Raw genomic sequence first — 359,707 nt, forward strand, 5'->3', positions numbered from 1 at the left:
TTACCAACTACACGAATTTGTATGCTGGCTCCTACCGCCAGATCTGATGTAAACGCAATATGATTACCTGTGCCTGTGGCGCCATTGGTTGCGCTGTAGCTCACGCCACTGATTGATGATGGCACATCATCTGTTATTGCCACATTCCTGGCTTCTGATGGGCCAGCATTCGTTACTATGATCAGGTAATGAATGCTATCGCCGGCTACCACTTGTTTATCGCCAACCTTAGTAATGCTGATTTGTGAAGATGATGTTACTGTTGTTACTGCAGCAGCGCTAGTTACAGGACTTGATCCTGGTAATTGTGCGCTGGCAGTATTAGACAATGCACCAGTAGCTTCGCTCGATACCTTACCAGTTACTCTTATTTGCAGACTTGCTCCTACAGCCAGATCTGTTGTAAACGCAATATGATTACCTGTGCCGGTAGCGCCATTGGATGCGCTGTAGCTTACTCCACTGATTGATGATGGCACATCATCTGTTATTGCCACATTCCTGGCTTCTGATGGGCCGGCATTCGTTACTGTGATCAGGTAATGAATACTATCGCCAGCTACCACTTGTTTATCGCCAACCTTAGTAATGCTGATTTGTGATGATGATGTTACTGTTGTAACTGCAGCAACACTTGTTACTGGTCTTTCGCCTGGTAATTGTGCGCTGGCAGTATTAGACAATTCTCCGGTAGCTTCGCTCGATACTTTACCAACTACACGAATTTGTATGCTAGCTCCTGCAGCCAGATCAGTTGTAAACGCAATGTGATTACCTGTGCCTGTGGCGCCATTAGATGCGTTGTAACTTACTCCACTGATTGCCGATGGCACATCATCTGTTATTGCCACGTTCCTGGCTTCTGACGGACCAGCATTCGTTACTGTGATCAGGTAATGAATACTATCCCCTGCTACCACTTGTTTATCGCCAACCTTAGTAATGCTGATTTGAGACGATGATGTTACTGTTGTAACAGCTGCCACGCTAGTTACAGGACTTGATCCTGGTAATTGTGCGCTGGCAGTATTAGTCAATTCACCTGAAGCTTCACTCGATACTTTACCAACTACACGAATTTGTATGCTGGCTCCTACCGCCAGATCTGATGTAAACGCAATATGATTACCTGTGTCAGTAGCCCCATTAGAAGCGCTATAGCTTACACCGCTGATTGATGATGGCACATCATCTGTTATTGCCACATTCTTAGCGTCCGACGGACCAGCATTCGTTACTGTGATCAGGTAATGAATACTATCGCCTGCTACCACTTGTTTATCGCCAACCTTAGTAATGTTGATTTGTGATGATGATGTTACTGTTGTAACTGCAGCAACACTTGTTACTGGTCTTTCACCTGGTAACTGTGCACTGGCAGTATTAGACAATTCACCGGTAGCGTCACTCGATACTTTACCAGATACACGAATTTGCAGACTAGCCCCCGCAGCCAGGTCTGTTGTAAATGCAATATGATTACCTGTACCTGTAGCACCATTGGATGCGTTATAGCTTACGCCACTGATTGCCGATGGCACATCATCTGTTATTGCCACATTCCTGGCTTCAGACGGACCAGCATTCGTTACCGTGATCAGGTAATGAATACTATCTCCCGCAACTACCGATTTATCACCAACCTTAGTAATAGTTATTTGAGATGTTGCAGCAATTGTTGTTACTGCTGCCACACTTGTTACAGGTCTTTCGCCTGGTAATTGTGCACTGGCAGTATTAGACAATTCACCGGTAGCGTCACTCGATACTTTACCAGCTACTCGAATTTGCAGACTAGCCCCCGCAGCCAGGTCTGTTGTAAATGCAATATGATTACCTGTACCTATAGCACCATTGGATGCGCTGTAACTTACTCCACTGATTGATGACGGCACGTCATCCGTTATTGCCACATTCCTGGCTTCAGACGGACCAGCATTTGTTACTGTGATCAGGTAATGAATACTATCCCCTGCTACTACTTCTTTATCGCCAACCTTAGTAATACTTAATCCAGCTTCATTTACAACATTCGTACTTACAACATTAGACTGTACAACAGTATTGTTGAAAGCAGCACTTGCCCGATTGTCTATTGACCCTGTAAGATTTGAAGATGTCAATCCATTTATTATAACAATTACAGAATCATCAATAGAAATCAACAAATCAGCAATAAATAAAACATTACCCTGCCCCGAAGATTTCCCTACTATATGCGATTTACCATATGCAATAGTATTCCAGTTAACTCCGGTAACAGATGCCACCACGCTATCTGCAATCACCACACCCTTAGCAGCTGAAAGACCTGTATTTGTGATTTTTAATCTATAGGTAATACTATCTCCTGCAACTACAGTAGCTGGACCGGATTTCACAATCTTAATATCCGGTGTAATCTTAACTCCGGTTACCACACTTGAAGTTCCCGTTATCTCTTCACCAGACTGTTTAATGGAAGCCGTATTTGTAATAGTAGTTACTGTACTAGTATCAGCAACCTTTCCTTTTATCAATATCTGAATCTTATTACCAGGCCCTGCATCTATAGACCCACTAATCGTAATATTATTGCCGGTACCATTTGATGCGCCAACTATACCTGCACTTCCAATTGCTGTTGCATTCCAAACCACATCAGATACTGCTACCGGAACAACATCTGTTATTACAATATTTGATGCAGAAGAAGGTCCTTCATTTGTAGCAGTGATCAGGTAACTAATTGTATCACCAGCCGTAACCTGACTCGCTCCAGTTTTCTTAATTACAAGTCTGGATTTCGTATCAACAACAGTATTTGTCTTATTGGAAGAAACAACTACGTCATTCACCTTAGCGGTAGCCTGATTTATAATTGAATCTTTGGCAGATGATAATACCTTACCTGTTATAATCAATCTAACAACATTGCTTTCACCTGCCGGAATATTTGCTATAAGATTTACATGATTTCCGGTTCCTGCATTTGGTCCAACAATGGATGCTGTGCCCGTTGTAGTTGCATTCCAGTTTATTCCTGTTATTGATGCCGCTATTTCATCCGTAATATTTACAGCAGTTGCATCAGAGCTACCTATATTTCGGGCTACAATAGTATAAGTTATACTATCGCCAGCATTAACCTGTACCGGAGCCAATTTGCTTAGTGTTATTGCTGGTTTATTTTGTATAACTGTTACGATAGTATCTGAACTTTGTTTTGCTTCAGCTTCCTGTTGCGCAAAGCCTACATTTTTAATACTACCATTTGCATTGGCAGGTATCTTACCACTAATCAGAATTTGAATTCCATTTTCTGCTCCTGCATCTATACTACCTGATACCTGAAGATTATAGTTACTACCGCTTGAATTTCCAATAACCTTAGCATTTCCTATAGCTGTAGCTGTCCAGGATACATCTGCGAGTATTGCAGGTATCTGATCAGTAATAGATATATTATTGGCGGTAGATGGACCAACATTGGTCACATTCAACTGGTAAGAAATCACTTCTCCTGCAGCTGCAGTTGCCGGACCAGATTTACTTATTCCGATTGCTGCCTCTCTACTTACTATTGTAGTAGCAACAGATTGATATACCGAATCATCTGCACTGGTAACTATTCCGGTATTAGTTATTATTCCCGTAAAGCCTGGATCTATAGTTCCGTTAATTTGAATATGTATTACATTACCTGGTCCAGCAGGCACATTACCATTAAAGGCGATAAGATTTCCTGTTCCGTTTAAGTTAGTTCCTGACTGCACCGATGCCAATCCCATTGTACTTATTTTCCAGCTGGTTTGCTGTATCGACGCAGGAATCTGATCTGTGATTCTGGCATTAATCAAAGCAGAAGGACCGCTATTAACAAGATCCATTGTATAGCTTATCTGATCTCCTGATTTGGCCTTCTGAGCACCCGACTTTGTGAATACTACGCCTGTTCTGTTTACAATTACAGTTGTAACAGAATCGCTTAACTGATTTCCTTTAACACCTATGGTTGCCTTGTTTTGCACAATAGTATCTGCACTTCCTGGTATTTCGCCGGTTACTGTAACTAATATATCACCGGTCTTAGCTGGTATGCTACCTGTAAGTTTAACGATACTTCCACTTCCATTGGAAGGTCCTATAATTGAAGCGCCGCCGGTAGTTGCTGCATTCCAAACCACATTTTGGAGTAATGATGGTACAGTGTCTGTAAACTCTACTTCATGGGCATCCGATAATCCCTTATTTAACGCATGAAGGGTATAGGTAATAGTAGTGCCAGCCGCTATAGTATCTGGTCCGGTTTTATAGAACCTAATAACTGGTTCCGCGCTAACCTCAGTTCTAACAGGTGTTGACTGTACATTTGTCTTCCCTTGTTCTTTATATCCCGCTATATTCGTTATTGTACCTGTAAAATCAGGATTAATAGTTCCTGTAACTGTAACAACGATCCGATTCTCAGTTCCGCCCGGCACATCTGCAAAGAAATTGATATTACCACTTTGATTTTGTTTGTTTCCTCCATCAATAGTCGCGGTTCCTTCTGCGGTGGCAGACCAACTTGTATTAATTAATTGAACTGGTAATGTATCTGTTACTTCAAGATGTTGTGCAAGCGAAGGTCCATTATTGGTCAATACAATATTATAACTGATCGGCCCTCCGGCAACCGCCCTTCCAGGACCAGTCTTAACCAGATTTATTATAGGTTTATTAACTACTTCTGTAATAACCGTATTTGAGGTAATAAAATTATTGACATCATATGTTGGGAATGCAAATGCTGTATTCTCTATCTGACCGGTATAGGAAGAATCTACCTGTCCACTCATTACAATATGAATACTGTTGTTTGGATTACCAGCCGGTAAATTAATGCCTATAAACATTGTTCCTGTCTGATTACTTACATCTCCTCCGCAAACTTCCCCGGCTCCAATTCCGGTAGCCGACCAGGTTCCGTTTAGCAGAGGGTTTGCATCTATGACAGGTATACAAACAGCATCTGATGGTCCATCATTATAGATGTCTATTGTATAACTCATGGTACCTCCTGCCGCAATAGTATCAGGACCTGATTTCACCATTCTTAAACCGGTTACATTATTCACAGTCGTAACAATAGAATCCTCGTTCCTGGTACCATCTGGTAACACAACTTCTGCCTTATTTACCATTTTACAAGGCAATGCAGCTTGTGATACCCGTCCATTCACTACAACCTGAATATAATTTGCTTCACCGGCAGGTATAGTTGCCTGCATTATCACATTTCCTGATCTATTTACAATATTACCCCCGTTAATAGTAGCGCTTCCCACTGCAGTAGCCGACCATACAACATTTTCAATATCAACAGGTATGATATCTGAAATATTAGCTCCGGTAGCAGTAGAAGGTCCACTATTACTTATTTTGAGCTGGTAGCTTATTAATCCTCCTGCTGCAATGCTAGCAGGACCCGATTTTTGAATCGCTATAGAAGGTTTATTAACAATCTGTGTATTCAAGACATTACTAACTAAATCTTCGCCATTATTGCTGCCTGTTGCCACGTTTGAAATAGTAGTATTGGCTGCCGGATCAGTTGTTCCTTTAATATCTATCACAACTGTTCCTCCAACTGGTAAACCAACTGCTGTTGCCGGATTACCGGAACCTGATTGCAGACCTATGATTGATGCTCCATCAGCGGCTGTAGCCGTCCAGGTGCTATTAAGTATTTCAACTGGTAACTGGTCTTCAACCTTAACACTTGTTGCTGCCGATGGTCCATTATTTGTTAAAATCAGTTTATAATTAATCTCAGATCCTGCCTTCACAATTGACGGTCCTACTTTCTGAATATTGATTCCTGCTTTGGACACTACATTGGTCACAACAGTTACTCCGGCATCTCCTGTATTCACAATGTTGGTATCAGCCTTTACTTTAACTATATTAGTAAGTGCCCCACTAAATGTGGGGTCAACAGTTCCATGAACTACTAATGTTATAGTATCTGTAGACACTGGAATATCAGCGAGTAATAAGATATTCGGATCAGTTCCATTTGCAGGAGAAACAGAAGCGCCACTGGTAGCAGTAGCCGTCCAGGAAGGATTCAAAATTGGCGGTAGGATATCTGTAATTTTAGCTTTTAAAGCCGCAGCCGGACCAGCATTTGTGACTTTCACCACATATGTGATTTGTTGACCTGCATTAATAGTAGCCGGAGCTGTTTTATTTACCTGCAGATGCACCGACCTATCCACCGTTGTTACTACAATACTTTTCTTCACACCTCCATAAGTAGCACTTGCCGTGTTAGTAATTGTACCTCCAACAGATGAGGAAACGAGGCCTCTTATTTTTATTGTTATAGTACCGGAATTAGAAGCTCCAATGTTGGCTTCCAGGTGGATGTTATTAGTATTTCCAACCGAATCGGCTGAAGTAATTTGCAGATCTCCATTAGTGGATGCTACCCAATTCACTCCTGTAATGCCAGCTGGCACTATATCATCGATCATTACTCCGGTAGCAGCACTAAATCCTGAATTCGAAACTGTAATTTCATAATTGATCGAATCTCCGACGTTTACCGTAGCCGGACCAGATTTAGAGATCTGAATTCCTACATCAGTATTAAGTTTGGTTGTAATTGAACTGGTATTATTAGCCGGAGAGGTTTCCCTTGTATCAGCTGCCGGGCTCACTATTGCCGTATTGGTAAGACTATTGGCCGGCACTTCAGTAGATACTCTTCCCTGAATAGTAACTAGTATTGCATTTCCTGCACCTGCATTAATATCGCCAGTTATCTGGATGTCATTACCATTGATTACAGGACTTTGTGCACTGGCAACTCCCTGCACTGTAGCTACGACAGAACTGATTTTAACAAAATTCGGAATTGTGTCTTCTATCAAAATATTATTTGCATCTGAAAGTCCTCTGTTTGTAACTACCAATTGCCATGAAATATCCTGACCTTTCTTTAAATCTGCTGGTCCTGATTTCACGATTACAAGATCTGCTGCCTTTTCAATAGTAGTAGTTACAGATGCAGAAGCCGGGGTATTATCAACTACATCAGAAGGAGGTGTTGCTGTTGCTGTATTCACCATATCAAATGGTGAAGTATTAGCAGGTATTTTTGCTGTTACCGTGAAATCTATAGAAGCATTACCGGCTGGTAAATCTGCCGTTACCTGAATGTTTCCGGTACCCGAATTAGACGATACGGTTGCACCCTGACCTTTTGCAGTTGCAGACCATTGTACATTCGTTAATTCTGCCGGCATTATATCTGTAATGGATATACCATTGGCTACAGATGGTCCGGCATTGGTAACTGAAATACTGTAAGTAATAGTTTCACCAGCTATTGCCTTAGCAGGACCGCTTTTCACAATCTGTAAATCTGCTGCTTTGCTCACTGTACTAGTCACTTCGGAAGATAAACCAGGTAATCCTACCGGTGTTACACTTGCTATATTTACAAGACTATTTTCTGCATAGGTAGGATCAACGATGCCCGTTACCGTTATCAGGATTTTATTACTATCTGCCGCTCCTACATTTCCTGTAATATTAATAGCAGACGAATCTTCAGTTTTACTTACACTTGCATTGCCGGATACTGTGGCAATCCAGTGAGGATGCAGGATAGCCGGATTTAAAGAATCTACAATTGTGGCATTAACCACATCTGAAGGGCCATGATTGGTGATGACAATGGTATACGATATCATATCTCCTGCTCTTATGGCAGAAGGGCCCGATTTTACTATTTCCAATCCAGGCTTCACTTTAACCGTAGTAACCGCCGTATCACTTACGGTAGGTTGATTTACAGCCGATGCAAATGCAGTATTGATTATGGTACCTGGCAAGGCAGATGCAGCCAATTTGCCTGTTACAGTTACCTGTATATTATTTGTAGCTCCAACAGGAATATTTCCTCCCACTGAAATAATGTTACCAGTGCCAGAATTACCAGAAGTAATTTGAGCTGTACCATTGTTGATGGCTGTCCAGCTACTGTTAGTTATTAAAGCAGGAATTGTATCCTGAATCAAAACTCCATTGGCTGTTGATGGGCCATTATTTGAGGCGGTAATGATCCATGAAATATTTCCTCCTGCCGGCTGAATAGCAGGACCTGTTTTGCTGATCAACAATGCAGATTTGCTTACCAGATATGTTTGTGTTGTATTTGATACTGCTGCAGTATCTCCGTTAATGGTTGCTACTGCGGTATTAAGCAAAGTTCCCGTAGCCGCCGGATCTGTGGCTCCCTGAATATTTACGGTAATACTATTACCCGTACCTGCCTTAATACTGCCACTGATATTCACATTATTTCCGGTTCCACTACTGTTATTTACAGATGCATTTCCCTGACTTGAAGCTGTCCAGCTACTATTTGTAACTAATGCAGGAACAATATCTGAAAGAGTAAACGCACTCGCATCAGAAGGTCCGTTATTCGTAATTACGATGGTATAATTAATTTTACTACCAGCAGCTAAAGTATCAGGTGCACTTTTCACTAATTGCAAGGATGGTCGGCTATTTACAGTTGTTATAACAGCTTCGCTTTTCACTGTATCTCCGGCCTGGGTATAGGTAATTGCCTGATTATTTAAAGTACCGGTATATCCGGGTGCCACTGTTCCGGTAACAGTAATGAATATATGGTTATCCGTACCTGCAGGTATAGTGCCTGTGACTAATACATTAGTACCCTGACCGCTGCTACCACTTAATACTTTAGCATTTGAAGATCCTGTTGCTGTCCAGCTTACATTAGTTAGTTGGGATGGCACAGTATCCTGAATTGTAATTCCTTCGGCATCAGACTGACCAAAATCGGATACAACCAACTGATATGTAATTTTCTCTCCGGCATTAATAGTAGCAGGTCCTGACTTCGATATATTCAGCTTTGGTGTAACCAGGATATTTGTTTTGAAAGTGGTACTAACTGTAGATCCCTGAGTTTGGGCGGTAGCCGTATTTAAAATTGATCCTGTAGCTGAAGAAGGAATCTTCCCGTTAATGGTAACCCTGACAACTCCTCCTGTCGGTATATTTGCAATTACCAGTACATTACTACCAGCACCACTACCCCCACTTGTAATGGCCGCTCCTCCACTTGTAACAGCTGTCCACGTTCCGGCGGTAATCACTGCAGGAATGATATCTGTAATATTCACGTTAGAGGCGGTAGACGGACCATTATTAGATACTTCCAGAGTATATAAAAGATCTCCACCTGCACTTACAGATTGCGAGCCTCCTTTAATGATTTGCAGACTTGATTTGTTAATCACATTTGATACTACTGTATCAGATGTAATTAAATGTTTGCCCGTAATACTTCCTGTAGCTACGTTGCTTAATTTACCTGTATAAGTTGGAGATACAGTACCAGTTACTGTAATAGTAATTGTATTATTTGCACCAGCAGGAATATTGCCAGTTACAGATACCGCATTGCCGCTACCTGTAACACCAGATACTATGCCGGCATTGCCTGTAGATGTGGCTGTCCAACTACTGTTAATAAGTGAATTACTTAGTTGATCATTTATCAACAACTGTTTCGCGTCTGATAATCCTAAGTTTGAAACTTTTAACTGATAAGTTATTTGCTGACCGGCAATTACTGTATCCGGGGCACTCTTTACAATCTGAATCTTTGAATCACTATTAATAATTGTTGAAACAAGAGGCGACGGAATCACTATACTATCTGCCGTACTTACAAATGCCTGATTAAGTACCTGACCAGTATATGCAGGATCTATCAGGCCACCAAGTAAAATAGTTATTACATTACTATCCCCCGCCGGGATGTTTGCTACTAATTTGAAAATTCCGTTTGTAATACCAGAAGAAATTACTGAAGCGTTGCCTTTTGCAGCAGCTGTACTTGTGGATTTGATAAACTGGGCAGGAATTGTATCAGTAACTATAATTCCAGATGCGTCTGATGGCCCGTGGTTGGTTACCTGTATAGTATAACGTAATCTGCCACCAGCCAGGGATATAGCTGGTGCTATTTTTGAAATGGTAATACCAGGTTGATTCGTAATCGTTGTACTTACCTCATTTGAAGTAACAGGTGTTTGATTGGTTAATTGTACCGTTGCACTATTCTTAATTGTTCCATTAGCAGCCGAAGCAATGGTAGCATGAATTTGTATAACAATCTTACTGTTTTCACCTGCCGGTATATCTCCTGTAATATTCAGGGTATTACCTGTACCATTCATACCATTTGAAATAGTTGCCCCTCCACTTGCAGCAGCCGACCAACTTACGTTTGACAGGCTAACGGATAGTATATCACTAATCTGCACATTATGGGCATTGGAAGGACCCGAATTGGTGACCAGAATCGTATAGTCAATTCCGCTGCCGGCAATTGCCTGAGTAGGGCCTGTTTTACTGATCTGAAGATTAGGAGCATTCAGAATATTGATAATATTACTGCCATTGGCTGTAACCACACCAGGAATCGTAGCAATAGCTGTATTCTTAAGATTTCCACTTCCATCTGCATCTACAGTACCATTTACAGTAATAGTAACAATATTTCCATCTCCGGCCGGAATATCAGCAACAGAACCGATAATTCTGCCACTTCCTGTATTTACGCCGGTAATATTTGCACCTCCGGATGCAGCAACAGTCCAGGTAACATTATTAATTATTGACGCAATAGTATCAAGGAGTTGTACTCCGGTCGCATCTGAAGGGCCGTTATTAAGTATCGTGATGGTATATTGAATTGGATTACCCGCCTTAACAATTCCTTCAGGTATGGATTGCTTAATAACAGTAAGACCTGTTTTATTTATAACAACAGTATTTACCTGGTTAGATGTGATTATTGGTTGTCCGGTGATCTGTACAGATGCAGTATTGGTAAACTGACCTATGGCCGAAGAACTACAGGTGCCAGTAATGGTAATATCCAATTTGTTATTACTACCTGCCGGTAAACCAGCAGTAATCACTACTGGTCCACTACCACTGTTAACATTTGAGGTAGCAGATCCTGATGCCTGTACCTGCCATGTTATATTTTCAATGGCAGTAGGAATAATATCCTGAATAAGGGCTTGTTTTACATCCGATGGTCCATTATTGCTCACAGTTACATGATATGAAATAGAAGTACCTGCAATTATGCTGGCAGGACCGGTCTTATTTATTTGCACATCATATTTTGGTAAAGCGGTATCAATATCTGTTGCTGTATTATTTGCCGGATTAATATTTTGGTAGGTTGATGGAACTACCACTGCTGCCTTATTTACCAATGAGGCATTGTAGCCCGATGGTATGATTATCGTGCTGGTAATTATAATACTGCTATTGGCTGGAAGATTTACCGGTTGATTAATACTTCCTACTCCTGAATTAGCCCCGATCTGAGCGCCGTTTGTTGTAGTTGCGCTCCAATTACCACTGGTTATTCCTACCGGCAAACTATCAATAAATGAAGCTCCTGTAAGATCTGATGGTCCGGCATTATTAATAGTAATAGTATATGTATTATTTGTTCCTGGTACATAGGATGCCGAATTATCTGTTTTCTGCACGGTTACCTGAACCGCTCTGTTTACCGGAGTGGTTATGCTATTGCTTGCAGGTGTAGGGTCTGTAGTTCCCGGTGGTGGCGTGGCACTAACACTATTAAATACATTGCTACCTGTATAGCCAGCGATAATAGTACCGGGAATAGTTAAAGTAGCAGACTGGCCTGGAGCCAATGTTACGCCCGTCCAATTTCCATTGGAACCAAAATAAGTACCTGAAGAAGCTATATAATCCTGTGGTATAAATCCATTGGCTATAGTATCTGATACATTAAAGGTTTCGGCCTGCTGAATAGTAGACGGTCCGTTATTGGTTACTGTTATAGTATAGGTGAGTGTTTGACCTGCAACTGCGGTAGCCGGACTGGCAGTCTTAACTACAGTTAAATCAATAATAGCAGGAGTAATAAATATAGTGGTGGTAGTTTGAGCACACGCCCCCTGATTATCACATACCTGGTAAATGAAGTTATCGGTACCGGTATATCCTGGTCCTGGTGTATAACTAAATGTTCCATTAGCATTAAGTATTACAGTACCATGCGTAGGCCCAGCCACTGGCGTTGTAGTAACTGTTAGCGTTCCATTTTCAGGATCGTGGTCATTTAGAATTACATTACCTGTTACAGTAACATCCCTTGGAGTTGTAAATGTATCTGGTACAGCAACAGGTGGATTGTTAGGCACAATTCCACTCACTGAAGAAACATTATTTGAGGTATTAGGATCAGGTATAGCAGTGGAATTTACTAAGGTGGCAGTATTATTCACACTATCCCCTCCTATTGCTGTAGAAGCAACCATTCCCTGAACCGTTATCACAATCTTATTTCCAGCAGCAAAAGGAATATTCGCCTGTGCGTTAACAGATTGGCCATTACCATTTGCAGGTGTGATTGTAACACCATTTCCTGTTGTTGTAGAAACCCAGGTAGGATTAGTAATATTAGCCGGAATATTATCCTGGATAGTAAAGCCTAAAGCGGCCGAAGGACCTCCATTTTCAACTGTAATAGTATAAGATACCAGACTACCTGTTTTATATGTATTTCCTGGTGCAGCAACCTTAGTCACTTGAATATCTGCCTGTTGCTTGAATATTAGGATAACTGTATCAGTAGAAGGTGGACAATTTCCGTTAGTGATAGTCCATACTAAAGTAGCAGTGGTGTTTGGATTTAAAGTAACAACGGAAGTTGGGCTATTGGGATTTGAAATAGATGCATTTCCACTGGCCACGCTCCATACTCCGGTACCACTTGCAGGAGTATTGGCATTCATGGTAAATACTCCGCTGTTATACTGTGTCTGGTCTGGCCCTGCATTAGCTACCGTTGGCAGCATGTTTACAGTCAATACCATTGTATCAGTGGAAGCCGGGCAATAGCCTGTACTTATACCCCATACGAATGTATAAACACCAGGTACCAGTCCTTGCACTGTTGCTGCAGGTTGTGTAAAATCAACAAATGTAGCAGTATTAGGGCCCGACACCTGTTTCCAGCTCCCTAATCCGGATGCCGGGGTATTTGCTGCCAGCGTTGCTGTAGTTGCATTACACAATACCTGATCGGGTCCTGCATTAGCAACGGATGGTAATGGAGCAATAACAATTAACACTGTATCTGTGGAAGCTGCACAGATTCCGTTCTGAATACTCCATACAAAAGTATAAGTACCACTAGCCAGGTTGGATATTGTTGAATTGTATTGGTTTACAGCCGCTATTAGCGCGGTATTGGGGCCGGTAATCTGAGACCAGCTACCAGTACCAACAACAGGCTGATTTCCTGCCAGAGTTGTAGTAGTAACATTACATAAAAACTGATCTGGTCCTGCATTTGAAGTAGTAGGAGCTGCATCAATCCTAACCATAAGGGTATCGCTGATAGCATCAGTACATCCCGATCCGGTACTACTTACAATACGCCTGTACCAGGTCGACTGCGTTACTACAGGAGCATCATAACTTGTAGCTGTAGCACCTGCGATAGTAGTAAAGATTACATTATCGGTTGATGATTGCCATTTGTAACTATAGGTATTGTTTCCACCACTTGCAGCAGTTATTTCCGTGAAGATTTGTGGATCTCCGGATGTACAAAAACTCTGATTTGCTGCAATCGCACCTGGTAACAAAGGTGGGTTTATTAATACCCTGACAGCTGCTGAAGTATCGGAACATGCACCTGCTACTACTACTCTTCTGAACCAGGTGGTCTGAGAAGTTAAAGGCGGCGTATAATCTTTTCCGTTATTAGCTCCTCCGGCTGTGGTAAATCCGGCTGTGGCGCTTACAATACTGCTTTGCCACAAATATGTTGGACTGCCTGAAACCTGCAGCCCTGTTAAGGTAGCTGGCGTTCCGGCACTACAAAGTATTTGAGGAGTGGAAACAGTGTTGTTTACAATGATTGGTGAAACAGTAACAGTAGATGTTTTGATATTATTACATCCAGCGCCTGATGGCAATCCGTTACACTCGGCATTAACATCTGTAGGACCAGTAGGTGAAATGTTGCTACCATTCGTAGCATCAGGATCTGTAACATCAGCAGGGCGTAGGATACCAGAAGAAGTAATCAGATTACTGCCTGAAGGTAATGCAGTTATAGTACCTGTAATGGTAAAAGTAATAGTGGCATTATTAGCCAGGCTTAAAGTAGCAAAATATGCACTGCTGCCAATGCTGTCTTTCAATACAACCGCACCTGCAGCTGGCGAATTGCTTACGTTTACCAGTGTGAATTGTTGTGGAAAAGAAAATGAGAATACAGCGCCCCTGGCAGAATCCGGCCCATTATTTCTTACTGTGGTAGTATACGTGATAGTATTTCCGACGCAGGCAGTAGTAATGGAAGGTTGATTATTAACAACTTCAAGATCTGCCTGTCTTTCAATTATATTGAGTGTTTGTACAATAGGTGCGCTATAAATATATGCCCAGGTATCAAGGAAGCTATTATCCCCAAAGTTATTCGTATATATATGACCGTTAGTTATACTATTGATACCAGGATCGGCCGATGCATTAATTGGGGAAGAGGCGCCGGCAGGAGTACCTCCGGAGCCCACTAATAGTTGATCGTTCCAATACACAGTAGGATCCGGGGAGTTGGCGCCATTGATCCTGTTTATAATAATTCCATTTGCATTATTTTCAATATCGAGGTATGGAAAATGTACTTCACCGGAAAAAAGTTTTACTGTGAGTTTTACCTGTGTATTATTGATAACATCATTTCCAAATCCATCTTTTCCATCCCAAAACACAGCATTGTCACCCGCCGAAGCAGACCCAATAAGAGTTCTGTCTATCGGGTCGGTAGTACTTCCGTTGTTATTTATATCTATTTCTACTTTATAGCTTGCATTTTTATTGGCAGTAAAATGTATATATCCACCTGCTAAAGGAGGAGTACCTGAGTAACCTAAAGTTCCTTCCGGTCCGGTAAAATATACATTGGAAACAACAGGATTTACAGGAGTAGTCAGCAGCCAGGTGCTGGCAGTTGCTCCATTACTATAAATTGACGCATTAGCTGGTAATGTGAGTGAAGGAGTATTATAGAATAATTTGTGAGTAACGTTGGTTGCATCATCCGGGAGAGTTGGATTTTGATAAGAGTATGTACCATTGTTGGTAACAACAGCATTCAGATCAACGCTTTTATAAATAGGTGCGCCGGTTGATTTATTTCTTACCCCTTTATTGTTTGCAAAAAATGCGAATAGAAATGGTTGTATTCCGTTGCTGGCAACAGTATACTGATACCCATCATTTGTAAGCACATTAAACTTACCATAAAAAGTAGCGGCAGCAGTACCTGCATTTCCAGTGAATACATTGATATAAGCTCTACCTGGTACCGAAACTCCGGCACTCCTAACTGTAATATCCCATGCAACGATTAAAGGTAGACTTTGTACAGCAGTTTGATTAGAGGTAGTCCAGTTGGCAGTTGCAGCTGGCGGGCTAAAACCATTACCCAGGGCGGTTGCACTGGTATTACATGAAACAAATTCGATTGTCCATACTCCCGTTTCTGCAGCACCTACTAATCTGGAGTATGCATTATATCCACCAACTGCTAAAGCAGAAGGTCCTGCCAGTTCTTCTGTTCTGTTGTTTATACGCCCTACAGTTGTGGAGTTGCCAGTTGTATATGTATTACCATTAGGGGCGGTAATCAGCACAGTACCTGTTCCAATTCCCTGGGCGCTGGAACCCAGGTAGATTGTTTCACCGGCGACAGCATAAACAAACATTTTCCCGCGGTTATAGACGTTCCCAATGAGCGTACTGGTAGCTGTACTGGAACTTGTAAGATAGGATCTATTGCCTGATGCCCCAACGGGATAAAGATCTTTACTTCCTTCAGCCAGACAATAATTAAACGACATCAACAGGCTAAACAATAGCATGTTTGCTAAACGGGGGCAACTTAATTTCATAAACTTGCAGGTAGATTGGGGATAATCTGCAGAACAGTCACAACTACAACGAAACACAGTTTCAAGTGCTACAAACTAAACTTTGGTTTCCGAATTAGTAAATAGAAAAATTCAGCTCTTAAATATTTCCAGACGGTACTCGTTGTGATGGAGAGAGGTTACGAACGAAGAATAGTCATTGGGGATAGTTACAAATCTTATAGGTTCAAAAGTATAGCAAGAGCCTGATTCAACAAAATAAAAGATAATAGATTTATTATTGACAAGTGATAAATCTATAATATTAGGATTCCTAAAAATATAAAAGCCACTGCCAGAAGACAGCGGCTTTTATATTATATTAAGCGATGTAATTACAGTGCTTATGCGAAGCGAGGCTTCAGTTCATTTGCCAAAGTAACCATTTTCTTGATACCATCTTCTGGTAAGTTACCCTTTTTGAATTCAGCAAGAACTTCTGGCAGGCGAACAGACATTTCATTTAAGAAAGCTTCTTCGAATGCGCGTACTTGTTTAACAGGAACATCACGTAACAGACCATTAGTACCCAGGTAGATGATAGCAACTTGCTTTTCTACAGGGAACGGAGAGAACTGAGGTTGTTTCAGGATTTCCACGTTACGCTGACCTTTGTCGATAACGGCTTTAGTAGCAGCATCGAGATCACCACCGAATTTAGAGAATGCCTCCATTTCGCGGTATTGGGCCTGATCGAGTTTCAGGGTACCAGATACTTTTTTCATGGATTTGATCTGCGCGTTACCACCCACACGGCTTACAGAGATACCTACGTTGATCGCAGGGCGTACACCGGCGTTGAACAGGTTACCTTCCAGGAAGATCTGACCATCGGTGATGGAGATTACGTTCGTAGGAATGTAAGCAGATACGTCACTCGCCTGAGTTTCGATGATAGGTAAAGCGGTCAGGGAACCACCACCTTTCACCAGGTGCTTGATAGATTCCGGCAGGTCGTTCATCTGACGTGCGATTTCATCTTTGTTGATGATTTTCGCAGCACGCTCGAGTAAACGGCTATGCAGGTAGAATACGTCACCAGGGTAAGCCTCACGTCCAGGAGGGCGTTTCAGCAACAGGGAAACCTCACGGTAAGCAACTGCTTGTTTAGACAGATCATCATAAACGATCAAAGCAGGGCGACCGCTATCGCGGAAGAACTCACCGATTGCAGCACCGGCAAATGGAGCGTAGAACTGCAAAGGAGCTGGATCAGAAGCGTTAGCAGCAACAATAGTAGTATAAGCCATAGCACCTGCTTCCTGTAATGTTTTCATTACACCGGCAACAGTAGAAGCTTTTTGACCAACTGCTACATATATACAATAAACAGGTTTACCTGCATCGTAGAATTCTTTCTGGTTGATGATGGTATCGATACAGATAGCTGTTTTACCAGTCTGACGGTCACCGATTACCAACTCACGCTGACCACGGCCAATAGGAATCATAGCGTCGATCGCTTTAACACCTGTTTGCAGTGGTTCTTTTACTGGTTCGCGGTACAATACCCCAGGAGCTTTACGCTCTAATGGCATTTCGTACAACTCACCTTTAATTGGGCCTTTACCATCGATAGCTTCACCCAAAGTATTTACAACACGTCCTACCAGTCCTTCGCCCACTTTAATGGAAGCGATTTGTTTGGTACGACGTACTTTATCACCTTCTTTAATACCTGTTGATTCACCCATCAATACCACACCTACGTTGTCTTCTTCCAGGTTCAATGCAATTGCTTTAACGCCATTGCTGAATTCAACTAGTTCACCGTAGGCAACATTTCCTAAACCGTAGATACGGGCAATACCATCACCCACCTGCAATACGGTACCTACCTCTTCGAGGTCGGCAGAAGCATTGAAGTTGCTTAACTGCTGGCGTAATATCGCCGAAATTTCATCTGGTTTAATATCAACCATATAATTATGATTTTAAAAAAAAGTCGTTAAAAAATTTAGAATAACGACAACAGCTTTGCGTGTACGCAGCGGCTGCTGTATTTAATTAACGTAAATCAGATACGTAAATATTCTTAGAGAATTGTTGTTTGATGTCTTTCAGATCACGAAGAACAGAAGCATCAATTAGCTGACCATTGGTTTCAAGAACAAAACCACCAATCAATTCAGGATCTACAGCTGATTCCAGTACAATTTCCTGGGTGCTCTGACTAGCCACTTTCTGACGAATAGCTTCCAGTGTAGCAGCATCCAGTGGAACTGCAGTAGTAACCTTAACTTTACTGATATTCTTCAACACCATATATTGGCGGGTGAACTCAGCAGTCATTTCATACAATGCACTTTCACGGCTTTTGCTAACCAGCAAATTAATGAAAGCGAATGTTGTATTGCTTAAGCGGCCTTCAAATACGGCAGCCAGTATTTTCTGCTTTTTATCAGCCTTGATGATAGGGCTTTTCAGCAAATTCACCAAGTCAGTACTGCTTTTCAATACCTGATGTAAGTACAGCATGTCGGTATTCACCGCTTCTAACTGGTTCAATTCCTGAGCCAGATCAATCAATGCTTTTGCATACCTTGATGCTAAACGGGGATTCTGCATATAAAAAAGCTTTTAGCTATCGCTGATTCTTAGTTCAATTTGATTTCTTCTGCCAGTTGTTTTACGTAACCTTCCTGTGCTGATTTATCAGACAATTCTTTTCTCAGTACCTTTTCTGCTACTTCGATTACGAGAGAACCAACCTGGTTTTTAACGTCTGTTAATGCAGCCATCTTTTGGTTTTCGATAGCAGCATACGCCTCACTGATGATTTTCTTAGCTTCAGCTTGTGCCTGAGTTTTAGCTTCGCCGATAATCATATCTTTCGCCTCTTTTGCCTCTTTCAGGATCTTGCTTCTTTCAGCCTTTGCTTCTGCAAGAACATGCTCATGTTCTGCTTTCATTTGTGCCATTTCCTCTTTTACTCTTTCTGCTGTAGCAATAGAGTCGGCAATTGAACCCTCTCTTTCTTTCAATGTGGAAAGAATTGGAGTCCATGCAAATTTTTTCAGGATCAGAAATACGATAATGAAAATGATCAATGAAATAAGAAACAAGCCTAAAGCGGGTTGTAACAGATCCATATTATTTGAATTTTGATATTTATTTAGATTGCTTGATTTTTTGATTGTGAAGACTCCCGAAATTTTTGATCTCGATTTATCATCTCAGCATCAAAAATCATCAAATCTCTTCATCTGAAGTATTACTGCATCCTTTGCCCTGTGCGCAGGATGCAGTAAAAAGTTTTGGCTTACATAACTACCGCCAACAGACCAGCGATTACACCGAAAAGGGCAACACCCTCAACCAGCGCAGCAGCCAGGATCATGTTTGCACGGATGTCGTTAGCAGCTTCTGGTTGACGAGCGATAGACTCCAGAGCGCTCTTACCGATGTTACCTACACCGATACCAGCAGCGATAGCTGCGATACCAGCACCAACAGCACCACCAGCTTTAGCTAAACCAGATGCAGCAGCAGCCTGCAATAAAATAGACAAAAGTGCCATAATGAATATATGTTTGTGTTTAAATAATTACTCTATTAGTGATGGTGTGCCTCATCGTGGTGAGCACCTTCCATTGATTGGCCAATAAATACTGCAGTCAGGTTGGCAAAGATGAACGCCTGAATAAATGCTACCAGCAATTCCAACATCATCATCACAATGTTAAAACCAATAGTTACAGGCAGAAACAGGTAACCAATTACCGCGCTTATTGCTCCAAATATAAATACCAGAGATATAATACTCAGAATAATAATGTGACCCGCCATCATGTTGGCAAATAACCTGATCATCAATGATACTGGCTTGGTAAATACTCCGATCAACTCTACCGGCGCCAGGATGAACTTCATCAGGAAAGGTACAGGAGGATTCAGAATATGTGCCCAGAAATGACGATTAGTAGATAACATGGTCACCACAAAACTAATCAACGCCAAAGCAAATGTTACTGCCAGATTACCCGTTACGTTAGCTGATCCGGGAACCAGTCCTAACAGGTTGTTGATCAGAATAAAGAAGAATATAGTCAGGATAAATGGAGTGAATTTATCCGCTTTTTTACCAGGAATGTTCGGACGAACTACTTCATCACGAATAAATAAAATCACCGGCTCCAGCAAACTTTGTAACCCTTTAGGCGCTTTCTTAGCCCCACGGGTTTTGTATGCCTTAGCTACGCTGGTCATAATCAGAATCAGCAAGATAGCAGCGATAATCATTGAAGTTATATTCTTAGTCATAGAGAAATCGTAAAATTTCTCCTCTATCGGATTATCATTGCCATCTACAGCGATGATAGTACCGGTAGGATATTTCGCAGGGTCTAAACCCTTCTCATGTACATAATGCTTATCTACCAAACGATACCCATCATAAGCTTCATGACCATGATGGAATTTGGAAGAAGAAAATACAGAAAGCCCGCGGGTAGGATTATAGATAATAATCGGTAACGGCATCGTTACATGATTCTCTCCCACGCTGAACAAATGCCAGTCGTGAGCATCCTTAACGTGGCCCAGAATAACTTCTTTTGCATCAAACTTAGGTTTCTCTTCTCCCTCTGCAGGAGTAGATTTCTCAACATTTGTTGCATGCGCCTCCTCTGCAAAGGAAAAATTACTAATACCGTGAAGGCCTATAACCATCACAAGTGCTACCATTCTATGTTTTAACCAATTGAAAGAAATCACCGTTTTCTGAAATTTTGCGCAAAGATACTCGTTTTTAGCTTTAAAAATAGGCGACTACGAAAAAAAAGGAAGATATATTATAAGGTTATTGATAATCAGTCTATTATATCAAGAAAAAAGTTGACTTTTTTTTAAAGAAATTGACCAGTTTTTTTAGGCTCACCTAAAGTTTGTCATATATATTTTTTCACCATTTATTTTGCGTGCAACTACACTTTCTCCGACTTAAACTGCATACTATGCAACTTATAATAAAATCCTTCCAATTTCAACAACTCATCATGCGTTCCCATCTCCTTTACCTCTCCCTTATCCAATACGATGATCTTATCTGCCTTACTGATAGTAGATAACCTATGCGCTATTATAATGGAGGTTCTATCCGCAATCAGCTTATCAATTGCCCGCTGGATCATCATCTCCGACTCTGTATCTACAGACGATGTAGCCTCGTCCAACACCAGAATGGCCGGATTATACAACAACGCCCTCACAAATGAAATCAACTGCCGCTGCCCCAACGATAGTGTACTCCCCCGCTCCATCACATTATAATCATAACCGCCCGGCAACTGCATTATAAAATCATGAATACCAATCAATTTTGAGGCATCTTCTACTTCCTGTCTACTTATGTTACTATTATGCAACGTAATATTGTCATAAATAGATCCCGCAAACAAAAATACATCCTGCAACACCACCCCTATCTTACTCCTCAAGGCCTCCAGCGAATAATCCGGTAAACTAACCCCATCTATCTTAATACTTCCTTTCTGAATTTCATAAAGCCTGTTCAGGATACTAATAATGGTTGTTTTCCCAGATCCCGTATGCCCTACAATAGCCACTGTATCTCCCGGCTTCGCATGAAAACTGATATCTTTTAACACATAATGCTCATTTACATAAGCAAAATATACATGATCGAACAAAATATCGCCTTTCATCTGCTCCGCAGACTGGGTACCATTATCCGGAATGTAATCTTCATTGTCTAATACCTTAAATACCCTTTCACTTGCTACCATTCCCATTTGCAGGGTATTAAACTTATCTGCCAGCATCCGCAGCGGCCTGAATAACATATTCAGGTACATGATAAACGCAATCATTACTCCCTGCGTTACTTCATAGTTTAAGACCTTGTTGGCCCCCCACCATACCATCAAACCCAGTGAAATTGCCAGAATAATTTCCACTACCGGGAAGAATACCGAATACGCAAAAATGGCATCAATATTAGCCTTTCTATGCTCCTTGTTGATATTCTTAAAACGGGCGAATTCCCTCTTCTCCGATGTAAATGCCTGCACAACCACCATACCGGTTAAATGCTCCTGTACAAAAGCATTTAGTGCTGATACTGCATTTCTAACCTTATAGAACGATTTGTTTACGCTCTCCTTAAAGATATAAGTAGCAAAAATCAATATCGGGAACGGAGATAAGCTGACTAACGTCAACCTCCAATCTTCTATAAACATCACAACAAGAATGGCTATGATCATCAGAATATCTGCCACTATAGAAATAATCCCTTCGGAAAACACATCATTGATTGCTTCTATATCGTTGATGGTACGTGTAGTCAGTGTTCCTATCGGGGTTTTATCGAAGAACCCCAGATTCAGATGTACTACCTTCTTATACACTGTTACCCTGAGATCTTTAATAACCGACTGTCCAAGCCAGTTGGTGAGATAAGAGAAAAAGAAACGAACGATCGTTTCAAGAATCAGCAGGCCTATTTGTATGATGGTAACCAGAATCAACATATTCATCACCTGGTTGGCAATGTATTTATCAACTGTTACCTGAATTAAATACGGACGTAAAGGAGATATTGCTGCCAATACTACCGTTAATATCATTGAGATGTAAAAGGAGCCTTTATATGGAGCCGCAAATGAGAATATACGGCGTAATAAACTAAAGTCGAATACTTTCTTTCCCGCGAGTTTTTCCAATGGTGCCAGGTTTAAACTATATAACAAACCTACAAAATTTCTCGCAGAGGCGCAGAGACTAAATATTAAGGGGCATAAGATATATTAATACGTAATAAGGATCGAAGCGAATGTTTTTAAGTTTTACGATCAGTTTCTATCTGAAATAAAAACCAAACAATAACACTTAAAAACATTCGCTTCGATCCTTATGTTCCTTTAATTAATCTTTGCCCCCTTTGCGAGAAACAAGCGAGCCAGCGAGCTATTTCATGATCTGCTTATATGCCTTAATGAATATGGCTCCAAGATTTTTATGCGGAGGGATATAATCGCTAAATAACTCCCGGTTACGGGCATCACCGGCAAATTTCTTAGCCAGTTGCGACCACATTAATACCCAATCTACATTCTTTCCTGCACGAATCTGATCTTCCAGATTGTGAATAATCGGTTCGTTTACAAAACGGGTACCCACCTGTTTGGAAGAAATGATATGTGCATCCGGTGCTTTTTCCAATACAGTTGCCAGGTTGTGATAACCACCACAGGAACCTAATACCACAATTTTAGCACTGCTTTGCAGATTTTCTAAAGTTGTGTTGATATGATAACTGTGACCTCGATGTATAAATACTGATGGATGAATATCGTTTTCATCCAGGTAATCAGACAACTTTCCTATTGCCTCCTTATCACCAGGCTCATCAATTGGGAGATTGGCGAATATGGTAGTACCTCCTTTCAGAGAAGAAATTGTTACCCAATATTTGTTCTTATTTATTTTCCATTCTGAAGATGGGAAGTTAGACATGAAGCTGGCAAAAGATTCAGTACCATCCTTATCTCCATAAAAGAATACCTGCTGATAAACCTTTCCACTATCTGATTGCAGCTCACTAAAGGCAACGTGATTGATCGGAGGCAACGACAGGCGTGCCGACATATCAGACGCTTTGGATGCATCATTTTCATTGGCAGACTCTGTTTCGAACAGGCTGCTCAACAACTGATAGATTACGGTACCTCTTTTATCGTTCTGTTTCTTTACGTAGCTAAGGTTTTTACGAACTTCCTGACGAAGGAAATCCAGCAACTTAGGGTCGCGGATACTACCAAAAGAATTAGCTACATCCACTGCATCTTCCAGATCCTCAGTTTTCTCCAGATTCTGTACGTATTTCTGCATCAGATAATTGGAGTTCTCCTGTGCCATCGACTTCAAAAAGTTATCGAGTGTATTGAAGCCGGCAGCCATAGCGATGAACTTCTTGAATCTGTCGAAATTCACGACCATTAACAAACTATCGCCACGTGGAGGCTTCATACGCAACATCATCTGGTCGTAGAGGCCTGCATTGTTGTGGTTGGTATAGCTTGATGTATATAATTCTTCCTGACCGTTGATAATCAGATAGTAAAGCTCTTCGGGAGTAAAGTTTTTCACAATTGCAAACCTAACCGGAGCAGATTCTTCGTGCAGGTCGTTAACTGTGCGGATATAATGCAGTGATTTGGCCTGCATGTTTTCATTCATTGTTTTTATTCCAAAGGGCTGTTGACCTTCGCTTTTCATTTTTTGAAGAGCGATGGTAGATTTCACCATTTGTTTATAATACAGATAGTCGTTATCGGCGATCGACTCAAGTTTGTCTACTGTTATAGTTCCTGCAATTATCTCATCGATAAATGGAAGAATTTTAGTGCTTTGAGGTGATTGGCCAATTCGTACAATCGTTTGTACAATCGGGTCAGGGTTTCTTTTAATGGTATTAGCCATCGGAGTATAGGAGGTAGCATAGGTAAGTACCTGATTAGGATATTTACGCGCTACCGCTGCAATGATGGAATCTGTACCCGGATAATTGATATACTCGCTCAACCTCGGCATGATGTTTTCCAGGTTATTGAACGCAAACTTAGAAAACACTGTTCCCTTAGCATCTTTATATCCAGGATTGTCCTTAAAAATTTCAACTATTTTTTCAGCTGCTTCGTATGAAAGACTTTTTACATAAGGGGCAATAGTCTGGCCTTTAATATCGGCATGCATCATTTTATCGTAGGCCTGAATCATTACAACAGCTTCTTCAGGCTCAATATTATGATGAGCTCGCTTGTAATTGTAATCTTTCAGTACTACATAAATCCCTGAAAGGTATTTCACCTTTAACCTGTGATCGAGGGAATCATTCGCCTCGATTTCCTTCTGCATATCATCTACCTCCTTAATCAGGGCATTAGTAACCTGAAGGTTGATAGTCTGATCATCAGATACCTTTACAAGATCGTCGGCCTTGCCATCGAATCGCAGGGCAGCAGATTGTTCTTTATCGATATTATCGTGAAAGCCTTGTCGCGTGATTGGAATGGAGTGAGAACTCTGAGCTTGCGCTTGTGCCACACTAATCGACATTACTGCCAACAGCCATAATGTTATAAATCTTCTCATACTAGTATACTTGTCCGGTGGACGAAATAGCAAATTTACAACCAAAATACAGAGTTTGCCAATCCTGTATTTCTATCTGTTAATCTATAGCTAGTTAAATATTAATTTTTTCTCTCAACAATATTCCTTTTCAAGTGGATGACTATAAAAGGATACAATTTGATGTAAGAAACAAAAAAAACCTTTAACATCATAGTTGTCACTCTGCTATAAATAGCCGAAATATGCGATATCGAATGCTTTCGAATAATGGTGTAAATTTGCAGAAACACGCCGAAAGCCTGTCTGACATTGAATTTAACAATTTAATAATGTTATCATTCCATTAATCACGGTTTAGGCGTTTTAATTTTGTTGCGTCTTTTTAAAAGCAATATTTATGGTAGACCAAGCGGTAGCAGGAAAAATACTGGTAGTAGATGACGAGTTGGATATTCTGGAAATTATCAGCTACAATCTTAAGACAGCGGGGTACGACACGGTAACTGCTAAAGACGGTATAGAGGCTATACAAAAAGCCAAAATATTCCGCCCGGATCTTATTATGTTAGACATCATGATGCCTAACAAAAATGGTATCGATACTTGTCGGGAAATCAGAAGAATTCCTGAGTTTAAAGATACTATGGTATTATTTCTGACAGCATTGAACGATGAAAAATCAGAAGTAGATGGCCTCAACATGGGTGCTGACGATTATATTGCCAAGCCCATTAAGCCGAAATTATTAGTAAGTAGAATCAATGCCCTCTTCCGTCGTATTCACAAACCAGAAGAAACAAGCATTACTCTAGGTGATCTGATCATCGATCGTGAGAAGTTTACAGTTACTTACAAAGGCCAGGAAATCATTCTTGCTAAGAAAGAATTCGAGCTGTTACAATTACTGGCATCCAAACCAGGCAGAGTATTCCTCAGAAATGAAATACTGAATCAGGTATGGGGTACAGAAGTAATTGTAGGTGACCGTACGATAGATGTACACATCCGAAAAATCCGTCAGAAAATAGGTATTGATCTGATAACAACAGTAAAGGGAGTGGGTTACAAATTCGAAATGTAAACCCAGGCATACCCGAACTCCTGTCTATTCCACCAAAACAAAAAATTCAACATTGGTAGCCCCACCGGCGTGCGGGTTCTACTCCTTTTTATGGCAAGTAAGAAATTTAAAGTAATTTCCCATTATTATAATAATTACTCACTTTGGAGTATGTTTAAAGCTAAAAACCTATCCCCGCAGAAACTGGCGGGATTTACTGCATTAATAATTTCAATTGTCATTGCTTTGGGCAGTTGGGTGGTAGACGGTTCCTGGCAGGTAGTTCTGGGCGCATTTGTGCTTACTTTCCTTGTATCCTATTACTTATACCTCTATACCCTTCAGAACTTTATCTACAGAAAAATAAAGCTGATCTACAAATTCATTTATCAAACTAAAGCTTCTAAACGGGAAGAATTTTTTCAAAAAAACATTCTCCCTTCAAAAACAATAGAAGAGGTAAGTGAAGACGTTGAAAAATGGGCAAGTCAGAAAAAAGAAGAATTGGAAAACCTTCGCAGAAATGAAGAATTCAGAAAAGAATTCCTGCTAAATCTTTCCCATGAACTTAAGACTCCCATCTTCGCTGTTCAGGGCTATATTCACACCCTGCTGGATGGCGCACTGGAAGATCCAAACGTCAATAAACTGTTCCTGAAAAATGCTACCAAAAATATTGATCGCCTCTGCCGGCTGATCGATGATCTCGACGAGATCTCCAAACTGGAAAGCGGTGAAATGATGGTAAATGCAGAAGTATTTATTATCCAGGACCTTATTAAAGATGTTTTTGATACACTTTCCCTGAAAGCCAACAGCAAAGGAATCAAGTTTAGCTTTAAAAAAGGTTGCGAAGCCCCGCAGCCGGTTTATGCCGATAAAGAGAAAATCAGACAGGTATTAATAAACCTGGTTGATAACTCCATCAAATACGGAAAACAAGACGGACACACCATTGCCAGCATCTATAGCATGGATGGCAAACGTGTACTTGTTGAAATCTCCGATGATGGAATTGGTATGGCTGAAGAACATCTCCCAAGAGTGTTTGAACGTTTCTACAGAACCGATAGAGCCAGAAGCCGCGATATTGGCGGAACAGGATTAGGCCTTGCTATCGTTAAACATATTGTGGAAGCTCACGACCAGTCAATTACTGTAAGAAGTAAGCCCGAGATAGGTAGTACCTTCGGATTTACTCTCGAGTCTGGTAGAGAATAACTCGCGTTGCTCGTTTTTTCTCGCAGAGAAGCATAAGAAGCAAAGAGGCATAAGGATCGAAGCGAATGTTTTTAAGGACTTCCGATAGGTTTCAACACAAATAGAAACCAGTCAGCAGTTCTTAATAACATTCGCTTCGATCCATATGCCTCTTTGCTTCTTATGCCTCTTTGCGAGAAACCATCGAGCAACGCGAGCCTAAAACCTGAACTGCATTCGCGCAGTAAAAATATTATCCTTCAGATCCTCTGTATACCCGGGGAGCAAAGTATGTTCGTTCTTTACCCAATCGTAATAGAAGGTGAATTTAAGATGTTCGTTTGCGTAGTATAAGTATCCAAATCCCAATGTATTATACCGGATATCTGCAGGCGTAAGTCCTGCCCCTGGCCGTCCTATCTCAGTTCCTTTTACTTTCTTATTAGGATCATACCAATCGTAGCGTACAACCACCTGATGTTGGTCACTTCCCAGGTTTTGAATAAAATACAAGTAAGCACCATCGAATGACCGGATGTAAAGTGGCGCCAATTTCCCATCAGGCAAAACAGGTATTACACCCGGAGTTTCTGTGGTAAATGCAGTAGCTGTCTGCTGTCCGCGTATATATTCCGCTCTGAACTGAGTACTCCCTTTTCCCTTTCCGTTAGGGATTTTAAGTTGAAAATCTGCACCGTAATAATGCCTCGGAGCAATTTTACCAACGTTGTTTTTTGAAGAATCCACCACCATACCCGGACCTCCGTTTACGGTTCCCATCCTGTAAATGTTATTGGTGAATTGCTCCATTCCTCCGTATAATACAGATACCCCTCCCGATAACAATATTCCTGAATGTCCTATTTTCCTGGGTTTGATACCTATTCGGCTGATGATATCCTTATGGCTGTCGAAATCTGTTGGCCCGGTTAATCCCTGGCCATTAAAAGCACCGACATCAATCTTTAAGAAAGCAAGTGGGTGATTTTTTACTCTTGGCTCAAATGATAGCATAGCCCCCAGGTCTCTTTCTGTTTTCATAAGAATCTGAGACATTCGGCCTCTTTCCGGAGTTTCCCTATCGGCAGAAGAAAGGTTTACTTCATAGCCGAAGGGGCGGGCAAACATTCCTCCAGCCAGGGAGAACAAATTGAATTTTGTTTCAAAAAAACGACCGTAAAAGTCTCTGATAAATACCCCTCTTTCAGTACCATCGAACTGAAAGGCAAATTGCACAACGGGCATTCCCACTTTGTTATACCTCTCATAATCGACCCGGATACGGCCGCGCCTCAACGTAAACCGGTTATTTACTGCCGGCCCGAAATCTCCTCCTGCATAACTTGCTGCTCCTTTACTCTGGGCATACTGGAACTGGGGCTGAATATAACCGCTAAACCTAAGTGCATCATACTTCTGGTACATAGACATCATACCCTTACCCAAATCGGTAGTGGTATCTATCATATCCATCAGAAATTGTGCATTAGCCGAAACGGAAGAAAAAACGAAAAAACCGATGACAATCAAGATTTTGGCTGCACGCATCGAAACAAGCAAATTTTGCGCAAATTTATCAAAAATCTATAGATATGATCTCTATTTCTATTTTTACCAGACAGTTGTTAATATAATTAGATTAAGGTTTCTATTTTCAATTTGATCGATGAATTTTTAGTATATTAGTCAACCGAAGCTCCTATGATATGAAGCCATCCACTCTAATTCATTGGAAAAGTCAAATCGAGCATGCTATCGCAATTTCGCATGATGACCCTTTTGGATCACTTGATCTAAAAGAGGTCGCAGATCGACTCAATGAATCCCCAGATAATTTTTCTCATAAATTTGCTGCATTATATGGAGAACCATTTGCAGCTTTTAACAAACGAAGGCGACTGGAAGCCGGAGCCGGGGAATTGCGGCATAGCAGCTATAATATTGCTGAAATAGCCGAAAGGTGTGGCTACACTTTAGCCAGTTTTTCCAGAGGTTTTCGTGAGTTATACAATGAATCTCCTACCGCTTTCAGAAACAGAAGATTCCTTTCGAACGAAGAGAATACGCTAACCAGGGCAAAGATCATCACTTCGCCGCATGACGACCCTAATAGCTTAATTTTCAATCCAGATAAAACAATTGATCTCAAACTACCTGAGAGTACCCTCTATTACAATATTCTACCGGGCCAAAACGATCCCATTCAGGAACTGATGTATTTCCATTCTTTGTATCATCAGCAACATATGGGAATTAAAGACTCTCTGATCATCAATGAATCGATGGTGGTACTAGGCACTCTAGATGTAGTTCCGGTAACTCCCTACCACAGAATGAAAATGTATTTAGGAATTCTGGTTCCTAAGCTGCCTATCTACAATGCAGCTCATTTACAAATCCAACGTCACTTTCAGCCGCATTTCAGGCTATATACTAAAAGTATAGCTGGCGGTAATTATAAAAAGCTGATCATGCCAATGAGCTATGCAAAAGCAGGCTTGCCAATGTATCAGTTCATTAATAATTCATGCAGAGAAGGATATTTTAAAATGAGCAATAATCACTTCTTTATCTCACTCCTTAGTGATAATTGCTGTGAAGTTTATATTCCCTGGTTAAAAATTTAGAATCTATATACTATAACATGAAGGGCTAACCAATGGTTAGCCCTTCATGTTATATGTTTAGTTATTTTTCTAGAATTGGAAATAGATAGGCATCATCGGAACAGTAGTCTTCACCTGAACCAATACCCACACAAAAATCACCAACACCGCAATGTTTCCTGCTACCGGCATGCGTCCCAAGACCGTTTCCATAGAGATTTCTGCTTTGGAAGGAAGGAAATGTAGTACAAATCCCATAAGCATTACCCAGAATACTGCGGTATATCCGTCATAAAGACTCAACGCAATTTCTGGTTGGAAATCGTAGACTATCTGATGAATTAATGCCCAGGCATCTCCAAAAGTACTGGCTTTAAAGAAGATCCAGCAGAAACATACAAAATGGAAGGTGACCAGGATACCTATTATTTTAAATAAATTAGCTTTCCATCCCTGGAATACAACCTTCTTCTTTTTCAGGAAGTCTATTCTCACTTTATCCAGGGCGAGTGCGCCTCCGTGTAATGCTCCCCAGAAGATGAAGTTCCAGCTGGCACCATGCCAGAAACCACCTATCAGCATGGTTAAGGCCAGGTTAATATACTGTCTTACTTTTCCTTTTCTGTTACCACCCAATGGGATATAAAGGTAGTCTCTCAACCAGCTCGACAATGAAATATGCCAGCGTCTCCAGAATTCGGTAATAGAGGAACTTTGGTAAGGAGAATCGAAGTTAGGTGGAATTTTGAAACCTGTCCACCTGGCGATTCCCAATGCCATATCAGAATATCCTGAGAAGTCGCAATAAATTACGAGTGCATAACCATATACACCCAGGAGGCATTCGATACCTGTATGCTTACTAGGGTCGTCGAAGATATATTGAACGAAGTTTTGATAGATAAAGTCTGAAATGATCATTTTCTTGAATAATCCTGCCATGATCAGATACATTCCTTTACCGATGTCTTCGGACGTAAGTTTGTAGGGTTTGGAGATCTGGGGGATGAAGTCGGCTGCTCTGACAATAGGTCCCATCATCAGTTTAGGGAAGAAGGAAAGGAAGAACAGATAATCCATGAAATCATTTACCGGTTCTATTTCATCTCTGTAAACATCTATTGTGTAGCTAAGATTTTCGAAAGTATAGAAGGAAATCCCGATTGGCAGAATAAGGTTTAAAAGCGGGATATGACCTGCTGTAAAATCGTTTACTATACCTATAAAGAAGTTGGTATACTTAAAATAGAACAGCAGGCCTATGTTCAGAATAATACTCGTGACTAGCAGGGTTTTCTTGGTCGACTTGTTAGGAGTTTTATGTATCCAGTGCGATAGGTTATAATCAACTATTGCAGAAAGGATTACAAGCCCAACATAGTAATCACAGGCTTTGTAAAAGAAGTACAGTGAGAATACTGTGTAAATAACAACTCTTGCTCTTTTGTTATTACTGGCTAACAGATAGCACATAATAAAAAGTGCGAAGAAGTAAAAAAAGAAACCGCTGTTAAACAGCACCGGGTTTGCCGGGTCGTACAGAAGCTCTTTTAAGAGCTTATCAACGTTGAACATTCGAAGTCAGTGAATTTTTCTTTACTTGCTGTATATAATGCGTATAGGATTGGTTCAGGGCTTCAAACAGCAGTTGACCCTGCATTTGATATCCTCTCACATTAAAATGAATATGATCGGGAGCCCATCCTCCTGCAAATCTATCCTTTTGCTCTTTATTAACCGCATTAAAATTCCAGCTTGCAATTCCGTGTTCCCTGGCGTATCCCATTATTTGCTGAGTTACCATCGAAATATATGGGTTAGGGTAATACTTTGTGGTGTACGTTGTTCTGTACTTCTTACCAACCTTTTTTCTGTGAGCAGTTTTCACGGCCTTCATACAGTCGGGAGGAGTGGTTAGTAAGATATTGACATTGGGATTGTGTTCCCTGATTAAAGTAACAGCTTTATCTATTTCATTTCTGAAAGCTAAAGGATCTAATTTTCCATAAGCTTCATTGGTACCTAAAGAAATGATCACCAGCTGGGGTTGAAGTACCGCCATCTGAGTGAGCAGGGTATTGCTGATTTCATTGTACTGCTGGTACATGGCACCATTGATTCCGATACTATTGTACAGGATACCATTGTTACCGTTTTCCATTACGGCACCATAGAAACGGAACTGTCCATTGCCGGTACCTTCCCAGCGAGCCTGAAATGTTTGAGCTGTTTGCGGAAAGTCGAGCGTTGCCAGATTTAAAGTAGGCGAGCCTGCATCGGCAACCGAAGCGATAGAAACATTAGCATCGGGAGCAACCAGTGAGTTATTGGTATTACCGGCATCATACAATAGCTTTACTCTACGGAAGTTATTATCCATAGTTGCGTCTTGTTTTCCGGTAAAAGATAAGGTGGGAGCATCATTTTGGGAAATAAGCACAATACCGCCAGGGCCGAGCATTGGGGATTTATTTCTATCCACTACTCTTTCAGATTGCCATCTGACAGTGCTATTCCATCTGAAGTCTTCCGGGCCGTTGGTTCCGGCGAGGTTATATGGGAAAACGTAGCCCCTTCCGGCGGAGCCAAATTCCTGTTGTAAAAGGGATGCAGTAGCTAAAGGGAAATAGCCTGCCTGCACATGGGAGTCGCCCAGGTGAACTATGGAAATGACCTTAGTATTTGCAACAGAAAAGGAATCGAAAACATTGTAAAGAGCGGAGTCCTGAGCAATGCTGTTAATATTCTTTTGTTGTGCATAGGTTGCAGTTCCAGCAAGTAACAGTAACGAGAGTACTGCTACCAATTTCCTTTTAAGGTTGTTGTGCCAGCCTGTATTCATTCATTAAAGCTTTGTAAAGCAGCGCACCTACTTTGGCTGCTCCGGTTCTGTTAAAGTGTGTATAATCCTTGTTGGCCATCACCGTATCACCTTCTACCCACTTTACCATGGAGCCTTCGCCACCCATTGCGGCGTAAAGATTCCAGTAAGCAGTACCATGTATTGCAGCCAGGTCGTGTTGCACTTTTAAGAGTGCGGGTACTCCTGGTGCGGTAACATACTTGTCCGCTTTTCTATAAGATTTATCTGCTGTTCCTATAATTAAGAATGAAGTTCCTGGCAAATCCTGTCGTAAAGAGTCTACTACTTTCGTCATTGGTTTTTCGTACCAGCTGTAATCTGTCAGTTCTGGCTTCCATAATACATTGGCGCCATAGTGCATTACAATCAGATCGTAGTGTCTTTCTTCCTGCATTTGCCGGATCATTGCTGCTGATAGATGTCCGAGCTCTATTCCACTGATTCCTCTGAATGAATAATTATCCACGTACACTCCATTTCCGCTTTCGAAACAAACGCCATAAAGAGGCATTGTATTGCCCGAGTAAGACATGAGCAAAGATGGAGATGCAGTATCTTGTTTTAAGTCCAGTCTATTAACGGTTTGATTACCGTTTAATGTATATGGTCTGTCATTAATTGTGATAGTACCATTATTTCCCTGGCCGAATAAAACAGAGATTTCATCAAACTTGTCCAGTAGTGGTTTTTTAACCGGAGAATATTTGACCCAGCTATTGCTACCTGGGAGAAAAGTATGTCCGGATAATCCTAGTTGGACGTTTGAGGGTGGAGAATTTTTATAATGATAATCCTTCCAATCTCTAGAAAAGGTATGGGTGATTGTAGTTCTAAAAGAAGCTACAATGGAGGTAACTGGCACGAAGCCAACACCTGCACCACCGAAAAAATGTTGTAAACTATCGCGTAAATCGCTGGTAATCAGATCACCTTCAATCATTGAATCTCCAAAATAGGCGATTCTCACTTTATTTCTTTTTCCGGCTTTTAAATCTTTGAGTGCCTCCAGGAATCTTTTCAGTCCTGGGTTATCGGCAGCTTCGGGAGAGGAATACTCTAAAATTCCGGCATAGGAAAGGAAATCGTGAGTATGATCTGGATTGGCAGCGTTAGTGCCGGTAGTTGTTGTGGTGGTAGTGCTGTCGTCTTTCGAAAAATGCTTACTGCCGCCATTATTGGCAGCAGTAAGTATTTCTTCTTGGTCCGGGTTATTTTTGTCTGGTGATCTTAACTCAGAGAGGAGGTCCAGTTTTCTAAATTGAAACCCTTTATAAGTAAGATTGACATTGAGCTGTGAGAGCCCCACCAAACATGCCAGAGTTCCGATAACAATAATGAACGGATAGGCAGATTTATTTTTGCCGGACATAATAAATTTCAGTTAGCAGCACCCTGTTCGCTCGCTCCAGGCATTCCTACGGTTAACCATTTAGCGGATTCCGCAGAAACACTATCCATGCTGGCGTCCAGTTTATAGAGTTTATATTTATTAATAATGTTAGTAACTCTTCTGATCCATTCGTGACCAGCAGAGGAATAACCGCTAGTATTCATTTTTTTCAACCAGGTAGAGAATTCAGGGTTACCCTTCATTTCTCCGAACCATTTTTTCTTGGCCAGAACTGCCACAAAGTGCTCGTAAGAGGCCACATCATTGGCATATTGTTTATAGACAGAACGTTGACCAGGTTTGATTTCGTGTAAGTTGTTCTTACCTACAATTCCAAAGTGGTTGTGCAACAGTTTGGCATTTCGGCTTGTGCCTGTACCTGACTCCAGCATTGCTACTCCAAGGATTACGCTAGCCGGGATACCGGTTTCCTGCATCAGGTTTACAGATACCGGACTAAATTTTGAAAGGTAATTGTTTGTTGATTGTTGCGCAAACCCAACATTGCCGAGCATTAGCATAATTAACACCGCAAATGACCATACTGTCCGCTTGAAGAATGTAGAAATTCCCATGGTAGTACTACTTTTTGTAGGTGATAGTTTGTTTGTTTTCAGCATCATTTTCTTACTTCACATATCAACGATGATCACATCAGATCACACCGCAATATTAACTTTAAAAAATTAAATAATAAGTTTACTCTTCTTCTCTCTTCTCGATACTCGTTCGTTAATCGTTCGTTAAAAAAATTGTTACAATATTTTATACCAATCCCCTTTGACGCGGCGGTTTGCCAACTCAAAGGGGATTTTTCGCTACGAAAGCTCTATACTTGCAAAGACTATGCCGGCAAGTGCCAAACCAGTTTTTAGGCTGTTATTGATACGTTAATGACCAGCATTTATTCTTTTACAAGACTGATTCTCAATTCATTAAGTTGTGCTTGATCGATCTCACTAGGAGCATCCAACATAACGTCGCGGCCGGAATTGTTCTTCGGGAAGGCGATAAAATCCCGGATACTTTCACTTCCACCTAACAGCGAACACAGGCGATCAAATCCGAAGGCTATCCCTCCATGTGGTGGTGCACCATATTCAAAAGCACCTAATAAGAATCCAAATTTGCGTTCCGCTTCCTCTTTACTCATACCTAACGCTGCAAACATCTTTTGTTGCAGATCTCGTTGGAAAATACGGATCGAGCCTCCTCCAACTTCCGTACCATTTAACACGATATCGTAGGCGTTGGCCAAAATATTACCATATTGTGAAGGATCGTCCATTAAGGAAATATGCTCAGGCTTTGGCGACGTAAACGGATGATGACGGGCCACCCAACGGTTCTCTTCTTCAGCATATTCAAACAAAGGAAAGTCTACCACCCACAACGGTTTAAACTCGTTTTTGTTGCGTAATCCCAGGCGTTCTCCCATCTCAAGGCGGAGCTCGCTGGCCGCTTTTCTAGTGCGCTCTTCCTTGCCAGCCAGTACCAGAATTAAATCTCCCGGTTCTGCCTTGCATTGCTGAGCCCATAATTTCAGTTGCTCTTCGTCAAAAAACTTATCCACAGAGCTCTTTAGCGAACCATCAGTATTATACTTCACATATACCAGACCGCTCATGCCAATCTGCGGACGCTTCACCCATTCTGTCAGCTCATCTAACTGCTTACGGGTATATTCCGAACAGCCTTTAGCATTTACTGCCACAACAAGCTCAGCATCATCAAATACCTTAAAGCCTTTTGCTTTTACGGTATCATTCAAATTTACCAATTTCATCTCAAACCGGATATCTGGCTTGTCGTTACCATAGAACTCCATGGCTTCTGCCCAGGTCATCCGTGGAAATGCCTCGGTAAATTCAATACCCTTTATTTCCATGAATATATGCTTCAGCATATGTTCAAATGTACTCAGAATATCTTCCTGCTCTACAAAACTCATCTCACAGTCGATCTGTGTAAACTCAGGCTGACGATCAGCTCTTAAGTCCTCATCTCTGAAGCACTTTACAATCTGGTAGTAACGGTCGTAACCGCTTACCATCAGCAACTGCTTGAAAGTTTGTGGCGACTGCGGAAGTCCGTAAAACTGGTTCGGGTTCATCCGGCTTGGTACCACGAAATCTCGGGCTCCTTCCGGTGTAGAATTGATCAGAAACGGAGTTTCAACATCAATAAACCCGGCAGAATGAAGATAGTTACGGGCAGCACGACCCACCTGATAACGTAACTCCAGATTCTGTCTTACTATATTACGGCGCAAATCAAGGAAACGGTATTTCATCCTTAATTCATCTCCCCCATCCGTATCGTCCTGAATAGTGAATGGCGGAGTCTTCGCTGCATTCAATACTTTAAAATCAGTAACCGTGATCTCAATATCACCGGTTGGTATATTTTTATTCTTGCTAGAACGCTCTGTTACAACTCCTGTTACCTGAACCACAAACTCACGTCCTAAAGGCTGAGCATCCAATTTCGGATTCAGGTTCTCTCCAAATAATAATTGAGTAATTCCGTATCGGTCTCTTAAATCAAAGAAATTGATACTTCCAAATTTCCTCACTGTCTGAATCCATCCGGCCAGGGTTACTTCCTGACCTACCTGTTCCATTCTTAACTCTCCGCAAGTGTGCGTCCTATACATGCGTAAATAATTGATTTTATTTAATTTATGGTTGACCTACGGGATGAATTGTCTGAATTGGCGACCACTACCCAGTTGTTCAATTTAGCCCATAAAGGTGGCAAAGATAAGGTTTGAATCGGGCATTTCCTGTCCGAACTATGTTAAAAATATCGCTTTACATCAATCTCCGGCATCAGTACAGCGTTTTTAACAAGCACATCCTTGAAATGTGAAGCCATATAAGGAGCTAAGGAACAGCCCTTTGTACCAAGCCCATTGAATACACCAATAGCCGGGTGCTCCGGGTGAAACCCCACTATCGGCCTGCGGTCATTTCCACTTGGCCTTACTGCCGCCAACTGTCCTTTTATTATATATGGTACTTTTAAAAGCTGATTCAGGCTTTTTTCTAATATCAACCGCTGCGCTTCTGTAGGGTGGTCATCCGTGTAATCCCACACAAAGGATGAACCCGCCCAGAACAGTCCGTTATCCTGCGGCACCAATGTTATACTTTTCTTGATAATATCATTCGTCACCAACCCCGGCACTTCTATTTGCAAAACCTCCCCTTTATTTGGCAGAAACTTGATCTTCTCAAAATATGGATTGGCTGAGGTAGCTACTCCATCACAAAAAATAATCTTCTCTGCCAGTAAGTCACCATACCTCACCCCTTTTTCCAACAATTCAAGCTTGGCCAACTCGAAATGTTCAGCTTTCAGGCTTTCCCTATCATGCAAATATTTTCTGTAGGCTGGCAGAAATGAAGATAAGTTGATAGTAGCACCTTCCACAATAGCAGCCCCATGAGGCTGATCCAGAAATTCTTCATACCGTAGGGCTGATGGCACTTCGGTATAAGCACTGTCAGAAGTTTTTTGAAGAAAAGCAGATTGCATTTGGGCCGATGGGAATACGGACCATATCTGACGCGCTGTAAAAACCGACACCTGCAGCAAAGCCGAAAGCTGCAGATAAATAGCTTTTGCATACGGATAAATAGTATCATACATCCAGGCGGGCTCAAACCGGCGGCCAGAAACCGGATTAATAATACCGGCAGCCACCCGGGATGCACTGTTAGGCTTCGCGTCATCAATCACGATCACCCTTTTCCCTTCCTCGAGTAAGAACCAGCTCAGCATGGTACCCGCAATTCCCTGCCCTATAATAAGGTAATCTACTTCCTTCATGTTCACGCGAAGATAAAAGAGTATGTCGAAAATCCTAATCTAATTTCAACATACTCTTTTATTATACTATTCTACAACCTTCACATTAATACCTTCACTATGAGAAGAGAACTCCGGTGCATACATACATTCTGCAATGCTGATACCATTGGAATATTTACCCGTATGTGTTACAAACATCGTGTATTCAAATACGTGAGTACCCTTATTTAAATAGTTGAAGAAGAAATCAGTTGAGGCATCTTTGGTGCTCTGATAATAACCTAATCCATCCTGCCATCTTACTGTACTCAATACATCAGTTGGTTCAAAACATGCCGCACGCATGTCACGAAGATGAATGTACTCCATTGGTCTGTCGGCCCTCAGCACTATTCTTACTTTAACTTTATCGCCTACACGCAGTTCATTATTCTCTGTAATCCTGGTAAGTAAAGGACCATTATTCGTATTTACTTCCTTATACAATTCTTTTTCAATGGCCAGCGGAGTTTTAGCAAAAGTTATTTTATCCAACTCTTCAAAATACTGCCAGTAAACTGCTCCCCAGGAAGGTTGACCCTTACTTTGAGAAACTGTAAGCTCAATATTCCCCATTTCAGGCTTCACTGCCTTGGCTTCTATTTGTTGTTTAATATAACCGGTACCTGCTTCCTGTTTATCTGGTTGTATCGTTGTATTACCCAATTGTATTGTAACAACCGGAGAGGTAGATAACCAGTTATCGCCCTTTAGCAGTATTGCATATACGGCATCTGCAGTGGCTTTTGTTGTGCGCCAGTTACTTGTTTGTTTATTCTTTAATAACCAGGTTTTAAGATCGGTTACCTCTTTCGCATTATTGCCTGTCTCACTGAATGCTTCTATCATTAATGCCTGGGTTTCTATCGGTGCCTGATACCAGCTATATCCTACTTCAACACTCTTCCAGTACATGCCTCTCTCCGGATTATTGATAGCCTTTTCCTTTAAGGATTTGATTATATCACCAGCAGTTTTAGCATCATTGGTCCGGGAGAATAATATTGCCAGCATTCCTTCAGCATAGATATCTTCTTTAGTCCAATACTTCTTAGCCTGAGCTTTATAATATTCAAAAGCTTTAGCCATCTTTGGTTTTACCGGAATATTGAAGAAGCTTCTGGCATACAGATAATGAATCTGATAATAACCTATTTGCTTCTGATCCACCTTTACTTTGGAAGTAATCAGTCTTCGGTAGTCTTGATTCAATTGTTGATCAAGATATTCTATAGCCCTGCTGGCTATTACATCCGTTTTACTATCTGTCTTTCCTGTTATTTTCTTCAGATGACCTATACCGGCAACGATATACTGGGTAATAAAACGATCGGCATACATACCTGCAAACCAAGGGAAAGAACCATCAGGTAATTGTTTTTCTGCCAGTTGATCAATCGCTTTTTGAAGCTCCGATTCCATTTTCTTCAGATCAAATAACAGTGCTATATTCCTTTTCTGTTCTTCTTCTGATTTAGCTTCCAGTACCCAAGGTGTTTGCTCCAGCAATATAGATTTCAGTTCTTCATTTTTTTGGAGATTGCTCAGCAATGCAGCAGTATCAGTAGTTTTCCATCTTTCCAACACTTCCTTAATACCTGGAGCATGATTCACAATATGACTGGCAAGGTAATTTGCATAATAGCGATTGAAAACCTGCTCTGCACATTGGTAAGGATATTCCATCAGGTAAGGAAGAGACTGAACTGCATACCATGCAGGATTGCTGGTATACTCAACAGTAATCCCTTTCTGCTGTAGGCTTACAGAAGAATCGCTATGGAGTAGTTTTTCGAATTTGAACGATTGCTTTCCATCGCCTCTCATCTGTAATGGCAGAGATTCTGTTACCAGCATGGAATTAGAGAGAACAGGAATAGTATTTTCTTCTCCATCGCTGAATTGTGCGGCCTGTGCTATAACACGATAAACTAATGCACTCTTGAATCCGTGTGGCACCTGAACAGGAAAACTAACAACAGTACTTTGTCCGGCTTGTGCTGTAAAATGTTGCAGCGGGAAGATGTTCTGGAACCAGCCATCTACAGGCTGCATGGTTGCAGCATCAAGTAATTCCAATCTCGCCTGCCCGATTAGTAAGGTATCAGAAAGGTTAGATACCTTGGCTGTAAAGTTGATTTTATCTCCTTCTCTTACAAAACGCGGAGCATTTGGCGCCACCATTAAGGTTTTCTGAGTAACGATACTCGTATTCACCATTCCAAATGCCAGGTCTTTAGTATGAGCTGCTGCCATGAAATTCCACTTGGTAAGGGATTCCGGCATGGTAAACTCAAATGTAATATTCCCCGCGTCATCAGTTCTCAGCTCAGGAAGGAAAAAGGCAGTTTCCTGGAAGTTTTTACGTGGAGCAACGGAAGGTTCACTTTCAGGTTGCTCTGCCACAGCAGAATCAGCAACTGCATAAGTTTCGTTTTTAGCTTTCATATCTCCTGCGTATGAAATTTCTGCTTTTGCGGCTACCGGTACACTAAAATTACGCTTTGCCAATGCAGCAGGTGGAGGAGCAGGAAAAGACATGGCCCTCGATCCGTAGATGGCAGAGGACTGTAGTAAGGTATTGATAGAATTTACGGACATTAACTGATCGTATGTAATATTATCATACGATTCTGCCGGCATATTATAATGCAACTGAGATTGCTCAATATAAAAGCTATTATACCCCCTGAAAATTGATGGTTCCCCGGTAATTAACTGCCAGTTAGGTCTTTCCCAGTTATTAGGTGCAAAAGCATCAAGCGATGCATCATCCATATTTGCCACCATTTCTGCAGCAACCTTGCTTCCTTTATTTCCGGTAATAGTTACCGTCCATTTTTCCTTTTCTCCTGGTAACAACTTATCTCTGTGTGTTCCGATTTTTAAGTCCAGCTCTTTGTTATCCCATGGCACTTCCACTACTTTCTGAACAGTAAATAATCTGCTATCTCTTACTGCAACATAGTTTAGCACAATATTACCACGATCAGATTCTTTAACCGGAATACTGAATTGTTTTAAACCAGAAATAGTCAGGTTATTCAATTCATTTTTATACTCAGGTTGGGATTTTACTTCTATCAGATATAAATCATTTACTGAAGTACCAAGAGAATAAGTAGCTGTACTACCAGGCTGCACTGCATCACCGGCAGATAACAATTTCAGGTAAGACGGTACTATCAACGATTTTGCCGCAGGGTCTACTAATTCGATTGTAGATTTTTGAGTGATTTTTTCGTTATGCTGATCGGTAGTGGTGACTTCAATTTCGTAATACCCCTCGCTTATCTGAAGCTTACTCCAATCAACCTTTCCGTCTTTCTGTGCAACAAACGACTGATTATATACAACCTCTTTTCTTGGCCAGACAGTAGGCTTATTTTCATCTTTGTAAATATCATTCGGGAAGTAATTGACGTATGTTGATTCATCCATTACAAACTGGTCTGGCGTTCCCCAATAGCGCTCTCTTAACAAACGTTTTTCAGGTTGCAAAGGTCTGATTGTTACAGCAACCGTATTAGGCAGGTAATTCCCATTCAATCCTTCCGAGAAAACTTTTATATCCTTTAATTGTGATTTATTCACAACTGCTGGAGCTTCAATTTTTAATTCAACTGCCTGGTAGCCTACGTTCAACTGTTGAGTTGCACTTCTGGTTTCTCCGTTGAGGTCTGTAACATCTGCCTGTATAACATAAGTAAATATAGGTTTGGTGGATGCGTCAACAGTTTCATCAGGGATTGCCGGGAAGTCTACAGTAAAGGAACCATCGGCATTTGTGGTTGTTTCACCATTGATGATTTCTGTTCTGCCGTGCATTGGAGCGATGATCTTCCAGAACATCCATGGATAAGGGAAACGCACCTGGCGTGATACTGTATATTTTACTTTTGCGCCATCTATATTATTACCTGCATAAGCAAGTGCTTTACCTTTCGCTGTAACGTTATCACCTAAACGAATTTGATTAGACAATGTATCGAAAGCTACATAAAACTTAGGCCGTTTATATTCTTCAACTCTGAAGCCTTTATTCGCATTTCCTTTACTATCATCCAATCTGAAATATCCATTCAGTTTACCGGTTGGAAGAATAAATTTCCCGGAGTAAGATCCAAACTCATTTGTAGTGATTTTTATAGAATCGACCTTCTGTTGATTAACATCAAATAATGTTAAAGTAGTATGGAAGTTTGGTTGAATAGTGCTTTTACCTTGCTTATCTCTTTCTACAACTATTCCTTTAAAATACACTAGCTGACCAGGTCTGTAAATTTCCCGATCAGTAAATAGAATTGTAGAGATTTGTTTTTTAGGTTGATCTTCAAACTTAGACGGGAGCCTGTCGTTTATTACCAATCTATCGTTACCATAACTCCAGACCAATTTTCTACTGGTATAATAATCATTGTATCTTCCAAGTCTGATGCTTCCGTCTTTCGCTGCAATAACAGTAGTATCGAGCTTAGACTGGTCTCTGTAACTCGGTTTATATACCACCAGTTTTGCGCCAGGCAACGGTTTACCAGTAGTTCTGTCTAATACGAAAATCAGTTCATCATTACTGATATAGCTGATGTTGGAAACATTGACTTCCTGCGTAGTAATAGCAGCCGACTCCAGATCATACTTAGCAGAATTGCTTGAAATCAGCATATATCTGCCCAGTGGTAGCCCATCCACTTTCACCTCCACTCTATGAGTCAGATAATCTTTAGGATCAGGGATCTTCTGCTCCCATGATTTAAAGGCAGATTGAGCCAGCAGGAGTTTATAACGTTTATCTGAGTAATCATTTTCAACACTCTGAAGTTTTGCAACCAGTGCATCATCCAGTTTAATGAGCCTGAAATATAGTTTATCTATGTTTTTATAGGTCACAAAAGCTCTGAATGGCTTATCAGGTATATTCACCGTTTCCGTACTGATATTCAGGGATTTTTGCTCAATACTGTGAATAAGGCTTTTCCCTTTCCCTTCCAGTTGTTTTAGTTTCAGAGCCGACTCACAAAGAGCCATAGCTTTTACCAGCAGGGTAGAATCCTGAGTATTTGAATATGATTGATTGATATAAAATTCGGCTAATGCATAATAAGCATTTACTGCACCAGGTTGATTTCCTTTATTTTTTATAATTTCCTGCAGTACCGATACGTAGAGTTTCTCTTTATTTGGTAAAACCGCTACGTCGTTCATATATGCAATTCTTTCAAGATCTACGTCCATCAACGCTGCGGGATTGTTTGCATGAAATCTTAGCAGGTTTTGCAGGATCAATACTGCCTGGTATTGCAGAGAGCTGGAATCGGTAGTAGCAAAGTGATGATGTGCAAATTCGGAAGCAGGGGCAAAAGCAATGGGGTCCTTTATGGTAAATTGATTGGCTGGTTGGGTAAAGTCGCTAACTCCTGATTTAAAGAAATCGAGCGCTCTGTGAGCCAGCAGGTCATACAATGTAGGACGCAATTCTCTTGCATTTCCTTTGATCAGGATGGTATCATAATCAGCAATATTGGTTTGCTTTAAGAGTATTTCCTGAGATAAGGAAGAAAGGTAAGCCCCTTCTATTTCCCGTAGTAATTTAGTCAGCGTCCAGGTGGTGAAATCAGTGTTTTGGTCGTCCTGTATTTCAGTACGCTGATAGAATTTGTATCTGTTTCGCTGGTAATAGTTGTATAGTACCTCCGCTTTTATGCTTTGCAGGATAGCTTTTGGAGCTCCTGAAGCAGCCGAGATATCCTTATTGATAGTAGCAATATTTTTAGCTTCACTACTATCATCAAAACTCTCGGTATAATTAATCCTGGAAATCTGGGCTTTTAACTGCTCAGGATAATTTTTCTCTTTTGTGGCGTTTTTAGAGATTTCGTCGATTTTGATGAGAGCCGATTTAGGCAATCCTTTTTCATTAAATACATCTACCTGTTTCCAGGCTGCTTTAAAGTTGTACTGGGCCATTAATGAATTGGTAAAAAAGAGTGAAACAATGAATATTCTGATGAATAACCTCATACGATAAATATTTACAGATATATAGCCTTTTATTTTAAGGATGCGGGGAAAAACGGGATTCCATATTCATGATAAAAAAAAGGTGAAAAGCGAAGATTTAGCCCTCACTTTTCACCTTAAATATGATTAGATCGTAGATTATGCTTTTGCTTTAGATAATACTTCAGCCATTGTTCTACCAATGTTTGCAGGGCTTTCCACTACGTGAACGCCGCATTCAGCCATGATCTTCATTTTAGCAGCAGCAGTATCATCAGCACCACCGATGATAGCACCAGCATGACCCATACGACGGCCTGGAGGCGCAGTTTGGCCAGCGATAAATCCTACAACTGGTTTAGTACCGTTTTCCTTGATCCATTTTGCAGCTTCAGCTTCCATGCTACCACCAATTTCACCGATCATGATGATACCTTCAGTTTCAGGATCATTCATCAACAGTTCAACAGCATCTTTAGTAGGGGTACCGATGATTGGGTCGCCACCAATTCCGATAGCGGTAGAAACACCCAAACCAGCTTTTACAACCTGGTCGGCAGCTTCGTAAGTTAAAGTACCGGATTTAGAAACGATACCGATTTTACCTTTTTTGAAGATGAAGCCTGGCATGATACCAACTTTAGCTTCTTCTGCAGTAATAACACCTGGGCAGTTAGGACCGATCAGGCGAGTATTTGATCCTTGCAGGAAGTTTTTAGCCTTGATCATATCCTGAACAGGAATACCTTCTGTAATACATACCACCAGAGCAATACCAGCTTCGGTAGCTTCCATGATTGCGTCTGCAGCAAAAGCCGGAGGTACAAAGATGATAGAAACATTTGCACCGGTTGCTTTTACAGCATCAGCTACTGTATTGAATACAGGGCGCTCCAAATGGGAAGTACCACCTTTACCTGGGGTAACACCACCTACAACCTGGGTACCATATTCAATCATCTGCGTAGCATGGAATGTACCTTCAGTACCGGTAAATCCCTGAACAATCACCTTGCTATCCTTATTAACTAGAACACTCATCGCGCTTGTTTTATTGGTTTAATATTATATATCGGATTCTGGACGGCAAAAATAAGCCGAAATCACTAATTCTGCAATTTAGTGCCTTTAAGCTATTGCTACCAATTGCTTTTTGTAAAAAATCGCCTATTTATCCCCCTGCTCTTTCTTCAGCTGATCCCGCCATTTTCCGTCTTTGAACATCTCCAGCTGGCGTATTTCCTTCGCTTCCCTTAAGAACTCCGACGCAAAAATAAAGTCGTTTAACTTCTGGTCTTTACTGAACACAATATCTTTATTGCTTCCTTCCCACTGCTTTACCCCCTGATACATATATACAATCTTATCACCGCTTTCCATTACAGTGTTCATATCGTGGGTATTGATAACTGTGGTGATATTATATTCCTTTGTCAGGGATGTAATTAATTTATCAATCAAGAGGGAAGTTTGAGGATCGAGCCCCGAGTTGGGCTCATCGCAAAACAGGTACTTAGGGTTCAACACAATAGCACGGGCAATACCTACCCTTTTTTTCATCCCGCCACTAATTTCGGCAGGAAACTTTTTAGCGGCATCTTTCAGCTGCACTCTTTCCAGACATTCAGCAACCCTGTGTTTCTTTTCCCTTAGCGTTCCGGTACCAAACATATCCAGCGGGAACATCACATTTTGTTCCACTGTCATACTATCAAATAATGCCGATCCCTGGAACAACATCCCAATCTCCTGGCGAATTGTCTTTTTGGCTTTATCGTCCATCGCTGTAAAATCCTGGTTATCGTACAGAATCCTACCGCTGTTTACTTTCATCAGGCCAACAATGCATTTCATCATCACTGTTTTACCGCTACCACTGGACCCAATGATCAGGTTTACCTTTCCGGATTCCATTACAGCCGATACGCCTTTCAGTATTTCCTTGTCGCCAAAGCTCTTTCTTATGTCTTGCAGTTCGATCATGATTACAGTAAAATAGCAGTTAACGCGTAGTCCATGAATAATATCAATATACAACTTACCACTACCGCAGTAGTACTTGCCTTACCGATTTCCAGGGCGCCCCCGCTAACATTATAGCCATAGTAAGCCGATACACTGGCTATGATAAAACCAAAGGAAAAAGACTTGGCCATAGCAAAGAATACGTTGTATGCCTTGAATTCCTGTCGTAAACCTTGCATGAATTGCTCACTGGATATTACTCCTGAAAGCTCTCCGGCTTCTTTACCACCCCAGATACCCAGGAATCCCGCAATGCATATCAATACCGGTATCATTAATATACCAGCCAGAATTTTTGGTGCTATGAGATAGCCCTTAGTATTGATTCCCATGATTTCCAGGGCATCAATCTGTTCTGAAATTCTCATATTACCTAACTCTGAGGCTATTTTAGATCCTACAACCCCGGCCAGTACAATACTGGTTAAGGTAGGAGCAAATTCAAGAATAATAGTATCCCGTACTATCTGAGCAATAGTACTTCTGGGAATGATAGGACTTACCAGCTGGTAAGCTGTTTGTAAGGTGGTAACCCCTCCCATAAACAGGGAAATGATAAATACTATCCCAAACGAACCAACGCCAATATCCACACATTGCTGCATAAATTGCTTCCAATACATCTTCATGTTTTCCGGGCGGGAAAACATGCCTTTAAGCATGATCAGGAAGTTTCCGAAATGATAGAAGAATCTGAACTCCATAACTGTTCAAAGATAGGAAGGTTTTTTTCAATCGTATCTGAAATTACGATTTTATATTACGCTTTAACGGAAACTACTGACCAGTAAACGTTTCAGGCTACGCTCAATGATTTCTCCCATTGTTTTACAACGGGCAAAAATAGGATCATGATAATATTCCGCCAACTCATTCCCCAATTGCTGAATTTTCTCCGGAAAGGATACTCTATCCGTCATAATTACATCCCTCAGATCTTTAATTCTATGGCGCTGGGTTTTGATACGCCGGGCAATCACCGCCCGCTCTTCCTGCTGGTATTGCTTTACTACCTCTGCATTGAGGTGCTTGATTGCCAGATCAACAAATATCTTGTTCTCCTTAAAAAACTGGGGCATGTATAATGTGCGCCTGCCTTCATAGAACTGCTGATCAAAATCTATTGCACGAATCCTGAATTGTACATCGTCGAAATCGGGGGTAATATCAAATACAAAGTTATAGGAGCGCATATCTCCCAATAATCGTACAAAACAACGTTCATTAAACTTTACAAACTCTTTGGCAATACGTTTCGGGTTAAACTCAGGCCGGTTGAGGTAATGCAGGATGAACTGATCACCAGGCACACCCGCAATATGCTCTTCCACCAGGGTAGTACCATCTACCAGAAAATTTATCCAAAAAGGAGAAAGAATATGCTCTAATTCCAACCCATAAATACGGGATGCATCTGCTTTCTTGATGTAGAAATAATCGTATACCTCGTTATATGTATTTACAATCTTTATCCTGAATGGGTGCGAATTTCCAAATACACAATAATCTACCCGCTCTATAAACAAATGCTCCTCCGCTGTCTGATCACCACCAGCCTTTAATATGGAATATATACGCTTAAGCCCGGCATGAATATTAGCAGACATACTTTGCGGATAAAAAACCGTTTCCCATAATGTATCGTTTCCTTCCTTATCGTATACCGCAATAGATTGATCGTAATATCGCAGTTCTTCATACGACAATGGTAATTTCACTTCCCGCTCGTATAACTTCAGATATTTGCGGAAAGCGGTATTGATTGGGAAAAAGATCTTTTTTCGGGAGATAGTTTGCATAGTATAAAGATAAAAAAAGATCAGCGGGAAAACTTATGTTCCCCGCTGATCTTTACTTATAGTATTGTTAAAGCGAATTCGCTTATTTCTTTTTCTTCTTATCCTTTCCTTTTGCCTTTTCCTCTTCCTTTGCGTCTCTGCAACATTTCTCCTGTGCATCTACCACGGCAATGTTCACCATGTTCACAATTGATCTTACAGTACTGCCTAATTGAAGGATATGCACGGGCTTTTTCATTCCCAGCAAAATTGGTCCGATAGCATCAAAACCAGCTACTTCCTGTAACAGGTTATAGGCAATATTACCTGCGGCCAGGTTAGGGAAGATAAGTGTATTTACCTCTTCACCCAGCAATTCAGTAAATGGATAGTTGTCTTTCAGGATTTCCTTATTGAAAGCTAATCCAGCCTGAATTTCACCATCTACAATCAGAGATGGATCGCGTTGTTTCACGATTTCTCTTGCCTTGCTCATCATTTGAGCTTCAGGGGTTTGACTGCTACCAAAATTGGAATAAGAAAGCATTGCAATACGTGGAGTGATATTGAAGTGCTTCACTTCTTTAGCCACCATTAGAGTGATATCTGCAATTTCTTCCGCTGTAGGGTTGAAGTTTACAGTAGTATCGGCCAGGAATAACGGTCCGCGTTTGGTTTGAATAATATACATACCCGCCACTCTCTTCGCTCCTTCTTCCATACCAATTACCTGAAGGGCAGGGCGAATAGTATCAGGATATTTGCGTGTCAGGCCGGAAATCAGCGCATCTGCTTCGCCAGTTTCCACCATCATGCAACCGAAGTAGTTACGCTCTCTCATGATCTTACGTGCTTCGTAGAGGTTTAAACCTTTACGCTTGCGTTTTTCGAAGAACAGATCACCAAAACGATGACGCATTTCTTTGTTCTGCTCACTCTTAGGATCAATAATTACAACATCTTCAATTTCTATAGAATGCTCTAACATTAACTCGCGGATACGAGCTTCATTTCCCAACAGGATTGGGTATGCAATACCTTCGTCGTTCACTACCTGCGCAGCTTTCAGTACTTTCAGGTTATCAGCTTCCGCAAATACAACTTTCCTTGGATCGCGGCGTGCTTTTGTTCCGATAGCTCTGAATAATTGGTTATCCAATCCCAGACGATGGTTTAATTCATTTTTATATGCTTCCCAGTCAACAATCGGGCGTTTGGCTACCCCGCTGTCCATAGCTGCTTTTGCAACAGCCGGAGCCACGGTACTAAGCAAACGTGGGTCCAATGGTTTTGGAATAATGTACTTAGGGCCGAAGAAGAGATTCTTCTCATTGTAGGCCAGGTTTACAATATCCGGAACCGGAGACTTGGTCATTTCGGCCAAAGCACGTACTGCTGCCAGTTTCATCTCTTCATTGATGACAGAAGCGCGTACGTCTAATGCTCCACGGAAGATGTATGGGAAACCTAATACGTTGTTTACCTGGTTAGGATAATCGGAACGGCCGGTAGCCATGATAATATCCGGACGGGCAGCAATTGCTGTATCGTAGGCGATTTCAGGATCCGGGTTGGCCATAGCAAAAACTATTGGGTTTTTAGCCATGGTTTTAATCATTTCAGCACTAACGATATTACCAACAGAAAGCCCTAAGAGCACATCGGCTCCTTTCAGTGCTTCCGCCAATGTGGTTACTTTGGAAGAAGTAACAAATTGTTTATGCCTGTCGGATAAATCCTTGCGGGATTTATTCAGTACACCGTCTTTATCGAAAAGTATAAAGTTTTCAGGTTTTGCACCCAGTGCAACATACAACTTAGCACAAGCCATAGCTGCAGCACCAGCACCACTTACAACAATTTTTATCTTATCTATTTTCTTTTTTACTAATTCCAACGCGTTCAATAATGCAGCTGAAGAAATGATAGCAGTTCCATGCTGGTCATCGTGCATTATCGGGATATTCAGTTCATTGCGTAACCTGTCTTCAATTTCAAAGCACTCAGGGCTTTTAATATCTTCCAGGTTGATACCGCCGAAAGTAGGAGCAATTGCCTTAACAGCTGCTACAAATGTATCGGGGTCCTTAGCATCTATTTCAATATCAAAGACATCAATATCTGCGAAGATCTTGAATAATACAGCTTTACCTTCCATTACCGGCTTTCCGGCTTCAGGACCTATATCACCTAATCCCAATACGGCGGTACCATTACTGATAACCCCTACCAGGTTTCCTTTTGCTGTATATTTATAAACATTTTCGGGATCGTTGTAGATTTCTTTACAAGGCTCTGCTACTCCGGGTGAATAGGCCAGTGAAAGGTCCCATTGTGATTTTGTGTCTTTCGTAGGTATAACTTCAATTTTACCCGGCCTGCCCATAGCATGATAGTCTAATGCATCCTGCTTATTCAGTTTCTTTGCCATATCAAATTATAAGATTGTTATTGGGCCTGCAATATACGAAGTATTGCATTACCCGATTTACCCCAATCGTGTAAGCAACCCGATTGAATAGGTATTTAAAACATTAAAAAATACTTACTTTTACAACGTTAAACATTCACAAATATCATGATACAACGCATTCAGAGCCTCTACCTCCTCCTAGCTGCTGCTGCGGGCACTGCCGCACTGTCTTTCAACTTATGGAAAGCTACTTTGTCGAGCAATCCTAATCCGGTGACAGTTAATGCTTCCAGCAATTATTTACTGTTTGTATTATATATCATAATTATACTGTTGAGTATAGGAACCATTTTTCTTTATAAGAAAAGAAAGGTGCAGTTCAGGCTCTCTATTTTTAACATTCTTTTTGCGTTTGCAGCGTTGGCTTATCAATATGTTGTAGTTCAAAAAACTGCTAATAAATTGACGGAAGGAGGTACAACTATCGTGTCAGCGTCTTATTTACCAGCCTCATTTTTACCAATTGTTATAATTATTTTGTTGTTTCTCGCAGCAAGGGGGATGTACAAAGATGAAAAATTGATCAAATCACTTGATCGGCTTAGATAATTGTTGTTGTAATTACGTTTGCAACTTAGTGAAATAATTTGAAAGGGCTTCCCGGAAATATTCCTGGAAGCCCTTTTCTATTTACTTTAAGAATTTACCGGTAAAGCTATCTTTCACATTCTTAAGCCCTTCCGGTACTCCGGCGTATAATAATTTACCGCCGCCAGCACCTCCTTCAGGCCCTAAATCAATCACCCAATCAGCACTCTTAATAACATCCAGGTTATGTTCTATTACTAAAACAGTATGACCCTGCTCTATTAATGCATTGAAAGAAGCCAGCAATTTACTGATATCATGAAAATGAAGACCAGTTGTAGGCTCATCGAAGATAAACAAAATATGACCCTGAGCCTTACCCTTACCAAGGAAGGAAGCCAGCTTAACACGCTGTGCCTCACCACCGGAAAGCGTATCACTGCTTTGCCCCAATTTCACATATCCCAAACCAACACTACTTAACGGGCGGATTTTGTTGCATACATCCTTTTCATCTTTAAAGAATTCCAATGCTTCATCTACACCCATTTCCAGAACATCATAGATGTTCTTGCCCTTGTAGGTTACTTCAAGTACTTCATCCTTAAATCTTTTGCCATTGCAGCTTTCACAAAGCAGATGCACATCTGCCAGGAATTGCATCTCTACAATTACCTCTCCTTCTCCTTTACAAGCATCACATCTTCCTCCATCTACGTTGAAAGAAAAATGTTTAGGCTGAAATCCTCTCATTTTACTGAGGGGCTGACGAGCATACAAATCTCTTATCTCATCATATGCTTTAATGTAAGTAACCGGATTAGAGCGCGATGATTTACCAATAGGATTCTGATCAATCATTTCTATTGAAGTGATATCATCTACAGCTCCGGATAAGGCTTTATAATTACCTACTCTTTCTGCAAACTCACCCTTCAACTTCATCAGTGCCGGATATAAAATTTGCTTTACTAAGGTAGTTTTACCCGATCCACTTACTCCACTTATCACGGTGAGTACTCCTAATGGAAAATCTACCGTTATATTTTTCAGGTTATTCTGCCGACAACCTTCCAATGTTATAGCTTTCTTCCATTTCCGCACTTTAGCCGGTGGATCAATACTCAGATTTCCACTCAGATATTTACCAGTAAGACTTTTAGGGTCTTTCAGGATTTGCGGATAGGTTCCGGCAAATATTACTTCACCACCTAAATGACTTGCAAGAGGCCCCATATCAATGATATAATCGGCTTCCTCCATCATCAGTTCATCGTGTTCTACCACTACAACTGTATTGCCCAGATCACGTAATTCTTTCAGTACTCCGATCAGGCGGTGGGTATCTCTGGCATGCAAACCAATACTAGGTTCATCGAGGATGTACATAGAGTTGGTCAGATTACTGCCCAGTGTTCTGGTAAGCTGAATTCTCTGGCTTTCACCACCACTCAATGTATTGGCTACACGGTTGAGCGTCAGATAGCCCAAACCTACGTCGAGCAATGTTTTGATACGATGATTTATTTCCAGCAGGATACGTTTTCCTATTTGCTCATCAAATTCATTCAGAGAGAGTTGATCGAACCAGGTTTTCAAATCTGAAACCGGCATATCCACCAGTTCAGCAATATTCCGTTCTGCAACGCGGATGTATAATGCTTCTTTTCTTAATCTGCCACCGTTGCAGGTTGGGCAAATTGTTCTTCCTCTGTATCTGGCCTGTAATACGCGGTATTGTACTTTATACAGGTTTTGTTCCACCATTTTGAAGAACTCATTTAACCCGTAGAAGTGTTCATTTCCTGTCCACAATAGTTCTATCTGTTCGTCTGTTAATTCAGCGATAGGCTTATGTACAGGGAATCCGAATTTACGGGCAGATTTGATCAGGGCTTCCTTATATTCACCCATTTTTTCGCCTCTCCATGGTGCAATAGCACCTTCAAATACACTCAGTCGCTTGTCTGGTATAACCAGGTCTTTATCTAGGCCCAGTACCTGACCAAATCCTTCACAGGTAGGACATGCACCGTATGGATTATTAAAGGAGAAGAGATTAGGAATTGGTTCTTCAAACTGAATTCCATCCAGTTCAAAACGGTTGGAGAAATGTGTTGGAGTTTTTCCATCTACCTCAATAAAACAATCGCCTTCACTTTCATAAAAAGCAGTTTGCACACTGTCGGCAATCCTATGTTTATCATCTTCATCGAAATCCTTTGCCACCAAACGGTCTATGAGTATCCATGCATTTTCCGGAACGGTTATTTTCTTTTGTTCCAGGAGCTCTTCTATTCTCAGTAAACTATTCTCACTACCGGGAACGTATAAACGAGAAAATCCTTTCTGTAAAAGAATATTCAGTTCTTCTTTTACATCCCTTTTGGCATGGCGGCGAAAAGGTATTATCAGCAGTATTTTACTACCACTTTTGAGCTTCATGATAAAATCAACAACATCACTCACCTCATGTTTTTTCACTAACTGACCTGAAATTGGAGAGAAGGTTTTTCCAATTCTGCCAAACAGCAGTCGCAGGTAGTCATAAATCTCGGTCATAGAGCCAACGGTCGACCTTGGAGTACGGGTAATCACCTTTTGTTCTATGGCGATAGCCGGGCAAATACCTTTGATATAATCCACATCCGGCTTATTCATCCGCATGAGGAATTGACGGGCATATGAGCTCAGGCTTTCGGCATACCTACGTTGACCTTCTGCGTATAAAGTATCCATCGTCAGGGAAGATTTTCCCGAACCAGACACACCAGTAACTACGACTAATTTATTTCTGGGAATAGCTACACTAACATTCTTCAAATTGTGTACCCTGGCCCCTTTTATGAAAATACTGTCCTGCGGGTTAACCTCCTGAGGATCAATTGTACTCGTTTGTTTCTTAACTTTTGTTGCCATGACAGAACAAATTTACGAGAAAAGATGTTAGTTGAGGAGTTAGCTTTTTACGAACAGATCCCAAAAACGAGGAAAGCTAACATCTTAGGGCGAAAAGCTATTTTTAATATTTGTTTTATTGAACAATTCTGTTATATTTGCATAAGACCGGATCTATCTCGCTGAGGTTGCTACCGAAATTCTTTTCTTAACCAAAAACTGCTACTTATCGCTTAAACTCTACTTAATCAAACAACCGAACTGGCTGTTAAAAATTATTTACTAACCTGCCTAGTTGTAGAAGTTTATGCAAGTAATGTACAAATTGTGCGATGAGCAGTTAATTACTCTCTTTAAAAAGGGTCATTCTTCCGCATTAGAAGAGTTGGTACACCGTCATAAAGACAAGGTGTTCACTTCTATCCTGTTATTGGTTAAAGATCCTTATCTTGCCGAAGACATCTTCCAGGATACCTTCATTAAAATTATCGACACTATCAGAGCTGACCGCTATACCGAAAAAGGTAAATTTTTACCTTGGGCTATGCGTATAGCACATAATCTGTGCGTTGATCATTTCCGAAAGATCAAACGTACTCCTATGATCAGAACTGGTGATGATAAAGATATTTTTGATGTTCTTGGATTCAGTGACAGCTGCGCCGAAGATAAATTGATAACCCGTCAAAGTCATGATCGGGTAAGAAGAATGCTCGACATGCTGCCAGATGAACAGCGGGAAGTCATAATTTTACGTCATTACGCCGAGCTGAGTTTCAAAGAAATTGCCGATCTTACACAAGTAAGTATCAATACTGCATTAGGCCGTATGAGATATGGCCTGATCAATCTCCGTAAAATGATGACGGAGAAACAAATCTGTCTATGATGAACCCTTTTTTTTGCTTGCCAGCAACGAGCGGCCGGATGTAATGTCCGACCGCTCGCTATTTATATGGCTATTCTATACTTTCTCAAAAATCATTGCTGCTCCCTGCCCTACTCCCACACACATCGTAGCCAACCCATAACGCGCTCCCTGTCTGCGCTTCATTTCATGCAATAAAGTAGCTGTAATACGCGTACCACTACATCCCAGCGGATGCCCGATAGCAATGGAACCTCCATTTACATTTACAATATCCGGGTTTATTGCAAGATCCCGCATACATGCCAAAGCCTGTGCAGCAAATGCTTCATTCAATTCAGCAAGATCCAGATCTCCTACCGTAATACCAGCTCTGAGCAAAGCTTTTTGCGTTGCAGGTACCGGACCAATGCCCATAATGGAAGGATCAACTCCCGCTACTGCCATGCTTTTAACTTTGGCCAATGGTTTTAATCCAAATTCCAATACCGCTTTTTCCGATGCTATCAGAACGGCCGCCGCTCCATCGTTAATTCCTGAAGAATTTCCAGCAGTTACACTTCCGTTTTTCGCAAAAGCAGGACGCAAGCCTGATAGTTTTTCAAGCGTTGTTTCGCGCGGATGCTCATCTTTGGAAAAAATAACCTGGTCTTCCTTGTTAGGCGTAATTTCCACCGGAATTATCTCATCTCTCCACTTTCCCGCATCTAATGCCTGTTTATACAGCGTTTGACTGCGCAAGGCAAAAGCATCCTGATCTTCTCTGCTTATATTCCATTGATTTGCAACATTTTCAGCAGTTTCTCCCATTGAATAGGGATAATACATTTCTGCAAGACGTTTATTTGTAAAACGCCAGCCAATTGTTGAATCATGAATTTCGTTTTTACGACTGAATGGACCATCTGCTTTAGCCATTACAAATGGAGCCCTGGTCATGCTTTCTACTCCACCGGCAATGTAAATATCTCCTTCTCCGCACATAACTGCTCTGGAAGCATCCATGATGGCCTGCATACCTGAAGCACACAAACGGTTGACAGTATTTCCGGCAACGGTTACCGGGAGTCCGGCCAATAATGCCGCCATGCGGGCAACATTTCGATTGTCTTCCCCTGCCTGGTTGGCTGCTCCTGCAATTATATCTTCAATCCTGGAAGTATCTAAACCGGGATTCCGGCTAATTAACGACTTAATAAGGTTGGCTAATAAATCATCGGGGCGTATTGTACTTAATGCCCCGCCATAACGGCCAATAGGTGTTCGCACCGCATCAACAATGTAAGCAACTTGCATGTGGTTGTTTTGGTTTATCTGCAAATAAAGTACATCCGGGCTATTCGGCCAATTTATCCTTATTCCTTCTGCGCTCATTCGCTTTCGACCTCATCTTTGCGGCTTTGCCGGAAACAACGTATCTTTGCCGCTGCTTTCCGACTGCCGTAAGGCAGCCATTTGCTCATTTAACAGTCAATAATGAAATCTGACAATCAAAATATCCGACATCTTACTTTACCTGCATTACAAGAATATTTTAGCTCCATTGGTGAAAAACCATTCAGAGCCAAACAGGTGTACGAATGGATATGGTTGCGTCATGCTCAGAGTTTTGAAGCCATGACCAATTTATCTAAAGACCTGAGAACCAAGCTCTCGGAACATTTCGTATTACCAGCAGTAAAGGTTGATGCCGTTCAGCAAAGCAACGACGGCACTATAAAAAGCCGTTTTCGCCTGCATGATAATCATTTGGTAGAAGGGGTACTTATCCCTACAGATTCCAGACAAACCGCCTGCGTATCCAGCCAGGTTGGTTGCAGCCTCAGCTGTAAATTTTGTGCTACAGGGTATATGGACCGTAAAAGAAATCTTGATTACGATGAGATTTTTGATGAAGTAGCTTTAATTAATCAGCAAGCCATGGAATCATATGGCAAAAAATTAACAAACATTGTATTTATGGGAATGGGCGAGCCTTTGCTTAACTATAAAAACGTGTTAAAAGCCATAGAAAGAATTACAGCCCCTGACGGATTAGCGATGTCGCCAAAACGCATCACTGTATCTACTGCCGGTGTGGCCAAAATGATCCGACAACTGGGCGACGACAAAGTACGTTTCAACCTTGCCCTTTCCCTCCACGCGGCTAACGATAAGAAACGCAGTGAAATTATGCCAATCAATGACTCTAACAATCTGAAAGAATTGATAGATGCATTGAATTACTTCTATAAAGAAACAGGCAACGAAATTTCTTTTGAATATATCCTCTTCAAAGATTTTAACGATAGTAAACAGGATGCAGACGAACTGATTAGAATCTTCCGTCAGGTACCTGCCGATCTGGTAAATATTATCGAATACAACCCAATAGATATGGCACTCTTCAGAAAACCTGACGCAAAAACTGCCGAAGAGTTTATGGAGTACCTGAGTAAAAACAAGGTGAACGCCAGATTAAGACGCAGCAGAGGAAAAGATATCGACGCAGCATGCGGACAATTAGCCAATAAAGGTTAATCTAACTTATACTAATCCAATAAGGTCATGAGATCCATGATCACTAACTAATAATATATTATGAAGAAGAAATTACCTGCTAAAAAGGGAAGTGGTCCAGCCAGGGAAAATAAATTTGGTAACGGCAGCAAACCGGCAGGCACCCGCAAACGTCCTTTCTCCGATAACGAGAAATCTGAAAGGGCTTCTGCAAAAGATGATAAATTCACTCCACGCTTCAAACGAGATGATAATTTCGATAAAAAAGCCGGAGGATTTGATAAAAAGAAAGACGACAAATTCGGAAAATTCGAGGAAAAATCTTCCTTCAAAAACCGTTTTGACAATAAAAAATCAGACGAGAAGCCTGGTTTCAAAAAGCGTTTCGATAAAAATTCGGAAGAAAAACCGACATTCAAAAGCCGGTTCGATAAATCTGAAGAAAAATCTTCTTTCAGAAGTAAGTTTGGTAACAAAAATTCAGACGAAAAACCTGGTTTCAAAAAGCGTTTCGACAAATCTGAAGAAAAACCTGGTTTCAGAAGCAAGTTTGGTAGCAAAAATGCAGATGAAAAACCGGCATTCAAAAACCGTTTCGACAAATCTGAAGAAAAACCTCCCTTCAAAAGCAAATTTGATGGGAATAAGTCTGAAGAGAAATCTTCCTTCAAAAGCCCATCCGGAGATCGTCCGTTGCGCAAACGCACTTACAAGAAAACCGGAGACGATAGTGCTTTCCATTTTCATGGCGACAACAAAAAAGGTGGTAAAAATTTCAAAGACACCCCAAGTGGTTTCAACCGCCAAAAGTTCTTTGATAAAACCAATGAACGCTTTGGAGATAAACAGGAAAGAAAAATTCAACGGAAAAACGATAACCAGGCAACTAAGGTTACTAAAGAACCTAAAGAAAGCATCTTTGGCCCAGGTGAAATGCCTTTAAATAAGTTTGTTGCACATTGTGGCCTATGCTCCCGCAGAAAAGCTGTTGATTATATCAAAGAAGGTAAGGTCACTGTTAATGGTGAAGTCGTTACTGAACCTGCTACCAAAGTTACGGCTGATGACGTGGTAACTATGCAGCAGAAACGTATTACTCCCACTAAAAACCTGATCTACATCCTGCTAAATAAACCCAAAGGATACATCACCACAACTGATGATCCGGAAGGTAGAAAAACAGTGATGGACCTGATCGAAGAAGCAGCAGAAAACGAAAGAGTTTATCCTGTTGGACGCCTCGATCGTAACACCTCCGGGCTTTTGCTGTTGACCAATGACGGAGAATTGGCTCAGCGCCTGGCGCATCCAAAACATAATATCAGAAAAATTTATCAGGTAGAACTGGATAAAACCCTTACCAAACCAGATTTCGAGAAAATCATAAACGGTGTAACCCTCGAAGATGGCGTTGCAGTTGTTGATGCTTTAGGATATGTTGATCCTAAAGACAAAAAACAAGTTGGTATCGAAATTCACAGTGGTAAGAACAGAATTGTAAGACGCATATTCGAACATCTCGAATATTCCGTAGAGAAACTCGACAGAGTAATGTATGCCGGCCTTACTAAAAAGAACCTGAATCGTGGTCAGTGGCGCTTTTTAACTGAAAAAGAAGTGATCCTGCTGAAACATTTTAAAACCAACTTATAATACCGGATGCGGTTAGCTGAACATATAATTTTAGAAACACCAGATTTTGTAGTGGTCAACAAACCTTCCGGGGTACTTACATTGCCAGACAGGCATGACAATGAACTAACTTCGTTGATTGCCATGATGAAAAAGGCGTATGGTGAGATCTATACAGTACACAGATTGGATAGAGATACCAGCGGAATAATTTTGTTTGCAAGAACAGAAGCTGCTCACAAATATTATTCACAGTTGTTCGAAAGCAGGGATGTAAAGAAATTCTATCTGGGGTTGGTTAATGGCGAATTAGCTACCAAACAGGGGAATATCAGCGAAGGAATTATGGAGCATCCTGTTCAAAAAGGTAAGATGGTAACCAATAAAAAAGGTAAGCCATCTTCTACTGATTATGAAGTTCTGGAAGAATTCGGGCTATTTAGTCTTGTTAAGCTTCAAATTCATACGGGGCGTACACACCAGATCAGGGTGCATATGAAATTCCTGGGTCATCCTATTGCGGTTGATGAGTTTTATGGAAGTGCCGAACCTATCAGGTTATCTACCATTAAAAAGAAATTCAAGTTAGGCAAGTATACAGAAGAAGAGCGCCCGATATTGAGCAGGCTGGCCTTACATGCAGCTATCCTGATGTTTAAGGGGTTAGATGGAAAAGAGTACAGGATAGAGGCCCCGTTACCGAAAGATATGAGTGCCTTGCTTACGCAATTGCGTAAGCACAGAGGCAAAGAATAATGTTTCTCGCAAAGAAGCAGAGCAGCAAAGAGGCATAAGGATCGAAGCGAATGTTTTTAAGGACTTCCGTTAGGTTTCAATTATAATAGAAACCAGTCAGTAGTTCTTAATAACATTCGCTTCGATCCTTATGCCTCTTTGCTGCTCTGCTTCTTTGCGAGAAACAAAAAAAACGGGGAGAAATCCCCGTTTCGTAAAAATCAAAAACCAACCATTAAAAAAAATGTATATAATAGCCGACAATCGGCTTTCTAATCTATTTGTTAGGCTGCGGTGTTGTTCTCAGATAAGGCTTAATAATTTTATGGCCTTTAGGAAAACGAGCAGGAATATCTGCTGTTGGTATTGCAGCTGTAACGATAACATCTTCCCCATCTTTCCAATCAGCAGGGGTAGCCACACTGTATTGGGCGGTCAATTGCAGGGAATCGAGCACTCTTAATACTTCAAAGAAGTTTCTGCCAGTAGAAGCCGGGTAAGTGATGATCAGTTTGATCTTTTTATCCGGTCCGATAATAAACAGAGAGCGAACGGTGAAAGTTTCAGAGGCATTTGGATGAATCATATCATACAGATTTGCCACTGTTTTGTTTTCATCTGCAATAATAGGAAAAGTTACGTCACAATTCTGTGTTTCGTTAATATCGTTTATCCAACTTAAGTGTTTATCGAGCGGATCTACGCTGACAGCCAACACTTTAGTATTACGTTTTGCAAACTCGTCTTTTAATAAAGCCGTTTTTCCAAGTTCGGTGGTACAAACAGGGGTGAAATCGGCAGGATGAGAAAAAAGGATACCCCAACCATTTCCGAGGAAATCGTAAAAGTCTATTTCCCCTTGTGTGGTATTCGCTTTGAAGTTAGGAGCAATGTCGCCCAGTCTTAAACTCATAGTTTTACGATTTTAGAGTCTCAAAAATAGTATTTTCCTACAAGATTTATAGACTTTTGGAGTTTTTTTTTAGATTTTCATCTTTTAATAACACAAACCATTAGAAAATCATTAAAACTGGCTCTGACAAAGGATTTTACACCAGCTATACTTACCTAGCTACGGCACTTGCAATTTTCCTGCAATTATACTTTCCGGGTAAACAGCATTTTACAAAGAATAAAGGTTCCTGCGGCTTTTCAGGAACCTTTAGACTGCGTAATCGGGGGTTAACAAACAATAGTTATAGGGTTACTTCAATGGATAATGAGGGCTAACAACAAGGATGGTAGAAAAATGGATACAAGGGGCTTAACCTTTTGAGGTATGAAGCTGCCAGGCGTAATAAGCCATACTAAAACGATTATCGTCTTCCAGTCCGGCTTTTTTCCTGGCTGCCTCATCTCCAAGCTCCACCTCCATGTATCCCAGGTATAGGTTATAGGTATCTGAGAGCAGCTGCACACAACATTCCAATGCAGCCGCCACATCATTTGGGGTTATTGTATCAGACGCTTTATTAGTACAGGTCTGGGACACACTTTCTATAAAATAACATTCGTTTTCTGTGTAAACTTCCAGTTCCAGTGATGGTCGCTTCAACTGAAACATCAATTCATCAAAAATCACAACTCCTCCCAATTCAGCCTCCAGATCAATCATATCAGGCACTCTGCACATCGTTTCCAACTTATTCACAATCATCATCTGAACAGAATCATGCCTCTCAAGACTATATCGTAACATAGTATTCATTACCTCGTAAGTAGTAACAAAATCACAGGATTTCCAGGTGCCATTATCCAGAAGAATATGACCCCAAAGCGTTAGGAAATTGGAATCATCCAGTATGATCTGACCAATAGATATGGCCGATACCTGCTCGTTTAAAGTAGTTGTAGGAAGCTTATTCATAACCGTCACGTTTAAAGAACAATACAAAGATATCGGGGCTGCACGCATAGAATTTGCGTAGTGATTATTTGATTTAAATTTTTTAATTCAGCCTTTCAAAATCGGGAAATATGTATTTTTATAACTAAAATTTTAACTTTTGCCAAAGAATAAAGACGCAGTCTCCCGCTACCGCTGGATCGATGAACGCCTGCGTAGTAAGCAGAAACCTAAACCCACCCTTGAGAACCTGATCGAATACGTTTCCGAAAAAATGGGTGTTGATGTATCTGTACGCACAATCCAGAAAGATATTCAGGATATGAGACATGATCCTGAACTAAACTTTATGGCCCCCATCGTATATGACCGTAGCAGCGGCACTTACAAATATTCAGATGATAGCTTCTCTATCAGCAACTCCCCTATTGAAGAAGCTGATCTGCAAGGACTTGAAATCGCTATCGGCATACTCGAACAATTCCGTAGCCTCCCGGTAATCAGACAATTTGAAGACGCAATCCTAAAAATTGCTGCCAGCCTCAAAATGAACAGGGAAGCGCAACAACATAAAGGCCTGATAAAATTCACCCGTAGCTCCCAATACAAAGGAGCCGAATTCATTCCGGAAATCGTTGACGCCATCAAAAACCTGGAAATCATCAGAATAGCCTATCAAAGCTTCGATAGAGACCAACCCAAAGAACACTGGGTAGAACCCTATCACCTGCGGGAATATCAACACCGCTTCTACCTGATCGGTAAAAGTCAAACCCGTAACGCCGTAGTAACTTTCGCCCTCGATAGGGTAGTAAAACTATGGCCAACCATGAAACATTTCGATGAACAGAACTTCGACGATGCCAGCTATTTCAAACATGCCATCGGAATCACCGTGCATGATGCCGATCCCGAAAATGTAATGCTCAGCTTTGCACCACGACAAGGGAAATACATCAAATCACAACCGATTCACTCTTCTCAGGAAATTATTGCCGACAACGCTGATGAATGCCAGATATCCCTCAACGTAGTTATCAACCCTGAACTCATAATGACACTGCTCAGCTATGGCGCCCAGGTTAAAATTCTGGCTCCGCAACACCTGGCAGATAAAGTAGCCGAGGAAGCCAAAGCCATGACTATGCTGTACCAATAGGCCAGATATTCAGGATTCAGTAGCTTTACAGCATGAAGACTTTTAACATTTCAGGCAACCTGGTAGATATTCTTGCCAAAACTATTTACCCTGCTACTATTCAGGTAACAGATGGTAAGATCTCCCAGATAACCCGTGATGCTCAGCAATACAATCACTACATCCTCCCGGGCTTTACTGATGCTCATGTGCATGTAGAAAGCTCTATGCTTATTCCTTCCGAATTCGCCAGGCTGGCAGTAGTTCATGGTACAATTGCTACAGTTAGCGACCCTCATGAAATTGCTAATGTAATGGGCGTGAAAGGGGTTGACTTTATGTTGAAGAATGGGAAACAGGTTCCTTTCCGCTTCTGCTTCGGTGCTCCTTCCTGCGTTCCGGCCACCACCTTTGAAACTGCTGGTGCAACTATCAATGCTGCAGAAGTTGCACAACTATTGCAACGCCCTGAAATCGGCTACCTGTCAGAAATGATGAATTTTCCGGGTGTATTAAATCACGATCCCGAAGTCATAGCGAAAATTGAGGCCGCCAAAGCTGCCGGCAAACCAGTTGATGGCCACGCTCCCGGCCTCAGAGGCCCTGCCGCCAAAGCTTATGCTGATGCGGGTATTAGCACCGATCACGAATGTTTCACACTCGATGAAGCTCTTGAAAAAATAAACTACAATATGCATATCCTCATCAGAGAAGGTAGCGCCGCCAGAAATTTCGAGGCACTATACCCGCTCCTGAACGACTATGCAGATAAAGTAATGTTTTGCAGTGACGACAAACATCCCGACAGCCTGGTGGAAGGCCATATAAATGTGCTTGTAAGACGTGCGGTTGCTAAAGGTATCGATGTATTTCATGCACTAAAAGCTGCATGCATCAACCCCGTTCTGCACTATAAACTGTCGAATGGCTTGCTGAACATCAATGATGCTGCTGATTTTATTGTTGTGGATGATCTCAGGCAATTCAATGTACTGGCTACCTACATCGATGGTGTTAAAGTAGCCGAAAATGGGAACTCTCTCATTCAATCTGTTGATGTGGCTCCTGTCAATAACTTCACTGCCGAAGAGGTAGTAGCTGAAGATTTTGTAGTACATGCCGAAAAAAGTAAGGATACCTTAGCTACAATTAAGGTGATTGAAGCAATTGACGGAGAATTAATCACTAATGCTATTAGTGCCACTGTACCGGTAACTGATGGGATTATTCAGAACGACCCGGATAATGATATTTTGAAACTGGTAGTGGTAAACCGATACAATCCAGCTCCTGTAGCCGTTGCATTCATTAAAGGATTTGGGCTGAAAGAAGGCGCTATCGCATCTTCCGTGGCACACGACAGTCATAATATTATTGCTGTAGGCACCACTGACGAGAATATTGCCGCCGCAGTAAATGCAGTAATAAAAGAGCAAGGTGGAGTAAGTGTTGTTACTCCCCTCACTACTCAGGTATTACCATTACCGGTAGCTGGACTGATGAGTAACCTGGATGGTTATACAGTAGCACAACAATACAGCAATCTTGATCATGCGGCTAAAGCGCTGGGGTCTAAACTGGGGGCGCCATTCATGACCTTATCGTTTATGGCTTTACTGGTAATTCCTCACCTGAAACTTAGTGATCTCGGGTTGTTCGATGGAGATAAATTTCAGTTACTGTGATCGAATTGATCACAGTAACTTCAGTTATTTAACGGCTTATCCACAACGCTCCGTTAACAGAATTCTCACTTGCTCCTGTAACTGAGCTCATAACATTTTCTTCCTGTCTCCAACGTAATGTTCCAATAAAAGCCATAATCAATGCTTCTTTGAATTTCACTATCTGGGCATCAGGCACTTCTACCTCTACGTTTAAAGGTGCGAGTAAGTCGCCAAGCCGCTGAATCAGAAATGTATTGAAAGCTCCTCCGCCAGTTACCAACATCTTTGTGGCATCGGCAGACTCCGCCTTTAACTTAGTAACTGCATTAAAAATTTGTTGTGCAATATGCTCTGTATAAGTCCTCAGCTTCCCCTGAACGGAAACTTTGCGACTATTGATCAACGGGAGTATAGTATCAGTTCCAAAATCGTTGGCCAATGATTTTGGCCAGTTTTGGGCATAATAAGGAAGGGCATTTAATTCTGCCAGCAACTCATTATCTATTGTTCCACCAGCGGCCAAGGCTCCGCCATCATCGAAAGACCGGTTTAATGCGCTGGCCAGATTATCAAGCACCCGGTTTGCAGGACATACATCAAATGCAACATACTCGTCTGCTGCTGCAGAAATATTAGCGATACCACCCAAATTCAGATAGTATTGATAACCAGGTAATAAGAATTTTTCTCCGATAGGAACCAATGGAGCTCCTTGTCCACCTAATGCCACATCTACAGCACGCAGGTCTGTAATAACCGGTAGGCCGGTTACTGCGGTAATTGCAGCTCCATCTCCTAACTGTGCAGTCATTTTTTGGGAAGGAATATGGAAGGAGGTATGCCCATGAGAAGCAATAAAATGAACTTTATGATCTAGTTGATGCCGCTCAATAAAGCTCATAATTTGTTGGCCGGTATAATGTCCGTATGCGGTATGCAGGAGTAAATATTCTCTGGCCGGAAGGTTTACGGCATCTGCAAGGCGGTCGGACCACGACTGTTCATAAGGAATGCTTTCGGCTTCTTTTATTTCAAAAGTCCATTGTCCTCTTATTTCGGTAAGCGTTGCAAAAACTATATCCAAGCCATCAAGCGAACTACCCGACATAGTGCCAATCACATTATATACCATCTGCTAAAAATTTGGGCAAAGGTAAATTATTAAGTCCTAAGCTACTACCCTATTATTCCTACCTATTTCCTCAATTTTTTCGGTATTTTGCGGCCTCAAAGCAAATGGCCCATGATTATTAATCTTAGTGAAACCAATTCATTGGTTGGAGAATGGTTAAGTGAAATTAGAAGTCGGGATGTGCAGCAGGATCGCATGCGCTTTCGTCGGAATATGGAGCGCCTTGGAGAGGTGGCTGCATATGAGATCAGCAAAACACTTGAGTATGAGGAAAAAGAGGTAACTACTCCTATGGGGATAGCTACTTGCAGAGTATTGAAATCACAGCCAGTTCTGGCAACTATTCTGCGTGCCGGATTGGCGTTGCACCAAGGTGTTCTGCATTATTTTGATAAGTCTGATCATGCATTTATTTCTGCCTATCGAAAACATAATCATGATGGCTCTTTCGATATTAGCCTGGAATATGTTAGCACCCCTTCTATTGAAGGTCAGGTACTTATCGTTTCAGACCCAATGCTGGCAACCGGTGCTTCCCTGGTAAAAACCATCGAGCATCTGGCGGAAATAGGCAAACCAAGTCATATTCACCTGGTGGTAGCAATAGCTTGTACTGTTGGAATTGAATATGTTTTAAGAAATATTACTGCCCCTATCACTATCTGGGCAGGAGATATCGACGATGAATTAACTGCTAAAGGGTATATAGTTCCCGGCCTGGGCGATGCCGGTGATTTAGCTTTTGGAAATAAATTACAACAATAATCTAAAATTGACGTTTTTCGAATAGCAGTTTCGTATCTTTTGATATGGAATTGCTATTATTTTTTCATGTATACCCGTATTAATACATGAATTTAATTTGAGATATGACTTTAAAAGCGTACCTTCACAAGTATTGCATATCCTATGCTATTTAAGCCTTTATTACGTATGAAAAGAGCTTTACTATTCCTGACCATATTACTTTATTTTAATCCGTTGCGGGCACAGGACCCGCATTTCTCACAATTTTTTGCCTCTCCGCTTACCCTTAACCCGGCATTTACAGGCCTATTTTCCGGAGATTATCGTTTATCTGGTAACTATAGATCTCAATGGCGTAGCATTTCCTCTCCTTTCGTTACCGGAACTGCAGCTGTAGATTTTGGAATTCTTAAGGATGTTATTTCTTACACCGATATCTGGGGGGTAGGATTAATGGCGATGTACGACAGATCAGGTGGTGGCGCCCTTACATCTACTTATCTCTCGATGAGTACTGCTTATCACAAGGGGCTTGATCCCGAAGGTAATCATACCCTGGCTATTGGATTACAAGGAACATTGGTACAAAAAAGGGTCGATAATACTAAACTTCAATTTGAAAATCAGATAGATAACAACGGATATAATCCGTCTATCCCCAGTAATGAAATACTGGTAAATCCTAAAATCACCTATTTCGATCCTAATGTGGGTATCCTCTATAATGGCTTAATTGGTGAATCTTCCAATATTTACCTGGGTGCCTCCTATTATCATATCACTCAACCTACCGAATCTTTCATGAACCTTACCCAGAATCGTTTAAGCTATCGCTGGACTATACATGGTGGGGGTTCTGTTCCGGTTAACGACCGCGGCGATCGCTTCCATGGTAGTGTTTTATACATGAAACAAAGTACTGCCAGTGAGTTTACTTTCGGTGGGGCGTATGGATTTATGTTGAATGACATGGATGATAAACCTACCACTTTTTACCTGGGTAGCTGGTACAGATTGAAAGATGCTGTAATCCCATACGTAGGAATGGAAATTAAAGGATTTCAGATTGGGTTGACATACGACACCAACGTATCTACTTTAAAACCAGCTTCTAATTATCGTGGGGGTGTTGAATTATCGATAATCTATATTCACTCGAGAAACGAAAATAATAAGTATAAAACCTTGTGCCCAAGATTTTAATCCTGTAGATTATGGATTTTATTGGAAAAAATGCCGATAAATCCATAATCTGTATTCTTATTTAATAATACTTTCCTTAGTTTGCATTCTCTTAACCGTGAACATTAACTAATTCCGTTACTATAAAATTTTAGAGGCGTTGTTTTCATTCAGAGAAGTTCTGTCGGCAGTCCAGGCATATGGGAAAGCACACCGTTTTATTACGCAGAACAAATTATGGAAGTGGATACTGATTCCAGGTATCATTTACTGTATTCTATTCGTACTAGGTGTATATTTCGTATGGGGATATTCAGGTGATTTTGTCAATTACGTTACAAAATTGCTGCACATCACTGATTGGGTGCAGGATCTTGAAAGTAGCTGGGTAAGCTTCCTATTCATACTTGTAGGGTTTTCCGTTCAGGTAATCTTCGTTTACTGGTACTTCTCTTATTTTAAATATCTCTTTCTTATTGTTGCTTCCCCGGTATTTTCTTATCTCTCAGAAAAAACCGAAGCAATTCTGGATCATAAAGATTTTCCCTTTAGCTGGACTCAATTAGGCCAGGATATTCTAAGAGGCATCAAAATGTCGTGCCGTAATATTGTATATCAGACCGGTGCTATCCTGATTCTTCTCTTAGTTTCTTTTATTCCTGTAGTAGGCTGGCTTACTCCTATGATCGGATTTTTCATTGAAGCCTATTTCTTTGGCTTCTCAATGATGGATTATAGTTGTGAACGGCATCGTCTTAATATGTCTCAAAGTATTAACTTTATCAGGCAACACCGTGGCATGGCCCTGGGCAATGGCATGGTATTTTATGTTTTCATGTTGATTCCTGTAATCGGATGGATGTTGGCTCCTTCTTACGCAGTAATTGCAGCCACTATCGACTTACAACATAAAAGACTGAAATAATGAGCAATACTATTGGGAGAGTTTATCTCATTCCTACTGTACTGAGTCCTGACACTCTTTTCACCATTCCTGCCTATGTAACTGCGCTGGTACAGCAGTTAAGTGTTTTTTATGTTGAAAATGAACGTACAGCACGCCGCTACCTGAAAGCGTTGGATCGAAATATCAATATAGATAATCTGACCCTTGTGCCTATGAATGAAAATCAGGCACCGGATCTGGCACTGGCTAAAAAACTATTGCTCGAAGGAAAAGATATTGGTATCATCAGTGAAGCCGGGGTTCCTGCAATTGCCGATCCTGGCCACCTGGTTGTAAGAGCTGCACATAGCATTAATGCACCCGTGATTCCAATGGTTGGCCCAAGTTCTATTTTACTTGCCCTGATGGCTTCCGGCATGAACGGACAAAACTTTCAGTTTGTTGGTTATCTGCCAATTAAACCTCCGGAAAGAACTAAGATGCTTAAAGAGCTGGAACTCGAATCAGAAAGAAAAAGCCAGACCCAACTCTTTATAGAAACACCGTACAGAAATAATCAGCTGTTAAAAGATCTACTGGATACCTGTAAGGAACATACTCAGCTTTGCATAGCTGTGGATATAACCGCTCCTACTGAATTCATTAAAACAATGTCGGTCCGTGATTGGAAAAAACAATCGCCGGACCTTCATAAAAGACCGGCGATTTTTCTGTTATATGCAGGAAGAATATAAGACTAAGGTTTCTGCCTACCTTCCATATACTGGAAGAACATGAGACTAAGGTATTTGTCCACCTCCCATATTACTATCTCTGATTGAAATTATACTATCTACAATAAATGAGCTATATCCTCTCCAGGGTAAGGAACCGAGATATTCTTTATAATGCAGCTCAACGGTTTTACCACTTGCTGTCATTAGCTGCTGGGCTATTCTCTCGCTGGTTACTGAAAACTGAAATTCGTTCGACTGTATAGTTCCGGCTACTTTACCCCGGTATCCCGACTGTATCAATCGTCCTTCATAAGTTTTAAAAACATAACCTTTCTGAACGAAGTAATTTAACTCCCCAGCCTTCACTCCCCGGCCAAACACGAAGTAGAATTTGTAAAAGAAAACTCCTCCCAGGATCAATACAACTAAAGCAATTACAATAAATAGAAATCGGCCCATAGAGATAATAATTAGCTATAAGATTAGAAATATTTATCTACAAGATAAATGAATCCTGCCATTCCAACAGCTCCTAATTCCAATTCGCGTTTATTCACCCCTTCAAATACATCATTTGCAGCATGGTGAACGTCAAAATAACGCTGAGAGTCGGGAATTAGTTCAGCCATTGGTACTCCAAGGGCTCTATGAATTGGGCCAACGTCGGTGCCCCCTCCGTCTTCTGTTAAATCATAAATTCCATACGGTTCCAGTAATGAGCGCCATGTTAGTATTTTTGCTCTCTTATCTGCATCCATTGTTGAAGCAATACCACGCGGAGTATAGCCGCCAGCATCACTTTCAAGTGCCATGATATGCTTCTCATTGCGTTCCTTCGCCAGTTCTGCATATTTGCTTCCGCCGCGGGCACCGTTTTCTTCGTTAGCAAAAAGAACTATCCTGATAGTTCTTGATGGTTTTATACCTACTGCTTTATAAGCTCTTAATACCTCTATAGATTGTACACAACCCGCACCATCGTCTTGAGCCCCTTCACAAATATCCCAGGAGTCGAGGTGGCCTCCAACTGTAATGAACTCATTGGCACGATCACTTCCCCTAAGTTCAGCCACCACATTATGCCCGATAGTATCCTGAAGCATCTGGCAATTAGTCTTTAAAAAGATGTTGGCTGTAGCATCATCCTTCAAACGCTGGCTTAGCATATCAGCATCTTCAAGTCCGATAGCAACTGCCGGAATCTGCGGTAAAGCGCTGTCGTAATGCAGTGATCCGGTGTGTGGAAAATTATTCTGGCCATGCGACATTGAACGAACAATTACGGCAACAGCACCATATTTGGCAGCACGGCTGGCTCCTTGTCCACGATACTTCACAGCATCGCCATAGGCATGGAAAGTTTTAACGAATGTTGGATTGAAGTGATAGTTATAGAAAACTATTTTCCCTTTGATCTGGTCTTTCTTCGCTTCTAAGTCGTCGAATGATGCAACTTCGATGACAGGAGCAGTAACGCCATCGGCCCCGGTTCCTACAGAATTGCCTAATGCAAGAATGTTGAGCGGTGGGATAAAATCGCGGCGTTTAGAAATAATACGGGCTTCTTCCCTTTCACCTCTTACCCAATGAGGTACCATGCACTCCTGCAGATATACGGTATCTGCACCAGCCGCTTTCAGGGCTGCAACGCCCCATTGTTCGGCTTTCACCATCTGTGGTGAACCCGCTAATCTGCCGCCGATTTGCTTGGTTAGTACTCGTAAATTTTCGTAAGCCGTACTGTGGGTTAAAACTTCGTCGGCTATTTTTTTAATGGTTAGTGAGTCGTTATGCTGAGCTGATGCCACCAATGGCAAGGCCCAGGAGCATAAAACTGCTAAGTATTTCTTCATATGGAAAGCTGACACAGGTTAATTAATCATTAAAACTAATTAAAAAAAGCCTATCACTGTTTGAAAAAAAGCAATCTTCTCTTTAAAATCTCTTGTTTTTCAATAATTAAGATCATCAATATGATATAAAATTAACATATCGATGACGAATCATGCCCGGCGGATTGATACTATGCCATTTGCTTTTTAGTACCTTTGCAGAATGCAAAAAAAATAAACATGCGCATAGGAATAGTATGTTACCCTACTTATGGTGGAAGTGGGGTATTGGCCACAGAGCTTGGTAAAGCGTTGGCAGACAAAGGCCATATGGTCCACTTTATTACTTATCAACAGCCTGTAAGGCTAAACGCGTTTCACGCTAATATATATTATCACGAAGTTCAGGTTCCAACATATCCATTATTCGATTTCCCGCCTTATGAATCGGCTTTAAGTAGTACGATGGTGGATGTTATCATTAATCAAAAGCTGGATCTGCTACACGTACATTATGCCATTCCACATGCCTCTACCGCATACATGGCAAAGCAAATTGTAAAGAAGCACGGAAGAACTGTGCCTTTCATTACTACATTGCACGGTACTGATATTACCTTAGTTGGAAAAGATAAAACGTATGAACCAGTAGTTACTTTTTCGATAAATGAATCGGATGCAATTACTGCTGTATCAGAGAACCTGCGTGATGAAACTTATAAGTCTTTCCCTATTGAGAAAGATATTTCTGTGATCTACAACTTCGTGGATACTCAACGTTTCTCTCGTCGTGATCTTCCGCATTTCAGACAGGCTATAGCTCCTAATGGAGAAAAAATTCTGTTGCACGTTTCCAACTTCCGTAAAGTAAAAAGAGTACCTGATGTAGTTAAAGTATTTGCATTGGTACGTAAGGAAATTCCTGCTAAACTCTTGCTGGTGGGTGACGGACCCGACAGGCCTTCTATCGAGTGCCTATGCAGAGAATTAGGAATTTGTGAAGATGTAAGATTTGTAGGTAAACAAGAACAACTGGAAGATGTTATGTCGATCAGTGATCTGTTTATTCTGCCTTCAGATTATGAGAGCTTTGGTTTGGCAGCATTGGAAGCAATGGCAGCAAGAGTGCCGGTTATTTCCTCCAATGCAGGTGGATTACCGGAAATTAATATTCCTGGTCAGACGGGCTACATGAGCAATGTTGGTGATGTTGAAAACATGGCAGCTAATGCTCTTAAATTGCTTAAAGATGAAGCCTTACTGGAAAAAGTAAGACAAGGAGCCTGGGAACAAGCGCAACGCTTCCATATCGACAATATCATTCCTAAGTATGAAGCATTATACGAAGAAGTATTGCAAAACCAGGTACAGTTGCTCTAACGGCTACGCAACCATCTTTCAGGATTTTGCTTAGCCATGTTTTTGTAAACCTGTAGTTCTATTTCTCCGTTTGCACTTGCGGAAGAAGGAGCCGCAGAACCAAGTACATGCCCGCGTTTCACAACATTACCCTTGTTTACGCGCACATTTACCAGTCTTACATAGTTTGTAAAATATTTACCATGGCGTAGGGTAACCATATATCCTGCGCCTGGTACCTGAAATACCATAATTACCTCTCCATCAAAAATAGCTTTCACCGGAGCCCCTTTTGCAGTAGTAATAATAATTCCGTTATTATCTACATCTACCTTTCCGATTTTACCGGCACCAAAATGCCCGGTAATACGGCCGGCATCTACAGGCCATGGTAACCTTCCTTTATTAGCTTCAAAATCACGAGCCAGGGATAAGGCTTCCGGAGTGGCCACCAGTGCTTCTTCACTTGATACTTTTACTGGAGCAGTAGTATTATCTTCTTCTTCGTCTTTTTCCTCCTTAGGCTCGGGAACAGGTTTTACAGGTTTATGATTCTTCTTTGCAGCTGCTATTTCAGCTTTCCGTTTTGCTTCTGCAGCTTTACGCTTTTTTTCCGCCTCCGCTTTTCTCTTAGCTAAAGCAGCAGCAGCGGCCTTTCTCTGCGCTTCTGCTATCTCTCTTCTGATAGCTTCCTGAATTGCTTTATCTACCTGTCTGGCAGCCGCCCTACTGGTTTCTATTTGTTGTTGCAGATCTTTTTCCTGGTCTTTCAGCTGTGCGATCGTCTGATCAGTTTCTTTCTTATCTGCGATCAATACATTTCTCTGTTGCTGTTCTGTTTTCAGAGCCCCGGATTTTTCGGCTTTTTGCACCTGAAGATCTGCGAGCTTCTGGCTTAATAATGTACGGGTAGAGAGAAGGCTTTCTGCCTGTCTTTTCCTATTTTCCCTGTATTGACGCAAGTATTCATACCTACGAAGTGCATCATTGAAACTATTTGCTGAAAACAGGAAATTCAGCACATCGTAACTATCTCTTGATTTATAGGCGTATACCAATAATTCGGCATACCTGGCGCGAAGGGAGTCGACCTCCAGTTCCAGCGTACGTACGTTATTGTTAGTAGAGGAAATATCGCCTTCAATGGCTTTGAGCTCCAGATTAATACCGGCGATCTGGTTATTACGGGTAGAGATCTTTTGTTCTAATCCACGTTGTAAAACCAGATTCTGTTTAGCAGACTTTCTGTTTAACTGTAGTGCTTTATTGGCTTCAGCTATCTCCTTAAGTAATTGTTCTTTTTGTTTCTCTAGTGCGGTGCGCGACTGTTTGTTGCCCCGCTGGGCAAATAACAGCGTAGGCAATAGCCATAGAGCCATCAAAAGAGGGATCAACTTTCTCAAAAAAAATGCATTTGGTTAGTAAGTACTCTGGAAAGCTATAACTTATCTTCTACGAATCCATTGTTCAGGATCCTGTTTGTTAACACCTTTCCATATTTGCAATTCAACTTCTCCGGTATTTTCAATATCATTGGTGCTGGCAGTACCAATTACCTGACCTGTTTTCACCATATCACCTTTCTTCACCCGGGTAGTTTGCAAACGTACATAGGTAGTAAAGTATTGTCCGTGACGAATAATAATTACATATCCCGAACCTGGCATTACCACAACAGATTTTACTTCACCATCGAAAATGGATTTAACATTACCACCTTTATTGGTAGCGATAACGATACCGTCGGAAGGTACAGTAATATGCTCCATTACGGCGTGTTGGTGAATACCAAAATGTTCGATAATATTTCCGGCATCAACTGGCCATGGTAGTTTGCCTCTGTTGGCCTCAAAGCTTTCAGAAAGCGCCAGGGCTTCCGGCGTAGCTTCCAATACGTTTTCAGTTCTGGTAACCGTTTTCTCTGGCTCAGGGGCCGGAGCTGGTTTAGGAGGAGCCGGAGTTGGTGTTGGTGTAACCGGCGCTGGAGTAGCATTAGAATTATTATTGGCAGCGGCTGCAGCTTTTTCTTTTTCTGCTGCGGCTAAAGCGGCTTTCCGGGCTTCTTCGTCTCTTCTCTTTTTCTCTTCAGCGGCTTTTTTACGGGCAGCATCCTCTTCGGCAGCCTTGCGGCGGGCTTCCTCAATTTCTTTACGGATTACAGCCCTGATTGCAGCCTGCACTTTTTGTGCATCTTTATTACGTTGATTAATATCTGCGACTAATTCTTTTTCTCTTCCCTTTAGCTTATCCAGTACTTCGTCTTTCTCCTTCTTATCCTGTTCCAGTGTGGAGCGCTGTTCCTGTTCGGTTTTTAAGGCATCTGCACGTTTTACTTTCTGCGATTCGAGGCTCTGAACTTTCTTATTGAGTTGTTCCTGAGTAGTTACAATATTATCTGCCTGTCTGCGGCGGTATTCCCTGTATTGTTTTAAATATTGAAACCTTTTAACGGCATCATTAAAGCTTTCGGCAGAGAATACGAAGTTTAGCATATCGTAGGAAGAACGATATTTATAAGCATAAACTACGAGTTGGGCATATTGTGATTTAAGGGTATCCAGGTCTTTCTGTAGTGTTTTAATATCTTTCGTTGCAGTATTAATGTCGCCATTAATAAAGTTGATTTCACCGTTGATATTATTGATCAAGCGGGTACGGAGAGTGATTTTATCTCTCAGGGCCCGTAACTGGCCCAGGCTTTCTTTTGTAGATTTCTTAGTTTCTTTCAGTTGCTCGTTCGCTTCATCTATCTCGCGTTGCAATTCTCTCTTCATTCGTTCGAGGTCTTCGCGCGACTGTTGGGGTTGGCCAGTAGACTGAGCAACCAATACGGTCGGCATCAACCATATGATTAACATGAATGGGAAAAGCTTCTTCAAATACAACATGACTGAATTTAATAACTACTAATTAAATAAAGATACAATCTTTCTAAGTTAATGCATTACATCCTTTTGTAGCTAGATGGCATACTGAAAGGGAAAGTCAGAGGAATATCAAAGTCGTAGCGGGTAAAGTCTAATGATACCTTCGTAACATTTTTCTCTTCTATATAAATTCTCCTGGTAGTAGAGAATTTACGACCGGCAACTTTGGCGTAATCGCCATAGGTCAGTTCGCAGGAGCGTCTGATTGGAGCGGTACTATCCTTGTCAAGCACTTTACTTTGTTGCAAAACATAATCATCAGCATAAACATTGAAAAGGCTGGTGAATTTGCTATGATCGCAACTAAATGAAATAACTGAAGGTGTTTTTATTACCTGATAGATAGAATCTGTCAGGTAAACAGGATTGCCAATTAACATATCCTGGAGTGTACTAAAATCGAATGGAATATTTAACAATTCTTCAGCATCAGACATTTTTCTGAGGTAGAGTTGTTTATCCAATCTGTTATACATTTTAAGGCTATCGGGAGTGATAACAGCTCTGATTACTTCGTCAACGATCGGCGCTGAAACTGAAATCCAGATGATGCTATCTTTTTTGATACGGAGGGTAGCGTTCAGATTATTATGGCTTTTCTTATCTGTTTCAAAAGCCAGTTTCATTCTTCCGGAGAAGGTATTGAAATCGATATGATTGGTATGAATACCTTTCAACATTTCCGAAGTAAATAGCTGTAATGCTTTAATAGCAGCGCTATCTTCTGTTTTGACGGGAGCAACCTTTCCGGTATCAGCTGCAGGAAAAGTATTTCGGGCAAGCTTTCGCGGATGGCGGCAGGCCATCATGACAGTTAAATTAATTAATATTAAAAATGTGGTAGTTATTTTTCCCTTCATCGAGCAATGTTCTTATAGCTAAAAGCCTATTGAATATATCTTTTTTCAGCGATCTTACGGGCCAGGTCATTAGAAGAAGCTCCTTTATCTTTTGCCTTTTGCCAATATTCCACTGCTTTTGTCACTTCTTTAAGATTATATAGGATATCTCCATAATGTTCTAAAACATTAGGATTTTTCTGTGCGTCCGGATATTCTAATGCTTTTTCGATCCATTCTTTTGCTTCCTTGAATTTTTCCTGTCGGAATAATATCCATGCATAAGTATCCATGTAAGTTGGGCTATCAGGTTCCAGCTGTAACGACTCTCTTGACATTTCTTCAGCTCTGTCGAGGTTTTCGCCTCTGAGAGATAGATAGTAGCTGTAATTGTTCATAATCAGGGCATCTTTCGGGCGAAGGCGAAGGGCCGACTCGTAGCTGCTATCTGATTGATGATGTTGCCCGGTTGCGTGATAAGCATCTCCTAAAAGAGAATAAATATCACCCATAAATCTCTTCTCACCATTTCCAATATCCAATGCAGTATTCAATGACCCTATGGCACTTGGATATTGTTGTAATAAGAAGTTGGCTACCCCTTTGAAGTAGTAGCCCATAAATTCTTTTGGGAATCTGTTAGTAACAGTATTACTAAGTGTGAGCAAGGCAGCAGGATCATTCTTTCGGGAATAGATCCACATGAGCTGATACCAGACAGAAAATCTGGAATCATCTAACTGCAAAGCTTTTTTATAGCTTTCTTCTGCGCTATCGAGTTGATCTGCCTGTGAAAACATATCCCCGCGTAATGCATAAGCTTTAGCATCTTTTGGGTGCGCCTTTATAATCAGCGCAGTGAGTTTTAATCCTTCATCGATCTTTCCTGAATCGACGGTCATCATTTGTAAATAAGGATAAACAAATGCCACCTTTTCATCTATGCTATAATAAGGATTTGCGAAAGCTTTTGAGAGGTTTGCCCAATAGCTTTTAGAATCATTATGTTTTTTGGCGAAAGAAGAAAGTGCGATTAAGGCTCTGGGGTTATCAGGATCTTTGGTTAAAGCCTGCTGATATACTTTAGTAGCCTCAGCTTCCATATCGTTGGCGTCATAAATTTCGGCCAGCAATATGTAATATTTAACTTCATCCGGATTCTTATCTATCAATTTCTTTACTTCTGCGGCGGCATCCTCTACGAGGCTAAGACGCAGTAAAAGTCTTTGTTTTTGATAAACTATTTCTTCTACTACCCCAACCTTCTCTTCCAACTGATTTAAGACTGCTAATGCCGATGCAGGTTTATTTGCCTTAGCTAATAAAATAGCTTTGTTATAGATATAGTCTTCGTTGTCTGGATATTGTTGAATTAATTTATTAAAGACAATTGCAGCACTATCATATTTTTCATTAACAGCATAGGCATCTGCTAAAGTCACCAGCATCCAATGGTTCTGAGAATCGAGGGCTACGGCCTGGCGGGCAAAATTCAGGGAACTGGCAGGATTCTGCAGTTCCATCTGTAATCTGGCCATTTCGTAGTATGGAGTAGCATTTTGTTTGTTTAACCGCAGATAGTCGCTGTACTGAGTAACAGCAGTATGATAGTCACCCAACATTTTAGAACGTTGAGCGGCAAAGAAAAGGCTGTCTGCCCGTTGAGAAAGTACGGCAGCGTTTCTGGCAGAAGTAATGCGGGAGGCATGTTTTCCTCCACTGCAAGCAGCTACCAACAATACTCCAGTTAGCCCTATTACGGTTAAAGTTATCCGCATTAATCAGGATTTGCCCGTATGACCAAAGCCTCCCGTACCTCTTACGGTATCCGTGAGTACTGTAACCGGTTCTATTACTGCCTGAACAAATGGGGCAATAACCATTTGGGCAATACGGTCGCCAGGCTGGATGGTCTGCGGTTCGTTAGATAAATTAATCAATATTATCTTGATTTCCCCTCTATAATCGGCATCGATAGTACCAGGCGTATTCAACAATGTTAATCCTTGTTTGATGGCGAGGCCACTGCGCGGCCTAACTTGTGCTTCATACCCGGCAGGTAGTTCCATAAATAATCCTGTAGGTATTAGCATACGTTCTAATGACTGCAATGTAACTGCAGTTTCCAAATGAGCACGTAAATCCATTCCTGCTGCATCTGCAGTTGCATAAGCCGGCAATTCGTTTCCAGACTTGTTAATGATTTTCACAATTATTTCTGCCATTCGACAAAGATATTTTAAATAATTACGAATTACGAATGGATCGTTGATTTACCCCGGAAGATGCTCCAATAAAACTACAGCATGAGCCGTTACCCCTTCTTCCCGGCCTATGAAGCCCAGTTTTTCGGTGGTAGTGGCTTTCACAGAAACATCATCAATTCCAATATGTAATATTTTTGCAATTACTTCCTGCATAGTCGCCACATAAGGCTTGATTTTAGGAGCCTGCAGAAGCAGGGTGCTATCAACATTTACGACCTGATAACCTCTTTCACCGATCAATTGTGCACATCTGGCCAACAAAATTTTGCTGTCTATATTCTTATAAGTATCGTCGGTATCCGGAAAATGCATTCCAATATCTCCTAACGAAAGCGCGCCTAACATTGCATCACAAATTGCATGTAGAAGTACGTCTGCATCACTATGGCCCAAAGCTCCCTTATGGTGAGGTACCAACACTCCTCCTAACCAGAATTCGCGTCCTTCAACCAATTGGTGAAAATCTATGCCCATGCCAATACGAATCTTACTCATAATTTAAGTTTTATTAGTCCTGCCACCTTGCAAGATAAAGCAATAAAAACAAAAATCCCTCCGGGTAGCGGAGGGATTCTATCATAAAATTTTGTTATTTAATGAATTAAATGACCTCCTTACCACCCCGTCCTGCTTTCTTCATCTCTGGGCCCCAGGTCGAAAGTCAGTGTAAAACGTAAGGTATTTGAGAGCGGGTTACGTTGAATACCCGTTCCTGAAGGTACCAGGTAGGAGAAGTTTAATCCGAAAATATCGTATTTCACACCAATACCAGCTGTAAAGTATTTCCTATTCCCTTTAAATTTATTTTCATTAAAGTAACCTGCTCTTACAGCAAATGCCTTATTATACCAATATTCCATACCCACAGAATACATTAGCTCCTGTAATTCTTCCTTCATGCCTCCCGGAGCATCTCCAAAAGAACTGAAGATTCCTTCCAAAGTACCTTTTGACTTATAATTACCGGAAGAATCGGGTGTAGGAACTAGTAATTTATTGATATCCAATGCAAAGGTGATATCATTTTTCTCGTCAATCGATACAGTATAGGCAGTACCGATAGCCAGGTTGGTTGGTAAAAAATCCTTGTACTGTGCAGAACTGGTATAGGAAATTTTAGCACCAAGGTTAGAAATTGACATCCCAATATTCAGGCGGTTTACTAAACCATCATCTTTCTCAAAATCTTTGGTATAAAACCCTGATACATCAACTGCAAAGGTTTTAGCTGGTTTAATCTGAATATTATCTCTGGTCTGACCACCAGCCAGATTTGAGTAGATATAATGACCAGTAAGGCCTACAGAAAAATGATCGCTTAACTTACGGGCGTAACCTGCATCAAATGCAAATTCCCTAGGTCGGAAATCACCTGTTTCTCTTCCTGTTACATCTGTAAAATTGATGGTACCAAGGGAAAAATAACGTAGAGATCCTGAAATAGCCTGCATTTCATCCAGCTTTGTATAGCCAGTGAGAGATGCGAGAAAAACGTCATTTACCAGTTCTTTTAACCATGGGGTATAGGTAACTGCAAGACCTGCATTTTTCTCTGCAAAAGGTAGTTTAGAAAGATTGTTGTAAATAGAATAAGCGTCTGGAGATATGGCCACACCTGCATCGCCCATTGCACCACTACGTGCATCAGGAGTGATTCTCAAAAATGGCACAGCAGTATTCACCACATTAGTACGACCATCTATCTGCCCCGTTTGTATTTGCGCTGAGGTATTTAAACTTAGGAAAGTACCATAAACGAGCGCAAAGCCCATTATTACCTTTCGGATCATGCAGATTTTAGTATTTGATAAAAATGTAAAAATAATCTAATTTATTAAAATTTAATAGAAAGGGGTTTATTGGGATAATGGCAAAAATTATTTCCCTGCATAGGCTATAACAACACCAGTTTTCCTCCCTTAACTTTCGTTCCTTTACTCGTTTTGATTGCTAACCTGTAAACATACAAACCAGAAGATAACTTTGCTCCCGAATCACTACGACCATCCCAGGGCATTCCATCATAACGACCATTGGTAGAAATTATTGTATCATGCATCGTTTTTACCAATCTTCCTTCTATTGTAAAAATTTGCAACGTTAAATCCAGCTCCTCATCCTGCTGATTATGAATAAAAGTAAATCTTGTAGCTCCCTGAACCGGGTTTGGATAATTCCTTACTTGCTCTACAGCCAGTATTCCCTCCTCTGATACAGTAAACGCAATAGTTGTGGTAGATTTATTATTATAATTGTCCCATGCCTGAATAGTAATATTATGTGTTCCTGTCTCTAATCTGCTTAAAGGATAATAAATACTGTTCTTTCTAAAATTATCCAAATATGCTTCAAAATAATCATTTAACACAATATATTCAGTTCCATCTAAAAGCGCCGTAACTAAATGCGCCGGATCATTCCCACTTATATTTATACCACTGGAATCTGCAAGATCTATTATCAGCAATGGAGACCGACCTACTATATCATTATTTTTGAACCTTCGGCTATCTAACCAGGCATTTATAACGGGGCCGGTTATATCCGCAGGAATGTTAGTAGCTACTCCCCCAGTTGTAAAGTTATTAGTATATCCAGCTCCATCTATTTGCTCATTCGTAGCATAGTAACTAAACTTACCCTTACCGGTTCCTGCCCGTATATCGATGGGCGCCACAAAGGTAAAAGAAAAATCACCGTTTGCGACAGTTTGAGTTCCCTGAAACAAGATATTTTTTTGCTGCTGCCAGGGTACTGAAATACTTCCTGCATCATTCCCCCTTGTTTGCTCCCGGGATGGCTGATCATAAACGGTCGTGTACAGCTTTCCGTTAAAATCTTTATACCTGCTTCCATCAATTTTCTCAAGATGCCCTTTTATTATATAAGTACCCAACCCTTTAATGGTATCAATACCTGGCAATCCATTAACCGAATCAGTTACTATCCTGAACGTTGGATATCCTAATCTAAGCGCCGGATCTCCCAGTAATTGAAACTTACGATTATTGATAAAATCGTTCGACTGCCTGTAAGTAAGATTCTTCGCCAGCATGGCCGCCGTTCCCAGTGTTGGCATACCTTGCTCTTCCCTGATCAAAGCAGCTTTAAAGTAGTTTTCATTGATAATCCTGTTAGAGGCAGCCACTACAGCCCTTGTAGTGGTCATTAGAGCAATACTTCCCCCCTCCGGCATAAACAGAATTTTATGCCCCAGAGATGTGATTCCCGGATCGTCGAAGGGTGCAAAATCGCAGGTCGCTGTAATGAATAGGGGAAGTTTATTCTTATTCTGCCAGGAACTAAGACTATTCGCATCAATGATACTTTCAGCAGCAAGCCTCATACTACTCCCATGCCCGGTATAATTAAGAATTAATGCTCCCTGATTAATTCCTTTATTAATTGCACTATTCACTTCAGGAGCTGTTGATATTCCGGATTTAATCACCTGTGGGTATGCATCAACATAAATCTTATTCAAATTAAAAACCGGTGCCGCTTCCGCTATAACCTCTGCCAGCCTCTCTGCATCATTAAAATGCAAATTATTATCCTCATCATCTGCAATAATCATAACATCGTTCCGCCACTTTCCCAGCGCTGCCGGCTCATAATAACGGATAATCTTATTTACAGCAATCGTAGCTTCATTTGCGTTAGTAGCCGGGATACGGCCAATTCCCGTCTCCAGTGTATCGGCTTTATCTGTTCTGTTTATATCCCCACCTGGCGCAAGAATCCCGAAAAAGTCGTCTGACACATAAGATCGTAAGCCATCTAAACTGGCGAAGCTTTGCCAGGATGGCACCAGGTTGGTATTATTCTTAACCCTATTTTTGTAGTCATAGGATGCAGCTCCAAACAGCAATAGATACTTAGGAGCCTTGCCCCGGTCAGCAAACATTTTTACATAATTACGTATAGCCACCAAATCAGGAGTTCCACTTCCAAACTCGTTATATACCTCCTGAGTTGTAACAACATTTACGGCTAATTGATCCTTTTCCCTGTGAAATGCTGCCAGTCGCTCGGCCTGTGCTTTAAACAGACCATAAGTAATAATCAGCATATCAACCGTATGCTGCCCATGGAGATTTTGATTGGGCACAATACCATTATAAGCAGGTTGCCTTACGTCTGATATCCTGAAAGCCAGGTATTCCCTTGTAGTATCGCCGGGTGAGGTAAAAAATACTGAATCCACTTTCCTTGAAAGCAGCATTTCTTCTGGCGCCATCGGGTTTGTTACATCCCAGATCTGCAATTGATCCGGCGCCTTATTCAGCCCAAACCTTACCAAAGTCTTGTTTACTACAGCCCTGCTTCTGAAGTCCAGTATTCCATCAGGCATAGTAAGCGGACAACGGACCTGTACTTCTAAATAATCCAGCCACCCTTTATCATTAATATTGTCGGGTTGCAGGCTAACCTGAACGTTGATCTGTGAGCTATTAACCTTTGCACTGCCTTCACCGGTGGAAGCAGAAGCTACTCCTTCAAACACATTATCTGTAACCGGCAACAGATAAAGATTATTAATTGCTGAAGCCTGATTAACAGCCGCATTGAAGTTACACCCACCAATACTTTTGCCTGCTACCCTCATTTTCAGCCTCACCGGTTCAACAGGCGTACCTGGTAATGAGAAATTATAATTTCTTGAAAGCCCAACTACATTACTAAACTCCTGCCCCCACCATTGCTTACCGGTACTAAGAAAATTGATGCTATCACGCTCATACCAGGCATGAAAATCGAATGATGTTTCAGTGATGACCGGAAGACCGGGCGAAACCTGCGAGCGGATTCTTAATCCATTTGCCCCTCCAATGTTGAGATAATAATAGGAAGAATCGGAATAGAGATGTTGTTCATGATAAAAATTACCGGTGTTATCAACTTTCCACCGATGTGGCCCGGGGGCATAAAACAACAGATAGTCGTTTCCGTTTAGGATGCCATCTCCATCATCAACTGCCCAAAGAGCTACCTCAGGGAGGTCATCTGTATAGGAAGCACTCGTTTCTTCTCCCATCATAGCCCCTCCGGAACCATGTAAATGAATCTGATTTATAGGAATAGGAGTTCCTCCAACGCCCATACGTTGAAGAAGAGACAGATCAAGTTTATAAATACCCGGCTGTCCGATAGCCAGTTGAAACCAGGAACCGGAAGACAAAACCGACCTTTCTTTATATTCACGTTTACCCTGTGCAAATAAATTTGCTGAATATTTAGAAAATAGTAAAAGGCAAATAAAAATGTGCTTGAGTTTCATTATTTTAATCGCCGTTTTCTGCCTAAAGATATAGTTGGATATAGGTATAGCCTATACGAATGGCAGCAAATTACAAATTAATTTTTTTCGCCATAAAATAAAAAAGAGTACATTTGCGTTTACTGTAAATATACTAGACTAAAGCTGTATCGCATGCGTAGATTAACCTCTTTATCATTGCTCGTAGGTACCAGCGTAATGCTATCCATGAGTGCCTGTCATAAAGACGGCGGGGGACTTTTCGGTAAGAAGAAGGAAGCTTCTTCGGCTACTGGCTGGACTTATAACGACCAGAAAATGGGTGGTTTCAGCGTAGCAAAGAACAAAGACCAACAAACAGGTCCGGGCCTTGTTTTCGTTCAGGGTGGTACTTTTGCCATGGGAGCAACAGAACAGGATGTAATGGGTGACTGGAATAATATTCCGCGCCGCATCACTGTTTCTTCCTTCTACATAGATGAATCTGAAGTTGCCAACGTCCATTACCGTGAATATCTCTACTGGCTTAACCGTGTTTATGGTGAGTCATTCCCTGATGTATACCGTAATGCTTTGCCAGATACTCTGGTATGGCGTAGCGAATTGGCTTATAATGAGCCTCTTGTAGAATACTATTTCCGTCACCCGGCCTATAACGACTATCCTGTAGTAGGTGTTACCTGGAAACAGGCAACCGACTACTGTAAATGGCGCTCCAACCGTGTAAACGAAAAAATGCTGATGGATAAAGGTCTGCTCTCCAAAGCAGATGTTAACAATCAGTCTGATGATAACACCTTCGATACCAAGTCATATACTGCAGGATTATACGAAGGTACTCCCGGTAAAATGTCTAAAAGCGCAAAAGCTCAATTCAAAAATGCTGATGGTACTCCTCGTAACGCAGCTTTTGAAGATGGGGTAATGCTTCCAAACTACCGCCTCCCAACAGAAGCTGAGTGGGAATATGCGGCACTGGGATATATCGGCCAAAACCCTGGCCCTTCTAAAAAAGAAGGTAAACACGGGGAAGAACTCATCATGAACAAACAGGTGTATTCCTGGGGTACAAATACCAGCGGATTACGCGATATCCGTCGTGGAAGTATGCAAGGACAATTCCTTGCCAACTTCAAACGCGGATCGGGTGATAACATGGGTGTTGCCGGCGGCCTGAACGACCGTGCTTCTATCCCTGGTCCTACCCGCTCATTCTATCCTAATACTTTCGGTATCTATAATATGTCCGGTAACGTATCAGAATGGGTACTTGACGTTTACAGACCATTGAACCCAATCGATGGTGAAGACTTCAACTACTTCCGTGGTAACAAATTCCAAACTGTTTATCAAAACGAAAACAAAGAATTTGAAAAAGATAGCCTCGGACATCTGAAAATGAGAGACGTTACTGACGAAGAAAGTGCTAACCGTCTGAACTATCAGAAAGGTGATGTAATCAACTACCTCGATGGTGACTCATTATCACAGGTTGAATACGGATATGGTATCACTTCCCTGATCAACGATAAATCTCACGTAGTGAAAGGTGGTAGCTGGAACGACCGTGCTTACTGGCTCTCTCCTGGTACCCGCCGTTACATGCAGGAAGATATGGCAACCAATACTGTAGGTTTCCGTTGCGCAATGGACCGCGTAGGTAGCCCGGAAGGTAACAAGTTTAAAACTGGTAACCTGTTTAAGAAACAACGTCAAAAAAGATAAGCTCGCGTAGCTCGCGGTTTCTCGCAGAGAAGCAGAGTTTAATATTAAGAAGCATAAGGATCGAAGCGAATGTTATTAAGAACTACTGACTGGTTTCTGTTATAATTGAAACCTAACGGAAGTCCTTAAAACATTCGCTTCGATCCTTATGCTTCTTAATATTAAACTCTGCTTCTCTGCGAGAAACAAAAGCGAGCTCGCGAGCTACACCCAAAGCTCTAATATCTGCTCCGTTTGATTTTTAGTATCAGGCTTCTTGATGATATGAGCTATCTCTCCATTTTCATCAATCAGAAAAGTAGTTCTGTGAATTCCATCATAAGTTTTACCCATCATTTGCTTCTCTCCATAAACTCCATACTGATGAACAATCTTCTTGTCTTCATCTGCCAGCAAAGTAAATGGTAATTCATATTTGGCAATGAACTTTTGATGACTTTCTTCGCTATCTGTACTCACTCCTACTACCACATACCCTTTCTTCAAGAGCTGATCATAATTATCTCTCAGATTGCAAGCCTGAGCTGTACAACCAGGAGTCATATCTTTTGGATAAAAGTAAAGCACTACACGTTTACCTTTAAAATCTGTAAGAGAAACGTTTTTACCATTTTGGTCTTTCCCTTTGAAAACAGGCGCTTTATCTCCTTCTTGTAAGTTTCCCATATTGAAATTTTTATCTGATTAAAATATAATACAACTATCGCTTAAAGGATAGGGTATAAGATCCTACATTTCCTGCTATGTCTGTAACTTTCAACACCAGTGTATGATTTCCCGGCCCACAATGCTCATCGAACGTATAAGTAAGCACGTTGCCCTTGCGGGAAAACATCAGCCACTTCCCGTCCAACTCCGCACGATAATCCTTAATTCCGCTGGCATCATTCATAGCAAAGGAGATTTTTGCAGCCTTCGATAAATTAGCCCCTGGCTTGATGCCTAATGGAGTAACCTTTGGTGCTACGGTATCAATTTCCAGATGGAAATTTCCAAAATCTCTAAAGTTTCCTTTATACCAGCCATTCTCTATACTTGTTGCAGAAGCATTACTTCCCATTCCTTCCCGCACCATTACTACTTTAGAACGTAAAGACTCAGGCACATCACGTGTAGGCTTTATCAGCACGTTAAAGAAATCATGAACAGGGATCAATGGAGTATGTAACTGATATACGTTGGAAACGTATTTTGCGTTTTCTGCAGGCAGTTCTTTATATCTGAAGCAGATTTCATCATAAAGGGCAGCTTCATCCAGATAAAATTCTACCTGATTATTCTCAAAAATATTCCTGGAATCAGGATACATAGTATTGGCACAAGTCGGAGCCGGCTCTTCAGGGCCACCCTGTTGTAATGCCAATTTTACGTTAGAAGTATTACCATAAGCGTCCTTCACCTGTAATGTAACATTATGTACTGCCCCATCGCTCAGATCAACCGTTCCGTCTCCATTCAGATCGTGGTAAATATCCAGCCGGTTCCCTGGTAAAGAAAATAACAGCTGATAATATGGTCCACCACCTTTTTTAATTTTATAGTCGATATGCGCATTGAGATAACGGGTTTCATCGTACCCGATATTATCCAGCTGAAAATCTATATTCGGTGTTCCATTGTCAGACATCACTACCTCATAAATACCGTAGATATTACCAGAATTCATTCTGTCGATGGCATTAATCCCCAGCCCTACTTTCGCAGCATTCACTTTGATCACGGGAGTGGTGGTAACATATTCTCCATTCACCTTTTTTACGGCCAGCGTAACTGGCTGCTGCTCATAAATACTTCTGTCGCGGTCATAAACTGCGATGCGGTAAACTTCAGGAGCATGAGTGTCTGCTATATTAAAACCAAACAACAGCGGATTTAGAGGCTTCTCTGTTTGAGTATTACGAATTTCGAAATGCAGGTGAGGCCCGGCAGAGCCACCAGTATTGCCACTATAAGCAACAAAGTCGCCCTTCTTAACCGGAAAAGTACCGGGAGGAATAGTTATATCACTGGCCCAGCTTTCTGCCTGGTATTGTTGCTTTTTAACATATTGCTGCAAAGCAGGGAAAAAGCTATTGAGATGTGCATAAACTGTAGTATATCCATTGGGGTGAGTTATATACAGCACGTTTCCGAAACCGGTATGCGAAACACCGATTCGACTTACATAACCATCCGCTGCCGCAAAAACAGGCAGGTTTTCCCGTTGCTGGGTTTTAATATCGAGCCCCGAATGGAAGTGATTGGGCCGCAACTCGCCGAAGTTGCCGGCCAACTCAATTGGAACATTCAACGGCACTCTGAAATAGCCTTGCGGATAGTCCTTTACCGGAATGGATTGCGCATGTAATAATTGCGGTAATAAACAAAGTAAACCGATGACTCTCTTCATAATGCAGCAAAGGTAGATAATTACCTATAAACGAGTTACGGATTTGTAATGGGTGATAAATTTATCACTCATTACAAATCCGTAACCTATGTCTAAATTGAAATGTGGTTTAAAGCAGCGACTTGATATTAGCTATCAGATCCTGAAATCCCGGCTCCTTGCGAACTTCAGGCTGCCATGCATAACCCATGGCACATAAATCATACTCATGTTTTATGGTAGCTCCTTCTTTCCCATCTTCACAACCTAAAACCCATACAGTGTCAGAGATTGCCGCAGCATTTTCGATATCGTGACTCACAATGATCAGTGTATTTTGCTCCTGAAGGGTAGAAACCTTTACTAACAATTGAATTACTCTGTCTATCATCAAGACATCAAGACCAGAAAATGGTTCATCAAGCAAAATGAACTTATTACCAGTTAAAACCTGTTGAATGATACTAACACGCTGCCTTTGCCCGCCACTCAACTGAGCAGGATACTTTTGCAGGTGTTCTGTTAGCTGGAAGGTTTCAGCATAATCGGTAATAATACTTTTCTTTTCGGCATCGGTCAGCTTCACCGCTGCATTATCTAACCCAATTTTCAGATTGTGATAGATAGTACGGTGATTGAACAGAATGTAGTTCTGAGGTACAATTCCAACTTCACCGGCTCTTACCGGATGCTGATCAGTATCTATCTTTACCACACCCTGAGTAGGTTGGATAAGGCCCGAAAGAACTTTGAAAAGCTGTGTTTTACCGATCCCGCTTCTTCCAATCAACGACACCACTTGTCCTTGCTCCATATTAGGCCGGTGAATATCATGTATGCAAAAATTTATATCCCTTAATATGGTTTTAGTACCATATTGCAGCGATACGTTTTCAGCGCATACCAGGGGTCCTGTTTTCGTATATACGTTTGCGTTCATTAGTTTCTAGTTGAGAGTTTGGTATACGGGAATAACCATTCACGGAACTTACCGAGAATAAAATCGAAGAAGATACCCAGTAAGAAAATAACCACCAGAGTACTGAATACTACATCCAGTTGTACATACTTATTAGCACGGATCAACATCACTCCCAAACCACCTTCACTCATACTCAATCCCTCAACGGTAGTGATCATTAACCAGGCAATTGCAAAGTTCTGGCGCATTACTTCAAATACCTGATCCAACCTACCGATTACCACTACTTCCCAAAGGGTTTTCCAGCTGTTCATTCTCAGGGTAGTGCATAGCTCAAACTCCTGTTTATTGATTTCATCTATCACCGAAAGTAAAGAGGTAACGAAGAAAGGAACAATACCGAAAATCAATAGGCTCAATTTCAATTCATGGCCATTCTGGGTCAGTAAGGTAAACAGGAAAATCAAACCCGTTAATGTGAGGTAACGGCACTTAATGACGAAGCGGGCAATAGGATTGAAAAATGGGATAATTGAAAGGTAGCTGATTACAAGTGCAATAATGATAGAAATAAACATCCCTTTAATCGTGAGTACAACACTGCTAAACAGGTTATCGATAAAGGAAGGCTCCTGTACCATTTTCCCAAGGGTTTGCAATACTTTCAGAGGAGTAGGAATCAGCCCACCACCGCTTAATTGCCAGGCAGCCAATGCTATTACTACTTCTACGATAATCAGCGCCAGCATAGCCTTACGATTAATGATACGTAAAGGCTCAAAAAAAGATTTAATCACGAGGCATAGATTTAAAAAAACGGTTGCTGAAAGTTATTCAGCAACCGATATTAAATTGAAAATGCAATTACTGACCAAGTACAATCTGTACGCGGCGGTTCTTTGCTTTACCTTCAGCAGTATTGTTATCTGCAATAGGTTTAGCATCACCATAACCTTTAGATTCGATACGGTCTTCAGCCAGGCCTCTACCTACCAGGTAGTTCTTAACTGCAGCAGCACGTTCGTTGGAAAGACGCTGGTTAGATGCTTCATTACCTACATTATCGGTATGCCCGTAAACTCCCACTTTCAAACCTTCCGCAACTACGGCACTTTTCAGGATTTCATCGAGCACTGCATGTGAGCCGGATTTAATAACCGAACTACCGGTTTCGAACTGAATCTGGTATGATTTAGAAGAAACTTCGGAAGTGATATTATCTGCATACTTTTCCTTAATAGCAGTACCTGTCAGCAGTTCAGGGTGATTAGACACAACTGAAGCCAGGAAAGATTTATCTACTACCTGAGTATATACCGGATAGTTAGGCATCACTTCAGGATACATACGGGTCAGGATATCACCAAACGTGGTATACACGATTTTGTAACGGTCGATATTATCTTTACCCATACCAAACATATTGGCAGCATCGTTCAGGTTAAATGCCATAGATCCACCCAGCTGTACATTCAGGCCTTGTGCATCTTTTTCTTCCACACCGTTGTAATATTTCAACCAGTATGCACCATCCTGCTCGTTGTATACCTTCGCAGAAACACCGGCTGCATAAGCTTTTGCATCGTTAAAAGAACGTACCTGGTCACCTGCCTGGGCCAAAGCCATAATCAGGTTTTCGATATCGGTACGGTGATCGTATGCAAATTTTTTAATAGTAATACTGATGTTAGGCATTTGAGCTGAATACTCTTTGGTAGAAGCGATGTTTACCAATCCACCTTTTTTCTGCGCCACATTTACGTCGCCTGGTGTCCAGGTGGCAACACCATCTACAGAGATAACAGTATCCTGGCTGGTTTTCTTACCGTCGATGATCAGTTTACGTTTTTCCTTATAGCCTGCGATATATTTTGCACCGGCATCGAGGAAGTCGTTGGCTGAAATAATATTGATGGCATTACGGTCGTAAGAAGTTTCATCCGGGTTTACACGCAGGTTGTTATCACCAGCCCATTTCAGGAGGATGTTGATATCGCCGTCGCGAAGTACACCGGCAACAGATTTACCTATTGCAGTTTTCGGATCTCTTTTCCATTCGATAGGCCCCATCAGTTTATCTTCTCCATAGCTTTTACCCATTGTGTAGAAAGCGATAGGCTGATAATCCGGACCTAGGGGTTCCAATTCTTTTACCAATGCGGCAAAGAAAGCTGGCATACCGTCGCCCATGAATGAGGCGAATACACCGGTTGCATTAGGATTGTTTTTATAATCCTGTGCAAACTTCACCATATCAGCAAGCGATTTGTTACAATCGTCCTGGCGTACCAGTTCTACCTGTAATTTCGCTTTGTCGATCAGGGAGTTTTTCACGGTTTTAGGGCCACCGTTTGCATACATGAGGGCAAACTGTGAGTTCCAGGCCATTACGCGCCAGGATATTTTAGTACCTCCATTCAGTACTTCTTCTCCTTCGGGGAGTGCCAGTTTGGAAGCATTACCCGCGAGGGAAGCTTCAGGAGCATCCGGTAATGCTACCCTTCCGATTTCGGTTGCTTCTTTTGCAATTTGCGGGCGTTTATCCCACCAAAGTACCTTTCCTGCATAAATGGCACCTAACAACAATACGATGCCTAAAACCTTTCCACCGGGTTTTACTTTCACGGCCATAGTGATAATTATTTAGATTGATTGAATGATGTTTAATTAGATTGATTAGCTTAAGAGATCATTGTAGTTATCTGTTGGTACAGAGCCCGGGAGGCGTGGTTGTTTCGACGGTTCCCATCTTTGTATATCCAATTTGTAAGTCTGATCAGGATCATAAGCTTCAAGCATTTTCAGTCCCTGAACTTCATACGTAGCATTATCCAGATCAATGGAACGCATGAAATCAGTTGAGTAGTTAATTGCTTTCTTCATGCTGGATAGCTTGGTAGCAATATCTTCTTTCAGGAATTCCATCGACTGTTCTACCATGAGTTTTTTCTCAGGGTCGCCGTTGAAGATTTTCAGGGCAGACGACAATGCTTTGTTACCGGAAGTAACGGACTTGTAAAGGTCTTTTTTCAGTTCCAGTTCATTGCGTGCATCCTCGATCATGTAACCACTATTCTTATGTACTTTGGTCAGGTAATCGCCAATTTTTGCGAGGTTATCTCTGATTGGAGTTAGCTGAGCTACATATTCTTTTATACGGGCAATCTGACGGGTGGCATTACCCAGTTCCGGCAGCATGTTGTTATCTTTTGCCGCTTTGGCACGGGATAATAACTGGCCCATTTCCTTTTCCTTTTCGTTAATCTTCAGATCAATTTTTTCTTTCTGAGCATCAACGTCTATGGATTGTTTATAGAGTTTTTCGCGTTGTTCTTCCATATCGCTGATATAGTCTTCAGCGATGAGGAAAGGATCAAGTTCAATTACGAGTCCTACTAACTTTTTCATCAGCCATTCATAGAAATAGAAGAGGCTAAGTCTGAGTTTGCGGTGGGTAATGCAATAGAGGAAAACTCCAAGACATACCAGGGCAATACCGAAGTTGAGGGTATTCCATACAACTTGGGTTAAAATAGGAACTACATAATAGCCTATAGCTACTAGTAATCCTAAGCCGATCAGGATTCCGAATTTCCCTCCAGGTCTGTTCCAATAGGATTTCAATTTCTGCCCGGAATCTGTGGCAGGAAAGTACTGTGTTTCCATGGGTGTGTTAATCGTTAAAGCGAAGTATTGATTTTTTGAATATCTGTGTTTATCTTTCTCAACATAGCTTCACAGGCTACCTGATAGCCTTGTGTATTTGCATGAATTTTTGCTTCCTGTTCAGCAATTTGTCCTTTCAATTGTTCTGTTAGCGTTTGTGCCTCGGCGATTTCTTTAGTCAGTTGTTGAATCAGAGCGGCATTATCGGCCATTTTCTTAGACAGATCTTCCAGTTGCTGGTTGCGGCCATCGACTTCGGTAGCGGCTTTGCTGCTGGCTGCTTTTTCGAATTCTGCTTTATCCTGCTCAATAATTTGTTTGTATTGTGCAGCGCTTTCAATCAGCCTGTTTTTTGTCAGCCCTTGAATGCTCAGTGTTGCGTACACGGCAGCCATACGTGCATTTTCATCTTTCACGTGAGCTTCCAGTGTTTCCATCATTTTCCAGAATTCATAATAATCCGGCCCTGGCAAATTGCTTTTTTCAAAAAGGGCGCTGAAGTGCTGTTCGAACTTATCTAGCTCCGCTTCTGAAAGATTTGGTGGTCCGGATTGTACTGGTTGATACGAATTACCGGAAGGATTGCTAAGGGGGAATTTTTGCGAAAGAGCATGATGTTGTTCTGCTGCTCTTGCATTGTTGTTGTCATCGGGTTCAAATTCCACAAAAAGGCCCATGGCTTTTTTCAGAAAGTTTGACATCAATAGTTGGATTGAGACATTTATGAAGATTTTATATCGTTGGAAGTTTTGTATAGGTTATATATAACGTATAGGTGCCACCCTAAATGCAAGTTATATGCCAATTTAAAAGCAGGTTATTATTTTCATATATGGTACAGGTATTATTTATCATTAAATATATACAATATTTCCTTAACAATCCTTTTCCAGTCTCAGAAAGGGAAAAACAAGAGATTTATAGTACTTTAGTTCCCGCAAAAACGATGCAGTTTCATGTCTATCCAGGTTTCAGAATTAAGTAAAGTTTATGGGGAGCAAAGGGCAGTAGACGCCATTTCCTTTGAATTGAAAAAAGGGGAAATTACCGGATTCCTTGGGCCAAATGGTGCCGGGAAATCCACTACCATGAAAATGATCACCGGATTTCTGCCTCCTACCAGCGGAACTGCTACTGTATGCGGGTTCGACGTGGTTTCCCAATCACTGGAAGTACGTAAAAGGGTCGGATATCTTCCCGAATCCAATCCCTTGTACTACGATATGTATCTGACCGAATTTTTAGGCTTTGTAGCCGGAATTCACAGAATCGGAAAACAAGCTACCAAACGAATAGATGAAGTTATCGGGCTAACAGGCCTGCAACCCGAAAGAAATAAGAAAATAGGCGCACTTTCCAACGGATATAAGCAAAGAGTGGGAATTGCCCAGGCTCTGCTTCACGATCCGGAAGTATTGATTCTGGACGAACCCACTACGGGATTAGATCCTAATCAACTGGCTGATATCCGCCAACTTATCAAAACTTTAGGAGCCAGTAAAACCGTCATCCTGTCTACCCATATTATGCAGGAAGTAGAAGCGATCTGCGACAGGGCAATAATTATCAATCAGGGAAAAATAATTGCAGATGACCAACTTGCGGCTTTACAACAGAATAGTGGCAGTAACGGCTATATTCTTGTAAGTTTTGGCGAAGAGGTTAGTCAGGAAGAATTGTCAAAAATCCCTGGTGTTGCGGCTGTTAGTAAGAAAGACGAACAACATTGGCAGTTGTTTTCATCCCAGGTAGATGAGGTTAGAAAAAACCTGTTACAATTTGCTTTGATTAATAACAGGAACATACTTTCTTTGCAGAGCAATTCGCAAAGCCTCGAATCTATTTTCCGGGAATTGACGAAAAGAGTGTAAGGTTTCTCCTCATATGGATCATGAAGGGAAAATTGCATCCATCCATAACAAAATAATTTTTTTCGATTATGAGTACTATTTCAGAAATCCATGCCAGGCAAATACTCGACAGCCGTGGTAATCCTACAATTGAAGTTGACGTAACCACAGAAGACGGGCATTTTGGCCGTGCTGCGGTTCCATCTGGTGCATCTACTGGTAAACACGAAGCAGTTGAACTTCGCGATAATGATAAAAGCGTTTACATGGGTAAAGGCGTATTGCAAGCCGTTAAAAATGTAAATGAAATCATTGCAGAAGAATTAGTTGGCTGGGAAGTTACCGACCAGGCAGGTATCGATAAAATGCTGATCCAATTAGATGGTACTCCAAATAAAGCTAAACTGGGTGCTAATGCTACTTTAGCTGTAAGTATGGCTGTTGCCAAAGCTGCTGCTGAAGAATGCAACCAACCACTCTACCGTTACCTGGGTGGCGTTAACGCATTTACTTTACCTATTCCTTTGATGAACATCATCAACGGTGGTGCACATGCTGATAATAAAATCGACTTCCAGGAATTTATGATCGTTCCTGTTGGCGCTCCTTCTTTCTCTGAAGCTCTCCGTTGGGGCGTGGAAATCTTCCACCACCTGAAATCTGTTCTGAAAAAGAAAGGTTACAGCACTAACGTAGGTGACGAAGGCGGTTTCGCTCCTGAAATCCAAAGCAACGAAGAAGCTATCGAAACCGTTCTCGAGGCTATCAAAGTTGCTGGTTACGAACCAGGAACTCAGGTGGCTATTGCTTTAGATGCTGCCAGCAGCGAAATGTACGACGAGGCTACCAAATCTTACAAATTCTATAAAAGCTCACAAAAAGTTATCAGCAGCGACGAAATGGTTGCTTACTGGACTGAGTGGGTTAATAAATATCCTATCGTTTCAATCGAAGACGGTATGGCTGAAGACGATTGGGCTGGTTGGAAAAAACTTACTGAAGCAATCGGCGACCGTACCCAGTTAGTAGGTGACGATTTGTTCGTAACTAACGTTATTCGTCTGAAAGAAGGTATCGATAAAGGTATCGGTAACAGTATCCTGATTAAAGTAAACCAAATCGGTACTGTAACTGAAACTATCGATGCTGTAAACATGGCTCACAAAGCTGGTTACACTTCAATCATGAGCCACCGCTCCGGCGAAACTGAAGATACTACCATCGCTGACCTGGCGGTAGCATTGAACTGCGGTCAGATTAAGACCGGTTCTGCTTCCCGTACAGATCGTATGGCTAAATACAACCAATTGCTCCGTATCGAAGAAGCTTTGGGTGAAGTAGCAGTTTATCCTACCAACTCAATTGGTGTTAAATAAACTAATTAATGCACATTTAACGGGTTTGAAGAGAATCTAATTCTTTTCAAACCCGCATTTTTTTGTAATTTGCTGTATGTCTAAATTTCAATCCATAAAATTGCCAAAATTTGTAAAGAATAAATTCTTTATAGCTGCTGCCGCATTTGTAATATGGATTTGCTTTTTAGACAAAATAAACCTCATGTATCAATACCAGTTCAGATCTGAGGAACTAAAACTGGAGGCTCAGAAAGCATTCTTTATCAAAGAAATCCAGCAAACTAAAGAAGAACAACAAGAACTCCTTTCCAGCCCCGAAAAACAGGAAAAATTTGCCAGAGAGAAATACTTAATGAAAAAGGATGAGGAAGATCTTTTTATCATTGTTCCTTCTACCACTGCGAAACCATAACGCCCGACCTTGCCTGTATTAAAAAATTATCCTAATTTAACAATAGATTCAACCCTTATATCGTTATAAAACAGAACCTATTTTTTGGTATTAAAACAAATCTGCATGAGTAATTTTACACTTTCTGTACTTTCAACCCTGTGTCTTGTTACCAAAGGTGATATCAAACAACAGGAGGAACTTTCCTTATCCAGGGAAGAGCAAGCTAACTTTGAAGACACCAAAACAGCATTAAACACCCTTTATTCTGCACCAAGAGCTACTACCCTGCAACAAATCTTCGATTACGCCGCTAACAAACAGAACGGGGAAGAAAAATAGTATCTTTACGGCATGACTCAGAAAGAGCGTTACGCATTTGTACTCAATTACTTTGAGACGCATTCTCCTAATGCCGAAACCGAATTAATATACGATAACCCTTACCAACTTTTGGTAGCGGTAATCCTTTCTGCCCAATGCACCGATAAAAGGGTAAACATGACCACCCCGGCTATATTTGAACAATATCCGGACGTCTACGCGCTAAGCAATGCTACATTCGATGACCTTTTTCCGCTAATCCGCAGCATCAGCTATCCTAACAACAAAACAAAACACCTCATAGGAATGGCTCAAATGGTTGTGGAAGACTTTAACGGAGAAATCCCTTCCACCGTAGCTGAACTGGTAAAACTACCCGGTGTAGGCCGTAAAACAGCCAATGTAATTACGTCCGTTGTTCACCACCAACCTAATATGGCTGTAGATACCCATGTTTTTCGCGTTGCAGCTCGTATCGGGTTGACAACCAACGCCAAAACACCTTTACAAACCGAACTTCAGCTTATCAAAAATATTCCGAAAGACAAAATTCACATCGCTCACCATTGGCTTATTCTGCATGGCAGGTATATCTGTATTGCCAGAAGCCCTAAATGCGGCGAATGTGGACTACGTCCGGCTTGTAAATACTATGCTAAGCTGGTAAAAGCTCAGTAAACCGTTTGATATGCAACCTTTTTTAACTGCCAACTGGAAAAATTTGCTCCTTTTCAATTTCGAAGCAGATCCTGCCCTCCTGCGCCCTTATCTTCCAGCCTATACAGAATTAGATTTCTTCGGCGGTAAAACCTACCTAAGCCTGGTTGGATTTCTCTTTGAAAAAACTAAGCTCAAAGGGATCAGCGTTCCCGCTCATCAGACTTTTGAGGAAGTAAACCTTCGGTTTTATGTCAGATATAAGGAAGCCGGAAAATGGAAAAGAGGAGTTGCTTTCATTAAGGAGCTGGTTCCTAAACCCATGATTACTTTTGTTGCCAACACACTCTACAACGAAAAATATGCAACGCTCCCCATGAAACATAAATGGGAGTTTTCCGATCAGGCAATTGAAATAAGCTATCAATGGAAATTAAAAGATACCTGGAATTTCCTTACTGCAACTGCCAATAAAGAAAGTATTGCAATTGAAGACAACAGTGAAAATGAATTTATTCTCGAGCATTATTGGGGATATACTCAGATCAATAATAAATTAAGTGGTGAATATGAAGTTAAACATCCTAAATGGATGGTACATCCGGTAAGGAACTTTAACTATTATTGTGATACACTTAACTTATACGGAGAAGCTTTTGTACCGGCTCTGCAACAGCCCGGCAGCGTTATCTTAGCTACCGGTTCAGAAATTGAAGTAATGCCGGGAAGAAAAATCAGAAGTATACCTTTATAAACCTTGCAGGTTTCCTTTATCCATCATTAATTTCATTTGTAGATTCCAAAATTTATTATCTTAAGCGGTTCATAAAGTTTCAAAAATACATATCGTCGTATGAAATCAACTGTTAGGGTACAGCTCTCGTTTATGATGTTCCTCGAATTCTTTATTTGGGGAGCATGGTTTGTGACACTGGGTACCTTTGTTCTGAAAAACCTCCATGCTTCCGATACAGAAGTTGGGGTAGCTTTTCTTACTCAGTCTATCGGTGCTGTGATTGCACCATTTATTGTAGGAATTATTGCCGATAGATTTTTCTCGGCCCAAAACATTCTCGGTATTATTCACCTCATTGGTGCTGCATTATTATGGTTGATGTCCGGGCTCACTGAGTTTGCGACTTTCTACCCGGCAGTACTTTGGTACATGGTATTGTACATGCCAACACTTGCGCTGGTAAACTCAATTTCCTTCAGGCAGATGAATGATCCGAGTAAGGAGTTTTCATTTATCCGCGTATTTGGTACCATTGGTTGGATCCTTGCAGGTTTACTTATCGGATGGTTAAAGTGGGAGAAAACCAATTCTCTGGATCTTACCTTCAAAATGGCCGCTATGGCATCTTTGCTGTTAGGATTATTTAGTTTTTCACTACCTAAAACTCCTCCTGCAAAGAAAGGAACCAAGATTTCTGTAAGAGAAATTCTGGGTCTCGATGCCATCCGCATGCTGAAAAACAGATCATATTTACTGTTCTTCCTCGCATCTGTTGCGATCTGTATCCCTCTGGCCTTCTACTATAATTTCACCAATCCTTTCCTCAACGAAATTGGTATGGAAGCAGCAGCCGGTAAGCAATCTATGGGTCAGATGTCTGAATTCCTGTTTATGCTCGTAATGCCTTTATTCTTTGCCCGTTTAGGTGTGAAGAAAATGCTGGCACTCGGAATGGCTGCATGGGTAATCAGGTATTTCCTGTTTGCAAATGGAAACGTAGATGGAAATTACTGGATGCTGATAGTTGGTATTCTGTTACATGGTATATGCTATGACTTCTTCTTTGTAACCGGACAAATTTATACTGATAAGGTTGCCGGCGAAGAATTTAAAAGTTCTGCGCAAGGTTTTGTAACGCTTGCCACTTATGGAGTAGGTATGTTGATTGGTTTCCTCATTTCAGGACCAATCGTAAATGCGTATAAAACCAGTGCAACATCTCACGACTGGCACAGCATCTGGTTGATACCTGCCGGTATTGCAGCTGTAGTATTAGTACTGTTTATGATTTTCTTCAAAGACAATAACAAATAATCTCTTCATTTCGAGCCCTGCAACGCACCTATCGTTGCAGGGTGCTAAATCAAAGTTTTATGGCAAACATAGCAATGCTTGGTTCTGGCTTTATTGCTCGCTTCTATGCCGATTCCATCATCGGCCAAAGAAGCCGCGATACGATAGTTAGTGTATATTCCCGACGTGATGAAAGCGCAAAAAAATTTGCTGACGACTACAAAGTAGCATTCCAGACTACCGATATGGAAGCCGCAATTGCTCGTCAGGACGTTGATGTAGTATGTATTTCATTGCCTAACAATTTACATGAAGCTGCAGTAAACCTTTGCTGTAAACATAAAAAAGCGGTGATCTGTACCAAGCCTTTAGGTCGTAATGCCGAAGAAGCTAAACGTATGCTGGAAGCCGTAGAGAAAGCCGGAATCTTTCACGGATACCTGGAAGACCTGGTATATACTCCTAAATTCATCAAAGCATTACAAAGTGTGAAGGATGGCGCTTTAGGCCGTATTCTGTGGGCTAAATCAAGAGAAACTCACCCTGGCCCGCATAGCGAATGGTTTTGGGATAAGGAACAGGCAGGTGGTGGCTGTATCCTCGACTTAGGTTGCCACTGTGTTGAAATCGGCCGCAGCTTCATTGGTAAGGATATCAAACCAATTGAAGTAATGTGCTGGGCTGATACCCAGGTAAAACCAATTGATGCAGAAGACCATGCTATTGGTCTGGTAAAATATGAAAACGGTGCTATCGGTCAGTTTGAGGTGAGCTGGACGTTCAGAGGCGGACTGGATCTCAGAGATGAAGTAATGGGAAGTGAAGGTACTATCTGGCTGAATAGCTTCCTCCGTACAGGTTTCGATATGTTTACCACTGGTAAGGGTGCCGATTATGTAGCTGAAAAAGCAGAAAGTAACTCCGGCTGGTTATTCCCTGTAGGTGATGAACTCAATGAGCTGGGATATAATCATATGTTCACAGATATGTTCAACGCCATGGAAAAAGGAACTGAGGCTCGTGAAACTTTCTATGATGGATATGTTGTTAACGCAATTCTTGATGCTGCCTATAAAAGCGCAGCCAGTAAACAATGGGAACCAGTAAAGCTAGACATCTGGCGCGGTCAGGAAGGCTTGTCTAAACACAAGACCCTTACCGAATATAATGATCAATACTATCTGGTGAAAGAAGAAATGACACATTTCGGAGCCAGGAAACTGATCCTTAAAGACAAAACTACTGGTCAAATTATTGAACAAACTGTATAAAGAATTATACAATTTTGAAACAGGACTGACATAATTGTCGGTCCTGTTTTGTTATAAGGATAGCTAACTTGTTTTCACAAAAACAGCTTTCCCAAAAGAATGATTTACTTCTACCTGAACCAGAACTCCGTTTTCATACTTATAAACATTCTTTTTCCCTTCAGGTAAAGAAAGTTCATATAGTCCATCCCCTAACGGCTTCACAGGTAGAAAACGCCCCAGTGTTTCAGAAAACACACGGGTAACCTGCTTGGGTTCAGCAAAGTACAGATCGGCTACGCAGGATACGATCTCCGCTTCTGCCAGTAACGATTTCTCTCCATTCATGACAACCGTATAGTCTTTAGTGTTACGGCTGGTTGTGGTTCTTTTGTCTTCCCCACTTTTTCCGGAGATACGTGATGATTTGGCAACAGTAAGAATGTTGTTGCTGTATTCATTGATGATATCGCTGTAGATCTTCGATAGCATAACCTGAATACGTGTTTTGATAATAATACTTTTAGATGGCCCATTTTGCTTTCTGTTAGCCTCTATAGTGCCTACAGCACGATTAGCTACCCGTACTTCAAAGGTATTTGTCTGGGCTAACGCGATCTGTAAACTTCCTACAGCTATTGCAACAATGGTAAGGAATACTCGAAAATAACTGTTCATACCTATATGCTTAAACAACCAAAAAATTGGGGAGAGTAGCTGTAATATCTTCCCATATAGGAAAATACAAAAAATCCTGCCACGATTGACAGGATTTTTTATTGTGCAAAAATTAGATATGTTGAGCTGGTTATAAGCTAGGCCAGCATTTCCTTTATTTTTGTTACCAGTTCACCTTTGGTAATAGGTACACCCATAATCTTATTATATCCTTTAGCATCTATCAGATATTGATCACGGATAATTTTGATAAGCTGGCCATTATTAATTTCTGGAATAAGCACCTGGTCATAGCTATGGAGGATTTCACCCAGGTTTTTAGGGAATGGGCGCAGATGTCTCAGATGTGCATGTGCCACTTCATGGCCTTCAGCAATCAGTTCCAGAACCGCACTTTTAATCGCACCATAAGTAGAACCCCAGCCTAATACGAGGATTTTTCCTTTTTCAGGACCTAATTCGATCTTCTGCAAAGGAATATGATCAGCAATCTTATCTACCTTCTCCTGACGGATTTTCACCATTAACTGATGATTTTCAGGATCATAGCTAACATTACCGGTAATATTTTGCTTTTCCAGACCACCAATTCTGTGTTCTAAGCCCGGAGTACCAGGTACAGCCCATGGTCGAACAAGGTTTTCGTCGCGGTGGTATGGCAGGAATTGCTCCTCACCTTCTGCCAGCTCTTTCTTAAACTTCACTTTAATTTCAGGCAGATCTGCAGATTGTGGGAATCTCCAAGGTTCTGCACCATTGGCAATATAACCATCGCTTAAGAAAATAACCGGTGTCATATGCTGAACCGAAATTTTGAAGGCTTCAAAAATAGCGTCAAAACAGTCGGCTGGCGTAGATGCAGAAATCACAGGCATCGGACATTCACCATTTCTACCATAATATGCCTGTAATAAGTCTGACTGCTCAGTTTTGGTAGGCAAACCGGTTGATGGTCCACCACGTTGAATATCAATTATTAACAAAGGAATTTCCAGCATTACAGCCAGTCCCATTGCTTCACCTTTCAGTGCCACACCAGGGCCGGAGGTAGTTGTAATCCCCATATGTCCGCCATATGAAGCGCCAATTGCGGAAGTAATACCAGCAATTTCGTCTTCCGCCTGGAAGGTGCGTATACCGAAGTTCTTCAGTTTACTTAATTCATGGAGTATATCAGAAGCCGGAGTAATAGGATAAGTTCCCAGGAATAATGGGAGGTTAGCTTTCTGGGAAGCAGCTACCAGACCGTAAGACAAAGCCGTATTTCCGGTAATGCTACGGTAGGTTCCTGGTTCCATACGAGCTTTTTCAACTCTGAAACGGGTTGAAAATGCTTCAACGGTTTCAGCGAAGTTGTAGCCTGCATGCAAAACTTTCAGGTTACTATCGAGGATTTCAGGTTTTTTGCTAAACTTATCACGCAGGAAGTTTTCTGTACTTTCCATATTACGGTCGTACAGCCAGTATAGGAATCCGAGAACAAACATATTCTTGGCCCTATCTTTTTCCTTCATCCCTAAAGTGGTATCCTTTAAGGCTTCTCTGGTCATTTTGGTAACATCCATGGTATGTACCTGGTAAGAGGCCAGGGAACCATCTTCCAGTGGGTTGATACCATCCGGGTAATTGGCCAGTCTCAGGTTTTTAGCATCAAAACCATCTGTATTTGCGAGGATTATTCCACCTTTTTTTAATCCTTTCAGGTTGGCCTTCAGGGCAGCGGCATTCATTGCTACCAACACATCGCAGGCATCACCGGGAGTAAAAATTCTATTGGAAGAAAAGTGTAACTGGAAACCACTCACGCCTGGCAAAGTACCTATCGGGGCGCGTATTTCGGCAGGGAAATCAGGGAAGGTGCTCAAGTCATTGCCCACTAAAGCCGTATTATTAGAAAACTGGGTACCTGTCAACTGCATTCCGTCTCCACTGTCGCCTGCAAATTTGATCACTACATCCTCCAGTTGTTGAATCGAAGTATTAGGCATCTATTATTCTTTTAATTAATCGTTTGAAAGTGTAAATTTAGGTAATCGGCAGGTAGTAATCCAATTCCATTTGAATTAGGCCTGTCGACCTCTACAAAAGTACACAACTTTGGTAGACTATTATAAATAGAAACCGGCTTTCTCATTACTTCTTGTTATGGGTTATAACTCAAAGTTATTAATTAGAAAACCGTATTTTTACAGCAAACACAAGAGGAGTTTTACTCTTGTATTAAATCTAAATGTATTTTTAACCATAAAATTTTAATTATTCTTATGGCACTATTTCAATCGAACAACCCTGTACTGAAACCTAGTATTTTCGACAAAGCGCCGCATATTGTGGGCGAAACAATGACTGTCAAAGGTACTATTGGAAAAATGGCTTTTTTATTAGCGATGGTAATAGCTTCAGCTGTATTTTCCTGGGGCAGATTTCTGGTAGATGAAACCAGCGTATTACCATTGGCAATTGGTGGAGCAATCGGTGGATTTGTACTGGCACTGGTTATTATCTTTAAAAAAGAATGGTCAGGATTTCTGGCACCTGCATATGCTTTAGCAGAAGGTTTATTCCTGGGAGCTATATCAGCTATTTTCGAAGCTAAATTTCATGGCATCGTACTTCAGGCGGTAGGCTTAACCTTTGGAACCTTTATAGCTATGCTGGTATTGTACCGTACAGGTGTTATCCGTGCAACTGAGCGTTTTAAATCAATCGTAATAACTGCCACCATGGGTATCGCAGTATTTTACCTGATTGCATTCATACTCAGATTTTTCAACTTCCAGATGCCAATGATTTATGACAGTGGATTAATTGGAATTGGATTTTCTCTGGTAGTTGTAGCTATTGCAGCATTAAACCTGATTTTAGACTTTGATATGATCGAACAGGGTGCTGCTCAGGGAGCCCCTAAATACTTCGAGTGGTATTCAGCATTCGGATTGTTGGTAACGCTGGTTTGGCTGTATCTCGAAATTCTTCGTTTATTAAGTAAATTAAACAGAAGATAAGAATATTAAGAGCCTAAAGCTCCCGAACGGGCCTGTATCGCTTGATACAGGCCCGTTTTAGTTTTATACCTACCCGGTTTCGTAGGTCGTATTTCGTTATAAAACGAACGACTAAACGTGCCAAAACCTCAAAAATATGTTAAATGGTTCCGCTATCATTTATTGTGGCACCGTAATTGCAAAACCTATAGCAACAAGTTCTTATTACGAATTGAATTTTTAATATGCATAAGCGTTATAGTATAAGTAACGTTTAAGCATATCGGTTTGAAAACGATTAACAGAAGTTGACCTGAACCTACAGCTGTTATTGAAATTTGAACAATGTGTGATTAGATTCAAACTAAAAGATCAATTCATTTTTAATTAAGCGCAATAGTTTGTTTTCATAGGGGTTAATCAGAAAGCCGGTGCCGTACGTCTGTACGGCCGGCTTATTTTTTTTGGGGCATAGGGGTAAGTCATAACAGAACCGTCATCTAACCATAACTCCCAAAAAAATATGTTATATGAAACAAGTACTGGTAAGCTCCAATTTTAGATGCATATGGTTATGTGCAGTAGCCCTCTTCCTATTCTCTAGCTGTCATAAAGACTATATACGAGGCAATGGAAATGTTGTTGTAGAACAACGTTCAGTAGGTAATTTTACAGATGTAGAAATTATGGGGCCATTTGAGGTAGAATTAATCCCCAATAGCAGCCCGAAAATTGAGATTAAAGCAGAAGATAATGTTATTGGTGCAATAGAAACAGGAATCAGTGGCAATAGCTTATATATACGTATAAGGCGCAATGTTCAACTTCGTAATCATAAACCATTGAAGGTTTATCTTTCCAATCCATTCTTCCAGGAGGTGATTTTTAAAGGGTCAGGACAACTTACAACCAGAGATACACTTCAGGCAACTCTTTTCAAATACCAGCTTGACGGTAGTGCCACGGCAGATTTAACCTTAAAGGTTGATAATCTGTTTGTTACAATTAATGGAAGTGGGAGTACAACACTTGCTGGAAGTGCCAATACATTCAACAGCACTATTAATGGAAGCGGAGGAGTAGATGCCTGGGATTTGCCTTGCAAGTTTGCAGATTTAACCATCAATGGATCAGGAGCTTTCAGAGTGGTGGTAAATGAACAGCTGACAGCTAAGATTCATGGAAGTGGAGATATTCATTTTAAAGGGCCTGCAACCCTTATTTCGGATATCAAGGGTTCCGGAAGAATTATCAGGTAAATCAGGGAGGTTTTGAATAGTTGTTTTAGGTTGAATTGTTTGATTTTATGTTAAGAACTGAAGAATAATTGTTTAGGTTGATTAGTGAAAATTCGTTCGAAGAGTTTAGGAAGAAATCTAATTGGTTTAATGATCTATGCTTACACAAAAGAGGCTGCCTCATCTCTGAGACAGCCTCTTGGTATTTTAGGGAGTGGCTATAATCAAGCGCCTCCTAACTTACATTTTTGAAGTACTTCCCAGGATTTACCATTATGGCGTAAGAAATAGAGGTTATTTACCTTAAAGGTAGCCTCATAGTCTTTGTTCTCATATTCTGGCCAAGCTTTGTTGAATTGGTCATCAGTGAGGTCTTTGAAGGCCACGGTAACGTGAGGAGTGAATCCGGTGCGGGCCAGCATTGTACTGAAGCCAAATTCCTTACGCAGGAAGTTGATCAGTTGACGGTGCATAGCAGCCATGGTTTCGCTCTTTTCCACGTTGATGAATAGAACTCTGTTTTGCTTGTTAGGGAATGTACCGAAACCTTTCAGAGATACTTCAAAAGGAGCCTGAGTTTTAGCAAATTCGGTGAGTTCGTCACAGAATGCTTTTTCCAGGGCAGGATCAGCAGTGAAAGGTACTTGTAAGGTAATATGTGGCAATACTTTCAATGCGTACATTGGGCCGTATTGCTCAGCAAATTCCTGTTTAATTTTTATGATTTCTTTACCTACCTCAGCTGTAGGGAGCAGGGCGATAAAGTAAATTTTATTATCTGGTTTTGGTTCAAAGCGTTGCATTCTGCCACCCGGACGACCACCTGGTCTTTGTCCGCCGCCGCGATTAAATCCACCACCGCCGCCGCCACGGTTGTAACCACCGCCGCCACCGCCGCGATCGTAACCACCGCCGCCACCGCCGCGATTGTAACCACCACCGCCGCCGCCGCGATTGTAACCACCGCCGCCACCGCCGCGATCGTAACCACCGCCACCGCCGCCGCGATCATAACCACCGCCGCCACCGCCGCGATTGTAACCACCGCCGCCACCGCCGCGATCGTAACCACCACCGCCGCCACTGCCGCGATCGTAACCACCACCACCGCTGCCGCCGCGATCATAACCGCCGCCACCGCTACGGTCTCCACGATCATAACCGCCGCCACCGCTACGGTCGCCACGATCATAGCCGCCACCACCGCCGCCGCGATTGTAACCGCCACCACCGCTACGGTCATAACCACCACCGCGCTCACCGCGATCATAGTTGTTACCACCACCATAGTTGCTGCCACCGTTATCGTAGCCACCGCCACGGTCGTACCCACCGCCGCCACGGTTATAGCCGCCGCCGCCACCGCGTTCTCCGCGATCATAGCCTCCGCCGCTATTATAGCTGTCACGATAATTGCTACCACCTTCACGGTTATAGCCTCCCTCGCGATAGCCACCACCGCCATCACGATTGTAGTCACGTGGACGATATCCGCCTTCACGATTGTAACCAGTGCGTCCTTCTTCGGAACCACCACTGTTGTAGTCGGGTTTGCCGCCTTCCCGCTCGTTATTTAAGTTGGGTTTGTCATCGCCTTTCTCCTTATTGGGATCATTCTCTTTGTTGGTATCAGAAGAGTAAGGCCTGCGGGGGCGTTCGTTTCTCTCAAAATTCATCTTACTTGATTAAGCGTTTGAAGCAATATTTGCTATGATTTCATAAAAATGAAATACGTCCTGATAGGAGTTATACATGGGTACCGGTGAAACCCTAATAACCCCGGGCTCTCGCCAGTCAACGATTATACCGGCATCGGTCATTCGTTGTTGTATTTCTTTACCTCTGTCTGGAAAGAACAAAGATAATTGAGCGCCTCTTTCATTACAATTTTCTGGTGTAATAATCTGGAAATTTATGCCACTCAACTGTTGCAATAGGAACAGAAGATAATTCGTCATTCCAATGCTTTTGCTACGTAAAGCGCCGATACCGGCTGCCTCAAATAATTCCAGGGATGCTTTCAGACTAACCATATTAAACACCTGAGCGGTGCTTTGTTGCCATCCTTCAGCTTCTTTTTTTGGCACAAACCCTTTCTCCATTTTAAAACGTGCACTCTCGTCATTTCCCCACCAGCCACCTAAACGTATAAAATCACGGTTGCTGGCATGCTTTTCATGAACAAAGGCACCTCCTACTGCACCAGGGCCACCGTTTAGATACTTATAAGAGCACCAAACTGCAAAATCTACGCCCCAGTCATGTAAGGATGTTGGAATATTTCCTACTACGTGCGCAAGGTCAAAACCTGCATATGCGCCTGCCCGATGCGCCGCATCTGTAATAGCGGCTATATCAAATAACTGTCCGGTATAGTAATTTATACCTCCAAATAAAACTAGCGCTAAACTATCACTTTCTCGGTTAATAATCTCCAAAATATCTTCTAATCTTATCAAATGCTCTCCAGGTCGGGGAGAAACTTCGATGATTGCTTGCGCCGGATCAAAACCATGAAGTTTAACCTGTGTCTCTACTGCATATTGGTCACTCGGAAAAGCTCCTGCCTCCATTAACACTTTAAACCGCTGTTTGTTTGGACGGTAAAAACTTATCATCATTAAATGAAGATTTACCGTTAAAGTGTTCATTACTGAAAGCTCTTGCTGACTTGCTCCTAATATATTTGTTAAAGGCTTACTACAATATTGTTGATAATATAACCATGGGTTCTTCGCTTCCCAATACCCCTCAACAGCAAATTGCTGCCAATCCATTAACTCTTGTTCTATTGCTGATTTTACGTTCTTTGGCTGTAATCCCAGGGAGTTGCCACATAAATAAATAGCAGCCTTTCCGTTACGCTGTGGAAAATAAAATTGTTCTTTGAATTTATGTAATGGATCCTCCTGGTCCTTCTCTTTAGCATATGCTAACGATGCTACGTACTCCATGGTCTTCCAATCTTGCGCCTATCTTTTCAATATTATTTTAATAATTAATGGCGGTTATCCCTCTAATATCAGTTCTATAATTATTGTTCTATTTCTTTTTTCTTTCTACTTACTGCTATAATAATCACAGGCGAAATGGCCTAAACTGTTTTCTATCAGACTGTTTTTCGGAAATTTTTTACCTCATTTTTATCATATGGCATATAAGACTAAGGCTGTATATGGCTAGTAACGTGTCAACTGTCTGTAGCATCAAAAGTAATAAAGGGTATTCAATTAGCCTCTATTGCAAATGTTAAAATTTGTTAATAAAGATAAAAAAAGGTTTTCATATGCAAGATACAAAAAAAATCCGTCCTGAAGATTCAGGACGGAGACTGTTAACCTACAACTGTTACACTGTATTGAAAAAAATTTAATTCGCTGATATGCCCTCCACTGTTTTACGCATAATCGTATGCTCCTCAGTTCCTTCCGGCTCCGGGAAGAATTTGTAAGGCAGATTCGACACATACTTCGGATCATGCATCTTACGTACTTCTTCCTTCTTCAAAAACAGCTTCAGGATCAATGCCACAAATGGTATGTATTTCAACCCTCTAGGCAAATTATATCTGTCTAATACATCTATAGACCGCTTGTTCATCGCATACATCACAGGTACCAATATCAGGGTCAGGAATGTTGCAAACACCAATCCATACACCATCGTCCACGCCAACGGCCCCCAGAATGCTACGTTATCTCCTCCAAAGAAAAGATGTGGATTAAACTCGCTGAACAATGTCGCAAAATCTATATTCAACCCTACTGCCAATGGTATCAAACCTAATATTGCCGCAATCGCCGTCAGAATTACTGGAGTCATACGTGTCTTTCCAGCTTCCACAACTGCTTCATACACCGGCATTTTCTGCTGTATCAACAAATCTGTGAATTCCACCAACACAATTCCATTCCTAACTACTATCCCTGCCAATGCCATTATACCTACTCCAGTCATTACGATCGAGATATCCATCTTAAAGATGGAGAAACCAAGGAATACCCCTATGATACTAAACACAATCTCCATAAAGATGACTAACGGACGACCAACAGAGTTGAATTGCGTCACCATAATCATCAAAATCAATCCAAATGCTCCCAACATCGCCATTAATAGGAAGTTCATTGTTTCCATCTGATCTTCCTGCTCTCCTGTCATTTTAATTGTTACTGATGGTGGATGGGTAAAGTTCTTCAATGCACCTTCAATATGCTGAACTACTTCATTGGCATTATAATCTGTTAACACATTGGAATACAAAGTAATTACACGTTTCTGATCTATACGCTTAATCCCCGCATAGGTATTGGAGTAATGAATATCTGCTACAGCCGATAAAGGAACCTGCCTGATCACTCCTCCCATATTCATATCTCTATATACGAGATTTAAGTTCATTAAGTTGTCGATATTATTCCTCTGATCTTCCTTCAATCTCACCATTATCTTATACTCATCATTCGCATCCCTTATCTTTGAAGCTTCCGCCCCAAATAAGGCAGTACGTAATGTTCCGCCAATCTGCCTGGTTGAAATACCCTGAGCATTTGCTCTCTCTCTATCTATGTTTACAACTATTTCGGGCTTGTTGGCTTCAAAGTCACTCTTCAACTCTTCAACTCCAGCAATATGTAATGAATCCAGGTAACGCTTAAGATTAAACGAAGCGGCCGTCAGTTCATCAAAATTATCTCCACTGATTTCGATATTGATAGGTTTTCCGGTTGGTGGTCCACCCTGCTCCTGCTCCACAGTAATATTAGTTCCCGGAATTCCTTTAACTGCCTGCCTGATCTTATCAAGATACTGTACTGTTGATTCTCCATGTCTTGCTCCAAATTCAACAAATGCTACAGTTACCTTACTTTTCTGAGGTTGTACACTCATATCCATCTGCGAAGGATCACCGGCTCCTTTGGCAACGTTGGAAATGATAGACTCTACAATTGGGTTATGAGCACCTACTACATTGGTAATACGCTTCTCAATAATTTTAGTGATTGAATCAGTATACTTCTGGTCTGTTCCATTTGGCAATTCTATATAAGTATAAATGAAATTCGGATCTGCCTGTGGAAAGAACACCACCTTCGGACTACGTATAGCCGTTAGCATTATACTGAAGAACAGCAATCCGAATGTCGCTATCACAATCCATACCGGACGCCATCCCACCAGGCACCATTTAAGTATCTGTTTATAACTCTCCTGTACTCTCGGCCATAAGGTATTCTGGAATTTTCGTGCCACTCCTCCTAACCAGAAACGTTCCAGTAAAATCAGCAGATAAATAAATATAACCAGATTACCTACACCTATACTTCCATTGGCATAACCAATCAATGCAATCAATGCAAAAACCGCTGTAAGTATTTTAAACTTCTTGTCGAACTTCGGTTTCGGACGATCTTCTCCTTCATGTTGATCCATAAAATCTACTGCAAATACCGGGTTAATGATATAAGCAACGATCAATGAAGCACCTAAAGTTGTAATTAATGTTACCGGCAAATAGAACATGAATTTACCAATCACTCCAGGCCAGAACAATAATGGGAAGAAAGGTGCCAATACTGTTAATGTACCGGAAAATACAGGTAAGAACACTTCTCCTGCCGCCACCTTGGCTGCTTTTACTATACCTAATTCTTTCCGCTCATTGTAAATACGATGCACATTTTCAATCACCACAATCGCATCATCCACTACAATTCCCAATGCCAGCAGGAAGGAGAAAAGCACCATCATGTTCAATGTGAAACCAAACATCGGCATCAGCAAAAAGGCAATGAACATGGAAATAGGTACAGACAATGCAACAAATATTGCATTTACTGCTCCCATGAAAAACATCAGAATGATTGTTACCAACACAAATCCAATGATAATAGTATTAATCAGATCGTGCAGGGTAACTCTGGTCGACTTAGACTGGTCTCCGGTAATTGATATTTCCAGGCTCTTTGGAAAATAATGCTCCTGCATATCTTTCTTAATTGCCTGTATTTTATCGGAAGCATCAATCAGGTTTTTACCACTTTGTTTAATTACATTCAGTGTAATTACATTTTTTCCTCCCAAACGTGCATAGCTCTCCTGCTCCAGGAATCCGTCTACTACATTGGCAACATCTTTAAGATAAACAACTGCACCCGACTGACCACGAACAATGATGTTACCAATCTTTCCCGGGTCTTTATATTCACCTTTTACACTAAGCGTTCTTTTTTGTCCGTCCATCGCCACCAAACCACCTGAGATAGTAATGTTCTCTCCCTGAATAGCCATGATTATATCCTCAAAGCTAATTTTGGCAGCATCCATTTTATACTTATCCACATTGATTTGTATTTCCCTTTCCAGCGCTCCTACCAGGTCTACACGGGTAATTTCATTCAATCCTTCAATCCTGTCTTTCATATCATCTGCATACTTTTTCAGGGTTTGCAGATCAAAATCGCCCGACAGGTTTACGTTCATAATCGGAATTTCCGAAACATCTATTCTAATAATAGAAGGTTCCTGTGTGAGATTCTGAGGTAAGTCCTTTTTGGCATCATCTACTTTTTCACGCACCTTTTGTCTTGCTGCTTCAATATCTTCATTGGCATTAAACTCAATGATAATTGAAGAGAAGTCCTGCATGGAGGTGCTTTTCAATTTTTTTACACCAGAGATACCATTCAGTTGTTTCTCAATCGGTTTGGTAATGGTAGTTTCCATATCTTCCGGAGAAGTACCTGCGTTTACGGTATTGATGATAAACTGAGGGAATACTACTTCAGGAAATTGTTCTTTAGGCAATCTGATATAGGAAAATATACCCGCGATGGCGAGAATAATAGTAGCTACATAGATGCTAATCTTATTATCGATGGCCCAACTGGTGGGTTTAAATTCTTTCTTTAGGTTGTCTTGCATACACTAGAGTTTTGCTGTGTAAAACACAGCGTTGCTTTACAATTTAATCAGGTCATTGTCGTTCAATCCCTGGAATCCGGCAGTGATGATCTGATCGCCGGCTTGCAAGCCACCGCGGATTTCTGCTTTATCGTTGTATGTACGTCCCATTTCGATGGTTTTACGTTGTGCCACCATCTTGCCTTTATCTTGCTGTGCCACTAATACATATGGTTTTCCGGAAGTATACTGAATTACACTAACAGGAATTACGATTGCATTTTTAGCAGTATAATCAACGATTCTGATATGAGCTATCATATTAGGGCGTAACATATTATCGGAACGCAGTGGCACTTCTACTTTAATAGTGCGACTAACGGGATCGATAGTACGTGAAGCAAATCCTACATTGCTGCGAATTTCGCGGTTGATATCCGGGAAGGCAATAGCTACTTCATCGCCTGCTTTAATAAGGCCGGCATATGTTTCAGCAATATTTGCGGTTACTTTTAAGTTATTCGCATTTACTACTCTGAAAGTTGGATTACCAGGAGAAGCGATATCGCCGACTTTAGCGATTACTGCATCTACAGTACCGCTGATAGGTGCAACTATACGGGATTGAGATTGTTGATCCTGTAAAGTAGCTAAACGTTTTTCAAGGCTTTCCTTCTGATTTTTGGCATTGAGATACTGAATCTCGGAACCAATTTTTTGAGCCCAAAGGTTCTTTTGCTTATCATAAAGTGTATTAGCCAATTCCAGTTGAGTACGTACTTCGGCCATACTTGCACGCAGTAACTGATCATCAACCTGGGCAAGCGTTTGACCCTGGCTCACCTGCTGGCCTTCTTTTACATAAATAGCAGTAATTACACCAGCTGCGCGGGATGAAACGTTTACGTTTTCACGGGCATCAACGCTCCCCTGAACATCAATAAAATGTTGGAAGGTAGTATCTCTTACAGCTGCAACAGTTACATCTTTCAGTCGTACTTCTTCTTTTATATCAAGCTCTTTTTCAAGCGTTGCTATTTTTTGGTCGATGTCGGAATTATATTTTACTTTTTCCTGTTTTAACTTTTGTAATTCTGCCATTTTCTTCTCTTTGTTGTTACCTCCACCGCAGGCAGCGAAAATTAACGTAGTAGCAGAAATCAGTAAAGCATATCTATTAGTCATATAATGAGTATGAATGATGATTAAAATGGTTAGAGTTTGCCGTATGCCTTCAGTAAATCAACTTTTGCTACGATGGCATTAAACAAAGCAGTGAAGTAATTATTCTGTGCAAGTAGAAGATCATTTTCAGCAGTGGTCATTTCCAGGCTGGATCCCACTCCTTCTCTATATTTAATCTGTGTAGTATGATATACATCCTGCGCCAGTTGCATATTTTTTTCCTGTGCTTCCAGGGTAAGCACGTTGTTACGGAAGGTAGAAGCAGATTGTTCTCTTTCAACGTCTATACCTTGTTTCAGATCTTCGATAGCTACTTCACTTTTCTTTACCGCCAGGAAAGCCTGATCTACCTGATGTTTACGCTGAAATCCTGTAAATATTGGCACAGAAAGATTTAAACCGGTGTTTACATACCCGTACCACATTTGAGATTGCAGGTAGTCGAATTTATCGCTGGCCCTTAATGCACCGGTACTTGCGAATAATTGTAAGGATGGTAATCCTTTCAGTTTGTATCTTTTCAGATCGTATTCGTTGGCTTGTTTTTGGGTTTGAAGCAATTGATATTCGATTCTTTGTGAATAATCGAATTTATCCATATCCAGTACATCGGCAACAATACGAGCTGTTGAAAGTGTATCCTTAAGCGTTAGTTGTTGTTTCAAAGGCATACCCATCTGATATTTCAGGGCAGCCACACCTAATTCTATCAGGTTTCTGAGTTTGGTTTGCTCGGTTTGCAGATTGGTATATTGAACGATGAGTCGATCTACGTCCAATTTTTCTGCGAGCCCATTTTTATAGATCTCTTTTGTTTCAGTTAAAATTCTTTCGAGCGAAGTAATATTCTCAGAAAGGATGGTGAGTGCTTTATTGGCCGACAATACATTATAATAGGCTTTGTATACATTGGCTTTTACATCAATTTCAGTTCTGGTAACATTTTTAGCAACCAGGTCTTCCAATGTTTTACGGGCCTGAAGGGCTACCAGCACGCTTGGGTCGAACAGGGTCTGAGTAAGTCTGACTTCTCCGACCAGGTTATGAGGTAGCTGGAATGATACAACGGTAAAAGAATCTTTGGGCATACCAAAGTTTCTCATGTTGAACATTTGTTTTTGTGTGATTGGATTATACTGATAAGAGCCGGAGCCATTGATTCCTGGAAGTGCCAGGCCACTTATTTCTTTATTTTTGGCTAGTTGAATCAGTTCATCCAGTTTCGCAGTTTTCACAGCGCTTTGATTGGCGAGAGCATATTCTACTGCTTCCTGGGCTGTTAAACTAATGGGCCCCGGAGTTGGCTGCTGTTGGGCACTGGTATTAACCGCCAGTACTAGCAGTGCTCCCACCAGCAGGAAACTGGTGAGCCGTTTGATTGATAATTTCATGTCCTTACTTGTTTTGCGATAGTTGTTTATATGCTTCTATAAGCTGGTACCCTTTCAGTGAGGCCACTCCATAAAGGAAGTTTTCCAACAAAACTTTCTGCACTTTATTCATGTCGTAGGAACCGGAGAAAACTTCGGGTTGAAAAGTGATCATACAGGCGTGTATGCGGTATTGTGTTAGTACTTTAATATCCAGGTCAGGTCTGTACACTCCTTCACTGATACCGCGTTCCAGGTTTTCGCGGATCATTGTTGCAAGCAAATTATTTTGATAGTCAAGAAATACCTGCCAGGCTTTGGCATGGAATTTTTGCAGATCTAGAAGAATAACCGGGTTGATGTTCAATAATCTTCTGTCCAGCATTTCCATTACGAGAAAGAGTTCCTCAATTGCATCTTTTGATTTTTCTTTATCGGCCCAGCATTCTTCTGTTATGATACTGATAAATCTGGAGATGGTTTGGGTGACCATATCGTCTTTATCGGTAAAGTGTGCATATAGAGTTTTCTTTGAAATACCCATCTTTTCGGCAATATCGTCCATGGTGATGGAACGTGTACCAAATTGACGAAATAGGCCAAAAGCCTTATCCATTATGCGTTCTTGTACTTCCATATGCTATACCGCAATAACCCTATCGTTATGCACAACAAAACTATGGAAACTTTCCAAACTTCCAAAGTTTCCAGTAATATTTTTTTATATGTAGCAACATTTAATTATTTTAATGATAAACCATTAAAAATCCGGGGATCACTTCCTTATTATTATCTAATTTTGCTGGTCTAATTATGAACCATGTCGCCGAAACTTAGATTTAAAGTATTCGCATCAAGATTGCTGCGATACTTCTTTCAGGGATTGCTTATACTGGCACCCATCGGTATAACAGCGCTGACTTTGTACTGGGCATTTGTTACGATAGATAATCTTATTCCAAAAGAGCTTATTCCAACAGATGCCGGCTATGGATTTCTCAGATACAAAGGGGTGGGCTTTGTAATTGTGCTGGTATTAATCATATTGGTAGGCTATCTCAGTTCTTCCTTTATTATCGGAAGGATATTTGATTTGTTTGATCATCTGCTGGAAAGAACTCCGTTTATTAAGTATATCTATACTTCAATTAAGGATGTATTTGATGCATTTGTTGGTGAGAAGAAGAAATTCGATCATCCTGTGTTGGTGCAAATCTATGGAGTAGATGTTTATGAGTTGGGATTTATAACCCAGACGGATGTCAGCAATTTTGGGCTGGAAGGATATATGGCTGTATATGTGCCACATGCCTATGCTATTACAGGTAAGGTATTTATGGTACCTAAAGATAAGGTGAAACCACTTACAGATATTTCAGCCGGAGAAGCAATGAAATTTGCTGTTAGCGGTGGCGTTACCAATATTTAATTCAGGGTAATCTGTGTAGTAAAAATACTACGCAGATTACTTTATGTTTTTGTTTGTTACCCAAAAAATGATGAGATGTTTGTTCAACTCCGATATTACTGCATTGCAGTAATTGTTCTGTTAATCATTCCTGCAATCACTTATCCATGGGGCTTTTTCGCTCATGAAAGAATCAATCGCCTGGCTGTTTATTGTTTGCCACCTGAAATGATGGTGTTATACAAACCCAGTATTGAGTATATCAGTAAACATGCTACCGATCCCGATAAACGCAGATATGCCGTAGCCGCCGAAGGAGCCAGGCATTTTATAGATATAGATCTGCTGGATGCTCCCCCATATAAAAATATTCCACGATTATGGAAAGATGCTGTAGAAAAATATAGCATGGATTCTTTGAACCAAATGGGTATTCTGCCCTGGCACCTGGGGAAAATGCTGGCACTTCTGACCAATGCATTTAAAGAAAAAGATAAGGAAAAGATACTCAGGCTTTCCGCGGAACTGGGGCATTACCTGGCCGATGCTCATGTACCACTTCATGCCTGTTCTAATCATAACGGGCAACTTACCAATCAACATGGCATTCATGGATTGTGGGAATCCAGCATTCCGGAACAACTGGCGGATCAGCAATTCGATTACTGGGCAGGGAAGGCATCATATATAGCCAGAACTGATAACTTTATCTGGGAGATTATTTCATTAAGTGGCAGAGAGGCAGATACAGTCCTTTCACTTGAAAAGCAGCTGAGCCAAGAGTTTCCACCCGCCACTCGATTTGCCTATGAAAACAGGAATGGTAAATTAATAAGAACCTACGCTAATGCATACACGAATTCATATTCCAAATTATTAAATGGAATGGTGGAGAGAAAAATGAAAAATGCTATTGCTGCAGTAGCGGCTGCCTGGTATACCTGCTGGGTAAATGCTGGTCAACCTTCCTTGAGTTTATTAGGGTCAGCGACTGCAGAAACCGAACCTGTTCAACAATTGGATTTATTGCAGCAACGATGGATGGAAGACCGTTGCAGGTAACAAGGGGCTGGTTGTACAAGTATCGTAATATTGGCTACAATCTGATTGTTGTAAGGACTAAACTCTGACGGCACTGGAACTCTGTTGGATAGACAATTATTGAAGGCCTTAAAGCTCGATGGCAAAACTAATTTGCGAAACTGTGCTAATAGAGGATTGTTGAAGATACCAAAGCGCTATGCCAATACTGAATTTGTGAAACTGTGCTAATGGAGGATTGTTGAAGATACCAAAGCGCTATGCCAATACTGAATTTGTGAAACTGTGCTAATAGAGGATTATTGAAGATACCAAAGCGCTATGCCAATACTGAATTTGTGAAACTGTGCTAATGGAGGATTGTTGAAGATCATAAGGCTCGATGGGTAATACTGATTGGTGAAACTGTGCTAATAGAGGATTATTGAAGATCATTAGGCTTTGATGGTAATATCGAATTGTGCGCCTGTGTTGGATAGACAATTATTGAAGCCACTAAAGCTTCGTTGACAAAATTAAATTTGTGTAACTGCGTTGGATATAGGATTATTGAAGACAATAAAGCATCGATGATAAAACGATTTGTATAACTGTGTTGGATATAGGATTATTGAAGATACTAAAGCCCTGATGGTAAAAATGAATGGCACACAACAATGATGCATATTGGATTGTTGCAGGTGAATAAAGCGTGGAAGCTAAAATATTTATGGTAATCCTTAATAATTTGAAAAGATATTTTATCTTTGCCCATACCATCTTTTAACCTGTCCTACACTACACGCCTCACTGGTTTTATGCCCGTGCCGTTTTTTTTCCGTTTCCTTAGAAAAACCAAAAAAAGTGGAAAGATCAAAAAATGAATTTAATCTGAATCGCAACATGAAGGTGCACAATTTTAACGCAGGTCCTTCTATCTTACCTAACGAGGTATTGTACAAGGCCAGTAAAGCGCTGATAGACTTTGAAGGGTCTGGAATGTCTATACTGGAAATTGGTCACAGAACCGCACCGTTTATGGCGGTAATGGAAGAGGCGCGTAGCCTTGTGAAGGAACTGATGCAACTGGAAGATGACTTTGAAGTGCTCTTTTTGCAAGGTGGTGCAACTATGCAATTCATGCAAATTCCTATGAATTTGCTGGAAAATGGTGAAACCGCTGCGTATATCGACACAGGAGTATGGTCTAGCAAAGCCATCAAAGAAGCAAAATTGTTTGGCTATACAGATGTGATAGCAAGCTCCAAAGAAAGCAACTACAACCACATCCCAAAACAATTCACTATTCCTCAACAGGCTAGTTACTTACACATTACCACCAATAATACTATATATGGTACTCAGTGGCAATCAACTCCAGAGAGCAGTATTCCATTAGTAGCAGATATGAGTAGTGATATTTTAAGTCGCAGTATGGATTTCAACAAATACTCGTTGATCTATGCCGGCGTACAAAAAAATATGGGAGCTGCCGGTGCTACTATGGTAGCAGTACGTAAAAGTATGCTTGGTAAAGTAACTCGTAAAATACCATCTATTCTTGATTATAGAAACCATATCGAAAACGGTTCTATGCTGAATACACCTCCTGTTTTTGCAGTATATATTACCATGCTCACATTACGTTGGTTAAAAGAACAAGGAGGTATTCCGGCTATCGAGAAAATAAATGATAAAAAAGCTGCTTTGCTTTACGACGAAATAGACCACAACCCACTATTCAGAGGTACAGTGGTAAAAGAAGATCGTAGTAAAATGAATGCCTGCTTTATCATGGATAAGCCAGAAATGGAAGAAGAGTTTATCAAGTTCTGTAAAAAAGAAGATATTGTAGGTATAAAAGGTCACCGTTTATCCGGAGGATTCCGCGTTTCCATGTACAATGCACTTCCTTATGAAAGTGTAGAAGTAATGGTTGAAGCCATGAAATACTTCTCCCTGAAAAAGGCCTAATATCCTTCTAAGTATATTAAATTACGAATTATGAAAGTCGCCCTTTCATAATTCGTAATTTTTTTTTATACTTTTACTACTCACCCATCTTAGTTCATTATGGCTATCATTAAACCCTTCAAAGGATTAAGACCCAATCCTGCACTTGCTTCCCAAGTCGCTTCCCGCCCATACGACGTGCTCAGCTCTGATGAAGCCCGCGAAGCAGCAGCTAACAACCCCCACTCTTTTTATCATATCTCCAAATCAGAAATAGATCTTCCTGCCGATACAGATGTTCACAGTCAACAGGTTTATGACCGTGCAGCGGCCAATCTACGGACCTTTATTAAAGACCGTACCCTGATCCAGGACTCTCAACCTGTATATTATATCTATAAACTGGTAATGGATGGAAGAGCACAAACCGGTCTGGTAGCTGTTTCTTCGGTTGCCGACTATAATAACGGGAGAATCAAAAAACATGAATTTACCCGTCCTGATAAAGAGCTCGACAGAATCAATCATATTAAAACTACCGAGGCTCAAACCGGCAATGTATTCCTTGCTTACAACGATGTTCCCGAAATCAGTGCACTTATTGATCACTGGCAGGAGCACAATAGTCCGGTCTATGACTTTATAGCAGATGATAATATCCAGCATACGGTTTGGGTAGTAGATGCCCCTTCCGTCATAGAAGATATTAGTATTTTGTTTGATGAAAAAGTGCCTCATACCTATATTGCAGATGGCCATCATCGTGCAGCTTCCGCCAGCCTTGTACAAAAAGAATTACAGGCTACCCGAAAAATTATAGGCGCCGAAGATCCGGCAAACTACTTTCTTACAACCATATTTCCAGCCAGTCAACTCGCCATCCTCGACTATAACAGGGTGGTTAAAGACCTAAATGGCTTAAGTATTCCTGCTTTTCTTTCGCAACTCGACTACGACTTTACTGTTGAAGAAATCGGGCATCTTCCGCAATCCCCTTCCATGCTACATGAATTTAGTATGTATCTCGATGGCAAGTGGTACAGATTGGTAGCGAAGGAAGGTACTTATACAACAGACCCGATTGGGATCCTTGATGTAACCATTCTATCTAACAATATTCTTGATAAAATACTCGGCATTAAAGACCAACGCACCGATAAAAGAATCGATTTCGTTGGAGGTATAAGAGGATTAAAAGAGTTAGTAAAGCGGGTAGACAGTGGGGAGATGAAAGTGGCTTTTGCATTGTATCCGGTCACGATTCAACAACTTTTTGATATAGCAGATAGTGGTAATGTGATGCCTCCCAAAAGCACCTGGTTCGAGCCCAAACTGAGAGATGGCCTAATCACACACCTCATTTAAATACAGGCTTTTAATCTCATTCTAATATCTGTCTTATTTAACCCAATACTATAGCTAAAACTATGGCACATTACCCCATTTTCCTTACTTTTACAGCAAACTGACAGAAGGGAATGAATATACGGACTTCTTTATTGAAAGCATTTTTGATTGTGGGTGTTCTATCTGCCCATCCTGCCATTGCACAAGATTCTAAAGAATTATATAATACCGCTACTAAATTTATGAGAAGTGGTGATTATTCAAATGCAATCCTGGTATTCAATCAGGCTTTACAGTTAGAACCGGAGAATTTTGAGTTCAGAAAGCAATTAGGATTTACCTATTACCTGAAAGGTGATTTAATAAAAGCCAAAAGCGTAATAGAACCATTACTTAGTAATAAAGAAGCGGATATACAGGTTTTCCAGATTGCAGGTAATATATATATTGGCCGCGAAGAGTATAAGGTAGCCCAGCGGATGTATGAAAGAGGTCTGAGAAAATTCCCTAATAGTGGTGAATTATATAATGACAATGGATCATTATTGATGAATATTAAGCTCTACGACGGAGCATTAAAAAGCTGGATAAAAGGAATAGAGCAAGACCCTACCTTCCCTGGTAACTACTATAATGCAACTAAAACCTATAACTACAGTAATAATCCGCTGTGGTGCATTCTGTACGGAGAAATTTTCATGAATATGGAAAGTTTTACAACCCGTACTGCTGAAATCAGAACTATTGTACTGGAGTCATATAAAAAACTATTCAACGATCCTTCGTTATTTGAAAGCGCAGTAGCAGAGGCTAAAAAAAGCAAAAGAGGTAATAGTGAGTTTGTTGAGGCATACAGAAATTGTATGAGCAAACAAATTAGTGTAATTACCGGTGGTATTGATCCGGATGCCCTTATTATGGCCCGTACACGCTTTTTGCTCGACTGGTACAACCAGGCTGCAGAACAATTTCCATTCGCACTATTCGACTTCCAGAGAGAGTTGTTAAGAGCCGGTATGTATGAAGCTTATAATCAATGGTTGTTCGGCCCTGCTGCCAATCAGGCTAATTATAAAGCCTGGACTACCCTCCACAAACAGGAATATGATGCTTTCCAGCAGTATCAGCGTCGTAACCCTCTGAAACCCAGAGCAGATGAATACTATAACGATGGTAAGTTTACGCTGATCAATTCGGGATACTAAGCAGGAGCGGGAACAACAATCCAGGCTGTAATAAATCGTTTAGTTGCTGTAGCAACTAAACGACTAAATCCGTAAATTGTAGTTCTCAAATTCTGAATATGCTCGCTACTAAACACCAAAACATCATCGACAATGCCGTGAAGGCAAATCATGAACGTGCATTTTATGCCCAATACCCCGAACATCCCAAAGCATACGGAGAAGAGGCTCATGCCAAAGGAGTTCAAAGTTATCAGCAACTACTAGGTAAACCTTTCAAAAGCTTACTTCAAACTAACGAAACAGGTTGGAGCGGTGAAGAAGTTTCTCCCTATACCCGGGAAGTCTTAGGCATTACCTATCCTGAATTTGCGGTTAATGATCTGGTAAAAAAAGCCACTGCGGCTGGCAAATCCTGGGAAAAGCTTCCTGTGGCCGAAAGAGCTGGTGTGCTAACAGAAACGCTGGAGAAAATTAAAGACTACTTTTTTGATATTGCCAATGCTACCATGCATACTACCGGCCAAAGCTTTATGATGAGCTTTCAGGCTTCTGGTCCTCATGCCAATGATAGAGCATTGGAAGCAATAGCTACCGGATATCAGGAAATGCTACGTTATCCGCCTACCGTTTCCTGGGAAAAGCCTATGGGTAAGGCCAGCATTAAACTCTACAAAACATTCAGGGCAATCCCTAAAGGTGTAGGAGTAGTAGTAGGCTGTTCTACCTTTCCTGTCTGGAACACACTTCCAGGTGTATATGCGAACCTGATTACAGGTAATCCCGTAATTGTAAAACCACATCCAAGAGCTATATTACCTATCGCAATAGTAGTAAGTGTTATTCAGCAAACCTTGCAGGATAATGGATTTGATCCGAATATCTGTCAACTTGCCCCGGATAGTTCCAAAAATCTTATTACTAAGGAGTTATGTGAAAATCCGGCTGTTAAACTTATCGACTATACAGGAGGCAGCTCCTTTGGTGGATATATTGAATCGTTACCAGGAAAAACAGTTTTTACTGAAAAAGCCGGAGTTAACTCAGTAATTTTAGATAGTGTCAAAGATCTTGATCCTGTTATTCAAAACCTGGCATTTTCTGTAAGCCTGTATTCGGGGCAGATGTGCACAGCTCCTCAAAATTTCTTTGTACCCGAACATGGGATTAAAACCGAAAAGGGGGAAATCTCTTTCAACGAAGTGGTACAGCATTTCCGGGATGCAGTGGCAGGATTAACCAAACATCCTAAAATGGGGGCAGGCACTTTAGGTGCTATTCAAAATGATGAAACCCTGGAGAGAGCAAGAGAAGCCCGGCAGCTGGGAGGTAAAGTGATTTTGGAAGGAACTCCGGTTGAAAATGAAGAGTTTAGCAACGCCAGGGTATTTGCTCCTACTATCATTGAAGTTACAAGTGCCGATAACAATGTATATGAGAAGGAGTTATTTGGCCCTATTGTTTTGATCATTAAAACAAAAGACACAGATCATAGTATTCAGCTGGCCAAGCAAATGGCGGTCAATCTTGGAGCTATTACCTGTGGGGCATACACAACCGATAAATCAATAAAAGAGAAAATAATTGATGAGATGAACAGTGTGTTTACTCCGGTATCTCTGAATCTTACAGGATTAATCTGGGTAAATCAGCATGCTGCTTTTTCTGATTTCCATGTAACCGGAGGAAATCCGGCAGGCAATGCCAGCTTTACTAATCAGGAGTTTATTGTAAAGCGTTTTGTATGGGTAGGTAACAGAGAGCTGGCAGAATAAAGAGCATTTCCGGGCAGGCAAACAAATGCCTGCCCTCTAAAGTCAGATATATGAAACAGTTGCTAATTACGCTTTCCCTATTTGTTTTCGTAGCCTGCGAACAGGCTCCTAAAGCCGACAAAGCCAATATTACCGCTGCTAAAACCGTTCAGGCAGGAACCGGACAAGCCTATATTCCAGACACTGCAACCAGCAGAGTTGAATGGATAGGCACTAAGCCAACCGGTAAACATCATGGGTTCATTAAACTGGCTGGAGGAGCTATTTATTTAAAAGATAGCTTAATTACCGGTGGCGAACTGATCATGAATATGAAATCCATGCAAGACCTTGATCTGGTAGCTGATACTGCCATGAAGAATAAATTGGAGGCGGAGCTTAAAGGATCACAGTTTTTTGATGTTCAAAATTTCCCTACTGCCACTTTCGAAATAACTGAAGTTGCGCCTTATCAACCTGCCAAAGACGGAGCTGTTACCTTATTGCATGCCACACATATAATTAAAGGCAATCTGACCTTAAAGGGAGTTACTAAAAATATTTCTTTTCCAGCTTCTATAACAATTGAAAATCAAGAAATTATCACAACTGCTAATTTCAATATAGACAGAACTCAATGGGGTATTACCTATAGAGCCGACAAATCACTGCAAGACAAACTGATCAATTCCCAGGTGAATATCACCTTCCATGTTAAAGCTTCCCGCTAGTACGCATTTTTAGGGATTTTTTTGCTAAAAAAACCAATAAAAAACATTAAATTAGAACAACACCATTTAAGTGAAAATCTGACTTCGATGGAAACGAAATTAGAAAGAGATGACCAGCATTGGCGAACCGCCAAATTAAAGGCTGGCTTCAAATCTCATCTTATTATATACCTGATAGTTAATATAGGGATGTGGGCATTGTGGTTTCTGACAGACAGTGGACAAACTAACGGAATTCCCTGGCCATTCTGGCCATCCTTAGGCTGGGCCGGTGCATTGACTTATCAATATTTTAATGCCTGGCACCGTAACGATCTGAATAAAGCACTTTAGTTCATATTTACCTGTAATTCCAGGCCAAAACAAAAAACAAACAGCAGCATGAAGGACCAACCGCAAAGACTATTTGATGTGATTGCTTACCAACTCGCCAATTTTCCAAAAGAGGATATGCTGGCAGGTAAGGAAAATGGCGCGTATAGAAAATATAGTACGAAAGAAGTGGGTGACATGACGCTTCGCCTTAGTTCAGGCTTACTTAAACTAGGCATTCGTCCAGGTATCAAATCCAATGAAGAGAAAGATAAAATTGCCATCATTTCTCCCAACAGGCCTGAATGGATTATTACCGATTTGGCGGTTCAACAACTTGGTGCAGTGCTTACACCTATTTATCCAACTATCAGTGAACATGAATTAGCATATGTTTTAAACGATGCGGAAGCAAGGATTTTATTTGTTAGCGATAAAGACCTCCTGGATAAGGTTACCGCCATGCGCGATAAATTCCCTACCATAAGGGAAATCTTCACCTTTAATAAAGTAGAAGGAGCCAGACACTGGACGGAAGTCTTAGACCTCGCCGATCCTGCCGATTACGCAACCATCGATGGAATAAAAAAGAATGTAAGTCCGGAAGAATTAGTCACCATCATCTATACTTCCGGTACAACCGGCACTCCTAAAGGCGTAATGTTGAGTCACCATAACATTGTAAGCAACGTTGTGGCCTGTCAGCCTTATCTGCCTTTGAATAGAGATGCAAAAGCACTTAGCTTCCTCCCTCTCAACCATATTTTCGAAAGAATGGTTACCTATCTGTATCTCTACTCAGGTGTACCTATTTACTATGCCGAATCTATGGATACTATTGGTGAAAATCTGAAGGAGGTTAAACCAACTATCTTTACTACAGTACCACGTTTACTCGAAAAAACATACGAAAAAATTATGGCTACCGGCCTTGAATTAAAAGGCATCAAAAGAGCATTATTCTTCTGGGCGGTAGAATTAGGAAAAGAATACGAGATCAATAAAAACCAGGGATTCTGGTATAATCTGCAATTAAAGATTGCCAATAAACTCGTATTCAGTAAATGGAGAGCAGCCCTTGGCGGTAACATACAAGCCATTGTAAACGGAGCTGCAGCCTGCCAGGTTCGACTGCTCAAAATATTTACTGCCGGCGGTATTCCTATCATGGAAGGATATGGTCTTACCGAAACCTCTCCAGTTATAAGTGTAAACAGATATGACGTGAAAGAAAGGATGTTTGGCACTGTGGGCCCGATTATCAGTGACGTGGAAGTAAAGATTGCAGAAGACGGTGAGATCCTTTGTAAAGGCCCCAATGTTACTATCGGCTACTACAAACGTCCAGACCTCACTGCGGATGCAATCACAGACGGTTGGTTCCATACTGGCGACATTGGAGTTATAATCGATAATAAATTCCTGAAAATAACTGATCGTAAAAAAGAACTCTTTAAAACTTCAGGTGGCAAATTCGTAGCACCACAACCTATTGAAAACAAGTTTAAAGAATCGCCTTATATAGAACAGATCATGGTAGTGGGTGAAGACAGAAAATTCACCGGAGCCCTGATTGTACCTTCTTTTAATAACCTTCGTAATTGGGCACAGAAACATGGAATTAATGTTAAATCCAACGAGGAATTAGTTAAAAATGAACAGGTAATCGATCTCTATAAACAGGCAATGGACAAATATAACCAGTTCTTTAGCCACATTGAACAGATCAAGAAATTTGTACTTATCCCTACAGAATGGACGGTAGATGGAGGAGAACTCACTCCAACACTGAAGGCTAAACGTAAGGTGATAATGCAAAAATACCACGATCAGATTGAGAGCCTTTATGCCGGACCTGCGGTAAAAAGTGTTTAAATTTTAATTTAAATCCCTTACTTTTGCCACCCAATCCAGGATTGGGGATAAAAGATGGATGGCCTCATAGTTCAATGGATAGAATAGAAGTTTCCTAAACTTTAGATACAGGTTCGATCCCTGTTGAGGCTACAACCTTATGGCCGTAAATGCAGTACAGTATTGCGTTTACGGTTTTTTATTTTTAGCAAACTACCCCATTTTCACCCTAAAACACTATCCCAAATTCCCCAAAACCGTACCCCCGGTTCACATTTGAATTCCAGGATATAATAATTGGTCTAGCTATTCAGCGAGAGAGAAAATCAACCCAAAAATGGCCATTCATTTTAACAAGTGACCAAACGAAAAATCCCCATTTTTCTTCACCAATGTAAAAAATTCATAATAAATTCCTAATATTATCACGCATTAGAATGTACCTTCATTCATCATTTAGCCGGACAATAATTGAAATAACCTGAATACTATTCCTCTTTTCCGATTTGTCCATTTTCGCTATCCCAATTTGACCAAAAGCCACAATTCAAAGCAAGAGTTTTTTTTTAACTAAAACCGTTTATTATGAACACATTTGATCCTAACGCGCTGCGTTATCCATTCCCTTATGCAACCAATCCTCACGCTGAAACAATGGAAAAAAAAAATCAGTGAATGGTTAGAGAATGAGTACTCATTTCTTCCTGAAAAAGTAAAAAAAAAGTATCTCACCACCGGTGTTGGTCATGCAGGAGGATGTATGTTTCCAAACGCCAGTGAAGCACAATTGACGGCCGTTTGCCGCTTCTTTCTTTGGGCTTTTACTATTGATGATTCATTTGAATTTTCGACAGTTGACGAACTCCAGATTATTTGCCGTAAAGCCCTGGCATATTTACAGGGTACAGTGGCCAATACCGACGAGCCCTTGTACCAACATCTCCCTACATTAAGAGAAGAACTACTACAGCTAGGATCTGAAGAATGGTTGAATCGATTCAACACGAGTTTAGCTATTTATTTCGATGGAATCCAACAGGAAATTCCATTCAGAAAGAACCTGGTATTTCCTTCCTGGGATCAGTTTATTTCGATACGGGAAAAAGCTGTAAACGTTTATCCACTGGTGAATTTCGCCGAATTAATTACTGGTACGGTATTGCCGGACGAAGTTGTTGCGCATCCTGTATTGCAGGAACTTGCAAGATTAACCTGTCGGATTTTATCATGGAGCAATGATTACTTTTCTGCGCATATGGAGAAAGGTAATGATGTTTTAAACATCGTTCTGATGATGGAGCATTTAGAACAATGTAGCATGGAAGAGGCTTACAAAAAGGCCGTCGCATTTCATGATCAGGATTTGGCGCGGTATTGCTATTTAACTGAGCATCTGCCGGATTTTGGTACTTATGCTGCTGGTGTAAATGCTTATGTGCAAAATTTGTCTTTAATGATACATGGTTATTTGTATTGGACATTAACACTTACTAAGCGTTACAGTGTTGGCACCACAGGGCATCCGTCCGGAGAATTAAAGGATGGTAAGTTATCAGTTAACGTATAATCTGACTGATAGCTCTGTGAAGTTCTATAAACTTAAGAGGCTTAGTGAGAAAGTCATTCGCTCCGGCGTTTAACAGCTCCTCCTTTGATTCTTTATAGACATCGCCAGATGCTAAAATAACCGGAATATTTAATAACGATTGATCATGACGAATCTGCAATAGTGTTTCCTTACCAGACATGCCCGGCATGTGTGAGTCGAGGATAATAATATCCGGTTTTTCTTCACGGGCCTTTTCTATTCCCTCAAATCCATTTTCGGCCTGGATAAAATGACTGCCCGCACCTATTAGGTATTTACTAACAAGTGTGCGGGCCATTTTATCATCGTCTATCATGAGTATTTTTTTCTCTTTAAGGCTGCATAACGGAATGTTACTTTCTTCTTTTACATCACCATAAACGGCAGGATCAGCAAATACTTCCGAGAAACATACTTCGAATGTTGTTCCTTTTCCAGGTTGTGATTTCAGAATAATCGAACCATTTAACAACTCTACCAGATATTTGGTGATATATAGACCTAAGCCTGTTCCTTCCACAAATCCATTTTTACCTGTTACAAAAGGTTCGAATATAGATTGTTGTTTATCTATGCTGATGCCTTCACCATTATCTTTCACTTTCATGTAAAGACTTGCTCCGCCAGTGAATAGCTGAACACTAACTTTTCCAAGCTCAGGCGAAAATTTGATGGCATTGGACAGCAGATTGGTAACTATCTGAGTTAGCTTTACTTTGTCGGTAATGAGAATTGCTGATTTGGTTGATTCATCGATATTGAGGGTAAGTGTAATCCCTTTATTCTGAGCAATGTACCGGTGCATTTGCACAATACTTTCGATCCAGGGGGCAAGATGGAATACTACTTTTTGCAGTGAATCCATTTTCCCGGCTTCGATGGTAGAGAGTTCCAATACATTATTAACAATGTTTCTGGTATGATAGCTGGCGGCATTCAGACTAACAACCAGATCCATCATTTCATTTAATTCCCTGTGATTAGTAATTTCGTTATTGTCGGCAAGCTTCTTCATTGTTATTTCCAACAATTGAGAGATACCGAAAACAGCATTTAAAGGAGTACGGATTTCGTGGCTGGTTTCTCTCAGATAAATTCTTTTTGAGAGATTGGCAAATTCTAATTGCTTAACGGTTGCCTCAAGTTTTCTTGAATATCTTTTTGTTGAAAATAATAACGAGTTATTCTCATTTACATAAAAAGTAATTACCAGCACATCAAAACCAAGAAATGCTCCTAAAGCTATCCATCTTAACAGAAATTGATTTTCTCTTGATAGCGAAATGGGCTCTATAATATGATTATAGAAATTTATTTCCAGTAAGATCAATGTCAGACCGGTTGCGGAGATGGCAATTGTTCTCAGCATCCTGGATTTGAAAACCATAAACGATAATCCAAAAAGGAATACGCCTATCAGGGAAATATTGATTATGGGTCCTAATATCACGCCGAAGTAGAGTGCTGAAATGGTGTGTGATAGGAGAAAAACCAGGCTTGCGATATTGTGCTGCTGTTTCCAGTTAAAGAAAATAACCAGCGAAAAGAGCAGGCCTTCGCACATTGCAGGAATCTCTATTTTAAGATCGAGGGTAAATGCATATAATAGGTTTCCAATAGCAAAAGCTGCCAACGCAGTTATCAGGCACAGACAATTAATTATTCTAATTCTCTTTGCATCTTCTTTCCGTTCACAGTGTTGAGTACCTGCATTTAGTATGGCCTTAATTATTTGAGCTATACTCATAACGGTTATATTAGAGGTTTCAATTGTAGGGATTACTGCTAAATATATAAAATTATCCTGGCAGAACTGTTTATTTCATGTTAAAGCATTATTGCTATACCCAACAGAATTATTCTATAATAGCAATATAATTACAATAAACCTAATATGACAAATGAACGGTAAAGAAGATGAATTTAAACTCCGGATTTAGAAGATAGCTTAAAACAATTACAACTTAAATACCCGATCTGCCGACCAATAATTATACTGTATAAATATCAACAGTACCACCATCAACCCCAGATGAATAAGTTGTGAAGGCAGGGCATCCCAGTTTTCTATTAATGTAGTTCCAAAAATCAGGGTGATCATTACAACACTTCCGGCAATAAGGCTGTACCGGGTAAAGAGGCCAAGAAGTAAGAACAATCCTACTATAAATTCAGCAATTGGTAAAGTATAACTGAATGGTTGTACCAACGCCGGCGGCAACATAGCGTTTTCAAAACTTTTCATCATCCAGCCGCTGAAACCATGCAATTTCGGGAGTCTAACAAGACCATGTCCAAACATGCTCATCGCAACACCCAGACGCATCAAAAAATAGGCAATTCCGTAGTTTTCCATTTATGTAACAATTTTATTAATACAAATATCCATCTTCTCCCACCAAACTGCTTGTACATTTACAGGATCATTCTGTATTTTTGCAGGTATGATTGCAGAAAACTTATACCAACCTTTTGAGATAGAATACAGGGAATGTAGCGAATGCCCTATAGATCCTCATAAACACAACTTCTTCGAAATTGTATATATTGTAGAAGGCAATGGTATTCAATGTGTTAACAAGAATCAATTACCATATGCCCCAGGTAAATTGTTTCTTGTAATGCCTCAGGACTGTCATTCATTTGAGGTAAGGGAGAGCACTAAGTTCTTCTTTATCCGTTTCAATAATATTTACCTGAAAAATCAGTCAAAAGATTGGGTACAACAGCTTGAATTCATCTTTCAAAATACAAATCATCAACCAGGTTGTATACTTAAAAATAAAAATGACAAACCGCTTGTTAAAGCCTTGGTAGAAGCATTGATCCGGGAATTGGTGAACCAGCAGCCTTACCACCAGGCCATTGCACAGCAGATTGTAAATACAATTCTCATGATTATTGCCAGGAATACGCTGATGGATTTGCCAGCCACCCACCCATTGCATGGCAAACAGGATACCTCCATGGACATTCTCCATTATATTCATGAAAACATTTATTCACCTGATAAATTAAGGGCAGAACAGATTTCAGCACATTTCAATATTTCGCCCAGTTATCTGAGCGAGTATTTTAAGCGTAAAAATGGGGATAGTTTGCAGCAATACATCACTCAATATAAGCTAAAACTTGTGGAAACCCGCCTGCAGTATAGCACTATGAGAGTTGGGGAGATTGCAGATGAACTGGGATTTACCGACGAAAGTCATCTAAACAGGATCTTTAAAAAGTACAAGGGAATCAATCCTTCTGCCTACAGAAAGGGAACGATATCAGCATAAAAAAGGGCGGATATACCGCCCTTTTAATAAGTTATTCATCGTCCTCATCTTCTTCTCCATCGTCTTCCAGCCATTCCATATAGGAATAGTACCAGTCTTCCAATTGTTCGAGAAGCTCTAATTTCTTTTCAGGAGCATCTTTATAGAATTCTTCCACATTATCGAGTTCGAAAACGATATCGATATATGCAGTTTCCTCGTCTTCTTCTACTCTTTTTGCGAAGAAACGAGGCTTTTCTGTATGGAAGATATACTCATTTTCAGGGTCGGTAACCGGGTCGTCGGCTATCAGAAACTTTGGTAATTGTGCCATAATGGATTGATTTATTTTGAATGATATTGTATGCAATTAGAGAGACAAAAATATTGATAATTAAACTTATAAAAAACAAGGTCTGATAAGGAATAAATTTATTGATAAATTTTCACAATCTTTATGCTCGCAAAAATTCGAACCTCATGCAAGAATACTGGATCAGATGGGAGAGCTGGATGAAACAGTATGCCCCAGGGCTACTTACAATACTTCAGCCTGGAGCTTCCTTTGAAGCGGTAGCATCTTTAGAAAAACTGATAAATGCCACTTTACCAGCATCGTTTAAAGCCTTTTATGCTGTACACAATGGCCAGGTAAAGGCCAGAACCGGACTCGTAGATGCGGATCAATTACTTAGTGTTGCCGACATTATTACGCAATGGCATCATTGGAAAGACTTATTAGATAGCGAAACTTTTACCTATAACGAAGAGCCGATCTTTTCTGCTCCCGATACCGGCATTAAAAATGACTGGTGGAATCCCCTTTGGATCCCGATTACCAGCGATGGCTTTGGTAATCACCTGTGTATCGACCTGGACCCTACACCAGAAGGCCAACCCGGACAAATTATTACCCTCTGGCACGACGATGCTCATCGCGCTATCGTAGCCCCGTCATTTGAAGACTGGGTTAAAGATTACTTAAATGCTTTAGAGAAAGGAGATTATATTTTCGTGAAGAAATGGGGTATAGTACATAAAGATACCTTCCTGAATTATAACGATTAACGCCGCTTTCTCTTATTCAATTTCCTACCCGAAAAATACATTGGATCATAGTCAATTTTCTTTAGTGTACATCCTTCAATAACGCATACCACACCCGTAGTAAAGGTTCTGGGGGTTACAGGAGTAAATCCTGTCACAACAACCTCGGGTAACTGGCGCTGCTGTACTGAATCTTTAGCTGTGGGAATTGCCATTATTGTGTGTTCGCGCTCTCTCAACTGCGCCTTGGATTCAGTAACTGTCATAATTGTGATTAATGTAGCCATAGTAACCGGTAAAAGACTCCTTTGTCGTTTAGCAGGCTCAGCCATTATTCTATTCAATTGATCATCACCAAACCGACCACAAACATCCATACCCCGACTTTTAATCGCAGCAATTACATCGCTATCAGACATCAAGGAGAAATCAATAATATTTTTGCTACAGCGGGTACAAAATTTACTATCCCCGTTACTGTTCATGTTATCCCAATTCTCCGTACAAGGTGTAGGAATAGATAGAAACAGACCTTTATTCGCGGATTTCATGGCATAGGAATATCGTAAATGAATATACGAAAAAAACGGTGTATTCATCCGGGAAATTTCCCGGGTAATTCTCCCACAATTAATACAATTAAATTATTCGTAGTAATGTGTAATTCAATTAACAATTGTTATGGCATTATTGTTGATTTTTTAATTGGTGTAGGCCAACAATTTTTTATCAAAAAAACAATTTAAGCCATGAAAGCTCGTAAAAAATTAATTGCAATGCTGGTAGCTGTTTCATTAGGCCTGACTTTTACGATAGGAAGCCAGTCTGCTTACGCCCAGGGCGTAGATAGCGCCATAAAAAAAGTTGGTAATAAAACTGCCTCTATCGCAGTAAAAGGAACCTCTACCCTTACAGATAAAATTTATAAAGGTAAAGAAGGGCCAAACGGTCAGGTTGTTTATATAGATAAACGGGATAGAAAGTTTATCGTCAATGACCGTGGTAAAAAAGTTTATCTGAAACCAAGCCAGATTCACGATAAGAAAAAAGATTAATTAATATCCGGGGCATCAAACGATGCCCCAAATTTTTTACTTCAACATAAAATCGTATATACATAAACGTTATTATCAATCTAAACAGTAATCGCTAAATTCATATCACACCAAAACACAAACCTCTATGCAATTACAGCCTGGCACCTGCTATAAGATAGCTTCCCGCTTTCTTCCATCTCTTAATCAGTTTGGCGAATTTGAATTTGTTGTTTCTATCCTGCATGCCAACGACACTTCAAACAGCATCGTATTTGAGTTCAGAAAGATAATAGGAGCATCCTCAATAGAACAGGAAATAGCTACCCGCCTGGCCGTAGAAACTCATGCCGATGGAATTGTAATTCAGGATATAAGCGGCAAAAACCTTAATATAAAACCCTTTGACGACGAAAAAGCTTTCGAACAATGGATCAAGGCCGGAGCCGCAACCCCCTACCCTTGCTATTCATAACGCAACGCCTCAATCGGGTCTAACCTGGAAGCAGCCTGTGCAGGATAATATCCGAAAAATACACCCGTTAAGGCACATACTAAAAATGACAGGATAATTGAAGACTGCGAAACCAGCGTTGGCCACCCAAGGAGTAAAGTAATCAACTTAGCAGATGTAACTCCTAAAATCACTCCTATAATTCCTCCTGTTACACTGATAATAATTGCCTCCACAAGAAACTGAAGTAAAATATCAATCCCCCTGGCACCTATCGACATACGTAATCCAATCTCTTTTGTTCTTTCCTTTACCGATACATACATAATGTTCATAATTCCTATCCCTCCAATAATCAGTGAAATCCCTGCTATCGCGGTTAATAGAATAGTCAGTAAACTACTTGTTGAACTCAAAGTTTTTATGAGCTCTTCCATTGTGCGAACCTGGAAGTTATTCTCATCACTCGGTCTTAATCTGTGAGTGGTTCTAAGTATATCTGTAATCTCGTCTGTAGCTGCATCAGAGGCCCCTTCACTAACTGCCGATGCATAAATGCTTTGGAAATAAATAGTAGCTAAAATCCTTTTCTGAACAGTAGTATAAGGGCATAATATGATATCGTCCTGATCCTGCCCAAATGAGCTTTGCCCTTTTGGAACAAGTGTACCAATTACCTGCAGGGGGATCGAGTTAAATCTAATCACCTTACCCACAGGACTTTCTCCACTGGGAAATAAATTATCAATTACTGTTTTACCCAGTACACAAACTTTAGCAGCCGTTGCCACATCGGCATCGGAAAAACTAACACCATCCTGTATGGTAAGCTTTCTGATATCGAAATATGAGGGAGCCACTCCCTGCAACGTTGTAGGCCAGTTTAAGGCTCCAAAAATAGCCTGGCCTTTAGTGGAAGATACTGGTGATACTTCACTTACATATTGTGCTTGCCTCTGTATAGCTTTTACATCATCCAACGTTAATACCTGATAGGTATCTCCTCCTATCCTCACACCACCCGATACATTACTGGCTGGCAACACAGTAATCATATTGGAACCCATACTGCTCAGTTGGGTTTGTATACTTTCCTTAGATCCCTGCCCAATAGCCACCATGGCAATAACAGCAGCCACACCAATAATAATACCCAGCATGGTGAGAAAAGCACGTAGCTTATTTCGCTGTAGTGCCCGCAATGCCAATAATATAAACCGAAATATACTCATGGTGCCTTAGTTAATAGTCATCAGCTGGCGGTAAAGCAGCCAGTGCATCTTTAGCAGAACGAACATTTTCATTTTGAGTGTCTTTTACAACCCTTCCATCTTTCAGCATAATTGTTCTGTTACTGAATGAAGCTATATCTGGTTCATGCGTTACAAATACAATAGTTTTTCCTTCCTCCCGATTCAAATCCTGCATCAATGCCATAATTTCGTAGGAGGTACGTGAATCGAGGTTTCCGGTTGCTTCATCCGCAAGAATCATAACAGGATGATTTACCAATGCTCTGGCAATTGCTACCCTCTGCTGCTGTCCTCCCGATAATTGATTAGGCATATGCATTTCTCTACCCTGCAACTTCACTTCTGATAACGCTCCCATTGCTCTTACCTTTCTTTCATCTGAAGATAATCCTGGATTATAGAACAACGGAAGTTCTACATTTTCCAAGGCAGAGGTACGGGGAAGCAGATTATAGGACTGAAATACAAATCCTATTTTTCTGTTTCTTAACCTCGCCAGTTCATTTCGGGAAAGCTTACTTACATTCACTCCATCGAGCAGGTATTCGCCAGAAGTAGGTTTATCGAGGCAACCCAGAATATTGAGCAAGGTTGTTTTACCGGAACCACTACTTCCCATAATAGTTACGAATTCACCTTCCTTCACTTCAAACGTCACCCCTCTCAAGGCTTTCACCACTTCAGATCCCATTACAAATTCACGTTTGATCTGATCCAGCTGTAATATTTTTTTGTCGCTCATCGTCTTCGCCCTCCTCCCATTCTAGGCATAAACGGACTACTTCCACTACTACCGGTAGCAACCGGAGTACCCGGAGCATTCACGCCTAAAACAACTATATCATCAGTTGTTAATCCTTTTAATACTTCAATGTGTGTGTTATCATTCAACCCGGTTCTTATGTGTCGTTGTACCAGGGTATCTCCTTTCAAAACCCATACATAATTGGAGGTTCCGATTTTAGGTTCACTCTGAAATGTTTTACCAGTCGTATCTTTCTGCGGTCGCTGCCCTCGTCCTACTGCACTTTTAATGTAGTAATCACTCAACATCGATGAATCTGGTCTGAACTTTAATGCTTTTACCGGGAGAAGTAATGCATTGTCATTTTCGGCAGTAAAAATGGTTACATTGGCAGTCATACCCGGCATAAGTTTAAGATCATCGTTCGGCGCATTTATAATGGTATTGTAGGTCACCACGTTTGAAGAGACAGCAGGTTGCAAACGAATTTCCTGCACTTTACCATTAAATACATCTTCGAGATAAGCATCTACGGTAAAGGTTACACGTTGTGAATCTCTTACATTACCAATATCAGCTTCATCTACACTGGCTTCTACCTGCATCTTCTTTATATCTTTTGCAATTACAAATAAAGTTGGAGTACTAAAACTCGCTGCAACAGTTTGCCCTACGCTTACATTCCTATTAAGTACCACTCCATCTGTTGGCGAATAAATTTCTGTGAAGGAGAAATTTTTCAATGCAGATTTCAATTGGGCGTTTACACTGGATACAGTGGCTTTAGCTTGTCCAAGTTGATTTGTGGCTATGTCATAATCGGCTTTACTGATAGCACCGGTTTTATATAAAGCAGCCTGACGTTGATAGTTATTTTCGTTATAGCTAAGATTTGTCTGAGCAACAAGGAGGTTCGACCTAAACTGATCTACCTGTGCCTGAAAGAGATCTTTATCCAATTCAGCCAATAGTTGTCCTTTCTTCACTTTACTATTGAAATCAACATAGATATATTTAATAGTACCAGAAACCTGAGTACCTACAGCAACGGTATCAACAGGTTGAATTGTACCTGTAGCAGTAACGGAAGTAGAAATTTTTCCGTATTCCGGTTTTGCTGTTTCAAATGAAACCGGCTCTTTCTTTTTTCTGATAAAAAAGAACCATAGAAGTACCAGAAGAAGCAGAATAGCCAGTGTTATTATAACGCCTTTATACTTTCTCATACCATCATGCATTTATAGTTTTACAGGTATTCCCATGTAAAAATCATATATTCTAACATTGAGTGCAGCACTGTATTTAGCTTGTATATATGCCTGTAATGCTTGTATATACAGGTTTTTTTGTTGAAGAAATACAACAATGGTTGCAGCTCCGATTTTTAATTGCTCACTTGCCACCCTATAACCTTCCTGTGAATATTTAAGTTGTTCTACTGCTGCGTCGTATTGTGCCTGAGCATTTAGCACATTTATATATGCCTGTTCTATAGTTTGATTAAGATTTGTTTTGGTGTCCTGTAAGATTAATTTAGATTGATCGATACTGATCTTTGCCTTTTCCACATTTGTTTTAACAATCCTGTTTGTGAAGATGGGGATAGAAAGTGTTAGCCCGATTTGTTGATAGAAATTATTGTCAAGCTGTTTAAAATAGCTATACCCATTATTCCCGCCTGCATAACTTGAACCTATAGATGCACCTCCCGTGAGGGTAGGAAGATATCCGGTTTTGGCTTTCGCTAAATCCAGTTGTGAAATCTTTATTCCCAATTCACTGCTTTTAACCTCAGGTCTGTTGGCCTGGGCAGAATCCTGAACTTCCTGTAGGGCTTTTAAATGTGTATTGGTAATCAGTGTATCCGGTTCAACGATATTAAAATCATAGCTGCTCGGCAATTGAAGTATTTGCTTAAGCACCAGTTTATATTGACGATACAGTGTTTGTCCGGTTGTTAACAGATAGCGATCGCTGGCTAATTGTGCCTGTAGTTGGATCAGAGATACAAGTGCAATAGATCCGACATCGTATTGATCCTGCGCCTGTTTCACCTGCGCTTCAGATGTAGTTACCACATCTTTCAGGTACACAATATTTTCTTCAGCCAGTAAAATATTCAGGTAAGATTGAGTAATCAGCACTGTTAAATCATTTACCTGGGCGGCGATATTTAACCCGGCCACCTGGTAAGCCAGGTTTTTTTGGCGAATATCATAATTGATGTACCCTCCTTCAAATATGATTACGTTGGAATTGGCGGAGTAATTACCGGAAGTATTTACCTGGTATGATCCTGTGGTTGTTGTACCAAAACCCGAGATGGATTTACTACCGGTTAGCGATTGAGCTAAACTGGCATTTAAATTAGGTTGCCTGGCAGCTTTTGATAGTAGCAGGTCCTGCTCGCTACTAAGACGCGTTAGTCGTAAGCTGTTCAATTGAATGTTGGTATGCATCGCATAGTCGAAACACTGCTGCAAGCTCCAAAGTGCCGGCAGGTTGGCATACAAACTGTCCTGCGCCTGCGTGGCAGGAGGGAACATAAATAGGAAAATAGTTAAAATCAGAATGGCCTGTCGACGTACTAAAATCATCGTATAATCATTGATGTTAGCAAGCTGTGGGTGTAGGGAGTTAAATAGTCTGATTATTTTGCTGCTATTCGTCTTCGAATAAAAGAGGGGTATTTTTCTTTCCTTTACGTTTATCGAAGCTATAGTAGAAAAACAATCTAAGGGTATGGTTTCTGTCGTATTGGTACCCTGAAGTTTTTTGCTGATACAATAGCATATATCCGAAATCGAGAGCAAAACCATTGCCAAGACTTTGCCTGATCCCACCAAACAAACGAATTTGATCGAAAGTATTATAAACAACCGGGCGTCCAAACTGTACTGCCACCTCATTGGCTATACTGATTTGTGGTACCCACTGATTGGAGGAAACGGGGATACCTACACTTAACAGGTATCGTAACCTGTTGGTAAAGTTGTAGTTACCGGTAGCTTTATCATTAGTAATAATTTCTCTCCACCGATGTTCATCTCTGAGCCTTGTAAGAATATTTACTTTTCCCACTTTTGTGGCATAAGCAATTTGTTCGTATAGCCGGTTCTCATCTGACCATGCTGTTGCCCCAGGTGAGGAAGGAGCTAACCACATATGAGCATATCCTACCACAAATGACAAATTATCGTTTACCCAGTAACTCCCTCCACCTCTTAAAAAATAGAAGCTGGGATCGGCCACAAAATTGGTTCTGCGAATATGTAAATCAGCAATAAAACCCCAATGCTCACTAAACCGAAAACTACTATTCATCGAAGTCCATGATTGCCATTGATCCTTAATTTCTTTTTTAGGGGTAGAAGTTTGCGCAGTTAACAGACCAGGCAACAGGCATCCTCCCAATAGCAGAACGACCCACGTTCTCATAAATGCTGTGGTTTACATAGAGAATACAGCCGTGGAGGGGAAATTGTTCGTTTTTTGCTCGCAAAGAGGCATAAGCAGCAAAGAAGCAAAGAAATTTATTAAGGAGTATTAAGATCGAAGCGGATATTTTTAAGAAAAATTGATTGGTTTAATCTCCATCAACTTTTCTTAAAAATATCCGCTTCGATCTTAAAATTTCTTTGCTTCTTTGCTTCTTTGCTGCTTATGCTGCTTTGCGTGCCAATGCCCAATCTTCGTCGTAATACACAAAAAACGCCATCCAGATAGTTCTCGCCCATCGCATGATCAGAGGCTGCATTCCTAATAACAGTACGGCATTTGTTGCTATCCAGTAGTAAATACGGTTATCATACAACGAAAATCCAAAAAATACCCACCAGGCAATAAAACTAGCCACACAAACCGCTATTGATAAAGCATAACTAACATAGCCGGTACCGTAATAGAACCCAACTTCCACCTCAACCTTCTGGCCGCAAACCGGGCAATGTTCAGGCATTTTCATACAGTCTTTAAGGTTGTATGGATTTTTAGTAGTATAAATAGACCCTCTTCTGCAACGCGCACATTTGTTACCCAGAATACTTTTAAGAATACTGGGTTTTTCGTGATTTTTATCTGCACACATATATCAAAAATTTATCAGGCTAAATGCTTCCGAAATTCTTCGGGGGTTTGACCTGTGTATTTTTTAAAAAACTTGGTAAAGTAGGAGTTGTCGGCAAAGTTGAGCTGCCAGGCAATTGAAGCAATGCTCATATCAGCATTGGTCAATAATCTTTTAGCTTCCAGCAAAACGCGATCGCGAATAATTTCGCCGGCTGATTTGCCCAGCATATGCCTGCAAAATGAATTCAGATAATTAGGAGTAACATACAGCAAAGCGGCATAGTCTTTCGGTAATCTCAACTGCATATAATGTTGCTCTACCAACTTCCTGAAATTCCGCAACAGCAGGTAGTTATGTGGTAACTCCTGTTTGCCGCTGGCCGGATTTGTGGCCCTGCTTACTTTAATAAACAATTCCAGTGTTAATAACCTTAGCATATCGAGGCCGTAACCCTGAGGATTCTGAATTTCCGTCAGCATACTTTCGAACAATTCAGAAATTGCCGGGATATTTTCCCTGGGCAATTGCACCACTCCTTCTGCGCTTACTCCGCTGAAGAAAGGAAATCTTTCAACATAATTATCATCCTGTAAAAAAGCATTGAAGAAAGATGCGGAAACATTCATTACATATCCTTCTATTTTACCAGTAAAAAACCAGCTATGTACCTGCCCGGGCACCATAAAATATAATTGTCCGGGAGCCACCTGAAATCTTTCAAAATCTATGGTGTGGGCACCACTGCCAGCTGTAAAAAATGCCAGATGATAAAAAGAGTGGCGGTGTGGAAACCGAATATCTTTATGTGCCTCCAGATAGTCTGAAAACCGGGCTACCAGTAAATCTTCCGATGCTGGTTTTCCCATGGCCAGAGAGCAAATATCATATGTAGGAATCAGCGCCTTTGACATGATGTAGCAAAGGTACAAAGGGAGGGGCAACCGTGGTTGTGGAATTAGGGGCTTTAATGGTACTTTTTACTTATTTCTGATTTTGGCCGGCTTAGTGCAAATAGCTGGCACATCCGGCCAAAATCAGTATTTATGGTGTTATTTAACGTATTTCATCAACCACTCATCCATTTCCCAAAGCATATGGAGTATGCTTTCCTTAGCAGCATAACCATGGCTTTCCTGAGGCAGGAACACTAATCTGGCAGTACCCCCATTACCTTTAATGGCGTTGTACAATCTCTCGCTCTGGATCGGGAAAGTACCTGAGTTGTTATCTGCTTCTCCATGAATCATCAGAATAGGAGATTTCAGTTTATCGGCATATGAAAACGGTGACATTTTGTAGTACACATCAGGTATCTGCCAGTAGGTACGTTGCTCATTCTGGAAACCAAATGGAGTAAGCGTACGGTTATAGGCACCGCTACGTGAAATCCCGGCTTTAAACAAATTGGTATGAGCAAGCAGGTTAGCCGTCATGAAAGCTCCGTAAGAATGGCCTCCTACGGCAATGCGATTTTTATCACCAACTCCCATTTCAGTAATTTTATTAACGGCTGCTTCAGCATTCATTACCAACTGCTCAATAAAAGTATCGTTAGGTTCTTTATCTCCCTCTCCTACAATCGGCATTTCAGTGGCATCCATTACCGCAAAACCACGGGTAACCCAGAAGATAGGCGAGCCAGAGGTTACGCGGGTAAACTTATAGGCAGAACCACGCACCTGTGCCGCATCTGTGGCAGATTTGTACTCACGGGGATATGCCCACATTAATACGGGTAAACGGCCATCTTTAGCCGGATCATAGCCTTCCGGCAGATACAGCATTGCAGTAAGATCTACACCATCCTTACGTTTGTATTTCAACAATTGTTTCTGCACTCCCTTAATCAAAGGTTGAGGATGTGGGAAAGCTGTTAAAGCAACAGATGATTTCTTTCTGATGTCCTGCAAATAATAATTTACAGGCGTATTCACTGATTCCTTTGCTGTAACCACCACCAGTTTCGCGGGGTCAATCACATTCACAACCTGTTCGAAATACGGAGCCTGTGAGCGCCATACAATCTGTTGTTTACTATTATCTGTATTGAAAGTAGAAAGGAATGGTCTGTCTCCTTCTGCAGAAGCACCAGGCGCGATCATCAGCAGCTCATGTTTCGGAGAAAGATACAATACAGATCTGTTGTATTGGTTCTTAACAGTAACAGGAGTTCCCGGGTCATTGTATCTGTCGTTTTCCGATCTGTCGATAATGGTAACAGGGGTTTTAGAAGGATCTGAAGGATCGATTTTACTCACCCGAACTTTTTGTTTGGAACTGTTTGCATCAGTAACTAAAGCAAAATGTTCATTACCCCAGGAGATCTCAGAAAGTCTGTCGACCGTTTTAACCAGGATGGAAGGGTTGCCATTAAATGGTGCAGGCAGGAGATTTACTGCATCACGGAATGGAACTTCCTTTTTGGGATCGCCACCATCCAGCGCCTGAACCCAGCTAATGGTTGCAGGAGCATCGTTGCGCCAGGAGAAGCGGCGTGGGTTGTTGCTGGTAGCATCAAAACCTTTAGGTCGTACTTCATCTAAAGGATTGCTGGCCAGTTTCTTTACCACCTCGCCATTCATTTTCCAGATTTCTACTTCCGTTGGGAAACGGCCGGCAGGCACCAGGTAAGAGTATGGCCGGTGAATACTGGAAACCAGTAAATATTGCTGGTCGGGCGATGGGCTAATACCCACATAAATAGCAGGTTTACCTATTGCCAGCTCCTGGCTGTTACCTATAATGATTGGTTCGGATTGGAAGTAATAATCTACCAGTTGCTCATCGAACGGATTTTTGAGCATATCCTGATACGTAGCGGCAGGAGCAGCTTTACCGGAAGTTTGCTGAACGGTAGGGCCATCAGCGGCCAATGGTTTTTCAGGTGTTTTACCGATAGAGGCAGGAACCGCCAGTACGAGAATGCGGTTATCGTCGATCCAGGTATAGGAAGGTCCGATGATATCGTTCAGTTTACGGGTGCTCATTTGAATTGCGGCACCGGTTGCAATATCTGCCTTCCATAAGGTGATAGAGCTGTTATTGGTAACGGTGAAAGCAATTTCCTTCTGGGAAGGGGACCAACTGATATTTCCGATTCGGGCATTGGCAGGTAAGCCTGTTACAGTGTATTCCTTACCGGTTTTTACTACTTTAATACGGATACCGGTAAAATAATTGGCTCTGCTGGGCCCGAAGTTAGCAGGATTGATGCGCAATCCGGCCAGGCGATATTCGGGTTGTGATAATTCTTCAATTGATGGGTAACTGGCACGTTCCATGACCAGCATTACATCGCCTTTTCCACTAAAGTCGGTTGATGGTGTTGGAGCCGCCATCGCGAGTTCTAAGATGCTCTGGGGAGGTGTTTGATATTTCAAAGCATCCTGCGCATAGGCTCGGATCGAGACCAAAACGGTCAACGATAAAATCAATTTTCTCATAAAGCAGTTGATGTTGATAAGCAATCAGGCAAAATATAATTATTGCAACAGAGCGCAAAGCAAAAAATGATGAACGTGGGGGAACTGCGACATTAGGTAAGCTCAGTAAAAAAATAATATTACAGCTATTCCTTTGCTAATTAAAGGATTCAGAAGAAATCATCTCTCAAAATCAAGAAAAAAAATAAATTCCCAATAATAATTTTCTATGTTTGCAAACATCAGATGATAAGATGAATACAGCACATTCTCCATTAAAACGTTTAAGTCTTGCCGAAGAAGTGGCAGGGCGTATGCAGGAGCTGATTACCAGCGGTAAGTATAAAGTTGGTCAGCAACTTCCTACTGAACCTGAGCTCATGCAACAATTTGCAGTGGGGAGAAGTAGCATCCGTGAGGCAGTTAAAATATTATCACACCGTGGATTAGTCAGGGTACAGCAAGGCCTTGGCACATTTGTATTGTCGCAGACTCCAAGTGGAGAAGCATTATCACAACGTTTACAGCGGGCCGATTTCAGAGACCTGAATGAAGTAAGATATTTACTGGAAGTTAAGATTGCGGAGAAAGCAGCCATACACAGAAGCAGCAAAGATATTGAGCGGATGAAAGGCTTTTTGAAAAAGCGATTCGAATATGCCAGCAGTAATCAGCTCGAAGCTTGTATACAGGCCGATATAAACTTTCATATTGCCATCGCGGAAGCCGGGAAAAATGAAATCATGCGGGATTTGTATAAAACCGTAGCCGGCCATCTCAAAAATTCATTCCTAATCAGGTATACCGACACCAGTACATTTGTAGAAAGCCAGCATTTCCATGATGCCCTACTGCAAAGTATTATAGATAAAGATCCGAAGAAAGCACTCGTTTGGGCAACCAAAATAAGTGAGTTCTCGAAATAATTTTTTTACCCTTAAACATCAGATGATCTGATCTTAAAATCACAACAATGGCAACTATGTTAACAGACGAACCCAAAGTAGTAGCAGAACAAGCCGCCAGACAAACAATCTTGTCTATCCTCCTGGCTCTGAGCTTTACGCATTTCCTGAATGACATGCTGCAATCGCTTATCCCTGCCATGTATCCGGTGCTCAAAGATTCGTTGAAGTTGAATTTTACACAGGTAGGTCTTATCACCTTTACATTTCAGATGTCGGCTTCTGTACTACAGCCCCTGGTTGGCCTTTATACAGATAAAAAACCTAAAGCATTTTCATTGGCAGTAGGAATGAGTTTTACATTGATTGGATTGGTAAGTCTTTCCATGTCTCATAATTTCTATATGGTGCTGGTGTCGGTAGCCCTAGTAGGAATAGGATCGGCTGTATTTCATCCGGAAGCATCCCGACTAGCCTATATGGCATCGGGAGGTAAGCATGGTATGGCTCAATCACTATTCCAGGTTGGAGGTAATGCCGGGAGCTCACTGGGCCCGTTACTGGCCGCCATGATTATTGTGCCATTCGGACAGTTCAATGTAATCTGGTTTACACTGGCTGCTCTTGTAGCAATTATTGTAATGATCAATATCGGGAAATGGTATCAAAATAATACACATCTCATCAAACCTAAGCAGGTAAAGCTTATTGCCGAGAATAACCTCTCCAATAGTCAGGTACTGTTCTCATTGGGAATATTGCTGGTACTGATATTTTCCAAATACTTCTATATGGCCAGTATGACCAGCTATTATACGTTTTACCTGATCGACAGATTCCATATCTCCGTACAAAGTGCGCAGGTTTACCTGTTTATCTTCCTCTTTGCAGTAGCAGCCGGTACTTTTATCGGAGGGCCGGTAGGTGACAAAATCGGACGTAAATATGTAATCTGGATTTCCATTTTGGGAGTTGCACCATTTTCTCTGCTGCTGCCGCATGTAAACCTCTTCTGGACAGCGGTTATGAGCGTATTCATTGGTGTTATATTATCATCTGCCTTCTCAGCTATTCTGGTATATGCGCAGGAACTGGTTCCGGGAAAAGTAGGTATGATAGCAGGATTATTTTTCGGACTGGCATTCGGAATGGCCGGAGTAGGTTCTGCATTATTGGGTAAACTGGCCGATAATACAAGTATAGCTTATGTATACGATGTTTGTGCCTATTTACCACTTATAGGAATCCTAACTGGATTATTGCCAAATCTGGAGAAACATAAAAAATAACTACATTTTCCGGTAAAGCCTGCAAAGTTTTTTTGAAGAAGCATAAGAAGGGTTATCAAACAAATCCTTATGCCTCTTCAAAAAAACTTTGTTGCTTTGCGTGAAAACATATCAATTTAAAGTCATGTGGAAAGGAATTGTGCTGGTACTCGTAGGAGCCTGCAGTTTTGGAATATTATCAACAATTGTAAAATCGGGGTACCATCTGGGCTATACATTAGGAGAATTATGCAGTGTACAGGCGGGATTTGGAATGATAACACTATGGGCCATTCAGTTATTTTCGGGGCGCCCGACCTATGGGCTTAAAAATAGTGCCGTTCGCACCTGTTTTTTGCTGGGAAGTTCTACCGGCATGGTAAGTATTACTTATTACTACAGCGTTCAATATATTCCTGCAAGTATTGGGATTGTATTACTCATGCAATTTACGTGGTTAAGTATGCTGGCAGAGTGGGTAATTTACAAGAAGAAGCCCACAGGCCGTCAGTGGCTGGCAGTAGTTTTTATTTTAACCGGTACCTTGCTGGCAGGAGGAATATTCAATGAAACACCGGCTGCACTTAACTGGAAAGGCCTGGTTTTCGGGATGATAGCCGCCATCTGTTATACCATTTTCATTGTGGTAAGTGGCAGGGCTGCCACTTCACTTAGCCCTGTTCTTAAAAGTGCCTGGATTGTAACCGGAGCTTTTTTGCTTATAACAATCATCTTCCCCCCTGTTTACCTGCTTAATGGGAGGTTTATAGAAGGAGGATTATGGGTTTGGGGTATTCCATTGGCTTTATTTGGAACAGTGCTCCCGCCCTTCCTGTTTTCTAAGGGGATGCCCCAAACAGGCGTGGCATTAGGAGCGATTTTAAGTGCGGCAGAGTTACCTGTGGCCATTCTGGCGGCTACTATTTTCCTGCACGAGCAGGTTTCTGCACTTCAGATTACCGGTGTTATTATCATTTTAAGCGCTATAGTATTGGCCAACCTAAAACAAAGGAAATGAAAACCCATAAGGTGTTTTTTTTATTTATCTTTGCTCCCTCTATTAGTGATTTACGAATTGTTTTTACATGAAAGCATTTAACTTTTTTATTCTATATCGCCTGCCAATCGGAATTCTGTTATTAATAGGCGGTATAGCGCTCGGAGCAACAATTGGCTGGTGGGAAGCTACGATTGTATTGGTGTTGGCAGCCATATGCCTGGTTACACATTTCATGTTTGGACCAATGCGTTTAGTGCAGGAAGCAGTGGAGGCTGGTAATATTGAGAAAGCATCAGCCCTGATGAATATGGTAAAATTCCCTAAACTGTTATACAAACCTATTCGCTCTGTATATTATTTTATGCAAAGTAATATGGCTATGTATTCCAATGATCTGGATAAAGCCGAAACCACTATCCGTCAGAGTATTAATTCCGGCAGCCCAATGAAAGAGTATGAGGGTATGCAATATTTTCAATTGGGAACAATTGCCTATCAGAAAAATGACCTGAAAGGTGCCGACCAAAACCTGAAAGTAGCCCTGCGTAAAGGATTACCTGATAAAGAAAATACAGCTGCCGCGCTCCTGACTTTAGCTTCAATTGCCATGAGCCGCCGCGACTTCAAATCTGCCAAAGAATACTTCAGAAGGGCTAAGGAACAAAAGCCAACAACTGCGCAGATTGTAAGCCAGATCAAAGAAATGGATAAGTATATCTCCAGAATGCCAGGTTGATAATTAGCACTTGCTATATATTGGCGCGATGTGATTTCCAGGGTTTAGCCAAACTTAGAATCACATCGCGCCTTTTCTTTATTTAAAATCTCGTGAATGCACACCAAAATTTACCTGCTACTTCTTAGTTTCACTTGTTTACAAATCAATCTCAGAGCTCAGGACAGCAGCCGGATCAATCAATTAAACGAAATTACAGTAACAGCTACCAAGGCTCCTCAAAAAGCAGGAGAAACCGGTAAAGTTGTTACTATTCTAACCAAACAATACCTCCAGCAAAATAGCGGTAAGTCTATTGCTGAAATACTCAATCAGCAAACTGGTCTGATCATCAACGGTGCCAATAATACAAGAGGAACCGTACCTAACATATACACCCGTGGGGCAAGTAATGGCAATACGCTTATACTGATCGACGGAATGCCGGTTAGCGATGCTTCATTATCCAGCAATTCATTTGATCTGAATTTCATCATACCCGAACAGGTAGAAAGAATTGAAATACTACGTGGTAGTCAATCTACCTTGTATGGGTCCAATGCAGTTGCCGGGGTTATCAACATCATTACAAAAAACGCCGGAGATAAGAAATTCGGAGTAGGGTTAAACACCTCTTATGGTAGTTATAACGACTGGCAGGGCAATGTAAGTGTTCAGGGAAACCTTCAACGCTTCTCTTACCTGGCTGGCTATAAATACGAAAAAACAAGAGGGTTCTCCGATGCCTATGATACTACACACATCAGCAACTTCGATAATGATGGTTTCAGGCAACATTCCGCATTCGCGAAACTAGGATATAAAGTTTCTTCCCGCTGGCAATTGAATTCGTTGTTCCTATACAACAATTACCACAACGACCTGGATGAAGGTGCATATACCGATGAACGCGACTATACAGGCAAATCGGGTTACCTGCAGGCCGGAATTAAAAGTGATTACCAATTCAAACATGGTTCCTGGCACTTTTTATATACTTATCAACGTACCAGAAGAACCATTAGGAACGACAGTACCTACAATGGACCTGATATCTTTGCGAAATTCGACAGCACAGTTTACACTTCCAACCTTCACCAGTTCGAAACATATGTAAACCTGGATCTGACAAGCAATTTGAGACTAATCGGTGGCGGAACCTTCGGTATAGCTAATATGGAGAGGTATGATAAGTTGATCAGTAATTGGGATCCCAATTTATACATTACCGGTTTATCGCCTGATAGTGCCCATATTAACCAGACAAGCCTATACGCTTCCTTGTTGTTGCACAACCTGAATGGATTTAATATGGAACTGGGAGGAAGATATAATTACCATAATATTTATGGTAATAATCAAACATTTTCTTTCAACCCTTCTTACCTGTTGAATGAGCAACATAAATTCTTCATCAATATATCATCGGCTTACCGTATCCCGTCGTTATACCAACTATATGATACTTATGGCAACAGAAACCTGAAGCCTGAAACTACGATGAGTTATGAAGCCGGATACCAGGCATCTCTGATCAAAAACCGGGTAAATGTAAGGGCAACAGGATTCCAGAGAACAACTGATAACCTGATTTTATTTGCCTTTGATCCGGTAACCTTTACCAGTCAATTTCATAACGCCAATAAACAAAAGGCAAAAGGTTTTGAGCTGGAAGCCGATTGGACTATCATCAAAGGTCTGGTATTAACAGCCAATTATACGTATGTTGATGGAAATATTGTTGAAACTCAAAACGGGAAAGATACTACCTATAACAATCTGTACAGAATCCCCAAGAGTGCAGTAAATGCGACTTTGGGCTACCAGGCTACCAAATCGCTGTATGTTTCAACTACGTTTAAGTATATGGGTGAGCGGATGGATTATGTGGGTTGGGCTGATAAGCCAATAGCCCCGATGGGAGATTATTATACCATAGATCTTTATGGTGAGTATAAATTTGGTAACTTGCTGAAAGTTTACGCAGGGTTAAGAAATATTACAGATTATAAATATTTTGATATTTTGGGATATAACACCAAGCGATTTAACTTTACCACAGGTCTAATTGTTAATTTGTAAACTTTAAAATCGATATAATGTCTTTAAAGAATCTCAATCCGCAATTTGGTGTATTGTTGCTCTTTATCATAGCAGCGGGAATCATCCGTGTAGTGTTGGGAGCAGATGCAAATATGTCGCCCATCGCAATGTTTACTCCGGTAGGTGCAATGGCCTTATTTGGAGGAGCTTCATTTTCTCAGAAATGGAAATCTTATGCTTTTCCACTTTTAACCTTATTTATCAGTGATATTATTTTGATGCAGTTCTTCCATAAGGAATATGCATCTGGATTACTTTATAAAGGTTGGATCTGGAACTATGCAAGCTTTATACTGATTGTGTTATTAGGTCAGGTTATGATTAAAAAAGCGAGTGTAGGCAATATTGTTATGGCTTCAGTTGGAGCAGCGATGATTCACTTCCTGGTTTCCAACTTTGGTGTATGGGCCAGCGGGTCTACAGATATAACAACCGGCCTTCCGTTTACCCGTGATTTAGCAGGTTTAACCAACTGCTACGTACTGGGTATTCCTTTTATGAAATATACTCTGATAGGCAATCTTATCTACAGCACTATCTTCTTTGGCAGCTTTGCCCTGGTAAAACAGCGTATGCGTTTTGCTCAGTAATATTGTTTTTATATCTTTTTAGAGATTTAGTAGCGGGCAGAATATATGTCTGCTCTAAATCTCTAAATTATTTTGGGGGATATCGTCGCCCCTTGCATTCAGCAACTATCTTCAGCGCTAATTGAACAGTTAATAGTTATACGTACATAAATTACAAACTACATGCGCAGCATTACACGCAAATTTCAACTTTTATTTATTGTAGCAGCATTGGCAGTAGCAGGATTAGCTTCCTGTTCTAAAGATAACCAGGCCGAAGTAATCGTTCCTCAGATTCTAGCGCCGGGATTGCAAAACGGATACGACACCATTAAGGTTGGCGATACAAGAGTAATTAGCCCGGAGCTTGCCAATGTTAAGAATCCCACTTTTCAATGGTTAGTAAACGGTGTACAGGTCAGCACAGATTCAATTTATACTTTTACTCCTACTGAACAAGGAAATTATACTATCTCCTATAAAATTATTTCAGGAAATAGCATGGCTGTTTTCTACTACAGAATAAAAGTAGAAGGAAAGTTCGAAAATGGCTTCTTCCTTATCAATGAAGGCCAGTATGGTGTAAGCCCGGGAGATGTAAACTTTTACCGCAATGGTGAAGACTCCGTTTATCAATATGTTTTCGCACGCAACAATCCAGGTAAAACGCTGGGTACTACAACTGAATACGGTGCATTTTATAACAACAGATTATACCTCATTTCAAAACAAGGACCTTTTGTAGTGGCTGATGCCAGTACCATGAAAGAAGTTGGGCGTATTAACCAATTGCCAAAAGATGGTAATGCATTCTGTGCAATAAACAGCAATACCGGATTAATAAGTACCATCGATGGAATTTATCCTTTAAATCTGCAAAGCCTTACTTTAGGTAGCAAAATTGCCGGAATCAATGGTGAGGTAGGCGGGATGGTAAATACCAGTACCTATATTTTTGTATTGTCTGAAACAAGTGGTTTGCTTGCTTTAAACCCTTCCAACTATAGCATTGTTAAGAACTTCGGTAAAGCTGATATAGGTTTTGCCGTAACTCCGGATGGCACTATCTGGGCTGCCAGAGATACTTACTTGTTTAATATCAACCCGGAGAATCTGAAGATTGATACAGTAAATATTCCATTCCCTGTTTACGCCTCATGGGGCTTCTGGAATCCAGGCATGTTAAGTGCATCTACTTCGGAAAATGCGGTATTTATAGGAAAAACAAACAGCTGGCTGGAAGAAGGAAGAGAGATTTATAAGTATAGTGTTGGTGTACCTTCTTCATTACAGACTCCATTTATAACGATAGCTGCCGGTACACAACTTTATGGCGCCGGATTCAGAAATAATCCGGTTAATAATACACTTGTTGTTACCAGTCTGAAAACTCCGTATGCCAACAATAATCAAAACACCCTTGGTATTTACGATGCTACTACAGGTGCCTTGAAGAAGAATGTTTCCTATGTAGGTTTCTTCTTCCCTGCAATGCCAGCATTCAACAGGTAATATTTATGATATATCTCATCACAGGAGGAGCAAGATCCGGGAAAAGCGGTTATGCACAAAATCTGGCTATTTCATTGAGTGAACAGCCGGTGTATGTTGCTACTGCCAGAATATGGGATGATGATTTTGCTGAAAGAATAAAGAAGCATCAGGAAGACAGAGGCCCTCAGTGGCAATTGTATGAAGAAGAGCAACAATTGAGTTTACTACCATTGGAAGGTAAAACAGTAGTTGTGGACTGCATTACATTATGGCTTACCAACTTCTTTGTTTCAAATAATTATAATCAGGCAGGCACCTTGCAGGCTATTCAAACAGAAATTGATTCCCTTTTAAAACAAAAAGCGGATTTCATTTTTGTAACAAATGAAATAGGAATGGGGGTGCATGCCGAAACCGGTGTTGGCAGAAAGTTTACCGACCTCCAGGGATGGGTAAACCAATACATTGCACGTATAGCCAACACCGTTGTATTAATGGTATCTGGTATTCCAGTTGTAATAAAAGAAGAAAAATAACCATGATGAGTCAGCGTCCGATTACACCAGTAGCACAAACATTAAGAGCAGCCTTACAGGATAAAATAGATCAAAAGACTAAACCTCCCGGTTCATTAGGTATGCTGGAAACGATTGCGCTACAAACAGGGTTAATACAGGATACGCTGACTCCCACAATCAACCAGCCTGCTATTATTGTATTTGCCGGCGATCATGGCATTGCAGCCGAAGGACTGGTAAACCCATTTCCTCAGGCAGTAACAGCTCAAATGGTTTATAACTTTCTGCAAGGTGGCGCAGCCATCAATGTGTTTAGCAAACTACATCAGCTAAACCTGGTAGTAGTTGATGCAGGAGTAAATCATCTTTTTCCGGAGCATGAACAGCTAAAAAACAGAAAGATTGCCATGGGCACTCAGAACTTTCTGCATATGCCGGCTATGTCGCTCGACCAATGCAGACTTGCCCTACAGGCAGGAGCTGAAGAAGTACAGCGACTGCATGAGCAGGGATGTAATACTATTGGATTCGGAGAAATGGGGATTGGTAATACATCAGCTGCTGCATTGCTAATGAGTCACTTCACTAAAATACCGGTTGCCGATTGCACTGGTACCGGAACAGGGAGTAACATACAGCAGTTAACTCAAAAGAAAGCTGTTTTGCAGCAGGTAATGAATAATCATGCAACTCCACCCAGTGCAGAACAGGCGTTAGCAACCTTTGGTGGCTTTGAGATTGCGATGATTTGCGGTGCTATACTTGAAGCCGCCTCACTTAAGATGGTAGTGGTGATTGATGGATTTATTGTTACCTCAGCATTACTGGCGGCAATGGCTATGGAACCGGCTGTGAGAGACTATTGTGTATTTGCACATTGTTCGGAAGAACAAGGTCATAAAGCTATGTTGGAATTCCTGAATGCCAAACCTCTTCTGCAACTTGATATGCGGTTGGGCGAAGGTACAGGAGCTGCATTAGCAATTCCGTTGTTAAAAAGTGCTACTGCTTTTCTAAATGAAATGGCAAGTTTCAGTAGCGCACAAATCTCAAACCGGACAATATGAGAGAACAATGGCAACTATTCCTGACAGCCGTAATGTTTTATACTCGTTTGCCTGTTCCTACTATTCCTTATTCCAACGAAATGTTGAACAAAGCAACCCGTTATCTTCCGCTGATCGGATGGATTACAGGAGCTATCATGATTGCATTAGTACTGATCTTCAGACATATTGCCCCCCCGATGATAACCATTTTACTTTCATTAATTATGGGAATCTGGGTTACAGGTGCATTTCATGAAGATGGATTTGCAGATATGTGTGATGGATTTGGTGGAGGATGGACAAAGGAAAAGATCCTTGAAATCATGAAAGACAGCAGGATTGGTACTTATGGCATGCTTGGATTATTATTAATAATGACATTAAAGTTTTTGTCGTTACGTGAAATGTCTTTATTTCTGGTAATGTTAACTATTGCCAGTGCGCAACCATTAAGCCGGTTTGTGGCTGTAACAGTGATTTATACACATAAATATGTGCTGGAGAATGAAGACAGCAAGGCCAAACCTCTGGCTAAGGGAATTACGAAAACAGATCTTTTAATTGCAGCGGTGGGAGGACTTACTCCGTATGTCGGCGTAATGATCTATCTTCATAATTATACTTTGCTCTTAATTATTCCAGCATTGTTATTGGGTCGCTGGTATTTAGTACGCCTGATGAATCAATGGCTGGGAGGTTATACAGGCGATTGCCTGGGAGCCGTTCAACAAGTATCAGAAACAATTATTTACTTATCCTTTTGTATTCTTACATGGAAATATATTTAATAAGACATACTACCCCTTCAGTTGATGCCGGGTTTTGCTATGGAACTTCAGACGTAGATGTAGCTGGAAGCTTCGAAGAAGATGCTGCAAGAGTAAAGGGGATGTTAACTCCAGGCCAGTATAAGGTAATTAGCAGCCCATTACAACGCTGTGCTAAACTAGCCAGATATCTATATGGCGATCAGTTTGAAGTAGACGATCGGCTTATGGAAATGGATTTTGGCGACTGGGAAATGAAGCCCTGGGATGATATTAGCAGAAATGCTTTAGACAGATGGGCATTAAATATTGTGTTTGAACGGATTCCGGGTGGGGAAACCTATGAGGAATTGTTTAACAGAAGTAAGGAAATATTTGAAGAATGCCTTGCCAGTGGGGAAGATACCGTTTTGGTTACCCATAACGGAGTGATCCGTTGTATTCTTGCTATGGTTACAGATACTCCTTTAGTGGATGCCTTCGGTTTAAATATGGATTTTGGTAAGATTTCTATTATTAAATATGAAGACAAACAACTCGAATTAATTGTTTCTAATTTATAATATGTTGTTTTGCAAACAATTATATTTATATTTCTAAATATTACATCAAAAAACGAAAAAACTGGTATTTCGTGCTAACTTTATGACTGTATAATATAGTACACCATAAAATTTGTTTTAAATGACAACATCTTTTCTGAATATCCCGCTGTTGTTTTTGCAGGAAGTTGGTATTAAAGAACTATTGCTGATTGCTTTAGTTATTTTGTTATTGTTTGGTGGTAAGAAAATACCAGAGTTGATGCGCGGTCTGGGTAGCGGCATTCGCGAATTTAAAGATGCAAAAGATACTCCTGCCAAGAAAGGTAAGAGTGCTGAAGCTTCTGATAACGAATAATTAATTAGATTCCTGTTATAAAGACAAACAGAAAGATCGTGCATAAGGTAATGCACGATCTTTTTTATATTGTTAACATTGAAGCTGCAGGTAAAACAACCGCTTTATTGGAAGCCTGGTATTTCTTCCTGAAGTACCAGATTGAAATTACCATCATCGCTATCCCACTTAACGATACTCCCATTACCACCTCAATAAAAAAGTGGCTCCACGATAATGATGTTCCACCAAAATTTTTATACAACATCACTCCCACACTTCCAACATATCCAAATGAATCTGCTACATAAATAATAAACCCAACATTGCTTACATACTTAAATACTGCAATCAGTCTTTCAAAGAAGATACAATTAAACGGAATATAGCCCATATAAAGCCCTAATCCGGAAATTGTCATCCAACTAACCGGCCCCATTCTATGATGCTGAAATAACCAGGTGCTGATCAACGCAATCATAAACCCTGTGATTACAATAAGATGATTTAGTATGAAAGCATGGAAATTATTCTTCACAAAAATCAATAAACCCATTACAATAATAATGGCAACAGATACCGGAATTTCTGTTTGTAAAAAAATACCTGAATTATTCCCATACCCAAAATCCTTCCAGATATCAGCCGCAAAATTATCTCTCATATCTCTCAGAATGGTTAACAGAACATAACTGGCTATCAATAAAACCAATCCAGGTAAAAACAGCTTAATCATCTTTCTTCGCTGTTCTTTATTCATTGGCTCCCGCTTAGTTCTTAATTTCTCATCGGCTTCAGTAGGCGGGGGTATTTGTTCAAGCAAAACCACAAAAATCAAGATGGGTACTACGAAAATACCACCCGTAACAAAGGGCATCCAATATTCGGAAATCCCCCAGTCTACTACTGTCAGCTTCCCAACAGATTTAACAAACCCTGATGAAAAAATAAAACTGATAGATAATAATGCTCCCATAAATTCGGTACTACGCCTACCCTCCAGATAACTGAAAACCAATCCCCATATCATTCCAAGCGGAAACCCATTCAATAACAGGAAAACAATATTGTAAGGACGAGGCACCAAACCAAAGCCCAACAAAGCAATCCAGGATATTGCTATTAGAGTAACAATACTCCGGGCTCTTTTCGATCCCTTCATTTCGGCAATGAATCGTATCCCATAAAACTTGCTTAGCGCATAACCTATTGTTTGGGTAATGACCAACCAAATTTTATAATCAATCCCTAAAAATGTTTGTCCTTCAAAAATTCCTGCTGTAAATGGTTTCCTGAAAGCATACATGCATGAATAAGTTCCAAATGCCACCAGGCCTGCATACAACGAGAAAGTAAGATAATGGGTTTGCTGTAACCAGCGTCTGATAAAGGGTATGTTCATGTTCATGTAAATGGTTTCCTGCTAAGACGAAGAGAGGCAAAGAATTCTTATTCCAACAACACTATCAATAATTCTCTGCGTCTTTGCTTCTCTGCGTCTTTGCGACAAAGGTTATTTCAATAGCCACATATCGGCATTAATATCATCTGTAGTTCCACCAAACTGGCTTTGTAGTGCATTGGTCCAGTTGGTTGTATTCGCTGATCTCTCTGAATCCGGATATTTGAATCTTTTCGGAATCATGGTATTATTACCTGTTCCGGTTCCTGTACTAAAAGTTGGTACACCGGTTCTTCTCCAGTTAATGAATGCTTCCCAACCAGAATTCTCAAAAAATGCCAGATATTTTTGCGTAAGAATTTGTTTAAGCCCTTGCGCATTATCTCCACTATACTTTACTGCAGCCTGTTTGTAATAGGTATTTTCAAAGTCGAACGGTACATCATAACGCAAACCGGCATAGGATTTTGTGATAATACCAGCAGCAACGGTAGGAACACCGTAAAAACCCAGAGAACTCTTAATACCTTTCTTATACCACTCTTCAGCATCCCCACTGATCCAGCCGCGATTAATTGCTTCGGCCATATTGAAACACAACTCAGGGTATCCAACGATAATACCCGGTTCCGCTGTGTAATTGCTATAATATCGACTACGGCTACGTACAGAATAAACAGCAGTATCAACATTCGACATCTTCGACGACATATTATCCAGACTTTCACCAGATGGTGCACCAACATAGGCTGTGATATCCGCCGGCGTTTTATATAATTTGTTAAGTTGTTCGGTTGCCGGTTCTGCTGTGATATAAGCTCTGGGATCATTTAGGTTTACCAGGGTATTCAGGTAAGTTGCCGACATATTATAACGGGTGGCATCAAAACCCAGATTATCCGGATTGGATGGATACTTATTTATATTGTTATATAAATATTGAAAGCTTTGCCCCATTGCTTCAAACAATGGATATTTAGCAGGATTGCTTACAATATTTTTAAATTGATCTACCACTTTCAGATCAGCATCTGCAGTTTTTCCACTTAGTGTAATTAAAACTCTTAGACGAAAAGCATTTACAGTTCTCTGCCAGCTTGCAAGATCGTTACCAAAATAAAAATCGCCTTTTAGAATCTGACCTTCTGCCGTAGCACTTTTATCAGGATTATTAACTTGTTGTCCAAGTTCTGTATTCGCATCTTCCAGCCATTTCAGAATCTGAAGAAATACTTCTTTTTGCGAGCTATACTTAGGGGTCAGGTCGGCCTTTCCCTGTAAGGCTTCTTTCATAGGCAAATCTCCCACCAGGCATGTCATACGGTAGTATAGGAGCGCTCTGAAGAATTTACCCAGTGAAGTATAGGGATTGATAGTTTGTCCACCAAGCCTGGCAGCTTCAGCTTCCATCTGTTGTACGTTATTCATGGTATAATAGCTACTGAAATCTACTCCTCCCCAATCGTAACGTTGATCACCATAATAGTTGTAATTACAGCAGTCGAACTGGTTCCAGCGCATTACCTGGCTCCATGGCTGATCTACATTTATGTTGGCCAATACACCGCCCAGCACTAAGCTGGGAGGCACTTTAGTAGGTTTATTATTATTGATAGCATAATCATCGTACTTACGGTTACAGCTTGTAAAAGCGATACCGGCCAATGCGGCAAATGCTAATATTTTAAAGGATTTCATACAAATGATTTAGAAGGTGAGGTTTAGATTTACACCATAGCGTTTAGTCGTAGGCGTTTGTAAAGTAGAAGAACCTTGATTGGCGTCAGGGTACTGATCCAAATCAACATCTGTACGTTTGGCGAAGTATAACAGATTTCTTCCGATGAAAGAGATGTTGGCCGTATGAATGAAAGTGCCTCGTAATAAGGAAGAAGGCAATGAATATCCAATGGTCACTTCTCTTAGCTTAGCGAATGTTTTGCTGATAACATTAGCTTCATTGGTACGATAGTAAACGCTGATATAATCCTGTAGGAAGGTTTTAGTAACATTTGTTGAATATTGCAACTTATCATAGTTGGTTACATTACCATTATTGTCGTATTGGATGGGTACAGCATTACTTACAACAACACCTTCTCCTAAATATGATTTAACTCCTTTATAGTCCTGGTATCTGGCCTCACCCATTGCACCCTGTACAGTTTGGATATTACGTCCGCCACGGAATGTTTGTTGCTGGATATAATCTATCATACTACCGCCAACACGACCATCGAACTGAAAGCTCAGATTAATACCTTTGTAGCTAAAGCTGTTATTAACTCCCCAAACCCAATCAGGACTTGCATATCCCAGGAATTGCGAAGTAGGGTTATTGATAGGGCGACCATCATTACCATTTATAATCTTTCCATCAGGGGTTCTTACGAAGGCAGTACCATAGATTTTATCTACTCTGTCGCCTACGCCTACAAAAGCATTGAGCTTAGTATCAGAATCTGATATTTTCACGTACTTCTCCTTGAAAGTAGACCAGTTGGCAGTAACGTTCCAGGTAAGCCCATTTGCACTCCTGATAGGTGTACCATTCAAAGTCAGCTCCAGACCTGTTTTACGGGTATTTACCCCATTGATTCTATTCTTGGAAAATCCGGAAGCACTGGAAGGAGTTACATCATAAATCTGAGGACCATTAGCACTGGTAAACCAGGTAGCATCTAACCCAATTCGATTTTGGATAAAGCGTATATCCATTCCTGTTTCAAACATTTTGCTGGCGAATGGCTTAAGATCCGGATTTGCTATGGTTTGAGCGATAATAGCGCCAGCCTGGTTTTGATAAACAGGAGCTACTCCATAATCGAGGGTATTAAAGATAGGTCCGTCATAGGACGACAAATACTGGGTTCCATAGCCCAATGGGTAGATAGCCAGCGGAGTGGCTCCAATGGTAGCCTGAGTAAAACCACCTTTAACATTCGCGTATGAACCTCTTAGTTTCAGGAAGCTTACAACATCCGGTAGTTTTACATAATCAGAAACTACCGTACTCAGAGCGATTGAAGGATAGGTATAGGTGTTGTTCATTACCGGCAGGTTAGAAGCCTTATCTACCCTATCTGTTAATGAAATGGTAGCATATTTACCTAAATCGATATCCACATATCCATAAGCACTAAGTACCAGCATTGGTGCCGTGTAATTGGTTGCAAACAATGGATCACGGCTATTAGCGAATCCATACCATCCCGGTGCATTTAAGTAATTAGTTGTTACATAACTGGAGTTATATTTATAATTACGGGCATTTGCACCTACAGACGCATGTATTCCGATTTTGTGACTGAAAGTATTAGTGTAGGATAAAAGGAGGTCGGTATTATTTTCGAATAAAGATCTGCGATCTTCTCTATAATCACCTTTTCCTTCTTCGCGACCATATGGGTGCGCAGAGTATGGAACTTTTTCAGTTCTCAACAGATCATAAGTAGTGATTTGGCTACGGGCAAGCAGTTCCAGTTTATCATTGAATTTATAGGTGATTTTAGCATAGCCATTTACGTCTGTTTTATAATGCCCTCTCAACCATTCGTAGGTCATAAACCAGGGGTTATGATAACGTTGGTATTCTGCATAAATAGATTGTATACCTTCTTTACCAGGTTGCCAGTAGTTGCGCATATCGTCCATGCTCCAATCGGCACCAGCCCAGATCAGGGTATTATAAATTAAGCTGTTAGGGCCATAGTTAACATCCGGGAAGTTTTTGGAGGATTGGCGGTTATAATTAAGATATCCTTCAACTCTTAGTTTTGGAGAGAAGTTATAACCCAGGGATAAGCTACCGTTGAAGATATTCAGTCCTGTGTTTGGAACGATACCTTTCTGGTAAGAGTTATTGATAGAAAAGCGTACATCTGCTTTATCGTTATGAGCAGAAATAGCAATGTTATTGGTACTTAACATTCCGGTTTGCAGGAAGCGTTGTAGATTATTTTTTCCACGGGCAATCCAGGGAGTACCGATACGTTTTCCGGTTACCGGATCAATAGGGCTATCATACTGGGGAATAAGCTGACCTTCAAATTTAGGGCCCCAGACATCATAGTCGCCATCATTGGTTCCACCTCCTTTACCATCTACGAATGCATATTTTCCGTGGTCGCCAGGTCCGTATTCATCCTGTACTTTAGGGATCGCATTAAATCCTTTTTCGAACATTGTACTGGAGTTGAATTCAATGGATACACCACGTTTGTCTTTAGACCCTTTTTTGGTGGTGATCATTACGGCTCCGTTTAGTCCACGTGAACCATATAAAGCGGAAGCTGTAGGGCCTTTGAGGACAGTATAGCTTTCGATGTCATCTGGTGAGATGTTCCAGGTATCGGAGTTGATAGGCACCCCATCCACCACGTATAAAGTGATCTGGCTTCCGCGTAGTAGTACTAAAGGAGAAGCCAGCATTTCGGCGGAAGCGCCAACGGTAAGTCCGGCTACTTTACCCACTAATCCGTTGATTGGATTGGGTTCGCGGGCTTTTACCATATCGGCACCTTTTACTTCCTGAACGGCATATCCTACTTTTTTCACTTCTTTTCGTATACCCAATGCAGTAACAACCACTTCATCCAGTGCTTTTTTATCTGGCTGTAGAGTGATAGTTACATTAGATCCTTCCTTAACCAAATAGGTAGCGGAAAGAAAGCCGATTGAAGTGATTTCAAGAATATCAGCACCGGAAGCAGTAATAGAAAATCTGCCGTTTGGATCGGTAGTGGTGCCCCTGTTAGCTCCTTTTACCTTAACAGTGGCACCGATAACCGGTTGCTGATCAGCCTCGCCTATTACCTTTCCGGTAACCGACTGTGAATAGGCGGAAGTAGTAATAATTAGCAGCAGGAATAATGCGCATATCTGCCATTTAAAAGCGCGATGTAGATTTGATTGCATGTAAATGTAGGTTTGGGTACAACTCTAATTTACTAGCAAAGATTGCGGTCGAATATGACCTAATTGTTAAGCAGGACTAAATTTATTGTTAAGCATTTGTAAACTCATTTGTCATTTTCCAGGAAGAAATAAATGACAAGAATCTGGGCGGTATCTTCTCCAATATTACGGGGTTTATGGCCTAAACGCCCATCAAAGAACAGGGAATCACCTTCTTCCAGGATATGCTTTTCATTATCAATTAAATACTCAACAGTACCTTTAATAATATATTTGTATTCATAGGCATCTGTTCTTACCACCTGAGATCGGGAGGCTCCTTTTTTGAGTTCCAGGATCACAATATCAATAGGCAGGTTTTTGATATTACGGGTAAGTACTCTCTTATAGGCAAAGCCTTTTGCTGGTTCTTTTTCGAATGGTTGATAGGTAGATTTTTGTTTTATAATGACTTTTGAATTAGGTGATTGTTGATCAATTTCATTAAAAAACTCGTTCATATCCAGCTGTAAAGCTTTGATAATATTGATCAATACCAATAACGAAGGAACGGTACGATTGTTCTCTATCTGAGAAATCAGTCCTTTACTCACATCTGCCTTATCAGCCAATTCCTGAATGGTAATGCCTTTAGCTTTTCTTTTCTCTTTAATCTTGTTGCTGATTTGCATGATAATATCCTCTGTCATAAGCCGTTTCGTGGTTTGTTTTCAAAGATTGATAGATGAAGGTTAAGCATTCTCCCTATCTTTACATCAAATTTTACACAAATTAAGCATCCATGTTCAGTATCGACCAAATCCTTGCTGTTACCTTTACATTATTTGCAGTTATTGATATTGTGGGATCTATTCCTGTATTAGTTTCTTTAAAGGAGAAATTAGGACACATAGATGCCGGAAAAGCTACTATTGCCTCGGGTGTATTAATGATTCTATTCCTGCTGGTAGGAGAGCCTTTTCTTAAGTTACTGAGCGTAGATGTAAATTCTTTCGCTGTTGCCGGTTCTATAGTGATTTTTGTAATTGGGCTGGAAATGATCCTGGGTATTGAGTTCTTTAAGAGCGAACAGGATGCCAAAGCTGGTAGCGTTGTTCCTATTGCCTTTCCACTGGTAGCAGGATCTGGTACCTTAACTACAATTATGTCGCTAAAAGCCAATTTTGGCGAATATAACATCCTTGCAGGAATTATACTTAACCTGGTTATCGTATATATTGTGTTAAGAAGCCTTAATTACATAGAACGGATGCTTGGTAAAGCCGGGCTGATGGTACTTCGTAAGTTTTTTGGCGTTATTCTGCTGGCAATAGCCGTTAAAATCTTTAAAAGCAATATCAATCTGTAAGGCGATTTGGGATTCTGTAACAGAAAATGTAGATTTGCGCAACTTTTTGGCCTCGTAGTACAATGGATAGTATAAGAGTTTCCGAAGCTCCAGATCCAAGTTCGATTCTTGGCGAGGCTACCACCTGATGACCGCAAACGCAATATAATAAAGTGTTTGCGGTTTTTTATTTTTTTAGCCCGTTGTCACTTTTGTTGTCAAAATATACCAAGCGGGAAATATGGCGGGTAAGGTTATTTTTTGAAACTAATTCTCAATTCCAATTTTTCAAATTATCTAGCTTCTGTTAATATAAATTTATCTCACGCTCGATTTCCAATTTTTTATTTTCTAAACTCACTAAATCCAAGACAGCTGAAGAAGCATTTTTTTTCTTGCGATCCTTCAATCTTCCAGGAAACACCAATTCACGTTGTCTATCAACAATGGCATTCAATGTTCCCAATTTGTGAATGCGTTGTATCTGATTGGCGAAATTTTCATAACCTTTCCTCTTTATAATATCAACCTCATTAGACATCTTCTCAATCAGCCTTTCTGGCATTTTTAAACCGTTACAAGTTGTTAAGACACCAGTTACAACTATATCACCTGCTTTATAGATTGTCTTACGGTGGCTATATAAGAAATTCTTATTGTTGATTATTTGAAGAATGTCCGGGATAAAATCTTTTATATCTACATCTGACGAAAATGTAAGATCATCAATATACCTAGTATAAATGATAGATCTGCTTTTACAGAACTCCAGTATTTCCCCATCCAATATTCTTAATCCAACTACATTACATAGAAACGGACTTGTTGGAACCCCTTGAGGAACATGCCCCTTATAAGTTGTAATTTTAGTTATGTATGATGCAACATCTGCGGAGAAACCAAAACTAACCAGTGTCGAGTAAACTAAGCGATTACTAACAAATTGAAAATAGCCGACAAGATCTGTTTGAAAATGATACTTCTTGCCAGAGTGATATTTTGCATTTAATACTGCGCTCCTATATTTGACTGATCCTGTTACATGATAGGGTAAAGATATTTGAGAAAAAATACGATCATTTATTCTGTTGTGCAGATCTCTTAGTATATTTTCACTTGAATCAATATCTCTTTTTTTTCCAGACTTTTTAGTTCTCGAAAATGAATTATAGTATTTATGTAAATTGTCTAATACCGCATCAATATCCTTCAATTTGTAGCCAATAACAGCCTCTAAATGGCGTAATGATTTGATCATAATTATGCAATAAAAATATCCTTAATTACACTGTTCACGAGTGGTGATAAAAGCTTATAAGACTCCTGCTTTTCAACAGGTATATCATCTGGAGTAATAGAAAGAAAAAATATTATTGGAAGTGGCACCTCCAAACCGTCTGCAATTGCTTTTAGGGTTTTTAAATTCGGTTCCTTTTTATTGCTTTCAATAAGGGAAAGATACGATTGGGTTATTTCTGCTTTTTCAGCTAATACATTTTGCTTAATATTCTTCTTTTTTCGTAACCCTTCAATAGCTCCACCAATATTCATACGAAAATTTTTTAGATAACTTTAGTAAAGTGTACGACCGACGAATTATTTATCAAACCAATCTCTTATCATATTCATTAGACTATCTCCATCTGACACAAATAATCTCATCAGATTTATGATTATCCCCACAATTTGAATGCCTTGCTTTTCCCTGCTAAGTCCCTGAAGTCGCTTCAGCTCGTCAACTATTTGTTGCAAGAGGCTAATTTCATCGGTCGTAAAACGGCCGCTGCTCTTTGAGAGCAGATTGTTGATTCCTTGAATCAACTCATTAATTGAGTTTTGTTGTTTCATATAGCTTTTGATTAAAAATTTAAAAAAAAGCTGCCGGAAACGGTGCCGTTTACGGCAGCCATTTATGTGAGCACTTTATTGAAACCATCATCAAAACTGTTAACATTTAGACAATAATGAAAAGGGGGGAAATATCAGCTTTCGCTGATTGCATATTTCTATGCTTCAAGACTCAGCACCATTTCCAGCTATGCAAAACTCAATTGCTCAAAGAACTGATGCAAATATACATCAGTTTTCCACAATACCAAAAAATATGCAATATTTTTATCTCAGGGTAATATTATTGATGGAAATATAACTAACCCTAAACCCAATTTGTCGGATTAAGAAGTTCACGGTTGTTAACTTTTAGATATTTCCCAATCTCATAAAGCTTTTCTATAGGTGGCTGCCTTTTGTTCTGGCACCAACGGAATATTGTTTGCTCAGTTAATCCCATAGCCTCAGCCAATTCCTTATTGGATTTACCATTTCTCCGCAAGCACGGCTTTAATTCTATTGTACTGTACTTCCTTCATTTGGTAGTATGTAACCAAATATATTAATACCTAATTAATCAATCTTAAGCAATAATGAATATAAAAAGATTATTTATAATCCATTTATGTTCATGCTTAAACTTTATGGTTAATTTAGAGAATCAGAAAATCAAAAAAAATATAGCCATGATAGATAGTACATAGTAAATACTATTTTTGTAGGCACAATTTTAGCCATAGACATGGGTTTGGGTTTTGAGCAATAAGAAAACCGTACCCCAATTCACTCATTCCCTATATCTTCTAAACTCCGGATACAACTCCTGCACAATATCGCTTTGAATTACTTCCTTTGAATCAATATCCATTGCTGACAGGCAACCTGTATGCCCGGCACCTGTATCTATATTCCAGACATTGCAGGCAGACATTGGAATAGTTTCATTATAAATTAAAGTAGGAGTATGGCCTATATAGATTTCTTTAAATAGTTTCAATCGTTTAGGATAAAGGGCCGGATGACTGATTACACGTTTATTCATAGTTAAAGCTAATTCCCATAATGATCTGTCTAGTGTCAGGTTTTCAACAGGTGATTCAGCTGCTGGTCCATTATCATTCTTAAAGCCAGCATGTAAAAATAAACGGTCGTTAGCATCTATATGAAAAAATTGCAGGCGCGAAAAAAACTCCAGGTGTTTTAGTCTGTTTTCATTATTCAACGGTTCATAACTCTGAATGGTGGGTAATCCCTTATTCTGTGCCCATGTACTATTATTCCTGTTATTCTGAAGCCATAGTTCACAATGCACATCATGATTGCCTTTTATGAAAATGCAGCGGTATCTGCACTGCAGTTCAATCAGCAACTCAATTACCTGAGCAGATTGTGGCCAGCCATCAACATAATCGCCAAGGAAAATTAATTGATCTTCAGGCTGTAATTGCATTCTTACTAACAATTGCTGTAAAGCCTTAAAAGCTCCGTGTATATCTCCAATCACAAAAGTTTTCATATCAAAATTAGACCTTTCAACAATTCAAATTAAAAATAAATAACTAGTAATCAATGTATTTCTATAACTGATTAAAAGACCTGCAATTTTATTAACTTAGATAAATGAATTTCCAGGAATACACTCCCTCTCCTGCTCTGGCTTCTTTTATTAAATCATACAGGTTTATTAAAAGTGCAGATGAAATGGTAAACAGAGTATTACCGGGAACAACATTCACTGCAGTATTTCAGCTTAAAGGGAAGGTTTCCTTAATTGAGAAAACGGATAAAATCATACTTCCTGCTGCCACACTATCAGGTTTGAGAAAAGGAGCCAGATTAATTAATTATGCTCCCGACTCATTGACGATTATTATACACTTCAGAGAAACAGGCATTGCTGCATTTTTTAAACAACCGGCCTACGAGTTTTTTGAAGAAAGCTTAGCTCTCGACGACTTATTTGCCACCTCTGAGATTTCAATAATTGAAGAACAATTAGCAGAAGCCTCCGATTATCAGGCTATTATAAAAGTGATAGAAAGCTTTTTAGTTACTAAACTTTTACACAAAAAAGAAGATCTGCTTATTAATGAAGCAGTTTCACGGATTACCAGCCAAAAAGGATCAATAAGAATTGAGGAACTCTCTAAATCTTTATTTATAAGTCAGGATGCTTTTGAGAAAAGATTCAGGAAACTGGTCGGAGTTACACCCAAACAATTTTCATCAATTGTAAAAATAAACACCCTGATTCGTCAACGCCCCCCAGCCCTTTCGCTTACCCATCTTGCGCTGGAAAGCGGGTATTACGATCAGGCACATTTCAATAAAGACTTTAAGCTCTTTACAGGTCAAACCCCTACAGATTTTTTCAAAGCCCCCTTCTTCTGGTAAAATCAATGATTTTTTACAAGTTGCTGAACTAAGCAACTACGAATTTTGTGTTAACAAGTTTGAACAACATCATGATTCAAACTAATGTAATCAAAACATCTGTAAAAAATCAAAGTATGGAAACTATCACAAATTCCAACAGAACAGTAGTACAATCTCTGTACAGATTTCTAAATAACAAGACCTTTGATCAGATTCAATCCATTGTATCTGAGGATTATGTAAATGATAATGGAGAAAAGGGTATCAACGGATTCACAAAAGGATTTATCGGTTTTATAAATGCATTTCCGGATGCCAAATGGACCATTTCTGAAGTAATTACCGAAGGTGATAAAGTAGTTGTTATGCAAACTGTAGAAGGAACTCAAAAAAATCAATTTCAAAACATCCCTCCCACTAATAAGAAAATACAGATTTCAGGAGTTGTAATTTATGAGTTGGAAGATGGACTAATTATTAATCATATTGTGCATACAGACAGGCTTGGTGTTCTTCAACAACTCGGAGTATTACCTACTGATTTATCAGCATTAAAGCCTGAAGAGGGTATTTATCTTGTTGATAAGTTTAATATACCGCAGGAAGCTTTAAATGAATTTACCGACAGAATGGAATATAACAGAAAACTGATCAGACAACTCCCAGGATTTATAAAAGACGAGGTGTTGATTGAAAATAACACTAACGGATATACTGGAATAATGACAGTTGCCGTTTGGCAAAATCAGAAGTCTCTGGATCATGCAAAAGAGGTCGTGCAGGCGGATTATAAGAAGATAGATTTCAATCCTGCTACCTTTACCCAGCGACTAAATATTACCATGGTAAGGGAAATTTATCATCAGCCTTAGGAGTATCGGAGTCGCCCATTAAAACCCAAAATGGGCGATTATTTGTTATAAGTCTTATATTAGCAGCTCACAATAATTGTTTGTACTCATCTTATTCCTTTATTTATGAAAATTAAATACCTGTACTTTGCATGGCTACTATGTAGCATATCATTACCTGTTTTTTCTCAGGATAGCGCCTATATTTTTAACCAGGGTAATGCTGCACAAAATGCCCAGGCCTGGATAAATGGGAAATTCACTTCCAGTTATTTACAAACATTCAGAGGTACAAGTGCCGCCGGCACCCGACATCACGATTTTTTCGGTGGCACCGCAACATCTGCCGGTGGTAATCTTCGATGGAGTTTCAATTTAACAGGAACTGAAAGCGGTAGTAACAAAGGTTCTGACTTTAAGTTGGTAAATTATGCAGACAATGGAACAGTACTAAGTACCCCCCTGAGCATCGACAGAGCATCAGGAGTAGTATCGATTAATAACAACTTGTTATTAAATCATCAAACTGCAAATATAATATCCTTCAATGCAGTAGGATTAGGTGCTCCTACATTCAATACTCATAGTCCTGGTAGCAAAATCAACCTGTTTGATAGTAATCTAAGTGCTACAAGTGCAGGTTATGATATTGGAATCCAAACACTGCATATGTGGTTTGGTATTCCTTCCGCGGAAAGTGCCAGAGGTTTTATTTACTATGCAGGAGAAACGCAGGTGGGCAGAATTGATGGACTTGGGTCTTCCGAATGGAAAGGACAAGGGCGTTTCAAAGGCTGGTATACATCAGGTACTGGTCCGGCTACTGAAATTGGTTACTATAATGATAGAGCTACCATTATCGGTTACGACAGAACTCCGGCCACTGCGTCGTATGTACCATTATACCTGGCCGGAGGTACATCTGCCAGTGCATTCAAAACAGTGTTTATAACCAATACTGGCGTAGGTATAAATAGTGGTGCTGCCATCCCTCAATCCGAATTATCAGTAAATGGTACCATTACAGCCAAGCGTATACGCGTAACTCAAACCGGCTGGCCTGATTATGTTTTTGCGAAAGATTACGTACTCCCTGGTCTGGATAAGGTAGAAGAATTTATCAAAAAAAATCAGCACCTGGAAGGCATACCCGCAGCGGCTATTGTAGAAAAAGAAGGGATGGATGTTGGAGAGATGAATAAAAAGTTATTGGAGAAGGTAGAAGAGCTTACATTATATCTGATAGAACAGAATAAGAAAATTAAAGAGCTGGAAGCCTGGAAAAAACAACAGGAACAAAGTCAGAAATAAGAAATTTGGAACTAGTGCATTCAGTTACTGAATGCACTAGTTATACTAATATTTTCTTTCGGTAATATATACCACCAACTCTTCTAAGGCAGTACGAACCGGGGTTTCAGCAAAGCTGTATAATATATTCATTGCATTGTTCCGGTATTCAAGCATTTTGCTTTCCGCATAAGTGAATCCATCTAATTCCTTTACTTGCTCCTTTAGGTATTGAAGTTGTTTTTCGTTTGTGCTTTGGTGTTTAATAATATATAAAAGTTTTCGTCTGGTAATGTTATCACACTTATTTAGAACATGAATTAAAGGCAAGGTTATTTTTCGTTCCTGAATATCATTCCCAATTGGTTTTCCAATATTATCGGTTCCATAATCCAGCAGGTCGTCTTTAATCTGAAAAGCCATCCCCACATTTTCACCGAATGTTGCCAGTTGCTGAACAATGTTATTATCTTCAGATGTGGTTGCAGCACCAGCTTCACAGGCAGCACGCAATAAAGTAGCGGTTTTCTGACGAATGATATTGTAATATACATTTTCGTCGAGATTGAGCTTTTGAGTTTTGGATAATTGAACAAGCTCTCCTTCAATTGTTTCTTCAATCGCTTTTGCGAAGATTTTTAGTGTATTATAATCACCATTTTCAAGAGGTAGTAATACTCCTTTAGTAAACAAGACATCTCCTAAAAAAACGGCGCTTCTGCTCTTCCATAAAGCATTTGCAGAGTAAGCGCCTCTGCGTTTCATAGAGTGATCAACAATATCGTCATGAACCAGAGATGCTATGTGCAACATTTCAATCAATGCAGCAGCTCTATATGTACGGTCATTAGTTGCGCCGCAGAGACGGGCACATAAAAGAAGAAAAATAGGTCGTAATTGCTTCCCTTTAGCTTGTGAGAGATACATCATCATTCTGTGGACAGAAGTGACTTCGCTTTGAAATTCTTTCGTTAATACATTATTAAATGAGTGTAGTTCCTGCTTAAGAATTTCTCTCGCCTGCATGGATGGGTTTAATTATTCCTGTAAATATAGGTTACTTCTTGTCAGATTTCTTTTTTGTTTTTTGCTGCACCAGGTCTGCCTCTTGCTTAGCCAGATCGTGGATTTTTATATAATCTACGTCTATGATTGTCGCCAACATTTTCAATTCATTAATGGTAAACAAGCCAGGGTCTTTCAGTTTATTCAGAAGAGTGATATAACCAACTCCTAATTTCTTATAGATATTGGTTTTAGGAATAATATCGAAAATATCTTTCATGCGACTAACCGTTCCGGTTTCGAACATCGATTTCACAGCTATATTTTTCGTTTCCTGCGACATTATTGAAAAGTAATAACATATTCATTCCACACTATTAAAAATTATAAATCAAGAATTTAAATTTCTTAATAACAATAAATATTCCTAAATGAGAATTTTTGAATCAATTTTTTAGTAACTTAGATATTCAGACACTAATTTGCAGGCCTTTACAAATATTGAGGCAATTGCGCATACAGATGGTCCGGGGTGTGGAAACTATATGGATACCAGATGTTGGGCAGTGCTCACGCTACGGCGTGGGTGCTCGCTTCCGTCTTTCCAGGTATCCACACCCCGGGGCGGTAAGTAGAGGCCCACGTTTTTTTATTCCTAAAACTTTCTGCTCTATCTCCTAATAAGGCTATGGATAAAAAGGAAAAGATTAATATGGAGGTTTTTGATCTGGCTGTTAAGCAAGCTGTAGAACATGCAGAAATACGCGTAAGATTGGAACTTTCAGAAAAAGTTGAATTCTACAAACGATTATGCAAATTTTTAATACTTCTTATTAGTTTGGTTACGGTTTGTTCCATTGTATTAAATATTCGTATGTTAATCGACTGCTGTTAATAAAAAAGCAGGCAGAGTGCCTGCTTTTAAAATCTATTTATCCTTCTATCTCACTTAACTCTAACCACCTCATTCCTTTATCATCCAACAATTGTATAATCTCTCCAATGCGTCGGGTCATTGGTTCCATCTTGTCAAATTGTAATTCTCCGGATGATAATGCCGATTCTATTTCATTCTTTTCCTTCTCCAAATTTTCCATTTCTTTTTCAAGTAACTCCAACTCTCTTTTCTCTTTGAAAGACAGCTTCCTTGCTTTAGGCTCTGGTTCAGCATTTACTGGTGTCTCGGCTATTGTCTTCTTTGGTTCAATACTTTTCTTCTTTTCTTCTTCCTTTTCCCATTCACGGTACTGAGTATAGTTGCCCGGAAAGTCTCTGATTACACCATCTCCCTCAAATACAAATAAGTGGTCCACCAACTTATCCATAAAGTATCGGTCGTGGCTTACGATAATAACACAGCCCTGAAACTCCTGAAGAAAATTTTCCAGAATACTTAGTGTTGGAAGATCCAAATCATTAGTTGGTTCATCCAGCACCAAAAAGTTTGGATTCCTAAATAATATAGATAATAAATGTAGACGTCTTTTTTCTCCGCCGCTTAATTTAGATATAAAAGTATACTGCTTTTCAGCGGAGAAAAGGAAAAGTTCCAAAAACTGGGCAGCACTCACCTTAGTACCATCAGCAAGTGGAAAATTTTCTGCAATATTTTTTACAAACTCAATCACTCTCATATCTTCCTTGACTTCCAATCCGGATTGAGAATAATTTCCAAACACTATGGTTTCTCCTACATTTATTTTACCGGAGTCTGGTTGTTCGGAACCCAGGAGCATGTTTAGGAAAGTAGATTTCCCTACTCCGTTTTTACCCACTATCCCTACTCTTTCTCCTTTCTTAAATGTATAATCAAATCCTTTTAAGATATTAAGATCACCATACGATTTGTAAACCTTCTTGAGCTCAAGTATTTTACCTCCCAGTCTGGTCATTTTAACATTTAGCTCCAGCTGTTGTTCCTGGGTTTTTTGAGTTGCTTTTTCTTTAACATCATAAAAGGCATCCTGCCGGGATTTCGACTTTGTAGTTCTGGCTTTAGGTTGTTTGCGCATCCATTCCAGTTCTTTCCTGTAAAGATTTCTTGCCTTATCGATGCTGGCTTTATCATTTTCTTCCCGGGTGGCTTTCTTCTCCAGATAATTTTCATAATCACCTTTATAAATGAAAAGCTGTTCCCGGTCGAGTTCCATAATCTCATTACAAACGCTATCAAGGAAATAACGGTCGTGGGTTACTAGTAATAGGGTAACTTTTTCCTGATCAAGGAAATTCTCCAACCATTCAATCATGCTAATATCAAGGTGGTTGGTTGGCTCGTCCATAATTAAAAGTACATGCTTATGCTCGAACCCTATTTCAATCAATACTTTAGCGAGCGCCACCCTTTTTTGTTGACCTCCCGAGAGGGAACCAACAGCCTGATCGAGGTTATGAATATTCAATTTACCCAGGATCTGTTTTACCTTACTATCGAAATGCCAGGCATTTAGTTCGTCCATTTTGGCAATTGCAGTAGTCAGCTGTTCCAAATCTGGCTCCAGGCCATCTTCGGTCAATAGCTCATAGTTTTTGATGGCATTTAAAACCGGATGATCCTGATCAAAGATATTTTCTATAATAGATTTGTTGGAGTCGAAGCCTGTTTGTTGTTCCAGCATCACTACAGTAACGTCTTTATGGATCCAGACTTTTCCTTCATCCGGCATTTCTTTTCCCAGAATAATGCGAAGCAAGGTAGATTTTCCGGTTCCATTCAGGGCTACCAGGGCAATTTTATCTCCTTCTTCAATATGAAATGAGATGTCTTTAAATAATGGTTTAGTTCCAAATGATTTGGTTAATCCTTCTACTGTAACGTAATGCATTGTGCGAAGGTATAAATTATAGGGAAGACTAGATATATAAGTATTTTTTTTGTATATTCATAATAGGATAAACTGGGAGCTTTTCCCTTGTAAATTTTGTTACAGAACTATCGGCCCTTTGTCCATTAATTCTCATCCCCCTCTTTTAAGTCGGAAAAAGAAGAAAGCCCTTCCGCTTTTCGCGCAAGGGCTTGTGCGTTTAAATATGTTCCCGATTAGAAATCGTAGTAAAATTTGCGGAAGCTGCTACGAAGACCTATGCTGAATATAACATCATTGGTTTTTACCTGGTCATTACTCAGTTTTCTGTAAGCCAGGGATGTTTCCAATCTTAAATTATACTTTGGATTGAAAATATACGCAATGGTTCCCTGGGCATAGATGAGATCTGTTTTAAGACCCTGACCAATGTAATTTCCATATTCATTAACATGGGTAGTGTATGGCTTAGAGATATCATGACCGTAATTTGTATTGGCATCCGGGTCATCTCCGTATTTAGAGTACATCAATTCTCCGCGACCATACCAGCGTTTTAGTCTGTATGTTGCGATTCCCACTATTTCCTGGAAATTAGCACCCAGCGGGTGGGCTAAGGATTGGTTATAGTGTTCGTAGTTGATGAGTGTACTTTTATAGGAATATGTATATGGTCTTACCGCATTATATTCAGCCAATACATCAAGTTTATTTACTTTGAACAGGTCATAAGCTTTTACACCAAGTTGCCAGGCTTGTTTATTGGCCCACCATCCCTTACCTTTCAGCACTTCATTTAATTTAAATTCATCAAGTACAAATTGTCCGTAAATCGTGGTTTTAGGGAATAATTTGAATTTGGCATTCAATCCCATTAGTGCATTATCTGACGACCCTTCTGAAAATTCTGCGGAGCGCAGGAAAATAATTGGGTTCATATAACTCCAATCGAAGCCTCTCTTACGACCAGAAGAATCGGCATCAGGCCAGATAACAGCATCAAAGAATCCGATAGATATTTTTTTGCTGACATTCCAGTCTAAGAAATGAAATACACCCCATTTTTTATAGTACCCAAGATCATCATATGCAGCTGCAAAGTTCTTACTGTGTTTATCCATAAACTGAGCCCACATAGAAGTATATTGAACTTTACCCAGATGACCGGTTAGTTTTAAATATGGATAACTAAACTGTATATCAGAAAGGATTAAAGAACGATAACCATCTCCAATAAAGTTTTGTCCGTAGCCCATATCAATAGTCAGGTATTTAATTGGAGTATAGGATAGTAATGCACTTGCATTATTATAATCGAAAGCTTTACCGTTACTATAGTCTTTAATAGCGCCCTGCCCAGGAACTATATCCTGTTTACGTATATACTGATCAAGGTAGGTTGGGAACTTTGCCTGATTTTCGTAAAAGTAGGATTCAAAATAAAATTTTGTTCCTATGTTGGCCTGTATACTGGCACCACGTGTATTCACCCAGGTAGTTCTGCTTCCGTCTTTAGTTTTACCAACCTGGAAGTCTGGTAGAAAGTCGATAAATACATTGAAGTCTTCGTTTCTGAATTCAAGGAGATGTTCATCAAATAATTTACGATGTACCCAACTACGTTTGACCGTTGGAGTGGCCGTATACATTGCGCTTGTGTCTATATGTAATATAGGCCTTAATGAAGTATGGTGATTAAGAGAATCGATATACAGTTCTCTGATATCCAAATAATTATAAGGCACTATTACAGGTACTTTTTCTTGGGCATTCGCATTCGAGAACAGCAACAGAGTTCCGATTATCCAGAGGAAATGTTTCATTAAAATAGTTTTGATTACAGCAAAATTTGCACGGTTTCAGGCTTCCACAAACATTAAATAAGGCATTCACATTGTGATATGTCAATTCACTTCATAAAACAAAGATAAACTTTTACTGATATTGAAACCAGCAGGAAGTTATTATATAGAAGTTCGTTTTTTAAATGAGTTGTTGTTGCTGAGCAGTTAAGTATACGTTTTCTATACCTTCTTTCAACGCTATCTTAGCATGCCAGCCATAACTATGTAGCTTGGATACATCCATTAATTTTCTTGGAGTACCATCCGGCTTGGAAGTATCAAATACAAGACTACCCTTAAATCCTACTATTTCCTTTACAAGATTTGCCAGATCCAGGATACTTATATCTTCCCCGACTCCAATATTTATCAACCCACTTTCGTTATAATTTTGCATCAGAAAGAAACAGGCGTCAGCCATATCATCTGCATGGAGGAATTCACGTTTTGGTGTACCTGTTCCCCAGATTACCACTTCACTCTTTCCTTCTATTTTTGCTTCATGCATTTTTCTGATCATTGCAGGCAATACATGAGAATTTTGTGGATTATAGTTATCGTTAGGACCATAAAGGTTGGTGGGCATTACTGAAATAAAATTGCATCCATATTGTGCTCTATAGGCATCACACATTTCAATTCCTGCAATTTTAGCGATAGCATAAGGCTGATTGGTAGGTTCAAGGGAACCGGTAAGAAGATATTCTTCCTTTAAGGGCTGTGGCGCCATTTTAGGATAGATACAGGAAGAACCTAAGAACATCAGTTTTTTTACATTTTGTACGTAAGCCTGATGAATAACGTTATTCTGAATCATCAGGTTTTCGTAAATAAACTGTCCTCTATAGGTATTATTAGCTAGAATACCACCTACTTTGGCGGCAGCCAGGAAAACGTAGTCGGGTTTTGTTTCTTCAAAAAACGCCTTGGTTTGCTGCTGATCTGTTAAATCCAGTTCTGCTGAAGTTCGGAATATGAGATTGTTAAATCCTGCCTTCTGTAATCGTCTGACAATAGCAGAGCCAACCATTCCACGGTGGCCAGCTACATAAATTTTATCTTGAAGCTCCATGTTATTCAAATTGGTTCAATACTTTAAAGCCATTATTTTTCAATAGCTTTTCTTTCCTGAACAGTTCTATATCTGCTAACACCATTTCCTTGATAAGAGCAGGTAAATCATATTTAGGTACCCAGCCTAATTTAGCTTTAGCCTTCGAAGGATCACCAATCAAAAGTTCAACTTCTGTAGGTCTGAAGTAACGAGCATCTATTGCCACCACTTCCTGTCCTGCTTTTAATGGGCATTCTTCATTTGAAACAGCAATTACGATTCCTTTTTCCTCTAATCCTTCCCCTTTAAACTCTATATCTATACCAGCTTCTTTAAAAGCCAGTCTGATAAACTCTCTAACAGTAGTGGTTACACCAGTGGCAACCACAAAATCTTCTGGCTTCTCCTGTTGTAACATTAACCACATTGCTTCAACGTAGTCCTTTGCGTGGCCCCAATCGCGTTGGGCACTCAGATTTCCCATATAAAGCATGTCTTGTAAGCCAACAGACATTTTAGCTACAGCTCTTGTAATTTTTCTTGTTACAAATGTTTCCCCTCTTAAAGGACTTTCATGATTAAATAAAATTCCATTGCAGGCAAACATACCATATGCTTCACGGTAGTTCACAGTGATCCAGTAGGCATATTGTTTAGCAACTGCATAAGGAGAACGCGGATAGAACGGGGTAGTCTCAGATTGAGGAACTTCCTGTACTAATCCATATAATTCTGATGTCGAAGCCTGATATACTTTGGTTTTCTTCGCCAATCCCAGTATTCTGACAGCTTCCAGAATTCTTAATGTACCAATTGCATCAACATCTGCTGTATATTCGGGTGACTCAAAGCTTACCTGCACGTGGCTCATAGCACCCAGGTTATAAATCTCATCAGGCTGAACTTCCTGAATAATTCGAATCAGATTGGTGCTATCTGATAAATCGCCATAATGAAGCTTCATCCTAACGTTCTGCTCATGAGGATCTTGATATAAATAATCGATCCTGTCTGTGTTAAACAAAGAAGCTCGCCTTTTAATACCATGTACGAAATATCCTTTCTTTAACAACAGATCTGCGAGATATGCGCCATCTTGTCCTGTAATACCTGTAATAAGGGCTATTTTTCCCATGAATTATGAATGCAAATATGTATGAATCTTATTTAGATAAATGTCTACAATCTTATCCTGACTAAATTCTGCAAGCATTTTTTTCCTTGCATTTCTGCCGAATTCGCTCCTTTTTTCACCAGGTAGAAGCAGCATTTGTTTCATTTTTTCTGCTAAATCTACAGGGTTCTTAACTTTACATAAAAATCCCGTTTCTCCATCATCCACAACATCTTTACAACCTACATTATCTGTTGTAATAACAGGTATTTCCAGGCTGGCGGCTTCCATAATTGCTCTTGGAATACCTTCTCTGTAATAAGATGGCAAAATGAAGCAATCGCTGGTAGAAAGATGAGAAATAACATTATCTGTAACCCCCAAATAGCGAATAATATTAGCCTTTTCCCACTCCATAATTTGTTCTCTGGATATTGCTCCAGGATTTGCAACATCTACAAAACCTAATAAACAGGACTCAAAATCATAGCCTTCGGTCTTTAATATTTTCGAAGCCTCAACAAAATCAGCTACCCCTTTTTCATATAACATGCGGCCAGACATAATGAATCTGAATTTCCTTGATGTTACAGGTACTTCATTTGTTGCAGCTTTAAAACGCTGTGTATCTATCCCTTCCCCGGGTAAAACAAATGTTTTCTCTTTTTCAATAATATTATGATCAATAAAGCTTTCTTTATCTTCTTTATTTAAAAACCAAACTTCTTTAGCATTTTTCAGACTAAAACGATAGAGTTTTTTAGCTATAAGAGAAATCAGATTTCTAGTTCCAAAAATATAGCCCAGCCCTGTTGTTACAGCAATACTTGGTATACCAAGTTTTTTTGCGACAAGAGAACCATAAATATTAGGCTTTACAGTATAGTGAAAAATAAGACCAGGTGCGGCTTTTTTATAAATTTCGGCAAGTTCGTTATATAATCGAATTTCTTCAAGTGGATTCTTACCCTTAGCTTTTAAGTGAGAAATCTGAAAGTAGCTAATGTCATAATTTTTAAATCGATCGGCATAATTATCCATAGGAGCTGCTACCATTACTTCGTATCCTTTCTCTTTTAGATATAACATTAAGCTCAACCTAAAATTGAACATACTCCAAGCCGTATTTCCAACTAAAAGAATCCTTCCTTTCATACTATTAAATAATTATTACCTCATTCATAACCTAACCCATATAATAATATGGCGTATTGAATTATTATAAGTTAGAAATGCAAAAATAGTTTATCGTATTCGTATTAAACGTAAAATCATCCTTTTACTCGATTTATAATTGCTTCTTAGCCTAAAATGAATATTCATTATTCATATATATAATTACTAATACATATATCTATATGTTAGTAATTAAAACTCAATATTTTATTGGTATTGACATAGGGAATTAGGTATATACAAGTTTTAAATAAATTAATTTACCGCTGATTTCCCAGTTTATAACATTTATATGTTATTTTTAATAGATTTGCACCTGTTTTCACCGAAGAAATGCCTAAGGGGAACCATCTATTCCAAAAAAGTTGTTTGAGAAGTTTATCTTAGAATACATGTTGAAAAATTTTTTATTGATCCATTTTTTCCTGTTTATTGGCTTTGCTGCTGCTTCACAGGTTCCATCATTACCTAATTCACAGACTATTAGTCAGGTTAAAGTTGATAATCTTACAGATAGCCAGATAAATCAGATAGTAGATGAAATGAAGAAGAATGGATTAAAACTATCAGATATTGACGCATACGCTGAACAGAAGGGTATTCCAACAACTGAAGTATCTAAACTTAAAGATCGTATCAGAGCTTTAGGGTTAGATGTTGTACTAGATGCCCCTAAAAATGTCAAAAGTAATAACCAGCAAGGAAATGACATGGCCCGTGCTTTTGATACAACCAACATTTATAAGATTAACCCTCAAGATAAAAAGAGCTCAAAAATATTTGGCGTTGAGCTATTTAGCAATAAAAACCTCACTTTCGAGCCTAATCTCAGGATGCCCACTCCGGCCAATTACAGACTTTCAGCTGAAGATGAACTAATAATTGACGTATATGGCTATTCTGAATTGACCAGTAAACTGAAAGTGAGTCCTGATGGTTATATTCGTTTCCCAAATCTAGGGCCGATTTATGTTAATGGATTAACAATAGAAGAGGCTCGTAACAGGATTACCAAGCAATTATCGACCATCTATAGTGGAATTAAGAACGGAAATACCTCAGTTCAAATTACACTTGGTAATATTCGTAGTATACGAGTTCTGCTAATCGGTGAAATTGAACGCCCTGGTTCTTATACCCTCCCTTCACTGGCTTCAGTTGCAAATGCATTGTATGTTTCAGGTGGGCCCAATGAAAATGGATCTCTGAGAACTATTCAGGTGATTAGAAACGGACAGGTTATCAGCACCTTCGATCTATATGATTTCCTGATGAAAGGAGACCTTAGCGGCAATATAGTACTGCAAGACCAGGATATTGTTAAAGTAAATCCTTATGACACCAGAGTTGAAATCCTGGGAGCTGTTAAGCGACCGGCGATTTTTGAAGCCAAATCCAGTGAATCACTTTCCGACATTATGAAATATGCCGGTGGTTACACAACAAACGCATATACCGAAATCATAAAGGCATACCGGAACAATAACAGACAAAAGGAAGTTGTTAATGTTTCTAATCAGGAAATAAATTCATTTAAATTAAAATCAGGCGACCAATTTTTTGTCGACTCCATTCTGGAACGCTTTACCAATCGTATAAGCATTTCTGGTGCAGTATTTCACCCTGGAGATTATGCTTTGGTTGAAGGCATGAATGTAACGGATTTAATCAAAAAGGCTGATGGACTAACCGAAAATGCAGCACTTTCCCGTGGCTTAATTCAACGTTTACAAGATGACTATACACCTGTCACCATTAATTTTAATGTGTTAGATGCCGTTAACGACAAGAATGCTCCACTTCTTAAAAGAGAAGACAAGGTTATCATCTTTAGCAAAAATGAATTAAGAGAAGATTATACAGTCAACATTACAGGTGAAGTAAATGCACCAGGTAAATATCCATATTCCGATAATATGCACCTGGAGGATTTGATATTGTTGGCAAATGGATTTAATGATGCTGCCTCTACTAAACGGATTGAAGTTGCCAGACGTATACGAAATAACACCTTGGGTTCAAGTAGCGACACAATTGCAATAATCCAACAATTCGATCTGAATATGGATTTAAGCGGAACTAGCAACAGCTCTCAATTTGTCCTAAGCCCGTTTGATGAAATTACAGTAAGAAAAGCTCCATCTTATTTCAAACAGGAAAATATCAGAATCGATGGTGAAGTAATTTATCCTGGCTCCTACGCTATTTCCAATAAGCAAGAAAGGATTTCAGATGTAATTGGACGTGCAGGAGGATTCAAGGCAGAAGCATATCCAGAAGGAGCTGTACTCCTACGCCGAACTTTTGTTAATGCCAGTGATAGCGCTATTTTAGCTAATAAACTCGAACTGCTATATAATAAATTACAAGACTCCACTGATATTACCAGGGTTAAAAACGCAGTTGAAAGACGCGAACAACTTTTAGGTATAAATCTTGATAAAATAATGAGCCACCCTGGTTCTAAATATGATTTATTACTGATCGAAGGCGACATTATCAAGGTTCCTAAAAAGCTTCAAACAGTGCAACTATTTGGTGAAATATATTTTCCCAAAAAAGTACGCTATGAATCAGATTACAAGTTTAGAGACTATATAAGGGGAGCCGGTGGCTTTACAGAGCAATCTTTAAAACGTAGAAGCTATATCGTGTATTCTAATGGAGAAATAAAAAATACCAAAAAGATATTTTTCTTTAATCGCTATCCTAAAGTCAAGCCAGGCGCAGAAATTTATGTACCAAACAAAAAAGCTAAGAAAGGTTTGAGCACTCAGGAAGCTGTAGGACTTTTAGGTGGATTAGCATCAATTGCCCTAATTGTTGTTACCATATTAAATACTACAAAATAATCTCGGTATAGGACAGCAAAATTCTTAAAGATTAAAAAGAATGACAGATTCTAAAAAACCTTCGAATGAAATAAACAACAATGAGCTATCCCTTAAAGACCTGATTTTTAAGTTCCAGAACTGGATGCAGTATTTATGGAGTAAAAAAATATTAATTATATTTTTCTCCCTGCTTTCTGCTGGTTGCTTTCTTACCTACTCACTGTTCCAAAAACCTTCCTATCAGGCTGAACTAACCTTTATTCTCGAAGATACAAAGTCAAGTCCGCTCGGAAACTACGCAAACATCGCAAGTCAATTCGGGTTTAATTTGGGAGGAGGTTCCGGAAGTGGGGTATTCAGTGGTGATAATATTCTTGCCTTCTTAAAATCAAGATATATTATCAATAAAACATTACTGTCACCAATCAGCGCTAATAAAGATAAAAGTATGGCTGATCTCTATTTGGAAATCAGTCAGCTTAGAAAAAGTTGGGAAAGTCATCCAGAACTTAATAATATAAGCTTCCCTCCTACTTATAAGCCAGGTACTTCCATTTTAAAGGACAGTGTTTTATCAATTCTATATAATAACCTGCTTAAATTAAATTTAGATGTAGATAAACTGGATAAAAAATTAAGCTTTATTACTGTTAGTTGTAAATCACCAGATCAGACTTTCTCTAAAATATTTATTGAGGCATTGGTTAAGGAAGCCACCCAGTTTTATATTAATACAAAGGTTCAAAAATATACTACCAGTATAGAGAGCTTACAATCCAGAGCCGATTCACTTGAATTGTTACTTAATCGTAAAACATCTGCTGTCGCCGCTTCTGAAGATCTTAACCTCAATCCGGCTAAAAAGGTTGCATTAGTTGGAGTAGAATTAGCAAACCGCGATAAGATGGTAGCTCAAACCATGTATAGCGAAGTAGTTAAAAACCTGGAAATAACTAAATTTTCCATGACACAGGAAACTCCAATTATTCAAATTATCGATACACCAATTCTTCCACTAAAGAAAACTAATCTTGGAAAAGCTAAAGCCTTGATTATAGGAGGATTCGTAGGAGGACTACTAAGCATTATTTGTTTAATGGCTGTCAGAATATACAAAGAAATAATTAACTAAGCATCTTAATATTACTTTAAAACAGACTAGGTTCTATGTCAGGTAAATCACATAAAATTGCGATTATTGGTTTAGGTTATGTTGGCCTTCCTCTAGCAGTAGAGTTTGGAAAAAAATATAATACCGTTGGATTCGATATCAATAAAACAAGAATATCAGAACTCGAATCAGGTATTGACAGAACCCTAGAAGTAAGCCCGGAAGAGCTGAAAAAGTCGACAATGCTTACGTATGCCGACAATATTGATAAAATAAAAGATTGTAATATATTTATTGTTACAGTTCCTACTCCCGTTGATAAACATAATCGCCCAGACCTGACCCCTCTCTATAAAGCCAGTGAAACAGTAGGAAAGGCCTTAAAGAAAAACGATATTGTTATATATGAATCTACCGTTTATCCAGGTGTTACCGAAGATGAATGTGTACCTGTTCTGGAAAAAGTGTCAGGACTTAAGTTCAATACTGATTTCTTTTGCGGATACTCTCCTGAAAGAATAAACCCTGGTGATAAGGAACATACTGTAGTAAAGATATTAAAAGTAACCAGCGGCTCTACTCCAGAAACAGCAAAAACTGTTGATGAGTTATATAAAAGTGTAATTCTTGCCGGCACACACTCAGCTCCTTCTATCAAGGTTGCAGAAGCCGCAAAAGTTATTGAAAATGCACAGCGCGACATCAATATTGCATTCGTAAATGAGTTGGCAAAAATTTTTAATCGCCTTGGAATCGATACTTCCGATGTACTTAAGGCAGCCGGAACCAAATGGAACTTCTTACAATTCAAACCAGGGTTAGTTGGAGGCCATTGTATAGGAGTAGATCCATACTACCTGGCCCAAAAAGCACAGGAAGAAGGATATCATCCTGAAATTCTGCTGGCTGGTCGCCGCCTTAATGATGGCATGGGCAGTTATATTGCTCACGAATTTGTTAAACATGCCATTAAAAAAAGTATCCCGGTTAAGGATTGTAATGTTCTGGTACTCGGTATCACCTTTAAGGAAAATTGTCCGGATATCAGAAATAGTAGGGTAATTGATATAATTAAAGAATTAGAGAACTATGATATCAATGTAACTGTTTATGATCCTTGGGCAGATACAGCTGAAGTAACCCACGAATATGGATTGTGCCTTGAAGATAAAACCAACCTTCAAAACAAATCATATGAAGGCGTTATCCTTGCAGTGGCACATAAGGAATTCCTGGATATGGATATTCCAAACCTCTGTAAGGAGAAATCTGTTGTTTATGACGTTAAAGGGATATTACCTCAACATATTGTGGACGCTAGATTATAAACTTTTTAAAAATGTACAATATTAAATATCATAATCAGGATCTTTCATCATTCAGTTTTTTGATAACTGGAGGTGCCGGGTTTATTGGTTCAAATATCGTTGAATATCTGCTGAAATATAACGCAGGTAAAGTAAGAGTATTAGATAATCTTAGTACCGGTAAAATGGAAAACATTGAACCATTTTTATCTAATCCTGCCTTTGAATTTGTGGAAGCCGACATTCGTGACTTCTCAGCTTGCGAACAAGCCTTAGAAAATATAGACTTCGTTAGTCATCAGGCTGCTTTGGGCTCAGTTCCCAGATCAGTTAAGGATCCTATTACTACCAATGAAGTAAATGTATCAGGATTTTTAAATATGCTTGTGGCTGCCAGAAACGCAAATGTCAAGCAATTCGTTTATGCAGCTTCGTCATCTACTTACGGTGATAGTAAAAAACTTCCTAAAGTAGAAGAACAAATAGGCAAACCATTGTCGCCATATGCAGTTACTAAGTATGTGAATGAGCTATATGCGGATGTATTTGCTAAAGTTTACAATTTTAACAGTATTGGATTAAGATACTTTAATGTATTTGGACCCAAGCAGGATCCCTATGGTGCATATGCTGCAGTTATTCCTCTTTTCTTTAAGGCTGCCTTAAATAATACGCCTCCAACTATAAATGGAGATGGAAACCAAACCAGGGATTTTACATTCATTGAAAACGCAGTACAGGCTAATATTAAAGCATTGTTACACCCTCACCAGCAAAACAAAGCGGAAGTAATCAATATTGCTGTTGGTGAAAACACCACACTGAATAATCTGTGGAATGAAATATGCAAAATAGTTGGCACCGAATTGAATGCGAATCATGGACCAGACAGAGCTGGAGATATCAGAGATTCACTTGCAGATATCTCTAAAGCCCAACAATTGATAGGATATGATCCTGCATTCAATCTCTCAACTGCACTGGTTCCAACGTTTAACTGGTATAAAACGCAGAATTTTTCAAATCTAAATGTTTAGTGGGAAATGATTAATGTTACTAAACCTTTCTTACCTCCTATTGAAGAATACCAACACTACCTCCAGGGAATCTGGAGTAGAAATTGGCTTACTAATAGTGGCCCTCTGGTAAATGAACTGGAGCTGAAACTGAAAGAATATCTTCAACTAAATCATATCCTCTTTTTGAATAATGGAACAGTTGCACTCCAGATAGCAATAAAAGCATTAGAGTTAAAAGAGGAGATTATTACTACCCCATTCTCCTACGTAGCTACCACTTCTTCTATCGTATGGGAAAACTGTACTCCTGTATTTGTAGATATCAATGCAGATACCCTCAATATTGATCCCGATAAAATAGAAGCGGCCATCACAGATAAAACCACCGGAATTTTAGCAACTCACGTTTATGGAAATCCATGCGATGTTGAAAAAATTCAGGCGATTGCTAAAAAGCATAATCTCAAAGTAATTTATGATGCTGCTCATTGCTTCGGTACTCTGTATAAAAATGAAAGCATTTTCAATTACGGTGATATCAGTACTGTGAGCTTTCATGCCACTAAACTATTTCACACTGTTGAAGGTGGTGCCGTTTTTACTCAAAATCCTGAACTGCTGAAGAAAATGGCTTTGCTTAGGAATTTTGGCCACGTAGACGCTATTAATATCGATGGTCCTGGAATTAATGGAAAAAATTCAGAGTTTCATGCTGCCATGGGTTTATGTAACCTGAAATACATAGATAAAATTATCGCAAAAAGAAGAAGCGATTACGAGTATTATAAGGAAAAACTTAAGACACTCAGAGTTGCATTCCCAACCATAATTAAAGATGCTGCCCCTAACTACTCTTATTTGCCAATTATTTTTGAAAGCAATGAAGCATTAAATAAGAGTATTAAAATACTGAATGACAATCTTATATATCCTAGAAGATATTTTTATCCGTCTCTCAACCTTCTAAATTATGTAAGTCCGTCTTCCACTCCTATTTCTGAAAACATTTCCAACAGGGTATTATGCTTACCATTGTTTTATGATCTAACAAGAGAAGAAATAGATTTAATAGCCAGGCTCTTATTACGTGTACAGAATAGCTAAATTGTGCTGCTTTTGGTGTAAATTATTCTTCTTATGAAACATAAAGTTCTTGTATTTCCCTGTGGTTCCGAGATTGGGCTGGAAATACATAAAGCATTAAAATTTTGTAAAGACATTGAACTCTTCGGAGCTTCAAGCGTCTCTTCCAATAACGGGAAATACCAATATAAAAATTACATAGAAGGATTGCCTTGGGTAGAAGCTCCAGGGTTTATCGATCAATTGAACGAGTTAATATTAAAGCATAATATCGACTTTATTTATCCGGCGCATGACAGCGTTTTACTTTTTCTTTCCCAGAACCAGTCACTGGTAAAGGCCACTGTTATTGCCTCAGAGGCCAAAACCTGTGAAATCTGCCGTTCAAAGGCACTAACATACCAGATATTCAACAATATAATTCCCGTTCCAAAAGTTTATAATAGCAGTGCCGATATCAACGAATACCCGGTATTTCTAAAACCTGATGTTGGTCAGGGTGCAAAAGGTGTATATCTGGCTAAAAATAAAGAAGAAGTCGATTTCTATCGGGCAAAGGATAATACCCTGCTTATGCTCGAATATCTTCCTTATAAAGAATACACTGTCGACTGTTTCACAGACAGTAAAGGCAACCTTTTATTTGCAAAGGGAAGGCTCCGTAGCAGGATCCAAAACGGGATAAGCGTAGATACATTTCCTGTTGACAACCCTGAATTCCTTGAGTTTGCAGAAAAAATAAATAAGGAATTAAAGTTTAAAGGTGCATGGTTCTTTCAATTGAAGGAAAACAAAAATAAAGAACTAATGTTACTCGAAATTGCACCAAGAATTGCCGGAACTATGGCTTTATTTAGAAATCTTGGTGTAAATTTCCCACTGCTTAGCATTTATACATTTGTAGATATGCCAGTAGAGATCATGACAAATGAATATCATTTGCAGCTTGATAGGGCATTAAGCAATTCATATAAAATAGATATTGAATACGATCATGTGTATGTGGATTTAGATGATACAATCATCAATAATGATAAAATAGTTGTATCTGTAGTTTCCTTCCTGTTTCAATGTCTCAACAACGGCAAAAAAATATATTTAATCACCAGGCATAAGGAAATAGTCGAAAATACCTTGAATAAATTCAGGATTCAAAATATGTTCGACGAAATTATTCATATTACAAATGGTGATTGTAAATCACTTTTTATAGATAAAGGAAGAAAGGCCATATTTATAGACGACTCATTTGCTGAAAGAAAAAAGGTTAAAACTAATTGCAGCATTCCGGTTTTTGATATCTCTCAACTGGAATCACTCATAGAAAACCACCTTTAATGAAAAAAGATGTCATTGAAGTTAAGTATCGCAGTAACATCATTCAATTATAGAGATTTTCTGGAAGAATGTTTATCCTCAATTCTATCACAGGAAATAAATGTTGAATACGAAATTGTTGTAGGTGACGATTGTTCAAATGATAGCACAGCTGATTATTTGAGACAGTTGGCACAACAGTTTCCAAATGTGAAACCAATTATAAGGTCTCAGAATATTGGAGCACTTGCTAATGCAATTGATGTAATTATGAATTGCCAGGGCGAGTATATCGCATTCATTGATGGAGACGACCATATGCTTCCTTATAAATTGCAAAAGCAGGTCAATTATCTTGATAGCCATCCAGACTGTGCATTCGTAGTGCATGATCTTAGAGTTTTCGATAGCGAAACCAAGAAAACTCTATACTACATGAAAAATCCAAACCCGCACCAGGAATTGTTTGATATTCAGGACTTGGTCCTAAAAGGAACATTTTTTGGACACTGCTCGAAAATGTTTAGAAAAACGAGCATTCCTGCGGAAGGATTTGATCCAACTACCAAAAACGTTGGCGACTACAGTTTCCATATTGCAAATGCAAAATTTGGGAAAATAGGTTATATAAACGAAGTCCTGGGTCAATATAGAAAACATAGCCAAGGTGTAAGTCTTCAGAACTCCACCAATAAGGACAAAATCCTTAATGCGATGAATGACCAGCTGAAAGCTATAAAACATGCCGAAGGGCATGTTCATGAAGCCTTTATCCATAAAGGGAAAAGCAGAATATTTATAAATACAGCTATTCTTTTTATGGAAATAGGAGATTTCAGCGCCGCTAAAAAATTATTGAACCAGTCCAACCATGAAACTAATCGTACCTACTTTAATATACAACATAGAATACTTAGCTTATCACCAAATAAAGTTACTTATTCAGCAATGCGTAGAGTAAAGAGGGTTGCTAAGAAATTAATTAAAATGCTTACTAATACAAACTCTTAACTAGGATAGCTTGATGCCTGTTTTTTTTGATCAAAATGTTTAAAAAGATATCATATTCAACTGGAATCAATATTTATCAAAATTTTGTTTCCTTAATAGTATTTCTGATTACAGCTCATCTTTATGGAAGTGAAGGGCGTGGGATAATTGCAGCCAGTACGCAAATACTAACATTAATCTGTGCCATTGTGGGATTGAGCTTAGGAAGGGTATTACCGTACCTGCTTGTAGATTCGAAGTTATCTAAAGAAGATTTTTTTCAGAAAAACTTCTACACTTATTTTATTACTTGTTGCGGCTCTATGCTGCTAGCCTTTCTGGGTGTTTTTGTATTAAATAATATTAATTCGGTTTTTGGAGAATTGGATTTTAAATACCTGCTCATTAGCATGGTGGCTCTCCCCTATTTTTTATGGAGTAATACTAGCATTTTTGTTTTCTCAACTGCCAATTTATTGGTTAAACAATCTAGTGTTATCCTCATTAACCGGTCTGTTTATCTGTTTGCAGTTATTATTTTAGTATATGTAGTTAAACTCCCAATAACTTCCTTCCTGGTTATAATGTCTATCATTAATCTGTTACAATTTTTTAGCGAAATCAGAATTATACAGACGACTTTCAACCCAATATTAAAATTCAATAGTGCTTTCTTTAAAAAATTACTTTCAAATGCACTGAAGATTCATCCTGATACTGTAGCCAGTCTCTCCTACTCTTCATTCATCACAGTAGTTGTTAACAAAATGATGACCTTGAAAGATGTAGGTAATTTTAGTTTCGCTCTACAAATAGTTGTATTGATCAATATCATTCCTACAATCATCAATCAATACAATATTTCATTGATAACAGAAAAAGGAGTTGAAGCTTCCTGGTCAACCCAAAAGAAATACATTTTCAGGGCACTGGGAATAATGGTAGTAGCTGTAATATTTGCGCTGATAGGTTATAGCCTTATGATTTCTCTATTTAAGCTGGAATCATTTGAGGAATCAATTCCGGTATTCAGAATATTGTGCCTGGCTGTCCTTCCAAATGCTTTTGCGACTTTAATGAATTCCAGGTGGCTTACTGAAGGTAAATTCAAACAGCTATCTATTATCAGTATTATTACCGGCTGTATATCCTTTATTATGTCGTACCAACTGGTTAAACATTATAGCTTAACGGGGGCAGCGATCTCATGTGTTATATCATATGTAATTGCTGCGTTGGTTAATATTGTATTTTTTATTTACACAAATAGAAAATACAGTAAACGAATTGCCGTTGTAGGATTAAACAATTAATAATGAAAACACCATTGCCTATTAATTTTAGAAGTAGCACTAATTACTATCCATTATTCAATGGATGTAATTTTGTTAACTCCCTAATAAGGTTTACTGATAATTTTTACTAGGTAAAATAAAGGTGAACTGATATAACTAAAACATATATTCAATTTTTATCCATTTCAATTATTTACAACACTATTTACCATGTGCGGAATAGCAGGCTTCATAGATTTTAAATGCCAAACGAATCTGACTACCCTTAGAAATATGACCGATGCTATGACGCATCGGGGTCCGGACGACAGTGGATATGAGCTATTTGAAAAGGAGCAATATGTTTTAGGTTTTGGTCATAGAAGATTATCTATTATTGACCTTTCTCCATTAGGCCATCAGCCATTTCATGATGATGATAATAAATGGACTATCCTGTTTAACGGAGAAGTTTACAATTACAATGAATTAAGAAATGAATTAATAGCCCAGGGGCATTCATTCCGCTCCCATTCGGATACCGAAGTTATCCTTAAGGCTTTTCGCCATTGGGGAAAAAAGGCGATTGATCGCTTCATAGGAATGTTCGTTTTCTTTATATATGATAATGAAAACCACAAAGTATACGCATATCGGGATCGATCAGGTGTTAAACCCTTATATTATTACTACAAAGACGATTTATTCCTGTTTGGCTCCGAATTAAAAGCCTTTCATCAACATAACCGTTTCAATAAAACAATCAATAAGGAAGCCTTTGCTTTGTTTTTACAATATGGTTATATACCAGCTCCTCATTGCATTTTTAATGATACTTTCAAATTAAAGCCCGGTCATTACCTGGAAATAGACTTGCTTAGCAAGAAAATTGTTAATGACGTTTATTGGGATGTATTGGACGCATACAATAAACCAAAATTAAAAATTTCAGAGACTGAGGCTTTGGAGGAAACTGAAAAACTCCTGAAATCGGCATTTGAATATAGAATGGTTGCAGATGTTCCGGTAGGTATTTTTCTAAGTGGAGGATATGATAGCTCTATTGTAGCTGCGATGCTGCAAAAGGAAAGGAGCCAGAAACTTAAAACATTTACCATTGGATTTAATGAAAAGGATTTCAATGAGGCTCCACATGCAAAAAATGTTGCAGATTACCTGGGTACCGATCACACTGAATATATCTGTTCTCCCAAAGATGCATTGGAAATTATTCCTAAGCTTCCTTTTATTTTTGATGAACCATTTGGCGATAGCTCTGCCATCCCAACTATACTTGTAAGTCAACTAGCCAGACAGCAGGTTACCGTTTCTCTTTCTGCCGATGCCGGAGATGAAGTATTTGGAGGTTATAACAAGTATGCCGAAGCAATTCGCTTACACAAAATGTTTACGAAGTTCCCTGATCTTGTAAACAAAACAATTGGTAAAATGATGGATTTGATTCCAGCAAAGACTATACCTTTTCATGGCCGCTTTTATAATTTTGAAACCAGGTATGAAAAAATGAAGTCTCTGCTGAAAGCTGAGAATACCGTTAAAACGATGCAATGCATCAGCCAACATCTAACTAATAAAGAATTAGAATTATTCATTGGACAGTTTAATCAGTCATTACCCCTGCATTTCGACGATTACAATCAACTTAATAAATATAATGATGATATTAACCAAATGTTAGCCATAGATTATAAAACGTATATGGACAATGACATCCTGGTAAAAGTTGATAGGGCAACAATGTCTGTAAGTCTTGAAGGGCGTGAGCCGCTATTAGACCATAGAATCATTGAGTTTGTAGCTCAACTTCCATCTGAATTCAAAATTAAGGATGGGAATAAAAAATATTTGCTAAAACAGATTACTCATAAGTACCTGCCTAAACAACTAATGGATAGGCCTAAAATGGGTTTTGGTGTACCTTTAATTCATTGGTTTAAGAAAGAACTAAAAGGCTATTTTAATACTTATCTTACAAAGGAAAGAGCAGACAGACATCAGTTATATGACCCGGCAATTACTCAGGAATGGATTAAATCATATGAAAACAATAATAATAGCGTTACCCGGCTTTGGTTTCTGCTGATGTTTGAAATGTGGTACGACGAGTGGATGAAATAAAAGTTAGAATATGTGGAATGAATACTCCTTTTCAGAATTATTTTTACCAACAACTATATTAATAGCTGTAATCTTTCTGTATGCGTTAAAAACTCTTCGACGACCAGATTTAGCTTTTCTGATAGCTGTACTAAAGGGCTGTTTATTCTATACTTATTTTCAGTTCTTTTCTGTTAATGGGTATTATTTGCTAGACGATATAGTATACTTTAATGACAGCTTAAATTACTGGAAAGAGGGTAATTCTTTTATTTCCATTATTCTTGACAGCAAAAAATTTGCCTACTTATTTTCAATTGCAGGCGGACAGAATATTCTTTATTTCTTATATAATATTTTAAGTTTCGATTTTTTTGGTGGGTTTTATTTTGCACCAGTATGTCTTAATATCATACTAACCGTTACCTCTGCCAGAATAATGTATAAATTTTTACAAAATATAGGTTTCAATAATATGATTTGCAAGCTATATTTTGTGTTTTTTATTTTGCATTGGGAGATTATCGCATGGAGTAATTTCCTTAATCTAAAAGATACACTGGTACATACGTTAACCATCACCTCTTTTTATTATCTTCAAAAACTACAACTTAAACAGACTAAGAAAGTAAGAACATTTCTAGCAGTAGCTTTTGTAATGATTGTCTTAAGCTTTTTGAGGTTTTACATTCCTCTGTTTATGATATTTACTTTTATTACCTACAGGTTTCTGCAATTTGTTAATGCCATCAAAGATAAAAAGCTTAGAATCCTGATTCTGGTTTCTGTTCTGTTTATTGGGCCACTATTATGCCTTCAATTCTTATTATCCCGCTATCAATTTGAAATTAATTTATTCTTAGGATCATTTACAAATCCACTCTTTGGAGCTATCAGGTATTTATTCACTCCGATTCCCTGGCAGATTGAACCCGACTATACTTTTTTGTTCTGGCCTTCAGTCTTTAACTGGATTTCTCTACCCTTTATGATTTATGGAATATTTATGTTATTCAAAATGGATAACCCGGGGATTAAACTTTTAATGCTTTATTTTATCTTAATCTCTATATTTTATGGATGCTTCGGAGAGTTACAAGGTCCGCGCCATCGATTGCAAATAGATTTTATTATTATATTAGCACAATTAATTGGTGTACTTAGTTTGTGGGCAGGGAAAGGGAAAGTAATTGATTTGGATACAAAACCATCAGCTTTTCTCATTCCACAAACGTAAATAAACCTTAATGGTCAGAAAAAAAAACATATTATTAGTTGTACCTTCTTTACAAGCTGGAGGTAGTGAAAGAGTAATTTCAATTTTATTTAAAGAATTAAAAAACCTAGATTCTTTAAATGTTTACCTAGCCGTTTTAGATGGGAGTGAAATACATAAAGGATTTGACATAGCAGCTGAAGACATTATAGATTTACAGTGTAAAAAAGTTCGTTATAGCATATCATTATTAAAAAACGTAATTAAGGAGAAAAAAATTGATTTGGTTCTCTCTACTTTAGGCTATTTAAATCTTTATATTGCCCTTTTCAGATTTATATTTCCATCAAAGGTGACATTTATTGGTAGGGAATCCAGTATAGTAAGTGAAAATATTAAAGATGATAAGTGGCCCAAGCTTTTCAAATTTCTATATAAAAGATTCTATAAAAAATTAGATGGTATAATTTGCCAATCTAATTATATGTGCGATGACCTTATCCACAATTTTAAAATTCCTTCCAAAAAAATAACCATTATCAACAATCCCATTGATACGGAACTTGTTATGACTAAAGGTCAGGAACCCCCTATTCATAATTTTGATCCCAATAATTCTAATATCCTGGCAGTGGGCAGACTAAACAAAGTAAAAGGCTTTGAAAGACTAATTCCTATTATGGCGAAACTGCAGCATAAGAATGTAAAGCTATATATTGCCGGTAGCGGAGCCGAAAAAGAAAATTTATTGTCATTAATAAACTTTCACTCACTTAATGATTCTATTATATTATTAGGACATGCAGACAATCCATATCCTTTAATGGCACAGTCTGATATTCTTATAATGACTTCTTATTACGAAGGTTTTCCTAATGTTGCAATTGAGATGTTATCTTTAGGTAAGCCTGTCATTGCATACGATGCTCCTGGAGGTATAAAGGAAATTGTACAGCATGGCAGAAACGGATATATTGTTGAGAGCGACAACCCCAAAGATTTTAGTGATTATGTCATTAAAGTATTGGAATCTGAGCCTTTTAAAGAAGTAGAGCTGAAAAAATCTGTTAAACATTTTAATAAAGAAATCATTATTAATAAGTATGTCGATTATTTCAATCAACTAATTAATCAGAAATTGAAAGCTAATTAAATCTTAAGTTATGTATAACCTCTTAACCTCTTTATGTCTGATCTTTTGCTTATCATCCTTGAATAATGTTAAAGCAGAGTTCAAAGAATCTGACATTAATGTAAAAAATTATGGAGCAAAGGGTGATGGCAAAACAGATGATACTCAGAGCATTCAAAATGCTAATAATGCAGCCCAGCAAAAAGGGGTTAGTTTACTTTTCCCCGCAGGAACATATATAGCAACAGAATTGCAACCTTCAACATCCTGGAAAGGAAATAATTCAACTATTAAAAGAAAAACAGGTTTTAATGGTAATGTTTATGACTTTTGCGCAGTTAAAAACAAGTCTAATCTAAGTTTTGAGAACCTTAATTTCGATGGTAGTGCAAGTAGCGATCCTAAACAATTCAACAAAAGCAATTATAACTCGTTCACTGGCAGTATCGGTTTATTCATTTATGGTTCCAATAATATTACAATAACCAACTGTAACTTTACCAATTGTTTTACAGGGGGTCTCAGAATTGAAGACTGTAATAATATAAAAGTTCAACAATGCAATGCTAAAAGATCCAGAGGTAATTTTGGAGATGGCTTCTATGTAGAACAATCCAAGAATATACAATTTACCAATTGTTCTGCTAACGACTATACAAGGATCGGATTTGTAGTTGAAAGGGGCTCCTCTAATATCTCATTTGATAAGTGTTCTGCACAAAATGGGCATGATTGTTCGGTATCGTATGGAGGAACTGAATATAATTCCGGTTTCTGGGCAGAGGGTTCACTTAACATTTCATTCTCTAATTGTACAAGCTCCCAAAATACCAATTATGGATTTGTTGCTTCAGCTCTTGGCTCTAAAAATAATGATGCGTCTCTTAATAGCCAATCTGCCACCTATTCATTCAAAAGCTGTACCTCTACCAATGCAAATCAAATAGGCTTTAATGTCAATTCAAATCCGGGAATCGCTGTCCGAGTAACCTTTAACGATTGTAAAGCAATTAACTCATCACAACCTTACCTGGCATCTCTAAAAAATGAGTCTGATAATTTTGTATACAATAACTGTACAGCAGTAGTTGCATTTAACCCTAAAAGCTCAAATGATATTGCTTTTATGTGGGAAAGCAGCACCAAGTTCCAAAAACTCCCCTCTATAACATATAATAACTGTAGTATTTCATACTCTAATCCTATTCTTGAGAATTTAACTTCAAAGAATAGTAATTCTGGTGATGTTGGCACCTATTCTGGAGGCAATGTTCAGATAACAATCAACAACATGAAAAAAGATAATGGGAATTCTCCTATCATACTAAAATGCCTGTATGGTTCTCCTTCATTCATTATTTCAAATACCCTTGTTGATACTACTCTTATTCAACGTAGAGGAAATATCTCATTAATCAATAATTCAAAGATGCGTACTTTTAAAAGTACTATGTAATTCTAATTTAAATATTTACCTATATTGAAAAATGTTCTTTTCTTCTGCTCTATTACTTCAATCGGTGGAGCAGAAACAAATATTATTAAGTTAATTAAAGAGCTAACTACCAAAGGATACAAAGTGCATCTTGCATCATTGCAGAATACAGGTCCAATGCTTGATCACTGCGCATCAGACTTAATTTCATTCACTGAAATTGGTTTATACTATAAAACACCTAAAAAGTCTTACAATTTATACAAACAACTACTGCTTAAAAATAAAATAGATATTGTTTTCAATTTCGGCCTACGGGTAGAACTATTTAGTCGTACTGTTAGCAAATCTATTAATCCAAATATTAAAGTAATATCCAATATCCGATCTACAGATGATTGGAGAAAGTTTTATCATATATGGCTCGACAGAATTACTTCCAAAAATGTAGATAAATGGGTGAGTAACTCCGAGGCTGGGCGCCAGATTACAATAACAAGGGAGAAATATCCTGCAAGCAAAATAGAAGTTATATATAACTATATTGAGGTAAGTAGAAGGCAATCTAATTCTCCAATGCGCAGCGATAGAATTAGTATTGGCATCCTAGCCAATATTAAAGCGCTGAAAGGATATTTCGATTTAATTAAAGTTAGTAAAAGGCTGGTTGAGCAGGGAGTACCACATAAATTTATTTGTGCAGGGGTAGATTATACTAATGGCGATTTTGAGAAAGCAATTAGTGACATGGGGGTAGCTAATAACTTTGAACTGAAAGGATATATTAAAGATAAGGATACGTTTTTTGAAGAGATAGACATTTTTATATTACCCAGCTATCTGGAAGGCCTACCAACATGCCTGCTTGAAGCCATGGCATTTAGTAAGCCTGTAATCTGTACAAATGTTGGAGGTAACCAGGAATTAGTGCATGACAAAGTAAACGGTTTTGTGCATGCTCCTGGAGATATAAAAGGTTTTACCAATTCTATCACCCAACTTATCGATGATCCCCTATTAAGGGATAAATTTATCGATAATGGCCATAAATTTATTCACGAAAGATTCGAAAAAAGTAAATGTCTTGCCCAGTGGATTGCTGTCATTGAAGAGTAATGTTGGCTATAATATCATTAGGCGTTTGACTTCTTTATGTACTTCGTTGCTATAAATATTATTAAATCTAAATTCAAGAAAATACACTCCTGTTGGCAATTTTTCAGAAGGGCTCCAATTAAAATAATGTCCCCCTTTATCCTGTACCTTGTCTAAAACAATACCAATCAATTTACCTTGTACATCATAAAGTGAAATCGTAATATGAGATTGGCTTTTTAATTTATACTCTACAATTGCCTTATTATAAATTGGATTTGGAAAAACAGTGACATCATAATTATTTACTGCTTTATTGAAAGTTGTGTCTGTAACAAGCAACGTAAAAGATTGTAAACTATTTAGGCCAAACTGGTTCTCTACGGATAAAATAACTGTAGATTTTCCTACATCTGATTTTCTTGGCGTTCCTCTAAGCAGCAAAGTAACAGAATCATACGTTAGCCAATCTGGCTTTTCTATTATATTAAACGTTAAATCTGGTGGTAAAGATTCATAATCATAAACCCCGTCATTGACCGAAATATCATAGACATATTCTTTATTAATCACTTGCTTGCCTTTGGGCGATGAACTGATAACCGGTACGTTAGCTACTAATAAATTAAAACTATCCTGGGCAACATGACCTTGTAAATCCGTAACTGTATATACTATATTGTGATATCCAATATCATCCGGCCCTGGTTCTAAAACTATATTCCCCAATAATTCATCTACTGATGCCCATTGGGGAGAATTTATCAGATTATATTTCAATATATCAGTACAATAAATAGAATCCTTGTCTGTTGCTTGAATCTGAAAATTTGTAGCTGAATGTGTATCAATTGTTGTATCCCCTAATGTTGATACAATTTCCGGAGCAAAATTAGGTCGGATATATACCCGTAACGTTCCTCCAATATCATTAAATAAATAGTTTTCTGATTGCAAGTTGTCAATTGTAAAAACAGCAGACGAATCTAATGTAATTGATAATGTGTACCCAGGAGAATTAGATTGAATATCGTATTGGTTATTATACCCACTGATTCTGCCAGACCAAGGTTTCTTAAATCTGGTATTAAGTGATATTTGAACATCGTTCCCCCGGCATAGCGTATCATAACTCACAGCAAAACTAGCAACCGGCGAAAGATAGATGTTAATTGGAATTACAACTCTTTGTCTTGAATAGGTATCAAATACATCAATCACTACACTATCCAACATATCTTTAGTAATAGTTGGAACGCCACTTATTCTAAATACACTATCTGCAAAATCGGCCTTCTGAATCCATGATGGTTTAGATATCACATTCACATAAACACTATCACCATATGGAAGATCAATATCTATTATTTCAAGAGAATCATTAAAAGAATGATTATTAAAAGCAATAAGTGTATCTACATTAACTATAGGTTTATGATTAATATATTTTCCATTAACTCTGAACTGTAATGTTTGCTGCTCGTTAAAATTCTTATCGCTTGCCAATAGAGTTACTTTAGAGAGTCTTTCATTGTAAAGTAATCTATGAGCAGTAGATGAATCCAAATAACCTTTCAGGCAATTACAGGCAGGGTCATAAGATAACCAGGATGGCAATTTGACGGGAGTAACAACAACATTACTTTTAATAGTATCAATAGCATCAGTTCTCATGTTATAATTGATCCTATACTTGCTAAGCTGGTAAAGAGGAATTGAAACCTGTCGTTCTGATTCAACCGACTCTATCGGTGCAAATACATCAGGGTATGATAACTTCAGTAATGAGGTTGGCGTGCTTTTCTGATTATTCTCACCAGTGAGAGCAGAAACACGATAAAAGGCGTAAGCAGGTTTGGTATCATCAACTTTATAGGAATATGAAGTTGTATCTACCGTTGCGATGAGATTGGATGTAGAAGGAGTAAATCCATCAGCCTCATTACTGGCATAAACAAGATACTTTATAGCTGCTAATCCTTCCGGATTCTTATCCCATGTTATTTTCACAGAATCAGGGCTTCGCAACAACTGTGGATTAAGTACCGGCATTGGAGAATGTGGAATGAATTGAAAGGTATTACTCCAATCGCCCCAGGCTCCCTTACTATCTTTTGCTCTTACATGCCAATAATAAGTTGTATTATTATTCAATAACCCAGGCCATGGTATGTAATAGGCTGCAGGAATAATCGGAGGTGGATTGTAAGTATACACGCCGGTCATCATCCTCTTGAAGTTTGGGGATAGAGGATATTTCATATCGGGTCGTTCACTCACTTCTATTTCATAGTCTGTAATGGTATCTCCATCCGGATCGCTTGGTACCGACCATGCAAACTGGAACTGACCATAATTGATCGTACTTTTATCCGCTGGGAAAATGGGATTTATAAGATTTGATGGAGGTCTGTTATTAGTAGTTTGCTGATAAGCGATTGTTACCTGAACCTGCTGCTGTCCGGTATTATCATCCTCATAATGTACCAGGTTATTACCGAGTTTTAAGTCAGGTATAAATAGTTTGCTATTTTGAAAAACGCTGGTAACAATTAAGGAATCAATTTTAAAATTTGTAGTATTAGAGGTATGGCATTCGAATTTCAGGAAATATCCATAAGTCGCAGGTGTAGTTAGTGTTGCTATAGTATTGGTCAGGTTATCTGTTTTAGTTCCAGCTGTACTATTATTTGAGATCAATTTCCAGTTCAATAAATCTGTTGAATACGATACCTTAAAATAATCACTCGATGTAAATCCACCCAATCCATACTTTACATTTCCATCTACCAATACAAATGGACTAGCAACCTTTACTATAAAACCACCATCATTCTTCGTTAATTTCAAGCTGCCATTCTGAGCTACACAATTCCAAACACTATCAAATATAATTGGGAATAATTCATTCTTAAAAGGTATATTATATTCAAATCGGCCATTTGATACTAACTCACTTTTTAAAACGCTACCACTCTGGTAGGAATGATAGAGAGGATTACTAATTGTTTCATCAAAAATTATAGATTCCTGAGGTCTTAAATTATAATCTAAAGTATGATAAGTGGAAAATGGAGGAATACTTTTTAGAGAACTAAAGTCATCTGATCCATAAAATGTTGATACAACTTTATCCATCCAATCAGGATTATCACTACTTGAACCATAATGATGTGTTCTTGAAATCAGATAGCGATCAGCTATTAGTGAATTATAGCCTACTAATTTTTTATTATCAAGACCCAAATAAAAAGCCCCCGTATCTCCATCTATTATACACGTATCACTATCTATATACAAGTCTGGTACAACATGGACGTTCAAATCGTATAACGTAAAATTAGAAGCCCTTTTACTAGAAGTTCCAAGCACTCTTGTAATATCATCGCAAATACCATATCCATAAATTGCAAAGAGTTTAATTGGATCATGTTGTTCATCTCCAGTTTCAGCAGGAGAAAAGTGAAAATGGTTTTTTATGGCAAAATTCCATACTGCCATATATTTATCCTTTGTAGAACTTTCATCGACACCCGCATTAATTTCATCAATCAACCGGTTAATATTATACCAGTTTTTTGAATTATTAATTATTAAACGAGGAGAAATAATCGTACTAACACCTTGGTTAGTAATACGAATCGACTTAAGGGGCTGAAATACTCTTTTAAATCCGTTAAATGTGGGGGTAAGGGTATTTACTGCATCAAGTGTTCCTCCTAAAATCAAAGTAGAATCAGACTTTGATTTTGTAGGATTAAAGTTAAAAGTGTAATTCTGCCCTAAACACCAATTAGATAAAAGAATAAAAAAAGCAGTTTGTAAAAATCTACTCATAATTATTATCTGGAATAGTTTTTCATAATAGAAATATCTTGTATTTATCGGAATACGAAGCACTGCGCACTTCGCCTTATAGGTGGTTAATACAATTGTTTACATTTCTATTTATAAGAAAATACAGGTTATTGTTTTAAAAAAAACAAGCACTCCCTATCAATGCCTTTCGATTTCTTATATAAAATTCATAAGCTTTTTACTTCTAAAACAACATATTGTTGATTTTCAAGTAAAAAGGTTTCATTCATAAGATATATACGCAAATATAATAGAAAAGAGCATTATCAGTAATTCCAATGTTATAATTCAGGGTTTCTACCTAAACAAATACCTATACAAACAACAAATGCTCATTAGTTAGGTTTACAAAGTTGTTCCTACTATAAATTAAAATATTGATGAGCACGCTTAAAAGAGTAAGATTTTTCTTTGGCAACTTTAAACAAATCAACAAACTACTGATCAAATAATCAGATTTTCCACTGTAGATGATTTAATTGATAATTATCTTTTATATACTATTTTGTTTAACTTAGTAACAGCAAAACTTAAACAATATGTCATCTGTTGAATTCAATACCTTGCTAATAGGGAATGCAGATTTCCTCAAACCTTTTGCTCTCAACCTCACCAACGACACAGAACAGGCAAAAGATCTTTACCAGGAAACCATGTTTAAGGCTTTAAATAATCAGGAAAAATATCAGGAAGGAACTAATATCCGGGCATGGCTGTTCACAATTATGAGAAATACCTTTATCAATACCTATAGGAAGAAAGCAAAATATGGATTTACAGCAACAGATCTCCTCAATAGTCATAATACCAGTACATCATATACCGTTACATCAGAACTATTTGTAAAGGATATCCGTTTGGCAGTATACCAGTTGCCCCAGGCTTTCAGAACCCCACTCTTGTTACATTACGAAGGATATAAGTACAACGAAATTGCAGGCTTGCTTGACGAGCCAATCGGAACAATTAAAAGCAGAATCTTCTTTGCCAGAAAATTATTAAAATCTCAGCTTCCTAAGTAAATCAGGGCTCTAATTCTCCGTATACCAACTTCAGGTATTGTTGTTTCAATCCAGCCTGGAAATAAACGGCTGTTAATAATAGTATTAGTTCACAACTAAAAAGTAGTGGACTTGGCCATGTATATAATAAAATCAATCCCAAAACGCCATAACGTGCAAATTCTAAATAAAACACCCACTGTTTTTGCTCCATTATTGCCCCACAGTTAATTAATGTGAGCAATATTAGTAAGGCAATACCCACTTGAATAGCTGCTGGTACATAATTTTCAAATAAAAGGAAAGTAAATAACAGCATCAGTGTAACCGCTATTTGCCAGAGTACATAATTATAAAGCTTAGACATCTCCGTTTTTTCGTGATTTTGAATCAGGAAACGCGACTCCAACTCCTCCCTGGCCCCAGGATCAACATAATCAGGCTTTCCAAAAACCACTTTGAATTTATTCTTCCAGCCATCTGTACGCCTTACGGTATAGATCATCTCCAAAATGAAATGGAAATGCTGCCAAAGGAAACTATTACTCTGCAAGGGTTTCGTCAATCCATAAACCGGCTCCTCCTCCTCTTTCTGAAAAGTGCCAAACAGCTTATCCCAAATGATAAACATATCCCCGTAATTCTTATCCAGGTATTTTGGATTACTGGCATGATGCACCCTGTGGTGAGAAGGTGTTACCAATATATACTCCAATATCCCCAACTTTCCAATCGTACGGGTATGAATAAAAAACGGGTATAAACCATGTACCAATAACATAGTAGTAATCATGCCCGGAGGAAAGCCTATTATCGGTAATATTGCCCAGAAACCCGTACGGATAAACGCCTGAAAAACAGTGATCCTTGCAGATACCGTATAGTTAAACTCTTCACTCTGATGATGCACCACATGCGCACACCAAAACAAACTCACTTCATGCCCCAACCTATGATACCAATACCAGATAAAATCCGTACAAATCAATAACGCAACCCACAATAACACCCCCGGCCTAATATCAAAGATTCCAAATCTGGTATGCAGATAGGCATATACATAGTAAAACATCCCCACTGTAAAGACATCCAGCAACCGCTCAAAAATTCCAATACTCAGATTCGTCACCGAATCATTGAACTTAAAATACCTCTTCCCCTGTTTCTGTGAAATCAAATACTCCAATCCAATAAATACAAGAAAAAAAGGAACCGCCAGAGCCAAATAATTTAAATGCACTGATAATTAATTTTGAGTTCGGAAAAGCAAGACATAGGCCAGTACGTGATTCATAATCACATATTAGTCAGTACTGCATTAAAGGTGGTGGTGGTAAATCTTCACAATAATAGAAAATAAAAATCATTTATCCTACAAAAACAGTAGACTAATAAGTTAAAAAAATGCGAATGGTTACCCATCCGCATTTTTTAATCTTCTGCCGGACCACCATCAGCCATCCGTACATATTTTGGTTTGAATTCACCTAAAACCTCTACCAATTCGGTCTGCGCTTTCATAACCGTATTAATATCCTTATAAGCACCAGGCGCTTCATCTAAACCTCCACCAATCAACGTTACTCCATGATCTGCCAGGATCTGTTTCATTTCCTCCGGTTTAATTTTTGCCTTCGCTGCAGATCTCGATAATACCCTACCGGCACCATGCGAAGCTGATTGCAAACCTGCAGTAACCCCTGTTCCTCTTACCACAAAACCAGGTGCCGTCATAGAACCAGGGATTATCCCCAACACGCCTTTACCTGCCGGAGTAGCACCTTTTCTATGCACAATCAGTTCCTGCCCATTATGTACCTCTTTCCAGGCAAAATTATGATGGTTTTCCACCCGCCGTAATAGCGTTGCCCCCATAGTTTTAATCAATTTCTCATGAATCACATGATGACAGGCAGCCGCATAATCTCCAGCCAAAGTCATAGCAGTCCAATACTCCTGGCCTTCCTGGGTATTAAGGTCTAACCATGCTAAATGCTGAAACCCTTCTGGAAGATGACATAACTCTTTTGCCAGTTTAGTATAGTGACCAGCAATCTGTGCCCCCAATCCTCTTGAACCGGAATGCGACAATAGTGCTACATATTCACCTGGGGCCAAACCCCATTCCGGTTCCTGGTCGGTGACTGTAATGATCCCCCACTCAACAAAGTGGTTTCCGGACCCGGATGTTCCTAACTGGCCTACCGCTTTATCATACAGCTGTTTTAATAAATTCAGCTCTTTAAACTCTTTCCGTTCTATAATTGCGTGATCAGCTTTTTTGCTCAGGGTAGCTCCTGCTCCAAACACAGTATCCTTCTGTAATGCTTTCAAATAGCTCTCCTTATTTTCCAGAGAAGAAACCGGCAGGTCAAGTACACTTAAACACATTCTACATCCAATATCCACACCCACACCATAAGGGATTACCGCATTATCAGTAGCTAAAACGCCACCTATAGGCAATCCATATCCTGGATGGGCATCTGCCATCAATGCTCCGGCAACGGTAACAGGCAAACGCACAGCATTATTCATCTGCCGGATGGCATTAACATCAATATTACTTTCTCCAAAAATAGAAAAAGGAACTGGCGATTGTAATTCGATTACATCTGATTTTTTTGGGGCTAACAACGCTTTTGCAGGAGCTGATAAGTATGAATCTTCTGTAAAAGCTGCAGGATCAATCAACAACTGCTTTAAAAGCATAGATACATCTTCCAAACTTCTATTATGGAAGTTGGTATTTACAATGTTCAGCAACATTTTAAAAACAGGCCCCTTAGGATATCCTAGATCCAGGAGGGTTTTACCATTGATTTGAGTGATTGACATATGGGTTAAATTTTAGAATACCATTCGTCGTTTAATAACTGAATTAAACTTCGGTTGTATTTTTCTATTTTCTTATTTGATTCAAATTTATATCTGTACCTGTATCGCTTCACATACAATTCATTTTTTGTAATGTAATTCTCAAGCTGATCGATCTTCGAACATAATTCCGCCGCTACATCTCTTTTAAACCCAACATAGTTAGGTTTCACAATCAATCTAAAGTAAATCTGTGGATCTTTAAAACCAAGAAAACTGTTGCCATTATTATCAAATCTTTCTTCGAAATACGCAATTTCAGATTCTGTGAGTTTAATCTTTAGAATTTTATAAACCGGCTGCAGTTTCTGGGGTTTTACAACATAAATCCTCTTTCTGAATTTTTTTCTCTTTACCTTAAAATCTCTACGGTCGGAATATTGACACGTATTAATTTTCGCCAACAATGCTGTAAAGAATTCGACCTTTCGTCCACTTGCTATTTCATCTTTCAATACAAAAAAGCGTTTATACCCTTTCTGCACTGGTGGGCGCAAGGGGATAGTCGGTCTGGCTGCATATTGGGTATATAGACTTTTACGTAGTCTATTTAACCGCAATGCTGTTTTTTCTTTCTGCTCACATATCATTCTTCTACGGCGTCTGGGAGTTTTATCGTGGAAAAATTCTGATAAATAATTGTTCATTCAACTAATAAGATGTGTGAAAATTGTTGTTCTTTTAAAGGGTGATGGACAATTGACCTATTTTCATTTTTGTGGATTTTTAAGGGTTAATAAATAGAGATTAACAAACTGAATGAATTTAGTTTTAACAAACAACAGATAATCTGAGGTAACAAACAATGAATAAAAGCGGTTAACAACAATGTTAATTTTTGGGGTTACAAACAATCATAGGTATAAGGGATAATAGAACATACTTACAACACCACTTCACCTGATGTTCTCCTGAAACCAATAACCTGTTTTTGCACTTCATAAGAAGGCTCGTGCTGATTGGATATTTCAGCTATTGTCATTGGCTTACTAATTATATTACTATACCCAAGCTGATTAGAAATCTTCTGAGCTTTAACTACCGGTAGTTTCTTAAATTCATATTTAGCTATTAATCTACCTTTCCTTAGCAATGCACTATCTATTGATGAAACATCGCTGTTGAAGGAGCAGATCAACTGAATATTCAGGCAATCTGCCAACAATCCATCTGATAGATTTAATAGATTTGATACAGATGAATTTCCATACTTTCTGTCCATTATTACTTTTTCTGCATCTTCAATTATTACTACACTATTAGGATTATCGATTAACAACTCCATGAATTCAGGATTCATTATTTCTTCGGCCAGATCAGGCGATACAAACAATATTCGTTTTTTAATCTTGCCAATTAAATAACGGAGATAAGTTGTTTTGCCGGTACCTGGTAGCCCGTGTAACAGTACTATACCTTTGTCTTTGTCTTTATTCAAACGTTTTCGTATAGTCTTATCAACTTCCACAAAATCGTCGTCATATGATAGCTCAATATCTAATTTAGTAGGTTTGATTTCCAGACTTTTCAACTGAAGCCCTTTTCTTCCGCTGGTAATTAGATTTATTTCCAGTGGTTCCCTACGGCTTTTTGCTTTATGTTTGGCAATCAGATCTGTTACTGATTTTACGAAGTCGGCTGTTTTACCATCGTGCAAAATTTCACACCATGTGATCCAAAAAACAACAACGCTATTGTTATTCATCACATATGCAGTTTGCGCGTGTTTATACTTTTTCTTCTTGTTATCATAATCAGTATACTGATTAGTAGCTACAATGTCTTTTCCATATGTTTTCAGGAAAGTGTCTGCAGCCTTTTCTCCATCTACTTCATAGATGGCATTGGTATCAGGTAAATTATTGAAGTAAAAAGTATAAATACCTCTGGAAGAAATGTAATCTCCCTCAGTAATATCTAAAGTCTTATTTATTTTCTGCTCCATATATTCTTTTCAAATGGCCTGTTGATAAGGATTTACGAGGGCCTTATAGCCCTTCGTAAACCATATCTGTACAGGGGTCAAAAATGCAGGACTAACATATGTCCTGAGTGTTAGGGTTAAATTCAAACAGAGACGAAACAAATATTTTTTAGGAGTTAAAAGCGGAGCAGGATTACTCCGCTTGCCAGTTTTTCTGTGTACCTCCTCAAAATTTCTTTTATGATTTTACCAATAAAAAAACCCGATCTGTTTTCACGGACCGGGCTACTAACGTTAATGCATATACTACATTAAGGTATACCTTGTCCGTTTAGTATCTATTAAATAGAGACTATTCATAAACCATTTACTGAGGCCTATTTGCGGCGAAATAATTACTGGTAACTTCATTGCTGTATGGCAAAACAAAAAGCCCGATTCTACGAACCGGGCTTTTTATTTCTTCTACAATATATTTTACTACTTGTAGCTTAAAACGCCCGGAACCCTCATGTCGCCTTGCTCTGTGCAAGGAACTGAGAAGCTAATATTTAGTGCGAAGCGTTTCATGATACTTTAGTTGTTTATTTTTAAATTTTAACGATGCAAAGATAATATCTAATATTTCCGGATGCAAATTTTTAACAATATTTTTTCAAATTATTTTCTATGCTTTCTTTAGCAATAGTTTTTGATTCCCGAAATCCACTGCAGCATCAAGTACTTGTAACAGGCTCTCCCACTTGGCTACAGGCTCAAAATTATGTTTGTAAACCTTACGAACTTTAAGCTGTAGTTTACCATCCGCAACTGTTGAGGTCACTGTAAAACTAGCACATTCATTATCTACGGATTTATTCAACTTATCTACTCCCTCTAATGTATATCCCTTAGGAATGGTCAGTTCTATCTGGTATTCAAAAGTTCTGGCAAACGGTTGATATACATCTACCTTTCTGTTTCTTTGTTCAGGCTTTATCTGTAATTGTTCTCCAATTAGCTTTCCTGCATTAAGAATGTAGTTATTACCAGCCTTTTTAACCAAACCATCCAGTGTAAAAGTGGTATGGTAAACTAAATCCGGATCTGTATGCCTGAGCCCCATTTTCTCTATTTTATACTCTATCAAATCCTTGGGCTTAATATCAAACTGTTCCTGAATTTCATCCATGAAATCGTCTTTCTGTTCTGTACGGGCTTTCTCAAATGCACTTGTGTATTCTTCTGCCAGAGAGCGATTCCGTTTGCTATCTGCAAACTCTTCCATAAATGATTTTTCTATTCCCAATGCCAGTCTTTCTGCTTCATAATAATCTTCGAATCTTAACAACCTCTTTTGCTCATCGGAACGCAGGTATCCTTTGATACTTGTTTTACGCTTCATCTTCAGCAATTGCATATTATCATCAAATGCAATAGCTATCTGTTCGGTTTTAGCATTCTGTTCAGGTTTACTAACCCCAATTTCTATATCTTTAAATGCCCCCACTTCATTATACTGACGCTTACTTTTCTTTAATTCTATTGCTGGTGCTTTCTGGCCTTCGTACTCTGAACTTAGGTCTGAGCAATTGGAAAATACTCCATCTGCCGTGATATAAACAGGTTTAGCTGTTTTAGTTCGCAACATAATTTCATAATCCGAACCTGTTAGGAAGTCGTTTTGTCCAGGCCCGTATCTCGATACTACAAACACATATTCTACAGGAATATTGAGGTTTTGCATTACCTGATATAAATACCCCAGGAAGCGTCGGTTATTGGGAGTAGAATAGTTTCTTGATTTACCCACTACTATTTTGTCGGATGCATTAACACTATAAAAAGCTAGATACCTGAATGCATAGTAAGCGTAAAAGCTTAAACTGTCTTCCGGAATCTCGTCATGCATATTCGTCTCATACTTATCAAGTAGGTTCTTTACCTGAAATTTCAGTTCAGCTAATGAAGGTAGTGTTGCAAAATATTTATCTGTGAGTTGTGCTTCTTTTAATAGTACATTTTTGGCTTCCATCGCATTAGGATTCTTGCGAATTTCCCCAGCTACCTGCCCTTCTTCGGTTCTGGTACCGAAAGCAATACTCATCCTGATCATAGGAATCTGACGGTATGGCGACATCCACAACCCTACCGGTAAATTAGGAATATTGCGGATCAGCAGGTCAAACACCGCACCATCATCATCCTTCTTCACGATAAAATCTGGCGCACCATTCGATGTTCTATATCTTACAAAGTATTTATCACTAATTTCGGCATGTACAGAGTATTGTAAGATTGGCTTGTCATCTCCCAAAACAAACATCTGATCATCTACCGGACTGTTAACATCTTTCTGCTCCTCTACTCTCACAAAATAGTCGATCAAATCCCCTACCTGCAGATCCGGGATGGCCAGCTTACTTTTTTCCCGGCCATTCTCCTGTTCATTTACCACCTCTTCATCTACATTCACTTCCCTGATGCTTCCATTGGGTTTAATAATTCGTACCCCCATTATTGTGGTAGCTAAGCCTCTGTGAAAATAGGAATTCAGGTTTTTGAACTTACGGAAACTGAATTGTGAATATTCTTCCAGGGCAGCTTTATCATTGATCTTCACCATCTCTCTGAAAGTATTGCTGTAAAAAAGATCTTTCCCCCTTTCGACTCTGATACTATTTCCTAAATTCTTCATTTTTCTGGAGCTGGAAGCTTTAACATCCACATGGCGGGCAACTACAATGGCAGACGATGTGGTATCTATTTTTGCTTTAACTCCATATAAAAAGGCGGGTATATCCCATTCCCAAACTTCATTTCGTACTTGGGTGGCTCTTTCTTTATATGCCCGGATATCTCTTGCTTTTTGTGCATATAGAGGCAATTGCAATAAGAGCAATATTGCAAGGTGAAGGGATCTTATTTTCATAATATAGGTATAACTACTTTTTAGTTAAGGTAATTTGTTGCAGATAGGCATTATCCAGGGCTTTAATATCATTATTCCATTGGGCAAACTGCGTTTTCGGCAATCTTGTATTTCTGATAGTTAATTCTTTGAAATAGCTAATTTTTCCGTTATTGATTTTGTAGGTTATTTCGAAGGTATACCCTTCTCTGTCGATTTTCAGGTTATCTGGTAATGCATTCACTTTATAGCCTGTCGGAACATCCAATGAAGTTTCACTGATAACGTGGTGCTTATACATAAACAGCATGTCGTGCTTTCGCTTTGAGGTATCAATAGAATAACCCGACAGCTCTTTTCTGAAATCCATTTCTGTATACAGGTCATCACCAAAATCAGTAACTGATTCCTGGTGTTGCAGATTATACTGAATATCCAATAATTTACCCCAATTGCTGATATCAGAAGTTTTTAAATCAGAGATTTTGTACTTGGCATTACTCTCGGTGAGATATGCTAGCAGTGCATCCTGTAATTTTTCTTTTTTAGTTCCATGCACCTGTGTTAGCAGAAACTCCTTACTTTCTCCATCCCACTGCTGATGTACGGTTCCTTTTAATGCAGCGCCTTCAATTCGCAGATTTCTTTTCTCTGTATAAGAGTTCTGATTCCAGTTACGGGTTGGAACTTTATCAAGAATAAAATTCTCGCCATCCTCAATCATAACCTGGCGACCCTGAATTCTTTGAGCATACTGGTCAAAACCAATATATGTTTCGGTAGCATCCAGGAAATATCGTTTGCCCTTATAATTTAGAGCGCAGATCATGTGATTATCAACAGCCAGGCTGGGAATAGAATAATCATAGGCTATATGATCTGTACCTATCCAGCAAAGGCGGGCATCGAAGCCCAGGGTCTTTAAGAGGAGCCGGGTAAGATTAGCCATCCCTTTACAATCGCCATATTTATGCTGTAATACTAATTGGGCTTTTTCCGGCTTAAAGCCTGCTATTCCATCTTCAAATGCGATATATCTGATATTATCCTGCACCCAATGATAGATAGTATTGATTTTAGCGGTATCGGAATTCAATCCCTTGGTGATTTCTAATGCTTTAGCTTTAATAATGGATTCATCATCATTTATTTCTTTCACCAATGATCTGTACCAGGCATATAGATCTGAGGTTTTATTGAAATAATTTATCCTGCCACTTTTAAGATCAGCGTATTTGCTGAGGATCAGGAGATGAGGATAAATATAGGAGGGTCCGGGTGCATTTTTTTCGTATACCTTTCCCGGAATTTCTTCAGCGGTGTAGGTATAAATGTCTTCGTCTCTTTTGCTGTTATATTCCTGTGTTTTTTTGATGTTATAGTTTCCGAAATTCATTTCCCTGATCTCCACCTTCATCCAGCGCGGCACTACAATTTGAATTTCGTGGTTATCGATATCATAATTATCCGGGAAGTAAATAGACGAGAAATATCGGGGATCCGTTATTGTCTTATCTAGTTCCACTGTACTTTCGGCACCTTTCTTCTCGAGAGGTAGTTCCAGTGTACATACTTTAGCATCAGAATAAAAGATTCCATCAACAGAGTAATCCTGATAACTTGGTTTAATGCCTTTATTTCTGGAACCATTCAGGTACACCCTAACTTCATCAATTGTGCTTTTATCGTCATAAAATTCGATAAAGGGAATAGTAGTTCTGAATTGATTGCAGGTATAGGTCGTTACAGAATTCTGGCGGATTCTGACCGGGTTATCTTTATCTCCTGTTTCAAATTGGAAACGTTCTTTCTGAGAAGTAATAGTGATATTCTTATCGTTATTGTTTTGTGCGAAGGTATTTGTGATAATACACAACAATACAGCGCATAATAGGCACAGGTGGCGGGGAAATGCAGACATAATTGGCTACTGATATATAGTAAATATAATAATTTATATATAAGTAACAAAAAAGCCGGATGCAAAGTACACCCGGCTGTATAAACCAATAACAGGATTAACAAAACATGAATGTGTATGGTCGACCTGTTTTTTTAGATCATAATAGCGCTTTCTTCATATTCTTTTTCCAGCCTTTGCATTTGGCGGATATGCCTTTCTATGTGCTTGGTCAGGAAATAGATATACTGGTAGATGTCTAATTTGCCAAGGTGATTCACAGACATATTGGTGTATACCAATACTCCTTCTCCATTTTTCAGAAGTGACAAATTATACATGCATTGAGCGTATTGCTGTTTTAGCAGTGCTTTTATTTCAGACATATCTTTCATTCCGGTAGGTTCCATGTGTTCTGGTCTAACCCAGCCGAAAGATTTACTACCAATAACATCAATCTGGTTGAATTTATCCTGGTAGTCACCTGAAATAATAACGGTATGTCCGTTACGTTTGCGATCCAGCGCTCTGCGGGTCGCCTTGTTAACGATCAGCAGCAGGAAATAGTTGGTCATGGTGATGTGTTCCAATACTTCTCTGATACTCCACTGATCCTGATCCGGTTTAAAGTCCAGTACTTCTGGTTCTTTAGCAAACCACTGATCCAACTCACCGAAATTCGTGAGTAAAGCCTCTCTTACTACTTGGATAACGTTTCTCATCATCTAACGTTTTTGGGATTATGCACTTTACGATTGCGAATTCAATGGGTAGCGCATAAAATCATTAATAAAAATTGTTTGCCATTATTATGCCGGATTTTATTAAATAAAAAAACCCGGTCTGTTATACGGACCGGGTCATAATGATTTATAATAAAAACATTATAGCATAAGAGGTCCGTATGGCTTCATTAAGGTAAAGCCATCCTGTTTGCACCAATAGGTGCAATAATCAAATATTACAGTTATCCTTTGAAACTCTTTCAATGTCGTCTTATCTCGTTACTGTTTCAAAAACAAAAAGTCCCACACCTTTTCTAGTGCGGGACTCTTGTTTATATCGTTTGATAACTATCGTTGTTAACAATCGGTGCAACATGCCCGCAACTCCCACTTGACTTGCTGTTTGCAAGCCATCGCCGAAATCTTGTATGTTGAAATAAGTTGCACGGTTATTTTTTATTCTTGAAGCAAAGGTAATTTTTATTTCTTTTATTACACAAAAAAATACCCTACTTTTTTCATCGACTTAACAATAATTTCAAATTACGCGGGTCTTTCTCGCAAAGCAGCAAAGAAGCATAAGCAGCAAAGATTTTTTAGAATATGTTTTGCTGATTTTTGAATCTAATATTAATGTATCTCACATTTAATTAATCTCACAGTGGAGACAAAGGTTCTCGATTTTAAAAAAGTTTAAAAACACAAAACATATTCTAAAAAATCTTTGCTGCTTATGCGTCTTTGCGAGAAAAATCAAATTTAAAAACACAAAACATATTCTAGAAATCTTTGCTGCTTATGCTTCTTTGCGTCTTTGCGAGAAAAATCAAATTTAAAAACACAAAACATATTCTAGAAAATCTTTGCTCCTTAGCCTCCTTTATACCTTTGCGAGAAACATTAAAACAGACTCAATTGTGAATTTGGTCTGCGGAATGCAGATGTATTGAATTCAAATTTTTCCTGATTTAATCCGTTTCTCTTAACGTGCAATTTGAATTGCTGTTTGATAATATCTGCAATATTTCCACCACCAGTCATTCTTCTGCCGAATACACTATCACTTACCTGTCCTCCATGTAGTTCCTCAATCAGATGCCAGACCTTTTCTGCCCTGTCGGGGAAGTTTTTAAACAACCAATCATTAAAGATTGTTTTTACTGCATCATTTAATCTCACCACTGTATATCCTGCGAATTTTGCCCCATTGGCAGCAGCAGCCTCCAGTAACCTGGGAATCTCATGGTCATTAAGCCCCGGAACAATTGGTGCTGTCATCACCCCAACGGGGATTCCTAATGAACTCAATTCTTTCACTACTTTAAGACGCTGGGCAGCAGTAGTTGTACGAGGTTCCATCTTTAGCCTGAGATCTTCCTGTAGAGAGGTAATAGATACGTATACACTAACCAGATTCTCCTGAGCTAATTGTTGTAACAAATACCTATCCCTTAATATCAGTGAATTCTTGGTGATAATACCTACCGGTTGCTTATATTCAATAGCTACTTCCAATAATTGCCTGGTAAGCCACATTTTCCTTTCGGCCGGCTGATAACAATCAGTATTGCCAGATAAGGCTATAGGTTTAGGAACCCAGTTTTTATTATTAAGGAATTTTCTCAGCAGCTCCGGCGCGTTATGCTTGACAATTATCTTCCGCTCAAAGTCCAACCCAGCACTCAACCCCCAGTATTGGTGCGAGTTGCGCGCATAACAATAAATACAGCCATGCTCACAGCCCTGATAAGGATTCATGGAATACCACATCCCAACATCCGGGCTATCTACCTTATTTACCAGATTGCGCGCATTTTCTTCAAAAAACTGCGTGGGAACATCCGACTGCCACCACTCATCAATCCCTTCTATATGTTCCTGAGCATACTCATCTGCCAGGTACTTATTCTTAGGATTAATTTGCGCTCCTCTTCCCTTGTGATAAAGTTGCTCGGGGTTTTCCTGGAATGGCAAAGTCATACAACTAAATATTTTAGCAATAATACTAAAATATTTAGAATTATTCTATTATTCCCATTTGTTTCATCAGGAACGTAGCATTCTTATTGGTTGCGATCCCTTTGCGTATTCTATAATCGAAAAACAGATTATTCTCCTGGATCGTGCTTTCAAAACAGTAATTCCTGATCCTGTTTGGATTCTCCTCCTCCAATAACCCCAATTCCAAATCGTGGGTGGCTATCATACCAAGACAGGAATATTGCAGGAAATGCTCTATCAGACTGCGGGAACCAGACAGTTTATCCTCCGAATTAGTACCCTTTAGGATTTCATCCAACAGAATAAATACCTGGGCTCCTGATTTGAGTCGCTGTATTATATGTTGCAATCGCAATAGTTCTGCCTGGAAATAGGAAGTATGACTGGCTATAGAATCCTTAATCCGCATACTGGTCATTATCTGCATTGGGCTAAATGTGAATTTATCAGCACATACCGGCGCTCCGCACATTGCCATTAACAAGTTGGCCCCTACACTGCGCAAAAAGGTACTCTTACCCGACATATTGGAACCGGTAATGATCAGGAACTTATCATTTGAACCTACACTACCATCGTTTTTCACACATTGATTTGCCGGAATTAATGGATGTCCTAATTTTTCGGCCTCTACTAGCGGTTTATCTTCCACAACTTCCGGCCAGGAGTAATCAGAATGGTTATAGGCATAAGTAGCCAAACTATTCCAGACTTCCAGCCTGGAAATAACCCCAAACCATTTCATAATATGATCTTTATGCTTAGCCTTCCACTTTTCCAGGCTCATAATACAATGCAGATCATATAGCATCAATGCATTAAGTCCAAAACCTATCAGTAGATTTAAACGTTGATCAAACGCATTGCTGATACGCGCTAGTTTCTTCAATGCTGTATCTGCCTCAAAAGCTTGCTGTTGCTGGGCTACCAATAGCTTCGATGCATGAAAATCTCCATCTCTCACCAAACGCAATAAGATGGAAAACTTATCCATAATCCTTTCTTTATGGGAAATCAGGATATATTGCTTCATTACTTCTTTAAAGTAATTTCTCAATATCAGTCCGTTGACCGATATCACTGCCAGAAGAGGCATGATACTTCCTTCAACGGCATAGTATATAATAGCTGCTACCGAGAGTATTGGCGCGGCCCACATAGCTGCTTTTACAAACTTATTATGCAGAAACTGAAATGGCATTTCCAGCCAGGCTTTGATCTGGCCGATATCCCCAGGTGCTTCATTGGAGAGTGCTGCCTCTGCCAAAAACTCCTGGCGGAAGTCCAATGCTGGCGTCAATACCTTCAATGCTTCCTGCACTGACCTGATCTCGTTAGCATCCTGCAATGGGGCTCTAAGCTGATCTGCCAATCGCCTCCAGCCCGAATAGCTTCCGGTGCGGTTGACATGCTGGAACAGGGAAGAAGGCCCAAATACATCGAGGTCACCCGAAAAATCGTGCTTCTCATCAATAAACTCCCTTCCATCATCAAATAACGATTCCCAGGTTTGAGCCTGATGTAGTTCCCATTCATTTATTTTCAATAGAGTAGCTGCTAAAGAGATCTGAGACTGGGCTTTCTGATGCTTTAGTAAAACAAATATAAAGCTAGCTATACCTGCTACTGATATCAGCAGGTATATGGGTTCCATTTCATTCTTAAAAAACAGTACTACCCCAACTACTATTAACAGAAAACAGAGTAGTCGCACCCAGCTCAGTAATGCTGCTCTATCTTTCTTAGTTGCTAAAACTTGTTTATAATGCCCAATCCGTTGTTCATATGTCTTGGCGGTATTCATATAGGCTTTAGATTTTATTTACACAAAATAAAAGGGATTTTGTGAAGATGCTCACAAAATCCCTTTATCTCTTTAATCTATGATGATTTACATAGCGTATTGGCGTTGTAATAAATCAGGATGTTCCTGACTTACTTTCAGAATCAGCTCTCCAAACAACGTGTTTACCCATGCAAACCATGGACGGGTATACTTGGTTGGATCATCTTTTTGATAGGATTCGTGAATAAAGCCGGTATTACCATCTGTATTTCTTAAAGTTTTCAGGCAAACAGCTATTTCCTCCTTATCATGACTGGTCAGTGCCCTCATGATTATACTCATAGGCCAGATATAATTTTCACCGGTATGCGGGCTACCTACTCCATCTCCATATTTACCTCTGTAGAACCAAGGCTGGAAATTACTCCAAACGAAGTGGCGGCTGGCCTGGTACAATGGATCATCTACACCGGTATAACCCAGGTAAGGGATAGAAAGTAAGCTAGGTACGTTGGTATCATCCAGGAATAAACGGTTTCCGAAACCATCTACTTCAAAGCCATACATCATACCCAATTTCGGATGCTCAACAATTGCATATGCTTTAATTGCCCTGTCTACCTCGTCGGCCAGGAGCGTACATTCATGTGCAAATGCAGCATCCTTATAAACGGTTTCACTGATCTCCGCCAACTGGCGCAGAGAAACTACCGCAAACATATTTGACGGAATCAGGAATGGGAAAACTGTAGCATCATCCGATGGTCTGAAAATAGAAACGATCAGTCCAACCGGCAGCATTGGTGCTCCCCATCCGCCGTTAGGCGCAGTATCTGATTGTATAGGGGTTTTACGCTGGAATTTGTAAGGCCCTTTACCATCTTTACGCTGCTGCTCTTTGAAAGTCTTAACAATCAGCTGAGCGGCACGTTTGTAATTTTCATCAAATGGAGTTGCATCTCCACTTATTTTCCAATAGTTGTAAGCCAGACGTACAGGGTAGCATAAGGAATCGATCTCCCACTTACGCTCATGCAGTTCAGGCTTCATATCTGTAAGATCTTCATCCCATTCACTACCGGTAGGGCCTTCATTAAAAGCATTGGCATAAGGATCAATCAGGATACAGTTAGTCTGACGATTAATCACCCCTACAACCATATCTTTCAGCTTATTATCATCTTTTACCAGCGGAAGATAAGGCCATACCTGAGCAGAGGAATCACGCAACCACATTGCGTTAATATCTCCTGTGATTACGAAAGTATCAGGCTTTCCCTTAATTGTTTTATAATTAACAGTGGTATCCAGCGTATTGGGAAAGCAGTTTTCAAACAGCCAACCTAGTTTGGTATCAGCAATCTGAGATTTTACTTTAACAATAGTCTTTTCCACCGCTTCACTCGTAAATTTCCTTTTTGCGAGTGGTGGGCGTTGGGAGGTATAACCATTCCAGCCAAATACTGTTTTAGGCAATCCTAGCCCTACAGCTCCCGCTACAAGGGCGCTGTTCTTTAAAAAATCACGTCTTGCAACCATAACGTTTTGAGAATTTAATGCCCTAAAATAGAAAAGTTTATGGTAATTGCTGAATCGATTTACTTATTTGTTGCTCGCGGGCGAGCTTTTGTTTCTCGCAAAGTGATAAAGTAAGCAAAGAGGCATAAGAATCGAAGCGAATTTTTAAGAACTGCTGATAAGTTTCTATTTAATACAGAACCCTATCTGAAACCCTTAAAAATTCGCTTCGATCCTTACGCCTCTTAATATTAATCTCTGCTTCTCAGCGAGAAATGCGAGCCTGCGAGCCTACATATTACGTCTGTATTGTCCGCCTACTTCATATAATGCATTCGTAATCTGACCTAATGAACAGTATCTTACCGTATCCATTAATTCAGCAAACAGATTACCATTATTAATAGCTACCTGTTGTAATTTCTTCAGTGCAGCAGCACTTTGAGCAGAATGTCGCTCCTGGAATGCATGTAATGTTGATATCTGGAATTCCTTTTCTTCAGTAGTAGATCTAATTACTTCAGCCGGAATAATAGTTGGCGAACCATTCTTGTTCAGGAAAGTATTCACACCAATAATCGGATATTCACCAGTATGCTTCAACGATTCATAGTACAGGCTTTCTTCCTGGATTTTGTTACGCTGATACATTCTTTCCATTGCGCCTAATACGCCTCCACGTTCTGTAATTCTGTTAAATTCAGCTAATACAGCTTCTTCTACCAGATCAGTTAATTCTTCAATGAAGAATGAACCCTGTATTGGATTTTCGTTCTTAGCTGTTCCTAACTCCCTGTTGATGATCAGCTGAATTGCCATGGCTCTTCTTACGCTTTCTTCTGTAGGGGTGGTAATCGCTTCATCGTATGCATTTGTATGCAACGAGTTACAGTTATCATAAATCGCATACAACGCCTGTAAAGTGGTGCGGATATCATTAAAGTCGATCTCCTGAGCATGCAGGCTTCGACCGGAAGTTTGAATATGATATTTCAGTTTCTGTGACCTGTCGTTCCCTTTGTATTTATACTTAATCGCCTTAGCCCAGATACGGCGGGCAACACGGCCAATCACAGAATACTCTGGGTCCATTCCATTGCTAAAGAAGAACGAAAGGTTTGGTGCAAAATCATCGATATGCATTCCACGGCTCAGATAATATTCGACATACGTAAAGCCGTTTGATAATGTAAAGGCCAGCTGGGTAATAGGATTAGCTCCTGCTTCTGCAATATGGTATCCTGAAATACTTACTGAATAGAAGTTTCTGACTTTTTGATTGATGAAATATTCCTGCACATCTCCCATCAGTTTTAATGCAAACTCTGTGGAGAAAATACAGGTGTTCTGAGCCTGATCTTCTTTTAGAATATCCGCCTGCACGGTACCTCTGACAGTACTTAAGGCGTGTGCGCGGATTTTGTCGTAAACAGGTTTATCCAGTACTTCTTCTCCTGAAATACCCAGTAATGAAAGACCTAAACCATCATTTCCTTTTGGCAGGTCGCCATTGTAATGAGGTAATGGATAATCTTTGAATTTTTGTCTGATACGCTCATTTACGATTTCGGTCAACCCATTATCCTTAATATATTTCTCACACTGCTGATCAATGGCGGCATTCATAAAGAACGCCAGCAATATAGGAGCAGGACCATTGATGGTCATAGATACAGAGGTTTTCGGATCACACAGGTCGAAACCGCTGTAGAGTTTTTTCGCATCATCTACAGTAGCGATACTTACACCGGCATTTCCAATTTTACCATAAATATCCGGGCGCACTGCAGGATCTTCACCGTAAAGCGTAACGCTATCAAAAGCCGTAGATAAACGTTTTGCCGGTTGTTCGAGCGAAACGTAGTGAAAACGTTTGTTAGTTCTTTCTGGTCCACCTTCGCCGGCAAACATACGGGTAGGGTCTTCTCCTTCCCTCTTCAGCGGGAATACACCAGCTGCATAAGGGAATTCACCCGGGAGATTTTCAGTAAGCTGCCAGCGCAGAATATCACCCCACTCCTGATACTTAGGTAAACTAACTTTCGGAATTCTTGAGTGGCTCAGACTTTCTGTATATAATGGCAGTTTAATTACTTTATCACGTACCTGGAATTCGTAGAAATCTGCTTTATATTTTTCTACCAATGCAGGCCATCCGTTTATGAGTTGCATGCATTCCGGATGCAGGGATTTTTGGAGATGTTCCTTAATATCGGCCAGTGCTGCTGCTTGTGCCGGAACCAATGCCTCTACTCCATTGATCTGGTATAACTGCGTAGCAATTTTGCATTGTTCATCTACCCATTTTGCATAATCACCAATTGCTTCAGATATCTCTGCCAGATAACGTACACGGGCCGGAGGAATGATCTGAGATTTTGTAGATGTTGCCTTTATTGATTCATGTGGAAGATCTCCGAACTTAACACCGGTTCTTTCTTCAACCTTAATAATAACCTGTTCGAATAATTGGTTAATTCCCGGATCATTGAACTGTGAAGCAATTGAGCCAACTACAGGAATTGTATCTTCTTTCGCATCCCACAGATTATGGTTACGTTTATACTGCTTTCTCACATCATGTAAAGCATCCAGAGCGCCAGCCTTATCAAATTTATTGATGGCAATTACATCTGCATAATCAAGCATATTAATCTTCTCCAGCTGCGAAGCGGCGCCATACTCCGGTGTCATCACATACAACGAAACATCACAGTAATCTGTAATGGCGGTATCACTTTGCCCGATACCTGAAGTTTCAAGAATAATAAAATCAAAAGCTGCAAGCTTACAGATATCAATAGCTTCCTGGATATGTTCACTGATTGCCTTATCGCTTTCTCTGGTAGCGAGGGAGCGCATATAGGCACGAGGATGGTGAATAGAATTCATGCGAATACGATCACCTAACAAAGCACCTCCCGTTTTTTTCTTGGAAGGGTCTACAGAAATAACAGCAACTGTTTTATCGGTAAACTGGTTAAGATATCTTCTCACTAATTCATCTGTGACGCTACTTTTACCGGCACCACCTGTACCGGTGATTCCGAGAACCGGATATTTTTTATCGCTTTCGGTTGTTGAAATCTGAATATCGTTATCGGCCTCCACTGTAACAGCAGTCTTGGATTTCTGGCCATCAAACAGTGCTACCGGTATATCATTTTCTGCCAGGCTTATAGCGCGGGCAATGATTTTTGGATTTTTATGTTTCTGTAATCCCGGGATGGAGGCAGGAGAAATTTCAGGGATAGACTGAACGGCAACATCACATTTTTTAATGAGGTCTTCAATCATTCCTTCCAACCCCATTTGGCGGCCATCGTCGGGAGAGTATAATCTGGCAATGCCATATGCATGCAATTCTTCAATTTCAGAAGGCAGAATAGTTCCTCCTCCTCCTCCGAAAATTTTAATATGACCGCAGCCCTTTTCCTGCAGGAGATCATACATATATTTGAAGAACTCGACATGCCCACCCTGATAGGAAGTAACGGCAATTCCCTGTGCATCTTCCTCAATGGCACAGTCTACTATTTCGGCAGCTGAACGATTATGGCCCAAATGGATTACTTCCGCTCCTTTTGCCTGCATAATCCGACGCATAATATTAATTGCAGCGTCGTGACCATCGAACAGCGCTGCTGCTGTTACAATGCGAACTTTATGTTGTGGTGTATACGACATATAAATACCCTTTTTTTTCACACTGGCATACAGGATTGTATGTCAGGTCCGTGACATTGCAATTTACGTAAAAAGCCGCGGAAATACTGACCGGAAGCGGGGTTGATCAGAATTAGAATTACTTAAACATACTGTTAAAGTTGTTGCAAAATTTTTAACTGATCCTAAATACAGTTGATATTTCCCTAAAACAACTTTCCCCTGTACAAATACTGCACAAGGGAAAGCGTAAAGTAAGACACAAGGCAATAATGCTTAGCAGTCTTATATTTCATAACGTGGAACTATAAAATCACATTAGTATTAATGATTTTCTAGTTATTCAAACTTATTAAATGGAATTTTCTACATACAATTAAAAACAAAGCAAATATTCTTACTGTGAATCGTCTTTAAATTTTGGTTTATGGCGGATATACTAAAGTTGATCTAAGGATGTGTATATCTTACACAATCTTACTTAAATTTTTGTTAAAAACAAACTATTTTTTTGTTTTTATGATAAAAATTAATGTTTACATTTTTCTGTTTTCGTCGTTCTTCAAAAACCTTACAGAACGGCCATTTTCATAGAAAGTATATTAACAGAAATCTGTACAAAAAACCATCATCAAGCTAAAAAAACATCAACTAAAATATTACTAGAAAGTAATGCCGAGGTTACGCTTCCTCTGTTGGTCATATTTAATAAAATTGAATTTGTAGAGCCTTGCAGGTCTGTGTCGCACATCCGCTTCTTCTTCATTCAAATCTTCCAGCAAATCCATCGACAAAAACTTCTTCCTGAAATTTCTTCTGTCTAATTCCCGACCAAAAACCGATTCATATAAGCTTTGTAATTCCCTTAATGAGAATTTCAGTGGTAATAAATTAAATCCTACCGGCTGCGCCATCATCTGCTGCTGCAATCGCAATACACATGCATTTAAAATTTGCTGATGATCAAATGCCATATCCCCCAATTCATCAACAGAGAGCCAATATAAATCGGCATTGGTAGTCTTTCCCTTGATTTGCTCCAGATCAACCAACGCATAATAAGCCACTGTGATTACCCTCCCGGCCGGGTGCCGCTCAATTGCGCCAAATGTCTGCACCTGCTCCAGATATACATTATCCAGGCCCGTGCGATTATGTAAAACCCGGTAAGCAGCCGCATCCAGCTCCTCATCAGGGGGCACAATATCTCCCAGCAAAGACCATTTGCCTTTATATTCATTGAGGTCCGATTTGATCAGCAACACCTTGAGCTTATCTTCAGCGAAACCGAAAACTACACAATCAACCGATATCGCCACCTTGAAATAGTCCTTTATCTCAATAAGGTGGGTGTTGATGTTTTTGGTGTACATTGACATCATACAGACGTGGAATTACAGTAAAAAAACAGTTATAACACAAGCGTGGAACTATTTTCAAATGAAAGAAAAAAAAGGCATATAATAAACAATTTGCACACTAATTTTTTTAGCTAAAGCAACAATAAGTTTAAATTTACGGCCTATTCATAACCTGATATGTACACAAAGGAAATCGAAATATCACTGGCCCAGCTGGCCAAAGAATTACTCAGCCATCTCCAACAGCAAAAACTGCTGAATAACATCGATGAAACACTCGATGCGCTTCGCCGCGTAATTGCCTATAACGACTGGCGCTACTACGTACAAAGCGATCCTGTAGTCAGCGATTTCGAATACGACCAGCTCTTCGCCTGGTTAAAAAAACTGGAACAGGAAAACCCTCACCTGATCAGTGCCGATTCCCCAACCCAAAGAGTTGCCAAAGGACTCACTAAAGAGTTTGTAACCGTTCAGCACCTGGTTCCAATGCTTAGCCTCGAAAATTCGTACAATGCCGACGACCTGCTCGACTGGGATAGAAAAGCCCGCGAAAGCTCCGGCCTTAGCGAAATTGAATACTGCATTGAACCCAAATTTGATGGTGCCAGCATCTCCCTCATTTACGAAGATGATAAACTGGTACGCGGTGCTACCCGCGGCGACGGTGTTGCAGGCGAAGATATAACCACCAATATCAAACAAATCCGTACAATCCCCCTATCTGCCAGCTTCTCGAAATATGGCATTCATCAGATAGAAATTCGGGGTGAAGTACTTATCAACAAAAATACCTTTAAGGCCTTCAACGATAAAAGAATTGCTGAAAACCTTCCCCCTCTGGCTAATCCACGCAATGCTGCTTCTGGCTCATTGAGAATGGTAGACCCTAATGAAGTTGCCAAACGCGGACTGGAAGCATTCCTATATCATATGAGCTTCCATTCCATGAATGAGGGAGCCCGGGAACCTGAAGCACTTAAAACACATAGCGGAACACTGGAGCTATTATCTACTCTTGGATTCCGCAGTCCGGCTAAAGAGAAAAAAGTAGTGAAAGGCATTCAGGCCGTAATCGACTACTGCCTCCAATTTGAACAAACAAGAGATGATCTTCCCTATGAAATTGATGGCATGGTAATCAAAGTGAATGATTACGAATTGCAAGACAAACTAGGAATGACCACTCACCATCCCCGCTGGGCGATTGCCTATAAATTCAAGGCACGCCAGGCAACCAGTAAATTGAGAAGCGTTGAGTTCCAGGTAGGAAGAACCGGCTCTATTACTCCGGTTGCCAAAATTGACCCAGTACATATCGGAGGCGTAACCGTTTCTTCAATTTCATTATTCAATGAAGATGTTATTAAAGAAAAGGATCTTAAACTCGGAGACACCGTACTGGTTGAAAGAGCTGGAGACGTAATTCCATACATCGTAAAATCTGTAGCCGATTTAAGAACAGGCGATGAAAAAGATATCATCTTCCCTACTCATTGCCCTGTATGCAACGACGAACTGGTAAAGCCTGAAGGCGAAAGCGTTTGGAGATGTACCAATATCAATTGTGAAGCACAGGTGGTTGAAAGAATGATCCACTTCGTGAGCAAAGATGCTATGGACATCAAAAGCTTTGGTGAAAGCAACGTTCGCAAATTCTATTCGTTAGGATTACTAAAAGATATTCCAGGAATCTATGAACTGGACTTTGAGAAAATAGGTACTCTTGAAGGCTTTGGAAAGAAGTCTCTTTCCAACCTGGAAACAGCTATAGAACAGTCTAAATCACAGCCACTGCACCGACTGATCTTTGGATTAGGCATTCGCTATGTTGGTGAAACTACTGCCAAAACCTTAGCTAATGCGGTAACAAATATCATGGATCTTCAAAACTATACTGAAGAACAGATCTTAGCACTGGAAGATATAGGCCCTAAAGTTGCCGGCTCCATTCGATTATTCTTTGAGAACAACGATAATATAGCCATGCTGCAAAAACTTGCAGCCCTGGGCATCAACATGGAGAACACCAAGAAGGCTGCTAATACAGAAGGCAGTCTTAGTGGCCAGACATTTTTATTTACCGGTACACTTCACAAACTAAAACGTAGTGATGCAGAAGAAATGGTAGAAAAGCTGGGCGGTAAAATCATGAGTGGAGTAAGCAGTAAACTCAACTACCTCGTAGTTGGTGATGATGCCGGCAGTAAACTGGAAAAAGCTAAAAAGATTAATACCATTAAGATTTTAACGGAAGATGAGTTCCTGGAATTGATTCAGGAGTAGATTGATTATTTCAATAAAGGGTAAATCTTATTAAGTTAACAGATGATATTTTTTATTGAGATTGGCTTCATTTATCGCAGGCAGGGCGGGGGCAAGCCCCGCCCCTACAAAGTTTCATCAAATTATGATTCCCCTGAGTTTGAAATAATTCAATTTCTGTAAATCAAAATATGCAGAAGCCTTGTAGGGGCGGGGCTTGCCCCCGCCCTGCCTACAGCCACAAGAAACAATATAACACTAAAACATCTTCTTTAACAAAGAAACGCTCTACAAACAAACATATGAACGACGAACATTTTATGAAACAGGCGTTGCAGGAAGCACGCAAAGCCTTTGAGGAAGGGGAAGTACCTATTGGAGCTGTTGTGGTTCAAAACAACAGAATCATCGGCAGAGGATATAATAATGTAGAGCGACTAAACGACTGTACTGCGCATGCGGAGATGATTGCACTGACTTCAGCGTTTAATACACTAGGCAGCAAGTACCTGATGGAGGCAACTTTGTATGTAACTGTTGAGCCTTGCCTGATGTGTGCCGGGGCGCTTTACTGGAGCAAGATTGGTAGAATTGTATATGCAGCACCGGATGATAAGAATAGTTACCGCAGGGCTACGGCTGGTCATTCACCTTTTCATCCTAAAACAAAATTAGAAGAAGGGCCCTGTAAAGAAGAAAGCCTTCAGTTAATGAAGGCTTTCTTTGAACAAAGAAGATAAATGTCTTATTTGGCACCATTAGGGTCCATAAGTTTATTCATAGCCATGAGCTGTTTCATGGTATGTTCCATTCCATCGGAAGAGCCATCCAGGAACAGCACATTTCCTTTTGAGTTTTCAGAGAAATGTTTGATGGCTTCTGTCCACATAGAGAACAGAATTACGGAAGTATCCAGATTAGCCTGTTGCATTTCTTTGGCAGCCATAGTCATACCTTTAGCTACTTCTTCACGGAACAGGGCAACGCCCATACCGCGTAGTTGAGCAGCCTGGCGCTCTGCTTCCGCGGCAATCTTAATTGCATTACCATCTGCTTCTGCAGCTTTGGTTTTGGTAATAAGCAATGCCTGACCTTCGTTTTCTGCAGCGGCTTTCAGGTTATTGGAAGATACTACCTGTGCCATCGACTTCATGATTACTTCATCAAATGTGATATCATTCATTTGCAGATCAAGCAAATGAAAACCCCATTCTTCCAGGGTTTTATCTATCTGCTCTTTTACGTGCTCGGTGATATCTCTTCTCAGGCCCAGTACTTCGGCCTGGCGTTTTGTAGCAACGAAACCTCTGATAGATCCTTCGATGGTACGAACCAGGGCTTGCATAAAGCTCCTTTCATCCATGAACTTAAATGCAACATTTTTAATTGTTTCTTCCTCCTGGTTCCAAACGGCATAAAGCAACATAGCTTTAAAATAAACGTTTGCCTGATCTATGGTAATTGCCTGAAACTCTAATTCCACCGATCTGTTCTGAATAGAGATACGTTTGTAAACTCTTTCAATCACGGGAATTTTAAAGTTCAGACCAGGATGGAAAATACGGTTATACTTACCAAAAATAGTGGTAACTGCCAGTGTTCCCTGTTGTACAGTAATAAAGGAAGACAGGATGATCAACACTGCCAAAACAGCTAGAAAAATCAAGAAAAAATTCATAACAATTTGTTTAGGTAGGGTTTATATGCCTAAAGTTAACAAAATTTACTGCAAACTAGGGATAAGTATAAGGATTGTCGGAATAATTACAATCTGGGAGTAAAAAGAGAATATAGTAAGTAGATCAAATCATTTGTCTTCTTCTGAAATAAATAAACACATCATCTAATTCAATTTGCTTCAGTTGATATGCTAATCTTGTACGCAAATCTTCTGTTTCATCTTTAATTTTTCTGTATTGGTCTTTTAACACTTCATATCGAGCCACAATTTCTTCAGCAGTTGCTGTGTCTTCCAGTTGTAAAATATGAAAAGCTCTTTCCTCGGTAATCATAGTCATAGGGGTGTTTCAGCTAAATTCACGCTATTGTTTTTCAAAAACGATTGTAATATTTATTTCACTAAATTAGGTCAGTTTGAAAAACATGCCAATACCCAATCTTGGGTATTTTTAATTTTTTATCTTAAAAAAAATAGAAATTATATTGATGTTGTATGTGATTATCAATCTTGTACATCGATTGCTAACAAAGCAATTCAGGCGGGTTACAAACATTTTTGTCAACATACTAGTGATACTTTATTCACTCATTTTATTCTATACCAATCTTGCGGGCAATAGCAACTAATTCTGATGTATTACGCACTTTTAATTTTAATCTAATGTTCTTTCTATGTGTTTCAACAGTATAACGGCTAAGATTCAACGAAGTTGCAATCTCCTTATTATTCAGGCCTTTCACCGCCATTCCAAGAATATCTCTTTCTCTTGATGTTAATTTATTAAATAAGTTTTCATGTTGGCGGCGCAAGATAGTATTCAAGGCTTCTGACAGCTGAATATTTGTATCCATTGCATTAGTAAGATCCAGGAATGCGCATAGAATTTCCTCTACTTCATTTTTAGCGTCATATGAAAAGGGTACTTCCAGCCCTAATAGCCAGCGATAATCTGTTTCACCTTTTTTGCGAATTCTGGCCAGGCCACCAAACTGTTCCTTCTTATCACGAAATGATTGTTGTGCAACTGAAGCCAGTTTAAAGTCCTCCGGATGCATAATATCTTTGAAGAACTCCATTCCCAGGCCCTGCATTTCTTTAGGAGAATAGCCTAGTGTGTTGGCCATACGATCGTTACACCATGTTACGGCCTTTGTATTGTTATTGTAGGCATACACCATAGCTGGCACCTGATGCAGTATACTTTCCAACCAATTTACACGCTCCTGTAATTGTTCGTTTTCCTTTTGTAACGCATTGAGGGAAACTTCCGAGTCTGTAGTCATACTTTAAGTTTTAAACAAACAATAGGTACGTTAGCGAATATCTGTATTCGCTGATGTTACGTCCTGTTAAACCCTGCACCTGTAAATATAAAATATTTTTTTATATGAGCAAGCCCGTAATCTACGTGCTAGTCCGTCTTTTACAGTACAACTTGTAATTATGTAAATAAGGTAATAATTAAATGTCTAAATTTTAAAGGATTGGCAGTAAATTTGGCGACTATCTCGAAATCATTTTTTAAAACCCATAAAAAACTGAGTTATGGCATTTACACTTCCGAGCTTACCATACGCATTCGATGCGCTAGAGCCGAATTTCGATAAAATGACAATGGAAATTCACTACAGTAAGCACCACCAGGCATATGTAGACAATCTGAACAAAGCTATCGCTGGCACAGAGAACGAGAATAAATCACTGGAAGAATTAGTAGCAAATGCAGGCAAAATCAGCCCTGCAGTTAGAAACAACGGTGGCGGACACTGGAATCACAGCTTCTTCTGGACTATCCTCGCACCTAATGCAGGTGGTGCTCCAAAAGGCAAATTAGCTGATGATATCAACAGTGCTTTTGGTTCATTTGAAGCTTTCCAGGAAAAATTCAATACTGCTGGTGCTACCCGCTTTGGTTCTGGCTGGGCATGGTTACTGGTGAAAGACGGTAAACTGGAAATCTCCTCTACTCCTAACCAGGATAACCCTTTAATGGATGTTGCTGAAGTAAAAGGTACTCCAATTCTGGGTGTAGACGTTTGGGAACACGCTTACTACCTGAAATATCAAAACCGTCGCCCAGAATACCTGAAAGCATTCTGGAACGTGGTTAACTGGGATGCAGTTAGCAAACGCTACGAAGCTGCTATCTAACTAATGTTTCTCGCAAAGAAGCAAAGAAGCATAAGAAATTTGATTTTAATAATGGAAATCCATAATTTTTATCAAACTCCTTATGCTTCTTTGCTTCTTTGCGAGAAACTACGCGAGAAACTACAATTCTTTAATCTTTACATTTTTGAACCAGATCTCACTACCATGATCCTGGAACGCGATATGTCCTTTTCTAGACATACCATATCCCTTAGCATCTTTCCACTTACCTTCCGCTTTATGCTTTTTCCATTCTGGTGATCCCAGCTCATATTCAGCGGTTTTCTGTCCATTCAGCCAATGCTCTACATGACCCTTGTTTACAATGATCTTAGTAGTATTCCATTCACCAATTGGATTAGAAGCAGCAACCAGCGGCGGATTCATTGCATAGTTTGCACCAGTTTTCTGCCAGTCTTCCAATTTTTCAGGAAAGTTTTTATCATCAATGATCTGGTATTCCGGACCGCTCAGATAAGGCGCATCAAATTCTTCTGTAACCATGTAAAGAATCCCGCTATTACCTTGAGCAGCGAGCTTCCAATCGGCCTGTAATTCGAAGTTTTCAAACTCCTTGTCAGTAATCAGATCTCCTCTTTTATCAGATTTATCTGTTTTACTGCCCAGACAATGAAGAATTGCTCCTTCAGCAACCCAGGTATCAGCAGGCTTGTTTTTGAAAATACGCCAGCCAGTCAGATCTTTTCCATTGTACAGCAATTGCCAGCCTTCAGCTTTCTCAGTATCTGTTAACGCAGCAGCAGCGTTGCTGGTATCTCCGGCAACAGACTGTTTAGAGCTGTCGACGATCTGTACAGAATCTTTGCTTTCTTGTGTTCCACCATTGCCACAAGATGACACTGTAATCGTGAGCACCGACAAAGCAGGTACGAGTAGTTTTTTCATATGTGCACGTGTTTTTACTTGTTAACAAGTTTCAAAGCCTGTGGATCCCAATGAACAATCTTGTTATCGAAATAACTTTGATTGCAAAGCAGAGCAGGAGCAGCAGCACGGAAACCAAATGTAGGATCTTCAGCTACTTTACCACCTGTACGCATAGCATTGAACAGGTTATAGAAGTGATCGAAATGCGCTCCTTTATATCCTTTTTCTGCTTCATAAATTACAGTATCTGGAGGAAGCATTTCAGCACGGTGATAAGCATATGTTTTACCATTGTTGGAAGATGCAGCATTTGCAGCAGCTAACGGATCATTTTCATCAACAACATTACGGTTACGATACAAAGTAACTTTATCCCACTCTACAGTCATAGAGCCTTCGCTACCCACCATACGTAAGTAGTTGGTTCCACCTGTTCCATCCACAAAGTTTACACGTAACGACAAGTTAAATGCAGGATGTTGTGCAGTTTCAGGATAATCGAACATTCCCAGCATAATATCCGGAACTTCTCTTCCATCTTTCCAATAACGCAGACCACCGGTAGCCATGATTTTATTTGGCCCCATAGATCCGGTTACCAGGTGGAGACTGGAGAATAAATGCACGAATAAATCGCCTGATACACCTGTTCCGTAGTCTTTATAATTTCTCCAACGGAAGAAACGTAAAGGATCCCAGTCGCGCTTCGGAGCATTTTTTAAGTATGCATCCCAATCAACTGTCTTCAATGAAGCATCGGCAGGAATAGGATATTGCCATGCACCGGTAGGCGACATACGAGCCCAGAAACCTTCTGCATAGTTCAATTTACCAATAGCTCCGTCTTTCAGTAACTGACGGGCTTTTTCATTACCTAAAGAGCTCATACCCTGGCTACCAACCTGGTATACAACCTTACCATTGCGTTGTTGAGCCTCTACTACCGCAGGTGCCTCTGTAATATCATGCACCATTGGCTTTTCGCAGTATACCGACTTCCCCTTGTTCATGGCAGCAACAGAAATCTCTTTGTGCCAGAAGTCAGGAGTCGCAATAATTACGGCATCAATATCTTTACGATCCAGAATTTCCTGGTAGTTACGTGTAGTAAAAATATCGTTACCCCATTTCTTTTTAGCATCCGCTAATCTTCCATCATATAAATCGCAAGCTGCAATTAATTTAACGCCTGGAACGGTGATCGCTGTGTTGGCATCAGCAGTTCCCATACCACCAGCACCAATTAAGGCAATCTGAATCTGGTCGTTGGCACTATACTTTTCTTTCAGACGGGAAAGAGATTGGATGTTTCTTTTTCTATCAGCAGCTGTAAGGATACTAGGTACTAAGGAAGCACCTACTACTCCTTTGGCAATTTTGCTGATAAAACTCCTGCGAGAATCTTCGTTGGAATGGATTGGCATGATTACCCTTTTAGGTTGAAAAAATGTTATTTATTATTCACTGAGACTTCAAAATAGTAACAATAAACGTGAAATCAAAAATGCCCGGAAGCAACGTAAACAAAAATAAGAGATTTCTGTTTACATTTCATCCGGGCATCAATTAATTTTTGATGGATTTAATATTTTATTTTTTTGAGAGCAACTGCTTGTATAGCGTAGGATTATGAAGCGTATTCACAGCAGCAATTACTTCATTATCCCAATCGAGTGATTTGGCTATACGTCCTTTCTGTAAATAGTAACGATTCACGATTTCCTCTTCCAGCAAGCGTTTGATCTCTGTTTTATTTTTAAGGAGATCCTGTTTTTTATCGTGTCTCATTTTTTCTTCCAATTCGCTCAATTCTTTGGTAATACCTTCATAGTATTTTTCCTTTTTAGCGGTATTTCTGAAAGAATCCAATGCTTCCTCACTTCGGGTTTTGTAGCTGTAATCTTTGTTTTCGAGATAGCGTTCAAAATCACCGAAGTCGGTATCAGTCAGGGCAAAAGTAGGAGCGGCTGCAATTGTCGGATGCTTATAATAGTATTCAGTGGCAAAGTCGAAAATAAATTGCTTACGTAATAAAGTAATAGCCACCTGGCTGATATAGGTAGGATCTACCTTGGTATCAGGCTCAATTCCACCACCATCTTTTACTGCTCTTCCATTTAATGTAGCAAAGGTTTTACGCAGCGAATCCGGCACGTAATCAGCACTTCCATCATCATTTCTGTGAGAGTAATCGATAGCCTGAATACATCTGCCGCTTGGAGTATAATACTTTGCAGTAGTTACTTTCAGTTTGGAATTATAAGGGAGCGGGCGGGTTGTTTGTACAAGCCCCTTACCGTAAGAGCGCTGTCCGATAATTACACCTCTGTCCATATCCTGGATACTACCTGCAACGATTTCTGAGGCAGAAGCAGAAGAATGATTAGTAAGTACTGCTAATGGAAGTTTGGTATCGACTGGTTGATCGGCAGTTTCATAGCCGCGATCCCAGTTTTTTACTTTTCCTTTTGTACTTACAATCAGTTTGTTTTTATCGATAAACACGTTGGCAACGATTACGGCTTCATCGAGCAAACCGCCGGGGTTTCCGCGTAAATCGAGGATCACCCCTTTTAAGTTAGGGTTGCTTTGCTTTAATTTAGCAACAGCTTCCCTTACCATAGCCCCGCTGTTTTCAGTGAATTGGGTCATTTTAATATAACCAATGTCACCTTTTACTACACCTGAATAACTAACCGATTTTACGTTAATTTCTTCGCGCATAATATTTCTGGTAGTTTCCTTACCGGTAACCGGGTTACGAAGTACCATCACAAGCGGAGTTCCGGCAGCACCTTTAAGCTGGCGGCTAACGTCTTCCTGGGCAAGATTTTTACAGGATTTACCGTCCATGCTTACAATAATATCACCGGCTTTTACTCCGGCTTTATCCATTGGGCTACCTTCATAAACATCGGTGATGGTAGTCCATTCTCCATTTGTATAAATGGAAGCACCTACACCGCCGTATTTTCCGGTGGCCATAAATTTGAGATCATCCAGATTTTCTTCAGCAACAAAGTCGGTGAAGGGATCGGTTTCTTCCAACATAGCATCGATGCCTTTACGCATTAGCTTTTCGGGAGGAAGATCATCTACATAATAAGTATTCAGCTCTCTATAAAAAGCAGCAAATATGTCCAGGTTCTTTGCGATCTGGAAATATTTATCATTTTCACTGAAAGAATAAATGCCACCAATGGTGATTAATAGCAACAAGGTAGCAATGAGTTTCTTTTTTCTGTTAAAAACCACACGCATGCAATAGAATGTAAAAGATTAACTAATAAACGTTGGCGTACCGGCTTAAGGCACAGGATCATAACCGTGTCCTCCCCAGGGATGACACGACAAGATACGCTTTATGGTGAGATAGCCACCTTTGAGGGGGCCATATTTTTTAAATGCTTCTAACCCATATTGGGAGCAGGATGGAGTGTAGCGGCATTTACTACCTAATAAGGGAGAAATAAACCACTGATAAAGCTTTATCAGAAAGATAAAAGGATAACTAAGCCAGCGCACAACACTTTTCATAAACTTCAATTAGTGGCCTTTTATCAACAGTGGGGATGACGGAACTTTCATGACACATTATTCACCTACTGTAGCCAACTTCTTTAAAATTACCGAAATTTTGCCTTGCAGAACAGAAAAATCAGCAATTTTTTTGTCAGTATAAATGAGGAAAACGGCGAATTGACGGGATTGTGACTGAAGTTGGTCGTAAAGCTCCTGTTTTTGCATGCGCCAGGCTTCACGGCTGAGTCTCTTAATTCGGTTTCTGTCTACCGCCTTTGGGAATCGGCGCGTAGAAGCACTAAAACCTACCTGCACGGGATATTTTCCCGGAGAAGGCAACGGGAGATATACTACGCGGTATGGAAAAACAGAAAACGCTTTTCCTTCACGAAAAAGCGCTTCAATTAGTTTTCTGCTTTTTAACCTTTCTTCCTTTTTAAAAGAATAAGTTTTTATGGCAAAAGTATTTAGCTACTAAATTATTTCAGCTTGCGTTCGTCAGAAACAGTCAGCTTCTTACGACCTTTTGCTCTACGAGAAGCCAATACCTTACGGCCATTAGCAGTTTCCATTCTCTTTCTGAAGCCGTGAACGCTCTTTCTGCGTCTGTTATGCGGTTGAAAAGTACGTTTCATTTCTTTTTTTTGTTTTTACCTGTACTACTAAAACTCCGTGTTAAGGATTCTTTTTTAAAACGGAAGGCAAAGGTAGCAGAATTTTATTTAAAATTAAAATTAAAATCCAAAATCTTAAAAGTAAAGGTGGAATGCAGTATTCACTACATTCCACCTTCATGTATTAAAAAAAATATATTATTTAATACCCATTTTGCCTTTAACGGCAGCCAGAATATCATCTGCAGCTGGAGAAACCAGTAAAATACCAGCAGAGCTGTCGATTACATAACCGTAACCTTTTTCTTTAGCCACATCTTCGATAGCTTTACGTGCTTTATCGTAGATAGGTTTCAGCAGCTCCTGTTGTTTATTTTGAACTTTTTGTTCAGCAGCATCGCGGTAATCCTGGATTCTTTTTTGAGCATCCTGAATTTCACGGGTTTTGATTTCTTTTACGTTATCGGTCATGGTAGCTGCCTTCTCATCAAATTCTTTCATTTTTTTAGTGTACTCATCTACCAGTGCTTTTCCATCACCTTCCAGGCTTTGTGCATAAGTTTGCAGATCTGTTTCAGCCTTCTTAGCTTCCGGCATAGCAGCAATAAGCGCTTGTGCATTGATATGCGCTACTTTTGATTGAGCCATCGCATTCACGCTGAATAAACCGGTAACCGCCACAAAAGCAATAATTACGAACTTCTTCATGATGTTGTCTGTGTTTAAAAAAATTTAAATACTTATAGTTAAAAAAATAGGTACAAGTTTGAGATTACTTCTTCACTCCCAGTGCTTTGAGTATCTCTTCGCTTTTGTCGAGTTTTGGATCAAAAAATATTAATGTTGCTCCTCCTGCTTTGTCTAATACAAAATCATACATACGGCTTGCAGACAATTTTTGTACCGCATTGTAAATTCTGTCCTGAATGGGCTTTACTAATTCTTCTCTCTTCTTAAACAGATCGCCTTCGTAACCAAATCTTTTCCTTTGCAGGTCTTTTGCGTCTTTCTCTTTTGCTACTATTTCGTCTTCCCTTTTATGTTTCAATTCTTCTGTAAGCATCACTTGTTCGGCCTGATAAGACTTATACATCTTATCCACCTCCTGAAACTTTGCATCAATCTCTTTCTGCCATTGTTCTGCAATAGCATCCAGCTTAGATTGTGACTCTTTATATTCCGGAATACTTTCCAGGATATATTTTGTATCTATCACACAATAGCGCTGTGCACTGGCAACAGCTCCCATGGATAGTATTATTGCGGCTGTAATAAAAAGCTTCTTCATGCTACGTATTAAGTTTTGCAAAACCTATAACAGTTAAACTTGCAATATATAATTTATTTCCACATTATTCTGGTTCGAAACCTAGCATAAATGTAAACTTAGCAGCATCTTTCAATCCACCTCCCGGCTTAATACGATCGAAACCAATACCATAGTCAAATCCAAGCAATCCAAACATTGGCAGGTAGAAACGCATACCGATACCGGCAGAACGACGCAACCTGAATGGGTTATATTCCTGAATATCCTTATACCCGTTGGCTGCTTCCAGGAAGGCCAGACCAAAGATAGTTGAACTTGGGTTCAGACTGAAAGGATAGCGCAGTTCCATTACATACTTATTAAATACTGTAAAGCCTGAATAGTTGGCTGGCTGTCCATTGTCTGGGTTCACACTCGGATCGGAAGTATAGTACACCGGATAACCTCTCTGTGAAATGATGTCACGGTCGTAGATTGCAAAGTTACTCAAACCATCACCTCCCAATTCAAATCTGCCGAATGGAGATAATGTTGTACGATCATTATATCTGGTAATATATCCAAACTTAGCTGCCACCTTCAATACAAATGCTTTAGCATCTGATCCCATTGGCTTGCTCAATGGAACATACCATTCTGCATTGAAACGGTATTTCTGGTACTCGATAAATTTAAACTGCTGTGCAATTGGCTCCTTCGTATAATCTTTATCCGGGTTGAACAAAGAATAAGGAGGAGTATACTGAGCAGAAAGCATAAAGCTGGAACCTGAACGCGGGAAGATTGGCTGGTCTACAGACGATCTTGCCAGGGTAATCTTGAAGTTAACGTTATTTGAAATACCGTTCTCAAATCCGTTAATCATGAAGTAGTTATAGTTCTTCAGTTTATACTGTTGATAGTTCAGTGAGTAGATCAGTGAGAAATAGTCGTCTGGCCATTTCAATTGTTTTCCCAACGAAACAGAAGCACCTAACACCTTGAAGTGACCATTGGTAGAAGTAGAGGTATCTCCATATAAACCTTTATAATAGTCGTTATACGCGTATGGATTCTGATAGCTGCTGTAGAAGCTTACAGAGAACTGGTTTCTTTTCTTTCCACCTAACCATGGTTCTGTGAAAGAGAAGTTATAGGAACGATAAGCCTTACCATTGGAAGAAACTCTTACAGAAAGTTTCTGACCATCTCCACTCGGTAATGGATCCCAGGTTTCTTTTCTGAAGATATTACGTAAGGAGAAGTTATTAAAGGTAACACCCAAAGTACCTGTCAGACCGATGTAACCGCCCCAACCTGCAGAAAGTTCCAACTGGTCATTTGCTTTTTCTTCTACAGTGTAATCGATATCCACAGTTCCGTCGCTTACGTTAGGAACAGGGTTGATACCAATATGTTCAGGGTTGAAGAAGCCCAGGTTAGAGATCTCACGTTGAGAACGGATCAGATCTGTACGGCTGAATTTTTCACCGGGGATAGTACGAAGCTCACGGCGGATTACGTGTTCATTGGTTTTTTCGTTACCAGCGATACGTACTTCCTTAATAGTTGCCTGTGGTCCTTCACGCATACGGATTTCGTAATCGATAGTATCTCCGCGGATTCCGATTTCAACAGGATCGATCTGGAAGAAGAGGTAACCATTATCCATATACGCACTGGTGATATCACCACCTTCCTGCGACATTTGTTTACCCAATCTTTTCTCCAGGAGTTCCAGGTTATAGATATCTCCCTTTTTAATTCCTAAAATGCGGGTCAGGGAAGAATCATTATATCTGGTATTTCCTTTCCAGGTAATATCACCGAAGTAATACTTTTTACCTTCAGACATCTGGAGTTCGATATTCAGATTCTGAGATAGTGCTTTATAAATAGTATCCTTTACGATAAGCGCATCACGGAAACCCTTAGAGTTATAGAGTGAAATAATTTTCCCTTTATCCTCGAGGTATTTATTCTCATTATATTTAGATGAGGTGAAGAGCTTAAAGCGGAAGTAAGGATCTAATTTTTCAAATGCTCTTGAAGGTTGAAGATAACCGTAAGTCTTCCAGAAGTCGTCCGGCACTGCTACTGAATCCTTGAAATAATGTTCAGTATCAGGATGCAGCGTAAAGCGGGAGCGCTCTCTGGTACCCTTCATCCTCTTTTTGATTTTAGAATCAGGGATATTATAGTTATCTACTATGTAGATATTTTCTGTTCTTACTTTATTTCCTTTGGTAACGTTAAAGGTTAGGTGAGCAGAATTCACCTGGCCGGAATCTACACGCTCGTCGATTCTCACGGCGGCATTTCCAAACCCTTTATCAGCGTAGTACTTATGTACAGTAGCCTTAACCGTTTGTTTCAAGGCGTCGGTGATTACACTTCCTTTACGGAGACCAGCTTTGGTGGTCAGGTCATCACTTTCAGACTTTTTAATTCCTCTCCAGTTGAAGGAAGACATACGAGGCATTTCGGTAAGTCCGATCTCCAACCAGATTTTATCGTCTTCGATTTTGGTTACATAAATAGTTACATCCGCGAAGAGGCGTTGAGACCATAAGCTTTGGATAGCTTTGGTGAACTGGTCACCACCCGGATAGGTAACTTTATCGCCTACATTGAGGCCGGATAAAGACAACAGCAGGGATTTATCCAGGTACTGTGTTCCCACCACCTGAATATCGGCGATTTCGTATTGTCTTGGTTCTCCGATATTTAATGGATAAACAGACTGGTTAGCAGGTTGTGGCGGCAGGGTATCGGTTTGCTGTGCGGATACACGTAAGCCTGCAGTACAACATAATGCTATAGCCAGAAGGCCCTTAGGAAATAATTTCTTCATTCTGCTGAATTTGTTCGCTTGTTTTGCCAAAGCGCCGTTCTCTGTTTTGGAAATTTAAAATGGCTTGATAAAGATTTTCGCTACGGAAATCTGGCCAGCGAGTATCTGTAAAATAGAGTTCTGCGTAAGCCAGTTGATAAAGTAAGAAGTTACTGATCCTACATTCCCCACTTGTACGAATCATTAATTCGGGGTCTGGTATACCGGCAGTGCAGAGATAATTTTCCCATACAGCAGGTGTAACAGCAAGAGGGTCGAGGGTTCCATTCTTAACATCCAGGGCAATCTTCCTGGCTGCATCCACAATTTCCCACCTTGCACTATAACTGAGGGCCATAATGAGATTCAGGCCTGTATTTTGGCTGGTAAGCGCAATAGCTTCCTCCATTTCCCGTTGACATTGTGGTGGCAGCATTCCCATGTCGCCAATCACACTTAAACGGATATTATTTTTTGATAATGTAGCCACTTCCATACGGATAGTGTTTACAAGCAATTCCATGATGCCATTAACTTCATAGACCGGGCGATCCCAGTTCTCCGTGGAGAAGGCATATAAGGTCAGATAGCCGACTCCCAGTTCTGCACAGACTTCCACAATGTTCCGCACACTTTCAACTCCCTCGTGGTGCCCATACAGCCTGTCTTGCCCCCTCTCCTTTGCCCAACGGCCATTCCCGTCCATAATAATGGCTATATGACGAGGCATCCGTTGCAAGTCCAATTTATCCTTCAAGCTCATTTGTGTCAGGCGTATTATAACAGATTATAACAGATTCTAAAAGGGTGCAAAGATACAAAAATAGAGTAATGACTTTTTTGGCAAAGCCTGAGTAGGTCTTTTAACGTAGTTTTAACAGCGAATTCAATACCAGTGGGGTTTTTAGCTAATTCAGAGAACTTACCAAGGGGTTGGCAGGTATACTTTGCCCACCCGTAGAAAGTTGCTTTTCTATCAACTAAAATTTACAGTTGTAAGAAGTGAAAAGGATACTTATTGTTAACTCGAGTGTTACAAACTGGTCTTTATCACGACTATTACCCCTTTGCCGGCCTACTACTCCTATAGGCGTGCCCTTTACTCCAGATCTATCTTGTAATTGTGCTGCCACCGAAGGTAACCCGTTTACAGTTGGAAATACAGCTTCTCCCACATAAGTGGTACTAACATCATCCAAATAATCTGTTTGCGTAAACCGGTATAGAGCCTCCAGGCCCACATTCACACTTTTCGAAATATTATATTTAAACCCTCCCCCAATCAGCCACGCATAAGATACAAGGCTGTATGGCTTTCGGTTTGGATACAGCGCGGAACCCTGTCCTTCGGTTCTCATCGGCTGTAAATAATATTTCACCCCACCAAGATAGGTATAAGGATTAAAATAAAAAATACTGGTGCCTCCGGTAAGATATGGGGAAAAACGTTCGTATAGGCTGCCAGGCTCGAAACGGAAGAAATTAAAATCGCCCTGCAACGCTAATTCCCAGAGGTTAGTATTGAAACTTAAATTACGCCTGTTCTGGAATTCATTCTTATTATATGTATCGGAATATCCAAGCTGCATGAACCTTCCATGTGCCCGAAGCCCTACATAATCATTCAAATACTTACGGTAATATATACCTACTGCAGGTTTAGGCCTGTTTATGGCCCCTCTGGTATTTAAATCTCCAAAATAATGGGCTGCTCCCACAGAAATACCTAACTCCCCAACATACTGCAACTCATTCTGAGCCGCCAGATTACTCGAAAACAAGCATCCAGCTGTCATTACCAGCCAAAAAATAAGATATCCAGGATATAAAAAATGTCTGTGCATAAATTTCCAGTGCTCTTAAAACGCTAAAATGCCGGATTTATTTAATGTTTTGGCTGACTTTATGCTTTCCAGTTAGTCTCACAAGGCTTTCAAGGGGCAAATTCAACATTATAATCAGCAGGCAATATATTTGTAAATGTAACAATATTTAATAAAAACTAAAGCTTAATAGCGTTACGGGCATCTATACCCCATAACAGCTTATTTCTTAAGGTATGAAGGAAATTACTGTCATCTAACCTCAACAGGCTAATCGAAAACTGTTCTTTCTTAACCGCTATCTGCACAGTACTATCAATAGTTTCCATCCGGCTATCCAGTGTGCAGAGAAATTGCTCACTACGCCCTTCTACTTCAAACGAAATTATATTATCGTCCGGCACAATTATAGGCCTGACATTCAGATTATGAGGGGCTACTGGTGTTATTATAAAGTTTCCGGCCTCAGGAAAAACTATTGGGCCACCGCAACTTAATGAATAACCCGTAGATCCGGTTGGTGTTGCTACTATTAGCCCATCCGCCCAATATGTATTCAGAAATTCTCCGTTCAAATACGTATGGATCTTCACCATTGATGAAGAGTCTTTCTTATGGATAGTGAATTCATTCAATGCATACGGTATCTCACCAAACAAAGGGATGTTAGCATCCAAATGAAGCAAAGACCGCTGATCTACTATATAGGTACGGTTTTGTAATGCCTGAACTAAAGCATGGATTTCTTCCTTTCCTATACTGGCCAAAAAACCCAGTCGCCCGAAATTGATGCCGATAACCGGAATATTTGTGTTTCTTACATAGCAAACGGTATCCAGTAAAGTTCCGTCTCCTCCCAGGCTCATTAAAAAGTCGATCTTCTCGGAAAGGTCTTCTGCTGTAGAAAATAAGACCGGCGGGTGTTCAAAAAAAACGTGTTCCTGCAAGGTGCGGAAAAAAGGCTCATAGATGATTGCTTCTATCTCTGCCTTTCTCAACTCTTCCAACAATAAACGGATATTGGCTATATCTTCAGTAATAAACCCTCTGCTATAAAGTGCTACCTGCATTTCTACAACTTTAATTGATAATCTTTAACGCTTACATATCTATGCTCGTGTGTAAAAATAGTCCTTTTTGACCTAACTGATTAAAGCTGTATTCAATTCTGAGGTTGGTGTCATAAAACGATACAATATCAAATCCTACTCCTCCGGTATATAACATGCGGTTGTTCAGGAAACTGTTACCGGGATATTTATTATAGGCATAACCTGCATCTGCAAAGCCTTTGGCAAAAATTCGAATCGGTACTAAACTAAATTTCTTCGGTACTATCGGAAGTCTGAATTTAAACGATACTAGTTCCTGCCGCAAGGTCGATTTCAGGATGGCGAAACTGGTTCCGTCTACCACATAATATTCCAACCCCCTCAAATAATCATCGCTATAGCCAAGGGCCTGTTGATTAAAGTAAGGCTGATCGTTTGAAAATTTAGCCTGACTCCTTATTCCTAATGCGCCGAAAGTTTTCCGGCCAAGCTCCCAATACCTGGCCATATTCAGGCGAAAACGAATATCATGAATATCATCCCATGGCCCTAAACCCTTTTTTGATACTTCTGCCTGCACACTGAATCCCTTTAAGGGAAAAACCCAGCTATCGGCCTTGATATAATGCATACGGTAGGTGAGCTCCATAAAGGAAATCTGAGTACGGCCTTTACCAAGATAGTTCGGGTTAAGGATAGCTACTGAATCCACTACTTTTTCGTAGTTATAGGTCAGGGATACCTGGTGTCGGGTATTGATGGCTCTCCGGTAGCTATAATTTAAGCCAACCATATACACTTGCCTCAGAAATTCATCTTTTCTGAAAAAGGCCTGCTTATTGTCGTTGGTACTATCATTCACTTCCCGATTCCGTTTATAGGAAGCAATAATTCCAAGTCCGTGTCGAAAATGTTTATCGATATATGGTAAGGTGTATTGTAAAGCAAATCGTTGGGTATAACCGAATTGGATGGCAGCACTTAATTCGTCATTTCGTCCGCTCATATTTCCCTGAGTACCACTAACTCCAATATTAATACGGCTTAAGCTGTGTTTTTTTTCTACCCACCATTGGTTAAAGTTCCTGTCGGCCAATTTGAAAATAGGGAAAGCGAACGTATACCATCGCTCCCAAACATCAAAAACGAGATCGGCTTCATTGCCGTTCCAGTTCTTAACATTGGCGGTAACATTGAGGAACAGGGAAGTATTCAGTAATTGTTTTCGGCAGGCTTCCAGCGTTGCTGAAAGGTCTTTCAGATAAACAGTGTCTCCGGGCACTACATATACCTCTCTGATAATCACAGAAGTTCTGGTTTTTTTATTTCCGGAAACCAGGATATTTTTTACGATAAAATAGTTGCCGTCTTTGGTTGGCGTAGTCTGTCCATAGACCGAATCAGGCAGCACAAATTCCAACAGGCAAACTGTGGCCAGCAGATAAAAACAGCATCTCAGCATGTAGGTTTGATCCGATTTAATAAAAGTGTTGACAATATCCAAATATAATAAAAAGGCTAAAAGATAATTGAGAATTTGGGGGTAATAAAAAAAGCCGGTATCTACTGAGTAGATACCGGCTTTACAAAGTTGAAAACTCTTACATGCTGATGTAATTCATAAGCAGGTCGTAGTTCTTTTTGAGTAATTCTTCTTCAGGTTCTTCTGAGAAGACATACTTTATATTGTAGTTAAATCTTTCGAATGTGGCAATGAGACTTTGCAATTCCTGCCTGTTGGTTTTCAGAATTACTTCCAGTTTACCGGTCGATGGAATTGTTATGGTATTGACACTTAACAAAGTAACATCGTTAGATTCTGCAATCCTTGCAATTTCACTTAGTGCATAATCTCTTGGGTCCACTTCAAAAGCCAGAACGCCGCCTGGTTCCTTCACCGCATTGAATCCTGCCAGCGCATCGAGCAGGCTGTCTTTGGTGATGATGCCAAGGTAGGTTCCTTCGCGGGAAACTATTGGCAATACGAACAATTTGAAGTCATGAAATAATTTCAAGGCTTCGTAGAAGTGAGCGTATTCCATGATAGCTGGACGGGTACCCGTATTTTCCATTGATTCCAATGTAGCCTCCGGGTTATCCATGTCCAGTATATCATCTTCTGCTACCAGGGCCAGATATTTATTATCGGCCACCATTGGTAGTTGCGTCAGATGATATTCACTCATCAGGCGCAGCGCTTTAGTGCCTGTATCGGAAGGATGCAGGGCAGGTACTGAAGATATGAGTTCTCTGGCAATCATGTTAGCGTATTCTTATACAATAATAGGAAAGAATATGCCAACAGAAAAAGAAATTACATGTACGTAGGTTGGCTGCACTTTTAACGTGCAACATGCGGATATGCAATCTTGTTCACTGGCTGACTATTGCTTCAATTTTTCAAGGAAAGCATGCAGAATTTTGTTGAATTCATCAGGTACTTCCATCATAGGTGCATGGCCACATTTATCGATGAATTCCAATTCAGAATTAGGTATAAGCTTTTGAAATTCTTCCGCTACCATAGGAGGTGTAACGGTGTCATTTTTACCCCAAATAAGCAAAGTTGGCTGCTGAATCTCTTTAAGTTCGTCTCCCAGGTTATGGCGAATTGCTGATTTTGCCAGGGTGATAATCTTAATAACTTTTAAGCGGTTATTAACGATCTCAAACATTTCGTCTACCAGCTCTTTAGTAGCGATTTTTGGATCATAGAAGGTTAATTCTGCTTTTTTGCGAATGTACTCATAATCACCTCTTTTAGGATATGTTTCGCCCATTCCATTCTCAAATAAGCCAGAACTTCCGGTAAGTATTAATGATTTTACAGGAGCATCAGGATGTTTTAACAGGTAAACCAATGCCACGTGCCCGCCCAATGAGTTTCCCAGAAGATGAACATTTTTGTAACCTCTGGCTTCAATAAACTTGTGCACATGTTTGGCTAATCCTCCCACCGACGTTTCGAGGATATTTAAATCGTACAGGGGCAATAAAGGAATAACAACCTTATTGTATTGCCTGAAATACTCTACCACGCCGGAAAAATTGCTTAAAGCGCCAAAAAGCCCATGCAATAAAACTAGTGGTTCTCCTTCTCCTTCCTCTAAATAACTAAACTTACCCTGAGTTTTGATTTCGTAATCCATTGCCAAATCTTGAAAGTCAATTTTACGCTAAAATAATTCTTTTTATTAATCTAAATAATCTTTGGAATGAGTTAACCAGGTTGGATATGCTGTGCTGCCCGCTCAAAAAATGCCTGCAATTGGGTAAACATATTCTTAAAAACCGGTATAACATTTCCAGTATGATCTAAAGTCCAAGGGCCAATATGTTCGATATAAGGATACACCACTGACTGATGTTTTGTTTCAGGGCTGAGCCAGTATACCTGATTGGCCATCCATAGGATCACACTATAAATTATTATAAAAATAATACTGTACAACAGGATTCCACCCAGCTTATTCAACCATCCCAACATCCCGAACTCCACTAACTTTTCCAGCATCATAGCTCCAAGCCGGATAAGTACAATGACTCCGATAAATAATGAAATAAAGCAGAAAATAGGTATCCATCGGGAATGTAAATCCCAATGCTGTTGTACATATAATGAGGTAACTGCCGTAAGCTTCAATGCTACTGCTAACCCTATCGTTGCAGCAATGAAAGAAAATATGGCAACAATTAACCCACGAGTATAGCCCCTATACAGGGCAAAAACCATTATAGCGGCAAATATAATGTCTATAGACATGTTGGAAAGTGTATTTCCGGATCATTAAAACCCGGAAATACATATAAATTATTTAAGCAACTCCTTAACTAATGCGGAAATAGCCTTACCATCTGCTTTACCAGCTAATTGCTTGGTAGCCACACCCATTACTTTACCCATATCGGCAGGTGAACTGGCACCTGTAGAAGCAATAATAGCTGCTATCTCATTCTTCAATTCTTCCTCTGTCAATTGCTTAGGCAGAAACCTTTCTATTACAGCCAATTCCTCTTCTTCTTTCACAGCCAGATCTTCACGATTCTGGGTACGGAAGATTTCCAAAGAATCTTTTCTTTGCTTCGCTAATTTTTGTAATAATTTCTGCTCATCAGCTTCTGTTAACTCTCCTGTTGCCCCTTCTGCGGTTTTAGCTACCAGAATTGCCGCTTTAATAGCTCTTAAAGCACGCAAATCAGCTTCTTTTTTACCCAGCATTGCAGTTTTGATCTCTGCATTGATGTTTGTTTCTAATGACATATGGTTAGGTTTAATGGATTATTGTCCTTCTGCTTTTTGCTTTTCCTGGAATTTTTTGTAGAAATCTTTTGCAAAATCCCTCAACTCCTGGGCCTGATCCTTATATTGAGTAGCTCTCGCATAAGTATCTGCCATCGTCATCATAGTCTGAAAGAAGAAATCTGCCATCTCATCTACCATCATATCTTTTGTCCACAAATCGATACGCAGAGCAGCTCTTTCAGCCGGATCCCAAAAAGATACGATCATTCCTTTAGCTTTGATCATTCTTTCTTCCTTATTATCTGTGGCACTCCACTGAATAGACTCAGGAACTTTCTGATCATCTAATCCCACCTGGATTTTTATAGTTGATGTGTTACTCATTTTTCAAAAATTAAAGCGCAAAAATAGCCATACTCCGGCATTTAATTACCAATAGCTGTCAATTAGCCTTTTAATAACTCAAAAAGTACCGTTGCCGCTTTCTCCCAACTAGTATATGGCTGAATAGTTCCTTCTTTATCTAACAACCTGGATCTCAACATTTCATCTTTATACAGCAAGCTCATCTTTTCTGATAAATCTTCCTGGCTGGAAGGGTCAACATATAAAACAGCTTCTCCTCCTGCCTCCCTCGCTGCAGGGCTATCCAATGCAATAACCGGTACTTTACAACGCTGTGCTGCCAATATTGGCCATGCAAACCCTTCAAAACGAGGAGGATAAATCAGTGTATAAGCGGCTCCAATCAAACTTGCCAGTTCAGTCTGGTTGCTCACCGAATCCAGTATCACTACATCGTGTCTGAACCTGTAGGTTTGTAAGGCCTCAAGTATATCCATCCCTGCAGCCGTTTTACTTCCCGCCAATACTAGCTTGATATTACTACGCTGACGTTTCTTAAGGGCTGAAAATGCCTTTAACAGAGGAATAATATTATTTCTTGGATGAAGTGCTCCCAGAACCAGAAAATACTCAGCTCCATCTGTGTATTTCTTTTTTACAGCCTCCCTGTCATCCCATTCCAATGGCTTATAATCGGGGCTCAGCCCAGGAACCAGCTGAGTGATTTTATTGCTGCTTTCCGGCGAATATCTAACCAGTTCAGTTGCCAGGGTAGAAGATAATACCGCCATATTGCTGGCACTTGTAAAATACTTCTGGCTATTTTTAGTCACCCATTTCTGATAGGAAGGAGAATCAACACTTGCTCCATTCATATAGGCCAGATCCTTAATCAATAAGGTTGCAGGCATATTGCTTCTCAGGGGCAAGGTGTCAAATCCCAAATATCTGTCGGGCTTAAAGGGCTTCATTGCTTTTACCAGCTGCCACTCGAGCCACCAGTAATAATGCCACGACTTGTTGCCTTTTCGGGGAATTACTACCGGAGTAACGTTTGTAGGAAATTCCAGTCCGACCGGGATTTCTCCGTCGAAGAAGCAGGTAAATTGATGTTCTGGTTGCTGCCAGAACATCGCAAGTAATATTTCTGTTGCTATAAGGCCTGTATCGGCAGGTTTGTCTTGTCGTAAACAAGCGGCATTAACTGCAATTTGCATAACTTTTCATTGTCTGCGAAGCAGCAAACCTACACAATTTTGCGGGATGGTAATTCTTCCTATTGATCAGATTTATTTGTAAGAAAGAATACTTTAGGTGTTGCCACATTAGCCGAATTATCGAGTGAAGCCAGGCCAATAGTGATCTGGTAAGTCTTCAATGGCTTAAGATGCTTTAAATTAATGGTAAACGGATTGGCTGTAATATTCGGTATATCATCCTGTACTAAAGGTATTAATCCGGTTTCGGTAGCTACATTTAAGGTAACTTTTACTCCCTTTCCGGGAAACTTGGAGGTAACATTTACTTTGAGTGCAAATGAACTATCCTGAGCAATGTTGTATTTCTGCAATTGTACTTCCGGTAATTCAAATGCTAATGCTTCTTCCTGATTATTATTATCTGGCTGAGTTTCATTATGTTTCTTTTTGCAAGAAACAATCGTAATTAAAAGAAGTACTAAGAAGGCAGGTATCCAGGTTTTCAATAACATATTGTAAGATATCAGGAAGGTGAAATTAATTTTTTTTGATATATCAATCAAATTTTACTTTTCACATCTAAAGCATCTCTCAATCCATTTCCTAAAAGATTGAATGCCAGCACCAATAACATAATCGCCACTCCCGGTGCTAAAGCTAATAAAGGATTATGGGTGATAATGAAGTTGTAGTTCTCTTTAATCATAAGGCCCCAGGAAGGCTGAGGAGGTTGTACTCCTACTCCCAGAAAGCTCAATCCGGCTTCCACAACAATAGCAGTTGCGAAGTTTCCGGCGGCCACAACCATCACCGGCCCCAGAATATTAGGTAATATATGCCTGGTAATAATCCTGAAATGATTATATCCCAAGGCTTTTGCTGCTTCAACATATTCGAGCTCCCTGATTGCAAGTACCTGTCCACGGATAATACGGGCTACTCCTACCCACATCGTTAAACCTACCGCAATAAATACCTGCCAAAATCCTTTTCCAAGGGCCAGTGTCAGTGCAAATACCAGTAGTAAGGTAGGCATAGCCCATACTACATTCACCAACCACATTATTATATCATCTACTCTACCCTTAAAATAACCGGCCAATGACCCCAGGATCACTCCAATAGTCAGGGAAATGACTACGGCAATAAAACCCACACTTAAACTCACTCTGGTTCCGATAATCAGGCGGGAAAGGATATCGCGGCCAAACTTATCTGTTCCCAGCCAATATGTTTTCTGCCTGATTCTGTTCTTTTCAATTAAGGACTGCAACTCCTGATCTGGCAATGGATCGGCAACTGAATGGCCATACCAGACCTGGCTCAGTGAATAAACTTCTTTTTTGCTGGTAGATTCATCAACATACCTATCTATTTCCAACAAACTATCCTTAAATCTCCATGATCTGACAGGAATATAATTGAGGTCTGATGGTTTGCCATACAATACGCGGCTGAAAAAAGAGGTTGGCCGAATCGCTTGCTCCTTCTTTATTTCAAGCATGGTTGTTTTAAATCCCGGATGCTGTCCTTCTATTTCCAGGATCATACGATTGGCATATGGAGTGCTATCGGGGGCAAACAAATAAGCCCCGATACTCAGTATAATCGAAAAACAAATGACTATTAATCCGGCAACCGCGCCTTTATTTTTATATAAGCGTTTCCAGGAAGATGATTGCATATGCTTAGTTTACCTTGCGGCCTTTCCACTGATAACTACCAAACTTCCCAAGCCAACCGGCAATGACAATATACGGAATATGAAATAACTGTCCGGGTATAAACCAGACAAGTAACTCTGTTTTATTGAAGAACCGGGCAACCGGCAGAAGGAAATACAGCTCTAATGTAATTTTGAATAACAGCAGAATAAAAAACCATGGGCGCCAAACCGGCATAAAAATAACCATGCACCCCATCACCAGTAATCCCAGATTAAAAAGATATACTAATGCCAGCATCCAGGTAAGACGCTTATCTTCATACTTATCGGCTTTAGACGACCACCTGATACGTTGATTCATAAAATCAGAAAGTGTATCCACAGCCAGTGTTTGCACAACTGCATCTTCGCATTTCAGATATTTTACCTTATCCGGATATGCACTGTATATTTTATACATCAGCAGCATATCATCGCCCGAAGCGATATTATCTATTCCTTTAAAACCACCTACTTCAAGAAAAGCCTGCTTCTCATAAGCCAGATTAGCACCATTACACATGGTACCGGAGGTAAGCTGTGCTACCGCTCCTGTAATACCTTGCATAGTCATGAAATCGAGCGATTGCAGACGTTTAAAAAGATTATGTTCCTTATAGAAACTTACAGGTGCTGCAATAAACTTTGGATTATGATGCTCATAATAATTCACTAAAGTTTCAATCCATTTAGGCCCCATTACACAATCTGCATCAGTAGTAACAATGAGCTCTCCTGTGGCTTCTGAAATTGCGATTTCAATAGCTTTCTTCTTAAAGGAATTGAGTCGTTCCTGTTTATTCAGATACTCGCTAAGCTGCAGCAATCGCACGTTTGGCATTTTTGTGTTGCGAATTACATCGGCAGTATTATCTGTAGAAAAGTCGTCGATGATTATAATCTGGAGTAAGCTTGCATCATAGGTTTGCTGTTCCAGCGCTTCCAATAAAGGAGGAATATTATCGGCCTCATTTCTGGCAGGAATTATAACGGTAACGGTTGTATGACCAGGAGCTTTACTCTCTGGTGCGTAACTGCGTAGCTTATTCCATCCAAGGCTATACCACAGCATTAATGCTCCATAACCCAAAGCCAGCGCCACTAATATTATTAAGAAAAAAAACATCCGTTATTAAAGATTATTTTTAATGATAAGTCCGAGCTCCGCAGAAATCAACTGATGTCCTTTATCCATTACAACTATTTTTGCCGGGAAAGTGCCGTCTATGAATCTGGTGCCTAAAATGGGTGGAATTACTCTGTCGTACTTTCCAAAAACCAAAAGTGTAAAAACGTTGTATTTAGCTAATAATTGTTTGCAGTTCTCTTTATCTGGCATCATTCTTCGTAAATTGGTCCATACGTTATAAACCAACTGCCTTTTTACTGGTTCATTCATTCTGTGCAATGCAAACTTGTACACGCTCTGATTAAGTAATCCTAATCGTTTCCAGGTATTCAATAAAGTAAAGAAAAAGAATGGGTGATCGGTATTATACCTGAATAACCAGTTGCCTACAGCCGTTTGAGTAACAAACATATGCCAGGGATTGTTTTTCAACCCATCAGGTGCAGCCATTATAAGTTCATCTATCCGCTCCGGCATTAATTCAACTAAACATAAAGCCAATCTGCCTCCCATGCTATACCCAAGCAGCGAAAATTTATCTTTCCCGAACTTCTCCAGAAGTAAATCTACAATCGCCCCAAGATCACTTTTCTCGAATACTCTGTTTTCCTTCCAGATTGTTTTATCATGCAGTGGCATATCTATAGCCACCAGCGTAAAAGTATCTCCTAACGTAGATTCAAGAGGTGCAAAATGCTTTGCCGATTCTCCGAAACCATGTAAACAGATCAATAGTTTTTGTCCGCTACCCATTACGATACCGTGAAAGGCGCTATTCAGATATGGAAGGAAAAAATCGGACATTGGAACAATGATACACAAAAAACCAGAAAAGTATGAACCCCAGGACTTAAGGATTAACGTATCTATAACATTCTAATGAATTCTTAATGTGACCCATGCGATTTAACAGCTCTTTTACACTCCGCTATGCTTTTTTCCTTAAATTACATAACTACCAAAAAATCAGAAAAACATGGACACAACAGTTGAAAATAAGACTGCACTCAAAGGTGCAGAGTTCCTGGTAAAAGAAAGTGCTCCTGAAGACGTGTTTACACCCGAAGACTTTTCGGAAGAACAACTGATGATCAAAGACATGGCAGACCAGTTCATCAGCAAGGAGATAACACCGATAGTAGACAGGATTGATAAGCTGGAAGAAGGATTAATGCCCTCGTTACTCGAAAAAGCCGGAGAACAAGGCCTTTTAGGCGCTTCATTCCCTGAAGAGTATGGCGGTTTAGGTAAAGATTTCGTTACTGCAACCATTATCAATGAAGGACTTGGCGCAGGCCACTCTTTCTCGGTAGCAATGGCCGCTCATACAGGTATCGGATCACTGCCTATTCTCTATTTTGGTACTAAAGAACAAAAAGACAAATACATACCTAAACTGGCTACCGGTGAAATGAAAGGCGCTTATGCCCTCACCGAACCAGACAGCGGTTCCGACGCTCTTGGAGCTAAAACAACCGCCAAACTTACTGAAGACGGTAAGTTCTATATCCTCAACGGTCAGAAAAGCTGGATTACCAACTCCGGATTTGCCGATGTATTCACCGTTTTCGCAAAAATCGATGGCGATAAATTCACCGCTTTCATTGTAGATAAAGGAACTCCCGGATTTACACTAGGCGCTGAAGAACATAAAATGGGGATCAAGGGATCTTCTACCCGCCAGATCTACTTCCAGGACGCTAAAGTGCCTGCCGAAAACGTACTTGGCGAAATCGGTAAAGGTCACCTTATCGCATTCAACATCCTGAATATCGGTCGTTTAAAACTTTGTGCTGCCGCCCTGGGCGCTGCTAAAAAATGTATTAATACTTCCGTACAATACGCTAATACACGTATCCAATTCAAACAACCAATTGCAAATTTCGGAGCCATCAAGCATAAACTAGCAGAAATGGCTATACGCACCTGGACTTCCGAAGCTGCGCTATTCCGCACTGCTCAGTTGATTGATGATAAAGAGAAAGAGTTATTCGCTGCCGGAAAACCATTCAACGAAGCATTACTCGGCGCCGCTGAAGAATATGCTGTAGAATGTGCTATCCTCAAAGTAAATGGTTCAGAGGTTCTCGATTACGTGGTGGATGAAGGAGTGCAAATTCATGGTGGTAACGGATTCAGCGATGAATATATTATCTCTAAAGCATACCGCGATTCCCGCATCAACAGAATCTTCGAAGGCACCAACGAAATCAATCGCCTCCTGACGCTCGATATGACGCTTAAACGCGCCATGAAAGGCAAGATAGATCTGATGAATCCTGCCATGAACGTTCTCAAGGAACTAATGGATATTCCAGATTTCGGAAGCGATGATGAAACTCCTTTCGCTAAGGAAAAGAAACTCCTCGCCAATTTCAAGAAAGCCATTCTTATGACCGCAGGTGCTGCTGCTCAAAAGCTGATGGCTAAACTGGAAAATGAACAGGAAATATTGATGGATATCGCCGATATGGCCATCGAAACATTTGTAGCCGAAAGCGCATTACTGAGATTAATTAAACTTACTGACAGTAAAGGCGAAGATGCTGCTGCTCTACAGGCAGATATGGTAAGAACCTATCTGTATGATGCCGCCGATAAAATCAATAAATCAGGTAAAGATGCCATCAACGCTTTCGCCGAAGGTGACGAACAACGTATGATGCTGCTGGGATTAAAACGCTTCACCAAAGCAGAACCTTTCAATACAAAAGAAGCCCGCAGACGCATTGCCGATAAACTGATCTCTGATAATAAATATCCTTGGTAATTCAAGGCTTTTAATGATAAAGAATTAGGAACGAGGTAGTTACTTCGTTCCTTTTTTCTTGCATAACCGCTATTTTTCCCTGCACGTAACTATCTTTACGATCTATATTGATATTGATGACAGGGTTTATGCTATCTCCAAAATTGTTGTATTCTTTTACTGCACTGTTAATACTGCTTTCATTCACGGCAAACAGCCAGGTGGCTATCCGGTTAAGTCAGCCATCCAAGGATCAAAGCAATGTAAATACCTCAAGACAGTATATTGCAGGACGTACTTGTGTTGGTTGTAAACTGACCATCAACAATGATACTGTGCATGTTTACAGCACCGGCACCTTTGCCGCGAAATACGACCTGAATACAGGCAGAAATAACTTTACTATCACTGCTACCAGCCCCGACAATCAAACTACTACCAGAAATGTAACCTTCTATTATAACCCCGTGCCGGCTCCTGTAGCTACCCAGGCCTTCCGAATCGACTTTATGGAGATAACTCCTTCAGGCAATCTCCAACTCATGCCAGGCGATACGCTCAATATCAGGCTTAAGGCACAACCTGGTCAAACTGCCACATGGATCAATAATCAGCCCCTGAAAGAACTCCCCGCTTCTCAATCGGGCGGCGTTCCCGGCTATTACAGCGGAACCTATATCCTGCAACCAGGCGACTCTTTGCTCAATGGTAAAATTCTGGCTAAACTGCGTAATGCAGGCGGTAGCATTACTACGCTCGCAAGTACCTACAGGTACAGCATGTTAAGAAATGAACTTCCGTTTACCGGTCGAACTATCGATAACATGACTTACCTGGTTGCAAGCCCATTTGGCGACCGGTTAGGACCCGATAAAATCGGGTATCTCGATAAAGATGTGCTGTTACATATCGTTGGCAAACAAAATGATTACTATAAGATAAGGCTATCGGCAAACCACTATGCCTATATCCCGGAACCGCTGGTAGATACAGAAATACCACAGGAAGAACTATCTGTCAGCGTTGCAGAAGATGCTAAAACCTGGAGTGATGAGAAGTTTGATTATGTATCTGTAGGCCTCTCAGACAGGCTTCCCTATCTTTCTACCCAACGGGTTGAAGACAGAAAGATCATTGTAGATATTCATGGTGCCTATGCCGATAAAGCGCTTAGTACTGCCTTAGAAAGAACCAGGGAAATAAAATCCATTGCCTGGGGCCAACCGTTTCCTGATGTATGCAGACTTGTAATTTCTTTGAAGCACGATCCATGGGGATATCTGGTGTACTACGATAATAACAGATTAGTTGTAAGAGTTAAACGCCAACCTGAAAAACTTGCTTTAAATAATCTGGTCATAGGATTGGATGCCGGACATGGAGGTAGCAATCCTGGGGCTACTGGCCTTACAGGTGCAGTAGAAAAACAATGGACACTATTACTGGCACTTCAACTTAAATCATTACTGGAGCGGGAAGGAGCCACTGTTTTAATGTCCAGGACTACAGAAAAATTTGTTCCGAATGAAGATCGACTATCCTTTTTCAGAAGAGCCGATCCCGATATCCTATTAAGTATTCACTTTAATTCATCAGTAAACCCTGTAGATGTTTCTGGTACTGCCAATTATTACAAACAACCTTTCTGCGAACCGCTGAATGCCGCTATACATGCAAGATTGCTGGAAACCGGCCTTAAGGATTTTGGTAATAATGGCAACTTCAATTTCATTCTTAATAATCCAACAGAGTTCCCGGATGCACTGATAGAAACTTTATTTCTCAGTAACCCGGGTGATGAAGAGAAACTATTACAACCAGCCTTCCAGCAACTAATTGTTGAAAAAATAGTGCAGGGATTAAAAGATTATCTGCAAAAGTTAAAGGCGCAACGTTAATGCGCCTTTAGCTTTTGTAAATAGTTTGATAGCTTATTGATAGAAGCCGATACAATCGCAATCTGCTCCTGAGCTTCCGCCCATCTGCGTTGCTCTATTGCCTCTCTGACACCGGGAATTGTTTTAACCCCATAACCGGTATAAAAACCCGGAGCATATAAAGTATGCTGATACCACGACCTGCCAGGTAATCCTTTTTCATTCAGCAACTGTTGCTCGGCCTGATAAACAGACTGGTTTACATCTTTTTGCAATGAAAGAGTGGCTGTTACCGTATCAAATACTGTCAATGCATTTTGCAGAGCAGAGAAATCGAGGTACGGTACTGCCAATTTTTGTTTTGGCGGCAGCAGATGTTTGGCAGTATCTGTAGCCAGTTGGTAGATCCGATCGTTGATCAGCTGATTCTCCAAAATTGTAGATTCTCTCATAGTGGAAGCCAGGTCTATAAGTTCAGTGGTATAACCATTAACGGTTTCGTATAAACGACGAAAGTCGAATGGTACAACTTCTGAATTTGCAACCCTTAATACAGTATGTCCGGCAGCCTGAGCTAAAGACACTCCATAATAAAATCCGGGATCTTTAAATCTCGAATAATCGTCGTACGAATCGTAGATACTATGATATTCGCCTCCACTATCTTCTCCCCCAAAACCTAAGTCTAAAGACGGAATTCCTAAATGTTGAAGAAAGGATGAATAGTCAGACCCTGAGCCCATTGCCCCAATATTCATGTTCAGTCGGGCTGCTCTGTCTTTCTTTTGTTTTACTGTACTGGCTTTTAAGATATCTGATGCCTGTTTTCTGGCCAGGAGGTTAACTTTAGTTTGAGGATCAATAATTTCTTTAGCTACTTCATTTACCAGAGTTTCCAGGGCATGCGAGCCACTGGCGTTAAAAAAGCCCCGGCCATTATTGTCTGAATTGATATAAACAACGGCCTTTTCACGTAATTCGGCAGCATGATCTTCTGCCCATTCCGTAGAACCTAATAGTCCGGGTTCTTCACCATCCCAGGCACAGTAAACCAGGGTGCGGCGAGGTTTGAAACCTTGTTTGTATAAAGCGCCAATAGCTTTTGCTTCTTCAAGTAATGCAGCTAGTCCGCTGATCGGATCGGCAGCACCATTTACCCATGCATCGTGGTGATTGCCACGGATAACCCATTGATCGGGAGCTTCACTACCTTTAAGCGTTGCAATAACGTTATGGCAAGGTTTAATATCCCAGTTGAAGGAGAGTTTCAGATGCACTTTGGCTTTACCCCCACCGATATGATAGGTAAACGGTAATGCTCCCTTCCATTCATCAGGAGCAACAGGCCCATCTAATGCTTTTAGTAAAGGAGCTGCATCATGATAGCTTATTGGTAAAACAGGAATCTTGAGGAGATTTATTGCCTGTGAGCGTTCGAGTCTTTGTGCCTGGGCAGTGGCACCGATATTGGGTGTTAACGGGTCACCTGGATGAATAACAATATCCATAACTGAGCCTCGTTGCACCCCAAATTCGTTTTTAAATGCACCAGTAGGGTAAACATCTCCGGCATAGTATCCGTCTTCTTTCGGATCAGAATAAATAATACAACCTATGGCTCCGTGTTCCTGGGCTACTTTAGGTTTGCTACCACGCCAGGAGCGACCGTATTTGGCAATTACGATCTTCCCTTTTACATCCACTCCTGTGCGGGCCAGGTATTCGTAATCCTCTGGTAATCCGAAATTTACATATACCAGAGCGCCTTCTACATCGCCATCGGCACTCCAGGCATTGTAGGTAGGTAATTGCCCCGATTGACCGGAAGTAGCATCTTCTTTAAGGGCAGGCTCTTTTAAAAGGGCTTTATAGGTAGTAGGGCCAGTAAGTTCCAATACCCGTTCCTTAGGAGTAGGAAAAAGCACCTGATAGGTTTCGATTTTTGCATCCCAGCCATAGCTTTGAAAGCGTTTCAGGATTTCTTGAGCCACTGCCGCCCCGTTAGCTGAACCAATATGGTGTGGATTGGCAGACAGGGCCTTAATTGTTTCTCCAATATGCACCCGGTCTAACTGTTTATCGAACAAATTTTCCAGGTTTTGCTGGTGAACAGAGGAAGAATCATTGAATCCCAGGATTTTCTTTTGCTGCGCTTGTGCGAGGGCCGAAATGCATAGTAATGGTACTAATAAGCGGGTAAAGTTGGTTGAAAACATATGTTTGGATTAAAAATGTCTGGTGGTGGGTTCACACAATATAAGGAAAATACCGGGCTGTTCTGACGCATAACTTTTAGTTATGTTCCATAAATACAGATTATGGGGCGAATAGTCTACTTGCTGAGTAGATTAATCTATATTTGTAAATCCTTTCATAGCTTTAATGCCCGAAATTATAACATTAATATTATAAACATTATTTATATGGGTGATACGATTCAGGAGTTTAATGATTATCGCGCGAAGATGAATGAGGTAATACTGGGGAAGCAGAATAAGGTGATTAACCGCTTATTTAACCTGGATACGAATACCTATGCAGAAGGCGCATTAAGTACTAAAACCAAGGAGATGTTGGGTTTGGTGGCCTCTATGGTGTTGAGATGTGACGATTGTATTAAATATCATCTTGGGAAAGCTTTTGAGCAGGGGGTGACTACTGAGGAGATGTATGAAATATTTGCTGTGGCCAATATTGTGGGAGGAACAATTGTGATTCCTCACACCCGTAGGGCTGCCGAATATTGGGAAGAATTACAGGCACAATGATCTGATAAATAGTCTTATCTGTTGTAACTTTACAGACCTTTAATATAAATATATCTTTAATTCATACAAATGTCAACAGCAACTATAGCTCCGCAGGCAGCACTAACAGCCAAAGACTTTGCAACGGACCAGGAAGTACGCTGGTGCCCTGGCTGCGGCGACTACTCTATACTAAAACAGGTTCAGACTGTGATGCCTACTTTAGGCATTCCTCGTGAAAATATCGTGATTGTTTCCGGTATCGGTTGTTCCTCTCGTTTTCCGTATTACATGAATACTTATGGCATGCACTCGATCCATGGTCGTGCTACTGCTATTGCTTCCGGACTGAAAGCAACCCGTCCTGAGCTGAGTATCTGGATTGTGACCGGGGATGGTGATGGTTTATCTATCGGTGGTAACCACACTATTCACTTACTCCGCAGAAACTTTGATGTAAATGTGATGCTGTTCAATAACCAGATTTACGGTCTGACTAAAGGACAATATTCACCTACTTCTGAAGAAAATAAGGTTACTAAGTCAACCCCTATGGGTAGTATCGATCATCCATTCAATCCGCTGGCTCTGGCTTTAGGTGCAGATGCAACCTTTATTGCCAGAAGTATGGATCGTGATCCAAAGCACCTGCAGGAAATGTTGAAACGTAGCCATGCACATAAAGGAGCTTCTTTCCTGGAAATTTATCAGAACTGTAACATCTTCAATGATGGAGCATTTGAAGTATTTACAGAGAAGAGCAGCAAAGCTGATGAAACCATCTTCGTAGAACAGGGTAAACCATTGGTTTTTGGAGCACAAAAAAATAAAGGTATACGCCTCGATGGCTTAAAGCCGGTAGTGGTAGAGCTAGGTAGCGAATACTCAGAAAGTGATTTATGGATTCATGACGAGCACGATTTCTATAAAGCTCAATTGCTTACCAGAATATTCGATGATTCAAGAATTGAAGGCCATCTGCCACGTCCTTTTGGCGTGTTCTATCAGGCTTTCAGACCTACTTATGAGGAAGTGATGCAGGCACAGTTAACAGATGCTTTTGATAGAAAAGGCGCTGGTAATCTGGATAAATTGCTCGCTGGTAACGAAACCTGGACGATTAAATAACTCGCTGGAGAAATATTTCTCGCAAAGGCGCAAAGATTAATATTAAGAAGCAAAGGACTTTTTCTAAGATTTTAAGGAATAAAGAGCATTATAAAGATTTCCAATTAGTTTCAATAATAATAGTAACTAGTCAGTAGTCTTAATAATATTCGCTTCGATCCTTAAAAATCTTAAAAAAAGTCCTTTGCTTCTTAATATTAATCTTTGCGCCTTTGCGAGAAAGAAAATGAGCACTAATGCCCTGCGGTAATGGCTACATCAAACAACATCTTATAAAGTAACACTACTCCAAAGACAATCATACAAATACCCGCAATTCTGTTAAGCCATTCAACATTAGTAAGAGTAAGTTTATGTCTGATTTTATCTGCAACAAATACCTTCAGAATATCGAAAGATAAGACTAAAGACAGCCCAACACCATAGGTAATAATACGATGACTAACCGGGGTAGCGCCATTTGAAACGCATATCCCTAACCAAAGTAGTATAACTGCAGGATTCAGTGTATTCATCAGGAAGCCGGCCAGCCAGATTTTGAGATAGTCGTGTGTTCTGAACATCTCTGGCTTTTCGTCGCCGGTACTAATTCTTACTTTTTTGAATAACAGGCCATAGAGCCCCATTCCTATCAGTAAGAATCCGCCTACTATACCTATTGTTTTCTGGTGTTCACCCAGATTGGTAATAAAAGCGGTAGCCAGATTGCCTACGAGCACAAACATTATATCGCTAAAAGACACTCCCAGTGCGAAGCTGATCCCTGCCTTAAAGCCATTGTTTATACTATACTTTATAATCGCGAAGATTACGGGGCCAACGGATAACGAAAGAAATAACCCCAGCCCTAAACCCGCTACAATTGCTGCTACCATGCTAAAAAATTCCGTGTCCTGGTGCTACTTAATGTTTTACAGTTTTACCTGCCAGAAATTTTTCCCAATCTTTCAGCTTATCACCTTTCATCACGCGAGGGAATTTGTTCATGGCTCCTTCTTTGCCCTTACAACGCAGGTAGTCAATAAACACATCATTAGGGAGTATTTCAACAAATACTTCTTTCAATGCTGCTGACCTTTCTACTGCATAATCGTCATTCACTTCACATAGTGTCTGATCTATTATTTCCCTTACGCTCTCTACATCCACACCTGGCGAATCTGTTCCAATATACCAACGATGTGCAAATAAATTTTGATATGGGAACCCAGCTACTGTAAATTCCCTGACTGTTATTCCCAGCTTCTTCTGCACATTATCAATTGCCTTGTTCATGTTATCGATGCTCATATGCTCACCACACAAACTGAGGAATTGCTTGGTTCTACCCACAATAACAATCTCATGCTCTTTTACCGAAGTGAATTTAACAACATCTCCGATTAAATAACGCCAGGCGCCCGCACATGTTGACAACATCACCGCATATTCCACATCTTCTACAACCTCATTGATCATATAAGATTTAGGATTAGGCTTTACTTCACCTTCTGAATCGAAATTCTCCTCATTAAATGGTATAAATTCAAAGAAAATACCAGCATTAAGCACCAGTTTGATACCCTTAGTACCAGGACGAGCCTGGAAACCGAAGGAACCTTCCGACGCCATATAGGTTTCAATGAATGCAATTGGCTTTCCAAGCAGTTTCTGGAAGCTATCTCTGTATGGTTCAAAAGATACCCCTCCATGAATATAAACTGCCAGATTTGGCCATATTTCATGGATATTCTTTACTCCATGATATTTGATGATCTCTTCCAGTACAATTTGAACCCAGGCCGGAACTCCACACACTGTACCAACATCCCAATCCTTAGCCTTACGTACTATCAGACGAATACGTTGTTCCCAGTTCGGCCGGCGGGAAATTTTACCGCCTGGTTTATAGAAACGACGAAACCACTTAGGAATATTTTTGGCCTGAATACCACTCATATCCCCTTCATAATAATCGCCTTTCTCATATAGTGAAGTAGTTCCGCCAAGCATCAGGATCCCTTTTTCAAACGAACGGGGCGGAATGTTGAAGTTCGCCATAGAATAGAGCTGCTTCACACCCACTTTCTTCACCGTTTTCAACATTGCTTTGGTAACCGGTATATGCTTGCTGGCAGACTCAGAAGTGCCAGAACTTAATGCGAAATATTTAATTTTCTCGGGCCAGCTAACATTAGCTTCCCCTTCCAGGCAGCGATACCACCACTCCTTATGCATCTTTGAATAATTATGCACAGGCACCTTCTCACGATATTGCCCAATAAAGTTGGAGCTATCTAAAATTTCCTGAAATTCATAATGACGCCCAAACTCCGTCTCTTTGGCTTTTTCCAGCAACCGGTGTAGCACCTGCAGCTGGTATTGGCGAGGTGTTCCTAATTTAAATGTGAACTTCTTCCTGATACGCAGTGACCTGGAAATAAGATTACCTATAATGGCCATTAACTTTCCCTCTCTTTAAATTGAATTACAAAAATAAGTGGAATATTGAATATAAGTTGACAGATAATTTGGAATTACAGTTCTATAGCTATCAATAAATCTTATATATATTCAAGAAATCTAAAATGTTGGCTATAATTACCAATCTATTATTCGTAATTCGTGCCTAACTTTACGGCATGTTAAAAGCAACTTTACTCAAAGCTACTGAAGCCAGCGGAAAAATACTGCAAGAATATTTCAATGGTCCTTTTGAAGTTACCAGTAAAAGCAGTGTAAATGATCTGGTAACAGAAGTTGACAAAAAATCAGAAGCCGCTATCATAAGCGTAATTAAAGAAACTTATCCAGATCATTTCATCCTAAGCGAAGAAGTTGGTGAAATCAAAACCTCAAGTACCATAAAATGGATAATAGATCCCATAGATGGTACCGTTAATTTCGCCAATGGCATTCCTATCTGCTGTATCTCAATTGGTGTGGAAAAAGATGGCGAAATCATTCTGGGCGCCGTTTATAACCCATTTATGAATGAACTTTTCGTAGCCGAAAAGGGCCAGGGAGCTACTCTAAACAATAAACCAATACACGTTTCTTCCAAAACCGATATAGCGAAATCCTGCCTGGTTACCGGATTTCCGTATCAATGGGAGGAAACACCCAATAATCCACTGATTGCATTCGAAAGCATCGTTAAAAGAGGCATTCCGGTACGCAGATTGGGTTCTGCAGCTATTGACCTCTGCTGGGTTGCCTGTGGCAGATTTGATGGCTTTTATGAACATCATCTCCAACCCTGGGATTCCGCAGCCGGCTCTCTGATCGTAACAGAAAGTGGTGGAAAGATTACGGATTTCTCCGGAAACCCCTACTCTCCATACACCAAACAGGTACTGGCCACAAATGGCCTTATTCATCAAGCATTGCAAGATCTTGTTAACGGTAAATAAGTTTACGGAAACATGGAAGAAAGAACAGAAATTCAGGACCTGGGAGAATTCGGACTTATCGATTTTCTCACCAGAAACATAGAAATACAAAACGCCAGCACCATACTCGGGGTAGGCGACGACGCAGCAATAATCGATCACTTCGGAAAACAAACCGTTGTTAGCACCGATTTGCTGGTAGAAGGAGTACATTTCGACCTGATGTACACTCCCCTCAAACATCTTGGTTATAAATCGGTGGCCGTAAACCTCTCCGATATCTACGCAATGAATGCAACACCCACTCAAATCACAATGAGTCTTGCATTCTCCAACCGCTTTTCATTGGAAGCTCTCAACGAATTCTATGAAGGCGTATACGCTGCCTGCGAGAAATACGGTGTAGACCTGGTTGGCGGAGATACCAGCAACTCCCTGAAAGGATTTATCATCAGCGTTACTGCCATCGGGGAAGTAACTCCGGATACCTTCGTAAAACGCTCTACTGCCCAAAAAGGCGACCTGATTTGCGTTAGTGGTGACCTCGGCGGTGCTTTTCTTGGCCTTACCCTCCTCGAAAGAGAGAAAAAGATCTTCCTCGAAAGCCCGGATGTCAAACCAGATCTGGAAAATGAAACCTATATCATCGGCCGTCAGTTAAAACCTGAAGCCCGAAAAGATATCGTTGAGTTTCTTGAGCAGGAAAACATCACCCCTACTGCAATGATGGATATCAGCGACGGCCTTAGCTCCGATATTCTTCATATTGCCAAACAAAGTAACCTTGGCGTTATACTATATGAAGAAAAAATTCCTATCGCCCAGGAAAGCCGCGAAGCTGCCTTAAAATTTGGCCTCGATCCCACTGCCGCCGCTTTGAGCGGAGGTGAAGATTATGAGCTCCTTTTCACAATGAAACAGGAAGACTACGACAAAATTGTGCTGAATGAACAGATAAGCGTTGTTGGCTACATGACCGATATTTCAGAAGGAGCACATATTATCACTAAAGGAGGTAATAAATTTAAACTCGTAGCTCAGGGCTGGAACGCATTTAAACAAGAGTAGTTTCTCGCAAAGGCGCAAAGATTAATATTAAGGCGCAAGGGATTTTTTTTAAGATTTTTAAGGATCGAAGCGGATCTTATTAAGAACAGCTGGAAAGTTTTTATTATGAATAGAAACTAGTCAGACATCCTTAATAGTATCCGCTTCAATCCTTATTTTTCTTACAAAATCCCTTGCGCCTTAATATTAATCTTTGCGCCTTTGCGAGAAACTACTTCGATACTTCTACCGGTATGACCGGGCTATTATGTGTTGGAGGTAAATCATTCGCAAATACAGAGAATTTCAATTGATATTTCCCGGGCTGCTCAGGCATTACTACTTCCAGGCTCACTAATCTCCTTAACATTGCTGTTTCCAGGGTTGTAGACAATTTCACCACAGGTAATGTTGTGTCTTTATTCTTGAAACCATAACCCAATACAGGCTCATTTGCTCTGTCTAGTAAAATAGGTTGATGATAATCATTAAATGGCTGTAAAACTATATTCAGATGCTCACCCGGACGAGCCTTTATTTCTTTAAGTGCCGGCCTGAATTGTATGAGAGAGTATGAATAATAAGCAGAATCTAAATAATAATCCCAGACTCCATGCACTGTTTTCAAACTATCGGTTACCGGAATTCCCGCTCCCGGATCAAACACTACCATCGCCGGCTTGCCCCATAACTGAGTTTCTGTTTCCCAATAATTATACTGGTTCCTGCGAGAGTATAGGCTATTAAGACTATACGACAGATTCCCTGTATAAAACATATATTTCGAAGGCAATTGATAGCTGCTAATAAACACTACTGGCCTGCCCTGCGCACGTTCTGCAACAGCTGCCGTCCATTTTTTATTATCATGCACTTCAGGACGGATTTCCACTCCCGGTAAAAAGTTCCAAACCAGATAAACCCTCACCACAAGCACCAGTAACAAGGTAACCGGCAAAGTATAAATCAATACTTTTTTAGACCAGTTTTTTCGGATTATTGCATTATGCGCCAGAATAATAACCGGGGTGAATAACATCACCGTCCAGTTGGCCTCTACCCTGCCTTTAAAAGTACTGATGAGGAAAAAGCCCAGTACTCCAATTACACAAAATTTTAAAGCCCGCTCAAACGCATTCTGAATCGGACTCCTGAAACCATAGTACAGAATCAACCAACCTACTAAAGGCCCGAATAATAATAGTTGCCCGGCCAGATAATCCAGTGAGAAACTAATATCGTAGGAAGATGCATTTCTCTCAATCAAATGATATTGCAATGAAGGAAAGTTATGCGTGTATTGCCAATAGATATGTGGGAAGAATAATATGGTAGTGAGAATGCAGGCAATCCAAAACTTAAATACTTTAAGTAAGTTGATATTCGAGAGTAAGGTAAAAAACACCAATAACACACCATGATATTTACTATAAAACATCAGGGCCATTGATACTCCAAGCAATATTGTATTCTTCCAGCTTTGCTCCTTCAGGAAGTTGTTATAGACCAGGAAATACACTGCTGCAAAAAAGATCAAAGGCGCATCCGGTACCGCGAGTATGCCACCTACCTGCATGGCCCCCATTCCTCCTACCAGCAAATAAAAAACCTTCATGTCACGAAATGCCAGTAGTCGGGCAGTCACCCATAACGTCAGCGTATTCAAAACCACTACTAATAACCTGACACCCAATTCGTTATGAAAAATACCATACCCCATTTTTATCAAAAGGGCTATCATTGGCGGATGATCGAAATATCCCCAGTCCAGATGCTGAGAATACACCCAATAGTAAGCCTCGTCGTCCCATAACTCCGAGAAACAGGCCTGCAAAAGCCCTAATACCAACCAACCCAGGAGAAATAAATTGAAATAATTATTCTTCCTGAAAAAACCCGTTGATGCATCCATGCCCTTTTCCATATTGATATCGTGCGAAGATATAATTATTAACTATATACCACCGTATTCCAGTTGCTGTCTATTGCTACCATAGCGGCCTGATAACCGGGTTGTATCTTCCCCAGCTGATTTGAGCGCCCAACCACCTGAGCTGGATATAAAGAACCCATTCTCAGTGCCTCTTCCAGGGGAATCCCAACTTTTTCCACACAGTTTCTTACAGCCTTGGCCATCGTAAGCCGCGAGCCAGACAGTACACCTGTATTGCTCACATAACGATCAGCTTGCTTCAAATAGATGTATCCGTTTTCCTTATTCTCCTCAACTGCATCAGTAATAAGGAACAACCGCTCTTTCATAATCTTCTTGCTGATGCGAATAGATGCAAAATCTACATGCACTCCATCTGCTACAATGCTGGCGTTGACCTGTGGATGATCATAGATAGCACCAACAATACCAGGTGCTCTGCTTTCGAGTGGCGACATTGCATTAAACAAATGGGTAGCATGATGAATTCCCCCATCAAACGCCGTATATGCTTCAGCGTAAGTAGCATTACTATGCCCCGCAAACACAATTATTCCGGCCTCCTGTAACTGACGAACAAGCGCACTGTCGCAGCATTCCGGTGCCAGCGTGATCATCTTCACAACATCTCTTCCGTTTTCTAAAATCCAGTCTATATCGGATTGAGTTGGTTTATGAATATATTGCTCGAGATGTGCTCCTTTTTTTGCCGGGTTAATAAATGGGCCTTCCAAATGTAAGCCCAATACTCCTTTCCCGTTGTTTTCCCAATAATCTCGTATCGCCTTCATTGCTCCCAACATAATTTCAGGACCAATGGTTGCAACTGTTGGCATAATATAGGATGCCCCTCCTTCTACACTATAATTTACTGTAGCAGTCAGAGATTCGATTGATGGATAAAGTGAAAATACCTTTCCGTTACCACCATAGATCTGCAGATCAATAAATGCAGGAGCAAGCAGCTTCCCATTCAAATCGATTTGTTGGTCTGCATTGGCAATGTCAGACATAGGAAGTACCTGGGAGATTACACCATTATTTGTGGTAACTGCATAATTATCCAATATCATTTCTCCCGTAAATACGCGGGCGTTGACGTAGGTAACAGACATAACAAGAGTTTTAGGTAGTAAGACTATGGTATTTCGTATAACTCTAAAGGTAATCCATCAGGGTCAGAGAAGAAAGTAAATTTCTGTCCGGTATGCGGATCAATTCTTACAGGTTCGGTTACTATTTCTTTTTTTGTAAGTTGAAGAATTGCAGCATCGATATCCTTCACCGAAAATGCCAGGTGGCGTAAGCCGCAGGCTTCTGGCCGGCTTGCTCTGGGAGGTGGATCAGGAAAGGAAAACAATTCTATTATGTAGAGATCATTCAGTGCCAGATCCAGTTTCCAGGAATCCCTTTCTGCTCTGTAAACTTCTCTTACAATTGTAAAACCCAGAACTTCAGTATAAAATCTTTTACTACGCTCATAATCTGAGCAGATTATGGCTATATGATGTACTGCATGCAATAACATAAGTTGCTGAATTAAGGTCGAGGTAGTATTGTGAACGCATCTGCATCTTTGAGAAATGGCAGATGAGATCTTACCTCATTCAATTTATCACGTTGAAGTGTATACGAAAATATATCTTCATCATCAGATTTACGATAAACGATTTCCCCCATTGGATCTATCAGGCTCGACTCGCCGCTATGATAAATTTTATTACCATCATTCCCTACCCTGTTCACTCCTACTACAAAACATTGATTTTCTATAGCTCTGGCCTGAAGTAAGGTAGTCCAGGCAGTTTTACGTCTTTCTGGCCAATTGGCTACATAAATAAGTGCATCGTAAGCAGGTTCCTGGGTAGAAGGTTGAATAGTGTTTCTGGCCCAAACCGGGAATCTGAGATCATAGCAAATATTCAGATTTATTTTCCAGCCTTTAACCTGCGCAATTAATCTTTTATCGCCGGCATGATAATGATCTTCTTCACCGGCATAACCGAAAAGATGACGTTTATCGTAAGTACCGAATTGTCCGTTTGGCAACATCCAGATAAGGCGGTTGAAGAAATATCCGCGGTCTTCGATTATGAGGCTACCGGTTATCACGATCTTTTTTTCTGCGGCTTTTTTACGCATCCAGTTCACAGCACTACCCTCCATGGTTTGGGCTAGTTTTTCTGGTTGCATGCTAAAGCCGGTGCTAAACATTTCTGGCAGCACTACAATCTCTGTTCTTTCCTGGATGCTATTTATTTTTTCATCGAACATCCGGAGATTAGCATCAATATTCTCCCAATGCAGGTTCGATTGTATTAATGTTATTTTCAGGTCAGACATTGCTTAAGATTATGTGATGTTAGAAAGAATCTGAGTTATCATTATTCACTTTTTCCAGTGCGTCCTGAATTAAATCCTGTTCATATCCACGGCTCAGCAAATACTGTATCGTTTTGTATTTGCGTTTGATAGGCGGTTCACTATTCAGGGATAAATATTTCTTTGCGGTTATTTTTTCCAGAACAGCAATGTAATCATCCATGTCAATTTCTTCCATTGCTTTTTTGATACAGTAGGCAGAAACCTGGCGTTGTTTAAGTTCCAGCAGGATTTTTTTTCTGCCCCATTGTTTAATTCTGAATTTTCCTCCTGCAAAAGCTTTTGCAAAACGTTCTTCATTCAGAAAGTTATCGGCAATGAGAGCTGCGATGGCCTGATCCACTTCTTCACCTCTAAGGCCCAGTTCAAGGCATTTGTACCGGGTTTCGTGGTGACTTCTTTCCTGGTAGGCACAGAACTGGCGCAGCTTATTCAACTCGGTTAACATACCCGATGCTTTTTATCTTACAATCTTCAGTTTAGCATAGTTCAGCATGATCTTCTTTTCACCGCCGCCTTTAGGGAAAACAATAAGGGCAATTCTGTTATTGGCAGCCCCCTCGAGGCTGGCGATTGTTCCGAAGCCAAATTTCTGGTGTTCTACCTGCATACCAACAACCATTTCAGCCGGATCATCTGCCGCGAAATCAGCAGAGGGTACATGATTGGTTGCAGGAGAGAAGGTAGGTTTAGCCGCCTGAGTAGGTTGTTGGGCAGGAGGAGTTTTTTTCTGCATCCTGTCGAACATATTATTTCCGCCCCAGTTGGAAGTAGATCCGCCACCAAAGGCATTTCTTACACTACCACCACCGGCGTAGCTACGATCTATATATTTTTCAGGCATCTCTTCCAGGAACCTGCTAGGTTCATTCTGTACAAGATTTCCGAATCTGTATCTGCTATTGGCATGTGTTAACCACAATCTTGATTTAGCACGGGTAATGGCCACATAGAACAAACGACGCTCTTCTTCCAGTTCTTCGCGGGTATTGATAGACATTCCGCTAGGGAATAGAGTTTCTTCCAGCCCTACTGTGAATACAACAGGAAATTCGAGGCCTTTAGCCGCGTGTATGGTCATGAGTTTTACCACATTGCTATCTTTATCATCTCCCTGATCGGCATCCGTTAATAAAGTGATTTGTTGCAGGTAAGAGCCCATGCTCTTATCCAGCAGCTCCCCTTCTTCGTCTGGCGTTTCAGTAAATTCTTTGATAGAGTTCAGCAATTCCTGAACGTTCTCGTAACGTGCGAGGCCTTCAGTGGTTTTATCATTAAACAGTTCCTTAACGATATTGGTAGATTTACCCACGGCCACAGATACATCGTAGGCGTTATGGGTTGACAATAAAGCCTGGAAGCTTTTGATCATGATTACAAAAGCCTCGATAGCTTCCACAGTACCACCTTTGAATCCGAACTCACGTGCTCTTTCCAATACCTCCCACATGGTGATATTGTGTTCGTTGCTAAGAACCAAAGTTTTCTCTATAGTGGTTTTACCGATACCACGAACCGGATAGTTGATGATTCTTTTAAGGCTTTCTTCATCGCGGGTATTCATCACCACTCTCAGGTATGCGACGAAGTCTTTGATTTCCTTACGTTGGTAGAACGATACTCCGCCATAGATGCGGTAAGGAATAGCTTTACGGCGAAGGCTTTCCTCAAATGAGCGGCTTTGAGCGTTGGTACGGTATAAAATGACGAAGTCGCGGTTATCGTAATGATTCCGCAGTTTTTGTTCAGAGATGGTATCCGCAACAAACTTACCTTCCTCGTTGTCGGTCATGGTACGAACGAGTTTAATGGTATCGCCTTCGGTGTTATCGGTCCAGAGGTTTTTTTCGATCTGGCCTTTGTTATGAGCGATTACTTCGTTGGCTACATTCAGGATAGACTTGGTGCTTCGATAGTTTTGTTCGAGTTTCACTACTCTTACATCGTCATAATCTTTTTCGAATTGGAGGATATTCTGAATGGTAGCACCGCGGAAGGAGTAGATACTTTGGGCATCGTCGCCTACCACGCAAATATTTTCATTTACGGCACCTAGTAATTTGATGATTTCGTACTGGGCGGGGTTGGTATCCTGGTACTCATCAATCATAATGTACCGGAATTTATGTTGGTATTTATGAAGTACTTCAGGGAATGATTTAAGGAGGATATACATTTTAAAGAGCAGGTCATCGAAGTCCATTGCTCCGTTTTTGAAGGTACGTTTGGCGTACATATCATAAATTTTGCCGATAAGAGGTCTGTTAGCTCTCATATCTTCCTGTTGGACGAGGTGATCGAGCTGATACTCGTCCGGGCCCATAAGGCTGTTTTTAGCGGCAGAAATACGATTGTAGACGAAAGTAGGCTTATAGTGTTTATCGTCGAGATTTAGCTCATTTATGATGGTTTTCAGGACACTTTTAGCGTCGTCGGTATCATAGATGGTAAAATCGTTAGGATATCCGAGGCGATGGGCTTCGGCTCTGAGGAGCCGGGCAAATACGGAGTGGAAAGTACCGATGTAGAGGTTACGGGCTTCGCTGCTGCCCAGGATTTTCTCTACACGTTCTTTCATTTCGCGTGCGGCCTTATTGGTAAAGGTGAGGGAGAGGATATTAAAAGCGTCTACGCCATTTCGCATGAGGTGTGCGATACGGGTAGTAAGAACTTTAGTTTTTCCGGAGCCGGCACCTGCAACAATCATCAAGGGGCCATTGATATGAATTACTGCTTCCCGTTGCTGTTCGTTAAGCTCATCTAAGTAGTTTGCCTTCATCACGACTGCTAATTTAAAAAAGAATTTTCCTGAAGGGTGTAAAAGTACGAAGAGAAATTATGAATTACGAATAGTAAATAAGGTTTGACCGGTAGGTATTACCAGTAGGGGGGAATACTTTATGTATCTGTCGGGCGACAGATTTAATGTTGTTGGGTGTATAGGCCAAAAATTCCAGGAATGCAGAGCGGAAGTCTGCAAACTTACACACAGCGGATACACTGCTTATTCATTAAGACAGCAACAGGGTATCAACATCAATTTAAAGCATACTACCGGGCGTTCATAGTAATAGTAGCTAACAATGGGTTTTGCCGAGGGTTTGCAGACTTCTGCCGTGTTTCATATCAGATGTCAAATTTCATCATTCAACAGCAGCATTAGTGCCTGGTGATACGTGTTTTAAGCATTTTGCGGGCAAAATGTATACGGCTTTTTACTGTTCCTAAAGGCTCATTCAGGATGGCAGCAATTTCGTAATATTTATATCCTTCAAAATACAATAAAAACGGCTGTTTAAAGATAACCGGCAAGTTATATACTGCCATTTGAACATCTTTAACACGCAGATCAGATTCTGCAAAGTTACCTATGGCAGAAGGCTGATGACTTAACAAATAATCACCTACTGCATTGTCGAGCAATCTGTACTGACGGTTGCCGCGGCGATAGTTGTTGATAAAGATATTTCTCATGATAGTATAGAGCCAGGCACGAATGTTTGTACCTGCCAGATACTTATCACGGTTAGACAATGCTCTGAACAGTGTTTCCTGATAGAGATCTTTGGCTGATTCTGAGTCTTTAGTTAAAGTAACTGCATAAGGGCGCAGAAAATCAGCGTTTCCAAGTAACAAATTATTGAATTCGGTGGATGACATAACGGTTAACTTTAAATTATTCACAATTAGCAATAAGTCGACCTGTGAAACAGGCAAGGAGAAAGAGAAAAGTGACAGTTTAAGTAACCGATTCTCCAGTTCGGTTAGGAACTGTCTGCACCTGAAATGGATTAGGGAAGCGGTATCAACACCTACCTAATAGCATAGCAGGTGCTTTAATAGAGTGTTGCGGTAATCATAAGGAGTAGTTTTTAGTTAAAGAATAAGCTTGCATATGGGGCAATTAAATAGTAATGCATAAAAACAGGGTGATCAATCATTCTCTTGCAAGTCAAGCTGTTGTTTTCTTATTAACCTTTCGTAACCTTATAGAAAGATAAATAAGCATGATTCCGATAAATATTGAATAAATGCCGAACATCCAGGTAAGTGTAACCGCTGCTGCTACCGGGTTCATCGCTAATAATATTCCGAAAAGGATAGTTACTAACCCGGCAAAAATATACCAGCCTTCGCCTGTTATTACTTTTCTTAATCTGATAGCAATAATCATCTCAAATAACCCGGCCATAATGGCTCCAAACGCTATTAAATATATTAGTGCTGCTCCTGTAGCAAATGGATTGTAAAATGTGAGGATACCTAATATAACTCCCAACAAACCAGAAAACAGGAAAACACCCCAGTTTTCACTTGTTTTACGAGCTGCAATACCACCAACGATACCGAATAAACCGCCGATAAACAGATATGCGCCCAAAAAAACAATTAAAGTTGTAAAAGTAGCTCCTGGCCAACCTAGCGCTAGTACTCCCAACACTAAAGCAAAAATTCCTCTGAGTAAGAATATCCACCAATACGCATTATAAAAATCAAGCATGCATTCTCAATTTAAAGTTTACAATGAGCAGGCTGTACAGGACGGGTTTCCATTGCGTGCATTAAGCATATCCGTTTTATTGATTACTTCTGAACAATCAGGACAACTATTAACAAAAACTAAGAAATAGAGATTTTACATATTAACTAGCCAACATCGTCCAAGGCAACTCAAAGGAACTTCCCTTATTGAGATACGATAAAAATGATTAGAAAAGATGGCAGGTGCTTTCATATCGGTAATTTTATATGGTTATAGATAGCGGAACCAAGGTATTCGTCAATACCACAAAAACAACCGCATGATCCTATAAATACCGACTGAACAACAACAGCTTAATTAAAAATGTTTAATGGGGAACCCCGACAATTAAAAAAAATTTTGACTAGCTAACATTCCCATAACCAGATCAAACATTCACCGTAATCATCAAATACAAAAAAGAATAATGTATTGATTATCTAGAACAAGACTCTATACACAATTTAAAAATTTTTGTCAAAAAAACAAAAACCTTTTTCTAATCAGGATTGCCTACCTTTTGAAAACGCTAAAAGGTGGACCTGGCTTACTATTACATCCCATCAACTGCTAATCTTTCATCCCTATTAGCAATTTTCCAGGCAGTATAAAACACTAATTGAGCCCTTCTCGACAATAACTGATAATTGATCTTATCCGGCGTATCTGATGGCTGGTGATAATCGGCATGCGTGCCGTTGAAATAAAAAATGATAGGAATCCCATGTTGTGCAAACATATAGTGATCCGATCTGTAATAGAATGCTTCGGGGTCTTCAGGGTCATTATACTTATAATCCAATTGCAGATGAGTATATTCATTGTTCGCAGCTTCATTAATGGTGCGCAATTCACTGCTTAAACGATTGTCGCCGATGATATATACATAATTTGAATCCTTCTCATGAGCAGGGTCTATTCGGCCAATCATATCAATATTAAGGTCTGTAACAGTTTGCGATAGTGGATAAATTGGGTTGGAAGTATAATAACTCGATCCTAACAGCCCTTTCTCCTCTCCTGATACCGTCATAAATACAATGCTTCTGCGAGGGCCCTTTCCTTCCTTCTTCGCCTGTGCAAAAGCCGCTGCAATCTCAATTACCGCACTGGTACCGGAAGCATCATCATCTGCTCCAAAATAAATGGTACGGCCGTTTTTTCCGAGATGATCATAATGAGCCGTCACGAATACGTATTCATCTTTCTTATCTGTACCTTCCAATAACCCCAATACATTGCTGGGATGTAATTCTGTTGTGCGTTTTTCGAATGTAAGGTGAATGGGGATAGTTACTTCTTTTGCCTGTTTCTGATCAGATAAATTATCCTTTTTTCCCAATTGCAGAATTTGGATAGCAATAGTTGGAGTTATATAATAAATGTTCAATTCTTTTGAGGAGGCATTTTTCTGGTAAATGCCCGAAGTTCTGAGTTTGGCCTCTCCAAGGCTACTATATCTGCTGGCCTGAGGAGAAATTATCAGCAATGCGGAGGCACCTCTGGCAGCAGCAAAGGTTATCCTGCTATTAAGGTCGCTTCCTTCCCTGTTACGCAACGATGCTTCCTTCATCATTACAACCTTTCCTTTAACCTCCTGATCGAGGTAGTCCATTTCGGTTCCATCACTTACATAAACCACTGAATTAGCGGTCAATTGCTGATTTTTCCCGGCTCTGATATCTACCCAGAAATCACGGCCCCATTTATAACTTTGCTGATTTACGGTAATACTTGCGTGAAGAAGGCTGTCGGAGTATAAAGGATAATGCTGTAACCATTTTCCATTGGCGCCTGGTGCCAACCCCATTTGAGCGAATTGGCTGGCTATATATGCGGCTGCTTTCTCCTGCCCGGGGGTAGCTGTTTCTCTTCCTTCCATTTCACTGCTGGCCAGAGTATATAGTTGTTTTTTTAAATTTCCGGGGGTAATCAATCTTCCATATTCACCTGCCAGGGTATCCTTATCCTGGGCTGATACAATATTTTGCCGGGCAAAAGAGATCTGAAAAAAGAAAAAACAAATAGCAACCAATACTCTCATGTCACACTGTTTTATGAAAAAGAGAAAAAATAAAAAGCCGGCCATATAAGCCGGCTTTTAGGTATACTTTACAATTTCGTATGTACGTTATCGTGAACTACTGACATGCCATTTTACCAACTCTGGTTTGATGGCGACCACCTTCAAATGGAGTGTCTATAAACGTCTCTACCATTTGATTGGCTACTTGCAAATCTACGAATCTTGCTGGAATACAAAGGATATTTGCATTATTATGAGAACGAGCCAACTGAGCAAGCTCAGTTCCCCAACAAATTGCAGCCCTGATACCCTGATGTTTGTTAGCTGTAATAGCAACACCATTTGCACTTCCACAGATCAGTATGCCAAAAGCTACTTCACCGCTTTCTACTGCGTTGGCAACCGGATGAGCAAAATCAGGATAATCTACTGAATCCTTAGAGTGAGTACCAAGGTCATTTACCTGCCAGCCTTTACCTTTCAGGAAGGCGATTACTTCCTGCTTATATTCAAACCCTGCATGATCTGAGCCAATGGCTACCGGTAAAGCTGTATTAAATGTATGTTCCATTTATTTATTATAATTTAAGATCAAGCTTATTAAGACCATTCTTCAACTTCTACCTTTTCCTGTTTTGCTTCGCGATCTCTTAATGCTTTCTTGGAAATCAGAATACTGATTTCATACAAACAATATAAAGGTACGAATACAATCAGCTGATCCACAAGATCCGGAGGAGTAATGATAGCCGCCAAAATCAGAATTACAACAATTGCATGGCGTCTGTATGCTTTCAGGAAATTTGGTGTGAGGATTCCGATCTTAGTCAGGAAGAACACCAGAATTGGTAACTGAAACAGTAATCCCATACCCAATACAATCTGTGTCATCAAATCGAAATAGTCATCGATGAAGAATTGATTGATTGCTTTATCAGTTACAGTATAAGAAGCCAGGAAGTTAATGGTAAATGGCGCCATCAGGAAATAGGCAAACCCGATACCCAGGAAGAATTGCAATGACACCCAGAATATAATGTTTTGTGCGCCCCTCAGTTCTTTTTCTTTCAGTGCCGGTTTAATAAAGCGCCAGAATTCCCAGAAAATATATGGGAAGGCACACACGAAACCGATGATGAAAGCAAGTTTGAACTGCAACATGATTTGCCCCACCATTTTATAGTTCAGAAACTGAACTTTCACTGGGGTAATACATAGTTGATCATTCAATCCGACTAAATGACCCAACTTGCACAGCGCTATATAGGAAGGAAATGATGCGTTAGTAGGTCCGAAGATTACGTTATCAAGAATTTCCTTTGTATAAACGAAGCCAAAGATGCTAAAAGCAACGAGTGCTAAGGCCGATCTCACGAGGTGCCACCTAAGATCCTCCAGGTGGTCGAAAAAGGACATCTCTGCCTTATCCTCATTGTTGGAAAAAAATTTCTTTAACATACTTATACAGGTCGAGCGATGATTTAAGGATCACAAATATAGCAGTTGACAACTACAAATAACAGAAATTACCCTATAAACTAAGGTTATTTTAATATCCTTAAAAGAAGTGGAGAGATGAGTTAGGGCAAAAAAAAGAGCCAGCCCGAGAAGAATCAAGAGCCGGCCTTTCATCCATTGTTTGTTAACCCCAAAAAAGTTGAATTCGAGAATGTCTTTTGCTTCCGTTGATAAGTACTTATCTAATTGATGGCAAGCGTTCAGAATAAGTATATATCGCTAGTTGCTTTTTATTTTGTAATACAAAAATAACAAGAATTTATTTATTATCAATGTTGAAACACTTTTTTTACAACCTTTTAACAAAAATCAAATCATTGTGTTACATCATCTACAGCAAATGTATACAATCCGTGTTAAATTCCTACTACTTTTTTAAAAAAACGTTTCTTTTAGATTGTTATTATCTCGTTAATACAAATATTATAGAAAAAATCATATCATATTATAATCTGATAAATACGATAATTTTTTCCAGAACTACGACAACATTTTCACCTTCACCATTTCAATACGAGTATCCGTAACGTTAAGAATATCAAACTCATAGTCATCAATAATGATTCTTTCCTTAATCTTGGGAATCATTTCATGATGATTAATAATATATCCTGATAACGTCTCGCTTTCATCTTCCGGAAAATCCAACCCATATTTTTCGTTCAAGTAATCTAGTTCCAATCTTCCTGAAAAAATATATTCTTTCTCCGCTATCTGCTTCTCCACAAATTCTTCTTCATCATGTTCATCTTTGATTTCTCCAAAGATTTCTTCAAGCACGTCTTCTATAGTCACTATACCCGCAGTTCCGCCAAATTCGTCGACTACCCAGGCTATACTTTTACGTTCTTTATTGAATTTACTCAGCAGATCTATAGCGCTCATCGTCTCCGGCACCGCCAGAATCGGATGAATAATAGTATTTATATCTCCTGGTGCCCTAAACATATCCAATTGATGGATATAGCCCAGAATATTATCTATTGAGCCTTCATAAATAATAATCTTGGAAAGCTTGGTTTCCATAAACTTCTTCCTGGCATCGGAAATAGGTCGTCCAATTTCTAATGCCTCGATTTCCTTTCTTGGAATCAGGCAACCACGAATTTTAACATGAGCCAGCGATAATGCATTTTCGAAAAGCTCAGTGTTCAGTTCCTGGTTATTTTCACCCAAATGCTGCTGTGACTGACGGATAAAATGCTCAACATCAACTCTGATAAAGGATTCTCCGCTTTCCAACAGTCTTACATTAAAAAGATATTTAAGCATCCACTGAGAAATGGCTGCCAAAACATTTCCTATAACATACAGCGGTTTTGCTACCAATGAAATTGGCAGGGCAAAAAAACTAAGCAGGGTCTCTGGCCTGGATCTGAAGATAGCTCTGGGAATAAAAAAGCCCAGGAACATCAATACCAGGGAAGCCAGCAAAACCTCAAGGAAAATAACAACAGGCTGAATACCTGCGGCTTCTGACTGGCCCATATATTTATCCCAGACAGGTTGAAACACTCCTGCAACCATTATCCCGTAAATAACCACGGTAATAGTGAAGCCCACAACGCTGGTGGCAATAAACCTACTAGGGTGTTCCATAAGGCCGGCCAATATTTTGCCGGTGGTTCTTCCTTGTTTCTTCTTTAACTCAATGCTCAGTTTATTCACATTGGAGAATGCAGCTTCAATACCAACAAAGAAGCCAGCTAATAAAACCAGGAAAACCAGAATAATAAAAGTATATCCGTCCATCCTAACAAAAATAACGAATTAGGAAAACCAACAATCAGCCTGTTAACTGATCTTCAAAAAATCTGAAACCAGTTTTTTCACTTCTTCGTAGGCCTTTTCCAGTTGGTCGTTTACTACAATTTTATCGAACTCATGCGCAAAAGACAGCTCGTATCGTGCTTTTGCCAGTCGTTCGTCTAACGATGCCTGTGTTTCTGTTCCTCTTTCACTGAGTCTGTCTCTCAGTGCATCTAACGATGGTGGCTGTATGAAAATAGTAAGTGCTTTATCGTGATATTTCTCTTTAATAGATAAAGCTCCTTTTACATCAATATCTACCATCGGAATTTGTTCATTATCCCAAATCCTTGCCAATTCACTTTTGAGAGTACCATAATATTTTCCGGCATACACCATTTCATACTCCGCAAAGGCATCCTGGTCGATCTGTGCATGAAATTCGTCGGCCGACATAAAATAATAATCTTTTCCATGTACTTCATTAGCTCTTGGAACCCTGGTACTTGCAGAAATTGAAAATGCCAGTACCGGCATAGTTGCCAACAACTTCTTTACGATGGTGGTCTTTCCAGCTCCCGATGGCGCTGTAATAATGATGATTTTCTTTTCCATTATGATTATTCTCGAATAGCCAATCTCTTCAAATGCAAAACCCAAAATCCGGTAAAAAGTTCTGCCGGAATTTGGGCTCTGTTGACTTATTATAAAGTTAAACCTATATTCTCTTTATATCTGCTCCCAGTTTTCTCAATCTCTCATCAATATACTGGTAGCCTCTATCTATCTGATCAATATTTTGAATGGTGCTTTTGCCTTCTGCGCTGAGTGCAGCAATCAACAAGGATACACCGGCTCTGATATCAGGAGAAGACATGGTAATACCACGTAGCGGATGTTGACGGCCCAGGCCTATCACAACTGCACGATGCGGGTCGCACAATACGATCTGTGCTCCCATATCTATCAGCTTATCCACAAAGAACAAGCGGCTTTCAAACATCTTCTGATGTATCATTACACTTCCTCTTGCCTGAGTAGCCACCACCAGTACAATGCTCAGCAGGTCGGGCGTAAAGCCAGGCCATGGATTGTCGTAGATGGTAAGGATAGAGCCATCGAGAAATGTTTGAATCTCGTAGATATCCTGAGAAGGAATGTAAATATCGTTACCTCTGATTTCGAGCTGAATACCCAGCTGGCGGAACTTTTCAGGGATGATACCCAGATGTTCGATACCGGCGTTTTTAATGGTAATCTCACTTTGCGTCATAGCAGCAAGACCAATAAAAGAGCCTATTTCGATCATATCGGGCAACATACTATGCTCGCATCCTCCCAGGTATTTAACTCCTTCTATCGTGAGGAGGTTAGAACCTATTCCGGAAATTTTAGCGCCCATTCTGTTCAGCATTTTACATAATTGCTGTAAGTATGGTTCGCAGGCTGCATTATATATGGTGGTAGTACCTTGTGCCATTACAGCTGCCATTACAATGTTGGCAGTACCGGTAACGCTAGGTTCATCCAGCAGCATATAAGTACCTTTCAGTCCTTCAGTGGCTTCCAGTCTGAAATAGTTATCATCTGCATCATATACGAAGCGAGCGCCTAATTTTTCGAATCCGATTATATGAGTATCCAGGCGTCGGCGGCCAATTTTATCGCCACCGGGTTTAGGAACAAACGCTTTTCCGAATCTGGCCAGTAAAGGACCAGCTATCATAACAGCACCTCTTAAACGGCCGGATTTCTTTTTAAACTCCGGGCTTTCCAGGTATTTCAGGTCAATAGCATCTGACTGAAATTCACAGGTATCTCTACTGATACGGTTAATTTTTACTCCTGCATCGCCTAACAGCTCTATTAATAGATTTACATCTACTATGTCGGGAATATTGGTGATGGTAACCTTTTCAGGTGTTAGCATCACGGCACTGATGATTTGTAAAGCCTCGTTTTTGGCACCTTGGGGTATAATTTCTCCCTTTAAGCGGTTGCCGCCTCTAACTTCAAAAGCGCTACTCACTTGTTCCTGTTTTTGTATTTATTATTGTGCTTATTGTTATTATTCTTGTTGCTGTTACTACCGCCTTTGAATTTATTTTGCTGGAAGTTTTTGCGTTTGTTGGAGCGGAACTGGTCACCACCTGCGTTGGTATTGCTGCCAAAATTACTTGCAGAGGAAACAGAGGAAGAACTGCCCGGTTGATAATCTAACTGATTTTCAGAAATAGCTAATAATTCTGCTCTGATAGCATCATCATGAACACTCTCTTTATGCCAGTTGGTATATGCCAATTTCATGTAATTAGCAACGGTTTGAACGAATCCTTCTTTTTTATCCGGATTTTCTTCCTGAGTGGCTTTATTAATTATCAATTCCAGATTTTTACCAAAGTGCCTGTTTTTTGGGTATTTTTTAGGGTAAGGTAATCTATCTGGTTTTGCTCTTAATTTTTCTAGTGTTGGCTTTGGATATGGGGATTCTACATCCAGTTCAAAATTGGAAATATTAAAGATATGGTCCCATAATTTGTGTCTGAAGTCCTCTACGTTACGTAAGTGAGGATTCAGTGTACCCATGAGCTCTATCACAGCCATTGCATTACGCTGGCGTTCATCTGCATCTTCTATGGTTACCAGGTATTCCACCATTTTCTGGATATTCCTGCCATACTCCTTCATTATCAAGTGGTTACGGGTGGTATTATATTCCATTACTATTAATTAAAAAATGATTTGATGATGGGACATCTTAAAAGTGAAGAAAATGTATCGGCAACATCTATGCAAACATAGTAAAAAAATGCCTTTTGCACAACGACACTACATTACCCCAATATAAAGTATTCTTAAATTTATAGAAAGTTGAAATCAATCAAAAATGAAATCATTTTTACAGCTCCTATAAAAATCCTAGATTTAGAAAATGCAAACGAATAAACTTCCCCTACTCTTTCTGCATGGCGCTCTGGGTGCTGCTTCACAATTCCAACATTTAACCGGCCCTTTATCGGAACATTATGATATTCATCTGATCACTTTCAGCGGGCATGGTGAGGTTCCTGCATCAGAGCAAGGATTTAGCATTCAAACTTTCGCTGGCGAGGTTTTATCTTATCTGGAAACCCATCAGATCGACTATATACATATTTTTGGCTATAGCATGGGTGGTTATGTGGCAATGTATCTGGCCCGTCATTATCCCGAAAAAATAGGCAAGGTAATAACCTTAGCTACGAAATATAACTGGAATGAAGCCACTGCCGGCAAAGAGGTTAAGCAACTGAATCCCGACATTATCCAGGAAAAAGTACCAGTATTTGCAAAGGCTCTGAAGGAAAGGCATTCCGCCCATGACTGGAAGGAAGTGGTGACCAAAACAGCGGGGCTTATAGAAGAATTAGGTCATAAAAATATATTAAACCAATCCGACTATACTCAGATCGTTTCTCCATGTTTATTGATGATGGGAGACAGAGACGGAATGGTATCCTTTCAGGAAACAATAGAAGTCTACAAATCTCTACCCTTGGCACAATTCACTGTATTGCCGGATACAGCACATCCATTGGAGAAAGTGAATGTGCCGTTACTGACTTATTTTATTAAGAGATTTACTACTCAAACTATTTAGGTTATTCGCCCATAGCGGTTCTTCCCCAGTTATTAAGTTCTTCGTTAGTCCATAATTCAGGGAAAAATACAATCCGTTTATTTTTAGGAGGCAGATATTGTTGCCAGTTGGTTCCCCCGGTAGCAGCAATATCTTCCGGCTTTTTATGCAGGTATCGGACAGCCGATTTATAGTGCATAAGGGGCCAACGAACATTTATGTTCTGATCATACTCCTTCAACAAAGGGATAACCGACTGTTGCTCTCCTGGCGGAAGTACCTTATAACGGGCTTGTATGTTACAGTTTTCGTAACGGGTAGCCAGTTGAAGGAAGGTATCCATATACTTTTTCTCAAATTGTCGTAAAGTGAGCGTTTTCTTGCCAGTAGCCAATTCGGTTGCTCCACTTCTCCAGTAAATGTTGTCAAGGACTTCATTCAATGGGGCATTTATCATTTTGGGGCGAATAGATTCATATACCAGATTGCTCAATTTTGTTGAGCAGATCTCTATCATTCTGAATTGCCCGCTTTGAAACCCACTAGCAGGCAATAGGGCCATCCGGAATTGAAGGAATTGTTCCTTATCCATTCCATCGACCATAATCTCAAATGAATGAATCAGGTTACGGAAATAGCTATTGATACGTTTAAGCTGCGTTGTGAATAATTCTGCTGTCAGTACAGGAGCCTGGCATATCTGTTCGATAGCCTGCAAGGATAGCTTAAAGTACAGTTCCGTAATCTGGTGATAGATTATGAAAATATTTTCATCCGGAATCGGCGTGCGGGGGTGTTGCAGATTAAGCAACACATCTAGTTGTATATAGTCCCAATACGTCAGGTAGTCCGCATAGAGTAAACCATCCAGATAGGACGACAAATCCTGCCCCATGGCGGCATACTTTTCTTCCAGCCGTTTGATTTTTTCGGCAATTTCTGCTGTAACCATAGTAGAAATTAATAATTAAGAATGGAACAGCGACAGCGCTGAATCATTCTTTTATTAATTACTCTACTACGTTAATTGTTCGATAAAAGCTTTCTTCCAGTGAAATCAGGGTTTCAGTTCTTTCAATTCCTTTTATTTTTTGAAGCTCATCGTGGAGAATGCGTCGAAGTTGGGTAATATCTTTACAAATGATCTCCGCAAACATGCTGTAACTGCCGGTTGTATAATTCAGTCGCACCATTTCCGGAATCTTCCTCAGCTCTTTGGCCACAGTATCATACATCGAACTTTTTTCCAGGTAAATACCAATAAATGCGATTACATCATAACCAATCATTTTTAAATCTACATGTAATTTAGTACCTTTAACTACACCCAGTTCTTGTAATTTCTTCATTCTTACGTGGATAGTACCGCCGGATACGAATAACTTCTTCCCCAAATCAGCGTAAGAGATTTCAGCATTAGACATCATCTCACTGATAATCTGTAGGTCGAGTTTGTCAATATTCAAATTGTGGCTCATTTTTACAATTTGTTTTTGAATGTTTTAAACTTACATGCAAATATTTAAAAAATATCGAAAATTCCAAAATTCTTCTTAAAAAATTTGCAAAAAAGAGTGGCTCTCTTTAGATTTGCATCATAATCATTACAAAAAAGCTAGTGAAAAGCAGTAGCAAAAAGATAATGATAAATATTGTGGGATGATGAAATTGGCAGACATGCCCTCTTGTCTCGGGGGTGGGGATCACAGGATAAACATAGTATAATTGGGTTGACCACTAATCTTACTTGTGCTATAGCTAACTGCCCCGTGGAGGTTCGACTCCTCCTCCTACAGCAAATTGGTTTAAAGCGCTCATAGGCTTTCATGCCCTTGGGCTCTTTTTATTTTAGCCCCTTCCCAACCTTGCTCTACAATCGTAGGGCATAGCATTCAAAAAATCAAACTACTTTTGCCCCAATGGGACAAAAAAAATTACAACGCTTCGCAGAAATTGAAACCTTCCCTAATGTATTAATATACCCGGAAGGCATGCCTGGCAAATGGCATGAATTCTTTAAAAATAATCACCCTATTACCTTAGAACTGGCATGTGGTAAAGGAGATTATACGCTCGGATTAGCCAGAACAAATCCTGACCAGAATTTTATCGGGGTAGACTTAAAGGGTAATCGGATTTGGAGAGGCGCAAAAACCGCCATTGCAGAACCTCTTCCAAATGTTGGCTTTCTGCGTACGCAAATAGACAAGTTAGATAACTATTTCGCTAAAGGAGAAATCAAAGATATCTGGATCACCTTTCCCGATCCATTCTTACGTCAGTCTAAATCGAAAAAAAGGCTGACACATCCTAAATTTCTACAGCTATACCAGCCCCTGCTTGCACCAGGCGCTACAATTAACCTGAAAACAGATAGCCCGGAGCTTTATGCTTTTACCAAAGCTGTAATTGCCGCAACAGGAAGCACTTTAATTACTGATATAGATAATATATATGCATTATCAGAAATTCCCCCTGTCTTAAAGATTCAGACCTATTATGAAGGTATGCACCTGGAAGATGGCAGAATTATTCGTTACCTTAAATTTCAATTACCATCAACGCCTCTCGATTGGAGAAGCATCAAATTGCCGTCTGATGAGGAAGCCATTAGTGGAGAATATTGATTTTTACTATAACGAGCAAGGCTATATGGTTTTTACAGAAAAATTTCATCTGGAACGGGGTCATTGCTGCGGCAATGGCTGTAAACACTGTCCATTTAATTATGAAAAAGTACCCGAACCAAAAAGGTCTGCCCTCCTTAAACAAAGAAATCAGGGAGGAGAAAACCGATAAACCAGCTTCTTTCTTTTTAACAGTATACCAGATTGCCCGCAAAATTCCTAAAGGTCGTGTTACTTCCTATGGAGCAATTGCCGAGGCATCCGGATTAAAAATAACCGGTCGTATGGTGGGTTGGGCAATGGCTGCTGCAGGCAATGCCCAACCTCCCGTTCCGGCTCACAGGGTAGTAAATAGTAAAGGTGAATTAAGCGGTAGCAGCCACTTTGCTACACCTACGCTAATGCAGGAATTATTGGAACAGGAAGGAGTAGAAGTCTCAAATAATAAAATAGTCGATTTCAAAAATCACTTCTGGAACCCTGCCTCCCCTACCCCCAAAAAGAAAACCAGGAAGCTTTAAATCCAAACTCCAGTAATCATGAGTGTACTAAAACTAAAACTGGATAATGATCAACTGGTGGAAGACTTCTTCGACAATACCCATCTGCTCGGAATAGCCTCCACTTCCAACGATTACCAGGTATGCTGGCACATCAACCGACAACTTCATACCGCCTTTCGAATCAATAATTCGATAGAAATTACCCTTGCCAAAAAAAACAGATCATATCATTTTCCGATATACGAATTTCATGAACCTACAAACTCTGTAGCTCACTATTTCTTCAATAATCATTGCCAGGCCGAATACCTCCTGCCAGAGCTAAAACAAGTTCAGTTTCTCTGGATGATCAAAGGAGATTACTATCAACAATCCGATGTAAAAAAATTATTAGACGAATTAAGACTCGTTCCGCTGGTACAATTAGTATCTTTACTAGATATAAAGGAGATTAAGAATAAGATGAACCTTATTTTCTGAGATTAATATAGGACAGTAGTTTTGACCAAATTGATGAAAAACCCCCGATTCACTAACATTCCTGATATTTCAGCTTATGTGGAAAGAAACAAATCAACAGCTCTACAGAGCATTTGAATTTAAAAACTTTGCTGAAGCATTCGCCTTTATGACTAAAGTAGCGCTCCTGGCAGAAAAACTGGACCATCACCCAGACTGGAGAAATGTTTATAACAAAGTTGAAATTTCATTAAGTACACACGATGCAGGAAATGTTATTACAAATAAAGACAGGGAAATGGCCAAAGCCATCGACCAATTGTTATAACTAAACATATTAAACCCTTTGTGAAGCGCATTGTTATAATGCTGCTGTTGTTTTTTTATACTGCAGGAGCCTTTGCCAACGTTAATCTTACCCCGATTGACACCCTTACTACTGATTCCACTTTTGCCGTAGCAAAAATGGACATGCGCCCCTATGTGACTGTATCAGTCTCTGAATCCAATAATGATTTACCTCCGGAAGTCTTTCAATACCAACCTGAGATTTTTCATGACTCTCCTCAAAACAATGGACAGGTGAATGATTGCTGGCTAAGACTTATTGTGAAAAATACCAGTAAACAGGATGTTTCCTACCGATTCTTTGCAGGGTGGCACGACTATATGTACTGGTTCTTTCAACTGCCTGGTCAACCTGTTCAGCAACTCTCCGCTACCGGACTGATGCTGGATAACGGAGGTGTTGAGAGATGGAATCATTATGCTTTTCATATCCAGGTTCCAGCCAGTCAAACTATCACATACTACCTTCATATCATCAACAAATCATACAACGAAAACCCCTTAGTACCAATACTTTATAATGAAGAAACCTATGGCAGCTTCCATGATGTGCAGTTAGACAGCTTCCGCAAGGAAGCCGTGATAATTCATGTGCTGTTAGGTATGTTGCTGGTTTTCTTCAGCATTTCCATCATCAACTATATTCAACTTCCGGATAAATCATACGTTTACTTCGCAGCTTATATTCTGGGCCTTATATTATTTTTCGCATTGCGGCTGGAAAGCAAGCCATTCCAGCTTTCATTTTTCCATAAATGGCCAATGTTAAAGTATTACTGGGATGTACCGGGATTACTGTTTTGCTTCTATCTCATGTATCTGTTGTTTGGAAATACCTTCCTGAACCTGAAAGAAAGGTATCCATTCATGGAAAAAGTATTTACCTGGGTAGCAGCAGTGGTCGGTGGATTGATAGTATTGTGCATGGTATGTATTTCGGCCGAAAAATTTCACATGCCTACAATAATATATGGCTACGTATACTTCTTAACGTTAGCACCATTATTGGCGGTTTTTATAGCATTGGCAAGGCGATCCAGACATCACCCGCTTGTCAGGTTTTTCCTTTACGGATCGGCATGTCTGTATTTAGCCTGCCTGGGATCTTTTCTGCTTCAGGTAAAGCCCATGGGATTGTTGGGAGCGTTGGGAGAGCTAACGGCGCCAACTATGCTTTTGATGGGCGGAGTATTATTACAGGCAATGTTTTTTCTTGCAGGATTAAGCTACAGGAATAAACTGGTGCATCTCGAAAGAACCAGAACACAGGAATTACTGATCAAACAACTTAATAAGAATAAGGAATTACAACGTAAGCTAAACGAGCAGCTGGAAGAACTGGTGAAAGAGCAGACAACAGAAATTCTTCGCAAAAAACAGGAACTGGAAGAACAACGAAAAATTCAGTTGGAAACAGAATATGATAAGAAGCTAACCGAAATAGAGTTAAAAGCTATCAGGGCGCAGATTAATCCCCATTTTATCTTTAACTGCCTGAATTCTATTCAATTGTTTGTAATGCAGCGCGACTATGAATATGCCCAGAAATATTTGTCGGACTTCTCCTATCTGATTAGGAAAACACTTGATTTTTCGAGGCGGAATTTTATTTCACTATCTGATGAAATCACGTATCTAAATACTTATCTTGGTCTTGAAAAGATGAGATTTGAAAACCGGATGGAATATGAAATAGTAGTAGATCCGGAGATTGCAACTGCTGAACTGGAAATCCCTGCAATGCTGTTGCAGCCATATGTTGAAAATGCTGTAAAACATGGCATGACGAACCCTAAACAGCCAACCGGGCAACTCAAAATTTTCTTTAATCAGATAGCGCCTGATATGCTGGAATGTGTAATAGCAGACAATGGGATTGGGATAGCCCGCTCAAAAGCGTTACGCACATTGCCCAAACATCATCAGTCGTCGGGTATGGAGATCAGCCAAAATCGTGCAGAGTTATTAAACAAAATGTACCGGACCGATATTCAGATCGAAATTATAGACAAATCACTTGAAGACGAATCAAACAGCGGTACAATAGTAAAAATTTTCATTCCACAGTTATAAGATCGATTAGTCATAAATATTATGATAAAGGCAATTATTATAGACGATGAGAGAAACAGCAGGGATATAATAGCGCTGATGCTGGAGAGATATTGTCCGGATATTAAAATCGTTGCCATGGCTGGCGACTGTGCGGATGGTATAAGCAAAATAATGGAGCATCATCCATCATTGGTGTTCTTAGATCTTGAAATGCCTGATGGAACAGGGTTTGATGTATTAGCAGGTACCCTTCCCCATCTGCATTTTGAGGCTGTATTTGTAACTGCTTTTGAAAAGAAATTTATTCACATTATTAGGTTTAGCGATGTAGAATTAATTTTGAAACCTATAGATAAAGAGGGTTTATTACAGGCAGTAAACTTAATAACTGAAAGGATTACATCTAATAATATTGCTCCCAGATACGAGATACTACTAGAAAATTATAATAACCAATCGTCCTCCGATTGGAAAATGTTGTTGATGGATATTAATGGACAATTCAGTACAATTAATATTGATGATATATCCTGGCTGGAATCTGTAAATGAACATACATTATTTGGATTAAAAAATAAGCCGACAATCACTTCTGTTCAACCTTTCAGATATTACGCAGAATTATTTATCCCGTTACATTTCTACCAGATCAACAATACTCAGATGATTCAGTTGAGCAGTATTCAGCAGATCGATAGTAATAATAGTAAGATATTGATGAACAGTGGACATTTATTGGATATTACAGAAAGAAGGCAAAAAGATTTGTTGCAAAAGTTAGGACAACGATAAGAGCAATTTCACAATTTCGATATTTATACTCCGAATATTTTGATTCATTTAAATTGAATGAGTAGTTTTTTTATCAATCGATAAGAATTCCCTTTTTTATTTCTTCGCGCTAAGGATAGGTAACAATTTCTTAACAAAAAAATTTTGTTAAATGACTTTTGGTCGTACATTTGACTCGCAAAACAAAAAAGTCAAATCGTCAGATTTGGTTTGCCAACTATCTCTATGGCTGAATTGGACCAGAAACGTACATTAATACTGGAAGCGGCACTGAAGCGCTTCAAGCGGTACGGCCTATCCAAAACTACCATGGAGGAAATAGCCAGAGATCTGGAGATCTCAAAAGGTTCTTTGTATTATTATTTTTCGGACAAGGAGAGTATATACGTTGCGGTGGTAGAGCGAATGATTGCAGATTGCTTTATAGATATGTCGGCATATGTTGAGCAAGCATGTGAGATTTCGCAGATAATTGACCGCTATCTCGACCTGAAAGAAACTATGCTACTGGAGTATCACTTCTTATTTGGAGTAAATGAATGGATAAAAGATGTTCCATCCAGTTTGATGCGCCAGACCATTGAATTATTACAGCAAGTAGAGACTGCATTTCTTAGTGCCACTATTACAAAAGGCATTAGGACGGGAGAGTTGAATCCGGCTACGGATACGGCTTTAACAGCACAATTGTTAGTGAATGTATTATTTGGCTTGTGGGTAATTTGGTGTAAATGGCAGGCAGCAGGTTTTGATCCTCACGACCGTAAGGCATTGAAATGCTTTATGGATAGGGAGCGGCACGTATTAACCATCTTCTTTAACGGATTAAGATATCGACCATAAATCAACGAATCGGACCAATAGCATGTATGTAGAAGAATCAAGGACACAGGAATTGTTTAACGAATAAATTAAAATTAACGACAGATGAAAAAGTTGATTGTAATGGCCGCAGTAGCACTGTTCGGCACACAAGTAGCAAAGGCACAGTTTTCGAAAGGAGATGTTATTCTGGGTGGAAATCTGAATGTTTCAACTGATTCCAAAAAAGTGAAAGATGCTGACAGCAAAAACACCAGCACTACTTTCGGAATTAGCCCTAAAGTAGGAGTTGCACTGAATCCAAACTGGGTTATTGGTGTTTTCGCAAGAACTGAATTTAATTCTAACAAGAATGAAGCAGGTCTGAAAAGCAAGTCTTCTTACATTACTCCAGGTATTTTTGCACGTAATTACCATATGTTAGGTCAAAGTAAATTTGCATTCTTCGCTGAAGCAAATGCAGGTTACAACTTCGGTAATAAGAAAGTTGATGGTACTAAAACCACTACATACAATGGTGCTAGCGTTAGAGTATTACCTGGTATCACTTATTTCGTAAGCAAACACTTCATGTTAGAAGGTGCTTTCGGTGGTCTGAACTACACTTACCTGCAAGAGAAAGCAGAAGCAACTGGTGTTAAAACCAATAACAACCACTTCTCTTTCGATTTCCCGAAAGAATTCCAACTGGGTGTTAACTGGATATTCTAGTTCGTTTGATTCTCGCAAAGGCGCAAAGACTGGTATTAAGACGAAAAGGATTGTATCTGAAATTTGATGATTAACGCGAGTATTATAAGCGAAAATTTTAAGATCGAGACGAGAGTATTGAGATTGAATAGAAAGTTATAAGATCGAATCGAATGTATAAAAGAGCGAAGATAATTTCTTCGCTCTTTTTTTGTTTATAGATGTAAAAAAGAAGAGCGGGGAAATGATCCTCGCTCTTCTTGTAATAATAAATCTTATTGAATATATCTTAGGTTTCCCTGCAAGGTTTAGCAGTGAAACAACTTTTTAACCATTCATTGAGATCAGGAACTCTTCGTTGTTTTTAGTTCCGCGCATATGTTGCAGCATAAAATGCATTGCTTCATCTGTATTCATATCGCTTAAGTGGTTACGCAGGATATGGATACGTTTCAGAGAATCCTTATCCAACAACAGATCATCTCTACGGGTAGATGAAGAAGAAACATCGATAGCCGGGAAGATGCGTTTGTTAGCCAGTTTACGATCGAGCAGCAGCTCCATGTTACCGGTACCTTTAAATTCTTCGAAGATCACCTCGTCCATTTTTGAACCGGTATCGATCAGTGCAGTAGCCAGGATGGTTAAAGATCCACCATGTTCTATTTTACGGGCAGCACCAAAGAATTGTTTTGGTTTTTGCATTGCGTTAGCTTCCACACCACCGCTCAATACTTTACCGGATGCAGGAGCAACGGTATTGTGAGCTCTTGCCAGACGGGTGATGGAATCGAGAAGGATTACAACATCGTGGCCGCATTCTACCAGGCGTTTAGCTTTTTGTAAAGCGATGGCAGAAACTTTTACGTGTTTTTCAGCTGGTTCGTCGAAAGTTGAAGCGATCACTTCAGCTTTAACGCTACGTTCCATATCGGTTACCTCTTCCGGACGCTCATCGATCAGCACTACCATCAGATAAATTTCAGGATGGTTTAATGCGATAGCGTTGGCCACTTCTTTCAGCAACATGGTTTTACCTACTTTAGGTTGGGCAACGATAAGACCACGTTGTCCTTTACCGATAGGAGTAAACATATCCATGATACGAGTAGAATAGTTGTTTGCAGTAGTAGTCAAACGTAATTTCTCGAATGGAAAGAGCGGAGTCAGATAATCGAAAGGCACGCGGTCGCGAACTTCTTCCGGCGATTTATTATTTATAGTTTCAACCTTCAGTAAGGCGAAATATTTTTCACCTTCTTTCGGAGGTCTTACAGATCCTTTAACGGTATCACCGGTTTTCAAACCAAATAATTTGATTTGAGAAGGAGATACATAAATATCATCAGGAGAGCTCAGATAGTTATAATCAGAGGAGCGCAGGAAACCATAACCATCAGGCATCATTTCCAGAACGCCTTCACTTACGATAATTCCATCAAACTCTATATTGAAAGCAGGTTCTTTTTTATTGCTGGCAGGGAAGCGATTTTTTTGTGCAGCAGGAGCAACAGGAACGTCGTCTGGCATTACAAAATCATCATCACCTTCTTCTTCTACCGGAGGAATCACTACCACTTCTTCTTCTTCCTCTTCTTCTTCTTCTGCATCTTCAGTAAATGAAGGGATGATGATATCATCATCGTCATCGAATGTAAGAGAAGGAATGCTATCCAGATCTATTTCAAAATCCTTGATTTTAGGTTTTGCTGAAGATGCTGGAGCAGAGATGGTTTCGTCCTGATCTTTAGATTTGCCGGTTACTTTTTTCGCAGCTTTTTTTGCAGCAGGTTTCTCTTCGTGAGCTTCTTCGGCTCCGTGATTTGCTTCGTCTTTCTTAACAGGTTTGCGTTTGCGTGATTTCTTTTCGTCTCCGTTGGCTTGATTATCTTCTGAGGCTAATACCGCTTGTTTATCAAGAATTTTGTAGATAAGGTCCTGTTTATTGAGTTTTTTTGCGTTGGGAACGTCAAGTTTCTCTGCAATATCAAGCAGCTCAGGAACGAGCATGTCGTTCAGTTGTAAGATGTCGTACATCATCTGTATTGTCAAATTTTAGAAGTGTTGTGAGGCGGGTACCACTGCATACCAACATACACCAATTACAAATAATTGTTTTGAGTAAATAAATTTAATTTGATTATTAAATTTGATAGGGAATGATTGAGTTTAGGAACTGCTGATGAAGATTGGAAAATGAACTTAATCAGGCAGAATATACCGCAAGATTAAAACAACTTTTACTATTATCCAAAAAATTTTACTTGCCAACCCTCTTTCAGCCCCGCTTTCCGGTTTAAATTCCGGTGAAAAGGCCACTACATGAGGTTTTGACAGATTTATCCAGCTATTTTTAACATTTTATTCGCATTAATAAATTGCAAAAGCGTTATTAAAAGGCTAAATACTATCCAATTTTCGACTTATTTTTGCAGTCCTAAAAATTTATATATTATGAGCCAAAGAGTGAAAGTCAAGCAAATCCTGGCAGATGACAGGACGCATTACGAAGTAACGGTTAAAGGTTGGGTGCGGTCGTTCCGTAACAATCAGTTTATAGCGGTGAATGATGGCTCTACTAATAATAATCTGCAAGTTGTAATAGATACTGAAAATACAGATCCTGCACTGCTGAAACGCATCACTACTGGTGCTGCCATTAGTGCTGTCGGAGAAGTAATTCCATCTCTTGGTAAAGGCCAGAAAGTGGAGCTTAAAGCTACAACCCTGGAAATCCTGGGCGATTGCGATCCTGAAAAGTATCCTTTACAATTAAAGAATAAACCAAGTCTCGAATACCTGAGAGAAATAGCGCACCTGCGCTTCCGTACCAATACCTTTGGTGCCATCTTCCGTGTTCGGCATGCTCTCGCTTTTGCAGTACATAAGTTCTTTAATGAACAAGGGTTTGTATACCTGCACACCCCAATTATCACTGCTTCTGATGCTGAAGGCGCCGGCGAAATGTTCAGAGTTACTACTATGGATCTGAACAATCTGCCACGTACCGAAAACGGTGAAATCAACTTTAAAGAAGATTTCTTCGGCAAGTCGACCAACCTAACTGTATCAGGTCAATTGGAAGGCGAATTAGGTGCAATGGCATTTGGTGAAATCTATACTTTCGGACCAACTTTCCGTGCCGAAAACTCAAATACAGCACGTCACCTGGCCGAATTCTGGATGATAGAACCAGAAATGGCTTTCTATGAGCTGAAAGACAATATGGACCTGGCAGAGGCTTTCATTAAATCTGTGATTGGGTATGTTTTGGAAAACAACCGCGAAGACCTTGAGTTTCTCGCAACCCGTCTGTTGGAAGAGGAAAAACAAAAGCCACAACAGGAACGTAGTGAAATGGGCTTGATAGAAAAACTCGAATTCGTTCTGAACAACGAGTTTGTTCGCATGACTTACACTGAGGCTATCGATATTCTGAAAGACAGCAAACCAAATAAAAACAAGAAGTTCCAATACCTGATCGAAGGATGGGGTGCAGATCTGCAAAGTGAGCATGAACGCTACCTGGTAGAAAAGCACTTTAAAAAACCAGTTATCCTGACCGATTACCCTAAAGAAATCAAATCATTCTACATGAAGTTGAATGAAGATGGAAAAACGGTAAGAGCTATGGACATTCTGTTCCCTGGTATTGGTGAAATGGTAGGCGGCTCCCAAAGAGAAGAAGACTATGATAAACTGGTAGCAAGAATGAAAGAAATGCATGTACCTGTAGATGAGCTTAGCTGGTATCTGGATACCCGCCGCTTTGGTACTGCTCCTCATGCTGGCTTCGGTGTTGGTTTTGAGCGTCTGATGCTGTTTGTAACCGGCATGACAAACATCCGTGATGTGATTGCCTTCCCTCGTACTCCAAAGAGTGCCGAGTTTTAAAATCAATCTATTACCTTCAAATAAAAGCGGAGAAAATTTCTCCGCTTTTTTTATTTCCGCTTATGGAATTCTTTTAGCCTGGCATCTGATTATAAACAACTTTCGTTTAACCTAAACTGTTAGCCATGGCAGAAATGAACAACCAACAAGAACATAGACAAGGTCGGCGGAGTATCAAAAAATCGACCCGCGTAGATATGACCCCTATGGTGGATTTAGGCTTTCTTTTAATCACATTTTTCATGCTGGCTACTACCATGTCGAAACCCCGATCCATGAGCCTTATCATGCCAAGGGAAGATGGAGATTCCATGTCTCTTCCTGCCAAGCAGGCTCTAACAGTCATATTGGGGCAACACAACAATATAGCCTGGTATGAAGGAATGGAAAATGCACCGGCCGATGTACATTATACCACCTTTGCCAATAACAACGGCATACGCGATGTGATTGTCAGGCAGAAAGAAGCTGTGATGAAATTTTACGGAAAAAATGATCTGATGATCCTTATTAAGGCCAACCCTGAAGCGAATTACAAAAATGTGGTCGACATCCTGGATGAAATGGCTATCAATAAGATCGATAGATATGCACTGGTAGATCTTACCAGGGAAGAGGCCACCTATTTTGAGAAATAATGTTTTTGGAGGCTTAAAAGTCAATAAACTAGTAGAATTGTAGGCTGTTCCGTCTATAAATCACTACCTTTAGGCCTCCAAAACAATTTTATCAAGATATGGCAACTACTCACTCGATCCCGTCAGTGGATTTGGCGGATTTCTTATCAGGAGATCCTGCACGTAAAGCGGCCTTTGTGCAACAGCTAGGTAAGGCTTATGAAGAAGTTGGTTTTGTAGCAGTAAAGAATCATGGGATTCCTGATGAGCTGATTGCAAACCTATACAACAACGTTCAAGAATTCTTCAAATTACCGTATGATATAAAACACCAATATGAAATTCCTGAATTAGCAGGTCAAAGAGGCTATACCTCCTTTGGTAAAGAACATGCTAAGGGCTATGATGCCCCGGATTTGAAAGAATTCTTTCAGGTTGGCCAAACGGTGGAAGATGATGATCCAACCGCTGAATCCTATCCGGCAAACGTATTTGTGGGTGAAGTAGCTGCATTTACACCTACTTTCCTGAAAGCTTACAGGGGTTTCGAAAATTCAGGTAAGGCACTATTACAGGCGATTGCGCTATATCTGGGACTGGATGAGCATTATTTTGATAATAAAATCCACAATGGTAACTCTATCTTAAGAGCCATCCACTATCCTCCGATTTCTACAGAACCTAAATCTTCCATCCGTGCTGAGCAACATGAAGATATTAATCTGATAACCTTACTGGTAGGTGCTTCTGCAGATGGATTACAAATATTGGATAAGCAGAATAACTGGGTTCCGGTGACTTCTCTGCCGGAACAAATAGTTGTAAACGTTGGAGATATGTTGCAACGTTTAACAAACAACCGCTTAAAATCTACCACACACAGAGTAGTAAATCCTCCGCGTGAAATGTGGAGTACTTCACGCTATTCAATTCCTTTCTTCCTTCACCCTAAATCAGGAATGAAGTTAGATGCTTTGGAAAGCTGCATCACCGCAGAAAACCCATTGGCCTATGAGCCAATAACAGCCGGAGAATATCTGGATGAACGTTTGCGGGAAATTGGACTAAAGAAATAATCCACCGATTAAAAGTCCCGGAGTTTCTAACATTCCGGGACTTACTATATCCTGCATTAAGGCAAGTCTAACTTTAATGGTTTCTCAATAGATGGTTATTTTTCTTAACAGGCACTTTCGCGCATGATTGGGAAATTAACCAACAGTAACTAGACTGATCACAACGGACAAAAGGCCACTTTTTCGTAATATGGTTACAATTATTACAAGTATTATGCCTTTATTGTTCTCATTTATTAGCAATATTAGCAACGTGGTTGTATTTTGCCGGTAAATTCGTCACCCTTTTAGTAACGTCCTATTCATTATCACTAAATTATACAGTGCTTTTACGTCACATTCCATTTTTGAAAGCAGTGCTATTACATAGCATCACCGCCTATGGAGGCCCACAGGGCCATCTGGCTATGATGATGAAAACATTTGTACAGCAACGAAAAGATGTGACCGAACAGGAACTAATGGAATATAATGCATTCTGCCAGTTGTTGCCAGGTGCATCATCTTCCCAAACGCTAACCCTTATAGGCTATAAAAGAGGTGGTGCATTATTGGCCATAATCACCCTGCTGATCTGGATCACCCCGGCCTGCCTGATAATGGGGTCTTTAAGTTTCCTACTGCAGTATTTCGACAAAAACACACTCCATACAGATATCTTCAAGTACGTACAGCCAATGGCTGTAGGGTTTCTGGCATATGGCAGTATCAAAGCATTCAGAATCAGTGTAACTAATCTGGCCACCATTGCCATCATGATAGTTTCACTGCTTGCCGCATACTATTTGAAATCGCCCTGGACCTTTCCCTGCCTGATTATTCTGGGGGGTATTGTATCCAATTTCAGTAATAAAAGGATTCCTGATATTGCTGAAAAACCACGAAAGATTCAGTGGGGCAATATCTGGTTATTTGCGCTCATCTTCGTACTGGCGGGTTTTTTATCCGAAATAGCCAGAACTCATGAGTGGATTACCAGGCGGCCATTCAACCTGTTTGAAAACTTCTATCGTTTCGGAAGCCTTGTTTTCGGAGGAGGAGATATACTTATAGCAATGATGCTTGAGCAGTATGTAACCCGCTCCAAATCTCAGTTTATGAGTGCTGAAGAATTGCTTACCGGTGCAGGTATCATGCGGGCAATTCCCGGTCCCACTTTTTCTATCTCAGCTTATGTAGGTGGAATGGTCATGAAAAACCTGGGAATGGGGTATCAGTTTCTCGGCTGTATTATAGCACCCATCGCGATATTTTTACCCAGTTTGCTGCTAGTGTTGTTTTTTTTCCCTATCTGGAATAACCTTAAAAAGTACGTTGTTATTTATCGCGCACTGGAAGGAATCAATGCAGTTGTTGTAGGTATTATGTGGGCTGCCACCTTCATTCTCTTCTTCGCTATTCCTCTCAATTGGTATAACTTATTGCTGATGATCAGTACGCTTGGTATTCTTTGCTTTACCAAGATACCATCTCCGGTTATAGTACTTACCTGTTTGTTATTAGGTTGGTTATTATGATGATTGAAGCTGATATTCCTTCAGTTTATTATAAAGCGTAGTTAATCCAATTCCCAATACTTCAGCGGCTTTGGTTTTATTTCCCTTTACAAGTGTCAGCACTTTTACGATATGTTGCTTCTCTATATCTGCGAGGCTTAAAGAAGAAGATGCCTGCTCGCTTCCCTGTTGAAAATCCAGTGGCAAAGCACCAATATCCAGTACATCCGCATCCGTTAGAATGGCCGCACGTTCAATCACATTTCTCAATTCCCTGATATTCCCCTTCCAGTTATGTTGTTGTAATGCCTGTATAAATGCAGGAGTCATATCATTTATACGTTTATTGATTTTAGGAGTGATTTGCTTTAAGAACCAGGTTGCAAGTAATGGGATATCTTTCCGGCGCTCGTTTAAGGATGGTATATTGATTTGAAATGCAGCCAGTCGGTAAAACAGGTCGGCCCTGAAATGCCCATTTGCGATTTCCGTTTCCAGGTTACGATTTGTAGCTGCAATAATTCTTACATTGGTTTTTGTTGGCCTTGCTTCCCCAACTTTATAAAATTCCTGGGTTTCAAGCACCCGAAGTAACTTGGCTTGAAGCTCAAGCGCCATCTCCCCTATCTCATCAAGAAAAATTGTTCCTCCCTTAGCCTCTTCAAAAAAACCTTTCTTCTCTTTTACTGCGCCTGTAAATGCCCCGGGAACATGGCCAAATAACTCACTCTCCAATATCTCCTTTCCGAAGGCGCTACAGTTTACTGCCACAAAAGGAAATTGCTTTCTCTGACTGCCTTGATGAATTGATTGGGCAAATACCTCTTTTCCGGCTCCGGTTTCCCCTAAAAGCAGTACACTCAGGTCTGAGGGCGCCACCTTTTCTGCCAGCGAAATAGCGGCCTTAATTTCCGGAGTTTCCCCAAGGATAGTTTTAAAGCTGTATTTTCCACTAATCTGCTGTTCCAGCTCCTTAATTCGGAAGCGCAGACCAGCCTGCTCCATAGCCTTGCTCACCAATGGAAGAATGCGATTATTATCATCTCCCTTGGTTATATAATCGAAGGCTCCGTTTTTGATTGCCTGAACTCCGTCTGTAATATTACCATATGCAGTAAGTACGATTATCTCGGTAGCCGGATATTTACTCCTGATTTGCTCTACCAATGCCACACCATTGCCATCCGGAAGTTTTACATCCGAAAGCACCACGTGTATATCTTCTTTTTCAAGGATTTTTAATGCAGACCTGATATTACCAGCCTCAAAAATGCTGTAGCCTTCCAACGCCAATAAACGACCCAGCAGCTTTCTAAGCTGTTCTTCGTCATCAATAATGAGTAATTGACCTTTTGACATAACCCTGCAAATATACAAGGTCTACCTCTCATTAACCTCATCGGAATTTTGATAGGTATTAAAGACAAAAGCTCCAATTAATGAAGCACACAAGCCCACAATTATATTTATAAAGAATGCATCACCAAAGAAAAAAAGCCAGAAAGTGCTTATTCCGTCATTGTCATACTGCAATGCAGTATTCTTCTTTTCCCCAAACATCATGTAGAAGATTAGTAAAAATGCAGCATAGATGATAGTGGCTAAAATAGTGGTGCGTACACCCACTGTAAAAGAAGCCTTGGAAGATTCTTTATTTTGATGATGCCGATTGTAGAGCAGTATTGAAAATAATACTCCAATAAACATAATGCAATTGCCTACATAACCTAACCATAGATTGCCAACGGCTCTGGTGGTTTCAAAAATTATTGCACAGCCAATACTAATAACTCCTATTATACCACCAATTATCCGAATTGATCTTGTCGCTGAAACCTTTTCCATAATTCATATATTAGTTCGTTACCGCCTGCTTATCGATACTCCGAATGACGTTACGTAAGTCATTTTTCTGGTTTTTAATATCCTGCCACAAATCACCTTTTTCGTTTAATCGTTGTAGTGAATTATTAATAGTGAAATCGCTCATTTTTAAGCGCTCGTTTACCTCCTTCCATAAAAGAGGCATTGATACAGTGGCTCCGGGCTTAGGTCTTACAGAATAAGCGGAAGCAATTGTTTGTCCACGACTGTTTTGAAGAAAATCTATGTATACTTTTTTCTGCCGGGAAGCCTTAGCTCTGATTACGCTGGTTGTTTTGGGGAGCAATCCGTTAACCTGCTTTGCAACCCATTCTGCAAACAATCGGGTAGTCTGATATTCATATTTTCCTCCTGTTGGAATATAAATATGTAACCCCGTAGAGCCAGATGTTTTACAAAAAGATGTAACATCATATCCATCCAAAAACTCCTTCACCTGCAATGCTGTTTCAACTACATATTTAAAATCTATCTTTTCGGGGTCCAGGTCTAACACTACAAAGTCGGGATTATCCAGGCGGGTTAACCTCGATAGCCAGGGGTTTACTTCAATACAACCCAAATTAATCATATAGGCAAGACTGGCTTCATTATTACAAACCATATAATCAACCTCTTTGCCGGTAGATTCAGCAACCATTGTATAACTCTTAATCCAATCTGGAGCATGTTCCAAATCGAGGTCTTTCTGATAAAAAGAAGGTCCGTTAATTCCATTGGGGAAACGATGCAATGAAAGCGGCCGGTCTTTTAAATGAGGGAGTAAAAATTTGGCAACTGACAGATAATAATCGATCAATTGTCCTTTGGTAATTTTTTCATCAGGCCAATAAAGTTTGGTTTGATTACTCAATACTACTTTCTTTCCATTGAGCGTAAGGGTACGATCATTTTCTGTAGTTGCCATATCGGGTTGTTTAGGTTTTTCCGGATGTACATCTTTTGCTGGTTTATCTTCTCTAAGCCCTAAATAAATAGGTTGTCGAAGATGCCCGTCACTGGTCCATTCCTGGAACTTCACTTCACACACTAATACTGGTTTAACCCAGGTGACAGGTGTATTTGTATTGATTTTCTCATCAAACGGAGAGGTTTTGATAATCAATGATTGCAGGCGTTTATATAGCTCATCGATGGTTTCACCATTAAGTCCGCCTCCGCAATGGCCAATATATTCGAGGTGTTTATTGTTATACATTCCCAGAACCAGCGAACCAATTTTATTTCGGCTGCCTCTGGGAGCAGTATAGCCACATATTAGCGCTTCCTGTTCATTTACAATCTTGATTTTCAGCCATGATTTACCACGTTTTCCTTCTTCATAAATTCCATCAGTTCTTTTGGCAATAATGCCTTCCCATTGTTCTCCTTTAGCCTTCTCATAAAACTTAATTCCATTTTTCAGGATATGATTGGAGTATTGAAGATGCTTGTCTTTTATGCCTGCCAATAAATCTTTTAACAGCGACTTCCGTTCGAGGAGTGTAAGATGTTGTAATTCGTTTCCATCCAGATGTAGCAGATCAAAAATTACATAAACCAGCAGGCCTTTTCCTGTGGTTTTATATTGCTGGAGTTGTTGAAAGTCGGAGCGTTTATCCTTCCCTAATATAATTATTTCTCCATCCAACACTGCATCGTGTTCTAATTTTGCAAGAGCGGAAACGACATCAGGATAGGCGTCTGTAAAGGATTTCTGATTTCGTGAATAAAGGTCGACCTGTTGTTCTTTGATAGCAGCAATTGCTCTGTATCCATCCCATTTGGTTTCAAAAAGCCAGCTATCTCCATCAAATGGCTCAGCCACGAGGGTTGCCAACATAGGTTTATAGACCTTTTTCATCTTTTGTTTGGAGGGTATTGGCTCACTTAGATGAACTACTCGTTTTTTTTTTGCTGCACTAGTGGCAGCTTTCTCCTTTAAACCCTGGGCTTTAACTCTTTCAGGAGTATAATCTTCGCTATCGTATTGATCCTGGGCGTATTTATCTTTATGCTTGATAAGCAGCCACGAATTATCGCCTCTTCCTTTCATTCTTACCAATGCAAATTCGCCTTTCAACTTTTTCCCCTTCATCACAATCTTCAGATCACCATCCTTAATTTCTTTTAAAGCTTCTTTATCGAAGCTGCTACCATCAGGACGCAGTAGTTCGTAGGTTCCTTTATCCCATATATACACAGTACCTGCACCGTAGTTACCGGCAGGTATTGTTCCTTCAAAGTCTTTGTAATCGTAAGGGTGATCCTCTACTTCCATTGCCAGGCGCTTATCTGCCGGATTTAGGGAAGGGCCTTTAGGTACTGCCCAGCTTTTCAGAACACCATCTACTTCCAGCCTGAAGTCGTAATGTAAATGAGAAGCATGGTGACGCTGTACCACAAAAATATGTTGAGCCCCCTTAGACTTTCCGGCCTGGGGTTCGGTTGTAGATTTAAAATCTCTTTTCTGTTTATATTTTGCCAGACTCATGAAGCACGTTTTTTAGTAGTAGAAGGTTTACCAAGGCTTGCTTTTAGCTGATCAAAAAGGTTATCACTTTTTGTATGAACGACTTCTAGTTTTTTAACCGCAGGTTTTTTACCACTAGCTTTCGCCTTGATTATTTTCAGAAGTTCTGCTTTGTAATCGTCTTTATATGCACTTATATCGAACTTTGTAGTGTATTGTTTTACGAGTTCTGTAGCCATATCTAGTTCTTTCTTATCCAGCTTAATACCTTTAGGCAGGTTGAGGTCTTCAGATGATCTAACTTCTTCTGCAAATCTGAGTTGCTGAAGAAGCAGGTATTTATCGCGGGGGCGAACAACAGCTAAGTGTTCCTGTGATCTTAGCACAAATCTGCCCAGCCCTGCTTTACCGGTTTTACTGAGGGTTTGATATAGTAATTCGTAAGCCTTTTCTCCTCCTTTTGCCGGTTCGATAAAATAAGAGGTTTCGAAGAAAATATCGTCGATCTCATTTTCAACAACAAACGACTCAATTTCAATGATTTTAGTACGCTTAGGGCTGGCGGCTTCAAAGTCGCTATCCTCCAGCATAACATACTCATCATTGTACAAATAGCCTTTTTTGATCTGTTCCCAGGGCACTTCTTTACCGGTATTTTCATTTACTCTGAGATACTTGATATGTGCTCCATTTTTACTGTCGAGCATATCAAGATTTAACCGGCTATCCTGTGTAGCACTGAATAGCTTCACCGGTATATTTACAAGGCCAAAGCCTATTGATCCAGACCAAATAGCTCTCATATCATTGAGGTTTGATGTGAAAGAAAAACTAAACACAAATAGTACCAGTTGAAGAATATCGCGGCATAACTTTTGGATTTTCGGGTGTGTAACCAAAACCCTTTTTTTATGGATAAACCAGGAGAAATGACAACTTTAACAAGAGTACTTGAAAAGCTGCATGAAAGAGGCTTTGATCATGAGTTAAAGATGAGTGATCATGGCAGATTTCAGAACTCAGATAATCAGAAAATTTATAATCCTGAAGACCTTACAATTATTAAAACATACAGGTTTGAAGGAGAATCAGATCCTGATGACTCTTCTGTTTTATATGTAATGGAAGATAAGGATGGCGATAAAAGTTATGTGCTGGATGCATACGGTACCTATGCTGCAGATGCACATGAAGGATCAGGGTTTGATGATTTTATTAAAAAGATTAGGGTTGAAGAGCGAGAAGAGCAGCTGGTGTATGGAAATTGTTAATATTCTGTTTATTACAAGAAATTAAATAACCCGCCTGATTAGCGGGTTATTTTTTATATAGAGTGAAGAAAGTATTCTACAGTTTGCCAGCTATTCGGCTGCAGCCGCTTCGTTGACGGTAGATTCAGCTACTTCAGTTAACATAACATCGGCATTTTTCTCTTCTTCCAATGTACTTTCCAGAATATTGGCTATTACATCATGACCCATGACTTTCGCAAGGGTTTTAAGGCTTCCATAGGCGGCAATCTCATAATGTTCTACCTTTTGAGCAGAAATGATAATACCTGCATCTCTCACCGCACTATCCATGTCTGTTTCGTCAATAACTTCCTGACCTTCGGTTAGTAATCCGGCCATTGCTTCACATTTTTTTGCCTGGGCTTTTTTTCCGAGCAATTCAAAGATATGTTCGAGTCTTGCTACGTGTTCCTTTGTTTCTTCGAGATGGGAAGCTATGCATTGTTGCAGTTCTTCAGAACTTGCGGCTTTGTACATTTTGGGCAAAGCTTTTACCAGGCTCTTTTCGGCCCAGTAAATATCTTTTAATTCATCTACAAAAAGTTCATGGAACTTAGACTCATGATTATGCTGTTTTTTTGTCGTAGGCATTGTTAATGGTTTTTAGATTAAGAATAAGAAATGGAGATACATTTTAATTTTTGTCTGGATATTTACGTTTGAATGCAGTTTCATCTGATTGCGGATCCGCGGGTTTTCTTGGTGTTTCTACATCAGGAACTTCTTCAGGAACCTGCGGTAATTCGGGTTTATCAGGAGGAGGTTGCACAGGTGTTGGATTTTCACGTCCAGGCTGCTGCTTATCCGGAGAATTAGGGTCTGGAATGTTCTGTTCTTTATCCTGGGTACTCATAACAATTAATTTTATGGTTAAAACTCATCTCTGTAAAAAGGTCCAAAGTCTATTCCATCTATCATCAATATAAAATCAAAGCCGCCATAAGCATCAATATAAGATAAGCCAGTACTAAGGGCTGTGATTATGATACGCCAGAGCTACACGAGAAAAGATCAAATCAGGGTAACGCAATAATAGCGTGTAGAATAATGAGGCACTCTGTGGAATATGTTGCGCACAGTGAATTTTAATCGCTAAAATCGCTATAAAATAGTAACTTCAATAACTTACTTATCCTATCTATTCAAATGCATTTCCCAGTACAGAAAAAAATACAAGTAGGTTTTTTTATTGCATTTACTGTAATTGTAACAGCGTCCATTTTCTCTTATCTGGTAGCTAAGAATTTGTTGGACAATGCTGGTAGATTAAATCATGCTATTGAAGTATCCAAACGACTTGAAGTAATCACTCGTCAGTTAAAAGAAGCAGAGTCTGCCGTTCGTGGATATAATCTGACTAAAGACAGCTCATTCTTAAATCCCAGTATCAAGGAACGAATTGGCAGAATTAGCAATGAGTACATACTCCTTCGAAAAATTACCGCAGAAAGTGAAAAACAACAACGGCATTTAGACACACTACAGGAGCTGCTTGAAATTAAATATATGCAGTTCGAAGCTGGTGGCCAGATTCTCAGCCAGCAAAACAAGGAATCATCAGTGAAGGAAGGGGAAAAATATATGGATATGATTGATGATAAGGTCAGGGATATGATCAGAATAGAAGAAACTTTAGTTCAACAAAAATCAGAATTATTCCACTTCTATGCTGTATTATGGGTACCTGTGATCTTCATTTCTTCATTGGTAGCCATCCTAATCGGAATATATTCCTACATTACACTAACCCGGGAATTTAAGTTACAACTTCATATAGAGAGCAGAATGAAATCTTATCAAAGGGAGTTGCAACAAAATATTCAATTATTAAACAAAACGAATCAGGAGCTGGAGCAATTCGCTTATGTAGCCTCGCATGATCTGCAGGAGCCGCTCCGTAAAATATCCACCTTTAGCGACAGGCTACAGTCCAAGTTTAAGTCGAGCTTGCCTGAGGACGCGAATCAATTGATCGAACGGATGGTTTCGGCTGTTTCCAGGATGCGTATTCTTATCAACGATCTGTTAATATTCTCCAGGGCCGGAAGAATTACACCTGAGAGCATCAAGCCGGTAGATATGACCAAGGTTTTGGAAGATGTGCTGATCGATTTAGAATTACCGCTTGAAGAAAAAAATGCACTCGTGAATTATGATCAGCTGCCTATTATTGAAGGTAGTGATACCTCCTTTCATCAGCTCTTTCAGAATTTACTGGCCAATTCTATAAAATTTGCCAGTCCTGAAAGAAGGTTGGAAATAAACATACATCACAGGATTATGGCGGGCCGCGATCTGGAAGTAGTTAAAGAAACCAGGTGGAGCGAAAAATTTTGCCGAATCAGTATTGATGATAATGGAATTGGGTTCGAGCAGGCGTATGCCGACAGGATATTCCTGATCTTCCAACGATTGCATGGCATTAGCGAATTTTCAGGCACAGGCATTGGGTTAGCCATTTGTAAAAAAATTGTTGATAGTCATAATGGCTTTATACATGCTTACAGTGCTCCGGATAAAGGAGCCACATTTGTAATTATACTGCCATTAAAGCAACAACAGGAAGGCTCATAAAAAGATTAGCATTTTTATTGCTGTGAATTCTTATTGCCAATATCAAAATGATTAACTACTAATGAGCGAACATCCGATACACATTCTAATGATTGATGATGATGAAGATGATTTCTTTTTGGTAACGGAGTTACTTCAGGATATTTCTCCCGGTCAGTATACTTTAGAGTGGGCCTCCAACTACCAGAAAGGTATTACAGCAATTGAGAACAACAAACATGATATACTCCTGGTAGATTACCGCCTGGGGCCTTATACGGGTATAGATATCCTAAAATATATTCAGGAGAAACCATCACAGTTACCTGTTATTATGCTAACAGGGAAGGGAGATTATAAGATCGATAAAGAAGCCATGCTTGCAGGTGCATATGATTATCTGGTGAAAGGAGAAATATCTGCCGATCTGCTGGAAAGATCTATTCGCTATGCGCTTGATGAATATAGCCATCGGCGTACTATAGAAGAAAGTGAAAAAAGATATTACGGAATTTTCGAAAAAGCCCATGATCTGATTGTATTGGCAGATTGTGATCAGAATATTATAGATGCCAATCCAATAGCCCTGAAGGTTTTAGGATACAGTAGAGAGAGTTTAATGCAACTGAATCTACGTCAGCTTTTTGCATTGGAAGATCAGGGCGAACAGTTTATCCGTCAGATATGCGACAATGAAAGTGTAAGCTCCCGGGAATATGAATTTAAAACCGCTGATAATAAGAAGCTGATAGTACTTATAAATGCTGTTACTCTAGACGAAGCTGCTCAGATTTTCCTTTGTGTGATACAGGATATTACTGAAAAGAAGAGAGAAGAGCAGGAAAAACAACACCAGGAAAAATTTGTAATCACAGGTAGAATTGCCAGGGTTATTGCCCACGAGGTGAGAAACCCATTAACAAATATCCTGCTTGCTGTAAGTCAGTTTAAAGATGAAGAGGTTGTACAGGCAAATGAAGAATCCAGTATTTACACCGATATAATAGAGCGTAACTGTACCAGAATAAACCAGCTGATTACTGAGTTATTGCATAGCACAAGAATGATAGAGCTTCATACTATGCAGCACGGAATTAATGAGTTGGTGGAGAAAACCTTGTTGCTGGCTCAGGACAGAATTCAGCTCAATGAAATTAAACTGGTGAAAGAACTCATTATACCCGATATTATTGTTAGTGCTGATGAAGAAAAGATGATTATTGCTTTTCTCAATATTATCATCAATGCTATAGAGGCAATGGAGCCAGGGGAAGGTATTCTTAGTATTAGTACGGCTAAAAGTCAGGATAAGGCATTATTAAAAATTGGTGATAACGGAGTGGGAATACCGGAAGATAAATTAGCGAGGCTTTTTGATCCGTTCTATACCAGCAAAGCAAAGGGAACCGGGCTTGGATTAACGAGTACACAGAATATTCTCTTAAATCACAAAGGAGCTATTTATGTGGATAGTGTACCGGGAAAAGGAACAACGTTTACTATTGCACTACCTATAACATAAAAGAAGAATGACGGACCGCAACAAGTGCAATCCGTCATTCTTAATCAGTAATTAATATTGAGCAAACGAAGTTTATTATAAAGTGTTTTCCGATCAATATTCAGTACCTGTGCGGCTTTTGTTTTATTATACTTCACCTCTTTCAGTACATTAATGATCTTATTGTATTCTGCCTGCAGCGCTACTGTTTTTAAATCGTTATCGTTCGACAGAATAGCTAATTCTCCTGAAACCGGTACTTCATCTGGTATTTGCAGGAACGATTCTTTCATTTCCAGAGGCAGCGCCGACATGGTGATATCTTCCATTTCCGGAGTTAGCAGACATGCTCTTCTTATAACGTTTTTTAGTTCACGAATATTACCCGGCCAGGAATATTGTCTGAAACATTCCCAAACTTCGGGAGATATTTTGCCGCATGTTTTATCCAGTTCTTTTTCTACCTGGTTTACAAACGCAACTGTAAACAGAGGCAGATCTTCTCTTCTTTCTCTCAACGGAGGTATGTAGATAGTAAATTCATTGAACCTGTGAAACAGGTCTTCTCTGAACTTACCTCTTTGAACGGATTCAGAAAGCTTCTCATTTGAAGCAACAATAATCCTTACATCTACCGGTATTTCCTTAAGGCTACCTACACGGCGAATTACTTTCTCCTGTAAAACACGCAGAAGAGCTACCTGAATATCGTAGGAGAGGTTGGAAATCTCATCAAGGAAAAGAGTACCGCCCTGAGCTTGTTCGAAAGCTCCGATCTTAGTATTGATAGCACCGGTAAAAGACCCTTTTTCGTGACCAAACAATTCGCTGGCAGCGAGTTCTTTCGACAGGCTACCACAATCGAGGGCAACGAATGGTTGTTGATTTCTTTTACTGTGATGATGGATCAGGTGGGCAACTGATTCTTTACCTGTACCTGTTTCACCAAAAATGATTACACTATAATCTGTAGGAGCTACCAGGCGGATTTGGCGGAATAACTCTTTGGCGCCATCGCTATCGCCATACACATATTTATCATTTTTATCGCTCTGATTACGAGAAAGAAGTGTTTCTCGTACTTCGGGTTCTGAGCCTGATTCCACAGGTCTTACAGCCTGCCGTTCCTGTTCTGCTTCTTTATGAGCAAAGGCTTTATGAACGAGATTCAGAATTTCGTCGGGATACAGAGGTTTTGATAAATAATCGTAGGCTCCATTTTTAACCATTTCCACTGCGACTCTTACATCAGTATATCCAGTAATTATGATTACAATGGTAGAAGGATTAATTTGATGAATATCCTGCAGCAATTGTGCACCATCAGTATCTTTCAGTCTATAATCGCATAGAACGAGATCATAGTTTTTTTCCTTCATCATTTTTAATGCAGCATTACCCGTCATGGTAGTATCCACATCAAAGCCGTGCTTTCCTAAGAATTTACTTAGGAGAGTACAGATATTGATTTCATCGTCTATTATTAAAATATTTTTCATACTTCTTTAATATGTGGTAATTGGCAGTATGGTTAAAATTAGTAATTAAAAATAACAGGGATCACTGTCAAATTCTAATATGATCTATTAATTCATCAACATGCTTAACACTAAAAGGTTTAGCTAAGAAAAAGGTTGCACCTGCTTTAAGGGCGGTTTGCTTTTCCAAAGCGTTATCATAAGCACTAATGGTTATAACTGGCAGAGTTGGGCATTTTTCCTTTATAATTGGTAATGCCTCCAGTCCGGAACCATCAGGCAGATGAATATCGAGAAACAGTAGGTCGGGTTGATGTTTCAGAATATCCTGCATGCCCAGACCTAATTCATGCACATATCGAACAGAGTATCCATGTCGTACCAATGTGAGCTGCAATAACTTACATATATCGGGCTCATCGTCGATAATCAGAATACTCGGCCCTTTAGTACTATTGTCAGTTGGAACCAATTCTGACAGGCTCCAGGCTGTTTTGTTTCGCTGTAACATACTTATGTTTGTTCCATTGTTCCATCAAAAGTCTGGCAATCAGATAACACACGGTTGATTCGGCACCCTGGTTTTGATTGATATTATTTTTTTCCAGGCCGTCGTAGCACCCGTATGTCAATGGATTATATACGAGTTGTTTCAGGTGATTATTTCCCAGATACCAACTAAAAGCCAATCTCATTTTATCTAAATATGAATTATTCTTTGTGATATTATAGAAAGTATTCAAAGCCAGCATAGTATAAGCCACTTCTATCGATTGTTCGCCACCATCTTCAGGATGACATTCGACGCCACGGTGAAACCAGGTTTTATTACTAATCAGCTTCATATAGCTTTCTGTGAAGGTTTTGCTACAAAGGAAAGCCAGGCTTTCTTCCGCAATACGTTTGTATTCTATTTTTCCGGTGACCTGATAGGCCATCATCATGGCTTCAGGCATCACAGCATTACCGTAAGTCAGGCAGGATTCGTACCAATGCCAGTTTTCGTCTGCTTCGGTGATATAATAGTTATACAATTTTTCTGCCAACAATGTCAGCAATTCATGGGCTATTTCCCTGTTCCGATAGCTCAGGGCATAATAAAGCCCTTTCATTGCAAAGGCAATAGCTCTTGGGGCCTGCAAATCAGGGATCCAAACGTAAGATCTGCGCAAACCGGCCATAGCCGTTTGTACCACATCAAATGGCAGATGCTCATGGGTGTGTAATACATAGCCCAGAGCCCAGATGGTACGGCCATTTGCATCTTCCAGGCTAACCTCCTCATTCATTTCATTAAAGTCGCCGTTACTATCAACATAATTCAGGAATTTACCGGAAGGACGCTGACAGTAATTAATGAATTGGGCATATTTCCTCATCAAGGTATTAACGAAGCTATTGGATTTCAATTCGCTGGAGTACATGCACATGGCAATCAGGGCTCTGGCATTATCGTCGAGCGTATAGCCAAATGTAGGGTCCGGTACATCATGAATTGAGAACTGGAGCATTCCAAATTCATCGGTGAGGCGGTCTATGTGGTCGAGGTACGGGGGAGGCAAATTTGGTAAAATTCTATCCTCCGCCAAGGCTTCACTTATAATACTCATATGTGCGATAGCTACGTTTTCCCAGATAGAGCTTCTTGTTTTTTCGATAGCAGCGCTACTCATTTGTTTGCGTAATTGAGGGTTACCGAGCAGTTGAAGTGCCGCACTGGCCATTTGATCTGCATTATTAAAATCTACCAATATGCCGGCACCATCTTCGAGCATTTCACGGGCCTGAACAAACGACGTTGAGATAACAGCGCAACCAGCGCTCATAGCATAAACAAATGTTCCACTTACTGCCTGATGTGGATCTTTAGAAGTAAACAGGTAAATATCCGTTAAAGCCAGGTAGTCTAATAATGTTTTCAGGGAAAGATAGGAGTTTACAAATCTCACGTTATTTTCAAGTCCATACTCTTTCACCAGGGCTACGAGGGATTCTCTATATTTTTCACCTTCCCGGGCTTGTACTACGGGATGGGTTTTACCGAGGATCAGGTAGAGAGCATTGGGATATTCTTTTGCAATATCTTTCATTGCACGAATCCCTACTTCAATTCCTTTATTTTCACTTAGGAGGCCAAAAGTGCTGAGTACTAACCGGCCTTCTACGTTGTAATTTTTTTTCAAAGCAGGCATATCATCTACAATATGGGCATGGGTACCATGTGGGATGTGGACGATTTTACCCGCCGGAACCTGATATACTTCTTCCAGTAGTTTGGCGGAAGAGCGGGTCATTACAATAATTTTAGATGCAAGCGAGCTAATCAGGCTCACTACTTTTTTGCATTTAAGATCCGGATATGGTAATACGGTATGGAAACGAACGATGAAAGGTTTATCCAGCAGCGAGATCATTGCGAGCATATTATGTCCGTATTCTCCACCATACAATCCAAATTCATGTTCGAAGCACACCAGGTCTATTTTATCGTTTTCGTTGACTTGTTGAGCAAACTCGATACAGCTATCAATGTCGAATGGATTTACCCGATAGTTGACAGGTGACTGAAGCACGATAGAGTTGGGTTTCCCAGATTCTTCCAGGGCAGCTACTTCAATATTCAGGTTGCCAGCAAAGTTTTTATTCATGGCATTGATGAGGTCCTGAGCAAAAGTAGCGATACCGCATTCACGAGGTGGGTAAGAAGTAACAAAAAGCAAAGTTCTAATCTTCATACATTAATTTTTTTGCAACTGAACTAACTAACCAGGTCCTAAGCTTTCGGATCGGGAAATTGGTTATTTCAAATATCAATCCAACGCCTGGTTGTTCGACTTGGTTGAAAGAGCTACAAAAAAATGTGGAATTTTTTACACAGTTCAAGGCCAATCAGCTTGTTTACTGCTCCACAATATGACAATTAATTACCATTTGTGTTGAATTAACAATTGATATAATCATAAATATTTATAATTGTATAAAAAATTAAGACACCTGAGCAAAATGAGTAGAAAAGCGCCTCTTTCATATTATAAATAATATACAAAAGTGCTTGTTTTTCCATTTCAGTTTATTTTTGTAGATCAAAAATGTTCCACTGAAACTAATAATTGTTGAACCTCCTTTTTCATTAAAACCCAATGGTTAATTATGCGAAATATTGCATGTACGTTTAACATTGATGGCGTGCCCACCCGATTAAATCTTCGCAAACTACCCAGGCAAAGAAGATTTCAAGCCATCATAGACCGAAGCATTACTGAATACATTATTTCTGACGAGACCAATCAGCTTGAATATTATGAAGGACCAGAATTAGCCCCTTTTCTATTTGAAAAAATATCAGCTCTGGTAAAACAGTACTTTCCAAATGTCAGAGCGATTGTTAAAATTGGGGAAGATAATTATGAAGATTATGACGACTATTGATTAACTATTCCACTAATGCATTTTCACGGTAAAACTGATTTAACTTCTTACAAACAGAAAGGGCTGGCAAATGCCAGCCCTTTCTGTTAAATCTCTTATTATTAGATAAACCCTTTTTCCAAAGCAAGAAAAGCTTCCGAAGGATGTACCTGTTCCCACAATATTGCAAATACTGCCTGCGCTACCGGCATATATGCTCCAATTGTTTTATTCATCATAAAAACTGATTTGCTGGCATAATAACCTTCAGCAATCATATTTAATTCGAGTTGTGCGGCTTTTACACTATATCCTTTCCCAATCATATTGCCGAATGTCCGGTTCCGGCTATGCAAAGAGTAGCAGGTAACCAACAAATCACCTAAATAGGCACTGGCACTGTAGTTATGCGTATTAGGCTCTGTTCCTGCCTTAATAGCTGCCACCTCTTCATATTTTTCAAGGAAATGCTGCATTTCCCTGAAACAATTGGTAATATATACACTCAGAAAATTATCGCCATACTCTTGCCCGTGCGCAATACCAGCTCCTAAAGCATAAATATTCTTGAGCACTGCTGCTAACTGCACTCCAACGATATCCGTATTTACAATAGTTTGTAAATAACTGCTCGAGAAAAGATCGGCAATTGCCTGAGTTTCGTTGAGGTCTGTACCTGAAAAAGTGAGATAACTCAATTTTTCGTTTGCTACTTCTTCCGCATGACAAGGGCCTGTAATGGTGAAGTAATTCGAAAAATCGACCTTCAACTCTTTGTTTAAATATTCATTGATTAAAGTATTGGTACTCGGAACCAATCCTTTAATTGCAGAAACAACTTTTTTGTGTTCTAAAGCGCCTGGAGGGAGCAGACCTAAAACCATTTCTAAAAAAGCGGAAGGTACTGCCAGAATAATCACATCGCTGGCTTCAACTACGGCAGAGAGCTCACTGCTCAGTGAAAGAAGTTTGGTATCAAAATATACCGAAGTCAAATAGTGCTTGTTATGATGCCTCGATTGCATATGGCGGATGGTATCAGAGTTTCTGATCCACCAATTGATATGATGGTTGTTATCTGTCAGGATTTTCGCAAGAGCGGTAGCCCAACTTCCACTACCAATTAATCCAATTCGCTTACTCACAATGCTGTTTTTTCCGCAATATAAGCAGGTTTTTCACGCTAAGACACAAAAAGAGCAAAGAAACTTACGCCTCTTTGCTCTCTTTGCATTATATCAGTAAGATAAAATCTTATTTCTTTTGTCCTTCGAAGAGCTGTTCCTTAGGAACTACTTTTACTTTTTTACCATTTTCCAGGGTTTTAGACACTGCTGAATATGGTGCACTAATCACTTCGTCTCCTTCTTTGAGGCCGGATAAGATTTCGATATAGGAATCGTCCTGGATTCCTGTTTTCACTGTTTGCATTTTAACTGTACCGTCTTTCTGCAACAGGAATACTACTTCATTAATCGCAGTTTTAGATGCAGGAGCTAAATCCTTTTCTTCTTCATCGTTCTTCTTCTCCTTTTTATCTTTTCCGTTCTTATTCGTATTTGATGAGTCACGTGTAGTTACTGCATTGATAGGAATTGCCAGTACATTAGCCACTCTTCTGGTTTGAATATTAACACTGGCACTCATCCCTGGTCTGAAAGGAAAAGTACGGTGATTTTTATCAACCAGGTCGGCATAGCTTTCCGGCAATATTCTTATATGTACGATGTAACTGGTAACCTGTTCTGCCGATGATGCTGTGGAAGCTGTAGCAGTAGCAGCGCCTTTGCTGGAGCTGGCAATCTGAGTAACAATTCCTTTAAACTCTCTTGAATTATACGCATCTACTTCAATAATAGCGGTATCGCCATATTTTACTCTTGGAATATCATTTTCTCCTACATCTACCTGCACCTCCATTGTATTCATATCAGCGATTCTCAGCATTTCAGTACCGGTCATTTGAGCAGTACCTACTACCCTTTCCCCTTTCTTTACAGAAAGCAGGGAAACAATACCTCCCATAGGAGCCGAGATGGTAGTACGACCCAGATTTTTATTCGCTTCATTCAGATTTGCCTGGGCGCTCTGGACTGCGAATTTATTACCATTAATTTGCTGTACGGCTGCGTTATAATCGGCTTGTGCTGCAAGGAATGCAGCTTCAGACGTTTCGAACTCAGATCGTGAAATAACTTTCTGAGCTAATAGTTCTTTATTTCTGGTGTAAGCTGCTTTATTTTGATCCAGACGGGCTTTGAAGGAATTTAATCCGGCAGCGGAGTTGGCCAGTTGGGCCTGAGATTGGCTTACAGAAGCGGCAGCTTTGTCGACCATTGAACCGTAAATATCTGCGTATATACGTGCCAGAATCTGGCCACGTTTCACAGAATCACCTTCTTTAACAAGTAAATCGGTAATCTCTCCTGATACATCGGAGCTTACCTTAACTTCAATTTCAGGATAGATTTTTCCGCTGGCAGTTACAACTTCGATAATACTCCTACGGGCAGCTTTATCTATTGCTACCTTAATACCTTCTTCCTTACCTATTACTCCCGCTCCTTTCAGGATAAAGTATAAAATAACAAGTGCTATGGGTGTGCCTATGAGCCAATACTTTTTCTTTCTCTTCATAAAGCAGTTTAATTGCTGGAGGAATCTACAGCGAAATTTTCTGATCTCTATAGAATTCCAAAAGTTTCATTTTAAATATATAATCATATTGCGCAGAAACTTTTTCTATCTGCGCGCGGTATAACTTACTTTGAGTGGTAATATAATCGATAGTGTTCATCAAGCCCAGGTTAAAGCGCTTAGTGGCAAAGTCATAGGCTTTCTGAGCTGCCAGGACACCGGTTGATGACGCATTATATTTCTGTAACGCTGCCACTGCGTTGGCATGAGCGGTATAAATATCCTGTCTGAGTTTTTGATTGTCTATATCTCTTGTCAATTCCAGACTTTCAACATTCAGTTTGGCTTTAGCAACATTGGTACGTACCTGCCATCCATTAAAAATAGGAATACTTAGTGAAAGGCGAACTGATTGTTTGAAATAATTGCTTAATTGGTCGTTTAATCCTAATGTTTTATAAACTGGTGAGGTAATTACAGGATACGCATGCGCTACCGGGGTAGCCGGATTAGCCCCATCGGCTACATATCCGATTGTATCCACTTGTATTTTGGGTATACCACCTACCAGCTCTTTAATACTATTGGAGTAGGAACTTCCTAAACTTGCACTCAGTGAGATCTTTGGATATAACTGAGATTTTGCAGCTTTATAACCATAGTTAGCAGATTGAATCCTGGATTCATCTGCTTTTGTTAATGGGTATGTGGTTAAAGCAGCGCTATAAACCATTTCAGGGGCCATTTCATGCAGAGGTGCAACCGGAAGCGATGAAATATTTGCCGGGATATCTGCTTCAAAAGGAATATCGAAACCCAGGTTGAGATAAGCCTTCATCTGTAAAATAGAGAGCACTACCTGGTTTTGAGCAGTAACAAGGTTGGTACTGTCCATGGCCAGCTGAGCTTCCAGGTCGGCCTGGTTACTTTCTGGAACTGATCCTGCAATTACCAGTTTTTTGGTGTTTTCCAGATTAGATTGAGTTAATTCTACCTGTACCTGGTTTACTTTTAGTTGTTCACTATTCAGGAGGATCTGAAGAAAAGCCGTTGCAACATTAAAAGCAAGGTCATTTCTTGCTTTAAGTAGTAAAAAGCTATTGGATTCCAGATCGTATTTATTAGAGGTAATAGTACGTTGTCTGTAGAACCAGTTAAAGATGTCGGTACCTAACGATAATCCACCGTCGACAGACCAGAAAGACTGGGTAACTAATGTATTTGTTTCGGGGTCAGGGTTACGACCTTGGTTAAAACCGCTACCCAAGCTACCATTTAAACTAGGGATCATGCCCAGTTTACTTTGCTTGAGGGTCAGTTCAGACAAACGTCTTTGAATTTCCTGCTGTTTTACCTGTAAATTATTCTGCAAGGCATAATCCACGCAACGCTGTAAGCTCCATTTATCCTGGGCTTTGGCGGATGTTATGTCGGCAAACAATAAAACCAGAACTAGTCCTGCTATTCGGGATATACTCATAACATTCCAAAAATATAATAATTGTGACGATACTTTTTCCTTCTTCTTGATAGAAGGCCAAAAATTATTAGGTATGGCAGTATCGTTCGCCAATCCGGTGTACAACATAATCTTTTTTTTACAGATTTTTAAAAAGTGGTCAATTTTTATCAAGAGCGGATATGACCATCTCGAATCTGAATGATACGGTTACCATATGTTGCATTAACATCAGAGTGGGTTACCTGAACAATGGTTATTTTATCCTTTTCATTTAGTTCTTTAAATAGCTCCATGATACTCTTAGCCTGATCTGAGTGCAGGTTTCCGGTAGGCTCATCGGCCAGTATTACCCTTGGTTCGGAAACAATTGCCCTTGCAATACCAACCAATTGTTGCTGCCCTCCTGATAACTGGCTGGGAAACAGGTCTTTTTTCGCTACAATATTAAACCGGTCTAATACATCCGCTACCCTGCTTTTACGTTCTGAAGAAGAGATATTTTTGTACAGTAAAGGAGTTTCTATGTTTTCATATACTGTAAGCTCATCGATCAGATGATAAGCCTGAAATACGAAACCTATTGATCCTCTGTGCAATTCAGTACGCTTTTTCTCGCTCATCCTGTCAACCCGCTCTCCTTCAAATAAATACTGCCCGTCAGATGGTTCCTCCAACAAGCCCATTATATGAAGTAAAGTAGATTTACCTGAACCGGAGGGGCCCATGATTGATACAAACTCGCCTTCATTAATAGTCAGATCAATTTCCTTTAAGATGAAATTTCTTCCAAGTCCAACCGGGTAATATTTTGATATTTTCTGTAACTGTATCATGATAATATATTTTTAGCTTTTAGAATGCTGGCAACAAGATAATTATCCTTTACTCTGTTTTTAATGCGGTAACCGGGTTTCCTGTGGCTGCACGAATTGTTTTAAAACTAATAGTTATTAGCGCAAGAATGATCATAATTATTCCTCCCAATACAAAAACCCACCAACTCATCTCCGTTCTGTAGGCATAAGCTGATAACCACTTATTCATATACCACCAGGCTAAAGGAATTGAAAATACGAATGCAATTGCAACCAGTTTAATAAATTCCAGTGTCAGCAAATGTGTAACCTGCCATACAGAGGCTCCCAATACTTTACGAATACCTATTTCACGGGTACGTTTGTTGGTGGTAAAAATTACTAATCCTAACAACCCGATTGAACTAATTAACATAGCTAATATCGCAGAGAAATTGAGCAAGGTATTAACCTGCTTGTCGGCATAGTACATATTTTCAATTGCCTGATCAAGAAAACTATATTCAAATTCACTTTTAGGATAGATGTTTTTCCATAATCCTTCCATTTTTTCGATAGCCTGTTTCCAGACAACAGCACGATTACCAGACTGTTGAAGAAGGATATGAATGTTTTTAGATTCTTTCAGATTGTTACCTAGCAATAATGGCCTTATTGGAGATTGAGCCGAATAGGTATTAAAATCTCCGACAACACCAACAATAGGATGTCCATTAACCAATTTACCGATAGCTTCATCAGGAGATCTTAGCCCCATTGCCTTCACCATTTGTTCATTTGCCACCCATTCGGTAGTTGATTCCGAAGTAGTAATGTTTCTTCCTGCCAATAATTTCAGCTTGTACAATGGAAGATAAAGGCTGTCGCCAAATCTCATTTCAGTAAGAATGCTCTGATCTCCACTCTCATTGGTATATGAAATGGTATAAAACATTGCACCACTGGCTAAAGGCGCTATAGCTCCAAGACTTACGGTTTGTACCCCCGGCAAAGTGTTAATCCGTTCCATGAGTTGTTGCCGCAAATGCAATGGATTACTTCTATCTGGTGTATTAATTACCAACACAGCATCCTTACTAAAGCCGGGATCTCTGTTAATTGCAAAATTGATTTGCTTACTTACTAACAGGGCCCCGATTATGAAACATTGGGCAACTGTAAATTGAGATACAATTAGAGTTTTTCTAATCCAGCTGCCTCCACCGGATTGAATAACCTGCGACTTAAGTACTTCAACCGGTTGGTATCTGGCCACCACAACTGCAGGATATATACCTGCTATAATTGTAGTAAGGGTACTAACTCCCAGCAGAAATAGTATTACTTCTACTTTATAGCAATCTTCAATCAAAAAATCCTGCGGTAAAAATCCTTTAAACAACTGAACAAGTACTGGCAGAAGCAATAAGGCAATAATTGCTGCTATAAATGTAAGTATAGCTGTTTCTATCAGGTAATACCAGATCAGTTGCTTTTTAGTACTACCCAGCGACTTCCTGATTCCCGTTTCTCTGGCTCTGCTACTCGCCTTCGCTGTAGTTAGGTTGATGAAGTTTATTATTGCCAGCAAAAGTAATAAGCCAGCAACAGTGGCAACGGTCAGTAAGCTTGATATACTTGCTGTTCTGTTAAAGGTATTGTATGGGGTGAAATGGATATTCTTAAATGGTTCCAACCCCATAGTTCTTACTTCGTCCTTTGGGGTATGAACAGCCTGAATTGCGTTTAATGCCAGGCGGACTTTTAAGGTGTCGGACTCTGATCTCAGCTTTACCATTAATGTATTGGAAGAAGAAAGATTTCCCCAGCTATCAATATGAAAGAAATTCTTAAAAGGAGCCGTCTGGCTGATCTTAAGTGGTAGGAACTGTGTAAAACTAAAATCGCTGTGCCCTTTCAAATCAGCAACAATACCTGTAACGGTAACAGGAATAGTATCATCTAAAATGATCTGTTTACCGGAAATTTTATCAATTGATAAGTTGGGAAAATACTCGGTAGCCTGGCTCTTTGTCAGCACTATACTAAATGGGTCGTTGAGCGAAGATGCCGGCGATCCCAGAAGCCATTCGTATTTTATTAGTTTAAAATAGTCTTCGTCTATAAATGCAAATGATGCTAATTTTTGATTCTTAAAATTCTTCCCATCTACCGTTATACGCCTGGTAATATGATTAGAAAAAACAGGCGCCGCTATTTCAATTTCGGGCACTTCTTCTTTTACCGCCTGAACCAGTGGAAAACATACCCCTCCAATTGGGGCAGCATCATTAATAGCAAAGGATGTATTTACTCTAAAAATCCTACTCTTGTCTGCCTGGTCTTTATCATACGTCAGTTCATAATAGATAAGTACAAACATGAATGTAGATGCTGCTATTCCGATTACCAATCCAAGTACATTGATAAGCGAAAAGATCTTATTTCTACGAATATTTCTGATGGCAACCAATAAATAGTTTCTAAACATAGGTAGCAGGATTACTCTGATTTTAAGCTGGTAATAGGGTTTTTTAAAGCAGCTTTAACCGATTGTATACAAACAGTGATCAAAGCTGTTCCCACCGCTGCAACTCCGGTTATCATAAATATTTTAACACTCATGGAAGTATGATAAGCAAAACCAGTTAACCATTTATGCATGAAATATCCTCCTAACGGTATCGCAAATAAAAGTGCTATCAACACAAGCTTAATATAATCTTTTGAAAGCAGCACAATGAGATTTCCGGTGGTGGCTCCCAATACTTTTCTGATACCCAGTTCTTTTGTTCGTTGTTCAGCGGTATAAGCTGCCAGTCCAATAAGGCCCAAACATGAAATCAAAATTACTATTGAGCTAAAGGTGTTTAATAATTTGCCAGCCTGAAACTCTGCTTTATAAAGAGAGTTAAAGTCATCATCCATAAAGTGGTATTCAAATGCTTTACCAGGCTGATAGCTGTTCCAGCTATTTTCAATACCAGCAATAGTATGTTGAATATTCTGGCCATTCACTTTAACCAGAATTTCACCAAACCAGTTATATTCCGGAAATACGATCAATGGTTGAATTTTCTGTCTCAAACTGGCGAAATGAAAGTCTTTCATCACCCCTTTAACAGTTCCATTTCTTCCATTCAACGACATTGCTTTTCCTATTGCTTCAGCTGGTGTCCAGCCCAGTTTTTTGATAGCTGATTCATTCAGATAAAAATGGTGTTTACTATTTTCATCGTTCTTTAAGACGTCCTGAATATCAGCATCTGCCAGTGCTTCTCCAGCAATCAGTTTAATACCCATGGTTTGGAGGTAATCTTTTTCTGAAGGCATGGCTGTTATATCCATACTGTAATTAGCCGGTTTGCCTTCAATCCGGTTAATGCCATAGCCGCCACCAATACTTACCGGGGAGTCGTAACTGGCACTCACCTGCTCAACACCTGACTGCTGCAACAGATTGGTTTTAAATGCCGCCAAGGTATTACTATCGAACCGGCTGCCATTCAGCACAAGCACATGCGATCTTTCCTGTCCGAGGTTTTTATTTTGAATGTAACTCAGCTGTTCTCCAACTACTAGTGTACAAATGATGAAAAAAGCAGCAGCAGTAAATTGAAAAACAACCAGGCCTTTTCGGAGTCCTCCTCCTTTATTAATCGGAGTTTTGCCTTTCAAAACCTGTACTGGCTTGAATTTAGCCAGGAAAAATGCCGGATAAACTCCAGCCATTAAGGTTGTAAATATGAAGACTAACAGGAGCACTATCGAGAGTTTCCAATCAGAGAAGAAGCTTAGGTGACTGTTTGTAAGATCATTGAAACGTGGTAAACATAATAAAGCAACAGTAATACCTAATATCAAAGCAAAGAACGTAATGATAGCTGATTCGGTAAGAAATTGAGTTAACAGTTCTTTTTTAACAGCCCCCATCACCTTACGCACCCCAACTTCCTTAGCACGATCGGCCGACCGGGCTGTTGCCAGATTCATGAAGTTGATGCAGGCAATTCCCAATAACAAAATTGCAGTTATTGCAAGCATATAATCATAAGTCAGGTTACCACCTGGCTCCACTGAGTTTTCAGCTTTGGAATAAAGGTGTATATCTTTAATTGATTCGGGTATCAGATCAAAAGTATATTTGTCGCTTACTGCCCCCATTTGTTCCTTTACCATTGTGGTAAGCTGCCGGTGCAGCGACTGATCCAAAGATTTATTGGTAAGCTGTACATATGTATAATAATTGGCAGAACCCCATTTATCCTCAATGCCTAAGGAACTGTAACTACCAACGAAATCGAATTTTAAATGTGAATTGGAAGGAGCATCTTTAGCAACTCCGGTAATCAGGTAGTTTTTATCATTAACCTTAATTGTTTTGCCGGTAACGTTTGTGGTACCAAAATATTTATCGGCCATTGAAGCAGTTACCACTACCATATTAGGCCCATTTAAAGCGGTAGCGGCATTTCCTTCTATTAGCGGAAAGCTAAACATTGAAAAGAATGGAGCTTCTGCATACAGGAAGCGGCTTTCATTAAAGGATTTATTACCGTTGGCCACCTGCATATTGGGCATATACACTCTGGTCTGCGCTTTAATTTCCGGAAAAGATTTTATTGCCGGGGCTAATGCGCTGGGAGTTAGCGCTAAATCCTGTAACGGTTGATCAATTTCTCCGTATTTCAAGTTGATGCGATACAACTCATTCGCATTCTTATGAAAGCGGTCATAGGTCCATTCATTTTGAAGAAATAGAAAAAGCAGGATAAAGCAGGCAATTCCAAGTGCCAGCCCTCCGATATTTATCAGGGTATACAGTTTTCTTTTGGTTAAACTGCGGGTCGAAGTAATCAGGTAGTTATTCCACATCATAAAACTCTGGATTTATTCTCTGTTAAGGCTTTTTACAGGATTAGCCATGGCAGCGTGTATAGATTGAAGACAAACAGTAAGTATGGCGAAAGCAACAGCAACAAAACCGACAACCATAAAAATCCACCAACGAATAGTAATATGGAACTCGAATTGCTGAAGCCATTGATGCATAAAATACCAGCTAAATGGAGTTGCAATCACGATAGCAATCAACACCAGCATTAGGAAATCTTTTGTTAACAGCATCACCACACTTTGAACGGAAGCTCCTAATACCTTTCGGATACTTATCTCCTTTTTACGCTGTGCAATTGTCAGAACAGTTACTGCAAATAATCCCATACAAGTAATGATAATAGCCAGCAGGGCACCGCTCATCAGCATATTCGAGAATCTTCCTTCTTCTTCATAAAGTCTCCGAATATTATCATTTAAATAACTTGGGGGATTCTCCGATAATGGGTTAACCTCTTTCCATTCTTTGGTGATTTTATCTAAAGTAGCAGAAAGATTTGCAGTAGTAACGCTGGCAAACATATAGCTAAGATCCTGGGGCTTAGCAATTGCCATGGTAAGCGGATCTATTTTCTGGCGAAGGGATTCGAAGTTATAGTCTTTAACTACCCCTACCACATGCACCTGACCCATATCGCTAAATTCGAAACTGGTACCGATAGGCTCTTTTACGCCCAACTGTCTGGCCATTGCTTCGTTAATTAGCACAGCACTGCTGTCTGTTCCAAAAGCGCGCGAGAAATCTCTTCCTGCTATAAAATTCATGCCCATTGTTCGGGCATAGTTATAATCTACTTTCTGGAATTTGGTAGAAACCTGGCGATCCTGGAACGAGAATCCGACAATCCAGTTACCAGATGATCCATCTGTACCAATTCCGAAGTTATTCATTCCTGCACTAACATCCTTAACCTCGCTCAATTGCGCAAGTTCCTGTTTCATTTTATCAATGATAGCAGGTGTAGCATTATCCAGCGGAATACTGATAACGGTGTTGATATTGTATCCGAGATCCTTTTTACGTATGTAATTCAGTTGTTGCCAGATAATAGCTGTGCTGCTGAAAAGGAGAACAGCCACTACAAATTGAACGATAATCAATGAGTTACGGGTATGATTACCCTTATTTAGGGTCATTTTCCCTTTTAATACAGTAATAATATGCTGCCTGGCTATTTTCCAGGCAGGAAATCCACCAGCCAGCAGGGTTATTAAAAAGAAGACGATAACTATACCGGCAACAAGTCTGATATTTTGTAACATCCCCCAATTCAGCTGCTGGCTAAACTGGCGGTTATAATATGGTAAAATCCCAATTGCCAGCATGACCCCGATTATTAATGCAATTGCGCAAAGCAGGAAAGACTCCATCCAGAATTGGATAAATAACTGGCTGTTAATAGCTCCTAACGATTTTCGCAACCCAATTTCTGCACTGCGTCCCAATGATTTAGCAACAGAAAGGTTAACGAAATTGATACAGGCAATACTGATGATAAGTACAGACAGAATCAGCATCAACCAGGGATAATACTTATTTACTCCGGCAAAGAAGTAGCTTTCTTCGCTAAGTTTGAAATCTTTAAGAGCTACAGACTTAAACCGAAATTTGGCAGATCCGAATTCGTCCTGTTTTGTATAATGTTTTTCCCGAAGGATGTTTAGCTGTTTTTCGAATGTTTCTCTTGTGATTCCAGGCTCCAGTTGCACAAATAAAGGATTGGTAGAAACATCCCATTTCCCTTTGATATCGGCATAATCGGGGTCACTTTCCAGAGGTGCAACCAGCTCGAACCGGATGCTGGAGTTCGCAGGTACATTTTCAGCTATAGCCCCTACCGTATATGGTACCCAACGTCCACGAATATTTATCTCGATAGCTTTACCAATAGCATCGCTACTTCCAAACAGTTTGGTTGCGGCTTTCTGAGTAATTACTACTTCATTTAAAGCACCATTCTTAGGCTTTGGGCTTCCTTTTATCATGGGAAATGAAAACATTTCCCAAAAATCCGTGTTAGCTAATTTGGTATTCAGATAGTAGCTATTGTTACCATATCTGATTGGTAGATCGAATGCTATAATAAAGGTGGTATGCCTGATTCCCGGAATTTCGGACTTAACAGCGGCAGCAAGAGGTTCTGCCACACTCTTTGTAATAGTAGGTTTATCTCCCCCATTCAAATACTTTTCATTCACAATCTGGTAAACGGAATTTTTGTTCTCATGAAACTGATCGAACGACCATTCCCTATAGGCGGTCAGGGAAAGTAACAAAACGGCACAAAGTGCGGCACTCATACCCAACAGGTTCACCAGCGCAAAAACTTTTTGCTTCACTAAATTTCTCCAGGCAATTTTTAAATAACTTATCAACATACCGTAAAATATTTATCATGAAATAAAAAAGCGGGGCGTGTAGACACACGCTCCGATTCTCTAATCACTTGTTATTTTTAATGATGTTACAGGGTTACGCAAGGCTGCTTTTAGTACTTGCCAGCCTATTGCAATTATCGCCACAGTCAAGACCAGAGCGGCCGACAGCATAAACATCCACACATTCAGTTCTACGCGATAAGCAAATTGTTGGAGCCAAAGTTTCATCAAATACCAGGCTACGGGTGTAGCTACGATCAATGAAACGAACACCAGTTTAATAAATTCTTTTGATAATAATAAAACCAGTTGTCCGAGGTTCGCTCCTAAAACCTTCCGAATTCCAATTTCTTTTGTCCGTTGCTCTGCCGAAAAGGTAGCTAGTCCTAACAACCCCAAAGCCGCAATAAGTATAGTTATGGCCGTGAATCCATCAAAAATATTCATCAATTGATTTTCTTCCTTATACATCCTATTGAATGCATCATCCAGAAACTGGTATTGAAAAGTTGATTGAGGATCAATTCCAGCATGGATTTTATCAATTTGATTTAATAATCCTGGCAGATTGGCCCTGGGCGAAAACTTTACATATAAGCAGCCAGAGGTTTCTTTCCCCCAGGCTAAAGAATTTTCCTTTTCTATGAAAAGTGCCAACGGTGTAATGGCGCGGTGTAATGAGCTAAAGTTAAAATCCTTTACTATTCCCACTACTTCCTTATTTAACCCTCCTATCTTAACAACCTTGCCAATAGGTGCCCTGTCGATGTTCAGGTTCCTTACAGCGGTTTCATTAAGAACAATAGTATTGCTCGCCCCCAGTTTCAGATCTATTGGCTTCTCTTTCCACTGCAGATCACAAAGCCTTATCAGTGGCTCATCTACCTGTAATACAGACAATGAATAGGAAGATTTACTTTCTTCATCGTTAACGAACCAGATATCAACTCCCTCATACAAAGGATACCTGGCAGTTCCTGTTCCCTCCACCTCCTTTAAAGCAGCAACCTGTGATTTATAGGTCTGGTAGTTTGTTCCAATAGATGAACGAAAGGGTAGCATTAATATATGATCCCTGTTTACTCCAGTGTTGGTATGCTTGAAGAAATGCAACTGATCCCGGATAATGATACTACTCACGATCAGAATTCCAGCAATCACAAACTGGAAGACAGTAAGGACTTTTGTAACCGAGCGATGTTTTCCGAGCCTCAGACCTTCAGCCGGTTTATAACGCGATAGAATAAACGCTGGATAACTTCCTGATACCAGTACTGTCAAAATCAACAGCCCCAAATAGATAGAAATGGCTATCGGGTTAAACAAAAATCGATCATCAATCTTAATATCAAAACGAGCAAAAAGCGTGTTATGCAGAAATACAAACAGGAGGATGGCGGCACCAAATGCAATAAGGGCATAAATCCCTGATTCTACATAAAACTGCCAGGCAATATGTTTGTAGTTTGCACCTAATGACTTTCTGATTGAAATTTCCTTTACTCTCCTGAAAGCATTGGCTGTTGTTAAGCTCATATAATTGATAAATGCCATCAGCAATATCAATCCGGCTACCAGAGGGAAAAGTTTTAAATATCGAACCTGTCCGGTTGTTTCTTTGTGTGTATCAATGAATGGACGTAATATGGCTCTTACAGGAAATTCGCCTTCCTTTATTTCTCCGGTAAGCTGCTTTTCAAGCAATGTTGCATCTGTTGGATTATTCAGTTTCAGAAATACGGTAAATGGACCTCCATTTCCTCTGCTATCTGTGACCAGCGTTTTTAGAGCATCCATGCCGTTCCAACTGGAAGCAGACAATATAAAATCTGCCTTTATACTTGAGTTAGATGGCATATCGGCCATGATACCAGTAACCTGAAACAAGTATTTGTTGTCGTAAAGCAGCTGCTGGCCAATTGCCATTGTTTGCCCAAAGTATTTTTTCGCCATCTGCTCACTGATCACCATACTAAATGGCTGCTGTAATACCGCAGTAGCACTTCCAGCTTTCAGCTCAAAGGAGAAAAAACTGAAGAAATTAGCATCTGCAAACATGATATTTTGTTCAGCATCTTTCAGAGCCGGATTTTTAACAGACTGAATTACAACATCATTTGCTAACGCATTGGAGATTCGCGAATAATCATTTACAGACGAATACTCCTCCCTGATCCGCGGAGCTATTGCATAATTGAACTTTTCGAGCTGAATTGTATCAGTATTCAGTTTTAGCCTGTTTACTAATGTGAAGATTTTATCGCTTCCTTTATGCCATCTGTCGTAACTCAATTCATGACCTACAAATAATAAAATTAAAATACCAACACACAAACCAGCGGCCAATCCACCTATTTTTATCCCACTATAAAGTTTCCTGCTTGTAAGATTTCGCCACGCCACCTGTATATAATTGTCTAAAAGCATAGTTTTAATCGTTTCTTAGATTTTCTGTAGGATTAACCAGTACAGATTTCCAGGTTTGAGAAGAAATGATAGCCAGAGCCAATAATAGTAAGACAACGAAGCCACCTAACATTGGTAGAATTCCCAAATCTACCCTATAGGCAAAGATTCGGAGGAAGAACATGCTGCCTGTAATGCCAATTGGAAGAGCAATACAGCTGGCAATAAATATGAGTTTGATAAAGCTTTTCGAAAGCAGTAATATTAAATTAAGCAGGTCGGCACCTAAAATTTTACGAACACTTATTTCCTTCCTCCTCATAAACGAGGTATAGGAAACAATTCCCAATAATCCCAAACCAGCGATAGATGTACAAATAAGTACCAGTACTCCCAGCAGAGAGATAACCTCCTGGCCATTTCTGGCCTTTAATGATTTATCCATCCATTCTGCATTCATTTCCTTTCCGGGATGAAATGCTACCCATATATTTTGGATTTCACTTACCTGTTTTTCCTTATTCCCTGCAATTAACTTAACCTGCAACTGGTTGAACTGAGCCGGATCATAGCGCAAAGCCATTGGACGAATATCTACTTCTATTGGCTGGTAGTTAAAGTCTTTAACTACTCCGGTAATCGTAACAGGAACTGAATCAGATACCCAAACTGTATGTCCTACCGCTTCATCAGGCAATTTGAATCCTAATGTTCTTGTAGCCTTCTCATTCACAATTATGTATTGCTCCTGATTCGCTGTGCGCTGTGCCGGAAAGTTGTTGCCAGCTACTAAGGAAAGCCCCATGATTTTTATAAAATCATTGTCGGCGGCATAGTATCCAAACTCAATTCCGTCTTTATTGTCCTGTGTTCTGATCCGGCAAAAACCAGTATGTCTTGGCATTCCCAAAATTCCCGAAGATGCAGTTACGCCTTCCACATCCTTCAGCATTAGTAAGCGTTGTTTGATCAGCTGATAGTCTGTTTTTTCTAATGGAACATCGAGAATATCTTTCCTGTTAAATCCCATATCCATTTCGGCCTTGAAGGAGAATTGACGATATACTGTAACCAGGAAAAGTATGGAGGCGATAGACAGTGTGAATTGTATTACAATCAGTGTTTTTCTTAAGCCAATCCCCCCGGGTAATTTGATATCTACCAGGTTTTTTAGCACTTTAATCGGGTCGAATGAAGAAAGGCTCCAGGCAGGGATAATACCGGCCACTATGCCAGTGGTAATACTGAATAAAGTAAATAATAGCAGTAGTTTGAAATCTAATAATTTAAGTTGAGGTTGAAATACTGTTAATAATATTAGAGCCAGTACTAAAGAGATCAGGCATAAAATCACTGATTCAACAATAAATTGCATAAAGATCTGCCAACGCTTAGCCCCGTTTACCTTATGAATTCCTACCTCTTTAGCACGTTGCAGAGATCTTACGATTGTGAGATTTACATAGTTAAAACATGCACATAACAACAGACCCAACGCAACCAGGGCTTCGGCCAATACCTTTCCCCAGGGTGGAGCGTTACCGATATCTCCATACAATTCCTGAGAAGGTGTAATCTTTGTAAATGATTGTTTTTCAAAGTATAAAGAACCTCTTTTCTCTTTAATCATTATATCGTACCGATGCGACTCCCTTGCCAGAATACTACCGAAAGCTGAAGCTCCTTTACCATGCCGCATTAATACATAAGTGTAGCTATCATCTACATTATCCCAGTTATTTAAACGAGGGGTTAATGCACCACTTTGTTCCAGTATCTCAACCCTGGCTACCGGTGCAAATACCTCAAAGTCGATATGTGAATGGGATTCTGTTGGCTCCAGCACTCCGCTTACTATATAGTCTCCTAATTTACCGATCTGCATTGTTTTACCAATAGGATCGGTAGTTCCAAAGAAACGTTCTGCCGTAGTAGCAGTTAATACAATAGAATTGGGATTACTAAAAACAGTAGCGGCATTGCCCCATTTCAATTTAAAGCCAAATACAGTAAAAAATGAAGGAGTTGTAAAAGCTCCCCTGACCGGCAACTCTTTATCTGTAGTTTTAGCATCTCCGTTTAGTGCACCATAAAGACTTACTACGTCTTCTGCATCTGTATAATTTCGTTTTATATCATCCCCTAAAGGCAAAGGTGTACTAGCCAAATGATATTTGCGGCCATCAGGTGTTTGCACATGCGTGGTAGCTCTGAAAATCCGGCTGGCATTAGGATGGAAATTATCGTAACTAAATGTTTCTTTTAAAGATACCAATACCATTAAGCAAACAGCCATGCTAATCGCCAGCCCGACGATATTGATGAAGGTGAATAACCTTTGTTTTCGCAAATTCCTGAATGCCAGGATCAAATATCTTTTAAACATAGAATTACTCAGATTTTAAGGATTGTACAGGATTTATCAGTGCTGCTTTTACAGACTGATAGCTAACTGTAAACAATGCAATAAGAACAGCAACTATGCCGGCTCCGACAAATAATGAAACAGATAAATCTGTATGATAAGCAAAGTCTGATAACCACTTATTCATGATGTACCAACTCAATGGAATAGCCAGCAGAATACCGATTGTAACAAGTTTCAGGAATTCCTTGGAGAGCAATGCTGTAACACTAAATACAGAAGCTCCCATCACTTTTCTTATGCCAATTTCTTTTCTTCTCTGCTCTGCTGTAAATACAGACAACCCAAATAATCCAATACAGGAGATAAATACAGCAACTATTGCGAATACCAGCGACAGCTTGCGTAGCATAGTTTCCGACTGGTATAGGTTGTCGAATGTTTCATCAAAGAAGTGGTAATCGACAGGCACACCAGGATTTATCTTTTCTAATGCTCCCGTGATAGAAGCTACCTGCGAAGAAACCTGCCCTTTAGGCAGCCTGATCATCAGGAGCCCATCACCTGGTTCCAGCATCATCACCAGGGGTGAAATAGCTTCATGCAGGGAGGTAAAATGGAAATCCTTAACTACTCCTACTATGGTGCCTTTCCCTCTCCAGAAGGAAATTTGCTTGCCTACCGGATCTTTCATTCCCATAATCTTTGCCGCGGTTTCATTAATGATATAGGCACCGGAATCTGACGCAAATTCTCTGGAAAAGAATCTACCTTCTTTCATTGTAAGTCCAAGCGTTTGAGGATAATCGTACCCCACCACCAATGGAGCTGTATTAACCGAAAAGTTCTCAGGCTTTCCTTCCCAGTTTAGGTTAGAACTGCTACCACCAATATAAATGGGTAGTGCGCTACTATAGGTAAATGATTTAACAGCAGGAAGTTGCTTCAATGTTTCCTCTACCAGCTGTTGCTTACCAGCGAGGTTTGGATCTAATTGTACATACATCACATTCTCTCTGTCGACACCCAGATTACGGTTGTAGATGTAGCGCATTTGATTATAAACAACAGCACTGCTTACGATAAATGTAAACGAAACAAGGAATTGTACCACCACCAGGTTCTTACGAAACAGTGCTGAACCTGAGCCATTCCCATAATCACCCTTCAGTACTTTCACAGGCATAAAACGAGATAAAACAAAGGAAGGATATATACCAGCCAGTACTCCGGTAATAAGGGTTACACTTATTAAGATCAGTGCGAACTTACTAATTAGCTGCCAGGAGAATTCGATATGCTTTCCGGTGAAGCTGTTGAAGGCCGGCATTAAAAGTACGGTAACAACACCTGCTATTAGGGCTGCAATACCACAAAGTAATATGGCTTCAGCGGTAAACTGGAATATTAATGATTTCCGGGAAGCACCGATCGATTTACGTACTCCCACTTCCTTCGCTCGTTTTGAAGCCTGCGCGGTAGACAGGTTGGTAAAGTTGATAGATGCGATCAGCAATACAATCAATGCAGTTATTAAGAAGAGGCGCAAATACTCTATACGCCCACCTACTATTTTACCATTTGAATACCTTCCATACAGGTAAACATCTTCGAAAGACTGAAGCCATAACCTGGTATCGGATTCAGGATGTTTATGTTTGTAATCGGCCTGTAGTTTATTATTGAACTGATTGATATTTGTACCGGCTTTTAGTGCCAACAAGGTAGTTGCAACGTAGTTATCAGATTCCTTCATGTAAGGCTCTTGCTGCAGGAGCAGCGACATTGGAAGCAGGAAATCGAAACTAACAGAAGAGTTTGAAGGCACATCTTTAACAACTCCGGTTACCATCAGGCTTTCTTTATTATCGAGCTTCATAAGCTTACCAACAGGATCTGTATCTCCAAAATATCGTTTAGCAGTTGAAGATGTAAGAACTATTGAATTAGGCTGAGTTAAGGCTGTTGAAAGATTTCCCGATATCCATCCGAAGTCTAACTCAGATGGGAAATTAGAGGAAACATATAAGTATTTTGATTGTATTGAAACCTTATCATTTGCCGACAATACAATATTAGATGCGCGATTAAAGTATTGTACATTTGCTGTAACCTCCGGGAAAGTATTCTGAATTTCACTTCCCGATTTAATTGTACTTACACTACTGGTATGAACACCACCCCAATTCAAATCTACATTTAATCTATAGAGGTTTTTTCCGTTATGATGGAACTTATTTGTGCTATATTCATCGGTTACCCAGCAAACGAGCAACATACATACAGCCATTCCAAATGCCAGCCCTAATACATTCAGTGTTGTAAAAAAACGGCTACGTTGCAAACTTCTCCAGGCAACACGAAAGTAGTTCCGAATCATACTTACTCAGATTTAAGAGATTTAACAGGATTTGCGAGAGCAGCTTTGATAGCTTGTGTACTTATAGCTGCAATGGCTATCAGAATAACCAGTGCAACGGCCATTAGCATCAGCCACCACTCTACCGAAATTCGAAATGCAAAATGCTCTAACCATTTGTTCATTCCGAAATAAGCAAATGGTAATCCGCAAATCCCACCAATTAATACCAGTTTCAGAAAATCTTTGGTTAACAGAACTGAAATATTAGCGATGCTGGCACCCAAGACCTTGCGAATACCAATTTCCCTGGTTCGTTGTCTGGCTATTAAAATTGATAATCCCAGCAAGCCGATACAGGCTATGAGTATAGTTAATCCGGCAAAGATGCCAAACAGTTTTCCTAATGTATTTTCACCCTTATATTCATCTTCAATAATTTGATCCACGAATGAATGATCAAATAATAAATCAGGCGCAAAACTGTTGAATAATTGTTCAAATTCTTTTAGTTGAGCAAGATGATCTCCTGGCATTAATCTTACCGTCAGATTTCCAACATCTCTGTTTCTGATTTTGTAGAGAACAGGATCAACTGCTTCTTTCAGATTCTGAACATTGAAATTGGATACAACACCTACCACTGTTCCATGGAAAACTCTACTGCCCGGACGCCATTCTATTCGCTTACCAAGAATGGTTTCAGAAGTATATCCAAATCTTTGTGCGGCTATTTCATTGACTATAAAAGCGTCGGAACTATCGGTCGACATTTGGGGATTAAAGTCACGACCCGAAATCAATTTTAATTTTAAAGTTTTTATCAGGTCAAAGTCGGATTGAATAATCCCGGCAGCAAAGCTTTCTTTGCTATCTGCTCCTTCATTGGCAACGGGGTTATTACTAAAGATGCCCTGACCCAGCATCATATTATTAAGGGTAGCACCCTTTACGTCTGTGCGTTGTAATAAAGTAGTTCTGAAAGCTTCCGCAGCACCGGATTTCATGCCACCAACCGGAATATTTACCAGATGCTCTTTATCAAACCCCAAGTTTTTATGTTGCCAGAATTTAAGCTGAGAGTATACTACACCTGCACAAATAATCATGCCTACAGCTATGGCAAATTGAAATACTACCAGCGTTTTACGAAGAAGCGTTCCAGCATTGGATGTATTGAAATTTCCCTTTAATACTTTCACAGGTACCAGTGAAGATAAATAGAAGGCAGGGTAGCTGCCAGCAACCAGTCCAACTATTGCAGTCAGTAAAATCACTCCAATGTAAAGGAAACTATCTGGTTTAAGTATTGAAATATTTTTTATTGCTATTGTGTTGAACGTTGGCAGAAAAATAAATACCAATCCAATAGCTATAACCAATGATATAACACTGATGATCGAAGACTCAGTAAGGAATTGAAATATCAGGCTTTTCTTTTCGGCCCCCAAAGCTTTTCTCAGACCTACCTCTTTTGCTCTTTCATGAGCTCTTGCAGTTGTGAGATTAATAAAATTGAAGCAGGCAATCAGTATTAAGAATCCGGCTATTGCCAGATAAATCCAGACAATGGAAGATTTATCAACCCCTCCTTTATCGCCTTGTGGGTGGAGGTGAACATTTTTCAATGGTTGTAACTCAAATGTAAAGTCGATAGCCAGCATCTTTAGAATTTTGCTGATATGCAGATCTATCATTGCATTTAAATCAGACTTAAGAGAAGCCGGATCCACTTTATCTTCTAACAGAACATAAGTAGCATTATTCTGAAACATGAACCATTGCTTTTCCAGATCAGAGCTATCTTTCTTTGCCTGAGCAATCAGGGTAGCATAAGAAAGCATGACATCGAGATGAAGATCTGTGTTCTCTGGCATGTCTTTCATTACACCAATGACGGTGCAATGAAAATTGTTTTCCACAAACAGGCTTTTTCCAACTGCTGGTTCGCTGCCAAAATATCTGTGGGCTGCTTTCTCAGATAATACAGCAGTATACGGGTCTTTTAACTCAGCACTTCCTGTGATTAACGGGAAGGTGAAAATTTTAAAGAAAGCAGGGTCGATATATGCGATGTTATCACTTAGTTTTTTATCGCCAACCTGGATCTGATCATTTGTATCTAAATAAACTCTTGTGCTTTCTTTGATTCCTTTTACTTCTTTTTTGATAGTAGATCCTACAGGAATCTGGGTTGCAGCAGCATATTGTGTAGGGGAGTTTTTATCTTTACTTACAGTGGTGACGCGATAAATGTTTTTTCCGTTGGTATGAAAATTATCAAAGCTTAGCTCATCTCTGACATATAGTACAATAAAAATGCAACAAGTCATGCCCACAGCCAATCCAAGTATATTGATACCAGTAATCAGCTTATGTCTTTTGAGATGGCGAATAGCAATTTTAATATAGTTCCTGAACATCTTGATGTGGTTTTAGAATGGCGGTAATAAATCACACGTGAAACTGTTCCTTGATATTTTCTGTTACTACCCTACCATCGAAAAGATTAATAATTCTGTGAGCAAATCCGGCATCATACGGAGAGTGTGTTACCATTATGAGAGTTGTTCCTGAATTGTTCAACTCCTGTAATAGTTTCATTACTTCTTCTCCATTGGAAGAATCGAGGTTTCCTGTGGGCTCATCCGCAAGGATTAAGTTAGGCTTGGCTACTACGGCGCGGGCAATTGCAACTCTTTGTTGCTGCCCTCCGGATAATTGTTGTGGGAAGTGGTTACGGCGATGCATAATATTCATTCTTTCCAACACTTCTTCTACTTTTACTTTTCTTTCAGCTGCCGGAACTTTCAGATAGAGCAAGGGCAGTTCTACATTTTCAAAAACTGTTAGCTCATCAATCAGGTTAAAGCTTTGGAATACAAACCCGATAGAGCCTTTACGAAGCTGAGCGCGTTGTCTTTCGCTCATACGGGCTACTTCTTTTCCCCAGAAGTGGTATTCTCCATCTGAAGGGTTGTCCAATAAGCCAAGAATATTTAATAATGTAGATTTTCCGCAACCAGATGGACCCATGATCGCCACAAACTCTCCATCATGCACCTCCATGTTAATTCCATTTAACGCCGTGGTTTCTACCTCTTCTGTAGTAAACAGCTTCTGTAAGTTGACAGTGCGAATCATAAGTTTTGATAGTTTGATGTTTTATTAAAAATGGATGATTTAAAACGATAGAACTTCCTTATTTCCGAAGTTTTCATAGGAGGAAACAATAACCTGGTCTCCGGGCTGTAGCCCTTCCAATACTTCAAAATATAATGGATTTTTTCTTCCAAGAGAAATTGTGCGTTTCACGGCTTTATTACCGCTTTTATCCAGCACATATACCCAGTTTCCGCCAGTATCGCTGAAAAATCCGCCAAGTGGCAACAGTGTTGCTTCCTGAGACTTTCCTAGCACCAATCTGATAGGGGAAGACTGCCCTCTTCTGATTCCTTTGGGTGTCTCCTTTTCAAAGGTCATATCGGCCTGGAAGCGACCGCTTTTAACCTCAGGGTAGACCTTGGTAACAATCATGTCATAAGATTTACCATCAAATTCGAAAGAAGCCCTTAATCCGGAAAATACCTGTGAAACATAATGCTCGTCGATATCTGCACGCAATTTAAACCCGTCCAGATCATCAATTTGCCCTATGTTCTGGCCTGCTGTAATACTGGAACCAACCTCCACATCAATGCTGGATAATTGGCCAGAAACAGGAGCCCTAACAATCAGGCTATTCAGATTTTGGCGCATTAACTCCAGGTTCTGCTGCGTACGGCGCAGGGTTCCTTCCAGTTGGGAGATCTGAGCGGTAGCGTTCTCACGTTGATAACGCTGTGATTCGACCTGAATTGCTTTCTGCCTTTGAAGCCCTTCCAGCTCGTACTTATTCTTATTAAACTCCTGGCGGGCTACGATCTTCTCCTCTACCAATTGTTTATTTCTGTCATATAAATCTTTTGCTACATCTATTTTCATATCCAGTTCAGAAATAGTCTGCTGCATAGAAAACTCTTGCTGCCGGATATTCAAACGGGTGTTCTGCAATTCGTTTCTAAGCCGGTAGATTTCAGTTTCATGATTTACGAAATCCATCATCATATGCTGGTTATCGAGTCGGAGGATCGAATCCCCTGCTTTCACCATACTACCTCCTTCAAGGTATTTACGACTAACATACCCACCTTCAATGGCATCCAGCCTGATAGTCTTTAGTGGCATTACCACGGCTGTTACAGCAATGTAAACATCAAAGGTGCCCTTCTTAACTGTAGCAATAGTTATTTTATCTTTTTCTACGTTAAGGGTAGCTCTATGATCGGCAAAAATCAAAGTGTATAGGAGCAACAATGCTACTAACGCACCACCACTAATCATTATGATGCGTTTCTTATTCCAAAACTTCTTTTCTATTTTTCTGTCCATGTGTCAAAGCGAAAAAAATGCTTCCAAGGAAATTCAATCCACATGCCAAAGCTCAAAAACGGCTACAACAGGCCATTTCATTGAGTTTCTACCTTTCTGAAACGTCCTTTCGCGGACAAACAACGTTCATAATCGGACACTTTTAAAAGTTCCTGAAATTAGCTGTGGCATTGAAAAAATCTTTGTTTAATATTGTCTCGTATTCACCCTTCGAAATTATAAAATATGCAACCCGGAAAAATTCTTATAGTAGACGACGATGTAGATGTTTTAAGAGCAGCCAGATTATTACTCAAAAGACATTTTGAGCAAGTTGATTTTGAAAAAAATCCACAAAAAATTCCATACCTCGTAACCAACTTCGATTACGATGTTATTCTGCTCGACATGAATTTTACCAGAGATTTAAGCAGCGGAAAAGAAGGGTTCGAATGGCTGGATCGTATTCTGGATATTAAACCCGATACAGCTGTTGTATTATTTACAGCTTATGGTGATGTTGAAATGGCCGTACGTGCAATAAAAGCAGGAGCTACAGACTTTGTACTGAAACCATGGGAAAATGAAAAATTACTGGCTACCATCCAAACGGCCTACGACAAACATAATGCAAAACAAAATAAACCCATAGCCGCAACTCCCACTACCACCGGGAACTCAAACATCATCGGGAAAAGTCAGGCTATGCTTAGCATATTCGACACTATCTCAAGAGTTGCCGCTACAGATGCCAATATTCTGATCCTGGGAGAAAACGGTACGGGAAAAGATCTACTTGCCCGGCAAATACATACCCAATCCCACAGAAGCAATAAACCTTTCGTGAGTGTAGATCTGGGAGCTATTAGCGAAAGCCTTTTCGAAAGCGAACTATTTGGCCATGTAAAAGGAGCATTTACAGATGCCAGGGAAGATAGAACCGGAAGATTTGAAGAGGCTAACGGTGGCACTATTTTCCTCGATGAAATCGGTAATATTTCAATCCCTCTTCAAGCAAAATTATTGACAGTTTTACAAAACAGATTTGTTACCAAAGTAGGCTCCAATAAACAAATCCCTATTGATGTAAGGCTGATCTGTGCTACCAATCGCAATATTCAATATCAGGCCAGTCAACAGCTTTTCAGACAGGATTTATTATACAGGATTAATACCATAGAAATTCAATTACCTCCTCTGAGAGAAAGAAAAGAAGACATAGTTCCGTTGGCCGAACATTTTTTACAGCTATACAGAGAGAAATATAAACGTCCGGTAAATAGCTTACAGGATTCATTGATCAACCAGCTCGAGAAGTATGACTGGCCCGGCAATATCAGGGAATTACAACATGCAATAGAAAGAGCTGTAATATTATCACAAAGCAAATCTCTGCAACCTAAAGATGTATTTGTAAAGAACAATCAGAACTCCGAACAATCTGCAGACACAGGATATAACCTGGAAGAAATGGAACGAAATATCATTACCCAGGCAATGAAGAAATGTAACGGCAATATTACGGAAGCTGCCAAGGAACTGGGTTTGAGCAGAGCCGCGTTGTACAGACGTTTGGAAAAATATAATATCTGAGCATAATGAACAGGTTCAGTATAAATATCATTTTACGCGTGATACTGTTAACCATCAGTATTGTGGTAGCCGTAGGATTCTACTTCGCTAATCTGAAGCCGATTTCTCTGTTGCTGGTTCCGGTAATCGTGCTACAGATGTACGCCATCTATCATTATCTAAACCGCATCAACCGTAAGCTTACACTGTTCCTTGAATCTATCAGGTATGAAGATTTTTCTATTCGCTTTAGTGCAGATAATAAGCTGGGAGAAAGTTTCAGCATGTTGAATCAACAGTTCAATGAAGTATTGGAAGCATTCAGGCAAACAAGAGCTGAAAAAGAAGCCAATCTTAAATACATAGACACGATTGTTCAACATATCAGCATCGGTGTACTATCGTTTGATCAGGAAGGAAAAATCGAACTTATAAATCCTGCAGCATTCAGGCTTTTAGGGATCTACAGACTAAGAAATATTCATGAACTAAAGACTGTACATCCCGGACTGGCAGAGTTATTAACTGAACTTTCTTCCGGCAATAAAACACTCTATGCCACCAGGCAGGAACAACAACTATCTATACACGCTGCCACTGTAAGATTACAGGGGCGACTGGTAAAACTAATCTCTATTCAGAATATCCATTCCGAGCTTCAAAAGAAAGAGCTGGAAGCCTGGCAAAATCTGACAAAGATTCTTCGGCATGAAATAATGAACTCTGTAACCCCCATTGTTTCTCTGATAGGAACAATGCAGGAAATTGTGGATCTGGATATTACACCAACGACAGGAAACGCCGAAGGAATAGCAGATTTAAGAGAAGCATTGCAAACTGTAGAAAGCCGGAGCAAGGGGATTATGAACTTTGTAAATGCCTACAGAGATTACACCACATTGCCTCAACCTCAATTTACAGCTGTTAATGTCAGAAACCTGGTTGCCTCAATAGGTAGTTTGCTACAAACCGATATGAAGCAAGCGGGTATTCATTTTTTAATGGAAATTGAAATAGATAATATTGAAATTCATGCGGATGTATCTCAGTTGCAAATGGTACTGATTAACCTGGTAAAAAATGCCATGGATGCCCTTGAACAAACTGCACAGGCAAGTATTCACATTAAACTCTATCTCAATAATACTCAACAAATTGCAATTGAAATAACCGATAATGGCCCAGGAATTGATGCCGAGGCCATGAATAAAATCTTTATTCCCTTTTTTACAACCAAAAAGAAAGGGTCAGGAATCGGGCTCAGCCTTTCTCAGCAGATTATTCAATTGCATGGAGGCCAACTTAAGGTAATCAGCCCGGGTGTTAACGGAAATGGTACTACGTTTTATGTTCTCCTGAATATTTAGCTGAATAATCCTTAATTTAGAAAACAATTTGTTTACTATGCTACGCCCTAACAGCCTATTGGTATTTTTCTTCCTATTATTGGCAGATCTTGTACTTGTTGCTCTAAACCTCAACGAATATAGGGTAGCGACAAAGCCTTTACTGACGCTGTTATTGGTTATTTATGTACTGTATTCCAGGTCTCCGGTTCCTAAAGGGTTCAGGAATCTATTGTTAACGGCCTTATTATTTTCCTCATTAGGAGATGACTTACTGCTATATGATAACGGTAGTTTATTTTTACCCGGGTTAGGAAGCTTTCTTATCGCACATATCTTCTACATAATCTTCTTTCTGAAAATAAGATATAGTAATCCACCAACGCCGGCATGCAAGTATCCGTTTATCTTCCTTAATGCGGCTGTGGTCATTTTATTTTTACTATTCCTAATGCCATATCTGGGCCCTTTTAAGATCCCGGTAATTATCTACGCACTTACTATTAGTATTACGGTACAAAGTGTTTTACATTCTTTCCATTTCAACCGGCAACCAGCTGGCTGGTATTGTATAACAGGCGCAGTATTATTTCTGATTTCCGATAGTTTAATTGCCGTTGGGAAATTCTATCATCCCTTCCCCGGCAGTGATATTCTGGTTATGCTAACGTATGGTTTGGCACAATTCGGTTTAGTTTTTGGTAGCCTAAAGTATTTCGAAAGCAAAGGCTAATTCTTCTTACTTTTACACCACTATGCAGAAAACAGACTTTCTTGTCATCGGTTCAGGGATTGCAGGGCTCACCTACGCACTCAAAGTATCACAGCAGTGTCCTGATAAGAAGATTACTATTATTACCAAAAGCCAGGAAGATGAAACAAATACTAAATATGCACAAGGTGGCGTAGCAGTAGTTAACGACCTGGAAAACGATAGTTTTGAAAAACACATAGAAGATACCCTAATTTCCGGAGATGGCCTTTGTAATGAGCATGTAGTAAAGATTGTGGTAACTGAAGGGCCGGATAGAGTGAATGAGATTATTGAATGGGGAGCTAATTTTGATAAAAATGAAGATGGTGTATTTTCTTTAGGCCGCGAAGGCGGGCATTCTGTATTCAGAGTTATCCATCACAAGGATGTTACCGGTCGGGAAATTGAAAGAGCCCTACTTGCTGCTATTCACCAAAGACCCAATATAGAACTTATATCACATTGCTTCGTTGTTGATCTCATTACTCAACATCACCTTGGATATCTGGTTACCAAATCTACCCCCGATATCGAATGTTATGGTGTATATGTGCTAAATCGAAATACCAATAAAATAGAAAAGATCCTTGCTAAAGTAACCTTACTTGCTACAGGTGGCAACGGGCAGGTATATCGTAGTACTACCAATCCTGGAATTGCAACCGGAGATGGAGTAGCAATGGTTTACCGGGCAAAAGGCAGAATAGAAAACATGGAATTCATCCAGTTTCATCCAACTGCCCTGTACGAACCCGGAGTAAGTAATTCATTCCTTATAACCGAAGCAGTGCGAGGAGATGGTGGCATTTTGAGGAATATTCATGGCGAAGATTTCATGCCCAAATATGATGCACGCCTGTCTCTCGCCCCAAGAGATATCGTTGCAAGGGCTATAGATAGCGAGATGAAAATAACAGGTACTGAGCATGTATTTCTTGACTGCCGGCATATGGACCTGGAAAAGTTTATCCATCATTTTCCGAATATCTACGAGAAATGTAAATCGATTGGTATTGATGTAACCCAACAAATGATACCAGTTGCACCGGCTGCACATTATAGCTGTGGTGGTATTAAAACCAATGAATGGGGGCTTACTTCCATCAGAAATCTTTATGCCTGCGGGGAATGTGCCAGCACTGGATTACATGGTGCTAACAGATTGGCATCCAATTCCTTGCTTGAAGCCATGGTATTCGCCCACCGTTGCTTCATGGATGCTACCAGCCAGATCGATGTACTTGAATTTAAAGACAATGTGCCGGATTGGGATGCAACAGGAACTACTGCCCCGAAAGAAATGATCCTGATTACTCAAAGCCTTAAAGAGCTTAAACAAATCATGAGTGATTATGTGGGAATCGTGAGAACAGATGTTCGTCTGGAAAGGGCACTCAGAAGACTGGATATGTTGCATGAAGAAACTGAAAATCTGTATGAAAAAACAATGGTTTCTCCCCAACTATGTGAACTAAGAAATTTAATCACCGTAGGATATCTGATAGTAAAGGGCGCTTCCTTCAGAAAAGAAAGTCGTGGATTACATTACAATACAGATTATCCATTCAAGTGCGAACTTGTTCAGAATATTGTCTTGTAAGTTGTTAACCGTCGCATTTCCTTAACTTTGCGATGGATTTCAATAAAACAGGACCATGTATTATATATTGCTGGCGTTTTGCTATAGTCTTTCTATTTTACCCCTTCCCGTACTTTATTTCATCAGTGATATACTGTATCTACTGGTATATTATGTATTTGGATATAGGAAGAAGGTAGTAATGGAGAATTTACGCCAGGCATTTCCTGATAAATCCAATAAAGAGCTTACTATACTTGCCAGGAAGTATTATCGCAACCTGACAGATATGATGGTTGAAACCATCAAACTGCTCACGATGAGCAAAGACTCCCTGAAGAAACGTTTTATCTGCGATCTTTCCGTATTGCATAAATTATATGCAGAAGGTAAAAGCTGCCAACTACATTTAGGTCATAACTTTAATTGGGAATGGGCGAACCTGTTTTGTATGCAGGGTGTAGCCTTTCCATTTCTGGTAGTATATATGCCCTTAACCAGCAAGCCGGCAGATAGATTTTTTCGTCATTTCAGAGAAAAATTCGGGTCTGTTCTTATCCCTGCAAATGATATGGGTAATAGTATGCGAGCCTGGAATAACAAACAGTATCTCATAGCCCTCGTTGCAGATCAGAACCCCGGAAACCCTCGTTCCTGTTATTGGTTTCCATTCCTAAATAAAATGACTCCTTTTTATAAAGGCCCTGAAATGGGAGCAAAAAGAAGTAATATACCTGTTGTGTTTGTGGATATAAGAAAAGTAAAGCGAGGTTATTATCATGCAACCTTACAACTGGCGTTTGAAAATCCACAGCAGGAGCCTGATGGAAAGATCACAGAAGCATTTGTAAACTTCCTGCAAAAGAATATCTATGAACAACCGGAGGTATGGGTTTGGAGCCATCGCAGATGGAAACATCAATATAACGGACAGCCTTTATCAACAGCTTCAAAACCTAATGATTTACCGGCTTAATGTTGTTGATGACATTTCCACTGGTATATTGATGCGTGATTCTAAGAATTTTCTTCAATTGCTTTTTAGGGGCAATTCCTTCTAAAGTAACAGTACCGTTTTCTATGAGAACATCTACAGTTGAATACCCGTTTGCCTGAAAAACAGAATCGAGTGTATGTTTGATTTGAAGATCGGCACTACTTATAATCTGAACCGGAACAGGTGGAGTTATTACGGGTGGATGGTAAACTGTAATCTTATCTTCATACGATTTAATTCCCTTTAATCCGGTCAACGCCTCTTCTGCAGCAGCTTTAGCAACTTCGTCTTTTACAACTCCTTGTAGTACAACATTTCCATCCTTTACAGTTACAGAAATACCCGGGATCATGCTTAACCGATTATTGATCTGTGCACGCAAAGTCTTATCTGAAGGTTGACACGCCGTTAATGTAAGCATGCCCATATAACAGTAAAGTATAAACGCTGTTGATTTGGGAAACATGACAAACAAAGTTATTTCCCAGAAGATACGAAAATTTCACGCAAAGGCGCTGAGATTAATATTAAGGTACAAAGGATTTTTTATAAGACTTTTAAGGATCGAGGCGAATATTTTTGAGAATTGTTGATTGGTTTAAATCATATTTATAACCCCATTCAATAACCCTTAATAACATTCTTCTCAATCTTTAATACCTTAAAAAAAATCCTTTGTACCTTAATATTAATCTCAGCGCCTTTGCGTGAAATACTAGTTCAACACTGTTTTTTCCTGTACTACCTGTAAACCTTTCTGGTCTTTCATTTTGGCGAATCCACCATCTACATTTCTGAGACTGTGAATACCTTCTCTTTTCAGGAGGGAGCAGGCAATGATACTACGATAACCGCCCTGGCAATGTACATAGATGTTATAGTGTTCTTCCATGTCTGACATCTTACCCGGATCTACCATCTCATTGAGAGGAAGGTTTAAGGCATTTTTGATGTGACCATCTGCAAACTCGATAGTTTTACGAACGTCCAGAATTACCAGATTAGGATCATGAGGGATATCCATTGCCAATTCATCTGGTTCAACAGTAATGATCAGATCAATGGCTTCCCCTGCTTTTGCCCAGGCATCATAGCTACCATCCAGGTAACCTACAACATTATCAAATCCAACTCGTGCGAGGCGGATCACAGTTTCTTCTTCCTGGCCCAAAGGAGTTACAAGAATGATATCCTGGTCGAATGGCAATAAACTACCAGCCCATTCCGCGAAGCGGCCTTCAAGGCCAATACTGATAGAACCTGGTACAAAGCCTTCTCCAAATTCAACTGCCTTACGGGTATCTACGATTACGGCACCTTCTTTAGCTTTAGCTTTAAAATCGGCAGGTGAAAGCGGCCTCATTGCTTTTTCTAAAACAGCAGATAAAGCGTCATAACCTTCCTTGTTAATTTTAGCATTGATCGGAAAGTAAGAAGGAGGAGTAGACAGGCCAGAAGTCACTTCATTAACAAACTGCGCTTTATCTGTTGCCAGTAATGCATAGTTAGTAGCTTTTTCATCACCAATGGTGCTGAAGGTATTTGGGCCTAAATTCTTACCACATGCAGATCCTGGTCCGTGTGCCGGATATACGATCACGTTATCTGGTAAGGTTTTTATTTTATTATTCAGAGAATCGAATAAGAAAGCAGCCAATTCCTCTTTGGTCAGATCGCCACTGAAGAGGTCCGGACGGCCAACATCACCAACGAATAAGGTATCACCTGTGAATACAGCATAAGGTTGCTGTTTTTCATCTTTCAGCAGGTAGCACGACGATTCCAGGGTGTGGCCCGGGGTATGTAAAACCTGTAGTGAAACGGCACCAATAGAGAAAGTCTCATTGTCTTTGGCTATATATGTTTCGAAGTTTGTTATAGCATCGGGGCCATATACGATTTCCGCACCGGTAGCCGCAGCCAGGTCCAGGTGGCCTGAAACGAAATCGGCATGGAAGTGCGTTTCGAAAATGTACTTGATTGTAGCTTTACGTTCATTTGCCAGATCCAGATATACGTCAATATCTCTTAACGGGTCTATCACGGCTGCAACTCCTTCTGATTCAATAAAGTATGCAGCTTCCGATAAACAGTTGGTGTACAATTGTTTTACGAACATGGTTTTTGATTTTTACAAATTTACAACTTCTGCAACGGTCTGCTTATGGATAAAATCTATATAAAAATAAAAAAGTAGCCGAATCGGCTACTTTTTTATATCGTTTTCCGTAATTAAACGGTAATGCTATTAACCAACAAGCTCTTCCACGAACTTAGCCACTTCAGCAATACGTTGCTTATTAATGGTGTAGTGAATGAACTTACCATCTCTTTCTGTAATTACAATGCCAGCACGCCTTAAAATGGCGAGATGTTGCGATGCTACCGATTGTTCCAGACGCAATTTCACGTAAATCTCAGTTACGGTCATTTTTTTGTGGTCTTCCAGCAACTTAATCATTTGCTGGCGCAGCTTATGGTTGATAGCTCGCAGAACCATAGCAGCTTTCTTGACGGCAATGTAATCCAATTTGATCTGGTCTTTTTCATTGGTACCTCTAGAAATAATAAGAGTATTAGAAGAGGTAGTTAATAATGTTTTTTCCATCGCATAATAGTTTAAAAAATGATGAAATGAAAGGGATCAACGGACAGTACTCGCAAATAGTTAGACAACAATTGCGGATATCGATTTACACAAAAATATAATATCTATCACAATAAAAAAAATTTCCATACCTTATTTTATCATATATATCCCCCAGATACTTGCAAAATAGATGTAATTTGACAATCACATGACAATCCAACGTTCGTGTTAGGATTTTTGAGGGGTATAAAATGGCTTGAGATAAAAAGGACTAAAATATGCGAGGTCAACGAACTGCTTCTTTTCCCAGTATTTAGCCGAAAGATCAGCTAACTGTGCAGCACTTATCACATATTTTACAAAAATAGCATTTTTACGTGAAGATAACATTAGCTCCCATTTCGAACTTCCATCACCAAAGAAATAGATTTTCCTCTCTGCAAGCTGAGTGTCAAATATTTCAGGTGTTAATATAAGTGCCTGGGGAGGCATTATTTCATTTAAACTATTATCATATATCGCTGTAAAAACTTCCTGTCTGCGAGCATCTATCATTGGGCAATACCAGGCATCCTGGTCCTGCACTTCTGATAATAATCCACTCGCCATCATCTGCAATGTAGATATTGCAATCAAAGGCTTATTCCATGCATAACACAGGCCCTTAGCCGTTGCCACTCCCACACGTAAACCCGTATACGAACCCGGACCAGCACTTACCGCAATGGCATCCAATTTATCTGGAGTAATATTGTGTTCCTGCATCAATGTTTGCACAAATGTGACAATTGTAGCAGCATGGTCCTGCTGCTTTTCATTCGTTAACGTTTGCACCGCCTTTCCATTTATTGCCAGGCTTACAGATCCTATACTTGTTGCAGTATCTATATTCAATATTACCATAATAATTATATCGCTTCGTATGCTTTTTGTAATGAGTCTGCAACGGTATACCTCGGATCTCCGGTTGCATCCTGTATCGCTTTTAATACTTCGTAAACATGCCTTATGCCAATTCTTTCACTCCACTCAAATGGTCCATAAGGATAATTGGTTCCCAGGCGCATCGAGGTATCAATATCTTCCGGGGTAGCCGTTCCCTCTTCTGCTGTTAAATAAGCTTCATTAATAATCATACATACAACCCTCGGAGTAACCAACCCTACCATATCAGCTACTAACAAATATTCCCAACCCAAATCATACATAATATTTGCGAGGGTCATTTGCTGCACATCATCAATAACGGATACTTCCATTACCGGAAGATTGATCATACCCGGCAGAAAATTACATCCTATGATATTAATTCCCTGTTCAAAGGCATATTGACTCATCAATTCAGATAAAGAAGTTTTTACCATACCAGCTAAAACCGGTACTCCAGGGTGCTTTGCGTATAGCAATGCATGCTCCGTTCTGTCATCAAATACCAGATCGATTATTAAATCAAAAGCATTTACCGAACTTACTTCTTCCAAACTTGTTTTCCACTGCAACTGATGATGTTTTGGAATTCCTTTCTCCATCAACTCATCATACCGTTGGGCATCTGCTACTACCAGAATGTTCATAGCATTAAAATTTTGGCAAACCTAATAAAGAATCATTAATTATTGCCAAATCTACCGGCGTATCTTTGCCTCTGCAAAATATAAATCAGTAATCTCTGAATATGGAAAAGAAAATAATTAATACCAGCAAAGCTCCTGCTCCTATTGGCCCTTACAACCAGGCTGTCAAGGTCGGTAATACACTTTATGTTTCCGGTCAGATCCCTATTGATCCTGCTACCGGCGAACTGGCAAAAGGAGGCATAGAAGCTGATACCCATCAGGTGATGAAAAACCTTCAGGCCGTTCTTGAAGCTGCTGATATGGGATTCCAGGATGTTGTGAAAACAACCATTTTCTTAACAGATATGAAAACTTTCCCTCAGGTAAATGAAGTATATGGTACCTACTTTACCAGCGATTTTCCTGCCCGCGAAACAGTTCAGGTAGCTGCTTTGCCAAAAGGAGTGAACGTAGAAATTTCTGTTATTGCAGTAAAGTAGCTCGCAGGCTCGCTTTTTTCTCGCAGAGAAGCAGAGATTAATATTAAGAGGCATAAGGATCGAAGCGAATGTTATTAAGAGCTACAGACTGGTTTCTATTAATGTTGAAACCTATCGGAAGTCCTTAAAAGCATTCGCTTCGATCCTTATGCCTCTTAATATTAATCTCTGCTTCTCTGCGAGAAACAAGCGAGCAACGCGAGCTATTTATGCGCAAACAATGTAGATGCCAGCTTGGCATCATGATTATATACATCATCGCGGAAATTCAATCTGTTCTTCTCGTCTACAAAGGCTGTAAAGTATACTATATACACAGGTACTTTATCCTTAATTGTTACATACTTTTCCTTACCAGCATTCATTGCCTCATCAATTTTTTGCTCTGTCCAGGATGGATCATCCCGTAATAGCCACATTGCAAGATGTTTGGGCTCTTCAATTCTTATACAGCCATGGCTAAACGAACGCTTGTCTTCTCCGAACAAATAACGTGCAGGCGTATCATGCAGATAAATATTATACTCATTCGGGAACAGGAACTTTACTTTGCCCAACGAATTTTTACCGCCTGGCTTCTGACGTACAGTATAAGGGAAGCCACGACCAGACTGACTTAAATTAATAGAGCCAGGAGATACTACCTTACCACTGCTGTTTACAATTTCCATATTCTGACGTGCCAGATAACTACTTCCTCCCTTTCTTAGGCCAGGAAGCACTTCATTGGTTAATATACCTGGAGGCACATTCCAATACGGACTGAATACGATGTATCTCAGTTCTTTCGTAAATACAACGGTACTGGTACCAGGCTTTCCTACTACTACATTACACGACCAATCGAGTCTGCCACTATCATAAACCATCATTTTAAACTGAGGGATATTTACTACAATATGGTCGGAAGTCGGATCTATTGGAACCCAGCGAAGTCTTTCCATATTGAGCAAAACCTTTTGAATCCGCTGTTGAACAGGCACGTTCAGGGCATTGAGAACATTTTGGTTGAGTACACCATCTGTCTTCAGCCCCATTCTTTCCTGGAAGCTGCGTAATGCTGTGTCGAGTGGTGCATTAAATACATTACTGCTGTCGTTAACAGAAAGGTCGCCCAGGATTTGAAGTTTATTCTTTGCCTGAGAAATAACAAGGGCAGAATCGCCTTTCTTAAGGGCTTTCTGCGTCATTCTGGTTGTATCCCACTGATATTTGGAGGCGATATTTACCAATCGCTTCAGTTGTTGTTTCAGGAGAGTATATTGTCGGTTTACCGGTTCGTCTTCCTCAAAAGTATTATTAGGCTTGCGGATCATGGAATCGAGGAGGCTTTCCATATCAATTTTCTTGCGGGGAATAAACCATTCGAGGTCTTTAGCCGATTCGGTTATTAGTCCACCCCATACTTTGTTTCCATAGGCGAAGAATTGGGCGGTGAGGAGCAATTCGATGCCAGGAGTAGCCGGGTTACCGGGTTTAAGGGTTGAGTCGGCCTGTAGCAAGGTATCGAGCGCCTGCGGGATGAGGCTGCTGTCGCCGATTCCGTAGGCCGCATCGTTTTTCATCATATTGATGAAGTTACCGGCTTGTTCGGTAAGTCCATCTTTATTGATCCAGGCGTAATGAAAATCTCTTCGTCTGTAAAAATTCAGGATATACTCATCATATGCATTATATGATGGGTGATCTTGGAGGAATTTATGGACGTAGCTACTGTCGAAGGTTAGGTCGATATAGGCCTGTTTCGTATAATGCGAGGTATCTCTCGCTTTTGTTTTTTTGTGGGAGCCACTTTGTTGCATACAGGAGGCGAAAGCAATCATTAGCAACATAAGTGCACCATAGAAGCGTATAGTCATAATAGTACCAGGATGTAATTAAACATGACAACCGATAATCAGGGGGGTCATTTACTATAGTAAATGTATGAAATATATGAAGTTATATGTTCAGGGTTTAATAAAAAAAGCAGGCTACCTGGAGATGGTAGCCTGCTTTAAATTTCTTTGGTATTTATAGTTTTATTTCTTCGTCGTTGGCGTCAAAGAATCGGTATTCGGTAAGGTGATAATTGGAGTCAGCTTTGAGTCGTATCCATTTTTTATAGTGGAAGTACCATTTCCACTGTTTAGAGACCAGAAATCCTTTGGTCAGGTAAGCGTACAGGATTGGGTGAACTCTGATTGTTAATCCTTTATGTTGATGATTGAGGAGATATTGGAGATTTTTCTCGATATCTTCCAGGATAAGCATAGATGCGCCGATTTTTCCGGTGCCTCTGCAGGTTGGGCAATCTTCAGCTACGGAGATTGTGATTTCTGGTTTAACCCTTTGACGGGTAATCTGCATCAATCCGAATTTGGAGATAGGCAGGATGGTATGTTTAGCTCTGTCCTGGGCCATGAATTTTTCCATGGCTTCGAAGATGGCTTTTTTGTTTTCGGGGAGTTTCATATCGATAAAGTCGATAATGATGATTCCCCCCAGGTCGCGCAGCCTGAGTTGGCGGGCGATTTCGGCGGCAGCTTCGAGGTTTGAAGCTAGTGCGTTTTGTTCCTGGTTATTGCTGGAGCTTTTGTAGCCGCTGTTGACGTCGATGACGTGGAGGGCTTCAGTAGCTTCAATGATAAGATATACACCACTATCGAGGTTAACGGTTTTACCGAAAGAAGCTTTCACTTGTCTGGTAACTCCGAAGCTATCGAAGATAGGAGATCCGTTATTGTAGTAGTTGACGATATCGGATTTTTCAGGCGCAATTTTTTGGATGTACGTCTTGGTGTCTGTATAAATATTTTTATCGTTTACAACGATGCGGTTGAAGCTTTCGTTGAGCAGATCTCGGAGGATGCTGGTAGTTTTAGTTTGTTCGCTCAGTATTTTCTGAGGAGCCTGGGCACCATGGAGATTTGACTGGATATTTTTCCAGGTTTGAACGAGGGTGGTTAGATCTTCGTGCAATTCTGCTGTTTTCTTTCCTTCGGCGGCGGTTCTAACGATTACGCCGAAGTTGGGAGGTTTGATTGCTTCAACAATTTTCTGAAGTCTCTTTCTTTCTTCGGAAGAATGGATTTTTTTGGAAACGGCAACAATATCGTTGAAGGGTGTTAACACGATAAATCTTCCGGGTAAAGAGATTTCGCAGCTAAGGCGGGGGCCTTTGGAGGAAATGGGTTCTTTCAGAATTTGTACGAGGATGTTGGGTTTACCACCTAAAACATCTGTGATCTTGCCAGTTTTTACGATTTCCGGTTCATTTTTAAATTTAGTGAAATCGAATCCATCGGGCGTTTTATCGCTGATGGCGAGAGCAGTAAATTTAAGAATGGAGCGGATGTATGGGCTAAGATCCGTATAATGTAAAAAGGCATCTTTTTCGAAGCCTACGTCGACAAATGCAGCATTTAAGCCGGGTATTAGTTTTTTTACTTTACCCAGGTATAAATCACCTACTGCGAAGTTAGGATTGCCACTTTCGTGATGTAATTCTACTAGCTTCTTATCTTCCAGTAACGCAATTTCTACCCCTGAGGGAGCCGCATTTATAATAAGTTCCTTATTCAAGCGTCCAAAATTTTAACCTTAAAAACTTCACCTTTATGCTATGCACACGGCTATTTGAGAACAGCTTACTGCATACCAAAACAATAGCTTACTATAAATAGTCAGCGTATTTTTTCACGTTCGTGATGATGGATTGCTTAAGGGTTCAGCGATCACTGCAGGTAATGTCCGGAGAAAACAAATTGCGGAGTCTATGGAAACAACCTGCATGACTATAGCAATTTAAGAAGTAAATGCTAAAATCATGCAGGATATATGAAAATTTTTATCCGACTACCGCGCCGGGAGCATACCTAATTAGTATAAATGGCGGGAAACTGGAGTAATTATTTCTTCTTACTTTTATGCCGGTTCTTTCTCAGTCTTTTTTTACGCTTGTGAGTAGCAATTTTATGTCTTTTTCTTTTCTTACCGCAAGGCATACGCTGATACGTTTTTAAATGATTGAAAAATAATATTATCTAATGCTTTTTATATAGCTATCTACTTCCTTCTTAAGCTCGGGATCCGTCATTAATTGTTTGCTTTTTTCAAACAATTCGATGGCCTTAGCTTTATCTCCCTTACTTCTATAGGCTTCGCCCAAAACGAATAACACTTTTGCATTATCCTGATGTTTGGCGCTAACGCCTTCCAGTCGTTCGATAGCTTTATCATATTGCCCGGATGTAATAGCTAGATTAGCTAAAGTAACCTGGGCATCAATATTGTCAGGATGAACAGCTACAACTTCTCTCAATTTTGCCACACCTTTCATAGGCTCACCGGTATTCATAAATACCATAGCCTGAGATATCTTTAAGGTGTCATTGTCAGGATTCAATTGAATGGCCTGATCAAATAAAGAGATAGCCTGCTCGGCTTCCCATTTTGCTACACGCGGATCTTCAGCGTGTTGCAGGTGGGCTGAAAATAAATTGGCTGCAAAGGTGAGGCTTTTTTCGGAATTTTCCAACTTAGCGGCTTCGCCCAGATAATAGGCTGCCACGGGAAGCTGATTTAAGCTATCCCAAAGATTATACAATTGGCGGAATGCAGAGATCTGCTGAGATTTTACATCCCCGCGAATAACATTGGTTTCAATGGTATTTACCTGTAATAACTTATCTGATGGAATCTTACCCTTGGCTACCGAGAGCAATTCAGAAAAGGCAATAGGTTGTACATCCTGTCCGCCCTGCATAGGGGCAGCAGATGACATAGGTTGCTTGTCTGACCGGGGCACAGTTCGGCCAAAGGCGAATAATATCACCAATAGTGCTACCGCAGCACCCACCAGAAGAACTTGTGTTTTTTGCATCGCCTAAAATATTAGGCTGCAAAACTAAGAACTTTTAAGCTTCTTTACTTCAGCAACAAATTCTTTCGAAGGTTTGAACGCCGGAATAAAATGCTCAGGTATCTCCACAGCTACGTTCTTCTTGATGTTACGTCCAATCTTGGCGGCTCTTTTCTTAGTGATGAAACTTCCAAAGCCACGGATATAAATGTGTTCTCCATTAGCTAAGGCTTCTTTCACCTCTTTAAACATAGCCTCAAGTGTGACTAATACATCAACTTTGGGGATGCCGGTTTTTTCAGCAATGTTGTTTATTAAATCAGCTTTTCTCATATAAAAGCGAGAGGATTACTTTACTCTCAAAGTTAACTTAAAAATTCTAATTGCTGAATTTTAAGCAAATAAATTTTATCATTTTTTCTTATAACTCGTATTGGCGATAAAATTATTTATTTGCGGTTCAGAAATTTCTATCTGTTGTACCTAAATAGGGTTTTTTCTACAGCATTTGCCATATCAATATACTAAATAATTTTATTAAAATAATATATAAATGGGCTCAGCCAGACTTTTTTTTACCGAAAATTTACTAGAATGGAATAAAGAGCAGAATAACCGCAGTATGCCCTGGAAAAATGAGAAAGATCCATACAAAATATGGCTGTCTGAAATCATCCTCCAACAAACACGCGTTGAGCAGGGCTGGCCTTATTATGAGCGATTTATTCAGTACTACCCCACCGTTCAGCAACTAGCACAGGCTCCTGAAGAAGAGGTTTTCAGACTCTGGCAGGGCCTCGGATATTATGCCCGTTGTAAAAATATGCTGGCTGCTGCCAGGGAAATTACCAATACCTATAACGGTAAATTTCCCGATCAATATGATCAAATTAAGGCCCTGAAAGGAATTGGCCCTTACACCGCCGCCGCTATCGCCTCCTTTGCCTTCAACCTGCCTCATGCAGTGCTCGATGGAAATGTTTTCCGTGTATTATCACGCTTCTTTGGTATTGATACCCCGATCGACAGCACCGCTGGTAAAAAACAATTCTCAGAACTGGCCCAGGCTCTTCTCCCGGCAGATAAAGCAAATGTTTATAATCAAAGCATTATGGATTTTGGAGCAGTGGTCTGCAAGCCACAGGCCCCAAATTGCGACGACTGCCCCCTGCAAAGGAAATGTGCGGCATTTAATCAAAACCTGATTAATCTGCTACCAGTAAAAACCAAAAAAATACAGGTGAAAAAACGCTATTTCAACTATATCATCCTTCAGCACAAAAACAATATCTATATCCGTAAAAGAACAGCCAGTGATATCTGGCAAAACCTCCATGAATTCATTCTCATGGAAACAGATAATGCTACTGATTTTACTGCTCTGCAAAAAGACAATCGTTTCAGGGATTTACTGGGCGATTTACCCTTTTCTATCGAAAAGATTTCAGCACTCCTTAAACAACAACTTACTCATCAAACGATTTATAGTCAATTCATTACAATAAAAGTTTCTACAGCTCCTGCCCTGCATGATTATATAGCAGTGTCACAAAAACAACTCAATAATTATGCTTTTCCAAAAACCATTACAACCTATTTGGAAAGCAATAACTTACAGCTCTTTTAGTCAAACACACATTGCGAATAAAAATATACATGAAGCGCTATGGTACTTCAGTATTCAATCGTAACAACAAAATCTGTCACAATCGCCCGCCAGTAAAGAAATTTTTCCTGTCGATTAGAAAAAAATATTAACTTTAAGAAGGTTGTTTATTTATTTAACGAAGAACATTTCAACAACAGGCTAAAAAACCTACAACTATGAGAGGTGTTAATAAAGTAATCCTGATTGGCAATTTGGGCAGAGATCCGGATGTACAGTTTCTTGAAGGGAATATAGCAGTAGCTAAATTTTCACTGGCTACTACTGAAACCTTTAAAGACAGGGCTGGTAAGCTCATCTCACAAACAGAGTGGCATACGGTAGTATTGTGGAGAGGTCTGGCAGAGTTAGCGCAGAAGTATCTGCACAAAGGTAGTCTTGTTTATATTGAAGGACGCCTACGCACACGTAGCTGGGAGGACAAAGAAGGCAATAAAAAATTTGCCACCGAAGTTGTAGGAGATAACCTGGTTATGCTGGATAAACGCATGGACCTCAACAACCAAGATCACCCCATTGCTCACCACAGCGGCTCTGGTACAGGCAGCGGAGAAAATTATCCAGGATTGGATATTCCCCCTTCTCTGAATGAACCAGCAGATGATCTGCCGTTTTAATTGATCTGAATAAATAATTTAATGCTGTCACGCAAGTAATCCCAAAGGGGACATTACTTATATTTGCGTGCCGGGAAAGTTATTCTATAAATTTCTTTCCCTAATTCATGTTTTTTCACCAAAGTTGAACATCTTGGGTATCCTTTCGGCAAGCAACGTATCCTATTTCTTACAAGCCAGCACACCCATTGCCACTCCTAATGTGGTGGTGTTTCTGCTTGTAATTTTCGTATTACTGCTACTCACCTTCATCGTTTCCGGTGCAGAAGTAGCCTTTTTCTCCTTGAACTATAAGGACCTTAACGTCCTCAAAACAAGGCAGAATACTTCCGGCAAACTCATTACCAAGTTGCTGGAAAAACCTAAATCATTATTGGCATCCCTCCAGATTGCAAGTATCCTGCTGATGCTCGCTTTCATTATGATTACCAATTATCTGGTAACTCAAATGGAAGACCTGCAAACCCTGCCCGTTGTTTCCCTAGTGGTTCGGATTGCTGCCATCTGCTTAATACTCCTGTTCTTTGGACAAATCCTCCCACGGGTTTGGGCTGCCCAAAATAATATCCGCTTCGCTACTTACTTCGCCTGGTTCGTTAGCCTTATTCATGCTACCCTCGAACCTGTCAGCGATTTCTTTGTAAGCATGAGCACCAATATTGAAGCTAAGCTCTTTCACAGAGGCAGTGGCCCCGTAAACTACCACGAAATCGATGAAGCCATCGAAATGAGTGTAGACCCTACCGCTTCCCAGGAAGAAAAAAATATACTCAAAGGCATCCTCAAATTTGGTAACATCACCGTTAAACAAATTATGCGCGGGCGCCTCGACGTTAACGGCGTTGAATATAACAGTTCATTCAATGAAGTAGTGGCCAGAGTAGCCGATCTGCATTACTCCCGCCTCCCGGTATACAAAGAAAATCTCGACAATATCGTTGGCGTGATCCATACCAAAGACCTGCTTCCGCATCTCGATAAAGGAACAGCTTTCGACTGGCACCAGATTATGCGCCAGCCTTTCTTTGTTCATGGTCACAAACTGATCGAAGACCTCCTGTCTGAATTCCAGAGCCGCCGTATGCACTTCGCCGTAGTGGTAGACGAATTCGGTGGTACTTCCGGTATCGTTACCCTGGAAGATATCATGGAAGAAGTAATCGGCGATATCAAAGATGAATTTGACGAAGAAGAATTTAACTATAGTAAGGTCGATAACTTTACCTACGTTTTTGAAGGCAAAACCATGCTCAATGACGTTTGCCGAATCATGGACATCGCTCCGGATACCTTTGAAACCGTAAAAGGTGAAAGTGATTCACTCGGCGGATTAATTTTAGAATTAGCAGGAAAATTCCCTGAAGAAAATAGCGTTATTAACTACAATAATTACGATTTTACTGTTCTTGAAGTCAATAAAATGCGTATTCAGAAAGTTCAGGTAGCCATTCGCCCTGATGCCTCTGAAAAAGTGTAATGCCAGGGTAGTTAAACAAAACAATAAGATGTTCGATTTAAAAGGTAAGGCTCTTGCCATCATAGCCTTGTTACTGCTTGGAATGACAGCCTGTGAAAATGTGCCTACTCCTAAGCCAAGAGGCTACTTTCATATCAAATTCCCGGAAAGAAAGTATAAAACATTCGATAATCCTGGTTATCCATATACTTTCGAGTATCCGGCATATGCCAATATCATTAAGGATACCTCCTTCTTTGGGGCTGCTCCTGAAAATCCATATTGGATCAATGTAGATTTTCCCTCACTTAATGGTAAAATCTACATGAGCTATAAAATTATCGGAGGCAATAACTCCTTCGACAAGCTCGTGGATGACGCCTTTAAAATGACCTATAAACATACCTACAAGGCTTCATATATCGATGAAAATGCCATTCATACCAATAATAATGTAAGCGGCACTTTCTATGAAGTTGGCGGTAATGCAGCCTCTGCCAAACAGTTTTATGTAACTGATTCTACCAAACACTTCCTTCGGGGAGCCCTCTATTTCGATGCTACCCCTAATGCCGATTCACTCGCCCCTGTCGACAAATTCCTTGAACAGGATATGATACATTTGGTTGAAACCCTTAGGTGGAGATAACCTTCTAATAATGTACCTTTGTGGTCTATTAAGAACGACCTGTGTAACAGATGATAATTATCGACGATAAATATATAAGTGACGAAGTAATTGAAGAGCAATTCGTATGCAATCTGTCGGCCTGTAAAGGTGCCTGCTGCGTAGCGGGTGACTGTGGAGCGCCGCTGGATAAGGACGAAACTAAGATTCTGAAGAAAATTTACCCTAAGCTTAAGCCTTACCTTCGCCCCGAAGGCATTCAGGAAATTGAACATACAGGCACTCATACCACCGATAAAGAATATGGCTACGTTACCCCAATAGTAAACAACGGTATTTGTGCATACGCAACTATCGATGATAATGGTGTTGTAGGTTGTGGTATTGAAAAGGCATATAAGGAGGGAGTAGTAGATTATAAAAAACCTATCTCCTGCCACCTGTATCCTATCCGCATCAAGAAATATGAGTCGTTTGAAGCGGTTAATTATGACAGATGGGATATCTGTAAAGCTGCCTGCAAAAATGGTAAGGCACTACAAGTTCCGGTTTATCGTTTCTTAAAAGAAGCGATAATCAGAAAATACGGCACGGAATTTTATGAAGTGCTGGATAAAATTGCAAGAAAACAGTATAAATAAGGATAGCCGGTCTGGAAGATTTATTATCGCTTCTTAAATCCCAAAATCCTGAATTATCTTTAAAGAGGAATATCGTAGGCTTATGCATCAAATAGCAGCTACCTTTCTTGAGAAAAGTGAAACTAAGGCGAGTGACTTAGGTCATCGTGCTACCATCAACTTCAATATTGGCAAATACAATAACGCTGTAAAGAACGGTAAACTTCAATTTGCCGATCTGGCTATTGCGAGAGAACGTGCCAAAAATATTAAGTGGAGGGCAATTGAGCATCTCGATAATCATCTTGAGGAATTCGAACAAAACTTTATACGCCGTGGTGGTAAAGTAATCTGGGCCGAAACTGCCGAACAGGCACAGCAGGAAATTCTGGCTATCTGCCAGGCTAAAAACTGCAAAAGCATCGTTAAGAGTAAATCCATGGCCACAGAAGAAATACATCTCAACTCCTTCATGGAAACGCATGGAATTGAATGTGTGGAAACCGACCTTGGTGAATATATTCAACAATTAGATAATGAACCTCCTTATCACATTGTTACTCCGGCCATGCACAAAAGCAAGGAAGATGTAGCCCGTCTTTTTGCTGATAAACTAGGTACCGACCCTGCGCTGACTCCCGAACAACTTACTCTCGTTGCCAGGGAAAAACTCAGAAATAAATACCTGGAAGCTGAAATTGGTATCACGGGTGCCAACTTCATTATTGCTGATACAGGATCTGTAGCAGTAACCGAAAATGAAGGTAATGCACGTCTTACTACCGCCTTCCCTAAAACACATATTGTATTGGTTGGGATAGAGAAAGTAATTCCTTCTATCACTGACTTAGGCTTGTTTTGGCCACTTCTGGCCACTTATGGTACTGGTCAGAATATCACTGCATACAACAGCATTTTTAGCGGTCCAAAACAGGAAAATGAGATTGATGGCCCTGAAGAGATGTATGTTATTCTCATGGATAACGGCCGTACCAATATTTTGCAGGATACTGTAGCCAGAGAAAGCCTTTATTGCATTCGTTGTGGCTCCTGCTTAAATGCATGCCCGGTTTATAAAAATATCGGGGGCCATACTTATTCTACTACCTACAGCGGTCCAATCGGTTCTGTGATCACTCCACACCTCAAGGGAATGGATTCCTATATGCACCTGAGCTTTGCCTCTTCATTGTGTGGTAACTGCACAGAGGTATGCCCTGTACGTATTAATCTGCATGAATTGCTGCTACATAACAGACAAAAAGCGGTAGAAGAAAACTATACTTCCGGCGGTGAAAAATTTGGATGGTTTGTTTGGAAACAAGGTTGTAGTAGCAGAAGAATGATGAATATGGCTGGTGGTAAATGGAAAAACTTCTTCTTCCGCAGGTTCTTTGCTAAAAGCTGGGGAGAGGACAGAGACCTCCCTGAATTTGCAGAAAAATCGTTCAACCAACTCTGGAAAGAGCGTAACCGCTAATCCTTCTCACTGGTAAACTTCACTTTTTGCGTTACTCTTGCTGGTTTTCGGTCTGATGCCGGATTCCATGCCGGCCCTTCCTTGATTACTCTTATTGCTTCATCATCACATTCTTTATTCAGGTGATGTTTGATCTTAAAGTCCTGCAATGTTCCATCAGGCATAACCAGGAATGAAACTCTTACAAAACCCTCCTGCTTATTAGGGTTTCTGACATTCGTTTTAAGGTAATCGGCATACCCTGTTTGGCCATTAACAGGTAATGGCGGTCTGTATTCAGCATTAGTTTCTGTATAGTCAGTATCCGCTGCTTTAGCCCCAGCCAACTTTCCTTTCACGGCCTTTTCCGGACCTTTGCTTTCATTTAAAACAATTGGTGAGCTCAACACAGAATCCATTAGTTTATAATTTTTCTCAATAGCCAAATGATCAGCCTTTTTCAGTTTTGCCGAATCAAACATGATAATTTTATAGTTATTGGCCAACTGCATGCTGGTATCATCAGCATTTGATTTATAAACCTCTGAAAGCTTCCGATCTGCCTGCCTGCTTGTTTCTGCCATGGCAGGAGTTGGAGCAGCATAAGTTTGTGGCTGAGCTTTCGCTAATGCCGGAACAGGAGCTGACGAAGCTACAGGCTTATGGGCCTGTGCAACCTGAGGTACTACTTCTTTGGCAGCGGGAGCAGTATTCTGGGCCAAAGAGGACAATGTATCCAATGGAATTCCTTTTTCTTCCTTAATAGAATCATTATTAGTGGAGGAAGGCAGGGCAACTATATTGGAGACTGGTTTTTGGGATTGATTAACGATATACCATCCGATGCCCATAAATAAGATGATGGCTGCGGCGGCGACCCATCTGTACATTTTGATTACTCTGCCTCTCGGGTGGGCAGCGGGCGATGGTACTGCAATCCTTTTAGCCAATTCTTCACTTAAAGATTGTAGTTGGAGCTGTTGGTCTGGATGCTGTTTGGAATATCCTTCCAGGGCATCGGCGAGGAAAGGATCGTCGAGGGCCTGTTTCTCCAGTTGGTGCATAGCTCTGTCGTCCAGCTCTCCGGCCAGATACTGGCGTATTAATTTTGCCAGTTCTTCAGGTGAGATATGTGAGTGACGATCAGGCATTTTGCTGTTCAATACAAATTTTAAGATTACGTTTACCGTTCTGGATGTAGCTCTTCACTTTATTCATATCATATCCGGTTAGAGCGCTAACCTCACGATAACTTTTTTCTTTCAGGTAAAACAGATCCACACTACGCTTTTGTTCTTCCGGCAATGTTTCCAGGCATTTCTCCAGTTGCTGCAAATGATCTTCAAGATCTATTCCATTGCCATGATGATTTATTTCCTCATTTTCCATAAGCGAACTCTCGTCTATGGAAATCTGTAATCCTTCCTTATGTTTCATTGCCCTGAGTTTCATCAGGCAATGATTACGGGATAATACGTGCAACCAGCTCTTAAAGTTTTGAACATCATGTTGTTGCAACTTGGTAATCAGCTCTTCAAAGATTTGCATAACAGCATCTTTGCTTGCCTCTTCATCGAAATATTTAAGGCATACACCATATACCAGTGGCATATAACGCTGGTATAAGGCAGCCAGAAAATCCAATTTGCCAGTGCTTTTATACTGCTGGATCAAATCGGCATCTGAGGCCTCTTGCATAATATTTTCGCGAATAAATGACAAAGCTGAATTGAGCTAATTAAAACAATAGTATTGAATTTTTTTGAATATCTGAGTGATTAAAAGAGAAAGCACCAGCTTAAAAACCAGTGCTTTCTGAATATTGGGGATGGACAACAGCTTAGTGTCTGAAATGACGCATACCTGTCATTACCATTACCATATTATGTTCTTTACAGAATTCGATGGAGTCGTTATCTCTAACGGAGCCACCAGGTTGAATTACTGCATTGATACCATGCTCATAAGCAATAGTAACGCAATCATTGAATGGGAAGAAGGCATCAGATGCCATTACAGCACCTTTCAGGTCGAAATTGAACTGTCCGGCTTTTTCAATAGCATGACGCAATGCATCGATGCGGGAAGTTTGGCCACAACCTTTACCAATCAGTTGCTTGTTTTTAACCAAAGCGATAGCATTGGATTTCAGGTGCTTAGCGATCAGGTTTGCAAATTCGAGATCAGCTTTTTCGTCCGGAGTAGATGAACGGGCACCTACTTCATTCCATTCCTTATAATTACCGTTGTCGCTGTCTTGCAGTAACACACCGTTCAATACGTTTTTGAACATGTATTTGCTCTGAACAGGTTGTTTTTGTTCTAACAGGATACGGTTCTTCTTAGCCTGTAATACTTCCAGGGCATCAGCATTAAAACCAGGTGCGATAAGGATTTCAAAGAAGATTTCGCTGATAGATTCAGCGGTAGCTTTATCAATTACCTGGTTGGTAACTAAAACTCCACCAAAAGCACTTTCTTTATCACCAGCCAAAGCAGCCTCCCAGGCTTCTTTCAGAGAATTGCGGGTTGCAATACCACAAACGTTGGTATGTTTTATTACAGCAAAGGTTGTAGTACCGTTAAACTCCTGGATAAGTTGACAAGCTGCGTCTACGTCTACCAGGTTGTTGAATGATAATTCCTTACCGTGTAATTTGTTGAATACTTCATCGAGTTTTCCATAGAAAACGCCTCTTTGGTGAGGGTTTTCACCGTAACGGTTAACTTGTCCTTCCGGTACAGAGAGTTGGAAATAATCACCAGGCTCGTTGTTCAGGAAATATTGAGAGATAGCTACATCATAGTTTGCACATACTTCGAAAGCTTTGGCAGCAAAGCCTCTGCGATCCTGAATGGAAGTAGCTCCGTTATTTTCTGTAAGTACTTTTTCGAGATCAGCATATTGATCTTTAGAAGCAACGATTACAACATCTTTATAGTTCTTACCAGCAGCACGGATAAGGGAAACACCGCCAATATCGATCTTCTCAATAATAGTTTGCTCTTCAGTTGTGTTCTTTACTGTTTCCTCGAATGGATACAGATCAACTATTACCAGGTCTATTTCCGGTATCTGATATTCTTTCAGTTGTTCCAGGTCTTGCGGATTGTCGCGGCGTGCCAGAATTCCACCAAATACCTTTGGATGTAAGGTTTTAACGCGACCTCCCAAGATTGAAGGATATGCAGTCAGATCTTCCACTGCTACACATTTTACTCCCAGCTCTTCAATAAATTTCTGAGTACCGCCGGTAGAGTAAATGGTAACACCTTGTTCACCTAACTTTTTAACGATGTTCTCCAGGTTATCTTTATAGAAAACGGAGATCAAAGCTGATTTAATTTGCTTTTGCATGAATGGAAAACATTAGAATTAATAACTAAAGGCCGCTGATCATGGACCGAAAAGAGACGCAAAGTTAATACGTAACAATCATTTTTCCATTTTCGTTCAAATAGTAAATCAATCTTCTATTCATCAATCTAAAAAAACATCTCACTATTATATCATTATAAAATATCATTATTTTATATTTAAAATAAATGCTCCTTTTTCATTCATATCATAATATGTCTGATTACTGTGCAGGCAATCTTTCTTCCACTGCTCTACCATATATCTTTTATTAAAAGCAGTTATTATTAGGGTTTGAAAATCGTATAGCCTGTTGAGTTGGTATAATGAGGCTTTAGTATTGTTGGTAACAATCAGATAATCGGCCTTCCATCTGTGTTTGCTGCAGGCAATAGGTAAAGTATCAATGATTACAATGGTTTTGTTACAAAAACTTAAATGCCTCCTGTAAATCGTAGCGCTACGGCCCGAAGTAGCATGGTAGTAAGACCTGGTAGCCTGTAAGACACTGCTATCTGAGTCGGAAAATCCATTTACCATATCTCCATAAATACAATCAACCGCTGTTTGTTTGGGGAGGTTATAGACTATTAATATTCTCTGTTTTCTTGTATAATAGATATTGTATGCCTTAACCAAAAATATTAGCCAGCTACATAAAAGCATCCAGTATAAACCTGGTCGCCATTGTTTTAACCGCCATAGTAAAAGAAAAGCAATGAGCAGGTATAACAACCATGCCTGAATGAAATTACAGTGTATATTATAAACTGAAGCTCCTGGCAATTTAGCCAGCCACGCAACAAATACATTCATCAAATGAATCAGGAACCATAGCCCCTTGCCCACCCAATAAGGAATTAAAGGGAATGAGGCGGTTAGTAGTAAAATTATTTCTCCGTAAATCGCAATTGTAGAAAGTGGTATAGTAATCAGGTTGGCAATAAGGAAATAATTGGGAAACTGATGGAAACAGAATAAGGATAAAGGAGTTGTGAATAGTTGGGCTGCTAAGGAAATAGCCACTGATTGCCAGATCAGATCAATCCATTTGTTTTTTATTTTGATAGATTGATAGAGAGGTTGATAAACGATTAAAATGCCCGCCACTGCCAGGTAAGAGAGCTGAAACCCCAAATCAGACAGTAAGTATGGATCATAAGAAAGCAGCAGAAAAGCCGAAGCGATGAATGCGTTAAAGCTATTGCTGTATTGTTTGATCACAAATTTTCCAATAACCAGCATAGTGGCCATTACAACAGCTCTCAGTACGGAAGCAGAGGCACCAGTCAATAACGCGAAAGCCCAGAGTACACTAAGGATAATTGCCGCCTGAAGCAACATAAATAATTTTCGTTTAGGCAGCACCTTTAGGATCGCCAATAAGCTGCTATAGAGCAGGGCCAGGTGCATCCCTGATATGGCAATAATGTGAACGATGCCTGTGGTTGAGTAATCGCTTACAACCTGTTTATCCAAATCCTGCTTGTATCCTATTAGCAAAGCCTCAGCCATTCCGGCTTCTGGCCCCTCTCCCATGTATTTCCTGAATTGTTGAACACAATATTCGGTAGCGTTATTCAACCAGTTATAAGATGATTGTGATTTAAGAGCAATAATTTTGGATTTATATAAAGAAGCCTGATAAAATAATTGCTGGTTGGCTGCGAATTCCTGATAATTAAAACTGCCCGGGTTGCCGGAATACTTAATCAATTGCGGTTGCAAATTGGTGATAAAACGACTGCCGGTTTGCAGATTCATGGTTTTAGGCCAGTAAAGGATGATTTTACCAATTGTAAATTTCCACTCAGGAGGGGCGAACACGGCTTTAATGGTAGCCAACCCTCTGAAAGTGTTCTTCTTCTCTTCAAAAGAAGATATTTCAACCAGGCATAAGGAGGTTGGAGATAGAAAATGACCGAAGTAGGAGGAAGAATGGCGAAGATCTACCTTGTAGGTGATCCAATATCCATTTGAAAACATGAGAAAATAAACCAACAATCCTGTAAGCCATGAAGAAAATTGGGCCCTAAATATTGGCAGAATTTGCAGGTATAGCAATAATAATATGCAAATAAAAAAAAGCGTGTAAACAAAAAAGATGTTGGCAGAGTATGCTTTTCCTACAATAACACCCACCACCATTGGAGTAATAATCCGTAAAAAAGGTTGCCGTTTCCAACGGGTTAAAATAGGTTCTATCTTCTCAAACTGCATGAAAAATGGGTTAACTTATGACAGTTGGAAGATAGAGTAAGCAGAGTGTTTAAACGTTTTGAGAATGTTAATAATGATATCTTTTTGAGAAATAATATTTTTATATGAACACTTGGAAACTTGCGTAAAAATCTTAAAATCTCATTAACTTTCAATTTAATAACATATTTTTAATATATTAAAAATCAATAATTAAAATATTAAAAATTCATTCATCTGTTATTAATTAGTTAACATCTCTTTTAAATATAATATTATTTGTAAACTGCATTACCGGTCACGCTATATGGATTGTATCAAGATTCAATAGTCGTGTCTTTAATGGTTATTTTGAGGGAAAAGAAGGAGCCTGATCTTTATCAGGCTCTGTTTATTTATGGATATTAATTGCAGTTTTTGCAGTTTCTCGCAGAGGCCTGTAAGGAGGCAAAGGATTTATAGTTGTTTGTTGTTTCTCGCAGAGTCTTGTAAGGAGGCAAAGGATTTATAGTTGTTTGTTGTTTCTCG

General features: G+C 40.0%; 283 protein-coding genes and 2 tRNA genes. 111 read left to right on the forward strand and 174 right to left on the reverse strand.

Translation table 11 applies throughout. The features are described from left to right. The 8 genes from DVR12_RS07950 to DVR12_RS07985 all read right to left on the reverse strand — a co-directional run. Positions 1-16,040 (reverse strand): DUF7927 domain-containing protein (locus tag DVR12_RS07950; RefSeq protein WP_147323429.1); only part of this gene is annotated, 16,040 nt, incomplete at its 3' end. A gap of 362 nt (positions 16,041-16,402) precedes the next feature. Further along, positions 16,403-17,980, reverse strand: a complete 1,578-nt coding sequence (gene atpA, locus DVR12_RS07955) for a F0F1 ATP synthase subunit alpha (protein WP_116975145.1) — start codon at positions 17,978-17,980, stop codon at positions 16,403-16,405. 85 nt (positions 17,981-18,065) lie between these two features. Then, positions 18,066-18,626, reverse strand: a complete 561-nt coding sequence (gene atpH, locus DVR12_RS07960) for an ATP synthase F1 subunit delta (RefSeq protein ID WP_116975146.1) — start codon at positions 18,624-18,626, stop codon at positions 18,066-18,068. A gap of 29 nt (positions 18,627-18,655) precedes the next feature. Next, positions 18,656-19,150 (reverse strand): F0F1 ATP synthase subunit B, encoded by a 495-nt coding sequence (gene atpF / locus DVR12_RS07965; protein ID WP_116975147.1) that lies wholly within the window; start codon positions 19,148-19,150, stop codon positions 18,656-18,658. Positions 19,151-19,320: 170 nt separating this feature from the next. Next, entirely contained in the window at positions 19,321-19,578 is a 258-nt protein-coding gene (gene atpE, locus DVR12_RS07970) for an ATP synthase F0 subunit C (protein ID WP_089758700.1), read from the reverse strand. 35 nt (positions 19,579-19,613) lie between these two features. Then, positions 19,614-20,744, reverse strand: a complete 1,131-nt coding sequence (gene atpB, locus DVR12_RS07975) for a F0F1 ATP synthase subunit A (RefSeq protein ID WP_233522198.1) — start codon at positions 20,742-20,744, stop codon at positions 19,614-19,616. 239 nt (positions 20,745-20,983) lie between these two features. Further along, positions 20,984-22,744, reverse strand: a complete 1,761-nt coding sequence (locus tag DVR12_RS07980) for an ABC transporter ATP-binding protein (RefSeq protein WP_116975149.1) — start codon at positions 22,742-22,744, stop codon at positions 20,984-20,986. A gap of 244 nt (positions 22,745-22,988) precedes the next feature. Next, the gene (locus tag DVR12_RS07985) at positions 22,989-25,175 is read right to left on the reverse strand and encodes a hypothetical protein (protein ID WP_116975150.1); all 2,187 of its coding nucleotides are present in this window, start codon (positions 25,173-25,175) and stop codon (positions 22,989-22,991) included. Positions 25,176-25,554: 379 nt separating this feature from the next. On the opposite strand from DVR12_RS07985, the gene DVR12_RS07990 reads away from it, so the two are divergent. Continuing rightward, on the forward strand, positions 25,555-26,238 hold the full coding sequence (locus tag DVR12_RS07990; RefSeq protein WP_089758690.1) for a response regulator transcription factor: 684 nt from the start codon (positions 25,555-25,557) through the stop codon (positions 26,236-26,238). Positions 26,239-26,328: 90 nt separating this feature from the next. Then, positions 26,329-27,438 (forward strand): sensor histidine kinase, encoded by a 1,110-nt coding sequence (locus DVR12_RS07995; protein ID WP_116975151.1) that lies wholly within the window; start codon positions 26,329-26,331, stop codon positions 27,436-27,438. A 198-nt stretch (positions 27,439-27,636) separates the two neighbouring features. Here DVR12_RS07995 and DVR12_RS08000 read toward each other — a convergent pair whose 3' ends face one another. Next, positions 27,637-28,965 (reverse strand): porin, encoded by a 1,329-nt coding sequence (locus DVR12_RS08000; RefSeq protein ID WP_233522200.1) that lies wholly within the window; start codon positions 28,963-28,965, stop codon positions 27,637-27,639. A gap of 158 nt (positions 28,966-29,123) precedes the next feature. On the opposite strand from DVR12_RS08000, the gene DVR12_RS08005 reads away from it, so the two are divergent. Continuing rightward, positions 29,124-30,044: a helix-turn-helix transcriptional regulator gene (locus DVR12_RS08005; RefSeq protein ID WP_116975152.1), complete on the forward strand. Its 921-nt coding sequence runs from the start codon at positions 29,124-29,126 to the stop codon at positions 30,042-30,044. A 69-nt stretch (positions 30,045-30,113) separates the two neighbouring features. Here DVR12_RS08005 and DVR12_RS08010 read toward each other — a convergent pair whose 3' ends face one another. The 12 genes from DVR12_RS08010 to DVR12_RS08065 all read right to left on the reverse strand — a co-directional run bounded on the left by DVR12_RS08010 (position 30,114) and on the right by DVR12_RS08065 (position 50,365). Then, positions 30,114-31,598, reverse strand: a complete 1,485-nt coding sequence (locus DVR12_RS08010) for an MBOAT family O-acyltransferase (protein ID WP_116975153.1) — start codon at positions 31,596-31,598, stop codon at positions 30,114-30,116. Continuing rightward, positions 31,585-32,865, reverse strand: a complete 1,281-nt coding sequence (locus DVR12_RS08015) for a GDSL-type esterase/lipase family protein (protein ID WP_116975154.1) — start codon at positions 32,863-32,865, stop codon at positions 31,585-31,587. Before DVR12_RS08015 ends, DVR12_RS08010 begins: the two co-directional genes overlap by 14 nt. Continuing rightward, a complete protein-coding gene (locus DVR12_RS08020; RefSeq protein WP_116975155.1) occupies positions 32,837-34,255 on the reverse strand; it encodes an SGNH/GDSL hydrolase family protein in 1,419 nt (472 codons plus the stop codon). The genes DVR12_RS08015 and DVR12_RS08020 overlap by 29 nt, the downstream gene beginning before the upstream one ends. An 8-nt stretch (positions 34,256-34,263) precedes the next feature. Beyond that, a complete protein-coding gene (locus DVR12_RS08025) occupies positions 34,264-34,899 on the reverse strand; it encodes a glucosaminidase domain-containing protein (RefSeq protein ID WP_116975156.1) in 636 nt (211 codons plus the stop codon). Positions 34,900-35,180: 281 nt separating this feature from the next. Further along, on the reverse strand, positions 35,181-36,932 hold the full coding sequence (aspS, locus tag DVR12_RS08030; RefSeq protein WP_116975157.1) for an aspartate--tRNA ligase: 1,752 nt from the start codon (positions 36,930-36,932) through the stop codon (positions 35,181-35,183). Between the two features lie 143 nt (positions 36,933-37,075). Further along, entirely contained in the window at positions 37,076-38,110 is a 1,035-nt protein-coding gene (locus DVR12_RS08035; RefSeq protein ID WP_116975158.1) for an NAD(P)/FAD-dependent oxidoreductase, read from the reverse strand. Positions 38,111-38,176: 66 nt separating this feature from the next. Next, positions 38,177-44,152 (reverse strand): alpha-2-macroglobulin family protein, encoded by a 5,976-nt coding sequence (locus DVR12_RS08040; RefSeq protein WP_116975159.1) that lies wholly within the window; start codon positions 44,150-44,152, stop codon positions 38,177-38,179. Between the two features lie 138 nt (positions 44,153-44,290). Continuing rightward, positions 44,291-45,172: a succinate--CoA ligase subunit alpha gene (sucD, locus tag DVR12_RS08045; RefSeq protein WP_116975160.1), complete on the reverse strand. Its 882-nt coding sequence runs from the start codon at positions 45,170-45,172 to the stop codon at positions 44,291-44,293. Positions 45,173-45,298: 126 nt separating this feature from the next. Continuing rightward, positions 45,299-46,114, reverse strand: a complete 816-nt coding sequence (locus DVR12_RS08050) for an ABC transporter ATP-binding protein (RefSeq protein ID WP_116975161.1) — start codon at positions 46,112-46,114, stop codon at positions 45,299-45,301. Between the two features lie 2 nt (positions 46,115-46,116). Beyond that, positions 46,117-46,860, reverse strand: a complete 744-nt coding sequence (locus DVR12_RS08055) for an MlaE family ABC transporter permease (protein ID WP_116975162.1) — start codon at positions 46,858-46,860, stop codon at positions 46,117-46,119. A gap of 63 nt (positions 46,861-46,923) precedes the next feature. Further along, a complete protein-coding gene (locus tag DVR12_RS08060; protein ID WP_116975163.1) occupies positions 46,924-47,955 on the reverse strand; it encodes a hypothetical protein in 1,032 nt (343 codons plus the stop codon). Positions 47,956-48,037: 82 nt separating this feature from the next. After that, positions 48,038-50,365: an NADP-dependent malic enzyme gene (locus DVR12_RS08065; RefSeq protein ID WP_116975164.1), complete on the reverse strand. Its 2,328-nt coding sequence runs from the start codon at positions 50,363-50,365 to the stop codon at positions 48,038-48,040. A gap of 147 nt (positions 50,366-50,512) precedes the next feature. Here DVR12_RS08065 and DVR12_RS08070 point away from each other — a divergent pair, with 147 nt between their 5' ends. Next, positions 50,513-50,956 (forward strand): DUF4293 domain-containing protein, encoded by a 444-nt coding sequence (locus DVR12_RS08070; RefSeq protein ID WP_116975165.1) that lies wholly within the window; start codon positions 50,513-50,515, stop codon positions 50,954-50,956. 81 nt (positions 50,957-51,037) lie between these two features. Here the strand turns inward: DVR12_RS08070 and uvrA are convergent, their stop codons facing one another. After that, positions 51,038-53,854 carry an excinuclease ABC subunit UvrA gene (uvrA, locus tag DVR12_RS08075; protein ID WP_116975166.1) on the reverse strand — a complete coding sequence of 939 codons (2,817 nt, stop codon included), beginning with the start codon at positions 53,852-53,854 and terminating at the stop codon, positions 51,038-51,040. Positions 53,855-54,149: 295 nt separating this feature from the next. Between uvrA and DVR12_RS08080 the strand changes: the two genes are divergently transcribed. Continuing rightward, complete coding sequence (locus DVR12_RS08080; RefSeq protein ID WP_116975407.1) at positions 54,150-54,722, forward strand: sigma-70 family RNA polymerase sigma factor; 573 nt, start codon at positions 54,150-54,152, stop codon at positions 54,720-54,722. A 75-nt stretch (positions 54,723-54,797) separates the two neighbouring features. Here the strand turns inward: DVR12_RS08080 and DVR12_RS08085 are convergent, their stop codons facing one another. Further along, entirely contained in the window at positions 54,798-55,997 is a 1,200-nt protein-coding gene (locus DVR12_RS08085; protein ID WP_116975167.1) for a thiolase family protein, read from the reverse strand. Between the two features lie 180 nt (positions 55,998-56,177). Between DVR12_RS08085 and rlmN the strand changes: the two genes are divergently transcribed. Genes rlmN through DVR12_RS08100 form a run of 3 tightly spaced genes read left to right on the forward strand, consistent with a single transcriptional unit; the run spans position 56,178 to position 59,588 of the window. After that, positions 56,178-57,221, forward strand: coding sequence for a 23S rRNA (adenine(2503)-C(2))-methyltransferase RlmN (rlmN, locus tag DVR12_RS08090; protein ID WP_116975168.1), 1,044 nt, complete (start codon positions 56,178-56,180; stop codon positions 57,219-57,221). Between the two features lie 60 nt (positions 57,222-57,281). Next, complete coding sequence (locus DVR12_RS27870; RefSeq protein ID WP_233522208.1) at positions 57,282-58,853, forward strand: pseudouridine synthase; 1,572 nt, start codon at positions 57,282-57,284, stop codon at positions 58,851-58,853. Between the two features lie 6 nt (positions 58,854-58,859). After that, the gene (locus DVR12_RS08100; RefSeq protein WP_116975169.1) at positions 58,860-59,588 is read left to right on the forward strand and encodes an RluA family pseudouridine synthase; all 729 of its coding nucleotides are present in this window, start codon (positions 58,860-58,862) and stop codon (positions 59,586-59,588) included. Positions 59,589-59,844: 256 nt separating this feature from the next. On the opposite strand, the gene DVR12_RS08105 is transcribed toward DVR12_RS08100, so the two are convergent. After that, entirely contained in the window at positions 59,845-60,480 is a 636-nt protein-coding gene (locus tag DVR12_RS08105) for a peroxiredoxin (protein ID WP_116975170.1), read from the reverse strand. Between the two features lie 351 nt (positions 60,481-60,831). Further along, positions 60,832-61,434 (reverse strand): hypothetical protein, encoded by a 603-nt coding sequence (locus tag DVR12_RS08110; RefSeq protein ID WP_116975171.1) that lies wholly within the window; start codon positions 61,432-61,434, stop codon positions 60,832-60,834. 139 nt (positions 61,435-61,573) lie between these two features. On the opposite strand from DVR12_RS08110, the gene DVR12_RS08115 reads away from it, so the two are divergent. Beyond that, a complete protein-coding gene (locus tag DVR12_RS08115) occupies positions 61,574-62,572 on the forward strand; it encodes a helix-turn-helix transcriptional regulator (protein WP_116975172.1) in 999 nt (332 codons plus the stop codon). 32 nt (positions 62,573-62,604) lie between these two features. Further along, positions 62,605-64,236: an adenine deaminase gene (ade, locus tag DVR12_RS08120; protein WP_116975173.1), complete on the forward strand. Its 1,632-nt coding sequence runs from the start codon at positions 62,605-62,607 to the stop codon at positions 64,234-64,236. Positions 64,237-64,264: 28 nt separating this feature from the next. On the opposite strand, the gene DVR12_RS08125 is transcribed toward ade, so the two are convergent. Continuing rightward, entirely contained in the window at positions 64,265-65,350 is a 1,086-nt protein-coding gene (locus DVR12_RS08125; RefSeq protein WP_116975174.1) for an anhydro-N-acetylmuramic acid kinase, read from the reverse strand. Positions 65,351-65,461: 111 nt separating this feature from the next. Between DVR12_RS08125 and upp the strand changes: the two genes are divergently transcribed. From upp to DVR12_RS08145, 4 genes are all read left to right on the forward strand, one after another. Then, positions 65,462-66,115, forward strand: coding sequence for a uracil phosphoribosyltransferase (gene upp, locus DVR12_RS08130; RefSeq protein ID WP_116975175.1), 654 nt, complete (start codon positions 65,462-65,464; stop codon positions 66,113-66,115). A 168-nt stretch (positions 66,116-66,283) separates the two neighbouring features. Then, positions 66,284-67,300 (forward strand): PorP/SprF family type IX secretion system membrane protein, encoded by a 1,017-nt coding sequence (locus DVR12_RS08135; RefSeq protein ID WP_116975409.1) that lies wholly within the window; start codon positions 66,284-66,286, stop codon positions 67,298-67,300. A gap of 139 nt (positions 67,301-67,439) precedes the next feature. Continuing rightward, positions 67,440-68,204, forward strand: coding sequence for an EI24 domain-containing protein (locus tag DVR12_RS08140; RefSeq protein WP_116975176.1), 765 nt, complete (start codon positions 67,440-67,442; stop codon positions 68,202-68,204). After that, the gene (locus DVR12_RS08145) at positions 68,204-68,920 is read left to right on the forward strand and encodes an SAM-dependent methyltransferase (protein ID WP_116975177.1); all 717 of its coding nucleotides are present in this window, start codon (positions 68,204-68,206) and stop codon (positions 68,918-68,920) included. Before DVR12_RS08140 ends, DVR12_RS08145 begins: the two co-directional genes overlap by 1 nt. A 45-nt stretch (positions 68,921-68,965) precedes the next feature. On the opposite strand, the gene DVR12_RS08150 is transcribed toward DVR12_RS08145, so the two are convergent. Together DVR12_RS08150 and DVR12_RS08155 are read right to left on the reverse strand one after the other, a co-directional pair. Then, positions 68,966-69,361 (reverse strand): hypothetical protein, encoded by a 396-nt coding sequence (locus DVR12_RS08150; RefSeq protein ID WP_116975178.1) that lies wholly within the window; start codon positions 69,359-69,361, stop codon positions 68,966-68,968. Between the two features lie 23 nt (positions 69,362-69,384). Next, positions 69,385-70,755, reverse strand: a complete 1,371-nt coding sequence (locus DVR12_RS08155) for a M20/M25/M40 family metallo-hydrolase (protein WP_116975179.1) — start codon at positions 70,753-70,755, stop codon at positions 69,385-69,387. A 219-nt stretch (positions 70,756-70,974) separates the two neighbouring features. Here DVR12_RS08155 and bshA point away from each other — a divergent pair, with 219 nt between their 5' ends. Then, the gene (gene bshA, locus DVR12_RS08160) at positions 70,975-72,114 is read left to right on the forward strand and encodes an N-acetyl-alpha-D-glucosaminyl L-malate synthase BshA (RefSeq protein WP_116975180.1); all 1,140 of its coding nucleotides are present in this window, start codon (positions 70,975-70,977) and stop codon (positions 72,112-72,114) included. On the opposite strand, the gene DVR12_RS08165 is transcribed toward bshA, so the two are convergent. The 8 genes from DVR12_RS08165 to porU all read right to left on the reverse strand — a co-directional run bounded on the left by DVR12_RS08165 (position 72,111) and on the right by porU (position 83,407). Continuing rightward, entirely contained in the window at positions 72,111-73,496 is a 1,386-nt protein-coding gene (locus DVR12_RS08165; RefSeq protein ID WP_147323430.1) for a murein hydrolase activator EnvC family protein, read from the reverse strand. The two genes, bshA and DVR12_RS08165, sit on opposite strands and share 4 nt — an antisense overlap. Positions 73,497-73,538: 42 nt before the next feature. Further along, positions 73,539-74,933, reverse strand: coding sequence for a murein hydrolase activator EnvC family protein (locus DVR12_RS08170; protein ID WP_158563234.1), 1,395 nt, complete (start codon positions 74,931-74,933; stop codon positions 73,539-73,541). A gap of 104 nt (positions 74,934-75,037) precedes the next feature. Continuing rightward, a complete protein-coding gene (locus tag DVR12_RS08175; protein WP_158563235.1) occupies positions 75,038-75,829 on the reverse strand; it encodes a DUF4292 domain-containing protein in 792 nt (263 codons plus the stop codon). A gap of 77 nt (positions 75,830-75,906) precedes the next feature. Further along, positions 75,907-77,637 carry a tetratricopeptide repeat protein gene (locus DVR12_RS08180; protein WP_116975184.1) on the reverse strand — a complete coding sequence of 577 codons (1,731 nt, stop codon included), beginning with the start codon at positions 77,635-77,637 and terminating at the stop codon, positions 75,907-75,909. Positions 77,638-77,640: 3 nt separating this feature from the next. Then, entirely contained in the window at positions 77,641-78,084 is a 444-nt protein-coding gene (gene dut, locus DVR12_RS08185; protein WP_116975185.1) for a dUTP diphosphatase, read from the reverse strand. A gap of 48 nt (positions 78,085-78,132) precedes the next feature. Continuing rightward, positions 78,133-78,621, reverse strand: coding sequence for a 2-C-methyl-D-erythritol 2,4-cyclodiphosphate synthase (gene ispF, locus DVR12_RS08190; RefSeq protein ID WP_116975186.1), 489 nt, complete (start codon positions 78,619-78,621; stop codon positions 78,133-78,135). Positions 78,622-78,740: 119 nt separating this feature from the next. Beyond that, positions 78,741-79,916, reverse strand: coding sequence for a type IX secretion system outer membrane channel protein PorV (porV, locus tag DVR12_RS08195; RefSeq protein ID WP_116975187.1), 1,176 nt, complete (start codon positions 79,914-79,916; stop codon positions 78,741-78,743). A gap of 104 nt (positions 79,917-80,020) precedes the next feature. Then, positions 80,021-83,407, reverse strand: coding sequence for a type IX secretion system sortase PorU (porU, locus tag DVR12_RS08200; protein WP_116975188.1), 3,387 nt, complete (start codon positions 83,405-83,407; stop codon positions 80,021-80,023). A 153-nt stretch (positions 83,408-83,560) separates the two neighbouring features. Between porU and DVR12_RS08205 the strand changes: the two genes are divergently transcribed. After that, on the forward strand, positions 83,561-85,111 hold the full coding sequence (locus DVR12_RS08205; RefSeq protein WP_116975189.1) for an SUMF1/EgtB/PvdO family nonheme iron enzyme: 1,551 nt from the start codon (positions 83,561-83,563) through the stop codon (positions 85,109-85,111). Positions 85,112-85,315: 204 nt separating this feature from the next. Here DVR12_RS08205 and bcp read toward each other — a convergent pair whose 3' ends face one another. From bcp to DVR12_RS08240, 7 genes are all read right to left on the reverse strand, one after another. Continuing rightward, entirely contained in the window at positions 85,316-85,777 is a 462-nt protein-coding gene (gene bcp / locus DVR12_RS08210) for a thioredoxin-dependent thiol peroxidase (RefSeq protein WP_116975190.1), read from the reverse strand. A gap of 34 nt (positions 85,778-85,811) precedes the next feature. Next, positions 85,812-87,500 carry a peptidoglycan DD-metalloendopeptidase family protein gene (locus DVR12_RS08215; RefSeq protein ID WP_116975191.1) on the reverse strand — a complete coding sequence of 563 codons (1,689 nt, stop codon included), beginning with the start codon at positions 87,498-87,500 and terminating at the stop codon, positions 85,812-85,814. Between the two features lie 109 nt (positions 87,501-87,609). Next, positions 87,610-88,419, reverse strand: a complete 810-nt coding sequence (locus DVR12_RS08220) for an ABC transporter ATP-binding protein (protein ID WP_116975192.1) — start codon at positions 88,417-88,419, stop codon at positions 87,610-87,612. Continuing rightward, positions 88,419-89,198 carry an ABC transporter permease gene (locus DVR12_RS08225; RefSeq protein WP_116975193.1) on the reverse strand — a complete coding sequence of 260 codons (780 nt, stop codon included), beginning with the start codon at positions 89,196-89,198 and terminating at the stop codon, positions 88,419-88,421. Before DVR12_RS08225 ends, DVR12_RS08220 begins: the two co-directional genes overlap by 1 nt. Before the next feature lie 67 nt (positions 89,199-89,265). Further along, complete coding sequence (locus tag DVR12_RS08230) at positions 89,266-91,032, reverse strand: phosphate ABC transporter substrate-binding/OmpA family protein (RefSeq protein WP_116975194.1); 1,767 nt, start codon at positions 91,030-91,032, stop codon at positions 89,266-89,268. A gap of 45 nt (positions 91,033-91,077) precedes the next feature. Beyond that, the gene (locus tag DVR12_RS08235) at positions 91,078-92,067 is read right to left on the reverse strand and encodes a PspA/IM30 family protein (RefSeq protein WP_116975195.1); all 990 of its coding nucleotides are present in this window, start codon (positions 92,065-92,067) and stop codon (positions 91,078-91,080) included. Between the two features lie 14 nt (positions 92,068-92,081). After that, positions 92,082-92,768, reverse strand: a complete 687-nt coding sequence (locus DVR12_RS08240) for a coiled-coil domain-containing protein (protein WP_116975196.1) — start codon at positions 92,766-92,768, stop codon at positions 92,082-92,084. Between the two features lie 255 nt (positions 92,769-93,023). Here DVR12_RS08240 and gldA point away from each other — a divergent pair, with 255 nt between their 5' ends. From gldA to DVR12_RS08280, 8 genes are all read left to right on the forward strand, one after another. Then, a complete protein-coding gene (gldA, locus tag DVR12_RS08245) occupies positions 93,024-93,938 on the forward strand; it encodes a gliding motility-associated ABC transporter ATP-binding subunit GldA (protein WP_116975197.1) in 915 nt (304 codons plus the stop codon). Between the two features lie 68 nt (positions 93,939-94,006). Then, positions 94,007-95,293, forward strand: coding sequence for a phosphopyruvate hydratase (gene eno / locus DVR12_RS08250; protein ID WP_116975198.1), 1,287 nt, complete (start codon positions 94,007-94,009; stop codon positions 95,291-95,293). A 76-nt stretch (positions 95,294-95,369) separates the two neighbouring features. Then, positions 95,370-95,687 (forward strand): FtsB family cell division protein, encoded by a 318-nt coding sequence (locus DVR12_RS08255; protein ID WP_116975199.1) that lies wholly within the window; start codon positions 95,370-95,372, stop codon positions 95,685-95,687. Between the two features lie 105 nt (positions 95,688-95,792). Next, on the forward strand, positions 95,793-96,008 hold the full coding sequence (locus DVR12_RS08260) for a hypothetical protein (RefSeq protein ID WP_116975200.1): 216 nt from the start codon (positions 95,793-95,795) through the stop codon (positions 96,006-96,008). Between the two features lie 12 nt (positions 96,009-96,020). Then, positions 96,021-96,668, forward strand: a complete 648-nt coding sequence (gene nth / locus DVR12_RS08265) for an endonuclease III (protein ID WP_116975201.1) — start codon at positions 96,021-96,023, stop codon at positions 96,666-96,668. A gap of 10 nt (positions 96,669-96,678) precedes the next feature. Next, the gene (locus tag DVR12_RS08270) at positions 96,679-97,401 is read left to right on the forward strand and encodes a YqjF family protein (RefSeq protein ID WP_116975202.1); all 723 of its coding nucleotides are present in this window, start codon (positions 96,679-96,681) and stop codon (positions 97,399-97,401) included. A 99-nt stretch (positions 97,402-97,500) separates the two neighbouring features. Then, the gene (locus DVR12_RS08275) at positions 97,501-98,697 is read left to right on the forward strand and encodes a nucleoside permease (protein WP_116975203.1); all 1,197 of its coding nucleotides are present in this window, start codon (positions 97,501-97,503) and stop codon (positions 98,695-98,697) included. A gap of 59 nt (positions 98,698-98,756) precedes the next feature. After that, the gene (locus tag DVR12_RS08280) at positions 98,757-99,947 is read left to right on the forward strand and encodes a Gfo/Idh/MocA family protein (RefSeq protein WP_116975204.1); all 1,191 of its coding nucleotides are present in this window, start codon (positions 98,757-98,759) and stop codon (positions 99,945-99,947) included. A 63-nt stretch (positions 99,948-100,010) separates the two neighbouring features. Here the strand turns inward: DVR12_RS08280 and DVR12_RS08285 are convergent, their stop codons facing one another. Then, positions 100,011-100,604, reverse strand: coding sequence for a DUF6134 family protein (locus tag DVR12_RS08285; protein WP_116975205.1), 594 nt, complete (start codon positions 100,602-100,604; stop codon positions 100,011-100,013). Between the two features lie 137 nt (positions 100,605-100,741). Then, positions 100,742-102,592 carry a 2-oxoacid:acceptor oxidoreductase subunit alpha gene (locus tag DVR12_RS08290; RefSeq protein ID WP_116975206.1) on the reverse strand — a complete coding sequence of 617 codons (1,851 nt, stop codon included), beginning with the start codon at positions 102,590-102,592 and terminating at the stop codon, positions 100,742-100,744. Between the two features lie 276 nt (positions 102,593-102,868). Between DVR12_RS08290 and DVR12_RS08295 the strand changes: the two genes are divergently transcribed. Continuing rightward, positions 102,869-103,609: a Bax inhibitor-1/YccA family protein gene (locus DVR12_RS08295; RefSeq protein WP_116975207.1), complete on the forward strand. Its 741-nt coding sequence runs from the start codon at positions 102,869-102,871 to the stop codon at positions 103,607-103,609. A gap of 509 nt (positions 103,610-104,118) precedes the next feature. Beyond that, the gene (locus DVR12_RS08300) at positions 104,119-104,847 is read left to right on the forward strand and encodes a head GIN domain-containing protein (RefSeq protein WP_116975208.1); all 729 of its coding nucleotides are present in this window, start codon (positions 104,119-104,121) and stop codon (positions 104,845-104,847) included. A 203-nt stretch (positions 104,848-105,050) separates the two neighbouring features. Here DVR12_RS08300 and DVR12_RS28000 read toward each other — a convergent pair whose 3' ends face one another. The 6 genes from DVR12_RS28000 to DVR12_RS08335 all read right to left on the reverse strand — a co-directional run bounded on the left by DVR12_RS28000 (position 105,051) and on the right by DVR12_RS08335 (position 114,921). Next, positions 105,051-106,502 carry a 2'-5' RNA ligase family protein gene (locus tag DVR12_RS28000; protein ID WP_262511919.1) on the reverse strand — a complete coding sequence of 484 codons (1,452 nt, stop codon included), beginning with the start codon at positions 106,500-106,502 and terminating at the stop codon, positions 105,051-105,053. A 9-nt stretch (positions 106,503-106,511) separates the two neighbouring features. After that, complete coding sequence (kynU, locus tag DVR12_RS08315) at positions 106,512-107,780, reverse strand: kynureninase (RefSeq protein ID WP_116975209.1); 1,269 nt, start codon at positions 107,778-107,780, stop codon at positions 106,512-106,514. Positions 107,781-108,195: 415 nt separating this feature from the next. Next, on the reverse strand, positions 108,196-111,750 hold the full coding sequence (locus tag DVR12_RS08320) for an efflux RND transporter permease subunit (RefSeq protein WP_116975210.1): 3,555 nt from the start codon (positions 111,748-111,750) through the stop codon (positions 108,196-108,198). Between the two features lie 36 nt (positions 111,751-111,786). Next, positions 111,787-112,914, reverse strand: coding sequence for an efflux RND transporter periplasmic adaptor subunit (locus DVR12_RS08325; RefSeq protein ID WP_116975211.1), 1,128 nt, complete (start codon positions 112,912-112,914; stop codon positions 111,787-111,789). Positions 112,915-112,943: 29 nt separating this feature from the next. Next, the gene (locus DVR12_RS08330; protein WP_116975212.1) at positions 112,944-114,305 is read right to left on the reverse strand and encodes a TolC family protein; all 1,362 of its coding nucleotides are present in this window, start codon (positions 114,303-114,305) and stop codon (positions 112,944-112,946) included. Positions 114,306-114,309: 4 nt separating this feature from the next. Further along, complete coding sequence (locus tag DVR12_RS08335) at positions 114,310-114,921, reverse strand: TetR/AcrR family transcriptional regulator (RefSeq protein ID WP_116975213.1); 612 nt, start codon at positions 114,919-114,921, stop codon at positions 114,310-114,312. 183 nt (positions 114,922-115,104) lie between these two features. Here DVR12_RS08335 and DVR12_RS08340 point away from each other — a divergent pair, with 183 nt between their 5' ends. The 11 genes from DVR12_RS08340 to DVR12_RS08390 all read left to right on the forward strand — a co-directional run bounded on the left by DVR12_RS08340 (position 115,105) and on the right by DVR12_RS08390 (position 127,414). Next, positions 115,105-115,713, forward strand: coding sequence for a DUF502 domain-containing protein (locus DVR12_RS08340; protein ID WP_116975214.1), 609 nt, complete (start codon positions 115,105-115,107; stop codon positions 115,711-115,713). A gap of 75 nt (positions 115,714-115,788) precedes the next feature. Beyond that, a complete protein-coding gene (locus DVR12_RS08345) occupies positions 115,789-116,754 on the forward strand; it encodes a zinc dependent phospholipase C family protein (protein ID WP_116975215.1) in 966 nt (321 codons plus the stop codon). 822 nt (positions 116,755-117,576) lie between these two features. After that, the gene (gene serC / locus DVR12_RS08350) at positions 117,577-118,686 is read left to right on the forward strand and encodes a 3-phosphoserine/phosphohydroxythreonine transaminase (protein WP_233522210.1); all 1,110 of its coding nucleotides are present in this window, start codon (positions 117,577-117,579) and stop codon (positions 118,684-118,686) included. Between the two features lie 99 nt (positions 118,687-118,785). Beyond that, on the forward strand, positions 118,786-120,030 hold the full coding sequence (locus DVR12_RS08355) for a DUF1015 domain-containing protein (protein WP_116975217.1): 1,245 nt from the start codon (positions 118,786-118,788) through the stop codon (positions 120,028-120,030). Positions 120,031-120,143: 113 nt separating this feature from the next. Continuing rightward, on the forward strand, positions 120,144-121,217 hold the full coding sequence (locus DVR12_RS08360) for a tetratricopeptide repeat protein (protein ID WP_116975218.1): 1,074 nt from the start codon (positions 120,144-120,146) through the stop codon (positions 121,215-121,217). 98 nt (positions 121,218-121,315) lie between these two features. Beyond that, a complete protein-coding gene (gene paaN / locus DVR12_RS08365; protein ID WP_116975219.1) occupies positions 121,316-122,971 on the forward strand; it encodes a phenylacetic acid degradation protein PaaN in 1,656 nt (551 codons plus the stop codon). Between the two features lie 50 nt (positions 122,972-123,021). After that, the gene (locus DVR12_RS08370; protein ID WP_116975220.1) at positions 123,022-123,681 is read left to right on the forward strand and encodes a YceI family protein; all 660 of its coding nucleotides are present in this window, start codon (positions 123,022-123,024) and stop codon (positions 123,679-123,681) included. An 87-nt stretch (positions 123,682-123,768) separates the two neighbouring features. Then, entirely contained in the window at positions 123,769-124,014 is a 246-nt protein-coding gene (locus DVR12_RS08375) for a 2TM domain-containing protein (protein ID WP_116975221.1), read from the forward strand. Between the two features lie 48 nt (positions 124,015-124,062). Continuing rightward, positions 124,063-125,868: an AMP-dependent synthetase/ligase gene (locus tag DVR12_RS08380; protein ID WP_116975222.1), complete on the forward strand. Its 1,806-nt coding sequence runs from the start codon at positions 124,063-124,065 to the stop codon at positions 125,866-125,868. A 60-nt stretch (positions 125,869-125,928) separates the two neighbouring features. Then, a tRNA-Arg gene (locus DVR12_RS08385) sits at positions 125,929-126,000 on the forward strand. A gap of 475 nt (positions 126,001-126,475) precedes the next feature. After that, positions 126,476-127,414 carry a terpene synthase family protein gene (locus DVR12_RS08390; RefSeq protein WP_116975223.1) on the forward strand — a complete coding sequence of 313 codons (939 nt, stop codon included), beginning with the start codon at positions 126,476-126,478 and terminating at the stop codon, positions 127,412-127,414. Here DVR12_RS08390 and DVR12_RS08395 read toward each other — a convergent pair. Together DVR12_RS08395 and DVR12_RS08400 are read right to left on the reverse strand one after the other, a co-directional pair. Continuing rightward, entirely contained in the window at positions 127,404-129,182 is a 1,779-nt protein-coding gene (locus DVR12_RS08395) for an ATP-binding response regulator (RefSeq protein WP_116975224.1), read from the reverse strand. The two genes, DVR12_RS08390 and DVR12_RS08395, sit on opposite strands and share 11 nt — an antisense overlap. A gap of 210 nt (positions 129,183-129,392) precedes the next feature. Then, the gene (locus DVR12_RS08400) at positions 129,393-129,791 is read right to left on the reverse strand and encodes a DoxX family membrane protein (RefSeq protein WP_116975225.1); all 399 of its coding nucleotides are present in this window, start codon (positions 129,789-129,791) and stop codon (positions 129,393-129,395) included. 88 nt (positions 129,792-129,879) lie between these two features. Here DVR12_RS08400 and DVR12_RS08405 point away from each other — a divergent pair, with 88 nt between their 5' ends. After that, complete coding sequence (locus DVR12_RS08405; RefSeq protein ID WP_116975226.1) at positions 129,880-130,719, forward strand: AraC family transcriptional regulator; 840 nt, start codon at positions 129,880-129,882, stop codon at positions 130,717-130,719. 31 nt (positions 130,720-130,750) lie between these two features. On the opposite strand, the gene DVR12_RS08410 is transcribed toward DVR12_RS08405, so the two are convergent. Then, positions 130,751-131,032, reverse strand: a complete 282-nt coding sequence (locus DVR12_RS08410; RefSeq protein WP_116975227.1) for a hypothetical protein — start codon at positions 131,030-131,032, stop codon at positions 130,751-130,753. A 146-nt stretch (positions 131,033-131,178) separates the two neighbouring features. Between DVR12_RS08410 and DVR12_RS08415 the strand changes: the two genes are divergently transcribed. Next, positions 131,179-131,766, forward strand: a complete 588-nt coding sequence (locus DVR12_RS08415) for an SMI1/KNR4 family protein (RefSeq protein ID WP_116975228.1) — start codon at positions 131,179-131,181, stop codon at positions 131,764-131,766. Here DVR12_RS08415 and DVR12_RS08420 read toward each other — a convergent pair. Then, positions 131,763-132,296 carry a hypothetical protein gene (locus DVR12_RS08420; RefSeq protein ID WP_147323431.1) on the reverse strand — a complete coding sequence of 178 codons (534 nt, stop codon included), beginning with the start codon at positions 132,294-132,296 and terminating at the stop codon, positions 131,763-131,765. The genes DVR12_RS08415 and DVR12_RS08420 overlap by 4 nt on opposite strands. Before the next feature lie 198 nt (positions 132,297-132,494). Here DVR12_RS08420 and DVR12_RS08425 point away from each other — a divergent pair, with 198 nt between their 5' ends. Together DVR12_RS08425 and DVR12_RS08430 are read left to right on the forward strand one after the other, a co-directional pair. After that, positions 132,495-132,800 (forward strand): hypothetical protein, encoded by a 306-nt coding sequence (locus tag DVR12_RS08425; protein ID WP_116975230.1) that lies wholly within the window; start codon positions 132,495-132,497, stop codon positions 132,798-132,800. A gap of 127 nt (positions 132,801-132,927) precedes the next feature. Beyond that, positions 132,928-133,254, forward strand: a complete 327-nt coding sequence (locus DVR12_RS08430; protein WP_116975231.1) for a hypothetical protein — start codon at positions 132,928-132,930, stop codon at positions 133,252-133,254. Here DVR12_RS08430 and DVR12_RS08435 read toward each other — a convergent pair. From DVR12_RS08435 to DVR12_RS08470, 8 genes are all read right to left on the reverse strand, one after another. Beyond that, entirely contained in the window at positions 133,245-134,465 is a 1,221-nt protein-coding gene (locus tag DVR12_RS08435; protein ID WP_116975232.1) for an ABC transporter permease, read from the reverse strand. The genes DVR12_RS08430 and DVR12_RS08435 overlap by 10 nt on opposite strands. 10 nt (positions 134,466-134,475) lie before the next feature. Continuing rightward, complete coding sequence (locus DVR12_RS08440; RefSeq protein ID WP_116975233.1) at positions 134,476-135,228, reverse strand: ABC transporter ATP-binding protein; 753 nt, start codon at positions 135,226-135,228, stop codon at positions 134,476-134,478. Then, positions 135,225-136,457: an efflux RND transporter periplasmic adaptor subunit gene (locus DVR12_RS08445; protein ID WP_116975411.1), complete on the reverse strand. Its 1,233-nt coding sequence runs from the start codon at positions 136,455-136,457 to the stop codon at positions 135,225-135,227. Before DVR12_RS08445 ends, DVR12_RS08440 begins: the two co-directional genes overlap by 4 nt. Before the next feature lie 12 nt (positions 136,458-136,469). After that, positions 136,470-137,828, reverse strand: coding sequence for a TolC family protein (locus DVR12_RS08450; RefSeq protein WP_116975234.1), 1,359 nt, complete (start codon positions 137,826-137,828; stop codon positions 136,470-136,472). Between the two features lie 64 nt (positions 137,829-137,892). Then, positions 137,893-138,669 (reverse strand): DUF2490 domain-containing protein, encoded by a 777-nt coding sequence (locus tag DVR12_RS08455; protein ID WP_116975235.1) that lies wholly within the window; start codon positions 138,667-138,669, stop codon positions 137,893-137,895. 223 nt (positions 138,670-138,892) lie between these two features. Beyond that, positions 138,893-139,318 (reverse strand): DUF983 domain-containing protein, encoded by a 426-nt coding sequence (locus DVR12_RS08460; RefSeq protein ID WP_116975236.1) that lies wholly within the window; start codon positions 139,316-139,318, stop codon positions 138,893-138,895. 14 nt (positions 139,319-139,332) lie between these two features. Beyond that, a complete protein-coding gene (locus DVR12_RS08465) occupies positions 139,333-140,211 on the reverse strand; it encodes a helix-turn-helix domain-containing protein (protein ID WP_116975237.1) in 879 nt (292 codons plus the stop codon). Positions 140,212-140,349: 138 nt separating this feature from the next. Further along, complete coding sequence (locus DVR12_RS08470) at positions 140,350-142,743, reverse strand: alpha/beta hydrolase family protein (RefSeq protein WP_116975238.1); 2,394 nt, start codon at positions 142,741-142,743, stop codon at positions 140,350-140,352. A gap of 233 nt (positions 142,744-142,976) precedes the next feature. Between DVR12_RS08470 and DVR12_RS08475 the strand changes: the two genes are divergently transcribed. The 12 genes from DVR12_RS08475 to tatA all read left to right on the forward strand — a co-directional run bounded on the left by DVR12_RS08475 (position 142,977) and on the right by tatA (position 154,010). Further along, complete coding sequence (locus DVR12_RS08475) at positions 142,977-143,648, forward strand: FadR/GntR family transcriptional regulator (protein ID WP_116975239.1); 672 nt, start codon at positions 142,977-142,979, stop codon at positions 143,646-143,648. Between the two features lie 47 nt (positions 143,649-143,695). After that, positions 143,696-144,916: an MFS transporter gene (locus DVR12_RS08480; RefSeq protein WP_116975240.1), complete on the forward strand. Its 1,221-nt coding sequence runs from the start codon at positions 143,696-143,698 to the stop codon at positions 144,914-144,916. A 124-nt stretch (positions 144,917-145,040) separates the two neighbouring features. Beyond that, a complete protein-coding gene (locus DVR12_RS08485) occupies positions 145,041-145,913 on the forward strand; it encodes an EamA family transporter (protein ID WP_116975241.1) in 873 nt (290 codons plus the stop codon). 67 nt (positions 145,914-145,980) lie between these two features. Beyond that, a complete protein-coding gene (locus DVR12_RS08490) occupies positions 145,981-146,631 on the forward strand; it encodes a tetratricopeptide repeat protein (protein WP_116975242.1) in 651 nt (216 codons plus the stop codon). Between the two features lie 96 nt (positions 146,632-146,727). Further along, positions 146,728-148,692, forward strand: a complete 1,965-nt coding sequence (locus DVR12_RS08495) for a TonB-dependent receptor plug domain-containing protein (RefSeq protein ID WP_116975243.1) — start codon at positions 146,728-146,730, stop codon at positions 148,690-148,692. A 17-nt stretch (positions 148,693-148,709) separates the two neighbouring features. Then, a complete protein-coding gene (locus DVR12_RS08500; RefSeq protein WP_116975244.1) occupies positions 148,710-149,303 on the forward strand; it encodes a DUF6580 family putative transport protein in 594 nt (197 codons plus the stop codon). Between the two features lie 162 nt (positions 149,304-149,465). Further along, the gene (locus tag DVR12_RS08505; RefSeq protein WP_116975245.1) at positions 149,466-150,794 is read left to right on the forward strand and encodes a DUF5074 domain-containing protein; all 1,329 of its coding nucleotides are present in this window, start codon (positions 149,466-149,468) and stop codon (positions 150,792-150,794) included. Between the two features lie 5 nt (positions 150,795-150,799). Beyond that, on the forward strand, positions 150,800-151,312 hold the full coding sequence (gene cobU / locus DVR12_RS08510; protein ID WP_116975246.1) for a bifunctional adenosylcobinamide kinase/adenosylcobinamide-phosphate guanylyltransferase: 513 nt from the start codon (positions 150,800-150,802) through the stop codon (positions 151,310-151,312). A 5-nt stretch (positions 151,313-151,317) separates the two neighbouring features. Continuing rightward, positions 151,318-152,361, forward strand: coding sequence for a nicotinate-nucleotide--dimethylbenzimidazole phosphoribosyltransferase (gene cobT, locus DVR12_RS08515; protein ID WP_116975412.1), 1,044 nt, complete (start codon positions 151,318-151,320; stop codon positions 152,359-152,361). Further along, positions 152,358-153,131 carry an adenosylcobinamide-GDP ribazoletransferase gene (locus DVR12_RS08520; protein WP_116975247.1) on the forward strand — a complete coding sequence of 258 codons (774 nt, stop codon included), beginning with the start codon at positions 152,358-152,360 and terminating at the stop codon, positions 153,129-153,131. The genes cobT and DVR12_RS08520 overlap by 4 nt, the downstream gene beginning before the upstream one ends. Further along, a complete protein-coding gene (cobC, locus tag DVR12_RS08525) occupies positions 153,116-153,673 on the forward strand; it encodes an alpha-ribazole phosphatase family protein (protein ID WP_158563236.1) in 558 nt (185 codons plus the stop codon). Before DVR12_RS08520 ends, cobC begins: the two co-directional genes overlap by 16 nt. Before the next feature lie 121 nt (positions 153,674-153,794). Further along, positions 153,795-154,010, forward strand: coding sequence for a twin-arginine translocase TatA/TatE family subunit (tatA, locus tag DVR12_RS08530; protein ID WP_199417075.1), 216 nt, complete (start codon positions 153,795-153,797; stop codon positions 154,008-154,010). A gap of 64 nt (positions 154,011-154,074) precedes the next feature. On the opposite strand, the gene DVR12_RS08535 is transcribed toward tatA, so the two are convergent. The 4 genes from DVR12_RS08535 to DVR12_RS08550 form a co-directional block, all read right to left on the reverse strand. Next, positions 154,075-155,391: a DUF5690 family protein gene (locus DVR12_RS08535; RefSeq protein WP_116975414.1), complete on the reverse strand. Its 1,317-nt coding sequence runs from the start codon at positions 155,389-155,391 to the stop codon at positions 154,075-154,077. Positions 155,392-155,502: 111 nt separating this feature from the next. Continuing rightward, positions 155,503-157,089 (reverse strand): SusD/RagB family nutrient-binding outer membrane lipoprotein, encoded by a 1,587-nt coding sequence (locus tag DVR12_RS08540; RefSeq protein WP_116975249.1) that lies wholly within the window; start codon positions 157,087-157,089, stop codon positions 155,503-155,505. A 9-nt stretch (positions 157,090-157,098) separates the two neighbouring features. Beyond that, on the reverse strand, positions 157,099-160,308 hold the full coding sequence (locus tag DVR12_RS08545; protein ID WP_116975250.1) for a SusC/RagA family TonB-linked outer membrane protein: 3,210 nt from the start codon (positions 160,306-160,308) through the stop codon (positions 157,099-157,101). Positions 160,309-160,412: 104 nt separating this feature from the next. After that, the gene (locus tag DVR12_RS08550) at positions 160,413-160,997 is read right to left on the reverse strand and encodes a helix-turn-helix domain-containing protein (RefSeq protein WP_116975251.1); all 585 of its coding nucleotides are present in this window, start codon (positions 160,995-160,997) and stop codon (positions 160,413-160,415) included. 92 nt (positions 160,998-161,089) lie between these two features. Between DVR12_RS08550 and DVR12_RS08555 the strand changes: the two genes are divergently transcribed. Beyond that, positions 161,090-161,656, forward strand: coding sequence for a MarC family protein (locus tag DVR12_RS08555; RefSeq protein WP_116975252.1), 567 nt, complete (start codon positions 161,090-161,092; stop codon positions 161,654-161,656). A 48-nt stretch (positions 161,657-161,704) separates the two neighbouring features. Continuing rightward, positions 161,705-161,779: transfer RNA gene (locus DVR12_RS08560), tRNA-Arg, on the forward strand. Between the two features lie 163 nt (positions 161,780-161,942). Here DVR12_RS08560 and DVR12_RS08565 read toward each other — a convergent pair. From DVR12_RS08565 to DVR12_RS08585, 5 genes are all read right to left on the reverse strand, one after another. Next, the gene (locus tag DVR12_RS08565; protein WP_116975253.1) at positions 161,943-162,893 is read right to left on the reverse strand and encodes a reverse transcriptase family protein; all 951 of its coding nucleotides are present in this window, start codon (positions 162,891-162,893) and stop codon (positions 161,943-161,945) included. A gap of 2 nt (positions 162,894-162,895) precedes the next feature. After that, positions 162,896-163,186 carry a helix-turn-helix domain-containing protein gene (locus DVR12_RS08570; RefSeq protein ID WP_116975254.1) on the reverse strand — a complete coding sequence of 97 codons (291 nt, stop codon included), beginning with the start codon at positions 163,184-163,186 and terminating at the stop codon, positions 162,896-162,898. A 45-nt stretch (positions 163,187-163,231) separates the two neighbouring features. After that, positions 163,232-163,483 (reverse strand): hypothetical protein, encoded by a 252-nt coding sequence (locus tag DVR12_RS08575; protein ID WP_116975255.1) that lies wholly within the window; start codon positions 163,481-163,483, stop codon positions 163,232-163,234. A gap of 307 nt (positions 163,484-163,790) precedes the next feature. Beyond that, a complete protein-coding gene (locus DVR12_RS28110) occupies positions 163,791-163,967 on the reverse strand; it encodes a helix-turn-helix transcriptional regulator (RefSeq protein ID WP_199417076.1) in 177 nt (58 codons plus the stop codon). Between the two features lie 285 nt (positions 163,968-164,252). Next, the gene (locus DVR12_RS08585; RefSeq protein WP_116975256.1) at positions 164,253-164,981 is read right to left on the reverse strand and encodes a metallophosphoesterase family protein; all 729 of its coding nucleotides are present in this window, start codon (positions 164,979-164,981) and stop codon (positions 164,253-164,255) included. A gap of 104 nt (positions 164,982-165,085) precedes the next feature. On the opposite strand from DVR12_RS08585, the gene DVR12_RS08590 reads away from it, so the two are divergent. From DVR12_RS08590 to DVR12_RS08600, 3 genes are all read left to right on the forward strand, one after another. Next, positions 165,086-165,859: a helix-turn-helix domain-containing protein gene (locus DVR12_RS08590; protein ID WP_116975257.1), complete on the forward strand. Its 774-nt coding sequence runs from the start codon at positions 165,086-165,088 to the stop codon at positions 165,857-165,859. 116 nt (positions 165,860-165,975) lie between these two features. After that, positions 165,976-166,713 carry an ester cyclase gene (locus DVR12_RS08595; protein ID WP_158563237.1) on the forward strand — a complete coding sequence of 246 codons (738 nt, stop codon included), beginning with the start codon at positions 165,976-165,978 and terminating at the stop codon, positions 166,711-166,713. Between the two features lie 105 nt (positions 166,714-166,818). Then, positions 166,819-168,003 (forward strand): hypothetical protein, encoded by a 1,185-nt coding sequence (locus DVR12_RS08600; RefSeq protein ID WP_116975259.1) that lies wholly within the window; start codon positions 166,819-166,821, stop codon positions 168,001-168,003. Positions 168,004-168,048: 45 nt separating this feature from the next. Here the strand turns inward: DVR12_RS08600 and DVR12_RS08605 are convergent, their stop codons facing one another. The 7 genes from DVR12_RS08605 to DVR12_RS08640 all read right to left on the reverse strand — a co-directional run bounded on the left by DVR12_RS08605 (position 168,049) and on the right by DVR12_RS08640 (position 176,958). Then, positions 168,049-169,008, reverse strand: coding sequence for a polyprenyl synthetase family protein (locus DVR12_RS08605; protein ID WP_116975260.1), 960 nt, complete (start codon positions 169,006-169,008; stop codon positions 168,049-168,051). Positions 169,009-169,039: 31 nt separating this feature from the next. Beyond that, positions 169,040-169,330 (reverse strand): hypothetical protein, encoded by a 291-nt coding sequence (locus DVR12_RS08610; RefSeq protein ID WP_116975261.1) that lies wholly within the window; start codon positions 169,328-169,330, stop codon positions 169,040-169,042. A 589-nt stretch (positions 169,331-169,919) separates the two neighbouring features. Then, on the reverse strand, positions 169,920-171,812 hold the full coding sequence (locus tag DVR12_RS08620) for an ABC-F family ATP-binding cassette domain-containing protein (RefSeq protein ID WP_116975263.1): 1,893 nt from the start codon (positions 171,810-171,812) through the stop codon (positions 169,920-169,922). Positions 171,813-172,027: 215 nt separating this feature from the next. Further along, positions 172,028-173,614 (reverse strand): hypothetical protein, encoded by a 1,587-nt coding sequence (locus DVR12_RS08625; protein WP_116975264.1) that lies wholly within the window; start codon positions 173,612-173,614, stop codon positions 172,028-172,030. A 160-nt stretch (positions 173,615-173,774) separates the two neighbouring features. After that, positions 173,775-174,707 carry a GDP-L-fucose synthase gene (gene fcl, locus DVR12_RS08630; RefSeq protein WP_116975265.1) on the reverse strand — a complete coding sequence of 311 codons (933 nt, stop codon included), beginning with the start codon at positions 174,705-174,707 and terminating at the stop codon, positions 173,775-173,777. 1 nt (position 174,708) lies between these two features. Beyond that, entirely contained in the window at positions 174,709-175,824 is a 1,116-nt protein-coding gene (gene gmd, locus DVR12_RS08635) for a GDP-mannose 4,6-dehydratase (protein WP_116975266.1), read from the reverse strand. A 3-nt stretch (positions 175,825-175,827) separates the two neighbouring features. Next, positions 175,828-176,958: a glycosyltransferase family 4 protein gene (locus DVR12_RS08640; protein WP_116975267.1), complete on the reverse strand. Its 1,131-nt coding sequence runs from the start codon at positions 176,956-176,958 to the stop codon at positions 175,828-175,830. A 413-nt stretch (positions 176,959-177,371) separates the two neighbouring features. Here DVR12_RS08640 and DVR12_RS08645 point away from each other — a divergent pair, with 413 nt between their 5' ends. The 13 genes from DVR12_RS08645 (at position 177,372) to DVR12_RS08705 (ending at position 194,931) form a co-directional block, all read left to right on the forward strand. Further along, positions 177,372-179,831, forward strand: coding sequence for an SLBB domain-containing protein (locus tag DVR12_RS08645; protein ID WP_116975268.1), 2,460 nt, complete (start codon positions 177,372-177,374; stop codon positions 179,829-179,831). Between the two features lie 40 nt (positions 179,832-179,871). Next, positions 179,872-180,945, forward strand: a complete 1,074-nt coding sequence (locus tag DVR12_RS08650; RefSeq protein WP_116975269.1) for a GumC domain-containing protein — start codon at positions 179,872-179,874, stop codon at positions 180,943-180,945. Positions 180,946-180,980: 35 nt separating this feature from the next. Next, positions 180,981-182,252, forward strand: a complete 1,272-nt coding sequence (locus DVR12_RS08655; protein ID WP_116975270.1) for a nucleotide sugar dehydrogenase — start codon at positions 180,981-180,983, stop codon at positions 182,250-182,252. Positions 182,253-182,263: 11 nt separating this feature from the next. Beyond that, a complete protein-coding gene (locus DVR12_RS08660) occupies positions 182,264-183,268 on the forward strand; it encodes an SDR family oxidoreductase (protein ID WP_116975271.1) in 1,005 nt (334 codons plus the stop codon). 6 nt (positions 183,269-183,274) lie between these two features. Continuing rightward, a complete protein-coding gene (locus DVR12_RS08665) occupies positions 183,275-184,354 on the forward strand; it encodes a DegT/DnrJ/EryC1/StrS family aminotransferase (RefSeq protein ID WP_116975272.1) in 1,080 nt (359 codons plus the stop codon). A gap of 33 nt (positions 184,355-184,387) precedes the next feature. Further along, positions 184,388-185,671, forward strand: coding sequence for an ATP-grasp domain-containing protein (locus DVR12_RS08670; protein ID WP_116975273.1), 1,284 nt, complete (start codon positions 184,388-184,390; stop codon positions 185,669-185,671). A gap of 9 nt (positions 185,672-185,680) precedes the next feature. Continuing rightward, positions 185,681-186,661, forward strand: coding sequence for a glycosyltransferase family 2 protein (locus DVR12_RS08675; protein WP_116975274.1), 981 nt, complete (start codon positions 185,681-185,683; stop codon positions 186,659-186,661). Between the two features lie 188 nt (positions 186,662-186,849). After that, positions 186,850-187,953: an MATE family efflux transporter gene (locus tag DVR12_RS08680; protein WP_158563238.1), complete on the forward strand. Its 1,104-nt coding sequence runs from the start codon at positions 186,850-186,852 to the stop codon at positions 187,951-187,953. A gap of 192 nt (positions 187,954-188,145) precedes the next feature. Then, complete coding sequence (gene asnB / locus DVR12_RS08685; RefSeq protein ID WP_116975276.1) at positions 188,146-190,053, forward strand: asparagine synthase (glutamine-hydrolyzing); 1,908 nt, start codon at positions 188,146-188,148, stop codon at positions 190,051-190,053. A gap of 418 nt (positions 190,054-190,471) precedes the next feature. Then, complete coding sequence (locus DVR12_RS08690) at positions 190,472-191,269, forward strand: hypothetical protein (RefSeq protein ID WP_147323432.1); 798 nt, start codon at positions 190,472-190,474, stop codon at positions 191,267-191,269. 10 nt (positions 191,270-191,279) lie between these two features. Beyond that, complete coding sequence (locus DVR12_RS08695; RefSeq protein WP_116975278.1) at positions 191,280-192,401, forward strand: glycosyltransferase; 1,122 nt, start codon at positions 191,280-191,282, stop codon at positions 192,399-192,401. A gap of 10 nt (positions 192,402-192,411) precedes the next feature. Then, positions 192,412-193,836: a right-handed parallel beta-helix repeat-containing protein gene (locus DVR12_RS08700; protein ID WP_116975279.1), complete on the forward strand. Its 1,425-nt coding sequence runs from the start codon at positions 192,412-192,414 to the stop codon at positions 193,834-193,836. A 24-nt stretch (positions 193,837-193,860) separates the two neighbouring features. Then, a complete protein-coding gene (locus DVR12_RS08705; protein ID WP_116975280.1) occupies positions 193,861-194,931 on the forward strand; it encodes a glycosyltransferase family 4 protein in 1,071 nt (356 codons plus the stop codon). Between the two features lie 6 nt (positions 194,932-194,937). Here DVR12_RS08705 and DVR12_RS08710 read toward each other — a convergent pair whose 3' ends face one another. After that, on the reverse strand, positions 194,938-198,747 hold the full coding sequence (locus DVR12_RS08710) for a putative Ig domain-containing protein (protein WP_116975281.1): 3,810 nt from the start codon (positions 198,745-198,747) through the stop codon (positions 194,938-194,940). A gap of 560 nt (positions 198,748-199,307) precedes the next feature. On the opposite strand from DVR12_RS08710, the gene DVR12_RS08715 reads away from it, so the two are divergent. Then, positions 199,308-199,790, forward strand: coding sequence for an RNA polymerase sigma factor (locus DVR12_RS08715; RefSeq protein ID WP_116975282.1), 483 nt, complete (start codon positions 199,308-199,310; stop codon positions 199,788-199,790). A 1-nt stretch (position 199,791) separates the two neighbouring features. Here DVR12_RS08715 and DVR12_RS08720 read toward each other — a convergent pair whose 3' ends face one another. The 12 genes from DVR12_RS08720 to DVR12_RS08775 form a co-directional block, all read right to left on the reverse strand. Next, a complete protein-coding gene (locus tag DVR12_RS08720; protein WP_116975283.1) occupies positions 199,792-201,009 on the reverse strand; it encodes a sterol desaturase family protein in 1,218 nt (405 codons plus the stop codon). A 191-nt stretch (positions 201,010-201,200) separates the two neighbouring features. Further along, entirely contained in the window at positions 201,201-202,607 is a 1,407-nt protein-coding gene (locus tag DVR12_RS08725; protein ID WP_116975284.1) for an RtcB family protein, read from the reverse strand. A 5-nt stretch (positions 202,608-202,612) separates the two neighbouring features. After that, positions 202,613-203,293, reverse strand: a complete 681-nt coding sequence (locus tag DVR12_RS08730; protein WP_147323433.1) for a hypothetical protein — start codon at positions 203,291-203,293, stop codon at positions 202,613-202,615. Between the two features lie 236 nt (positions 203,294-203,529). After that, the gene (locus DVR12_RS08735; RefSeq protein WP_116975286.1) at positions 203,530-204,591 is read right to left on the reverse strand and encodes an AAA family ATPase; all 1,062 of its coding nucleotides are present in this window, start codon (positions 204,589-204,591) and stop codon (positions 203,530-203,532) included. A 646-nt stretch (positions 204,592-205,237) separates the two neighbouring features. Continuing rightward, the gene (locus DVR12_RS08740; protein WP_116975287.1) at positions 205,238-207,481 is read right to left on the reverse strand and encodes a DUF3857 domain-containing protein; all 2,244 of its coding nucleotides are present in this window, start codon (positions 207,479-207,481) and stop codon (positions 205,238-205,240) included. Positions 207,482-207,494: 13 nt separating this feature from the next. Beyond that, the gene (locus DVR12_RS08745) at positions 207,495-209,381 is read right to left on the reverse strand and encodes a transglutaminase-like domain-containing protein (RefSeq protein WP_116975288.1); all 1,887 of its coding nucleotides are present in this window, start codon (positions 209,379-209,381) and stop codon (positions 207,495-207,497) included. 134 nt (positions 209,382-209,515) lie between these two features. Next, positions 209,516-210,082: a DinB family protein gene (locus DVR12_RS08750; protein ID WP_158563239.1), complete on the reverse strand. Its 567-nt coding sequence runs from the start codon at positions 210,080-210,082 to the stop codon at positions 209,516-209,518. Between the two features lie 903 nt (positions 210,083-210,985). After that, a complete protein-coding gene (locus tag DVR12_RS08755) occupies positions 210,986-212,065 on the reverse strand; it encodes a PA0069 family radical SAM protein (RefSeq protein WP_116975290.1) in 1,080 nt (359 codons plus the stop codon). A 40-nt stretch (positions 212,066-212,105) separates the two neighbouring features. Further along, the gene (locus DVR12_RS08760; protein WP_116975291.1) at positions 212,106-213,890 is read right to left on the reverse strand and encodes a MutS-related protein; all 1,785 of its coding nucleotides are present in this window, start codon (positions 213,888-213,890) and stop codon (positions 212,106-212,108) included. Between the two features lie 87 nt (positions 213,891-213,977). Continuing rightward, a complete protein-coding gene (locus tag DVR12_RS08765; RefSeq protein WP_116975292.1) occupies positions 213,978-215,411 on the reverse strand; it encodes a glycoside hydrolase family 125 protein in 1,434 nt (477 codons plus the stop codon). Between the two features lie 270 nt (positions 215,412-215,681). Beyond that, positions 215,682-219,077, reverse strand: a complete 3,396-nt coding sequence (locus DVR12_RS08770; RefSeq protein ID WP_116975293.1) for a methylmalonyl-CoA mutase family protein — start codon at positions 219,075-219,077, stop codon at positions 215,682-215,684. Between the two features lie 641 nt (positions 219,078-219,718). Then, positions 219,719-220,438, reverse strand: a complete 720-nt coding sequence (locus DVR12_RS08775; protein ID WP_116975294.1) for an NUDIX hydrolase — start codon at positions 220,436-220,438, stop codon at positions 219,719-219,721. Positions 220,439-220,594: 156 nt separating this feature from the next. On the opposite strand from DVR12_RS08775, the gene ligA reads away from it, so the two are divergent. Both ligA and DVR12_RS08785 read left to right on the forward strand, forming a co-directional pair. Beyond that, positions 220,595-222,703, forward strand: coding sequence for an NAD-dependent DNA ligase LigA (gene ligA / locus DVR12_RS08780; protein ID WP_116975295.1), 2,109 nt, complete (start codon positions 220,595-220,597; stop codon positions 222,701-222,703). Between the two features lie 170 nt (positions 222,704-222,873). Continuing rightward, positions 222,874-223,422: a nucleoside deaminase gene (locus tag DVR12_RS08785; protein WP_233522212.1), complete on the forward strand. Its 549-nt coding sequence runs from the start codon at positions 222,874-222,876 to the stop codon at positions 223,420-223,422. Positions 223,423-223,427: 5 nt separating this feature from the next. On the opposite strand, the gene DVR12_RS08790 is transcribed toward DVR12_RS08785, so the two are convergent. From DVR12_RS08790 to DVR12_RS08800, 3 genes are all read right to left on the reverse strand, one after another. Further along, positions 223,428-224,360, reverse strand: a complete 933-nt coding sequence (locus DVR12_RS08790; RefSeq protein ID WP_116975296.1) for an SPFH domain-containing protein — start codon at positions 224,358-224,360, stop codon at positions 223,428-223,430. A gap of 124 nt (positions 224,361-224,484) precedes the next feature. After that, positions 224,485-224,694: a hypothetical protein gene (locus DVR12_RS08795; protein WP_147323434.1), complete on the reverse strand. Its 210-nt coding sequence runs from the start codon at positions 224,692-224,694 to the stop codon at positions 224,485-224,487. Positions 224,695-224,953: 259 nt separating this feature from the next. Further along, a complete protein-coding gene (locus tag DVR12_RS08800) occupies positions 224,954-225,646 on the reverse strand; it encodes a LuxR C-terminal-related transcriptional regulator (RefSeq protein ID WP_116975298.1) in 693 nt (230 codons plus the stop codon). A gap of 262 nt (positions 225,647-225,908) precedes the next feature. Here DVR12_RS08800 and DVR12_RS08805 point away from each other — a divergent pair, with 262 nt between their 5' ends. Next, positions 225,909-226,514, forward strand: coding sequence for a superoxide dismutase (locus DVR12_RS08805; RefSeq protein ID WP_116975299.1), 606 nt, complete (start codon positions 225,909-225,911; stop codon positions 226,512-226,514). Between the two features lie 120 nt (positions 226,515-226,634). Here DVR12_RS08805 and DVR12_RS08810 read toward each other — a convergent pair whose 3' ends face one another. The 23 genes from DVR12_RS08810 to DVR12_RS08920 all read right to left on the reverse strand — a co-directional run bounded on the left by DVR12_RS08810 (position 226,635) and on the right by DVR12_RS08920 (position 247,920). Continuing rightward, positions 226,635-227,420, reverse strand: a complete 786-nt coding sequence (locus DVR12_RS08810; RefSeq protein WP_116975300.1) for a 3-keto-disaccharide hydrolase — start codon at positions 227,418-227,420, stop codon at positions 226,635-226,637. A gap of 14 nt (positions 227,421-227,434) precedes the next feature. Further along, complete coding sequence (locus tag DVR12_RS08815) at positions 227,435-228,826, reverse strand: Gfo/Idh/MocA family protein (RefSeq protein ID WP_116975301.1); 1,392 nt, start codon at positions 228,824-228,826, stop codon at positions 227,435-227,437. Between the two features lie 166 nt (positions 228,827-228,992). Further along, positions 228,993-230,663, reverse strand: a complete 1,671-nt coding sequence (locus DVR12_RS08820; protein WP_116975302.1) for a S41 family peptidase — start codon at positions 230,661-230,663, stop codon at positions 228,993-228,995. A 45-nt stretch (positions 230,664-230,708) separates the two neighbouring features. Then, on the reverse strand, positions 230,709-230,939 hold the full coding sequence (gene yidD / locus DVR12_RS08825; RefSeq protein ID WP_116975303.1) for a membrane protein insertion efficiency factor YidD: 231 nt from the start codon (positions 230,937-230,939) through the stop codon (positions 230,709-230,711). Between the two features lie 57 nt (positions 230,940-230,996). Further along, on the reverse strand, positions 230,997-231,380 hold the full coding sequence (locus DVR12_RS28115) for a ribonuclease P protein component (protein WP_116975304.1): 384 nt from the start codon (positions 231,378-231,380) through the stop codon (positions 230,997-230,999). 23 nt (positions 231,381-231,403) lie between these two features. Continuing rightward, a complete protein-coding gene (gene rpmH / locus DVR12_RS08835; RefSeq protein WP_012788729.1) occupies positions 231,404-231,559 on the reverse strand; it encodes a 50S ribosomal protein L34 in 156 nt (51 codons plus the stop codon). A 177-nt stretch (positions 231,560-231,736) separates the two neighbouring features. Further along, complete coding sequence (locus tag DVR12_RS08840; RefSeq protein WP_116975305.1) at positions 231,737-232,246, reverse strand: OmpH family outer membrane protein; 510 nt, start codon at positions 232,244-232,246, stop codon at positions 231,737-231,739. Positions 232,247-232,310: 64 nt separating this feature from the next. Next, entirely contained in the window at positions 232,311-232,826 is a 516-nt protein-coding gene (locus DVR12_RS08845; protein ID WP_116975306.1) for an OmpH family outer membrane protein, read from the reverse strand. A gap of 64 nt (positions 232,827-232,890) precedes the next feature. Continuing rightward, positions 232,891-235,641, reverse strand: coding sequence for a BamA/OMP85 family outer membrane protein (locus tag DVR12_RS08850; protein ID WP_116975307.1), 2,751 nt, complete (start codon positions 235,639-235,641; stop codon positions 232,891-232,893). Next, entirely contained in the window at positions 235,622-236,383 is a 762-nt protein-coding gene (locus DVR12_RS08855; RefSeq protein WP_116975308.1) for an isoprenyl transferase, read from the reverse strand. Before DVR12_RS08855 ends, DVR12_RS08850 begins: the two co-directional genes overlap by 20 nt. A gap of 217 nt (positions 236,384-236,600) precedes the next feature. Next, a complete protein-coding gene (gene porG, locus DVR12_RS08860) occupies positions 236,601-237,464 on the reverse strand; it encodes a type IX secretion system protein PorG (RefSeq protein ID WP_199417077.1) in 864 nt (287 codons plus the stop codon). Positions 237,465-237,622: 158 nt separating this feature from the next. Then, positions 237,623-238,513: an NAD kinase gene (locus DVR12_RS08865; RefSeq protein ID WP_116975309.1), complete on the reverse strand. Its 891-nt coding sequence runs from the start codon at positions 238,511-238,513 to the stop codon at positions 237,623-237,625. Between the two features lie 31 nt (positions 238,514-238,544). Continuing rightward, positions 238,545-239,957, reverse strand: coding sequence for a POTRA domain-containing protein (locus DVR12_RS08870; RefSeq protein ID WP_116975310.1), 1,413 nt, complete (start codon positions 239,955-239,957; stop codon positions 238,545-238,547). 139 nt (positions 239,958-240,096) lie between these two features. Further along, a complete protein-coding gene (locus DVR12_RS08875; RefSeq protein WP_116975311.1) occupies positions 240,097-240,756 on the reverse strand; it encodes a CBS domain-containing protein in 660 nt (219 codons plus the stop codon). A gap of 123 nt (positions 240,757-240,879) precedes the next feature. Continuing rightward, a complete protein-coding gene (locus tag DVR12_RS08880; RefSeq protein WP_116975312.1) occupies positions 240,880-241,644 on the reverse strand; it encodes an alpha/beta fold hydrolase in 765 nt (254 codons plus the stop codon). Positions 241,645-241,715: 71 nt separating this feature from the next. Continuing rightward, entirely contained in the window at positions 241,716-242,258 is a 543-nt protein-coding gene (locus DVR12_RS08885; RefSeq protein ID WP_116975313.1) for a CvpA family protein, read from the reverse strand. 48 nt (positions 242,259-242,306) lie between these two features. Beyond that, positions 242,307-242,756, reverse strand: coding sequence for a GatB/YqeY domain-containing protein (locus tag DVR12_RS08890; RefSeq protein WP_116975314.1), 450 nt, complete (start codon positions 242,754-242,756; stop codon positions 242,307-242,309). 18 nt (positions 242,757-242,774) lie between these two features. Next, positions 242,775-243,122, reverse strand: coding sequence for a gliding motility protein GldC (gene gldC / locus DVR12_RS08895; RefSeq protein WP_116975315.1), 348 nt, complete (start codon positions 243,120-243,122; stop codon positions 242,775-242,777). Between the two features lie 62 nt (positions 243,123-243,184). Next, positions 243,185-244,300: a glycosyltransferase family 4 protein gene (locus tag DVR12_RS08900; protein ID WP_116975316.1), complete on the reverse strand. Its 1,116-nt coding sequence runs from the start codon at positions 244,298-244,300 to the stop codon at positions 243,185-243,187. 59 nt (positions 244,301-244,359) lie between these two features. Further along, positions 244,360-244,794 carry a hypothetical protein gene (locus tag DVR12_RS08905; protein WP_147323435.1) on the reverse strand — a complete coding sequence of 145 codons (435 nt, stop codon included), beginning with the start codon at positions 244,792-244,794 and terminating at the stop codon, positions 244,360-244,362. A 47-nt stretch (positions 244,795-244,841) separates the two neighbouring features. Next, positions 244,842-245,966 carry an ABC transporter permease gene (locus tag DVR12_RS08910; protein ID WP_116975318.1) on the reverse strand — a complete coding sequence of 375 codons (1,125 nt, stop codon included), beginning with the start codon at positions 245,964-245,966 and terminating at the stop codon, positions 244,842-244,844. A gap of 4 nt (positions 245,967-245,970) precedes the next feature. After that, positions 245,971-247,113, reverse strand: coding sequence for a glycosyltransferase (locus DVR12_RS08915; protein ID WP_116975319.1), 1,143 nt, complete (start codon positions 247,111-247,113; stop codon positions 245,971-245,973). A gap of 6 nt (positions 247,114-247,119) precedes the next feature. Then, entirely contained in the window at positions 247,120-247,920 is an 801-nt protein-coding gene (locus DVR12_RS08920; RefSeq protein WP_116975320.1) for an alpha/beta hydrolase, read from the reverse strand. A gap of 172 nt (positions 247,921-248,092) precedes the next feature. On the opposite strand from DVR12_RS08920, the gene DVR12_RS08925 reads away from it, so the two are divergent. Together DVR12_RS08925 and DVR12_RS08930 are read left to right on the forward strand one after the other, a co-directional pair. Next, positions 248,093-249,886 (forward strand): acyl-CoA dehydrogenase family protein, encoded by a 1,794-nt coding sequence (locus DVR12_RS08925; protein ID WP_116975321.1) that lies wholly within the window; start codon positions 248,093-248,095, stop codon positions 249,884-249,886. Between the two features lie 128 nt (positions 249,887-250,014). Next, positions 250,015-251,763: an N-acetylmuramoyl-L-alanine amidase gene (locus tag DVR12_RS08930; RefSeq protein WP_158563240.1), complete on the forward strand. Its 1,749-nt coding sequence runs from the start codon at positions 250,015-250,017 to the stop codon at positions 251,761-251,763. Here the strand turns inward: DVR12_RS08930 and DVR12_RS08935 are convergent. After that, on the reverse strand, positions 251,760-253,958 hold the full coding sequence (locus tag DVR12_RS08935; protein ID WP_116975323.1) for a M28 family metallopeptidase: 2,199 nt from the start codon (positions 253,956-253,958) through the stop codon (positions 251,760-251,762). The two genes, DVR12_RS08930 and DVR12_RS08935, sit on opposite strands and share 4 nt — an antisense overlap. Positions 253,959-254,165: 207 nt before the next feature. On the opposite strand from DVR12_RS08935, the gene DVR12_RS08940 reads away from it, so the two are divergent. Together DVR12_RS08940 and DVR12_RS08945 are read left to right on the forward strand one after the other, a co-directional pair. Then, complete coding sequence (locus tag DVR12_RS08940; RefSeq protein ID WP_116975324.1) at positions 254,166-254,510, forward strand: carboxymuconolactone decarboxylase family protein; 345 nt, start codon at positions 254,166-254,168, stop codon at positions 254,508-254,510. A gap of 69 nt (positions 254,511-254,579) precedes the next feature. After that, positions 254,580-255,617 carry a 2-oxoacid:ferredoxin oxidoreductase subunit beta gene (locus tag DVR12_RS08945; protein ID WP_116975325.1) on the forward strand — a complete coding sequence of 346 codons (1,038 nt, stop codon included), beginning with the start codon at positions 254,580-254,582 and terminating at the stop codon, positions 255,615-255,617. A gap of 233 nt (positions 255,618-255,850) precedes the next feature. On the opposite strand, the gene DVR12_RS08950 is transcribed toward DVR12_RS08945, so the two are convergent. Together DVR12_RS08950 and DVR12_RS08955 are read right to left on the reverse strand one after the other, a co-directional pair. Further along, entirely contained in the window at positions 255,851-256,492 is a 642-nt protein-coding gene (locus tag DVR12_RS08950; protein ID WP_116975326.1) for a LysE family translocator, read from the reverse strand. Between the two features lie 28 nt (positions 256,493-256,520). Beyond that, positions 256,521-258,059: a GH3 family domain-containing protein gene (locus tag DVR12_RS08955; RefSeq protein WP_116975327.1), complete on the reverse strand. Its 1,539-nt coding sequence runs from the start codon at positions 258,057-258,059 to the stop codon at positions 256,521-256,523. Positions 258,060-258,238: 179 nt separating this feature from the next. On the opposite strand from DVR12_RS08955, the gene DVR12_RS08960 reads away from it, so the two are divergent. Together DVR12_RS08960 and thiL are read left to right on the forward strand one after the other, a co-directional pair. Beyond that, positions 258,239-259,009 carry an inositol monophosphatase family protein gene (locus tag DVR12_RS08960; RefSeq protein ID WP_116975328.1) on the forward strand — a complete coding sequence of 257 codons (771 nt, stop codon included), beginning with the start codon at positions 258,239-258,241 and terminating at the stop codon, positions 259,007-259,009. Positions 259,010-259,021: 12 nt separating this feature from the next. After that, complete coding sequence (gene thiL / locus DVR12_RS08965) at positions 259,022-260,056, forward strand: thiamine-phosphate kinase (RefSeq protein WP_116975329.1); 1,035 nt, start codon at positions 259,022-259,024, stop codon at positions 260,054-260,056. Between the two features lie 211 nt (positions 260,057-260,267). Here the strand turns inward: thiL and DVR12_RS08970 are convergent, their stop codons facing one another. From DVR12_RS08970 to DVR12_RS09040, 15 genes are all read right to left on the reverse strand, one after another. Continuing rightward, positions 260,268-261,947, reverse strand: a complete 1,680-nt coding sequence (locus DVR12_RS08970) for an ArnT family glycosyltransferase (protein WP_158563241.1) — start codon at positions 261,945-261,947, stop codon at positions 260,268-260,270. A 38-nt stretch (positions 261,948-261,985) separates the two neighbouring features. Then, a complete protein-coding gene (nagA, locus tag DVR12_RS08975; RefSeq protein ID WP_116975331.1) occupies positions 261,986-263,083 on the reverse strand; it encodes an N-acetylglucosamine-6-phosphate deacetylase in 1,098 nt (365 codons plus the stop codon). Positions 263,084-263,106: 23 nt separating this feature from the next. Then, complete coding sequence (gloA2, locus tag DVR12_RS08980) at positions 263,107-263,496, reverse strand: SMU1112c/YaeR family gloxylase I-like metalloprotein (RefSeq protein WP_116975332.1); 390 nt, start codon at positions 263,494-263,496, stop codon at positions 263,107-263,109. Between the two features lie 11 nt (positions 263,497-263,507). After that, entirely contained in the window at positions 263,508-264,311 is an 804-nt protein-coding gene (locus DVR12_RS08985) for an amidohydrolase (protein WP_116975333.1), read from the reverse strand. A gap of 19 nt (positions 264,312-264,330) precedes the next feature. Next, positions 264,331-264,798: a regulatory protein RecX gene (locus tag DVR12_RS08990; protein WP_116975334.1), complete on the reverse strand. Its 468-nt coding sequence runs from the start codon at positions 264,796-264,798 to the stop codon at positions 264,331-264,333. A 12-nt stretch (positions 264,799-264,810) separates the two neighbouring features. After that, on the reverse strand, positions 264,811-267,129 hold the full coding sequence (locus tag DVR12_RS08995; RefSeq protein WP_116975335.1) for an ATP-dependent helicase: 2,319 nt from the start codon (positions 267,127-267,129) through the stop codon (positions 264,811-264,813). 380 nt (positions 267,130-267,509) lie between these two features. Beyond that, entirely contained in the window at positions 267,510-268,010 is a 501-nt protein-coding gene (locus tag DVR12_RS09000) for an RNA polymerase sigma factor (RefSeq protein WP_079471211.1), read from the reverse strand. 292 nt (positions 268,011-268,302) lie between these two features. Continuing rightward, positions 268,303-268,851, reverse strand: a complete 549-nt coding sequence (locus tag DVR12_RS09005) for an HdeD family acid-resistance protein (protein ID WP_116975336.1) — start codon at positions 268,849-268,851, stop codon at positions 268,303-268,305. A 574-nt stretch (positions 268,852-269,425) separates the two neighbouring features. Next, entirely contained in the window at positions 269,426-270,916 is a 1,491-nt protein-coding gene (locus DVR12_RS09010) for a M28 family peptidase (protein ID WP_158563242.1), read from the reverse strand. Positions 270,917-271,013: 97 nt separating this feature from the next. Continuing rightward, on the reverse strand, positions 271,014-271,469 hold the full coding sequence (rpiB, locus tag DVR12_RS09015) for a ribose 5-phosphate isomerase B (protein ID WP_116975338.1): 456 nt from the start codon (positions 271,467-271,469) through the stop codon (positions 271,014-271,016). Between the two features lie 29 nt (positions 271,470-271,498). Then, positions 271,499-272,356: a twin-arginine translocase subunit TatC gene (gene tatC, locus DVR12_RS09020; RefSeq protein ID WP_116975339.1), complete on the reverse strand. Its 858-nt coding sequence runs from the start codon at positions 272,354-272,356 to the stop codon at positions 271,499-271,501. A 540-nt stretch (positions 272,357-272,896) separates the two neighbouring features. Next, entirely contained in the window at positions 272,897-274,168 is a 1,272-nt protein-coding gene (locus DVR12_RS09025) for a hemolysin family protein (RefSeq protein WP_116975340.1), read from the reverse strand. A 42-nt stretch (positions 274,169-274,210) separates the two neighbouring features. Next, positions 274,211-274,780, reverse strand: a complete 570-nt coding sequence (gene gmk / locus DVR12_RS09030) for a guanylate kinase (protein ID WP_116975416.1) — start codon at positions 274,778-274,780, stop codon at positions 274,211-274,213. Positions 274,781-274,883: 103 nt separating this feature from the next. Further along, positions 274,884-276,194, reverse strand: coding sequence for a UDP-N-acetylglucosamine 1-carboxyvinyltransferase (gene murA, locus DVR12_RS09035; protein WP_116975341.1), 1,311 nt, complete (start codon positions 276,192-276,194; stop codon positions 274,884-274,886). Further along, positions 276,191-276,886, reverse strand: coding sequence for a DUF4290 domain-containing protein (locus DVR12_RS09040; protein WP_116975342.1), 696 nt, complete (start codon positions 276,884-276,886; stop codon positions 276,191-276,193). Before DVR12_RS09040 ends, murA begins: the two co-directional genes overlap by 4 nt. 211 nt (positions 276,887-277,097) lie before the next feature. Between DVR12_RS09040 and DVR12_RS09045 the strand changes: the two genes are divergently transcribed. Beyond that, positions 277,098-277,805, forward strand: coding sequence for an alpha/beta fold hydrolase (locus tag DVR12_RS09045; RefSeq protein ID WP_116975343.1), 708 nt, complete (start codon positions 277,098-277,100; stop codon positions 277,803-277,805). Position 277,806: 1 nt separating this feature from the next. On the opposite strand, the gene DVR12_RS09050 is transcribed toward DVR12_RS09045, so the two are convergent. Both DVR12_RS09050 and DVR12_RS09055 read right to left on the reverse strand, forming a co-directional pair. After that, complete coding sequence (locus DVR12_RS09050) at positions 277,807-278,736, reverse strand: tryptophan 2,3-dioxygenase family protein (protein ID WP_116975344.1); 930 nt, start codon at positions 278,734-278,736, stop codon at positions 277,807-277,809. Between the two features lie 58 nt (positions 278,737-278,794). Then, entirely contained in the window at positions 278,795-279,262 is a 468-nt protein-coding gene (locus DVR12_RS09055) for an Lrp/AsnC ligand binding domain-containing protein (protein ID WP_079471223.1), read from the reverse strand. A gap of 441 nt (positions 279,263-279,703) precedes the next feature. On the opposite strand from DVR12_RS09055, the gene trmB reads away from it, so the two are divergent. From trmB to DVR12_RS09100, 9 genes are all read left to right on the forward strand, one after another. Further along, the gene (gene trmB / locus DVR12_RS09060; protein ID WP_116975345.1) at positions 279,704-280,411 is read left to right on the forward strand and encodes a tRNA (guanosine(46)-N7)-methyltransferase TrmB; all 708 of its coding nucleotides are present in this window, start codon (positions 279,704-279,706) and stop codon (positions 280,409-280,411) included. Positions 280,412-280,436: 25 nt separating this feature from the next. Next, entirely contained in the window at positions 280,437-280,583 is a 147-nt protein-coding gene (locus DVR12_RS09065) for a DUF5522 domain-containing protein (RefSeq protein WP_233522231.1), read from the forward strand. Beyond that, entirely contained in the window at positions 280,513-280,932 is a 420-nt protein-coding gene (locus DVR12_RS09070; protein ID WP_116975347.1) for an MGMT family protein, read from the forward strand. Before DVR12_RS09065 ends, DVR12_RS09070 begins: the two co-directional genes overlap by 71 nt. An 18-nt stretch (positions 280,933-280,950) precedes the next feature. After that, a complete protein-coding gene (locus DVR12_RS09075) occupies positions 280,951-281,394 on the forward strand; it encodes an IPExxxVDY family protein (protein ID WP_116975348.1) in 444 nt (147 codons plus the stop codon). A gap of 76 nt (positions 281,395-281,470) precedes the next feature. Next, complete coding sequence (locus DVR12_RS09080; RefSeq protein WP_116975349.1) at positions 281,471-281,701, forward strand: 4a-hydroxytetrahydrobiopterin dehydratase; 231 nt, start codon at positions 281,471-281,473, stop codon at positions 281,699-281,701. 20 nt (positions 281,702-281,721) lie between these two features. Continuing rightward, complete coding sequence (locus tag DVR12_RS09085) at positions 281,722-283,794, forward strand: histidine kinase (RefSeq protein WP_147323436.1); 2,073 nt, start codon at positions 281,722-281,724, stop codon at positions 283,792-283,794. Between the two features lie 21 nt (positions 283,795-283,815). Continuing rightward, positions 283,816-284,568, forward strand: a complete 753-nt coding sequence (locus tag DVR12_RS09090; RefSeq protein ID WP_116975351.1) for a LytR/AlgR family response regulator transcription factor — start codon at positions 283,816-283,818, stop codon at positions 284,566-284,568. Between the two features lie 225 nt (positions 284,569-284,793). Further along, the gene (locus tag DVR12_RS09095) at positions 284,794-285,411 is read left to right on the forward strand and encodes a TetR/AcrR family transcriptional regulator (protein WP_116975352.1); all 618 of its coding nucleotides are present in this window, start codon (positions 284,794-284,796) and stop codon (positions 285,409-285,411) included. 84 nt (positions 285,412-285,495) lie between these two features. Next, a complete protein-coding gene (locus DVR12_RS09100) occupies positions 285,496-286,101 on the forward strand; it encodes a DUF6850 family outer membrane beta-barrel protein (protein ID WP_116975353.1) in 606 nt (201 codons plus the stop codon). Between the two features lie 306 nt (positions 286,102-286,407). Here DVR12_RS09100 and rho read toward each other — a convergent pair whose 3' ends face one another. After that, positions 286,408-288,117, reverse strand: coding sequence for a transcription termination factor Rho (rho, locus tag DVR12_RS09105; protein ID WP_116975417.1), 1,710 nt, complete (start codon positions 288,115-288,117; stop codon positions 286,408-286,410). Between the two features lie 417 nt (positions 288,118-288,534). Here rho and asnS point away from each other — a divergent pair, with 417 nt between their 5' ends. From asnS to chrA, 4 genes are all read left to right on the forward strand, one after another. Continuing rightward, positions 288,535-289,974 carry an asparagine--tRNA ligase gene (gene asnS / locus DVR12_RS09110; RefSeq protein ID WP_199417078.1) on the forward strand — a complete coding sequence of 480 codons (1,440 nt, stop codon included), beginning with the start codon at positions 288,535-288,537 and terminating at the stop codon, positions 289,972-289,974. Positions 289,975-290,099: 125 nt separating this feature from the next. Next, a complete protein-coding gene (locus DVR12_RS09115; protein WP_116975355.1) occupies positions 290,100-290,612 on the forward strand; it encodes an ExbD/TolR family protein in 513 nt (170 codons plus the stop codon). Positions 290,613-290,710: 98 nt separating this feature from the next. Further along, positions 290,711-291,667 carry an isopenicillin N synthase family dioxygenase gene (locus tag DVR12_RS09120; protein WP_116975356.1) on the forward strand — a complete coding sequence of 319 codons (957 nt, stop codon included), beginning with the start codon at positions 290,711-290,713 and terminating at the stop codon, positions 291,665-291,667. A 323-nt stretch (positions 291,668-291,990) separates the two neighbouring features. Then, positions 291,991-293,184, forward strand: coding sequence for a chromate efflux transporter (gene chrA / locus DVR12_RS09125; protein WP_116975357.1), 1,194 nt, complete (start codon positions 291,991-291,993; stop codon positions 293,182-293,184). On the opposite strand, the gene DVR12_RS09130 is transcribed toward chrA, so the two are convergent. From DVR12_RS09130 to ku, 4 genes are read right to left on the reverse strand one after another with little or no spacing between them, the layout of a single operon-like run. Further along, positions 293,179-294,522 carry a sigma-54-dependent transcriptional regulator gene (locus DVR12_RS09130; RefSeq protein WP_116975358.1) on the reverse strand — a complete coding sequence of 448 codons (1,344 nt, stop codon included), beginning with the start codon at positions 294,520-294,522 and terminating at the stop codon, positions 293,179-293,181. The genes chrA and DVR12_RS09130 overlap by 6 nt on opposite strands. Positions 294,523-294,543: 21 nt before the next feature. Further along, positions 294,544-295,008, reverse strand: coding sequence for a T3SS effector cysteine hydrolase SpvD family protein (locus DVR12_RS09135; protein ID WP_116975359.1), 465 nt, complete (start codon positions 295,006-295,008; stop codon positions 294,544-294,546). A gap of 10 nt (positions 295,009-295,018) precedes the next feature. Further along, the gene (ligD, locus tag DVR12_RS09140; protein ID WP_116975360.1) at positions 295,019-297,520 is read right to left on the reverse strand and encodes a DNA ligase D; all 2,502 of its coding nucleotides are present in this window, start codon (positions 297,518-297,520) and stop codon (positions 295,019-295,021) included. Further along, positions 297,517-298,302 carry a non-homologous end joining protein Ku gene (ku, locus tag DVR12_RS09145; RefSeq protein ID WP_116975361.1) on the reverse strand — a complete coding sequence of 262 codons (786 nt, stop codon included), beginning with the start codon at positions 298,300-298,302 and terminating at the stop codon, positions 297,517-297,519. Before ku ends, ligD begins: the two co-directional genes overlap by 4 nt. 108 nt (positions 298,303-298,410) lie before the next feature. On the opposite strand from ku, the gene DVR12_RS09150 reads away from it, so the two are divergent. Further along, positions 298,411-298,770, forward strand: a complete 360-nt coding sequence (locus DVR12_RS09150) for a hypothetical protein (RefSeq protein ID WP_116975362.1) — start codon at positions 298,411-298,413, stop codon at positions 298,768-298,770. Between the two features lie 90 nt (positions 298,771-298,860). Here the strand turns inward: DVR12_RS09150 and DVR12_RS09155 are convergent, their stop codons facing one another. Further along, a complete protein-coding gene (locus DVR12_RS09155) occupies positions 298,861-299,382 on the reverse strand; it encodes a YciE/YciF ferroxidase family protein (protein ID WP_116975363.1) in 522 nt (173 codons plus the stop codon). A gap of 43 nt (positions 299,383-299,425) precedes the next feature. After that, positions 299,426-299,644, reverse strand: coding sequence for a hypothetical protein (locus tag DVR12_RS09160; RefSeq protein WP_116975364.1), 219 nt, complete (start codon positions 299,642-299,644; stop codon positions 299,426-299,428). Positions 299,645-299,937: 293 nt separating this feature from the next. Here DVR12_RS09160 and DVR12_RS09165 point away from each other — a divergent pair, with 293 nt between their 5' ends. Next, positions 299,938-301,365: a sensor histidine kinase gene (locus DVR12_RS09165; RefSeq protein WP_116975365.1), complete on the forward strand. Its 1,428-nt coding sequence runs from the start codon at positions 299,938-299,940 to the stop codon at positions 301,363-301,365. A gap of 61 nt (positions 301,366-301,426) precedes the next feature. Further along, positions 301,427-302,866, forward strand: coding sequence for a hybrid sensor histidine kinase/response regulator (locus DVR12_RS09170; RefSeq protein ID WP_116975366.1), 1,440 nt, complete (start codon positions 301,427-301,429; stop codon positions 302,864-302,866). 44 nt (positions 302,867-302,910) lie between these two features. On the opposite strand, the gene DVR12_RS09175 is transcribed toward DVR12_RS09170, so the two are convergent. The 3 genes from DVR12_RS09175 to DVR12_RS09185 all read right to left on the reverse strand — a co-directional run bounded on the left by DVR12_RS09175 (position 302,911) and on the right by DVR12_RS09185 (position 307,058). Beyond that, entirely contained in the window at positions 302,911-304,344 is a 1,434-nt protein-coding gene (locus DVR12_RS09175; protein WP_116975367.1) for a sigma-54-dependent transcriptional regulator, read from the reverse strand. Between the two features lie 67 nt (positions 304,345-304,411). Then, entirely contained in the window at positions 304,412-304,834 is a 423-nt protein-coding gene (locus DVR12_RS09180) for a response regulator transcription factor (protein ID WP_116975368.1), read from the reverse strand. Beyond that, on the reverse strand, positions 304,782-307,058 hold the full coding sequence (locus tag DVR12_RS09185) for a glycosyltransferase (protein WP_116975369.1): 2,277 nt from the start codon (positions 307,056-307,058) through the stop codon (positions 304,782-304,784). Before DVR12_RS09185 ends, DVR12_RS09180 begins: the two co-directional genes overlap by 53 nt. Positions 307,059-307,473: 415 nt before the next feature. On the opposite strand from DVR12_RS09185, the gene DVR12_RS09190 reads away from it, so the two are divergent. Further along, positions 307,474-307,752 carry a hypothetical protein gene (locus tag DVR12_RS09190; RefSeq protein ID WP_116975370.1) on the forward strand — a complete coding sequence of 93 codons (279 nt, stop codon included), beginning with the start codon at positions 307,474-307,476 and terminating at the stop codon, positions 307,750-307,752. Positions 307,753-307,853: 101 nt separating this feature from the next. Here DVR12_RS09190 and DVR12_RS09195 read toward each other — a convergent pair whose 3' ends face one another. From DVR12_RS09195 to DVR12_RS09255, 13 genes are all read right to left on the reverse strand, one after another. Continuing rightward, positions 307,854-308,876: an NAD(P)H-dependent glycerol-3-phosphate dehydrogenase gene (locus DVR12_RS09195; protein ID WP_116975371.1), complete on the reverse strand. Its 1,023-nt coding sequence runs from the start codon at positions 308,874-308,876 to the stop codon at positions 307,854-307,856. 109 nt (positions 308,877-308,985) lie between these two features. Next, positions 308,986-310,368 (reverse strand): efflux RND transporter periplasmic adaptor subunit, encoded by a 1,383-nt coding sequence (locus tag DVR12_RS09200; protein WP_116975372.1) that lies wholly within the window; start codon positions 310,366-310,368, stop codon positions 308,986-308,988. Positions 310,369-310,393: 25 nt separating this feature from the next. Further along, entirely contained in the window at positions 310,394-311,956 is a 1,563-nt protein-coding gene (locus DVR12_RS09205) for a TolC family protein (protein ID WP_116975373.1), read from the reverse strand. A gap of 41 nt (positions 311,957-311,997) precedes the next feature. Then, positions 311,998-312,663 (reverse strand): ABC transporter ATP-binding protein, encoded by a 666-nt coding sequence (locus DVR12_RS09210; protein ID WP_116975374.1) that lies wholly within the window; start codon positions 312,661-312,663, stop codon positions 311,998-312,000. Positions 312,664-312,712: 49 nt separating this feature from the next. After that, positions 312,713-315,115, reverse strand: coding sequence for an FtsX-like permease family protein (locus tag DVR12_RS09215; RefSeq protein ID WP_116975375.1), 2,403 nt, complete (start codon positions 315,113-315,115; stop codon positions 312,713-312,715). Positions 315,116-315,126: 11 nt separating this feature from the next. Beyond that, positions 315,127-317,502: an ABC transporter permease gene (locus tag DVR12_RS09220; protein WP_116975376.1), complete on the reverse strand. Its 2,376-nt coding sequence runs from the start codon at positions 317,500-317,502 to the stop codon at positions 315,127-315,129. Between the two features lie 12 nt (positions 317,503-317,514). Further along, positions 317,515-319,899, reverse strand: coding sequence for an ABC transporter permease (locus tag DVR12_RS09225; RefSeq protein ID WP_116975377.1), 2,385 nt, complete (start codon positions 319,897-319,899; stop codon positions 317,515-317,517). Between the two features lie 60 nt (positions 319,900-319,959). Beyond that, the gene (locus tag DVR12_RS09230; protein WP_116975378.1) at positions 319,960-322,326 is read right to left on the reverse strand and encodes an ABC transporter permease; all 2,367 of its coding nucleotides are present in this window, start codon (positions 322,324-322,326) and stop codon (positions 319,960-319,962) included. Between the two features lie 4 nt (positions 322,327-322,330). Further along, positions 322,331-324,691: an ABC transporter permease gene (locus DVR12_RS09235; RefSeq protein WP_116975379.1), complete on the reverse strand. Its 2,361-nt coding sequence runs from the start codon at positions 324,689-324,691 to the stop codon at positions 322,331-322,333. A gap of 4 nt (positions 324,692-324,695) precedes the next feature. Then, on the reverse strand, positions 324,696-327,050 hold the full coding sequence (locus DVR12_RS09240) for an ABC transporter permease (RefSeq protein ID WP_116975380.1): 2,355 nt from the start codon (positions 327,048-327,050) through the stop codon (positions 324,696-324,698). Positions 327,051-327,052: 2 nt separating this feature from the next. Further along, positions 327,053-329,452 (reverse strand): ABC transporter permease, encoded by a 2,400-nt coding sequence (locus DVR12_RS09245; protein ID WP_116975381.1) that lies wholly within the window; start codon positions 329,450-329,452, stop codon positions 327,053-327,055. 31 nt (positions 329,453-329,483) lie between these two features. Next, positions 329,484-330,173, reverse strand: a complete 690-nt coding sequence (locus DVR12_RS09250; protein ID WP_116975382.1) for an ABC transporter ATP-binding protein — start codon at positions 330,171-330,173, stop codon at positions 329,484-329,486. A 39-nt stretch (positions 330,174-330,212) separates the two neighbouring features. Next, positions 330,213-331,460 (reverse strand): efflux RND transporter periplasmic adaptor subunit, encoded by a 1,248-nt coding sequence (locus DVR12_RS09255; protein WP_116975383.1) that lies wholly within the window; start codon positions 331,458-331,460, stop codon positions 330,213-330,215. 225 nt (positions 331,461-331,685) lie between these two features. On the opposite strand from DVR12_RS09255, the gene DVR12_RS09260 reads away from it, so the two are divergent. Genes DVR12_RS09260 through DVR12_RS09280 form a run of 5 tightly spaced genes read left to right on the forward strand, consistent with a single transcriptional unit; the run spans position 331,686 to position 337,666 of the window. Continuing rightward, positions 331,686-333,032, forward strand: coding sequence for a sigma-54-dependent transcriptional regulator (locus tag DVR12_RS09260; protein WP_116975384.1), 1,347 nt, complete (start codon positions 331,686-331,688; stop codon positions 333,030-333,032). Between the two features lie 5 nt (positions 333,033-333,037). Further along, positions 333,038-334,378 (forward strand): sensor histidine kinase, encoded by a 1,341-nt coding sequence (locus DVR12_RS09265; RefSeq protein WP_116975385.1) that lies wholly within the window; start codon positions 333,038-333,040, stop codon positions 334,376-334,378. A 37-nt stretch (positions 334,379-334,415) separates the two neighbouring features. Further along, positions 334,416-335,090, forward strand: a complete 675-nt coding sequence (locus DVR12_RS09270; RefSeq protein WP_116975386.1) for a lysoplasmalogenase — start codon at positions 334,416-334,418, stop codon at positions 335,088-335,090. A 22-nt stretch (positions 335,091-335,112) separates the two neighbouring features. Then, positions 335,113-336,711, forward strand: a complete 1,599-nt coding sequence (gene nadB, locus DVR12_RS09275; protein WP_116975387.1) for an L-aspartate oxidase — start codon at positions 335,113-335,115, stop codon at positions 336,709-336,711. A 55-nt stretch (positions 336,712-336,766) separates the two neighbouring features. Continuing rightward, positions 336,767-337,666 (forward strand): lysophospholipid acyltransferase family protein, encoded by a 900-nt coding sequence (locus DVR12_RS09280; RefSeq protein ID WP_116975388.1) that lies wholly within the window; start codon positions 336,767-336,769, stop codon positions 337,664-337,666. Here DVR12_RS09280 and DVR12_RS09285 read toward each other — a convergent pair. From DVR12_RS09285 to DVR12_RS09305, 5 genes are all read right to left on the reverse strand, one after another. Continuing rightward, positions 337,647-338,153, reverse strand: a complete 507-nt coding sequence (locus DVR12_RS09285; RefSeq protein WP_116975389.1) for a BON domain-containing protein — start codon at positions 338,151-338,153, stop codon at positions 337,647-337,649. The genes DVR12_RS09280 and DVR12_RS09285 overlap by 20 nt on opposite strands. A 249-nt stretch (positions 338,154-338,402) precedes the next feature. Then, positions 338,403-339,806: an MBL fold metallo-hydrolase gene (locus DVR12_RS09290; RefSeq protein WP_116975390.1), complete on the reverse strand. Its 1,404-nt coding sequence runs from the start codon at positions 339,804-339,806 to the stop codon at positions 338,403-338,405. A 129-nt stretch (positions 339,807-339,935) separates the two neighbouring features. Beyond that, the gene (locus DVR12_RS09295; protein ID WP_012788619.1) at positions 339,936-340,295 is read right to left on the reverse strand and encodes an ArsR/SmtB family transcription factor; all 360 of its coding nucleotides are present in this window, start codon (positions 340,293-340,295) and stop codon (positions 339,936-339,938) included. A gap of 210 nt (positions 340,296-340,505) precedes the next feature. Next, positions 340,506-341,180: a tRNA (adenosine(37)-N6)-threonylcarbamoyltransferase complex dimerization subunit type 1 TsaB gene (tsaB, locus tag DVR12_RS09300; RefSeq protein ID WP_116975391.1), complete on the reverse strand. Its 675-nt coding sequence runs from the start codon at positions 341,178-341,180 to the stop codon at positions 340,506-340,508. A 5-nt stretch (positions 341,181-341,185) separates the two neighbouring features. After that, the gene (locus tag DVR12_RS09305; RefSeq protein ID WP_116975392.1) at positions 341,186-341,851 is read right to left on the reverse strand and encodes a 3-hydroxyacyl-CoA dehydrogenase family protein; all 666 of its coding nucleotides are present in this window, start codon (positions 341,849-341,851) and stop codon (positions 341,186-341,188) included. 101 nt (positions 341,852-341,952) lie between these two features. Between DVR12_RS09305 and DVR12_RS09310 the strand changes: the two genes are divergently transcribed. Further along, positions 341,953-342,333, forward strand: coding sequence for a RidA family protein (locus tag DVR12_RS09310; protein WP_116975393.1), 381 nt, complete (start codon positions 341,953-341,955; stop codon positions 342,331-342,333). 203 nt (positions 342,334-342,536) lie between these two features. Here DVR12_RS09310 and DVR12_RS09315 read toward each other — a convergent pair whose 3' ends face one another. The 4 genes from DVR12_RS09315 to DVR12_RS09330 all read right to left on the reverse strand — a co-directional run bounded on the left by DVR12_RS09315 (position 342,537) and on the right by DVR12_RS09330 (position 347,509). After that, entirely contained in the window at positions 342,537-344,192 is a 1,656-nt protein-coding gene (locus tag DVR12_RS09315; protein WP_116975394.1) for a L,D-transpeptidase family protein, read from the reverse strand. A 154-nt stretch (positions 344,193-344,346) separates the two neighbouring features. Beyond that, a complete protein-coding gene (locus DVR12_RS09320; protein WP_116975395.1) occupies positions 344,347-345,897 on the reverse strand; it encodes an Rne/Rng family ribonuclease in 1,551 nt (516 codons plus the stop codon). Between the two features lie 457 nt (positions 345,898-346,354). Beyond that, complete coding sequence (locus DVR12_RS09325) at positions 346,355-347,197, reverse strand: tetratricopeptide repeat protein (protein ID WP_116975396.1); 843 nt, start codon at positions 347,195-347,197, stop codon at positions 346,355-346,357. A gap of 24 nt (positions 347,198-347,221) precedes the next feature. Beyond that, complete coding sequence (locus DVR12_RS09330; RefSeq protein WP_073084475.1) at positions 347,222-347,509, reverse strand: HU family DNA-binding protein; 288 nt, start codon at positions 347,507-347,509, stop codon at positions 347,222-347,224. A 220-nt stretch (positions 347,510-347,729) separates the two neighbouring features. Here DVR12_RS09330 and mutY point away from each other — a divergent pair, with 220 nt between their 5' ends. From mutY to DVR12_RS09360, 6 genes are all read left to right on the forward strand, one after another. Beyond that, complete coding sequence (gene mutY / locus DVR12_RS09335) at positions 347,730-348,803, forward strand: A/G-specific adenine glycosylase (RefSeq protein ID WP_116975397.1); 1,074 nt, start codon at positions 347,730-347,732, stop codon at positions 348,801-348,803. Positions 348,804-349,000: 197 nt separating this feature from the next. Next, positions 349,001-349,459, forward strand: coding sequence for a single-stranded DNA-binding protein (locus DVR12_RS09340; RefSeq protein ID WP_116975398.1), 459 nt, complete (start codon positions 349,001-349,003; stop codon positions 349,457-349,459). A gap of 133 nt (positions 349,460-349,592) precedes the next feature. Then, on the forward strand, positions 349,593-350,936 hold the full coding sequence (gldE, locus tag DVR12_RS09345) for a gliding motility-associated protein GldE (protein WP_233522214.1): 1,344 nt from the start codon (positions 349,593-349,595) through the stop codon (positions 350,934-350,936). A 28-nt stretch (positions 350,937-350,964) separates the two neighbouring features. Continuing rightward, on the forward strand, positions 350,965-351,564 hold the full coding sequence (gene gldD, locus DVR12_RS09350; RefSeq protein ID WP_116975399.1) for a gliding motility lipoprotein GldD: 600 nt from the start codon (positions 350,965-350,967) through the stop codon (positions 351,562-351,564). A 50-nt stretch (positions 351,565-351,614) separates the two neighbouring features. After that, complete coding sequence (locus DVR12_RS09355) at positions 351,615-352,184, forward strand: DUF3109 family protein (protein ID WP_116975400.1); 570 nt, start codon at positions 351,615-351,617, stop codon at positions 352,182-352,184. A gap of 82 nt (positions 352,185-352,266) precedes the next feature. Further along, positions 352,267-353,643 (forward strand): LutB/LldF family L-lactate oxidation iron-sulfur protein, encoded by a 1,377-nt coding sequence (locus tag DVR12_RS09360; protein WP_116975401.1) that lies wholly within the window; start codon positions 352,267-352,269, stop codon positions 353,641-353,643. On the opposite strand, the gene DVR12_RS09365 is transcribed toward DVR12_RS09360, so the two are convergent. The 4 genes from DVR12_RS09365 to DVR12_RS09380 form a co-directional block, all read right to left on the reverse strand. After that, on the reverse strand, positions 353,640-354,773 hold the full coding sequence (locus DVR12_RS09365; RefSeq protein WP_116975402.1) for an energy transducer TonB: 1,134 nt from the start codon (positions 354,771-354,773) through the stop codon (positions 353,640-353,642). The genes DVR12_RS09360 and DVR12_RS09365 overlap by 4 nt on opposite strands. After that, on the reverse strand, positions 354,766-355,320 hold the full coding sequence (locus tag DVR12_RS09370) for an RNA polymerase sigma factor (RefSeq protein WP_233522216.1): 555 nt from the start codon (positions 355,318-355,320) through the stop codon (positions 354,766-354,768). Before DVR12_RS09370 ends, DVR12_RS09365 begins: the two co-directional genes overlap by 8 nt. Before the next feature lie 142 nt (positions 355,321-355,462). After that, positions 355,463-356,980 (reverse strand): bifunctional phosphoribosylaminoimidazolecarboxamide formyltransferase/IMP cyclohydrolase, encoded by a 1,518-nt coding sequence (gene purH, locus DVR12_RS09375; RefSeq protein ID WP_116975404.1) that lies wholly within the window; start codon positions 356,978-356,980, stop codon positions 355,463-355,465. A gap of 168 nt (positions 356,981-357,148) precedes the next feature. Beyond that, the gene (locus DVR12_RS09380; RefSeq protein WP_116975405.1) at positions 357,149-359,200 is read right to left on the reverse strand and encodes a ComEC/Rec2 family competence protein; all 2,052 of its coding nucleotides are present in this window, start codon (positions 359,198-359,200) and stop codon (positions 357,149-357,151) included. Between the last annotated feature and the right edge of the window lie 507 nt (positions 359,201-359,707).

The organism is Chitinophaga silvatica (genome assembly GCF_003419895.1).
Lineage (GTDB): Bacteria > Bacteroidota > Bacteroidia > Chitinophagales > Chitinophagaceae > Chitinophaga > Chitinophaga silvatica.

What these genes read in the sequence shown, in the direction of transcription:
- atpA (WP_116975145.1), bottom strand. Translation starts at nt 17,980, where the DNA reads ATGGTTGATATTAAACCAGATGAAATTTCGGCGATATTACGCCAGCAG.
- atpH (WP_116975146.1), bottom strand. Translation starts at nt 18,626, where the DNA reads ATGCAGAATCCCCGTTTAGCATCAAGGTATGCAAAAGCATTGATTGAT.
- atpF (WP_116975147.1), bottom strand. Translation starts at nt 19,150, where the DNA reads ATGGATCTGTTACAACCCGCTTTAGGCTTGTTTCTTATTTCATTGATC.
- atpE (WP_089758700.1), bottom strand. Translation starts at nt 19,578, where the DNA reads ATGGCACTTTTGTCTATTTTATTGCAGGCTGCTGCTGCATCTGGTTTA.
- atpB (WP_233522198.1), bottom strand. Translation starts at nt 20,744, where the DNA reads ATGGTAGCACTTGTGATGGTTATAGGCCTTCACGGTATTAGTAATTTT.
- DVR12_RS07985 (WP_116975150.1), bottom strand. Translation starts at nt 25,175, where the DNA reads ATGAGAAGATTTATAACATTATGGCTGTTGGCAGTAATGTCGATTAGT.
- DVR12_RS07990 (WP_089758690.1), top strand. Translation starts at nt 25,555, where the DNA reads ATGGTAGACCAAGCGGTAGCAGGAAAAATACTGGTAGTAGATGACGAG.
- DVR12_RS07995 (WP_116975151.1), top strand. Translation starts at nt 26,329, where the DNA reads ATGGCAAGTAAGAAATTTAAAGTAATTTCCCATTATTATAATAATTAC.
- DVR12_RS08000 (WP_233522200.1), bottom strand. Translation starts at nt 28,965, where the DNA reads ATGCGTGCAGCCAAAATCTTGATTGTCATCGGTTTTTTCGTTTTTTCT.
- DVR12_RS08005 (WP_116975152.1), top strand. Translation starts at nt 29,124, where the DNA reads ATGAAGCCATCCACTCTAATTCATTGGAAAAGTCAAATCGAGCATGCT.
- DVR12_RS08010 (WP_116975153.1), bottom strand. Translation starts at nt 31,598, where the DNA reads ATGTTCAACGTTGATAAGCTCTTAAAAGAGCTTCTGTACGACCCGGCA.
- DVR12_RS08015 (WP_116975154.1), bottom strand. Translation starts at nt 32,865, where the DNA reads ATGAATACAGGCTGGCACAACAACCTTAAAAGGAAATTGGTAGCAGTA.
- DVR12_RS08020 (WP_116975155.1), bottom strand. Translation starts at nt 34,255, where the DNA reads ATGTCCGGCAAAAATAAATCTGCCTATCCGTTCATTATTGTTATCGGA.
- DVR12_RS08025 (WP_116975156.1), bottom strand. Translation starts at nt 34,899, where the DNA reads ATGATGCTGAAAACAAACAAACTATCACCTACAAAAAGTAGTACTACC.
- aspS (WP_116975157.1), bottom strand. Translation starts at nt 36,932, where the DNA reads ATGTATAGGACGCACACTTGCGGAGAGTTAAGAATGGAACAGGTAGGT.
- DVR12_RS08035 (WP_116975158.1), bottom strand. Translation starts at nt 38,110, where the DNA reads ATGAAGGAAGTAGATTACCTTATTATAGGGCAGGGAATTGCGGGTACC.
- DVR12_RS08040 (WP_116975159.1), bottom strand. Translation starts at nt 44,152, where the DNA reads ATGAGGTTATTCATCAGAATATTCATTGTTTCACTCTTTTTTACCAAT.
- sucD (WP_116975160.1), bottom strand. Translation starts at nt 45,172, where the DNA reads ATGAGTGTTCTAGTTAATAAGGATAGCAAGGTGATTGTTCAGGGATTT.
- DVR12_RS08050 (WP_116975161.1), bottom strand. Translation starts at nt 46,114, where the DNA reads ATGATCGAACTGCAAGACATAAGAAAGAGCTTTGGCGACAAGGAAATA.
- DVR12_RS08055 (WP_116975162.1), bottom strand. Translation starts at nt 46,860, where the DNA reads ATGGAGTTCAGATTCTTCTATCATTTCGGAAACTTCCTGATCATGCTT.
- DVR12_RS08060 (WP_116975163.1), bottom strand. Translation starts at nt 47,955, where the DNA reads ATGCAAACTATCTCCCGAAAAAAGATCTTTTTCCCAATCAATACCGCT.
- DVR12_RS08065 (WP_116975164.1), bottom strand. Translation starts at nt 50,365, where the DNA reads ATGGCAAAGAAACTGAATAAGCAGGATGCATTAGACTATCATGCTATG.
- DVR12_RS08070 (WP_116975165.1), top strand. Translation starts at nt 50,513, where the DNA reads ATGATACAACGCATTCAGAGCCTCTACCTCCTCCTAGCTGCTGCTGCG.
- uvrA (WP_116975166.1), bottom strand. Translation starts at nt 53,854, where the DNA reads ATGGCAACAAAAGTTAAGAAACAAACGAGTACAATTGATCCTCAGGAG.
- DVR12_RS08080 (WP_116975407.1), top strand. Translation starts at nt 54,150, where the DNA reads ATGTACAAATTGTGCGATGAGCAGTTAATTACTCTCTTTAAAAAGGGT.
- DVR12_RS08085 (WP_116975167.1), bottom strand. Translation starts at nt 55,997, where the DNA reads ATGCAAGTTGCTTACATTGTTGATGCGGTGCGAACACCTATTGGCCGT.
- rlmN (WP_116975168.1), top strand. Translation starts at nt 56,178, where the DNA reads ATGAAATCTGACAATCAAAATATCCGACATCTTACTTTACCTGCATTA.
- DVR12_RS27870 (WP_233522208.1), top strand. Translation starts at nt 57,282, where the DNA reads ATGAAGAAGAAATTACCTGCTAAAAAGGGAAGTGGTCCAGCCAGGGAA.
- DVR12_RS08100 (WP_116975169.1), top strand. Translation starts at nt 58,860, where the DNA reads ATGCGGTTAGCTGAACATATAATTTTAGAAACACCAGATTTTGTAGTG.
- DVR12_RS08105 (WP_116975170.1), bottom strand. Translation starts at nt 60,480, where the DNA reads ATGAGTTTAAGACTGGGCGACATTGCTCCTAACTTCAAAGCGAATACC.
- DVR12_RS08110 (WP_116975171.1), bottom strand. Translation starts at nt 61,434, where the DNA reads ATGAATAAGCTTCCTACAACTACTTTAAACGAGCAGGTATCGGCCATA.
- ade (WP_116975173.1), top strand. Translation starts at nt 62,605, where the DNA reads ATGAAGACTTTTAACATTTCAGGCAACCTGGTAGATATTCTTGCCAAA.
- DVR12_RS08125 (WP_116975174.1), bottom strand. Translation starts at nt 65,350, where the DNA reads ATGGTATATAATGTGATTGGCACTATGTCGGGTAGTTCGCTTGATGGC.
- upp (WP_116975175.1), top strand. Translation starts at nt 65,462, where the DNA reads ATGATTATTAATCTTAGTGAAACCAATTCATTGGTTGGAGAATGGTTA.
- DVR12_RS08135 (WP_116975409.1), top strand. Translation starts at nt 66,284, where the DNA reads ATGAAAAGAGCTTTACTATTCCTGACCATATTACTTTATTTTAATCCG.
- DVR12_RS08145 (WP_116975177.1), top strand. Translation starts at nt 68,204, where the DNA reads ATGAGCAATACTATTGGGAGAGTTTATCTCATTCCTACTGTACTGAGT.
- DVR12_RS08150 (WP_116975178.1), bottom strand. Translation starts at nt 69,361, where the DNA reads ATGGGCCGATTTCTATTTATTGTAATTGCTTTAGTTGTATTGATCCTG.
- DVR12_RS08155 (WP_116975179.1), bottom strand. Translation starts at nt 70,755, where the DNA reads ATGAAGAAATACTTAGCAGTTTTATGCTCCTGGGCCTTGCCATTGGTG.
- bshA (WP_116975180.1), top strand. Translation starts at nt 70,975, where the DNA reads ATGCGCATAGGAATAGTATGTTACCCTACTTATGGTGGAAGTGGGGTA.
- DVR12_RS08170 (WP_158563234.1), bottom strand. Translation starts at nt 74,933, where the DNA reads ATGCCGACCGTATTGGTTGCTCAGTCTACTGGCCAACCCCAACAGTCG.
- DVR12_RS08175 (WP_158563235.1), bottom strand. Translation starts at nt 75,829, where the DNA reads ATGATGGCCTGCCGCCATCCGCGAAAGCTTGCCCGAAATACTTTTCCT.
- DVR12_RS08180 (WP_116975184.1), bottom strand. Translation starts at nt 77,637, where the DNA reads ATGCGGATAACTTTAACCGTAATAGGGCTAACTGGAGTATTGTTGGTA.
- dut (WP_116975185.1), bottom strand. Translation starts at nt 78,084, where the DNA reads ATGGCAGAAATAATTGTGAAAATCATTAACAAGTCTGGAAACGAATTG.
- ispF (WP_116975186.1), bottom strand. Translation starts at nt 78,621, where the DNA reads ATGAGTAAGATTCGTATTGGCATGGGCATAGATTTTCACCAATTGGTT.
- porV (WP_116975187.1), bottom strand. Translation starts at nt 79,916, where the DNA reads ATGATCCGAAAGGTAATAATGGGCTTTGCGCTCGTTTATGGTACTTTC.
- porU (WP_116975188.1), bottom strand. Translation starts at nt 83,407, where the DNA reads ATGAAACTCAAGCACATTTTTATTTGCCTTTTACTATTTTCTAAATAT.
- DVR12_RS08205 (WP_116975189.1), top strand. Translation starts at nt 83,561, where the DNA reads ATGCGTAGATTAACCTCTTTATCATTGCTCGTAGGTACCAGCGTAATG.
- bcp (WP_116975190.1), bottom strand. Translation starts at nt 85,777, where the DNA reads ATGGGAAACTTACAAGAAGGAGATAAAGCGCCTGTTTTCAAAGGGAAA.
- DVR12_RS08215 (WP_116975191.1), bottom strand. Translation starts at nt 87,500, where the DNA reads ATGAAGAGAGTCATCGGTTTACTTTGTTTATTACCGCAATTATTACAT.
- DVR12_RS08220 (WP_116975192.1), bottom strand. Translation starts at nt 88,419, where the DNA reads ATGAACGCAAACGTATATACGAAAACAGGACCCCTGGTATGCGCTGAA.
- DVR12_RS08230 (WP_116975194.1), bottom strand. Translation starts at nt 91,032, where the DNA reads ATGGCCGTGAAAGTAAAACCCGGTGGAAAGGTTTTAGGCATCGTATTG.
- DVR12_RS08235 (WP_116975195.1), bottom strand. Translation starts at nt 92,067, where the DNA reads ATGGAAACACAGTACTTTCCTGCCACAGATTCCGGGCAGAAATTGAAA.
- DVR12_RS08240 (WP_116975196.1), bottom strand. Translation starts at nt 92,768, where the DNA reads ATGTCAAACTTTCTGAAAAAAGCCATGGGCCTTTTTGTGGAATTTGAA.
- gldA (WP_116975197.1), top strand. Translation starts at nt 93,024, where the DNA reads ATGTCTATCCAGGTTTCAGAATTAAGTAAAGTTTATGGGGAGCAAAGG.
- eno (WP_116975198.1), top strand. Translation starts at nt 94,007, where the DNA reads ATGAGTACTATTTCAGAAATCCATGCCAGGCAAATACTCGACAGCCGT.
- DVR12_RS08255 (WP_116975199.1), top strand. Translation starts at nt 95,370, where the DNA reads ATGTCTAAATTTCAATCCATAAAATTGCCAAAATTTGTAAAGAATAAA.
- DVR12_RS08260 (WP_116975200.1), top strand. Translation starts at nt 95,793, where the DNA reads ATGAGTAATTTTACACTTTCTGTACTTTCAACCCTGTGTCTTGTTACC.
- nth (WP_116975201.1), top strand. Translation starts at nt 96,021, where the DNA reads ATGACTCAGAAAGAGCGTTACGCATTTGTACTCAATTACTTTGAGACG.
- DVR12_RS08270 (WP_116975202.1), top strand. Translation starts at nt 96,679, where the DNA reads ATGCAACCTTTTTTAACTGCCAACTGGAAAAATTTGCTCCTTTTCAAT.
- DVR12_RS08275 (WP_116975203.1), top strand. Translation starts at nt 97,501, where the DNA reads ATGAAATCAACTGTTAGGGTACAGCTCTCGTTTATGATGTTCCTCGAA.
- DVR12_RS08280 (WP_116975204.1), top strand. Translation starts at nt 98,757, where the DNA reads ATGGCAAACATAGCAATGCTTGGTTCTGGCTTTATTGCTCGCTTCTAT.
- DVR12_RS08285 (WP_116975205.1), bottom strand. Translation starts at nt 100,604, where the DNA reads ATGAACAGTTATTTTCGAGTATTCCTTACCATTGTTGCAATAGCTGTA.
- DVR12_RS08290 (WP_116975206.1), bottom strand. Translation starts at nt 102,592, where the DNA reads ATGCCTAATACTTCGATTCAACAACTGGAGGATGTAGTGATCAAATTT.
- DVR12_RS08295 (WP_116975207.1), top strand. Translation starts at nt 102,869, where the DNA reads ATGGCACTATTTCAATCGAACAACCCTGTACTGAAACCTAGTATTTTC.
- DVR12_RS08300 (WP_116975208.1), top strand. Translation starts at nt 104,119, where the DNA reads ATGAAACAAGTACTGGTAAGCTCCAATTTTAGATGCATATGGTTATGT.
- DVR12_RS28000 (WP_262511919.1), bottom strand. Translation starts at nt 106,502, where the DNA reads ATGAATTTTGAGAGAAACGAACGCCCCCGCAGGCCTTACTCTTCTGAT.
- kynU (WP_116975209.1), bottom strand. Translation starts at nt 107,780, where the DNA reads ATGGAGTACGTAGCATCGTTAGCATATGCTAAAGAGAAGGACCAGGAG.
- DVR12_RS08320 (WP_116975210.1), bottom strand. Translation starts at nt 111,750, where the DNA reads ATGCAAGACAACCTAAAGAAAGAATTTAAACCCACCAGTTGGGCCATC.
- DVR12_RS08325 (WP_116975211.1), bottom strand. Translation starts at nt 112,914, where the DNA reads ATGACTAATAGATATGCTTTACTGATTTCTGCTACTACGTTAATTTTC.
- DVR12_RS08330 (WP_116975212.1), bottom strand. Translation starts at nt 114,305, where the DNA reads ATGAAATTATCAATCAAACGGCTCACCAGTTTCCTGCTGGTGGGAGCA.
- DVR12_RS08335 (WP_116975213.1), bottom strand. Translation starts at nt 114,921, where the DNA reads ATGGAAGTACAAGAACGCATAATGGATAAGGCTTTTGGCCTATTTCGT.
- DVR12_RS08340 (WP_116975214.1), top strand. Translation starts at nt 115,105, where the DNA reads ATGTCGCCGAAACTTAGATTTAAAGTATTCGCATCAAGATTGCTGCGA.
- DVR12_RS08345 (WP_116975215.1), top strand. Translation starts at nt 115,789, where the DNA reads ATGTTTGTTCAACTCCGATATTACTGCATTGCAGTAATTGTTCTGTTA.
- DVR12_RS08355 (WP_116975217.1), top strand. Translation starts at nt 118,786, where the DNA reads ATGGCTATCATTAAACCCTTCAAAGGATTAAGACCCAATCCTGCACTT.
- DVR12_RS08360 (WP_116975218.1), top strand. Translation starts at nt 120,144, where the DNA reads ATGAATATACGGACTTCTTTATTGAAAGCATTTTTGATTGTGGGTGTT.
- paaN (WP_116975219.1), top strand. Translation starts at nt 121,316, where the DNA reads ATGCTCGCTACTAAACACCAAAACATCATCGACAATGCCGTGAAGGCA.
- DVR12_RS08370 (WP_116975220.1), top strand. Translation starts at nt 123,022, where the DNA reads ATGAAACAGTTGCTAATTACGCTTTCCCTATTTGTTTTCGTAGCCTGC.
- DVR12_RS08375 (WP_116975221.1), top strand. Translation starts at nt 123,769, where the DNA reads ATGGAAACGAAATTAGAAAGAGATGACCAGCATTGGCGAACCGCCAAA.
- DVR12_RS08380 (WP_116975222.1), top strand. Translation starts at nt 124,063, where the DNA reads ATGAAGGACCAACCGCAAAGACTATTTGATGTGATTGCTTACCAACTC.
- DVR12_RS08390 (WP_116975223.1), top strand. Translation starts at nt 126,476, where the DNA reads ATGCAACCAATCCTCACGCTGAAACAATGGAAAAAAAAAATCAGTGAA.
- DVR12_RS08395 (WP_116975224.1), bottom strand. Translation starts at nt 129,182, where the DNA reads ATGAGTATAGCTCAAATAATTAAGGCCATACTAAATGCAGGTACTCAA.
- DVR12_RS08400 (WP_116975225.1), bottom strand. Translation starts at nt 129,791, where the DNA reads ATGGAAAACTACGGAATTGCCTATTTTTTGATGCGTCTGGGTGTTGCG.
- DVR12_RS08405 (WP_116975226.1), top strand. Translation starts at nt 129,880, where the DNA reads ATGATTGCAGAAAACTTATACCAACCTTTTGAGATAGAATACAGGGAA.
- DVR12_RS08410 (WP_116975227.1), bottom strand. Translation starts at nt 131,032, where the DNA reads ATGGCACAATTACCAAAGTTTCTGATAGCCGACGACCCGGTTACCGAC.
- DVR12_RS08415 (WP_116975228.1), top strand. Translation starts at nt 131,179, where the DNA reads ATGCAAGAATACTGGATCAGATGGGAGAGCTGGATGAAACAGTATGCC.
- DVR12_RS08420 (WP_147323431.1), bottom strand. Translation starts at nt 132,296, where the DNA reads ATGAAATCCGCGAATAAAGGTCTGTTTCTATCTATTCCTACACCTTGT.
- DVR12_RS08425 (WP_116975230.1), top strand. Translation starts at nt 132,495, where the DNA reads ATGAAAGCTCGTAAAAAATTAATTGCAATGCTGGTAGCTGTTTCATTA.
- DVR12_RS08430 (WP_116975231.1), top strand. Translation starts at nt 132,928, where the DNA reads ATGCAATTACAGCCTGGCACCTGCTATAAGATAGCTTCCCGCTTTCTT.
- DVR12_RS08435 (WP_116975232.1), bottom strand. Translation starts at nt 134,465, where the DNA reads ATGAGTATATTTCGGTTTATATTATTGGCATTGCGGGCACTACAGCGA.
- DVR12_RS08440 (WP_116975233.1), bottom strand. Translation starts at nt 135,228, where the DNA reads ATGAGCGACAAAAAAATATTACAGCTGGATCAGATCAAACGTGAATTT.
- DVR12_RS08445 (WP_116975411.1), bottom strand. Translation starts at nt 136,457, where the DNA reads ATGAGAAAGTATAAAGGCGTTATAATAACACTGGCTATTCTGCTTCTT.
- DVR12_RS08450 (WP_116975234.1), bottom strand. Translation starts at nt 137,828, where the DNA reads ATGATTTTAGTACGTCGACAGGCCATTCTGATTTTAACTATTTTCCTA.
- DVR12_RS08455 (WP_116975235.1), bottom strand. Translation starts at nt 138,669, where the DNA reads ATGAGAACGTGGGTCGTTCTGCTATTGGGAGGATGCCTGTTGCCTGGT.
- DVR12_RS08460 (WP_116975236.1), bottom strand. Translation starts at nt 139,318, where the DNA reads ATGTGTGCAGATAAAAATCACGAAAAACCCAGTATTCTTAAAAGTATT.
- DVR12_RS08465 (WP_116975237.1), bottom strand. Translation starts at nt 140,211, where the DNA reads ATGTCAAAGGCGCTGATTCCTACATATGATATTTGCTCTCTGGCCATG.
- DVR12_RS08470 (WP_116975238.1), bottom strand. Translation starts at nt 142,743, where the DNA reads ATGAGAAAATTGATTTTATCGTTGACCGTTTTGGTCTCGATCCGAGCC.
- DVR12_RS08475 (WP_116975239.1), top strand. Translation starts at nt 142,977, where the DNA reads ATGAATACAGCACATTCTCCATTAAAACGTTTAAGTCTTGCCGAAGAA.
- DVR12_RS08480 (WP_116975240.1), top strand. Translation starts at nt 143,696, where the DNA reads ATGGCAACTATGTTAACAGACGAACCCAAAGTAGTAGCAGAACAAGCC.
- DVR12_RS08485 (WP_116975241.1), top strand. Translation starts at nt 145,041, where the DNA reads ATGTGGAAAGGAATTGTGCTGGTACTCGTAGGAGCCTGCAGTTTTGGA.
- DVR12_RS08490 (WP_116975242.1), top strand. Translation starts at nt 145,981, where the DNA reads ATGAAAGCATTTAACTTTTTTATTCTATATCGCCTGCCAATCGGAATT.
- DVR12_RS08495 (WP_116975243.1), top strand. Translation starts at nt 146,728, where the DNA reads ATGCACACCAAAATTTACCTGCTACTTCTTAGTTTCACTTGTTTACAA.
- DVR12_RS08500 (WP_116975244.1), top strand. Translation starts at nt 148,710, where the DNA reads ATGTCTTTAAAGAATCTCAATCCGCAATTTGGTGTATTGTTGCTCTTT.
- DVR12_RS08505 (WP_116975245.1), top strand. Translation starts at nt 149,466, where the DNA reads ATGCGCAGCATTACACGCAAATTTCAACTTTTATTTATTGTAGCAGCA.
- cobU (WP_116975246.1), top strand. Translation starts at nt 150,800, where the DNA reads ATGATATATCTCATCACAGGAGGAGCAAGATCCGGGAAAAGCGGTTAT.
- cobT (WP_116975412.1), top strand. Translation starts at nt 151,318, where the DNA reads ATGAGTCAGCGTCCGATTACACCAGTAGCACAAACATTAAGAGCAGCC.
- DVR12_RS08520 (WP_116975247.1), top strand. Translation starts at nt 152,358, where the DNA reads ATGAGAGAACAATGGCAACTATTCCTGACAGCCGTAATGTTTTATACT.
- cobC (WP_158563236.1), top strand. Translation starts at nt 153,116, where the DNA reads ATGGAAATATATTTAATAAGACATACTACCCCTTCAGTTGATGCCGGG.
- tatA (WP_199417075.1), top strand. Translation starts at nt 153,795, where the DNA reads ATGACAACATCTTTTCTGAATATCCCGCTGTTGTTTTTGCAGGAAGTT.
- DVR12_RS08535 (WP_116975414.1), bottom strand. Translation starts at nt 155,391, where the DNA reads ATGAACATACCCTTTATCAGACGCTGGTTACAGCAAACCCATTATCTT.
- DVR12_RS08540 (WP_116975249.1), bottom strand. Translation starts at nt 157,089, where the DNA reads ATGAAATCCTTTAAAATATTAGCATTTGCCGCATTGGCCGGTATCGCT.
- DVR12_RS08545 (WP_116975250.1), bottom strand. Translation starts at nt 160,308, where the DNA reads ATGCAATCAAATCTACATCGCGCTTTTAAATGGCAGATATGCGCATTA.
- DVR12_RS08550 (WP_116975251.1), bottom strand. Translation starts at nt 160,997, where the DNA reads ATGACAGAGGATATTATCATGCAAATCAGCAACAAGATTAAAGAGAAA.
- DVR12_RS08555 (WP_116975252.1), top strand. Translation starts at nt 161,090, where the DNA reads ATGTTCAGTATCGACCAAATCCTTGCTGTTACCTTTACATTATTTGCA.
- DVR12_RS08565 (WP_116975253.1), bottom strand. Translation starts at nt 162,893, where the DNA reads ATGATCAAATCATTACGCCATTTAGAGGCTGTTATTGGCTACAAATTG.
- DVR12_RS08570 (WP_116975254.1), bottom strand. Translation starts at nt 163,186, where the DNA reads ATGAATATTGGTGGAGCTATTGAAGGGTTACGAAAAAAGAAGAATATT.
- DVR12_RS08575 (WP_116975255.1), bottom strand. Translation starts at nt 163,483, where the DNA reads ATGAAACAACAAAACTCAATTAATGAGTTGATTCAAGGAATCAACAAT.
- DVR12_RS08585 (WP_116975256.1), bottom strand. Translation starts at nt 164,981, where the DNA reads ATGAAAACTTTTGTGATTGGAGATATACACGGAGCTTTTAAGGCTTTA.
- DVR12_RS08590 (WP_116975257.1), top strand. Translation starts at nt 165,086, where the DNA reads ATGAATTTCCAGGAATACACTCCCTCTCCTGCTCTGGCTTCTTTTATT.
- DVR12_RS08595 (WP_158563237.1), top strand. Translation starts at nt 165,976, where the DNA reads ATGGAAACTATCACAAATTCCAACAGAACAGTAGTACAATCTCTGTAC.
- DVR12_RS08600 (WP_116975259.1), top strand. Translation starts at nt 166,819, where the DNA reads ATGAAAATTAAATACCTGTACTTTGCATGGCTACTATGTAGCATATCA.
- DVR12_RS08605 (WP_116975260.1), bottom strand. Translation starts at nt 169,008, where the DNA reads ATGCAGGCGAGAGAAATTCTTAAGCAGGAACTACACTCATTTAATAAT.
- DVR12_RS08610 (WP_116975261.1), bottom strand. Translation starts at nt 169,330, where the DNA reads ATGTCGCAGGAAACGAAAAATATAGCTGTGAAATCGATGTTCGAAACC.
- DVR12_RS08620 (WP_116975263.1), bottom strand. Translation starts at nt 171,812, where the DNA reads ATGCATTACGTTACAGTAGAAGGATTAACCAAATCATTTGGAACTAAA.
- DVR12_RS08625 (WP_116975264.1), bottom strand. Translation starts at nt 173,614, where the DNA reads ATGAAACATTTCCTCTGGATAATCGGAACTCTGTTGCTGTTCTCGAAT.
- fcl (WP_116975265.1), bottom strand. Translation starts at nt 174,707, where the DNA reads ATGGAGCTTCAAGATAAAATTTATGTAGCTGGCCACCGTGGAATGGTT.
- gmd (WP_116975266.1), bottom strand. Translation starts at nt 175,824, where the DNA reads ATGGGAAAAATAGCCCTTATTACAGGTATTACAGGACAAGATGGCGCA.
- DVR12_RS08640 (WP_116975267.1), bottom strand. Translation starts at nt 176,958, where the DNA reads ATGAAAGGAAGGATTCTTTTAGTTGGAAATACGGCTTGGAGTATGTTC.
- DVR12_RS08645 (WP_116975268.1), top strand. Translation starts at nt 177,372, where the DNA reads ATGTTGAAAAATTTTTTATTGATCCATTTTTTCCTGTTTATTGGCTTT.
- DVR12_RS08650 (WP_116975269.1), top strand. Translation starts at nt 179,872, where the DNA reads ATGACAGATTCTAAAAAACCTTCGAATGAAATAAACAACAATGAGCTA.
- DVR12_RS08655 (WP_116975270.1), top strand. Translation starts at nt 180,981, where the DNA reads ATGTCAGGTAAATCACATAAAATTGCGATTATTGGTTTAGGTTATGTT.
- DVR12_RS08660 (WP_116975271.1), top strand. Translation starts at nt 182,264, where the DNA reads ATGTACAATATTAAATATCATAATCAGGATCTTTCATCATTCAGTTTT.
- DVR12_RS08665 (WP_116975272.1), top strand. Translation starts at nt 183,275, where the DNA reads ATGATTAATGTTACTAAACCTTTCTTACCTCCTATTGAAGAATACCAA.
- DVR12_RS08670 (WP_116975273.1), top strand. Translation starts at nt 184,388, where the DNA reads ATGAAACATAAAGTTCTTGTATTTCCCTGTGGTTCCGAGATTGGGCTG.
- DVR12_RS08675 (WP_116975274.1), top strand. Translation starts at nt 185,681, where the DNA reads ATGTCATTGAAGTTAAGTATCGCAGTAACATCATTCAATTATAGAGAT.
- asnB (WP_116975276.1), top strand. Translation starts at nt 188,146, where the DNA reads ATGTGCGGAATAGCAGGCTTCATAGATTTTAAATGCCAAACGAATCTG.
- DVR12_RS08690 (WP_147323432.1), top strand. Translation starts at nt 190,472, where the DNA reads ATGTATAAATTTTTACAAAATATAGGTTTCAATAATATGATTTGCAAG.
- DVR12_RS08695 (WP_116975278.1), top strand. Translation starts at nt 191,280, where the DNA reads ATGGTCAGAAAAAAAAACATATTATTAGTTGTACCTTCTTTACAAGCT.
- DVR12_RS08700 (WP_116975279.1), top strand. Translation starts at nt 192,412, where the DNA reads ATGTATAACCTCTTAACCTCTTTATGTCTGATCTTTTGCTTATCATCC.
- DVR12_RS08710 (WP_116975281.1), bottom strand. Translation starts at nt 198,747, where the DNA reads ATGAGTAGATTTTTACAAACTGCTTTTTTTATTCTTTTATCTAATTGG.
- DVR12_RS08715 (WP_116975282.1), top strand. Translation starts at nt 199,308, where the DNA reads ATGTCATCTGTTGAATTCAATACCTTGCTAATAGGGAATGCAGATTTC.
- DVR12_RS08725 (WP_116975284.1), bottom strand. Translation starts at nt 202,607, where the DNA reads ATGTCAATCACTCAAATCAATGGTAAAACCCTCCTGGATCTAGGATAT.
- DVR12_RS08730 (WP_147323433.1), bottom strand. Translation starts at nt 203,293, where the DNA reads ATGAACAATTATTTATCAGAATTTTTCCACGATAAAACTCCCAGACGC.
- DVR12_RS08735 (WP_116975286.1), bottom strand. Translation starts at nt 204,591, where the DNA reads ATGGAGCAGAAAATAAATAAGACTTTAGATATTACTGAGGGAGATTAC.
- DVR12_RS08740 (WP_116975287.1), bottom strand. Translation starts at nt 207,481, where the DNA reads ATGAAAATAAGATCCCTTCACCTTGCAATATTGCTCTTATTGCAATTG.
- DVR12_RS08745 (WP_116975288.1), bottom strand. Translation starts at nt 209,381, where the DNA reads ATGTCTGCATTTCCCCGCCACCTGTGCCTATTATGCGCTGTATTGTTG.
- DVR12_RS08750 (WP_158563239.1), bottom strand. Translation starts at nt 210,082, where the DNA reads ATGAGAAACGTTATCCAAGTAGTAAGAGAGGCTTTACTCACGAATTTC.
- DVR12_RS08755 (WP_116975290.1), bottom strand. Translation starts at nt 212,065, where the DNA reads ATGACTTTGCCATTCCAGGAAAACCCCGAGCAACTTTATCACAAGGGA.
- DVR12_RS08760 (WP_116975291.1), bottom strand. Translation starts at nt 213,890, where the DNA reads ATGAATACCGCCAAGACATATGAACAACGGATTGGGCATTATAAACAA.
- DVR12_RS08765 (WP_116975292.1), bottom strand. Translation starts at nt 215,411, where the DNA reads ATGGTTGCAAGACGTGATTTTTTAAAGAACAGCGCCCTTGTAGCGGGA.
- DVR12_RS08770 (WP_116975293.1), bottom strand. Translation starts at nt 219,077, where the DNA reads ATGTCGTATACACCACAACATAAAGTTCGCATTGTAACAGCAGCAGCG.
- DVR12_RS08775 (WP_116975294.1), bottom strand. Translation starts at nt 220,438, where the DNA reads ATGATGTCAATGTACACCAAAAACATCAACACCCACCTTATTGAGATA.
- ligA (WP_116975295.1), top strand. Translation starts at nt 220,595, where the DNA reads ATGTACACAAAGGAAATCGAAATATCACTGGCCCAGCTGGCCAAAGAA.
- DVR12_RS08785 (WP_233522212.1), top strand. Translation starts at nt 222,874, where the DNA reads ATGCAGAAGCCTTGTAGGGGCGGGGCTTGCCCCCGCCCTGCCTACAGC.
- DVR12_RS08790 (WP_116975296.1), bottom strand. Translation starts at nt 224,360, where the DNA reads ATGAATTTTTTCTTGATTTTTCTAGCTGTTTTGGCAGTGTTGATCATC.
- DVR12_RS08795 (WP_147323434.1), bottom strand. Translation starts at nt 224,694, where the DNA reads ATGATTACCGAGGAAAGAGCTTTTCATATTTTACAACTGGAAGACACA.
- DVR12_RS08800 (WP_116975298.1), bottom strand. Translation starts at nt 225,646, where the DNA reads ATGACTACAGACTCGGAAGTTTCCCTCAATGCGTTACAAAAGGAAAAC.
- DVR12_RS08805 (WP_116975299.1), top strand. Translation starts at nt 225,909, where the DNA reads ATGGCATTTACACTTCCGAGCTTACCATACGCATTCGATGCGCTAGAG.
- DVR12_RS08810 (WP_116975300.1), bottom strand. Translation starts at nt 227,420, where the DNA reads ATGAAAAAACTACTCGTACCTGCTTTGTCGGTGCTCACGATTACAGTG.
- DVR12_RS08815 (WP_116975301.1), bottom strand. Translation starts at nt 228,826, where the DNA reads ATGCCAATCCATTCCAACGAAGATTCTCGCAGGAGTTTTATCAGCAAA.
- DVR12_RS08820 (WP_116975302.1), bottom strand. Translation starts at nt 230,663, where the DNA reads ATGCGTGTGGTTTTTAACAGAAAAAAGAAACTCATTGCTACCTTGTTG.
- yidD (WP_116975303.1), bottom strand. Translation starts at nt 230,939, where the DNA reads ATGAAAAGTGTTGTGCGCTGGCTTAGTTATCCTTTTATCTTTCTGATA.
- rpmH (WP_012788729.1), bottom strand. Translation starts at nt 231,559, where the DNA reads ATGAAACGTACTTTTCAACCGCATAACAGACGCAGAAAGAGCGTTCAC.
- DVR12_RS08840 (WP_116975305.1), bottom strand. Translation starts at nt 232,246, where the DNA reads ATGAAGAAGTTCGTAATTATTGCTTTTGTGGCGGTTACCGGTTTATTC.
- DVR12_RS08845 (WP_116975306.1), bottom strand. Translation starts at nt 232,826, where the DNA reads ATGAAGAAGCTTTTTATTACAGCCGCAATAATACTATCCATGGGAGCT.
- DVR12_RS08850 (WP_116975307.1), bottom strand. Translation starts at nt 235,641, where the DNA reads ATGAAGAAATTATTTCCTAAGGGCCTTCTGGCTATAGCATTATGTTGT.
- DVR12_RS08855 (WP_116975308.1), bottom strand. Translation starts at nt 236,383, where the DNA reads ATGAGCTTGAAGGATAAATTGGACTTGCAACGGATGCCTCGTCATATA.
- porG (WP_199417077.1), bottom strand. Translation starts at nt 237,464, where the DNA reads ATGCACAGACATTTTTTATATCCTGGATATCTTATTTTTTGGCTGGTA.
- DVR12_RS08865 (WP_116975309.1), bottom strand. Translation starts at nt 238,513, where the DNA reads ATGCAGGTAGCACTTTATAGCAGAGGGTTTATTACTGAAGATATAGCC.
- DVR12_RS08870 (WP_116975310.1), bottom strand. Translation starts at nt 239,957, where the DNA reads ATGCTGAGATGCTGTTTTTATCTGCTGGCCACAGTTTGCCTGTTGGAA.
- DVR12_RS08875 (WP_116975311.1), bottom strand. Translation starts at nt 240,756, where the DNA reads ATGATTGCCAGAGAACTCATATCTTCAGTACCTGCCCTGCATCCTTCC.
- DVR12_RS08880 (WP_116975312.1), bottom strand. Translation starts at nt 241,644, where the DNA reads ATGGATTACGAAATCAAAACTCAGGGTAAGTTTAGTTATTTAGAGGAA.
- DVR12_RS08885 (WP_116975313.1), bottom strand. Translation starts at nt 242,258, where the DNA reads ATGTCTATAGACATTATATTTGCCGCTATAATGGTTTTTGCCCTGTAT.
- DVR12_RS08890 (WP_116975314.1), bottom strand. Translation starts at nt 242,756, where the DNA reads ATGTCATTAGAAACAAACATCAATGCAGAGATCAAAACTGCAATGCTG.
- gldC (WP_116975315.1), bottom strand. Translation starts at nt 243,122, where the DNA reads ATGAGTAACACATCAACTATAAAAATCCAGGTGGGATTAGATGATCAG.
- DVR12_RS08900 (WP_116975316.1), bottom strand. Translation starts at nt 244,300, where the DNA reads ATGCAAATTGCAGTTAATGCCGCTTGTTTACGACAAGACAAACCTGCC.
- DVR12_RS08905 (WP_147323435.1), bottom strand. Translation starts at nt 244,794, where the DNA reads ATGTTATTGAAAACCTGGATACCTGCCTTCTTAGTACTTCTTTTAATT.
- DVR12_RS08910 (WP_116975318.1), bottom strand. Translation starts at nt 245,966, where the DNA reads ATGCAATCATCTTCCTGGAAACGCTTATATAAAAATAAAGGCGCGGTT.
- DVR12_RS08915 (WP_116975319.1), bottom strand. Translation starts at nt 247,113, where the DNA reads ATGTTTTTTTTCTTAATAATATTAGTGGCGCTGGCTTTGGGTTATGGA.
- DVR12_RS08920 (WP_116975320.1), bottom strand. Translation starts at nt 247,920, where the DNA reads ATGTCCGATTTTTTCCTTCCATATCTGAATAGCGCCTTTCACGGTATC.
- DVR12_RS08925 (WP_116975321.1), top strand. Translation starts at nt 248,093, where the DNA reads ATGGACACAACAGTTGAAAATAAGACTGCACTCAAAGGTGCAGAGTTC.
- DVR12_RS08930 (WP_158563240.1), top strand. Translation starts at nt 250,015, where the DNA reads ATGCTATCTCCAAAATTGTTGTATTCTTTTACTGCACTGTTAATACTG.
- DVR12_RS08935 (WP_116975323.1), bottom strand. Translation starts at nt 253,958, where the DNA reads ATGTTTTCAACCAACTTTACCCGCTTATTAGTACCATTACTATGCATT.
- DVR12_RS08940 (WP_116975324.1), top strand. Translation starts at nt 254,166, where the DNA reads ATGGGTGATACGATTCAGGAGTTTAATGATTATCGCGCGAAGATGAAT.
- DVR12_RS08945 (WP_116975325.1), top strand. Translation starts at nt 254,580, where the DNA reads ATGTCAACAGCAACTATAGCTCCGCAGGCAGCACTAACAGCCAAAGAC.
- DVR12_RS08950 (WP_116975326.1), bottom strand. Translation starts at nt 256,492, where the DNA reads ATGGTAGCAGCAATTGTAGCGGGTTTAGGGCTGGGGTTATTTCTTTCG.
- DVR12_RS08955 (WP_116975327.1), bottom strand. Translation starts at nt 258,059, where the DNA reads ATGGCCATTATAGGTAATCTTATTTCCAGGTCACTGCGTATCAGGAAG.
- DVR12_RS08960 (WP_116975328.1), top strand. Translation starts at nt 258,239, where the DNA reads ATGTTAAAAGCAACTTTACTCAAAGCTACTGAAGCCAGCGGAAAAATA.
- thiL (WP_116975329.1), top strand. Translation starts at nt 259,022, where the DNA reads ATGGAAGAAAGAACAGAAATTCAGGACCTGGGAGAATTCGGACTTATC.
- DVR12_RS08970 (WP_158563241.1), bottom strand. Translation starts at nt 261,947, where the DNA reads ATGGATGCATCAACGGGTTTTTTCAGGAAGAATAATTATTTCAATTTA.
- nagA (WP_116975331.1), bottom strand. Translation starts at nt 263,083, where the DNA reads ATGTCTGTTACCTACGTCAACGCCCGCGTATTTACGGGAGAAATGATA.
- gloA2 (WP_116975332.1), bottom strand. Translation starts at nt 263,496, where the DNA reads ATGTTATTGCATGCAGTACATCATATAGCCATAATCTGCTCAGATTAT.
- DVR12_RS08985 (WP_116975333.1), bottom strand. Translation starts at nt 264,311, where the DNA reads ATGTCTGACCTGAAAATAACATTAATACAATCGAACCTGCATTGGGAG.
- DVR12_RS08990 (WP_116975334.1), bottom strand. Translation starts at nt 264,798, where the DNA reads ATGTTAACCGAGTTGAATAAGCTGCGCCAGTTCTGTGCCTACCAGGAA.
- DVR12_RS08995 (WP_116975335.1), bottom strand. Translation starts at nt 267,129, where the DNA reads ATGAAGGCAAACTACTTAGATGAGCTTAACGAACAGCAACGGGAAGCA.
- DVR12_RS09000 (WP_079471211.1), bottom strand. Translation starts at nt 268,010, where the DNA reads ATGTCATCCACCGAATTCAATAATTTGTTACTTGGAAACGCTGATTTT.
- DVR12_RS09005 (WP_116975336.1), bottom strand. Translation starts at nt 268,851, where the DNA reads ATGCTTGATTTTTATAATGCGTATTGGTGGATATTCTTACTCAGAGGA.
- DVR12_RS09010 (WP_158563242.1), bottom strand. Translation starts at nt 270,916, where the DNA reads ATGAGAGTATTGGTTGCTATTTGTTTTTTCTTTTTTCAGATCTCTTTT.
- rpiB (WP_116975338.1), bottom strand. Translation starts at nt 271,469, where the DNA reads ATGGAACATACATTTAATACAGCTTTACCGGTAGCCATTGGCTCAGAT.
- tatC (WP_116975339.1), bottom strand. Translation starts at nt 272,356, where the DNA reads ATGTTAAAGAAATTTTTTTCCAACAATGAGGATAAGGCAGAGATGTCC.
- DVR12_RS09025 (WP_116975340.1), bottom strand. Translation starts at nt 274,168, where the DNA reads ATGGACGGATATACTTTTATTATTCTGGTTTTCCTGGTTTTATTAGCT.
- gmk (WP_116975416.1), bottom strand. Translation starts at nt 274,780, where the DNA reads ATGGAAAAGAAAATCATCATTATTACAGCGCCATCGGGAGCTGGAAAG.
- DVR12_RS09040 (WP_116975342.1), bottom strand. Translation starts at nt 276,886, where the DNA reads ATGGAATATAATACCACCCGTAACCACTTGATAATGAAGGAGTATGGC.
- DVR12_RS09045 (WP_116975343.1), top strand. Translation starts at nt 277,098, where the DNA reads ATGCAAACGAATAAACTTCCCCTACTCTTTCTGCATGGCGCTCTGGGT.
- DVR12_RS09050 (WP_116975344.1), bottom strand. Translation starts at nt 278,736, where the DNA reads ATGGTTACAGCAGAAATTGCCGAAAAAATCAAACGGCTGGAAGAAAAG.
- DVR12_RS09055 (WP_079471223.1), bottom strand. Translation starts at nt 279,262, where the DNA reads ATGAGCCACAATTTGAATATTGACAAACTCGACCTACAGATTATCAGT.
- trmB (WP_116975345.1), top strand. Translation starts at nt 279,704, where the DNA reads ATGGGACAAAAAAAATTACAACGCTTCGCAGAAATTGAAACCTTCCCT.
- DVR12_RS09065 (WP_233522231.1), top strand. Translation starts at nt 280,437, where the DNA reads ATGGTTTTTACAGAAAAATTTCATCTGGAACGGGGTCATTGCTGCGGC.
- DVR12_RS09070 (WP_116975347.1), top strand. Translation starts at nt 280,513, where the DNA reads ATGAAAAAGTACCCGAACCAAAAAGGTCTGCCCTCCTTAAACAAAGAA.
- DVR12_RS09075 (WP_116975348.1), top strand. Translation starts at nt 280,951, where the DNA reads ATGAGTGTACTAAAACTAAAACTGGATAATGATCAACTGGTGGAAGAC.
- DVR12_RS09080 (WP_116975349.1), top strand. Translation starts at nt 281,471, where the DNA reads ATGTGGAAAGAAACAAATCAACAGCTCTACAGAGCATTTGAATTTAAA.
- DVR12_RS09090 (WP_116975351.1), top strand. Translation starts at nt 283,816, where the DNA reads ATGATAAAGGCAATTATTATAGACGATGAGAGAAACAGCAGGGATATA.
- DVR12_RS09095 (WP_116975352.1), top strand. Translation starts at nt 284,794, where the DNA reads ATGGCTGAATTGGACCAGAAACGTACATTAATACTGGAAGCGGCACTG.
- DVR12_RS09100 (WP_116975353.1), top strand. Translation starts at nt 285,496, where the DNA reads ATGAAAAAGTTGATTGTAATGGCCGCAGTAGCACTGTTCGGCACACAA.
- rho (WP_116975417.1), bottom strand. Translation starts at nt 288,117, where the DNA reads ATGTACGACATCTTACAACTGAACGACATGCTCGTTCCTGAGCTGCTT.
- asnS (WP_199417078.1), top strand. Translation starts at nt 288,535, where the DNA reads ATGAGCCAAAGAGTGAAAGTCAAGCAAATCCTGGCAGATGACAGGACG.
- DVR12_RS09115 (WP_116975355.1), top strand. Translation starts at nt 290,100, where the DNA reads ATGGCAGAAATGAACAACCAACAAGAACATAGACAAGGTCGGCGGAGT.
- DVR12_RS09120 (WP_116975356.1), top strand. Translation starts at nt 290,711, where the DNA reads ATGGCAACTACTCACTCGATCCCGTCAGTGGATTTGGCGGATTTCTTA.
- DVR12_RS09130 (WP_116975358.1), bottom strand. Translation starts at nt 294,522, where the DNA reads ATGTCAAAAGGTCAATTACTCATTATTGATGACGAAGAACAGCTTAGA.
- DVR12_RS09135 (WP_116975359.1), bottom strand. Translation starts at nt 295,008, where the DNA reads ATGGAAAAGGTTTCAGCGACAAGATCAATTCGGATAATTGGTGGTATA.
- ligD (WP_116975360.1), bottom strand. Translation starts at nt 297,520, where the DNA reads ATGAGTCTGGCAAAATATAAACAGAAAAGAGATTTTAAATCTACAACC.
- ku (WP_116975361.1), bottom strand. Translation starts at nt 298,302, where the DNA reads ATGAGAGCTATTTGGTCTGGATCAATAGGCTTTGGCCTTGTAAATATA.
- DVR12_RS09150 (WP_116975362.1), top strand. Translation starts at nt 298,411, where the DNA reads ATGGATAAACCAGGAGAAATGACAACTTTAACAAGAGTACTTGAAAAG.
- DVR12_RS09155 (WP_116975363.1), bottom strand. Translation starts at nt 299,382, where the DNA reads ATGCCTACGACAAAAAAACAGCATAATCATGAGTCTAAGTTCCATGAA.
- DVR12_RS09160 (WP_116975364.1), bottom strand. Translation starts at nt 299,644, where the DNA reads ATGAGTACCCAGGATAAAGAACAGAACATTCCAGACCCTAATTCTCCG.
- DVR12_RS09165 (WP_116975365.1), top strand. Translation starts at nt 299,938, where the DNA reads ATGCATTTCCCAGTACAGAAAAAAATACAAGTAGGTTTTTTTATTGCA.
- DVR12_RS09170 (WP_116975366.1), top strand. Translation starts at nt 301,427, where the DNA reads ATGAGCGAACATCCGATACACATTCTAATGATTGATGATGATGAAGAT.
- DVR12_RS09175 (WP_116975367.1), bottom strand. Translation starts at nt 304,344, where the DNA reads ATGAAAAATATTTTAATAATAGACGATGAAATCAATATCTGTACTCTC.
- DVR12_RS09180 (WP_116975368.1), bottom strand. Translation starts at nt 304,834, where the DNA reads ATGTTACAGCGAAACAAAACAGCCTGGAGCCTGTCAGAATTGGTTCCA.
- DVR12_RS09185 (WP_116975369.1), bottom strand. Translation starts at nt 307,058, where the DNA reads ATGAAGATTAGAACTTTGCTTTTTGTTACTTCTTACCCACCTCGTGAA.
- DVR12_RS09190 (WP_116975370.1), top strand. Translation starts at nt 307,474, where the DNA reads ATGCGAAATATTGCATGTACGTTTAACATTGATGGCGTGCCCACCCGA.
- DVR12_RS09200 (WP_116975372.1), bottom strand. Translation starts at nt 310,368, where the DNA reads ATGAAGAGAAAGAAAAAGTATTGGCTCATAGGCACACCCATAGCACTT.
- DVR12_RS09205 (WP_116975373.1), bottom strand. Translation starts at nt 311,956, where the DNA reads ATGTTGTACACCGGATTGGCGAACGATACTGCCATACCTAATAATTTT.
- DVR12_RS09210 (WP_116975374.1), bottom strand. Translation starts at nt 312,663, where the DNA reads ATGATACAGTTACAGAAAATATCAAAATATTACCCGGTTGGACTTGGA.
- DVR12_RS09215 (WP_116975375.1), bottom strand. Translation starts at nt 315,115, where the DNA reads ATGTTTAGAAACTATTTATTGGTTGCCATCAGAAATATTCGTAGAAAT.
- DVR12_RS09220 (WP_116975376.1), bottom strand. Translation starts at nt 317,502, where the DNA reads ATGATGTGGAATAACTACCTGATTACTTCGACCCGCAGTTTAACCAAA.
- DVR12_RS09225 (WP_116975377.1), bottom strand. Translation starts at nt 319,899, where the DNA reads ATGTTGATAAGTTATTTAAAAATTGCCTGGAGAAATTTAGTGAAGCAA.
- DVR12_RS09230 (WP_116975378.1), bottom strand. Translation starts at nt 322,326, where the DNA reads ATGCTTTTAGACAATTATATACAGGTGGCGTGGCGAAATCTTACAAGC.
- DVR12_RS09235 (WP_116975379.1), bottom strand. Translation starts at nt 324,691, where the DNA reads ATGTTTAAAAGATATTTGATCCTGGCATTCAGGAATTTGCGAAAACAA.
- DVR12_RS09240 (WP_116975380.1), bottom strand. Translation starts at nt 327,050, where the DNA reads ATGATTCGGAACTACTTTCGTGTTGCCTGGAGAAGTTTGCAACGTAGC.
- DVR12_RS09245 (WP_116975381.1), bottom strand. Translation starts at nt 329,452, where the DNA reads ATGTTCAGGAACTATATTAAAATTGCTATTCGCCATCTCAAAAGACAT.
- DVR12_RS09250 (WP_116975382.1), bottom strand. Translation starts at nt 330,173, where the DNA reads ATGATTCGCACTGTCAACTTACAGAAGCTGTTTACTACAGAAGAGGTA.
- DVR12_RS09255 (WP_116975383.1), bottom strand. Translation starts at nt 331,460, where the DNA reads ATGGACAGAAAAATAGAAAAGAAGTTTTGGAATAAGAAACGCATCATA.
- DVR12_RS09260 (WP_116975384.1), top strand. Translation starts at nt 331,686, where the DNA reads ATGCAACCCGGAAAAATTCTTATAGTAGACGACGATGTAGATGTTTTA.
- DVR12_RS09265 (WP_116975385.1), top strand. Translation starts at nt 333,038, where the DNA reads ATGAACAGGTTCAGTATAAATATCATTTTACGCGTGATACTGTTAACC.
- DVR12_RS09270 (WP_116975386.1), top strand. Translation starts at nt 334,416, where the DNA reads ATGCTACGCCCTAACAGCCTATTGGTATTTTTCTTCCTATTATTGGCA.
- nadB (WP_116975387.1), top strand. Translation starts at nt 335,113, where the DNA reads ATGCAGAAAACAGACTTTCTTGTCATCGGTTCAGGGATTGCAGGGCTC.
- DVR12_RS09280 (WP_116975388.1), top strand. Translation starts at nt 336,767, where the DNA reads ATGTATTATATATTGCTGGCGTTTTGCTATAGTCTTTCTATTTTACCC.
- DVR12_RS09285 (WP_116975389.1), bottom strand. Translation starts at nt 338,153, where the DNA reads ATGTTTCCCAAATCAACAGCGTTTATACTTTACTGTTATATGGGCATG.
- DVR12_RS09290 (WP_116975390.1), bottom strand. Translation starts at nt 339,806, where the DNA reads ATGTTCGTAAAACAATTGTACACCAACTGTTTATCGGAAGCTGCATAC.
- DVR12_RS09295 (WP_012788619.1), bottom strand. Translation starts at nt 340,295, where the DNA reads ATGGAAAAAACATTATTAACTACCTCTTCTAATACTCTTATTATTTCT.
- tsaB (WP_116975391.1), bottom strand. Translation starts at nt 341,180, where the DNA reads ATGGTAATATTGAATATAGATACTGCAACAAGTATAGGATCTGTAAGC.
- DVR12_RS09305 (WP_116975392.1), bottom strand. Translation starts at nt 341,851, where the DNA reads ATGAACATTCTGGTAGTAGCAGATGCCCAACGGTATGATGAGTTGATG.
- DVR12_RS09310 (WP_116975393.1), top strand. Translation starts at nt 341,953, where the DNA reads ATGGAAAAGAAAATAATTAATACCAGCAAAGCTCCTGCTCCTATTGGC.
- DVR12_RS09315 (WP_116975394.1), bottom strand. Translation starts at nt 344,192, where the DNA reads ATGACTATACGCTTCTATGGTGCACTTATGTTGCTAATGATTGCTTTC.
- DVR12_RS09325 (WP_116975396.1), bottom strand. Translation starts at nt 347,197, where the DNA reads ATGCAAAAAACACAAGTTCTTCTGGTGGGTGCTGCGGTAGCACTATTG.
- DVR12_RS09330 (WP_073084475.1), bottom strand. Translation starts at nt 347,509, where the DNA reads ATGAGAAAAGCTGATTTAATAAACAACATTGCTGAAAAAACCGGCATC.
- mutY (WP_116975397.1), top strand. Translation starts at nt 347,730, where the DNA reads ATGGGCTCAGCCAGACTTTTTTTTACCGAAAATTTACTAGAATGGAAT.
- DVR12_RS09340 (WP_116975398.1), top strand. Translation starts at nt 349,001, where the DNA reads ATGAGAGGTGTTAATAAAGTAATCCTGATTGGCAATTTGGGCAGAGAT.
- gldD (WP_116975399.1), top strand. Translation starts at nt 350,965, where the DNA reads ATGTTCGATTTAAAAGGTAAGGCTCTTGCCATCATAGCCTTGTTACTG.
- DVR12_RS09355 (WP_116975400.1), top strand. Translation starts at nt 351,615, where the DNA reads ATGATAATTATCGACGATAAATATATAAGTGACGAAGTAATTGAAGAG.
- DVR12_RS09360 (WP_116975401.1), top strand. Translation starts at nt 352,267, where the DNA reads ATGCATCAAATAGCAGCTACCTTTCTTGAGAAAAGTGAAACTAAGGCG.
- DVR12_RS09365 (WP_116975402.1), bottom strand. Translation starts at nt 354,773, where the DNA reads ATGCCTGATCGTCACTCACATATCTCACCTGAAGAACTGGCAAAATTA.
- DVR12_RS09370 (WP_233522216.1), bottom strand. Translation starts at nt 355,320, where the DNA reads ATGCAAGAGGCCTCAGATGCCGATTTGATCCAGCAGTATAAAAGCACT.
- purH (WP_116975404.1), bottom strand. Translation starts at nt 356,980, where the DNA reads ATGCAAAAGCAAATTAAATCAGCTTTGATCTCCGTTTTCTATAAAGAT.
- DVR12_RS09380 (WP_116975405.1), bottom strand. Translation starts at nt 359,200, where the DNA reads ATGCAGTTTGAGAAGATAGAACCTATTTTAACCCGTTGGAAACGGCAA.